Origin of the sequence: Klebsiella sp. KPN54798 (assembly GCF_021184225.1) — a bacterium.
GTDB classification, from domain to species: domain Bacteria; phylum Pseudomonadota; class Gammaproteobacteria; order Enterobacterales; family Enterobacteriaceae; genus Klebsiella; species Klebsiella pneumoniae.
This window is the reverse complement of the sequence record NZ_CP089234.1, coordinates 1,712,882-2,174,254: the sequence shown is the minus strand read 5'-3', so window position 1 is coordinate 2,174,254 and position 461,373 is coordinate 1,712,882. Positions and strand designations below refer to the sequence as shown.

Sequence of the window (461,373 nt, the reverse complement as noted above, 5' to 3'; positions counted from 1 at the left end):
GATGCCAGGCCAGCAGGTTCCACACCGCGCCGCCGTCAGCCACCTGTAACTGCCAGCCGCGCCGGGCGCACCACGCGCTGAGCCACTGTCGGGCAGATGCCTCCCCGGCCAGCGAGTAGTGCAGCACGCCTGGCGTCGCCCGCCGCCGCCAATGCCAGGCCGCAGGAAATGGTAGCGGTTCGCGGCAAAAAAGCTCGCTGTGCCAGGCCGGTTGCCAGGCGGCGATCGCCACCGCCGCCTGTTTACTTTCCGGCTGGCCGGAATACGGGTCCGTGACGGCGGCCAGCAGGTTATTCACCCGCCCCTGACGGGCAAACTGGTTGTTCCAGTGCATCGGAACAAACAGCGAGCCGGGGCGCTGCCCTTCGCTGATCGCCACTTTCGCCACCATCACCCCATGCCGCGACCAGATCCGCGCCAGCCCGTCAGCGGGAAGCTGATAGCGAACGGCATCCTGCGGCGCCACCTCCACCATTGGCTCCGCGATATGCTGCATCAGCCGCGGCACCGCGCCGGTACGGGTCATGGTGTGCCACTGATCGCGGATCCGCCCGCTGTTGAGGATCAGCGGATAAAAGGCATCGGTTGTCGCCCGGGTCGGTTGAGGCGTCACCGGCACCATCCGCAGCCTGCCATCGCCATGCCAGCCGCGCGTGATATCCCAGGCGGCCTCGCTGCGGCTGACCGGCCAGCGCACCGGCGGCATGGCGTCCCACGCCTCACGGCTGAGATCCGCCAGCGCGCCGATATCAAACGCCCGCTGGCCGTCGTTTTCGAAACCGGACAGCGCCGCATGCTCGCGGAAGACGTCATGCGGATGCTGCCAGGCAAACGCCTCGCGATACCCCAGCGCCTGGCCCACTCTGGCGATGATCCACCAGTCCGCTTTCGCCTCCCCCGGCGGCGGCAGAAAGCTGCGCTGACGGGATATCCGCCGCTCCGAGTTGGTGACCGTACCATTCTTCTCGCCCCAGGCCAGCGCCGGAAAGCGGATGTGGGCGAAACGTCCGGTATCGGTCTGGGCGGCGACATCCGAGACGATCACCAGCGGACAGGCGGCCAGCGCCTGGCTCACCGCGTGGCTGTCAGGGAGCGACACCACCGGGTTGGTACCCATGATCCAGACCGCTTTGACCTCGCCGCGGCCAATGGCGGCAAACAGCTCCACGGCAGTCAGCCCGGGGGTCTGCGCCAGCCGTTCCGTCCCCCAGAAGCGGGCCAGCCGCTGCAGATCGTCTGGCACAAAATCCATGTGCGCCGCCAGCATCGTCGCCAGCCCGCCGACTTCGCGGCCGCCCATGGCGTTGGGTTGACCGGTCAGCGAAAAGGGGCCGCAGCCGCGGCGGCCATACTTCCCGCTGGCCAGATGGACGTTGATGATGGCGTTACATTTGTCGCTGCCGCTGGCGGATTGATTGATTCCCATGGTGTAGAGGGTGATCGCCCGCGGGGCGGCGATGAACTCGCGATAGAATCCCGCCACCTCATCGGCAGGCAGACCGCAAAAGGCCGCCACCCTCGCCACGTCCCAGCCGCGGGCGGCGGCCAGCGCCTGCGGGCCGTCGCGAAAGCCATCGACGCAGGCTCCTGCCTCAGCCAGGGCGTTAAGCAGCCCCGCAAACAACCCGCCGTCGCTTCCCGGGGCCAGCGCCAGATGGCGGTCGGCGATCTCGCAGGTAGCGGTGCGTCGGGGGTCGATCGCCACGATCCGCAATCGGGGATTATCCCGCTTCGCCTGCGCCAGCCGCTGGAACAGCACCGGATGCGCCCAGGCGGCGTTCGAGCCGACCAGCACCACCAGATCGCTGTTTTCCACATCATCGTAGCTGCAGGGCACCACGTCGGCGCCAAAGGCCCGCTTGTAGCCAGTGACCGCTGACGACATGCACAGCCGTGAATTGGTATCGATGTTCGCCGCGCCGATAAACCCTTTCATCAGCTTATTGGCGGCATAGTAATCCTCGGTTAACAGCTGGCCGGAGGCGTAAAAGGCCACCGCTTGCGGTCCGTGCTGGTCGATGATCTGTCTCAGGCGCGCAGCGGTTTCCGCCAGCGCCTGAGGCCAGGCTACCTGCTGGCCGTCGACCTCCGGCGTCAGCAGCCGCCCCGCCAGGCCCGTGGTCTCCCCTAAGGCGGCCCCTTTGACGCACAGACGGCCGAGGTTCGCCGGGTGCTGATCGTCGCCGCGCACGCTCACCTGCCCCGCGTCGTCCACGCTCGCCAGCACCCCGCAGCCTACGCCGCAGTAGGGGCAGGTCGTTCGGATGGTCTTCATCAGGAGGCCTCCGCGCGGGCCAGCAGCTGCTGGTTGCCCACCCACACTTTGCCGTTTTCCACTTTCACCGGCCAGGCGCGTACCGCCTGTTCGTCGCCGTCGCACGGCCAGCCGTCGCGCAGGCGTATCCGCTGTTTGTACAGCGGGGAGATCACCACCGGCTCGCCGCCGACGTCCCCTAACAGCCCACGCGACAGCACGTTGGCCGTGCTGCCCGGCTCGCGGTTGTCGAGGGCGTAGACCCGCTCGCCGAAGCGGAACAGGGCAATCTGCCGCTCCCCTAAGCGGGCGCCGATCCCCGCCTGCGCCGGAATGGCGTCAAGATCGCATACCGCCTGCCACGGTCGGGATGGGAGTTCGCCTTCGGGCAACGTCTCAGTCAGCAGCGGCTGCGGCTGACCGCGCAGATCGCGGCGCTGCACAGCCTCGTCGGGCTGGTCGCTATTAACGAAGGAGCGGAACAGCGCCAGACGCTGCGGATCGTTGAGGGTGGTCTGCCACTCGCACTGGTAGCTGTCGACGATCCGGGCCATCTCCTGCTCCAGCTCCTCGCCAATGCCAAGACTATCCTCCAGCACCACCTGCCGCAGATAGGCGACGCCGCCCTCCAGGTTATCCATCCAGGTGCTGGTTCGCTGCAGGCGATCGGCGGTACGGATATAGAACATCAGCAGACGATCGATGCTGCGGATCAACGTCGCTTCGTCGAGATCGCTGGCAAACAGGTCGGCGTGACGCGGTTTCATCCCGCCGTTGCCGCAGACGTACAGATTCCAGCCTTTGTCGGTGGCAATCACCCCGATATCTTTCCCCTGGGCTTCAGCGCATTCGCGGGTGCAGCCGGAGACCGCCATCTTGATTTTGTGCGGGGCGCGTAGCCCTTTATAGCGATGCTCGAGCCGTACCGCGAGCCCGGTGGAGTCTTGCACGCCGTAGCGACACCAGGTTGAGCCGACGCAGGATTTCACCGTGCGCAGCGACTTGCCGTAGGCGTGGCCGGTTTCAAACCCGGCGTCGGCCAGCTCGCGCCAGATAGCCGGCAGCTGTTCCAGCCGCGCGCCAAACAGGTCGATGCGCTGGCCGCCGGTCACTTTGCTGTAGAGCTGGTAACGTTTGGCGATCTGCCCGATGGCGATCAGTCCGTCCGGCGTCACTTCCCCTGCCGCCATCCGCGGCACCACCGAATAGCTCCCGTCCTTCTGGATATTGGCGAAATAGCGGTCGTTGGTATCCTGCAGCGGCAGGTGCGCCGGCTTCAGCAGGTACTCGTTCCAGCAGGAGGCCAGCACCGAGGCCACCAGCGGTTTGCAGACATCGCAGCCGTGCCCCTGGCCGTAGCGGCTAATCAACTGCTCGAAGGTATGGATATGGTTAACCCGCACCAGGTGGTAGATCTCCTGGCGCGACCACGGGAAATGTTCGCAAACGTCTTTTTTCACTTCGACGCCCTGCTCCGCCAGCTGATACTCCATCACCTGTTTCACCAGCGCGCTGCAGCCGCCGCAGCCGGTAGCCGCTCTGGTGCAACTTTTTATCGCCGACATATCCCTCGCCCCATTGTTCACCGCCTGGCAGATATCGCCTTTGCTGACGTTATGGCAGGAGCAGATCGGCGCGCTGTCCGGCAGCGCCGCGACGCCGAGCGCCTTCGGCGCGGCTCCCTCCAGCGCGGGCAGGATCAGACTCTCCGGACGCGGCGGCAGCGCCATGCCGTTCAGCATCATCTGCAGCAGCGTGGCATAGTCGCTGGCATCCCCCACCAGCACGCCGCCAAGCAGGGCTTTGCCGTCCTGACTGACGACGATTTTTTTGTAAATCTGCTGCGGACCGTCGGTCCATTGATAGCTCTGACAGCCCGGCGTGCGCCCCTGCGCATCGCCAAACGAGGCCACGTCGACCCCCAGCAGCTTCAGTTTGGTGCTCATGTCGGCGCCGCTAAAGCAGGCGTCCTCTCCTGCGAGAGTGGCCGCGGCGATGCGCGCCATCTGATAGCCCGGCGCCACCAGACCGTAAATTTTATTGTCCCACAGGGCGCATTCGCCTATCGCCAGCACGTCCGGGTCAGAGGTGCGGCACTGGCCGTCGATGTGAATTCCCCCGCGTTCGCCCACCTGCAGTGCGCAGCCGCGGGCCAGCGCGTCCTGCGGGCGGATCCCCGCCGAGAAGACCACCATGTCGGTCCGCAACGCGCCGCCGTCGGCAAAGTTCAGCCGCAGGCCGTCGGCCTCGCGCACGATGGCGGTGGTCGCTTTGCTGGTATGCACCCCCACGCCGAGGGCGACAATCTTCTCCCGGAGCATCGCCGCCCCGCCGTTATCCAGCTGGACGGCCATCAGGTTCGGGGCAAACTCCACCACCTGCGTCTCCAGCCCCAGCTGTTTCAGGGCGTTGGCCGCCTCCAGCCCGAGCAGCCCGCCGCCGATAACCACCCCGCTCTTCGCCGCGGCGGCATGGGCGGCGATACGGTCGAGATCGTCAAGAGTGCGGTAGACAAAGCACCCCGCGAGATCGTTACCGGGGATTGGCGGAACAAAGGGATACGAGCCGGTCGCCAGCACCAGTTTATCCCAGTGGATTTCATGCCCCTCGGCGTCCCGTACCAGCCGTGCTTCGCGGTCGATGGTCGCCACCGCCTCGCCGAGGCGGAGTTCAATACCATGTTCAATAAAGAAGTCCCCGGCCGCCAGCGACAGCGACTCGGCGCTGCGTCCGGCAAAATACTCGGAGAGATGTACCCGGTCGTAGGCGGGGTAACGCTCTTCGCCAAACACCACGATTCGATATTGCTGATGCAGATTGCGGCTCACGCATTGCTCGAGAAAATGGTGGCCGACCATGCCATGTCCCACCAGCACTAATACAGGTTTCGTCATCGTCATTATTCCTGCAGCCTGCGGCTGCGTTGAAGAGGGGTCAAAAAGCCAGTCCACGGTGGCAGGCTCATCGCTTTCCAGGCGCGCGGTGAGCGCGGCGGCGGCGGTGCAGTCGCCCATCAGCAGCACGCCGCGCAGGCGGCCATCGCGCAGCAGCAGGCGGCGATAGTGGCGGTCGATGGGGTCCCAGCTGGTATAAATGTCATCCTGTTCGCCGGCCTGCTGCTCGCCAGCGCAAAAGAGTTCAATGCCGGTGACCTTCAGGCGGGTCCCGGCGTCCTGCCAGACAAAGCCCTCGCCGGGGGCGCCGCACAGGCGATCCGCCAGCACCTCGGCCTGACGCAGGCAGGGAGCCACCAGCCCCCAGGTCTGGCCGTCAATTTCGCAACATTCGCCGATGGCGCTGATCCCCGGCAGCGAGGAGGCCATCTGACGGTCGACCACGATCCCCCGCTGGCACAGCACGCCGGACTGCGCCGCCAGACGGCTGTCGGGCTGCACGCCGGTAGCCAGCACCACTCTGGCGGCGCGGAATACGCGCCCGTCCGCCAGCCGCACGCCATCGGCGTCGATGGCGGCGATGCGGCACTCCAGCACGCAGCGAATGCCGCGCGCTTCAAGCTGCTGCCTGAGCTCATCGGCGGCAAAAGCGTCGGTCAGCGGCGCCATTAATCCGCTGCCGCGATGCAGAAGAGTGACCTCTCCGCCGTGACGACGCAGCGCCGCCGCCGCTTCCACCCCCAGCACGCCACCGCCAATCACCACCGCCGGGCCGGGTATCGCCAGAATACGTTCCACGTCCGCCAGGGTGCGGAAGGGCATAACCTGCGGACGATCAATGCCCGGCAGCGGCGGGATAAAGGGCCGCGAACCGGTGGCGAACACCAGCTCATCCCACGGCAGCCAGGTTTCCGCGATGCGCAGCCGCCGTTGCTGAATATCGACTTCATCGACCGCCTCGCCAGACCGCAGGCACACCCCGTGCCGGGTGTACCACTCCGCCGGCAGCAACGGGATCTGCGCCGCCGTTTTTTCACCTGCCAGCAGCGGCGAGAGCTGAATGCGGTTATAGGCCGGGTGCGGCTCGTCGCCGACGACGGTAATGGCAAACCGCGCGGGGTAGCGCTCAACCAGCCGCTGCACCAGCCGGGTGGCCGCCATGCCGTTACCGATCACCACCAGTCGCCGCGTCATGACCGCCTCCTTACGCCGCTTTCGGCTGTTTTTCATACAGGAAATGGAGGATCTGCTGGCGCAGATGGTGATACCGGCTGTCGTCCGCCAGCTGAACGCGGTGGCGCGGACGCGGCAGATCGACCGCGAGGATCTCGCCGACCGTCGCCGCCGGACCGTTGGTCATCATCAGTACCCGATCCGAGAGCAGCACCGCTTCATCAACGTCGTGGGTGATCATGACGATGGTGGTATTGAGCTCCTGCTGGATATGCATCACCGTGTCCTGGAGGTGGGCGCGGGTCAGCGCATCCAGGGCGCCGAAGGGCTCATCAAGCAGCAGCACTTTCGGCTTCATCGCCAGCGCCCGGGCGATACCCACCCGCTGCTTCATGCCGCCGGAGATCTCCCCGGGACGTTTGTGCAGCGCATGACCCATCTGTACGCGCGCCAGGTTGTGTTCGATCCACTCCCGGCGCTCACTCTTGCTCATGGTGCGACGGAACACCTGATCCACCGCCAGCGCCACATTGTCGAAACAGCTCAGCCACGGCAGCAGCGAGTGGTTCTGGAAAACCACCGCCCGCTCCGGCCCGGGACCGGCGATTTCCCGGTTATCACACAGTAGTCCGCCCTCGGTAGGGGTGGTGATCCCGGCGATCAGGTTCAGCAGGGTCGATTTTCCGCAACCCGAGTGGCCGATCAGGCTAATGGTCTCCCCTTCGACGATATCGAAGGAGACATTCTGCAGCGCCAGGAACTCGCCGCTGGCGGTGTTGAAGCGTTGGCTGACGGCCTGCACCTGAATTAATGGTTTCATGTTGGCTCCTTATTTTTCCTGCCAGCTAAAGCGGCGAGCGAGCAGCATCAGGCCCTGCTCCAGCAGCAGGCCGACGACGCCGATAATGACGATGGCGATGATGATGTTCTCCACATTGAGGTTGTTCCACTCGTTCCAGATCCAGAAGCCGATCCCCAGCCCGCCGGTAAGCATTTCCGCCGCCACGATCACCAGCCAGGCGATGCCGATGGAGAGGCGCACGCCGGTAAGCACCGCCGGCAGCACCGCCGGAAAGAGGATTTTGCGCATCACCGTCCACTCCGAGAGCTGGAGGACGCGGGCGACGTTGAGATAGTCCTGCGGGATCCGCCGCACACCCTCCGCGGTGTTGATCACCATCGGCCAGATGGAGCAGATAAAAATGGTCCAGCTGGAAGCCGGCTCCGCCTTCTGGAACAGCAGCAGGCCAATCGGCAGCCAGGCCAGCGGGCTGACCGGGCGCAGCAGAGCAATTAGCGGATTAAACATGCGGGCGAAGAACAGCGAACGGCCGATCAAAAACCCCAGCGGAATGCCCGCCAGCGCCGCCAGGCCGAAGCCCACCGCCACGCGCTGCAGGGAGGCCAGCACGTTCCAGCCGATGCCCATGTCATTGGGCCCGTCCTGATAGAACGGATCGGCAAACAGGGTCAGCGCCGAGTCCAGCGTGCTCAGCGGCGTGGGAAAGCCTTTGCTATGCATCGCCGCCAGCTGCCAGGCCAGCAGCAGCACACCCAGCCCCAACAGCGGGGGCAGCAGGCGCTGGGTGAGCTCACGCAGCCAGCGCGTGACGGCCGGCGTGGTGCGCCGGACCTGCACCGGCGGCAGGATAATCACTTCGCCAGGCGCGTTGTCCACGCTGACGACCGGTTGCTTACGTTGTGCCTGCTTCATCTCATGCCCCCTTACGTTGAATAGAGAAATGGCGGGCGTAGCCTTCCGGGTCGGACCCGTTCCATACCGTCCCGTCCATTAGTGTGCTGCTGCGCATCCTGGCTGCCGGCGCGCTGATCCCTCCTACCGCCTGGGCGGCAGCCTGCCAGACATCGATGCGGTTAATGCGCGACGCCACCGCGAGGTAATCCGGAGCCTGCTTCAGCAACCCCCAGCGGCGGAACTGGGTGAGGAACCACATCCCGTCCGACAGCCACGGGAAACTCACCTCGCCCCCGGCCCAGAAGCGCATCGGATGGGCATCCTGCCAGCGGCGGCCAAGGCCGTTGTCATACTCTCCAAGCATCCGGCCGGTGAGGTATTGCTCCTTGGTATTGAGCCAGCCGCGTCTGGCGAGCAGGCGGGCCGTCTCCCGGGTGTTCTCCGGCGAGGCGGCGATCCAGCGCTGCGCCTCCATCAGGGCCGCCACCAGCGCGCGGGCGGTGTTCGGGTTGCGTTCCACCCAGTCGCGACGGGTGCCCAGCACCTTTTCCGGATGCTCGGGCCAGATATCCTGGGAAGTGGCCGCGGTGAAGCCGATACGGTCGTTAATGGCGCGGGCGTTCCATGGCTCGCCGACGCAAAAGCCGCTCATATTGCCGATGCGCATGTTCATCACCATCTGCGGCGGCGGCACCACGACGGTGCGCACATCGTTGAAGGGATCGATGCCGGCGCTCGCCAGCCAGTAGTAAAGCCACATGGCATGGGTGCCGGTAGGAAAGGTATGGGCGAAGGTGTAACTGCCCGGCGCGCTGCGGTCGATCAGCCGCTTCAGCCCGCCGAGGTCGGTCACCCCTTTCTCCTGCAGCTCGCTGGAGAGGGTAATCGCCTGGCCATTGCGGTTGAGGGTCATCAAATTGGCCATCGCTTGCGGCTTGCTGGCGATCCCCAGTTCGAGGCCGTACAGCAGGCCATAGAGAATATGCGCCGCGTCGAGCTCGCCGGCCACCAGCTTGTCGCGCACCGCCGCCCAGCTGGCTTCCTTACTCGCCACCAGGGTGATGCCATATTTTTGGTCAAACCCCTTCGCCGCGGCGATGGCCAGCGGCGCGCAATCGGTCAGCGGAATAAATCCGACCCGCACGCGGGTTTGCTCCGGTTTGTCCGAGCCGCCGGCCCAGGCGGCCTGCATCACGCCCGGCAGCAGCATCGCGCCGCCCAGCGCGGCCCCTGCCTGCAGCAAGCGCCGCCGGGAAATTGAAAATTTGTCGCCCATATCCGCTCCACCATGCGCAAAAAAAAAGCGCCCGACAGTGCATACGCACTGCAGGACGCCTTTATCCACGGACACCCGAACCGCCATTGGTTCGTTGCCCGGACTTTTATTCACTTAATAAGTAATGCAAACGGGATGCCAGCTTTGGCAATAGCGCGCTGGCGGGATTTTTCCCAACGCTGGCCGGTTTTTCACCTAAAAGTGCACCGCCGGCAGGCAAAGAATGCTCATCGATTGTGCATCTACTCCTTTGGTGTTAGCGGCCAAATCGCCTTCACCATCAGCAGCGCGCGGGCTATCTCAACCATGCGCTGATTTTTGTCCATGGCCATCTTGCGCAGCGTCTGCCAGGCCTGCTCCTCCTGCATTCCCTGGTGCGTCATCAGCAGACTTTTCGCTTTTTCGATCAGCTTGCGCTCTTCGAGCGCGTCTTTCAGCGAGGCCAGCTGGCTGGAGAGCTGCTGCAGCTCATAGGCCTGCTGGCGCACCAGCGGCAGTAGCTGTTTATCGAGCCGTGGCGTCACGCTATCGTCTTCCTCTCCGGCCTGCCAGCCAGGCGCGTCGTCTGCTAACAGCGCGTCGGTGGCATCCAGCAGATCGTCGATCAGTTGCTCTTCCACTTCACGCAGTTGCTCAAGCCGTTGGGTTTGCAGGCCAAACCAGCGCAGCGCCGTTTCCCCGCCGTCGGCAGCCGGCTGGCGGGTACAGGCGATCCGCCGCAGCTGTTCAATATCCAGACCGGCGTGGCACTGGGTTCTGAACAACTGGACGGTCGCCGGGCTGCCCAGCGCCTGAAAGCTGTCGAAGCAGGGCTGCTGACCGTCAATACGGTCCACCAGCTGCTGGCGCAGGCTGTCGCTGAACTCGCCGCGGGTAAAGCCCAATGCTCCCAGCGCGCGCTCCTGGCCCACCAGCTCTTTTCCCTGCATAAAGCTGTACAGGGCGACCATCCGACCAGCCACCGGCGGATCGTCAATGCTGTCATTGAGCTGCGGGGCGATGTTCAGCAGATGGCGGATGACGCGGCTGAACTGCTCCGTCGCGGCTTCAGCGGCAATTTGCCGGCGGCCGATCTGCGCGCGTAGCGCCGGGAGCTGCGCCAGCTCGTCAACCGCTCTGGCGATACGCCAGCACAGCGCGCTGCCGGCTACCGCGCGCGCCCGTTCGAGGCTGGCATAAAACAGGGCTAGCCGCTCGTCAACCAGCGCCCCTCCCGCCCGACACTCCGCTGTATACAGCAAGCCGCCCGAGCAAAGATAGATATTCGACGCCCCGCGCTCACACTGCAGCATATGCACCAGCGCGCTGAGCTGGCTGGCCAGTTCCCCCAGTTGGCTAAGCTGCTGAAGCTGTTGTTTTTGCAGGCGACGCGCCAGCTGCAGCCAGGCCGTCGCATCATGCGCATGACCAGTCGTATTATTCATACCCCTCCTCCGGGTTAACGCTTTATACTGCCTAAAGCAATAACCGTGCCTTTAAGAAGGAGTTTGTATGCAACGTATTGTGATCATCGCCAACGGCGCCGCCTACGGCAGCGAATCCCTGTTCAACAGCCTGCGCCTGGCCATTGCCCTGCGCGAGCAGCAGTCCGACCTCGATCTCAAGCTGTTTCTGATGTCCGACGCCGTCACCGCCGGGCTGCGGGGGCAGAAGCCGGCAGAAGGGTATAATGTGCAGCAGATGCTGGAGATCCTCACCGCCCAGCAGGTTCCCGTGAAGCTGTGTAAAACCTGCGCGGACGGCCGCGGGGTCAGCGCACTGCCGCTGGTGGACGGCGTGGAGGTTGGCACTCTCGTTGAGCTGGCCCAGTGGACCCTGGCGGCAGATAAAGTGCTGACCTTCTGAATCTGGGGCGCCGAACGGCAGGAAATATCAGGTTTCGCCGCCTGCAGAGGTAAAAAAAACGTTAGCTGAATGCTTTCAGGAACAACGTCATTTTTGTTTAATCTTTATCCCTTTTTTTGATCAAAATCAGCATCCCGACCCGCGCCGTTTGGTGTGATGCACAGAGCAAAGTGTGAACAATATCACGCGAGGACTGGGTGGGCAGGATGCTGTAGCGGGACAGAAACGGGGTATAAAATGGCGATGGTTAAAGCAAGTTTGACGTTATTTGGTGGTGACACGCTGGTGGTGCGGTGCTCAGAGCGCTGCCATATTCATCTGATGAGCGCGAAGGTCCCGGGCGACAGTCATGCGGATATTCTGAGCGTGCAGGATCGGGACAGCGCCTATCTGACGGTGCCCTACAGCGGCACCTGGAACGTGCTTATCGACAGTCACAGCCAGTCGCTGGAGCACTCCATCGGCTACGTGCCGGCCTGACCGTCACTGCCAGAACACATGCCCGGTCATGCCGGGCGTGGGATTCATGACAAACCTCATGCAATCATTGTACTTGCAGATTGCACCAGAAAAATAACAAGGAAAATCAATTTATTGATTTTCGGCTGATAACCACCAGTAAGGAAAAACCACGCTTTTTCCTTACTGGTCAGCAATCGGACGCCCGGTCATGCCGGGCGTTTTCTTTTGCGCGCGCTCAGGCCAGGCCCGGCGTCGGACTCTCGCCCAACAGCGCGCGGACGCTGGCCACCAGGTCATCGAGACTGGCATCGTGCATGCCCAGCTTGCGCAGCGCCTGCTCAAGCGAAAACAGATACTGGGCGTTGGTGCCGAGCGGCCCGCTGGCCCGGGCGATCAGCGGGGCGATAACCTGGGCACTGGTATCCGGTTCAAACAGTGGATGGCGCGGATCCATAATAAACACCAGGGCATTCACCGTCCGTCCGTCGTCCAGCTCCAGCTTGCACCAGGTGGGCAGATAGCAGCCGGTGATCATCTCCCGCTTCCACAGCAGGGTCAGCTCCTCCTCCAGCGTGTCGTCAGGCAGACGATAGGCGACGCCGGTGGTTCGGCCGCCCTCTTTGAGAGCCAGCATGCGTCCCGGCTGGCAGGCACTACCGCGCCCGGCGGTCAACCGCAGGCAAAACGCGCGGTGCCAGCCCGGCAGCGTGCCGGTGCAGGACTCGCGATAATTGAGCGCCGGGTTCCAGATAAGCGAACCGTAGCCAAAGATCCATACTGAGCCATCATCCGGGCGGCAGGCCAGCGTCGCCGCCAGCGAGGCTGCACGTTGTTCTGCCGACCAGAGTAGCGATTCCTCAATAGCGCCAAACGCTGTCTTACAATCCGCATTCATTAAGAAATCACGAGTTAACACTGTTTACTACCTCCGCCACTGCCCGCTTCCCGGCGTTCGTCTCATGCATCCGTCAATATTGCTGAAATATTATCCAGCTTTATCTTTCAATAAGCAATCAGCGGGGCGCTGGCAAGCGAAAATGCGGCGTCAGCGATTATTTTTTCTTATGCCACTTATCATCATCGCCTTTCTCATAGCTGTTCTTCACCGCCGCCCAGGCGACTTTGTGCGCCGTCTCTTCGCGGCTGGCGTCATCGCGCCGCTCGTCTTTATCTTTATATTGATCCCAGGCGCTGTTAAACGCTTCTTTATAAATTTCCTGCGCATGGGCAGGCAGTACATGCTGAACGCTGTCGGGGAGTTCTTGTTTACTGCGATAGGGCATACTGACCTCCTTTTTGAGCATTAAGTTTAAGTCTGGTACGCAGTCGGCTGGCTATCAAGGTCAAAATGAGTAGAAAAATTATTTTAGTAATTATCTGAATAATAAGAACTAAATATAAGTAAACATAAATTATAATAAACTAATCAAGATATCCCTCGATACCAGTAAATTTAAGTAAAAAACCAGCGGTAATTTAGCAAGATCTGTTACTTTACCGCCCTACGTTTTTATAATTATAACACCTGCATAAATGGAGATGGTTCATGACCCATGCACATGAGGCGGTAAAAACCCGCCATAAGGAGTCTTCCCTCGTCTTTCCGGTGCTGGCGCTGGCGGTGCTGTTTTTCTGGGGCAGCAGCCAGTCACTGCCAGTGGTTATCGCGATCAATATCCTCGCGCTGGTCGGCATTTTGAGCAGCGCCTTCAGCGTGGTCCGCCACGCCGACGTCCTCGCCCACCGCCTGGGCGAACCCTATGGCTCCCTGATTTTAAGCCTGTCGGTGGTTATCCTTGAGGTCAGTTTGATCTCTGCCTTAATGGCCACCGGCGACGCCGCGCCGACCTTGATGCGGGATACCCTCTACTCCATTATTATGATCGTCACCGGCGGTCTGGTCGGTTTCTCTCTGCTGCTGGGCGGGCGTAAATTCGCCACCCAATATATGAATCTGTTCGGCATTAAGCAGTATCTTATCGCCCTGTTTCCGCTAGCGATTATCGTGCTGGTCTTTCCGATGGCGCTGCCGGGCGCGAACTTCAGCACCGGGCAATCGCTGCTGGTGGCGGTAATTTCGGCGGCCATGTACGGCGTTTTCCTGCTTATTCAGACCAAAACCCATCAGAGTCTGTTTGTTTATGAGCATGAAGACGACAGCGACGATGACGACCCGCACCACGGTAAACCGTCCGCCCACAGCAGCGGGTGGCATACCGCCTGGCTGCTGGTGCACCTGGTGGCAGTGATCGCGGTTACCAAAATGAACGCTAACCCGCTGGAAACGCTGTTGACCAGCATGAATGCCCCGGTGGCATTTACCGGCTTCCTGGTGGCTCTGCTGATCCTGTCGCCGGAAGGCCTTGGCGCCCTGAAAGCGGTGCTCAACAATCAGGTTCAGCGGGCGATGAATCTGTTTTTCGGCTCAGTGCTGGCCACCATCTCGCTGACGGTCCCGGTGGTCACCCTCATCGCCTTCCTGACCGGCAATGAGCTGCGCTTTGGCCTTGGCGCCCCGGAGATGGTGGTGATGGTCGCCTCGCTGGTGCTGTGCCATATCTCCTTCTCCACCGGACGCACCAATGTGCTGAACGGCGCGGCCCACATGGCGCTGTTCGCCGCCTATCTGATGACCATTTTCGCCTGACCCCGTTTTCCCACCCGGCGGAGTCTGGGCGAAAAAAAGCCTGCCGGTTTTGACGCCGGCAGGCTTTTTTACTGATGCAGTCAGGCTTACTTGCTGGTATCCAGCTCGTCGAAGCTTTTCACCAGATCGTCAATCGCTTTCATCTGTTTGAGGAACGGCTCCAGTTTATCCAGCGGCAGCGCGGACGGGCCGTCGCATTTCGCGTGGTCCGGATCCGGATGCGCTTCAATAAACAGACCGGCGATACCTACCGCCATACCGGCGCGGGCCAGCTCGCTCACCTGCGCACGACGACCGCCGGAGGCTGCGCCAAACGGGTCGCGGCACTGCAGCGCGTGGGTGACGTCGAAAATGACCGGCGAGTTGTTGGAGGCTTTCTTCATCACGCCGAAGCCGAGCATATCCACGACCAGGTTGTCGTAACCGAAGTTAGCGCCGCGGTCGCAGAGGATTACTTTGTCGTTACCCCCTTCGATAAACTTATCGACGATGTTGCCCATCTGACCCGGGCTGACGAACTGCGGCTTCTTGACGTTGATCACCGCCCCGGTCTTCGCCATCGCTTCCACCAGGTCAGTCTGGCGCGCGAGGAAAGCCGGAAGCTGGATCACGTCCACCACGTCAGCTACCGGCTGCGCCTGGCTGGCTTCATGAACGTCGGTGATGATTTTCACGCCAAAGGTCTGCTTCAGCTCCTGGAAAATCTTCATCCCTTCTTCCAGACCCGGCCCACGATAGGAGTGGATGGAGGAACGGTTGGCTTTATCAAAGGAGGCTTTGAAGACGTAGGGAATACCAAGCTTCTGCGTAACGGTGACATAATGTTCGCAGATACGCATCGCCAGGTCGCGCGACTCCAGCACGTTCATCCCGCCGAACAGCACGAACGGCAGGTCGTTCGCTACGTTGATATCACCAATGCTAACCACTTTTTGTTTCATAAGTTCGCCTTATCAGGGTGTAACCGGAATGGTTCCAGACTAATGCAATGTAATTTGTTTATGCGAAATCGTGTTGATCTGCGCGCGGATCATCTCGCTGATCGGATCCTCCGGGCACTGCTCAACGAAATAGCTCAGATCCAACAGCGCCACGTGATCGCAGTCCAGCTGGGCGTATATCAGCCCGCGGTCGCGGATCTCATACGGATCTTCCGGATTAAACTGCAGCAGCGCTTCGCTGGCGCGCAGGGCCAGCTCCATCTGCCGCTCTTCCATCAGCGCCGACTTCAGGGTGTCCAGCAGCTTGCGGATCACCTCGGCGTTATCCGCTTCGTCGAGATCTTCATTAAACAGTTCCGCCACCGGCCCGATGTTGCCCTTCAGCCATACCTCCAGGGTATGCTCGTCGAGGGTCTCGCCGTTAAACGGATTAATCAGCCACATCTCTTCGCTGGTTTCCGGGTCCGCACGCAGCAGCATCTGGGTCGGGAAGATCACCGGCACCACCGGCAGCGCCAGGCGCTGGGCGATCCACAGCAGGATCGCGCCTAACGACACCGCGCTCCCCTGGCGGTTAACCAGCACTTTATCCAGCCATAGCGCGTCGGAAAGACGATACACGCCCTGCGAGGCGCCAAAGCCCCACTCGTCGTAAAACAGCTCCAGCAATCGTTCTATCTGGCGCTCCTGGTCCCACGACGGCGCAATCTCCTCCTGCGCGAGGCGCAGCAATCGCTGCAGCTCTTCCTCGACAAAACGCGACGGAAAATCGTCGCGGACCTGTTCAGAAATGAGGACCATGCCATCACACAATGGCGCTTTGTTAAATTCGAAATCCGCTAATGACCCCATGACCTACCCCAGTATCGGTATTCTTGTGATGGCGAGTTGAATGATGATAAACAACACCACCAGCGCCAGCAGGAACGCGATAAAGCGGCTCTGCTGGCTGCGCGGACGACGACGGCCCAACGCGATAAAACCTAATGCGACGTAAATGATAACGCCAAACAGCTTTTCAGTCAGCCATGCGCCGTCTTCTGTGAACGGCAGGTAGTGCGTTATCGCCATTAACCCCGCGCCGCTGAGAAACAGCAGCGTATCGCTGCAGTGCGGCGCAATTCGCACCCACCGCTGGTTCAGCAGCGGGCTCTGGTGATACATCCACCAGTAACGTAAAACGAACAATCCTACCGACACCGCCACTGTGGCAATGTGCAGGTAGAGGACAGCCGTGAATAAGTTCATCAGCCAACATTCTCCATGTCGGGTAAACGTCCGAGGGTCAGACGCTCATTGTCGCCATAGTCGCGACAGGTCGCGACGTCCAGATAGCCCGCTTCGCGGAACAGCGCGCGAACCGCCTCGCCCTGAGTCCAGCCATGCTCCAGCAGCATCCAACCGCCGGGCTGCAGATACTGCCGTCCCTCGCGGATGATATGCGCCAGATCGGCCAGCCCCTGGTCGCCTGCGACCAGCGCCGTCAACGGCTCAAAGCGCACATCGCCTTCGGCGAGATGCGGGTCGGCGGCGTCGATATAGGGGGGATTGCTGACGATCGTGGCGAAGCGCTGCCCGGCCAGCGCGCTAAACCAGTCGCTTTGACTTATCGTCACATTAGCGATGCTCAGATGTTCGGCATTGCGCAACGCCAGCGCCACGGCGTCCGGCATCACGTCCACCGCGGTGACCTCACAGTCCGGACGTTCGCTGGCCAGCGCCAGGGCAATGGCGCCGGTCCCGGTGCCGAGGTCGAGAATACGGCACGGCGCGGTTGGCAGACGCGCCAGCGCCTGCTCTACCAGACATTCGGTATCCGGGCGGGGGATCAGCGTCGCCGGGGAGACGAACAGCGGCAGCGACCAAAACTCGCGCTGCCCGACCAGATGAGCAATAGGTTCCCCGCGCTGGCGTCGCACCAGGAGCGCCTCCAGCTTCGCCGCCTCGTCAGCAGAGAGCGTCGTTTCACCGAAGGCCAAAATCCAGGTTCGCGCCCGGCCGGTAACGTGTCCCAGCAGGATCTCGGCGTCGCGTCGCGGGCTGTCGCTCTCCGCCAGGCGGGCGATCGCCTGCTGCAGCCAGGCCTGAAAGGTCATCATTCCTGCTCGGACAGCGCCGCCAGCTGATCGGCCTGATGTTCCTGGACAATCGGCTCAATCAGCATGTCGAGTTTGCCCTCCATCGCCTCATCCAGACGGTAGAGCGTCAGGTTGATGCGGTGGTCGGTCACGCGGCCCTGCGGGAAGTTATAGGTGCGATTGCGGTCGCTGCGGTCGCCGCTGCCCAGCAGGTTGCGGCGCGTGGAGGCTTCCGCCTGCTGACGTTTGGCCACTTCGGCGGCGCGGATGCGCGCGCCCAGCACCGACAGCGCCTTGGCTTTGTTTTTATGCTGAGAACGCTCGTCCTGGCACTCCACCACGATGCCGGTGGGCAGGTGGGTAATGCGGATAGCCGAGTCGGTGGTGTTAACGTGCTGACCGCCTGCCCCGGAGGAACGGAAGGTATCGATGCGCAGATCCGCCGGGTTAATGTCCGGCATTTCGGCTTCCGGCAGCTCCGGCATCACCGCCACCGTACAGGCGGAGGTGTGGATCCGCCCCTGCGACTCGGTGGCCGGCACGCGCTGCACGCGATGACCGCCGGATTCAAATTTGAGCCGACCATAGACGCCGTCACCGCTGATCTTGGCGATCACCTCTTTAAAGCCGCCGTGCTCACCTTCGTTGGCGCTGAGGATCTCTACCTGCCAGCGGCGCGATTCTGCGTAACGGGTGTACATGCGGAATAGATCGCCGGCAAACAGCGCTGCTTCGTCGCCGCCGGTCCCGGCGCGCACTTCCACGAAGGCGTTACGCTCGTCATCAGGATCTTTCGGCAGGAGGAGAACCTGCAGTTGTTGCTCCAGCTGGTCGCCTTTTTCTTTGGCGTCACGCAGCTCTTCCTGCGCCATTTCGCGCATTTCCGGATCGTCGAGCATCATCTGCGCGGTTTCAATATCCTCCTGCACCTGACGCCAGTCGGTATAGCAGCGCGCCACATCGCTCAGTTGAGCATACTCCCGCGACAGCGCGCGGAATTTATCCTGATCGGCAATCGTCGCGGCATCGCCGAGCAGCGCCTGCACTTCTTCATGGCGCTCGTACAACGCTTCCAGTTTGGCAACAATAGAAGACTTCATAGGCGTGAATTCACCCTGTCCTGAAAATAAGAGAAAGGTGCGCTATTCCAGCCCGAGGCTGTTGCGCAGAATATGCAGACGTTCGTCGTCCCCGTCACGGGCGGCCTGCTGAAGAGATTTGGTTGGCGCGTGGATCAGGCGGTTAGTGAGCTTGCGCGCCAGATCCTGCATAATTTCCTGGGCATCACCGCCCTGCTCCAGCGCGGCCAGCGCTTTCGCCGTCAGCTCCTCACGGACCTGCTCAGACTGAGAACGGTATTCGCGAATGGTCTCGCTGGCGCTCTGCGCGCGCAGCCAGGCCATAAATTCGCTGGTTTCCTGCTCGACGATCGATTCGGCCTGCACCGCGGCAGCCTTACGCTGCGCCAGGTTATGCTGAATGATGTTTTGCAAATCGTCGACGCTGTAGAGGTAGGCGTTAGCCAGTTTGCCGACCTCTGGTTCAACGTCGCGCGGGACGGCGATATCCACCAGCAGCATCGGCTGGTTACGCCGCGCCTTAAGCGCACGCTCCACCATGCCTTTGCCGATGATCGGCAGCGGGCTGGCGGTGGAGCTGATAATGATGTCGGCCTCTTTCAGCCGTTCGTCGATATCGCTGAGGGCTATCACCTCGGCGCCCACTTCCTCCGCCAGCGCCTGGGCGCGTTCACGGGTGCGGTTGGCGATCACCATTTTGCGCACGTGATGTTCGCGAAGATGGCGCGCTACCAGCTCAATGGTTTCACCGGCGCCGACCAGTAACACGGTGACGCTGGAGAGCGATTCAAAGATTTGCCGCGCCAGGGTACAGGCGGCGAAAGCCACAGAGACCGCGCTGGCGCCGATATCGGTTTCGGTACGCACGCGCTTAGCCACTGAAAAGGATTTCTGGAACATCCGCTCCAGCTCGCTGACGTTAAGATGGCCGCGGCTGGAGTCGGCGAAGGCTTTTTTCACCTGGCCGAGGATCTGCGGCTCGCCCAGCACCAGCGAATCGAGGCCGCTGGCGACGCGCATCAGATGGCTGACGGCGTCATTATCCTGATGCCAGTAAAGGCTTTTTCGCAGGTCTTCTTCGTTGAGGCCGTGGTAGTTGCACAGCCAGCGGATCAGCGCTTCCTGCAGGTTATCCTGCTCTTCGACGCTGAGATAGAGTTCCGTGCGGTTGCAGGTCGACAGCACCACCCCACCCTGCACCATCGGCTGAGCCAGCAAGCTCTCCAGCGCCTTATCGAGCGTTTCCGGCGAAAACGTGACGCGTTCTCGCAGGGCGACCGGAGCTGTTTTGTGATTGATGCCAAGAGCTAAAAGGGTCATTGTGAGGGAGTAGTACCAGCGTTGCTAAGGTTAGTCTGAGTGCATCATACAGGATGCGCGTAATCAATAAAAGAGAGGCTCCCCTTTTGGAGTAATAGTTAAAGCAAGACCGCCATTAAGGTTAATTTTTTGATTTCAGACAACTTGAACGTAGACGCTATCGCCCGGCGACGCTAGCATTAAGGGTTATAAATGTAACCTGCTACACAAATCGGCCCGCTGTTCCCTGCCGCCGTTTTTCCCTGTAGACATCAAGGATTTGTCATCATTATGAATCGACTGTTCCGCCTGCTGCCGCTGGCCAGCCTCGTCCTCACCGCCTGTTCTCTTCATACGCCGCAAGGGCCTGGCAAAAGCCCGGATTCGCCGCAGTGGCGTCAGCACCAGCAGGCTGTCCGCAGCCTCAATCAGTTCCAGACCCGCGGGGCGTTTGCCTATCTTTCCGATGAGCAAAAAGTCTATGCCCGCTTCTTCTGGCAGCAAACCGGCCAGGACCGCTATCGCCTGCTGCTTACCAACCCGCTGGGCAGCACCGAGCTGTCGCTGACCGCGCAGCCGGGCAGCGTGCAGCTGATCGATAACAAAGGCCAGACCTATACCGCCACTGATGCCGAAGAGATGATTGGCCGTCTGACCGGGATGCCGATCCCGTTGAACAGCCTGCGCCAGTGGATCATCGGCCTGCCGGGCGACGCCACCGACTATTCGCTGGACGATCGGTACCGTCTGCGTGAACTGAACTATACGCAAAACGGCAAAACCTGGCACGTGACCTACGGCGGCTACACCAGCGATACCCAGCCAGCCCTACCGTCCAATGTCGAGCTGAACAATGGCGCTCAGCGCATCAAGCTGAAGATGGATAACTGGATCGTGAAATGATGACCCGCTGGCCCTCTCCTGCAAAACTGAATCTGTTTTTATATATCACCGGCCAGCGGGCCGATGGTTACCATACCCTGCAAACGCTGTTTCAGTTTCTCGATTACGGCGATACGTTGACCATCGAACCGCGTAGTGACGGCCAACTGCGTCTGCTGACGCCGGTGGCCGGCGTGCCGGACGAGGAGAATCTGATCGTTCGCGCCGCGCGTCTGCTGATGCATGCCGCCAGCGAAAGCGATCGCCTGCCGGCGGGCAGCGGCGCCGATATCAGTATCGATAAGCGCCTGCCGATGGGCGGCGGCCTGGGCGGTGGCTCCTCCAATGCCGCCACCGTGCTGGTGGCGCTCAACCATCTGTGGGGCTGCGGTCTCTCGGAAGATGAGCTGGCGACTCTTGGCCTTCAGCTGGGGGCCGATGTGCCGGTTTTCGTGCGCGGCCATGCCGCCTTCGCCGAGGGGTGGGTGAAATACTGACGCCGGTAGAACCCGAGGAAAAATGGTACCTGGTGGCCCACCCGGGGTCAGTATTCCGACGCCGATCATTTTTCGCGATCCGGAGCTACCACGAAATACCCCGCGCCGGTCAATTAATACGTTATTAAATTGTGAATTCAGCAACGATTGCGAGCTTATCGCAAGAAAACGTTTTCGCGAGGTTGATGCCGCGCTTTCCTGGCTGTTAGAATATGCGCCGTCACGCCTGACCGGCACAGGGGCCTGTGTGTTTGCTGAATTTAACACCGAATCCGCTGCCCGTCAGGTGCTGGACACTGCCCCGGCATGGCTAAATGGCTTTGTGGCGCGCGGAGTTAACCTTTCGCCGCTCAAGCAGGCCCTGCTCTGAATCCTGCGCCGTGATGGCACATTGATAATGAGTCAGCCGGGGAAATTGAGTTACGGTGACAACGTCACCCTGTTCCAGACGTTGCATCGTGCTCTTTAAATACACCGACTGGATCGAATGGCGCCATCCCGCACATTATTGGCCCATTCATCCACCACTGGACGCATGCCTGAGGTTCTTCTCGTGCCTGATATGAAGCTTTTTGCTGGTAACGCCACCCCGGAACTAGCACAACGTATTGCCAACCGCCTGTACACTTCTCTTGGCGACGCCGCTGTAGGTCGTTTTAGCGACGGCGAAGTCAGCGTACAAATCAATGAAAACGTACGCGGTGGTGATATTTTCATCATCCAGTCCACTTGTGCTCCCACCAATGACAACCTGATGGAACTGGTTGTTATGGTTGATGCTCTGCGTCGTGCTTCGGCAGGTCGTATCACCGCCGTTATCCCTTACTTCGGTTATGCTCGTCAGGACCGTCGTGTTCGTTCTGCTCGTGTGCCAATCACCGCAAAAGTGGTGGCGGATTTTCTGTCCAGCGTCGGCGTTGACCGCGTGCTGACCGTTGACCTGCACGCAGAACAGATCCAGGGCTTCTTCGATGTGCCAGTCGATAACGTGTTCGGCAGCCCAATCCTGCTGGAAGATATGCTGCAGCTGAACCTGGACAACCCGATTGTGGTTTCTCCGGACATCGGCGGCGTCGTGCGTGCCCGCGCTATCGCTAAACTGCTGAATGATACCGATATGGCTATCATCGACAAGCGCCGTCCTCGCGCCAACGTCTCCCAGGTGATGCACATCATCGGCGACGTTGCCGGTCGTGACTGCGTGATGGTCGACGATATGATCGACACCGGCGGCACCCTGTGTAAAGCGGCAGAAGCGCTGAAAGAGCGTGGCGCGAAACGCGTATTCGCTTACGCGACGCACCCAATCTTCTCCGGCAACGCTATCCAGAACATCAAAAACTCTGTCATTGATGAATTTGTCGTCTGCGATACCATTCCGCTGGCACCAGAAATTAAAGCGCTGGATAAAGTGCGTACTCTGACGCTCTCCGGTATGCTGGCTGAAGCTATTCGCCGTATCAGCAATGAAGAATCTATCTCTGCTATGTTCGAACATTAATCGAGCCCAGCACAAAAACCCGCTGCGGCGGGTTTTTTTGTCTCCGCACCTTATTTGTATGATCAATGCCTCCTTCACCTGCCATTTAGTTGACAGATGATGCGCTCATGGATGAAACATTATTGTGAACAGATTATTTTCCTCACATGTGATGCCTTTCCGCGCCCTCATCGACGCTTGTTGGAAAGAAAAGTACACCACCGCCCGCTTCACGCGTGACCTGATCGCCGGGATCACCGTCGGGATCATTGCGATTCCGCTGGCGATGGCGCTGGCGATTGGCAGCGGCGTGCCGCCGCAGTACGGCCTCTATACCTCAGCGGTGGCAGGGATTGTGATCGCCTTGACCGGCGGGTCACGCTTTAGCGTTTCCGGTCCGACCGCCGCCTTTGTGGTGATCCTCTATCCGGTTTCCCAGCAGTTTGGTCTGGCGGGACTGCTGGTGGCAACCCTGATGTCGGGGATCTTTTTAATCCTCTTTGGCCTGGCGCGCTTTGGCCGCCTGATCGAATATATCCCTCTGTCAGTCACCCTCGGCTTCACCTCGGGGATCGGTATCACCATCGGCACCATGCAGATTAAAGATTTCCTCGGCCTGCAGATGCCCCATGTGCCGGAGCATTATCTGCAGAAAGTGGCGGCGCTGGCGATGGCCCTACCGACCATTAACGTTGGCGATGCCGCCATCGGCGTCGTTACTCTTGGCATTCTGATCCTCTGGCCGCGGCTGGGTATCCGCCTGCCGGGCCACCTCCCGGCGCTGCTGGGCGGCTGCGCGGTCATGCTGGTGGTCAACTTGCTCGGCGGCGATGTCGCGACGATCGGCTCGCAGTTCCATTATCAGCTGGCGGACGGCACTCAGGGCAATGGCATTCCGCAGCTGCTGCCGCAGCTGGTATTGCCCTGGGATATGCCGGGCTCAAACTTTACCCTGAGCTGGGCCTCGCTGCAGGCTCTGCTGCCTGCCGCCTTCTCAATGGCGATGCTCGGCGCCATTGAATCTCTGCTGTGCGCGGTGGTGCTTGATGGCATGACCGGCACCAAGCACAAAGCCAATAGCGAGCTGATTGGCCAGGGGCTGGGCAACATTGTCGCGCCGTTCTTCGGCGGGATCACTGCCACCGCGGCGATTGCCCGCTCGGCGGCGAACGTCCGCGCCGGCGCCACATCGCCGGTTGCCGCCGTGATCCACGCCCTGCTGGTGATCCTGGCGCTGCTGATCCTCGCCCCACTGCTCTCCTGGCTGCCGCTGTCGGCGATGGCCGCCCTGCTGCTGATGGTGGCATGGAATATGAGCGAGGCGCATAAAGTCATCAATCTGCTGCGCCACGCGCCGAAGGACGACATCGTGGTGATGCTAATGTGCATGTCGCTAACGGTGCTGTTTGACATGGTGATCGCTATCAGCGTCGGGATCGTGCTGGCTTCGCTGTTGTTTATGCGCCGTATCGCACGCATGACTCATCTGGCGCCGGTCAACGTCGAGGTGCCAGACGATGTGCTGGTGCTGCGGGTAATAGGGCCGCTGTTCTTTGCCGCCGCCGAAGGCTTGTTCAACGATCTGGAGACCCGGATCGCTGGCAAGCGCATCGTGGTGCTGAAATGGGACGCGGTGCCGGTTCTCGACGCCGGTGGCCTGGATGCCTTCCAGCGCTTTGTGAACAAGCTGCCGGAAGGCTGTGAATTGCGCGTATCTAACCTCGAGTTTCAGCCGCTACGCACGCTAGCGCGCGCCGGCGTCAAGCCGCTGCCCGGACGCCTGAGCTTCTACCCCGATCGTCAGGCCGCGCTGGCTGACCTGTGATCACCCGGCGGCAGGTCCCTGCGCCTGCTGCATCAAGGATCCGGTCGCCTGCTGCAGCCAGCTCAGCACCGCCGGCGTCATCCAGGTGCCCTTCATCAAATGCGGCTCCTGCTCCATTGCCCGACGAAACTTCTGCAACGTCTGCGGCCGGGTACCGGCGTAGGACTGAAACAGTTCAAGCCACGCCCGGGCCAGCGCCTGACCCGACGCCGAGTCCGGCGCTACGCCCTCCCGGCACGCCTGATGCAGCTTCGCCACCAGCGCAGGCCACTCCTGTAGCCGGTCAAAATAGTGCTGGCGGGTGAACGCCATCTCTTCTTCGTCAAGGTACCGCGCCCAGATGGCCAGTTTGCTTTCGGCAAAGGCCTCGGTGATATAGGCGATGATTGCCGGCGTGACGCCGGTCTGTTCAACCATTTGCGGCTCGGCGGCATGCATCTCGTTCAGGCGGGTCAGAAACTCCGGACGCCCGGCCGTATCCTGCTCCAGGCGCTCCATCCAGCGCGTCGCCAGACGCATCGCCTGCGGACTGTCCGTCGGGCAGCCGCTCGCCATCAGCGTCTGCACCTCCTCCGTTAGCTCGCGCCACGCCTGCGCCCGCTGTTCATCCTGTGCCGCAAACGGCAGCGCGGCTAACTCCTGTTGACTAAACCAACGATCGTACATTTTCATTAACTCCAGCGTCTGTAGCCAGGACTCCAGATCGGGTTCATTGCCGCTCGCCAGCGCCTCGCGCAGCACCAATAGTCGGTCGCGCAGCCTGCCAACATCGCGTAGCTGGGCGTTGAGCATATCTATCTGCTGCGTCAGCAGCTCGGGCAGCGACAGCGTTTGCCGATCGAGATAGTCCTTGATTGTGGCGAGCGTTAGCCCGGCCTGCGCCAGCGCCTTTATCATATGCAGGCGCTGAACCGCGGACAGGTTATAGAGCCGATAGCCCGCCTCGCTTCTGGCCGAAGGCGTTAACAGCCCCGTCTGTTCATAATGATGCAGCGTACGTACCGTCAGTCCGGCACGCTTCGCCAGCTCTCCCACCTGAATTAACATGACTGCTCCTCTCTGTGGCCAGGTCCGCTACTCTGCAGCCTGACGTAACGTCAGGGTCAAGCAAAAACCGCGCTTGCTATTCATTTTTGCTGGCAACCATAGCAGCACGAAGGCCAGGACGGAATGGGGGCGTAATATGGCGGGAAAAAGAGGAAGAGATAAAGTGAGACACAGAAAAGCGCATCGGCCTTCAGCGGCCGATGCGGGAAATCATGCTACGGTTAGCTGTGACGATGCTGGTTACGACGGCAGCGTTTATCGTAGTGGCGCACCCACCAGTAGCGGTCGCTGACCTGCTCGTGGCCGCCAATACGGGCACCGGCCAGCCAGAGCACTGCGCCAACGAAGATGCTTAGGATTGCGCCATGCGCAAAGAATTGTGGCAGGTTAAGCTGCGGAAGCTGGTTCAGAATGGAGTAACCTACCCCCACAACCATCACCACCAACCCTAACCCCATGAGTACGTTACCGAGTAACGAAGCGTTTTTGCGTTTCATGTGTCACCTCCGGACTTTGGGTTGCCAGGGAATGTCCCCAAATCTTATAGGTATAGTATAGACAAGGTCTCTTCTGCGGAGTGCGTCCACGATCACATTAGTGAACAGCGAATAGACAAAAATTTACAAATAAGTCTATGAACCATATCAAATTCTAATGATTTAGTGAGTAAATCATCAATGCGGGTATTGTCTAATAGCCAGAATTTTGTCAAGCGCGCCCGCAGACAGTACACTACGCGGCAGAGAATGCCCCATGCAGGATAGAAAACGTGACCATTAAACTGATTGTCGGCCTGGCCAACCCCGGTGCGGAATATGCCGCCACCCGGCACAACGCTGGCGCCTGGTATGTGGATTTACTGGCGGATCGCCATCGTGCGCCGCTGCGCGAAGAGAGCAAATTCTTCGGCTACACCTCGCGCATCAACCTGGCGGGCGAGGACGTCCGCCTGCTGGTCCCCACTACCTTTATGAACCTCAGCGGTAAAGCCGTGGCCGCGATGGCGACCTTTTATCGCATCAACCCGGATGAAATTCTGGTCGCCCATGACGAGCTGGATTTACCGCCGGGCGTGGCGAAATTTAAGCTTGGCGGTGGCCATGGCGGCCACAATGGCCTGAAGGATATCATCAGTAAGCTCGGCAATAACCCGAACTTTCACCGTTTACGCGTCGGAATCGGCCATCCGGGCGACAAAAACAAGGTTGTCGGCTTTGTGCTTGGCAAACCACCGGCCAGCGAGCAGAAACTGATCGATGACGCTGTCGACGAAGCGGCGCGCTGTACCGAAATCTGGTTAAAGGACGGGCTGACCAAAGCGACCAACCGTTTGCACGCATTTAAGGCGCAATAAGCCGTTGGCGTGCGGCATTTTTGCCGCGCACCGTGTATAATAGGCAAAGCTATTCAATTTTCTGCAATCTGTTCCTTGTAACAGATTGATTATCCAAAGATTAAGGTGATTTAAATCATGGGATTCAAATGCGGTATCGTCGGTTTGCCCAACGTCGGCAAATCCACCCTGTTCAATGCGCTCACCAAAGCGGGTATTGAAGCGGCCAACTTCCCCTTCTGTACCATTGAGCCGAACACCGGTGTCGTACCGATGCCCGATCCGCGTCTGGACAAGCTGGCTGAAATCGTCAAACCGCAGCGCATCCTGCCGACCACCATGGAGTTCGTGGATATCGCGGGCCTGGTGAAAGGCGCGTCCAAAGGTGAAGGTCTTGGCAACCAGTTTCTGACCAACATCCGTGAAACCGAAGCCATCGGCCATGTGGTTCGCTGCTTTGAAAACGATAATATTATTCACGTCGCGGGGAAAGTGAACCCGGCGGAAGATATCGACGTTATCAATACCGAACTGGCGCTGTCTGACCTTGATACCTGCGAACGCGCGATTCACCGCGTCTCCAAAAAAGCCAAAGGCGGCGATAAAGACGCGAAGGTTGAGCTGGCCGCGCTGGAAAAATGCCTGCCGCAGCTGGAAAACGCCGGTATGCTGCGTGCGCTGGATCTGACCAAAGAAGAGAAAGAGGCCATCCGCTATCTGAGCTTCCTGACCCTGAAGCCGACCATGTACATCGCGAACGTCAATGAAGACGGTTTCGAGAACAACCCGTACCTCGATCAGGTTCGCGCCATCGCCGAGCAGGAAGGGTCTGTGGTGGTGCCGGTGTGCGCCGCCGTTGAAGCGGACATCGCCGAGCTGGACGATGAAGAGCGTGACGAGTTCATGGCTGAGCTGGGCCTCGAAGAGCCGGGCCTGAACCGCGTGATCCGCGCCGGTTACGCTCTGCTGAACCTGCAGACCTACTTCACCGCGGGCGTGAAAGAAGTTCGCGCATGGACCATCCCGGTGGGAGCGACCGCGCCGCAGGCAGCCGGTAAGATCCACACCGACTTCGAAAAAGGCTTTATCCGCGCGCAGACCATCGCTTATGAAGACTTCATTGCCTACAAAGGCGAACAGGGCGCGAAAGAAGCGGGTAAAATGCGTGCTGAAGGTAAAGACTACATCGTGAAAGATGGCGATGTGATGAACTTCCTGTTCAACGTCTAATCCCACTGGCTGGCGTTTTCGCCGCCACCGCGCAAAAAAATCCACGCAGCGGCGTGGATTTTTTTTTACCCAGGCGACACGCTACTCCACAATATGGGTATCTTCTGCCGCCTCGTAGCCATCAACGATCTGCACAATTTTCTTTAACTCAGCCTCAATAAAAGCCGGGGTAGCGCTTTCCCCTGAGGCCGGGTGATGAAGCTCCACCGAGATACCGCTGGCGGCATTGGTCAGCGACAGGCTGATCTCCTGCTGGCCCCGCGAGGACGAAGAACGCCCGATATGCTGCATGATAGCCGCCGCCGCCGCGCGCGTATCAACGTCTGCGAGATGCCCCCATCTCATTTCAACATGCCCCTGCTGCCCTGCCTTTATCACCTGCAGCGTATAGCCGCTTCTTGCCGTTGCCATGCCTTTTCCTCCGATTTAGTTGCCCGGGCGTCACATTATCAGCCCGGTTTTATCAGCCAGGTTCGCGCACCTGCGCCTTGCCGTTAATGACTCTTTTCCACATAGGTCTGCATGTTTTCTTTGGTCACTAACTCAAACGGGATCCAGACATGAGACTCGACCTTTTCTCCTTTAATCAGCTTCAGCGCTACCGCTAAGGCCGTTTTGCCCTGACCGACGGCGTCCTGGAAAACCGTCACCTGAATCTTATCGCTGGCCAGGGCTTTCAGCCCGTCCGGGGTGGCGTCGATCCCGCCGATCAGCAGCTTCTTCTGGCTTTTCTCCAGCGCCATCGCCGCGCCAATCGCCATCTCATCGTTGTTCGCCGCCACAATATCAATCGCTTCTCCGTTGCCCGTCCAGTTCTGCATCAGATCCATTCCCTCGCTGCGGGAATAGTTGGCCGGCTGTTTCTGCACCACTTTCATTGCCGGATACTTGGCCACCACCTGCTCCACATCTTTGGTGCGCTGCAGCGCGCCGGCGTCGGTGAGATTGCCGATCATGATGGCGACGTTGCCTTTGTAGTTCGCCAGCTTCGCCAGCGCCTCCATCTGCAATGTGCCAGACTCCCGCTCGTCCGAACCGACAAACACCACGCCGGGCGGTAACGTTTTATCCCCCGGCGTCCGGTTCACATACACCAGCGGCATTTTGGCCTGCTGCGCCATCTTCGTCAGCTGCGGGGTGCTGGCGGAGTCCACCGGGTCGACGATGATCGCGTCCACGCCGGAGGCGATGAAGCTCTGCACCTGATCGGCCTGGCGTCCGGTGTCGCCGCGGGCGTCTTCAAACTGTACGTCGACGTGGCGGGCTTGAGCTTCTTTCTCAATGGACTGGCGGATAATAGTGAGAAAGTTTTGATCGAAGTAGGCCATTGAGACGCCGATCTTCTCTGCTAATGCCGAAGCGGAACTGGCCAGAAGGCCTACTAACAGGATGATTTTACAGTGCTTCATAGTATGCCCCCAGAGATCGAAATAAAATTTTCAATACAACTGCAAACGGTATATTCAAATCATTTTCAGACTACGAAGGGCGTTCGGTTCTTGCAATATTGATGTAAAGAAAATGTTGCCATGCGCACACTTTATTTCACCGCCTCACTCACCGAGGGCTCACCGGTTGCGGGGAGCGCAGCGGTCGGCGACGCCGGCTGTTTTCGCTTCAGCAGGGCATACTCCACTATCAGCTGTTGCAGATGCAGCTCCGCGAGGCTTCCCCGCGCGGCTGGCCAGGGTTGATCAACGGGAAGCGCGGCCAGCTGGCGCAGCTGCTCCTCCAGCGGAACAGCGCGGTTAAACGACTGCGTGATGGCAAATACTGCGGTTTTCAGTTCGCTCACCGTCAGGTACTTCCCCTTCTGCTCGTCGAGGGCATTGAGCTGGTCGGCGAGCCGCTGCAGTTGCTGCATGCCCTCCGACCAGCCGGTAAGGTTTTCCGCGGGCAATGCGCCAGCACTCAGCTGCTGCCGCCACTGCTGCGCCAGCGGTTGCGCCTGATCCGGCCAGCGGATCAGGGCCTGGTGGACCAGCTGGTCGCCGTAGCTGACCGCCCAGTCCGGCGCCAGGCGGGCAAGCTCGCCAAGCTGGCGCTGCGTCTGTGGCAGATCAACCGGCCCCGGGGGCGTTGTCGCCGGCAGGCCCGGTATCGGTCCGGCATTTTGGGTGACCGAAATGGGCGGCAAGTCGGACTGACGCAGCGCCAGCCATCCGCCGACGGCGATACCCGTTACCGCCAGCATGGTAACCATCCCGGCGATAAACGGCTTCCAGCGCGGCGCGGCTGCGGGAGTAGACGCCGCCACCGGCGCGGGCCGCTTTGCAGGTGAAGGCGGAGCCAGCGGCTCAGCCTTTGGTCTACGTTTTAGGTCTGGCACTGGCTCAACCTTCGCCGCATCCTCTTCGCTGACCAGAGTGCCGGGAAGTTCCGCGTCAGACACCGCCACCGGCGGCGCGGTGGGAAGCGCTGGCGCAGGGTCGAGGCTCTCGAAGCGAGTTGCCGTGCTGTGCAGTAGCGCCCGCAGGTCGCTCAGCTGGTTTTCAGGAGCGATCTCAAGGCGCTGGAGTACTGCGTCGAAGCTTTGCAGCGAACGTTCAGCCTGCTCAAGCGACTCAACATCCTCTGGGGTAAGATTCAGGGTACGGATCACCTGCCGCAGCCGCTTGCTCAGGGTGCGGAAGATCTCTGTCCGGGCCGGGAGCGCCTGTGGCCACAGGTTTTTCCCCTGACGAACCAGCAGCGACTCCATCAGCGTCAGCCCCTCATTGATCCCTGCCACCCCGCCCAGCCGGGCGCGGGCCAGGGTATACCAGGCGACAGTCTGCAGGTCCGCGCCGTGATGCTCCAACAGCCCGCGGGCAAGCTGCTCGGCATACGGCCAGTTAATATCCGGCCGCGCCGGGTGGCTGAGCTTGTTCATTTCCGCACGCAGGGCCATAAAATCAGCCAGCGTGCGCGGGTCGCCACCGGCTTTATAGTGACGGTCGTGGTGTGTTGTCATCATGATGTCTTTCAGCGAGAGATTAGAGGGCGGAGCGGGCGTCAAGGTACTGCTGACGTTTGAGGTGGCGGATCAACACCCTGCCCTCGGGCATAAACTCCGTGCCGTAACGCACCAGGCCAATATCCTTCAGCTCCGCATCAATGGCATAGCGCAGTTCGCCGGGCGCATGCTGATCGAGCATCACCACCGCGATCCGCTGCAGGCGCGGTTCGTATTTCAGCAACACCGCCGACAACGTGCTCATCAGCTGGTGCGCCGACGCTGGCATCCCCTGGAGGACAGCGGTCATATCCGGCAGGCCGTAGTCCGGCAGATGCGCCAGCGTTCCGGCCCGACAGTTGAGGATGCGCTGCATGTTATCGAGCACCGACAGGATGACCTGATCCGTTTCGCTGACAGTATTCAGGTCAAGCCCGCCGGCGAAATTGCCGTACAGGATGTCATACAGGGAGGGACGAGGCATTTTCACTTCTCCTTAAACGGGTGCAGCGTCAGTTGATTTTGGCTGGCTTCGATAATGCGCGGCCTCGCCGGATCAAGTTCGTCCCGGGTGAGTACCAGCCGCCAGCTGTTTTGCGTCAGGTCTGGATCGATAAACATGGCCGCCACCGCCACAAACTGCGCGCTGGTTTCCATGGGCATATCGACGGTCACCGATTCGCCCGGACGCAGGCGAACATCTTTTTCCGCCACCCGGTCCGCCTGCAGCGCCTGGCCATCGCCGGCAAACAGCGACGGGTAGTCAGTATTGTCGAACGCTTGCCGGTCCTTCAGCTGATAAATACGCACCACCGTCGCCAGGGAGGCGCCTTTGGCGTTGTTATTCACGCCTTCCCGGGCGCGAAGATCCAGATGCAGGGTTTTCACCTGGGGGTAAAAAATGGACTGGGTCACGGAAACGGCACCGTCTTTCACGGTCTGCGTCAGTCCGCAGCCGGTTAAGACGGTAACCATGAGGAATGCCAGCAACCTGGCGGAGGGTTTAACTGCGGTAATCGCCATCTTCATCGCTCTCCCTGCGGTGGATATTTTCCCGGACGCGCTGATAGCGCCCCAGATAAATCGTGACTCTGTCGTCAGCCTGTTTCTGCGCATCCAGAGGACGCAGCACAGCGGTACGGCCGAGCTGGACGGCATGCTCCTGCTGGCAGCAAAGTTGCGCATCCGGCAGTAAATGGCGGGCGACGCAAAGCTGCAGCCGCACGTCAAGATGAGATCCGAGCCAGACGTGCAGAAGCGCCATCAGGTCGCTGAACAGTTCGCCGCCGGGCAGCCAGCCGCGAACCTCATCAGGCTTTTCCGTGGCCAGCTGCAGCAATACCTGACCGTTCACATCCGTGGCGTGGGTTCCCATCACTGGCCTATGTTGCAGGCTAACCGGCTGACGGACGCTCATCGTTAACGGCTGCGACAAGGGGATCCGGCAGGGATCGTGGTGGTACACCGTCGCCCGGGTCCCCGGGGCCAGGAGCGCCACCAGCGCCTCCATGCCTTCCCCGGATCTCCCCGGCAGCATCATCACCGGCAGCAGCGCCAGAAATCGCGACAGCGGCGATGCGGCAACGGCGGCACATCCCGGTATGCCCAGCCCCGCCAGGCCCAGCAGATACTGCGAGATGTTGTCCGTGCCGCCCGCCCGAAAGGTTGCCGGGTAGGAATATTTGCGCCATATACGGTAATACTGGGCGATCAGCCGATGGTTAAAGATATCGAGGAAATCCTCGGTGGCCTCGACGCCTTCCCGCCGTTGCGCAATGTCATCGCTATAGTGGGTCGGCAGCGGGGATTCCACGCCGTAGAGTCCCATAAAAGTCACGCGAACCGCCGGCGGACGGGGCGGTTCAGGATCGTCCATTCCACGGATTTCACCAGCCGGAAAGCCCATCCCCGGATGCGGGCGAAAGCGTATGGGTTCATCACCTACTAGCCAGCCGCTGCCGATGATCGGCGCCTTCGGATGGTTCTTCTCCAGCAACTGGCAGAAGCGGTAAAAATTCATGTACGGCAACTGAGGCCGGAGCTGCGCCATCAGCCGGGCAGGCGCAGACTGTGATTCTCTTTCCACCGGATACATTTCCCTTCAGGTTGAACAATGAGCGTCAGCTGGTTGAACTGATTCATATCGGCATATAGTGCGAAAAAGCGGTTGAGCATATCGCCAAACAGGTGGACATCGCCCGCACCGGTAAATCCGCTACCGTCGAGCGTCACTTCGATATCCAGCCCGCGCAGCAGGAAGCCCTGCTCGAAACGCTGAATTCGGTGATGGCTGACCGCCAGAATGGCGTCCAGACGGCGATTATTGAGCTCATCCTCCCGCCAGTTGTAGAGCGACAGCGTGCCGCGCAGCACCTCGGCGCTGCTCATCATGTTGAGAAAACGGGTGCCCAGATGGCTCATGACCCGCCAGTGGTAGCGGTCTTCCGCCGGGGGATAGGCCGGCAGCGTGGGCCTACAGAGATTGCGGACGGTAAGCGGCGTGGCTGATATCGACTCACAGCGATCCAGCAGCGTGCTCTGTAGCGCCCGGCGCGGCAGCTGGCCGTTAGTGCCGGTGATGCGCAAGGAGACCGTTTCCCGCGCCAGCTCCCGGTCAGCCTCCCATTGCTGTCCGCCGAGGATAAGCCAGGTATCGTGCATGCCGGTTACGCCCCGTTTTACGCGGGTGTGGTAGTAGCGCTCAGGAGCATGGCGACGCATCATCCCGCCCTGGTGACGAAAGCGGGTGAAAGGCACATAGCGCGCCTCCCCGGTGCGCCCGGAGCCGGTCACGCTGTCGACAGAATAGATTTCGGTATGCCCGTCCTGCAGGCGCTTCGGACGCAGGAGGTATTCGCTCTCCAGCCCGCTGATGGTCAACGGATCGGCCTCAAGGGTAAACAGGTTAATCACCGGCACACAGTGCAGGCGCAGGCTGCTTGCGCTGACGGGTAAATCACTTTGCCAGACCTCGCTGAACACCACCTCAAGCGTGAAATGCGATATCCCCGCCGGCAGGGTGATGTTTTCCAGGCCATTTAGCTGCACGAACATAAATTTTTCGCGAAAGGTGAAATACTCGAGCAGCAGCTGATAGCCGCTGAAAGCGCTCTCCCCCTTCGGCCATAAACGATCCTCCTCGCTGAATCCCCCCGGGGAAAAATAGCCGTCGAGGCTTACCCGCTCTGTCTGACCCGGCAGACGCAGGTACAGCGCGGCCTGGCGTCGGGTCAGCCACAGATGGAGGGCGCTGCCGGTAACGGCGTCTTCCCCCAGGTACAGCGCCAGGCGGCGGAGATCGGTCTGCGACCAGCCAGCCAGCTCGCTACAGGCGAATCGTAGTCGCAGGGCCGAACGCCCATCCGGCTCCGCCGTCATCATCGCCTCATCTATCGCCAGCGGGTTAAGCGTCAGATCGCGGGTGGTTCGGTACCGGCACACGGTATTTTTCGGCCCCAGTGGGCGGGAGCTAATCTCAAACCCGGCGGGCACCGTTTCCGCTATCTTCATCGCCGGCAGCGTTGGGGTCAGCGCCACGATCGATAACGACGGAATGGTGCGCAAATAGTGCGGCCACAGCATGCTGACCAGCCCCTCGGTCAGCTCCGGCAGATCATCATCAATTTTTTCGCGCAAGCGACCAACGGAAAAGGCAAAGCCTTCAAACAGGCGCTCAACGTAAGGGTCCGGCGTACCGGCTTTATCGAGATCCAGCATCGCCGCCCGATCGGGGTGAGCCTGCGCGAACGCTTTTGCCGCCTCGCGCAGGTAGCGCATTTCAGCGTCAAAATATCGCAGGGTTAAATCGTCCATTATGAATATTCCATTATTCGTCTACAGGGAGACACGCAGCATGGCTGCGCGGTCAGATTAGTTGGCCGTCGGGCGGCCATGAGCGAAGGAGGCCTGGCGTTGCAGGTTAACGCCAATCAGTGAGGGAGAAGGTTCAGTATCCCTCTTCGCCGGGTATATCGTCGGTCAGCGGAACACGTTCAGCAGACGCGCGCACGCTGAATATCGTCTCCGGTAGCGTAAAGTTTCGCAGCGCCAGCAGCGCCAGCGGTCCTTCCCCCGCCTCGGTACGCAGCGTGTAGTTCAGCAACAGACCATCCGGCGCTTTCCAGCTCAGGCTCCAGCTGCTGCTCGTTCCGGGATAAGCGCTGACCACCGCCTTATCCAGCAGACGGATCCACCCCCAGGCGCCCGGGAAATCGCCATACTGGCGGGTGCCCGCCCGGGTACTGACCCAGCTCAGACTGGCGCCCGGCGCTTCGGTGTCAGCGGGCCAGCTGAACCGCCGCCAGACCGGCATCTGGTTCATATAGACAAGTTTCTGACTGTCGATGACCAGCTCCGTCTGCATCACGCCGTCCGCCGTGCCGGGGCGAAGCGCAAAATGCAATCCCGCTTCGCCGTTGGCGAACGCGACGTCGGAGAGATGGCTCAGGGTATTCATCGCCTCCAGAAAGGCCGGGTTAAACGTCAGCCCCTGAGCATTGATACTGTCCGCCATCCAGCGGCTCCCCTCTTTATGCAGCACGCCGTTCAGCCGGGTCTGCAGAAAGCGGGCGATGCGCCCGCTCTCGCTGTCGAGGTATTTTGCCAGCAGCGGCAGAGAGACTTCACTGCTGGTATTTTTAAAGGGGTAGCGACCGCCAAAAGCGCTATTCCAGTCCTCCACCACCGCGCTGCGCCACTGGGCGTTGAGGCTTTCCGCCGCCGGGGTCAGCACCTGCTGCCAGGCCTGTTCCATTGGGCGAACAAACAGCGTTTGCCCAAATCCACTCCACTCCTGGCCCAGCCCCGCCGCCACCAGGCTGCCGTAGTCGCGCGTTTCGGTTAAATCCACGGCCTTGCCCTGGAATACCGTCTGCGCAAGCAACCGGGTCATCGCCTGCGGATCGGTGGCGTTGGTGACCTGCTGCAGGCGCAGACGCACCTGGGTGACGCGGGTCAGGAAGGTCTGCAGGCTAAGACGGCTGGTGGGTGTCCCGCCGTCGCGATTGTCCAGCAGCGCCAGTACGGGCCCGAAGGTGGCATCCAGAGGACCGCGCGCGCCGGACCGTTGATCGATGACGGGCGGGTTGTCACGGTTGAACAGCTGCCTGGCCGATTTGACCAGCGAATCGGCGATGGCTTCCCCGGTCTGGCCGGTTCGCCCCTGCACGCGCAGGGTGTTCATCAGCGCCACCAGCGGCGACTGGCGCACATCGGCCATCAGGGTCAGCTGGTCGATAGCATCGGAGAGGGTTGCCGCGCGCTGCCAGCGCAGACTGTTGAGGAAATCCAGCCAGGCGCCGCTAAAATCAGCGAAATAACGCTCCGCCAGCCTGGCTCGCAGAGCTTCCGGCAACGTCGACTGCGCGGCAGTCTGCTTCGTATCACTCAGCACCCAGTCCATTTCATCGCGGCGTTCCGCGACCACTTTCTCAATGGCCGGCTGCACGGCCTGCTCCCAGGCCTGACGGGTAAACATTCCCGGCACCACCTCATCAGTGCTGAACAGACGCGAAGCATCGGTGTCGGCAGTCATATCCGCCAGGCGCATATCGGCATACTGATTCGCCACCTGCGCGAGCATCTTCTGGTAAAGCGTGGACTCACTGTTGCGCTGGCCCATCTGTCGAATTAACCGTGTGCGCACCTGGCTGACCAGACCGTCATCGACAGGCAGACGCCACTGCGGATGCGACGCCAGACTGGCGGCATAAAATGCCAGCAGCGAAGGGCCGCTGCCCTGCCAGACGGCGTCGGCGATGCCTGAGCGCTGCGGCCAGTCCTGCATTAGCGTAGTGGCGAACCACGCGGCGTCCATTTTTTCCGGGCGGGTCAACATCAGATATTGTTTCAGTTGTCCGTAAGCGGTCTTCGTCATCTTCTCACGCAGTGGGCTGTCCGGCGGCAGCTGCACGAAAGCGGTGAGCTGCTCTTCCAGATGATGCGCCGCCGCATCGCGCAGCAGCGGCTGCGCCCTCTCTCCGTAGCGCGGGAACAGCGCCGCCAGCAGGTCATCGTTCTGACTGAGGCCTGCGCGGAGGTACCACGGCGCTCCGTGCTGCGAGCGGTATTCCAGTTGAGAAAGCGTTTTCTGTAACGCGGAGAGCGCATGCAGGCGTACGGCCAGCGGCTGTTTTCCCGCCGAGGCCTGCTGCACCTGCTCCTGTGCGATCGCCACCAGGTGGCGGTTGGCGATAAAAGAGACTGTCATTGAGGCGGCCCAGAGTAACATCAGGGCGGCGGCGGCCACGCTCATCCCACGCATCCAGTTGACTCCCTGTTTGCGCGGACGTAGACCGGCTGGCAACCACAGCACTGAGTCTGGTATCGTTTCCCAGCGGTTATCCCGTCCCCAGTGATGACGGACACTGCGACCAGCCTCTACTGACGCCTCACTAAATACCACCCCGGCCAGCGGCTGCGGGCGGTAAGGATTAAGCAATACCGATAACGGCTCCGTCACCGTTTCCGGTTTACGGGTCAACTGATCGGCCAGCGCGAGTAAAAAATTGTGCTGTGGTTGCCCGCATATCTGCTGGATGCCCTGCTCTATCAGTAACGACGCCAGGGCAGTGAACTGTTCGGCAACTATTTGCGGCGTACAACCTGCAGGTAACAGGCAGCCCACAGGCTGAGTGATACGTCCATTTTTTTCGTTGCCCCCCTCATACAGCGACCAGACGTATAGGGGTAGTTTCCAGCCAAGAGCTTCGAAGCGTAGCTTTAGAGAGTGAGACACACTGTCCATTTCATCTGGCGTGAGCCTGGGCTTCGTTCTGTTCATCGTTGTCAAAACGCCGTCAAAGCCCGATGTTACCCACACCATACCATCAGCCGGGCGATAACGCAGTTTACGCAGCGCTGTGAACCAGGCGTTATCTACCGCTGCCCCAGGGTCTCCACCCCACAGCAATAATGTACCCTGATCTTCCTGCCAGAGTTCCTGCGTGAGCTTTGGGGTCAGTTGTTCTACGTCTCTGACTGAGCCAATTATCAGCAGAATACGGACTTTGCGGGACCAGGCGCGTCCATACTGATAGCGTAGAGTCTGGCGAATTTCCCCCACCGTAATATGATGGGGAGGTGTCAGCGCCACGCGCCCTTCTTCGCCGGGTAAGACGCTGTCCTGCTGCGACTGCCGGCGATATAAACTCTCCTTCACACGGCGGGACATTGCAGGAAGGTAAAAAACAAATACCAACGCCAGACAGACCTGGACAAACGCCAGTACCTGCTCGCCCCGCGTATTGATATTCAGCATGCCGCCATAGCGGGTGATCCCCCACCATATTGCAGCCATCCCGGCCAACGTAAGCCCGGCCAGGCCAAACCGGCCCAGGCCATTACCCGGTATATTCATCTTCACTCCCTGGGGTGATGGTACTGATAAAATGTTCCTGTTCGCTGGAAAATAACGCCAGCAGGGGCTGTTTACGGAGGCTGACCAGATCGGCTGCCAGCGCGGTCAGGAGCCAGGGCGCTGCGGGTCCCGGAATACCGCACCATTTTTCCAGCAGCGCGATATCTTCAGCTTTCCATGGGGTATGCATTTTGCCGCCCTGCGTGATAAGCGCGGCGCTTCTTTCCGTCCATTTTTTTGCGTCCCCGATAACGGAGGGCGTCTGGCAGGCGACAGTCTGGGTTTCCAGAAACAGGGTGATATCGTCTTCAAAGTTCGTCATATCTAAGGGCATAGGACGTAACAGCCGTGATGAGTGCGGCAGATGGTATTTTTGCGCCACATCATCGCTGGTCAGCAGCAGCACGGCCAGCCCGTCGGAGTATGCTGTACCACCGTTGAGCTGGATGACCAGGAGTAAATTGACCGTCAGTACAGGCTGCTTCAGGCGCTCCTCCACTTCCGACAGTGAGAATGAGCCGGTAACGGTAATATCATCAGGCACGGCGCGGCCAGGAATGTGTTCTTTCCAGAGATTACTGAAACTGCTGGTCAGCTCAGGCGAGGGATTATCCGTGATCAGGGTGACATACAGCGGCAGCTCTTCCGGCAGGCACTGCACGCGCTCTTCTATACTGGTCAGCAGCGCATGCATCGCACTCAACTGCACGGGCTCTTCTGCCGGAAGGTAATTAATCCTGCGGGCAAGTCCGTATTGCTGAGGCCGCTCACTCCCCCAATGCGCCGCAGAAATATGATCCGGCAACAGCACTGCACTGCTCAGAACGGCCAGCCAGCGCCCGGCCCAGTCTTCCCACCTCTGCTGTCCGTATTCCGCCTCTTTCAGTAAGAACTGATGCGCTTTCAGATCCCTGTCCCACAGGTAGCAACGCAGGCAAAAAATCAGCAACCAGCATCCTGCAGGCATCAGGGATACCCACCAGATATTTATCACTGAGATAATTTTTACGGTGCCGGAGGCATGGAGGATAAAGAGCAGGACACCGATAATCGCCATCAGTACACCGGCAAACAGCCATCGGGTCAGTGAAGGAGCCGATGGCTGCTCCATGGTCAATGCTTTTGTTCGTACCCAGCCCATTTTTTATCCTATCGCGCATTCCGGCGCGCCGGAAATCACCTGGCAACCGCACTGACATTTGCAGCCATCGACCACGATGGCTTTACCATCGGAAGACCATTCCGGCGCTCCCTCAATAATGGCATTAGTGCCATGTCCCGGAATCGGGCAGCTGACTTTATCCCCCACCAGCGCTACGGGCTTTCCATTTACAATCATGGTGGAGGATGCGGAAATAACAGCACCGCCGTGCGTGGTTTTATCGCCGAGTAATACAAAACCTTTGGACATTGAATTTCCTTTTATATATCAGCGATACAGTAATTATTAATTAGAATACTCAATCGCATCTATTTCAACCTAAAGAGTGAGGCGATAACATTTAATAACAGACAAAAAACGGCCACTCCTATCAAAGGAAGAATAATAAACATAAAATAATATCTGGAATATCTGCACGCCTCTCTTTACTTAATACATACTTCTTCCCCCAGGTGATATCCCCTACATTAATAATTTTTCACTTCGAACGCCAATTGCCAGACGACCTTATACTCGCGAAAATCGCCTTAATTACTATTGCATGCTCTATACAATAAAAAAAATACACTAACAACAAAATAATCAGAATTATAAGCAAATAAAACAGACATTTTCTGATTAGGTGGCAACAGTGGGTATACCTCGCTAATATGACGACTATTGCTCCCTATCATTTTGCGTTCGCCATAACCTATGGGAAATCCAAAGCGTTCGCGCATCCATCGCTGCGTCATTACTGGTTCAAGACTAAAAGGCAGCGGATTAGGAAATAACCAAGCCGTTTTATTTTCATCTTCTAACCGCAAAGTCACTTCCTCAAGATTTTTTCTGGTTATTTATAAAAGATGAAAATATTCTTTCTCGCCTCATATCCAGCCTGAAAATGTCATCACTAACAGTAATCGTTGGTTTTGTTTTGTAGGGAATTAAACCTTGTTCATAAATATCCTGATAAGGTTTACCTAATTGCTTCACAAGTGTTCGATATCAATATTCATTTGCCACCAAGTCGCTTTTTCTCCAGCGCAATATGAATCTCCTTTGCTCGCTCCAGTGGATAAAAAGTCACGGTTTCTGAAAATAAATCCTTGTTATAGGTAAATCCGACAGAACTATTTTTATGAGGTATAGGTAAGGTATATATCTCTTCCCCCTATAAGCAGTCATAACAATTTTTGCTTCAACGTAAACCATCGGAAATCCTAGATAAGCCCGCACCCACTGGTGAATCATAACTCATTCCAGACCAAACGGCATAGGATTAGGAAACAGCCAGTCAGTTTTGGCTTCATCTTCAAACCTTAACATTTCTTCTTTCAGATTTTTAATGAGCACCACCTTTTCCGTTGACAATCATCGTTGATGACGATGAAATAATTTCACTACTGTACATGATTTTACCATCCATTAGAAAAAAACCTTATATGTTGAACGCCACCGATTTTTTAAAATAAGATATAGCATCACACATTATTTATTAACGACACAACGAAATACATACTGCGGACCAACACCATATTTTTCATAGTCATCGTCTTTACTAATCTTTGGCACCGGCAGATCTGATTGTCTGAACATGGTTAAAGCGTACTGTCTGTCGCCGCCAACATTCCCGCGCAGGACTTTTTTAGTACCCTGCGCAGGGCCCTGAGGATCGTTTACCGGAGAATGAGAGTAATAATCTGCTGCATACCAGTCATTGGTCCATTCAGAGCCACTGAGTCCCATATCATACAGACCTAAGGGGTTTGGCGGGAACTTCCCTAATGGATAAAAAGGAAGCCCAATACCATCAGTATAACTATCCAGTTCGTCCTGGTTCGGGAAATTTTCCCCGGGTAAAAGCTCACCATTGTTGGTAGCAAACGGAAGATACTGCCCTCTGGATCTTGCTGCATACTCCCATTGCGCCTCTGTCGGCAAATCAATTTTTTTACCGGACTCCTTACCTAACCACTGACAATAGTCTTTTGCCTGTTGCCAGGTCACATTTGCTGAATAATCATCGGATAATAAAGATGGATGATTTTTCATAAATGGACCTACCGGCAGTGCTCTTTTATTAGTAAGTTTTGAATACTCTCTATAATTCTTATTGCTAACCTTATATTTTGATAGTAAAAAATCACTTAACACAACCTTATGTAATACCTTATCATCCTGGTTTATGCTGAAAGGCAGTTTTTCACTGACTAATGGGCCAAAATCCCCCATTAAGAACTCGCCGCCCTTAACGGGAACCATGTTAGAAAGCGACTTAGCAACAAGCGCTTCAGACAAGGTTTCACGCTTGCCAGTACTCTTCTGGTCGCACCCGAGCAGTAAACTGGCGGCAACAGTAGCAACTACGATTAATTTTCTCATCTTATCACCTCAGCCATTGCATCAGGCAGTCATTGTCCCCGTCGGGTGCTGGTCGTCGATCATGGCAAGATATTCTGACATCAGGCTATCCGGGACAGGTTTAAATAGTCTCTCCGGTTTATTGGAACATTCATTCAACACTGTTGCTCCGGTTAAAATGATATATGTCACCACCAAACGACATTATTTATTGATGACGCAACGGAAAACATACTGCGGACCAACACCATATTTTTCATAGTCATCGTCTTTATTGATCTTTGGAACTGGCAAATCTGATTGTCTGAACACGGTTAAAGCGTATTGTCTGTCACCGCCAACATTCCCGCGCAGGACTTTTTCGGTCCCCTTTACGGGTCCCTGAGGATCGTTTACCGGAGAATGAGAGTAATAATCTGACGCATACCAGTCATTGGTCCATTCAGAGCCACTAAGTCCCATGTCATACAGACCCAGGGGGTTTGGGGGATATTTCCCCACTGGATAAATAGGAATACCTGCTCCATCAGTATATTCACTCAGCTCATCCTGGCTGGGGATGTTTTTACCGGGCAGGAACTCACCATTATTCGTTGCAAACGGAATGTATTGCCCTCTGGACCTTGCCGCATATTCCCATTGTGCTTCTGTCGGTAAATCAATATTTCTATCGGACTCCTTACCTAGCCACTGACAATAGTCTTTTGCCTGTTGCCAGGTAACACCAACAGAGTAATCACCTTTTTGCAAGGATGGGTACTCTTTTACCAGAATATTAATGGGAGGTTTTTTTATTCCTGTTATCTGCAGATATTTATTATAATCATCGTTGGTAACTTTAAACTTTGATATCGAAAAATCGCTTAATACAACCTTATGTAATACCTTATCATCCTGGTTTATGCTGAAAGGCAGTTTTTCACCGACTAATGGGCCGAAATCCCCCATTAAGAACTCGCCGCCCTTAACGGGAACCATGTTAGAAAGCGACTTAGCAACAAGCGTTTCAGACAAGGTTTCACGCTTGTCAGTACTCTTCTGGTCGCACCCGAGCAGTAAACTGGCGGCAACAGAAGCAACTACGATTAATTTTCTCATCTTATCACCTTCACCATTGCATCAGGCAGTCATTGTACCCGTCGGGTGCAGCTCATCAATCATGGCAAGATATTCTGACATCAGGAAATCCGGGATAGATTAAATATCCTATCCGGTTCAGCCGAATATTCGTTGAGCATTCTGATTCGGTTAAAATAAGAGATGGCATCACACATTATTTATTAACGACACAACGAAATACATACTGCGGACCAACACCATATTTTTCATAGTCATCGTCTTTATCGATCTTCGGAACTGGCAATTTTGATTGCCTGAACATGGTTAAAGCGTACTGTCTGTCGCCACCAATATATCCACGCAGGACTTTTTTAGTACCCTGCGCAGGTCCCTGGGGATCGTTTACCGGTGAATGAGAGTAATAATCTGCTGCATACCAGTCATTAGTCCATTCAGAGCCACTGAGCCCCATATCATACAGACCCAGGGGGTTTGGGGGATATTTGCCTACTGGGTAAAATGGGAAACCAAAACCATCTGTATATTTATCTAATTCATCTTTACCCGGAACATTTTTTCCAGGTAAATACTCACCATTATTTGTTGGAAACTGAAAGTATTGACCTCTGGATCTTGCTGCATATTCCCATTGCGCCTCTGTTGGTAAATCAATCTTTTTACCAGACCCCTTACCTAACCACTGACAATAGTCTTTTGCCTGTTGCCAGGTAACACCAACAGAATAATCTCCTTTTTGCAAGGATGGATAATTTTTTAAAAAAATATGGATGGGTGATTTTTTTACCCCTGTTATTTGCAGATATTTATTATAATCATCGTTGGTAACTTTAAACTTTGATATCGAAAAATCACTTAATACAACCTTATGTAATACCTTATCATCCTGGTTTATGCTGAAAGGTAGTTTTTGACCGACTAATGGGCCAAAATCCCCCATTAAGAACTCGCCGCCCTTAACGGGAACCATGTTAGAAAGCGACTTAGCAACAAGCGCTTCAGACAAGGTTTCACGCTTGCCAGTACTCTTCTGGTCGCACCCGGTCAGTAAACCGGCTGCAACGGAAGCAACTACGATTAATTTTCTCATCTTATCACCTCAGCCATTGCATCAGGCAGTCATTGTCCCCGTCGGGTGCTGGTCGTCGATCATGGCAAGATATTCTGACATCAGGCTATCCGGGACAGGTTTAAATAGTCTCTCCGGTTTATTGGAACATTCATTCAACACTGTTGCTCCGGTTAAAATGATATATGTCACCACCAAACGACATTATTTATTGATGACGCAACGGAAAACATACTGCGGACCAACACCATATTTTTCATAGTCACCATCAACTTCTTCTGGGAGTGGTGAAGCAGATTGTCTAAACATAGTCAATGCGTACTGTCTGTCGCCGCCAACATTCCCACGCAACACTTTCTCGGTCCCTTGCTCTGGTCCCTGAGGATTCTTTACCGGAGAGTTGGAGTAATAATCTGCTGCATACCAGTCATTGGTCCATTCAGAACCACTCAATCCCATATCATACAGCCCTAAGGGATTTGATGGGTATTTACCTACTGGATAAATGGGAAGCCCCATCCCGTCAGTGTATTTATTCAGTTCATCCTGGCTTGGGACATTTTTTCCTGGTGAAAACTCACCATTGTTAGTAGCAAACGGAAGATACTGACCTCTGGATCTTGCTGCAAACTCCCATTGTGCCTCTGTCGGCAAATCAATTTTTTTACCGGATTTTATACCTAACCACTGACAATAATCTTTTGCCTGTTGCCAGATAACACCTGCAGGATAATCCCCCTTTAGCAGAGAAGGATGACGTTTTGCCAGTATATCCACAGGTGGATTTTTTTTATCTGTTACTTTCAAATAAACATTAAAATCATCGTTAGTGACTTTATATTTTGATATCGAAAAATCACTTAAAATAACCTTATGTAAATTTTTATCATCCTGTTGTATGCTGAAAGGTAATTTTTCACCAACTAATGGACCAAAATCACCCATTAAAAACTCACCACCCTGAACGGGGACCATATTAGAGACCGATTTATCCACAAGTGCTTTAGCTGCTTTTTCACTCCCGGTGGTATTTCCCTGATCGCACCCTGTCAGTAAACCAGCAGCAACGGAAGCAACTACGATTAATTTTCTCATCTTATCACCTCAGCCATTGTATCAGGCAGTCATTGTACCCGTCGGGTGCTGGTCGTCGATCATGGCAAGATATTCTGACATCAGGATGTCAGGTATGGGTTTAAATGGCTCATCCGGGTCAACAAAAACCGGGAGGTTATTATGCAGTAAGGTGAGCTTTTCGCCATAATTGGTGTAAAAAAACAATTTTTGTTCCCCGATACCTAAAAAGTTAATCACATCTTTTTCATTCAGTTCTTTATTACCTTTCTTCTCCCCTGGCGACAACGTCAAATGCTGCATGACATTGTTATAATCTGCCTGACTTTGTATCCACTTCAGCGCCATAAACACCGCTTGTTTTCGCCTCTTTAGAGGACCGAGCTTCCAGCTGTTAACGGAAAAAAAATCATTATTCTGATTGCGAGGGTCAAGCCAGTCCGCCCAGTTCTGATCAATTAATGTGGCAATTACTGCCCCTTTTGTTTCCGGGGGGGTATACTTAAGCTGATCAGGATTAGATAAAATACTATTCATTAAATAGACTCGTTTATTTTCATCCAAGATGTCGGTTTGGATACGTTGTAACACTGCAAGCATATCATCAAGCATAGCTTCCGCTGCCTGTACACCCTGTGCAGCCATAATAATAGGAATTGCGCATAAAGATCGAAAGGCATCCCCTGCCATCATCTGCTCAAGCTTCTGATAATCCACATTCCTTAGCATAAACATAAAACTCTTCATAAAAGCCGCAAAACTGCTGCCATCAACTTCAAAACCGACTTCCCCTTTGGCTCCCACTCCCCAACATAAAGCCGCTTTACAGTAAATACGAAAACGTCCCTGAATATAGGTGATATAAAAAACCCCACTTCCCCCAGCGCCTGCCTGCACCGTCATCCCCGCTTCCAGTTTGGCTATCGCGGCAAACTTCTTCTCTTTATTGACAAGGGGTTTGTTATCTTTTTCAACACCTATAGCTACTGGCGTATCATCAGGATGCGGGTCAAACCACTCAATGGCACCACTGATATTACCTCCCGCCTGAGCACCAACAAAAACACCAATTTCACCTCCCCCCTGTGCTTCAGGTATTGTTGAGGTCTTTAAATTCACCTGCTGCTGTCCTGGTAACGGTGGGGCAGTCAGGGTTGCAGGACGGCCTTTAATGCCATAGCCCTTTCCCATTTCTCCACTCCAGTCTGCTGTCACCCCTAATTCAATTGCAGCACTGGCACCAACGCTACCTGACAATACCAGTTTCATGGCAAAACGCAGCGCTCCCATATTACAGACACCATCCGGTATCTGTGGAGTCACTTTTTTCGCCGGAAATAAAAGGCTGACACCTAACCTGTCCGGCAGGTACAGGGCCGTTTCGGCCTTCGCCTCCCCCAGTGCAAAACTGGCATGACCTTCAATTTTTCCCTCCAGTTTTTTTTCTGACGGATTATATTCCGCTGATGCACCCGCTCCATGGCTGTAGCGCATCAGTTGAGCCTGCGCGCTGATATCAACATACTGGTGATAAACAGATTCATCGACTTTACCATCCCCCTTTGGCCAGGTCAGAGATTTGTTCATTTCCTCTGCCCAGTGACTGACAATAACATTCGTATCGTCAACAAGATCGAATTTCAGTGAAACAGGTACGTTACTTAGTTGTTTTTTTAGTTCTGCTGTATCTATTTTTCCCTGACGTATGGTTTTATTAACCTGATTACCATTCGCATCCTGAGAAACAATAGTTTTGTTTTTATATTTTATGAAACTAGCTTCACCACTTTTTTTATCAACTTCGCTGAGCTTATATGTTCGCCACTGGTGTTTTATTTTATCGGAACGCACATAAGTTTTCTTGAATCCTTTCACTGTGTTATTTTTAAGCGGAATAAGTTCCATTATACCAACGGCAGTATCTTTCATTTTATCATTAAGCAATTCCCCTCCGGAGGATTCGCTGTTAGTGACATAAGCTCTTTCCGCAAAGCCTGATTTGCTTTGTTTAAAGCTTCATAGGCTTTAGTGATTTCACTTTCAAATTTTCTTGCTGGCACTCTGCCTGCCTGAGTGATTGCTTCAAAATTAATATCATCAAGATTTTTTTGCGCCTGTTTCTGAGTTTCAAGCAAGCCAGACAGAAAATCATGCTCCTGTTCGATAATTTTAGTATCTGAAGCCTCCAGAAAAAGCAATGTTGCGCTACCTGGGTGAAAATAACATTCTGGGCCATATTTTCCTTTTACAACCGTTCCCGTCCCTTGTACCGATGTTTTACTTTTCTCTTCTCCGGTAGCCATATGCTATTCCTTCATTCTTTAAAGTAATTCTATATGCAGGGCATCAGGCAGGGCAGTATAAACTGCAACAGTTTTACCTTCCGCATCGGTCCTGCCTTCAAATACTTTACCTTCACCGGTTGTTATCCTGTACCGGGTAAAAGGTAAAATCTCCCCGGACTCTTCATCTTTTGCAGTAAAAAACTCACTGAAACCGACGGGAAGCTCAGGTTTGTTTGCATCATAATCAGCTGCGCCCATTTTCTGCACATTGGCCGATTTCAGCAGAATATTCCCAGGGCAGCCCAGCTCGATATTGCCACCACTTAGCCTGATATACGCTCCCGCACAATTCACCACCAGTTCCTCCGCCGCCGTGATTTCCACTCGCCCTTCCACGCTGGTCACGGTGATATCCTTTTTCGCCGTCGCCTCCAGCGCATCATCCTGCGCCTGGATTTCAATCTTTCCCTTCGCCGCAAACAGCTTCATCCCCGCCTTTCGCGCCAGCAGGCTGACGGCTTCTCCCGCCGCCACCGTAAAACGTTTCAGCGCACTAATGTCCGTATTCTGCTGTGACACAATCCCCACGCTGGCGCTACCCGAAGACAACCGTACCGCCTGCGGACTGCTGATGCTCACGCCCTGCGGCGCATTCAGCACTATCCCCGGCTGCGCCAGCTCTTTCAGCGCATCGTTCAGCGTCTGCTGGTTGCCGGTATCCGATGGCAGGGCCTGAGCCGATTCCGCTGCCGACGCCAGGCTTTTCGCAATACCCAGGGCATTTTCAAGCTGCGCAATCGCCTCCTCCATTGCCAGCATCCTGTCGCCTGCCGAAGGCTGTTTATCCGCACTGATAAACACTCCCGCACCGCCCCGGATGCTCACCCATTTATCCGTACGCAGTTCCGCACCCTCGCCCCGCAACTCCCTCTGCGCATTCACGTTATGCCCCAGGTTCAACTGCGTCTTGCCGCCGTACTCGGTGCTGAGCTTGATATGCTCCTCGCCGCGCTTATCCTCCATTCGCAGCTTATTGTTGGTCGGAGTACGAATCACATTGCGGGTGCTGTTTTTCTCCGTCACAGGATCGACATGCCGCGAGTCGTGCAGCGCATGCGCAATATACGGCCGGTCAGGGTCGCCTTCGTGGAAAGCAATCGCCACCTCCGTGCCCTGGATCAGCGGGAAGTGAAAGCCGTACACGTCGCCGCCGTAGGGTTTGGCGAGACGCACCGGCATGCTTTCCTGCCCCTGCCCTTTCTCATCTCTGTCAGGGTCAAATTTCACCCGGTACAGGCCGGACGCATCCTGCCAGGCGTAGATATCATTCGCTTTCGCGCTGGTCACCCGCGCCGTCATGGTGCCAGTCACCTTCGGGCGCGGCAGCAGCGGCGGACGCCAGCACAATGTTTCGCTGTAGGGCACCGCCAGCAGGGACACCCGCAGCGCCTCCCGGCGGCTGGCGGTAAAACCGGTGCCGGTGATTAACAGCGGATCCTGTACGGGCGCAGGCAGGGTCGACGGCAGGCTGTCGGTAACGGTCAGCACCTGGGCCGGCGCCAGCCAGGCTGCAGTACTGATCGCGGTAATAAGCGTCTGGTGAGCCAGAAAACGCTCATGGTCGAGGCGGGCATAGAAGTTGGCGGTCTCCGTCTGCGGGTCGATTTTATCGCCACGCTCCCGGTGGCGAAGCTTATAGTGGTATACCTCACCGTAAGTGATGCCTTCACCATTTCCCCGGGTCATATCCGCTGTTGCCGACTGGAGAACGCTCTGCGCATCGCGGGGGTTATAATCCCGGGTAGTAACGTTCGCCTCTACGACGTTGTGGGTGATGCTCAGACCCCATATCGATTCCGCACCGCTGTCGCTCATCCCGGACGGGCTGTTTACAGGAAGTGTCTTATCGAACATCAGCGCCCGCTGCGCGTCGGCGAAGTGAACCACTTCGCTCTGCGCCTCTTCCTGCAGGGTGAAGAAATAAAATATCCCCACCTCTGCCAGCAGGCGCTGGATAAATGCCAGGTCGCTCTCCTGATACTGATTAATTTGCTCGCGCCGTGGATAGTGTTGCTTGAGATAAAACTCATACTCCCAGTCATGCAGGTGATGTTCCTGCAATACCTGCTCCACCACCTCCGGCACCGATTTATTCACGAAAAAACGGTGGCTGCGAAACTGTTTATCCAGTAAGGAGAGGAAGGGTTCGAGGGTTATCTGATATTTCGACTGATCTTCTGAACTGCTGATACGCCGGAAGGCAGTCACCACGCCATGGACGCGTTTGCAGTCCGCCAGCTGCTGCAGTGCGCCGCCGCCCATCGTCAGCATGGCGGGTTTGCTCAGGAGCTGTGCGGCATCAATATTTTTCTCTGCGCTGGTAAACGTAATAGTGTAATAATAAAGTTCACTCAGTTTTTCTGCCCCACTGAATTCTTCCACATCCAGCGATGCGGTACATGAAGGAATATCCAGCTGGTAACGGTTAAGGGTGGTGCCGGTAATTATTGAAGAGGTATCCATTATATTCCTGTTTTACTCCGCTGTAATGACCATCAAAAATCAATTCACAGGACGCCCTGTTTAATTTTGTTTAATGATAATCATCTCATTCATCATAAATATATTTATGTGCATATCGATATATCAGATACCCCACCAGGAGTTTCGTAACTAAAAGGTAACCCCAGGGATATTTATATTCACTGACTGAGAAATAAAAAAAGCAGCCAGAAACCGGAGCCTTCAACGTTTATCGCCGCCAGCATTTCTCTGCCACAGTCCTTAGCGCTATCCATAATGATCTCCTTTATCCATCCCCTTTCCTGCGCGTCATCCCCGCAGAGGCCCCGCTTTGCCGACAAGATTGACTGGCGGCAGGCACGCTACCGCCCATCGCTGTTTCCTGTTTATCAGGAACCCGTAGCGCACAAGGTCAGGCAGGCAGATTGTTGTTCAACCTCCGCGATCGGGGTCGCGGATTACTCGGTTTCGCTTTTTAATCCGTTAGTCTCTACTCCTGAGGTATTGGCCGTGCCCGGCGTCAGACAGGCGTCCTTCTGCGGGACCAGACTGATCTCCACCCGGCGATTTTGCGCCCGCCCCTCTGGCGTCTCGTTGCTGGCGACAGGACGGCTTGCGCCGTAGCCCTGCACCGCAAAACAGCTCTCCGGCACATCGCCGGTATCGCGCATCCAGTCGCGGACCGCCTCGGCACGCTTCAGGGAGAGTTGTTGATTGGATCTATCGTTGCCGATGCTGTCGGTATGGCCTGCCACCACGATCAGCCAGCCGGGTTTGGCCTTAATGCCCAGCAGCGAGTTCACCAGCAGCTTTGTCGAACCCGGTTTCAGCGCCGATTTGCCGGTATCGAACAGCGCCATGCTATCGAGGCGGATCGTCTGCGGCCCCTGCACAACCTGCTTAATGACCGGACGCGGCGGCGGGGGCGGCGCCCAGTCATTGATAGCGGCTTCCACGAAGGGGATCAGCCGCCCCCCCTGATACAGCCCCAGCCGATAACGCAGCGGCTCCCCCCGGCGCAACCAGTCATCCAGCAGGCGGCTGTCGGCACGCAGACGCTGCTGCGCCTGCAGCTTCGGCGTCGGCGGCGTGCCGCTGAGGCGGTGGTACACCGCCAGATGATCGCCGACGCTGCGCACCAGGCGCTGGTTGTTGATAAAGGAAGCCAGCATCGCCAGCGCCAGAAAGAGGAAGCCCACCCCAGCGGAAAGACCGGCATCGCGCATCCGGCGGCTGACCCCGTGGCGGTGCGGCAGTGACGACAGAAGAAGATCCGGCAGCGGGTGAGGACCTGGCGCCGCGTCGTTGCCCGGGGAGAGCGTGGTGATCGCGGCGATTTGCTGTTGCCAGAGGTTATTCGCCACCGCCGCTACCGGTGTCAGGCAGATGCCCGCGGCACACAGGTTCAGCGGAGGAAGTTCCGCCTGCCGGGCGCGGAATGGCCGGAAAAGAGCGTTTTCGGCCAAGGTCAGAATGCTCTCCAGCCACAGCGTCTGATGCAGGCGTGAGGCAGGGCTGCCCTCCCGCTGCCACCCGGCAACCGCCTGGGGCGCTTGTCCCTTCTGCTGCACCTGGAGCCCAGGCCTCTCCGGCGTGATGGTAAACCAGCGGCTTTCCCCTGCCTGGCCGCCTGGCGGCGTCACCCAGAACACGCTCCACACCGGCGGCAGACCGTTTAGCCAGGTTCGGCACTGAACGATACTCCGCCGCCAGTCGCGCAGCGACTGCGCCAGATGCTCCCCGGAGGGGTGGTGCTCCGGTACCACCGCCAGCAGCACGGAAACCTGCGATACCAGTGCCGGACGCGCCGCCGCCAGGTACTGCGCCAGCCCCGGCAATTGCTCCGCGCTGTCTCCCCGTAGATACCAGCCGTGACGGGTTTCGCCGTGCGCCGAACGCCCGGGAAACAGACCGTCGGTATCCCCGCAGACCAGAACCACTGCCCCCTGAAAATCCTCGGGCGGCAGGACGATTTCCGATCGCTGACGGCTGACTGCCCGGCGACGCTGACGCCAGAGCGCCGCGCCGCCCGCCAGCAGGATGCACAGACTGAAGATCACCTGGTTGCCGATGGACAGCGGCCAGAAGCCCAGCACTAGCCACAGGGCCAGGATGACGGTCAGTATCGTAAGCAGACGACGAGCGTTATCACGCATCTCTTATCCCTGCCCTGCTATCTGCGCCACCATCTGTGACAGCATGGCGGAGCAGGTCAACCACAGCGCCGCCAGCGCCACAATGCCAGCCGCCCAGCCGCACCAGTACATCCGCCGTCCGCTGCGCAGCCGGGAGGCACGAACCACCACCGGCGCCTCCTGGGTCAGGCTGAACGGCGGGACCCGCGCGCCAAGCGCTTGCGCCACGTCCTCACGCCGTTCGTCATCCTCGGCGCGGTACTGTCCGACAAATCCCAGCTGTAAAGTACGAAAGAAGCAGGTCAGCACTGCCGCATCCGCCGTGGGCTCTCGCAGCAGCTGGCGGATCCGTTCCCAGAGCTCTTCCCCGGCGTTGAGAGTGCTGAAAAAGCGCGCCTGCAGCGGATCCTTGCGCCACCTGCGGTAGCCATCATCCTGACTGGCGCGGTTGAGGACGCTCTCATCCAGCAGCGCGCAGTAGGCATAGAGCATCTGCTCAGCGCTGGCTTCACTGACTCCCCCCGCCGTCAGCGCCTCGCGCGCCTCGGTCACCCATCGACAGGCCTGGCGATAGAGCGCCTCGCCATCCGTCACCGGCTGGCCGCAGCGTAACTGGCTGACCATCAGCCAGCCCGGGTAAAAAGTTTTGTTGATCAGATCGCTTTCAGAGGTATTCATGAGCGCAGTACCGCAAAGAGTTCAAGTTTCACGTCGCCAAGCGATTCCGGGGTATAGAAGGTGCAGTTGCCGGCCTCCAGCATCGCGCGGGCGGCGTCGGTGGAGAGATCCAGAGCGAAATATTGGTTTTCCAGACGTAGCGGAATGGCCGCCGGCACATGGCTCAGCGGTTTGATCGCGATGCCGCTGAGGGCAATATTGACGACCTCGGCGACATCATCATGGCTACCCGCCTTACAGAGCTGCGGAAAGCGGCTCTGTAGCTGGTGAGGGGGGAGTGAAGAGCGCACCGACAGATAAAAATCCGCCCCCTCGCGCAGCCGCGCATCGTGCAGCCTGCCCCGCCAGATCTCCCGGTCGGCGCCCTGCTCCAGAGCGATGGCGATCACCCTTGAGGGCAGGCTGACTTCGAGCAGCGTATCCAGCAGGGCAAACAGCGGCGGGAATACCTGCTCTGGCGAGGCATGCCGGTAGCGGGGGATTGCTTCCAGATGATGTTCAAGGGAGAAAGTCAGCAGACTGCCGGCCAGCCTGGCCAGTTCGCGATAGAGCAGCTCCGGATGGCGCGAAGGGTCCTGATGCAGCTCGCTGAGCACCGGTTCAGCGCTGTTCAGCGCGTTGAGCAGCCAGAACAGGGAAACATCCGCCACGGCAAAATCAGCCATCCGCGCATTGCTTTCACGACGCATGGCCATCAGGCGTCTGCGTCGGGCCTGCAGGCGATGTAACAGCTCGCCCAGCTCGCTGACCAGCGTCGGGCTTGCCGCCAGCGACAGCAGCGGCGGGATGAATTCCGGGTCAACGATCCACTGCCCCTGGGCGTCGCGCACCAGACGCGCTACCGGGCAGGTGAGAAAGGCTGCATTTTCCTCGGTGGAGAGACGCAGCGTTAGCGCGTGCCGCAGAACGGCCAGCTCGCTGCGTTCATGGCCGGCCAGCTCCTGGACGGTCACCTGCTCGGCGCGCCAGCGGCGCGGGCGGGCGCTCTCCTGGCCGTCATCAAGATTGCCGCCGCTGGCGCTGAGCAGCGGCAGAGCGAGCAGAACCTCCACGCTGTCCTGCATCACGTCCGATACATCGCGGACCGGTGGCAAAATATCCGCCAGCTCGGTGTCAATCAGCGTTCCGTCGGCGAAACGCACGATCAGCCGGGTAGCGTTGAGCCGGGAAAGGGTGAGCGCGCTCGCGTCAAACTCCGCGCGCAATACCCCCCACGGGTGGGCGAGAGCCATGCGGGAGACCGTATCGGCGACGTGCGCGTCCCAGCGGGCCTGTTGCTGAAACTGCTGCGGGACCAGAAAAGCCCCGTCGCGCCATAATGGGCGGAAAATCTTCATTGCACCTCCTGTGCCTTTCGCTTTCATTGGTCTGCAGACAGGACCAAATGCCCGGACGGATATCCCTCATCCGCCGTGTGTTCGGCTGGATTTATTACCTGCCGCTTCAGGGAAAGGAAATATCTCCCCCTGCCCGCGAGAGTTTCGAAGTCAGATGATATTTTTGGTCAAGGGATGTTTATCATAAAGCGAAAGAGTCAGGGGGAGGTAACGCCTGGCCCTAAATAATATCTGAATTCAACCCAAGGTAGCTTTATTGCTCTCGGTCATCACATGTAGAAGGAATATTCCATAAGCGACCCTTTTATTATTTTCCTGTTGAATATTAATTAGCGAATTAATCCCTCCGTCAGGAATATTTATATTTACCTTAAATATAAATAATAATAAAAATATCACCGCAATCGATATACCCTCAGTAGCGCTGAGTCCAGAGTCTCCCCCGGCAACTGCCAGATACCCGGAGGAGTGCCCCGCCCCCACCCGGCCATTGCCAGGCGCTGCATTACCCCGTATTTTGGTTTCCCGCTCCGCTGTGGGCGGGTATCAGGGCGAACGAGAGAGAGAAAATGAAACCACTATTTGTCTATGGGACGCTCTGTCCCGGTCGCAGCAATGCGCATATTCTGGAGGCGATCGGGGGCGAGTGGCGTCCCGGCTACGTCACCGGCACCTTTTACGCGCGCGGCTGGGGCGCAGCCGCCGATTTCCCGGGGATCGTCCTCGACGCTCACGGCCCACGGGTCAACGGCTATCTGTTCCTGTCCGATCGGCTGGCGGCGCACTGGCCCATGCTGGACGACTTTGAAGAGGGGTACGATCGGGTGCCGGTGGAAGTGACCACCGACGATGGACAGCAGATCAGCGCCTGGATTTATCAGCTTCAGCCCCGGGGGTAATCCCCCGCCGCGCTGCGCGGCATGGTACAGCAGCCCAGCGCGATCGCGAGTCTGGCGTCGTTTCTGCCAATGCAGGTATACTTGCCAGATGTTTCCTCAGTTTCAGACACGCAGATGACAAAACTCACCTTACAAGAGCAGATGCTCAAAGCCGGCCTGGTCAGCAGCAAAAAAATGGCTAAAGTCCAGAGGACGGCGAAAAAATCCCGCGTTCAGGCCCGTGAGGCCCGGGAAGCGGTGGAAGAAAATAAAAAAGCCCAGCTGGAGCGTGATAAACAGCTTAGCGAGCAGCAAAAGCAGGCGGTGCTGGCGAAAGAGTATAAAGCCCAGGTGAAGCAGCTGATCGAGATGAACCGCATTACGGTCGCCCGGGGCGATATCGGCTTTAACTTTACCGATAATAATCTGATCAAAAAAATCATGGTCGACAAGCCCACCCAGACCCAGCTGATTAACGGCCGTCTGGCGATTGCCCGCCTGGCGGTGGATAACAAGCCCGAAGGTGAATATGCGATTATTCCGGCGGTAGTGGCTGAGAAAATTGCCCAGCGCGACGCCAGCAGCATCGTGTTGCACAGCGCCCTGAGTCAGGATGAGCAGGATGAAGACGATCCGTACGCCGACTTTAAGGTACCCGACGATCTGATGTGGTAACCTCGGGCTTTCCCGCCGCGGGCGATCAAAACGGGCTCGCCTGCTGGATATGCATCGGCTCATGGCTGACGGGGTGGACAAAGCGCAGTTCGCTGGCGTGCAGCATCAGCCGCGGAGCCTGTTCCGTGCCGGGCAGCTCCCGGCCACCGTACAGATCGCAGCCAAGGATCGGATAGCCCAGCAGCTGGCAGTGAATACGCAGCTGATGGGTCCGTCCGGTCTCCGGGGTGAGCGTCACCCGGGTTAACGCCAGCGCCCTCTCGCCTTCTCGCGCCTGATACAGGCGGTCTATGACCCGATAGCGCGAACGCGCCGGTTTGCCGTGGCGGGCGCAGAGCGCCATGCGCGGGAAACGGGCCGGATCTTTGGCGATTGCCGCCTCCACTATCCCCTCATCTTCCGCCAGATGGCCGCACAACAGCGCCGTATAGACCTTGTCCACCGTGCGCTGGCTGAACTGCTGGCACAGCAAGGCGTTAATGCCCTTGTTGCGGGCGATCACCATCAGGCCGGAGGTGCCGAAGTCCAGGCGGTGCACCAGGGTGCAGCCCGGAAAGCGCTGTACCAGCCGATGATGCACGGAGTCGAGGTTGCGCGGATCTTTGCCCGACAGGCTCAGCAGCCCGGCGGGCTTATTGATCAGCAGCAGGTGTTCGTCCTGATACAAGAGGGTGATCTGTTCGCGACACGGCGGCGCGACAAAGGTATCGATAATGGTGGACATCAGGCGGCCCGAAGAAGGAGTGGCTGGCGATAGTACCCCATTTTGCCCAGCGGCACGATGCTAGCGCACAATCCGCCCTCGCGGCGGCGTCATTTATCACCCACACTTATCGCAAAGGCATGGCCTGTACAGGCAATGTGCTTTACACTGCGCGCTGCAAAATTTGTGTTAACCAACGAGTAATACGGTAATGGCGATGAACGGAACAATCACAACGTGGTTTAAAGATAAAGGTTTTGGATTTATCAAAGATGAAAACGGCGAAAATCGTTATTTTCACGTGATTAAGGTCGCCAATCCTGATCTTATCAAGAAAGACGCGGCGGTGACTTTCGAACCTACCACCAACAATAAAGGGCTGTCGGCCTACGCGGTGAAGGTCATTCCGGAAAGCAAATATATCTATATTGCCGGCGAGCGGTTGAAGCTGACCTCCATCAAATCCTATGTGGTGTACCGGGAAGAAGAGCCGGTCGAGACCCGCGTCGATAAAGAAAACGCCGTGCTGTCGGTCGGGCTGCTGATGAACAGCATCCGGCCAAAAGCCACGGTGCAACCGGGAGAGATGCGCTCGGTGAAAAAGCTGGCGATCACCACCTTTCAGGGGACAACCCTGATCTTTTCGGAAGACGAAATCGATATCGATGCCACGGTAAAACTGCTTAAGGTGTAAGCCCTGGCGCGCGGTTTCCCGCGCGCCCGAAGTCCTGCCCGATATGCTACCCGCCATCGCCCCTCGCCGGACGGGGCGATGGCGCCAGAGAGCCGATAAGGATGCCGCCATGCCCGTAAATTTTGACTTCAACGATCTCTACGCCTTTCGCGCCCTGATGGAATATGGCAGTTTTCGGCTGGCGGCCGAATCCATCTGCCTGTCGCAGTCGGCCCTTAGCCGACGCATCGAAAAGCTGGAGACGGCGCTGGGCAACCGGCTGTTCGATCGCACCACCCGGCGGGTGACCCTCACGCTGTATGGACAAAATTTTGCCGAACGTTCGGAGCAGCTGCTGGCCCATGTCGAGACGGTGCTGGCGGATATCAGCCAGGTCAGCAAGGCGCGCACCGGGCTGGTGACGGTGGCGACAGTGCCTTCCGCCGCCTACTACTTTATGCCGGAAATAATCCGCAGCTTTCAGGCGCGTTATCCCCAGGTGCGCATCCGGTTGATTGACAGCAGCGTCGGGAATGTGATCGAGGCGGTCAGCAGCGGACAGGCTGACTTTGGCCTCTGCTTTGCCAAAAACCTGCCAGCCAGTATCGAATTCACCCCTCTTGCCGACGACCGCTATGTGGCCGCCTGTCGGCACGATCATCCGCTGGCGCGCAAGACGCACCTAAGCTGGCAGGCGTATTTTGAACAGGATTATATTGGCCTGGATCGGGTCTCCGGCAACCGGACGCTGCTTGACCGGGAGCTGGCGCATCTGACGCCGGCGCGGCCAAGTATCTGCGAAACCCGCCACGTCACCACGATGCTGGGGATGGTGGAAGCGGGCATCGGCATTGCCGCCGTGCCCGCGATGTCGATGCCCGCCGGGGAGCATTCCGTTCTCCGCGCTGTGCCGCTCACCGACCCGGTGGTCACGCGTACGGTAGGCCTGATCCGCCTCAGCGGCCGTATTCAGTCCTACGTGGCGGCAGAGCTGGAGAAGCTGATTATTGAACAGTATCCTTCTGGCTGACCGGCGCGGCGGCGGCTACGCTTCGCATACCGGTGGCGTGGATGGTCTCCTGCGCCGCCGGTGACGCCAGATACGTCAGCAGCGCCTTGCCTTCCTGCGGGTGGTCGGCGCTGATGGTCACCGCCCCGGCAAAGCGGGTGATGTACTGCAGGTTATCCGGCAGTTCGCCGACGAAGGTTACGCCGGGCACCGGCAGCAGTTCGCTCACCTGCTGAAAACCGATCGCATACCGTCCCTTGGCCACTTCCGAGGCCACCGGAATGCGCTCCACCATCTGCGCTTTACTCTGCATCGCGTCATCAATGCCCAGGGTGTGGAACAGCGTCGAGCTGACATAGCGTCCGCTGGCGCTGTCGGAGTACGCGACCGATGGCGCCGCCAGCAGCGTCGCACGCAGCTGGTCTGCGTTGTGGATAGCCGGCAGCGGCGCCCCCGCCTTCACCACCACGCCGATCGGCGAGTCGGCCAGCTCCCGGCGCGAATCCGGTTGCGTACGGCCCGCTTTCTCGAGGCTGGTCAGCGCGTCCCCGACCATGATCACCACGTCCGCGTGTTCGCCGCGCGCCAGACGGTTAGGGATCGCCTGCGGCGTTTTTCCCATCGACGGGCCAGGGATCACCACGAGGTGGTTGCCGGTTTGTTTTTCCCACGCCGGGGCCAGCTTTTCCAGCGCCGCTTTGAAGCCGCCGGAGATCATCACGGTGACCTCAGCGGACAACGCGCTGCCGCCGGTGGCGGCCAGCAGCAGCGTGGCGAGCAGGGTTCCTGTCGTTTTACGCATCATCTTCTCCCTGATTAACGTGCCGTCTGCAGCGCAACGGCGCTACGGCGATAGAGGTAGCAAGTGGCCAGCAGACCGCAGATGGCGGCAAAGCTCATCCAGTAGCCGGGAGACGCTTTATCACCGGTATACTCAATCAGCGCTGTGGAAATCACCGGCGTGAAGCCGCCAAACACCGCGGTCGCCAGGCTGTAGGCCAGCGAGAAACCTGCCACGCGCACTTCGGCGGGCATAATTTCGGTCAGCGCCGGGATCATCGCCCCGTTGTACATGCCGTAGATAAACGACAGCCACAGCAGCACGCTCAGCATCATCAAAAAGCTCGGGGCGTTCGCCAGCATGGTCAGCGCAGGCCAGGCGGTAGCCAGCGCCAGCAGGGTCATGGCGATCAGCACCGATCGGCGGCCAAAGCGGTCGGACAGCGCCCCGCCCACCGGCAGCCAGAAGAAGTTGGAAATCGCCACCAGCAGCGTGACCAGCAGGCTGTCAGAGGCACTGAGCATCAGCACCTTTTTACCAAAGGTCGGGGCATAGACGGTGATCAGGTAGAACGCGGTGGTGGTCATCGCCACCATCATCATCCCGGCGATAACCACCTGCCAGTTCGCCAGCAGGGTGGCGAATACCTGGCGCATCGCCAGATGATGGCGGCGGGCAGTAAACTCCTGGGTCTCCTCCAGCTTACGGCGCAGGATAAAAATGAACGGAACAATCAGGCAGCCGAAAAGGAACGGAATACGCCAGCCCCAGTCGCTGATAGCGCTCGGCTCCAGTACCGCGTTGAGGGCAAAGCCCATCGCGGCTGCCACCATGATGGCAACCTGCTGACTGCCCGACTGCCAGCTGGTGTAAAAGCCTTTGCGGCCCGGGGTGGCGATCTCGGCCAGATAGACCGACACCCCGCCCAGCTCGGCGCCGGCGGAAAAGCCCTGCAGCAGACGGCCGATCAGCACCAGCAGCGGCGCCCACAGGCCAATGGTCTGATAAGAGGGGATCAGCACGATCAGGAAGGTGCCGGTGGCCATGATCGACAGGGTGACGATCAGCCCTTGCGCCGCCCCACCTTGTCGATATAGGCGCCAAGTACGATAGCGCCGATGGGGCGCATCAAAAAGCCGGCGCCAAAGACTGCGAAGGTCATCATCAGCGAGGCGAATTCACTGCTCGCCGGAAAAAAGGTATGGGCGATGTAGGTGGCATAAAACCCGAACAGGAAAAAGTCGAACTGTTCGAGAAAGTTACCGGACGTGACGCGCAGAATGGCGCCGATCCGGTCACGGGTACTCATCTGTGAGGTTGTTGAATGCATGCAGGTCTCCAGTTTGTTATCCACGCGTTGTCGCGCGCCTGTCGCTGAAGACTGAAACAGAACCGGGAACGAAATAAGCGTAATAAACGCATCCACTAATGCATTTTACGCATGAATAACATTTAACTAATTAACATTACTTTTACATACAATAATTTAACACACACCGTCCTAACCACGCCGCGGGTGACGGCGAAAAAGTCAGTTTTCCGTTTTGTGACCGGGGCCAGGATATGTCGCCGTGGGTTGACGGCATAAAACCTGGCCTGGGGTAACGATATACGCTGCCGGCTGGAAAGCGCGTCAGGAAGCGGTAGACTCCCCCACCAGCGTCTGCAACAGGGAGATAAGCCAGCGGGTAGCCTCGCGTTTCCCGCTGCGTTGGTGGGCGTAAATCTTGACGTCAAACGGCGGAACCGGAAACGGCAGCGGGAAAATAGTCAGCCGGGCGGCGCGGGCCATCGTCTCCGCCGCCCGCCGGGGCAGCGCCATCAACAGGTCGCTCTGCTCAATAATAAAGGGCGCGCTCAGCATCGAGGGGGTTTTCATCGCCACCTGCCGCGAATAGCCCTGTCGCTCCAGCTCACAGTCCAGCACCCCCTGCCGCTCATTCCACGGGGTCACCACCAGATGACGGGCCGCAAGGTAGGCGTCCAGGGTCAGCGCCGTCCGGTTGGCCTGGCTGATGACCACATATTCGTCCCGCAGCCAGTTAATCTCCTCAAGATCGGGATGGGCTGGCTCGTCAGGGGTATTGAACCCGAGGGCCAGGTCGACCTCGCCCGCCAGCAGCTCGGTCAGCGCCGGGCTGTGGGGCAGATAACGGAGCTCAAACCGCAGCCCGGGCGCCTCACGCTGCAGGTGATGCATCAGCGTCGGAAAGACGCAGAACGCGGTGAAATCGGTGATCGCAATCTGCATGCAGTCGGTGCTGGCGGCCGGCACAAACGCCGCCGGCGGCGTCAGCTCCTGGTTGAGAAACTTCAGCGCCGAAGCGATAGAGGGCGCCAGCTGGCTGGCATAGACGCTGGGGCACATCCGGTGGCCTTCGCGGTAGAACAGCGGATCGTTGAGGGCGCTGCGCAGCCGGGAAAGCGCATGGCTCAGCGCCGAGGTGCTCATCGCCAGCTCTTCCGCCGCCAGGCGTACCGAGCGGGAGCGATAGACCGCGTCAAAGACCGGCAACAGGTTGAGGTCAATCCGGCGCAGGACAGGATGCATAATATTCATCGTTTGCTGATTTCATTGCACTTAATTCTTTTCACAATACCGCTTATCCTCAGGGTCAGCAATTTTGCTCTCTTTTGACTATGGATACAGGACACCCCATGAGCATCACAATCCGCCAGGCCACCCCGGACGACGCCACCGCTATCTACGACATGATTTATGAACTCGCGGTCTACGAGAAAGCCCCCGAAGAGGTAGTGACGACGCCAGAGGAGATCAGAGAGACGCTGTTTGCCAGCGGCAGCAAAACCGAAGCGCTGATCTGCGAGGTGGCGGGCAAAGCGGTGGGCTACGCGGTGTTCTTCACCAGCTACTCCACCTGGCTTGGACGCAATGGTATCTATATGGAGGATCTGTACGTCACCCCCGACTATCGCGGGATCGGCGCCGGAAAAGCGCTGCTGAAAACCATCGCGCAATATGCTGTACAACGTCAGTGCGGGCGTCTGGAGTGGAGCGTGCTCGACTGGAACCAGCCGGCGATTGATTTCTATCTGAGCATTGGCGCGCAGCCGCAGGATGAATGGGTGCGTTATCGCCTCACTGGCGATGCGCTGCGGGCCTTTGCGGAGTAAAGCGGCTCGCCAGCAGGTCGGCGCCAGGCGTCGACCTGCTGGCCGCGGATCAGGCTTCGACCGCGCTCTTCTGCAGCTGCGGACCGGCCAGCGCCAGACGCGCGCCCGCTTCGGTATCGCTGTACTGCTTGAAGTTATCCATAAACAGCTGAGCCAGGCTCTCGGCCTTCTCCTGCCATTTATCCGCTGAACTCCAGCCATTACGCGGATCCAGCACCGCGCTGTCTACCCCTGGAATGCTCTGCGGGATCGCAAGACCGAACACCGGGATGGTCTCCTCGCGCAGCGGGCCGGTAGTGCCGTTGAGGATCGCGCTAATGATGCTGCGGGTATCGCGCAGCGACAGGCGTTTGCCCTCGCCGTTCCAGCCGGTGTTGACCAGCCAGGCTTCGGCACCGGATTCCGCCATCTTCGCCGCCAGGACGCTGGCGTACTGGGTCGGGTGAAGCAGCAGGAACGCCGCGCCATAGCAGGCGGAGAAGGTCGGCGTCGGCTGGGTAATGCCGCGCTCGGTGCCCGCCAGCTTCGAGGTGAAACCCGACAGGAAATGGTACTGCATCTGCTCGGTGGTCAGACGGGAGACCGGCGGCAGAACGCCAAACGCATCGGCGGCAAGGAAAATCACCTTCGACGGATGGCCCGCGCGGGACACCGGCTTGACGATATTGTCGATATGCGACAGCGGATAGGAGACGCGGGTGTTTTCGGTTTTGCTGCCGTCGGCATAATCCACGCTGCCGTCAGCGCGCACCACCACGTTTTCCAGCAGCGCATTGCGGCGGATGGCGCCATAAATCTCCGGCTCCGCCTGCGGATCGAGATTGATGGTCTTAGCGTAGCAGCCGCCTTCGAAGTTAAACACGCCGTCATCGTCCCAACCGTGCTCGTCATCGCCAATCAGCTGACGATGCGGATCGGTCGACAGGGTGGTTTTCCCGGTCCCGGAGAGGCCGAAGAACAGCGCCACGTCCCCTGCTTCGCCACGGTTGGCCGAGCAGTGCATCGACGCGATGCCTTTCTGCGGCAGCAGGTAGTTCATGACCGAGAACAGCCCTTTCTTCATTTCGCCGCCGTACCAGGTGCCGCCGATGAGCTGAATACGCTCGCTGAGATTAAAGGCGACAAAGTTCTCGGAGTTCATCCCCTGCGCCTGCCAGTTGGCATTGGTGCAGCCCGCGCCGTTGAGCACCACGAAGTCTGGCGTAAAGCTGGCCAGCTCGTCGGCGCTTGGCACGATGAACATGTTTTTGACAAAGTGGGCCTGCCACGCCACCTCGGTGACGAAGCGTACGCCAAGACGGGTGTCCGGGCTGGCGCCGCACCAGGCGTCGATGACGTACAGTTTTTTGCCGCTCAGCTGGCCCGCGACCAGGCTTTTCAGGCTGCGCCACACGTCTGGCGATAACGGTTTGTTGTCGTTGCGGCCGAGGCCGGAGTCTGCCCACCAGACGGTGTCGCGAGTCTGTTCGTCGCGGACGATGTATTTATCGCGCGGCGAACGGCCGGTGAAGATCCCGGTATCAACAGCCACAGCGCCAGAGTCGGTCATCACGCCGCGGGCCGCGCCGGTCAGCTCAGGAGAGGTTTCATGTGCAATAAGCAAATCGTAATCAGGGTTGTAATAGAATTCGCCGCTTGCATTAATCCCCAGCTCCTGCAGAGCCATTTTTACTGATTCAATTTGTTGTGACATGGAACTCCTGACAAACTATTTAAGGTAAGAGGCCTGGGTTATTCATTGCTTTCGTCATCGTCGCCGGCTATTTAACAAGATAAGTCCTGGACAATGAAATGACAATGAAATAAAGCAATAAATAACCGTGAGTCGCGATTTCATATCGTGCTCATGTAGGGTCGCCGATATGCATTCATAAATCTCAACTTTCCAAAAAATGTTAACACCTGTCGATAATTATGTTAATTGCATAGTTTCTATGCGCTATGCTAAAATTGCATAGCCTTTATTGCGTTTTTGAGGACTGGATCGGTGTTGGCAAATCTGGAAGTAAAATGGCTGTATGATGTGATTGCCCTTGAGGAGTCGCGCAGCTTTACCCTGGCGGCCAAAGCCCGCAACATCTCTCAGTCTTCGTTCAGCCGACGCATCCAGTCGCTGGAGGCTTCCCTCGGATTCAGCATCTTCGATCGTAGCGCCAACCCTCTGCAGCTGACCAACCGCGGGAAAATTTTTGTCGGCTATGCGCGAAATATGCTCGATGACATGGATTTTCAGATCAGCCGTATTAAAGGCTTAAATAACACTACCCAGAAAATAAGAATCGACGCCGCCCCTTCGCTGTCGGTGTTATTACTGCCGGAGATCATCGCCGGTTACACCGACCGTAAAAATAAGACTTTTCATGTTGAATCGATTAACGTCAACGACGCCGTATTTAACCTGAAAGAGGGAAAAAGCGATTTTATCCTCTCCTTCTATAATGAAGAATTGATGAACTATCCGTTTATTAATCATAAAATTTTTGATTCTTATCTGCACCTGGTCTCCCCCTGCGACGAACATGGCCGCCCGCTGTTTCATTTACATCGCGGCGTGCTGCCGCTGATGAAATACGCCAACGACAGCTATATGGGGCGCCAGGTGAACCAGGTGATCGACCGCACGCCGGAGATCACCTTCTCTCTCACCTTTGTCTCTTCCATGAGCGAGCTGCTCAAGCGCATGATCCTCAATGGCGACGGCGTGGGCTGGCTGCCGCAGTACTCCATTCAGCGCGAGCTGGACGAAGGCCGGCTGACGATCCTCGATGAGAGCCTGTCGCTGCCGATCGGCGCCTGGCTCTACCGCTCCGGCTCGCGGCTTAACCAGGCCGCCGAACGTTTCTGGCAGCACATTAAAACCCGTAACGAACCGCGGGAATAACCCCCTCAGCCGCTGATCCCCAGATATGCCTTACGCACCTCCGGGTCGTTGAGCAGCGTCTGGCCGCTACCGCTCAGGCGGATCTGGCCGTTCACCATCACGTAGGCGCGGTCCGACAGATTGAGGGCATGGCGGGCATTCTGCTCCACCAGAAACAGCGTCATCCCCTGGGCCGTCAGCTCGCGCAGGATCTGAAAAATCTGCTTCACCACCAGCGGCGCCAGCCCCAGGCTCGGCTCATCCAGCAGCAGCAGGCGCGGTCGGCTCATCAGCGCCCGGGCGATGGCCAGCATCTGCTGCTCGCCGCCGGAGAGGGTCATCGCCCGCTGTCCCCGCCGCTCTTCCAGCCGGGGGAACAGCTGGTACATTCGCGCCTTGTCCTCGGCCTGATAGCGGTTGCCAATGGCAATGGTCCCCATTAGCAGATTCTCCTCGACGGTCATATCGGGAAAGATGCGCCGCCCTTCCGGGGCCTGGGCGATGCCGTTGCTGGCGATAAAGTGGGTCGATTTCCGGCTGATCGCCTCCCCGCGATAGAAAATCTCCCCGCCGGCAATGCGCGGCTGGCCGAAGACCGACATCAGCAGCGTTGATTTACCGGCGCCGTTGGCGCCGATCAGCGCCACCGTCTCCCCCTCGTTGACGGTGAGAGAGACCTGCTTCAGGGCCTGGATCGGCCCGTAGAAGACATCCACCTCATTAAAGGCAAGCAAAGGCTGGCTCATCGGCGCGTCTCCTCTTCCTCAGCGCCAAGATAGGCGGCAATCACACTGGCGTTGGCCTGGATCGCCTGCGGCGCGCCGCGGGCGATGACGTCCCCGTGATCGAGGACGATGATATGATCCGAAATCTCCATCACCATCCCCATATCATGCTCGATCAGTAGCACCGTAATGCCGTGCTGCTGGCGCAGAAAGCGAATAATCCGGCTCAGCGCCTGGGTTTCCACCGGGTTGAGGCCGGCGGCCGGCTCGTCCAGACAGATCATCTCCGGACGGGTGCACATGGCGCGGGCGATCTCCAGCCGCCGCTGCTGTCCGTAGGAGAGGGTCCCCGCCAGACGGTTGGCGCAGTCCACCATCTCCACCACCTCCAGCCAGTAAAAAGCGCGATCCAGCGCCTGACTCTCCGCCTGCCGATACCCACGGGCATTGAGGATCCCGGCCAGCAGATGGCGGTTGACCTGGGTATGCTGGGCCACCAGCAGGTTCTCGATCACCGACATCTCGCGGAATAAACGTATATTCTGGAAGGTGCGCGCCAGGCCAGCGCGGTTCACCAGATGGGTGCCACCGAACATCTTGTAATAGATCCGCCTCCCCAGCTGCGCCGGGTGGAGAAAATCGTCCGGGTGAAGCTTCTGCCCCAGCACCTGAATAACATCGGTGACCTTTTCCCGCGCCCGCAGCACGATACTGCCCCCCGTCGCCCGATAAAAACCGGTCAGGCAATTAAACACCGTGGTCTTGCCCGCGCCGTTGGGGCCTATCAGGGCGGTGATCGACCCCCGCTCCACCTCCAGATTGACATCATTCAGCGCTTTGATGCCGCCGAAATGCATCATCAGATGCTCAACGCGTAAGATGCTGTCGGTCATGGCGCGACTCCTTTTCGCAACGCAACCCCGCTGCGGCTGGTGCGCACCAGGCCGCGCGGCCGCCAGATCATCATCATCACCATCAGCACGCCGAACAGCAGCACCCGATATTCGTCAAAACCGCGCAGCAGCTCCGGGGTGACCGTCAGAACAAACGCCGCCAGTACCACTCCCAGGGTGGAGCCCATTCCCCCGAGCACCACAATCGCCAGGATCAGCGCCGACTCAAAAAAGGTGAACGACGTCGGGTTAACAAACCCCTGATAGCTGGCGAAGAACACCCCGGCGATGCCGGCCGTCGACGCGCCGAGCATAAACGCCGAGAGCTTCACCAGTACGTGATTGAGCCCCATCGCCCGACAGGCGATCTCATCCTCGCGCAGCGCCTCCCAGGCGCGGCCGATGGGCATCCGCGTCAGGCGATGCTTCACCAGCAGAACCAGCATCACCACCAGACACAGCACGGCGTAGAGAAAGATGAATTTCAGGTTGGGGTTGTAGCTGACGTGGAAAAACTCATGGATGGGGATGCCGCCATCTTTCGCCCGGCGGGTAAACTCGAGGCCAAACAGCGTGGGGGATGGCACCGGTACGCCGTTAGGGCCGCCGGTGAAGCTCACCCAGTTGTTAAGCACCAGGCGGATAATTTCGCCAAAGCCAAGGGTGACGATGGCCAGATAGTCGCCATGCATACGCAGCACCGGAAAGCCCAGCAACGCCCCGGCGAGGGCCGCCATCACCGCCCCCAGCGGCAGCATCGCCCAGAAGCCGAGGCCCAAGTACTGGTAGCCCAGCGCCAGGCCGTAGGCGCCGATGGCGTAAAACGCCACATAGCCCAGATCGAGCAGGCCCGCGAGGCCCACCACAATATTCAACCCCAGGCCAAGCAGAACGTAGATCAGCCCAAGAATGGCCACGGTCAGCAGATATTTTGTGGCGAGAAACGGAAAGACAATGGCCAGCCCCACCAGCAGCGGTATTATCCAGCGCAGCCGCGAGCGGTAGCCCGGCGGCCGGACGTATACCCCGTCATCCGCCCCCTCAAAGCGGGCAATAAAGGCTTTTCCCCTGTGGCTCTGCAGCAGCAGACTGAGCGCCAGCCTGCCGGCCATCACCACCGCCACCAGAATCGCCACCCGCGCAGGCGCGAGGGTAAAACCATACCCTTTGAGCACCACGCCGACGATCGGGCCAAAGACAATTAACGCGCAAAGGCCGGCCAGTACGCTGTCGATCAGCGCGTTTTGGATAGCCCGCGCAGGCTGGCGCGTAATTTCACCCATAAAGCCTCCTTAGACCTTGGCCACCAGCGGACGTCCCAACAGCCCCTGCGGGCGAAAAATCAGGATCGCCACCAGCAGCGCAAAGGAAAAGACATCTTTGTAATCCGAATTCACCAGCCCGGCGAACTGGGCTTCGGCCACCCCAAGCAGCAGACCACCCAGCATCGCGCCAGGCAGCGAGCCGATCCCGCCCAGCACCGCGGCGGTGAAGGCTTTGATGCCGATAATAAATCCGATATAGAAGTCGAAGGTGCCGTAGTTCATGGTCACCAGCACGCCGGCCAGACCGGCCATCGCCGCGCCGATGACAAACACCAGGGAGATCACCCGGTCGGTATTGATGCCAAGGATCGCCGCCATGCGCCGGTCCTGCTGGGTGGCGCGGCAGATGCGCCCCAGCCGGGTATACTGAATAATCCAGGTCAGGATCAGCATCCCCACCAGCGCCGCGACGAGAATAAACACCTTGGTCCAGGTGATCTGCACCACCCCGTCGCCCACCGTCATGCGCAGAGCGCCGCTAAGCAGCGTCGGGATCCCCTGCTGGTTCGGCCCCTGGCTCAGCTGGACATAGTTCTGCAGGATCAGCGACATCCCGATAGCCGAGATCAGCGGCGCCAGCCGCGTCGAGTTGCGCAGCGGCCGGTAGGCGATGCGCTCGATCGCCCAGCCGTATACGCCGGTGACCACGATGGTGAACACCAGAGTGGCGAAAATCAGCAGCGGAAAGGAGTGGATCCCGAAGAAAGAGAGCAGCGCCAGACCGATGGCGCACAGGTAGGCGGAGACCATATACACCTCGCCGTGGGCGAAGTTGATCATGCCGATGATCCCATACACCATGGTGTAGCCGATGGCGATTAAGCCGTACACTGCGCCCAGCGTCAGCCCATTGATCAGTTGTTGCAGAAAAAACGCCGTCATAGCCCCTCCAGCCGCCAGGCAGACGGCCGCCGGGTTCCGTTCCCGGTCAACCGCCGTCATGTGACAATTCGCAAGTCAAAAGGACAGAGCGTCCTCAGGTCGTGGCCGATCAGAGCTGGTGATATTTGCCCTTGTCGTCCCACTGATAGACCACGTAGTCGGACACCTTGAGGTCGCCTTTGCCATCCCAGGCTTTCTTGCCCATCACCGTCTCGACGTCGTGGCTCTTCAGCCAGTCGCTGGCTTTGGCGTTATCGGTACCGACGGCGTTCCAGGCCGCGGCGATAGCCTGAATGGAGGCGTAGGCGTAGAGGGTATAACCTTCCGGCTCAAAGCCGCTGGCGCGGAACTTCTCGATCACCGCTTTGCCGTCGGGGAGGGTGCGCGGATCCTGACCAAAGGTCATCAGCACGCCGTTAGTGAACTGCGGCCCGCCGGCGGCCGTGACCAGCTCCTCGGTGACGATACAGTCGCCGGAGAAGAATTTGGCCTGCCCCCCCTGCTCGCGCATCTGGCGCACCAGCGGGCCCGCTTCAGGATGGCAGCCGCCAAAGTAGACCACGTCCGGCTTGAGGGCGCCGATCTTGGTCACCAGGGCGTTAAAGTCTTTTTCACCGCGGGAAAGGCCTTCGTACAACACTTCTTTCGTACCCCGCTTCGCCAGCGCCGCGCGGGTGGCATCGGCCAGCCCCTGACCATAGGTGTCTTTATCGTGGATGACGGCGATTTTCTTCGCCTTCAGCACGTCCAGCATATAGTTGGCGGCGATCGCCCCCTGCTGATCGTCACGACCACACATGCGGAAGAGATCTTTGATGCCGCGCTCGGTGATCTGCGGGTTGGTCGAGCCGGGGGTAATGGTCAGGATCCCGGCTTCGTCATATACCTCGGAGGCCGGCATCGTTGAGGAAGAGCAAAAGTGCCCCACCACGGCGGAGACTTTCGCTTCATCCACCAGCCGGTTGGCCACCGCCACCGCCTGCTTCGGTTCGCACGCGTCATCCCCCTGCACCAGCACAATCTTTTCGCCTTTGATGCCGCCGGCGGCATTGATATCGGCCACCGCCTGCGAGGCCCCCTTCCAGTACTGGGCGCCGTAGGTGGCGTTGGGGCCGGTAAAGGGCCCGGCGACGCCGATCTTCACGTCTGCCTGGGCGTAAAAGGCCATGCTCATACAACCTGCTATCACAACATGAAGCGTCATTGTTTTCAGTTTCAAAGACATTCGGATATTCCTCAGCGATGTAAAGCCTGGCGTCATGGAATGACGCAGAAAATATCACTTACCGTGTGGTGCCGACGCTGGCGCAGCGCCAGGACGGCCAGGGTGGAAGAAGCAAAAATCCCGCCAGGAAGGAGTGGAACACCGGAGAACAGTCGCCCCGGTCGGTACGCACGCGACGGCAACCCGTGCCGCATCCGGCAAGGGCGCATTCCCTTTCAGGTCAGGAGATCGGTTGCCATCACGTGGCGAGCCGGACAACGCGGTATCCGTACCGGCCCGTGAGCTAAACATAGATGCAGTTAGCGGTCGCTGCGCGCCGGCGTGGTGCAAAAATGCGAATATGATCAACAGTAGTGATTATTTTGTTGCGGTAATGTGAAGATGATAACAGGAGAGCCCGTTAAAGGCTCTCCTGTGACCCGGTGGCCGCTCAGAGTTGACTGGTGAACGTTCGGGAGATCACATCCTGCTGCTGTTCGCGGGTCAGCGCGTTAAAGCGGACCGCATAGCCGGAGACGCGGATCGTCAGATTCGGATACTGCTCCGGGTGTTCTATCGCATCGAGCAGCTTTTCCCGGTTCAGCACATTGACGTTGAGATGCTGTCCCCCTCCACCGTCTCCTCGTGGTGGAAGTAGCCGTCCAGCAGGCCCACCAGGTTGTTTTCCTGCGCTGACGGGGCTTTGCCGAGCGCCGCCGGCACGATGGAGAAGGTATACGAGATGCCATCTTTGGCGTAGGTAAACGGCAGTTTCGCCACCGAGGTCAGCGACGCCACCGCCCCTTTCCGGTCGCGGCCATGCATCGGATTGGCCCCCGGAGCGAACGGCGTCCCCGCCCGACGTCCGTCCGGGGTGTTGCCGGTTTTCTGGCCGTATACCACGTTGGAGGTGATGGTCAGGATCGACTGGGTCGGCACCGCCTGACGCCAGGTGGGGAGCGCCTGAATTTTGCGCATAAAGCGCTCCACCAGGTCGCAGGCGATGGCATCGACCCGATCGTCGTTGTTGCCGTACTGCGGATAGTCGCCTTCAATGACAAAGTCCACCGCCAGCCCGTGGTGATCGCGCACCGGCTTCACCCGGGCGTACTTTATCGCCGACAACGAATCCGCCGCCACCGACAGGCCGGCGATGCCGCAGGCCATCGTGCGGTAGACGTCGCGGTCGTGCAGGGCCATCAGCGCCGCCTCGTAGCTGTACTTATCATGCATGCAATGGATGATGTTCAGCGCGCTGATGTACTGCACCGCCAGCCAGTCCATAAAGTGGTCGAGGCTGGCCATCACGGTGCCGTAGTCCAGCACCTCATCGCGCAACGGTGCGGTTTTCGGCCCCACCTGAATCTTCAGTTTCTCATCCACCCCGCCGTTAATCGCGTAGAGCAGCGTTTTGGCGAGATTGGCGCGGGCGCCGAAGAACTGCATCTGCTTGCCGATCACCATCGGGCTGACGCAGCAGGCGATGGCGTAGTCGTCGCTGTGAAAATCGCTGCGCATCAGATCGTCGTTCTCATACTGCAGCGACGAGGTGGCGATAGAGACCCGGGCGGCATATTTTTTAAACGCCACTGGCAGCGCTTGCGACCAGAGCACGGTCAGGTTCGGCTCCGGCGCCGGGCCCATGGTATGCAGAGTATGCAGATAGCGGAAGGTGGTTTTGCTGACCAGGGTGCGACCATCCAGCCCCATGCCGCCCAGCACCTCCGTCGCCCAGATGGGATCCCCGGAGAACAGCGAATCAAATTCCGGGGTGCGCAGGAAACGCACCATGCGGATCTTCATGATGAAGTGATCAATGAGCTCCTGGGCCTGCTCCTCATTTAATAAACCGGCGCGCAGATCGCGTTCGATATAGATGTCGAGGAAGGTGGCCGTGCGCCCCAGCGACATGGCGCCGCCGTTCTGCGACTTCACCGCCGCCAGGTAGGCGAAGTAGAGCCACTGCACCGCCTCCCGGGCAGTGCGCGCCGGGTGAGAGATATCGCAGCCGTAGCGGGCCGCCATCTCCTGCATCTGCAGCAGCGCGCGCCGCTGTTCGGCCAGCTCCTCGCGCAGGCGCAGGGTGGCCTCCAGCGCCTCGCCGCGCTCAAGGGCCGGCTGCAGGTCGGCAAACTGCAGCTCACGTTCGCGGACCAGGTAGCGAATGCCGTACAGCGCCACGCGGCGGTAATCGCCGATGATCCGTCCGCGGCCATAGCCGTCCGGTAGCCCGGTCAGCACCCCGGATTTGCGGCAGCGCAGCATATCCGGGGAATAGACGTCAAAAACGCCCTGATTGTGGGTCTTACGCAGCGCCGTAAACTGATACTCAAAGTCAGGATCCATTTCGCGACCATAGGCCTCGAAGGCGCTTTTGATCATCTTGATGCCGCCAAAAGGATGCAGGGCGCGCTTCAGCGGCTGGTCCGTTTGCAGGCCGACGATCTTTTCCAGCGGCTGGTTGATATAGCCCGCCGCGTGGGCGGTGATGGAGGTGGCGACATTGGTGTCGAAATCCACCGGCGCATGGGTGGCGTTCTCGACGCGGATCCCGGCCATCACCTGCTCCCAGAGGGCGGTGGTCGCTGGCGTCGCGTCGGCGAGGAAAGACTCATCGCCCTCGTAAGGGGTGTAGTTATGCTGAATAAAGTCGCGAACGTCGATCTGCGTTTGCCACGCCGTACCGCGAAAGCCCAGCCAGGCGTCAGCGTATCGTACATCCTGGGTATCGATATCTACTTTCATGAACATCGTCTCTCTACAGAATAAAAAGTCAGGCCAGCGCCGCCGCGGTGTGGATCCGGCCTAAGCGGATCGCATCGAGGGCAATCATGCGCTCTTCATTGGTAGGAATAACCGCGCAGCGCACCCGGCTGCCGTCGGCGGAGATCAGGCGCTCGCCGGCCGAATTGGGCTGCTGATTGCGGGCGGCGTCCATCGCAAGGCCAAAGACCGCCAGCCGCTCGCTCACCAGCCGACGGATCAGCACCGAGTTCTCGCCAATCCCGCCGGTGAAAATAATGCCGTCGAGACGCTGCAGCGCCGCGGCGTGGCCGGCAATATGGCGGGCGATACGATGGACAAAGGTTTTAATCGCCAGGCGGGCGCGTGCATGGCCCTCATGCCACGCCTGCTCCAGCACCCGCAGGTCGGAGGAAAGACCGGAGATCCCCAGCAGGCCGGAGGCGGTGTTGGCTACCCGCTCCAGGTCGCTGAGGGTCTGCCGGGTTTCCCCGGCAATCCACGCCATGGCGCCGAAGTCGACATCACCGCTGCGGGTGCCCATCATCAGCCCCTCCAGCGGCGTCATCCCCATCGAGGTGTCCACGCTGCGGCCGTTACGCACCGCGCAGATCGAGGCGCCATTGCCCAGGTGGGCGATCACCAGGCCGCTCTCCTGCTCCGGCAACCCGAGCAGCGCCAGGGCGCGCTGGGACACATAGCGGTGCGAGGTGCCGTGGAAACCGTAGCGGCGTACCCCGAGATTCTGGTAATACTCCCACGGCAGACCATAGAGAAAAGCTTCCGGGGCCAGGGTCTGGTGAAAGCTGGTATCAAAGACCGCCACCTGCATCACCTCCGGGAACAGCCGCTGCGCCGAGGCGATGCCGCTGAGACTGGCGTAGTTATGCAGCGGGGCCAGGGACGATACCTGGCGAATGTTATTGATAACCTCCTCGCTAATAATGACCGACTCGGTGAACAGGTCGCCGCCGTGGGCGACGCGGTGGCCAATCAGGGCCACGCTGTCGATGAGGTCGCGTTGGGCTAATGCTCCGGCAATCGCCTGCAGGGCGCCTTCGTAGCCGCGCTGCGCCAGCGCCACCGGCTCGCCGCCGTTGAGCGAGAGAGACGCCCGTTCCGCGTTGATGCCCTCGGCCACGCCGTTGAGCAGGCAGTCGCAGCTGGCGACGTCGAGGACGGAAAATTTGATCGACGACGAGCCGCAGTTAATCACCAGTACTACCGGAAATTCAGTCATGTTGTACTCCGCGTGGCCTGAGCCGGATTAGAACAGTTTGTAAGCAATGTTGAGGATGGTCAGCAGACCGATAGCGGTCACAAAGAGGTTGTCGAGACGGCCACGGTATTTGGCCAGCGAAGGCGCTTTACGAATGGCGTACATCGGCAGCAGGCACAGCAGCGAGGCGATAATCGGCGCGCCCATGGCCTCAATCAGGTCGAGGATATTGGGGTTGGCATACGCCACCACCCAGGTCGATCCCATGATGAACACCATGCTCAGGGTATTGAGCTTGCCGCTGGAGACCCGGGTTTTATCCCCTTTATAGCCGAAGCGCAGGATCAGACCGTTCAGCCCCTCGAGCGTGCCGAGATAGTGGCCGAAAAACGATTTGAAGATGGCCACCAGGGCGATGATCGACGCGCCATACTCCAGCAGGGTGGCAAAGGTGGATTTGGTGCCCGACATCGAGGCAAAGTGGTTCGCCAGATAGGAGAGCACCGGGATATTCTGCGCCTTGGCGTCCGCCATGTTCTGCGGTGAGAGGGTAAACAGGCAGCTGAAGGCGAAGAACATCACCACCGCCACCATCAGCATGCTGGCCCGGGAGATGATCTGTGAGCATTTGCGTTCGGTATACTCGCGGCCAAACTGCGCTTCATACTCTTCGCGTTTGGAGACCACAAACGAGGAGACGATCGGCGAGAAGTTGAAGGAGAACACCATGATGGAGATGCCCAGCCATACCGTCACCAGAATGCCGTCGTGACCGGTTAAGGCGATATCGCTGAGGTTGACCTGGTCAATCACCGCGCTATTCCAGTAGGGGATCAGGGACAGGGAGATCACCACCAGGCTGGCGATAAACGGCCACACCAGATAGCTCATCACCTTGACCATCAGGTCTTTACCAAACCAGATGACAAACGCCATCAGCAGCAGCAGGAGCAGCGCCACCACCCCGCGGTTGAGAGCCGGCATCTGCAGCTGGTTCTCCCAGAAAGTCATAAAGGTATTGGTGATCGTGACGCCATAAATCCACAGCAGTGGGCAGATGGCGAAGAAGTACAGAAAGGTGATCACCACCCCGCCGGTTTTGCCAAAATGCTCTTCCACCGTTTCGGTGATATTGCCGGAGGGGTTAGCCCCCGACAGGCATAGCCGGGCCAGGGCCCGATGGCAATAAAAGGCGATGGGATAGGCCAGCACCAGCATCACCAGGATCGGGATCAGCCCGCCGAAGCCTGCGCGGATCGGGAAAAACAGCACCCCGGCGCCGATAGCGGTGCCAAACAGGCCCAGGGTCCAGGTGGTGTCAGATTTACGCCAGGACGAAAGGCTTGTCTGGCTGGATGCAATGCTCTCAGTCGTACTCATATCCTGTCCTCACTTATGTATTGAATTAAGCGTCAACAAAACCGGTAATTTGCGATACCCGGGAGAGATCGATATTGCCCCCGGAAATCAGGCTGACCGTTTTGCGGTTCTGGATATAGCTGTCGAGTTTGCCGCTTAATAACGCGGCGCAGGCTAACGCCCCGGCCCCTTCGGTGATCACTTTATTGCGCTGAATTAAGGCGACCATGCTCTGGCGAATGTCGTCCTCACTCACCAGGACGATGTCATCCACCAGCTGGCGGGCGATTTCATAGGTCAGTTTCCCCGGGCGGGCGACGTCGCAACCATCGGCTAAGGTGCCGGCGTGGCGATGGCTGGTGATTTCCCCGGCATACCAGGAGGCGGCCATGCCGTGAACATTCTCCGACTGCACGCCGATAATGCGGATTGTCGGGTTAATGGATTTAATCGCAATCGCGATACCGGCAATTAAGCCGCCGCCGCCAATGGGCACGATGACATTATCCACGTCATACAGATCTTCTAATATTTCGAGTCCAATCGTCCCCTGCCCGGCGATAACCTGCGGGTCGTCATAGGGGGGAATAAAAATGCGGCCCTCAAGTTCAACAATATCGCTGGCTTTGGCGAGGGTATCGTTAAAGTTATCGCCATGTAGCACCACTTCCGCCGAATAATCACAGGTGGCGGCAACTTTCGATTTCGGCGCCCCTTTCGGCATCACCACTTTCCCGTCAATGCCGAGCATGGCGCAGGAGAGCGAGACGCCCTGGGCGTGGTTGCCCGCTGAGCAGGCCACCACCCCTTTGCGTTTTTCCGCCGCGGTTAAACCGCACAGTTTATTAAAGGCGCCGCGAATTTTAAATGAACCCGTGCGCTGCATATTTTCGAATTTAAGAAATATTTCGCCCTGGCAGCGCTCGCTAAAATAATTCGAACGGGGCATGCCTGTTTTATATATTTTTCCCGCGAGGCGTTGTTTCGCTTCGAGAATATCGTCAATAGATACCGGAAGATCGTAGGTAATATGCATTATGGCCTCTGTATCTGAATATAAAGTCAATGACCGGGCGTCATCCTGCTGATAACAGCGAGGACGTGTGTTGGATTATTTAACGACTTTCAGTTACGCAATAATTTGTAATGGCTGCCAGTGGCGGTTGCCCTGCCCCGAGGAATAGTGTTTCGCCATCTCCACCAGCGACGCCGCGGCGGTTTTTAACCGGTAATTTTTCGACCATACCGCCGCATAGCGCGCCACCGGCAAGGCCTCTTTAATGGGGATGGTGACAAACTGGCTCGAGCCAAACGGCGTGGTCATGTCGCAGGGGATCACCGTCAGAAAATCGGCATTGAGCACCAGGTTATAGATCGTCACCACCGAATCGGTATTAACGATATTTTCACGGCGGATACCGCTGCGCTGCAGGGTGGTCAGCAGTTCGCTGTAGTAGCCCATATTGGTCTCCGGCAGCACCCACTGCTCGTGCTGGAGCGAGGCCAGGCGGACGGTGCCGTTGCCGATCCGCGCCCGGTTCGCCACCAGCACAAACTCAGACTCAAACAGCGGCTCGACGTGCAGGTCCTGCAGTTTCATCTCATCGCTCAGCGTCCCGATGGCGAAGTCGAGGCGCCCGTCGCGGATTGCCGGCAAAAAGGCGGAGAGCTGCGCCTCATACATCGAGACCCGCGCCTTCGGGAAAGTCATTTTAAACTGATGCACCATCTCCGACATAAAGGTAAACCCGACCAGCGAAGGGAAACCAAAGGAGACATCCACCACCGCGCTGTTGGTCAGAGCATTCATTTCATTGACCATATTTTTCATTTCACGGGTGATCGCTTCTGACCAGTTGAGAAATACCTGCCCGGCCTCGGTGAGCGAGACGCCGGTATTTCGCCGGACGATTAATTCACTGCCAAAATAACTCTCCATGTCGCCAATAATTTTACTGACCGCCGGCTGAGTGAGTCCTAACGCTTTTGCTCCGGCCCCGATTGACCCGCTGCGGATCACTTCCTGGAAAACTACCAGATGCTGTGTTTTAGGCAGAGAAAAAGTATTCATCGCGTCTCACTTTCATTCCTTTGTTGACGGCGGAAAGTGTAACAAATCGCAATTGCCGGGTTATGTGAGAGCTCTCACAAAGGCTCCGCCGCGGCGGATAAGCAGGATCAACGAGCCAGAATAAGTAAAGTAAAATCAATATATTAAAAGCATCATGGACGCTATTTGCGCGCCTTTTGCCGTGGCCGAATGCGGGGATAAAAATAATTGATGGCGATAACATCGACGGCGAAATGGCGATAAAAAATACGTCTTTTGTACGTTATTCGACCCGCGCTATCAGGGTGAGAAGAAAGCCGAAAATTAAATTAATGCTGTAAAGAATAAAAAGCAGACGTAATAAACGCCATTATTTAACGACAAGCCGGTCGGGCATCACATTTTATCCCCGGCGGTTGGGGAAAATGCACGGTCATTATTTACACCAAAGAAACATTAAATTCACAATTTTTCTTTTGGGTCGCGATAGGCAGCGATCTTTTTTCCGCCATAGCGCAGTTGGTCATACTTTGATTAAAATCAACCCTGGTAATTTATCTTTTACGACGGCCATTGGAGAGTCATTTGTGTTGCCGATCACAAATCCATAAAACAACGACCCGGCCTATCGTGAAGAGATGATCCCGCGGCTGCGCCAGCAGCTTAACGAGCAGCTGATGAGCGACCAGCTGGCTGTCGACCTGCTCTCTTCCTATCTGCGAATGGATCTCAGCGCCCAGCCGTGGGACCAGCCGCTATAGCCCGCCCCGGCGCAGATCGCTGGCCCGGGCATTTCGCCTATAGCTGGCTGCCCCCCAGCGCCGCGGCTTCATCCCGCCACGCCAGCAGCGGCGCATAGGCCTCCCGCGACATATCGCTATAGCCGCAGATCAGCAAGGCGTCGCACAGGGAACGATAGCTATCATCGCTTACCAGCTGCTGGAGCGCCTCGCGCAGGCTATTCAGCGTTGCCGCCGGGGTGGCGCCGGCGGTGATCAGCGGCAGCCCTGGCGCGGCCGGGCTCCAGCCGATCGCCACCAGGCCTGCCAGAGCCTGCGGCTGATAGCGCTGCAGCAGAGCGTAGGTCACGCAGTCGATGGCGGCGATATCGGCGTTTTCCTGCTGCAGCTCGCGCAGCGACTGCCGATGGCTGCCGCTGAACATCACCGCTGAAAAAAAACGCCCCTCCCGGGAGAGCGGCGCGACCATTTTACGCAGTACGTTGTAGCCGGACTGCGAGTGCTCGGCATTGCACACCGCCCGACGGCCCAAAAAGTCCCCCAGCATCCGGTGGCTATCCGCTTCGCGGACCACCAGCAGGCTGCGATAGCGGCGCCCTTCGCAACCGGGCGCAGCGTAGTGGAAGCAGCCCACCGTCTGCACCTCCGGCAATTGGGTCACCAGCGGGTAGCCACAGGTCTGGCTCAGCAACAGCGTCGGCTGGCGCCAGTGAGCCAGCAGATCCCCGGGGTCAGCCGCCGGAGGGTCCCCCGCCACCATCACGCCGCGTTCGGCCAACAGCGACTGCACCGCCTGCCACAGGGCCTGGGTCTGTTGACGGTGGATGGCATACATCGGAAAGGTCATGCGTTCAGCCATGTTCTCCTCCCGCCTGCGCCTGCTCGCCAAAGCCCGGATGGGCGTTCACCGCCACCGCCCGGCGGCTAAAATGGCGTCGCCACTCGCCGTACCCGCGCACCAGGAACCCCTGATTACGCTGCAGATACGCCGCCTGGCGATGCAGATACAGTTGACGTAAAGCGTACCAGGGGACCCCTGGCAGATCATGATGCACCGCATGGTAGTTGAGATTGAGGAACAGCGCCCGCCAGGGGAGCCCGGCCTCGTTGATCACCGAGCGGGCCAGCGGGTCATCCGCGGCGCGGTGTTCGAGAAAAGAGCGTACTTTGGTCAGGGCCAGCGCCGGGTAGCTCACCGCCAGCACAAACCACAGCGGAGAAAAACCCTGCGCCGCCATCCAGGTCAGCAGACCCGTCAGCAGCAACAGATGCAGACTCCACATGGCGATAGCGCGGCGGTCGCCCTCCCGGAAAGCCCGCAGCGCGCTGTTCAGGGTGTGAATAATATCCATCATCGGCGCCAGCAGCAGACGCCCCCAGAAGGTGTTGCGCAAGTGGATAAGGCGGCGCTGCCAGGCTGAGAAGCGCTGCCAGCTTTCCGCCGTTACGTAGTACGATTCGGGGTCATCCTCAGGGTGCGTCAGCAGATGGTTGCGATGGTGCGCCAGGTGGCTGTCGCGGTAGACGCCATAGGGATACCAGACCGCCAGCGGCAGCGTCCCCAACAGCTGGTTAAACCATGCCAGCCGGGTGGGATGCCCATGGATCAGCTCATGCTGTAAGGACATATACCAGGCGGTAAACCAGATCAACAGCAGCGTGGCCGGAAACAGTCCCAGCGTCCGCCAGCCCGCCACGCAGGCAAACCAGCCGCCGTAAACCGTCACAATCAGCAGCCAGGTCGGCAGCTCGCTGCGCCACAGCCAGCCGCGCGCCAGCTGGCGGATCAGGATGCGCTGTTGGTCATCCACATAGACAGCCGTCTTCTTTTCCGTCACTTCCGATACCTTGCCGTGTTGCCTCATTCCCACCGAAGATGTGAGATAACACGTTAAATAACAAAGTATTTAATTGACTTAGCTTTGCCAAAAAGCGCGTTTGTGTTCAACAGGGCAAAGAGAATACCGTCCATGGCGCAACAGGTTGGGGGCGTTTACATTGCGCTCGATTCTCGCTGCCGTTGTACTTGTAACTGTTTGAAGATCTCCTCAACTGCCATCCGGTTATGATACTTCGCCTGAAGACTATAATCGTATTTTGTTAATGCGCGGTCCCAGTAGGTAGCAACGGCCAGCTGGACTTCAGGGAACGAGAGTAACTGAAGACACTCTTCAAACTCACCCTCAAACCAGATTTGCTGCGCGTGTGATAAAGCTGTTTTATAAATTGGTTTTTCAAACCCTCCTTTATGGTCCGTCACCCACCGAACAATATCGGGATAGTCCATGATAAGCTCATCTGCTAATAACATATGAATTTGACAATCGCGGGACCGCGTTGAATAAGCGACTTCGTGGCTATGGATACTAAGCGTAAAATACCGGGACCATCCGCTATGCGCCCCTGGGAACAGACTAAACACCCAAACCCCTTCTTTATGTCGCCATTTTTCACAACCGGCGATAGCGAATAGTTTTACCAGGTAATCTCTCAACCCCTGGTGATGAAAAAGTCGGTCGATTTTAGGTTTAGTCGTCAACGGTTGTTGATCAAGGCTGGCAAGATGATGGGCAGCCAGTTCAGGCGTGACATTAAATAGCTCTTTCTGATTTGCAATAGTCCGCACGCGAGAATCGCGAAAAAGATAGTGCAGCCAGGTTTCGACATTATGCCAGTCAGGTACGCTACGGTAGTCTGCTACCCGCCATGGGGCATATAAACAATAGGGTGGCTGGGTATTAATCTCCTTACACCGCTTCTCTGGCAAATAATCCGTGCCACCAATTTTAATATACGGTGTTTTATCTGATACCAGTATATATACGTAGCCATACGTATTTTCATTATTCATACTGCCTCCTGCAACATATTCTCCTCAGTTACAACAGAATACGGTATGGCATGAATGCTTTAATTATCCTGGTATCACATATTTCTTATTACGTTTCACCGAACCTGCGTTTCGGTTGTATATCACGTTTCGTTCGCGGGCTGACCTCCTGTTGGCCTTCGCACCACAATTAAATGCAGAGAACCTCGCCAGACGTGCAACGTACTCAGATACAACGCAGGAAAATACTTAGTACAGCCCGAAAGCCCCTTTCCCAGGCCGGACAAGAACAGCGGCGTCGCTTTTGTGCCGGGCGGCGGCTGCGCCTTGCCCGGCCTACGATGCGTGCTGCCTGTCGTTAATTTTTTTACCGCTGTTGCTGAAATTTTACCGCCAGGTCGAGGATACTTAAGGACTCCAGCGCCTTACCCGCCTTCGCGCCGACGATACCGGGGAGCGTCACAGCGACTACTCCTCTTCCCGCTCCGCTGGCGTCCAGGTCGGCAGAGTCTGGAAGGTGTGCAACAGCCCTTCGGACCACGCCTTGCGAATGCGGTTGAAGTAGGGATCGCTGTCGGTGATGCGATGCTGCCCGGCACTGCTGAAGCTGCCGCTGCGGTAGAGCAGCGTATCCAGCGGCAGGCCGACGGACAGATTACTGCGCAGCGTCGAGTCAATGGAGATCAACGCGCAGCACATCGCCTGCTCCAGCGGCGTGTCGATGGTCAGCACCCGATCGATGATCGGTTTGCCGTATTTGCTTTCGCCAATCTGGAAATAAGGCGTGTCGCGGGTGGCTTCAATAAAGTTGCCCTCCGGATAAATATGGAACAGACGATGGGTTTCGCCGGCGATCTGGCCGCCAAGCAGCAGGTTGCAGTTGAAGTTGGTGTTACTGCAGGTCTGCTGGTTGCTGCTGTCGCGCTGGATCACCTCCAGCAGCGTTTTACCGATCAGCATCGCGGCGTCGTAGAGGGAAGTGACCTGCATCAGATTCGGCTCCTGCTGGGTACGGATGCGCGCGCTGAGCAGGCTTATCACGCTCTGGGTGGTGGCCAGATTGCCGGCGGATTGCAGCACCAGCACCCGTTCCCCCTCCTGATGGAAAACGTGCAGCTTTTTAAAAGTGGCAATATGGTCGACGCCCGCGTTGGTGCGGGAGTCGGAAGCAAACACCAGTCCATCCGCCAGGCACATGGCCACACAGTAGGTCATTGCGGTTATTCCCGTATTATTGCTGCTGCGCCTGCTGGCTGTGTTCGCGCACTTCAGCGTTAGTTAACATAATCTCCCCGCCGCCGCCCAGCCGGGTGCCCCGTACCGGGCAGGCGTCGAGATAATCCAGCCCGGTCGCCAGCCGTAAATGCTGATTCAGGCGACGGGTATTATTGGTGATATCAAACGACAGCCAGCGGCCGTCGAGCCAGACTTCCGCCCAGGCATGCATCGCCACATGCTGGGCGTTATCGCTGTAGACATAGCCGCTGACGTAGCGCGCCGGGATCTCCAGCGCGCGGCAGCAGGCGAGAAAAACATGGGTATGATCCTGGCACACCCCCTTCGCGCGGGCGAAGGCGTCGGCGGCGGAGTCCTGCACCTGGGTCGCGCCGGGGGAGTATGGCATTCTTAACAGCAGATCCGCCATCAGTTGATTCAGACTCTCTTCCGCCGCATCGGGACGATAGAGGCGCTGGGCAAACTCACGGATCGCCGTATCGGCGCGGGTTAGCGGCGTACAGCGCAGAAAAACCAGCGGCGACAGCAGCTCGGCCTCTTCATCACGCGTCTCCTCCCCTTCGTCGGCGATATCGACAATCCCGCTGGCGCGGATGGTGATCTCCTTGTGCGGGTTATCCAGCGTCAGCACATGCAGCACATTGCCCCAGCCGTCGGTAGTGGTCACCGCCGCGCCGTCCGGCAGGGTCAGCGTCCAGGCGGTGATCGTCTGCCGGGCGGTACTGCGCGGCGTCAGGCGCAGATACTGGGTGGAAAACTTCACTTCTTCATCGTAGCCATAGCGGGTGAGATGATCGATGACCAGTTTCATAAGGCCTCCAGGTAGGTTTGTCTGATGCTGTCGGACAGCGCGTTAATTCTCGCCAGCAGCCCGTTAAGGGTGGTCTGCAGGTCCGCCTGCGCCAGGTCGTCACGGGTGCTGAAGCGCAGGTCAACGTTGAGCTGATGGGCGAGGCGCAACGGCTGATAAGAACGATCGTTGGCAATCTTCTCCAGCTCGCCCACCAGGTCGGCAATGCTGGCGCGCAGCGAACGTGGAATATCGTTGCGCAGGATCAGCAGCTCCATCACCGTTTCGCGACTGACCGGCTGGCGGTAGAGGCTGTTGTAGGCTTCGCGGGCGCTAACCGCATTGAGCAGGGTATCCAGCCGGTAGTATTCCCGCACCGGGTCCGGATCGTTGGTCAGCTGTTGATCCTTAATCAGCAGCAGCTGGGTGGTGGCGAACGCGCGCTCGATCAGCGTGCCGATACCGATAAAACTCAGGGCGTCGTTGCGCAGCAGCGTGCCGATCACTGCCCCGCGAAACAGATGCACCCGCTCTTTCACCCACTCAAAAAAGCCATCGCTCCCCAGCTCGCCCAGCCCCTGCTGGCGCAGGCTTCGCAGCTCAATGCGGGTGGCATTGATGCTCTCCCACACTTCGGCCGACAGACTGCCGCGCACGGCGTGCGCATTGTTCCACGCCATCTCCACGCAGCTGTAAATACTGCAGGGGTTGTTGCCATCAAGGGCAAAAAAGTTGAGCAGATTGCTCATGGTAAAGCGGGCATGGCGCGCCTGAAACAACTCGTGGGTCATCGACAAATTCAGCGGTAGCGCCAGATCCCGCGACTGCTGGCTGTGGCGGGGGATCATCGATAATTTCCAGGTCACGTCCAGCACCCGGGCGTAGCTCTCCGCCCGCTCGAGATAGCGGGCCATCCAGAACAGTTCACTCGCCGTACGACTTAGCATGATGCGTCATCCTCCATCACCCAGGTATCCTTGGTTCCGCCGCCCTGCGACGAGTTGACCACCAGCGACCCTTCGGTGAGGGCCACGCGGGTCAGGCCGCCGGGCACCAGCCGCATCTCCTGCCCGGACAGCACGTAGGGCCGTAAATCGATATGCCGCGGCGACAGCCCTTCATCAACGAAGGTGGGGCAGGTCGACAGCGCAAGGGTGTCCTGGGCGATATAGTTGGCCGGATTGGCCAGCAGGCGCTGGCGGAAGGCCTCCCGCTCCTCTTTAGTCGAACGCGGGCCAACCAGCATGCCGTAGCCCCCGGCGCCATGGACCTCCTTGACCACCATCAGCTCGAGATTGCTCAGCACGTAGCGCAGGTCCTCCGCTTTCCGGCACTGCCAGGTAGGGATATTGCTGAGGATCGGCTGTTCGCCGAGGTAAAAGCGGATCATCTCCGGGACGTACGGATAGATCGATTTGTCGTCAGCCACCCCGGTGCCGATGGCGTTGGCCAGCACTACGCCGCCGGCGCGATAGACGGACAGCAGCCCCGGGACGCCGAGCATCGAATCGGCGCGGAAGGCCAGCGGGTCGAGCCAGGCGTCGTCGATGCGGCGATAAATCACATCCACCCGCCGCGGCCCCTCGGTGGTGCGCATATACACCGCGCCGTTTTTAATAAACAGATCGGCGCTCTCCACCAGCTCGACCCCCATCTGCTGCGCCAGGAAGCTGTGCTCGAAGTAGGCGCTGTTGAAGCGACCCGGGGTCATCACCACGACGCAGGGATCATCCACCAGCGAGCTTTCGCGCAGGGTCTGCAGGAGGTAGCTTGGGTAGCGCTCCACCGGCGCAATGTGATGCTGCTCGAACATCTCCGGATAGAGGCGCATCATCATCTTACGGTTTTCGAGCATGTAGGAGACGCCGGACGGCGTGCGCAGATTATCCTCCAGCACGTAGTACTGACCGTCGTTATTGCGCACCATATCGACGCCGGTGATATGGGCATAGGTGTTGTTTGGCAGGTTGATGCCCTGCATGCACGGCTGATACTGCTCGTTGGCCAGCACCTGCTCGGCCGGGATCAGCCCCGCGCGCAGGATATTCTGCTCATGATAGATGTCATAGAGGAAGGCGTTCAGCGCTTTCACCCGCTGGCGTATGCCGCGGTCAATGCGCTGCCACTCCCCGGCGGGTATGATCCGCGGCACGCTGTCAAACGGGATCAGCCGCTCGGTCCCCTCATCCTCGCCGTACACGTTAAAGGTGATGCCGATACGGTGAAAAAGCAGTTCCGCTTGCGCTTTTTTCTGCCGGATAGAAAATTGATCGGTGTTGCGAAACCATTGCCACCAGGCATTATAGTGCGGCCGCTGTTCACCCTGCGCGGTCAGCATCTCGTCATAATAATGCCCGTCAGGTAGCGTAATTTTAATCATGGCTATCCCCTCCGGTTGTACTCACTTTGTGGTAATACCGCTAAGAGATAAGCATTAATTATGCCAGGTCCTCTGCCGCCGCGGCGTTGTGCAAATCGGTTCAGCCCCGCCGTCTGGTTGTGCAAAAAATCGCCAAAACAGCCGCCCGCGCCCGGCGGCGGCTGCACCGTCGTGAGGCAGGGCGACGTTTTTTGCGCCATCGTGGACGCCAGCGCCCTCAGCCAGGCGGCCCAGCCCGCGGCGGTCTCAGGAGACCTGGCAGGTAAATCCTCTGTTTTCGCGCAAAATGTTACCCCTGACACGCGCAGCGGCAGATATTCGTCTAAGGTTTTTGGATGGCCAAACGTCGTGGCCCGCAGTCGATAATGATAAGGAGAACTCCCCATGACGAGTACTGATGCACGTCGTCCCGCTGCTTTGCCCTGTTCCCTGCGCCTGGCGATCGGCGGCGCTCTGATCGCCCTGATGAGCCTGAACGCTCAGGCGGAAGACGGCAAAACCGCGCCGCCCCCCTCGCCGGATATTCTGCTGGGCCCGCTGTTCAATGATGTCCAGAGCGCGAAGCTGTTTGCCGATCAGAAAACCTTCGCCGACGCTATCCCTAACAGCGATCCGCTGATGATCCTTGCCGATTACCGGATGCAAAAAAACCAGGCCAGCTTCGACCTGCGCCACTTCGTCGAACTGAACTTCACGCTGCCGAAAGAGAACGACACCTATGCGCCGCCCAAAGGGCAAACTCTGCGTCAACATATCGATGGCCTGTGGCCGGTCCTGACCCGCAGCACCGTCGAGGTGGAAAAATGGGACTCGCTGCTGCCGCTGCCTAAGCCCTACGTGGTGCCCGGAGGACGTTTCCGCGAAGTCTATTACTGGGACAGCTATTTCACCATGCTGGGTCTTGCCGAAAGCGGTCACTGGGATAAAATCGAGGATATGGTCGCCAACTTCGCCGCGGAAATTGACGCCTGGGGCCATATCCCCAACGGCAACCGCACCTATTATCTCAGCCGTTCGCAGCCCCCCTTCTTCTCCTTTATGGTGAGCCTGCTGGCGACGCACGATGGCGACCAGGTGCTGAAAACCTACCAGCCGCAGCTGGAGAAAGAGTATCGCTACTGGATGGCCGGAGCGGACGCGCTGGCTCCCGGCAGCGCCGACAAACGGGCGGTGCGGATGGCGGACGGCGCGCTGCTCAACCGCTACTGGGACGATAACGACACCCCGCGTCCCGAGTCCTGGCTTGACGACGTCAAAACCGCCAAAAGCAACCCGAATCGTCCGGCAACCGAGATCTATCGCGACCTGCGCTCCGCCGCCGCCTCCGGCTGGGATTTCAGCTCCCGCTGGATGGACAATCCGCAGCAGCTCGCCACCATTCGCACCACCTCGATTGTCCCGGTCGATCTCAATGCCCTGATGTTCCATCTGGAGAAAACCCTCGCCCGCGCCAGCAAGGCATCCGGGGACAGCGCTGGCGCTACGCAGTACGATGCGCTGGCTAACGCCCGCCAGCAGGCCATCGAGAAATACCTGTGGAATGATAAAGAGGGATGGTACGCCGACTACGATCTGAAAAGCCACAAGGTGCGCAATCAACTGACCGCGGCGGCGCTGTTCCCGCTGTACGTCAATGCCGCGTCACGCGAGCGGGCGACGAAAGTGGCCGCCGCCGCCGAGTCGCGCCTGCTTAAACCCGGCGGGCTGACCACCACCACCGTCAACAGCGGCCAGCAGTGGGACGCTCCCAACGGCTGGGCGCCGCTGCAGTGGGTGGCGGTCGAGGGGCTGCAAAACTATGGTCAGCAGAAGATCGCCATGGAGGTCACCTGGCGCTTCCTGACCAACGTGCAGCATACCTATGACAGTAAGCAAAAGCTGGTGGAGAAGTATGACGTGAGCTCGACCGGCACCGGCGGCGGCGGCGGGGAATATCCGCTGCAGGACGGCTTTGGCTGGACCAACGGCGTCACCCTGAAGATGTTGGATCTGATCTGCCCGCAGGAGAAACCCTGCGATGCGCTGCCCGCTACCCGTCCGGCGACAACCCCTTCACCGCAGGACAAACCTGTTGCGGCGCCCGCGGCTAACGACCCCGCCCCTGCGGAACCGCAAAAGACCGGCTCCTGACGCTTCGCCGCCCCCTACCAAAATCGGTAGGGGGAAGCGGACTCCCTGGTCACTACCGTCCCGTGCAGACCCATTCTGCGGCTCGCGGGAAACACCTCCCCACCCCCTCGCGTTGAACAGGTCACCTTTTCGCTTGATCGCACAAATACAAACAATAATAATTCGCATTACTTTTTAACGAATAATGACAGATTCGTTTTTCACGCGGCGGCGTACAGGAGTACCAGACCGCGTTGGTTCAGGATGATCTTATGAACGTGGCTATTTCTCGAAAACGCCCGGGGCTGCTGTATGCCCTTGCGGTCGCACTCCCCTTCACCGCGCAAGCCGAAGAGACGGTGGTGGTCACTGCCACCCCGCCGGCGTCCGCCAGCGCGCCGACGGAGGGCTACAGCGCCAGCACCTCGCTCGGGGCGACGAAAACCGACCAGCCGTTAATCACTACCGCCCAGTCGGTGTCGGTGGTCACCCGCCAGCAGATGGCGGATCAGGGGGCGAATACCATCAGCCAGGCGCTGGAATATACCCCGGGGGTCTACTCCAGCTTCGGCGGCGGCGCCACCCGGTTCGACGCCATCTCCCTGCGCGGCTACCACGGCGGCGACGTCGATAACCTGTTCCTCGACGGCATGCGCCTGATGAGCGACGGCGGCAGCCATAACGTACTGCAAATCGACCCGTGGTTTATCGAACGCGTGGATGTGATCCGCGGCCCCTCCTCTGCGCTCTACGGGCAGAGCGTGCCGGGCGGCGTGGTCAACCTGACTTCCAAACGTCCGCAGTTCAGCCAGCAGGGCCACATCCGCCTGACCGGCGGCACGCAAAATACCAAAGGCGCGGCCTTCGATTACACCGACGCCATCAATGACCAGTGGGCATGGCGGCTGATCGGGATGACCCGCAGCAGCGATACGCAGTATGACCATACCCGCGAAGAGCGCTACGCGATTTCGCCTTCCCTGCTGTGGCAGCCGGACAGCGACACCTCGCTGCTGCTGCGCGCCTATCTGCAAAAAGATCCTTCCGGCGGCTACCACGGCTCTTTGCCGCTGGACGGCACCCGCTACGCGCACAATGGCCGTAAGCTCTCCCCCAGCACCAACGAAGGCGATCCGGGAGATGGCTATCAACGCCGCCAGCAGATCTACAGCTATGAGTTTGACCACCAGTTCACCGACGTCTGGTCGGTCTATTCCGCCGGGAGCTACACCCATACCAACGTCTCCCTCGATCAGGTCTACCAGGTCGGCTGGATAGATGACAGCGACATGCTGGCCCGCGGCTACAGCGGTTCGCGCGGTTCGCTGGACGGCTGGTCAACCGATAACCGCCTGCGCGCCGATTTCAATACAGGCGACCTGGCGCACACCCTGATCCTCGGCGCCGAATATCATCGCTTCCGTAACGACCTGTGGACCGGCGCCGGCGGCGCGGCGCCCCTTAACCCGTTTAGCGGCTATACCGCGCAGACCGGACATACCGTTACCTACAGCGACGACAATAATCGCCGCTATTACCAGACCGGGCTGTATCTGCAGGATGAGATGGTCTGGAACCGCTGGCATGTGGATGTTTCCGCCCGCTACGACCGCATCGTTTCCCAGCAGGTCAGCGATACCCAGGGGACCTCAAACCGCCGTTCAGACGACCATATCAGCGGCCGCGCCTCGCTGTTGTACGCCCTGGACAACGGTCTGTCGCCCTACCTGAGCTACAGCCAGGCGATCACCCCGGCGATGCTGCCGGGCGCGGACGGCAAACCGTTGAAACCGACCACCGCCGAACAGGTTGAAGCCGGCCTGAAGTTCCAGCCGCCGGGCAGCAGCGATCTCTATAGCATCGCGATTTACGACCTGACGCAAAAGGATGTCGCCACTCGCGACCCGAACATCGCCACCGCCACCTATATTCCGGCGGGTAAGGTCCATTCCCAGGGCGTTGAGCTGGAAGCGCACCACCAGATCACCCCGCAGCTGAGTACTATCGCCTCGTATACCTGGAATCGTCTGCGTTTCCAGGACACTAAAGACGGGACCGACAATAACACGCCGCAGCTGACCCCGGATCAGATGGCCTCCTTCTGGGCGCGCTATCAGTTCCCGGCGGGGATCTCCGTTGGCGCCGGCGTCCGCTACATCGGTAAACAGTGGGCGGATGATGCCAACACCGCGCGGCTGCCGTCGGTCACGCTGATGGACGCCATGATGCGGGCCGACCTCGGCGTCTGGTCGCCAACGCTGAAAGGCGCTTATGTGCAGGTTAACGCCAACAATATCGGCGACCGCGAGTATATTTCCGGCTGCTATGGCACCGGCAACTGTTACTGGGGAGCAGAGCGCAGCGTTATAGCCACCGTGGGCTACGATTTCTGAGGACGTGGCCTCCGGGAGACTACCGGAGGCCAAACGAGGGATTACATGGCGTCCAGCGCTTTCTGTAGTTTCCAGATATAGCGCGGCGCCTGCGGTGCCGGGTGTTTTTTCACCACATGCTCGAAGAACTCATCGGCGTCGAGATCGTTAATCTCCTCGATGGCGTCCTGGCGGTTCGAGGAGAAGGTACGCAGCAGCGCGCCAGCGCCGTTGGCATAGGAGACCACCACCGCATAGCGCATCACCTGCGGGTCTTTGATCCCCGCCAGCGGACCGTTCTCCAGAATGCTCAGATAGGCGGCCCCCATCGAGATATTACGTTCCGGGTTTTTCAGCTCACTGACCGACGGCTCGCCGCGCCACCCCATCCGCCGATAGACATCGCGTCCGGAGGTCGACGGCTTGAGCTGCATCAGCCCGACGGCGCCGGATTTACTCACCACCGCAGGATTACCGCCCGACTCGATGGCGATGATCGCCGTGATCAGCTGCGGATCCACGCCCCAGGCGGCGCCGGCTTTTTCACTGATCGGCATCCACTGCATCGCCCGCTTCACCGGGACCTCAGGGTTCCACGGCGGATTGGTGTAATCATGTTTCGAACTACAACCGGCCAGAAAAACGACTAAAATAAGCAACCATCTCAATTTCACACATCTATCCTTATCTACCCAAACGCCATCATGCTACAGAACGACGGCCGCGGTACGTCTCCCGCCTGCCGACAACCTGAAGGATGACGGGTGCGGACTGAAGTTAGCCACCTGGAGATGACAATCGCCATTCCAGGCGGCATCATAACCCTTTCATTCATAGCAAGGAATTATCATGTCTCAGTTTTATCTGGTCGCGCCATCCGGGTATTGCATCAACCAGCAGGCGGCAGCCCGCGGCGTCGAGCGTCTGCAGCAGGCCGGACACGAGGTGGCCCACCAGCAGGTCATTCCCCGCCGGCAGCAGCGTTTCGCCGGGACTGAACATGAACGGCTGGCCGATATTAACCAGCTGGCCCAGTTGCCCGGCCGCAACCGGATCGTCCTCGCCGTGCGCGGCGGCTACGGCGCCAGTCGCCTGCTGCCGCATATCGACTGGCAGGGGCTGGTTGCCCGCCAGCAGCGCGACCCGCTGCTGATTTGCGGCCACAGCGATTTCACCGCTATCCAGTCGGGCCTGCTGGCCATGGGCAACGTCATCACCTTCAGCGGGCCAATGCTCGCCGGCAACTTCGGCGCGGAGACCCTCGACCCGTTTACCGAGCACCATTTCTGGCAGGCGCTACGCCAGCCGGAATTCACCCTCGAATGGCCGGGCGAAGGGCCGAACTGCCGGGTGGAAGGCACCCTGTGGGGGGGAAATCTGGCGATGCTGACCTCGCTTATCGGCACGCCGTGGCTGCCGGCGATCCGCGACGGCATCCTGGTGGTGGAGGATATCAACGAGCACCCGTTCCGCGTCGAGCGCATGCTGCTTCAGCTGTTGCACAGCGGCGTGCTGGCGGCGCAGAAAGCGGTGATCTTCGGCAGCTTCACCGGCAGCGCGCCGAACGACTATGACGCGGGATACGATTTGCCGCAGGTTTTTGATTATCTGCGCCAACAGCTCCCCCTGCCGCTGATTAGCGGACTGGAGTTTGGCCACGAGCAGCGCACGGTGACCCTGCCGCTGGGCGCCCGCGCGCGCCTGGTGAATCAGGCGGCGGCCACCACCCTGACGATCGGCGGCCATCCGGTGCTGACAGAATAAATTTCCCGAACGCATAGGCGGATCCCCTGCGAATTGTTAAAATAGTGTCACTTTTAGCCATTTTTTCACGCCAGTCAGGGAGTACGTGAACATTGGACGCCGCTGCGGTCATTAGTCTGTTTATTCTGGGTTCTGTTTTAGTAACCTGCAGTATCTTATTGAGCTCCTTTTCTTCGCGCCTTGGCATCCCGATTCTGGTCATCTTTCTGGCCATCGGGATGCTGGCAGGCATTGACGGCATCGGCGGCATCCCCTTCGACAATTACCCCTTCGCCTATATGGTGAGTAACCTGGCGCTGGCGGTGATCCTGCTGGACGGCGGGATGCGCACCCAGGCCAGCTCCTTTCGCGTCGCGCTGTGGCCCGCGCTGTCGCTGGCGACGGTTGGGGTGCTGATCACCTCAGCGCTGACCGGGATGATGGCGGCCTGGTTGTTCAAGCTGGATCTGATCGAAGGCCTGCTGATCGGCGCCATTGTCGGCTCCACCGACGCCGCGGCGGTCTTCTCGCTGCTCGGCGGCAAGGGGCTCAACGAGCGCGTCGGCTCGACGCTGGAGATAGAGTCAGGCAGTAACGACCCGATGGCGGTCTTCCTGACCATCACCCTGATCGAAATGATCCAGCAGCACCAAACCGGCCTCAGCTGGATGTTCGCCGTGCATATCATTCAGCAGTTCGGCCTCGGGATCGCCATCGGCCTCGGCGGCGGCTACCTGCTGCTGCAGATGATTAACCGCATCGTGCTGCCCGCCGGCCTCTATCCGCTGCTGGCGCTGAGCGGCGGGATCATGATTTTTGCCGTCACCACCTCCCTCGACGGCAGCGGTATCCTCGCCGTCTATCTCTGCGGCTTTCTGCTGGGCAACCGGCCGATCCGCAACCGGCACGGCATCCTGCAGAACTTCGACGGCCTGGCGTGGCTGGCGCAGATCGCCATGTTCCTGGTGCTGGGCCTGCTGGTGACGCCCTCCGACCTGCTGCCGATCGCCATCCCGGCGCTGCTGCTGTCGATGTGGATGATATTCATTGCCCGGCCCCTGTCGGTGTTTGCCGGCCTGCTGCCGTTTCGCGGCTTTAACCTGCGCGAACGGGTGTTTATCAGCTGGGTTGGCCTGCGCGGCGCGGTGCCCATTATTCTCGCGGTGTTCCCGATGATGGCCGGCCTGGACAACGCCCGCCTGTTCTTCAATGTCGCCTTCTTCGTGGTGCTGGTGTCGTTGCTGCTGCAGGGCACTTCGCTGTCGTGGGCGGCGAAAAAAGCCAAAGTGGTGGTGCCGCCCATCAGCTGGCCCATCTCCCGCGTCGGGCTGGATATTCACCCGGAAAACCCGTGGGAGCAGTTTGTCTACCAGCTGGGGGCCGATAAGTGGTGCATCGGCGCGGCGCTGCGCGACTTGCACATGCCACCGGAGACGCGGATTGCCGCGCTGTTTCGCAACAATGTCCTGCTGCACCCCACCGGCAGCACCCGCCTGCGGGAAGGCGATATCCTGTGCGTTATTGGTCGGGAGCACGACCTGCCGGCGCTGGGCAAAATGTTCAGCCAGTCGCCGCCGGTGGCGCTCGATCAGCGCTTTTTCGGCGACTTCATTCTTGATGCTGAGGCCCGCTTCGCCGATGTGGCGCAAATCTACGGTCTCGACGGCGGTGAGGAGTTCCGCGAGCATCAGCAGTCGCTCGGGGAAGTGGTGCAGCAGCTGCTGGGCGCCGCGCCGGTGGTGGGCGACCAGGTGGAGTTCGCCGGGATGGTGTGGACGGTAGCTGAAAAAGAGAACGATCACGTGCTGAAGGTTGGGGTGCGGGTCGCGGAAGACGAGGCGGAGTGATCCGCCCCGGAATAGGTTACAGGGTCACAACTGGCACCCGCGGCGCCAGGGCGCACATCAGTTCATAGCCGACGGTGCCGCTGCTGGCCGCCACGTCGTCGATTTTAATCTCTTTGCCCCACAGCTCGACCGGCGCGCCGATCCCGGCCTGCGGGCAGGGCGTTAAATCGACCGCCAGCATGTCCATCGACACGCGTCCCACGGTGGTGGTACGTACGCCATCCACCAGCACCGGCGTGCCGCTCGGCGCCACCCGCGGATAGCCATCGGCATAGCCGCAGGCGACGATGCCGATCCGCTGCTCCTGGGTGGTGCGGTACAGGCCGCCATAGCCAATCGCCTCGCCGGGGCGCAGGTTCTGCACGCCGATAATCTCGCTGCGCAGCGTCATCACCGGCTTCAGCCCGGTGTTGGCGATGTCCTGCCACTGCCCGGAAGGCGACGCGCCATACAGCACGATGCCTGGACGAACCCAGTCAAAATGCGCTTCCGGATGCCAGAGGGTCGCCGCCGAGTTGGCCAGCGAGCGCGGGCAATCCAGCCCCTCCGCCGCCTGTTCGATACGGCGCATCGGCTCGACAATTCCCTGCGGGTTCTCCGCCTCCGCGAAGTGCGACATCAGCGTCATCTCGCCGACGTTGCTTATCGCCCGCAGCTGCTGCCAGACGGTGTGGACCCGCTCAGGCATAAAGCCCAGCCGGTTCATGCCGCTGTTCACCTTGAGATAGATATCCAGCGGCGCGCGCAGCTTCGCCTGTTGCAGGGCCTTAATCTGCCAGTTGCTGTGGACGCTGGTGGTTAAACGATATTGATCCAGCACCGCCAGCTCATCGGCATGGAAGAAGCCCTCCAGCAGCAGGATCGGGCCTTTCCAGCCCTGCTCGCGCAGCAGGATCGCCTCTTCCAGGTTGAGCAAGGCGAAACCATCCGCCGCGCTTAACGCACTCCATACGCGCGCCACGCCGTGACCGTAGGCGTTGGCCTTGACCACCGCCCACAGGCGCGACCCGGGGGCCGCGCGACGCACTATCTGTAAATTCTGCCGCAAGGCCAGCAGGTCGATGCTGGCCACTACCGGACGGGTCATGCAAGCTCCTTAGTTGTGTGCGCCGTGCAGGTGCTGCGGGCGCGCCGGGGTAAAACCGGGGCTGTAGCGGGCAACCGCCAGATCGTCGTAAGGGATCGCCGGCGTGCGGCCGGAGATCAGATCGCTGATAAGCTGCCCGGAGCCGCAGGCCATGGTCCAGCCAAGCGTGCCGTGGCCGGTGTTGAGCCACAGATTTTTATACGCTGTGCGGCCGACCACCGGCGTGCCGTCCGGCGTCATCGGCCGCAGGCCCGTCCAGAAAGTCGCCTGCTCCACGTGGCCGCCGCGCGGGAACAGATCGCGCACCACCATCTCCAGGGTTTCGCGACGCGGCTGCAGCAGCGCTTTGTTAAAACCGACGATCTCCGCCATGCCGCCGACCCGAATGCGCTGATCGAAGCGGGTGATGGCGATTTTGTAAGTCTCATCAAGGATAGTTGAAACCGGCGCGCCGTCCTCCTGAGCGATCGGAATAGTCAATGAGTAGCCTTTCAGCGGGTAGACCGGTATATCCACCAGCCCTTTAAGCATCGCCGTCGAGTAGGAGCCGAAGGCCATCACATAGGCATCGCCCTTGATAATCTCATCGCCGCATTTCACCCCGGCAATGCGATCGCCCTCGTGCAGCAGCGCATCCACTGCGGTGTTGAAGCGGAAGGTCACGCCGGCCTGTTCCGCCATTGCCGCCAGACGGGTGGTAAACAGCTGGCAGTCGCCGGTTTCATCATTTGGCAGACGCAGGCCGCCGGTCAGTTTGTGGCTGACCTCCGCCAGCGCCGGCTCCACCTCCGCCAACCGCTTCGCTTCCAGCAGCTGATACGGCACGCCGGCGTCCTCCAGCACCGCGATGTCGCGGGTGGCATTTTCATACTGTTTGGCGGTACGGAACAGCTGCAGCGTCCCGCCCTGGCGCCCTTCATACTGAATGCCGGTGGTGTCGCGCAGCGCCTTCAGGCAGTCGCGGCTGTACTCCGCCAGGCGCACCATACGGCCTTTGTTCTCCATATAGTGGCGGGTGTCGCAGTTGCGCAGCATCTGCCACATCCACTTCAACTGGAACGAGGTGCCGTCAAGACCGATCGCCAGCGGCGCATGGCGCTGAAACATCCATTTGATCGCCTTCAGCGGCACCCCCGGCGCCGCCCAGGGCGCCGCATAGCCGGGAGAAATCTGCCCGGCGTTGGCCGCGCTGGTCTCCTCTGCCGGACCGGGCTGACGGTCGATGACCGTCACGTCATGACCCGCCTGACTCAAATACCACGCGCTGGCTACCCCAACCACCCCACTTCCCAGTATGACGACACGCATAGCGACTCCGTAACAGTTAAAGAACAATCATCTAATTACAAATTGATAACTCAGTTGAAAATATTATTCAACATACGCTTTATTTATGGTGACTTAACTCACAGCAAACCGCACCAGCCCTGCGCTGTGAGATTTACGATCTCATGCTGCGCTTTATTTTTACCCAGCATTAAATTCTGCAAACAAGGCAAAAAAACGGCTTTGAGATGGGGAAATCGCGAAGAAAAGCGATTGGCGTACAGCACAGTTTGCTGCACCGTGTTCTATGCTTGTTTAGAGGTTTTCCGTTCAGAGAAAACCAACAACAACGAGGGCGCGCTAATGGCTACGATTGACTCCATGAACAGGGACACCACCCGTTTAAGCGATGGACCCGACTGGACGTTCGAGTTACTGGAAACCTACCTGGCCGAAGTGGACCGGGTCGCCAAGCTCTATCGTCTTGACACCTACCCGCACCAGATCGAAGTCATTACTTCCGAGCAGATGATGGACGCCTACTCCAGCGTCGGCATGCCCATCAACTATCCGCACTGGTCGTTTGGCAAAAAATTTATTGAGACCGAGCAGGCCTATAAGCACGGTCAGCAGGGTCTGGCGTATGAGATAGTCATCAACTCCAACCCCTGTATCGCCTACCTGATGGAGGAAAACACCATCACCATGCAGGCGCTGGTGATGGCCCATGCCTGCTACGGGCATAACTCGTTTTTTAAAAATAACTATCTGTTTCGCAGCTGGACCGACGCCAGCTCGATCATCGACTATCTGATCTTTGCCCGTAAGTACATCACCGAGTGCGAAGAGCGCTATGGCGTCGACGAAGTAGAGAAACTGCTCGACTCCTGCCACGCGCTGATGAACTACGGCGTCGACCGCTATAAACGTCCGCAAAAAATCTCTCTGCAGGAGGAGAAAGCGCGGCAGAAAAGCCGGGAAGAGTATCTGCAAAGCCAGGTGAATATGCTGTGGCGCACCCTACCGAAGCGCGAAGAGGAAAAAGCGATTGAATCCGCTCGTCGCTACCCTTCCGAACCGCAGGAGAACCTGCTGTACTTTATGGAGAAGAACGCCCCGCTGCTCGAACCGTGGCAGCGCGAGATCCTGCGCATCGTGCGTAAAGTCAGCCAGTATTTCTACCCGCAGAAACAGACCCAGGTGATGAACGAGGGGTGGGCCACCTTCTGGCACTACACCATCCTCAACCATCTCTACGATGAAGGGAAAGTGACTGAGCGCTTTATGCTGGAGTTTCTCCACAGCCATACCAACGTGGTGTTCCAGCCGCCGTACAACAGTCCGTGGTACAGCGGGATTAACCCCTACGCGCTGGGCTTCGCCATGTTCCAGGACATCAAGCGCATCTGTCAGTCGCCCACGGAAGAGGATAAGTACTGGTTCCCCGATATCGCCGGTTCTGACTGGCTGGAAACGCTGCATTTCGCCATGCGCGACTTTAAGGATGAAAGCTTTATCAGTCAGTTCCTGTCGCCGAAGATCATGCGCGATTTCCGCTTCTTTACCGTGCTCGACGACGATCACAACAATTATCTGGAGATCTCGGCGATTCACAACGAAGAGGGTTATCGCGAGATCCGCAATAAGCTCTCCGCGCAGTATAACCTCAGCAATCTTGAGCCGAACATCCAGGTGTGGAACGTTGACCTGCGCGGCGACCGATCGCTGACCTTGCGCTATGTGCCGCACAACCGCGTCCCGCTGGACAAAGGCCGGCGCGAAGTGCTGAAGCATGTGCATCGTCTGTGGGGGTTCGATGTGCTGCTGGAGCAGCAGAACGCCGACGGCAGCATTGAGCTGTTGGACCGCTGCCCGGCGCGGCCGAACGCGCTATAGCATTGCGGGGCGAGTAAAATAACAAAGGGGGCCATTGGCCCCCTTGTTCTGTATATCGATCGCGAAAAGCCCGCTTAACGCATATTCATGGCTAAATCACCGGGCAGCGATTTCTGCATCCGGTGCCAGATCTCGCCGCTGTCATGGCCGTAGCGACGAACCAGCTCGTAAACCTGGTCATGCAGGCCAGCCTCACACACTTTCGCCAGCTGATGATAGAAACCGAGCGCCAGGCTGCGCGCTTCCGGGCTGGAGAAATAGTGGCGGCCGATGCGGGTATACAACCCCTTCATGCCGTTGAGGATCAGACCGTAGATCGGGTTGCCGGAGGCGAACGCCAGACCACGGAAAATATTATAATCAAGCTCGGCGAAGGCGTCGGCGTGATCCTCCACCTCCCGGGCGCTGTCCAGGACCGCCAGCGCTTTATCCGGATGCTGGCGAAACGCGGTGCGGATAAAAATCGTGGAAATGTTGGTGCGCACGGAGAGCAGATTATCAATCAGCTGCGGTACGCTGTCGTGATCGAGGCGCGCCAGCGTTTCGAGGATATTCAGGCCGGAGGTTTCCCAAAAGTTATTCACTTTAGTGGGCTTACCATGCTGAATGGTCAGCCAGCCGTCACGGGCCAGACGCTGCAATACTTCGCGCAGGGTTGTGCGGGTGACACCGATCAGCTCAGAAAGCTCGCGTTCAGCGGGGAGAATCGATCCGGGAGGGAAGCGGTTATTCCAGATACTCTCAATGATGTACTCTTCCGCGAAACCCGCAGGGCTCTGCGCCTTAATGACCATAGTAAGATTTCCATTACACAGCGTTACAATTGCACTCATCATACCAGAGCCGCTATAGCGCAGATAGCATGGCAAGTGAATTAAAAAGGGATCGCCGTTTCATTTTCCGCTTTTACTTTGCGCTTTTCCTTATCTTCACAAACCGCCAGCGCGGCGCGAAGAAAGTTGCTTCTCATTTTGCTCAACTGGTACTCTTGCCAATCGTTATGCACAAAACCATGCACTCATTGACGGGGAAGGATTCTGTCGTGGAAATTTCTTATGGCCGCGCGCTGTGGCGCAATTTTCTTGGCCAGTCGCCGGACTGGTACAAGCTGGCATTAATCATTTTCTTAATCGTAAATCCGCTGGTGTTCGCCGTGGCGCCGTTTGTCGCCGGCTGGCTGCTGGTGGTTGAGTTTATCTTTACCCTCGCCATGGCGCTGAAGTGCTATCCGCTGCTGCCGGGTGGTCTGCTGGCTATCGAGGCGCTGCTGATCGGCATGACCAGCCCGGCGCACGTCCGGGACGAGATCGCCGGCAATCTGGAGGTGCTGCTCCTGCTGATGTTCATGGTGGCGGGTATCTACTTTATGAAACAGCTTTTGCTGTTCGTGTTTACGCGCCTGCTGCTGGGGATCCGCAGCAAAATGCTGCTATCGCTGGCCTTCTGCCTGGCGGCCGCCTTCCTCTCGGCCTTTCTCGATGCGCTGACGGTGGTGGCGGTAGTGATCAGCGTCGCCGTCGGGTTCTACGGCATCTATCACCGCGTCGCCTCGGCGCGCCCGGACGATAGCGACCTGCTCGATGACAGCCATATCGAGCAGCACTACCGCGAGGTGCTGGAGCAGTTCCGCGGCTTTCTGCGCAGCCTGATGATGCACGCCGGCGTCGGGACCGCGCTCGGCGGCGTCATGACCATGGTCGGCGAGCCGCAAAACCTGATTATCGCCAAAGCCGCGGGCTGGCATTTTGGCGAGTTCTTTCTTCGCATGGCGCCCGTGACCCTGCCGGTGATGGTCTGCGGTCTGTTAACCTGTCTGCTGGTCGAAAAGTATCGCCTGTTTGGCTACGGCGAACCGCTACCGCCGACGGTGCGCAAGGTGCTGCAGGAGTTTGACGATCGCAGCCGCGCCCAGCGCAGTCGTCAGGAGCGACTGCGGCTGATTGCCCAGGCGCTCATTGGCATTTGGCTGATCGTGGCCCTGGCTTTTCACCTGGCTGAGGTCGGCCTGATTGGCCTGTCGGTGATCATCCTCGCCACCACCTTTACCGGCGTTACCGATGAGCACGCCATTGGCAAGGCGTTCACCGAGGCGCTGCCCTTTACCGCGCTGCTGACGGTCTTCTTCTCCATCGTCGCGGTTATCATCGATCAGCAGCTGTTCACGCCGGTCATCGAGTTTGTCCTGCAGGCCTCGCCGCACGCGCAGCTGTCGCTGTTTTATCTGTTCAACGGCCTGCTGTCGTCCATTTCGGATAACGTGTTTGTCGGCACGGTCTACATCAACGAAGCGAAAGCGGCGCTCGAACATGGCGCCATCAGCCTGCCCCAGTTTGAGATGCTGGCGGTAGCGATCAACACCGGCACCAACCTGCCCTCGGTGGCCACCCCGAACGGCCAGGCGGCGTTTCTCTTCCTGCTGACTTCCGCCCTGGCGCCGCTTATTAGGCTCTCCTATGGCCGTATGGTGTGGATGGCGCTGCCCTACACCATCGTACTGACGCTGGTCGGCCTGTTATGCGTCGAGTTCACCCTGATGCCAGTCACCGACTGGCTGCTGGCGCACGGCTGGCTGGTGACGCCCAGCCTGCCCTGAGTCAGTTTTTGCCCGGGTTCGCCCGGGCGCATCAATAACCCGTTACGGAATATTTTCCGCCGCGCCTCTGGCGTCGGTTCGGTTTTCGTTTACACTGCCATGATTTAGCATCTTCCAGGGAAATGATTATGTTGCAATATTTAAACCAGTGCTCAAGAGGACGCGGTGCCTGGCTCCTGATGGCGTTGACCGCTTTTATTCTCGAACTTGTCGCGCTGTGGTTCCAGCACGTGATGCTGCTGCAGCCGTGTGTCATGTGTATTTACGAACGCTGCGCGCTGTTCGGCATCATGGGCGCGGGACTGGTGGGCGCTATCGCCCCCAAAACGCCGCTGCGCTATGTCGCCATGGCAATCTGGTTGTACAGCGCGATACGCGGACTACAGCTGGCGTGGGAGCATACGATGATCCAGCTGCACCCTTCACCGTTCCAGACCTGCGATTTCGCCGCCCGCTTCCCAACCTGGCTGCCGCTGGATAAATGGCTGCCGCAGGTTTTCGTTGCGTCCGGAGACTGTTCAGTACGTCAGTGGCAGTTCCTGTCGCTGGAGATGCCGCAATGGCTGGTGGGGATTTTCGCCGCCTATCTGCTGGTCGCTATTCTGGTGATCGTTGCTCAGCCTTTCAAAGCGAAAAAACGCGATCTGTTTGGTCGTTAAGCCGCGGCAAGTACAGCCCACAATGAAACGCCCTGCGGGGCGTTTTTTTATGCCTCCTGCGCATCACTGAATCGTTTCATGTCTATGGTTGACCACAGCTGCCAAAAGGTGCATATTAAATACATCTTTTAAAACCCCACAGGAGCTCACATGTCATCTTTACTGATCCCCGCAGACTGGAAAGTTAAACGCTCCACCCCATTCTTTACCAAAGAGAATGTCCCTGCCGCCCTGCTGAGCCACCACAACACCGCGGCTGGCGTCTTCGGCCAGCTGTGCGTCATGGAGGGAACGGTGACCTATTACGGTTTTGCCAATGAACAGGCGACGGAGCCGGAGAAAAAAGTTGTGATTCATGCCGGGCAGTTTGCTACCAGTCCGCCGCAGTACTGGCACCGCGTCGAACTCAGTGACGACGCCCGCTTCAATATTCACTTCTGGGTGGCGGAAGAAACCGACGGTGAAAACGGGCTGTTCCACGCGAAGAAAGCGTGACGGCGCTTAGCGCGCCCTGTCAGGCAGATTAAGGATATGGTCCTGCCAGTCGACCACCGTGGACTCAGGCACCGCAATATGGCGAACGGAGATGCGTTCGCCGTGCATCGCCGCTTTTGAGCCAGTCAGCAGCGGGTGCCAGGCCGGCAGAGGCTTGCCTTCCGCCAGCAGGCGATAGGCACAGGTCGGCGGCAGCCATTCGAAGGTCGGCAGATTTTCGCGGGTAAGCTTGATGCAGTCCGGCTCATACTCAAAGCGACGCGCGTAGTTACGACACTGGCAGGTTTTGATATTGAGCTGACGACAGGCGACGTTGGTGAAGTAGATCTCGTCAGTGTCTTCATCCATCAGCTTGTGCAGACAGCACTGGCCGCAGCCGTCACACAGCGATTCCCACTCCGCGTCGCTCATGTCATCCAGTGTTTTTTGTTGCCAGAAAGGTTGTTCGCTCATCGGAGTGTCCGTCGTTGCCAGTTAAGGGTGCACCTTATAACCAGTCTGGCACGCCGATGCAAGTTTTGCCGCCCCAAAAGGCGGCAAATAGCGCTTACAGCACGCGGGTAGTGAGCGCCAGGCCGTTGAAGCCGACCTCCAGCTCGTCACCGCTGTGCAGCGGCCCCACGCCTTCCGGGGTGCCGGTGAGGATCACATCCCCGGCTTTGAGGGTAAAGAAGCGCGACATATAGGCGATCAGCGGCACAATCCTATGGATCATGTCGGCAGTGGTGCCCTGCTGGCGCACTTCGCCATTAATCTTCAGGCTTAACGACGTATTCTGCGGGTCGCCGTGGAACTCAGCGGCCGGGATAAAGCCGGAGATCGGACAGGCGTTATCGAAGCCTTTGGCCTTCTCCCAGGGTTGTCCCGCTTTTTTCATTTTCGCCTGCAGGTCGCGCAGCGTGAGATCCAGCGCGACGCCATAGCCGGCAATCCCTTTCAGCACATGCTCTTCCGTCGCCTGACGCAGCGTGCTGCCGATAAGCACCGCCAGCTCGACTTCGTGATGCACCGAGCCCAGCCCCTCAGGGAGCACCAACGGCTGACGAAGATCGCACAGCGCAGTCTCAGGTTTAATAAACAGCACCGGCTCTTCCGGCGTCGCACTGCCCATTTCCTTGATGTGTTTCGCATAATTACTGCCGACGCACACTACTTTGCTTACTGGATAATCCAGAAGCGCACCCTGCCAGTTATGATGTTGGTACATTATTTTCCCTCGTGGGTTAATCGGATTGTTTCCCCTGTTCCGCCAGGTGTTTCTTTAGTAGATTTTCAGACGGCGGAGGCAGTTGCAGGTAATAGCCCTGTTCGCTTAACGCCTGTTTCACTTTTTCCAGATCGGCGTTAACCAGTTTTTTGCGCCCATCCAGCGGCAGCAGCATCGCCATTTGCGGCGTGCCAAAGCTGCGCATTAGCTCGTCAGGAACGCGCGAGAAATCGTCCTTTTTTTCGACGTATAAATAGGTTTGTTCACGTTTAGTACTTCGATAGATCACACAAAACATAGTTTTACTCGGAATTAGACCCGTGGTCACTTGCCTCAATATATGAGTGACTATAACATGCCTTTTAGTCTTCGGAATATCACCGCACTTCGGCGGTTGATAAACAGCAAATTGAGTAAGGCCAGGATGTCAAATACGCCAATCGAACTTAAAGGCAGTAGCTTCACGTTATCTGTCGTTCATTTGCACGATGCAAATCCCGAGGTTATTCGTCAGGCGTTAGAAGACAAAATCGCCCAGGCTCCCGCTTTTTTACGTCATGCTCCGGTGGTGGTGAATATCGCCAGCATCGAGGAGGAGGTAGAATGGCGCGCCATCAACGAGGCTATCGCCGCGACCGGTTTACGTATTATGGGCGTTAGCGGATGCAAAATTCCGCGCCTGAAAACCGAAATCGACCGCGCCGGCATCCCGTTATTAACCGAAGGGAAAGAAAAAGCCTCTCGTCCGGCACCGTCCGAACCCACCCCGCCGCCGCCAGTTGCTAGTCAGATCACAAAAACGCGTTTGATTGATCAGCCGGTACGTTCCGGTCAGCGCATTTATGCGCCACACTGTGATCTTATTGTTACAAATCATGTGAGTGCCGGTGCGGAACTTATCGCTGACGGAAATATCCATGTATATGGCATGATGCGAGGACGCGCGCTGGCAGGCGCCGGTGGCGACAGAGACGCCCAGATATTTTGTACCCACCTTGCGGCGGAGCTGGTCTCCATCGCCGGGGAATATTGGCTGAGCGATAACATCCCGGCCGAATTTTATGGCAAAGCGGCGCGCCTGCGTTTAGGTGAAAGCGCTTTGGCAATTCAACCGTTAAATTAATCCCTTTTTAACAAGGAATTTCTATGGCACGCATTATTGTTGTGACTTCGGGTAAAGGGGGCGTTGGCAAGACCACCTCCAGCGCGGCCATCGCTACAGGTTTGGCCCAGAAGGGAAAGAAAACCGTCGTTATCGACTTCGACATCGGCCTGCGTAACCTCGACCTGATTATGGGCTGCGAACGTCGCGTCGTTTATGATTTCGTCAACGTCATTCAGGGCGATGCCACACTGAACCAGGCGCTGATTAAAGATAAGCGCACGGAAAATCTCTACATTCTCCCGGCTTCCCAGACCCGGGATAAAGACGCTCTGACCCGCGAAGGCGTCGACAAGGTTCTCGAAGAACTGAAGAAAATGGAATTCGATTTCATCGTCTGTGATTCCCCGGCAGGCATTGAAACCGGTGCGCTGATGGCGCTTTACTTTGCTGATGAAGCCATCATCACCACTAACCCGGAAGTCTCCTCCGTTCGCGACTCCGACCGTATCCTTGGCATTCTCGCCTCTAAATCCCGCCGCGCGGAAAATGGCGAAGAGCCAATCAAAGAGCATCTGCTGCTGACCCGCTACAATCCAGGCCGCGTTAATAAAGGCGATATGCTGAGCATGGAAGACGTGCTGGAAATTCTGCGCATCAACCTGGTAGGCGTGATCCCGGAAGACCAGTCAGTCCTGCGCGCATCCAACCAGGGTGAGCCGGTGATCCTCGATGCCGCCTCGGACGCAGGCAAAGCCTATGCCGATACCGTTGAACGTCTGCTCGGAGAAGAACGCCCTTTCCGCTTCATTGAAGAAGAGAAGAAAGGATTCCTCAAACGCCTGTTCGGAGGATAAATTATGGCTTTACTCGACTTTTTTCTCTCGCGAAAAAAGAACACGGCTAATATTGCGAAAGAACGCCTGCAAATCATCGTCGCCGAGCGCCGCCGCGGCGACGCGGAGCCGCATTACCTGCCGCAGTTACGCAAAGATATCCTGGAAGTGATCTGTAAATACGTACAGATCGACCCGGAGATGGTCAGCGTGCAGCTGGAGCAGCGGGACGGGGATATATCCATTCTTGAGCTGAACGTGACCCTACCCGAAACGGAAGAGTCGAAATCCTGACCTGTCGCGCTATCGCGAAAAAAAACCGGCTACGCCACGCGCCGCCGGTTTTTTAATGGTCTGAACCTGGCCGCGAACTAGCGCGGATAGTCGTTTAACAGCGTCTTCAGCCGCTCGGCCATCAGCTCCCCGCGCCAACCGGAAATCAGCTCAGGTTCACCGGCTTGCGTTTTCAGCTGCCAGTGCCAGTTCAGCAGCTGGTTGATCTGCCGACGCGACGCCAGCAGCTCCGCGCTTACGCCCTTCTCCGTGCTCACTTCCTGCACCAGCGCTTTAATATCTTTAAAGGCTTTGCGGTAGCCCGGCATGTCGATCAGGTTCTGCAGCGGCGCCGGCAGGGCCGACTCCGGCAGCGCCTGCGCTTTTTCGACCAGGCTAATCAGCGTTTTGCCGTGGAAGCGAATTTCGCTACCGGACAACCCGAGGCTGTCGAGCTCGCCCAGGCTGGTGGGCATATAGCGCGCCACGCTCCACAGATGCTCTTCCCGCACCACAAAGTTTACCGCCAGGTCGCGCTCGCGCGCTTTGCGCAGGCGCCACTCCGCCAACAGCTGCAGACAACCCAGCTGGCGGGTACGCAGCTGCCAGGCGTTGCCGATATCGCGCCAGGCCTCGGCCGGGTCGACCACCTCCTGACGACGCTGCTGCATCACGCGGCACTCGTCGAGCGCCGCCGGCAGCCAGCCAGCGCGATCGGTCTCCGCCATTAACTGGCTGGCGATCGGCAGCAGATACCAGACGTCGGCCGCGGCATATTCACACTGACGCTCAGTCAGCGGGCGCGCCAGCCAGTCGGTGCGGGATTCGCTTTTATCCAGCGCTACCCCGGAATACTCTTCCACCATCGAGGCGAAGCCCCAGGACATTGGGCGGCCGCAGAAGGCCGCCAGGATCTGGGTGTCAATCAGCGGCTGCGGCATCAGGTTAAATGCATTAAGGAAGACTTCTAAATCTTCGCTGCCGGCATGCAGGTATTTAGTCACATCCTGGTTGAGCAGCAGGTCGCGCATCGGCGCCCAGTCGTTAATCGTCAAGGGATCGATCAGAGAGACCTGCTGGCCGTCGAACAGCTGCAGCAGGCCCAGCTGCGGGTAATAGGTGCGGGTGCGGACAAATTCCGTATCCAGAGCGACGGCGGAGGCCGTGCTTGCCGCTTCGCAGACAGCGCGCAGGCCATTGTCGGTAGTGATCATCTGATAGTTCAAAGCATACTCTCTTAACTTGCGCCCATAAAAAACGCCGGCGTAGCCGGCGTCAGGCGACTCATTCGTTACTTAGCCTTTATTGTCCACTTTAGCGCGCGCTTCGTCACGCAGTTCTCGCCGCAAAATTTTCCCGACGTTGGATTTCGGCAGTTCATCACGGAATTCCACCAGCTTCGGCACCTTGTATCCGGTCAAATGGCGACGGCAGAACGTAATCAGCGCCTCTTCGGTTAACGCAGCATCTTTCTTGACTACGAAAATCTTCACCGCTTCGCCGCTACTGCCGGACGGCACGCCGATGGCCGCCACTTCCAGCACCCCGCTATGCTGCATGACCACATCTTCGATTTCGTTCGGATAGACGTTAAAACCCGACACCAGGATCATATCTTTTTTGCGATCGACGATGCGCAGGAACCCCTCTTCATCCATCACCGCGATATCCCCGGTGTGCAGCCAGCCGTCTTTGATAATCTCATCCGTCGCGTCAGGGCGCTGCCAGTAGCCCAGCATCACCTGCGGCCCTTTAATACAGAGCTCGCCCGGCTGACCCGGCGCCATTTCGTTATCATCATCATCCACCAGTTTGGCTTCGGTGGAGGGCACCGGCAGGCCAATGCTGCCGCTGTGGTAGTCAATATCGTGCGGGTTAACGCTGACCAGCGGGGAACACTCTGTCAGGCCGTAGCCCTCCAGCAGATATTGCCCGGTCAGTTTTACCCAGCGCTCGGCCACCGCCTGCTGCACCGGCATCCCACCGCCGGCGGACAAATGCAGCGAGGAGAAATCAAGCTGCTGGAACTCTTTGTTGTTCAGCAAGGCGTTGAACAGGGTATTGACCCCGGTCATGGCGGTAAAAGGATACTTCGCCAGCTCCTTCACCAGCCCGGGGATATCGCGTGGGTTGGTGATCAGCAAATTTTGCCCGCCCAGTTCGATAAACAGCAGGCAGTTCATGGTCAGGGCGAAAATGTGATACAGCGGCAGCGCGGTCACCACGAACTCTTTGCCGCGATGCAGCAGCGGGCCGTAGGTGGCATTGACCTGCTCGAGGTTAGCCAGCATATTGCGGTGGGTTAGCATCGCACCTTTGGCCACGCCGGTGGTGCCACCGGTGTACTGCAGAAACGCCAGATCTTCCGCAACGATCTCCGGCTTGACGTACTGCATGCGATAGCCGTGCTGCAACGCGCTGCGAAACGAGATGGCGTCCGGCAGATGGTACTTCGGCACCAGGCGCTTAATGTACTTGACCACAAAGTTCACCAGCGTACCTTTGGCGGTGGAAAGCTGGTCGCCCATGCGCGTCAGGATCACATGCTGGACCTGAGTTTTCGCCACCACTTTTTCCAGGGTATGGGCAAAGTTGGAGACAATGACGATCGCCGCCGCGCCGCTGTCGTTGAGCTGATGCTCCAGTTCGCGCGGGGTATATAAGGGGTTGACGTTAACCACGATCATCCCGGCGCGCAGGATGCCAAACAGAGCCACCGGATACTGCAGCAGGTTAGGCATCATCAGGGCCACGCGATCGCCCTTCTGTAACCCCAACCCCTCCTGAAGATAAGCGGCGAAGGCGCGACTACGCTCCTCCAGCTTACGGTAGGTCATCACTTCACCCATATTGATAAACGCCGGTTGGTCGGCGTAACGGGTGGTGGCATGTTCAAACAGTTCAACCAGGGATTGATAGCGGTCAGGATTTATCTCCGCCGGAACATCTGCGGGATAACGGTTTAGCCAAACCTTTTTCACTGCATCACCTCTGAAATAGTTATTCGTCGTCATCACAGCCCCTGGATAATACATTTTGTTAACATTATATTAACTCAGCGTACCAGTTTATTAATTAGGCAATGAGCAGGTTGCGAAGCGCGTCACTATTTTTTTTCTTATTCGACTGAAAACAAAGAAACAGCGGACCGGCCGCTGTTTCTTTGAACTAACATAAACAACAAAATCATTCGGTTACAACGTTTCTCACCTCAGCAGGGCCGGGATTGTACCAGCCCCAACCGCCATAGCCGTAGCCCCAGGGGCGCGGACCCAGCATCCACGGGTCGATAGGTTGCGGAGGCATCACCACCTGCTGCACTACGTTCCAGCGCTTGTAGCCGGTGGCGTTCATCAGCATAAATTTATACGGCGTGCTGCCCACCTTGCCGTCAACCACCCCGGCGATCGGTCCGACCACGGTCACTAGTTGACCGCGGAAATCCACCGGATCGAGGAAGCCATTGACGTCAGCAAAAATCCTTCCGCGGGACGGCTCGCCCAGCACTGGCCGCGCGCCGCTGTCCAGCGGTACGGTGGCGATTTCTAAGCGGGTTTTCCCCTGCTGGTTTTGTACATTGACCACCTTACCGCCAAAGCGCGCTTCCTGACCAACGTACAGCTGCGGGGCGTTCATCACCCGCACTAAATCCTGCTGCGGCGTCGGGCTGGTGCCTTTGATGGCATCCGGCACTGACACGCAGCCGCTTAGCGCAACGGCAACCGCCGCGGCTAACAGCCAGCGAACGCCCTGTTTTTGACCCGCCATGATGCGACTCCTTTTCTCAGTCTTCTTGTTACTGAGATTCACTCGCGGCCTGGAAGTTTCTTCCACGCCACCTCGTTTCGCAAATAAACCGGCTCCGCTTTCTCCACGGCCACGGTTTTCCCCGCCGCCAGCAGGTAACAGGCTAACGGCAGCATATCCTCCGCCGCCGGCAATTCAATTTCGCCGCTGCTTAAGGTCAGTCCGCTCGCTTTCGCCAGATCCGGCCACGCCTGCCAGCCGGTGCCGACGGTGGCCCATTCGCCGGAAAGCTGTGCCAGCCGTTCGGCTACCGCTTCCGGTTTGAGCACCGCTTCCGTCTCTTCGCCATGCCAGACGCCCTGCTCGTCGCGCTGGTACTCGGCCCAGTAGACTTCGCCCATACGCGCATCAATGGCCGCCAGCACACGGGTGGCGCCGGTTTTGCGCCAGGCGCCCTGCGCCATGGTGGCCAGCGTGGAAACGCCAATCATTGGCAGTTCGGCGCCCAGCGCCAGCCCCTGGGCGATACCGATGCCGATGCGCACGCCGGTAAAGCTGCCCGGACCGCGGCCAAAGGCCAGCGCGTCCAGCTCGCTCAGCGTGGTGCCGCTCTCGGTGAGGACCTCCTGCACCAGCGGCAGGATACGTTGGGTATGTTCGCGGGGACAAATTTCGAAATGAGCACTAAGGGTGCCATCATTCCACAGAGCCGCGGAGCAGGCCTCTGTGGCGGTATCGATAGCCAAAATTCGCATGGGTGGTCACGCTCTCGTTACATAGTTCAGGCCTTCAGGCAGCCTGCTTTCCGGCAAACGGCCAACCCGCCGCCATGCCGCCCGAAGTCTATTGGGAACCGCTAATTAACAAAATGGCGCGCAGCTTAACACATTTTAGTGCGGATTACCTTGCCGGCGGTACGGCGAGAAAGCGCACCGCCCGACGGATATCGCGGGTTCGCGGCGCCGGCGGCAGACTGGCCAGGAACACCGCGCCGTAGGGGCGCATCACCAACCGGTTGTCGCAGATCACCAGCACCCCGCGATCGTCGATATCGCGGATCAGGCGACCCACCCCCTGCTTGAGGGTGATCACCGCATCCGGGAGCTGCACTTCATCGAAGGGATCGCCGCCGCGCAGCCGGCAATCTTCCATCCGCGCTTTTAGCAGCGGATCGTCCGGCGAGGTGAACGGTAGCTTATCGATAATCACCAGCGACAGCGCGTCGCCGCGCACATCGACTCCCTCCCAGAAGCTGCTGGTAGCCACCAGCAGCGCGTTGCCGGCGCTGACGAACTGCTGCAGCAGCTGGCCTTTACTGGTCTCGCCCTGCAGCAGCACCGGTAGCGTCATGGTGGCGCGGAACTGCTCCGCCAGATCGCGCATCATGGCGTGCGAGGTGCACAACATAAAGCAGCGACCATCGTTGGCCTCGATCAGCGGCTTGAGCATCGCCGCCAGGTGTCGCGCTGCGCCGGGCTGGTTCGGCAGGGGTAGGTTGCGCGGCACGCAGAGCAGCGCCTGGTGCTGATAGTCAAAGGGACTCGGCAGCAGCAGAGTCTGCGCCTCGTCGATCCCCAGCCGGGCGGTAAAGTGATGCAGATCGTCGTTCACCGACAGCGTCGCCGAGGTAAAGATCCAGCTCCCCGACTTCTGCGCCATCACCTCTTTAAACTTCTCGGCCACGGTCAGCGGCGTCAGCGCGAGAGTAAAGTGGCGCGAGGTACACTCATACCAGTAGCTGTAGCCCGGCTGGTTGATCTCTTTCAACCGCTTCAGGCGCCCGCGATAGAGGGTGGCGCGCTCAAAAGCGGCGTCGAGCAGCGCCGAGCGACCCAGCGAAAGTTTGGCGACGTCATAGCATAGCTCGAGCGCGTCATCAAGCAGCAGCAGCGCTCGCTGAATGTGGCTGTCCGCCAGCAGCTCGCGCAGATTGCCGCGGTAGCCCGGGTCTCCCAGCTGCAGGCGGAAATCCTGCGCGCTTTGCGCCAGGCGGTCGGCGCATTTTTGCAGCTGCTGAGTGTCTTTCAGTTCGGTGCGGTAGGCAATGGTGATGTCTTTCGCCAGGTCCAGCAGCTGGCGGCTGGAGAGCGACTGGCCAAAGTACTGACTGGCGATATCCGGCAGCTGATGGGCTTCATCGAAGATCATCACTTCCGCCTCGGGGATCAGCTCGGCAAAGCCGCTCTCTTTGACCACCATATCGGCCAGGAACAGGTGATGGTTGACCACCACCACGTCGGCGTCCATCGCTTTTTTACGCGCCTTCACCACGAAGCAATCTTTATACAGTGGGCAGTCGCTACCGAGACAGTTATCGTTGGTGCTGGTGACCAGCGGCCAGGCCTGAGAGTCTTCCGCGACGCTGGCGCAGGTGCTGATATCGCCATCCTGGGTTTGATTCGACCAGGAGCGCAGGAGGATCACATCGCTGAGGGTTTGCACCGGCAGATCGCCGCCCGCCAGCGCCTGCTGCTCAAGACGTTCGAGACACAGGTAGTTGGAACGCCCTTTGAGCAGCGCCAGTTTCCCGGTGAATTTGAGCGCTTTGGCGACGGTAGGCAGATCGCGGCTGTAAAGCTGATCCTGCAGCGCTTTCGAGCCGGTGGAGATAATCACCTTTTTTTTCGCCCGCAGCGCAGGCGCCAGGTAAGCGTAGGTTTTACCGGTTCCGGTCCCCGCTTCCACCACCAGCGGCCGGGAGGCCTCAATCGCTTCGCTGACCGCCACCGCCATCTGGCGCTGCGGCTCGCGCGGTTTAAATCCCGGTATGGCTTTGGCTAGCTGGCCGTCTGCTGCAAAATCGTCGATCACATTGCCCCCTGGTTATTTGGACAGTGATTATGTCAGGGAGGACGGCGTTTCGCCAGTCCGGGTAGTGACGCGAGCGGCACATTATGGCAGTCTTGCCGCAGCCGAATGGAATGCTTAAAGAGGAAAAAGCAATGACAATTACGCGTATTGATGCCGAAGCACGTTGGTCAGACGTGGTGATCCACAACCAGACCCTGTACTACACCGGCGTGCCGGCAAATCTCGATGCCGACGCTTTCGAGCAGACCGCCAATACCCTGGCGCAGATTGACGCGGTGCTGGAAAAACAGGGCAGCGACAAGTCGCGTATTCTTGACGCCACCATCTTCCTCGCCGATAAAAGCGACTTTGCGGCGATGAATAAAGCCTGGGACGCGTGGGTGGTGGCTGGTCACGCCCCGGTGCGCTGCACGGTGGAAGCGACGCTGATGAACCCGCAGTATAAAGTTGAGATCAAAATTATCGCCGCGGTGTAATTACTCGTCCTCATCCTCATCTTCAAAGCGCGCGACGATCTGCTCGCCGGTATGCGTTGCGCGCAGCTCTTCCGCCACCAGGGCAATCGCCTGGCCGCTGCTTATCCCCTGAGCCATTAGCTCATGGATACGTTCGACCGCTTTTTGCTGTTGCTCGTGGCTCAGCGAAGGTAAACCTGCAAACATCTTTTACTCCTGCTACATTGTGGGGCGTAATTATTTCACGCCGTCCCCAACTACGCCAGAGGGGCGGCAACGTTCAGGATCGAGAAAGATGTTGTCCCCCGCGATTATTACCCTGCCCTGGCGCCCGGATGCGGCCGAACACTATTTTGCGCCGTTAAGCGCCCTGCCCTGGGCGATGCTGCTGCATTCCGGCTTTGCCGACCATCCGCATAACCGCTTTGATATTCTGGTGGCTGCCCCGCGCGCCACGCTGCTGACGCGCGGTGAACAGACGTGGGTCGACGACGGCGAAACCGTTGTTGTCTCAGCGGAAGATCCGCTGCAGCTCCTGCAGCAGCAGTTGGATCGTCAGCCGTTCACGCCGCAGCCCCATGACGATCTGCCGTTTCTCGGCGGCGCGCTGGGATTATTCGGTTACGACCTGGGCCGTCGCTTTGAGCGTCTCCCTTCGCACGCGCAGGCCGATATCGCGCTGGCGGATATGGCGGTGGGGATCTATGACTGGGCGCTTATCGTCGACCACCAGCGCCAACAGATATCGCTGCTCAGCTATGACGACCCGCAGCAGCGTCTACAGTGGCTGGAGGCGCAAACGCCGACGCCGGGTGAAACCTTCGCCCTGAGCTCTGCCTGGCAGTCAAATATGAGCCGCCAGCAGTACGGGGAAAAATTTCGCCAGGTACAGGCCTATCTGCACAGCGGCGACTGCTATCAGGTCAACCTCGCCCAGCGTTTTCAGGCCAGCTACGTCGGTGATGAATGGCAGGCCTTCCGCCAGCTGAACGCCGTCAACCGCGCCCCCTTTAGCGCCTTTATTCGCCTCGATGAAGGGGCGATTTTAAGCCTGTCGCCGGAGCGCTTTATCCAGCTGCGCCAGGGGGAGATCCAGACGCGGCCGATAAAAGGCACCCTGCCGCGGCTCGATTCGCCGCTGGCAGATGCGCAGCAGGCTGAGAAGCTGGCGAATTCGCCGAAAGATCGCGCCGAGAATTTAATGATTGTCGACCTGATGCGCAACGACATCGGCCGCGTCGCCGTCCCGGGCAGCGTGCGGGTCCCCGAGCTGTTCGTGGTGGAGCCGTTCCCGGCGGTCCATCATCTGGTCAGCACCATCACCGCCCGCCTGCCAATGACGCTGCACGCCAGCGACCTGCTGCGCGCCGCCTTTCCCGGCGGCTCGATCACCGGCGCGCCGAAAGTGCGGGCGATGGAGATTATCGATGAACTGGAGCCCCAGCGACGCAATGCCTGGTGTGGGAGCATTGGCTACCTGAGCTATTGCGGCAATATGGATACCAGCATCACCATTCGCACCCTGACGGCATGGCAGGGACAGCTGTACTGCTCCGCCGGCGGCGGAATTGTGGCGGATAGCGAGGAAGCGGCGGAATATCAGGAAACTTTTGATAAAGTTAATCGTATCCTGCAGCAACTGGAGAACTAGACCATGGCGGATCGCGCCCTTAATCTGGATGATTTTCTGTCCCGCTTTCAGCTTCTGCGCCCGCAGCCTTCGCGCCATGCGCTCAATCAGCGGCAGGCGGCGGTACTGGTGCCGATCGTGCGCCGGCCGCAGCCCGGCCTGCTGCTGACCCAGCGTTCGCCGCTGCTGCGCAAGCACGCCGGCCAGGTCGCCTTTCCCGGCGGCGCAGTAGATAATACCGACGCGACGCTTATCGCCGCCGCCCTGCGCGAAGCTCAGGAAGAGGTGGCGATCCCGCCGGAGGCGGTCGAGGTGATCGGCGTCCTGCCGCCGGTGGACAGCGTCACCGGCTTTCAGGTGACGCCGGTGGTGGGCATTATTCCCCCGGATCTGCACTACCACGCCAGCCAGGACGAAGTCTCCGCGGTATTTGAAATGCCGCTCGCCGAAGCCCTGCGCCTTGGGCGCTACCATCCACTCGATATCCACCGCCGGGGCAACGACCACCGCGTCTGGCTCTCCTGGTACCAGCATTATTTTGTCTGGGGAATGACCGCCGGGATCATTCGCGAGCTGGCGCTGCAAATTGGCGCACGTCCTTAGCTATACTGATAATGAGAGGGCGCTCTCATTATTAGTAAAATCGCGGTTAGCCATTAGTTTAATTCATGTGAATAGTTGAACTGACAGGGCGCTTCCCTCTTACACTATGCGCAGTTATTACATCGTTACCGCACCCGCGGTAACCCTGTCAGGAGTATTATCGTGATTAGTCTATTCGACATGTTCAAGGTGGGGATTGGTCCCTCATCTTCCCACACTGTTGGCCCGATGAAGGCCGGAAAACAGTTCGTCGATGACCTGGTCGAAAAAGGATTGCTTAATGCAGTGACTCGTGTGGCGGTTGACGTCTACGGTTCACTGTCATTAACCGGCAAAGGCCACCATACGGACATCGCCATTATCATGGGACTGGCGGGCAATCAGCCCGATACGGTCGATATTGACGCGATCCCGGCTTTTATCCGTGACGTCGAAGCGCGCGGTCGTCTGCTGCTGGCCAACGGCCAGCATGAGGTCGACTTCCCGGCGGATGACGGCATGCGTTTTCGCAGCGACAACCTGCCGCTGCACGAAAACGGCATGACCATTCACGCCTGGGCCGGCGAGAAAGAGATCTACTGCAAGACCTACTACTCGATCGGCGGCGGCTTTATTGTCGACGAAGAGCACTTCGGTAAGGAAAACGCCAACGAACTGCAGGTGCCCTACCCATTTAAATCGGCGCAGGAAATGCTGGCCTACTGCAAAGAGACTGGCCTGTCGCTCTCCGGGATGGTGATGCAGAACGAGCTGGCTCTGCACAGCAAAAAAGAGATCGAGGATTATTTCGCCAACGTTTGGCAGACCATGCGCGCCTGTATCGACCGTGGGATGAACACCGAGGGCGTGCTGCCTGGCCCGCTGCGCGTACCGCGTCGCGCCTCGGCGCTGCGTCGTCTGCTGGTGGCCAGCGATAAGCTCTCCAGCGATCCAATGAACGTTGTTGACTGGGTCAATATGTTCGCGCTGGCGGTCAATGAAGAGAACGCCGCCGGCGGTCGCGTGGTAACCGCGCCGACCAACGGCGCCTGCGGCATCGTTCCGGCGGTACTCGCCTATTACGATCACTTTATCGAGTCCGTCAGCCCGGAGATCTATATTCGCTACTTTATGGCCTGCGGGGCGATCGGCGCGCTGTATAAGATGAATGCGTCCATTTCCGGCGCGGAAGTCGGCTGTCAGGGCGAGGTGGGCGTCGCCTGCTCGATGGCGGCGGCGGGACTGGCTGAACTGCTCGGCGCCAGCCCGGAACAGGTTTGCGTGGCGGCGGAGATCGGCATGGAACACAACCTCGGCCTGACCTGTGATCCGGTCGCCGGCCAGGTGCAGGTGCCATGCATTGAACGTAACGCCATCGCCTCCGTCAAGGCGATCAACGCCGCGCGAATGGCGATGCGCCGCACCAGCGAACCGCGCGTCTCGCTCGATAAGGTGATCGAGACCATGTATGAAACCGGTAAAGACATGAACGCCAAGTACCGCGAAACCTCGCGCGGCGGCCTGGCGATTAAAGTTCAGTGTGACTAAACTATTCGTGTCCCTCTGCGCCTGCAAAGCGCGCAGGGGGTTAACCCTGGTGACTGAAATCTCCCTGATGCGCCTTCAACGGCGCATTTTCTTTTTTCTATACCTGGCGATATTCTGCCACTACACTTGCTCTATAAAATAAGCCACGCTTAACCACTCGTCCTGTCGACAGGGTGTCGCACATGCAGACTGCACAAAAAGTCATTACGGCCTATCGTCACAAACGCATTATTGTCTGCCTGCTGGTAGCCCTGGCGACCCTGGGCGCCACATTAGCCATCCGATTTATTTCGCAGCGCAGCGTAAATGAAGATTATATTCGCACGGCCGCCACCCAACGGGTGGCGGCGCTCAATGACATCTTGCGCCCGCTAAGCGCGCAGCGAGCCACCCTGCTCCCTCTGGTGGGCAAACCCTGCCCTGATATCCATCTGACGCTGCGCAAAATGGCGGCCTCGTTGCAAACCATTCGTTCCGTCGCCCTCGTCACGTCAGGTATCGTTTACTGTTCCAGTATTTTTGGCCCGCGACAGGCAGACTTACATCGCCTGCAGCCCGCGCTTCCTGCGCCCCGCCCTCTGCTGCTCTTCTCGAACGACAGCTCCTTGCTCAAAGGCTCGCCGGTACTGATCCAATGGTATCCAGCCGCGGAGAGCGGCCTGGACGGCGTGATGCTGGTGGTGAATATTGAGCTGCTGGGAACCTTAATTCTTAATGAAAAATCGGCCCTGATCAGCGACGTCAGCCTGCAGGTTGGCGATCGTTATTTTAGCAGCCGCCATGGGCTTCTCGAAAAAGCGCATGTCCCGCAGGGCACGGTGATTTATCGCCAGCGCTCTACGGAGTTTCCGTTTACTGTCAATATTAACGGCCCTGGCGCCTCGGCGATTGCGCTTGAGGAGCTGCCCGGCGAGCTGCCGCTGGCGCTGATTTTTAGCCTGCTAATGACCGGCATCGCCTGGCTGGCCACCGCCGGCAGAATGAGTTTCTCGCGGGAAATAAGCCTTGGCATTTCGGCCCGGGAGTTTGCCCTCTGGTGCCAGCCGCTGCAGGATGCGCGCAGCGGCCGCTGCTGCGGGGTGGAGATCCTGCTGCGCTGGAATAATCCCCGCCGTGGGACGATTTCGCCGGAGGTATTTATCCCCATCGCCGAAGGCAATAATCTGATCATCCCTCTCACCCGCTATGTGATTGCCGAAACCGCTCGCCGCCTGGACGCTTTTCCTCGCGACCGCCATTTTCACATCGCGATCAATGTCGCCGCGCGCCATTTCGCTAACGGACTCCTGCTGCGCGACCTGCACAATTACTGGTTCAGCGTGGATCCGGTGCAGCAGCTGGTGGTCGAGCTAACCGAACGCGATGTCCTGCAGGATGGCGACCAGCATATGGCCGAACATCTGCACTTTAAAGGCGTACAGCTGGCGATCGATGATTTTGGTACCGGCAATACTTCGCTCTCATGGCTGGAAAAGCTGCGCCCGGACGTCCTGAAGATCGACCGCTCGTTCACCAGCTCGGTCGGCATAGATAGCGTGAACGCGACGGTGACAGATATTATTATCGCCCTCGCCAACCGCCTGCATATTGTTACCGTTGCCGAAGGGGTGGAGACGCTGGAGCAGGAAAACTACCTGCGTAGCCACGGCGTCGATGTGCTGCAGGGGTTTTATTATGCGCGGCCGATGCCGGTGAAGGCGTTCCCGGCGTGGCTGGCCAGCAGGGAGGAGAGTGAGAGTGAGGGTGAGAGCGAGACGACAGAATAACTCGCCGGCCGCAGCGGCCGGCGAGCCTGGCGATTACTCTTCTTCGTCGCTCGGCGGACGAGTGACCACCGCGCGCACCAGATCGACCCGGTAATCATTCGCTTCCACTACGGTAAAATGCAGCGGCGGAAGCGACACGACGTCGCCAATGCGCGGGATATGACCATTGGCGGAGATCACCAGCCCGGCAACGGTGGCAATATCCTCATCGTCATTGATCAGTGGATCCAGCCCCAGCGCCTGCTGCAGCGCATGCAGGTCGGTCGACCCCTTAATAAGCCAGCCATCGCCATCGATGACAATCTCTGGCGTCTCATCAGCGTCCGGGAATTCACCGGCGATGGCTTCAAGGACGTCCAGCGGCGTGACCAGCCCCTGCACCACGCCAAATTCATTAGTTACGATGACGAAGCTGCCGCGCGCCCGACGCAGGACCCCGAGCAGATTGATCGGGTCCAGCGTTTCCGGAACGACAATTGCCGGGGAGGCAGAAGCCAGCGCCGCGACGTTTTCCCCCGACTCCAGGGCCACCAGCATCTCTTTCGCCCGCACGATACCAATGATTTCATCCAGCTCTCCGCGGCAGACCGGGAAGAGGCTGTGCGGCGACGACAGCAGCTGACGACGAATTTCATCTTCACTCTGCTCAGCGTCGACCCAGCTGATTTCTCCGCGCGGGGTCATGATGCTGCGCAGGGAGCGCTGGGCCAGGGTCAGCACGCCGTTAATCATGTAGCGCTCTTCTTCCGCAAAGGCGCCCTCAGGAACGGGCACCGCGGCTGGACTGTCTGCGTCATGGCTGACGGAGGCCTGTTTGCGGCCGCCCATCAGGCGCAGGATGGCATCCGCGGTCCGAGCGCGCAGCGGCAGCGTCGACTGGTGGCGAACAAAGTTACGGCGCGCCACCTGGTTAAAGAACTCGATAATGATCGAGAAACCGATCGCCGCGTACAGATACCCTTTTGGAATATGGAAGCCAAACCCTTCCGCCACCAGGCTAAGGCCAATCATCAACAGGAAGCTCAGACAGAGCACGACCACCGTCGGGTGCTGGTTGACAAAGCGCGTCAACGGCTTGGAGGCCAGCAGCATCAAGATCATCGCGATCACCACCGCCGCCATCATCACCGGCAGATGGTTAACCATCCCGACCGCCGTGATCACGGCGTCCAGGGAGAAGACGGCATCCAGCACCACTATCTGCAATACTACTACCCAGAAACTGGCATAGCCTTTACCGTGACCGGCATCGTGCTGGCGGTTTTCCAGCCGTTCATGCAGCTCGGTTGTCGCCTTAAACAACAAGAAGATCCCGCCGAGCAGCATGATGAGATCGCGCCCGGAAAAGGAGAAATCGGCGATGGTAATCAGTGGTTTCGTCAGCGTCACCATCCAGGAGATGACCGACAGCAGCCCCAGGCGCATCACCAGCGCCAGTGACAGGCCGATCAGACGCGCTTTATCGCGCTGCTTCGGCGGCAGTTTGTCCGCCAGGATGGCAATAAACACCAGGTTGTCGATACCGAGCACAATTTCCAGAACGATAAGCGTCAACAGGCCGGCCCAGATTGAGGGATCCATTAACAATTCCATGTACGACTCCGGTTTGCGGCAAGGTCAGTCATCGCCATGCCATGCAGGGGCGCGACACCAGGTGCTGAAAGAAATGCGGGATACGTAGAGGTGGCAATCAGATGCCAGAAAGTGAAAAGACGTCGATGACGGTCCATACTGCGGGCTATGCCCTATACTCCTGAGTAATTAAACGGAAGTTAAACATAGCAAAATATAGATCGAAATTGGAAATAATTTACCTGAATTTGCAATAACTAAGGCTATTTTTTGCGCTGCAAAATTATTCGCAGACGATACGTGATTAACGGATCTTCATCACATTAATTATTTTTTCACTGTCTAAAATAATTCGCGGTAGTAACTATTTTCTATCTTACACCCTAACTGAATCGATTTTGTCCTCAAGAGTGATTCAGGATGTATCAAAGCAGATGATGCATTCACGATAATAAAGGAGGTAGCAAGTGACGATTGCTATTGTAATAGGCACACATGGTTGGGCTGCAGAACAGCTGCTGAAAACAGCAGAAATGCTGTTGGGCGAGCAGGAAAACGTTGGCTGGATCGATTTCGTTCCGGGTGAAAATGCCGAAACGTTGATCGAGAAATACAACGCCCAGTTGGCAAAACTGGATACCAGTAAAGGCGTGCTATTTCTCGTCGATACATGGGGAGGCAGCCCTTTCAACGCTGCGAGCCGCATTGTCGTCGATAAAGAGCATTACGAAGTTATCGCCGGCGTCAATATCCCGATGCTGGTGGAAACCTTCATGGCCCGCGACGACGATCCTTCCTTTGATGAACTGGTCGCCTTAGCGGTTGAAACCGGCAGCGAAGGCGTGAAAGCGCTTAAAGCCAAACCGGTGGAAAAAGCGGCCCCTGCGCCCGCGCCTGCCGCAGCGCCAAAAGCCGCCGCACCGGCCAAACCCATGGGCCCGAACGACTACATGGTAATTGGCCTTGCGCGTATAGACGACCGTCTGATCCATGGTCAGGTCGCCACCCGCTGGACCAAAGAGACCAACGTTACCCGCATCATCGTTGTCAGTGATGAAGTGGCCGCGGATACCGTGCGTAAAACTCTGCTGACCCAGGTTGCGCCGCCGGGCGTCACCGCTCACGTGGTGGATGTGGCCAAAATGATCCGCGTCTACAACAACCCCAAGTATGCCGGACAGCGCGTTATGCTGCTGTTTACTAACCCGACCGACGTTGAACGTATCGTCGAGGGCGGCGTGAAAATCACCAGCGTCAACATCGGCGGTATGGCGTTCCGCCAGGGTAAAACCCAGGTTAACAACGCGATTTCAGTCGATGCCAAAGATATTGAGGCGTTTAAAAAGCTGAACGCCCGCGGTATCGAGCTGGAGGCACGTAAAGTGTCCACCGACCCGAAACTGAAAATGATGGATCTGATCGCTAAGGTTGATAAATAACCCGGCGGATCGCGCCCCAGTTTTCACTTTAAGACTTAATCAACAGGAGAAGTACAATGGAGATTACCCTTCTTCAGATTGTGCTGGTGTTCATCGTCGCGTGTATTGCGGGTATGGAGTCGGTACTTGATGAATTTCAGTTCCACCGTCCCCTGATCGCCTGTACGCTGATCGGCGCCGTTCTCGGCGATATGAAAACCGGTATTATCATCGGCGGTACGCTGGAGATGATAGCCCTGGGCTGGATGAACATCGGTGCGGCGGTAGCCCCTGATGCCGCGCTGGCGTCCATTATTTCCACCGTCCTGGTTATTGCCGGCCATCAGAGCATCGGCGCCGGTATCGCGCTGGCTATCCCGCTGGCGGCGGCAGGCCAGGTGCTGACCATCATCGTGCGCACCATCACCGTGGCCTTCCAGCACGCGGCGGATAAAGCGGCGGAGAATGGCAACCTGACCGCCCTGTCGTGGCTGCACGTCTCGTCCCTGTTCCTGCAGGCGATGCGTATCGCTATCCCGGCCGTTATCGTGGCGATTTCCGTCGGCACCAGCGAAGTTCAGGGCCTGCTGAATGCTATCCCGGAAGTGGTCACCAGCGGTCTGAACATCGCCGGCGGTATGATCGTGGTTGTCGGTTATGCAATGGTCATCAACATGATGCGCGCAGGCTATCTGATGCCGTTCTTCTACCTCGGCTTCGTCACCGCCGCCTTCACCAACTTCAACCTGGTGGCCCTGGGTGTGATTGGTGCGGTCATGGCAATCCTCTACATCCAGCTGAGCCCGAAATATAACCGCGTCGCCGGTGCGCCGGCTCAGGCGGCTGGTAACAACGATCTCGATAACGAACTGGACTAACAGGTGAGCGAAATGGTTGATATGACTAAAAATACCACCGAGAAAAAACTCACACAGAGTGATATTCGTGGCGTGTTCATTCGTTCTAACCTGTTCCAGGGTTCATGGAACTTCGAACGTATGCAGGCGCTGGGGTTCTGCTTCTCTATGGTTCCGGCGATTCGTCGTCTGTACCCGGAGAACAACGATGCGCGTAAGCAGGCGATTAAGCGTCACCTTGAGTTTTTCAACACCCACCCTTACGTTGCCGCTCCGGTACTGGGCGTAACGCTGGCGATGGAAGAGCAGCGCGCCAATGGCGCAGAGATTGACGATGGCGCTATCAACGGCATCAAAGTCGGTCTGATGGGACCGCTGGCCGGCGTTGGCGACCCGATCTTCTGGGGTACCGTGCGTCCGGTGTTTGCAGCCTTAGGCGCCGGGATCGCGATGAGCGGTAGCCTGCTCGGTCCTCTGCTGTTCTTTATCCTGTTCAACGCGGTGCGTCTGCTGACCCGTTACTACGGCGTCGCCTATGGTTATCGCAAAGGCGTGGATATCGTTAAAGATATGGGCGGCGGCTTCCTGCAGAAACTGACTGAGGGGGCGTCAATCCTCGGCCTGTTTGTCATGGGGGCGCTGGTTAACAAGTGGACGCATGTGAACATTCCGATGGTGGTGTCAAAAATCACCGGCTCTGACGGACAGGTTCACGTCACCACGGTGCAGACTATCCTTGATCAGCTGATGCCGGGTCTGGTGCCGCTGCTGTTGACCTTCGCCTGTATGTGGCTGCTGCGTAAGAAAGTTAACCCGCTGTGGATCATCGTTGGCTTCTTCGTCATCGGTATCGCCGGCTACGCGGTCGGCCTGCTGGGTCTGTAATTTCCAGGCTGTACGCCGGGGGCTTGCCCCCGGCTTTTTTTTATCAGGAGAAACGCAAAGCAATGACCTTCACGGACCTGGTGATCATCCTGTTTATCCTTGCGCTACTGGCCTACGCGATATATGACCAGTTTATTATGCCGAGGCGAAACGGCCCGGTACTGCTGGCCATCCCCCTGCTTCGCCGCAGTCGCGTTGACGGCATGATCTTTGTCGGCCTCACCGCCATTCTGATCTATAACAACATCACCCAGCACGGCACGGCGATCACCACCTGGCTATTATCTGCGCTGGCGCTGATGGGGCTCTATTTATTCTGGATCCGTACGCCGAAAATCATTTTTAAACCGCGCGGCTTTTTCTTCGCCAACGTGTGGATAGAATATCAGCGGATTAAAGAGATGAATTTATCCGAGGACGGTGTGCTGGTGATGCAATTAGAGCAACGGCGGCTGCTGATACGCGTACGAAATATCGACGATCTGGAGAAGATATACAAACTTCTCATTACAACTCAATGACTTAAAAATATAGCCAGCGCTATATTATTCCCGTTAGCAGCGGAGAAATATTATAGCCACGGCTATATTTCCCGCCTAACCTTATCTTTTTTATTAACTATTTTTTCACTTATAAATTTAAATGAAAATCGTTATCATTTGGTTATTAAAATAGCCATCTTCTGTTATTGTTTTATATTCTAAAAATATGTTAAGGTTGCGCCCGTCGTTGGGGAGTAGCCGATTTCCTGCCCGTCAGGAAATGTACGTGTCAACATACTCGTTGCAAAACGTGGCACGTACGGGTTGAAGAGATTCAATCAGGCGAGACCATAGATACATCACTGCTGTACGTATTGCTCAGCCATTGAGCGGCTCCGCGTATGTTTACTGGGGGCAGCGATGTGTCATATGGATTATCCCCGGTCAGGACACGCACATGAATTTATCCGCTACCATTCTTCTCGCTTTCGGCATGTCCATGGACGCCTTCGCAGCCTCCATCGGCAAAGGCGCCACCCTGCATAAACCCAAATTTTCAGAGGCAGTACGCACCGGGCTGATTTTTGGCGCCATTGAAACCCTGACGCCGCTGGTCGGCTGGGGGCTTGGCATGCTGGCCAGCCAGTTTATCCTCGAGTTGAATCACTGGATTGCCTTTATTTTACTGGTGTTTCTCGGCGGGCGAATGATCGTCGAAGGTTTTCGCGGCGACAGCGACGAGGCGTGCGAGGCGCCTCACCGACATGGTTTCTGGCTTCTGGTCACCACCGCCTTCGCCACCAGCCTTGACGCGATGGCCGTCGGCGTCGGTCTGGCCTTCCTGCAGGTCAGCATTGTGACCACCGCGCTGGCGATCGGCTGCGCCACCTTTATCATGTCGACGCTGGGGATGATGGTCGGTCGCTTTATCGGCCCGCTGCTGGGCAAACGAGCCGAAATTCTCGGCGGTATCGTGCTGATTGGCATCGGCAGCGAAATCCTCTGGAGCCATTTCGCCGGTTAAGCTTTACGCTTCGCGCTGCCAGCAGTGGATCATAAAATCGGTCTGGCAACCAAAGGTCGGCTGCTGACGCAGCGCGGCGTGCACTTCGGCTTTAGCCCGCCATGCGAACGGCGTCATCTGCAGCAGGGCCTGCGCTTCACTTCCCGTCAGGATCATCGGGTAAGCCAGCTGCTGCTGAGCCTCCAGGCGGAACCCCGGCATCGCTTCCGTCTTCAGCTCATGCAGGCGAACTTCATCGTAAATCAGCCCTTTCAGCTCCAGTAGGTGACGGGGACCCGGCGTGGCGGTGATCACCCAACCACCGGGACGCACCACCCGCGCCAGCTCTTCGGCGTTGCAGGGCGCGTAAATGCGCACTACCGCGTCGAAGCTAGCGTCGGAAAATGGCAGGCGCTGGCTGGAGGCCACGCAAAAATTCACCTGCGGGTAGCGTTTTGCCGCCGCGCGGATCGCCGGCTTCGACACGTCCAGCCCCCAGCTGCGGCTGGCGATGGCGGCAAACGCGTGGGTGTAATACCCCTCGCCACAGCCGATATCCAGTAAATCCGTAGGGGCGTAATGTCGCAGACGCTCAGCGATAGCATCCCGTAGCGGCTGATAATGTCCGGCGTCGAGGAACGCCCGCCGGGCCTGCATCATTTCGGCGCTATCGCCGGGATCGCGCGACCGCTTGAACTGCACCGGTAGCAGATTGACGTACCCCTCTTTCGCCAGATCGAACTGGTGCCGCTGCGGGCAGGAATAGTGGTTGTCGCTACGGCTGAGCGGCGCGTGACAAAGGGGGCAACTGTATGACATGACGGCTCCGGTGTTGCTGAAAGGGCGAAAGTGTAGCGCTATTCGCCCCTGCAGACCACTGTTACAGCGCCGGCCCCTGTGGGTGGCTATCGTGCATTACGATCAGATTCTCCGCCCCTTGCGGCATGCCGTCCGGCATGACGTTCTCCAGCCGCAGGACATCGCCCATGATCTGGCTGAAGACCGGCGCGGACACAGCGCCGCCGTAATAGGAACCATTGCTCGGATCGTTCATCACCACAACCAGCGCAAACTGTGGTCGACTGGCGGGCGCCACGCCGGCGGTATAGGCCACATACTTATCGATATATTTGCCGTCCGGGCCGATTTTCTTCGCCGTGCCGGTTTTTACCGCCACCCGGTAGTCGCGTACCGCCGCTTTGGTACCGCCCCCGCCCGGGAGCGCCACGCTCTCCATCATATGTTCCACGCTATGCACAATACTCTCCGGCATCACCCGCGTGCCCATCACCGGCGGATCGATGCGGGTAATCGACAGTGGTCGCGCAATGCCGAAGCCGCCGATGGTGGCGTAGACGTGGGCGAGCTGGAGCGGGGTGACCATCAAACCATAGCCGAAGGCGAAGGTGGCGCGATCCAGTTGCCCCCAGTAGCGGCGATGCGGCATCAGCCCGGCGCTTTCGCCGGTCAACCCCAGCCCCGTCGGTTCGCCAAAGCCGAAAGCTTTATAGGTATCGATCAGATGCTGCACCGGCATGGCGAGCGAGAGATGGGACACGCCGGTATCGCTGGATTTCTGCAGGATCCCGGTCAGGCTCAGCTCCGGATAATAGCCCACATCGCGAATACGATGGCCATCGAGGACGAACGGATGGGTATCCACCACGCTGTCTGGCTGGACAATCCCCTGCTGTAGCGCAGTCATGATCACCAGCGGTTTGACCGTCGACCCGGGCTCGAAGGTGTCGCTGATGGCCCGGTTGCGAAAATCATCCAGCGTCGCGCTATCGCGATTGTTCGGATTGAAGTCCGGATAGCTGGCCATCGCCAGGATCTCGCCGGTATCAATTTTGATCAATACCGCCGCCCCGGACTCTGCTTTGTTCCAGCGGACGGCGTTGTCGAGGGCGTCTTCCGTCACCGTCTGCAGGCGTTCATCAATACTCAGCTGCAGATTATGCGCCGGTACCGGCGGCACTTCGGTAATGTTCTCAATGACATTACCATGTTTATCTTTACGCACCAGACGTCGCCCGGGTTTACCGGTCAACTGGGCGTTAAAGCTTTTCTCCACCCCTTCGATGCCCTGATTATCAACATTGGTAAAGCCCAGCAGATTGGCAGCCACGTGGCCCGCCGGGTAGAACCGTCGCGATTCATCGCGCAGGTAAACGCCCGGCAGATGCAGTTTATCAATCCACTCTGCCTGCTCGGGATTGATCTGACGCGCCAGATAGAGAAAGCGAGCGTGGGGATGACTCTGTACCCGCTGGGCCAGCTCTCCGAGGTTGAGGTGCAGCGCTTCGGCCATCGCCTGCCAGCGGGGTCCATAGCCCACACCGCCCTTCTCCATAGTGGTCTGCGGGTCGATCCAGATAGCACTGACCGGAACGCTCACCGCCAGCGGCCGTCCTTCCCGGTCGCTGATCATCCCCCGCTCAACCGCTACGGGTTCTTCGCGCAGGGAGCGCATATCTTCTTGTTTTACCAGGTTATCGGGGGAGATAATTTGTAGCCAGCCCACGCGGACCAGCAGCAGCCCCAGACAACCGAGAATGGCCACACACAGTAACCCGAAGCGAATCGGGGTGAAACTGGCGGCGGACTTCGTTTTTTTCTTTAGCACCATAGCTCCGGCATTGTTTTGCAACCAACTGATTTAACAGAAAATTAGCAAAACAGACTGCTACACAATGCTAATAAAGATGAGTATTTGCAACAAGACGCGACGGGAGGGGGAAAAATGACATGCTTTGCAACAAAAATGCAAAAGCCCCGCGCAGGCGAGGCTTTTATACAAGAAGAGTGGTCTTGTATCAGATAGCAGTTACGTTAACTGCAGCCGGACCTTTCTGGCCGTCCTGAATTTCGAACTCAACGTTCTGGCCTTCAGCCAGAGTTTTGAAGCCGTTACCCTGGATAGCGGAGAAGTGTACGAACACGTCTTTGCTGCCATCAGCCGGAGTAATGAAACCAAAACCTTTAGACTCGTTGAACCACTTAACTTGACCTTTAATCTTTGCCATTTGCAAAATTCCTTAGACTGTTTTCTTCGCCTGCTGGCGTTTACCTAGATAAAACTGACACATAACTGCATGAGGCACTAATTTAAGGTTCGGCAGAGAAGCGGTATTCAACGACAACGTGTTTACTCAGGACTTCTTTACTGAAAATGCCACACATAAACAGAACTGTACCTCGTTTAACCCGAAACGTGTTATCACACACTACGTAAATAATGGCAAGCCATTTTTAAACGTGTCTCGATCGTTCGCACAAATTATAAGGTAATCATTTGATCGCCTGCACATTTATGCGTCTTTGCCGCCCCTGGCAAGGCGCTACAGCATCAGCCAATATCGCCCATTCGCTGCCTCATTACTGCAACTTTTTTACCATAGCTCAACAACTTCGCTTCGTCCAGGTATGTCCGTACACGAACTGCTGTGATGTAAGCGTCTGGTGGGCAACGGTGAATATTGATGCGCATAATTCGTTATAACTCCAGACTAAAAATCGCTAAGCCGTGCCAGTGTAGTGATAATAAAACCTGTTAGTCGTCACGCTAAAAATAGTGCTAATTCTGCACCTTAATAATGAAAAAAAGATGACAGTGTCACGTTACCCAACAATAAACGCGGCGAGAATGACTTTATTTACAGCGTGTAATAAAGAGGATATTGCACTAAGAAAGGAATAATGGAATAAGAATAAGATATTACCGTCCGCTATCATGCAGGTGCGCATCTTATGATGCACACCTGTCGGGCACCTTAACGTTCAGCTACCAGGCGGATAAACTCATCCTCCCCTTTCGCCTTGCCGGCGACGGTCGGCTCAGCCACATCCTCTTTCTCTGGCGCATTAGCTTCGCACAGGCGACGTAACAGCGCATTCTGCCGCTTTTGCTGATCCAGCAGCGCTTGCAGCAGCTCTATCTGCTCATTCGCCCGCGAACTGGCGCGGTTGACGAAGAACCATAACAACAGACCGACAAGCAGCAGCGCCACGGACACAGCCAGCGATGCCAGATTTAAAATCCCAGGATTTAGTAACTCACTCATTTCACCACCTCAAAGAGAAGGCGTTCATTCTACCACCCGCGGCGCAGAAGGAAATCAGTCGGCAGAAAAATGTCTTACCACGGAATAAATTTATTAATAGTGCAAATGCCGCTGAAAAACTGAACATCCTGGTCGCACATTACGTTAAGCATCTGAGTCCACAGCAACAGGCAGCCTGCTATGATGACTATCAGTAAAACCCACCGTAATTTTTTCACTCCACTCTCCGCATCAGTACGCAATGTCGCCAGGATAGCACGGCCTTCTTAAACCGCGGCTAACTGTATTACGAAAGGTAAGTTTAGGAATCATCGACTTGTTTCAAAACGTGTTCGTGTCAAAATCACGCCAGGGATCATACAAATAATGAGGCATCAATGCGATTAATCATTCGTACTATTATCTTGGTGGCTATCTTATGGATTGGCGTATTATTGAGCGGTTATGGGGTGTTATTCCACAGTGAGGAAAACGTCGGCGGTCTGGGTCTTAAGTGCCAATACCTCACCGCCCGCGGAGTCAGCACCGCACTTTATGTTCATTCCGACAGCGGAGTGATCGGCGTCAGCAGTTGCCCTCTGCTGCGTAAAAGCACAACCGTGGTTGATAACGGCTAACATCGAACCGGCGATCGCGACGTAGCGCCGCGGTCGCCAACCCGGTATCCGCCGCCTCAGAACGGATAGTCGTTGTATCCCATTTGTTCAGAAATCTTACGCGCCGCCTGATGGAGCATCGCCACGTATTCATGCAAGCGTTCTTCAGAGAAACGTAGCGTTGGGAAAGAGATGCTCAGCCCGGCGATGACCACGCCGAAACGGTCAAACACCGGCACGCCAATGCAGCGCAGCCCCTCTTCCTGTTCCTCATTATCCTCGCCATAGCCCTGCTCGCGAACGCCATCCAGCACTTTTAGCAACTCCTCGGTGCTGGTAATGGTCCGCTCGGTGCTGCGCTTATACTCCACGCCGTCGAGGATCTGCTCCACTTCGCTGCGATCGCGCCATGCCAGCAGCACCTTGCCAATCGCGGTACTGTACAGCGGGTTGCGGCGGCCAATACGCGAGTACATCCGCAGGTTATACATCGAGTCAATTTTATGGATGTAGACGATACTGTCTTCATCCAGCGCCCCAAGATGGATGGTCTCTTTCGTCAGTCGCGAAAGTTCGCGCATCTGAATATCGGCGCTGCGCACCAGGTCGACGTTCTGCAGCGCGCGCGCGCCCAGTTCGAACAGCTTGAGGGTGAGAGAGTATTTCTCAGACTCTCCTTCCTGTGCCACATAGCCCAGTGATTTCATGGTCTGTAAAAAGCGATAAACGGTGCTTTTCGACATCATGACGCGCTGGGACAGTTCGGTAATGCCAATTTCACGCTCTTCACCCAGCGCCTGTAGGATGCCGAAAACCTTCAATACCGAAGAGACAGAATCTGGCTGTTTATCCAAATCTGCACCTGCCATTTATCACCTCGTCGTAACTGTTTTATAAAAATTAGAACCGGTTTTTATTATAAATTCGCCGCCTCTGAGCCGCAATCATTCTTCTGCCACTTCGTTACAAATCTGCGACATACTGCGAATTAATCAATGCTAAACTCATCATTCAAAAAACCGTTTCATTAAAGACTCATATTCACCATGGATAAAAATTCTTCTGATGGCGTGCCGTTGCCGCAACGCTATGGCGCCATTCTGACCATCGTGCTTGGGCTGACCATGGCCGTGCTCGACGGGGCTATCGCCAACGTCGCGCTGCCGACTATCGCCAGCGATCTCAACGCCTCACCGGCGGCTTCAATCTGGATCGTTAACGCCTACCAAATCGCCATTGTCATCGCCCTGCTGCCGCTCTCCTTCCTCGGCGACATGGTCGGCTATCGGCGTATCTATAAGATAGGCCTGGTGGTGTTTATCTTTACCTCGCTGGCCTGCGCGCTGTCGCGTAGCCTCGAAATGCTAACCTTCGCTCGCGTCGCGCAGGGATTGGGCGGCGCCGCGCTGATGAGCGTCAACACCGCGCTGATCCGTCTGATTTATCCGCAGCGCTTTCTTGGTCGCGGCATGGGCATTAACTCCTTTGTCGTTGCCGTCTCTTCGGCGGCAGGCCCGACTATCGCCGCAGCGATCCTCTCCCTCGCCTCATGGCAATGGCTGTTTTTAATTAACGTGCCTCTCGGCATCGTCGCCTTTGTTCTGGCCATGCGCTTTCTGCCGCCCAACAGCGCGCGCAGCAAAATCATCCGCTTCGATCTGCCGAGCGCCATTATGAACGCCCTTACCTTCGGGCTGCTGATCACCGCCCTGAGCGGTTTCGCCCAGGGGCAGTCCACTCAGCTGGTGCTGGCGGAGGTCGCCGCTATGCTGGTGGTGGGGTTCTTCTTCGTTCGCCGCCAGCTCACGATGCCCGTCCCCCTGCTGCCGGTCGACCTGCTGCGTATCCCACTCTTCTCTCTCTCTATCTGCACTTCCATCTGCTCCTTCTGCGCGCAGATGCTGGCGATGGTCTCTCTGCCCTTTTTTCTGCAGTCGATGATGGGGCGCAGCGAAGTGGAGACGGGTCTACTGCTAACGCCGTGGCCGTTAGCGACCATGGTGATGGCGCCGCTGGCCGGCTATTTGATCGAGAAATGTCATGCCGGGCTGCTGGGGGCTATCGGTTTGCTGATTATGGCCTGCGGCCTGTTCGGCCTGGCGCTGCTGCCCTCGTCGCCCTCCGATCTGGATATCATCTGGCGCATGGCGCTGTGCGGCGCCGGCTTCGGGCTGTTTCAGTCGCCGAACAACCATACCATCGTCGCCTCGGCTCCGAGCCATCGTAGCGGCGGCGCCAGCGGCATGCTGGGCACCGCTCGCCTGCTCGGACAGAGCACCGGCGCGGCGCTGGTGGCGCTGCTATTCAATTTGCTCGGTAACAACGGCACCCACACCGCCCTGCTGCTGGCCGGCACCCTGGCTATCGTCGCCGCGCTAATTAGCGGTCTGCGGGTCACTCAGCCGCGCGCAGCCTGACGGACGGTAAAAAAAATCCGCAGCTTGCGGGCTGCGGATTTTCGTTTTCAGCGTCAGAAGATAGATTATTTCAGATATTCACCGCTACGCAGGGCTTCAATACGCTTATCCAGCGGCGGGTGAGTCATAAACAGTTCGCTCATGGATTTCGCTTTACCGTTAATGCAGAACGCCATCATGCTGCTGGCTTCCTGCGGCTCATAGCTGGTTTTCAGACGCTGCAGGGCTGCAATCATCTTCTCGCGGCCTACCAGACGCGCCGAGCCGGCGTCAGCATGGAACTCACGGTAACGCGAGAACCACATGGTGATTATGCTGGCCAGAATACCGAACACCAGCTCAAGCACCGTGGCGACGGCGAAGTAGATCAGCGGGTTGCCATTGCTGCTCTCCCCTTCATCTTCCCGGTTGCCGCCGAGGAAACCGGCCGCAATCTGCGCGATAACGCGGGAGATAAAGATAACGAAGGTGTTCACCACCCCCTGGATCAGGGTCATGGTAACCATATCACCATTGGCGATGTGGCTGATTTCATGGGCAATGACCGCTTCCGCTTCATCACGGCTCATGTTTTGCAACAGCCCGGTGCTGACGGCGACCAGCGAGGCGTCACGACGCGCGCCGGTGGCGAAGGCGTTAATGTCAGGCGCGTGATAGATAGCTACCTGCGGCATGGCAATACCTACCTGCTGCGCCTGCTGCGCAACGGTATTCATCAGCCAGCGTTCCGTTTCGTTGCGCGGCTGCTCGATCACTTCCCCACCCACTGACTTCAGCGCCATCCACTTCGACATCATCAGCGAAACGATAGAACCACCGAAGCCGAACAGCAGGGCCATAATCAGAAGACCGGTCATGCTGCTGGATTGGATCCCCGTGAGGCTTAACACCAGCCCGAACACGACCATCACTGCCAGGTTCGTCAGCAGGAAAAGCGCGATTCGCATCATAATTTTCTTTTTACCTCAATTTAACAAAACGCACTATGCGATTACCCACATCGTATGGGTCAGGCTGCAATTTTCAACCATCAGCCCCCGCTAAGTCACGATAAAAACACAACTTTACATTTTGTAGCATCTTGCTGACAGCGGCAGCGCAGGTTGACATTTTGTTAGATGAGCTGAATGGCGATGACAACGCGCACAAAAAAAACGGGCACCTCTCAGGGTGCCCGTTAGCAACTTATTTGCTGGCCGGCGGTTCCACCGCCGGGCGCGCTTTTTCCAGATGCGCCAGGTCTACCGCGATATGGACCGTTTCATCAAGATATGGATCCGGCTCCTGGTAATCCTTCGGCAGATCGTCCAGTTTTTTCAACGGCGGCTTGCCTTCGCGTTTCAGGCGATCGTTAATCCGCGCCAGACGAATCGCATCATCTTCTTCGTTCTCTTTCTCACGCTGGGCGTAGTTCAGAGAGACGATGTTACGTTTGTCCTTCATCGCGTTATAACGGGCAATATCCTTCATGATGTACTGGAATTCAGGATCCTGCGCAATACGCTCGTCGTGGCGCTTGAGCAGCTCCGGTCCAAACGGGGTCAGATCCCCGGACTTCACATAGGTGGCCGCGTTGATGCTATCCCACGGCAGCGCGTTGTCTTCATACTGCTCGCCGGTTTCGCGATCTTCATTGCCGGTTGGCATCATGATATCCGGCGTCACGCCTTTGCGCTGCGTACTGCCGCCGTTAATACGATAGAACTTCTGGATGGTGTACTGGACGGAACCCAACGCCGGCCACTCCGGACGCAGCATTTGATCGTAAATACGATTCAACGAGCGATACTGCTGTACCGTCCCTTTACCGAAGGTCGGTTCGCCAACGATCAGCGCGCGGCCATAGTCCTGCATCGCTGCGGCGAAGATCTCAGACGCCGAGGCGCTAAAGCGGTCAACCAGCACCACCAGCGGCCCTTTGTAATAAACCACGCCATCGTTGTCGCTGTCTTCGCGCACTTTGCCATTATTATCCCGCACCTGCACCACCGGACCGGACGGAATAAACAGACCCGAGAGCGATACCGCCTCTGTCAGCGCTCCGCCGCCGTTGCTGCGCAGGTCAATGATGATGCTGCTGACGTTCTGTTTTTCCAGCTTCTGCAGCTGCACTTTCACGTCATCGGTCAGGCCAACGTAAAAGCCTGGAATATCCAGCACGCCGACTTTTTCTTTCCCGACGGTTTTCACCGACATCTTCACCGCACGGTCTTCCAGACGAATGCGCTCGCGGGTCAGCGTTACAATACGCGTCTTGGCTCCTTTACCGGCCGGCAGGATTTCAAGACGAACCTTGCTGCCCTTCGGCCCTTTAATCAGCGCCACGACGTCATCCAGACGCCAGCCGATGACATCAACCATCGACTTCCCGGTCTGGCCAACGCCAACGATGCGATCGCCGACGCTGATCGCTTTGCTTTTCGCGGCTGGACCGCCCGCCACCAGCGAATTAATGACGGTATAGTCATCATCCATCTGCAGCACGGCGCCGATCCCCTCGAGTGAGAGGCTCATTTCGGTGTTGAACTGCTCGGTATTACGCGGCGACAGATAATTTGTGTGCGGATCGATTTCGCGAGCGAAGGCGGTCATCGCCAGCGAGAAGACATCTTCGCTGTTGGTTTGCGCCAGGCGACGGATAGCAAACTTATAGCGACGGGTTAAGGTGTCGCGGATCTCTTTATCGTCTTTACCCGCCAGCTTCAGGCTTAACTGGTCAAACTTAACCTTAGCGTCCCACAGCTTGTTCAGCTCGGCCTCGTCTTTTGGCCACGGCGCTTTGGAGCGGTCAAGGTTGAAATTATCATTGCCGGTAAAGTCCATCGGACGTTCAAGCACCTTCAGCGCATACTGATAGCGCTCGAAGCGGCGCTGCTGCCCCAGGTTGTAGAGGTCGTAAAAGACGTCCAGTTTCCCGCTGCGCAGCTCATCGCCAATTTGGTCTTTTTTAGCCGCAAACTTCGCCACATCGCTGGCCAGCAGCACATTGTGGCTGTAGTCCAGCAGGTTCAGGTAACGGTCAAAAATCTTTGCCGAGAAGGCGTTGTCGAGATCAAACTGACGGTAATGAGAGCGGGTAAAGCGCGACGTCACGCGCTCGCTTACCGTCGCGTGCTGCGGCTCTTCTTTCAGCACGGGGATTTGATCTGCGCGGGTTATGTCATCAACAGCGAATGCATGGCCTGCTATTGCCAGCAGGCCCGCAAGCGCGGTGATTTTAAAAAATGTGTTCATGCCTGGCCCGGCCTCCGTTTCAGAACACCAGGTGTTCTGCGCGTACAATCATTGACATACCAGAAGTCAGCTGTACACGAACGCCATCTTTGGTGATTTCCAGAACGGTGGCGTCCATGGCGTTATTGCCTGCTTTTACCTTCAGCGCCTGGCCGACGGTCAGAACGGAAACATCCGATACCGGAGTAAGACGCTCTTCACGCGGGGCTTTGGCCGCAACAGGACGCGATTTACGCTGTTCAGCGCCTTCTTTACGACGCGGCTGCTGAGGACGCGGTTTACGCTCGCGGCGAACGCCTTCATCCTGCTGGCCTGCGGCCGCAGCGGCTTCGCGTTTTTTCGCCTGCTGGGCTGCGCGCTGCGCCTGAACGCGAGCTTTCGCTTCTTCCAGCTGCTGACGCGCATGGGCAATGTGCTGCTCTTCCAGTTCGCCGCACGGATTGCCATCCAGGTCAACGCGAATAGCGCCGGCTTTTACGCCGTACAGATAACGCCAGCTGGACGTGTAGAGACGTAATGCAGCGCGAAGCTGGGTCTTGCTGAGATTCATCTCACCACCCACTCGCTCAACGAGATCCTGAAAAATTCCGATTTTCAGGGGGCGCGCTTCACCTTCAGCGCTAAAGCACTGCGGGAAACGTTCGGCCAGAAAGGCGATAACTTCTTTACTGCTATTCAACTTAGGTTGATTTTCCATGAAATTTCCTGATTACAACGGACGTAGCCAACAAGCCGCAGGCATGAACAGGCGACATTATAATGACGTCCTCGCTAAATGCTACGTTATCCGTTGATTATCCCACGACACGGGTAAAGATTTTTTGATAATCCGTGGCCGCAATGAGTTTTTCCAGATGCTCGACCAGCGTGCGCAACCCCTGCTCATCTTCAGCGGTGAAGCGCCCGTAAGCCGGACTATCGATATCCAGCACGCCGATAATCTGGCCATTCACGCGCAGAGGGAAGACAATTTCCGAATTACTGGCGGCATCGCAGGCAATGTGGCCGTCAAAGGCGTGGACGTCCTCGACGCGCTGGACCTGAGCCTGCGCCACCGCCGCGCCGCATACGCCTCGCCCGACCGGGATCCGCACGCAGGCCAGTTTGCCCTGGAACGGTCCCAACACCAGGGTATCGCCTTCCAGAAGGTAGAAACCGGCCCAGTTGACCTCGCTCAGCCGCTCGAACAGCAGCGCGCTGGTATTGGCGATCATCGCCAGAAAACTGGTTTCACCTGCCATTAATGCCTGGAAATCGCGGTTCAGATCCGCGTAAAATTCTGTTTTGCTCATTATATCTTCACTTTGTTGTCTTACTGCCTGATACGTACAGCCTACTAAAATAAGCATTAAATGCGCTTGGGCTCAAGATGAATTCATTCATAGGTTAAGATAGTGAGATACATTCATTCCTGTACGTAATAAATGCCGATAAAAACACCCACCCTCAAACCTGCGAAAAAGATGGTCGTGCATACTGTCAGCACGCCGCTTCCCTATGCGCATTATCAGCGCTGTACGCAGTGTGACATGCTCTTCCGCTTACCGGTGCTAAAGCGCAACCAAAGCGCCTGGTGTCCGCGCTGTAACGCGAAGGTGCGCGATGGCCGCGACTGGTCGCTGACCCGCCTGGGCAGCATGGCCCTCGCGATGCTATTGCTCATGCCTTTCGCCTGGTCTGAGCCTTTGCTGCGCCTGCATCTGTTGGGCGTACGCATCGACGCCAACGTCCTGCAGGGGATCTGGCAGATGACCGCGCAGGGCGATCCGATTACCGCCGCCATGGTGCTGTTTTGCGCGGTAGTCGCCCCGGTGCTGCTGGTGGTCTCCATCAGCTATCTCTGGCTGGGCAATGTGCTGGGGATGAACCTGCGGCCGGTGCTGCTGATGCTCGGCAAGCTTAAAGAGTGGGTGATGCTGGATATCTATCTGGTGGGCATCGGCGTCGCCTCCATCAAGGTGCAGGATTACGCCTTCCTGCAGCCGGGCATCGGTCTGGTGGCGTTTATCTCCCTGACGTTGTTGAGCATCCTGACGCTTATTCATATGAACGTCGAAGAGCTGTGGGAGCGTTTCTATCCCGAGCGTCCGGCGACCCGCGCCGATAATAATCTGCAGGTGTGCACCGGCTGCCATTACACCGGCTATCGCGACGCGCGCGGCCGCTGCCGACGCTGCCACACGCCGCTGCATCATCGCCGACCGCAGAGCCTGCAGCGCAGCTGGGCGGCGCTGATTGCCTCGCTGGTTTTCCTCTTTCCGGCCAACCTGTTGCCAATCTCCATCATCTACGTCAACGGTGCGCGCCAGGACGACACGATCCTCTCGGGGATCATCTCCCTGGCCAGCAGCAATATCGCCATTGCCGGGGTCGTGTTTATCGCCAGTATTTTGGTGCCATTCACCAAAGTTATAGTGTTATTTACCCTGCTGCTCAGCATACAATTCAAGTGCGAGCAGGGATTGCGCACCCGCATCCTGCTGCTGCGGCTAATCACCTGGATTGGCCGTTGGTCGATGCTGGATCTGTTTGTTATCTCACTCACCATGTCGCTAATAAATCGCGATCAGCTCCTCGCCTTCACCATGGGGCCGGCTGCGGTTTACTTTGGCGGCGCGGTAATTTTAACTATTCTTGCAGTTGAATGGCTGGACAGCCGCTTACTTTGGGACGCACATGAGTCAGGAAACGCCCGCTTCGCAGACTGAAGCCAGAATAAAAACCAAACGCCGTATTTCGCCATTCTGGCTGCTGCCGGTCATCGCGTTGCTGATTGCCGCCTGGCTAATCTGGACCAGCTTTGACGACCGCGGATCGACGATTACGATTGATTTCCAGTCCGCGAACGGCATCGTGCCGGGACGGACGCCGATCCGCTATCAGGGGGTTGAAGTCGGCACCGTCCAGGATATTAGCCTCAGTAAAGATCTGAGTAAGATTGAGGTTTCGGCCAGCATCAAACGCGATATGAAAGATGCGCTGCGCAAAGAGACCCAGTTCTGGCTGGTCACGCCGAAAGCCTCTCTGGCCGGCGTATCGGGCCTCGATGCGCTGGTGGGCGGGAACTACATCGGCATGATGCCGGGCAAGGGTGAACCCGAAGATCACTTTGTCGCCCTCGACACCCAACCTAAATACCGCATCAACAACGGCGAGCTAATGATCCACCTGCAGGCGCCGGATCTTGGCTCTCTGAACAGCGGCTCGCTGGTCTACTTCCGAAAAATCCCGGTCGGGCGGGTGTATGACTATTCCCTGAATGCCAATAATCAGGGGGTGACCATCGATGTGCTAATTGAGCGCCGGTTTACCAATCTGGTGAAAAAAGGCAGCCGCTTCTGGAACGTCTCAGGCGTCAAGGCCGACGTCGGCCTGAGCGGGGCCAAAGTGCAACTGGAGAACCTGTCCGCGCTGGTGAACGGCGCCATCGCCTTTGACTCCCCCGCCGATTCGCATGTCGCCTCGCAAAACGATGAATATCACCTGTATGAAGATCTGGCGCATAGCCAGCGCGGCGTGGTAGTGACCCTCGATCTGCCTGATGGCGATGGACTGAAAGCGGGCTCGACGCCGCTCATGTATCAGGGGCTGGAGGTGGGCCAGTTAAGCAAACTGAATCTAAACCCCGGCGGCAAAGTTACTGGCGAGATGACCGTCGACCCGAGCGTGGTGACGCTGCTGCGGGAGAAAACGCTGATTCAGATGAAGAAGCCGAAGCTCTCCCTCGATAACCCCAGCATTAGCACCCTGCTCACCGGCAATACCTTTGAGCTGGTGCCCGGCGAAGGCGAGCCACGCAATCACTTCTCGGTAATGCCGGCGGATAAAGCGCTGCTGGATGAGCCCAACGTCGCCACCGTTACCCTCTCGGCGCCGGAGAGCTACGGCATCGACGGCGGTCAGCCGCTGGTGCTGCACGGAGTAAAAGTCGGCCAGGTGCTGGAGCGTAAACTGACGGCCAAAGGGGTAACCTTTCAGGTTGCCATTGACCCTGAATACCGCGATCTAATTCACGGCGACAGCAAATTTGTGGTTAACAGTCGTCTGGACGTCAAAGTGGGGCTCGACGGCGTGCAGGTGCTGGGCGCCAGCGCCAGCGAATGGGTGAACGGCGGGATCAGGGTGATCCCGGGCGAAAAAGGCAAAATGCAAAGCAGCTATCCGCTGTACGCTAACCTTGAAAAGGCGCAGGAAAATAGCCTGAGCGAAGTGCCGACCACTACCCTGAGCCTGTCTGCTGAGACGCTGCCTGACGTTCAGGCCGGCTCGGTGGTGCTGTATCGTAAATTCGCCGTCGGCGAGATCATCGCCGTCAAACCGCGCAAAGATGCATTCGATATCGATCTGCATATCAAGCCGGAGTACCGCTACCTGCTGACCAACAACAGCGTCTTCTGGGCGGAAGGCGGTGCGAAGGTCAAGCTTGACGGTAACGGACTCACCGTGCAGGCCTCTCCGCTGGCGCGCGCGATCAAAGGGGCGATCAGTTTCGATAACCTCAATGGCAGCAGCGCCGGAGCACGGCTGAATAACAAACGTATCCTTTATGCATCTGAAACGGCGGCGCGCGCCGTGGGCGGCCAAATCACCCTGCACGCGTACGACGCCGGGAAGATGGCGGCCGGGATGCCGATTCGTTATCTCGGCATCGACATCGGTCAAATCCAGTCGCTGGAGCTAATCACCGCCAAAAACGAAGTGCAGGCGAAAGCGGTGCTCTATCCGGAATACGTCGGCACCTTCGCCCGCGCCGGGACCCGCTTCTCGGTGATCACTCCGCAAATCTCCGCCGCGGGCGTGGAACATCTCGACACCCTGTTCCAGGCCTACATCAACGTTGAGCCCGGCCGCGGCCCGGCACGACGCGATTTTGAGATCCAGGATACGACGATCAGCGATTCGCGTTATATCGACGGCCTGAACATCGTGGTGGAAGCGCCGGAGGCGGGGTCGCTTGGCATCGGTACGCCGGTCCTGTTCCGCGGACTGGAAGTCGGGACGGTTACCGGACTGTCGCTGGGGTCGATGTCTGACCGGGTGATGGTTAAGCTGCGCATCAGTAAGCGCTACCAGTACCTGGTACGTAATAACTCGGTGTTCTGGCTGGCCTCGGGTTACAGCCTCGACTTCGGCCTGATTGGCGGGGTGGTGAAAACCGGTACCTTCAATCAGTTTATCCGCGGCGGGATCGCCTTTGCCACGCCGCCGGGCACGCCGCTGGCGCCGAAGGCCCAGGATGGCAAGCACTTCCTGCTGCAGGAGAGCGAGCCGAAAGAGTGGCGGGAGTGGGGCACCGCTCTGCCGCAGTAATGCCCCCTTCTCCCGCCCCGGGCAACGCCGGGCGCGGGGAGAGGGTAAACCGCACGCCCCGGTGTCACGCGCCGGGGCGTTTGTGCTAAACTGCGCACCCTTTTTTTCTGTGGTGCGCTGCCCGTGGCTGAAAATACTGTCTATTTCCCTGAAGCGTTTCTCGCTCAAATGCGCGCGGCGATGCCAGCGCATCTCTCTTTCGACGACTTTATCGCCGCCTGTCAGCGCCCGCTACGCCGCAGTATTCGCGTCAATACGCTGAAGATTAGCGTCGATGATTTCCTCTCTCTGGTTGCCCCCTACGGCTGGCAGCTCGCGCCGGTGCCCTGGTGCGCAGAGGGATTCTGGATCGAGCGAGAGGATGACGACGCGCTGCCGCTGGGCAGTACCGCCGAACATCTCAGCGGGCTGTTCTATATTCAGGAAGCCAGTTCGATGCTGCCGGTCGCCGCCCTGTTCGCCGATAACCGGCAGCCCGAACGGGTGATGGACGTTGCCGCCGCCCCGGGATCGAAAACCACCCAAATTGCAGCCCGAATGGGCAACGCGGGCGGCATTCTCGCCAATGAATTCTCCGCCAGCCGGGTGAAGGTGCTGCATGCCAACATCAGCCGCTGCGGCATCAGCAACGTCGCTCTGACCCACTTCGACGGCCGGGTTTTTGGCGCGGCCTTGCCCGAAACCTTCGATGCCATCCTGCTTGACGCCCCCTGCTCCGGCGAAGGGGTTGTACGTAAAGACGCCGACGCGCTGAAAAACTGGTCGCCGGAGAGCAACCTCGACATCGCCGCCACTCAGCGCGAGCTTATCGACAGCGCCTTCCATGCTCTGCGCCCTGGCGGGACGCTGGTGTATTCCACCTGCACCCTGAATCGTGAAGAAAATCAATCGGTCATTGAGTGGCTGCTGTCCCGCTATCCGCAGGCGGTGGAGATCCTGCCGCTGGGAGAGTTGTTTCCCGGCGCAGCCGACGCCTTAACCGCGGAAGGTTTTCTGCACGTTTTTCCGCAAATTTACGATTGCGAAGGCTTCTTTGTCGCGAGGTTGCGCAAAACTGCGGCGATCGATCCGCTCCCGGCGCCAGGCTATAAGGTCGGTAAATTCCCGTTTACGCCCCTGAAGGACCGGGAGGCCGCCGCGGTAACTGCCGCCGCCAGGGCTGTTGGCCTGGAGTGGGACGCAGGCCATACGCTGTGGCAGCGGGATAAAGAGCTGTGGCTGTTTCCGCTGGCTTTGGAGCCCCTGTTCGGCAAGGTGCGCTTTTCTCGCATCGGCGTGCGCCTGGCGGAGCTGCACAATAAGGGGTACCGCTGGCAGCATGAGGCGGTTATCGCCTTTGCCGCGCCGCAGCGCGCCTTCGAGCTGTCGCAGGAGGAAGCGGAGGAATGGTATCGCGGGCGCGACGTCTATCCGCAAACCGCGCCTGGGCAGGATGAAACCATTGTGACCTTCCAGGGCGTCCCGCTGGGCCTGGCGAAGCGCGTCGGCTCCCGACTGAAGAACAGCTATCCGCGCGAACTGGTGCGCGATGGAAAACTTTTTGCCGGCAAGGTGTGAGGCCGCGCAAAAAATGCGCACTTTTTGACTGGCGCTTTTCGCCCCATTGACTACGCTGAAAAATAACGGCCATAACTGGTCGTACCACAACTCAGCTGAAAAATGGGGTGAAGCGATGAGTAAAACCAATGTCCGCATCGGCGCGTTCGAAATAGACGATGCCGAACTGCACGGTGAGCATCAGGGTGAGCGAACGTTAAGCATACCCTGCAAATCCGATCCAGACTTATGTATGCAGCTTGACGCCTGGGATGCCGACACCAGCGTGCCCGCGATTCTCAATGGCGAACATTCCGTTCTCTACCGTAAACATTACGACCGCCAGTCCGATGCCTGGGTCATGCGCCTTGCCTGACACCAATGAACCCGTCGCCTGAGACGGGTTATTTATTTCCCCGTCCCGCCGTCATCCCCTACACTAAATAGTATGTGAACCCGAGCATGAGGCCAGGATGTTTGCCTTAGTGTTGTTTATTTGCTATCTGGATGGCGGCTGCGAGGACATTGTGGTTGACGTCTACCGCGAGGAAACGCAGTGCTTAGTGGCGATGGAGGATCAGCGGATCCGCCACGGTGGCTGCTACCCGATAGAAGATTTTATTGATGGCTTCTGGCAACCCGCCAGCGAATACAGCGACTTTTAGCCTGCCGACTGCAGCGCCACCAGCGTCAGCGTCCCACCAAACACAGCGCCCGTATCAATATAGTGTTGATTATCGTGGTCATAACGCGCCTGAAGCGGCGTATGGCCAAACCAGAAATGGTCCGCGCCGGCAATAGCGCCATGGCGCCCCGCCAGGTGTTCACTCAGACGATGGCGGCTCCATAGTACCCGTTGGGGATCCACCGGCTGCTGCCAGCGATAGACCGGCGCCGGGTAATCGGCGTGGGCGATCACATGCCGCGCTTTCCCGCATTCCACTTCAATAATCAACGGTAGCCGCCGACAGTGCGCCAGCAGCCGATCGACGTCGGCCCGCTGCCGCGCATCGCCCTTGACGTACCAGTCGCCACCGTTCATCTGCCAGAGCCGCATATCTCCGCTCTCCAGCGCCTCCAGCGCCATCTGCTCATGATTCCCCCGAACGGCCCTGAACCAGCGACAGCGCAACAGGCCAAGACAATCGGCGCTCTGCGGCCCGCGATCGATCAGATCGCCCACCGAGATCAGCAGATCGGCCCAGGGATCAAAACGCAGCTGACGCAGGCGATTCATCAGCAGCGCAAAGCAGCCATGCAGATCGCCCATCAGCCAGATATTACGCCAGTCGCTGCCGTTAATACGTTGATACATATAATTACCTCTCAGCGGTAATTATAGGTAATTCCAGCAAAGGTCCACGGAATTTAATTTACACCTCAATCAATTTTAAACAGACGGCAAATATAGTCCGCCAGAGGATTAAGCTTGTCAGTGGCTCGCTTTAAAATAGGGGGAAATCACAACGAGGTGTTTATCGTGACAGACAATAGCCTGCATTCATCCGGCGTGCTAGCGCCGCGCTCGCATCTTATTGCCGATCTGGTGATGGGCAGATTGACACCTGCCCCCATCTGGCGGCAAAAAAATTACCGCTTTAAGTTTTTGCTGCGCACGGCCTTATTTTATAACGCCACCAGAGCGATGCTGGAAGCGCTCAGCGCTCGGGATGATTTTAATCAGCTGCTGGCCGCGCAGGCTACGCTGCCGGGCAAAGTACACCGTCAATATCTGACCCGCGATCTCAACGCCTGGCAGCGGGCGGTGGCGGTAATCAACCATTATCGCTATATCGACACCTTACGCGGATCGCGGCTGGCGCACGCTATGACCGCGGTGTCTGAGGTCCCGCTGCTGACGTTAAACGGAAAAGAGGACCGCCGGTTTACTCTTTATGCCTCCTCGGCAGGCAAAGCCGAACGTGAGGGTGAAACCACTCTGTGGCTGCGCGACAGCGACCACACCCTGCTGGCCAGCGCCACCTTCAGCGTAACCCGTGATCACGATGCCTGGCAGCTGGTTATCGGCGGTCTGCAGGGGCCGCGACGTCACGTTTCTCACGAGGTGATTAAGCAGGCGACTCGCGCCTGCTACGGCCTGTTTCCGAAGCGCCTGCTGCTGGAGTTTATCTGGCAGCTGGCCGCGCGCAGCCAAATTGCGGCCATTTACGGCGTCAGCGATAATGGTCACGTGTTCCGCGCCCTGCGCTATCGCCTGAGCAAAGGCCGCCATTTCCACGCCAGCTACGACGAGTTCTGGCAGTCTATCGACGGCCACCCGGAAAGCCCCTGGCGCTGGCGGCTACCGCTATGTCTGGAAAGAAAATCGCTGGAGAGTATCGCCAGTAAAAAACGGGCTGAATATCGGCGGCGATTCCAGCTGCTGGATCAGCTGACGGAGCAGGTGGCAATATTGACGCAGCGGCATGCCGGTGACTAAATTGCGCTGTCGGTGAAGCCGAATTACAACATGGCGTTTGCTTATTATGTCAATATTTCGCTACTATCAGGATCCCCGAAGGCCACCGGATAGTCGCTTGCATAATGAGTAAAACCGAAATTTTTCTGCTGATTATTCTGGCGGTCATTCTGCTCGGGAGCATATGGTTTATTTTCAGCGATGAAATTTGGCTATTGCTCTGCTATCTGGAAAGTCAGATATACCCTACATTCAGCGTTCCGCAATAATATTTTCCGCCCGCAAAAGTGCTCGTGCTTATTATTTATGCCACCTCGTCAGCCGGCGAGGTGTAATCGCATGAATTGCCAAATCGTTTAGATTTTGCTTATTTTATTTATCATACAAATATGTATACTAGCAGGCTTCCGATGTTGGCCCGCCAGTTAACCTGCACGCCGGGCCTGTTTAGGTGCAGGTTTTTTCTTTTCTCCGCCCTCGTTTACGGTTCCACCTTTGCCACCTCCCCTTCCACAGGATGCGATTTATGTGTAAATGAATTGTGTATGCTAAAAACGGTGTGCTATAACGGGACATCCAGAGGCCAGCGGGTGTTTGACTGACAGGATGTCGCTGGCTCTTGAGAAAGAAGACAGATAAAGATAAAAAGAGACCGAATACGATTCCTGTATTCGGTCCAGGGAAATGGCTCTTGGGAGAGAGCCGTGCGCTAAAAGTTGGCATTAATGCAGGCTAAGTCGCCTTGCACTATAAGAATAGTTTAACGCGTCAGCTTTTCCAGTCCGCGGCCAAAGTGGCTGCATAATTCCTGGAAAGGGGGCCTCTGCCAGCGAAAAAACCGCCACTGCCGTTGTCCGGCAAGGGCGGTTTTTTTAATGTTATTACAGCAGGATAGCGAGAAAGTTTAGCAGAGCTTCTGCGCTCGCTCGATAAAGGGCGCGAGGCTCATTTTTTGTCCCGGATGCTGCGGATCGTCGATCTGGATCACTGAGATCGGCTGCGCGGTGGTTTTGCCGGCTTTGACCTGCTGCTCAGCCACCTCATTGAGCGGATACTGAACCAGTGTGCTCGGGTTGATGGCGTAAAGCGCGTTACCCGGTCGACAGGTCAACATAACCTCTTCCCGGTTGAACGCCCAGCTCTCCTTCCCCACCTCAAAACGGCTCACGGTGATAATTTGTGGCGCTGCCAGAGCAGCCCCGGAGCTTGCCAGTAACAACATGGTCAGAACAATTTTTTTCATGATTTTGCCAGTTAATTCAATAAGGTTCCCAGGTGGCAAACAGACTGACGGCCAGCAGCGCCAGCGCGCCCAGCCCTATTTCAGCCTGCGTGGTTCGCAGGATCAGGCTTTCCGCCTGCGAACCGCTTGCCGACATGCGCGGTACCAGAACATACCTGTTCACTAACGCAATTACCACCATCCCGGCGACCAGCGCACATTTGATCAACAACATGCGTCCCCACGGCGATGCGCCAATCAATCCTCCCTGGATCAACAGCGCATTGAGCGCTCCGCTGGCAATCGTGCCGGCGACGGCCAGATGCCCGTAACGTGAAAAGCGCGCCATGGTATAGACCGCGGCCGGCCGCCAGCGCCCCTGCGCCAGGCGCAGGCAATAGATAAAGGGCAACAGACCGCCGAACCAGCTGGCGACGCAGAAGAGATGCACAGCGTGGTTTGTCCGCTGCAGCACGCCGGTGAGACCATCGTGCATAGCGGCGTGCCCTACCCCGGCGGAAAGCAGCAGCTGGGCCGCCAGCAGGGCCACCAGCTGGCGGGCGCCGTGACGGGGACGGATCCACACTACCGCAAGTGCGATCCACGCCAGTAGGATCTGCCAGATCCACACTCCACCAAAGCGGGTCCCGGCCACCGCCTGCCAGACGGCGGGTCGCCAGACATCCGTCCAGCCTTCGCCCATCATTCCTCCCTGCAGGAGATACAGCGCCAGCGTAGAGATCGCGCCGATCAGTAGCAGCGGGCGCAGTAGTGGATAAAAGTGCAGCATCAGCACGCGTCTCAGCGGTACCGGCGCCCACCAGGCGCCATACAGCACGCAGCCAAAAGCCAGCATCAGGGAGATAAAGTGCCCAAAGCGCAGGGTAATATAGAGCCCGGTCAGCATCGCTTACTTCACGCTAAAGGTATATTGCCCTTTGGTTTTATGACCATCCACCGAGACCACATGCCATGCCACGGTGTACTCTCCCGGCGGCAAGGCTTCCGCCAAAGGTAACGTGACCTCGGCCGGATTATCGGCGCTGCGGGTCAGTTTTCCGGTAGCCACCGCATGCTGCTGCGGACCGGTGACGGTCACGCCGCTGAATGCGGGTTCAATACCTTCGGAAAAACTGAGCGTCAGCGTCTGTGGGGAAGCTGAAAGCTGCGCCCCGGCGGTCGGGATCTGCTGCTGCAGGTGAGCGTGGGCGAAGGCGCCCGCCGCGGTTAACATCCCGGCAAGCGCAACGGAGAGGCGCAACGCGCGTCCAGCAAGAAGTCGCATATTCGTCATTCCCTTTTGTTATGTCTGTAGCACAGAGAATAACCCTGTATAATGCCAGAGTCGAGCCAGGCATCTGGCCCTGACCGGATTTATAAGCAGAGTGGAGTGGATGATGGAAAGAAATCTGGCCAAAATTTCGCAAGATGAGATGGATAAAGTCAATGTCGATCTCGCCGCCGCCGGCGTTGCTTTTAAGGAGCGGTACAATATGCCGGTGGTCGCTGATTTAGTCGAGCGTGAACAGCCTGCACATCTGCGCGACTGGTTCCGTGAACGACTGATCGCCCATCGGTTGGCCTCCGTCTCCCTTTCGCGGCTACCGTGGGAGCCGAAACAGAAATAATGCGCGCTCGCCTCCTCCCCGTCGGTTGGCAAGCCCGGCCAATTCCATTACGCTTATTGTTTTGCTCTGGAGCGAGCCATGCTGCGCGTCATTGATACCGAAACCTGCGGCCTGCAGGGGGGCATCGTTGAAATCGCCTCGGTCGATATAGTCGACGGGCAAATTACCAATCCCATGAGCCATCTGGTGCGTCCCGATCGGCCCATCAGCCCGCAGGCAATGGCTATCCACCGGATCACGGAAGAGATGGTCGCCGATAAGCCGTGGATTGAGGAGATTATTCCGCACTATCATGGCAGCCCGTGGTACGTCGCGCATAACGCCAGCTTCGATCGCCGGGTGTTGCCGGAGATGCACGGCGAGTGGATCTGTACGATGAAGCTGGCCCGACGCCTGTGGCCGGGAATCAAATACAGCAATATGGGGTTATATAAATCACGTAAGCTGAACGTGACTACGCCGCCGGGACTGCATCACCACCGAGCGCTGTATGACTGCTATATCACCGCCGCGCTGCTGCTGGATATCATCAATGTTTCCGGCTGGACCCCTGACGAAATGGCCGATATCACCGGTCGGCCGGCGCTGCTGACTACTTTTACCTTCGGCAAATACCGGGGTAAGGCCGTCGCCGAGATTGCTGAAAACGATCCAGGCTATCTGCGCTGGTTATTCAACAATCTCGACCGCATGAGCCCCGAACTGCGCCTGACGCTCAGGCATTACCTCGGGGAATAGCGCCTACACTGCCGCTTTTCCCGGCAGTGTCCCCTGCGCCAGGGCGATGAAAAAGGCGTACTCCAGCGCCACCCCTTCATAGCTTTTAAAGCGCCCGGATTTTCCGCCATGTCCGGAATCCATATCGGTGCAGAGCAGCAGCAGGTTATCGTCGGTTTTCAGTTCCCGCAGTTTCGCCACCCATTTAGCCGGCTCCCAGTATTGCACCTGGGAATCATGCAGACCGGTAGTCACCAGCATGTGGGGATACGCCTGCGCCCTCACGCCGTCATAGGGACTGTAGCTTTTCATATAGTGATAATAGGTTTCATCCTGCGGATTTCCCCACTCTTCAAATTCACCGGTGGTCAGCGGAATAGTTTCATCCAGCATGGTGGTCACCACATCGACGAACGGCACCTGGGCTATCACGCCATGGAACAGCTCTGGCCGTTCATTCACGGCCACGCCCATCAGCATTCCGCCGGCGCTGCCCCCCATGCCGTAGCAGAGCCGCGGATCGCCGTACCCCTGGGCAAGCAGCGCGTCACAGACGTCCAGATAGTCGTTGAAGGTATTTTTCTTACACAGGAATTTACCGTCTTCATACCATTGCTGACCCAGCTCGCCGCCGCCGCGGACGTGGGCGATGGCGTAGACAAAGCCGCGGTTGAGCAGGCTCAGCCGGCTGGCGCTGAAATCGGCATCGATACTCTCGCCATATGAGCCATAGCCATAGACCAGCAGCGGGTTGCTCCCTTTGCGAAAATGTTCGCGATGGTAGACCAGAGAGACCGGGACTTCGACGCCATCGCGGGCGGTCACCCACAGGTGTTCGCTCTGGTAGCAGCTCGTATCCAGCCCCTTTACCTCCTGCTGTTTGATCACTCTTCGTTCGCCGGTATCCATATCCAGTTCAAACAGCGTATCCGGCGTAGTCATGGAGGAATAGCCGTAGCGCAGTCGCGACGTTTCGGGCTCCGGATTATAGGCAAGCCAGGTGACATAGGCCGGATCGTCAAAAGCGATCCCCACCACCTCCCGGGTCTTGCGGTTAATTTGCCGCAGACTGGTCAGGCCACGCTGACGCTCTTCCACAACCAGCCAGTCGGTAAACAGGGTAAATCCTTCGAGCATCACGTCGTGACGCGGCGGGATCAGCGTGGTCCACTGTTCTTCATCACGCAGCACGGTACGGTAGAGGCCGAAATTCTTCCCCTCCCGGTTGGAACGAAGATAGAAAGCGTGCTGATAGTGATCAAGACTGTATTCATGATCTTTACGCCGTGGCAGAAAGCAGACCGGCTCGGCGTCTGGCAGTTCGGCGTTGAGCAGCAGCACTTCGCTGGTGGTGGCGCTGGAGAGATAAATTACCACGAACTGCTGGGAGGTGGTTTTATGCACGCTGACGTAGAAGGTCTCATCTTTTTCCTCGTAGACCAGCGCGTCGCTCTGCGCCGGTGTCCCGACGGTGTGGCGCCAGACCTGATAAGGGAGCAGCGTGGTGGGATGTTTACGCACATACCAAACAAAGCGTGAATCGTTGCTCCAGGCAAAGCCGGAGGTGACATTTTCGAGGATTTCCGGGTACCACTCGCCGTTGCTGAGGTCGCAAAAGCGCAGGCCGTACTGACGGCGGGAAAGGTAATCTTCCGCCACCGCCATTAGCTGGTTGTTGGGCGCAATGCCCAGTCCGCCCAGGGTGTAGAACTCGCTCTTCGCCGCCCGCTGGTTGGCGTCGAGCAGGATCTCCCACTCATCCCACTCTTCTTTCAGCACCGACTGCCGCTGGTAGATAGCGTATTCGCAGCCCGGCTCATACACCTGACGGTAGCGAAAGCCGTTTTTACTGTAGGGGGCAGAGACTTCCCGCTGCGGAATGCGGTCGATAATCTCCTTCAGCAGACGCTCCTGCAGGCTGAGCTGCGAATCCATCACTTGCTTGCCGTAAGCGTTCTCCGCGTGCAGATACTCCAGCACGTCAGGTCGCGCGCGCTCATCGTCGCGCAGCCAGTAATAATTATCGATGCGTGTATCGCCATGCAAGGTCATGGCGTGAGGGATCCGTTTAGCTTTAGGTGGCATGTTATTCTTCTGCTGCTTTATCGTGACACAAGAGCATTCAGGCCGCAGGGTGGCGCCTGAATGATGACGTGTCTATAAGGGTGGCAAAAGACGCGAGCGATGCAAGCGAAACGTGATGATTTAGACGCTTAGCGCTTGTTTTTGTGACTGGATATCCTGTTCTATATCGGCCCGGACATCTTTCGGCAGCGCCAGGGCGTCTCCCAGCGCATTAAGGTAGCTACGCTCCATAAAATGGTCGATATCAATCACCGCGCAGCTGACGTAGTAGATCTCCAGCGCCTCCTGCGGATCGATGATGCCCTCGGCGAGACGCTGCGGATCCAGCGGCTGGGCTAGCGCCTGGTCAATTAGCACCCGGGCCTGAACGTCAATATTGGCCGCCCGCAGCTGAGTTTCAATATTTGCCCGCTCGTGGTCATCAATATGACCGTCGCTTTTCGCGGCAAATACCAGGGCCGTGATCAGCCGCACGCTGCGCGGATCGACATCCGTCGGCGCCGCTGCCGTCTCAGGCGCCTGTGCGGACGTATTCTGCGCGCGCATTTTCTGCTGATACTTGTTCCATAACACCGTGCCCGCCACCGCCCCGCCGCCTGCCAGCAGCGCGCTAGTGCCATATTTCGCCAACAATTTGCGTGACGATTTGCTGGCCACCAGCAATCCGGCCAGCCCACCGATGGCGCCGGGCAGCAGGCCGCTCCCTTTTGACGACTCGCCGGACGGTGACGCACCCTGCTGCCCGAGCAGCGACTGCAGTTGATGTAGCCAGTTAGCCATGGTTTTCCTCTCAGGTGACAAACACTGTTATCAGCCTAAACGACGCGATGTCAGGAAATGTTAGATATGGCTAAAGATGCGCAAAGGTACGTGCGACGGCAGCATCGGGGCCGACCGACCAGTGACTGACCGCCAGCGTTCAGGCTGCCTTGGCTTTGCGCGCTTTGGCCGCCGGCACGGCGTCATCACCCGCCGGAGAAGTCTCAGCGGTAGCCGACGGCGCGGGGGCGTCCTGTGCGGGCGTCTCTTGCTCCGGCAGTCGGCCAACTCGCAGGATATGCTGCAGCGCTTCTTTACGCTCCGCCAGCCACATCGCCATGGTATCGCGCTGGACGTCATCCATCTCCAGCGGCGATGCCACCAGCCAGTCATTCAGCACCTCTGCCAGATCGAGCATTTTGTCGTAAGCGTCGGCCTCTTTTTTGCTGGCAAAAGACATTTTTTCCTCACCTTCGCGGATCACCACATATTTAATTTCAACCGCCATACTGCAGCCTCTCAACACTGTGTTTTTATACAGTATAGCAAATTTCCCTCCCGGACTCAACTCACGCGCGTTACGCGCGTAAAGACATACACAAACGTTTTCGTTTATAATCGCTGCCATCTTTTTTTACTGCGGATGAGAGTTATGACTGTATTAGGCACCGCGCTGCGCCCGGCAGCCACCAAAGTTATGCTGTTAGGTTCCGGCGAGTTGGGTAAAGAAGTCGCTATTGAATGTCAGCGTCTGGGCATTGAAACCATCGCCGTAGACCGCTACCCCGATGCCCCGGCGATGCAGGTCGCCCACCGCGCCCACGTCATCAATATGCTGCACGGCGAGAGCCTGCGCGCCCTGATTGAACAGGAAAAACCCGATTACATCGTGCCGGAGATCGAAGCTATCGCTACCGACACCCTGGTCGAACTGGAACAGGCCGGGCAGAAAGTGGTCCCCACGGCGCGGGCGGCAAAGCTCACCATGAACCGCGAAGGCATTCGCCGCCTGGCGGCGGAAGAGCTGCAGCTTCCCACTTCCCGCTATCGTTTTGCCGACAGCGAAGAAGGCTTCCGCGCGGCGGTTACCGAGATCGGTTTGCCATGCATCGTTAAACCGGTGATGAGCTCCTCCGGCAAAGGCCAGAGCTTTATCCGCTCGGCTGACCAGCTCAGCGAAGCCTGGCGCTATGCGCAGCAGGGCGGCCGCGCTGGCGCCGGACGGGTGATCGTCGAGGGGGTGGTGAACTTCGATTTCGAAATCACCCTGCTCACCGTCAGCGCTGTCGATGGCGTGCATTTCTGCGCTCCGGTTGGTCATCGTCAGGAAGACGGCGATTACCGCGAGTCCTGGCAGCCGCAGCAGATGAGCGACCTGGCCCTCGAGCGTGCCCAGACCATCGCCCGCAAGGTGGTGCTGGCGCTGGGAGGTTATGGTTTGTTTGGCGTGGAGCTGTTCGTATGCGGCGACGAGGTGATCTTCAGCGAAGTCTCCCCGCGACCACACGACACCGGGATGGTGACGCTTATCTCCCAGGATCTCTCGGAATTCGCCCTGCACGTTCGCGCCTTCCTCGGGCTACCCGTCGGCGCTATCCGCCAGTATGGCCCGGCCGCCTCCGCGGTGATCCTTCCGCAGTTGTCCAGCCAGAACGTCAGCTTTGGCCAGCTGCAGTCGGCCGTCGGAGCTGGCCTGCAGCTGCGTCTGTTCGGCAAGCCGGAGATTGACGGTACCCGCCGCCTGGGGGTAACCCTCGCCGTCGCCGATTCAGTCGAAGAGGCCGTGGCGCGGGCTAAAGCCGCAGCCGCGGCGGTCATCGTCGAAGGGTAAAGACAAAAAAACCCGGTCGCGTTGCCGCAGACCGGGTTGTTGACCTGGAGGCGTGGTTTATTTCGCGCCTTCCACCGCTTCTCGCGCGAGGGTGGTGATGCGATCGTAGTCGCCGGCTTCGAGGGCGTCGGCTGGCACCAGCCAGGAACCGCCGATGCACAGTACGCTGTTCAGCGCCAGGTAGTCACGGTAGTTGGCCGGAGAGATACCGCCGGTCGGGCAGAAACGAATGTGGCCGAACGGACCCGCAATCGCCTGCAGGGCTTTCACGCCGCCGTTGGCTTCCGCCGGGAAGAATTTAAACTCTTTCAGGCCATACTGCATACCCAGCATCAGCTCAGATACCGTGCTGATCCCCGGGATCAGCGGGATGGTGCCGTCTTCGGTCGCCGCTTTCAGCAGGGATTCGGTCAGACCCGGGCTGATAGCGAACTGCGCGCCGGCTTCCGTTACCGCTTTCAACTGCTCAACGTTGGTAACCGTGCCCGCGCCGACAATCGCGTCCGGAACTTCTTTGGCAATCGCGCGGATCGCCTCCAGGGCGCACTCGGTGCGCAGGGTAACTTCCAGCACGCGAACGCCGCCCGCCACCAGCGCTTTCGCCATCGGTACCGCGTGTTCCAGCTTTTTCACTACGATAACCGGGACAACCGGACCGGAGGTGAGGATTGCTTCTGCTGTTGTTTTCCAGTTTTTCATCAGGATTTTCTCTCGCCAGATCTAGAAATTAAATCGTCTTAAAAAGTGATGCAGGTTGCGCCCTGCTCCGCGCCAGAGAGCTTCTCACGCAGCGCCCCAAACATCTCCCGACCGGTTCCCACGCGCGACGCGCTGAGGTCAGGGATATGCGGCTGACGCGCCGCCAGTTCGGCCTCATCCACCAGCAGCGTCAGTTCCCCCGTCTGTCCGTTCACGCGAATAAGATCGCCATCGCGCACTTTCGCCAGCAAGCCGCCATCATACGCTTCAGGCGTGACGTGAATGGCTGACGGGACTTTACCGGAGGCGCCAGAAAGTCGGCCATCGGTCACCAGCGCTATTTTGAAACGGCGGTCCAATAATACACCAAGTGGCGGCATAAGTTTATGTAATTCTGGCATCCCGTTCGCTTTTGGCCCCTGATGACGGACCACCACCACGCAGTCTTTGTCCAGCAGCCCCGCTTCAAAGGCCGGCAACACGTCGTGCTGGCTCTCGAATACCACCGCCGGCGCTTCAATCACCTGGTTCTCCACCGGGACCGCCGAAGTTTTCATCACCGCGCGTCCCAGGTTGCCGCTCAGCACCTTGGTGCCGCCGTGGCGGGAGAATGGTTTTTCAAAGGTCGCGATGACCTGGTCGTCCAATGGCGCTGTCGCCCCTTCGCGCCAGTCCAGCTCGCCGTTATTCAGCCATGGCTCCAGGGTGTAGCGCGACAGGCCAAAGCCGGCCACGGTGTGAACATCCTCATGCAGCAGGCCGCCTTTCAGCAGCTCGCGCACCAGTACCGGAACGCCGCCTGCCGCCTGGAAGTGGTTGATATCCGCCGGGCCGTTGGGATAGAGGCGCGCCAGCAGCGGCACCACGTCTGACAGGTCGGAGAAATCGTCCCAGTTAATGATAATTCCCGCCGCGCGGGCCATCGCCACCAGGTGCATAGTGTGGTTGGTGGAGCCACCGGTCGCCAGCAGCGCCACGATGCCGTTGACCACCACTTTTTCGTCAAACATTTTGCCCAGCGGCATCCACTCATTGCCGTTGCCGGTCATGCGGGTGACCTGGCGCGCGGCGGCGGCGGTCAGCGCTTCCCGCAGCGGAGCATCCGGATGGACAAAGGACGAGCCCGGCAGCTGCATGCCCATAAATTCGACCACCATCTGGTTGGTGTTCGCCGTTCCGTAGAAAGTACAGGTCCCCGGCGCGTGATAAGAGGCGGCTTCGGACTCCAGCAGCGCCATACGGTCAACTTTCCCTTCTGCATACAGCTGGCGAATGCGAACCTTCTCTTTATTCGGCAGGCCGCTGGCCATCGGACCGGAGGGAATAAAGACCGACGGCAGATGGCCAAATGAGAGCGCCGCCATGGTCAGACCGGGAACAATTTTATCGCAGACCCCGAGATACAGGGCCCCGTCGAACATGTTATGCGACAGGCCGATGGCGGCGGACATAGCGATCACCTCGCGGCTCAGGAGTGAAAGCTCCATCCCGTCCTGCCCCTGCGTTACGCCGTCGCACATCGCCGGCACGCCGCCGGCGACCTGGCCGACCGCATTGGCGCTGTGCAGCGCTTTGCGGATGATCTCCGGGTAGTGTTCATAGGGCTGGTGAGCGGACAACATGTCGTTGTAGGAGGTGATGATGGCAATGTTGTTGCGCAACATGCTCTTCAGGGAGGCTTTGTCGTCAGCCTGGCAGGCCGCGAATCCGTGAGCCAGATTGCCGCAGGCCAGTTGCGCACGATGCACGGTGTCGGTTTTGGCCTGGTTAATCCTTGCGAGGTAAGCCGCGCGGGTGTCACGCGACCGTTCGATAATGCGATTTGTTACCCGTAACATTGTCGAATTCATAAAGGCTCCTCAAATTTTTATCTGTCCGGCCGCTGCGTGATGACGTGTTGACGTGGTAAAGGCCACAAACACCAGCGCTCAGGGGCAAAATGTCTGCAGGCAGTGTAATAAAAAAAGCCCCGTGGGTGAATCCTCACGGGGCTTAAAAGATTAAAAAGCGTGCGACTTTCTGCGTCAGATCATGTTACCGGTAAAATAACCCTGACGGATTAGCCTCCAGCCTTACTCGAACTCGTTCCATGAACGACCGTCGCGAGTGATCATGGCCACCGACGCAACCGGTCCCCAGGTCCCGGCCTGATACGGTTTCGGCGCATCGCGGTCGGCTGCCCAGGCTTCGGTAATGGAGTCAACCCATTTCCACGCCTCTTCTACTTCGTCGCGGCGAACGAACAGCGCCTGGATGCCACGCATGGTCTCCAGCAGCAGACGTTCATAGGCATCGGCCAGGTGCGTCTGGTTGAAGGTTTCGGAGTAGCTCAGATCCAGTTTAGTGATCTGCAGGTTATGTTTATGATCGAGGCCCGGCACTTTGTTCAGTACCTGGATATCTACCCCTTCGTCCGGCTGCAGGCGAATGGTCAGCTTGTTCTGCGGCAGCTCCTGCCAGGTCTCTTTAAACAGATTCAGTTCCGGGGTTTTGAAGTAAACCACTACCTCTGAGCATTTGGTCGGCAGACGTTTGCCGGTGCGCAGATAGAACGGTACGCCAGCCCAGCGCCAGTTATCGATATCGACGCGGATCGCCACGAAGGTTTCGGTGTTGCTGGTCTTGTTGGCCCCCTCCTCTTCGAGATAGCCAGGCACTTTTTTGCCCTGGGCAAAGCCGGCGGTATACTGGCCGCGAACGGTTTTCTCGCGCACGTTGGAGCGGTCAATACGGCGCAGGGATTTCAGCACCTTGACCTTTTCATCACGGATGCTGTCGGCGCTGAGATCGGACGGCGGCGACATGGCAATCATGCACAGGATCTGCAGCAGGTGGTTCTGGATCATGTCGCGCATCTGCCCGGCCTGGTCGAAGTAACCCCAGCGCCCTTCAATACCCACCTCTTCCGCGACGGTGATTTCGACGTGATCGATGGTGCGGCAGTCCCAGTTATTGACGAACAGGGAGTTGGCGAAGCGCAGCGCCAGCAGGTTGAGGACCGTCTCTTTACCGAGATAGTGGTCGATACGGTAGACCTGACACTCTTCAAAAAACTCGCCGACCTGGTCGTTGATTTCACGGGAGGTTTCCAGCGAGGTGCCGAGCGGTTTTTCCATGACCACGCGCGCAGGCTTGGCATTAAGCTTCGCTTCGCCCAGCCCTTTACAGATCGCGCCAAAGGTGCTCGGCGGCATAGCGAAATAGTTGATGGTGACACGGTTCTTTTGATCCAGCATCTCACCCAGGCGGGTGAAGCCGCTGGTGTCATTGACGTCAAGATTACAGAACTCCAGGCGTCCGCTCAGGGTATCCCACAAACCTTCATCAATTTTTTCCTTCATGAAGGTTTCCAGCGCTTCGCGCACGACTTTGGTATAAGCCGCTTTATCCCAGTCGGCACGGCCGACGCCAATGATTCTGGTGTCAGCGTGGATCTGGCCCGCCTTTTCAAGCTGATACAGGGAAGGCAACAATTTACGCCGCGCCAGGTCGCCCTTCGCGCCGAAAATGACCAGGTCGCATGCCTGGGCCGTTTGCGTTACCGCCATGTCATTCTCCTCAGTTGATAGTCTGGTGCTTTTGCCAGGCTATATTTGTAATTTTCTTACACTGCACTGTACTGTGTTTACGTATTTCCCGAAAGCCTTCCCCTTCGTTTGCGGCGGTAAAACCGCACAGGGTGAAAACATTCGGCGATGATTTGGGCATTCGGCCGTTATTGTTCGTTGTTTGTACCTGGTTCAGGTCAGTAAAATACGACCCTGATCATGTAATGAAAAAAAACAACATCATTTCACGTCATTCCTCACCGCTTGCGCTTGCGGAGGGTATATTCTTGCTAAAACGCCCAATGATTTCACCCATTAATGAAATCGTTTCCATTGATGAGCGCCCTGTTACTAATGAACATGCTGGAAAAAATCCAGTCCCGACTGGAACACCTTAGCAAATCTGAACGCAAAGTGGCGGAAGTGATCCTCGCCACCCCCGAGCAGGCCATTCATTCGAGCATCGCCGCCCTCGCCCTTGAGGCCGGGGTTAGCGAACCGACCGTCAATCGCTTCTGCCGTAGTCTCGAAACCCGCGGATTCCCTGACTTCAAACTGCATCTGGCCCAGAGCCTTGCGCACGGCACGCTCTATGTTAACCGGAATGTCGATGAAGACGACAGCGTTGAGTCATACACGGGAAAAATATTCGAATCGGCCATGGCGAGTTTAGATCAGGTGCACCATTCTCTCGACATGTCGGCGGTAAATCGCGCGGTGGATCTGCTGACTCAGGCCAAAAAAATCGCCTTTTTCGGCCTCGGCTCCTCAGCGGCGGTCGCTCACGACGCGATGAACAAATTTTTCCGCTTTAACGTGCCGGTCATCTATTCCGACGACATTGTCCTGCAACGCATGAGCTGTATGAATTGCGATGACGATGATGTGGTGGTGATTATCTCGCATACCGGAAGAACCAAGAGCCTGGTGGAGCTGGCGCAGCTGGCTCGTGAAAACGATGCCATGGTGATCGCTCTCACCTCCGCCGGGACGCCGCTAGCCAGGGAAGCCACGCTCGCCATTACCCTTGATGTGCCGGAAGATACCGACATCTATATGCCGATGGTCTCCCGTTTGGCCCAGTTGACCGTCATTGACGTGTTGGCGACTGGCTTTACCTTGCGTCGGGGGGCAAAATTCAGAGATAACTTGAAGAGGGTCAAGGAAGCGCTGAAGGAATCGCGTTTTGATAAAGAACCATTCGTACCCAGTGATAATCAATAAAAGTTGATAACAAGCAGTACCCCATTACACCTTCGATAACGATCCGGCTGTGCGACGTTGCAGGCTGGCGCTACCGAATCCATGTTCACGCAACACCAAAGTTGTATCAGTCAACGGAGTATTACATGTCCAGAAGGCTTCGCAGAACCAAAATCGTTACTACCTTAGGCCCGGCAACTGACCGCGATAACAACCTGGAAAAGGTTATCGCCGCGGGCGCAAACGTAGTACGTATGAACTTCTCTCACGGCACCCCGGAAGATCATCAGCTCCGTGCCGACAAAGTGCGTGAGATTGCGGCAAAACTGGGCCGTCATGTGGCCATCCTCGGCGACCTCCAGGGACCAAAAATTCGCGTATCGACCTTCAAAGAAGGCAAAATTTTCCTCAACGTCGGCGATAAATTCCTGCTCGACGCAAACCTTGGCAAAGGCGAAGGCGACAAAGAGAAAGTCGGGATCGACTATAAAGGCCTGCCGGCGGACGTCGTGCCGGGCGATATCTTATTGCTCGACGATGGTCGCGTGCAGCTGAAAGTCCTCGAAGTTCAGGGGATGAAAGTTTTCACTGAAGTGACCGTCGGCGGCCCGTTGTCCAACAACAAAGGGATCAACAAGCTGGGCGGCGGCCTGTCTGCCGAAGCGCTGACCGACAAAGATAAAGCTGATATCGTCACCGCCGCTAAAATCGGCGTCGACTACCTGGCCGTCTCTTTCCCGCGCTGCGGCGAAGACCTGAACTACGCCCGTCGCCTGGCGCGCGATGCCGGCTGCGATGCGAAAATCGTCGCCAAAGTTGAGCGTGCCGAAGCGGTTTGCGATCAGGATGCGATGGACGACGTGATCCTCGCCTCCGATGTGGTAATGGTTGCCCGTGGCGACCTCGGCGTCGAGATCGGCGATCCTGAGCTGGTGGGCATCCAGAAAGCGCTGATCCGTCGTGCCCGTCAGCTGAACCGTTCCGTCATCACCGCCACCCAGATGATGGAGTCGATGATCACCAACCCGATGCCGACTCGCGCGGAAGTGATGGACGTGGCCAACGCCGTGCTGGATGGTACCGATGCGGTGATGCTCTCCGCGGAGACCGCTGCCGGTCAGTATCCTTCGGAAACCGTGGCCGCGATGGCGCGCGTGTGTCTGGGCGCGGAAAAAATCCCTAGCCTCAACGTCTCCAAACACCGTCTGGACGTCCAGTTCGACAACGTGGAAGAAGCGATTGCCATGTCGGCGATGTATGCCGCCAACCACCTGAAAGGCATCACCGCCATCATCACCATGACCGAATCGGGCCGTACCGCGCTGATGACTTCGCGCATTAGCTCCGGTCTGCCGATTTTCGCCCTCTCCCGCCACGAGCGCACCCTGAACCTGACCGCCCTCTACCGCGGGGTGACGCCGGTGTTCTTCGACAGCCAGAATGACGGGGTGGCCGCCGCGCACGACGCCGTCAATCTGCTGCGGGACAAAGGCTATCTGGTCTCCGGCGACCTCGTGGTCGTTACCCAGGGTGACGTGATGAGCACCATCGGCAGCACCAACACCACCCGTATCCTCACCGTCGAGTAAGCACGGTAGAGATAAAAAAGCCTCCTGACGGAGGCTTTTTTTATTTCTTTTTCGTGAACAGCTCTTTGCGTTTATAGGGCTCGATTTCACCCGGCTTGCGCGTTTTCAGCAGCTTCAGGATCCAGGTATACTGCTCGGTGTGCGGCTTAACAAACACTTCCACTTCTTCGTTCATCCGCCGGGCGATGGTCGTATCGTCAGCGTCCAGCAGATCGTCCATCGGCGGGCGCACCAGCACCGTCAGGCGGTGCGTCTTGCCATCGTAGACCGGGAACAGCGGTACGACGCGGGCGCGGCATACTTTCATTAAGCGGCCAATCGCCGGCAGCGTGGCCTTGTAGGTGGCAAAGAAATCCACAAACTCGCTGTGTTCGGCGCCGTGATCCTGATCGGGCAGATAGTAGCCCCAGTAGCCCTGGCGCACCGACTGAATAAACGGTTTGATCCCATCGTTGCGCGCGTGCATACGCCCGCCAAAACGACGACGCACGGTATTCCACACGTAATCGAACACCGGGTTACCCTGGTTATGGAACATCGCCGCCATCTTCTGCCCGCCGGAGGCCATTAGCATCGCCGGGATATCCACACCCCATGCATGCGGAACGAGAAAAATAACCTTCTCATTATTGCGCTGCATCTCGTCGATGATCGCTTTCCCCTGCCAGTCGACGCGGGCAAGGATTTTCTGCGGATCGCGCAGACCCAGCTCGGCCATCATCACCATCGCCTGCGGCGCCGAGGCATACATGGCGTCGATAATCGCTTCCCGCTCGTACTCGCTTTTTTCCGGGAAGCAGTACAGCAAATTAATCTGCGCCCGGCGGCGCGAGCTTTTCGCCAGACGCCCTACCAGACGACCGAGTTTGCCGAGGAGCGGATCGCGAAAGGATGGCGGCGTCAGCGCAATACCGGCGAAGGCAAAGACCCCCAGCCAGGCGCCCCAGTAGCGCGGCAGTAAAAAGGATTTTTCAAACTTAGGGATAAACTCAATATTATTTTTTTTCGTTTCCATGCCCAATCCGCAGATCGACTGCTTAATCAAGATAATGGGATAGTGTAGCGAGACGTCGGGTATCCTACAAAAGAAAAAGCCGGCGCCCTGGGGCACCGGCTTTCCACTGACCGGTGGTTAGTCAAACCGCAGCTGCGGAACGACCTCTTTGACCTGCGCCAGATAGTCGGTCCGGTCGGAACCGCTCAGCCCTTCGGTACGCGGCAGCTTAGCCGTCAGCGGGTTGACCGCCTGCTGGTTGATCCACACTTCGTAGTGCAGGTGTGGCCCGGTAGAGCGTCCGGTATTCCCCGACAGCGCAATGCGATCCCCGCGCTTCACTTTCTGCCCCGGCTTCACTAACAGCTTACGCAGGTGCATGTAGCGAGTGGTATAGGTGCGGCCGTGGCGGATCGCGACGTAATACCCGGCAGCGCCGCTGCGTTTGGCCACGACTACTTCACCATCGCCCACCGCCAGCACTGGCGTTCCCTGCGGCATCGCGAAATCGACGCCACGGTGCGGCGCGACGCGGCCAGTGACCGGGTTCAGACGACGCGGATTAAAGTTAGAGGAGACGCGGAACTGACGCGCCGTTGGGAAGCGCATAAAGCCCTTCGCCAGACCCGTCCCGTTGCGGTCGTAGAATTTGCCGTCTTCGGCGCGGATGGCATAGTAATCCTTACCGTCAGAGCGAAGACGCACGCCGAGTAACTGGCTTTGCTCACGTTTGCCGTCGAGCATTTCGCGCGACATCAATACCGAGAATTCGTCGCCTTTCTTCAGCTTACGGAAATCCATCTGCCACTGCATGGCCTTGATCACCGCGTTGATTTCCGTGCTGGTCAGCCCGGCATCACGCGCGCTGGAGACAAAGCTGGCGCCGACGGTGCCCTTCAGCACGCTGTTGACCCAATCGCCTTTCTGCAGCTCGCTGCTCATTTTAAAACCGTTATCCACACGGGTATAGGTGCGGGTCTCGCGGCGGGACATCTCCCAGGTCAAGCTCTGCAGATCGCCGTCGGCGGTCAGGGTCCAGGAGAGCTGCTGGCCAATCTTCAGGTTGCGCAGCTCTTTATCGGCGGAGGAAAGCTGGGCGATATCGCCCATATCGATACCGTACTGGTTCAGAATACTGCTGAGCGTATCGCCGGTCGACACCACATATTCGTGCCCGCCGGCATCGCTATCGGCTTTTTCGTCGAGCTCATCCTGAGGAATGGCTTCTTCTTCCTGCGGGGCCTGGTCGATCGGCTCGGAGGCTTCCGGCAGCAGGGAACGGATCTCGCTTTTTTCCAGTTCAATGGTTCTGACGATGGGGGCGGATTCCGGGTGGTAAATGTAGGGTCGCCAGACGGCGACCGCTAAGGTAAGAACGCTAAGCGACCCCAGCATGACGCGATGAGGTCGTGGCAAATTGTTGAATGCCTGAGTGACAGCGCGGGCTATCTGTTGCACGTATTCACTTCCTCGTTAATCTCCTTTCAGGCAGCTCGAATACTGATTCGCCAGTTGGGTGAGGAATTGCGGGTAACTCGTTTTACCCAGCGTAATTCCTGTCCCCAGTGGATCCAGGGTCCCCATGCGCACAGACGTGCCCCGGGCAACAGCTTCGATAACCGCTGGCCTGAACTGTGGCTCAGCAAAAACGCAAGTGGCTTTCTGCTCAACCAGTTGTGTTCTGATTTCGTGTAAACGCTGCGCACCGGGCTGTATTTCAGGGTTGACGGTAAAGTGCCCCAGCGAGGTCAAACCGTAGTGTTTTTCAAAGTAACCGTAGGCGTCATGAAAAACGAAATAGCCCTTCCCTTTCAGCGGTGCCAGCTCATTGCTCACCTGCTTGTCGGTCGCCGCCAGCGCGGTCTCGAACTGCTGCAGGTTGCTGTCGAGTTTGGCTCGACTCTGCGGCATAAGTTCCAATAATTTATCGTGGATTGCAACCGCCGAAAGCCGCGCTATCTCTGGGGATAACCACAGATGCATATTGTAAATACCGTGATGGTGATCGCCGTCACCTTTTTCTGCTGCGCCATGGTCATGACCATGGTGATCGTCATCGTCGTCCGCCCCGGTGATGAGCAGCGGTTTGACCCCATCCAGCTCGGCAATCGTCACCTTTTTATTCGCCGCAATGCTTTGCGTCGACTTATCCATAAAGGCTTCCATTTCCGGACCAATCCACACCACTAAGTCTGCGTTCTGTAAGCGTTTTACATCAGAAGGACGGAGGGAATAATCATGCTCGGAGGCGCCATCGGGCAGCAGCACCTGGGTCTCGGTCACCCCATCGGCGATGGCCGCCGCAATAAAGCCCAGCGGTTTCATAGAAGTCACCACGGCGGCGCTGGCCAGCGGTACCTGCGCGAACAAAAAAACAGCGCCAAGTCCAGCGCAAAGAAGCGTATTTTTATGTAACATAATGCGTCTAGTCATCGAAATAAGTGAGTGTGATGTGATATTATAACATTCACTAGCTTGTGCAACCCCTAAATTACTATGACAAACCTTGTAACGCTGGAAAATGTCTCGGTGGCCTTTGGCCAACGCCGCGTGTTGTCTGACATCTCGCTGGCTCTCACGCCAGGCAAAATCTTAACCCTGCTGGGCCCCAACGGCGCCGGCAAATCGACCCTTGTGCGGGTGGTTCTCGGGCTGGTAGCACCGACAGAGGGTGTTATCAAGCGTGACGCACGCCTGCGCATCGGCTATGTGCCGCAGAAACTGCATCTGGACGCCACGCTGCCGCTGACCGTTAGCCGCTTCCTGCGTTTGCGCCCGGGCACCCGTAAAGACGACATCCTGCCGGCGCTGAAGCGCGTGCAGGCGGGGCATCTGATCGATGCGCCGATGCAAAAGCTCTCCGGCGGCGAAACGCAGCGCGTACTGCTGGCCCGCGCCCTGCTCAACCGTCCGCAGCTGCTGGTGCTGGATGAACCGACCCAGGGTGTTGACGTCAACGGCCAGGTGGCGCTCTACGATCTTATCAACCAGCTGCGCCATGAACTGGACTGCGCGGTGCTAATGGTATCCCACGATCTGCATCTGGTGATGGCCAAAACCGACGAAGTTTTGTGCCTGAACCAGCATATCTGCTGCTCTGGCGCACCGGAGGTGGTCTCCATGCACCCGGAGTTTATCTCCATGTTCGGACCGCGCGGCGCGGAACAGCTGGGGATATACCGCCACCACCATAATCACCGCCACGACCTTCAGGGGCGAATTGTACTGCGTCGGGGAAACAGCCGCTAATGATTGAACTTCTGTTACCTGGCTGGCTTGCCGGGATGATGCTGGCCTGCGCCGCTGGTCCGCTGGGCTCCTTTGTGGTCTGGCGCCGCATGTCTTATTTCGGCGACACGCTGGCGCATGCGTCTCTGCTCGGCGTCGCTTTCGGTTTATTGCTTAACGTCAATCCGTTCTATGCGGTGATCGTCGTGACCCTGCTGCTGGCCGGCGGGCTGGTGTGGCTGGAAAAACGACCGCATCTGGCGATCGATACCCTGCTGGGCATCATGGCGCACAGCGCGCTGTCCCTGGGGCTGGTGGTGGTCAGTCTGATGTCTAACGTCCGCGTCGATCTGATGGCGTATCTGTTCGGCGATCTGCTGGCGGTTACGCCGCAGGACCTGATCGCCATTGCCATTGGCGTGGTGATTGTGATTGGCATTCTGCTCTGGCAGTGGCGGAATCTGCTGGCGATGACCATCAGTCCGGACCTGGCGTTTGTCGACGGCGTGAAGCTGCAGCGGGTCAAGCTGCTGTTGATGCTGGTCACCGCCCTGACTATCGGCGTGGCGATGAAGTTCGTCGGGGCGCTGATCATTACTTCCCTGCTGATTATCCCGGCCGCCACCGCCCGCCGTTTTGCCCGTACGCCGGAGCAGATGGCCGCCGTGGCGGTGGGCGTGGGCATGCTGGCCGTTACCGGCGGGTTAACCTTCTCGGCTTTCTATGATACCCCGGCCGGGCCGTCGGTGGTGCTCTGCGCCGCGGTGCTGTTTATTCTCAGCATGACGAAAAAAGCCGCCAGCTGAAAATGAAAAAGCCCGGTCACGCTGCTGACCGGGCTTCACCATGAACTGCTCAACCGCAACGCGCTACGGCATTTCCGGCGGCGTAATCCCGAAATGATTCCAGGCGCGCACCGTCGCCATTCTTCCCCGCGGCGTACGCTGCAGAAAGCCCTGCTGAATTAAGTAGGGCTCCAGTACATCTTCAATGGTTTCCCGCTCTTCGCCAATCGCGGCGGCGAGGTTATCCAGCCCCACCGGGCCGCCAAAGAACTTATCTATCACCGCCAGCAGCAGCTTACGGTCCATATAGTCGAACCCTTCCGCATCGACGTTAAGCATATCCAGCGCCTGGGCGGCAATATCGGCGGAGATGGTGCCGTCGTGGCGCACTTCCGCAAAGTCACGCACCCGGCGCAGCAGACGGTTGGCAATACGCGGCGTGCCGCGTGAACGGCGGGCTACTTCCAGCGCGCCCTCGTCGCTCATCTCCAGCCCCATATGGCGGGCGCTGCGGCTGACAATATGCTGCAGATCGGGGATCTGATAGAACTCCAGACGCTGCACGATGCCAAAGCGGTCGCGCAGCGGCGAGGTCAACGAACCGGCGCGGGTGGTGGCGCCGATCAGGGTAAACGGCGGCAGATCGATCTTGATGGAACGCGCCGCGGGACCTTCGCCAATCATTATATCCAGCTGGTAGTCTTCCATTGCCGGATAGAGCACCTCTTCCACCACCGGCGAGAGGCGATGGATCTCATCGATAAACAGTACATCGTGCGGTTCGAGGTTGGTGAGCATCGCGGCGAGGTCGCCCGCCTTCTCCAGCACCGGGCCGGAGGTGGTACGCAGATTCACCCCCATTTCATTGGCGACGATATTGGCCAGGGTGGTTTTCCCCAACCCTGGCGGGCCAAAAATCAGCAGGTGATCGAGGGCGTCGCCGCGCAGCTTCGCCGCCTGGATAAAGATCTCCATCTGCGAACGCACCTGCGGCTGGCCGACATACTCTGCCAGCAATTTTGGGCGGATGGCGCGGTCAGCGGCCTCTTCAAAGCCGCTGCTGTCTGCCGATACCAGCCGGTCTGCTTCAATCATCCCTTACCTCACAACGCAGCGCGCAGCGCTTCGCGAATTAGCGTTTCACTGTTGGCGTCCGGACGCGCGATCTTGCTGACCATCCGGCTGGCCTCCTGCGGTTTATAGCCCAGCGCGACCAGCGCGGCAACCGCTTCCTGCTCGGCATCGTCCGCCGTTGGGCCTGCCGGCGAGGTCAGCACCAGATCGGCCGCCGGGGTGAACAGGTCGCCGTGCAGCCCTTTGAAGCGGTCTTTCATCTCAACGATCAGACGTTCAGCGGTTTTTTTGCCAATCCCCGGCAGCTTCACCAGCGAGGCGACCTCTTCCCGTTCAACGGCGTTGACGAACTGCTGCGCCGACATGCCGGAGAGGATCGCCAGCGCCAGCTTGGGCCCCACGCCGTTGGTTTTAATCAGCTCTTTAAACAGGGTACGTTCCTGTTTGTTGTTAAACCCATACAGCAGCTGGGCATCTTCACGCACCACAAAGTGGGTGAAGACGATCGCCTCCTGCCCGGCCTCCGGCAGCTCATAGAAGCAGGTCATTGGCATATGCACTTCATAGCCGACGCCCGCCGTTTCCAGCAACACCAGCGGGGGTTGTTTTTCGAGAATGATGCCTCTGAGTCTGCCTATCACGTGGGGCTCCTGCGTTATGGTCTAAGTATCAGGCGGTATCATAAAAAAAGGCTGGATAGATATCCAGCCTGATTTGCGATTATCGTAAGCGCCCCCGCGCCAGATTGAGCCGGGTCTCGCTGATCTGAGCGGCATTCTGGCTGACATGGCAATGGGTGATGGCGATCGCCAGCGCATCCGCCGCATCCGCCTGCGGATTGGCGGGCAGCTTGAGCAAGGTGCGCACCATATGCTGGACCTGGCTCTTTTCGGCGCTGCCAATCCCGACCACGGTCTGCTTGACCTGACGGGCGGCGTATTCAAACACCGGCAGCGCCTGATTGGTCGCTGCGACGATCGCCACCCCGCGCGCCTGCCCGAGCTTTAACGCCGAGTCGGCATTCTTGGCCATAAAGACCTGCTCAATGGCGAAATAGTCGGGCTGGAACTGGGTGATGATCTCCGTCACCCCGGCGTAGATCAGCTTCAGCCGCGACGGCAGATCGTCCACTTTGGTGCGGATGCATCCGCTGCCCAGATAGCTCAGCTGCCGCCCAACCTGGCGGATCACGCCATAACCGGTAACGCGCGACCCCGGGTCAATGCCGAGAATAATAGCCATCACGCGCCTCCGGTTAACCGTGGATGCGGCTGCATCACAGGGTGGCTGCGACCTCGTCGGAGATCTCGCCGTTATGGTACACTTCCTGCACGTCGTCGCAGTCTTCGAGCATATCGATCAGACGCAGCAGCTTCGGCGCCGTCTCGGCATCCATATCCGCTTTGGTGGACGGAATCATTGAGACTTCGGCAGCGTCGGCTTTCAGGCCGGCGGCTTCCAGCGCGTCGCGCACGGCGCCCATCTCTTCCCAGGCGGTGTAGACGTCGATGGCGCCGTCGTCATAGGTCACCACGTCTTCTGCGCCTGCTTCCAGCGCCGCTTCCATGATAGTGTCTTCATCGCCTTTCTCGAAGGAGATAACGCCTTTCTTGCTGAACAGGTAGGAGACGGAACCGTCGGTGCCGAGGTTACCCCCGGTTTTGGTGAAGGCGTGACGCACTTCCGCAACGGTACGGTTACGGTTGTCGGACAGACATTCCACCATCACCGCGGTGCCGCCAGGGCCGTAACCTTCATAAATGATGGTTTCCATGTTCGCGTCTTCATCGCCGCCGACGCCGCGCGCGATGGCGCGGTTCAGGGTGTCGCGAGTCATGTTGTTAGACAGCGCTTTATCAACGGCCGCACGCAGACGCGGGTTGGAAGCCGGATCGCCACCGCCCAGACGCGCGGCGGTGACCAGCTCGCGAATGATTTTCGTAAAGATTTTACCGCGTTTGGCATCCTGTGCCGCTTTGCGGTGTTTGGTGTTGGCCCATTTACTATGACCTGCCATAAAAAACTCTCCAAAAAGCGCGCCCTTTCAGGCGGCGTTAATTACAAATTCTTCAATCGCCTGCCGGTTGCTCCACGACTTGGTCAGCGCAGCGGCTTCCGTCGCGCTGACCCAGCGATAGGCCAGATGTTCGGTGAAAGTAATCTCCCGCTCATGAGGCAGCGCAAGACAGAACCAGAATTCCGTATTGCGCTCTACACCCGGCGCATAGCGATGACGCAAATGAGAAAATATCTCGAACTCCACCGTGCGCTGACAGTCGATTAAGGTCAGTTGCTCGCAGGCAACGTCAATGGCGACCTCTTCCTTTACTTCACGCGCGGCGGCCTGCAGCGCGGTCTCTCCAGCTTCCAGGCTGCCGGTGACCGACTGCCAGAACGCGGGATCGTCGCGCCGCTGCAACATCAGCACCCGTTTCGTATCTTCGGCGTAAATGACCACCAGCACCGAAACGGGCAGCTTAAATGACATATTACTTGTTCTCCAGAGACGCTTTTGCCTCTTTCTCCACAACCTGAATACCCAGCTCACCGAGCGCCGCCGGATTGGCGAAGCTTGGCGCTTCGGTCATCAGGCAGGCGGCCGCGGTGGTTTTCGGGAAAGCGATAACGTCGCGGATGTTATCGGTACCGGTCAGCAGCATGGTCAGACGGTCAAGACCGAAGGCCAGACCTGCATGCGGCGGCGTACCGTACTTCAGCGCATCCAGCAGGAAGCCGAATTTCTCACGCTGTTCCTGTTCGTTAATGCCCAGAATACCAAATACGGTCTGCTGCATCTCGCCGCGGTGGATACGCACCGAACCGCCGCCGACTTCATAACCGTTAATAACCATATCGTAGGCGTTGGCTACAGCCTCTTCCGGGGCGGCTTTCAGCTCATCCGCGGTCATATCTTTCGGCGAGGTGAACGGATGGTGCATCGCCGTCAGGCCGCCTTCGCCGTCGTCTTCGAACATCGGGAAGTCGATCACCCACAGCGGCGCCCATTTGCTCTCGTCAGTCAGACTCAGGTCTTTACCCAGCTTCAGACGCAGCGCGCCCAGCGCGTCGGCCACTACTTTCTTGTTGTCGGCGCCGAAGAAGATCATGTCTCCATCCTGCGCGCCGGTGCGGTCAAGGATCGCTTCCACGATTTCAGCGGTCAGGAATTTGGCCACCGGGCTGTTGATCCCGTCCATGCCTTTGGCACGCTCGGTCACTTTAATATAGGCCAGCCCTTTCGCGCCGTAGATCTTTACAAAGTTGCCGTATTCGTCAATCAGCTTGCGGGTCAGAGAGGCCCCGCCCGGGACGCGCAGGGCCGCCACGCGCCCTTTCGGATCGTTGGCCGGGCCGGCAAAGACCGCGAATTCCACAGACTTCAGCAGGTCGGCGACGTCCACCAGCTCCATCGGGTTACGCAGATCCGGTTTATCGGAGCCATAGCGACGTTCGGCTTCGGCGAAGGTCATGATCGGGAACTCGCCCAGGTCGACGCCTTTCACTTCCAGCCACAGCTGACGCACCATCGCCTCCATGATCTCACGCACCTGCGGCGCGGTCATAAAGGAGGTTTCCACGTCGATCTGGGTGAATTCAGGCTGACGGTCGGCACGCAGGTCTTCATCGCGGAAGCATTTGACGATCTGATAGTAGCGGTCGAAGCCGGACATCATCAGCAGCTGTTTGAACAGCTGCGGCGACTGCGGCAGCGCGTAGAATTTGCCTTTGTGCACGCGGGAAGGCACGAGGTAATCGCGGGCGCCTTCCGGGGTGGCTTTAGTCAGCATCGGGGTTTCGATGTCGAGGAAGCCATGGTCGTCCATAAAGCGGCGCACAAAGCTGGTAATTTTCGCGCGGGTTTTCAGGCGCTGCGCCATCTCCGGACGACGCAGGTCGAGGTAGCGGTATTTCAGACGCGCTTCTTCGGTGTTGACGTGATTGGAGTCCAGCGGCAGCGATTCTGAGCGGTTAATGATCGTCAGATCGGAAGCCAGCACTTCGATAGCGCCGGTGGCCATGTCCGCGTTGATGTTTTTCTCTTCACGCGCGCGAACGGTGCCAGTGACCTGAATGCAGAACTCATTACGCAGTTCAGAGGCTAACTTCAACGCATCCGCACGATCCGGATCGAAAAACACCTGAACGATGCCTTCGCGGTCGCGCATATCGATAAAAATGAGGCTACCGAGATCGCGACGGCGGTTGACCCAACCACACAGAGTCACCTGCTGCCCAACGTGGGACTGTCGAAGCTGTCCGCAATATTCTGTACGCATGAGATATCCCTTAACTTAGCCGTCGGCGGATTGTCGTCTGCCCTGCAGGCGACGAGGTCGCAGCTTTAGCTGATGTCACAACTGAATGAAAAAAGGCGGCTATTATACTGGAAATTCTGTCGTTCGATAAGTCCGACGCACGATGTACGCTGCTTTGCTGCGCGCTTAACGTCCACACTCACATAAATTAACAAAATTTGTTACTCTTTTGCTGAAGCCGCAAAGGTATTGTAGCCGCCTGACAACAGATGAAGATACGGGGATACCATGTTAGAACTCAATGCAAAAAACACGGCGCTGGTGGTAATCGATCTGCAGGAAGGCATTCTGCCTTTCGCCGGCGGCCCGCATCGGGCTGACGAGGTGGTGGCGCGCGCCGCTCGCCTGGCAGACAAGTGCCGGCAACAGGGTTCGCCGGTCATCATGGTCCGCGTTGGCTGGTCGGCCGATTTCGCCGAAGCGCTGAAACAGCCTGTCGACGCTCAGGCCGGGGCGCATACGCTGCCCGAAAACTGGTGGACCTACCCGGCCACGCTGGGTAAGCAGGAGAGCGATATCGAAGTGACCAAACGCCAGTGGGGCGCGTTCTATGGCACCGACCTTGAGCTTCAGCTGCGCCGCCGCGGGATCGACACCATTATTCTCTGCGGCATCTCCACCAACATCGGCGTCGAATCCACCGCCCGCAATGCCTGGGAGCTGGGTTTTAACCTGGTCATCGCTGAAGATGCCTGCAGCGCCGCCTCCGCCGAACAGCATCAGGGCAGCATGACGCATATTTTCCCGCGCATCGGCCGGGTGCGCAGTACCGAGGAGATCCTCACGGCGCTATGATTTATATTGGGCTTCCCCAGTGGTCGCACCCGAAATGGGTGCGCCTTGGCATCACCAGCCTTGAAGAGTACGCCCGCCACTTTAACTGCGTGGAGGGCAACACCACCCTGTATGCGCTACCGAAGCCGGAGATTGTCGCCCGCTGGTATGAACAGACTCACGATGACTTCCGCTTCTGCTTCAAATTTCCGGCCACCATCTCGCACCAGGCCGCCCTGCGCCATTGCGACGAGTTAAGCAGTGAATTTTTTGCCCGCCTGGCGCCGCTGGCCTCGCGCATCGGCCAGTACTGGCTGCAGCTGCCAGCGACGTTCGGTCCTCGCGATCTCCCCGCGCTATGGCATTTTCTCGACGGACTGCCGAAGGATTTCACCTACGGCGTCGAAGTTCGTCATCCCGAGTTTTTCGCCAAAGGGGAAGCGGAACAGCAGCTCAACCGCGGGCTGCACGAGCGTAACGTCAACCGCGTGATCCTCGACAGCCGCCCGGTCCATAGCGCTGCGGCCACCAGTCCGGCGATGATCGATGCCCAACAAAAGAAACCGAAGGTGCCGGTACATGCGGTGATGACCGCCCGACAGCCAATGGTGCGGTTTATCGGCGGTGACGATATGGCCCATAACCGGGAACTGTTTCGCGTCTGGCTTCAGACCCTGGCGAAGTGGCATCAGTCGGGGACCCCGTGGTTGTTCCTGCATACCCCGGACATTGCTTTCGCCCCGGCGCTGGTGGATACCCTGTGGGGTGACCTGCGCGCTGCCCTGCCGGCGGCAGGAAATGCGCCGTCGATTCCGCAGCAATCTTCTCTTTTCTGATATCCTGCTATCATATCCGGAGCCATCTGCCAGAGTTAAAGGGAGTTTTCGTATGGTCAGCGCGCTGTATGCCGTTTTAGGTGCGTTATTGTTAGTGAAGTTCTCATTTGACGTGGTGCGTCTGCGCACCCAATACCATGTAGGCTACGGTGACGGCGGCTTTAGCGAGCTGCAGGTTGCCATCCGCGTTCACGGCAATGCCGTCGAATATGTGCCGATTGGCCTCATTTTGCTGTTATTTATGGAGATGAACGGCGCTCAGACCTGGATGGTGCACGTTTGCGGGATTTTATTGATTGTCGGGCGACTGATGCACTCCTGGGGCTTTCATCACCGCGTCTACTACTGGCGCCGCTCCGGCATGAGCGCCACCTGGTGCGCGTTGTTGCTAATGGTGCTGGCCAATCTTTGGTATATGCCCTGGGAGTTGGTTTTCTCCCTCCGTTAGCGCACAATACGCCGTTTTCGTTTTTTCGGGTTTAACGTTATGTCTCACCGCGATACGCTTTTTTCCGCGCCGATTGCCAGCCTCGGCGACTGGACCTTTGATGAACGGGTTGCTGAAGTCTTCCCCGATATGATCCAGCGTTCTGTGCCCGGCTACTCCAATATCATCTCGATGATCGGCATGCTGGCCGAGCGCTTCGTTCAGCCCAACACTCAGGTTTACGATCTTGGCTGTTCGCTGGGCGCCGCCACCCTCTCCGTGCGCCGCAATATTAGCCATCCGGGCTGTCGCATTATCGCCATCGATAACTCGCCCGCGATGGTGGAGCGCTGCCGTCGCCATATTGACGCTTATAAAGCGCCGACGCCGGTCGAAGTGATTGAAGGGGATATCCGCGACGTGACCATTGAAAACGCCTCGCTGGTGATCCTGAACTTTACTATTCAGTTCCTTGAGCCGGGCGATCGCCAGGCGATCCTCAATAAAGTCTATCAGGGGCTGAATCCGGGCGGCGCGCTGGTGCTCTCGGAAAAATTCAGCTTCGAAGACGCCCACGTTGGCGAACTGTTGTTCAATATGCATCATGACTTTAAGCGCGCCAACGGCTACAGCGAACTGGAGATCAGCCAGAAACGCAGCATGCTGGAAAATGTGATGCTGACGGACTCTGTCGAAACCCATAAAGCCCGCCTGCGTCAGGCTGGGTTTGAACATGCCGAACTGTGGTTCCAGTGCTTTAACTTTGGCTCGCTGGTGGCCGTGAAAGCCGGGGAGCAGGCATGATCGACTTCAGTAACTTCTATCAGCTGATCGCCAAAAGCCCGCTGTCTCACTGGCTGGAGACGCTGCCTGCCCAGGTAGCCGCCTGGCAGCGCGATGCCCTGCACGGCAAGTTTCGTGAATGGGAGCGCGCCGTAGAATTTCTGCCGGAGCTAACGCCCTGGCGTCTGGATCTTCTGCACAGCGTCACCGCCGAGAGCGAAACGCCGCTCAGCGAAGGCCATCAGCGGCGGATCGAAAATCTGCTTAAAAACCTGATGCCGTGGCGCAAAGGCCCTTATTCGCTGTACGGCATCAATATCGATACCGAATGGCGATCCGACTGGAAATGGGAGCGCGTTCTGCCGCACCTGTCCGATCTCACTGGCCGGACTATCCTCGACGTGGGCTGCGGCAGCGGCTATCACATGTGGCGGATGATCGGCGCCGGCGCACATCTGGCGGTCGGTATCGATCCCACCCAGCTGTTCCTGTGCCAGTTTGAAGCGGTGCGTAAGCTGCTCGGTAACGACCAGCGGGCGCATTTGCTGCCGCTGGGCATTGAGCAGCTGCCGGCGCTGGAGGCCTTCGACACCGTGTTCTCGATGGGCGTGCTCTACCACCGCCGCTCGCCGCTGGACCATCTGTGGCAGCTGAAAGATCAGCTGGCGCCAGGGGGCGAGCTGGTGCTGGAGACGCTGGTGGTTGAAGGAGATGAAAATACGGTGCTGGTTCCGGGCGACCGCTATGCGCAAATGCGCAACGTCTATTTTATCCCCTCGGCGGCTGCCCTGAAAATGTGGCTGGAGAAGTGCGGGTTTATTGACGTGCGCATCGTCGACGCCTGCGTCACCTCGACAGAGGAGCAGCGACGCACCGAATGGATGACGACCGAATCGCTGGCCGATTTCCTCGACCCACAGGATCAGCGCAAAACGGTGGAAGGCTATCCGGCGCCATTACGAGCTGTGATCATTGCCACCAAACCGGAAACCCAGCAGTCGCTGGCGAAAAAAGCGAGATAAAAAAAGGCCCCTGTTTAATGGGCAGGGGCCTGGTACGGGCAATCATCATATTGGGCGACATGATGTGCAGCAAAAAACCGTTTAACTTCTCCTGGCGGAGATAATCCTTTTCATCTCCGCCACCGCTGCGCCATTCACGGCGTAGCGTCTGTATTCATCGGCATCGGGATCGGCTGACATCGAAACGCCCGGATGACGAAAGCGCATTTCCGACGGCAACCAGTGGCCAGCCGAGCTATGGACCTCTTTCACCCCCGCCTGCAGAAACAGCGGCAGGTTCGCGGCGCGGACTCCCGCACCGGCCATAATGATTGGAGTATCCCCTGCGGCAATAAGTTCCGTAATTAATGAAATACCTTTCTCCGCCGAGGATTGCTGACCGGAAGTCAGGATACGTTTGACCCCCAGCTCACCCAGCGTTTTCCAGGCCTGACGCGGGTCAGCGCACAGATCGAACGCCCGATGAAAGGTCACCGCCAGCGGCCCCGCCGCGGCCATTATTTTTTTCATCCGCGGGATATCGACCTGGCCATCAGCATCCAGCACGCCGGTCACCAGCCCGGGGAAGCCCAGATCCCGCACCATGCGAATATCGTTAAGCATCGCGGCGAACTCTTCCTCGGTGTAGCAGAAATCGCCGCCGCGCGGGCGAACGATCGGATGCACCGGGAGAGTAATCGCCTCGCGGGCCGAGACCAGCACCCCATAAGAGGGGGTTAATCCCCCTTCCTGCGGCGCGGCGCAGAGCTCAATACGATCGGCGCCGCAGCGCTCAGCCTCCCGGGCGCACGCCATGCTGTAGCAACACACTTCCAGTACCGCCATTCCTCTCTCCCTGATCCAGACAACCTTTGCAGCATGTCACGATTTCACGCGGCAGACGCCGCGCGGCTTCACACTGTTACGTATCGGCTTGCTCGCTGGCGACGATTTGTTCAATAGACCACGGATGAAATTTGACCGTCACGCTGCCGTCAGTCACCGCCAGGGTAGGATTCGGCAGGCGCTCATGCTCCCCTTTCGGCGAGCTGGTTTTGACCACGATCCCCGGCTGGCTGAGTCCGTCATCGGCCAGCAGCGCCAGCGCGCGGGCATTTAAGGTTGCCGGATCGCCGGGCAGGACGATTTCGATATGCTCCCAGCCTTCATGGGGATAACGCTTTTCACCCGGCCACGGCAGCTCAACGATATGGAAGCGCCAGTGCGCCACGCAGACCGGCTCCGCCAGTTTGAACAGGCAAATGGGCCGGCCGTTGATCATATTCTCCGACAGCAGGGTGCCGCACTGCTCCAGACCGCGGCGCCAGCGTTCCGCAGTGGTATTCTGATGACAGCGCAGGGAGATATGGTCGGCGTCGAGCCCGGCGATCTCCAGTCCCAGTCGCGCAGTGAAGCGCTCAAGCGCATCGGAAAATCGCGGGAGATCCGCCGTAATATCGGCCAGTTGTTCATTTTGCTGCCAGTTTGCCATGGGTTTGCTCGTCAATAATGCTCGTCAGTAATGAAAAGGTAATTTACCGTGTTTCGGCCTGCGGACCAACCACCGCCCCGCTGATGGGCAACTGACCGGCGATGGATTGCGCACGCCGGCGCGCCGCGCGCAATGCTGACGGACGGGGACAAATGCAGTATACTCCCGCCCTAATTTGTCCACATTATGGCGCCGCCTCCCTCGGGGGCAGGCGCATTACACGTAAGGTATTCCGGTGAATATTCAGGCTCTTCTCTCAGAAAAAGTCAGCCAGGCCCTGATCGCGGCAGGCGCGCCTGCCGATTGCGAACCCCAGGTCCGCCAGTCAGCAAAAGTTCAGTTCGGCGACTATCAGGCCAACGGCGTGATGGCTGTCGCCAAAAAGCTGGGTATGGCGCCGCGACAACTTGCAGAGCAGGTACTGTCTCATCTTGACCTCAACGGCATTGCCAACAAGGTTGAAATCGCCGGGCCGGGCTTTATCAATATTTTCCTCGACCCCGCGTTTCTGGCGGACAACGTCAACCGCGCGCTGCAGTCTGAGCGCCTGGGCGTCACGAAACCGCAGGCGCAGACTATCGTCGTCGACTACTCGGCACCCAACGTAGCGAAAGAGATGCACGTCGGCCATCTGCGTTCGACCATCATTGGCGATGCTTCAGTCCGTACCCTGGAGTTCCTGGGTCATAAGGTGATCCGCGCCAACCACGTCGGCGACTGGGGCACCCAGTTCGGGATGCTGATCGCGTATCTGGAAAAACAGCAGCAGGAAAACGCCGGCGAAATGGCCCTGGCCGACCTCGAAGGTTTCTATCGCGAAGCGAAAAAGCACTATGACGAAGACGAAGCCTTCGCCGAGCGCGCGCGCAGCTACGTGGTTAAGCTGCAGGGTGGTGATGAGTACTTCCTGCAGATGTGGCGTAAGCTGGTCGACATCACCATGTCGCAGAACCAGATCACCTACGATCGCCTGAACGTCACCCTGACCCGCGATGACGTGATGGGTGAGAGCCTGTACAACCCGATGCTGCCGGGGATCGTCGCCGATCTGAAAGCCAAAGGGCTGGCGGTTGAGAGCGAAGGCGCTACCGTGGTCTTCCTTGATGAGTACAAAAACAAGGAAGGCGAACCGATGGGCGTCATCATCCAGAAAAAGGATGGCGGCTACCTCTATACCACCACCGATATCGCCTGTGCGAAGTATCGCTATGAAACGCTGCACGCCGACCGCGTGCTCTACTACATCGACTCTCGTCAGCACCAGCACCTGATGCAGGCGTGGACCATCGTGCGCAAGGCAGGCTACGTGCCGGACTCCGTGCCGCTGGAGCACCATATGTTCGGTATGATGCTTGGGAAAGACGGCAAGCCGTTTAAAACCCGCGCCGGCGGTACCGTGAAGCTGGCGGATCTGCTGGACGAAGCGCTGGAGCGCGCCCGTCGCCTGGTGGCCGAGAAGAACCCGGATATGTCGGCTGACGAGCTGGAAAATCTGGCGAAAGTGGTGGGTATCGGCGCGGTTAAATATGCCGACCTGTCGAAAAACCGCACCACCGACTACGTCTTCGACTGGGATAATATGCTGGCGTTCGAAGGCAACACCGCGCCGTATATGCAGTATGCCTATACCCGCGTGCTCTCCGTGTTCCGCAAAGCCGGCATCGACGAAAACGCGATGATCGACGCGCCGGTGGTCATCGCCGAAGATCGCGAAGCTCAGCTGGCCGCGCGCCTGCTGCAGTTTGAAGAGACCCTCTCCGTGGTCGCTCGCGAAGGGACGCCGCACGTGATGTGCGCCTACCTCTACGATCTGGCGGGCCTGTTCTCCGGCTTCTACGAGCACTGCCCGATCCTCAGCGCGGAAAGCGAAGAGACCCGTAACAGCCGTCTGAAGCTGGCGCTGCTCACGGCGAAAACCCTCAAGCTGGGTCTTGATACCCTCGGTATCGAAACCGTCGAGCGTATGTAACAAGCAACCCGGCGAAAGCCGGGTTAGTTTTATTCGGCGCCTCGCCAGCGGGGCGCCCTGCTCAGAAGTACTTGCGTAGATACTCCGTCAGACAAAGGATCGCCATCGCCTGACCGTAGGGCATCGAGGTAAGCGGGATCTGGCGATAAAAATCGAGGTCTGACCCCATCCCGGTGCCAAATGAGGTCTGCAGCAGCTCCCCCTGCGGCGAAATATTCTGCACAATTCCGCGAATCGCTTTTTCAGCCACCCCGGCGTAGTGCTGCCCGACATAACGCTTGCGCACCGCTTTGAGAATGCCGTAGGCAAAGCCGGCGGTCGCCGAGGCCTCAAGATAAGAGTGCGGGTCGTCCAGCAAGGTATGCCACAGGCCGCTGTCGTCCTGGCATTCTGCTAAGGCGGCAATCTGTGCGTCGAGGACTGTAATCAGATAGCGCCGTACCGCGTTCCCCTCGGGGAGATCCACCAGTTCCAGAAAATCCGGGATCACCATGGTGAGCCAGCTGTTGCCCCGCGCCCAACGCGCCCGGGCAAAGTTATGCCGCCCCTCATAGTTCCAGCCGTGAAACCACAGCCCGGTCTCCCGGTCCATCAGGTTCTGCACATGGAGCAGGAACTGGTAGGTTGCCTCCTCCACATACTGCGGGCGGTTAAGCAGCTTGCCAATTTTGGCTAACGGCAACACGGTCATCATCAGCGTGTCATCCCACATTTGCTGATGGTTCTCCTCCGCCAGAGTCATGTGCTGCATACCGCCCTGCTCGGTGCGCGGCATCTCGTGCATCGCCCACTCCGCCCAGCTCTCCAGCCACGGCAGATACGCCATACGGCCGGTCTCTTCAAAGCGGTAAGCCAGGGTCAGAAACGGGGCCATAGTATTGACGTTTTTGGTCGTTGCCCCCTCGGCGAAGCGGTCGGCAAACCAGCGATCGATGATATCACGCATCTCGATATCGCCGGTTTGCTGGTAATACTGATAGATGCCGTACAGCCCAACGCCGTGGGTCCACTCCCAGCCGGCCCAGCCTTTGGTATCGATCACGCGCCCGTCATCCAGGCGTAGTAAAAATTGCCCGCTCTCATCCTTAATATTCACCAGGTTTTGCGTCACGTTGCGGATCAGCGCCTGCAGTTCGCTGCGGGCGATAAAACGCTCAGGCTGACGCAGTAATGGGCTATGTTTGACCGGCCAAACTTTCATGTTGTTAACCTCGGGTATATGTCGAATTCAAAGCGCCGCCCTTAATGAGCGCCGGGGCAGCAGGTTTATGACGATTCAGATAGCCAATATTGTTATTGCCCCACAGACAGTCGTAAGGCATCCCCGCCAGCAGCTCGACCACCGCACGGTGTTCCGCACTGGTCTGTTCCGACTGAGCGTAGCCGAGCTCGCGCATTCTGAGGGTCTCGCTGCGCAGGACGCTGTGGGTGTGCAGGTTGAGCTTGAAGCGCAGCGAGACGAGGAAGCCGCAGGCTAACACCACCAGAGTGCCGACGCTGAGGATCAGCAGAATGGTATGGCTGACCCCTTCAGGCTGTATTTTTTGCCCGGAAACAAACCCCGACAACTGCATAATGATCCCCACCAGCATCACCGTCCCCGCCTGCGAGGCTTTGCGGGTCAGGGTCATGATGCCGGCAAAAATCCCCTCCCGGCGCTGGCCGGTGATCGCTTCGTCGACGTCGGCAATATAGGTGTAGGTATTCCACGGTACGTAATTTATCCCGCCGCGTCCCAGTCCGGCGACAGCAGAGATGAGCAGCAATAAGGAATAGACGTCGCTCAGTCCGGCGTAATAGAGCAGCGCGTAGGAGAGTGAGCTCAGGCCAAACAGGACCACCACCATGCGGTACGACGGCGCGGGGCCAAAACGAATGCACAGCGGGATCATGGCGATTACTGCAATAAACTGGAAGATGGCCATCGTCCCCAGCAGGTTCGAGGCGACGGCGGCTTCCTGCATCAGAACAAAGACCACGTAATAGGTAAACACGGCATTGAAGACGTCCTGGGCGATATAGCCCCCCAGATACATGCCGAGGTGCTGGCGGAAAATTTTTATCCGCAGCGTAGAACTCAGCTCAATCACCAGGCGATTGAGGCTCTGAGCAAGGGTTAAGTTTTGTTTTTCCGCTTCCGCCCGCAGGGCCGCTTCCGACCACGCCTCCCGCGGTCGTTCCCAGGTGAAACACCAGACCAGAGTCAGCATCACCGCGCACAGCACCGAGAACACCAGACTGGCATAGAAGAACGAGCTGGCATTATCTTTGCCGAGCCAGGAGAGAAGGATCCCCGGCAGGAAGGAGGCTAAAATCGCCGACATCTGCGCCATCGAAATGCGCGCGCCGGAGAATTTGGTTTTCTGTTTAAAGTCATCGGTCATCTCCGGCACCAGCGTCTCATAGGGCACCAGAATCATGGTATAGACCATATCAAACAGCAGATAGGTCGCCAGGTAGTACCAGAAGCCCATCTCGCCGACCCACATCGCTGAATAGCTGAATACGCAGGGGATGCCGAGCAGAATAAAGAATTTTCTGCGGCCGAAGCGCTTACCAAGCCAGGTGGTGCCAAAGTTATCGGTGAGAAAGCCCATCAGCGGGCTTACCACCGCGTCCAGCACGCGGGCGGCAGCAAAAATAAGCGTGGCCTCAATCGGGGTCAGTCCGCAAAAGGTCGTGTAAAAGTAGAGCAGCCATGCGGCGGTTAGCGCCGTCGTGCCGGCGCCGAGAAAATCGCCCGCGCCGTAGGCCAGATAGTTAGCCAGTCCAATTTTTCGTGTTTTCATCGCCGTGATCCTGTGTCTTTTTTTAAAAGAACGCCGACAATCGTTCCGGATTTGCCACCGGAAGGGAGTGGGTACCTGGCTACACTAAAAGCTGTGAAAGGAGGTTACCTTTGTACTTTTGCCACGGAACAGTCGCCGGTGGCAAAATGACAAAGAGATGACGTCGCCACTTCACTCATTTATAAAACAGCATTTCTTTTTAATCAAAAGGCAGGTTCATTGATGTGATCTGGCTGGAAGGTCGCCGACTGACGAACAGGCTCGCAAATCCCGGGATCGGCCCTTGCGCAGTCGAGGAAACAGGAGTAAAGAATGGAAGAAAGGGTTATTCCGCGTATCTCAAGGAGGCCAGATGCCTTATACCCATCTGCTGGTTGCCGTCGCGCCAACGCCGGAGAGTCAGGTGTTAATTAAAAAAGCGGTGTCGATAGCCCGCCCCGTTAACGCGAAAGTGAGCTTAATCACTCTCGCTACGGATCCGGAGCTGTATAACCAGTTCGCCGCACCGATGATGGAGAATCTGCGCGAAGTGATGCAGGAAGAGACGCGGGAGTTTCTCAATGAGCTGGCTCGCCACGCGGACTACCCAATAGAAAGAATGACCATCGCCTGCGGCGAGCTAGGCCATCATATTAAGGACTTCTGCCGGTCACACCGTGTTGATCTGGTGATCTGCGGCAATCACAACCATTCCCTCTTCTCACGCGCCACCTGCTCGGCGAAAAATATCGTCGGCAGCTGCGGCGTTGATGTCCTGTTGGTTTCCCTTGAAAAGGGCTAACGCCGGTTAGCCCTTTTCCTGAACTAGGCCAGTTTAGGGAAGGTGGCTATCTTCCCCCGCAGACGGCTCTCCTCGCTGCGCGGTGAAATATGCTGCAGATCCTCGACAAAGCGCGCCTGCCAGTTATGAATATCATTTTCTCTGATCACGTCCAGCATCGCTGAATGACGGGCGATACGTTCCGCCAGCGGCATGCTGAGCGCGCGATCCAGCGCGGCGGCAACCTCGTCGCGATCGTAAGGATTGACGATCAGGGCGCTGGTCAGCTCCTGCGCCGCCCCGGCAAACTGCGACAGGACCAGTACGCCAGGGTTATCCGGATCCTGCGCCGCGACGTACTCCTTCGCCACCAGATTCATACCATCGCGTAGCGGCGTCACCAGCCCGACGTCAGAGTAGCGGAAGACCTTCATCAGCAGCTTACGATCAAAATGCTGATTCAGATAGTAGAGCGGTGTCCAGCCAAGCTGACCAAACTGTCCGTTGATGCGTCCGGCTGCGGTTTCCAGCTGGTGGCGGATATCCTGATAGGCCTGCACATCGCCGCGGGAGGTCGGCGCGATCTGGGTATAACGGATTTTGCCGTGGTGCTGAGGGTACTTCTCGAGCAGCGTCTCGTAGGCGAGGAATCGCTCCGGCAACCCTTTCGAATAGTCAAGACGCTCCACGGAGAAGATATTCTTCACATTTTTCAGCTCGTTCTTCAGCTGGGCCAGCTTCGGCGGCAGCGGACCTTTAGCGTTGCGCGTAATTTCGTCCGGATCGATCCCTATCGGATAAACCTCGGTACTGAACGCCTTACCCCATGCCTGATAGCGTTTATCGCCGAGGTCGGATAGGCGAATCTGCATAGCAATGCTGTCGAGAAAAGCGGTTCTGTCGCTTTCGGTCTGGAAGCCCAGCAGATCGTAATCGCACAGTTGCTCCAGCAGCTCAGCGTGCGGCGGCAGAGCGTTAAAAATCTCCGGCGTCGGGAACGGAATATGTAAGAAAAACCCGATGCGATTGTTCACTCCGCGCTTACGCAGCTCGCTGGCGAAGGGCAGAAGATGGTAATCATGGATCCACAGCGTATCGTCTGGCTCAATCAGCGGCAGAAGCTTGTCCGCCAGCATGGCGTTAACCCGCAGATATCCCTCCCAGGCTTCGCGCTGAAAGCTGACCAGATCAAGGCGATAGTGGAAAGCCGGCCACAGCACGGCGTTAGAGAACTGGTTGTAGTATTCATCATGGTCCCGTTCATTAAGGTTGAACGACGCCCAGGAAATATTCCCGCGGGAGACCTGCTTGAGCGGCTGCTGGTCATCGCCAATCTCGCCGCTCCAGCCAAACCACAGACCCCCCGCCGCTCTCAGTGCCCCCAGGATGCCGACGGCCAGACCGCCAGCGCTCGATTTTTTATCGTCCGGTAAGGCGATACGGTTAGAGACTACGACTAAACGACTCATGGTCATCCCTCCTTTCGGTTTGCGCGTCATACGCCAGATGTTGCAACCACGTCCTTACAGCGGCGGCATCCGCCAACCGCCAATGCGCCTGAGTTTCCCCGGCGCCAACTTTTACCGACATTCCCTGCAGTTGATTAACGACGCTGAATCCCGCCTCGTCGGTCAAATCATCGCCGACAAAAACCGGTTCGCGGCCGGCGAATGGTGCCTCCTGCATGAACGCGGTAATCGCCTCCCCTTTGTTGACGCCGCGGGGTTTAATCTCCACCACGCACTTGCCAAGCTGTAACGCCAGCAGCGGATAGCGCTGAACAATCCGCTGCGCCAGCTCCAGCACGGCGCTCTGCTGCTGCGGGGCCTGGCGATAGTGGAGCGCGAAAGCCATCTCTTTACTCTCCAGCTCACATCCCGGGAGCGCTTCCAGCGCCGACGTCAGCTCAGCCGCGATCTCATCGCGCAGCGCTGTCGGCAGAGAGACGATGTAGGTTTTACCATTGATATCACGGCGCTCGGCCCCGTGAACGCCGGCCAGCGGTAGCCGCCAGGGATGGGTTAGCGCGTCAAGTTCAGCCATTGAGCGCCCTGAAATCAATGCCACCGCGCCCCCCTGCTGCTGGGCCAGCGCATTGAGCGCCTGCAGCGTGCTGTCGGGTATCACCACCTGATCGGGGTGCGGCTGGATATCGGCAAGAGTACCGTCGAGGTCAAAGAAAAAAGCGTAGTTTCCGGTTAGCGCAGGCGGTACAGATATCTGGTTATCCACCCTGTTTCCTCCTTATCATGGCCAGCCGAAGCTGGTTGTTAATTATATGTGAGCCATGTAAGTATAGACAGTGTGACCAACCTCGCCATTTTTGATAGTTACCGCCAGCGAAACGGGCGCTGGCGGCAATTACTCTGTAAACTAAAAAGTTCGGTTTAAATTCAGGCCGCACGTTTGGCTTTTTGTTTGTAGCGGTCGAAGATCACCGCCGCCAGCAGGATCACCCCGCGCACGACGTATTGTGAGAATGGCGAGATATTCAGCAGGTTCATCGCATTTTCCACGGTTCCGAGGATCAGGATCCCGGCCACCACGTAGGAGATCTTGCCGATCCCGCCCTTCAGCGACACTCCGCCCAGCACGCAGGCCGAAATAACAATCAGCTCATAGCCAATCGAGGTCATCGGCTGGCCGCTGGTCATCCGCGACGCCAGAATGATACCCGCTGCGGCCGATACCAGACCGGAGAGCACAAAGATAATAATCTTGGTGCGCACCACCGGGACGCCGGCCAGGCGCGCCGCCTCTTCATTGCCGCCAATAGCCAGCGTATTACGGCCAAAGGTGGTTTTGTTTAGTAATAATCCGAAAACCACCAGGCAGGCGACGGTCAGCCAGATCGGCGCCGGCAAACCAAACCAATTGGCATAGCCGAGGGTGAAGAAACGTTCATCTTCGATCCCCACCGCTTTGCCGTCGGAGATAATATAGGCCAGGCCGCGGACAATCTGCATGGTGGCCAGCGTGGTGATCAGCGCGTTGATCTTAAGGCGCGCAATGACAAAGCCGTTAACCAGGCCACTAAGCGCCCCCAGCAACAGGCCTGCGGCGATCCCCAGCCACAGGCTTTCGCTGAGATTAATCACCACCGCGGTGGTGACCCCGGCGCAGGCGATAACCGACGCCACCGACAGGTCAAAATCGCCGGAGGCCAGGCAAAACAGCATGCCGCAGGCCACCATCCCGGACATCGAGATCGCCAGCCCCAGCCCTTTCATATTGACGAATGAAGCAAAGTTGGGCACAAAAATCACACAGCCGATAAACAGCACCGCAAACACCACCAGCATGCCAAACTGATCCCAGATGCGGGCAAAGCTAAAGGTTGAGCGGGTAGCCCCGGACGTAGTCACTGATGACATCATTTACTCCTTACTCAGGCGACAGCCTGGCTCACTGTTGGCATCGCAAGGCTTAACGCCTGCTGTTCATTGGCTTCTTCATGCAGCAGTTCGCCGGCGATTTGTCCTTCGCGCATCACCACGATGCGGTCAGCGACGCCCAGCACTTCCGGCAGGTCGCTGGAGGCAAACACCACGGCGACACCGGAGGCGGCGAGGCCATAGATCACATTGTAAATTTCATGTTTGGCGCCGACGTCGATGCCGCGGGTTGGCTCATCAAGCAGGATCACCTTCATCTCTTCCGACAGCCAGCGGCCAAGGATCGCTTTCTGCTGGTTGCCGCCCGACAGGTTCATAATCAGCTGTTCCGGGCCCGGCGTTTTAATATTCAGCGACTGGATATGTTGATCGGCGTTGTCCGCCTCCCAGGCGTTGTTGATCAGGCAGCCAGCGTGAATATGCTTGCGCCGGGCGCTGATATTGATGTTATCGCGCACGGAATGCACCGGAATAATCCCCTCCGCTTTACGATCCTCCGGGCACAGCATCATCCCGGCCTGGATGGCCTGGGCCGGTTTGCGAATGGAGACGGGCTGGCCATCGATATACACCTGACCGCCGGTTATCTGCGTGCCGCCAAACAGGCCTTTCATTAGTTCGCTGCGCCCGGCACCTACCAGTCCGAACAAACCGACAATTTCACCGCTGCGCACCGAGAGACTAACCGGCGTGCGCACGCCCGGCGCTTTGACCTCCTCCAGGCGCAGCCGCTCCTTGCCATAGGGGCGAGGCTTCCAGCCATAAATATCGCCCAGATTGCGGCCTACCATTGCCTGGACCAGGGCGTCGTGGCTGACGCTCGGCATATCGTCAAAGGTGCAAACGTAGCGGCCATCTTTAAAGACGGTGATGGCATCGCTGAGGGCAAAAATCTCTTCCATCCGGTGTGAAACATAGATGATGACCCTTCCCTCCTCCCGCAACTCGCGGATGACGCGAAACAGGTTGTCGATCTCTCTGGCGGAGAGCGAGCTGGTCGGCTCATCGAACGCGATAATCTTGGCGTTACGCGCCAGCGCTTTGGCAATCTCCACCATCTGCCATTGACCAATGGAGAGATATTTCAGCGGCGTCTCCGGGTCGATATCCAGACCCAGATGCTCCAGCTGCAGGCGGGCCTCATAGTTGAGCAGCGAGCGATTGACGATGCCGCCTCTGTGCGGCAGCTGACCAAGATAGATATTTTCGGCGACGGTCATCTCCGGGATCAGATGCAGCTCCTGGTAGATAATTGCCACGCCGGCGTTCAGCGCCTCCATGGTATTGGCGAATGCCATCTGCTGGCCGCCGATCTGCAGATGGCCCGCGGTCGGGATATAGTTGCCGCTGAGAATTTTCAACAGCGTCGATTTGCCTGCGCCATTTTCGCCCATCAGCGCGTGGATCTGTCCCGGGTAGCAGTCAAAACTGATATCGGACAAGGCCTTTACGCCAGGGAACGTCATGGTGATGCCGCGAAATGAGAGATAAGGGGTAGACTGTTGCATAACGACTCCGCTCTTCTGCACTCAGCCCCCGCGCCGCGGCGGGGGCCAGTTTAATCAGGCTGTTACAGCCCTTTTTTCGCCAGCTCTTCTTTGAAGTTATCGCGGGTAATCAACACCACATCGGTCACCGCCGTGAACTTCGGCGGCTCGACGCCCTTGGTGACCCAGTTGTAGAGCATTTCGCTGGTTTTGTAGCCGTGGATATCCGGGCTTGGCAGCAGAGAACCATAGAAGCCGGTCGGCTGCGCCTTCGACAGTTCGTTAACGGCATCCACGCCGTTGATGCCGATGCCAATCACATCGGGAGCTTTAAAGCCCTGACCTTCGGTCGCGCGTACGCCGCCGAGGACGGTGTTGTCGTTCATCCCGACGATCAGCCAGTGTTTAACCTGCGGATGTTGGACCAGCATCGAGTTACCGGCGTCGAACGCTCCCGGGATATCGTTGGATTTTGTCGGCACGCGGTAGATTTGCGCGTCCGGGAAGCCGGCCGCCTTCAGGGCATCGATGGAGCCGGTGGTGCGACGGCGCGCGGTATCCAGCTCATCGGCGGTGATCGCCATTACGGCGGTGTCTTTGACATCCCAGCCGCGCTTTTGCATCTCTTTATAGAGTTCCTGCCCCTGACGGGCGCCAATTTCGCTCGCCGCCATCATCACCAGCGGTACGCTCTCCATCGGTTTGCCCTTCGCATTGACGAACTGGTCATCGACGGTAATCACCTTCATGTCATAGCCACGCGCTTTGGCGACAATCGCCGACCCGAGCTTGGGATCGGGGGTACAGATGACAAAGCCCTTCGCGCCGCTGGCCGCCAGGCTGTCAATGGCATTCAGGGTTTTCTCCCCATCCGGAACCGCAATTTTAATAACGTCAAAGCCTAAATCTTTTCCTGCTTTATCAGCAAATTTCCACTCAGTCTGAAACCATGGCTCTTCCGGCTGTTTCACCAGAAAACCCAGTTTAAGATTTTCCGCCATAGCTGATTGTGACATAACCGCAGCGAGACCAATGGCCGCCAGCGCTTTAGTAAATTTGTGCATGGTAAACTCCAGCTTTAATTCGCTTTCATGTAGGGAAAAATCGGAATTAACAATTTAATCGGCATCAAAACAAGGCATTAGAAAAATCGCATTCCCCACTGCCGTTGTTAGAGTAGTAATACCCGGAAATTATTTCTCCATACGAGAGCATTATCACATCGCGGAATTACAGTAATTGCGTACATACATTTAGCAAAAAATGACATAAAAAATGACACAATTGTCATACAATTTTACCGGGGCATAGCAGGATCATCTATACCATCAGCAGGCTTATCCTTGTGTTGTCAGAGGATGTTTAACGGTGGGTTACAGCACTGTTATCATCAGCGATTGACGGCGTTGCTGCGGGCGATCGCCTGTGCGCCACTCAAATGGCAACCCACCTCGCACCGCTGAGCCACATGGCCCGCTTAATATCGCGAAAAAACGGATCTTTGGCGTAATTTATTCCGAATAGAAAAAATATATTCCTCTTGATAAAAGCGCCTGCAACAAAAAATAAAAATAATGATCATCAACCTGAAACATTACTAATGAAATAACTTATTCCGTTCTCTTCTACGACGAATCTCGTAGTCAAATACTTATATCTTATAACCAATCTGAAACCAGCGAGCCCCTGCCAACGGCGCACAATCTCAGCCCTGGTAGTTTGCACAAATAATGGTGTAACAAAACGTAAATTACCGCGCTTGAGAGTTTTCTTAATTTCGTTGAGCGAGTATTCTTAAATCGTCGGCAAATGGAAAAAATACCCGACTCATACGGAATGTGTAGAGTTTTATTATTCTGCAACAGTGCCGCGTGTCACTATTTTATCTTGTAGTTATCCGCAGGATCCGCTGACGCGCACCAGTAACCCCTTCCCGGTTAATAAGGATATTTTTTATGGCAGTTCCAGGAATGGCACAAAAGCTAAACACCCAAATGAATCTTGAGTTTCACGCCTCTAACGTTTACCTGAACTTAAGCGAGTGGTGCGCCCGGCATCGCTTCGACGGCGCCGCGACGTTTCTGCGCACCCGCGCGCAAAGCAGCATCACCCTCACCATGCGCGTATTTGACTACCTGAAAAAAGCCGGCAGCTGGCCGATCGTCAATCCCGACCACGCCTGTAACCCTGAGTGCACCTCGCTGGAAGATCTGTTTACCCAAACCCTGAGCGATTACCAACAGCGCAGTCGTCTGCTGAGCGGTCTCGCTCAGGAAGCCAAAGCGCAAAGCGATGACAGCACCTGGCGGTTTCTCACGCTGTTGGCGGAAGAGCAGCAGCAGGATGGCCTGCTATTGCAAAGCGTGCTTGAGGAAATTCGTAATGCCGATAAAGCCGGTCTCGGGATGGAGCAGACCGATCGGCGTCTGATGGCTATCGTTGGAGAAGCGCAGAAAGCGCATTAATCAAGCCTTTATCGCTCTGCCAGGGGGAGCGCGTCTGCGCTACCCCGCCCGGTTTATTAATCCATTACGTCTATTTTTTCTCCCCTATTATTCCTTTCAAGAATAAAAAAGTTTTAACTCGATCCCATTCCCTCATCACCGTTACCCCATAAGGGGGATTAGTGAGCGCGGTCACTTTTTGACGAACCATAAAGAAATATAAAAACAGTGTTTCAAAAATATAAAACACGAGGTTTATTTTTTATGGCTAGATACACGGCTTCAGCCTCTGAAGGGCTTCAGGGAAGACCGATCTTGTTACGCCATCAGTTAGCCTACGGCGGCGGAAATCTGTTAGGGAGCGGCGCACTGGCGATAAGCGGCGCATGGCTACTCTATTTTTATACGACCTTTTGCGGCCTGACGCTGATCGAGGCCTCATTTATCTTCTCCGTCGCCAGCATCATTGACGCTATCAGCAACCCGCTGATGGGCTATCTGACGGATAATTTTGGCAAAACGCGCCTGGGCAAGCGCTTCGGCCGCCGGCGTTTCTTTCTGCTAATCGGTATTCCGCTGATGATGTTCTACCCGCTGCTGTGGGTGGAAGGCCTGAGTTTCTGGTACTACCTTAGCACCTATGTGGTGTTTGAGATCATCTACACCTCTATCATGGTGCCTTATGAAACGCTGGCGACAGAGATGACCGATGATTTCTCACTGCGTTCAAAACTGACCGGCTATAAAGCTATCTTTGGTAAGCTGGCCAACTTCCTCGCGGCGTTTATTCCCGGCCAGTTCATTCTGCTGTATGGCAAAGATTCTGCCACCCCTTTCTTCCTCACCGGTCTGACCTATGGCGCGATCCTGATCGTCGCTATTTCCTGCCTGTGGTTGTGCAGCTGGGAGCGTGAGCGCGGGGAAGAGGTGGAAACCAGCGCGAAAAAAGGACTGCTGAGCACCCTGCTGTCGCTGGCGAAAGATATGCGTTCGACTTTTTATCTACGCGTATTCCGCAAACATCTTGGTATGTACCTGTGCGGCTTTGGCGCGGAATGGCTGTTTGCCTCCATCTTCACCTATTTCGTGATCTTCGTTCTACAACACGATCCAGCGATGGTGGCCGGGCTGAACAGCCTGAACTCGATTCTGCAGCTGATCTCTACGGCGCTGTTTATCGGCCTGTGCGTGAAAAAGGGCTTCAGCAAACCCTATATCCTGGCGCTGGGGATCGTCATTTTCGCGGTTCTGCTGTATACCTCGCTGTGGTTTTTCCATCTACCGTCCGGCCTGGCGACAGTGCTGATGTTCGGCATTACCGTGCTGTTCGGCCTGGGTACCGGCGGGGTTTACTATATACCCTGGACCGTTTACACCTTCCTGGCCGATGTCGATGAGATCTACACCGGACGCCGGCGGGAAGGGATCTATGCCGGCGCCATGACCTTCTCAGGAAAAATTCTGCGCTCGATTGTGGTGTTCTCGATGGGGGCGATCCTGAGCTTCTACGGTTTCCAGTCAAAAGCGCACAGCCAACCGGAAAGCGCGGTGACCGCTATCGCAGTGGTATTCTGCGTCGGGGTGATCGCATTAGCCCTGGCCGCCATCGTCTTCAGCAAGCAGATGAAGCTGGACCGGAAGGCCCATCTGGTGGTGCTGCAGGAAGTCGCGCGGATAAAAGCGGGCGGCAAAATTAGCGATATTGCGCCGGACGTGCGGGTTATCGTGGAGGATCTGGTCGGCCATCGCTACGAAGAGTGCTGGGGCAACAGCAAATTGTTCAAAGATGCTGCCCCTGCGCCTGCGCAGACCGTCGTTTCCCATTAAAGAAGAAGGCCCCGCCGGTATCCGGCGAGGCCTGGTATTAATGCGTTTCTTCCTGTGGAGTAAACTTCAGCTCAATCAACGCGATCGCTTTTTGCACCGCGCGAAGGGTCACCGGATCGGCAGAGGCCGGATGGCTGGCGAAGTCGATAGCTTTCAGCTGAGTGGTCATTTTTTCACGCACTTCCACCGGCGCAATGACGTCAATGACATCGAGGATCTGTTTGATAACCAGCTGGCAGGCAACCACATCGGAAACCAGCTCGTCGTGTTCGGTAAGATGTTGAGACATTAATTACTCCTTTTTTCAGGAGCGTAATAGTACCCTAAATCGTTAACGATAATAAAACCTGCCGTCGCAGGTTTTTTTATCTACCCTACTGGCTGGCGGGTCGTCTCCTGCCGCTTTGCACAGGATCACACTCTTGATGGCAGTGACAACATGAATACCGCGATCTCTTCCCGCGATGAACGTGCTTTTTCAGCGCCGGCGCTGCTGGTGGCCGGTGCCTTTTTTATGGAGTTTCTCGACGGGACGGTGATCGCCACCGCCCTGCCCGATATGGCAAGGGATTTTGGCGTCACCGCGGTCGAACTGAATATCGGCATCAGCGCCTATCTGATTACCCTTGCGGTCCTGATCCCGGCCAGCGGCTGGATAGCCGATCGCTTCGGCGCCCGGGCTATTTTTACTCTCGCCCTGGCGATCTTTACCCTTGCCTCGGTCTTCTGCGGCCTCTCCACCGAGGTGCATATCTTTGTCGCCATGCGTATCCTTCAGGGAGTCGGCGGCGCGCTGATGGTCCCCGTTGGTCGCCTTGCGGTGCTACGCACCACGCCGAAACACCAGCTGATCAAGGCCATCGCCACCCTGACCTGGCCGGCGCTGGTGGCCCCCATTATCGGCCCGCCTTTGGGCGGCTTTATAACCCGCTACGCCAGCTGGCACTGGATCTTCTTTATCAATGTCCCGCTGGGCCTTGCCGCCATCATCCTTTCGCTGCGCATTATCCCTGATATTCGCGAAACGGAACGGCGCTCCTTCGATCTCAGCGGATTTATCACTACCTCGGTCGCGATGGTCAGTCTGGTGACCGCGATGGAGCGGCTCGGCGATCGCCAGCCGCAGATCTGGCCGACGCTGGCTCTCGCCGCGCTTGGCTTCGGCTGTCTGTTATATTCCATTCGTCATTTCCGCCGGGCGGCGGCGCCTATGGTTCGTCTCGACGCCCTGCAGGTGCCGACGTTCCGGGTGACAATGTACGGCGGCTCGTTGTTCCGGGCCTCCATCAGCGCGGTGCCTTTTCTGCTCCCCCTGCTGTTCCAGGTGGGATTCGGTATGGATCCTTTTCATTCCGGCCTGCTGGTGCTGGCGGTGTTTGTCGGTAATTTAACCATTAAACCCGCCACCACACCGCTCATTCGCTGGCTGGGCTTTCGTCGGCTATTGCTGATCAATGGCGCGTTGAACGTCTGTTCGCTGCTGGCTTGCGCGCTGCTTACGCCGCAGACGCCGGTCTGGGCCATCATGCTGATCCTTTATCTCGGCGGGGTGTTTCGCTCAATCCAGTTTACCGGTGTAAGCACGCTGGCCTTCGCCGATGTCCCCGCCGCGCAGATGAGTGATGCTAATACGCTGTTCAGTACCGCGTCGCAGCTGGCGGTAGGGCTGGGGATCACGCTCGGGGCGATTGGCATTCGCCTGGGCGAGCAGGTCGGCGACTGGCTGCATCTTACTGAACTACCGGGGATCAGCTTCCGCCTGTCGTTTGTGTTTATCGCCTTGATCTGTCTGGTAGGGATGATCGACAGCCTGCATCTGGCCAAAACGGCCGGCAGCAGCGTGTCGGAGAAGAAGAAATAGAAGAAAAAATAAACGACGGAAGGGCCAGCGGCGCTGGCCCTGATGACGGTTAAGCGACGATCTGGCGAACAAAGTCTTCGATTGCTTTATCCTGGCAGTTTTCGAAGAAGCACTGCTGGAAGCGTGGGCCGGAGACTGCGGTTTTCACCAGCTGCGGATCGATGGCGCGCAGGGTATCGAGGTAGTTCTCTTTTACTACTGCTGCTTTGACCTGGTTGAGGATCCCGGCATTGCGCACCTGCGGTTCTTTGCGCTCCGGCGGATAGCCTTCGCCGTTGCGGCCGGTAAAGGCTTTTTCAAAGATAAACCGCACATTCAGTTCGGCGCCCCAGCCGAAGCCTTTGGCAAACGGCAGCGACAGCGCATTACCGTTGTTGATCTGGGCAAACAGGAACGCATCCGCCGGATCGATACAGTAGCCGCAGACCACGCCCGGATGGATGTTCAGCGACATCAGCGCCCCCTGACCGGTACCGCAGCCGGTGACCACGAAGTCAACTGCTTTCGAATTCAGCAGAATACTGGCCATGATCCCAAGATGGATGTAGGTCAGATGATGATCGTTCTCATCGCTCATGCCGACGTTATAGACCGGGAATCCTTTTTCGTCGGCAACCGCGTTAAGCTCCTTGAGGATGATGGCGTTTTTGTTCGCCTGGCTGTTCTCCATCATCAGTGCAATCTTCATGGTTTACTCTCCTGAATGCTGTGCGGGCCTGCCCGCAGAATGTCATTGGCGTTGACTGCACTCTACTACCTTGAAAACAAACTTTCAAATTTTATGAAAAGTTGTTTTAAAATTTACGCAGTGCTTCACACTTTCGCAGGCTCCCTTTGTCTGTTGACCTCAGCCCTCTGCATGCTGGCGTATCCGCTTCGTCCTCCCTTACCACCCGCCGGCGACAAAATCCTGACCGCCCAGGCAATAATGAATAATAAATTAAAAGCATTCTCATTTATTATTAAACTGCCAATGCGTGTTATTCCCATTAGCATTTTAAATAAAACATTTTTAAATTTACTTTTTGCAAATAATTAAATAACAAATTATAGTGGCAGCCAATAACATCTATTATTTAATTCCAGGAGTGCAACGATGCTGAAAACGGACATGATTGACAAACTGAATGAACAGATGAATCTTGAACTCTATTCTTCTCTTCTTTATCAGCAGATGAGCGCCTGGTGCAGTTACCACAGTTTTGAAGGCGCCGCGGCCTTCCTGCGTCGCCATGCTCAGGAAGAGATGACCCATATGCAGCGCCTGTTCGACTATCTAACCGACACCGGCAGCCTGCCGCGGATCAACGCTATCGCCTCCCCGTTTGCCGAATATGCCTCACTCGACGAGCTGTTCCGCCAGACCTACGAGCATGAGCAGCTGATCACGCAAAAAATAAATGAACTGGCGCACGCGGCCATGACCAGCCAGGATTACCCGACCTTTAATTTCCTGCAGTGGTATGTTGCTGAACAGCATGAAGAAGAGAAATTATTTAAATCGGTGATCGATAAACTGACCCTCGCTGGAAAAAGCGGCGAAGGTCTGTACTTTATCGATAAAGAGCTGGCTACCCTCGACGCGCAGAATTAATCCCCCGCGCCGCGACAGTCCGTGTCGCGGCCCTCTTAATGTCGGCAGATCTTATTTTCTGCGGTAGTAAAACCTTCCTCTCTGGCAATAAATTTGCCTTTTTTCTCTAAAAACGCTACCAACTGTGCGGCGCTTAGATTCTCTGCTGAACAGGTGTGAAACCGCGCCTCTTCGCCAAAGCGGCGGCGAATGGCGGCCTCCAGCGAGGCGACCGTCCAGGACTCACCCGAGGCGAGCATCATCTGTAAAACTTCATGACCATGAATAGAAGACATAACCCCTCCTGCAAAAACCGCCAGCTTAGGCCAGACTGTCAACCCGCGCCTTGCGCCAGCGCAGGCTTTCGCCCCCTTATTATGTAAACATTTCATTACACAACTTGTAATCCCGATTTGACGAAAGCCGTAATATCCCCTACTCTGCGCGGCATAATTTATTGTTATTTGCTGTAGGGATAGCGAAAAGCGTGAAAAACCGCACTCTGGGCAGTATTTTAATCGTAGCTGGCACCACCATCGGTGCAGGAATGTTGGCAATGCCATTGGCCGCCGCAGGCGTCGGCTTTACCGTCACGTTGGGTTTACTTTTCACCCTGTGGGCATTGATGTGCTATACCGCCCTTTTGCTGCTGGAAGTCTACCAGCATGTCCCTGCCGATATGGGGCTCGGTTCTCTGGCGGCGCGCTATCTGGGCCGTTATGGGCAGTGGGTTACCGGATTCTGCATGCTGTTTCTGCTGTACGCCCTCACGGCAGCCTATATCAGTGGCGCCGGTGAATTACTCGCTTCCAGCCTCAACCAGTGGCTGGACTGGCAGCTACCGCCGGCCGCAGGCGTACTGATCTTCACCCTCCTCGGCGGGGCGGTAGTGTGCATTGGCACCGCGCTGGTGGATCTGTTCAATCGCTTCCTGTTTAGCGCCAAAATCGTCTTCCTGGTGATTATGCTGGCCCTGCTGATGCCGCACATTCATCAGGTGAACCTGCTGACGCTGCCGGTTGAGCAAGGCCTGGCCCTGTCGGCCATTCCGGTGATTTTCACCTCCTTTGGTTTTCACGGCAGCGTCCCGAGCATCGTCAGCTATCTGGGGGGGGATATTCGCAAATTGCGCCGGGTATTTATCATCGGCAGCTTTATTCCTCTGGTGGCCTATATTTTCTGGCAGCTGGCGACGCTGGGCAGTATCGACGCCCCGGCCTTTACCGCCCTGCTGGCAAATAACGCTGGTCTGAACGGCCTGCTGGAGGCGATCCGCGAAGTGGTGGCGTCACCGCATGTGGAGCTGGCCGTTCACCTGTTTGCCGACCTTGCGCTGGCGACGTCATTCCTCGGCGTCTCGCTCGGCCTGTTTGATTATCTGGCGGATATGTTTCAGCGTAAAAACAGCGTCGGCGGGCGTCTGCAGAGCGGGATAATCACCTTCCTGCCGCCGCTGGCGTTCGCCCTGTTCTATCCCCGCGGTTTCGTCATGGCCCTCGGCTACGCCGGGGTGGCATTAGCCGTGCTGGCGCTGATAATGCCGGCCCTGCTGGTCATGAAGAGTCGCCGAGAGCATCCGCAGGCTACCTGGCGGGTCGCCGGCGGCGCACCGACGCTATGGCTGGTTCTGCTGTGCGGGATCGGCATCGTGGCTATTCAGTTCAGCATCGCTGCCGGGTTGTTGCCCGCGGTGGGATAAAAAAGGGGCCTGCTGGCCCCTTGTTCATTTCGCTAAGCAACACTGCTTATACTTTTTACCGCTGCCGCATGGGCAGGGATCGTTGCGTCCGACTTTCGCTTCATTTCTTATTGGCTGCGGGGCCTCCACCGGCTGCGGATTCGCTATCCAGTACTGGTAAAGCGCCAGCGCCGCCGGCGTGATACGCTCAATGCTGGCGATAAATTCATCCGCCGTCAGATTATCCAGCGCGCTAAACTGTTCTTCGCTGCCGTGGAGCGCGATAGCGTCCAGCTCCGGCTGGAGTTCAGCGGGCAACGTCGACCAGTCGCTCAGCGCCACGCCGCGCAGATAGCCAAAGCACCACTCCTCAACTATGGTCAGCTCCTGACCTTCCGCTTCGCGGGTGCCGAACAGCGGTTCGAACTGATCGGGATAAGACTCCAGCCGTTCGGCGATATCGCTCATATGCTGCAGCGTCAGATTGACAAAGCGATCGCGCTCGCGATCGTTGGCCCAGCGCGGGACATTATCCGCCCCGCCCCAAATCGCCAGCAGCCACTGAGCGGGTTCGATGTCGGTCGGCGCAGAGAGGATCGCCGTCAGCAGGCCATCCAGTTCAGAGACATCCAGAATGGCGCCTTCGGCGGCGTATTTCGCCAGAGTGTCATCCAGCCATTCCAGTTCGTTTTCGTTCAAAGGTCCGGTATTCATTCACAGGCTCGCATGGTAAAAATCGGGCCTACAGTAGCCGAATTGCCAACAGAAAGCCACCCGGCGATACCTATTGCGCCGGTGTCAACGATACGCGATCAGGCCAGGCCGCGCAGCGCCGACGCCACCTCACGACAGGCCTCCTCCCCTAACGAAAGCAAAGGACGGGGAAGCGAGTCTGGATCGCAGAGTCCGAGCATCGCTGCGGCGCTGGCTATCACTCGCAGGCTACCACCATAGCGATCAAAGCATCGCCATAGGGGGGCCAGCTGCTCATTCAGTGCCGCAGTCTGCGCCACATCACCGCTACGTATCGCTCTTACCAGCGCCAGTGAGCAGCGGGGAAAGAGTCCGCCGCAGACCGAATACCAGGCTTCGCAGCCGGCCTGCAACCCGGCAGTGGTCCATGCATCGCCGCTGACGCCAAGCGTAACGCGAGAGGGAAGATGCTGACGCAGGGCCGCAACACGTTCGCTCGCCTGTGGCGCGGGCAGGCCGGGAATTTTAATCGAGGCAATGGCCGGCAAGGCGGCGATGCGCCCCTGCAGCTCATCCGCCAGCATTACGTGGGTAGTGCGGGGATTGTCATACAGGCAAACCGGCACCGAGACATGCCGGCAAACTTCTTCGTAAAAGGCAAAGATCTCCTCCGCGGAAAGCGGCTGATAGGACATCATCGGCAGTAATAACGCATCCGCCCCTGCCTCCTGAGCATCCTCCACCAGGCGTAGCACCTCGTTAGTCGCAATGGCGCCGACGCCGACCATCATCGGGATCGACCCCGCATGCGCCTTCGCCACCTGCACCACTCGTCTGCGCTGCTCACGGCTGAGATAAGCGTAGCTACCGGTTGAACCTAAGATGCCCAGAGAGTCGACTCCGGCATCGGTAAGACGGGCGAGAATACGAATAAACGCTTTTTCATCAAATTTTTGCTGATGCAAAGGTGTCAAAGGAAATGCGCAAAGTCCACTGAACATGCTGCCTCCGGCAGGCTGGGCTGAGAGTCCGTTTGATAGTAGCAAGGCGCGATCGTTTTGTCCTGGGACAAATGAGAAATTGACTGTAAGGCCAGAGTTAACCGAAAAACGCCGTGGCGTCAGGCTGGCGGGAATGGTATCAGAAAGCGAAAGTACAGAAACAAAAAAACCACCCGTAGGTGGTTTCACGACACTGCTTATTGCTTTGATTATTCTGTATTTCCCAATGGTACCCGGAGCGGGACTTGAACCCGCACAGCGCGAACGCCGAGGGATTTTAAATCCCTTGTGTCTACCGATTCCACCATCCGGGCTCGGGATATAAAGTGGAGGCGCGTTCCGGAGTCGAACCGGACTAGACGGATTTGCAATCCGCTACATAACCGCTTTGCTAACGCGCCTTTAATACTGAAGCACCCGCAACTGCCGATGCTGTTAATCTGGAGCGGGAAACGAGACTCGAACTCGCGACCCCGACCTTGGCAAGGTCGTGCTCTACCAACTGAGCTATTCCCGCATCATCAAGTTATTTGCTAATCACTTGATTTTGTTATCGTCTGGAAGACTGTGCCGCCGTTCGATGCGTTGCATTCTACTTATCTCTCGCGGTGAGTCAACGGTATTTTTCGCAACTTTGTATCGTTTGCTGAAAATAACGGCGAAACGATCACTGATCAAGCAAATCGCCGCGCGCCGCGTTCAAATACTGCAGCATCGACCACAGCGTCAGCACCGCCGCCACGAGGAAAAGCGCGATCCCGGCCCACTCCACCCACGGATAAGGACGCCACAGCATCCATACCAGGGCGGTCATCTGGGCGGTCGTTTTCACTTTGCCAATCCACGAGACCGCCACGCTGCTGCGTTTCCCCAGCTCCGCCATCCACTCACGCAGCGCGGAGATAATGATCTCACGGGCAATCATGGTCGCCGCCGGTAGCGTGACCCACCAGGTGTGATAGTGTTCGGCAACCAGCACCATGGCGATAGCCACCATGACTTTATCGGCAACCGGGTCGAGGAAGGCGCCAAAACGGGTGCTCTGATTCCAGCGACGAGCGAGGAAACCATCAAACCAGTCGGTTACCGCGGCAACAAAGAAGATCAGCGCGCAGGCAAACGGCGCCCAGCTAAAGGGCAGATAAAACGCCAGCACAAAAAACGGGATCAGGATGACGCGAAACAGAGTAAGCAACGTAGGGATATTAAATTGCATAGTGACGGGTAACTATCTGTTGTAAGTAAAAATTAGCCCTATGTTGCTACAGAGCCCTAATGTTTCAACGAGTAGAAGATCTTTTCTGCCAGAGCGTGAGAGATGCCCGGTACTTTAGCAATTTCTTCGACGCTGGCCTGCTGTAGCCCCTGCAGCCCACCCATATACTTCAGCAGCATCTGACGACGCTTCGGCCCCACCCCCTCGATAGTCTCAAGCGAGCTGGTGCTCTTCACTTTCGCCCGTTTTTTGCGATGCCCGGAGATCGCATGATCGTGCGATTCATCGCGAATATGCTGGATCACATGCAGGGCCGGCGAATCCGGCGGCAGGCTAAACCCTTCCCCTTCCGGCTCAAAGAATAACGTTTCCAGACCCGCTTTTCGATCGCTACCTTTCGCCACGCCCAGCAGCAGCGGATGATGTTTATCCCAGGGGACGTCCAGTTCAGCAAACACGGCTTTCGCCTGGGCCAGCTGTCCCTTGCCGCCGTCTATCAGGATCACATCCGGGATCTTGTTGTCATCAATCGCTTTACCATAGCGACGGCGCAGGACCTGATTCATCGCCGCATAGTCATCGCCAGGGGTAATGCCGGTGATGTTGTAGCGCCGATACTCCGCGCGCAGTGGGCCATTGCTGTCAAACACCACACAGGATGCTACGGTCTGTTCGCCCATGGTGTGGCTGATGTCAAAACACTCCATTCGCTTGACGGCCGGCAGCTCCAGTACGCTGGCCAGCGCCTGCAAACGCTGATGAATGGTCGATTGCTGAGACAATTTGGTCGTTAACGCTGTCGCGGCGTTGGTCCGCGCCAGCTTAAGATAACGCGCTCTGTCGCCGCGCGGCTTAGTCTGCACATTGATTCGACGACCCGCCAGCTCCGACAGCGAGTCGGCCAGCAGCGTCTTATCCCCAAGGTTAAAGTCGAGCAAAATCTCCCCCGGCAGCGTGCGCATTTGGCTGCCCTGCAGGTAGAACTGGCCGACAAAGGTCTCCACGACCTCTCCCAGCTCGGTGCCGCCCGGCACTTTCGGGAAGTAGCTTCGGCTGCCCAGCACTTTGCCCTGACGGATAAACAGCACATGCACGCAGGCCATGCCGGCATCGAAGGCGACGCCGATCACGTCGAGGTCGTCACCGGTGTTGGAGACAAACTGTTTCTCCGTCACGCGGCGGACGGCCTGAATCTGGTCGCGGATGCGCGCGGCCTCTTCGAACTCCAGGTTCTGGCTCGCCTTCTCCATCCGCGCGATGAGCTGGGTCAGCACCTGGTCATCCTTGCCGGCGAGAAACAGCCGCACATACTCTACCTGCTGAGCATACTCTTCTTCGCTGACCAGCCCGGCCACGCACGGCCCCAGGCAGCGACCAATCTGATACTGCAGACAGGGGCGGGAGCGATTGCGGTAGACGCTGTTTTCACACTGACGGATGGGAAAGATTTTCTGCAGCAGCGCCAGGGTCTCGCGCACGGCATAGCCGTTGGGAAAAGGACCAAAATACTCGCCCTTCGCATGTTTGGCGCCGCGATGCATCGCCAGACGCGGATGAGTATCGCCGCTGAGAAAAATAAAAGGATACGATTTATCGTCGCGTAACAGCACGTTGTAACGTGGCTGGTACAGCTTAATATAGTTGTGCTCAAGCAGCAGCGCTTCCGTCTCGGTGTGGGTGACGGTCACGTCGATTTGCGCGATCAGCGCTACCAGCGCTTCCGTTTTACGCGACGCAAGGTTGCTGCGGAAGTAGCTACTGAGCCGCTTTTTCAGATCTTTGGCTTTGCCAACATAGATGACGGTTCCGCCAGCATCATACATCCGATACACACCGGGCTGGCTGGTCACCGTTTTCAGGAAAGCTTTTGCGTCAAAAACATCACTCACTGGCTTGCTAACGACTCCGCATTACACAGGCCATGGCGAATTGCCAGGTGGGTCAGCTCGACATCGCCATGAATGTTTAATTTACTGAACATCCGATAGCGGTAGCTGTTAACCGTTTTAGGACTCAGATTTAGCTGCTCTGAGATCTCATTCACCTTCTGACCTTTGGTGATCATCAGCATAATCTGCAATTCGCGTTCAGACAAACTGGCAAACGGCGATTCTGTCTTATCGGGTTCAATCTGACTTAACGCCATTTGCTGGGCAATATCGGAGGCAATATAGCGCTGCCCGGACGCGACGCAGCGGATGGCATTCACCACTTCCTGCGGCGCGGCGCCTTTACTGAGATAACCCGCCGCGCCCGCCTGCATGACCTTGGCAGGTAAAGGATTCTCGGTATGCACGGTTAACATGATCACTTTGGTGCCCGCCACGGAGCGCGCGATTTTGCGCGTCGCTTCAAGACCACCGATCCCAGGCATGTTCATGTCCATCAGGACGACATCTGCGGAATTAGCCCGGCACCACTTGACGGCGTCCTCGCCGCAGCAGGCTTCGCCAGCGACTTTAATCCCTTTTATATCTTCCAGAATGCGTCGTATCCCTGCGCGCACCAGTTCGTGGTCATCAACAAGAAGAACGTTGATCAAAGGAATAATCTCCAGAATGAGGGATAACGCTACTGATACTTTATCTCCCACATATTACCGGGTTTTATTGCTATTTTAAAAGGCAAAAAAATGCCCTCGCCTCGATTTGGCTCTCATTTATGGCAATGTCTGTGCACACTAAGTGGAAAGTCATTGAGAACAGTCAGTTGCCCGGCTCTTATTTTTTAACAATACTCATACAGAAGGCACAAAAAACACAACAGATTACGTAGCGCATAAATACGAAGCAAAATATGTAACAATTATTAACGAGCTAAATAGATGGGGGAAATTATTGGCTTGCCGACGGCTATTACGTATTATCCGAAGCATAAAAACATTCACAGCTCAGATGAGAGAACAGAAATTAAGCACACCTTTTTTTTCTGTCGCTTGTGGTATACTGCGCGGCCTTCACATTGAGTAGAGCGCAATAGCGCAGCGAGTAAACGAGGATATCGATGAGCACACCAGATTTTTCCACTGCAGAAAATAAGCAGGAACTGGCGCAGGAAGTCTCCTGCCTGAAAGCGATGATTACGCTGATGCTGCAGGCGATGGGCCAGGCGGATGCGGGGCGCGTGATTATTAAAATGGAAAGGCAGATTTCACAGATGGAAGATGAGGCTGAGGCCGCCGTATTCTCCAGCACCGTTAAGCAGATTAAACAAGCCTATCGGCAGTAATCCTGTGCCGGCTGAAAGTATCACTGACAGCCGGTATCACGTCTGACACGCAGAACGGCAGGCGCATTCAGATTAGCCCAGTCGCCACGGCGTAGCAGGCAATTTGCGTTTTATTCGGCGCATTAAATTTCCGCTGCATATTCTTCTGATGGAAATTCACCGTATTTTCCGAAATCGAGAGAATCATCGCCACCTCCGCCGAAGTCTTTCCTTCCGCCGTCCATTTGAGGATTTCCAGTTCGCGGCGGCTGAACTTCATCTCCGGCGGCATCACCATCTCATCTTCCAGACGCAGCAGCGTCAGCAAGCTTAGTTCAGTCAGCGTTCGCAGACGCAGCTCAAGCTCATCTTCAGGGTAACCGCCCGGCAGACGATTGTTCGCGGAGACAGAGAGAAATCCCTGAGCATGGTTTGGCAACGTCAGGCACTGCGTCACCCCCTTTTGCAGACCATGGTCACGCGCCCCGTCCCACAGTGCCGGCGCATCACGAAACAGGCTGTCGTTCCATGGCAGATGGCCACGCATAAAATTCTCCGGCCGTAACACAGGATCTATCGCGAAATAATTTTCTGCCTGATAGTGCGACATCCATGCGCGGGGGTAAGTCGACTGGAACGTAACGCGGGGGCGGGTGAAAGGCACCGGGTGGCGCACACAAAGCGTGTAGTAATCATATTCCAGCGCTTCGGTTTCACGTTGCAGGAGATTATAAACCTCCTCGCCGGTGGCCATGGACTGAAATTGGTGCAGCATATCCCGCCGCCAGCTGAAAAAATCATTGTCCCTCATAGCTGTGCAAATAACTCCTGATTGATAATCATTATTATAAATACAGAAAACTAACACATAAATCTTATTTATATGTATAAAATATCGTAGCTGTCGCATTTATTAGTCTGAAGGCTTGCCATTTTCCCGCTCGCCGCACAGAAACATAGCGTTTTTCTCCCATCATGTTCTACACCCTGCCAAGGGCGATGGGAAGCGGTGTATACGGCCGTGGGAGTCAATAGCGCAAAGACGTGTCGCGGGGGCGTTACCCCGCCGCGAGAGTGGGCTAAACGCGGCGGCTCCCGCGAAGCTGAGCCGCCGCGCCAGCCCATGCTTTACTGCATCAGAAATTTTTCAAGGAACTGACGGGTACGCGGCTGCTGGGGCGAAGCGAACAACGCTTTTGCCTCGCCTTGTTCAACAATGCGTCCCTGATCCATAAATATCGCCCGATCGGCTACGTCGCGGGCGAAACTCATTTCATGGGTCACGATCACCATGGTGCGTTTTTCCTGCGCCAGCTGACGGATGGTGTTGAGCACCTCCCCCACCAGCTCAGGATCGAGGGCCGAGGTGGGTTCATCAAACAGGATCACGTCCGGACGCATAGCCAGCGCGCGGGCAATAGCCACTCGCTGCTGCTGCCCGCCGGAGAGACGGCGCGGATAGCTATTCTCTTTTCCGCTGAGCCCCACCTTCGCCAGCAGTTCGCGCGCCCGCGCCATGGACTCCTGCTTATCTTCACCTTTTACGATGACCGGCCCTTCAATAATGTTCTCCAGCACCGTACGGTGGGGAAACAGATTAAAGTTCTGGAAGACAAAGCCGACGTGCTGGCGCAGCTGGCGAATGAGCCCTTTCTGCGGCCCGAGGCTGCGACCGGCGTCGATCGTCACATCACCGACGCGGATAGTGCCGCTCTCCGGTTGCTCCAGCAGGTTGATGCTACGCAGCAGGGTGGTTTTGCCCGAGCCGCTGGGGCCGATGATCGCCACCACTTCCCCTTTCTGTACCTCCAGGTCGATACCATGGAGCACCGTCTGGCCATGGAATTTTTTTACCAGGCTTTTCACTTCTATCGCACTCATTTCGGATCACGCTCCTGGCGGTTCAGCTGGTTTTCAAAATAATTCTGCAGCGAGGAGAGCACTGTCGCCATTACCCAGTAGATCAGGGAGGCCGCCAGATACATAGTGAAGACCTCCAGGGTTCGCGAGGTGATTAGCTGCGCCTGACGGAACAGCTCCGGCACCTGGATCGTTGCCGCCAGCGAGGTATCTTTTACCAGGCTGATAAAACTGTTCGACAGCGGCGGCAAAGCGACCCGCGCCGCCTGGGGTAAAATGGCCCGACGCATCGTCTGCCAGGGCGTCATACCGATACTGGCCGCCGCTTCCCATTGCCCTTTATCAATCGAGGCGATGGCCGCGCGCAGCGTTTCCGCCGCATAGGCCGCAGTATTCAACGACAGGCCGATCATCGCCGCCGGGATCGGGTCAAGCTCAATGCCGAACTGCGGCAAGCCGTAGTAGATCATAAACAGCTGGGCGATAAGCGGCGTGCCGCGGAAAATGGAGATATACATGCGCGCCAGCCATTTTACCGGCCAGACTGGCGACATGCGCATCAGCGCCAGGATAAAGCCCAGCACCAGGCCGAAAAACATCCCGCCAATGCTCAGCTGCAGCGTAAAGACGGCCCTTTCAGCAGAAAAGGGCGGAATCAATGACCAGTTGGATACTTTCTTGCATGCTGTCGTTTCTGTATTAGAGGTGAGGATGATAGGCAAACAGCGCCGGCGCTCCGCCGGTATGGACGAACAGTATCGGCCCTTCATCCTTAAAGCGCTTCTGCGTGATGCCGTCGATAAGCCCGGCCATCGCTTTGCCGGTATAGACCGGGTCGAGCAAAATACCTTCCAGCTGCGCCAGCAGCTTCACGGCGGCCATCCCATCTTCGTTTGGCGTACCGTATCCTGGGGCAAAGTAGTCATCCCACAGTATAATTTCAGCCTTCGCCTGTAGCTCGAGACTGTTGGCCACGGCCTGCTGCAGCGCCACCACTTTCGGCAACTGGTCAGCGACCGAGCGCGACACGGTCACCCCAATCAGTTCCGCCTGCGGCATCAGCTGTTCAAGGCCGACCGCCAATCCGGCATGGGTGCCGGCGCTGCCGGAGGCGACCACGACTGACGAGATCGCCACCGCGTCTTCGCACTGCTGGCTGATTTCCAGTGCGCTTTCCACATAGCCTAACGCGCCGAGGGCATTGGAGCCGCCGACCGGAATAACATACGGACGATACCCCTGCGCCTCAATGCGGGTCGCCAGCTCATCGAGCTGGGCGGCGGGATCGGTCAGGGCATCACACATCTCAACCTGGGTGTTAAAGAGATCCAGCAGCAGACGGTTGCCATTGCTCAGATAGTTCTCCGCCCGGGTGCCGATGGGATTTTCCAGTAGCGCCACGCAATGCAGCCCCAGTTTCGCAGCGACTGCCGCCGTCTGACGCACATGGTTAGACTGGATCGCGCCGGCGGTGATTAAGGTATCCGCGCCCTCGCGCAGCGCATCGGCGGCGAGAAACTCCAGCTTACGCAGTTTGTTGCCCCCCATCGCCAGCGGCGTCGTATCATCACGTTTAATAAAAATTTCGCGCCCAAGGTGATCGGACAGACGCGGGAGATACTCCAGCGGCGTCGGCGCGCCGATCAATTCCAGGCGCGGAAAGCGGGTTAAGTTTTGCAGTGACATGGCCCCTCCTGACTCAGTTATGCTTCATTATGCACACAGTTACGCGCTAAATAAAAAAAGGCGCTTCCAGGAGCGCCTTTTTTCACCGCTGTCCGTTATTTCGTCACGTCAGCGCCAAACCATTTCTCGGACAGCGCCTTCAGGCTGCCATCTTTCTGCATGTCTGCAATCGCGCCATCTACCGCTTTCAGCAGGTCGTCGTTGCCTTTACGCAGCGCAACGCCAGCTTCCTGACGAGAGAAGGCTTCGCCGGTTACCGCCAGCGTATTGTTGGTTTTCTTCACCAGATCCAACGCCGCCAGACGGTCTACCAGAATGGCGTCAATACGGCCTACACGCAGATCCTGGTATTTGGTGGGATCGTCATCATAGGTACGGACGTCCACGCCCTGGACATTCTGACGCAGCCACTCTTCATAGTTAGTGCCCAGTCCGACGCCCACTTTCTTGCCTTTCAGATCCGCCGCGGTTTTAATCACGCCTTCGTTACCCTTCTTCACCAGCGCCTGCACGCCGGAGACGGTATATGGGGTGGAGAAATCGTATTTCTTCTTACGTTCGTCAGAGATAGTGACCTGGTTAATCACCACGTCGATACGCTTGGAGTCCAGCGAGGCCAGCATACCGTCCCACTTGGTCGGTTTGAGATCGGCCTTCACGCCAAGATGTTTCGCCAGTTCGTTAGCGAATTCCACTTCAAACCCGGTCAGCTTGCCGTCATCCCCCTGGAAACTAAAGGGGGGGTAGGTGCCTTCGAGGCCCACGCGTAGGGTGCCGCGCTCTTTAATCTGATTGAGCAGGTTTTCCGCCGCAAAAGTTTTCACGCTGACGCCAGCCATCAAAACAACGGCCATCGCGCCCATCATCGCCTGACGACCCAGAAGTGCTAATTTCATAGATACCCCGAAGGTTAGGATTTTCCTGTAGTGTAAGGCGCTTAATGCCCTGACACCAACATCGTTACGCTACATCTTATGCAAATTTATTATATATGATCCGCTTTAGGGTATAGCGAAAATCAGGGCTTTCCTCACCCTTTTTGCTGGATATCTCCCATACTGCAAAGGTCAGCCTGTTGACGTCTGGAGCATGGAAGATGAAAAACCCCACCTTATTGCAATGTTTTCACTGGTACTACCCCACCGGCGGCGAGCTGTGGCCTGAGGTCGAAGCGCTGGCGCCCAGCCTGAATGAAATCGGCATCAATATGGTCTGGTTGCCACCCGCCTACAAAGGCGCCTCGGGCGGTTACTCCGTCGGCTATGATACCTACGATCTCTTTGACCTCGGCGAGTTTGATCAAAAAGGGTCTGTCGCCACCAAATATGGCGACAAAGCGCAGTTGCTGGCGGCGATCAACGCCCTGAAGGAGCACAATATCGCCGTACTGCTGGATGTGGTGGTAAACCATAAAATGGGCGCTGATGAAAAAGAGGCTCTGCGCGTTCAGCGCGTCGATGAGCAGGATCGTACGCAAATTGACGAGGAGATCATTGAGTGCGAGGCATGGACGCGCTACACCTTCCCGGTGCGCGCCGGACAGTATTCGCAGTTTGTCTGGGACTACAAATGTTTTAGCGGCATTGACCACATCGAGAACCCGACGGAAGACGGTGTGTTTAAAATCGTCAACGATTACACCGGCGAAGGCTGGAATGAACAGGTCGATGATGAGCTCGGCAACTTTGACTATCTGATGGGCGCCAATATCGATTTCCGCAATCATGCAGTGACCGAGGAGATCAAATACTGGGCGCGCTGGGTAATGGAGCAGACCGGCTGCGACGGTTTTCGTCTTGACGCGGTCAAGCATATCCCCGCCTGGTTTTATAAAGCGTGGATCGAGCATGTTCAGGAGGTGGCCCCGCAGCCGCTGTTTATTGTAGCGGAATACTGGTCCCATGAAGTGGAGAAGCTCCAGCAGTATATCGACCTGGTCGAGGGCAAAACGATGCTGTTTGATGCCCCACTGCAGATGAAATTTCATGAAGCGTCGCGCCAGGGCCGCGATTATGACATGAGCCAGATTTTCAGCGGGACGCTGGTCGAAGCCGACCCTTTCCATGCCGTCACTCTGGTCACCAATCATGATACGCAGCCGCTGCAGGCCCTCGAGGCGCCGGTTGAACCCTGGTTCAAGCCCCTCGCCTATGCGCTGATCCTGCTGCGGGAGAATGGCGTGCCCTCGGTCTTTTATGCCGATCTCTTCGGCGCTTCCTATGAGGATACCGGCGGCGACGGAGAGACCTATGCCATTGAGATGCCCGTTATCGAACAACTCCACGAGCTGATCGACGCCCGTCAGCGTTTTGCCCATGGCGTGCAAACCCTTTGGTTCGATCATCCTAACTGCATCGCCTTTAGTCGTAGCGGTACTGACGACGATCCAGGCTGCGTGGTGATCATGTCCAATGGCGATGAGGGCGAAAAGACGCTGACGCTGGGCGAAAACTATGGCAACAAACGCTGGCGGGATTTTCTCGGTAACCGGGAAGAGATTGTCGAAACCGATGGCGAAGGCTGCGCGACCTTTACATGTAACGGGGGGAGCGTGAGCGTGTGGGTGTTAGAGGAGGTATTGTAGTCCTCTGACGCCGGGCGGGCCAGCTATGGCCCGCCAAAATCTCAGCGCGTGGAGGCCGGCGCGCTGACGGGCCCCGTCGCTCGCGCTTTGGCCCACGCCTTCTCGCACTCCGGAGTGAGACGTTCAACACGGGACAACGTCATCCGATCGTAGGAGATCGTGTTGCCCTCGCGCTCGACAGGATAGATGTCCAGGGAAGCGGTCACGTTGTAGATCTCACTGTCACGATTCATCAGTTTCCCCGGCTGCGCAATCACGCGCTGCCACTGGCGGCAGTCGAAGGTGTCCCCTTCTTTGGTGACAATCAGGCTGGCAATGGCGTCAGGACTCATCATCGCGCTCTGCGGCCCTTTCGTTTGCCAGAAACCTGCAAGGCCAGCCGGCGCCGGCGCTTTAACGACGTCCTCATAACGATCAACCTGTACGCAACCGGCCAGCGCCACCACCATGCCAGCAAAAAATAACTTTTTCATCATTCATCCCACAAGCCGATAAAAAAGTATTGTGGCATTAAAGCGTTAAGCCTTCCACCCCCACCGCAAAGGGATAAGCGAGCAAGCCAGCAACCGCTAACGTGGGTTTCATTTGAAGTAAGGAAATTCTGAAAGTAAAAGAATACTGGGCGCGTAACCATAGCATCTATGGGCACTTTTTGTTTTTAATTCGGTCACACTACCGGTTCTTGACTTTACTTTAAGAGTTTTCCTGGCAAATTATATGCATAGATGCGGAATAGTTTAATGGAGCTAATGGGTTCTTTCTAAACCTACTATTATTATCGCCCGCAAGGACTGCTTCGCACAGCCAGTGCGAAGTGTATATCGTTACGTGTTGATTGAGGATGGGTCATGTCAACGATGATTATGGATTTGTGCAGCTATACCCGGTTGGGATTGACGGGATATCTGACCAGTCGGGGAATTAAAAAACAGGAAATCGTTGAGGTCAACAGTGCTGCGGATCTGCAGAAACACTGTACGTCGTGTTGCCCGGCGGTGGTGTTTCTGAATGAAGACTGTTTCGTGCATGATGATGAAAGTAATGGCATTATTCGCCAGATCATTACGCAAAACCCGGCGACGCTGTTTGTTATCTTTATGTCGCTGGCGAACATCCATTTTGACCGCTATTTGCGGGTACGGAAGAATCTGCTAATCAGTTCAAAATCGATAACCCCAAAAGACCTTGATGTTATTCTGGTTAATTATCTTAAATACAAAAACACCAGTGTAGGGCAGTTAACTTTACCGACATTGTCACTGAGTAAAACAGAATCAAATATGCTGCAAATGTGGATGGCCGGGCATGGTACTTCGCAAATCTCAACGCAAATGAACATCAAAGCGAAGACGGTATCGTCGCATAAAGGCAATATTAAAAAGAAAATACAAACGCATAATAAGCAGGTGATTTATCATATCGTTCGGCTGACCGAAAACATCACCTCCGGTATTCAGGTAAATATGCGCTGAAACAAACTGGCGGCGCTCCCGCCAGTTCAGTTTTACGAGACCTCTTTTTCCACAAAAATCCCATCCGGGTGGCCTATTTCATTAAAAAACCAGATCCCCAGAGGATAGTCTTCCAGTGAAACCAGATACATCGTTCCTTCACTAAACGACTCAATCGCCAGCACTACCCCCGATCGACGTGGGCCACCGTCGGTCTTCACCGTGACACGATCGTTCACCTGCATAATCATCTCCTCTATATTTTCAGCCAGTGTAGAACAAAACCACGCAACTCGCAGCGTCGCGGCACGTGACTGGCGCTTTTTTAGACCGACTATACTTAGAGAGGCTTGAGCGACGCTCAGCGAGGGGGTAATGATGAAGCACCAATTAACAGGCCAGACCGGGGACGACCTTGACGTCAACGTAGATGCCCTGCTGGCGGCAATTAATGAGATCAGCGAAAGCGAAGTCCATCGCACGCTGGACGACCCGCAGCGCGCCAGCATTGATGGCCGCGGGTCACATACCTGGCGTGAGCTGGCGGAGGCATTCGAACTCGATATTCACGATTTCAGCGCCAGTGAAGCCAACCGTTAGCGGCAGGCGAAAAAAATCCCGACTCGCAGGAGTCGGGATCAAACTTGCTAATGCAAGAAGCACTTGAAAATTCGTTACACCGGGAAATCCGATGCGTTGAAACATTATCCTCAATTATTTTGCATGACAAGAGATATTCATGACGCAAAATATTGAGAATGTTGGCGCTTGATGACTTATCGGGCTGCAAGGCTGATGTGAGAAGGCTTAGCCGCAAACCGGTTTCATTCGATAGCGCGATCGCCTGCGATCACTTTAAGATAATTCTCATTTTGCCAATCGGCATCGAAACGTTTTACTCACGCTGCGCTGCGAAAACAGACCTGGTTACGCCCATTTTGCTTGGCCAGATAGAGTCGCCCATCGGCCACCGACTGCAGCGCTTCAAACTGATACTCCCCCCGCTCTTCGCTGGCGCTCACCCCTAACGAGGCGCTAACCCGCAGCGTCACGTTGTTATGCAAAAAGACTTCCCGTCCCTGGATACGCTGGCGCAATCGCTCCGCCACCGCCGCCGCTTCCTGCAGGGTGGTATTCGGCATCACGATACAAAACTCTTCTCCGCCCACTCTGCCCAGCAGATCGCCCTGCCGAACCGCGCTGGACAGCGTACTGGCCACCATCGACAGCACCCTGTCCCCCGCCTGATGACCATAGCGATCGTTGATGTGCTTAAAATGATCCAGATCGAGCTGGATCACCGCCAGCGGCCGTCCGCTGCGCTGGCAGTCGCTGGCTACCGCCATCGCCTGTTCAAACAGCACCCCGCGATTGAGCAGGCGGGTCAAGGCATCGTGCCATGCCTGCCACTCCAGAGAGGTTTGCAGAACGCTCATGTTGCGGACCATGCGGCGGATCACCAGCCAGGAGAGCAACAGCATCAAGGTGAAGAGGACCCACATCAGGGTCAGGGCGATGGTGATGGTGCCAAAGTTCCCGCGGACGCCTTCCCGCAGAGTGTGGATCCGCAGCAGCACGCCGTCAAAATTGCGCAGTTTGGCCCAGCTGATATAGCGCGTCAGCAGACGCAGCCCTCCCTGGTTATCATGGACAAACGCGCGGCTCAGCAGCTCCTGCTCGCGCGGCGACAGCAGGGTCAGGACATTCCCCGGCGCGGAAGAAGCCAGCAGGTTAAAATGGCTATCATAAAGTTGGTACTCTCCCTCTTGTCCCCCCTGCATGGCGCTAACCAAAAACGCTTTGATTTCACTGACTGAGAAATCCATCGCCAGCACGCCGCGCCAGTAACCGGCAAAATCCAACGGTATCGAAGCGGTGACCACCTGCTCTTCCAGCTGCGGGTCATCGTCAGGAAAGGTTTGCCAGATAACGCCTCGCCCCGGATTATTTCGCTGGGTCTGGCGGGTAAACCACGGAGCGCCGAGGGCTTGGGAATAGTGCGTTATCACCTGCGACTCATCCCGCAGCGGCAGGGTCGAGGTAAAAAAGCCGCTACGAGAGATATACTGCATCCGCTCGGCGAAATCGCGATCGTGCTGCGTCAGATTTAGCAGATAACCCAGCTCGAGCGTCGCCATTAGTTCATCAGCCGCCAGCGGATCGTCCACCAGCAGGATAGGGTTGTGGCCAGCGACGCTGCCTGAGATGCCAAACACCGGCAGCGTACGCCGATTCGGTAGCGCCACCCGCCAGGCCTGCTGATGGCGCTGGCTCAGATAGCGTTGGCTGGCCTTACGCAATACATCGATATCAAGCGGCTGTTCGAGCGCCGCCTGCATCCCATGGCGAAAAAACATCATTCTGTCGATGTTGAACTGCAACAGCCCATCCATTTCATGAGCGACGTTAGCCAGATTATTACGCTGGTTGGCCACGTAGGCCTCTTCCAGGACATTGATTTCACGCCAGATCAGCAGCGTGGAGAAAAACAGCACTGCGATAAAACAAGCGTTAACCACATGCGCCGGGCGAGCCAGGTGGTAGCACTTTTTTAACTTCAACCGCAGTGGCTTATCCATCTTTCTCTCGCAATACGTTGCGCAAACCTCGCGGCGTCAGCGCCCCGGTCTCTGTCGATACCCGGGGCGTTTTCAGGGTAGAACACGCGGCGCCGTTACGCTGCGTTTCGCCATGCTACTTTCCAGCGCCACGCAGGCTGCTCACCGCCTTAACGCCCGCCAGCACCACCGCGCCGATGATAAAACCCAGCACCAGGTTGGCGACGACCGGCAGCGTGGAGGCCATCACCCCACCCAACCCCGCGCTCCAGTGCTCGATGGCATGATGCAGCGGCGCAATACCGTGAACGACTATCCCCCGCCGACGAGGAACATGGCCAGCGTCCCGACGATGGACAACACCTTCATCAGGCGGGGAGCGACGGCCAGGAGCCCTTTACCCAGCCACTGCGCCAGCGCACTACGTTTTTCCGCCAGCCAGTAACCCATGTCGTCCAGCTTGACGATCACCCCACCAGGCCATACACCCGATAGTGACCAGAATCGCAATCCCCGAAAGAATAAGGATCTGGTTAAGCAGCGGAGCTTCCGCCACGATGCCGAGGGTAATGGCGACAATTTCCGCGGACAAAATAAAATCGGTGCGAATCGCGCCTTTTACTTTGTCACGCTCAAAGGCCAGCGGATCGCGCTCCGCCAGCGCGGCGAGACGCTGCTGCCGCCGTTCAGGATCCTCTTTGTGTTTCCGCGCTTCCAGACTGTGCAGTACCTTCTCCACCCCTTCGAAACAGAGAAACGCGCCGCCCAGCATCAACAATGGCGTAATCGCCCAAGGGATGAAGGCGCTGATCAACAAAGCCAGTGGCACGAGGATCACCTTATTAACGAACGACCCTTTCGCCACTCCCCAGACCACGGGCAACTCGCGATTCGCCCGCACGCCGGTAACCTGTTGGGCATTGAGAGACAAATCGTCGCCCAGCACCCCCGCCGTTTTTTTCGCCGCTACCTTGCCCATCACGGAAATATCGTCCAGCAGCGTGGCGATATCATCAAGTAATGTTAAAAGACTACTTCCTGCCAAAATGATTTTCCTTCTCTTTTCATCAATGTCTCCCTCGAGTATGCGTTAAAAAACGGCCGGTGCCCAAGGTACAATTAGTCAATATAAATTTAACAACCTGACGCAAATTAACCACTCGCCAGCACGATAGTTTTCACGTTTACTATATGTCCCCTTTCTATCTCTGCACCGTCGTGAGGAAGTATGTCTACCCGTCAGCTTTTACCGCTCATCGGGGCGCTGTTTGCGCTGTATATCATCTGGGGCTCTACCTATTTCGCTATCGCCGTCGGGGTCGCCAGCTGGCCGCCGCTAATGATGGCCGGCATTCGTTTTCTCGCTGCCGGCGTGCTGTTGCTGGGGTGGCTACTGGCCACCGGCCATAAGCTACCGGCGCGTCGTCCGTTGCTTAACGCTGCGCTGATCGGCGTGTTGCTGCTTGCGGTTGGCAACGGCTTCGTGACGCTGGCTGAACATCAGCACGTCCCCTCCGGCATCGCGGCGGTGATGGTCGCCACCGTACCGCTGTTCACCTTATGCTTCAGCCGCTTTTTCGGCATCGCCACCCGTAAACTGGAGTGGCTGGGCATTGCCATTGGCCTTGCGGGTATCGTGATGCTCAACAGCGGAGGCAACCTGAACGGCAACCCCTGGGGCGCACTGCTGATCCTGATTGGTTCCCTAAGCTGGGCCTTCGGCTCGGTTTACGGTTCGCGAATCGTATTGCCGACCGGCATGATGGCGGGGGCAATCGAGATGCTCGCCGCCGGGATCGTCCTGCTGGCGGCCTCATGGCTGAGCGGTGAAACCTTAACCCGCGTCCCTTCCTGGTCCGGGATCGCCGCCCTGGCCTATTTGGCCATCTTTGGCTCGCTGATCGCCATTAACGCCTACATGTTTTTAATCCGCAATGTCACCCCGGCGGTCGCCACCAGCTACGCCTATGTTAATCCGGTGGTCGCGGTGCTCCTCGGTACTGGGTTCGGCGGCGAGAGCCTGTCGCTCATTGAGTGGCTGGCGCTGGCGGTGATTATTTTCGCCGTAGTGCTGGTGACGCTGGGGAAATATCTCTTCCCCGTCCGCAGCGAGGCTACTCCTTGTAAGGCGTCGAAGTAGTCGTCAGTTCGCGGATCCCCTGCGTATCGATCTGCGCGTCGTGTCCGGCGCCGCAGATCCACTCTTCCAGACGTTCGGTGAGCGCCGCATCACTCAGCCTGAGGCGCCCGCGCAGGGCGCATTCCCAGATGATTAATACCCGCCAGCCCTCTTCGGCCAGCTTTTGCCGGTCGCGGGCGTCGCGCGCCACGTTACCGGCGATTTTGTCCAGCCAGAATGCCGTGCGGGTGGCCGGCACCTTAAACAGATAACAGTCATGGTGATGCCAGAAACAGCCGTGAGTAAAGATAACGCAGCGGTAGTCGGGTAAGGCGAAATCGGGGCGTCCCGGCAGCGCGCGATCCTGGGCGACAAAGGTGAATCCCGCCCCGGTCAGCAGCGCCGCTATCCGCTTTTCGATCGCCGTATCGCGCGTGGCGATCGCCCGCATATTTTTACTGCGCGTCGCTTTATCGTGAACATCCGCCATCATTATCATCCGCTTCACGGCGCGCCACCGCCTGAGCGATGCGCGGCGCCAGGAGTTTCGCCACCGCGGCGAAGACCGGAACCACCACCGAGTTGCCAAACTGACGATAGGCCTGCGTATCCGATACCGGGATGCGAAAACGCGCCCCCTGCGGGGATTCAAAGCCCATCAGCCGGGCGCATTCGCGCGGCGTCAACCGGCGAGGCCGCCGCTGTTGATTCAGCGGATCGTCAAAATGCTTCTCACCGAGCGGCCGGTCCCAGCCGCGATCGACGAGAATTTCGGCACCATCTTTATAGTAGCGGGCAGAAAGCGTCCGGGCCACGCTGTGGGGATTGGCGGGGTCAACCAGGCCATAACCAAAGCCATTGCCCCGCGCCTGATGCTTGCGGGCATAACGATAAAGATATTTCCACAGCACCGGCGTAAGAATAAATTTCGCATCGACCGTCGGCTCCAGCAGCTCGCCAAATGTTGGCCGCACCGCCGGGTACTGCGCCGCGATGTCGCGCAGCGTAAATCCAGCATGCAGCTGCAGATCGCGACGGAAACCCACCAGCACGATGCGCTCCCGGTGTTGAGGCAAGAAATGGCGCCCGTCAATCACCTTCGGGTCATCCGGCCCGGTATGCCCCGCGTCAGCTACTTCATATCCCAGCTCATCCAGCGTCTGCATGATGATACGGAAAGTGCGCCCCTGATCGTGGCTTTTGAGGTTTTTGACATTCTCCAGCACAAAAATCGCTGGCTGACGAGCCGCGATAATTCTCACCACGTCAAAAAACAGCGTTCCCTGGGTTTCGCAGGCAAAGCCATGCGCACGGCCCATCGCATTTTTCTTAGAGACGCCGGCAAGCGAGAAAGGCTGGCAGGGGAAGCCAGCCAGCAGCACATCATGCTGAGGGATAGATTCGCGAATATGCCGCGCCGCCTCCTCGTCGCTAACGTCAGAGCGTTGGCTGAGGGTAATATCGCGGATATCTTCATTAAAACGGTGCTGCTGCGGATCACAGTACCAGTTGGCCTTATAGGTGCGTACCGCGTGCTTGTTCCACTCGCTGGTGAAAACGCACTGCCCGCCGATGGCTTCAAAACCACTGCGGATCCCGCCAATACCGGCAAACAGATCGATAAAACGGAACCCATAGTGCGGATGATGGGCCGGCGGCGAAGGCAGGAGCGTCGCCAGATGAGCAACTTCCTGCGGGCGCAAACGCTCCGCCACGCGGCCAAGCGCCACCACGCGCTTGAGGATCGCCGCGCTCCAGTGCTGTTCGCCGACGCTCACCAGTTCGGCAACCAGCGTTTTTACATCGTAGATCGTCATCAGCTGACGCAGCAGCGCCTCAGCGTCTTCCCCGGCCTGTTCAGCCAACGACAACGACCTGTGTTCCTTGCTTAACTTTTGCGGCATATCCTCAACCAACGCGGACGATTTTGGCAGAGAGTACCATAAATCACCGGTCGGTTGACGCCTGCGGTGCAAAGCGGCGCAAAACCGCTTCATCCAGCGCCAGCGGCTCCCCCTGCAGCTCCGCGCTGAGCTTAGCCATAAATTCGACGAGAAAACGGGCATTATGCTGCGCCATCGCTTTCCCCTTGTCAGTTTGCATGGTTTCCGGCAGGCGCAGAAGTTTGCACTGGAAATGGTCGAGGGCATATTTGCGGTCATCCAGCGCCCGCCGATCAGCAAAAGGATCTTCGGCATCAAACAAGATGGTATTCAGGGCGCCGGCGACAGCGAAGACCCTCGCCAGACCAATGGCTCCCAGCGACTCGAGTCGATCGGCATCCTGAACTATTTTCGCCTCCAGCGTGCGCGGTGGGATCGCCGCGCTGAAGCTGTGCGCCTCGATGGCATGGCTGACCGCCGGGTAACGATCCGCAGGAAAATCAGCAAAGGCCGACTGCAGAATGGCGAGGGTTTTCTCGGCGGCCATCATCGAGGATCGACTTCGCTCCGGATGATTTTTTGGCAAGCTGACGATGTCATGAAAATAGCAGGCCGTGAGGAGTACCAGCCGGTCGACTTCCTCCCCCGCGGCCAGCTGAGTGGCGGTCGCCCAGACGCGACGAAAATGGGACAGATCGTGTGCGGCGTCATCCTGCGCATGGTGCGTCAGTATCCAGCGCTCAAATCGTTGCTGCCAGTCAACCAGGTCCATAGGCTTTCCTTTATCTGAGGGTCAGCCTCGAGCATAGCAATTTTAGCGCTGATGATCCTGCTCGCCGCGGGATGGACGCGTATACCAGACGACCGCGCCGAGAATAGAGCCAATGCCGCCGAGGACCAGCATACCCAACAGGGCGCCAAGCCATTTCCCGGCCGTTGTTCCAAAATCACCCTCCACGCTGGCGCCGGGAACGCTGTGAATTTTTCCCACTACCCACCAGTAACGCACAATGACCCAGACACAATATCCGCAAAAAGCATACAACGCCCAGAGCGCAAGTTTCCCTCCCGGGCTGCGTTTTGCCTGCTCTTCCATCTCATTCCTCTCCGTGACACAACAGACTATTGTCACTCAAAACGTGACACGCATCACATTATACCGCTAACCTGCGTCACAGGCAGCAGTTTCATCTTTGTCTTCTGCGCCTTCTCGCGACTTATGCTGCCAATGCGCACAGGCTGAAGAGATGTCCTTATTATCTCCCGTACGCTTAAAGCTATTCATTCCTTAAATGTCGCAAGCTGGGTTGACAATTCCCTGGATATTTACATTCACACAAAATAAATTTCCATAATGAATAATGTGCTTGATTATTATTTGTGCATTTTATTTCATAAAATTCACAACGACCAACCAAATATACAATAACGCATTGCTATATAAGAAAATAATAAGTTTTGCACAAACATCCAAATTTAATATAAAGAACCACTTAGAAATATTTTGAAATATTTAACATTATTTATTTACATATTTTATTTTAAATAAAGATGAACTTAGTCGTTAGTATCGGATCGTCATTCCGGAGGGATTGTCATAATTCATAGTAATTATTATTAAAAGGGAATATATAATGAAAAGAAAAGTACTGGCACTCATGGTTCCGGCATTATTAATGGCTAGCGCCGCTAATGCCGCCGAAATCTATAACAAAAACGGTAATAAACTGGACCTCTACGGGAAAGTTGACGGCCTGCATTACTTCTCTGACGACGCTTCAGAGGACGGCGACCAGACCTATGTTCGCTTTGGTCTGAAAGGCGAAACGCAGATTACTTCCGAGTTAACCGGCTACGGTCAGTGGGAATACAACATTCAGGCGAACACCAGCGAAAAAGAAGGCGCGAACTCCTGGACCCGTCTCGGCTTTGCCGGCCTGAAGTTTGCCGACTGCGGGTCGCTGGACTATGGCCGGAACTACGGCGTGGTCTACGACATTGAATCCTGGACCGATATGCTGCCGGAATTCGGCGGCGATACCTACACCCAGACCGACGTTTACATGACCGGCCGTACTAACGGCGTGGCCACCTACCGTAACAGCGATTTCTTCGGCCTCGTCGACGGCCTGCATTTCGCCCTGCAGTATCAGGGTAATAATGAAAACGCCGGTTCTGGCGAAGGCACTAATAACGGTGGGAAACGTAAGCTGGCGCGGGAAAATGGCGACGGTTTTGGTATCTCCAGCTACTACGATCTCGATATGGGCATCAGCTTCGGGGCAGCGTATTCGTCTTCTGACCGTACCCATAACCAGCTGGCGGCCGCGCGTAGCAGCCAGCGTTATGCCAACGGCGATAAAGCCGATGCCTGGACCGTCGGCGCGAAATATGACGCCAATAACATCTATCTGGCCGCCATGTATGCTGAGACCCGCAACATGACCTTCTATGGCAACGATAGTTTTGGCGGAATTGCCAACAAAACGCAGAACTTCGAAGTGGTCGCGCAGTATCAGTTCGACGACTTTAATTTACCGCTGCGTCCGTCCGTCGCCTATCTGCAGTCGAAGGGTAAAGATCTCTACGCCTATTCTCGCTACGGCGACAAGGATCTGGTCAAGTATGTCGACGTGGGCATGACCTACTACTTCAACAAAAATATGTCCACCTATGTGGATTATAAAATTAACCTGCTGGATGAAGACGACCGCTTCTACAAAAACAGTGGTATCGCGACCGATGATATCGTCGCCCTCGGCCTGGTCTATCAGTTCTGATCCCCGACAAAGCCCGCGTTCAGCGGGCTTTTTTATGTTCCCGCTCCGTTGAGATCACTCTTTTCGACATTGCCGCTTTCCAGGCGTACCTTCCCTCTTTATGATGCGTTTAAGCTCGTTCGGGCTAAAAGCGGCGATAAGGTGCCAAAAGGATAAAGCACGCTACCGCGACTCTACGCTGAAACCAGGACGATGATGATGGTGATACCCCAGCGCAGGCGTTATACCTGAAGCTAACGGTGTTATTGAAGGGAAGGTTAGAGCAAGAAAAGTGGCGGAGAGAGGGGGATTTGAACCCCCGGTAGAGTTGCCCCTACTCCGGTTTTCGAGACCGGTCCGTTCAGCCGCTCCGGCATCTCTCCGCTGTGATGGTTGCTATAATGCCAGGATCTTTGGCATTTTAATAGCTCCCGTTTCGGTAATTGTGTTCAAGTGACGACTTTGCGAGCAATATGATGTTTAAATGGCCCTGGAAAGCAGATGATGAGTCCGGCAACGCAGAGATGCCCTGGGAGCAAGCGCTTGCCATTCCGGTTTTAGCCCATCTTTCGTCCACTGAGCAGCACAAGCTCACGCAGATGGCTGCCCGTTTTTTACAGCAAAAGCGGCTGGTGGCATTGCAGGGGCTGGAGCTGACCCCGCTGCATCAGGCGCGCATTGCTATGCTCTTTTGTCTGCCGGTGCTTGAGCTGGGCATTGAGTGGCTGGATGGCTTCCATGAAGTGCTGATCTACCCTGCCCCTTTCATCGTCGATGATGAATGGGAGGATGATATTGGTCTGGTCCACAACCAGCGGGTGGTACAGTCGGGACAAAGCTGGCAACAGGGTCCTGTAGTGCTGAACTGGCTGGATATTCAAGACTCTTTTGATGCGTCAGGCTTTAACCTTGTGGTGCATGAAGTGGCGCATAAGCTTGATACGCGGAACGGCGACCGGGCCAGCGGCGTGCCGCTTATCCCGTTGCGTGAAGTTGCCGGCTGGGAGCACGATCTCCACGCCGCGATGAACAACATTCAGGATGAGATAGATCTGGTCGGCGAAAGCGCCGCCAGTATTGACGCCTATGCCGCCACCGATCCCGCAGAGTGCTTTGCTGTCCTCTCGGAATATTTTTTCAGTGCGCCTGAACTGTTCGCGCCTCGCTTCCCGGCCCTGTGGCAGCGTTTTTGCCACTTTTACCGCCAGGATCCGCTGGCGCGTAGACGTGAGAATGGCCTGCAGGACGAAGGCGATCGGCGCATTGTTCACTAAAACAACGTGTTGAGCTAAATTTAGCCATTTGAATCAGCAGGTTAATTTTAGTGTTGACACAAAAATGCGAGGCCAGTAGTATGCGCCTCGTTCACACGATTCCTCTGTAGTTCAGTCGGTAGAACGGCGGACTGTTAATCCGTATGTCACTGGTTCGAGTCCAGTCAGAGGAGCCAAATTTAAAAATCCCGCTCAGGGAAACCTGAGCGGGATTTTTGCTTTCCGTGATCCTCTCCGCTCCCCAAGCATGCAATCTTATCCTGGTGTAGGTGCTATTTTCTTGCTATGAGGCAAGCTGAACGGCCGTGAGCCCCACGCTCCCGCAAAGGCTTAAATAAAGGCGGTTTAACCGTGCCGGACCATACCTGGGTGTAAGGCAATAATGCGCGGTTCCAAAAAAGATCGGCAACACCGCCGCTTCTGACATCTCTCCGCCAGCGGGTATAAGAAGCATCGTACCGTAGGTACCGTCCAAGGTTCCGTATGTGATCCCCGCAGGTGAAAAGCAGCGATGCTGCTCCCAACCTTATGGCTACAGACTTTCGATCCGGCGGTAACCGCTGGGTCTGCCGCTGCGTAGCAGACGATCCCGATCCGGCAGTTACCTTTACAGACAGCGCGGGCTGCCCAAATGCATTTTCCACTGGCGGAAAGACCCGTAACGCTTAGGGTAGCCTGGCAATAACCTTAATCTCGAACTTAAATCCATAAAGCCACGTCACGCCGATCCCGGTCAGCGTAGGGTAAGGCGCTTCTCCCCAATATTCTGGCAGGATACTCCAGATAGCGTCGAGATTTGACTGAGGATCGACGACAAAGAGGGTAACATCAACCACGTCCTCAAACGTGCAGCCCGCCGCTGCGAGCACAGCATTAAGATTTTTGAACGCCAGCCTGACCTGTGCTTTCAGATCGTGCTCAGGCGAACCATCCTCGTGGCTACCCACCTGCCCCGAAACAAACAAGAAACCATTGGATTTGATGGCCGGTGAATAACGATTGCGCTCATAGAGCGCCTGACGACCGAAGGGAAAAACGGCTTCGCGTGCTGTCATGTTTGTACCTTTATGCTGGGGCGAAATCAGCCCGGTGAATGTAAAGACACTGTACAACGACGAGATCGGGCGGATAAACAAGCGACTTTGTCCCTCATTGTTTGTAATATCCAAACAATCGATGAAAGACAGGATAAGAAATGGATCGTTTCGATGCAATGCGCGCCTTTGCTCGGGTGGTAGAGGCAGGGAGCTTCACGAAGGCTGCCCAAACGCTTCATATGAGCAAAACCACTGTGACGCAACTCATTCAGCAGCTGGAATCGCGCCTGCGCGTCAGATTGCTCCATCGCACCACCCGCAAGCTCGGTGTGACTCCCGATGGCGCGGTCTACTACGAACGCGTCATTCGTCTGCTGGCGGACATGGAGGATGCTGAAAACAGCCTGTCCAGTGCGGCGATGACGCCCAGGGGACGGCTACGGGTGGATGTACCGAGTCCGCTGGCCCGTCTTATTCTGGTGCCGGCGCTACCGGCTTTCCACGCCCGCTACCCTGATATCCAGATCGACATGGGTGTGAGCGACCGGGAAGTGGATCTGATCGGCGACAACGTGGATTGCGTTCTGCGCGGTGGTCAAATCACCGACCAGTCCCTAATCGCACGCCATGTCGGCGATTTGCAAATCGGCGTCTACGTCGCCCCCAGCTATGTGGAACGCCTTGGCGCTCCCGCACACCCGCGCGAGCTGCAAAATACTGACCATTGCATAGTGGGATTCTTGTCCTCGCGCACCAGTAAGATTGATCCTTTGGTACTGTGCAGTGAGAATGAACGTATTGAAATCACGGGCAACTACGTACTTGCCGTGGATGATGGCAATGCTTGCCTCGAAGCTGGGTTAGTTGGCTTAGGCGTGATTGCGCTGCCCAACTATATGGCGGCAGCGCATCAGGCCGTTGGCGCTTTGATTCCATTATTTACACAATGGCGGATTAGCCCAATGCCTCTGTACCTGGCGTTTCCACCGAACCGCCATGTCAACGCCAAGCTGCGCGTTTTTATTGACTGGATCGTTGAATTGATGGAGCAGCATGTCCCCATTGCCAACAATCAGTGACGCCATCCCGTGATTCGCTTATCAGCGGCGATGGGGGTCATTCCCGTTGTTTTGAACGAAAGTGAATAATAGAAATCGTTTTCCCAATTTAAATATTTATAACGAATCCAAGAACTATAATGCGGAATTGCCGTCCTCTTCGGGATTCGCTGTAAATATTTCCCTAACACTAGCCTGTTTACCTAATTACAGTATTCATGGGATTACCGATGAGATACACTTTATCTTTAATATCGTCATTCCCGTATCATTCATTATAATGATAGGAAATTGCATTTAATAAAATAAGGATATTAATTTATGATAAAAGGTATAAAAATTTTCATCACTGTAGTCTTCGTGATTCTGGCATTGTTGAGCGGCATGATGAGCTTCATGATCGTCGGGATGGGGGTCAGCGGTAGTGGCTGTGGTCAGGAGTGTTTTGATAATATGGATTCTGCAAAATTCATTAGTATTATATTCTGGATATTGGCTATCATAAGCGGTATCTTCGCTTTCATGGACAATGGCAGCCAAAAAAAAGATCCTCAGTAACAATATTAAGTCCATAGATATATTTGCAGACTTTATCATCCCCTCCTGAGCATCTCCTGGCGCCCTCATTAAAACGCCATCACAGCCACTATTGATAAGTTAAGGATCGGTTTCCCGATCCTTATTCCCAACAACGTTGAATGCATCGACAGCAAAAGAGCCTTCTTACAATAGCCGTTAATCAGACTAAACGACCCGCTACAAACTTCCCTGCGCCGCTGTGGCGCTGATATTCACCGGCATGCCGGAGCGGCGCTGCAGGGTCTGCTCGGCCTGCGAAGGACTCACTCCCGGCCCCTGAGTAAACTCGCGCAGCGCCGAGGTCATCGGCAAGGGGACTTTTCTGTCGGATTCAAACTCCGCGCGGTTGCGCGACAGCGGCTCGTGCACCTCCAGCCAGTGACTGCCGTCCGGCTCCACGCTGTACTTCACCGGCTGATCGATCAACTGAACCCGCGTCCCAACCGGCACGTTATCAAACAGGAATTTAATATCGTCATTGCGCAGGCGGATGCACCCCTGGCTGACGCGCAGCCCGATACCAAAGTTGGCGTTGGTACCGTGGATGGCGTACAGCCTGCCAATGTAGATCGCATACAGTCCCATCGGGTTATCGGGCCCGGGAGGCACCAGCGCCGGCAGGGTTTTGCCCTCTTTCGCATACTCGCGGCGGGTATTGGCGGTTGGCACCCAGGTGGGGCCTTCCTGCTTACGCTCTACTGCCGTCACCCAGTTACGCGGCGTTTCGCGTCCGGCCTGGCCAATGCCGATTGGCAGCACTTCGACGCTGTTGCCCAGCGGCGGATAATAATAGAGACGCATTTCGGCGACGTTGATCACGATCCCTTCGCGCACGGTGTCGGGCAGGATCAGCTGTTGCGGAATGGTCAGCGTCGAACCGGAGCGTGGCAAATAGACATCGACCCCGGGGTTGGCTTCCAGCATATTGCTTAACCCCTGGCCGTACTGGGCGGCAAAACTTTCCAGCGGCTGGGTGTTATTGTCCGGAACGGCAATGGTAAATGCGCTGCCCACCAAACGGCTCCCCTCCGGCGGCAGCGGATAGCTGACGGCCAGCGCGCCGTGGCTGGCAAGCAGCATCAGCGCCGTACAGAGTAATTTCACACGCCGCATCGTCATTTTCCCTTCCTCAGTCGCGACTCACGTGTGTGAATTATAGCGTTATTTCCACTCCCCGACCCGCTGGCCAGCATTTCCTTAAATCTGATAGTCGATTGCGGCCTCTTCCGGCTCCATCGCCTGACGCTTAATCTCATCCAGCGACAGTCCGGCATTGCACAATTCGATAAAGCGCCAAACGTAATTCCGCTGCAGCTGGCCCCGCTTCAGTCCCAACCACACGGTATTGGCATCGAACAGATGGCGTGTATCAAGACGCGTAAAGGTGTCCGCTTCCCGGGCATCACCGGACTGCTCGGCGACCAGCCCGACGCCCAGCCCCAGCTCCACGTAGGTCTTGATCACATCGGAATCCTGCGCGCTCAGCACGATATCCGGCATCAACCCCTTGCGGTTGAACGCCTCATCAATGCGCGAACGGCCAGTGATCCCCTGGCGGTAGGTGATTAACGGCCAGCGGGCGATCGCCTCCAGCGTCAGGGGAGAAACCTGCGTCAAAGGATGATCCTTCGGCACCAGCAGGCTGTGATGCCAGCGGAACCAGGGGAAAGCCGCCAGCGTCGGATCGTTGCTCAGGCGCTCGCTGGCGATGCCGATATCCGCTCCGCCGTTATGCAGCAGCGCTTCGATTTCCTGCGGGGTACCCTGCACCAGCTCGACGCGAACATCTGAGAACAGCTCGCGGAAAGCTTTAATGACCGGCGGCAGGCTGTAGCGCGCCTGAGTATGGGTGGTGGCGATAGTTAAGACGCCTGACGCATCGTTAGTGAAGAGATCCGCCAGCCGCCGAACGTTACTGGCTTCATTGAGGATCCGCTCGGCAATCGATAACAGCGCTTTACCCGGCTCGGTCATGCCTAACAGGCGTTTGCCGCGGCGGATAAAGATCTCAATCCCCAGCTCCTCTTCCAGTTCCCGGATATGGCGACTGACGCCTGACTGCGAGGTATAGAGCATATTCGCGACTTCCGTCAGGTTGTAATCCTGACGGGCCGCCTCACGGATAATTTTCAGCTGCTGGAAGTTCACCCTTTCCTCCGGGCCAATGGACTTAACGTATCTGCTATTGTTAAAGTCTGTTGTCCCAGGTAACAAATAATAAAAACCAGCAACTTATTCCTTAAGAGAATATACCCTAACTGACCAGCTGCAGTTCACGGTTTTCCAGCGATGGGCGGCTCACCAGAGACAGCAGGATCTCTTTCACCGCCTGCGCCTGCGGCGACAGACTGCCGCGAGCCGACATGTTCAGCGACAGCGACAGGCTCATTGAAGGCGTGCTGATCCGCGCCATCCAGCCGTTCGCCGCCCCGCACAGGGAACGAGCAGCGGATTCCGGTAACACCGTCGCCCCCATGCCGCTGGCGATGGCCGCGGTCAGGGTGGTGATGGATTCGATCTCGCCGATAATTTTCGCCGACAGACGACGCAGGGTGAATGCCTCGGTGACCCGCGCCCGCACTGCGCTGTAATCGCGCGGCAGGAACAGGTTCATCTCCGCCACCGCCGTGAGATCCACGCTCTGCCCCGGGCAGTCGCGGGTGCCGACCAGGTAAAGGTCTTCTTTCAGCAGCGGCTGGCTGACGATGCCTGCCACCGGCGAACGCTCATAGAGCACCGCCATATCCAGCTGGCCCGCCAGCAGCTTGTCATTCAGCGCTGTGCCGCTGCTCTCCTGCAGATAGACCATCACCTCGGGCAACTCATTGCGCACCGTTTGCAGCAACGGCATGGTAATGGCGGAGGCCGCGGTGCCCGGCGCCAGGCCGATCGACACCTGACCACGCAGCGTCTGGCCGACGTTATTGACCGCCAGCTGCGCCTGCTCGCACTGGCGCAGGATAGTGCGCGCATGGGTGTAGAGAATTTTACCGGCTTCCGTTGGCGTGACCCCTCGCTTGGTGCGTATCAGCAACTGCTGGTCCATTTCACCTTCCAGGGTCGCGACCTGTTGGCTGAGGGCCGGTTGGGCGATATGCAAGACTTCAGCGGCCTGGGTCAGGCTGCCGATATCGACGATTTTCACAAAATATTTCAGTCGTCTTAAGTTCATTTTGCCTCCTGTAAGGAACGCCAGCGTCAACGCTGGGAGTATGATGCACTGGCTTTTGCAATTTGCTTGCCAGCTTTGCATTTCCTCGGCTGTCGCCCGCCGCAGGCAGTGTTATAAGGGATAGTGATAGCAATTCGGTTTTTATTTGCCCGGTAAGCAGATTGTGGTATGCCCCATTAGGGGTACCTTCGCACTACAACGGTGCAACATGGTGAAAAAAACAGCGCATGGGTGGCGATTGCTGAAATTGTCAGCAGTCGAACGCAATTCTTTGAATCAGGCTTTGACAAGGCCGGATGGCATCGTTAATATGCGCCCCGTTCACACGATTCCTCTGTAGTTCAGTCGGTAGAACGGCGGACTGTTAATCCGTATGTCACTGGTTCGAGTCCAGTCAGAGGAGCCAAATTTAAAAAAGCCTGCTTTCGAGCAGGCTTTTTGCTTTTCAGCGCCGGTACTTCTGCCGGAAGGCGAATGGCCACCCTCCGGCGATTGCGGCTTTAGCGTAAACTCTCTTCCTTCAGATCTATCTCCCGCAGCACCTCATAAAAAGTGATATCGCTGATGTTATGGGCGCGGCGCAGCCGGAACAGCTCCTGACGCTGGGCGATAATGACCTCTCGTTGCATATATTTCTCCAGCCTGGCGCGCTTAGCCAGCTCCAGCCCGACATCCTGCCCCTCGTCATTGTCGTTATAGTGAAGCCGCCGCTGATAGGTTTCGAGCAGCATATTGCCGGCATCGGCCCGCAGGGCCTGCTCACTGGGATCCTCCACCGGCTCGTCCAGTAGCGCGTTAAGACGGTTAATGGCCACCTCGGTCATCACGGCGCCAATGTCGTCCTTACCGGTGTCATGCGGTAGATCATCGGCAAGATAACGGGTCATAAACGGCAGACCGATAGCCGCCACCACCAGCGACATCAGGATCACTGCCATCGAAAGAAAGATCAGTAGTTCACGGCCCGGGAACGGCGAACCATCTGCCAGCACCACCGGCAGCGTCAGAATACCGGCGAGGGTCACAGAGCCCTTCACTCCCGCCAGCGCCATGACGGCGAGGATACTGAAGCGTGGACGGACGGTGATGGCCTTGCCTCGACGTTTGCGGCGAAAAATTGTCAGCTTCATCGACAGCCATACCCAGGCGAAGCGCATCAGACCAAGCGCCAGGGTGATGGCCACGGCGTACAGCAGCAGATACCAGGGCGAAGAGACGCCGGCCTGGCTGGCTACCGCCGGCAGCGTCCTGAGCATGCGCGGCAGCTGCTCGCCCAGCATCAGAAAGATCATCCCGTTGAGGGTGGTCTGCAGCATGGACCATACCGCGCTGCTTTTCATGCGCGTCGCCGGAAGCCGGGGCCCCGACAGCTGCTCATAATGCATCGCAATGCCGGCGGCGACGGCGGCAAGAATGCCCGAGACATGGAACGCCTCGGCCAGCAGGTAGGCGGCGAAAGGGATAAGCAGGCTGATCAGGATCTGGATGGCTGGCTCCTCGCGGGTGCGCCGAACCAGAAAGTTATTACATTTGCCGGTGACCCACACCACCACGAGGCCATTGAGGATGCCCCCGAAGGCCATCAGGAAAAATTTCACCACCGCGTCTCCCGGGGAGAAGCTGCCGGTCAGCACCGCGGCGATGGCGAAGTTAAAGGCGACGAGCCCTGAAGCATCGTTTAACAGCGACTCCCCTTCGAGAATATGCGCCATCCTTGAGGGAAGCGGCGAGCTGGCGGTCATTGCCGATACCGCCACCGGATCGGTAGGCGACAGAATAGCCGCGAGGGCGAACCCTGCCGCCACGGTGATAGCCGGGATCAGCCAGTGAATAAACAGGCCAATACCGAGAATAGTCACCATCACCAGGCCTATCGCCAGCGATAAAATCGGCTTCATATCGCGGAAAAAAGCGTCTTTGGGGATGCGCCAGCCATCGAGGAACAGCAGCGGCGGGATAAACAGCAGTAAAAAAATATGCGGGTCAAAATCGACCTGAAAGCCACTGGCGGCCAGCGCGGCGCCCGCGGCGATTTGGATCAGCGGTAGCGGCACTTTAACGGGCAGAAGATGGGACAGGAACACGGTCACCACGATGGCCATGATAAAGACCAGCACGATAGCAATTAGCGACATTCATCCCCTCCTCTGACGGCAATATTCATTCTGTACATCAGACTGTTAATCCTTTTTCGCAGGTGTTGTTTCGGTAACAGATTATTTACCCAGTCACCGATAATTAAAGACAGACGTCATTGTCTGCCGGCGATAATATTTAAACTGAGGTGGCAACCGGTGCCGGATCAGGGGTGACAATGTCTTTTATCAAGCCGCGTTTGTCAATCCGCTATCGTCTGCAAATCATCGCCGGCCGGCATTCCGGGGAGAAGTCCTCACGGGACTGTCGACCGGGTACTTCGCAAATTGGCCTCTTCACATGGACAAAACCACTCAACCGCTCCAGCCCCCCGCTGTTTATATATTCCCAATATTATTAATTCGTATTATGCATTGTGAATATGGATATTAATGACCAGTCTAATATACCCGGCAGAGTTATATTTCGTGCCCCCGCCGGCAGTGCGAACCACGTATTTGCGATAAATAATTCTTAACGCCCGCCAGTTCAGGATGATTGGTCAGCCAGCCTTACGCTACGCGCAATGCTTGCCCTACCCCTAAATTGGGCGTACCCTGACCAACAATTAAACCACACGGTCTAAATCATGAATCCCGATACCTCCGCCGTCCTGAAGCCCCGCCGCGGCCGTCCACCCAAGGTCGATCGCCAGTTTGACGATACGCGTCAGGCGCTGATTCGCTCAGGCCTTGAAGTGCTGACCGAAACGGGCTATCTCGCGGCGGGTATTGATGCGGTGATCAAGAATATCGCCGTGCCAAAGGGGTCGTTTTATCATTGCTTTAAAAGCAAAGAGGCCTTTGGCCTCGCCGTGCTTGCCGCCTATGGCGACTTCTTTGCGCATAAATTAGATAAATTCCTGCTGGACGACGCCGTGCCGCCGCTGGAACGGATGGCGGCCTTTGTGCGTCATGCCGGTCAGGGAATGGAGAAATTCCAGTTTCGCCGCGGCTGCCTGGTGGGCAACCTGCTGCAGGAAGCCCCGTTGTTACCCGAGACGTTTCCCCAACGGTTGATGGCTATCCTGGCGGCATGGGAGTCGCGCGTGGCGCGCTGCCTGCGCGAAGCGCAGGCAGCCGGGGCCATCGCCAGCGACGCCTCACCGCAGGCGCTGGCCCAGGTGTTCTGGATCGGCTGGGAAGGCGCGGTGATGCGCGCCAGGCTGGTCCAGTCTGCCGCACCGCTTAACCAGTACTGGGATTTTTTTGCGCACAGTATGACAACAAAAACACCTGCACAGGACGGCGCTAGCGCCGATAACCCCCTTCCGACGAGGAATACTCTGTCATGAAAGCATTAGTTCTGGACCAGATCGACAACCGCACCGTCGCCACCGTCAAAGATATCGACCTGCCCGCTCTTGCCGAAGGCGACGTCCGGGTCGCCATCGACTGGTCGAGTCTCAATTATAAAGACGCCCTGGCGATCACCGGCAAAGGCAAAATTATCCGTCAGTTTCCGATGGTGCCGGGCATTGATTTTGCCGGTCAGGTGAAAGAAAGCCGCGATCCGCGCTTTGTTCCCGGCCAGGCCGTGATCCTCACCGGCTGGGGCGTGGGCGAAAACCACTGGGGTGGCCTGGCCACCGAAGCCTGCGTTAAAGGCGACTGGCTGGTTGCTCTGCCGGAGACGCTCAGCGCGCGCCAGGCAATGATCATCGGCACCGCCGGCTTTACCGCGATGCTATGCGTTGATGCTCTCGTTAGTGCGGGTGTCACCCCTGACAGCGGGGATATCCTGGTCACCGGCGCCAGCGGCGGGGTCGGCAGCACCGCCGTGGTGTTGCTGAAAGCCCTTGGCTACCGGGTGACGGCCGTATCGGGCCGGGAATCGACACACGATTACCTTCGCCAGCTGGGCGCCGATACGATCCTGCCGCGCAGCGACTTCGCGGAGACCCGTCCGCTGGAGAAACAGCTGTGGGCGGGCGCGGTGGATACCGTTGGCGGCCCGGTGTTGGCCAAAGTGCTGGCGCAAACGCAATATCGCGGCTGCGTCGCCGCCTGCGGTCTGGCCGGGGGCTTCGATCTGCCGACCACCGTGATGCCGTTTATTTTGCGCAATGTGCGTCTGCAGGGGGTGGATTCGGTGATGGTGCCGACCGCTGAACGCGACGCCGTCTGGCAGCGTCTGGCCCAGCTTCTGCCGGAGAGCTACTACCAGCAGGCGGCCACTGAAATCACGCTGGAGCAGGCGCCAGCGTATGCCGCAGATTTCCTCAGCAATAATATTCATGGTCGGACGCTGGTCAATATCGGCCAGTAATCCTCTTCTCCCGGCGCCCGTGCGGCGCCGGATCCCGAGAGGGATCAAGGCATATCATTTCCTTCCCCACGGGATTATGATGACGCGAACAAATAGCTCTGCGAGTGGTAAAAAAAGTAAATGGATGTCATAAGCATCATTATGGCGGCGGGCAAGTCGTCCGTTGACGTCGCGCTGTATACGCTGTTGCCGATCATGGTGATCATGCTGATCATCATGAAATACCTTGAGGTCCGCGGTATCCTCGATGTGATTGTTCGCTGGGTGGCCCCGCTGCTGAAGCCCTTCGGCTTAACCGGGATGAGCGCCTTCGCCCTGATCCAGATTAACTTTGTCAGCTTTGCCGCCCCGCTCGCCACGCTGTCGATTATGGATAAACGCGGCGTCTCGGACCGACAAATGGCCGCCACGCTGGCCATGGTGTTCGCCATGGGGCAAGGCAACGTCTTCTATCCTCTTACCCCTTTTGGTCTGCACTGGCTGGCCTCGATCGTTATCTCGGTGGTCGGCGGCCTGTGCGCGGCCGCCGTCGCCTGGCACGTCACCGGACGGCGCTTATCGGTCGCCGAGAGCCCCCGCGCGGAAGCGCTGCCGAACGCCGAGCAGAACAGCCAGGGAATTCTGGCCGTGATTAACAGCGCCGGCTCCGACGCCATCCGCCTGGCGCTCGGCGCGGTGCCAATGCTGATCCTGTCGTTAACTATCGTCGGGCTGCTGCAGGGCGCCGGGGCTATCGACCTGCTGCAGCAGCTGCTGAAGCCGCTTCTCAGCTGGCTGCACATCCCCCAGAACTTTGTGCTGCCGGCGCTGGTGAAGTGCGTTGCCGGGGGCACCGCCTACTTTGGCGTCATTTCCGAGCTGATCCAGCAGGGCAAAGTCACCGTGGACCAGGTCAACGCCTCGGCAGGTCTACTGATCCAGACCTTTGATCTTCCCGGTATCGGCATTTTTCTTGGCATCAGCTCACGGTTTGTCCGCCTGTTCCGCTTCGTGGCTCCCGCGGCGATCGTCGGCATCCTGCTGCGTACCGTTCTGCACCTGACCCTGTTTTAATGCCTCTACTCTGGTCTGCGCTTTCAGGCAGGCCGCCACCGCCGCCTGTTCGCCGCAGGCGATGCGCTCATCGACGCGCGTCATCATCCATGGAAAGAATGGATTGGAGGTGACGCGCATTAACGTCTCCAGCCCCACGCTCAGCGTCCCGGTCTCTCCGCGCAGTGAAATGGTGCCCAGGCTAATGCCGTAGCGGTTCTTCTCGTCCGGCTCGCGACCATACAGCGAGTCGCTCAGGGGAAACGGCACCGCCACATGCGACAAAGAGTACATATCCGCCGGCCAGGCCAGGTGTAAAGGATAACGATGCTCTTCCCGTTCCTGGGCCAGCGTGGTCCGGGCGACGGTCTGCAGCGTGTGCGCCGTCGCGTTGGTCACCACCGTGGTGGTATAGGCCCGCGGCGCCGGGGGCAGCAGCGTATTCACCGCCGCATAGAGCGCAGGGCGAAACAGGACCCGGAGATCCGCCGCCTGGTTAATATCGAACACCACCAGCTCGCTGCCGTTATCCGGCAGATAGCGATACAGGGACTCCACCACCGCGCGGGTGCTGACCGTGGAATCCATCACCGACTGAAAGGTGAGGATCGGCGGCAGCGCTTTCAGCTCGCCCTGCCGGGCAGCGCGGATAATCTGCTGCTGCAGCGCCTGGCTCAATAACCACGATTGTCTCGCCGCCTTGACCGGAAAGGAGTTGTACTTGAACGGATTAAACTCAGGCGCCACGTTCAGCCAGGCCGCGCGGGCGAACGCCGGGAAGACGGACGGTAGCCCGGCGAGGCCGGCGAAACGGGCAAACGCGGTCACGCCGATCATCGGCGACAGCAGAATAATCTGCTGCGGCTGACGCAGGTGGCTATCCTCCAGGCTATCGAGGGCATACTTGAGCGCCAGCGCGCCGCCGTTAGAGTAGCCGACCAGATGCAGCGGCACGTCCGCCCCGGCAAGGCGGGTCGCTTCGCGTACCGCCAGACGCGTCGCCGCCAGCCAGGTCTCCCAGTCAACCGCCGTTAACGCCCCCGGCGCGGTGCCGTGTCCCGGCAAACGCGGCACCACCGCCACATAACCCCGCTGCTGCCAGAGTTGCGCCAGATAGCGCACGCTGTAGGGCGAATCGGTCAGGCCATGGAGGAGCACCACGCTGCCGCGCGGCTTGCCCAGCGGCATCAGCACAAAAGAACGGTTCCAGTCCTGCTTAAACTGCCCCGGCCAGACCCGGCTGTGACGATAAAAGCGGTTGACCGGGGTTTTATCTTCCTCCGGCAAAGCCTCTGTCACCTCACGCTGGAGATCGGCGAAAATCGTCTTCTCCCGCGCCAAATACTGGGCAAAGGTCGCCTGGTCGATCTCTTCGGCCGACATCTCGTTGCCACTCCAGGTATGCCAGCGATGCAGGGCCGGGCCGCGCTGGGACTCATAGATCCGCCCGGCGAGAAAGACCACCAGCAGCGCCAGTACCGCAATGCTCCCTTTTTTCAGCAGTGAGCCGATAACGGCGCCCGACGTTCGCCAGTGTCGAAATAGATGCTTCATGACGCTCTCTCTTATATTTATTGCGTAGCCGGACTTATCAGCCCTCTTCCTGACAGGCTATTCTCACGGACTGCTTTTCAGCATAGTCATCGCTTCCTGCAAATTAAACCCGGCAGATCATTGCCCCCCGGCATAAAAAAACCTAGCGCACAGATCAACAATCGGTTGCGTATTTTTAAACACTGCATAAACCAAGGGGATAATCTTATTGTCAGATTTTTAAGAAACATGAATTATCGACGCACATGTCGCTATGAGAGGATAAAAAACAGATGGAGTGGTGGGTAAAAAAAGTACAGGACAACGCTTCGGCCAGCCTCTGCCGCGTCGTGCTTCAGAGCGGTGCGCTGGAGATGATCGCAGAGATTGAAGCCTGTCGCCTCCGCCTGCGGGAAGGGGATAAACTCACTCCGCTGGCCGATGCGCGCTATTGTCTGAATAATAATCCGACGCAAACTTTGAAGATCCGCAACGCCACTCATTATAGCAGCGAGCGTTGGACAAACGCCGACAAATAACACGAGTCCGCTCCCTTTACTGGTTATGGTCTGAGTATCGTCGCATTTGACAGATAAATTCTCCTTCGCCCTTTTCCCGCTGTGACATACTATCGGGAATGTCAGCAGACCTGAAACAAGGAGCGAATCATGAATATCAAGGCCGCAAGTCTGACCCCGGAACAAGCGCTTGCCGAGCTGGAAGCGCGCTATGAAGCCTCGGTCACGGCGTTACGCAAAGCCATCGGCGACTATATCGACCATAATACGCTCCCCGATACCGAAGCCCGCGCGGAAGGTCTTTTTGTCTATCCGCAGCTGTCGGTCTCCTGGGACGGCGCCGATCATAAAGCCCTCAAAACGCGCGCCTGGGGACGTTTCACCCATGCCGGTTGCTATACCACCACCATTACGAATCCGAAACTGTTCCGCAACTATTTGCTGGAACAGCTGACCCTGCTGTATCAGGACTATGGCGCGCATATCAGCGTCGAGCTGTCGCAGCATGAGATCCCCTATCCTTACGTGATCGATGGTTCCACCCTGACACTCGACCGCTCGATGAGCGCCGGTCTGACGCGCTATTTCCCTACCACCGAGCTGTCACAAATTGGCGATGAGACCGCGGATGGCCTGTTCCATCCCACCGAGTTCTATCCGCTGTCGCACTTTGACGCCCGCCGCGTCGATTTTTCGCTGGCGCGTCTGCGACACTACACCGGCACGCCGGCGGAACACTTCCAGCCCTACGTGCTGTTCACCAACTATACCCGCTACGTGGATGAGTTCGTCAGCTGGGGCTGCAGCCAGATCCTCGATCCCGACAGCCCCTATATCGCTCTCTCCTGCGCCGGCGGGATCTGGATCACCGCCGAGACCGAAGCGCCGGAACAGGCCATTTCCGATCTGGCGTGGAAGAAGCACCAGATGCCGGCCTGGCATCTGATCACCCACGACGGCAAAGGGATCACCCTGATTAACATTGGCGTCGGCCCGGCCAACGCCAAAACCATCTGCGATCATCTCGCGGTACTGCGGCCGGACGTCTGGTTAATGATCGGCCATTGCGGCGGCCTGCGCGAAAGCCAGGCCATCGGCGACTATGTGCTGGCCCACGCCTATCTGCGTGACGATCATGTACTGGATGCGGTACTGCCGCCAGATATTCCGATCCCCAGCATTGCCGAAGTGCAGCGCGCCCTCTACGACGCCACCAAGCAGGTGAGCGGAATGCCCGGCGAAGAGGTTAAGCAGCGGCTGCGTACCGGGACGGTGGTCACCACCGACGACCGTAACTGGGAGCTGCGCTATTCCGCTTCGGCGCTGCGCTTTAATCTCAGCCGGGCGGTAGCTATCGATATGGAGAGCGCGACCATCGCCGCCCAGGGCTATCGCTTCCGCGTCCCCTACGGCACGCTGCTCTGCGTCTCGGACAAACCGCTGCACGGTGAGATCAAGCTCCCCGGCCAGGCTAACCGCTTTTACGAGGGCGCTATCTCCGAGCATCTGCAGATAGGCATCCGGGCGATTGACCTGCTGCGCGCCGAGGGAGATCACATGCACTCGCGTAAGCTGCGCACCTTCAACGAGCCGCCGTTCCGTTAATCGTCGATGACGTGGGAATCGTGAGATAAACGCTGACGTTACCCGCTGGGGAGCGTCAGCGTCCGGATAAGCGAAACAAACGACCCGGCGGTGTTTGTCCACGGAAGAAAGGTGGTAGACAGAAAAGCAAAAAGCCTGCTCGAAAGCAGGCTTCTTAAATTTGGCTCCTCTGACTGGGATCGCCTTTGCCAGTAACTGGCTAATAAGTAAGCTAAACCTGAATCCCCCATCTGTCAAGACCACCAGAATGACCACCAATCGAAGCTGATTACATGAAACTGATTTGAGCGGTCTGGTGCATTAAGTGATCGTTAATATGGTCATATCTTTAAAGGCTGTGTTGATCCTGCCCCCGTAGTGGAACTGCAACCTGAGTAAAAAACTTGGCAGTCTGCTCTGTGCCAAGCAGTCGTCAGCAGAAATCCTCAGGCTATCCGACACACAATCACATCATGCTGTAAAAAAAGTAGCAATTTACCTTCGGTTACATACATATAGTTAATTGATTTTCAATATGCATTTTCTATCATGTCATTTCAAGGGATGAAGGTATGAGATCAAAATTATTAAGTATATATGTCAAGAATATAGGATGTATCGGGCCTGAGGGTGTTCAGGTTAAGCTTGATGATATCCTTTTTCTTGTTGGCCCCAATAACTCCGGAAAAACAACGATACTCAGGGCTTACGAACTCGCATTTAACCCAATTTCTTTCAATATTAGTAATGACCGATGTAATTGGGCTACTGCTGAACAACCGTCTGAGGTTATCCTTGATGTTCATATTCCAGAAGGAATGGGAAATGTAGATGAAAAATGGAAGATTGTTGATGGCGAAAAGAGGATAGTCAGAAGTTCATGGGTCTGGGATGAAACCGGAAAGGCTATAAGGAAAACATGGGATCCTCAATTAGATAATTGGGCACCTGATGGGAAGGCTGGTGGAGCCGATAATGTTTTCAAATCTCGGCTTCCAAGACCAATGCGTATAAAATCATTAGATGATGCCATAACGACAGAAGAAGTATTGCTTACCCTTGCCTTAAGCCCTTTAGTAAAGGAAATTAAGACACTGGAAAGTGATAATAACTCTCAGATATCGAAAGATAAAGCGGCTCTGGCAGCTACTGTTAATGCACTGGCAGGACCTCATCAGGAAAGAATTTCCAGCATTTCTCAGCAAATACAATCTGGATTTCAAAGTATCTTTCCAGGGCTTGGCGTACTACTCCATGTAGAAATGATTCCACCTGAACTAAAAATTGAGAATTTGCTCAAGCAAGGATCCGGATTATTGGTTGAAGAAGCTGCTGGCCAATCCCGAATAGGACAACAAGGTACAGGAGCAAGGAGAGCTTTATTCTGGGCGATGTTACAAGTTCATAATGAGATCAGTCGACAAACTGAAAAACGAGATGCACTTCTTAAGTCTTTAAATGAACAATTAAAGAAAGAGTGTAAAAAGGATGCAGAAAGTGAGGCCGTAAAATTACTTAACCACCAAATTGACGCTATAAAAAATGGAGGTGTAATTCCGGAGGATGCCGAAGATCCTGCATTGCCGGGCTACGTCCTTCTGATGGGTGAGCCAGAAAATGCTTTGCATCCAATGGCAGCAAGAGCTGCACAATCACACCTTTATGCTCTGGGAAAACATCCTGACTGGCAAGTATTATTGACTACGCACTCACCTTACTTTATTAACCCACTTGAAGACCATACGACAATTGCACGTATGCAACGTTCACCTGATGGGAAATCATTATCTCCAAAATTATATGTCGCAGATGAAGCCAACTTTTCTGCAGAAGAGAAAGATAATTTACAGGCATTGCAACTAACCGATATAGGTTTTGCAGAAATATTCTTTGGCAGTTATCCAATTATTGTAGAGGGTGATACTGAACATGCGGCATTTATTTCTGCAATAGTAAAAACTCAGCATGAAATGGCAGGAAAGATAAGCATTATCCGGGCGCGGGGTAAAGCCGTTCTTGTACCTTTAATAAAAATGCTACGCCATTTCAAAAGCAACTTTGGGATCGTGCATGATATTGATTGGCCATATCGCAAGGATGGTTCCGGAAATGGAATGTGGACTATCAATGAGACAATTCGCAACGAAATAATAAGATGCAGACAAAATGGCCATGTTGTTTATGATCGCTGGAGCATCCCTGACTTTGAACGCTTTCTGGGAGGAACTGAACTTGGCAAAGATAAACCATATTCTGCTTTTCATCGCATATCATCTGATGACGAACTTAAGGTTAAAGTACAAAATCTTATATCAAGCTTATTCAACGGAGATGATTATGACCCGATAGGTCATGATCCGAACGGAGAGTTTATTTCTCAGATTTTAGCAGAGTTAAATGTCTGGGCCATAAAAAATAATCAACAACATAGTATACGTATAATTGGTGTCTAATATACATACCTGTAATGCCTGCAAAATTCTTCTTTGTAGGCATTCAGTTAACTATATCCCTAAAAATTATTTTAGTAATTGTTTATTTACAATTGCCCACTGCTTGCTTATAGTCGGTATTTTTATATAGTCTGATTATAGCTACTGCTTTTGCACCAATGACACTGGAATTTCCATGCATCATAAAGGAAATAAATGGACTTTCGCCAGTTTTTGTCGGTTTCTTAACAAGAAGTATGGGTTGCGGTGTCATTATGGGATCCTTATTTAAATAAATGGTTTGACAGTAAATACAATGTGTGTTTTTTCTCCAATTTTTTGTCTTATTTGTTGATGGAAATCTATCATCATGTTATAGCGCGGTTTATAGGAGTATTTATCATTGGTCTGTCCAGGAACTGAATAAGTGTTACTGCCGATTTGCTATTAGTGCTCAGCTTGCCTAAATAATTGTGGATAATTTTTTATCCGACCTTATTATTTTTGTTATGATTAAATCATATTGGGAATGGTTATATTTGGTGGGTTAATGGATGTCGTAGGTCTGTACAATATTTTTCTGCTCCTCTCTCTGTTATCTTTCGCAGGTATGATGGAAATTATTCCCAACAAAGGAATAAGGGTGTTTTTTTCTGCGAGCTCAGAGGAGGCAATGGCGATGTTATCCTAACACTGAATACTTACCTTCGCCATTTTATCATTGAGGAAATTATTTCTGACAGCATTTATTAATTATTCCTTTTCTTTCTTTTGTCTACTAACATGAGCCAACAGGGCAGACAGAATTGGCTCACGATAGTGATTATTTATTGATTATTGAACTTGCGGCCATCGATAAGTAAATATTCTCAGACTGTGTCAGGCGATTTAAGTGCCTTAATGCAGACTCTTTATTTTTTGAGTAATAAATATAATTATTAAAGCAGTCGATTGCCCACTTAACATTTCCTTGCTTTGCAACGATTTCGCCAAGGTTACCCCAGGATACACTTCTTGTCTCATTGATTTTTAATGAAGCTGTTATGTTATCCTGTGCATTTTTTAAGTCATTATTCCTGTAATAAGCGTAACCTAAGTTTCCTAAAACTTCAGTGTCAAAATTATTATGTTTTTTAGCCTCTTCTAATACTTTGACTGCTTCATCGTAATTTCCTGTATGAATGAGATTAATCCCTCTCTCATTGAGGTCTCGGGAGTAGTTTTTGGATTCTTCTGATGGTAAGGATGTTTGAATTAATTTTGTTGTCTCTACTGATTGATTTGTTGAAATAAGGTAATTTGTAAATTCTTCGGGTGGTGCAGGGTTGTTCACCATTGCGTTTAGTTCACTTCTGGTCAGGAAGTGTATCTCATTGGGTTTGGTTTTTGCTGTTGCACCGACAATATCATCAGGTACTCCCAGAGCTGCGTATGCCCTAATCATATCCAGTGTATTCGATTTTGTTAATTCATCTTCTTCTTGATTTGTTCGCCCTACACTATGAACGCCGATGGAAGTTTGCTTGCCAGCATACCGGTGTATCCCTGCAGCAAATACCCAAAAGCATGAACTGGCACACAATGAATTATCAGGAACGTAGGTTATCATTCTGTTGTCTCTGACCAGCTTCGCAATAGCTTTTCCTTCTTGTAATAACCCACCACTGGATATCAAAGTAACCCCGTAAAATTCTAGATTTTGCGCCTTCGCCTCCTCAATGTAGTTGTTGAATGACTGCGCGTCCCCATTTTCAAGAGTCCCTTCCATTCGCAACCATAAGTTTCTGTTTTCATCAGCGAAGGGAGTTAATTGTGCCGCATGAGTGAACTGAGCCAGAGAAAAACACACACATAGGTTAATTTTTAAAATTAATTTTTTCATCTTAATGTATTCAGTAGTGTTAAAAGTTATATAATTAACGTTTTTTTTAAATAAAATCAACCAGTTCTCATAATAAAGGCGCGGCTTTACTGTCGACACATTCAGCTATCCCCTTTTGAGGGGGGTAGCATCCGGGTACACTGATCGTGGCGTACAAATGCTGCGTACCGTCAGGCCGGGTTTGCCGGGGAAAAGGCTGGCGAAATACGAATGGTTGCCAGGAAGGAACTGGAACATGTCGATACCAAGATTGTTGGCCATTTTGGCTCTGACAGCCATTTCCTAGTTGTCAGAGCCAATAATATAAAGCAATAAAGAAGGACCGGAGCCTTATACTGGTTATGCCCCCGGTATGATGCCCCGGTATCGGCACTGTGACCTGTTTCAAGAAATCTCTCACCCCGCATCTTGATGGTGGATAAACTGTTCACGCCACTCAGTGAGGAGCCGATCAAACACAGTTCCTGACTGGTGCCTGAAAGCGAACATTTAACCAGTACATTTCCCGGTCAGCGCAGGCCAGATGGGCGAATTTACCGGATTAAAAGAAGCCTCAGTGGTGTGGGAGCTTGCAGGTAAAAACTGATAATGAACCCGTGTATCAGGAAATGCCACGAACCAGTATGCCACTTTCGGGAACGCTGAGTTATCACGTCCGTTCTGGCGGGCACGATATCACGCCTTATGACTGGCAACAGTTTGTTACCTTTGCCGATAAGTTTATTAAATAAAAAACCTCACTGAAATAACAGATTAATAACTTTGTCGTTATTATCGCTGTGTGAAATCTCATGAGGATTCATCAGATGAATGTGACGGAACAGGAATTGACGTGTTTATCCGGAAAGATTTTGAGTACCAGCATGGTTTTCTTAATTATTTCATGCAGTGCTTCCCAGGATGTTCATGTGCCGGAGGGGAAGTGTGACGCCATTGCAGATTATGACATCAGTTTCTCCCGGTTTGATGAAACTGCTCAGCAACTGCCGCACGGGACAGGGTGTTTTATCAGGGCTGACCTCAGCAGGACGTCCCGGGTCAGCGTAAATCCCGTTAAAGGTAGAATGACTATCCGGGAAGCTCTCCATACCGCGCTCGCGGGCACGGTGCTGAAAGTGACTGAACAGCAGGCTGATTCGATGACGGTCAGATAATGGATGCGGAAAGAGGATAAAGTATGAGTAAGTTATTGAGTTTTTTTCTGCTGTTTGTCCTGGCATTTTCAGCATTCACTTATGCCGGTCAGAGTGACTCAGGGGACGGGTACAGACTGCAGTTACGAATGATGCGAACGGTGGAGCCGGGCTTGCCGGGAAAAAGGCCCAGCGGGGCATGGATGGTTGCCCTGGAGGCACCTCTCCCTCCTCTGATGGAAGTACTATCTCCCCGGTACACATGAGGAATGCAATCCCGGGCATAAAAGCTCCCCGCACCAGAACAGTCGTTTATCCGTGGCGCAGAATTATGAAAGGGCCTGAGGTGGTTCAATGCTGAGTGCCCGGGAGAGCAGAATGGAAACCTACGAGCAGATATACCAGGAACTCCGTAATAACGATAAATCTGCCTGGACCGGTGATGGCTATCCCTGGGCATGGGAAAAACTGACAGAAACGCTCGATTCACTGGCCGCCACGGGCCATTTACCTGAGCCGGGGAGCCATATCCTGGAGCTGGGGCGAGGCAACGGAATGATGGCATCCCTGTGTTTTGCCCGGAAAGGAAATCATGTCTGTGGCGTGGACTTTTCGCCCACAGCCATTCACTGGGCGCAGGAAAATTTCGCAGAACAGAGGATTTCAGGTGATGTCTGCTCGCTGGTGCAACTGGAAGATAATTGTTTCGACCTGATTTTTGATGGCAGTTGCATGCACTGCCTGACGGGAAGCCAGCGTGAACAGGCTTACAGCCAGGTCAGACGTTTACTCAGGGAAAACGGGACGTTCATTATCAGCAGTATGTGTGGTGAGCCAGGATAATGGCAGGCAACGGCGTGTGTCATTACGTTCGTGCTGGACGCCCTCACTGCATGTTACATGGGGGTAATGACTACGCTGAACGCTGCGTCAAAACCCCCAGGGTCAAAGGCGGCACACCGTCGCACGCTACGCGCGACCAACCCCTTTAAGACGCGCGTTTCGCCTGTTTTATCTCGCAGGCTCGAAAAAACGGGAACGCTGCTTTAAAGGGGTTGGTCGCGCCTGAACGGTCATATTCCCCGCTGGGGCAGAAAATATGACCTAGCTTGACGGTGTGCGGGGCAGGCCCCCACAAAAACCGGCACGTGGGCGTGCCTTTTTGCTCGCCGGGGCGGCAAAATTTTTGCGGCTCCCCCGGCCTGCTCAATTCGCTTTGGGCGAATGTTCGCAGGTGGGCACGGTGCCTGAAAATTAGCAATTCCTCCGGAATTGAATTTTCTTTCCACGCTCCACTTTCTTATTTTAAGGCTTAGCAATTTCTTCGAAATTAAAGCCAAAAATCAGCAAGCCTTAATGCAACCGTCTGAAATCTCAGAACATTGTTTTTTTTGTTTTTTTTCATAAACATGCAAAAAATGTTTATATTTCTACTTCTCTATCATGTCCATTGTCAGTCAAATGCTGTTGAAAATCAAAAAACAAAAATTCCTTAACTGACTGTTTTTTTGATTATTGAACTCGCCGCCATTTTAAATAAACATTCACAGGCTGTATTAGGTATTTTAAGTAACTCAACGCAGTTCTTTATTTTTTTGATTAATAAATGTAATCATCATGCAGTTTATTACCCACATAACACTTCCTTGTTTTGCAATATTCTCGCCCAAGGAGCCCAAGATACACTTATTGCTTCATTAGTTTTTAATAATGCTGTTGTTTTATCCTATGCATTTTTAAAGTACTATATCCAATGATAAGCGTAACCCTAGCTCTCTTTCATTCAACCATAAACACTCTGTAGTAAAGAAGTCAAAAATGTAGTCAGCCCTATAATCGTTAATTCCTGAAATGATTGGCTGAGTTCGAACCACTTTCGGAGGAGTCGAAAAGATGATTAGCCATCATTCCAATATAGAAGAGGGCGCTGTAGTCAATTTTTATGCAACTAAACCGTCATACATATACATGTTTACTAAGTGGTGTGCGTAAGTAAAGCCATACTATATTTGACAATAGCTTGAATGATAATTTTTATAAAACACGATTGATAATCATTCATACCCCCCTTATAATAGAGCTCTTGATAAGAGCCGATCTAACGAACATATACCTTGAATGCCACATGTACAGAAAAATAAAAGAGGCATTTTGGAGAATGTCGCCTTCAGTTTCGATATCAGTGCTCTTATAACTTCCTTAAATATTGCTGGTTTGAATAGCAGCTTAAATTATGAATTCAGGACAATTTCAGAAGGAACTATCAATGTATATGTCATCCCCAGAATCACGTAGTTACATCGTTCGATTTTCGTTATGGAAACGAAATAATCCACTCCAAATCCTTTAATTTAAAATTATTGCCATGACAAGCAACAGGGAGGCAAAATGGAAACCAACAAGTATAACGGTGAGTATATAAAAAAGAACAGAAATAGCACCGGCTGTTTTTCTATGTTTGTATTGTTTTTTGCTATTACCTTCACTCCACTATTTTTCAAAAATAGCCCGGAAATTATGTCTCGAGGACTTCTTGCCCCCATGTTATTCATCCTCGAATTTATTATTTTAGTTCCGTTGTATTATTTGTTTTTTAGGAAAAGAGATGGGCTTGGCATTGGCACTTTCAACTTGAAGCTATTTTTTATATTGTTTTTTATAATTATATTCATTCAATTTATGGTGCCATATTTGTTGGGGTTCAGGAAGGCTGAATCATGGAGCACATCCCAAATATCTTATGAGCATTATATTTTCTGGATTAATGTTCTTCCTGCTATTTTTATAGTGCCCATATATGAAGAAATTGTGTTCAGAGGTTGTCTTTTTAATTCCTTTAAATTCTGGTTCAACGGGAATGTTTATGGTTCAGCTGTTGTTACTTCATTTCTATTTGCTGTAATGCACCTTCAGTATTCTGACATACGAACTTTTGTTATGCTATTTTTAGTTTCATTAACACTCATTGTGGCGAGAGTTAAGTCAAATGGTATATTAATGCCTATATTGCTTCACATGCTTATGAATGTTGTTGTTATTGGAGTGCAATACTTAGTATATATCAATCACGCTCATCAATAGTCCATAATATGCTTCGCTCTGGATGCTGAAGAAAAAACAATATCCAGAGTGGATTACTCACCAAAATAATCTCCCCTCCAAAGAAAAATGTCAAGAATTAATATTTACCCACAGAAAACCTTGAAGATCCTGCTCCCGGCAACTGAAGAGGAACTGAATAGAGAACTATTTCCAATTCCATAACAAAATGCACCAACTACAGAGCCGACCGCCACTCCAATGCTAGGCTCCATTGGACATAAGCTCCAGCTATAGATCCAATTCCGGGACTAAGGAACGTACCCGCAATTGCACCGATAGCGATTAACTCTGCCTGACCATCATTCCCATCTCCTCCGGATACTTGCTTAATCTCGTTTTCAGATAATTTTCTCATTTTAACACCTTTGTTATTAAATCTGTAAAAAAATAAAATCTTACATTTAACCACAGTGATAATGACGTAATTGCAAGAGATAAAAACAACATATACAAATTGAAAAAATCATATCCATAATAATAACTAAGATATAATGACACTGGTATATAAAAAAACAGATAATTGATAACAAAAGCAATTATGGTTGTTTTTATATCCACCTTTTTACTATATCCTCCTTCCTTCACTAAAACCTCCTTACAAGATAATATCAGTCCAAACAAATGAAGTTTAAATCGAAATAGTTCGGTCGACAGTCCTCAGCGTTGTCTCCCTGTGTGCGATAATCACTCTCGTGATATTCATATTCCTTATCGCTACATTCACAAAGCGTTCACTTTCTGTATCGAGTGAACTGGTAGCCTCATCCATAAATAATATTCCAGGTCTACGGTACAGAGCTCTGGCAATAAAAATACGTTGCTTTTGCCCTCCGGAAAGCCCTTCACCCAGCTCACCAATCAGGGTTTCATATCCCATCGGCATTTTCATTATCACATCATGAATATAACTGGCCCTGGCACACTCGATCATCCAGGCCTCGTCCATTTCTTCAGAGAACCCACAAATATTCTCTCTGATGGACCCTGAAAACAACCGGTCATCCTGCATCACGCAGGCAATCATCCGGTGATAATTATTTATCCCCAGCTGCCGGATATCCGTACCATTCACCAGTACTTTTCCGCTATCAGGTTCAAACAACCCACATAATACTTTCATTAACGTGGTTTTTCCGGCACCGGATGTACCGGTTATGGCCACACTCTCTCCGGGAGTCACTGACAGGTACAGACCACTGAACACCGGCGCTGACTGGCTGTCATACCGGTAACTTAAATCAGTGGTTTCCAGTGAGACCGGGGTCATATCAGCAACAATATCTAATTCAGGTTTTTTCTCTTCCTTTTCATGCAGTGCGATATCAGCAATACGCTCATTATGCAGACTCATCATTCTCAGTTGCAAAAGAAAGTTGGTCAGAGAGGCAACCCGATCCGAAAACTGCCCACGGAAAGAACCAAACGCCACAAACATCCCTATTGTCATCTGATTATCGATCACAAGGCTGGTTCCCAGCCATAAAATAGCCACCTGGTCACAGGCTGCAACAAAAGTATTTATCCCGCCAAAGAACAAATCCATTTTGGTTAACTTAATGCCTGAATTGATGGCATCAATTTTCAGGTTAAGCCAGTGCGTTCCCCGCCGTTCAGCCATGCCCTGAATTTTTACAGTGGCGATGCCATACAGGGTTTCCATAAAATAGGAACTGGCTCTGGCTCCCCTGACCAGCGTTTCCTCCGATATCTGCCGGTAATAGCCGTATGTCACCAGACGAATCAGAACGTAAACCGTGGTAAACCCGAGAACTATCCATGTAAGATACCCTCCATATAACAGCATCATCACGAAAACACCCACCACCATAATACTGTCCATAATGGCCCCCACCACACTGGTGGTGAAGGTGGCTCTCAGGGTATCAAGGGAGCCAAAACGCGACTGGATATCACCTAATTTGCGACGTTCAAAATATGCCAGCGGTAGCCTGAGCAGATGGTTAAACAGACCCGACTGCCACTGAACATTGATGAGCGTGCCCATGACCAGCGAGGACCATGCACGGAGCATACCCGTAGCTGCCCTTAGCAGTATAAAGAACATAAGGCCAGCAGAAATGAGTGTAAGCAGCCCTCTGTCACCCGCCGGAATCGCATGATCCATAACCAGTTGAGTACCCACAGGCATTACGAGATTGATAGCTTCAATCACAACCGACAGACAGAAGATTTTCGCCAGTGTACTTTTAATACCGTAAATGCTGTTAATAAGAGAACGTAGTTGAATTCGATTCTGCGTGGTCTCCTCCGAAAATTCACTGCCTGGCCAGACCTCAAGCGCAACTCCGGTAAAATACCGGGTCATTTCCTCCAGTCCGACATTTCTTCTGCCTCTGGCCGGATCATGCAGTACATAACGGTTACGCTTTACGCTGACCAGTACAACAAAATGGCTGAAATCCCAGTGGAGAATACATGGCGTTTTGAGCGCACCAAGTTCATCCAGCTCCAGCGAAAGTGCCCGGGTTACCATCCCCAGCTGTTCCGCTATACTATTTATTCCCGCAAGGTTTGCCCCACGGGCAGAAAGATTAAACTTCCTCCGAAGGGATATCAGGTCAATATTCTTGCCAAAATGTCCACATATCATTGCCAGACAGGCCAGTCCACACTCCGAGGTCTCCGTCTGATGAATAACCGGAACCCGACGTCGCCAGCGCATATCAAGCTGATTTATCATTCGTCTGACATTCCCGTTACTCATCGATCGGCCCTGTTGCACTGTGTTTCATGTCATAGAAAGGAGAAAGCATCCACTGGTAAATACGCCTTTTTTCTAGGAATAGTGTGCTTTCAGCTTTCATCCCATTCTCAAGAGGGAGAGATTTCCCGCCATAAGAAATAATCTGTTTTTCAGGTTTAACGATGACCTTATACCAGGGAACAGAAGTGCCCAGCGTATTTTGAGGTGCCCCCTTGTAGGTCAGCATTTCCTGCGTTGAGGCTGGCGTTCTGGATATGGTTTTCACCGTAGCAGAGAACTGACCAAATTTTTCTGCCGGAAAGGCTTCATAACGAATGTTCACTTTATCTCCTGCCGAAATATAAGGAACAGCATCATTAGGGACCCAGAGAATAAGGTAGTAGTTTTCGATATTTTCAGGGATTACCTGCAGGAGACTGTCTCCGGCATTGACCATTTGCCCGACAGTGACACTCAGAGAGTCAACTTTCCCGTCAGACAAAGCACGGATAATGATTTCCCCCCCCACATCAGTATCAATCAGCTCTTTTTGCAACTCGTACCGTTGCAGTTCCATCTGATAGATACGGTTATCAAAATCCGCAGCCTGAGTCTGGATCTGGCTCTCCAGACTGGTTATCTGCAGGGCATTCTGTTCATTTTGTCCGCTCAGGCTGAGAAGATTATTTTGTTGCTGATAATATAATGCCACCTGGTTAGTTAACTGATCTTTATTAATCAGCCCTTTTAACTGGTAGTTTCTGTAATTCTCCATGTTGTTCTTCATTATCTTTATCCCTTCCTCTGCCCGCCGTATAATATCTGATGAGCGACGGAACGCATCGCTGTATTGCAGATGTTGCTTTTCCAGCGTATTCAGCGTAATTTTTTTACTTTCTTCCAGACGGGAAATGATGTTGTCCACTCGAACCAGCTGGTTTTCGATATCCCTGCGCTGATTATCGGTGACAACGCCACTGCGTGTGCTTTTACTGACGTCAATCTGGTAAATCGGATCACCTTTTTTTATCGACTGACCTTCATGTACAAACTGCCTGACTACAAACCCCTGCACACCGGAGTATATATTGACGGCTCGCGGCCAGGTCGTGACCTCACCACTGACATTGACACGACGGCTATAGGTGCCAGCTATAACGAACGTCAGAAATGCCGTGATAAACGCAATGCTTCCCAGCATGGTTAACCAGAGCGGTATCCCGGGAAGTAAAATTGCCCGTCCCCGCCATTTCATTCTTCTGTTTTCTAACGCATCCTGACGAAACAAAATATATGTCCTTACTCACACGTTTCCTGTCATACCTTCAGAACTCATCCGAACAGGCATATTCAAAACTCCGAAAATGCAGCGTTCCATCAAAATGATACCGGGGTACATTTCGCCTCCGGTATTCAAAGTTCTTTCTGTGTCTCCGGGGCCATCGGCATTTTATGTCGCCGCATGGGCCGAAATGTCATGATTTTCTTCCTCCTGCTCAGCCAGCGCACTTCTCCCTCCCCCCACGGGCGAAGCTGAAATAAACGCTCAATGGCCTTTCGGCCAAAGCCGGGCTTACAACAGAAATCCAGGATCCAGATCCTTCCATCTTCATCCCATTCAGAAGGATGTAGTCTGAACTCCGGATCGTTGAGCAGGCGTGCTTCCGTATCTGCCTCAAGATACGCCCAGGTAATATACGCCAGTGGAAATCCGCGCGAATCAAACAGGAACTTTATCTGATTGTGCTGTATCGCATATTCAGTCCAGTATTGAATGGTTAACACCGGATACAGACTGTAGTTACGGTTATGAAGCATGCAACTGACTGCAAAACCAATCTGCTCATAGACGGTCCATTCCTCTCTGCCCCTGATGGATTCTCGTATATGCGACATCATTGTCATTATCCTTATATTTTACACCGCAATTCTGACAGGGTTTACATGGCCGAAGGCTTCTCTGGAAAATGCCTGCATTCGGGTTCCCATATCAGAAAATGCCTCCCGCAGGTAATAGGGGTTATCGCTGTGTTCATCCAGAAGAGAGGCAATCTCCTCAGACAGACACGCCTTTCCCAGCCATTTTCTGGGTTGCAGCCTCTTCCTGGCATGGTTTTCCATTTCTTTCAGGAGGGATGAAACATTGATCTGACGTCTGATACTGTCCTGCGTCAGCCAGTGGATAGCCCGGGAAAAACACAGTTGTGCTTCGGTAAAATGAACATCATGCTCAGCGTCATTATCCAATGGGTGGGTTTGGGCCTGGCTCTGCCGAATCAGTTCCACCACCAGGCTTTGCAGTGGTGAATCATCTCCACAGGCTGTATCTGGACAGCACAATCGGTCGCTGCGTTTATTGACAAGTACAACGAGGCTGTTGACCAGTTGTTTCAACGTATCCGGTATCCCTTCCTGTGGTAGAAACTCTGTGGGGATACCCAGCTGTTCCAGATAACAGTAATAGCATGCTTCATGGAAAGTTTTCTGAAAGGTCTCCTCAACCTTCAGACGAGACACCAGTGTGAAATCAGGGTCAAACATGTATTTTCCGATGTACAAACAGAGATCGGACAGCCCCTGTATCAGTACCATCGGTTCTTTCACCAGTTCGGCAAGTCTGAACTGGTGTCCAAAATTGTCAGGGTAATCTCCCGGGAACAAACAGCTGAGCCCGTTAAAATCCATTAACCGGCCATCCATCGCAATATTAGAAGGAGAAGTCGTCAATCTCAGGAAACGTGTACGACAAAATGCCATCTGCCATGCTTCACGGCGGGCCAGTTCACATAACCCCTCAATACAATAAATCCGGGGATTACGTCGGGCTTCTCCACTAAACCCTTCTGATGGTACAGGTAAATTACCTGGCAGCATGCGGATCACGGACCTGACCCGACGGGCATCATGAATTAACTGACCAGCATATTCCGGCTTAGCCCGGAAGTAAGGCGCGCGTTCAAAATGCGCCGGGCGAACCACGGGGTCGCGCACCAACAGGGCTCGTCGGGATTTCCCATGGGAGCGATCAAATGCTTTGTCGGTATAGAGATTGGTAAGTAAAACTGCCTGAACCCGCACAGCACTATAGGGTAATATTTGCGCCAGTACCTCTCCCCATAAAGCCTCATAGATTGCATGAATGGCACCGAGTGCGCCGTTAGAATGACGTCCGTCAGTCCCTACACCGACTAAAGGATTGGCTCCCATGCCTTTAACCTGATAGTTACCATCAAATCCACAACGTGCGCCACCGCCATTACGCTGAATACCACTTCCACCATAGCGCTCTGCGTGGAATGTTTTGGCAGAAGCTGAACTGACCGGATCTATTATATAGCTGCATGCTTTTAGTAATACTTCTGTATTTCGGACATTTTCAGCACACCAAATCAACGAAGAGGTTATCCGTCGGGCAGTGAAGGGCACCAGGTTGTCATTCAGTTCAGCAAGCGAACATAGCTGGTTCATTTGACTGTATTTCTCCGTTACCATGGCCTGAGGAGTCGCTGACTCCGGAAAGGCTTCATCCTTTTTTGCATACCCAAATCAGTTGTGTAACCCAACACCAATAAAAACAAGGGATCCTATACGGAATAAGATCGCATAAGATTTCTTTCTGGTTACAAAAGCTCAGAACATTGACAAAGAATACTCGAGCAATGTGGCGGTCATGATCAAAGCCAGCAACGTTGTTCTTAACCCGTCATCTGCCGCCACCAGGTCTGTAGCAAACACCATTTCACTTACCTCACAAAGAAGAGAATGATTGTTATTTACTTTTACTTACAAAGCTGACATATTAGACACACGAAGTCAAATGTTAATTTTTTTTGATGTATATATACCAATGTGCTCACTCAGCATACGGGGTTTGGTTGGGGCCGCCCTGGCCTAAGAATTGGTTACGTACTGATTATGTTAACTACTATTAATGGTAGTTAACTGATGGGAGACTGAAATGAATGGCAACAAAGCTCACAAAAAAACAAAAAACATAAGCATTAATAATGTAAATGAAGTCCAACATCAGCAGGTAACAGAGGTGAGTAAAGAGGATGGTGATTTCCTCACTCTCCTCTATTCCCCCCAGCCCCTGCCATCCCCAGAAAACACAGCATTAAAAGCTAATTATTCCATCCGGACAGGAAATACTGTTTCTGAATATCAGGATATTGCGGATACAGAATGCAACCAGCATATTATGCAGATAGATTCAGCCCAGGATAAACGAGAGTATGGGGATGATAATTATATTTGTGGATGCGGTTGTGAAAGTTGCTGCGGCTGCGGTCATGACCTATAACAAAAAAGCAGTATCTTTCTGCCATACACTGGTATCGACCCAGAGGTCACTTAAGGATTGAAGATGTTAACCTGCTCATTCTGAGCAAACTGTGGGAATAATGTCAAAACTGGACATCTTAACGGTGAGGAGATGATGAATGAGAGCACTGACAGAAAATGAATTTTTTGCAGTATCCGGCGCAGATCGAGGTGATGCAGCAGTGGCTGGAGCGGTAGCAGGAGGTACAGCAGGTGCAGCCGCAGGGGGATGGGCCGGAGCACAAATGGGGGCTACAGTTGGGAGTTTGGCCGGACCTGTCGGAACTGTTGTCGGGTTTGTTGCAGGTGCTGCGGCAGGTGCCTATGGTGGTGCTTTTATCTATGATTCCTTTAGTTCACCATCAAATTCTTCTTCCAGCGGAAGTTAAACATTTTTGGGAGATATTGCTATGATTTTTCTCTATTTAGACAAAATACCCTTATTTATATTAGGTATTGGTCTTCTTACTTCATTTGCACTTCCTGGCAGTTCCGCTTTAGACTCGCCAAAATTTCTTTGTATTTATTCCAGCACTATCCTTGCTGGTATTTCATTCATCTATCAGGTGTTTCGTCATGGAACAAATACAGAGTTTTTTTTAGCGATGCTGATAACTGTTTCTTTTGTTGTTATGCTCCCTGTTATCAAAATGCATTTTGCTTATTAAAATGTTTCCTCTGTTACAATAACAAAAGGTGACAATATATATCTGCCACAATAAATTCATTTACGATCTATTGTGGCCAGTCTGTATTCAGAGCAACCAAACTTAAAATTTATAATAAAGAAAACTGTTTACATATCTGAACTTCCCTCGCAGTTCAGGAAGTGATAACCAATATACTCGTTGCCAAAAAGATTATGGTAACTTTTATAGTAATTCTAACATTGAGCGCTCATTCATCAGAAATTAAAACCATTAAACAAGGCCCTGAAAAGGAACCTTATTTTCCTATCGGTATGAATACTCTTGTAGGACAACAGAAGGAGGGTAAAAAAACACAACCACATTCTTCTGTCCGACAATCCCAATAATATATTTATGGGCATAATGAAAATAGTGCATTACCGAATGAGGCTAAACTTTATTCCGTGTATTTCCTTTGTTACCAGAGGTTAGAAAATATTGACTTTCTTTTTAATAAATATAAAAATATGAGATGTGTTAACAAAAAGCAATTTCAATAATGAGTTAGATTCTGCTATAACAAGTGAATGTGATTTAAAATAAACAGGTAAGTGACAATAATCAGGAGATTAATTGATGAGAGAAATCATGGGTAGCAGGCTTAATTTTGTTAAGGAATGGTTAAATTTTGATGGGCTACGCGGCTCTGCTAATATAACAAATCAACGCGGCACGGGCACAGGAAGCTATATTGACGCAAATGGTGCCTGCAGGGGCCCAGGTACGCCAACCAGCGGTATGTAAACGGGAAGTGAATCCTCTTTCATAGCTAAGAGAGCTTCTCATCATCCTTATAATATATAATTTTTGTCTACAAGGTATGCCATTTATGAGGAATCATCCATCCAGAAGTCTTGATGATATCTGTACGGAATCAAGAATATGTGCACAGTTGTCCACAAATCCATCCATGGATATCACTCATTTCTGGCGCGAAGTTGAATCTGCTGCTCTTCCCCTGATGACAAAAAGCAGCAGCAACACAGAAAATCGGGAGGTCACATTTCTGTGGCGTTCAGAAGAAGTGCTACAAGGCGTATATCTTCGCCTGAACCGTGTTACAGATAAAAGAGATGTCAAAAAAGGACTTATGACTCATATCCCTTCGACGAATATCTGGACACTGACTCTGGAGTTACCTGCTTCATATCGTGGTTCATACTCGTTTATAGAAATTCCACCGGAAATGCCGCAAGAAGATATTTCTCAGCTTGGAGGTCGCTTCTCACCGTTACCCGGCCAACCTGACCCGTTTAACAAAACATCAGAAATAAATATACGAGGATTCGGGGAATCAGTCCTTTCTCTTGATCTGGCTCCTGGACAAACGGAGTGGGATGATACTTCCCACACCTGTTCCGGCGTCCTTTCAACATCATATTCTTTTGTTGCGGGACACCAACGCCAGATTCGTTTATATTTCCCGGGTATCCAACGTCAGTTCCTCTGGGATTACTAGTATTACCTGATGCAGAAACATGGTTTGACCGTATAGGTATTACCCGGGCAATAGACATAGCCATTACTACTGGACGTATTGCGCCGATGGCGATCCTTGGAATAGACAATATTAATGAATCTGATCGTGTGAATATTCTGGGGGTAACAAAGAACTCATTCTCGATATCGCAGGAAATTTAATCCCCCGATTGTATAAGGATTATCCTGATATCGTATGGGCAGGTCGCTCGAATACCATACTGGCCGGACAAAGCCTTGGCGGTGTCACCGCGCTGATGGCGGCCTTATATGCACCGGATATATTTGGCACAGTAATCAGCCACTCCCCTTCAATGTGGTGGAGTCCCGACAGAAACACTCCTCTCATGTTTACGGAGAATGATACCTCCTGGGTAAGTAAACAGGTACTTTCTGCGCTTCCGAAAGATGTAAATATTCAGATGGGGGTCGGTTCTCTGGAAGGTGCTACAGTCCCTCATGTTCAGCAGTTACACCAATCGTTGCTCGCCAGTGGTTTGAAAAGTAAACTTTCTGTCTATACCGGAGGTCATGATTATGCCTGGTGGCGTGGAGCAATTATCGATGGATTATCAGATGTGTAATCGTGAGCAGATACCAGAGAGTAATGCCCTGTCGGCAATAATTTCACCGTTCTGGTAACCCTTTCTGCTACATTATTTCATGTTCATTTCCCACTCAGTAATGTCCTTCACTCATATGATGAAGGACTTTCTATTTACTTTGGCAGCTTTCGTGAATAATTTCAGCAGTGTTATACAATTATTGCCAGATGGTTTTCAGTTTCGCTACCAGAACACCAGCGATCTCAGCAGGGCTGGGTTGTTCAGCCATTTCAGCTGCAACCTGTGCTGAACATAAGCGAAGTGAATCATCATAAAGAAAGGTATTCACCAAATCACTGGTCAGGCCATGGTCGCCAGGAATGATCCCACATCCACGCTCAGCAACTGCTTTTGCATTCACAGGGCGATCAGCACCTTCACCAAACACAATCTGCGGTATCCCGTTATACAGGGCTGTCAGGGTATTACCCGCACCGCCATGATGAATAAATCCATCAGCGCCGTTGAGAAATACCCCCATAGGGATCCACTCTACCAGACGCACATTTGATGGCAATTTTCGCAATCCTGCACGGGCATTCATCGCCAGTTGCAGAATAATGTCAGCTTCCACCTCATTTGCAGAATCCATCACCCATGATATCAAATCCAGCCCGTCCACCATTGGTTTGACTGTACCAAGGCTGATCAACAGACGTTTTCTTCCCGGTGCTCTGTCCCACCACGGCTCCCGGACAGCACCTCCATTGTAGGGCACATACCTCATGGAAATAACAGGCTCACCATCATTTTTAAGAATGCTCATACTCGGAGGTGTGACATCAATCCATGCAAGATCACGCGGCGGGCCACTGACACCATGACGCCTGTAAGCATTTCCCAGAGAACGAGTTACCATCTGGATGTGGGCAGAAGTATGGGCAAATCCAACCGTCTGCATGACCGATGGGATCCCATATTTAGCGGCAATCAGCGGTCCGGCTAAACCAAGTGGGGGGTAAACGATTAAATCCGGATGCCATTGTCCTGCAAAATCAACGAGACGGTCAGCCATCTCATCACTGAAAAAAGAGAAATGCCCCACAGTGTTACTTTTCTTTCTCAGCTCCTCCTGATGGCGATAACCCGCTTCTGAATCCAGTCCTGGTGCGGCATCAAAAACAACCAGACCAGCATCTGCCGCTTTATGCGTGAATTTACCTGCACTGGCAACCACTACTTCATGTCCGTTCACACGAAAAGCCTGAGCCAGAGAAATTACCGGGTATAACAGCCCATACAAAGGAGGGCCAATAAAGAGAATACGCACAAGAAAATCCTTCTCCGTTTTAGGAACTTAATCCACTCATCAGAAAAACACATCACTCTGGAAACAACGAGAGGATTACTTCGTCGTGGCTTTAAGACGCCAACCTCTGAACAAAATCCTTACTTCGCCTCCACAGGAAGTTCAGTTGAAGGCCATAGTATATATGCAACTAACTGATTCTCATCTATAAGATGCTCCTGCAAAACCTTACTGTCAATATCCTTAATTCTGGTGAATAATTATGCCTGACACAGGTTACATAAAAGACTGATAGAAAAGGTGCTCAAAGGTAAGTCATGAACCTCCCCATGAATTTTGTAGACTAAACTCTTTGAGAGAAGCATGTTACTTGCTCCCTGCAGCATAAACACATGCGTATCAAGCGCCGACTTGATGCCCAATTAAGGTAGTTGACGTCTAATTAGAATTCCTTAATAATAAAATGAATCAATGCGCTTCAGTTAACGGATAAAACTTATGACATTACTTTCATTTGGATTTTCTCCTGTTTTCTTTTCAGTCATGGCGTTCTGTATCATTTCACGTAGTAAATTCTATCCGCAGAGAACGCGAAACAAAGTTATTGTTCTGATTTTACTAACTTTTTTTATTTGTTTTTTATATCCATTAACAAAAGTGTATCTGGTGGGAAGTTACGGTATATTTGACAAATTCTACCTCTTTTGCTTTATTTCTACGTTAATTGCAATAGCAATTAACGTAGTGATACTTACAATAAATGGAGCTAAGAATGAGAGAAATTAGTCAAAAGGACTTAAATCTTGCTTTTGGTGCAGGAGAGACCGATCCAAATACTCAACTTCTAAACGACCTTGGAAATAATATGGCATGGGGTGCTGCTCTTGGCGCTCCTGGCGGATTAGGATCAGCAGCTTTGGGGGCCGCGGGAGGTGCATTACAAACTGTAGGGCAAGGATTAATTGACCATGGTCCTGTAAATGTCCCCATCCCTGTACTCATCGGGCCAAGCTGGAATGGTAGCGGTAGTGGTTATAACAGCGCAACATCCAGTTCCGGTAGTGGTAGTTAACATGAATTAACGCAACTCTTTTACGGTAACATCCGTTCCCCGCACCACCCCTCCGGGGTGGTGCGAGATCCTTATGCCTAAAGGTCAAAGCCTGTAGTTACGTATGTGCAACTGCACCAGAATACTGCCTGAAAATTTCTGATTACCTGTATGTCTATGTGTGAAGATGAATGACGGTTAGTTTGACGTAGTACAGTTAGCACAAAAGACGTGAATTCCCAAGAGCCAGCTACTGGATGATGCCATTAAGGATCTATTCAAGAAATACGGTCTCCTGGACTGTTCTAATGACTTGAATAAAAGCGCCGCACCAGCAGTGGCTGATTCGATCTGGACTTTATAACCGGTTATTCTTAAGTCAGGTTGATATATAGCTGGTTGATTTGCCCCTGAATATAGGGCGGAACGTAGGTTTTTCGGCATACATCCAGATAATCTGACCACCACTGCATCATCGCCTTACGGGCTTCCAGATGCTCAGCCTTATGAATGTAAGCCAGACGCACGGTGTTGCGCTCCTGATGACTCATCTGGCGCTCCACTGCATCCTGCGACCATAAACCAGACTCCATCAGGGCACTGCATGCCATTGTCCGGAAGCCGTGACCGCAGATATCCTGTTTAGTATTATATCCCATCAGGCGCAGTGCTTTATTGACTGTGTTTTCGCACATCGGCTTGTACGGGTTATGGTCGCCGGGGAAGACCAGTTCATAAACACCGGATATTTCCTTAATCTGTTTCAGAATGGCGATGGCCTGTTCTGAGAGGGGCACGATGTGAGCCGTGCGCATTTTGGCACCGCGCCCGGAATAACGCACGCCTGCAATGGCTTCGCGTGTGGCGGGTATCGTCCAGACCCGGTTTGTGAAATCAATCTCTGACCAGCGGGCAAAACGCAGTTCACTGGAGCGAATGAACACATGTAACGTCAGCAGGACGGCAAGCCGGGTGAGTTCCCGTCCCTGGTGATAACCGTCAATCCGTTCAAGCAGTTCAGGAAGACGCTCCAGTTGCAGGGCAGGATAGTGGTGTCTGACGGGCGGTGTCGTCACGCCGTCAAGGTTTGCCGCCGGGTTACTGTCGATTAACCCCTGATGAACCGCATAACGCATGATGTTACTGAGGTGCTGCCGCGTGCGGGACGCAACTTCCAGCAGGCCTTTTACCTCAATGCCTTTCAGCAGGTCAATGAAATGACGGGGTTTAAGCTCTGACACTGACAGATGACCAATCACCGGAAAGATATGATTGTTCAGGCTGGCAAGCAGACGGTCAGCGGTATTCTGCGACCATTTCTTATTGCTACTGTGCCAAGCCAGTGCCACCGTTTTAAACATTTTCTCCGGCATGCGCGAGCCGCGTTCAGCGGCACGTTGCTGCGCCGGGTTGATGTTCAGCGCCAGCATCTTACGGATGCCTTCGCGCTGCTGGCGGGCGTCAGACAGGGAGACGGCAGGATAGGCACCCAGTGCAATACGGGATTCTTTGCCGTTAATACGGTATTTAAGATACCAGAGATGGGAACCGCCCGGTTTGACCAGCAGATACAGACCGTGGGAATCGGAGACTTTAAAGGGTTTATCAGTGGGCTTGAGACTACGGATTTTTGCGTCGGTAAGGGACATATGGGGGTCACTCTATTATCGAACTAATCTGACCCCAGATTTGACCGCCAATTTTTCCCGATGCGGAGGGTAAAATCAAAATGCACCGGGAAGAGTTTCCACGCTAACCTATTGAATCAAAATAACATAAGAATTCGCAAGGATGCATGAAAGCAGGAAATTGGCTCCTCTGACTGGACTCGAACCAGTGACATACGGATTAACAGTCCGCCGTTCTACCGACTGAACTACAGAGGAATCGTGTGAACGGGGCGCATATTATCGATGACGCCCGGCGCTGTCAAAGCCTGTTTTCAATAAAATGAATCGTTTGCCGAATTATTCTTCACTTTGCGCAAAAAATGGCGTTTAGCCTCGCATACGGCTCAGCTTTCCTCCGACGAAGCCTTCACGCGCGGGTATTTCCACAGCCAGCGGCCGCTCACCATGCGGAAATAAAACAGCACGCCGCGCACCGCCCAGTCGAGCACCATCCCTAACCAGACGCCAATCACCCCCATCCCCAGCACGATGCCCAGGGTATAGCCCGCCACCACCCGGCAGCCCCACATGCCGAGCATCGACACCCACATGGTGTAGCGTACGTCACGGGCGCCTTTAAAAGCGCAGGGTAAAGTCCACGACAGCGACCAGATCGGCATAAACAGGGCGTTGAGCCACAGCAGCTGTTTAACCACTTCTTTTACATCTTCTTCATGGGTGTAGAACGAGGCGATAAAGCCGGCGAAGGGGGCGCTGCCCCAGGCGATCAGCGTCAGAATGATCGTCGACAGCCAAAATACGTGCCAGGCCTGGAATTCAGCCTGACCAATCTGCCCTTTTCCCAGCCGCTTGCCGGTAATGATCGTCGAGGCAGAGCCGAGGGCGTTGCCCGGCAGGTTAATTAGCGAGGCCACCGAAAAGGCGATAAAGTTGCCGGCGATAACGTTGGTGCCCATCCCGGCGACAAACATCTGGGTCAGCAGCTTGCCGCCATTGAACAGGACCGATTCGATACTGGCCGGGATGCCGATCCCCATCACCTCCCAGATAATGGCGAAGTTAAAGGGTTTGAAGTAGCCCTTCAGCGACAGCCGCAGCGCCGGATTGAGGCCCACCATCAGCACCCAGATCGTGGCTATCGCGCCAATATAGCGGGCAATGGTCAGCCCAAGCCCGGCGCCGACAAACCCCAGCCCCGGCCAGGAGAAGATGCCGTAGATGAGCACGCTGCTGATTAAGATATTGAGAATGTTCATCCCGCCGTTGATCAGCAGCGGGATTTTGGTGGTGCCGGCGCCGCGCAGCGCCCCGCTGCCGATCAACGCAATCGCCGCCGCCGGGTAGCTCAGCGCCGTCAGTTCCAGATAGGTCAGCGCCAGGTCCTTGACCTGGGCGGTGGCATCGCCGGCGACAAAATCAATAATCTCCTGGCCAAAGGCATGGATCACCCCCGCCAGCAAAATGGAAAACAGGGTCATAATGGCCAGCGACTGGCGCGCGGCCGCTCTCGCTCGCCGCCGATCGCGCTTGCCGAGGCTAAAGGCCACCACCACCGTGGTGCCCAAATCGATGGCGGCAAAGAAGGACATGATGACCATGTTAAAGCTATCGGCCAGCCCCACTCCGGCCATGGCCTCTTTTCCCAGCCAGCTGACAAGGAAGGTGCTCAACACCCCCATCAGCAGCACACAGGCATTTTCCAGCAGAATGGGCACAGCGAGAGGGCTGATTTCGCGCCAGTACAGCACACGATAACGCTGACGTTTTTTAAACCAGGATGTCCGTTCGACGGCCTGGCGTACGGCGGAGGTGACGTTCAAGAGAGACCTTAGTGAGAAATGTTGAAACAACATTTCAAATGATGATTGAGAAATGGATATCCTGCAAAGTATTTTCCGTAATAATTGTCGGAAATGACAACAAATTGTCGATGTAAGCGGCAGTTGCACCTGAACAGGCGAATTGATGTTTGACAAAAGTTTTTTCGCCGCTAAGATACGACTCCACACGATTCCTCTGTAGTTCAGTCGGTAGAACGGCGGACTGTTAATCCGTATGTCACTGGTTCGAGTCCAGTCAGAGGAGCCAATTTGCTGTTTTCATGCATCCTTGCGAATCATTATATGATGTTGGTTCAACAGGTTAGCGTGAAAACTCTTCCCGGTGCATTTTGATTTTACCCTCCGCATCGGGAAAAATTGGTGGTCAAATCTGGGGTCAGGTTAGTTCGATAATGGAGCGACCCCCATATGTCCCTTACCGACGCGAAAATCCGCACTCTCAAGCCTTCTGATAAACCCTTTAAAGTCTCCGATTCCCACGGTCTGTATCTGCTGGTCAAGCCGGGTGGCTCACGTCACTGGTATCTCAAGTACCGTATTAACGGTAAAGAATCGCGCATTGCGCTGGGTGCCTATCCTGCCGTCTCCCTCTCTGATGCGCGACAGCAGCGTGAAGGTGTCCGTAAAATGCTGGCGCTGAATATCAACCCGGTACAGCAGCGGGCTGCTGAACGTGGCTCACGAACACCGGATAAAGTTTTTAAAAACGTGGCGCTGGCGTGGCATAAAAGTAACCGAAAATGGTCGCAGAACACCGCTGACCGTCTGCTTGCCAGCATGAACAATCACATCTTTCCGGTCATTGGCAACCTGCCTGTATCAGAACTTAAACCCCGTCATTTCATTGACCTGCTGAAAAGGATCGAGGAAAAAGGTCTGCTGGAAGTTGCGTCCCGCACGCGGCAGCACCTGAGTAACATAATGCGCCATGCGGTTCATCAGGGGTTAATCGATACGAACCCGGCAGCAAATCTTGGCGGCGTGACCACACCTCCTGTCAGACGGCACTATCCTGCCCTGCCACTGGAGCGGCTGCCTGAACTGCTTGAACGTATTGAGGCATATCATCAGGGCCGTGAACTGACGCGGTTGGCCGTCCTGCTGATGCTGCATGTGTTCATTCGCTCCAGTGAACTGCGTTTCGCCCGCTGGTCAGAGATTGATTTCACAAACCGAGTCTGGACGATACCCGCGACGCGAGAACCCATTATTGGCGTGCGTTATTCCGGCCGCGGGGCAAAAATGCGAATGCCGCATATCGTCCCCCTCTCAGAACAGTCCATCGCCATTCTGAAACAGATTAAGGATATCACCGGTAATAATGAACTGATCTTCCCCGGCGACCATAACCCGTATAAGCCAATGTGTGAAAACACGGTCAATAAGGCACTGCGGGTGATGGGCTACGACACGAAAAAGGATATCTGTGGCCACGGCTTTCGGGCGATGGCATGCAGTGCGCTGATGGAATCGGGTTTATGGGCAAAGGATGCAGTAGAACGCCAGATGAGTCATCAGGAGCGCAATACCGTGCGCATGGCTTATATTCACAAGGCAGAACACTTGGAAGCCCGCAAGGCGATGATGCAGTGGTGGTCGGACTATCTGGATATATGCAGAAAAGCATATGTGTCGCCTTATATGATGGTTCAGGAGAACCGCTGAATTGTTAGTATAACGAAGCCGTCTCCGCTTAGGTGGGGACGGCTTTATTTATCAGTAATACAAAAATGCCAGTGAGCTTTTTCTCCTGAACCTCCGTTATTTCTCATGTTATAAATTTGTAACAAATATTTTTTAAACTGTCCTGTATTGCCACGCAAATCTATGGAAATTACAGGAAAACGATATGAGCAGCCCCCTTAAATCGGTGTTTAAAAAGGAGCACAGCGATGAGATCAGTAACCACAGCGTGAACCCCGTCTTTTCTGAGGTAGTCAGCGCTTTTATGTCCCGTCGCCGCTTTCTGCAAATGGGAATGGTGGCGGGCGCTGCCGTCTCCTTTCCTTATCTAGTCAAGCCAGAAAACGCCTTCGCGGCGAAGGCAAATCCCTCAGCATTATCTAAAGCGGTGTCACTGGGCTTCACCAGCATTCCCGTTTCGACAGCAGACACTGTCACCGTGCCGGAAGGCTATATAGCCCGTCCGTTTTATCGCTGGGGCGATGCTGTGGGCATAAAGGGTAATCTGCCGGAATTTAAATTCGACGCTAGCAACACCACCGACGAACAGGCGGCGCAGGCCGGTATGCACCATGACGGCATGGCCTGGTTTAGCCTGCCGCAGGGCAAAGAGAACCCGGCACACGGTCTGCTGGCGCTCAACCATGAGTACATTGATAACGGCATGCTGTTTAAAGACGGTACCGCCAACTGGGATCTTGATAAGGCCCGTAAGGGTCAGAATGCGATGGGTATATCAGTTATCGAGGTGAAAAAAGATAACGTGGGCTGGCAGGTAGTCCGTCCCTCCAGCTTTGCTCGTCGCATTACCGTTAATACACCAATGCAACTGAGCGGTCCGGCGCGTCATCAGGCGTTGATGAAAACCGCCGCCGATCCGCAAGGCGAAGTGGTACTGGGCACCATGCAAAACTGCGCCAATGGTAAAACCCCGTGGGGGACGTACCTGACCTGTGAAGAGAACTGGTCGGATATTTTTGTTAAAAAAGCGCCGCGTAACGTGCTGGAGAAGCGCTACGGCATTAGCGATAGCGATGAATCCTACCGCTGGAACGAGGTTGACGAACGTTTCAGCGTCGATAAAACGCCCAACGAGCCGAACCGCTTTGGCTGGGTGGTGGAGATTGACCCCTACGATCCGACCTCCACACCGCGCAAACATACCGCATTAGGTCGCTTTAAGCATGAAGGTGCCGCCGTGACGCTGGCGGGGGATAATCGCGTTGTGGTCTATATGGGCGACGATCAGAAATTTGAATACATCTATAAATTCATCTCCGAGAACAAATATGACCCTGGCGATCGCAAGGCAAATATGCAGTTGCTGGAGTCAGGCACGCTCTATGTCGCCAGATTCAATGACGACGGTTCCGGCGACTGGCTGCCGCTAATCTTCGGTGAAAATGGCCTTGATCAAAGCAAGGGTTTCGACAATCAGGGCGATCTGCTGATCAAAACGCGCCTTGCTGCCGATACGGTGGGCGCAACAAAAATGGATCGCCCGGAATGGATAGCCGTTGATACCCATGCGAAAGGCAGCGTGTATTGCACGCTCACCAACAATTCCGATCGCGGTAAAGAGGGCAAAGCCCCGGTTGACGCAGCCAACCCGCGCGCCAACAACCAGTTCGGCCATATCATGCACTGGCGCGAAGAGAGGGCAGACCCCGCCTCAGCGAAATTTACGTGGAATATTCTGGTGCTCGCCGGGCGTACTGACAGTGACGATCCTAAAGCGAAAGGCTCCATGCAGGGGGCAGAATTCGGCAGCCCTGATGGGCTCTCCTTCGATCACCGCGGCGTGCTGTGGATCCAGACTGATGTTTCCTCCAGTACGATTAATAAAAAGGCGTATGAAGGGATGGGGAATAACCAGATGATAGCGACCCTGCCCGGCACCAATGAGTATCGCCGCTTTTTGACCGGGCCACGCGGGTGTGAAATTACCGGTATCGCCTTTACGCCGGACAACCGTACGCTGTTTATTAATATCCAGCATCCCGGCGAAGGCGGCGACGACATTACCGATCCGAGCAACCCTCGGGCTATCTCCAACTGGCCAGATTCAAGATCAGACGGACGACCACGTTCTTCAACAGTCGTTATCACTAAATCGAATGGCGGGATAATCGGTACCTGATGCATCTGGTGCCCTTTTGGGCACCATTTTTTATGGCAACAGCTTGATCCTCCCAACATTCCCTAGGTATCAAATATTTAATCTCGCTGTTATCTGAAGGAATTAACCTTAGCCTTTTATGTTTTCTCTTACTCGCTGAAACGATTATCAATTTTAACGCTACCTTAAGCCTGGCTTCGTACATGCACGTTCCATATCAAAAAATCGATTAAACGTTTACATTACATTTGTTATGTTATAACGTTACAAAAAGTAACTTATTATGTGGAATGGATGTCATGCACGACTACTCTTTGCGTTTTGCAAATCTGGCGCTGGGTTATGAGGGTTTACCTGCGATACAAAATATTACCGGGACGATACAAAAAGGGTCCCTTACAGCCATCATCGGCCCTAACGGTTCTGGTAAGTCAACACTGCTTAAAGGTATCGCAGGGATTCTGGCTCCGTTAAGTGGCTCCTGTACCGTAGAACCAAAGGCGCGCATTGCCTATCTGCCACAAATATCGGAATTGGATCGCACTTTCCCTGCAACTGTTTCAGATTTAGTTTCCCTAGGTTTATGGCCTGAAAGAGGGTTATTCCGTCATCACAGAATTGAGGATCGTAAACGGCTTACTGATGCATTGGGATCAGTAGGATTAGCAGGGTTTGAAAAAAGACAGCTTAGTGCATTATCCGGGGGGCAGCTTCAACGCGCGCTCTTCGCACGGGTCATTCTTCAACAGGCAAACATCATCTTGCTTGATGAGCCTTTTAATGCCATTGACGCCACTACTATTGATGACTTGCTTGTGCTGATAAACCGCTGGCATGCTCAGAAACGTACTGTCTTAGCTGTCATGCATGATATCGGTCTGGTTAGAAATCATTTTCCACAGGCCATTTTGTTAAACGGTAAATTAGTGGCATGGGACGAAACAGAACAAGTTCTGCGCCATACCTCACTTCTACCGGCACAGAATATGGGCACAGCACGTGCTTTACCTGGGCAACATGAGGCTACACATTCATGAACTGGCTTCATGAATGGGTTCTAGCACCTTTTGTCGGCTTCGGTTTTATGCGCCGGGCGCTTTATGGTTCATTTCTGCTTTGTTTAAGCGCTTGCCCGGTTGGCGTTTTTTTAACATTACGCCGTATGAGTCTGGTTGGTGATGCCATGTCACATGCTATCTTGCCCGGTGCTGCATTTGGCTTCTTACTCTACGGATTAGATATATTACCGATGACTATTGGTGGGCTTGTCGCAGGGCTGATAGTCGCTATTTTTGCAGGGGCGGTTTCCCGCTTAACAGTGCAAAAAGAAGACGCTTCAATGGCTGCTTTTTATTTAATCTCACTCGCAGTCGGCGTGCTCATTGTATCGCTTCGAGGCTCAAGCGTGGATCTTATGCATGTCCTATTTGGAACTGTGCTTGCACTCAATCACGAAGCGCTGTTGTTAATTTTCTCTGTCGCGCTGCTCACACTTCTGCTGGTTTCTATATTCTGGCGCGCACTTATTGCTGAGTGCCTTGACCCTTTATTTCTTCGCTCCGTTTCACGATTGGGATCGCCAGTCCATTTTATTTTCCTGGCCCTGGTGGTACTGAATCTTGTCGCTGGTTTTCAGGCACTCGGCACTTTGCTCTCTGTCGGGGTAATGGTCTTGCCAGCTGTGACGGCTCGTTTCTGGACGAGACGTGTAGCAACAATGTGCATAGCCTCTGTCCTGATAGGAATGCTTGCATGTATAAGCGGTTTGTTATTTTCATTTCATTTTTCACTACCTTCAGGACCGTCAATCATATTATCTGTGGGAATTATGTATCTTGTCTCTGCTGCTGCCATGATGGTGAAAAACATCCACTTAAAAAAACTTCGTTAATCTTTTCACTACAAATCGAGGAAATTATTTAATGAGAAAACCCGGTTTTATATCTTTATGCATCCTGACGACATCAATGCTTTTTTTACTTTTTACTTTCCCGGCGAAAGCGAAAATTAATGTCATAGCAAGCTTTTCTGTTATTGGCGATATGGCAAAAAACATCGGTCGGGACCGCATCGAACTGCGTACTATTGTCGGCCCTAATGGCGATGCCCATGTTTATGAGCCCTCTCCTGCTGACGCGATCGCTATGTCTAAAGCGGATGTCATACTGGTAAATGGTTTACAACTTGAAGGCTTTATTTCACGGTTGATCGAGGCAAGTGAAACTTCCGCACCGGTAATTGAAACAACAAAAGGAGCAAATATTCTCCAGGACCCGGCAGGCGGACACTATCATTTTTATGACGGTAAAGCGGTCTTTCATGCTGCACCGTTTGATCCACATGCCTGGCAATCAGTAGGGAATTCCAGAATATATGTGAAAAATATTGCAGAAGCCTTTTGTGCACAAGATAAAAGTAATTGTGATTTTTATCAGGCTAATGCCCGTGCTTATGATGCAAAACTTGCGGATCTGGAAAATAAAATTATTAAGACTGTCGCTACGATCCCACAGGAAAAGCGTACTGTCGTCGTAGGCCATAATGCATTCAAATATTTTGAACAGGCATATGGTATACATTTCCTTTCCCCTCAGGGTATATCCACCGAATCAGAGGCCTCTGCCGCTGACGTTGCCGGCATACTTAAGAAAATTAAAGAAAATAACGCATCAGCTGTTTTTTCTGAAAATATTTCCAATCCACGTCTGGTTGAACAAATTGCCAGAGAAGCTGGCCTTAACGTGGCTGGCGTGCTTTATACAGATGCCTTGTCAGAACCAGGAGGACCGGCTTCTACCTACCTGGAAATGATGGAACATAACGTAACGGCGATTGCGACAGCGGCGAGCAATAGCCGTAATACCCAGCCATAAATACCCGCCGAACAGTTTTATATATGATGGAGAACATTATGAAGAAACGCTTATTATCTACTTCAATCTCAACGCTGCTTTTGGGCCTTTCTGTGATGCCTGCTTTCGCAGATGAAGACGTAACCGCATGGCGTCTGTTCATCGCCGATCATGATAAACCCGTTGTGAATGTTATTGATGCACTGGATGGAGATAAGCTCGCAACATTTAATGTTAAAGGCCCTGCAAATTTATCTCGCAGCGAAAGTGGTGCCACAATTTTCGCTATCCAGGGTAGTGCTGGCGTAGTATCTACAATCGCTTCAGGCATTGCTTTCCATGATCACGGAGATCATGCAGACATTGATATTGACGCTCCCAAATTATTACCGCTGGAACTAACGGGTAAAAAACCTGGTCATTTTGTTGAACGTCAGGGCAAAATTGCCCAGTGGTTTGACGGGGAAGATAGCGCGCAAATCCTGGGTGAAAGCGCCGTTCTTAAAGGTCAGAAGAATATAACGAAAGTAAATGTTGTTGCGCCACATCACGGCGTTGCTGTTCCTTACGATAATTATGCTGTCGTATCCATTCCCAACCCTGATGATGCGTCAAAACGACCTGTCGGCGCTCGCGTGGTGGACCTGCAAGGTAAAAAAGTGGGTGATGATGCCTTATGCCCCGGACTTCACGGCTCAGCCGGCTCGGGTGATACTTTTGCCCTATCATGTGAGACTGGCCTCCTGCTGATTACGCAAAAAAATGCGGCACCGGTTATCAGGCACCTTCCCTACGCGAAAACGTTGCCAGAGGGAAGCACATCCACCTTGATCGGTGGTAAGGGAATGCAATATTTTATCGGTAATTATGGGCCAGACCGGATTATTCTGGTCGATCCTACCGAATCGGATAGCTTCCGTTTGATTCAGTTGCCTACCCGTCGAGTCCATTTCGTTGTAGACCCGGTACGCGCGAAATTCGCCTATGTGTTTACAGAAGACGGAAAGCTTAATCAAATAGATGTCCTGAAAGGGGAAATTTCGCAGTCAGTGCGTGTCACTGATCCCTATTCAATGGATGGCCACTGGAATGATCCACGGCCGAGAATCGCAGTAGCTGACAATAAAATTTACGTCACCGATCCGTTGAAAAGTAAAATTATTGTGTTAGACGCTACTTCTTTTAAAAAGACCAGTGAAATTAGCGTCGAAGGGCAGCCATTTAATATTGTTGCAGTCGGCGGTTCAGGAAAAGTACATGGTGAACATCACGATCATGAAGCTCATCATCATGATGATCACGCTCATTAATACTTGTCAAACCTAACAACGCCTTTCATAGTAGATCTGCTGATAGCAGATCTACTTTCTGGCTTTAATAATCTTTTTGAATTTACCCTGGGAATAACATCCATGAATATCAAATTCCCTTTCATACTATTCACCTCACTTTACAGCATTTACTGCTCTAGTTGATTACACCAGAATCTTTTCAGCTTTCAGCTCTTACAAGTAATATATTTATTTAACTCTCTCAAAGCTTTTGATTACGCAACATTGAACAGAAAGGGCAATTGCATCCAGGTACTGCCACAGCAGCACAGGTTCCTAAAGTCGTCGTCTGAAACTGCCTGCTATGCTGGCTGTAAAAGTTACTGATGATGCTGTCTTCTGTTGCGCGCAACTGCTTTCCTGAAAGATCTGAACCAGTCGTATCTTTCGCCTGAAATGCCAGAGCCGGAGTCGAAGCCATTGTCAGGGAGAATGCAACTATCTTACTGATTTTCATGTTAACCTCTTGTTAAATCTTCCTCTGAAACTACAGTATGAGAAAACGCATAACAACTAGTTATCTTTCGGTATGCGGAATATGAGCCTGGATGTTATAAAATAACATAACACACCCACAAAAAAATGATACTATTGGGTAGTGATGTTCCTCTACAGAAGGCGTTCTGGCTGACTGTAACCAATGCGTACGCGGGCTATAATGGCCAGATATAGCCTGACATCACACACCTTGTCGTATTTTTGCAAGCTTAAACGCTTCAGGCCTGCCCATGTTGGACAGGCTTTTTGTTAATGCCGCTGAACAGGATCTAGTTTATTAGCTTTCTGATCCTCATTTCAGTGGTGAACATCGACTGAAAAATTACTGTGCAGCCGGGAAATGTAACGTAGTAAAAGCAGGAAAATCCTTTGCCGTTTTCCCAAGTAATCTTTCAGGAGAGAAATCACTCAAAAGCGAAGAACGCTTATCGTGGAGAATCTCTTCCGCGCAAAGCCGTCCGATCAACGGCCCCAGAGTCATACCACTGTGCGTCACCATGAGGTAGATTCGTCGCTTACCAGAGATATAACCAAGCCCTGGAAGACCATCTGCCGGTCGGGAACGCTGCCCAACAGCTATACGTTCCAGCTGTGCCATTTCCATATTATTAAATAGCTTCCGTAGCCTTTTGTGCATTTCTTCACCGATATAGCTATCTACCGGTGCCGGATTTGCAGGATTGGCAAAGCTGTCAAGGTCGGGACACTGAAGCAGTAATCGCCCCCCTCCTTCTGGCCGGACATTTAACCCTGGCGTGATTAAATTCGCCTGTAACTGGGTTAACACCGGGCGCGTATAGCCCAGAAAACCACATGCGATTTTATTCGGCTGGTTCGGATCGATCATTGCCAGTTGCTGCCCAAGTAGCGAAGCGAGTTCGGCAGACCATCTTCCCGCCGCAATGACTATACTGTCTCCCTGCCAACGTTCGCCATTGGCAAGGCTTATCTCTGCCCTATTTTTTTCTTCAGTTAACTCTGTCACTTCGCTTTGTGTTTTCAGTTCGGCGTTATGAACATGAAGCTCGGACACCAGCCATGCCATAAAAACGGAAGGTACCAGTAAGCATTCACCTGGAAAATACCAGATATCTCCGGCATGAGATCCCACGCGGATTTCAGGAACTTTGCGCTTAAGTTCATCTGCGGAAAGGTTCTGAACAGGATAGTTCAGTTCCAAAAGACGGCTGACCCGGTCTTGTAACCGTTTTTGCTCTGGCGCACCAGCCGCCCATTCATAAGTCCCAGTCGCTTTTAGCCAATGACCTTCTGTGGTCCGTTCCTGTTGTAGCCGGATATGCTCGTCAATCGCCAGGGCATTGAGATGATGATAACTTTCTGGTGTTTTGCCATTTGAATTAATCCAGGCAAAAGTCGTGCTGCTTGTCCCCGCCCCCACATGGCTACGCTCAAAAACAGTGACTTTTGCTCCCTGTTGCGCCAGGGAGCGGGCCACGGACAGGCCGAGTACGCCTGCACCAATAACTGCTATTTTTTTGACCGACATGCCTTTCCTCCTTTTTATCAGCTTCCTGACGTTGGGCTTTCTTATGGCTTATCGCCAAGTTCATTCAATACGATTTCCATTGAAGGGGCTGATGTAAGCTTATCTTTATATTCAGCCGATATGTCAGGAAGGCTGGTAAACTGACCATCAAGAAAAAGAAAATCTATCTTATTGGCAATATCCTCCAGCGCTTCGATTTCTGTTTTGAGATTTTCCCCCTTTTCCTTATTGCTATCCAGAAGCCAGTCAATGGTGCCGTTTTGTTTGGTTAATCCACCAAGATCAATGACATGACCATCGATATTCTGTGCAAGAATGCGGTTTTCACACAGGAAAAGTAGATAAGGCATACGGTCCTGTTTACTGGTTTCGACCATAACTGCTTCCTCCAGATTATTGGGCTGATACAAACGATTCGTCAGAATTCGCAATAAAGATAAGAATTAAAGTATAGAAATTCTCGCTGATTATGACGTTTACTCTCAGCGGTGCTCCTGCTTAGCGACTAAGGAATTTTGTCAACAGGGAATCAATATTCCCGTTTATGTTGATTAAGCAACTGGGCTACTGTATTGGCAAAATAAGTCAGTATTCCATCCGCCCCGGCGCGTTTGAAGCACATAAGTGATTCAAGCACCGTTTTTTCTTCGTCCAGCCAACCATTTCGGAAAGCGGCCATATGCATCGTATATTCCCCTGAAACCTGATAGGCAAAGACGGGTACTGCAAAAGTTTTCCTAGCTTCCCTGATAATATCCAGGTAAGGCATGCCCGGCTTAACCATCACCATGTCTGCCCCTTCCTGCAAATCCTGGGCAATTTCATGCATAGCTTCCATTGCATTCGCCGGATCCATCTGATAGCTTTTTTTGTCCCGTTTACCCAGTGATACAGCAGATTTCGTCGCCTCGCGAAAAGGACCATAATAGTTCGACGCGTATTTTGCTGAATACGCCATTATCTGGATATTAAGCAGTCCATTCGTTTCAAACGCTTGTCTGATATGACCGATGCGGCCATCCATCATGTCGCTTGGAGCGACAATATCTGCGCCTGCTTCGGCGTGGGTAAGCGCCTGTCTGGTGAGAATTTCTTTTGTCGGCTCATTAAGTACATATCCATTTTCGTCAGTGATGCCGTCCTGACCATGTGTCGTATAGGCGTCAAGAGCAACGTCAGTTATCACCCCGAGTTCAGGAAAAGCCTTTTTCAGCGCCCTTACAGCTCGCGGTACTAAACCGGATGGATCCCACGAAGCGTCTGCCATCAGCGATTTAGCAGAACTTTCTATACACGGAAATAGTGCAATAGCAGGTATACCTGCCTGAACAAATTGCGCGGCATCATGAAGCAACATATCAACCGACAGACGAAATACGCCCGGCATCGACGGCACTTCCTGTCGCAGGTTTTGCCCCTCAATAATGAATACCGGTAAAATCAGGTCATCTACGGTCAGCTGATTTTCAGCGACCAGACGGCGACTGAAAGAATGGGTGCGAGAACGGCGCAGTCGTCGTGCCGGGAAAGAACCAGGAATAATAATACTCACAAGATTTGCCTCTTCTGAATTCTCGGGGAGAAGTTATGCCTGAGCAAAATAAATACGTGGCTAGCGACAGAATTCCAGTGGCAGGCCGTACTTCTGCTGTATGGTGCGCCCATTCCAGATAACGTGGCCATTTACCAGCGTCATATCAACCGCCCCGCCTGACAAAATCCGGCCTTCAAAGGGGGACCACCCGCATTTGTATGCCACATCCTCCCGGATTATCTGTTGATGACTAAACGGATCGATAACCACCAGGTCCGCCCAATAGCCTTCTCTGATATAGCCACGATCTTTGAGCTGGAAGCGCTCGGCTACAGCATGGCTTGTCTTTCTCACCACCATTTCCGGGGTAAAAATCCCCCTGCTGCTCATATCCAGCAGTGCAGGAAGAGCATGCTGCACCAGCGGTAAGCCGGAAGGCGCAGCAAAATAGTCATTCTGCTTTTCCTCCAGCAAATGCGGCGCATGGTCAGTCGCGATAACGTCAATAATGCCTTCATTAACGCCTCTCCAGAGGGCTTCCTGATGAAAAGAGGATTTTACGGATGGATTACATTTGAGCTTATGCCCCAGCATTTCATAATCGTCATAATTAAAAAACAGGTGATGAACGCAGGCTTCAGTTGTAATGGTTTTCTGGCGCAGCGCCTCCAGCGTGGGAGCAGCATCAAAGAGAGCGAGTTCATCTGCGGTGGTGATATGCAGGACATGTAATCGGGTACGATGTTTTTTCGCCAGAGAGACGGCCTGGTGGGAAGATGTCAGGCAGGCGTCCACAGAACGAATAGCGGCATGTTCGCCAGCAGGAATAGCGTCCCCCAAACGAGCCCGCCATGTCTCCTCATTATGCTTTATTGTCGGGGTATGCTCGCAATGTGTTGCTACCAGGCAGGGTGCGTTGGCGAAAATACTTTCCAGGATCTGTTCATCGTCCACCAGCATATTTCCGGTAGAAGCTCCCATAAACACCTTCACCCCACAGGCTTGCGAAGCCGTAAGCGCTTTCAGTTCGTCAAGATTATCGTTCGTCGCGCCGAAGTAAAAACTGTAGTTCGCCAGCGAAGAATGCGAGGCACGTTGAAATTTCTCACGCAGCGCCTGAAGGGTCGTTGTTGGTGGCGTAACGTTAGGCATTTCCATAAAACTGGTAATGCCTCCCATTACAGCGGCAGCTGATTCACTGGCAATGGTTCCCTTATGCGTCAGACCGGGTTCGCGGAAATGAACCTGATCGTCAATCATACCGGGGATCACCCATTTCCCTCGCACATCAATAACCTGCCATTCCGTTCGGGAGGGAATAAGCGAGGCAATTTTCTGGATCCGTCCTTTATCAATGAGGATGTCGGCCGGATAGCGCAAGTCTTCATTGATTATTAATGCATTGGTCAGTAATAAAGGCTTCATGACATCCCGCTCCCGATGCTGTTGCGCTCCAGTATCGATGAGATAAACGCGCCGATTAAATAACGGTTTGCTTCTGCTCGTTTTGCAAAGGGTTGCAATCCCGGCGTTTCAGTGCACGCTGCGACGTCGGAACAGGAAGAAAACAACCATGATTCAAATGACGAATCGAAATGGTTAAAAATAATGCCATCCTCACATTCACAACCATCAACTCGCTCTTTTTCCATGACCGGGAAAAAGCGTTCAAGTTCATCACGTAATGCCACGCTGAAATGACCCAAGCGAGTAGCATGTTCGAAAGTGTAGAGATACGCCTTATGACGAAGAATATCTTCATGGCAACAGAGCACACCATGACTTGCTGCGTTTTTCAGAAGCGTTTCATAGTTGAGCAGTACTTTTCCTTCAATAGAAGGCTCGACTTCTGCACCTTTGGTAAAGCCTCGGTTTGGATTCTGTCCAAGACTATTAAGGCGGCTACCAGTGCGCAGACCAGAGAGGTTTACAAGCGGTAAAAAACTCACGGCTACGTTATCAAACAATTCAGGGAGCCCTCGCGCAAAAAATCCAGCATCCCCCAACATCCCGCGGGTTCTTCTCCATGAAACCCTGCCGCAATCAGTACGTGAGGAACATCTGCCCCCTGATTAACAGACTGATAGAGTGATATTTCTCCATCACCAGTATTACTAAGAATGATCTCGGAAAGCCCCATCGCCTGGACTGTTCTCTGAACGCCGTTTTATAAAAATCGATATCGTTGCTTTGGGTATCATCCTCCTTCACCGGCCAGACGTGACGACCGCTCTCGCGTCGGGGGATATCGCTTCTGCTTTGCTTAATCAAGGTGAACCTCCGGTGGCTGGCAACATATTTTGATAGCGTCTGCCGCCTCATTGAGTAACAGCGTCCCCATGCACCTCCCGGTACGATCGCGCACCGTGACACGCGCCGCATTCTCCTCCGCATCGCCAACGATCAGCAGGAAAGGAATGCGGGCCAGAGTCTGTTCACGGATTATAAATCCAATTTTTTCATTGCGGAGGTCGGCCTCACAACGCAGCCCTTTCTTGCGAAGCGCCTTCAAAACCTGCTCCGCATAGTGATGCTGCTTGTCGGTAATCGTCATGACCACGGCCTGAACCGGCGACAGCCAGGCGGGCAGTTTACCGACGTAATGTTCAAGAAGGATACCGGTGAACCGCTCAAGGGAGCCGAAGAGCGCCCTGTGCAACATCACCGGGCGTTTTGTCGAGCCATCCTCGGCAATATAGCCAATATCAAATCGCTCAGGCAGATTCATATCCACCTGTAGCGTTCCGCACTGCCAGTCACGACCAATCGCGTCGCGTAACACAAACTCCAGTTTAGGGCCATAGAAGGCACCTTCACCGGGATTTACCGACCATTGTAATCCCTGCGCTTCCAGAGAGGCTGAGAGCGCGTTTTCCAGCCTATCCCAGTCTGCGTCGCTTCCCATCCGCTTTTCAGGACGAGTGGATAACTTGATTGCGACCTCTTCAAATCCAAATTGCTTATAAATATCAAGCACCAACTGAAGGATACTTTTACATTCCCCCTCGACCTGTTGCAGCGTGCAAAAGATATGCGCGTCATCCTGAGTAAAATGGCGGACCCGTAATAAGCCATGCAGCGATCCAGAGGGTTCATAACGATGGACTTTACCAAATTCAGACAGGCGAACGGGTAAATCGCGGTAACTCTTGATCCCGTATTTAAACAGCGATACCGCCCCAGGACAGTTCATCGGCTTGAGAGCGAAATTCCGGCCATCCTCGGTTTGTGTCGTAAACATATGATCACGATAATTATCCCAGTGACCGGAAATTTCCCACAGGCTGCGGTCCATGACATCAGGCGTATTGACCTCAACGTAACCCGCCACCTCATGGCGGCTACGCATATAGGCAATAAGCGACTGAAAGATTGTCCACCCCCTGGGATGCCAGAAAACCGCGCCTGGCGCATTGTCCTGAAAATGAAACAAATCCAGCTCCCGACCCAGCTTGCGATGATCACGTTTCTCCGCTTCTGCCGTTTTCTCAAGCCAGCCATCAAGCTGTTTTTTGCTGGCCCATGCCGTGCCATAAATCCGCTGTAGCTGTACATTGTTGGCTTCACCACGCCAGTAAGCACCGGATACGTTAAGCAACTTCATATTTTTTAGAAAACGAAGATCCGGAACCAATGGGCCATTAAAGCCGTCCGTGAACTGCCTGAGATGGCATAGTGTCACCGACTTATCTGCCAGTATTTCCATCAACTCCGTTGATTTGAATTTCTCGCCCCGCTGCTCAAAACAGTCAATAGCCTGTGCCCGCGTGACCTGCTCTTTAATAATCGGCGGGTTTTCAGCGATCAGACTTGTCATGTGCTGCTCAATCATCCCCAGGTCATCGCGAGTAAAAGGTTTATCTACCGCGAAATCGTAATAAAACCCTTCCTTAGTCAGTTGCCCTTCAACCATCCTGGCCGAGGGAAACAGCTGTTTTACAGACGCTGCGAGAAGGAGAAGACAACCTCGGCGAATCGGGCCCAACGCTTCTTCATCAAAAACTGTAATGATATTGAGCTTTCCACTGTTCTTTGCTTTCTCAAGCAGATCCACACATTTACCATCAATTTCCGCGTACACAGCGCTTTTCGCGACGGAAGAACCGATGCTTTCTGCAACGTTCTGCAAAGTTGCCCCTTTTCTGACGTGCTTCAGAGAGCCATCAGGAAGAGTAAAAGTGAGAGGTTCTGACTCTGTTATAGGCGCTTCTGACATTTTCATATCCCAACATAGCTCAGTGATTAACAGCAACTATGTTGCATTAATGCACATTTTAACGCAACCATGTTGCATTAAAAGTGGCATGTCTGAGATATCAGCGCTTGCATAAGCCATGAAATACTGTGCCATCAGCTCTTAAATGATAAAGATAATTTTTCTCATTTAAATATAGCCTGTGCTATGTTGCATAGTATAAGCTATGTTATAACATTACTAATTATTAACAAACAGTGATTTCATCAGGAGATAACCATGCTTCAACTAAAGACGGTAAAGATAATCCTGTTAAGCACCTTTATCACAGGACTGACAGCTATTCATGGCGCTTATGCTGCTGAAAAGTTTAAGGTCATCACGACATTCACGGTAATTGCTGACATGGCACAGAACGTGGCAGGGGACGCCGCCGAAGTCAGTTCGATTACCCGGCCTGGCGCAGAAATCCATGAATATCAGCCTACAACCGGAGATATAAAGCGTGCTCAGGGGGCACAGCTAATCCTTTCAAATGGCTTCAACCTCGAACTCTGGTTTCAAAAATTTTATCAACGATTGAAAAACGTACCGGATGTGGTGGTCACTACAGGTATCACTCCAATAAGCATTACCGAGGGTCCGTATGATGGAAAACCAAATCCTCATGCCTGGATGTCGCCTGATAATGCACTGATTTATGTAGATAATATTCGTGATGCGCTGGTGAAATACGATCAGGGAAATGCTGAAACTTACAAAGCCAATGCGGACGCCTATAAACAAAAGATCCGTCAGACGCTTGAACCGCTGCGTAAACAAATAGAAACCCTCCCTGCCGAACAGCGCTGGCTGGTATCGAGCGAAGGCGCATTTTCTTATCTGGCACGCGATCTGGGACTGAAAGAACTCTATCTATGGCCGATTAATGCCGATCAACAGGGAACCCCGCAACAGGTTCGTAACGTAATCGATAAAGTCCGGCAGAATAAAATTCCGGCGGTATTTAGCGAAAGTACCGTTTCCAATAAACCAGCCCGTCAGGTCGCACGCGAAACAGGTGCACATTATGGGGGCGTACTTTATGTGGATTCCCTGAGCGCAGCAAATGGCCCGGTTCCCACCTACCTTGATCTGCTGAACGTCACTACCCGGACAGTGGTACAGGGTTTGCACAGCGGAATGAAGGAGTAAAAGATGAGCCAGGCGGCAGGCATCACAGTAGCGGGCTTAACTGTTGTTTATCGTAACGGCCATAAGGCATTACAGAATGCATCATTCAGCGTCCCTAAAGGTTCGAACGCGGCCCTGCTGGGGGTAAATGGTTCCGGAAAATCCACACTATTCAGGGCAATGATGGGATTCGTATCCCCTTCATGCGGAACGATTTCACTTCTCGGGATGCCTCCTGCACAGGCGCTTCGCCGCAATATTATTGCCTATGTACCTCAGTCCGAGGAAATTGACTGGTCGTTCCCGGTATTGGTGGAAGATGTCGTCATGATGGGCCGGTATGGCCATATGGGTATGCTGCGTAGAGCGGGTAAAGAAGATCGCAGGATCGTTAATGATGCGCTTGAGCGTGTAGATATGCTTCCTTACCGCCACCGGCAGATTGGTGAATTATCCGGAGGGCAAAAGAAGCGGGTGTTCCTCGCGCGTTCTATTGCACAACGGGGCAAAGTAATCCTTCTTGATGAGCCTTTTACCGGTGTGGATGTCAATACCGAAAAGAAAATCATCACGCTGCTTGGCGAACTGAAAGAAGAAGGCAGCACCCTGGTGGTTTCAACGCATAACCTTACCTCCGTATCCGAATATTGTGATTATACCGTTCTGGTGAAAGGCACCGTGCTGGCAAGCGGTCCTGTCGCCACGACATTTACGCCGGAAAATATAAAAAAGACGTTTAGTGCAAACATTGAGAGTGAGTCAGATATATTGCCAGTTCAGGAGGATCAACACAGCCAAATTATCAACCTTCCGCTGAATATGAAGATAAAGGCAGGTCATCATGAGCTGGCTTCTGGAGCCTTTTGGTTATCAATACATGCTCAATGCCATGTGGATTTCGGCAATGGTCGGAGGAATATGTGCTTTTTTATCCTGTTATCTGATGTTGAAGGGTTGGTCACTAATTGGCGATGCGCTGTCCCATTCTATCGTACCCGGAGTAGCTGGCGCTTTTATGCTGGGACTGCCCTTCTCGGTGGGTGCGTTTGTTTCTGGCGGGCTGGCAGCAGGCAGCATGTTCCTTCTTAATCAACGTACCCGTCTAAAAGAAGATGTCATCATTGGTTTGATCTTTTCATCCTTTTTCGCGCTTGGATTATTTATCATCTCGCTGAATCCTGTTTCGGTAAATATACAATCAATCATTCTGGGAAATATCCTGGCGGTTCCGCCAGAAGATATTCTTCAGCTTACCGTCATTGGCATTATTTCGGTTATTACGTTGTTATTAAAATGGAGAGATTTATTACTGACCTTTTTCGATGAAAATCATGCGCGGGCGGTAGGATTACATCCGGAAAGGCTTAAGATATTATTTTTCCTTCTGTTAACCCTCTCCACCGTTGCGGCATTACAGACCGTAGGCGCGTTCATGGTGATCTGCCTTGTGGTAACGCCTGGCGCAACGGCCTGGCTGCTTACTGATCGCTTCCCCCGCCTGGTCTGTATTGCGGTGACCATAGGCAGTGTCACCAGCTTTCTGGGTGCGTGGGCAAGTTACTACCTTGATGGCGTAACGGGTGGCATTATCGTGGTCGCTCAGACCCTCATTTTCTTGCTGGTGTTCATTTTCGCCCCGGTACATGGCTTACTGGCGAACCGCCGATCGGTTTCTCAGTCAAAAGGACCGCGTAAATGCTGAATATGCTCATTGAACCTTTCCGCTTTGACTTCATCAATTATGCCCTGATAATCGCGCTGCTGGTCTCTGTTCCCTGCGCCCTGCTGTCTGTTTTTCTCGTGCTGAAAGGTTGGGCTCTGATGGGGGATGCCATGAGCCATGCCGTGTTTCCCGGGGTTGTACTGGCCTGGATTGTAGGGTTGCCATTAGGCACCGGAGCTTTTGTGGCTGGATTATCCTGTGCTTTACTTACCGGATATATTAAAGATAACAGCCGCATAAAGCAGGATACGCTGCTGGGTATCATTTTTTCGGGTATGTTCGCCTCCGGACTGATTTTGTATGTCTCAGTCCGTCCGGATGCTCCGCTTGAACATATCCTCTTTGGCGACATGCTTGGTATAAACGCCACCGACATACTCCAGACGGGCACCATTGCCTTATTTATACTGCTGATTACCGGAATTAAATGGCGTGATTTCCTGCTTTACTGTTTTGATATTCAGCAGGCCAGGGTCAGTGGACTACGGACGGGATGGCTCTATTACGGATTACTGAGCATGATTTCGCTTACTGTTGTCGCCACGCTAAAGTCCGTGGGGATTATTTTATCCGTCTCTTTGCTTATCGCGCCCGGTGCTATTGCAGTTCTTTTGACGCAACGATTTAGCAACGCATTATTCATCGCTGTGGCTTTATCGGCTCTGGTATCAACGACCGGCGTTTACCTCTCTTATTTCATTGATAGTGCGCCTGCGCCAACGGTTGTTTTGCTTTTTGCCCTGATATTTATAGTTATTTTTATATACTCAAGCTTTAAATATAATGAGAAATATCTCTGAGGAAGTTGATATTTTATGAAAAAAGCAATTATCTTTCTCCTTTCATTTTATAGCTGCGTGGGATTCGCTGAGCCTCAGCAGGCACGAAGCGACTATTCTATTGAAGAAAGTCAGGCGAAAGTTAACAAAATCCTTCATACCACTTCGTTGTACAGAAATGGCCTCAGCTATAATGAACGCGTTGCTGAGATATCCTCCCGTTTCCTCGGAACGCCTTACCAGGCGCATACACTGATTGGATCATCTTCGATGCAAGAGAGGCTGGTCACTAATCCCAGTACCGTGGATTGTTTTACTTTTCTTGATTATGTTCGCTCCATGGCGCACGCCAGTAGCTGGCAAACTTATGTATCTGAACTTGTTAAGACTCGTTATACAAACGGAATGATTGATTTTACTGGCAGAAAACATTTTTTCACGGACTGGGCGGTCATATCTCCGCGAAATGCACAAGATGTTACTCAGGACATCAGTCCGTATACTATTACTGTCAACAAACAGCTAAACCAAAAGAATAAAAAACAAGAATATGTTAAGGGTCTCGGCATTATCTCACGACGGATAAGTTACATACCGGCTTCTGCAATAGATAAAGAGGTAATAAATAAACTGCAAACAGGTGATTATGTGGGTATTTATTCAACAAAAAGAGGCCTGGATGTTTCACATGTTGGGATCATTATCAAAGACCACAATAACATCTGGTTCAGAAATGCATCGTCATTAGCGAAAAATAGAAAGGTAGTTGACTCACCTTTTATTAGATACATGGCTACAAAACCGGGTATTGTAGTTTTACGAGACAAAACAGATCAATACCCCTGAAAAGTAGAATAGTGTGTCAGGCAATAGCGCCTTTCCCCACTCCCTCAAAGGCATGGACTTCTATTTTCGCTGCGGGTAAACCGTGCTCAATTGACTGCCTGATAAATAAAGCCAGTGACTCAACCGTGGTATCACACGGCAGAATATCTACTACCTCAGAACAAAGCATGATTTCAAAGTATCCCTGAGAACTCCGCCAGGAAGAACATGTCAGCCCCTTATGCCAGTATGCAACGCCACGCGGTGAAAGTGTTGTCACTGTAACGACATCTTCCCGGCTTAATAGATAAGCGTTATTCCATCGCGTTGCCCACTTCTGTTCCCACATATGGCTTCGCTCACCATCCACAAAAATTCTGATCGCAGAGCGATGCCCATGCGCTATTCTCTGGCAATTTCCGCGGTGTTTTTTCAGTCCATGCGAATAGTGATAACTGTCCCCATTAATACTTTCCGGCCGTAACGTTATCGTTATGTCTTTTACTCCTTGCGGCAAACACGCCAGTAAATGTTTTTCTATTTGGGATTCAAGGCAACGGGAATTAATATTATCTGTTTGGACCAGCCAGAAACTCTCCTGCGGCCCGGAAATAAAACACTGGGTCTCCCCATTCTTACGCAGCATGGCGACTTCCGTCGTAGTGCCTGCATGACTAACAATAATATGACTATTTTGTTCCGGCACAATCAGGACATGATCGGCCAGTTTATCAATTTCATGTTTGATACTTTTTTTAGCATGTGAGAAATCCATTACCATTGACTCAGCATTCAGATCTCCCTCAAGAATAATATCAACAATAAGGCTATCGCCAATCAACCCGGATTCCGCATCAAGGAAACTAAAATCCATGACCGTCAGATCATTAATAAAAAGTTTCACCGCTACCTCTTTAATAAAACAGAAAAGCCTCTTCCGCAAAAGGAAAGAAGAGGCAAGTATCATTTTGCTACATTAATAACAAATCGTTAATAATACGGTGTTACGTTAACGGCACTAGCCGAGCCATACTCAGAATTCATTGCGTAACTTCTGATAACCTTCGACCAGTTTAACGTTGGTACTGGCCACTTCTTCTGAAAATTGTAAAGAAGCGGGGTCTACCCTCGAATAACTTTTAAGATCGGAATCAGGCCCCACGCGTTCCGTTGATGGAATATAGGTATTCTCAGGCAAGGTAACGCCATCCACAACTGCATTATAGCGAATAACACAACCAGTCTGAATATGACAGTTAAACAACACGCTGTTGAATCCAATAAATACCCGCTCGTCAACCTGACAGGGGCCATGCACTATTGCACGGTGGGCAATAGACGTTCCGCTTCCTATTGTCACTGGCGCGCCGCTTTTTGAGTGAATAACCACCCCGTCCTGAATATTAGAGTGGGAATGGATAATGATAGGATCCATATCCCCGTCTGCATTTAGCTCGTCAGCCCGGATAACCGCATAAGGTCCGACGTAAACATAATCATGAATAATGACACGTCCACAAATTACCGCGGTGGGATCGATATAGGCCTTTGTTGACACCACTGGGGTATGACCTGATGGGTTTTTACGTAACATTTTTACTTCCTTTCCAGTGAATACGGGCAACGGCATTATGAGGATGCAGGCTTTCCTGATGCTCAACCCTGATATCAAATGCTTCACAAAAGGGTGCACAACGAAAAACGTTATTGAGCCGACGGGCAGCATCTTCGCAAAACATCAGATTCTGACCGTTAGCCACCGCAAAAGCCTGTTCGTCGCTCCGCTTGACAACCGTTTGCACGGCTGTCCCGAGAGCAACTTCAGCATAATCAATCAGTTCAATCACAGGCAGTGATTTTGCTTCAGGATTAAGACGGATACTCACCCATGCCCAGCTTCGCTGGCTGTGCGGGGTTGCCGGCATTCCTTTCTCAACAAGCCAGTCGGCTATTTCTGCTGCCGGGAGCCTGTCGATCCTGTTACCAAAGTCTTTGCTAAACTGCAAACCCGCGACGTGGCGGCTAAGTGCAGCGGAAGCCGGGCAGGTGGACGAATAAGGGATACCCACTTTGAGGGTAACCGTAAAAGATTGCCTGAGTTCGGCGCTCAGAGTCAGAGGATAAGCTTTCCAGCCGGAGTGATTAGAATTTAACGACTTACGCGACAGTAACAAATCCCTGAAATCTCAATACTGGCTTCATCACTACGTCCCTGATGAGATACCAGAAATGCTTTCAACACATGTTGCAATAATGCCGGTGTGATTTCCCCTTGTGTCAGTTCGTCCAGAAGAAGATAAAGACGAGACATATGGATCCCCTTTTCAGCTTCAGGTGAACTGAGAAGGTTTATGCCAGCATTGACCTTTGCTGATACCGGCCTGCCTGCGATGTCTATCGGCAGGTCAATTTGTTCCATGCCAACCCAGGATAATGACTCGCCCTCACCGTCACCCTTAGTGGACTGAATATCCGGTAGCATTCCGGGGCATAAGGTTTGTTTGGCTGCAATACTCATATATACCTGCCTGATCTGATATTTACTCTCATCCCTACCCTGCCCCCTGCCTGAGCCACCGCTTTATTTCTTTCGGTACTGAATCTCAACTTTTTCCTCCTTTGTTTTGGCTTCAATACTTAATTCTGCGGTGGGCCTGAGTAGCAGGCGTTGCAGACCGATAGGTTCGCCTGTATCCCGGCAGAAGCCATATTCTCCTTTTTCAAGCCGCATAAGCGCTGCATCATATTTCGGCAACAGGCGGCTTTCTCTGTCTATCTGTCTGAACAGCAGACGTAACTGCTCTTCACGAATGGCGATGTCACCTTCGTCACCCGTTTCTGGATTATCCTGCAGTTGTTGCTTCATCTGGTCTATATGATCAAGCACCTCCTGCCTTTCGTGGCGGATAAGCCGCCGGAAGTAGTCCTGTTGCACAGGATTCATGTAATCTTCTGGCAGCATCGCCAGGATTTTTTCTCGTTCAGCGCGGGTAGGTTTAGTCATGTCCTGTACCGATAAAATTGCGTAATGAAACGTTATAACATAACATTAACTGCCGCTGCAAAATAACCTGTTAAGCCAGCCGGGCCACTTTCGTGGGCCAGGGATCGTGGAAAATCCCCCCCTGCTGCCACCAGAGAATTTCCTCTTCAGTGAGTAAACACTGGCGCAATGCGAGGGCAAAATCGTCAATTTCGCCGCTCTCGCCAATAACAGTCAGGCGGCAGCGCCGGTCACCAAATCTGCCAGGCATTTTTGCCAGTTGCTGACGGATAGCTGCGCGTTCTTCCTTTGTCAATGAATTATCAGTGTGAGTCAGGACCCCGGCTTTCCAGTAGCTTATGAATTCGAGATTGATGCTCCCTGCTGCCTGGTTCCACAATAATGCCAGGTCATCCCTTCCCGGTAGCCAGAAAAACCCCTTGCTGCGGTAAACGCCTGCGCCCATGAAGCGATGGCAGGTATCCCACAGCCGCTGCGGATGAAATGGACGGTCATCCTCAATGACCCTCCACGAAATATCGTATTTTTTATCGGTTTCATCCGGCAAAACTGCGTCAATGGCATCCTGAAGCTCATCGATAAGTAACGCCACCCGATGAAAATCGTAATCCGGCATGGAAAGCAATTCATCCAGCTGTAAATTTCCCCAGGGCACGGCCATAATTGCAACCTGGGGATTAAGGGGATGTATGGCTCTGGCTACCTCAGTAACCACATAGAAGGGTAACCGGTCGTTTTTGGTTAATAAGAGCTTATTACAGAACATAATCTGTTCTGCCAGCAGGCTTTCCACTCCCCGGGTTCCTTTATTGAGGTGCTCCTGGAAAACCGGAATAAGCTTCTTTCCACCGTCGTAGTCATCATTAAGCATGACCGTATCAACAAGAGACAAAAATGCTTTGAGACTTACCTGGGTATGTTCTCGCAGATAGCGGACCAGGGGAAGAGGATGGCTGCTACCTGAGGTTTCCAGTAAAATAAAATCCGCAGACCGTTTTTCGAGCAGGTTTTTCAGCGCGGAATCCAGCTTCTGGATCCCGCTTCTGCTGCTGATACTGTCTGCTGAAATACTCACAAAATTGTTACTGGCTGCATCAACGATTTCTGTGTTGGCTATCAGGACGCCATCCACATCAAGTTCACTCATGTCATTAACGATGACGGATACAGTCATTCGCCGTTTGTGTGCCTGTGTAAGAAGGTTTTTTAGCAGAGTAGTTTTCCCTGCCCCCAGAAAACCATTAAGGATAATGAGCGGTGTTCTTTTCATAGCATCCAGCCTTATGCCGCTAAACGTTAATGCAATCAAGTTGCAATAATACCGGCTTCCTGCCAAAATTCAAATGACATGACTCGGAGGGGGAAATATGACAACACCAGTAGCCAAAACGTATGACTGGAAGCAAACGTTGCGCACACATGGTTTGCGGGCAACGCCATCCACCCTTGCTACACTGCAGTGCCTTGAACATGCCAGCCAGGCCATGAGCCATGACGATTTAACTCAGCAACTGGGCGAGCAGGCTCCCGATCGTGTGACCCTTTACCGAATACTGGAACGGCTAATGCAGGTCAGTATTGTCCAGCGTTATACCGACTCGGCAAGAACTCAGCGTTTCGCTCTGACCCAACGGGCTGCCGTAGGACTTTTTGAATGCGATAACTGCCATCATGTTATTCCTATTGAGCAGGATCCAGCCCTGGAAGCGGCCATTGAATTGGTAAAATCACATCTCACTGGACATGGTATGACCGAACGGGAAATTACCCTTTCCAGTCATGGTATCTGTCCGGACTGTAATCGTACTATCACCAAATAATTTTTTTCTTATTCCGGACGACTGTTAATTAGCGCCAGGCGTGTTCGTGTGCTGCTATCTAAAAATAATGAGGTAAACGTAATGATTAAACTAACAAACACGCTTGGTATGCAAAAGGAGCTATTAGTTCCGGTTAAAGAGAGCAAAATCGGCATGTATGTATGCGGCGTGACGGTTTATGACCTTTGCCATCTTGGGCACGCCAGAACCTTTGTAGCTTTTGATATGATTGTCCGCTATCTGCGTTTTCGCGGATACGATGTGACTTTCGTGCGTAACATTACTGATATAGATGATAAAATTATTCAGCGCGCCCGTGATACGGGAGAGGACTGGCGCAGCCTGACAGAGCGGATGGTGCATGAAATGCACATTGATTTTGCAAAGTTAGGCATCCTGCCGCCAAACATCGAACCTCGTCCCACAGAGCACATCCCACAAATCATCAGTATGATCGAACGACTTCTGCATCGACAATTTGCTTACATTGCAGAGAATGGTGACGTCATGTTCTCCACTGCATCGGCAAAAGGCTATGGAAAGCTTTCGGGACAGGATATTACCATGCTTCGTGCCGGGACCCGCATCGAAGTGAATGAGTATAAACGCGATCCGCTGGATTTTGTTCTCTGGAAGCGGGCAAAACCCGGCGAGCCCGTCTGGCCATCACCCTGGGGTGAAGGGAGACCTGGCTGGCATATTGAATGTTCCGCAATGAACTGCCATTACCTTGGTACCCATTTCGACATTCATGGCGGTGGTTCTGACCTGATATTTCCCCATCATGAAAATGAGATTGCCCAATCCACCTCCGCCAATGATGGCCCTTACGTAAATTACTGGCTTCACACCGGCATGGTGACGGTGAATAAAGAGAAGATGTCGAAATCGCTGAATAACTTTTTTACCCTGCGCGATATTCTGAATCGGTTCGATGCCCAGAGTGTGCGCTTCTTCCTGCTAAGCGCACATTATCGTAAGCCGCTGAATTATAGCGAGGAGAATATTCACCTCGCGCGCGCCTCGCTGACACGGCTCTACACCGCATGCCAGTTCGCTGACGGGTCTCGATCTGAACAGCACGATGCATGGCGGGCCAGATTCTGTGAGGCAATGGATGATGATTTCAATACACCCCAGGCGCTTGCCATTTTATTTGAACTGACAAGAGAGATTAACAGGCTTTGCGGAACGAATGATGATGAAGCCGCAGCACTTGCCACCACGCTGAAAGACCTGGGGAATGTGCTGGGTTTGCTTGAACAATCAGCGGATGCCTTTTTGAAAAACCGCAGTGATCTTCATCCTGCAGAACTGCAACTTATTGAAAAGTTAATTCACCAACGCAGTGAGGCACGACGTATGGGCAAGTGGGACAAGGCCGATCGTTTAAGAAATGAATTAGCGGAGCAAGGCATTGATCTTGAAGATGTCGGCGAAAATACCTCATGGCGTATCCGATAAGTTGTCCCTCTGGATGTAAAAAATTTCAATATCAATTGTTATGTTATAACGTAATGCAAAGGGTAATTTTATGAACCAACCACGCGAAGTCGTTATTGTCGGTGCGGGTCCGGCCGGGGTGGGTATGGCGGCGCTTCTTCGTCGTAGTGCCATACAGGATATCCTGGTCGTTGACAGTCACGAAGTAGGTGCCTCCTTTATGCGCTGGCCGGAAGAAACCCGTTTTATTACTCCTTCTTTTTTTTCCAATCCGTTTGGACAACCAGACCTGAACTCTGTGACCCCTGACAGTTCATTGGCGCTTTTCTGCGGTGAAGAACATCCTGGGGGGAAAACTTATGCCAGTTACCTTAAGGCCGTACTGGATGAGTATCAGATACCCGTCATGGCTCCCGCCAGGATTGCAAAGGTTGCGTTGCTCAGTTCCGGTAATTTTATACTGATAACAGAAGCAGGAGAGAAGCTGGAAACACGCTCTTTAATATGGGCTACAGGCGAATTCCAGTTCCCAGACCGGCAGATTTTTCCTGGAGCAGATATTTGTTGCCATTACGGTGATGTGACCAGCTGGAAGGATTTCAGGAAAGGTGAATACATTGTTATAGGCGGCTATGAAAGCGCGGTGGATGCCGCTGTAAACCTGCTGGAAAATGGCTCATCGGTAAAAATGTTAACCCGCTCAGCCCCTTGGTCAACTAACCACATCAGCGATCCCAGTCTATCGCTTTCCCCTTATACCCGTGAGCGTTTGAACAGAGTGATGAATCACCGTCTTTTCGAAATTTATGAAGATGCGGATGTCTGTGAAGTAATCAGAATGCCCGGCCCGGGAAGTTCGTACAAAGTCCATACCACAAACGGACGCGCCTGGGCTACTGACGAGGTGCCTGTGCTTGCTACCGGCTTCCAGTGTGGCGGAGGAGCAAGGCAACTGGCTGCTTTTTTTGAATGGAATGATGATGGCTATCCGGTCTTAACGGACGAAGACTGCTCAACCCTTTTTCCTGGTTTGTACCTTGTCGGCCCTCATGTGCGGCATGCCGGTAATATTTATTGCTTTATCTATAAGTTCCGTCAGCGCTTTCCCGTCGTGGCAGAAAGTATCACGCGTCATCTGGGCCTGTCCTCTGAAGGAGTACGGGACTGGTGGGTTCTGCCTTCAGAGCCTGACTGCTGTGCCGATGAGGACTGTGCGTGCTGAGGTCCGTGTTTATGCAATCATTCGTTTTAATGGGATTAGAAAGTGCAGGAAAATCTACCCTGTTTAATATCCTGACGGAAAGTGCTGCCAGTGATGAGCGTAATTTCAGGGGATCGACCGTTGTATGTCGGGAAGGTCTCATTAATGATGCAGGGATCTGCCTGGTTGATACGCCAGGCATACGTTTTCAGAGCGACAGTGAAACCACAAAACTCGCCCTTGATGCGCTAAATCAGCATGATGGCATTCTGGTGGTTCTGCGGGCCACGCACGCTCAGCAGGAGTGGCAAACGCTCTGTCACCTCATACCGCCACAGGCAAAACACGTTGTTATACTCCTGACCTTTGCTGATAAGATCAGAAAGGGCCTTCTGGAAGTGACTGAATACCTGAGTGAAACATCAGGTGCGCCGGTACTGGCAGTCAATGCCCGGGAAGCTGGCAGCAATGTTCGCCAGGGAATAGTGCAGTTGCTGTTGCAGGATAAACCTGCACCCTCCGCTGTCTCTTTACCCCGTCAAAAGATACCGGTAATTAATCTGCTGGCTGAATTTCCTCAACAAACGATATTTGAACATCGTTGGTGTGGAAAAGTTGCTGCAATAGTATGCCTTTTCCTGCTGTTTGCCGTTCCGGTATGGGGGGCATGGCTGCTGTCAGATTTTATTCAGCCTGTCATTGACAGTGCGGTTATTCAGCCGCTTAAGAATATAACGACGAGCTGGCCCGACGTTCTGAAGACACTATTTGTCGGCAATTACGGTCTTTTTAGTCTGGGACTTTATTCGTTTGTATGGGCATTTCCTGTGGTGGTACTGATAGGGTTGTCTCTTTCGCTGACTGACGACAGTGGACTTAAGGAAAGAATTACAGCGACGCTGGATCCCTGGTTGAGAAAACTCGGCCTCAGCGGTCAGGACCTTATTCCTGTATTAAGCGGTTTCGGCTGTAATGTCGTGGCGGTTTTTCAGAGCCGTTCGTGTTCGCGATGCACCCGGCATGCTTGTATAAGTATGATTAGCTTTGGGTCCGCTTGCAGCTATCAGACGGGGGCGACGCTTTCTCTTTTTAATGCCGCCCATCAACCATGGCTCTTTATCCCCTATCTCAGTCTGCTGTTTTTCACAGGCGCAATACATACGCGCCTCTGGAACGGGTCGTTGAAGCCTGGCCAAAACCAGCGTCTGACAGAGATCACCTGGCTACAATGGCCACGCTGGCGAAATGTGACATGGATGCTGAAAAATATCCTCCGTCAGTTCATTACGCAAGCCATGCCGTTATTCCTGATTATCTGCATTGTTGCGGGGATGCTTGATTACGCAGGGATCACTCGCTGGCTGAGTGAAACGACGGCACCTTTACTTCATCTTTTTAAACTGCCAGCAGAACTGATGCCCGGGATCATTTTTTCACTGCTAAGGAAAGATGGTTTGATGGTGCTCAATCAGGATGGCGGCAGCTTAATACAGTCTCTCAGCACATCTCAGTTACTGCTACTTGTCTGGCTCGCCTCTACGTTGATGGCCTGCCTTGTCACGGTATTTACCATCGCCCGGGAAATAAACTGGCGGTTTGCAGCAGCAGTGGCGGGAAAACAGGTATTAAGTTCTCTGGTGGTGGCTCTGGTGATATCCCAGTTATTTATTCATGAGGCATAAGTATGATCCCCAAGACTTACCAGCAATGGTACCGGTGCATCACAGAAGAATGTGGAATTCCCTTGACGCAGGCATTTATTGCATCCCGTCTGGCAGTCCTTGAGTCCCAAGATCATCAGGAAACCAGACGTTTTGTCTCGCTATATGGGCAACAACATCTGAATAGTGTTGTACAGTGGTTCAAAAAAGCTGGGGAAGAATTGTTGTAAATCTGCCCCCTTTTCGCTTTCATACGAAGGCACCCGACAAATGCGGGTGCCTTCGATTCATTCTTCGAACCAGGGCTCAACAGGATCGGAATAATGCCGCCACTTTTGAGGCCCTTCTGCCATTTCTGCATCCGTTAACAGGGCGGAATCCAGTCTGTTGCGCAGTTCTGATTCATTCATATCCATTCCAATAAAAACGAGTTCCTGACGGGCATCACCAATGCCATCTATCCAGTTAGACATGATGAACTTCAGTGACTCAGCATCCTCTGGCCAACGTCCTTTCGGCACACTAGCCCACCACATGCCCCCCAGCCCCTGGCGCGCAATGCCACCTGCCTGCGACCATGAACCTGCGAATTCCGGACGGCTGGCCAGCCAGAAGTAACCTTTTGATCTGACGACTCCATCCAGCTCATTTTCCATCACCTGCCAGAAACGGGTCGGATGAAAAGGCCGGCGGGCGCGAAAGACAAAGCTGGTGATCCCATATTCTTCTGTCTCCGGCGTATGTTCGCCCCGGAGTTCTTTAAGCCAGCCGGGTGCCTGAGCGGCCTGCTCGAAATCAAACAGCCCGGTATTAAGTATGTTGCCCAGCGGAACCTGTCCAAACTGTGAAACAACGATTCTGGCCCGTGGATTAAGCGAACGTAAAATCGCCATCAGTTTTTCTTTTTGCGCTTCACTGATAAGGTCAACTTTATTAAGGACCAGCACATCACAGAATTCAATCTGATCGATCAGCAAGTCAACAACGCTCCTTTCATCACCTTCACCTAACGATTCTCCGCGTGACTGAATGCTGTCTTCCGAACCGTAGTCTTTCAGAAAATTGTACGCATCCACCACAGTGACCATGGTGTCAAGGCGGGCCACCGTCGAAAGGCTTTCACCGTCATCGCCCGCAAAGGTAAATGTTTCAGCAACAGGCAGAGGCTCAGATATACCGGTGGACTCAATGACAAGCTGATCAAAACGCCCTTCTTTTGCCAGACGATTAACTTCGAGAAGAAGATCTTCGCGCAATGTGCAGCAAATGCAACCGTTGCTCATTTCTACCAGTTTTTCATCAGTCCGGGAGAGTTCTGCACCACCTTCCCTCACAAGGGCAGCATCAATATTCACCTCAGACATATCATTAACAATGACAGCAACACGACGGCCTTCCCGGTTGTTCAGAATATGGTTAAGCAGTGTCGTTTTCCCTGCTCCCAAAAATCCCGAAAGTACGGTAACCGGCAGGCGTTTATCGCCATGAAAATTTGCACTGACTTCGGACATTACCTTACATCTCCTCAGATATTCGTTGTGTTCGGATTAACCAGGATCGTTGAGCACGGTTAGCTCATCGCCTTTAATGGCGTTGTAAAAACAACTCCGCCGACCTGTGTGGCAGGCTCCACCTTTTTGATCCACAAGCAGTAGTACCGCATCTCCGTCACAATCCAGACGGATATCATGTACTTGCTGAACGCAGCCGGAGGTCTCACCTTTTCGTCAAAGGCATGATCGGGATCGCGACCAGTAACAGGCTCTGCCAGTCAATAAGGTTTCATCAAGAGCCTGTTGATTCATCCAGGCAAGCATCAACACCTCTCCAGTGTCATATTGCTGTGCAATCGCAGCGATCAATCCATGAGAATCCCAGGGTATTGATGCCAGGATATCTTCAAGTTTAAAAACTGCACCTGCATGGGCTTTTTCCAGTAAGAGAAACATTGGCACCTCACTTATCATGTGTTATGTTATAACGTAACAATAAAATTTGCCAGTTCTTCTTTCCTTACATGGCACGATCAAAACATCAGTAGATTTCCATCGTTTCAGGACAAGAAAAGATAACATCGCTTGAAAATTACAGGAGGCCCGGTGAGTAATAGCCCATATTCTCTAAGTACAAGGGACACTGCATTATCGTCTACGGATTGTTCCGGGCGGAGAGAGCTGATTGAGAGTAAGAAAATACGAATCACACCGCTCCGGGAGAGAGTTTATAATTTCGTCAGTCATGCTAAAGAAAAAGGCATTAGCGCATACCAGATACTGGAATTAATGAAGAAATATAATCCGAATGCAAAACCGGCTACGGTTTATCGTTCTCTGGATTATTTGCAACAGGCAGGGATTATCGTAAAAATAGAATGCTGTAGCAAATTTATCAAAAAAAATAATTTATCCTCTGATGTTGTGACTATTTTTTTGATTTGCTCAAACTGCGGAACAATAATCCAACATACTGACCACCTCATTCATACTTACATTGAGAAAAAAGCAATAGATTATGGTTGTGCTGTACAAAAAAAAGATATTGAAGTTAAAGTAATTTGCCCTGATTGTCGAGGAAAGGGTTAAATCACCAATACGAATAATCATTGAAATCGAGTCAGGCGATAAATAAATTTTAAAATATCTAAAAGCCATCACACTATTACCTGACTCTATAATAAATATAACCGTCAACAAGGATTGTCGGTTGCTTTCATAATTGGCGTCAACAACCTCAACCTTCAGAATGAATAAAAGACATCAGAGCCTTATTTTTCTGTCTTATATGTGCTTAACAGGCCGTATTTCTGGACGAATTTCGTGCGAGTAACATGATAATAAACAACCCTCCAATGCCCGCCGTAATAATGCCAATTGGTAGTTCCTGCGGTGCCAGTATCGTCCGGCTGACTATATCGCCGCCACACAGTAATATTGCACCCCAGACGCCACACAAAGGTAACAACAACAGATGCTTAACTCCTGCAAAATGCCGACACAGATGAGGCACCATTAAGCCAACAAATCCAATCACGCCGGTTAATGCCACCATCAACGATGTTGCCAGTGCGCAACAAAGAAAAATCTCGATGCGCAGACGACTCACGTTAATCCCCAGCGACAACGCTGTCTGTTCTCCTGCCAGCACACCATCCAGAGAGCGCCACCGTAACAGGACAAAAGCAAACAGCAACACCAGGCTGAACACTGCGAAAGGCAAATTATTCCAGGTGGCTAATCCCAGACCACCCAGTGACCAGAACAGCACAGAGCTGGCAGCTCGCTGATCGCCCGAAAAAATGAAATAACTGGTCAGCGCCCCGAACAAAAAAGAGATGGCAAGACCGCAGAGAATTAGATGCTCAGCTCCGCGTTGCTTTTTAAAATGAAACAACAGCATTACTGCTATGGCGGAACACACACCACCAACAAACGCCGATACGGGGAGCGTTAATACACCAAGTCGATCACCAAAACGGGTGATCACCAGCACCGCCCCCGCTGACGCGCCGGAGGATAGCCCGAACAAAAAAGGATCGGCCAGATCGTTACGGGTGGTAGTTTGTAACAACGCCCCTACCATTGCCAGTCCCGCCCCTGTCAGCACAGAGAGCAACATCCTCGGTACGCGTAAATCCGTCACAATTCTGCTGACCATGGCAGATACCGGCTCATCCACCAGCTTCAGTGCTCCCAGCACCTACATTAGCGACAGTGAAACTGTCCCTCTGGTAATACTGAATAACATCAACCCAATCAGCACTACCATGGCTCCCCACATCGCCCAGTGATAACGGTACGACATGAGCATCACTTCGCCGTTGACGGGTACATCGCCCGCGCGAGTTTTTCCACCGCATCAACGTTGGCAGGCCCCGGTGTCAGTTCAGCATATTGTAATTTCAGGTATCGATGATGCTGAACAGCCGGAGTCAGTTTCATTAACGGATGATTCTCAAGAAAATGACGCAGTGCATCCGCACCGCTGCCCGTCTGGTAATCCAACAAAATAATGAAGTCCGGCTCAGTAGCGGCCACGCTTTCCCAGGAAGTCGTTCCCCAACTGGTATCCACCGCCTCCATTACATTTTTACCACCAGCCGCCTCAATTATGGCCGTAGGCATCGCATATTTACCACTGGTAAACGGTTTATCCTCGCCTGAGTCGTAGACGAACACCTTTAAAGGACGGGTACCTGCCGCTGGCTTCGGCAGTTCATTCAACCTCTTTTTCCAGCCGCTGACCAGGGACTGTGCGTCATTGCGCTTGCCAAAAATCTTACCCAGCGTGAGGACATCGTTATACAGCAGATCCATGGTGGCTTTATTTTTGTGCGCAGTGGTGAACACACAGCTTTCACTCAGAACAAAAGTCTTGATGCCATATTTGCTTAGCGTATCCGGCGTCACTTCGCCACCCACCTTCATCCCATAGTTCCAGCCAGCGAAAAAGAAATCAGGTTCGGCTGCCAGCAATGTTTCCAGAGTGGGATATTTGGGTGCCAGTTCTGGGATCGAGCCCATCGCCTTTTTAAATTCCGGCGTCATTTTGTACCAGCCACTAATACCAGTCAGCCCAACAATACGATCCTGTAAATGCAGTGCAAACGCCATTTCTGACATATTAAGGTCGTTGATAACAGCCCTTTTCGGCGGACCGGCGAATGTGACAGGAGTCCCACAACTTTCAATAGTAACAGGAAAATCAGCAGCACTGGCTACTGAGGCAGACAGTACCGCCAGCAGGGATATAAACAATTTTTTCATCACTGACTCTCAGAAAGTAATTTATGCACAATGCGGAACTTCAAAAATACGCAACGCCTTTCCTGTATGGGGATGCGGTACGGTAAAACTGGTCAAGCCAAAGATGGGATAAAGGTATTCTGATACCAATACCCTCTCCGGTGTGTCACAGATCACTGATTGCCCCTGCGACAAGAGGAGAACACGGTCAGCAAATGATTCTGTCAGTGTCAGATCGTGCAATACCGCCACGACGGTAATTCCCTTGGTTTTTACAAGGGAAAGTAGTTCCTCGCGCCCGGGAGGATCGAGATGATTGGTGGGTTCATCAAGCAATACCAGGTCGGGCGTCTGTGCCAGTCAGAGGAGCCAATTTTCTGTTTTCATGCTTCCTTGCGAATCCTTATCTGATGTTGATTCAACAGGTTAGTGTGAAAACTCTTCCCGGTGCATTTTGATTTTACCCTACGCATCGGGAAAAATTGGTGGTCAAATCTGGGGTCAGGTTAGTTCGATAATGGAGTGACCCCCATATGTCCCTTACCGACGCAAAAATCCGCACCCTCAAGCCTTCTGATAAACCCTTTAAAGTCTCCGATTCCCACGGTCTGTATCTGCTGGTCAAGCCGGGTGGCTCCCGCCACTGGTATCTCAAATACCGTATTAGCGGTAAAGAATCCCGCATTGCGCTGGGTGCCTATCCAGCCATCTCCCTGTCTGATGCGCGACAGCAACGTGAAGGTATCCGTAAAATGCTGGCGCTGAATATCAACCCGGTACAGCAGCGGGCTGCTGAACGTGGCTCACGAACACCGGAGAAAGTTTTTAAAAACGTGGCGCTGGCGTGGCATAAAAGTAACAGGAAATGGTCGCAGAACACCGCCGACCGTCTGCTTGCCAGCCTGAACAATCACATCTTTCCGGTCATCGGGAACCTACCTGTATCAGAACTTAAACCCCGTCATTTCATTGACCTGCTGAAAGGGATCGAGGAAAAAGGTCTGCTGGAGGTTGCGTCCCGCACACGGCAGCACCTGAGTAACATAATGCGCCATGCGGTCCATCAGGAGTTAATCGATACGAACCCTGCAGCAAACCTTGGCGGCGTGACCACACCTCCTGTCAGACGGCACTATCCTGCCCTGCCGCTGGAGCGGCTGCCTGAACTGCTTGAACGTATTGGGGCATATCATCAGGGCCGTGAACTGACCCGGCATGCCGTTCTGCTGATGCTGCATGTGTTCATTCGCTCCAGTGAACTGCGTTTCGCCCGCTGGTCAGAGATTGATTTCACAAACCGAGTCTGGACGATACCCGCGACGCGAGAACCCATTATTGGCGTGCGTTATTCCGGCCGCGGGGCAAAAATGCGAATGCCGCATATCGTCCCCCTCTCAGAACAGTCCATCGCCATTCTGAAACAGATTAAGGATATCACCGGTAATAATGAACTGATCTTCCCCGGCGACCATAACCCGTATAAGCCAATGTGTGAAAACACGGTCAATAAGGCACTGCGGGTGATGGGTTACGACACGAAAAAGGATATCTGCGGTCACGGCTTCCGGGCAATGGCATGCAGTGCGCTGATGGAATCGGGTTTATGGGCAAAGGACGCAGTAGAACGCCAGATGAGTCATCAGGAGCGCAATACCGTGCGCATGGCTTATATTCATAAGGCAGAGCACCTAGAAGCCCGCAAAGCGATGATGCAGTGGTGGTCGGATTATCTGGAAGCATGCCGAGAATCTTATGCACCGCCTTATACAATTGGTAAAAATAAGTTTATCCCATAGTATACTAACGAATCCCACACTCTGGCAAATTACCACCACCTCTACAGGAGGTGGTTCTATATAGACTTTTATCAACTTCATGACGAAAAACACCTATTTTATCCAAAAAGAAGACAATAGAGTCACAGAGGAATCAAAGAGCGACTCAATTGTCTTTGGACAGTCTGGTTGTGAGGTTAGAAAACAGTTACTCCTACACCATTAAATAGGGCGCAATGCTCGCTAATTTCTCCCGGGTTTCCGTCAGTTCGCGTTCCGGCGTAGATTGCGCGATGATCCCCGCCCCCGCCTGTATCCAGCTGCGCTGGCTGTCCTGAAATACGGAACGCAGGACTAGCGCCGCATCAAAGCGCGTATCGTCCAGCAGCAGGATTGCGCCGGAATAGAGCTCTCGCGGCGTCTTCTCAATTTGCATAATCGCGTTCAGGGCAGCGTTTTTAGGGATACCTGAGGCGGTAATCGACGGAAACAGCACGGTAAACGCATCCCAGGCATCCTTGTTTTCCGCAAGCTGACCGCTCACGCCGGACCCCAGATGCTGAACGCTGCCGCGCTGGCGAACCGACATTAAATCTTCAACCACCACGCTGCCCGGCAGGCAAACGGCCTCCAGTTCAGCAATCGCTTCTTTGACAGAAAGGATATGCTCAAGCACCTCTTTACTGTCGTGCAGCAGTTCTGCCTCTTTCGCCTTATTATGCTCCGGGTTTCCCATGCGATCGCGGGTGCCCGCAAGCGGTTCAGTGACCACTTTATTGCCCGTCACTGACATCACCAGTTCCGGGCTAAAGCCCAGCGCTTCGCGTCCTTCCTGACGGAACATAAACGAGCGCACAGGCGTGTTTGCCTGCCGCCCGTATAACAGCGTGGCGGGCATATCAATCCGCGATGGCAGGGGAATGGCGCGCGAGACAATCACTTTGACATACTCGCCACGGCGGATCTCCGCAACGGCGCGCGCAACCTGTTGTTTATACGCCTCACCATTGAGGGCGGTATCCACCGCCAGTGGTGCGTTCTGCGTCGTTGTACTGGCCTCTTTTACCCACTCGCACAAACGTCGGCACCCGTCGGCGGAGTCCGCATAAACGGTGACATTTCCCTTTTCAAAAATAAGTTCTTCACGGGGAACGGTTAACGTCAGCAGCGGCCACTCCCCGGCGTCAAAGGCAATCCCCCGCGCATGCGCCGCAAAGTTGAACCCAACCTGTCCATATACCCGACGTCCTTTCACCTGAGGATGCGCCATAAAACGACGCGCGCAGTCGGCAATGGAATCCACCGCCCATTTTTGCTCCCCGGCATCATCAATAAATGTCGCCTGCGTTCCATCGGCATTAATGTGCAACCGTGCCTGGCACCCTTTGCCTAAATACCAACAGGGTTGACGCTCATAGACATAACACTCTTCTTCTGCGAACTGGCGTAAAACGCCAGAAATCGTCGGCAGCCATTGTTCCTCTGGTAACGCCAGGTGTAAAAATTCACTGATTTTCATCCCTTACCTCTCTGTGTTATTCCCGGATCAATCAATTGCGCTTGTCATCAGTTCTCTTGCCGAATGCAGCCGGATATAAGCAACCCACGCCGCCAGCAACGTGAATGCCCCGGCAAACAGGAAGCAGGCCGCATAGCCAAAATGTTGAGCAACAACGCCGCCGATAACGCCTGCCAGAATGGCGATTGCCGCGTCAGTACATTGAAAGAGGGTGAAGTCGACACCGGCCTGCAAAGGCGATGAAAGCGACATCAGCGTGGCGTAAAGACAGACCAGCGCGCAGGCCAGCGAAATGGACTGGACAATGACCAGACACTGGAGAATCGGCAGCAGCAGATGACCCGGCGCCATCATGAGCGTCATCACCACCGCCAGCAGCGCGATCCCCTGGACGCCATAAGCCGTCAACAGCGCTCTGCCGGGTGAGGTGTATTTCATCAGCAATCCGCCGGCCAGCGTTCCTGCTATGCCCGCTGCAATATTGCCGCCGCTGAACAGCGCGCCCAACGCGGACATGCTTAACCCATGATCCAACAACAGCGGCGCCAGAAGAGGCAGCACAAACCGCATGCCTGAATTCAGCATCAATACCAGCAGTAAGCCCAGGCGCGCCTGCTTCCTCCTTAGCGCATAACCTAACGCCGGAACATGCGGGATAGTCGCTGTTCGCGTCGGCTCCGTAATGCGCCACAGCGGGAATGACAGCGCCATAATCAGCACCGCCATCATCAGCATGGCGACAGGCCAGCCGGATGCTGCCGACAGCATCAGGAACACCCCGCCGCCGCACATCATTCCCAGATAGCTACCGCCGACCTGCACGCTGTTTCCCCAGCCGTAACCCGCGCGGGTCAGTTGATCGACGCAAAAGCCGTCGCTGGCGATATCAATGGTGGAGGCGACCGTGCCTGCCACCATAAACAGAACAAATAACGCGACGATTTGCGTATCGGGGAATCCCCCTTCTCGCCCAAACCAGCCAATCGCTGCGGCAATCATCAGTATCGCCGCTAACGCGACCTGACCACGCAGGATTAACATGCGGGAACGGCGTTCCTGGCTACCGGGCGGAAGCCGCCAGCGCTCGATCCACGGCGCCCAAATAAACTTCAGCGCCCAGGGCAGCATGAACAGGGTTGTCGCACCGGCAAGCGCCAGCGAGCCGCCAGCAGCGCGCACCAGCGCGGGTAAGGACTGCATAGACAGCGCCGATACCAGGCTCTGCGTCACATAGACGCCGGCAATAGCAAAAATCACCCGCCCGGTCGTCAACGTCAGCGGTTTCACATTCGACTGAACATCACTCATGCACCCACTCTCCAGACGCGGAAACCCCGTCGTCGCGCCACACGCGCGCGGCCATTTGCGCCTGCCACAGCGCCTGATAACGTCCATGATGAGAGAGCAATTGCGCATGGGTACCCTGCTCAACCACCTGTCCCTCTTCCATCACCAGAATGTTTCCGGCCCCGGCGATGGTGGATAAACGGTGGGCGATGATAATCACCGTCCGGTTGCGAACCAGGTTATCGATCGCTTTTTGCACCGCCAGCTCGCTTTCAATATCCAGCGCGGCGGTCGGTTCATCGAGAATGACGACCGGCGCGTTTTTCAATAACGCTCTGGCAATGGAAATCCGCTGGCGCTCGCCGCCCGATAGCTGGCCACCCATCTCTCCCATTGGCGTCAGCCAGCCTTGCGGAAGGCGGGAAATAAACTCAAGGCACTGCGCAGCGCGGGCGGCCTCTTCCACCTCCTGTCGCGTCGCCTGTGGGCGCGCGATACGGATATTCGCCAGCAGCGTGTCATCAAACAGCCAGACATCCTGGAAAACAACAGAAATCAGGCTATTGAGCTGTTCCGGCGTCAGGCGGCGAATATCGACGCCGCCAATAGAAATCTGCCCTTGCTGCGGATCGGCATAGCGCATTAACAGTTTAGTGACCGTGGTTTTGCCTGCGCCGGAGGCACCCACCAGCGCGCTCATACTGGCCGCCGGGAACGTCAAAGAAACATGATTAAGCGCGTGGCCGTCGCCTTCTTCGTAGCGATAGCTGACGTTGTCAAAGCGGATATCATAACGTTCCGGCATCTCGCTTTGCTCTGCGACGGGAAGCGGTGCTACCGCCATAAACTGCTCAATCCGTTGCAGGGCGCTGGCGATCAGTTCCACAACCGAGGTGTAGCTGATAAACATCGCCATCGGTTCTGCGAAGCGCATAATCATCGCGACGGCGGCAATCAGAAAGGCGAGGTTCAGAGTGCCCGTCACCACCCAGACGATCCCGGATAACACCACCACCTGTAGGCCCAACTCCACGACGCTGGCGATCAGCATCGTCGCGCCAGCGCCCTGACGGTGAGTGCGGGTTTGTAAGTTTTCCAGCGCATTGAAATGCGCCAGCAGCGCCCGGCTTTTATCGGCATCGCTGCCGCAGGTGCGCAATACCATCATCCCCTGAGCAAATTCAACGATATCGCCGCTCAGCCGATGGTGCGCTTCCCCCAGCGTCTGCATCTGTCGCCGCATCGCCGGGCGGCGCCAGTAATAAAACGGCACCAGCAGAGGGAAGATCAGCAACATCACCAGCCCCAGCCGCCAGTCTATCCACAATGTCGCCAGCGACGCCGTTAGCGGCGTGACAATGGTGAGCAGCAAAATATTGGCTATCGCGATAACATAATTGAGGTTTTCATCCACGCTGCCCAGCAGCAAGGCGTTCATCTCGCCCGCCCTGCCGCGCTGGAGCTTCTCCAGCGGCACGCGGCGTAACTGCTCGCCAAGTCGCAGGCGCAACTCATGGGTGGCCTGCGCCAGATGACCACGGTATTCAAAGCCCAGGCCATACCAGCGTAGCGCCAGCGTCACAATCGCGGCAACGCTGAAGGCCACAGCCCAGTTGAGAAGTTGCGGCGCGTCTCCCCGTAACAGCGCATCAATGATCGGATAAAGACAGGCAAAGGCGATCCCCTGCATGAATGCCGCCAGCAACAGCGCCAGCATACTGCGCCTCAGCATCCTGGCCTGACTGCCAACGCTGGAGATAAGCTGGCGCCAGATGACGCGCCAGGCCAGGTTATCCGCAGGATTATTGTCTTTCATTTTCCACCACCTCTTCCTGTGTTCCACCCGGCACCCAATGCTGCGCCTGCTGATAGTGTTGCCAGAGCCGTTGATACAGGCCACCCTGCGCCAACAGTTGCGTATGGTTCCCTATTTCCCTGAGCTGTCCGTCGGAAAACAGCAATATCACATCGGCCTGAGTCACCATTGAAAGACGATGCGCGACCATGATGACCGTCCGGCCGCGCATGGCCGCCGCGAGTGCCTTGATAAGCGCCGCTTCGTTTTCCGGGTCAGCAAACGCCGTCGCCTCATCAAGCACCAGGATGGGGCGATCCTGCAAAATCGCCCTGGCGATAGTGATGCGCTGCCGCTGGCCGCCGGAGAGAAATACCCCACGTTCCCCGACTCGCGTGTTGTAACCTTCTGGCAGCGCGCTAATAAAATCATGGGCCTGCGCCACTCTGGCCGCCGCTATTACCGCCTCCAGCGGCGTATCCGGCGCGCCCAGACGAATGTTATTGGCTATCGTGTCGGCAAAAAGGAAGTTGTCCTGAAACACAAACGAGAGTTGCTTCATCAGGGTGTCCGTCTGCATATCGCGCAGATCCACGCCGCCAATACGGATATGGCCTTTGTCCGGGTCGGCGTAACGCAGCAGCAAGCGCGCCACGGTGCTTTTTCCGGCGCCACTTGGCCCGACCAGCGCCACAATTTGCCCGGCAGGCACATGAAAGCTCACCTCCTGCAAAGCGGCGCCAGTACGCGCTTGCGGATAATGAAAGCTCACCTGCTCAAAGGTAATGCTCGCCTCTTGCGGCTGCTGGTCGGACAGCGGCAGCGATAACTCCGGCATCGCAAGAACCTGATAAATACGCTGAATGCTTAAACGCGTTTGCGCGACCAGGTTATTGAGCATCATCATTGGCATTACGGCTTCGGCCATTCCGCTGCCCAGCAGTAAAACGGCCACCCACGCGATAAAATCGAGACTGCCATAGTGCAACAGGCCGTATCCCGACCAGATCAGGACAAACAGGGTCGGGAGAGGGTTCAGAATCGAGAAGGAAAAACGCGCTGAAAAACCGGCTTTGCGATACCAGGTTTTGAGCACATCGACCCACTCTTCAAGGGCGCGTTGATAGCGCAAAAAACTGGTGCTGCCGCTATCAAACGTTCTCACCACGGGCATGGCCTGCACGAACTCAATAACCGCCGCACTGACCTGCTCGCGCGCCTTATGATAACGCTGAGCCATATCTTCCGAACACTGGCGGGCGAGCACGAGAACAACCGATCCAAACGCCAGTACCCCCAGCGTCGCGATTGCCAGCCGCCAGTCCAGCCAGAACAAGATAACGATTGTCGCCAGCGGCATGATGATCGCGCGGGCATAGAGCGGCGTGCTGTCGGCCACAAAAATATGTAACGACTTCACGTCATCCAGCATCACTTTCGCTACTGACCCGCTGCCCATTTGCTGTAACACGCCAGGCGGAAGCTGCAATGCTTTACGGGCTAACCTGCTGCGCAGAATGTTCTCCAGATGAAAAGCCGCGTAATGAGAGGTGTTGAACGCCTGCAAGCGCAGAACAAAAGTTAAGACCACGCAGCCGATCACGCCGCCCAGCGGCCAGGCCGGAATAGCGTCAGGCGTCGCGCGAATGTCACGCAGGCTCCACGCCAGAAAAAGGAGCGCCCCCAGGTTGGTTAATGCCGCCAGCCCCGCCAGCGCCATAGCTAAAATAACCTTCCTGCGAACCGGTGTAATCACCTGCCAGAGAGGAAATCGGGACAGCGATTCAGTATTGGATGATTGAGATGACATGGGAGTAACTGAATTTCCTGATGAATTTTTACGGACGCCAAAAACGACAATTCAGGGTGGCGTTCTGAGAATTAATGTGAATAATAACCATTATCAATAACTCATCTACCCCATTCGGTTCTATTTATACCCTAAATAGTTCGAGTTGCAGGAAGGCGGCAAGCGAGGGAAGCCCCAGGAGCTTACAGAAGTAAGTGACTGGGGTGAGTGAGCGTAGCCAACGCACATGCAACTTGAAATATGACGGGTATATGCCCGCATTGGTCTAAGCCACAGGGAGATAACCAGGTCATGACGGAGTCACCGCAAACGCAATCTGAAATCTCTATTCACCAGTTGGTGGTCGGGAAACCTGCAAACGATGGCAATATTCCTGCTCAGTGTGAACTGCTGCGCTGTTCGTTGCAGGAAGGTATGGATATTTTGCTCTGGAGGGGCCATTTTGCGCGGCCTGAGACGTTGCAGCTACACGACGATCTGGGCAGGATTAACTTCTCGTGCATCCTGGAAGGCACATCTCGCTTTGCGATTCAGGGACTCAGGCGCCACACCGACTGGGAGCTTGCGCGCAATCGCCATTACATTACCCATACGCCAGACTGCCGTGGCAGCGCCTCCTATTGTGGCCGATTCGAGAGCATTACCCTCTCCTTCAGCCCTGAAACCCTCGCGCTGTGGGTGCCGGATATTAGCGCGGTCATTAAGAATAAGATCGACTCCCACTGCTGTTGCCAGCAGCAGCGTTGTAATGCTGAAACCCACTTAACGGCTCAGGCCTTGCGTCACGCGCTGATGCGCATGCACGGCGGCTTCAGCCATGAACAAAAGCCGTCAACGCTATGGTTGCAGGGGCAAAGTCTGGTCATGCTCAGTCTGGTGCTGGATGAACATCGCGAAGACGCCAGTTGCCTCTCCTGCCACTTCAACCCGATGGAACGCCAGAAACTGCTGCGGGCGAAGGATCTGCTGCTGGCTGATCTGACGCAAGCGCCGGGCGTCGCGGAGCTGGCCAGAGAGTCCGGTCTGAGCGTTCTCAAAATTAAGCGAGGCTTCCGCGTTCTGTTCAACAACAGCGTCTATGGCCTGTTTCAGGCTGAACGAATGCAGGAAGCCAGAAGACGCCTGGCTAACGGCAATACCTCCGTCATGACGGTGGCAGCCGATCTGGGCTATGCCAACGCCAGCCATTTCTCTGCCGCCTTCCAGAAACAGTTTGGCGTAACCCCTTCGACCTTTAAACGCGTGATGTAACCGGGGTCGCGCCCCCCTAAATTCCTCCCTGACAGAGGCCCGGATACCCCATCCGGGCCTCTGTTCTTTCCGCCTGTTACCAACCCGAAACGGGCATAAATAAACCCGTTTCGGGTAGCATCCAATTGTTAATAATTATTATTCTCATATGAGCAATGCTTTTCGGTAAGACGTGCCATCAGGAGGAAGAATGATTTCTGGCGCACCATCTCAGGATTCGCTGTTACCGGACAACCGCCACGCGGCTGATTACCAACAATTACGCGAGCGGCTTATACAGGAACTGAATTTAACGCCGCAGCAGTTACATGACGAAAGCAACCTGATCCAGGCCGGCCTGGATTCAATAAGATTGATGAGATGGTTACACTGGTTTCGTAAAAATGGCTACCGCCTTACCCTTCGCGAGCTGTATGCCGCCCCCACGCTGGCGGCATGGAACCAGTTAATGCTCATCCGGTCGCCGGAGAACGCGGAAGAAGAAACGCCGCCCGACGAATCATCCTGGCCGAACATGACCGAAAGTACCCCCTTCCCATTGACGCCGGTACAGCACGCCTACCTGACGGGCCGCATGCCGGGGCAGACGCTTGGCGGCGTGGGTTGCCACCTGTATCAGGAGTTTGAAGGCCATTGTCTGACAGCATCGCAGCTGGAGCAGGCCATCACGACCTTGCTGCAACGCCACCCAATGCTGCATATCGCCTTTCGCCCCGACGGGCAGCAGGTCTGGCTACCGCAACCTTACTGGAACGGCGTCACCGTTCATGATTTACGCCATAACGACGCTGAAAGCCGCCAGGCCTATCTGGACGCACTGCGCCAGCGCCTGAGCCACCGTCTTTTACGCGTGGAAATCGGCGAAACGTTTGATTTTCAGCTGACGCTCTTGCCGGACAATCGCCACCGCCTCCATGTCAATATTGACCTGCTGATTATGGATGCCTCCAGCTTTACGCTTTTCTTCGATGAGCTTAACGCCCTGCTGGCCGGAGAATCGCTGTCGGCTATCGACACCCGCTATGATTTCCGCTCGTATTTGCTGCACCAGCAGAAGATCAATCAACCACTGAGAGACGACGCACGCGCTTACTGGCTGGCGAAAGCATCGACGCTTCCCCCCGCGCCCGTCTTGCCGCTGGTCTGCGAACCCGCCACGCTACGTGAAGTCCGTAATACCCGACGCCGCATGATTGTCCCGGCAACACGCTGGCACGCCTTTAGCAACCGGGCCGGCGAGTATGGCGTGACGCCGACAATGGCGCTGGCGACCTGTTTTTCTGCCGTGCTGGCTCGCTGGGGCGGCCTGACGCGTCTGCTGCTTAACATCACCTTATTCGACCGCCAGCCGCTGCACCCGGCGGTTGGCGCGATGCTTGCCGACTTCACCAATATTCTTCTGCTGGATACCGCCTGCGACGGCGATACCGTCAGCAATCTGGCGCGTAAAAACCAGCTCACGTTTACGGAGGACTGGGAGCATCGCCACTGGTCCGGCGTCGAGCTACTCCGTGAACTCAAACGCCAGCAGCGCTACCCCCACGGCGCCCCGGTGGTATTTACCAGCAATCTGGGGCGTTCCCTCTACAGCAGCCGCGCAGAATCGCCGTTGGGCGAGCCGGAATGGGGCATCTCGCAAACGCCGCAGGTCTGGATAGATCATCTGGCGTTCGAGCATCACGGCGAGGTCTGGCTGCAATGGGACAGCAACGACGCGCTGTTCCCTCCGGCGTTAGTCGAAACATTGTTCGACGCCTACTGCCAGCTAATTAACCAACTCTGCGATGACGAAAGCGCCTGGCAAAAGCCGTTCGCAGATATGATGCCCGCCAGCCAGCGCGCGATACGCGAACGGGTCAACGCCACCAGCGCCCCCATTCCCGAAGGCTTGCTGCATGAAGGCATTTTCCGTATCGCTCTGCAACAGCCGCAGGCGCTGGCGGTAACGGACATGCGTTATCAGTGGAATTATCATGAGCTGACAGACTATGCCCGCCGTTGTGCAGGCAGGTTAATCGAGTGCGGGGTTCAGCCCGGCGATAATGTGGCTATCACGATGTCGAAAGGCGCAGGACAACTTGTTGCAGTTCTGGCCGTCCTGCTGACCGGGGCGGTTTACGTTCCGGTTTCGCTGGATCAGCCTGCCGCACGGCGCGAGAAAATCTACGCTGACGCCAGCGTCCGGCTGGTGCTCATTTGTCAGCACGACGCCAGCGCCGGGTCAGACGATATTCCCGTCCTTGCCTGGCAGCAGGCCATTGAGGCGGAGCCGATCGCCAACCCGGTAGTACGCGCCCCCACGCAACCGGCCTACATTATCTACACCTCCGGCTCTACCGGTACGCCGAAAGGGGTAGTCATTTCTCACCGGGGAGCGCTTAACACCTGTTGCGATATCAATACCCGCTATCAGGTTGGCCCGCATGACAGGGTGCTGGCCCTCTCCGCCCTACATTTTGATTTATCGGTTTACGACATTTTTGGCGTACTGCGCGCGGGCGGCGCGCTGGTGATGGTGATGGAAAATCAACGGCGCGATCCTCACGCATGGTGTGAGCTGATCCAGCGCCATCAGGTCACGCTCTGGAACAGCGTCCCGGCGCTGTTCGATATGCTGCTGACCTGGTGTGAAGGTTTCGCCGACGCCACGCCGGAAAACCTGCGCGCAGTGATGCTTTCCGGCGACTGGATCGGGCTTAACCTCCCCGCCCGTTATCGGGCCTTCCGGCCACAAGGACAATTTATCGCGATGGGCGGCGCCACCGAGGCGTCTATCTGGTCTAACGCCTGCGAAATTCACGACGTCCCCGCCCACTGGCGTTCCATCCCTTACGGTTTTCCGCTAACCAACCAACGCTACCGGGTGGTGGATGAACAGGGCCGGGACTGCCCTGACTGGGTGCCGGGTGAATTATGGATTGGCGGCATTGGGGTCGCGGAAGGCTATTTCAACGATCCCCTGCGTAGCGAGCAGCAATTTTTGACGCTCCCGGACGAGCGCTGGTATCGCACCGGCGATCTCGGCTGCTACTGGCCAGATGGCACAATCGAGTTCCTCGGTCGTCGCGACAAGCAGGTCAAAGTCGGAGGATATCGCATCGAGCTGGGCGAAATCGAAAGCGCGCTCAGCCAGCTGGCGGGGGTGAAACAAGCAACCGTTCTGGCGATCGGCGAAAAAGAAAAAACGCTGGCGGCATACGTTGTTCCTCAAGGCGAGGCTTTTTGCATTACCGATCATCGGAACCCGGCACTGCCGCAGGCGTGGCACACGCTTGCGGGAACGTTGCCCTGTTGCGCCATCTCGCCAGAGATCTCCGCAGAACAGGTAGCCGATTTCCTTCAGCATCGCCTGCTAAAACTGAAGCCGGGTCACACCGCTGGCGCCGATCCTCTCCCCCTGATGAACTCACTCGCTATCCAGCCGCGCTGGCAGGCCGTGGTGGAACGCTGGTTAGCATTTCTGGTGACACAACGGCGACTGAAGCCCGCTGCTGAAGGTTATCAGGTCTGCGCTGGTGAAGAACGCGAGGATGAGCACCCGCACTTCAGCGGACATGATTTAACGTTATCGCAAATTCTTCGCGGTGCCCGTAACGAACTGTCGTTACTGAACGACGCGCAGTGGTCGCCGGAAAGCCTGGCCTTTAACCATCCGGCCAGCGCCCCGTATATTCAGGAACTGGCGACAATTTGCCAACAGCTTGCACAGCGCTTACAGCGCCCGATACGCCTGCTTGAGGTGGGAACCCGCACTGGCCGCGCCGCAGAATCGCTGTTAGCACAGCTCAACGCCGGACAGATTGAGTATGTCGGGCTTGAGCAGAGCCAGGAGATGCTGCTGAGCGCCCGGCAGAGGCTCGCCCCCTGGCCTGGCGCCCGTCTGTCCCTCTGGAATGCAGACACGCTGGCGGCGCACGCTCACTCGGCGGACATTATCTGGCTTAATAACGCCCTGCATCGTCTGCTGCCGGAAGATCCCGGGCTCCTTGCGACATTACAACAGCTTGCCGTTCCCGGCGCGCTGCTCTACGTGATGGAGTTTCGCCAGTTAACGCCGTCCGCCCTGCTCAGCACGCTCCTGTTAACCAATGGGCAGCCGGAGGCCTTGCTGCATAACAGCGCCGACTGGGCGGCATTATTTAGCGCGGCCGCCTTCAACTGTCAGCATGGCGATGAGGTCGCGGGGTTACAACGCTTCCTCGTACAATGTCCTGACAGGCAGGTGCGCCGCGATCCCCGTCAACTTCAGGCCGCCCTCGCTGGACGTCTGCCGGGGTGGATGGTGCCGCAACGGATCGTCTTCCTCGACGCCTTACCGCTGACGGCTAATGGGAAAATTGACTACCAGGCGCTGAAGCGTCGTCATACCCCTGAAGCGGAAAACCCGGCCGAAGCGGATTTACCCCAGGGCGACATTGAAAAACAGGTTGCCGCCCTCTGGCAGCAACTCTTATCAACTGGCAATGTCACCAGAGAAACCGACTTCTTCCAGCAAGGCGGCGATAGCCTGCTGGCGACCCGTCTGACCGGGCAACTTCATCAGGCAGGTTATGAAGCGCAATTAAGCGACCTGTTTAATCATCCCCGGCTGGCGGATTTTGCCGCCACGCTGCGGAAAACCGACGTCCCGGTCGAACAACCATTCGTCCACTCCCCTGAAGATCGCTACCAGCCCTTTGCGCTTACCGACGTGCAGCAGGCTTACCTGGTGGGGCGTCAGCCGGGCTTTGCCCTGGGCGGCGTCGGCTCACATTTCTTTGTTGAATTTGAAATTGCCGATCTGGACCTCACCCGGCTGGAGACGGTCTGGAACCGATTAATCGCCCGCCACGATATGCTGCGCGCCATCGTGCGTGATGGACAGCAACAGGTGCTCGAACAGACGCCCCCCTGGGTGATACCCGCACACACCCTCCATACGCCTGAAGAGGCGTTGCGGGTGCGCGAAAAACTGGCGCATCAGGTACTCAACCCCGAAGTGTGGCCGGTATTCGATCTCCAGGTCGGATACGTGGACGGGATGCCTGCCCGCCTGTGGCTGTGTCTGGATAACCTGTTGCTTGACGGTCTGAGCATGCAGATCCTGCTGGCGGAGCTGGAGCACGGCTACCGCTACCCGCAACAGCTGCTTCCGCCGCTGCCCGTCACCTTCAGGGATTATCTGCAACAACCCTCGCTACAGTCGCCCAATCCAGATTCTCTGGCATGGTGGCAGGCGCAGCTTGATGATATTCCTCCGGCGCCTGCGTTGCCGCTGCGCTGCTTGCCTCAGGAGGTTGAAACACCGCGCTTCGCCCGCCTGAACGGCGCGCTGGACAGCACGCGCTGGCATCGGCTGAAAAAACGGGCGGCTGACGCCCATCTCACCCCGTCGGCCGTACTGTTGTCGGTGTGGTCAACGGTTCTCTCTGCATGGAGTGCACAGCCTGAGTTCACGCTTAACCTTACGCTTTTCGACAGGCGACCGCTGCACCCGCAAATCAACCAGATTCTGGGCGATTTCACCTCGCTGATGCTGCTGAGCTGGCATCCCGGCGAAAGCTGGCTGCACAGCGCGCAGTCACTACAGCAGCGGCTGAGCCAGAACCTCAACCACCGCGATGTGTCAGCCATCCGCGTGATGCGTCAACTGGCGCAACAGCAAAACGTGCCTGCCGTTCCGATGCCCGTCGTCTTTACCAGCGCGCTGGGCTTTGAGCAGGATAACTTCCTCGCCCGGCGTAATCTGCTCAAACCGGTCTGGGGCATCTCCCAGACGCCGCAGGTCTGGCTCGATCACCAGATTTATGAATCCGAAGGCGAACTGCGCTTTAACTGGGATTTTGTCGCCGCGCTGTTTCCTGCCGGGCAGGTGGAGCGCCAGTTTGAACAGTATTGCGCATTGCTAAACCGAATGGCCGAGGATGAAAGCGGCTGGCAACTGCCGCTCGCCGCGCTGGTGCCTCCCGTTAAACACGCAGGGCAATGCGCAGAGCGCTCACCGCGCGTATGCCCTGAGCAATCTCAGCCACACATTGCGGCGGACGAGAGCACCGTCAGCCTGATTTGCGACGCCTTCCGCGAGGTGGTTGGCGAGTCTGTCACGCCCGCAGAAAACTTCTTTGAGGCGGGCGCAACGTCGCTGAATCTGGTGCAACTGCACGTTTTGTTACAACGTCACGAATTTTCCACCCTGACGTTGCTTGACCTCTTCACCCACCCTTCTCCTGCTGCCCTGGCCGATTATCTGGCCGGCGTCGCCACGGTGGAGAAAACAAAACGACCTCGCCCTGTTCGCCGTCGTCAGCGGCGGATATAGCGCGAAGCAAACTGATTTTCCCCGGAACGCCATCGCGAACGCATGGCGTTCCATTGACTTTGTGAATCTTAGGAAACGGGACCGATTATGGATAACTTGCGCTTCTCTTCTGCGCCGACAGCAGATTCCATTGATGCATCGATCGCTCAACACTACCCGGACTGCGAACCTGTCGCGGTTATCGGCTACGCCTGCCATTTTCCTGAATCGCCGGATGGCGAAACGTTCTGGCAAAATCTGCTGGAAGGTCGTGAATGCAGCCGACGCTTTACGCGCGAAGAGCTTCTGGCCGTCGGTCTGGATGCCGCCATCATTGACGATCCTCATTATGTCAATATCGGTACGGTGTTAGACAACGCCGACTGCTTCGACGCCACCCTGTTTGGCTATTCGCGACAGGAAGCGGAGTCGATGGACCCGCAGCAGCGCCTATTTTTGCAGGCGGTCTGGCATGCGCTGGAACATGCCGGTTATCCCCCCGGCGCCGTCCCCCATAAGACCGGCGTTTTCGCCTCTTCCCGGATGAGTACCTACCCCGGTCGCGAAGCATTGAACGTGACAGAAGTCGCGCAGGTAAAAGGTCTGCAATCTCTGATGGGCAATGATAAAGACTATATTGCCACCCGCGCCGCGTACAAACTCAACCTGCACGGCCCGGCGTTATCGGTACAGACCGCCTGCTCCAGCTCGCTGGTTGCCGTGCATCTGGCCTGTGAAAGCCTGCGCGCAGGCGAATCCGATATGGCGGTTGCCGGCGGCGTGGCGCTCTCTTTCCCCCAGCAGGCAGGCTACCGCTACCAGCCCGGAATGATTTTCTCTCCTGATGGTCACTGTCGTCCCTTTGACGCCTCGGCTGAGGGCACCTGGGCCGGTAACGGTCTCGGCTGCGTGGTGCTGCGTCGCCTGAGAGACGCGCTGCTGTCAGGCGATCCGATTATCTCGGTGATCCTCTCCAGCGCGGTCAACAACGACGGCAACAGAAAGGTCGGCTATACCGCCCCTTCCGTCGCAGGGCAACAGGCAGTCATCGAAGAGGCGTTAATGCTGGCGGCCATCGACGACAGGCAGGTAGGTTACATTGAAACCCACGGCACCGGCACACCGCTGGGCGACGCGATTGAAATTGAAGCGTTACGCAACGTCTATGCGCCTCGCCCGCAGGATCAGCGCTGTGCGCTCGGTTCCGTGAAAAGTAACATGGGCCATCTGGATACCGCGGCGGGCATTGCCGGACTGCTGAAAACCGTTCTGGCAGTCAGTCGCGGGCAAATTCCTCCCTTACTGAATTTTCACACCCCCAACCCGGCGCTGAAACTTGAAGAGAGCCCCTTTACCATACCGGTGTCGGCACAGGCATGGCAGGACGAAATGCGCTATGCGGGCGTCTCCTCCTTTGGTATTGGCGGCACCAACTGCCATATGATCGTCGCCTCGCTGCCCGACGCGCTCAACGCGCGCCTCCCCAATACGGATAGCGGCAGAAAAAGTACCGCGCTGCTGCTCAGCGCCGCCAGCGACAGCGCGTTGCGGCGGCTGGCGACGGATTATGCCGGGGCGCTGAGAGAGAATGCGGATGCCAGCTCTCTGGCCTTCACAGCCCTGCACGCGCGCCGTCTCGATCTCCCCTTCCGCCTGGCGGCGCCATTAAACCGTGAAACCGCCGAGGCGCTCAGCGCCTGGGCCGGTGAGAAATCGGGGGCGCTGGTTTACAGCGGCCACGGCGCCAGCGGCAAGCAGGTGTGGCTGTTTACCGGCCAGGGCTCGCACTGGCGCACTATGGGTCAAACGATGTACCAGCACTCAACGGCGTTTGCCGACACGCTGGATCGCTGTTTTTCCGCCTGTAGCGAAATGCTCACGCCGTCACTGCGCGAAGCGATGTTTAACCCCGATTCGGCGCAACTGGACAATATGGCCTGGGCGCAGCCGGCGATTGTCGCGTTTGAAATCGCGATGGCGGCGCACTGGCGTGCTGAAGGACTGAAGCCAGACTTCGCCATTGGGCATTCCGTCGGTGAATTTGCCGCTGCTGTTGTCTGCGGACACTATACGATTGAACAGGTCATGCCACTGGTTTGTCGGCGCGGCGCGCTAATGCAGCAGTGCGCAAGCGGCGCGATGGTGGCGGTATTTGCAGACGAAGACACGCTGATGCCGCTGGCTCGCCAGTTTGAGCTGGATCTCGCCGCCAATAACGGTACGCAACATACGGTATTTTCCGGGCCGGAAGCCCGTCTCGCAGTATTTTGCGCCACGCTCTCGCAGCATGACATTAACTATCGTCGCCTGAGCGTAACCGGTGCGGCGCACTCCGCTTTACTGGAGCCGATACTCGATCGGTTCCAGGACGCCTGCGCGGGACTGCACGCGGAGCCGGGGCAAATACCGATTATTTCCACGCTCACCGCCGACGTCATTGATGAGTCAACGCTCAACCAGGCGGATTACTGGCGCCGACACATGCGCCAGCCGGTGCGTTTTATCCAGAGTATTCAGATAGCGCATCAGCTCGGCGCCCGCGTTTTTCTGGAGATGGGGCCCGATGCCCAGTTGGTTGCTTGCGGGCAGCGCGAATACCGCGATAACGCATACTGGATAGCCAGCGCCCGGCGTAACAAAGAGGCGGGCGATGTCCTCAATCAGGCCCTGCTCCAGCTTTACGCTGCCGGCGTCGCCCTACCGTGGGCCGACCTGCTGGCGGGCGATGGACAACGTATCGCTGCGCCATGTTATCCGTTTGATACTGAGCGTTACTGGAAAGAGCGCGTCTCCCCGGCCTGCGAGCCTGCCGACGCAGCGCTGTCTGCCGGGCTGGAGGTGGCGAGTCGCGCTGCGACAGCGCTCGATCTCCCCCGCCTGGAAGCGCTTAAACAGTGCGCCACGCGCCTGCACGCCATCTACGTCGATCAACTGGTACAACGCTGTACCGGCGATGCCATTGAAAACGGCGTGGACGCCATGACCATCATGCGCCGTGGACGTCTGCTGCCCCGCTACCAGCAGCTACTCCAGCGCCTGCTGAATAACTGCGTGGTCGACGGCGATTACCGCTGCACCGACGGGCGATACGCTCGCGCCCGCCCCATTGAACATCAACAGCGGGAATCGCTGCTGACGGAACTTGCCGGTTATTGTGAAGGTTTTCAGGCTATTCCCGACACCATCGCCCGTGCCGGCGATCGGTTATATGACATGATGAGCGGCGCGGAAGAACCAGTGGCGATTATCTTCCCGCAAAGCGCCTCCGACGGCGTGGAGGTGCTGTATCAGGAATTCAGCTTTGGCCGCTATTTCAACCAAATCGCCGCCGGGGTATTACGCGGCATTGTCCAGACGCGTCAGCCCCGCCAGTCGTTGCGTATTCTTGAAGTTGGCGGCGGAACCGGCGGCACCACCGCGTGGCTGCTGCCGGAACTCAACGGCGTTCCGGCACTGGAGTACCATTTCACCGATATCTCGGCGCTGTTCACCCGCCGCGCCCAGCAGAAATTCGCCGACTATGATTTTGTGAAGTATAGCGAGCTGGATCTCGAAAAAGAGGCGCAGTCTCAGGGTTTCCAGGCACAGTCTTACGATCTTATCGTGGCGGCGAACGTGATTCACGCCACCCGCCATATTGGCCGCACGCTCGATAATCTGCGCCCCCTGCTCAAGCCGGGCGGGCGCCTGCTGATGCGCGAAATCACCCAGCCAATGCGTCTGTTTGACTTCGTTTTCGGCCCGCTGGTTCTTCCGCTACAGGATCTCGACGCCCGCGAAGGTGAGTTATTCCTCACCACCGCTCAGTGGCAGCAACAGTGCCGCCACGCCGGATTCAGCAAAGTGGCGTGGCTACCGCAGGATGGCAGCCCGACCGCCGGGATGAGCGAACATATCATTCTCGCCACGCTGCCCGGTCAGGCGGTTAGCGCCGTAACATTCACCGCGCCATCAGAACCCGTGTTGGGGCAGGCGCTGACGGATAACGGTGATTATCTCGCCGACTGGTCTGATTGCGCAGGTCAGCCCGAACGGTTTAACGCCCGCTGGCAGGAGGCCTGGCGTCTGCTCTCACAGCGTCATGGCGACGCTCTGCCTGTGGAACCGCCCCCCGTCGCCGCCCCGGAGTGGCTGGAGGAGGTTCGCTTAAGCTGGCAAAACGAAGCCTTTTCCCGCGGTCAGATGCGCGTTGAAGCCCGTCATCCTGATGGCGAGTGGCTGCCGCTATCGCCCGCCGCGCCTCTTCCTGCGCCGCAGACGCATTATCAATGGCGCTGGACGCCCCTCAGCATCGCCAGCGTTGACCATCCGCTTACCTTCAGCTTCAGCGCCGGTACGCTTGCGCGCAGCGACGAGCTGGCGCAATACGGCATCATTCACGATCCGCACGCCTCTTCGCGACTGATGATTGTTGAGGAGAGCGAGGATACGCTGGCCTTAGCGGAGAAAGTGATAGCAGCGCTCACCGCCAGCGCAGCCGGATTGATTGTGGTTACTCGCCGCGCGTGGCGAGTCGAGGAAAATGAGGCACTCTCTGCGTCCCATCACGCGCTATGGGCCTTGCTTCGCGTCGCGGCCAACGAACAGCCGGAACGGTTGCTTGCCGCCATCGATCTCGCCGAAAACACCCCGTGGGAAACGCTGCATCAAGGGTTAAGCGCAGTCTCACAATCACAGCGCTGGCTTGCCGCGCGGGGTAACACCCTCTGGCTCCCTTCACTGGCGCCCAATACGGGATGCGCCGCCGAATTACCGGCAAACGTGTTTACCGGCGATAACCGCTGGCATCTGGTGACCGGAGCGTTTGGCGGATTAGGCCGCCTTGCCGTGAACTGGCTCAGAGAAAAAGGGGCGCGACGCATCGCCCTGCTGGCGCCGCGCGTGGATGAGTCATGGCTACGCGATGCGGAGGGCGGGCAGACGCGCGTCTGCCGTTGTGATGTGGGCGATGCCGGGCAACTGGCCACGGTTCTTGACGATCTGGCGGCCAACGGCGGCATTGCCGGAGCGATTCATGCCGCTGGCGTATTGGCTGACGCGCCCTTGCTGGAGCTTGACGACCACCAGCTGGCCACCGTTTTCGCGGTAAAAGCGCAGGCGGCAAGCCAGCTGTTGCAAACCCTGCGCAACCACGACGGACGCTATCTTATTCTCTACTCTTCCGCTGCCGCCACCCTCGGCGCGCCGGGTCAGAGCGCCCATGCGCTGGCCTGCGGCTACCTGGACGGGCTGGCCCAGCAGTTTTCCACCCTTGATGCGCCGAAAACGCTCTCTGTCGCCTGGGGCGCATGGGGAGAAAGCGGTCGGGCGGCCACGCCGGAAATGCTGGCGACGCTCGCCAGCCGTGGTATGGGCGCGTTAAGCGATGCCGAAGGCTGCTGGCACCTGGAACAGGCGGTGATGCGCGGCGCCCCGTGGCGACTGGCGATGCGCGTTTTTACCGACAAAATGCCCCCGTTACAACAGGCTCTGTTTAACATCAGCGCCACAGAAAAAGCCGCAACGCCTGTCATTCCTCCTGCTGATGACAACGCCTTTAACGGCAGCCTGAGCGATGAAACGGCGGTGATGGCATGGCTGAAAAAGCGGATTGCGGTTCAGCTAAGGCTGAGCGATCCGGCGTCACTGCGTCCAAACCAGGATCTGTTGCAACTCGGCATGGACTCGCTGCTCTTCCTTGAACTCAGTAGCGATATTCAGCACTACCTGGGCGTACGCATCAATGCGGAACGGGCGTGGCAGGATCTGTCTCCTCATGGACTCACGCAGCTTATCTGTTCTAAGCCAGAGACGACGCCTGCCGCTTCGCAGCCGGAAGTGTTGCAGCACGACGCCGACGAGCGTTATGCGCCCTTCCCTTTGACGCCCATTCAGCACGCCTACTGGCTGGGGCGAACCCACCTCATTGGCTATGGCGGCGTCGCCTGTCACGTTCTGTTTGAGTGGGATAAACGCCACGATGAGTTCGATCTCGCCATACTGGAGAACGCATGGAACCAGCTTATCGCACGCCACGACATGTTGCGCATGGTGGTTGATGCCGACGGGCAGCAGCGAGTCCTGGCGACAACGCCGGAGTATCACATCCAGCGCGACGATCTGCGCGCGCTTTCCCCGGAAGAACAGCGCATCGCGCTGGAAAAACGGCGGCATGAACTGAGCTATCGCGTTTTGCCTGCCGACCAGTGGCCTCTTTTTGAGCTGGTGGTCAGCGAAATCGACGATTGCCATTACCGCCTGCACATGAACCTCGACCTTTTGCAGTTCGATGTGCAGAGTTTTAAAGTCATGATGGACGATCTGGCGCAGGTCTGGCGCGGTGAAACGCTGGCGCCGCTCGCTATCACCTTCCGTGATTATGTAATGGCTGAACAGGCGCGCCGACAGACATCGGCATGGCACGATGCCTGGGATTACTGGCAGGAAAAACTGCCGCAATTGCCTTTAGCGCCAGAGCTGCCGGTGGTTGAAACACCCCCGGAAACGCCACACTTCACCACCTTCAAATCGACGATCGGCAAGACAGAATGGCAGGCCGTGAAACAGCGCTGGCAGCAGCAAGGCGTCACACCGTCTGCCGCGCTGCTCACGCTGTTTGCCGCCACCCTTGAGCGCTGGAGCCGCACCACGGCATTTACGCTGAACCTGACGTTCTTCAATCGCCAGCCGATCCATCCGCAAATCAACCAGTTGATTGGTGATTTTACCTCCGTCACGCTGGTTGATTTTAACTTCTCAGCGCCGGTGACGTTGCAAGAGCAGATGCAACAGACCCAACAGCGCCTCTGGCAAAACATGGCGCACAGTGAAATGAACGGTGTTGAGGTGATCCGTGAGCTGGGCCGCCTGCGCGGGTCACAACGTCAACCGCTAATGCCGGTGGTGTTTACCAGTATGCTGGGGATGACGCTGGAAGGCATGACTATCGATCAGGCGATGAGCCATCTGTTCGGCGAACCCTGCTATGTGTTCACGCAAACGCCGCAGGTCTGGCTGGATCATCAGGTCATGGAGAGCGACGGCGAGTTGATGTTTAGCTGGTACTGCATGGACAACGTGCTGGAACCCGGCGCTGCCGAGGCGATGTTTAATGACTATTGCGCCATCCTGCAAGCCGTCATCGCCGCCCCTGAAAGCCTGAAGACTCTCGCCAGCGGCATCGCCGGGCACATTCCCCGTCGACGCTGGCCGCTGAACGCGCAGGCGGACTACGACCTGCGGGATATTGAGCAGGCGACGCTCGAATACCCCGGCATCCGGCAGGCCAGAGCGGAAATAACCGAACAGGGCGCGTTGACGCTGGATATCGTAATGGCCGACGATCCGTCGCCATCAGCGGCGACGCCTGATGAGCACGAACTCACCCAACTGGCGCTGCCGTTGCCTGAGCAGGCGCAGCTTGATGAGCTGGAGGCGACCTGGCGCTGGCTGGAGGCGCGTGCGCTACAGGGGATCGCGGCTACGCTAAATCGTCACGGCCTGTTTACCACGCCGGAGATCGCCCATCGCTTTAGCGCAATAGTACAGGCGCTGTCCGCGCAAGCGTCTCACCAGCGTCTGCTGCGCCAGTGGCTACAGTGTCTGACGGAAAGAGAGTGGTTAATCCGCGAGGGTGAAAGCTGGCGCTGCCGCGTTCCGCTCAGCGAGATTCCTGAGCCTCAGGAAGCGTGCCCGCCAAGCCAATGGAGCCAGGCGCTGGCGCAGTATCTGGAAACCTGCATCGCCCGGCACGACGCCCTCTTCTCCGGGCAGTGTTCTCCGCTGGAATTGCTGTTCAACGAGCAGCATCGCGTGACTGACGCGCTGTATCGCGACAACCCCGCCAGCGCCTGTCTGAATCGCTATACCGCGCAGATTGCCGCCTTGTGCGGCGCAGAACGGATTCTGGAGGTTGGCGCCGGAACCGCAGCCACTACCGCGCCGGTGCTGAAGGCCACGCGGAACACGCGACAGTCGTACCACTTCACGGACGTCTCCGCGCAGTTCCTCAATGACGCCAGAGCCCGTTTCCATGATGAATCGCGGGTGTCTTATGCCTTGTTCGACATCAACCAGCCGCTGGATTTCACCGCCCACCCGGAGGCGGGTTACGACCTGATCGTTGCCGTCAATGTGCTCCACGACGCCAGCCATGTCGTCCAGACGTTGCGCAGATTAAAACTGTTGCTGAAAGCCGGCGGACGTTTGCTGATCGTTGAAGCGACGGAGCGAAACAGCGTATTCCAGCTGGCGAGCGTGGGCTTTATTGAGGGATTAAGCGGATACCGCGATTTCCGCCGCCGGGATGAGAAACCGATGCTCACCCGCTCCGCATGGCAGGAGGTTCTCGTTCAGGCCGGGTTTGCAAACGAGCTGGCGTGGCCCGCGCAGGAATCGTCGCCGCTGCGCCAGCATCTGCTGGTGGCGCGTTCGCCTGGCGTAAATCGCCCGGATAAAAAAGCCGTGAGCCGCTATTTACAGCAGCGCTTTGGCACCGGTCTGCCCATTTTACAGATCCGGCAAAGAGAAGCGTTATTTACGCCGCTGCATGCCCCGTCTGATACGCCGACTGAGCCAGCCAAACCCACGCCAGTTGCCGGGGGGAATCCGGCGCTGGAAAAACAGGTGGCTGAACTCTGGCAATCGCTGCTGTCTCGCCCCGTGGCAAGGCATCACGACTTTTTCGAACTGGGCGGCGACAGCCTGATGGCGACAAGGATGGTCGCGCAGCTAAACCGGAGAGGGATTGCCAGGGCTAACCTTCAGGATCTGTTCAGCCATTCGACGCTGAGCGACTTCTGCGCCCATCTACAGGCGGCTACGTCAGGAGAGGACAACCCGATACCCCTTTGCCAGGGCGACGGTGAGGAAACCCTGTTTGTCTTCCACGCTTCAGACGGCGATATCAGCGCCTGGCTGCCGCTCGCCAGCGCGTTGAACAGGCGCGTTTTCGGCCTGCAAGCAAAATCGCCGCAGCGCTTTGCCACGCTCGACCAGATGATCGATGAGTATGTCGGGTGCATCCGTCGTCAGCAGCCTCACGGCCCTTATGTGCTGGCGGGTTGGTCGTATGGCGCGTTTCTTGCGGCGGGCGCCGCACAGCGCCTGTACGCCAAAGGCGAGCAGGTTCGGATGGTGTTAATCGATCCCGTGTGCCGACAGGATTTCTGTTGCGAAAACCGGGCGGCCCTGCTGCGCCTGTTAGCCGAAGGACAAACGCCTCTGGCACTGCCCGAACATTTCGACCAGCAGACGCCCGACAGCCAGCTTGCCGACTTTATCAGCCTCGCTAAAACGGCCGGTATGGTGTCGCAAAACCTGACGCTGCAAGCGGCAGAAACGTGGCTCGACAACATCGCGCATCTGCTGCGTTTACTGACTGAGCATACGCCGGGCGAAAGCGTTCCGGTCCCCTGTCTCATGGTGTATGCCGCCGGGAGACCCGCGCGCTGGACGCCAGCAGAAACCGAGTGGCAGGGCTGGATAAACAACGCCGACGACGCTGTGATTGAAGCCAGCCACTGGCAAATCATGATGGAAGCCCCCCACGTTCAGGCTTGTGCGCAACACATTACGCGCTGGCTTTGCGCAACCTCAATGCAACCGGAGAACACGTTATGATGCCGTCCGCCTCCCCAAAACAACGCGTACTGATTGTGGGCGCCAAATTTGGCGAAATGTACCTGAATGCCTTTATGCAGCCCCCGGAGGGGCTGGAACTGGTCGGCCTGCTGGCGCAGGGAAGCGCCCGTTCAAGAGAGCTGGCTCATGCGTTTGGCATTCCGCTGTATACCTCGCCGGAACAGATAACCAAGATGCCGGATATCGCCTGTATTGTCGTGCGTTCGACCGTCGCCGGAGGAACCGGTACGCAGCTTGCCAGACACTTTCTGACGCGCGGCGTACACGTCATTCAGGAGCATCCCCTCCACCCGGATGACATCAGTTCCTTACAAACGCTGGCGCAGGAACAGGGCTGCTGCTATTGGGTAAACACGTTTTATCCGCATACGCGCGCGGGACGCACATGGCTTCGCGATGCTCAGCAGCTGCGTCGCTGCCTGGCTAAGACGCCGCCGGTAGTCCACGCCACCACCAGCCGACAGTTGCTCTACTCCACTCTGGATTTGTTGTTGCTGGCTCTGGGCGTTGATGCCGCCGCCGTGGAGTGCGACGTGGTTGGCAGCTTTAGCGATTTTCACTGTCTGAGACTCTTCTGGCCGGAGGGAGAAGCCTGCCTGCTGCTTCAGCGCTATCTCGATCCTGACGATCCAGATATGCATAGCCTTATCATGCACCGCCTGCTGCTGGGCTGGCCGGAAGGTCATCTTTCGCTGGAGGCGAGCTACGGCCCCGTCATCTGGTCATCCAGCCTGTTTGTCGCAGACCATCAGGAGAACGCCCACAGCCTCTACCGCAGACCGGAGATCCTGCGCGATCTGCCGGGTCTGACGCGCAGCGCGGCGCCCCTGAGCTGGCGCGACTGCTGCGAAACCGTCGGGCCGGAGGGCGTCAGCTGGTTGCTACACCAGTTGCGCAGCCATCTGGCGGGCGAACATCCACCAGCGGCCTGCCAAAGCGTACATCAGATCGCGTTATCACGTTTATGGCAGCAGATTTTACGTAAGACCGGCAATGCGGAGATCAGACGCCTGACACCGCCGCACCACGACCGGTTAGCCGGTTTCTACAACGATGATGATAAGGAGGCGCTGTGACGCAATCTGCAATATGCATCCCGCTGTGGCCCGCCCGGAACGGCAATACTGCGCATCTGGTCATGTGCCCTTTCGCTGGCGGCAGCAGTAGCGCGTTTCGCCACTGGCAAGCTGAGCAACTGGCTGATTGCGCGCTTTCTCTGGTGACCTGGCCGGGGCGCGATCGCCTTCGCCATCTGGAACCGCTCAGAAGCATTACACAACTGGCGGCACTGCTGGCGAACGAGCTGGAAGCATCCGTATCGCCTGACACGCCGCTTTTACTCGCCGGGCACAGCATGGGGGCGCAGGTGGCGTTTGAAACCTGCCGACTTCTGGAGCAACGGGGGCTTGCGCCACAAGGACTGATTATTTCCGGGTGCCATGCCCCGCATCTGCATTCTGAACGCCAGCTCAGCCATCGCGATGATGCCGACTTTATCGCTGAGCTGATAGACATTGGCGGATGTTCTCCTGAACTGCGGGAAAACCAGGAATTAATGTCGCTGTTTCTTCCTCTTCTGCGCGCTGATTTTTACGCCACCGAGAGCTATCACTACGACTCGCCCGACGTCTGTCCGCCGCTGCGCACGCCTGCGCTGTTATTGTGCGGCAGCCACGATCGCGAAGCCTCCTGGCAGCAGGTCGATGCCTGGCGTCAGTGGCTGAGCCACGTTACAGGCCCGGTGGTGATTGACGGCGATCATTTCTATCCCATTCAACAAGCCCGGTCCTTTTTTACGCAGATTGTCCGCCATTTTCCCCACGCATTTTCTGCAATGACCGCGTTGCAAAAACAGCCCAGCACTTCAGAAAGGTGACGCATGAATTCTTCCTTTGAATCTCTGATTGAACAGTATCCCTTACCCATTGCCGAACAGTTGCGCCACTGGGCGGCCCGTTATGCCTCGCGAATTGCCGTCGTTGATGCAAAGGGGTCGTTAACCTACAGCGCGCTTGATGCACGGGTTGACGAACTTGCCGCAGGTCTGTCATCACTGGGTTTGCGTTCGGGGGAACATGTGATTGTGCAGCTTCCCAACGACAACGCGTTTGTTACCCTGCTGTTCGCCTTGTTAAGACTGGGCGTTATCCCCGTGCTGGCGATGCCCTCGCAACGGGCGCTGGATATCGACGCGCTGATTGAGCTGGCGCAACCCGTCGCTTACGTTATTCACGGGGAAAACCACGCAGAGCTGGCCCGACAGATGGCGCACAAACACGCCTGCTTGCGTCATGTTCTGGTCGCTGGAGAGACCGTGAGCGACGATTTTACGCCGTTCTTCTCCCTTCACGGTGAGCGACAGGCATGGCCGCAGCCTGATGTTTCCGCCACCGCGTTGTTGTTGCTCTCAGGCGGCACAACCGGCACGCCCAAACTCATCCCGCGCCGACATGCCGACTATAGCTATAACTTCAGCGCTTCTGCTGAACTGTGCGGCATCAGCCAACAGAGCGTGTATCTCGCCGTCCTCCCGGTGGCGCATAACTTTCCGCTGGCCTGCCCCGGTATTCTGGGAACGCTTGCCTGCGGCGGAAAAGTGGTGCTGACCGACAGCGCCAGCTGTGATGAGGTGATGCCTTTAATCGCGCAGGAAAGAGTGACTCACGTCGCCCTGGTTCCGGCGCTGGCGCAATTATGGGTGCAGGCCAGGGAGTGGGAAGACAGCGACCTTTCGTCGCTGCGCGTCATTCAGGCAGGCGGCGCCCGGCTCGACCCGACGCTTGCTGAGCAGGTTATCGCCACCTTTGACTGTACCCTGCAACAGGTTTTCGGTATGGCGGAAGGCCTGCTCTGTTTTACCCGGCTGGACGATCCGCATGCCACCATTCTCCACAGCCAGGGGCGCCCGTTGTCCCCTCTGGATGAAATCCGCATCGTTGATCAAGACGAGAACGACGTCGCGCCGGGCGAAACCGGGCAATTGTTAACGCGCGGCCCTTATACCATTTCGGGCTATTACCGCGCCCCTGCCCACAACGCGCAGGCCTTTACCGCGCAAGGGTTTTACCGCACAGGCGACAATGTCAGGCTGGATGAGGCGGGGAACCTGCACGTTGAGGGACGCATAAAAGAGCAGATCAACCGCGCCGGAGAAAAAATAGCCGCGGCTGAAGTGGAATCGGCACTGCTGCGTTTAGCGGAAGTGCAAGATTGCGCGGTGGTCGCCGCGCCGGACACGCTGCTTGGCGAGCGGATTTGCGCGTTTATCATCGCGCAGCAGGTGCCAACTGACTATCAGCAGTTGCGTCAACAACTGACCCGTATGGGGCTCAGCGCGTGGAAAATTCCTGACCAAATCGAGTTTCTGGACCACTGGCCGCTCACCGCCGTCGGCAAGATAGACAAAAAACGCCTGACGGCTCTCGCCGTCGACCGTTATCGCCATTCTGCCCAATAAGCGCAAACCGACCCGAAACAGGTTGAAATAAACCCGTTTCGGGTAGCACCACTATTAGAAATAGTTATCATTTTCAATTCACCATTGTCGGTATTTTTGGCGTTTCGCCGTCTTACAGGGACTCACAACAATGAAAATGACACGGCTTTATCCTCTGGCCTTGGGGGGATTATTGCTCCCCGCCATTGCTAATGCCCAGACTTCACAGCAAGACGAAAGCACGCTGGTGGTTACCGCCAGTAAACAATCTTCCCGCTCGGCATCAGCCAACAACGTCTCGTCTACTGTTGTCAGCGCGCCGGAATTAAGCGACGCCGGCGTCACCGCCAGCGACAAACTCCCCAGAGTCTTGCCCGGGCTCAATATTGAAAATAGCGGCAACATGCTTTTTTCGACGATCTCGCTACGCGGCGTCTCTTCAGCGCAGGACTTCTATAACCCCGCCGTCACCCTGTATGTCGATGGCGTCCCTCAGCTTTCCACCAACACCATCCAGGCGCTTACCGATGTGCAAAGCGTGGAGTTGCTGCGAGGCCCACAGGGAACGTTATATGGCAAAAGCGCTCAGGGCGGGATCATCAACATCGTCACCCAGCAGCCGGACAGCACGCCGCGCGGCTATATTGAAGGCGGCGTCAGTAGCCGCGACAGTTATCGAAGTAAGTTCAACCTGAGCGGCCCCATTCAGGATGGCCTGCTGTACGGCAGCGTCACCCTGTTACGCCAGGTTGATGACGGCGACATGATTAACCCCGCGACGGGAAGCGATGACTTAGGCGGCACCCGCGCCAGCATAGGGAATGTGAAACTGCGTCTGGCGCCGGACGATCAGCCCTGGGAAATGGGCTTTGCCGCCTCACGCGAATGTACCCGCGCCACCCAGGACGCCTATGTGGGATGGAATGATATTAAGGGCCGTAAGCTGTCGATCAGCGATGGTTCACCAGACCCGTACATGCGGCGCTGCACTGACAGCCAGACCCTGAGTGGGAAATACACCACCGATGACTGGGTTTTCAACCTGATCAGCGCCTGGCAGCAGCAGCATTATTCGCGCACCTTCCCTTCCGGTTCGTTAATCGTCAATATGCCTCAGCGCTGGAATCAGGATGTGCAGGAGCTGCGCGCCGCAACCCTGGGCGATGCGCGTACCGTTGATATGGTGTTTGGGCTGTACCGGCAGAACACCCGCGAGAAGTTAAATTCAGCCTACGACATGCCGACAATGCCTTATTTAAGCAGTACCGGCTATACCACCGCTGAAACGCTGGCCGCATACAGTGACCTGACCTGGCATTTAACCGATCGTTTTGATATCGGCGGCGGCGTGCGCTTCTCGCATGATAAATCCAGTACACAATATCACGGCAGCATGCTCGGCAACCCGTTTGGCGACCAGGGTAAGAGCAATGACGATCAGGTGCTCGGGCAGCTATCCGCAGGCTATATGCTGACCGATGACTGGAGAGTGTATACCCGTGTAGCCCAGGGATATAAACCTTCCGGGTACAACATCGTGCCTACTGCGGGTCTTGATGCCAAACCGTTCGTCGCCGAGAAATCCATCAACTATGAACTTGGCACCCGCTACGAAACCGCTGACGTCACGCTGCAAGCCGCGACGTTTTATACCCACACCAAAGACATGCAGCTTTACTCTGGCCCGGTCGGGATGCAGACATTAAGCAATGCGGGTAAAGCCGACGCCACCGGCGTTGAGCTTGAAGCGAAGTGGCGGTTTGCGCCAGGCTGGTCATGGGATATCAATGGCAACGTGATCCGTTCCGAATTCACCAATGACAGTGAGTTGTATCACGGTAACCGGGTGCCGTTCGTACCACGTTATGGCGCGGGAAGCAGCGTGAACGGCGTGATTGATACGCGCTATGGCGCACTGATGCCCCGACTGGCGGTTAATCTGGTCGGGCCGCATTATTTCGATGGCGACAACCAGTTGCGGCAAGGCACCTATGCCACCCTGGACAGCAGCCTGGGCTGGCAGGCGACTGAACGGATGAACATTTCCGTCTATGTCGATAACCTGTTCGACCGTCGTTACCGTACCTATGGCTACATGAACGGCAGCAGCGCCGTCGCGCAGGTCAATATGGGTCGCACCGTCGGTATCAATACGCGAATTGATTTCTTCTGATTATTGTAAAAGGGATACCGAAAAGGTATCCCTTTTACACCACTAGTTAAAACCAGTAACTCAGCAGAGTCGCAAAAAATATTAATCCATAGTGATTATTTAAACAATGAAATTGCGATTAGGACAAATAGATTTAACTTTCTCGTTCCTTTCTCTCCTTATACTAAAGAAATAATCATATCAAAATAAAAATTCACAACAGTGCAACATTAAAAACACAACCAACAAACAATCCTATATACAAGGCACATCTCCAGAATATAAAAGCACAGACAAACAACCTAAAAAAAACAACCCGAATTAATAAAACCTTTACAATTACACACCCTCAACTCAAAACAATTTCGAAAACTCAAAGATTTCATCGGCAAAAACAGTCATTAACACATCTATTTTTTTGAAATTCTGTAGAGTAAAACTGATATAAAGCATTTATCATATTAACATATCAATAAGTGCAAACTTAAAAATCAAAAGTTAGGGTTCAGTAAAACCAATTCGCCACAAAAAAACCACCCCATACATATAAATTATTTTATAGGTAAAATAGATTATATATTCTCATAGCTACCACAAACTATACTAGCCTGAACTATATTTATTCTTCTGCAATCAATGCATACATAACACAAATATCACTCAGGTACACTACTCAAACCACGCTGGGATTTTTCCTCAAGTTATAATCATCACCCCGAAAATCATTCGGCATTTACTCATTAAATAGTCACCCCATAGGCCTGTACATGTTCACTCAGAAATATACATCCTTTTCTCTGTCATAAACCCTCTGATTAATCATAAATAAATACTTGTGGCACCAATCTTTTTCCTTAACGGAACGAATTGTTGTGTAGAAGGAGATAATATTATGTCAAAAAAATATCAGCCATTGCTTATAACTCATTATATGTCAACATGGGTCACTATAACGGAAGCAGTTGAGATCACTACCAAAGCCATAAAACAAAAAATTACTCCTAGCGATATTTATCGTCATGCCTTGAGTGGCAACATCCTACTATCGGTCTATTTCCAGTCTCCTGTGATACTTAAGAAGATACAAACTTTTAATGGAATAATAAAATTCAGGCAGTTTGAGGGAGACCTACTTGATAAACTATGCATGCTTGACAGGGACGGTTTTATTTATGGTCAAAATTTAAGACTCTGTACAGAAGCCAGATATGTTTGTCCTGTGCAACAAATTATAGATACCCCCCTGATAGGCTATGAATATGTTTTGATTCAGCGCATACTGGCACGTGAACTTAAATTCCCCTCCCCAATTGTGGGGGCAAGAAAAACTAACCATGGTATTATAGTAAGATTTTCAGAGGAGCTTTTTCAAATTTTCGAAACGATGAGTTGGAAAGAACGCGTAGAAAAACAAATTTCCAGACTACCTAAAAACACAGCATTAGATGTCATAAAAAAACTAACAGAAGTGACGACCATAAAATATAATCACAATGGGTGCTTTCCTCTTTATACATTACCGCCTGATGCCTGTTTTGTTATTCGCCACACCGAAGTCGAAAGACTAATTAATTTATACAAAAAAAGGGAGAGTCATCCCATTTCACCTTCCCGTATGACAACACCGTTATCACGCCTGTTTTGGCTGGCCTGCAAGCACAATGATACTATCAGCCCACTGCTGAATCATCCCTATAAGCTCCTTTCTATTTTTGAACAATGGGCATCAGACGATGGCATCGGGGAAAAACTGGACGCTGAAACACTGAAAAATGCGCTGAAGCGTGGTTCGCCATCTTCGACATCCTTATCCGGCTAATACCATCCCCATTTGTAATGGCCGACAACCCTAAATAAGGGTTTTGCATCCCTTATTTAGGGCTCACCAGCTTTCTCTCAGGCTTCCACTGTGTTTTTTTATTCTCCGGCCACCGTTTATTTCAGTCACAGGAGGATATATGACATCTTATCAGTTACTACGCCTCAGACAGGTTGAGCAAAAAACAGGGCTGAAGCGTTCACAGATATACCTTTATATGAAAGAGGGTGCATTTCCCCGTTCAATAAAAATAGGCCCTGCTAGTGTTGCCTGGCTCGAGTCTGAGATTGACGAGTGGATCAACAAAAAGTTATCTGACCGATAAAGACGCAATGAGGAGAAGATGATGAACATTAATATCCCGGCACTCATAAACTTCGATCCTGCAGGTATAAAAAAAAGCACCTGCATGTATATTTCAGACCTGCCCGGTATTGTGCTATATGACACTATACCATTCACTGAATATTCAGCTGAATTACTGAGCACTTATTCAGTTAAGGAGTCAATTTCATGCTTCCATCCCTGAATCATATTATATTAACCGTTGCTCTTCAGGCGCTACGGGAAGGAAATATTCATCACTGCGAAACTATGGGATTCACTTACGATGAAATGAATTTGCTCGGTTGCTTATCAATAAACGATCTTATCACCCTCAGTCAGGCACCTTTACCGCTTGTCGATATTACTATCCGCCATGATGTCCTGCAAAAATTACTGGCATCATCCCACGAGGAAAACAGGCGTCAGGAACAACTGAACAGAGCTGTCAGGCTGGGGGGCTCAATCGCACTGATGAACCGTTATTTCGGGGTTGGCTCCAGAGAAACCTGTGCACGCCGCCGGTTACTCGGTGTCTCCGTTCCAAACGGGAGAACACCCATTCCGGATGAAGAAACCGATGCTGCAATCTGGCATCAGTGGCAAAAATATCGGGTCGAAAACATTGATTCCCCGGAGGCGCTGGACGCCATGATGCAGGTTACAGAAAACCTTTCATCGTGTACTGCCCCCTCGCTGACCGTTGTCTGGAACTGCATCACGCATTGCGAAAGAAAGAACACGGTAAGGAGAATACAACGTGCCAGATGAAATCGATCGCGATCAGGCGTTTAATGAACGGTGCCTAGAAGCACTGATTGAACAAAGCCGGTTAAGACCCACACCGACACCTTCCCTGCAGCACTGTCGATTTTGCGGCAAGGCTATTCCGGAAAAACGCCGTCAGACGCTGCCGGGTGTAACAACCTGTACTGACTGTCAGTCGATACTGGAGAAACGCAGACGTTAAATCTGTATGTGCGGAGGAGAATAGCTCCGCACATTTTAATATGCACCAGCCGGCTTGTTTTCAGGTTCCCGTGCCTCCATGTCATGGATGAATAACCTGCTCACATCTCCTGCTGTGGCAATCCTTTTTTACAGTCAGTACACCAGAGGTCAGACATGAACAAACCGGCAAACAAGATGGAATTCGTCAGAAAACTGCGGTAAATAAATGACGGCAGCCTGCTGGAAAAGGTTGTCGGGCATATGGAAGAAAAGCTCACAGGGAATGAGCTTGAAATGCTTTATGCCGCAGCAGATTATCGCCGCGCAGAGATTGTAATGAACCAGTACTTTGATAAGGTTCCCGGTAATGTCTGGAAATATGTCAGATAACTCTGTGTTTTTTATGCAACAGGTACAGACGGACACCACTGCGGCATGAAAACGAATTTCACCACCCGGCCCGGTAAGTATCGGCCTAAGTGGCCGGGAAACGTTTAACCAGATTAAAGACCGTCCCTTACAACAAAAGGGACTACTGTATTCCTGTCTTTCACGCCTTACACATTATTGTCGTTACCAAATTCAGCCACAGAGACAGCATACAACCCCATCTGACATATAAAGAAAGTCTTCCTCCGGATGTTTAATTTAACCTGATAATAATCAACAAATATTATTATCAGCCCGCCCGTCATCATTCATGCACACACACACCGTGCCAGTAATACGTTAATTTCACATACTTTTTTATCATTCCTTCCGGTATTTATTTTCCCGTTAAAATTTCATTACCCCTCCTGCATCCTGACCATGCTCTTTAACAATATGGAGCGGGCTGTCACACAACCATAATTCAGGGTGCCGCTGAATGTTCTCGCTGACCCGTTAAAACCGGAATGCAGGATCGGAATGTGATCGAAGAAATCATCTTCAACAATTTTAATTAAACGAGGACATTATGAGAAAGCCTGTTTATTACGCGTATGTTGCCCAGGAAAGTCATCCGGACTCTCAGGGTGAGAAAAATACCTGGTGGACAAAGGTCGGAGTCGCCTTTCCCCACCACGGTAAATCCGGTCTGAATATTGTCCTGACGCCCGGTATTGCCGTTTCCGGCAAACTGGTCCTGCTTGAGCCCCGGGAGGAAAATAATCCACCACAGAATACGGGCCCCATCGAAACCGTGTCGTAACCACCCTTAATTCTGTTCCCACAGCATGCAGTATCAGCAGACCCTGCATGTCACTTGTTTACTGAGGTCACCATGCTTTCCACCACAGCCTTTCTGGCGATAGCCATGCAGTGCGCCGCCAGCATTCATCCGTCCACGGCATTCGACGTGGCACGGGTGGAATCCGGTTTTAACCCTTATGCCATCGCTGAGATTGTCCCGAAGGCCGGCCCCTCTTTCGGCGATCAACACATTATTTCTCACCTGCCAGCCAGCCGGGGAGATGCAGAGCATATTCTCCGTCGCCTGTCAGCACAGGATCGCCGTTACTCTGTCGGGCTGATGCAAATCACCAGCACCAATTTCCGCCATTATGGTGTGTCCGCCACAGAGCTACTTGATCCCTGTACCAATCTGTCCGTCTTCGAACACATTCTCAGAGACTGCTACCGGCGCGGCGGCACGCTGAAAAGGGCGCTGAGTTGTTATTATTCCGGCAATTTCAGTACCGGGCAACAACCTGAAACGGCGTTTTCCGGAACGAGCTATATCCAGCGAATCGGTTATCCGCCGGGATCATCCCGCTATGCGGTCCCCGGAACCCGTGAGGACAAATCATCAGTTGCCGTTCCCCTGAAAACCGCCCCTGCCAGTGACTCATCCCGTCACCACGTGATCTGGCCCGGAGTCGTCGTCCGTGGCGTCCCTGCGAAACTCCGCCAAGAAAAAATCTTCATCGCACCGTTCTCCGCGCCGTCAGTGCGCCGGAGTTTCTCCCTGTCACCCCGTGAGGAGGAGGAATAATGATACTTTTCCGCAAGCTAAAAGCTGTGGTCCCCCCCGTTTCGGCCTGTACGCTGACGACTTTTTCTGCAACCCCGGCACTGGCCGACGGATTTCAGCGGGCAAATACTGTCATGCAAAAAGTGTCAACCGGGCTGCATGGTCTGGCGGCAATCACGATCACCGTGGCCGTGATCTGGATTGGCTATAAGACCCTGTGGAAAGGCGAGAGCCTGTCGCAGTGCGGCTACATCATCATTGGCGGCATTTTAATTGGCGGAGGCAGTGAAATCGGCGCTCTGCTGATGAGCTAAGAGGCTGAACATATGGCAAAGCTGCTCAAGGCAATGAAACGCCCGGCGGCGCTGTGGGGGGTGCCAATGGTGCCCCTGCTGGCTGTCACGGGTGTAACCATCATCGTTGCTATCTGGACTTCCGTCGCTCTCCTGTTCTTACTTCCTGTGCAATTTCTGGTGATGAAGTCCCTTACCAGAAATGAACCGATGCGGTTCAATCTGATTGCCGTATGGCTGAGAGCGAAGGGAAAGCCGGTAGCAAACCGTTTATTTGGCGCAACAACATTTATGCCCGTTGAGCATGATGATGTTGATATCAAGGAGTTTCTCGACGCCATGAAACTAAATCAGTGTGCCACCATCAAGAAGTACATCCCGTACTCATCGCACATTCATCAGCATGTGGTTCGTTCCCCTAAGAGCGATCTGTACTGCACCTGGGAATTGATGGGAACGCCGTTCGACTGCGAGTCTGACGAGTCGCTCCAGTTCGGGACGAACCAGTTACACGGGCTAATCCGCTCATTCGAAGGTATGCCAGTTACTTTCTATATCCATAACGACCGCAATACGTTTACCGACAATCTTCATAAAGATTCCGGCAACCCGTATGCCGATGAAGTTAGCCGTCTTTACTACGCTTCTGTCGGTCTGTTCCGGCGCAACCGCCTGTTCCTGACGGTCTGCTATCGCCCGTTTGTCAGCCTTGAAAAAGCAGAACGCAAACGGATGAAAGACAGCCAGAAACTAAAGGAGCTGGACGGTGCTTTGCTGGAAATGCTGGAAATAAAAAGCACGCTCGATACCGCGCTGTCGCGCTATGGTGCGCGACCTCTCGGTACGTTTACCGAAGGAAACGCGGTGTTTTCGTCGCAACTGGCTTTCTATGAATATCTGCTAACGCACCAGTGGCGAAAAGTGCGCGTCACCCGTACCCCGGCCTATGACGTGATGGGGGCGGCGGCGTTGTTCTTTTCGGCTGAATCCGGGCAGATAAACCACGCCAACGGTACGCAATATTTCCGGGGGCTGGAGGTTAAAGAGTTCTCCGAAGAGACCGCCACGGGGATGATGGACTCCCTTCTTTACGCCCCCTGCGATTACGTGATCACGCAGTCCTATACCTGCATGTCACGCGAGGAAGCGAAGAAAGCCATTAAGCGTACCCGTCGCCTTTTGATGAGTGCCGACGACGATGCTGTTTCCCAGCGGCTGGATCTGGATGTGGCGCTTGACCTGCTGACATCGGGGAAAATCGCTTACGGCAAGCACCATTTTTCCATCATGGTGTATTCCCCGTCGCTGGAAAGCCTGGTTGCTGATACGAATGAAATCAGTAACGCGCTGAACAACATAGGGATAACGCCTGTTCCGGCAGAAATATCGCTTTCAGCGGCGTATATGGCGCAACTGCCAGGCAACTACAACCTGAGGCCACGTAAAGGGGAGCTGAGTAGCCAGAACTTTGTGGAGCTGGCCGCGCTCCATAATTTCTATCCGGGCAAGCGCGATAAAGCCCCCTGGGGGGATGCGATGGCTTTACTGCGCACCCCGTCAGGCGATGGCTACTATATCAACCTGCATAACACACTGGCAGATAAGGACGAATTCAACGAGAAGAACCCGGCCAGTACCTGCATCCTCGGTACGAACGGTTCGGGTAAAACCATGTTGATGACGTTCTTTGAGATCATGCAGCAGAAATACGGGCGCGAGGATAGCTTCTCCCCGGATGCCAAAACCAAACGGCTGACAACCGTTTACCTCGATAAAGACCGGGGCGCAGAGATGAACATCCGGGCGCTGGGTGGCCGTTACTATCGGGTTATCAGTGGTGAGTCTACAGGGTGGAACCCGTTCTCGTTGCCAGCAACCAAACGCAATATCAATTTCATCAAGCAACTGATGAAAATCCTTTGTACCCGTAACGGCTCGACGATCTCCCCACGCGATGAACGACGTCTGAGTGATGCGGTCAATGCTGTGATGAATGACGAGCCGCAATATCGCGTCTACGGCATTACCCGAATGCTGGAAAATTTGCCTGAGCCGGCTACGAAAGAAGCCCAGGAAAACGGCCTTAGCATTCGGTTGTCACAGTGGGCGCAGGGCGGTGAGTTCGGCTGGGTGTTTGATAACGAGTCTGACACGTTCGATATCAGCAACTGCGATAACTTCGGCATCGACGGAACGGAGTTCCTGGACGATGCAAGCGTATGTGCGCCAATCTCGTTTTATCTGCTGTACCGCATTACCAGCCTGCTTGACGGGCGACGCCTGGTCATTTTCATGGATGAATTCTGGAAGTGGTTACGCGACCCGGTGTTTAAGGACTTTGCTTATAACAAGCTGAAAACCATCCGTAAGCTGAACGGGATGCTGGTCGTCGGTACTCAATCCCCGGCAGAGATCATCAAAGATGATATCGCCCCGGCAGTGATTGAGCAGTGCGGGACACAGATTCTGGCGGCGAACCCCAACGCCGACCGCGCACACTATGTTGACGGTATGAAGTTTGAACCGGAAGTGTTCGACGTGGTGAAAGGGCTTGACCCGCAAGCCCGCCAGTATGTTGTGGTGAAAAATCAGTTCAAGCGCGGCGATACCAAACGTTTTGCCGCTCGTGTCACGCTCGACCTGTCGGGTATCGGCAGATACACCAAAGTCATGAGCGGCGATGCCCCCAACCTCGAAATATTCGAATCGATTTACCGGGAAGGAATGCAGCCTCATGAATGGCTCGATACCTACCTGGCTAAAGCGCTCTGACCCAAAGGAGATATACGATGAAAACTCGCTTTCGTACTCTTATTCTGGCTTGCGTCATTGCAAGCCCACTGGCTCATGCTGGTATTCCCGTCGCTGTTGATGCTGACCCTATGCGGGACGTGCAGTGGGCGCAGGAGTTAAAACGCTGGATGGAAACGGCCAGACACTACCAGTCACAAATACAGGCATATAAAGACCAACTGGCGACGGCCACTGGCGTTCGTGATATTGCTGATTTTGTTGACCAGGCCAAAGGCCTGAAAGCTGACCTTGAAAAGCTGCGTAAGCCCGGACAGGCACTGAATGACCTGCTTCTCTCCGGCGGTTCCTCCGGGCAGTTCGATGCGTTGTACGAGAAGTATAAAATTTTCGACACCTGCAACACTGCGCAATCGGGGAGTTATGCCAACGTATGCAAGCAGCAGGTCATCAACAAGGCTATCCAGCTTGAGCAAACCGACGAGGTTCAGAACCAGGTAAGCCAGACCCTGGGGGAAATAAACAGTCTCTCCAACAGGGTAGCGTTAGCCAAAGATTCGAAAGAATCTCAAGACCTTGCAAACAGTATTCAGCTAAAATCTGTCATGCTGAACACGCTTACCACCCAATGGGAAATGAGCGTGAAAGCAGCAGAGAAGCGCGAAAATGCGCTAGAAGCGGAGCGTGTTAAGCAGTGGAATCAGCAGCAGTTAAACGCGCCAACTGCTGACCTTAATAATTTATGAGGTATTTATGTTATCAAAAAAAATTATTTTAATTTCGACGATCACCCTGTGCTTTTCTATTGTTGGATGCAAAGAGGAAGCTAAAACAACAAAATGGTATAGGGATCACCCTGACGAATTAAAACTAGTTTATGAAAAGTGCCAAAAGAGTGGTGACGCTTCTGAAAATTGCAAGAATGCAAATGAAGCCCACTATCAAATCAAGCAGCTAAACGCACCAACTCCAGACTTAAATAATTTAGAGGAGTAATATATGAGTGGCGGTCTTTTTGTTGGGGTTGAAAAATACCTGATAGGAGGAATTACAGACGCCACAAAGGGATTGATGATGTCGTACTCTTCTATGATGATGGGGCTGGCAGCAGCGTCAGCTACCATCTACATCATGTGGCGTGGATACCAGACTTTGGCTGGTAAGCTATCTACGCCTATGGAAGACACGATGTGGGACATCATGAGGATGGCGATCATCCTGTCCTTTGTGGCTAATTTAGGCGGCTACCTCGATGGCGTTATTGATGCCATAAACGGAATAAAGGAGGGTTTTTCTGGTAGTGATAATATATGGCAGTTATTAGACACCCTATGGAATAAGGCTAAAGTGTTAGGGAAAACGCTACATGACATGGATAATTCTACATATGTAAAAGATGAGGGAATGACTGCTCAATTTTGTGTATGGCTTGGAATATTCGCACTTATGATTCTAGCGGGCTTTGTTTCAATGGTTGCCGAAGTAATGATTCTACTATTAGGAATAACTGCACCTATTTTCATATTCTGCCTTATGTATGGTTTCCTCCGCCCCATGTTCAATAACTGGTTGCAAAATATATTTGCAGGAATATTAACAATTCTATTTGCCGCTCTCTCATTGAGAATTGTAGTGAATTACTTGAATCTCGTTCTTAATAAGGCGACGAAGGTAGCAGACAGTTCAACAATTGTTGAACTTGGTGCTCAAGTCTGCCTTGCAGGTATTTTCGCTGCAATACTGGTGTATATTTCCGCTAAGGTAGCCGCAGCTCTGGCCGGGGCAAGCGCTACCGTATCCATGCAGGGGCTGGCCGCTGTAGGTATCGGTGCGGCTGCTTTTGGTGCCGGGAAGCTAGCCGGGGGTGCAGTTAAAGAAACCAAACGTTCCGCCCAGGACAACATTCAGGGCTGGAAGGATGCGAATGCAGGTAAGCCCGGCAAGCCCGGAGGTGAGTTAGGCTATAACGCATCTAAAGCGCGGAAGTACGCGATTGAGCAGATGATAGCCCGGAACGAAGCGCGGAGGCTGGCACAGTCGAGAGAATCCGCGGTTAAGAAGTTCAACAGCTAGGCCAGACGTCTCCCGTCCATCCCCCCGAAATATCATCATATGAAAATATAATTATATTTTCATATATCTAATTTAGTTGAGGAAATCATTGATGAAACGCTTGATTGCGCTGGCTTTGCTGTGCGCGCTTTCTGGCTGCGCCCAGAACACGCCTCCCTCTGCCTTTAGCGGTAAGGGAGAACCCGTAAACACCCCTCAAATTATGGCGGAGTTAAACAGTCATGAGTGAACAGAAATTAATAGCTGAATCCCGCACTTTTGAGCAGCAAATGATTGAGCGGGATAAACGCGCCACAAAAGCCGGTTTTGTTGTTGGCGGTATGGGTCTGCTGATTGCGGTACTGGCGCTCGTCGCCGTGGTCGTGATGTTGCCGCTGAAACAGACGGACGTTGAGCTGTATACCTTGGATAACCACACAGGACGGGTGGAACACGTTACCCGGACATCGAAAACCAGCCTGACCGCAACAGAAGCCTATCAAAAGGCGATGGCCGCAAACTACGTCAAAGTGCGTGAGCGGTATGTCTATCCCTCTTTGCAGGACGACTACGAGACGGTACAAGTCTACAACGCTCCCCAGGTAAACGATGACTATCTGGCGCTTTACGCCGGAAAAAACGCCCCAGACAAGGTTTATAAGAACGGGGCGCACACCGTGAAAGTGGAGATCTTGTCCAACCAGATCACCGATGCGACAGCCCCTGATAGGGTCGCCACCATCCGCTACAAGAAGATTATCCGCCGTCTGGCTGATAACAGCACCCGCAACGAATATTGGGATGCCCGGTTCACGTTCCATTCTAACCCTGACAAGGAAATGAGCGATGCGGAACGCGAGATCAACTACTTCGGCTTTACCGTCACCAGTTGGCAGACCGACCGCGAAATCCGGGGAGGTGAATGATGAAAAAGTTAACGTTTACCGCACTGGCACTGATGATGTGCGGCGCGGCATGGGCTGCGGCCATACCGCAGGCAAGCCGCTATGACTCCCGCGTGCAGCAGGTTATCTATAACCCGCAGAACGTCACTGTCGTTAACACCAAACCCGGCTTTATGACAACGCTAGTCTTTGATAACGATGAGGCGGTCATAAGCGCCAAACCTGGCTTTGATGAGGCGTGGGAAGCCACGCCGGATGCAAACCGGGTCAACGTTCGCCCGGTCGCGCTCACGCAGGGAGCGCCCGGAGAAGATGGCAACACAACGCAGGTCGTGATCCCCCCGAACAGCCGGGACTGGCATACCAATATGCTGGTTGTCACCAGTAAGCGCCTGTACAACGTCGAGCTGAACGTCATCGATGATAAATCGGCACAACAACCCGCTTTCCAGGTGAGCTATCGCTATCCGGGCGAAGAACGGGACAAAGCGAGCCGGGAGGCGACGGCCAGACAGCGCGAGTGGGAGCAGAAACAGCAACAGGCCAGCGTCCAGAAAGCGCTGAACTCGGCGCAGACGCCCCGCAACTGGAGTTACACCAAATATCCGGGCAAAGGCAGTTTCAACATTGTTCCCGATTTTGCTTACGACGATGGCCGCTTTACGTTCGTGGGCTTCTCCCCGTCTAAGTCCATTCCTTCCGTCACCAAAGAGCTGAACGGCAAAGAGCATGTGGTTAACAGCAGTATCCAGAAGAAAGGCGATTTCACCGTACTGGTGATTCAGGAGGTGACGCCACGCCTAGTACTGCGTTCCGGTAATGCCGTTGTGGGTCTGGAAAATAGCGGATTTGGCAAGGTACACGCCGCCGATGGTTCCACCGTATCCCGGCAGGTGGAAAGAGTGGAAAAACCGGAATCCAATTAACCTATAAAAATATTTTTATATTTTTATAAAAGGAAACGTGCATATGAACGACGAAAACAAAATGCCTGTGCCGGATGAAGCGCAGGCATTCCCGGCACACGCTGAGGATGATATTGCCACGCTTGAGCGGGAAGCCCGCGCTAAAAGGGAGGCCGAGCTTCTCAATGCGCAGGACGACGAAGAGAAAGACCCGGTACAACCCGCCGTTAACAAGCTGAAAAAGCGCAAACGGGGCAAAGCAACCGCCTTTCTTGCCATTGTCGCGGTCACGCTTATCTTCCTGGCATGGGGTGGTAACTGGGTTTATCGCAATATCCTGTGGCAGCCTACGGAAGAAAAGAAACAGGACACAGCCCCGCAGACGAACAAAACCGATTACCGGCAGCGTAACGATCTCGGTATGTCCACCGATACAGCCGAAGAAGAGCCAGAGCAACAGGATAACGGCCAGAGCAGCACGGGGGGAACAGGGCAGGTGGCTCCGGCCGCCCCGCCAGAACTCAACAAAGCCAGCTTCCTTATTCGCCGTGATGGTTCGGCCACCACACAGAACCCGGTAAAAACCCGGCAGCAGGAAATGACGCTGACATCGGCAACGACCACCGGACAACAGGACAGCAGCGCGGCCACAAATACCGCCGCACCGCCGCCGGGACAAAGCCCCGCACCAGTGCGCCGCATACCCTATAACCCTGACCTGTACATCCCGGAAAATACCTCGATCCCCTGCTCACTGGATCGCCGCTTTGTATCTGACCGGGCGGGGAAACTTCGCTGCACGGTCACTACTGACATCTGGAGCGCCAGCGGCAACACGAAGCTGATAGAGAAAGGCACCACGGCATCATTACTTTACCGCGCCATAGCGGAAGAAGGTATGAAGCACGGGCAAGGGCGGGCATTCATCATTGCGACGAAGCTACGCACCCGCCAGCCGCCTTATCTCGATATCCCGTTGGTTGATACCAGCGCGGCTGGCGATCTGGGCGAGGCTGGCGTTGATGGCTGGATAGATTCGCACTTCTGGGAACGGTTCGGCGGCGCGTTAATGGTCGGCATGATCCCCGATATTGGCGCATGGGCATCCAACAGTGCGGGTAAAAAAGACCGCAATACGGACTATACGGAAAACAGCCGCCAGGCTATGGCAGATATGGCGCGTACCACGCTGGAGAACAGCATCAATATTCCCCCAACGCTCTATAAGAATCAGGGCGAGATCATCAACCTGATCACAGGCGAGGATATTGATTTTTCAAACATTTACACACTGAAAATCAAACAATAAAGGAATACGTTATGACGAGAGCAAACAAGAAACGCATAGCCATTCTGGTTATGTACATTGCACGTATTGTCGGCCAGAGCCTGCGTGATGCACCACTTGCATTACTTATCGCGGGTTTTCTTTTTCTGCTGTTTGCACCGCCCTCGGCGTGGATGGCCATCAATCAAATCTGGTATCACCTGCGCCCTTTAACTGACCGTGAAGCGATCATGTTAGGAAAAAGTGTGTCTGGCTTACTCCAGCTTGCCTGGCTGGTAGCAGTCAGTTCTCTCTTCATTCTTTCTGTTGATGAAGTCTTTTCCCGGATGAAAGAGGTAAAAGATGACCGCTAAAAATATCTCCCTCGACCGCTATAAACAGCGTTTCTTTGGCGACTTTCTGGAGCTTCCCGGCCTGACGGAAATCGCCGTCAACCGTCCAGGTGAGCTGTATACCAAAATCAACGGCATGTGGGAACAGCATGCCGTTCCTTTGAGCTATGAGGATTGCTACAACTTTGCCCGGTGCCTGGCAAAGCACCACGGCGACAATATCGAAGATATTAAGCCGGGACTGTCAGCCACGCTGGAATCTGGCGAACGGTGCCAGGTTATTGTTCCTCCGGCCTGTGAGCGCGATACGGTGTCTGTCACCATCCGTAAGCCCTCGAAGATACAAATCCCGCACCAGGGATATATCGATGCGGGATTTTATAACCGGGTAACAAACGACGAGAAGACGGAGACACACGACGAAGAATTAATTGCATTGTACAACGCCAGAAATATTCCTCTGTTTATGGAGAAATGCGTGGAGTATGGAAAAACATTAGCCGTCGCAGGTGAAACTGGTTCAGGGAAAACAACATTCATGAAAATGTTGATACAGTATATCCCTGTCCATTTACGCATAACGACGATAGAAGACAATCCGGAGATAATATTTTTTAAACACAGGAACTACGTTCACCTGTTTTATCCTTCTGAGTCATCCGATGAAAAAGGGTCTGTCGTTACTCCGGCGAGCCTTTTACGCTGGAATTACCGCATGAACCCTGACCGCATTCTGTTGACAGAAGTTCGCGGCGCGGAAGCCTGGGATTTTCTCAAAATTACAGGTTCCGGCCATGAAGGAAGCATGACCTCCATTCATGCCGGGTCAGCAAAAGAAGCAATAGATGGATTTATTACCCGTTGCTACGAGAACCCACAGTGCGCCCAGCTCCCCTATACATTTATGTTGCGTAAGGTTCTGGACAGTCTGGACGTGATAGTGAGCATTGATTTGGACGGAGATGTCCGCCGTATGAATGACATTTATTTCCGCCCGGCCCATCGCAATCAATATTTTGAGGAGATGAAAGCATGACAAATAAAATGACAGTCATCATCCTGGCGGCAATAATTACCGGATGTTCATCGCCGCCGCCTCCCGTTCCTGTAGCGTGGGATAAAGCCGCTGAGCCATTAAACACCCGTTTACCGCAATGGCGTGACAATAACGTTACAGTCCCGTCCCCGACAGTTAACGGTAAATGGACATTATCAGTCAGCACACATAGTTTCCACGACACAACATGGACGCCAGCAGTATTTTACGCTGCCGCCCACTCAACACGAATTGTCGTCTCTGCACAATCCGGTACTGATTTCTTTAATGCCAGAAACTGGCTTCGCCAGAATGGCGCAAAAGGCGTCATTGAATACCAGCCTGTTTTTAATTGCCTGACGTGCAGGGAAACCACCATTTATTTCTCTCGCTAATCTGTTTAAAACACAATCTGATAAGGATTTACCATGAAAAAAACCGTTATCGCGGTGGCCGCACTATGTCTGGCAGCAGGAACCCCAGTTTATTCCTTTGCCGCTGACCCGTGCGAAGTTGTTCTTTGTATGTACGGAAAAGCTACGGGTAATAGTGGCGGGCGTGAATGCCGTTCTGCAGAAAAGGCTTTTTTTAAAATAGTCAAAAAGAATAAACATGGTTTCTTACCCAACCATACTTTGAAGGCGAGAAAAGCGTTCCTTGGTGAATGTCCCGACGCAGATCCGGAGGCCGTAAATAAAATACTGTCCAGGTACGGTAAGGTCAGAGGATAGTAATAATCCGTATAACATCCTGTTTACTGTAAAAGGTGCGACATGCCAAAAGAAGACTTATTCATCCGAAATATATACTCCCGCAATCAGGACAGAATATCGGTAGCCCTGGTATATGACACGTTATCAAAAGAAGCCCACAGAGGTTGCGGGCTGTATTACGAAATATACGCAAGCAGATTAATCGGCCTTTTGCGCGCTCATCTTTCAGAACTTAATGAAGCTGACGCAAACAAATTAATGAGGTATGCAGAAAGTAAAGGCACAAAAATTGATGATACAACCTGGAGTGAGGTGCTGGAAGCGGAAATGGAATGCAGAGCTGAAATATACCGCGAACAGATGTAATCACACAGAACAAAAAATGTATTGTACAACACACAGGCTAACAGGCGACGGGGTTTTAAGGCTTCATTATTTTTGGCTTCAATTTCGAAGAAATTGTTAAGACGAAAAATAATGAAGTGGAACGTGGACAGAAAATTCAATTTCGGAGAAATTGCTAATTTTCAGGCTCCACGTCCACCCGCGAACATTCGCCCCAGCGAATTGAAGCGGGCCGGGGGGAGCCGCAAAAATTTTGCCGCCCCAGCGAGCAAAAAGGCACGCCCACGTGCCGGTTTTTGTGGGGGGCTTGCCCCGCACACCGTCGCAGCCAGGCTATATTTCCCGCCCCAGCGGGGAATATGCCGATTAGGCGCGACCAACCCCTTTAAAGCAGCGTTCCCATTTTTTCGAGCTTGCGAAGAAAAAATAGGCTAAACGCGCGTCTTAAAGGGGTTGGTCGCGCGTAGCGCGCGACGGTGTGCCGCCTTTGACCCTGGGGGTTTTGGTCCGGCGTCCAGCCGGGACATTACCCCCATGTGCCATGCAGTGAGGGCGTCCAGCCCGAACGTAATGACACACGCCGTTGCCCGTTATTCGGGCGTTTCAGAGGACAGACGACCACTGGTCGGCTGTTTTCTGAAAGCAGGGATAACGGGCTTGATCGCCACTGGCGATCACTGTCTTTTTCTGTTTTATGGAGTCATTTGATGGAGTCATCGCATGGAGTCAAGCTGCGACTCCATGCGATGACTCCATGACTTGACCCCATCACTACGATTTTTAATGGAGTTAGCAAATATGGGATCACATCTTATGCAAAGGCTGAATGCTTTTGCTGACGCCTTTTCCTTTTTCCTGTTATGGCTGCAAAACAGCCCTGTCATATTATCCCTGTTCGCAGGTCTTACATTACCGTTTATAGTCAACCTTCCCGAGAGGAAAGAAAGAACGCTCCGTTCTGGTTAAAATCGGTGGCGTGTGTGTCTATTTTCTTTTTTATATTCGGTACCATATCACCGCTAACTATTCAGGGCTGAGCTACTTTTTTAAATTACTCGACAACAACATACTGTTCAGAATTCCACTATGGATCATGACAGTCACATTTACGACAGCAGGATTATTCTTTCATATTGCAGCCCGACGACTTCTGGCGGGAGAAATTGACAACCTGAAACATCGAATGATTAAGAAAACCAAGCTGGAGAGAAATACCAGAACGGATGTACGTAAAGTAAAAGAGCTGTTGCCCGAGAGCATAGAATACAACCCACTCGATTACATTGATTTAAAGAAAGGTGCTTTCATTGGCTTAAACAAAAATGACCAGCCGCAATACATAACCATAAAAGAATTCAAGACCCAACACGCAGCAATTATCGGCACAACTGGTTCAGGGAAAAGTGTCACTGCAGCCATTCTACTTTATCAGGCAATTCTTGCAGGCGAGGCTGTTTTTGTAGAAGATCCAAAAGATGATGAATGGGCACCACATGTACTCAGGGAAGCATGTAAAAAAGCGGGCAAGAAATTTACACTTATAAATTTGAACAAGCCAAATTTTCAGCTTGATTTACTGGCTGATATCTCTCATGAACAACTGGAGGAACTATTTAACGCTGGCTTTAGTCTGGCTAAAAAAGGGAAGCTTCAGATTTTTATCGAATCTCTGACCGCCGCGCAGCCAGAAATACATCAGCAATTTATGAAAAAGGAATGACACTTTATGATTTATTTAACACTGATTTTGTTCAGTCATTACGTCAAGCTGCTCCCGCATTTTTTGGTGAGCTGGAAGAAGTTGCTTTAGTTAACTCAATTAATGCCACAAATGGATTTTCATTAAAGGAGGTTTTTGATGAAGGTGGTTGTTGCTACATTATTGGTTCAACACGAAATCAAAAAATAATATCCGCACAAAGGATGATTCTGACCCGCCTGATACAAATAGCAGAGACCAGGGACAGAATAAACAGCACCCCGCGTACTGTTGCTATTTTTCTCGACGAATTGAAATATCATCTATCCCGCCCCGCCCTTGAGGGGCTTGGAACGGCACGAGATAAAGGCGTGCATATATTCATGGCTTTTCAGGCGATAGACGATCTGCGTGACTGTCCGTCTGATTTAAATGGTGATGCAGTTATTGGAGCCATCATTGAAAACGCCAAATTCAAATTGATTTATAAAATTCAAAATCCAGAAACAGCAGAATGGGCGGCAAAAATGACAGGTTCAATCCTGGTCGATGATGAAATGAGGAAAGTAAGGACTGATTTATCATTAACGGAAAAAATGGATACAGACCGTATGATAAGACAGGCAGAAAGTTACTACGTTGACAGTAATATGTTTTTAAATCTCCCTGAAAAGGTCGGCTTTGTATTTACAACAAAAGAACTGGCGAAGGCAACAAAGATGTCCCCTATTCTGGTTAAAAAGAAACATATTGAATTGCTGTCATTTGAAAATCCTCAATCTGAACAACCACAAACCGAAATCAATGAACAAAATAAGCCATCTATTAATTTGTAAGGATTGATATGCTTATACATAACGTATCAGAGAGAAAAAAAGCCTCTGCTGACAAAATGCTCTCCCTTCTAAATTTTCTGAAAGAAGAAACTTATTCTGATTTTAACACACTAAGACGTGTTCTCGGCTTTAGCAAAAATTCTCACAGCCCATTATATAAGGTACTAAATAGAGCAATTAAAGCTGGCTTCATCATCAAACACGAAATGCCTGGGGTAAAACAAAAAATAACGATTTGGGGATAACTATGCAGGGTTAGCAATGGTGGTCATGCCTGACGATGCTGTTTTCCCTGGATACTTTGAACCCGGCAAACTCAAATACTGGACTCTGGAACATCGTCTACTAAATCAGAGGGTCAGAATTGCACTGGAAGAGAAAGGCGGGCAAGGCTGGCTTAATGGTGATCGGGGGGAGTTTATGGCGCGTTATCCTGGTGTTCGCCATCGCCCTGACGGGATTATCACGTTAGATAGCGGCGCAATCGTCGCCGTCGAAACGGAGCGCTCAATGAAAACCCGCGCACGCTATATCAACATCATTAACAGTCATCTGGCGGCCAGCGATGCCGGACACTGGCACTACGCGATGTATGTCATGCCGGATGACAAAACCAAAACATCGTTAATCCGGCTGTTTGACTCCATCAAAACGGTAATGAGGAACAACGTTCCGGTGCCGTTCGACACGAGGAACCGCGAAATGTTTCTTTTCCGCACCATTGATGAACTGGAGCAAGCAACCGCCAGCGGTCGAAGCAAAACCTGTTAAAGTTGGCTGTCCAGAAACTGACGGAGACCATAGCCAACTAAACAGATCTTTATTACCGTAAGTTAGGAACATTATGATTAGCGGCTAAATATCAACGCAGAACAAGTTGTAGAATCTGGATGTAGTCGTCATCTGATCTCCCCCCCGCTGCACTCAGGAGTGGCATTTGCGACAACAAGTGAGTCTTAGACCGACATAAACTGAATGAAAATTCAGTAAAATGATGACCTCCAGTAATACAATGATGATAATGCGATTATATAAAGGTCAAACCATATGGTTGTTAGCGGATTTCAACAACGGTGCTGTACTCGCTGAGCGGCACATGAAGTTTGAATAATGTGGAAACAACAAATGGCTACATTAAGTCATTGGACATATACAGAGATGGTTGGCAAATCGAGTACACGATATGTTGCCTGAAAAGTCGACCGAACAGAACTATAAATATCAAGTCGGCATAACACATCTAAATTTCATAAGGGAAGATGTGCCACCGGGGACGTTTTTTTCACCACGGGGACTTCGGGTATAACGATGCAATCCGAAGAAAGAAATCCAATGTTGGCGATATTCATCATCGCTTTATTCGTCCACTCATGCGAATGGCAATAAAGCGACTCACCAAAACAGTTTCTTTAGCTTCCCTCTACCAAAATTCCCTATGATCGCATGTTAGAACTCTGCGTGCTGAACTTCGGGCCATATGGACGGTATCATTCATGCACTTGCTCCTTTGAAATTGCTGGATATCATTCGTCTTTATCTGCACCGGCCGGCACAAATAGCTGTAGGGGAACCCGGCGCAGGCAAAAAGAGCGACTTTAACGCGTTTTGCAGGACTCCCCGTTGCCTTGCAGGGAGACACTGTATCATCAAACACCATCTTAATCCCAGCACATTACCCTCCATCCTGGCTCGTACCAAATCAGAGGAAAGGCCTCGCGGCAATAGATTTTCCCAGCGAAGCTCGGAGTGAAATACAGTGCAGCAATATCCGACATCAGAATTTGATCCTCCTGCGTCAGGATACGAAAAATCATCCCGATTTGAGCACCCTTGTCGAAAAAAAATCACCTTATTATGAAGATTGGTTCTTAATACACATGCGTTCGCATGTGCTTATGTTAAGTAGACTTATTGTCTTACACATTTTATCCGTATCATTAACCAGAATATGTTCCGGAGCAGCGGGTGATAGTGCCGCCAGTCCACACTCATCGCTGCCCGGAAAAATCATCAGTGGGGAGGCAAACGGTAAGCACCCCGCTATTCTGCAAGACATTTCTGCAGTTTATTTAACCTCCCCGAAGCATTTTTATAAGGCGAGGCGGTATTAAATTGAATCATACGACCTCGGGTCCATTTATTATACCAAGGTTTACCGTAAAGCTCGTCGTTACTGAATCGTTCAATCAAAGCCACGAGTTGCTGCTTATTTTCCTTTAACCGTGCCAATAAAACTTCGTACTCTGTAATATCCTCATAGTCACGGTAGAATTTCTGTGCTAAACGCCCCAATTCATTCCATTTAAATCCTTCCTCAGGAAAAATAATAGTTTTTCCTTTTGCCTCTTGGTCATGCCAGTGTAACACCAGCTCTCCCCAGCCAATCAGATAGGAAACCAGATTCGCTACGCTAATCGTAGTCCCCTTCGCGTGCCCTTCCAATAGAGGTTCAAAGGCGAGTTGGGGCGTAATAGATTCTAGCTTCTTATTTAATAAAGAAAAATTACTATTAATAGCTCTAATTAACTCTTCTTTTGATGATGGAACAGCCATATCTATTGCTCCTTGTATAGTTACACAACTATTTCTACCCTACTATTTCGAGTGATTCAATCGTCTGGTTCACATAACCTACCACCTGTTCAAAATGCTTATCGACAAAAAAATGATCGGCAGCAGGAAATATAATAGTCCGCGTCTTTCGTGTGGTGAATTTTTCCCATGCAAGTAATTCATCCTGCATTACCAGATTGTCAGCATCGCCATGAAATAGCACGATCGGACAGGTTAATGTGCGCGCCTTGGCCTGAAATACATACTGCTCATAGAGCCGATAATCGTTTTTAATGATGGGGGTGAAAATTGTCATTAACTCTTTATTACGAAAGACATCAACCGGAGTTCCGCCCAGCTTGACGATCTCTTCCATAAACGCCTGATCGGGCAAGGTATGCAGTATTACTTCATGAGAGGCCCGATCGGGTGGGCGACAGCCGGAAAAAAACAGCGCGCATGGCATGTCATGTCCATGATCGAGAATATAATGCACCAGTTCGAAGGCCATGATCCCTCCGAGACTATGCCCAAAAATGGCGTAGTCTCCACCTGTGTAGTGTTTCACAAATTGTTGATAAAGGTCAGCGACGGCATCCACCATCGTAAGACACAGCGGCTGGCGTATTCTAGTTCCCCTCCCCGCAGGTTCTAAAGGCCGCAAAGTAATATTGTCCGACAGCACGCTACGCCATTTATAATACATGGCGGCAGAACCACCTGAATATGGCAAACAATACAAACTGATATTACTCATCGTCCCACTCCTTGTTGTGTAATAGAATTCGTTTAATTTGATGATTTAATGTCAGAACGAAAGCTAACAGGATAATTCCGAACGGTATCGCCAACACGCTCGATGGACCCCATACCAAGATAAAACGCCAGTCAAGTCCTGGAGATAGTATACCCGGTGCGACATAGAGCATGGCGGCCACGAGCCCAGGAACCGCCAAGGCGATGATATAGTCACGTACGCGTAAACGTAACCTCTGCTGTTTTCCAGGGCCATGCGCCGTTGCGCGATAAACACGGAAAGCACCGCGCACTACAACCACCGCCCCCCAAAAACACAGCAACAACGTGAGGTAGACGAAAAGGGTATCGGTGGCTGTAATTGCATCACCAGCGCCGTCAGCATATTTGCCAATGCGCAGATAATTATCGATATCCGCGCAAAGCTGTAGTATCAGATTCGAATTCATATTTGCCAGCGCAACAATGCCAATCTGCTGATCCGGTCGCAACGCAATGCAAGAAGAAAAGTTTGGATTCTGCCCACCGTGACTGATGTAAGGGCCTTGATTCTGGTCGATAAACCAACCGCTGGCATAGAGGATACGATTGTCTGCGGCAAGCGGAACATCACTATTACCACGCCAACTGTTACTCATCGCCTCACGCAGCGTTGCCGGCAAAGCCTTTCTGTGCAACCAGGCGTCTATCCATATTTCCATATCAGGCAGAGTGCTATGGATATAGGCGGCAGGAACATGGTTCCGGGCCAGAGGCGCATGAAACAGAACGGGTTTGCCGAATCCCAGTTTATAGCCGCTTGCCTTGTTGACAATAATCTCATCCCCCTTAACTGCCACAGTCGCCGACATGCCCAGCGGCTGCGTGAGTCGTTCCGCAATGACCTCTGTAAAGGTTTTTCCCGTCACATTTTCAATCACCGCGCCCAACACATCATAATTGGCGGAGGCATAGCTAAACTTCGCACCCGGCGCAAACAGCAGATTCTCGTTGCGCAGTTGCTGTGCCACAGCGCTCCCAGGCATAGGGTTTTCCAGCCGAGCCAGTGTTGAAAAAGGCAATCCTGATGTATGATAAAGGAAATCAGCCACGGTCAGGGAAGCAGGTTTTCCCTGATAATTCAAGCGCATTTCCGGCAGATAGGTAATGATATCATCCCCTTGCCGGAGTCTGCCTTCCTGAATCAGTATTTGCACCACAAGTCCGGTAAACGCCTTACTCATCGATCCCAGCTCGTAAACTGTGTCCAGAGTATTCGCTTTCTGACTAGCCACATCGGCAACACCGTAGACAAATCGCTGACGTACCCCCTTAATGGTCACACTTACGGAAAGGGCTGGGACCTTGGCCTCCTGCATCCGTTGGTGAATTAATGTCGACAGGCGCTCATCTTGCGCCCCGATAGGCTCATGTTCTTGCGCCAAAGCGCACATAGCGGAAATAAAGAGCAGCATACAGCACAGGAGATGATATAATGTTTTAATGCTAACGTGTTCCATTATTGTCATCCTGTGAACACCTCATAAAATACCATCAACACATTCGGAGATAAATTCACTGTGCTCACGGATAGCGGGTCTGGCATAAATATCGGCGGCAGTCAGTCCGATTTTATAAATGTGGTTACAGCTGTCGACGAAAGAGATAACGTGCATCGAGGTCGCTCCGTATTCGAAAATAACCGCGTGTTCGTCATAATGATCGATGCATAACAATGAACGCCAGGTTTTCTCCACAAAGTCGCTGACCGACAAATAACTCACTGGTAACATAGCGTTCTCTCTCGCATCACTGGACTGAATTTCATACCGGACGCGATCAAACGAATAACCGGGTAAGCCTATAGTCTGCACGGCTGGCATTTCCGGTAAACAAATAGTCACTCCTCGTTGCCAAAGAGTGCCCAACAGCGGCAGGATGTCCTCAGGCGTATCCGTATTCAGCATGGGGGAAAATACTGTTTGCCCAACCCACTGCGCATGCTGGTGATACAATATGGAAAACGTCCCCGCGCGACCGATTTCCAGCATCAGCGTTCCCTCCGTCACCGCCAGATTAGCCAATATTTCGCTCAGTTCACTGTTGCCGGCCAGCGTCTGCTCCGGTGTCGTTTCAGCCACAATCACCTGCTGAACAGCGTTTTCCAGTGAGATGATGCGCGCAACATACTGCGCTGCTGCAGCCCCCGTCAGGTAACCGATGTGCTGCACAGGCGAGATACTTTGTTCGATCAGCCATTCACTAAGACTCACCTGCTGGATAAACTGACGCAATGCTGGCGTCCAATCGGCTGGTTCGCAGATTTGTGCAACATCCTGAGACAGGCGCTGGTGCCGCTGGCGCAAGTTAGGTTGACAAGCCAGCAAATGCGTCAGGGCACTCTCCAGCTTATCGTCCCGGTCCGGATATAGGAACACCAAGGTAGTTTCCATATTGATAGGGGTAAAAGACATGTCAGCATCCCGCAGTTTCGCCAAACTTGCACGCAACGCTACCACACTGTCTGCCGCCAGCGCACAGCGATACGGGAAATGTGCCCGGCGTTGCGCGAGAGTATAGGCGATACGATCTTTATCTGCTTCCGCATAGGTCGCCAGAGCGTGATAATGAGCATCCAACTGTTGTCTAAGGGCTAATGGCGTTTTGGCGCTGAAGAAAAACAGGCGGCGCTCATTTTCTTGCACCGCTTGCGCAGGCGTCTCGCACCAGTTTTGCAGAACCAAATGAGCATTGGTCCCTCCCAGCCCAAACGAACTAACGGTGGCATGGATCCTTTTCGTTTGTGGGACAGAAGTCACTACATCACTGAGATAAAATGGCGAGGCTGGCTGCAACAGTTTTTTATGTTTATTTACTAGGTTGATCTGCGGGGGAACTAAACCAGTATATAGCGTCAGTGCGGTTTTCATTAAGCTGACGATACCGGAAGCGACTCCCAGGTGACCCAAGTTGGCTTTTACCGCACCCAATTGAATGCTGTGCGGCGCACATGCCGGTGCGAAAACCCGGTGCAGAGCTTCAAGCTCAATCTCATCACCCAACGGGGTACCGGTACCGTGCGTTTCGATCAGTGCGATATCAGTCGGTACGACTTCTGCGGCGGCAAGCGCCGTATTGATCGCTTCTACCTGTCCTTCTACGCTGGGGGCGACAAACCCCAGCCGACGCCCGCCGTCGTTATTTACCGCACCTCCTTTAATCACCGCATACACTCTGTCTTGGTCGCGTAGTGCATCCTCAAGACGTTTTAGCACCACAACTCCCGCACCGCTGCTGTATACCGTGCCGGTCGCCTCAGCGCTAAACGGGGCGCAGTGTCCGTCTTGCGATACCAGCTTATCACCTTGCGGACTGTAGCCGTGCGCCTGTAAAAAACCCAAGGTGACCCCACCTGCCAACGCAACATCGGCTTGAAAAGTCAATAACCCCTCGCATGCTAAATATGCTGCCACCAACGAACTGGAACAGGCGGTCTGTACACTCACAGCGGGTCCGGTAAACCCCAACTTGTAGGCAACCTGAGCACACAAGTAATCCTTTTCGTTACCAATCTGCGCCTGAAGATAATGGTGATCGCCGCTCATCTTCAGGTATGGATAGACGCGATCGATAAAATAGTTATTGGCGTAGGTCGCCCCATAGACGCCGACTCGCTTAAGTTGCGTGGGAATATAGCCCGCATGCTCAAGAGCGTTGTAGCAGCATTCAAGAAATATTCGTTGTTGCGGATCCATCAACAGGGCTTCGCCAGGCGGAATATTGAAAAATGCAGCATCGAAGTCATAGGGAGCGGTGATTATATTGCGCAGCCTAATCCAAGGGTTCCCATTATCGTCTTCTGTGCATGTCGGTTGAGTGAACTCCTCACCCGCCAGCAACTTATCCCACCACTCGGGCACCGATTCCGCACCGGAAAAACGCCCGCTCATGCCAATAATGGCAATATCCAGTGAGCCACAGGTAAAATCATCCTTTGCCATTGTTGTATTCCTTAAGGGTTGGCATCGTGTTTATAGTGTCCACAAAGTCGGCGCGCCCGTCAGCGTGGCGCTGTGTTGGCACAGCCAGGCATCCAGATCAGTGAGGCTGTTCTTGTAGCGCGCCAGCAGGAGTTGCACATCATTCAGCGCAATGCGCGTGGGATCGAAACGGCAGTGGAAGGAGAGACCATCAGCTGCCGAGCGCGCAATATTAAACTCCAGCACGCAGCCGAGCGCGTTTTCAGGCGCGGTATAGATATCACTATTAAAGTGATCAATATGAAAATAGCGGAGTGAAGGTTGCGCCTGCACACCGATGTAATTCATTCGGATCCCTTGCGCAAGAGAGTCTTCCGGTGCATGCCGCATTTGCAGCAGACCGTAATCTCCCCCACCATGCGTGCGTTTTGCCAAATCGGAAGCGATCGCAGATAACAGTGTCGCCATATCGCCATGCAGAGGGATCGCCCAAGGATAAAATAGAGTAAACCACCCGACCGTATCCGCAACGTCAGGCTCATCGGGCCAGCAGCCGCGTCCCATGCCTTCCATCTCGATGCGACACCAAGGCTCTTCGCTGTAGTAACGCAGCACCAGCGCCAATGCCGTTAGCACATAGGTTTCGGCGCTGTACGCGGTATTACCACTGGATTCAAACAACCTCCTGACGCAAGGATGGCGAAAGTCTTCACGCCAAGCGCGCGTACGAGGTAATGAGTCATCTGGCAATGACACGGGTGGGAAATGCAGCGGTAGCGTTTGACATACTGTGCGCCAGCTTTCGTGTGTGGCGGAATCTACCGTTTTGCTCGCCAGATAGTCATTCCAGCGATGCAGTCCGCTGTTGCTGGTGCCATTGACAGTGCTGACGGCGTCCAGCGTGCTGAGGATTAAATACCAAGAGTGCATATCGACGCACAAGTGATGGGCACAGAGTACCAGCGTGCTAGACGCAGGCTGCGGGGCGTGTAACAGAGCTGCCGTAAAGACTCGACCATTTGTCACGTCAAGCATGCTATTGCACTGAGCGATCACCTCTGCCAACGTCCACTGCGCCGTCGAATATTCCGTGAGCACCTCGTTGGGATAACACACATTAGGGTCGCATACTAGCAACCGCCCCTCAGCGTCCAGCGCACTGTGCAAAGCTGGCTGCTGCTGGATTAATGTATGCAGCCTGTTGTGTAACTGCTCGAGCGGGCAGCCCGGCAACACTTTCAGCACAATGACATGGTTATAAACATTGGGCACTGGCAACGCCAACTGCGTAAACCAACGCAATGCGGGTAGATCGATACGGGTGTTATGAGCATACTGCGCGAGCTGTGACACCGTTGTATGACTAGCGAGAAACTCACAGATGGCGTTCACTGTTCCACACTCCATCACCTGCACCGCTGACATCGTCCAGCCGTGGTGCCTGAGCTGCGCTGCAATCTGGATACTCTTGATGGAGTCCAACCCCAAGACATAAAGATTTTCGTTATCATCAAACTCAGTTTGCTCCAGCGCCCCTTCCACACATACCCGAACTGAATGCCTTATCGCCGCATCTCCCAGCCGCTCGCTACCCGATGCAGGCGCGGTGTTTCGGACCGTTGCGACCATCTGACGCACGTCCACCTTGCCATTGTGCGACAGCGGCAGTTGGGCGATAGCACAGCACTGCTTGGGTTGCATGTAGGTGGGTAATTGCTGACGCAGATGTTGCATTACGGTAGCTACATCAACAGATGACGGTGTCACGCAGGCTAGCAACCCGCTGTGCTGCCCCTGCACATCATCAATCACCGCCACCGCCGCACTTTCTACCTGAGGTGCGCTCAACAACGCTTGTTCGATTTCGCACAGCTCAATACGATAGCCATTAATTTTGACCTGATCGTCTTTACGTCCCTGATAAACCAGCGTATTAGGAGCGATGGCGTAGCCAATATCACCGCTGCGATAGCCAATCATCACCCCATTGGTATCTTTAAGGTAGGCGGCGGCCGTTTGTTGCGGCGCATCGATATAGCCCTGCGTCACTGACGCGCCATAAATCACCAATTCACCAGTTTCGCCTTCCGGTACCGGACAGCCCCAAGGGGAGCAAATTGCTACCTGGCAACCGTCGATCGCCATACCGATGGGCAATGAAGGCAGCGTTTCTTGCCCGGTGTAGCGATAGATCATGCAACCAACGGTGGCCTCTGTCGGCCCATATTCGTTATAGATCACGGCCTGAGGAAAGAGAGCAGCCGCCTTACGCGCCAGATCCCGCTTGAAATCCTCCCCGCCAACCACCAAGGTACGAATCTGCTCACTGCTTATGCCAGCCGCACACAACAACCGCAGGTGTGCAGGCGTCAGTTTGATCACTGTGTTGGGCTGATCAACCACGGCCATGCGCAGCAATGTTTCGCTCTCGGCGTGCCGACAAACGCTGATGCTAGCGCCCACACATAAGGGGGCGAACAGCGTAGTGATGGTCAAATCGAAGGACAGCGAAGAGTAGAGCGCAGCCCGGTCCTGCGCTGTAAAGTAACGTTCGGCGGCGAAATGGAGATAGTTAGCCAGATTGCCATGAGAGACTTGCACGCCCTTAGGCTCGCCGGTCGATCCGGAGGTAAACAGCACATATGCCAGATCCTGCGGTTCAATAGCTGGCCAAGGTTCTCTAGCAAGCGCCGAAGTGGCTAAGGCCTGGAGCAAGCTGGACGCGGGAAACGCCAGCGCCTGCGTCAATTCATGCATCGCCGGATCGTAAAGGATATGCGCTACCTGCGCTTTACGACACATGGCGTAAAGGCGGGTCGTTGGCAACGCGGGATTTAGCGGCAGAAATGCCGCGCCGCAGCGCAAAATACCATAAATAACCATCACCGTTTGAGCGCTATGCTCAGCGATAATCCCAACCACTTGACCGCGTCCGATCCCCTGTTGGCGCAGATAACGCGCAACCCGCTCAACAGCGTCATCCAACTGCCGATAAGTCAAAGACTGTTCATTATCAATTAGTGCTGTGCGATCACCATGCTCCACAACTTGCGCTGCAAATCGGGAAGTAAATGAGGGTTTGAGTGAGCCACATGCCAATGCGACGTGCGGCGCAGGATAGACTTCGAGATCGCCTAGACGAGCGTCAGGTTGCCGATCCAATGCAGTGACTAAATCCAACAGCCCATTTTTCATCGCTGTCAGTTGGTGCGGAGTGAAAGCGCTACGCAGCGCCTCCAGACTCAACCTAAGGCTTTCTTTATGATTATTAACAGTTTGCAAAACAATCTGTAGCTTATAGGACTGCTCGCCGCTGTAGTAACTCTCCACGCGTTGCGCGGCACCTGCAATGTGGCGTTCATAGGTAAAGTTATAATAATTAACGCAATAATCGAACGCCCGCAACTTCCCTCCCCCCTGTTCCGCCAAATCCTGGTTGAATAAGGTAATGGGATATTTGCTGTGTTTAAAACCGCGTTTCAGTTCGCGCTGGAAAAAGGCCACCCGTTCACAGAATCGTTCCGTGCGCACCAGTCGATAGGCCAGCGGCAATTGATTAGTAAACATGCCAAAGCAACGCCGCGCCTCGCGAGTATGCCGATTGGCTAACGGCACGCCTATTACGCCTTTTTCCTCCCCCATACTCTGGCGCGATAGAGAGCGAAGAGTGCAATAAACAGCGTATTAAGCGTACAGCCATAACGATTACACAACCTGTAGAGACGGTTAATCATGGCTGGCTCAAGCCAAGTGGAACAACTGATGCCCTCAGTAGTAACGATGGGGAACTGTCTGGAAAGCAGTCGCGGTATTCGTCGATATAGTCACGCCACCAGCCACGATCAACGGCAAAGCGCGTTGACGCCTGATAAGATTGCTGCTGCGCCAGAAATGCGCTATAGGCTGGTGACGCATCATCTGGTACGTCCTGCTGTTCGTATGCTCGCTTGACATGGTTTGACAACAACGCCATTGACCAACCATCAGCAATGCCGTGATGGGCTTTAAATAAATAACCGCTGTATTGTTCACCGCACGTAAAGGTGACAAACTCGAACAAATCGTGCGCCAGCAGGGTAAAGGGCTGCCGGAACCACTCATCAACAAATGTTTCGATCGCCGCTGGGCGTAGGTTCTCCTTGTCATAATCTGGGGAAAAAGTCAAATGGCGGATATCGCGCCAGTGATAAGGCTGCACTTGGCTGACCACTTCACTCTCCTCTCCCATCACAAACCACATACGCAACGCATCAAATTGCCGAATGGCGGACTGGATGGCCGCGTGTAGTCGGGGCAGATCGACAATTCCCTCAATGGTGACCACACCACCAATGATGTTTACGGCACTGTAAGGATACAGTTGATCAATGATGTGGCACTGTTCCTGTGGCCACGACAACGGATTGCCCGACATCATGGTGCCACCTCCATATCCAAGTGTTGGGAGCGCACCGCCTCCTGATTCCATCGCAGCAGACGAGGTGAAAGACGCAGCAGACGCCACGCCAACAACGCAGCCACAAAAGTGCCGCTCATCGCCCCAAAATAGACGCCGGTAATACGCATCTCTAACACAATCGCCAGCAGGTATACGACAGGGACAGATATAAACACGTGACGCATCAGCGTCAACAACACCGAATACCAAGGCTTACCAATGGCCTGATAATATTCACTTGCTAACAGGCTGATAGCGACAAAGGGTAGTGCCAGTGCCATGATACGGGTTTGCAGTACCGCATAGTCACTCACGGCAACAACACGAGTAAACAGGGGATACATCCAGGGTGCCAGTACAATATGCATAACGGCTAACACCAGCACAATAGAGAAGGCCAGCGCGACGGCGGCCCAATAGGCATTCAGCGTGCGGGTGACATTTCCGTGTCCCCAGTTTTGCCCCACCACAGTCAGCAACGCGGTCGCGATAGCCAGCATCGGCGTGATGATGAAATAGTCGATGCGACCAGTGAGCGTAAACGCTGCCATCGCGTTTACGTCCAGCCTGACGATAAAAAAATTATAAATCACTATGCCGACCGCAATGATCAGTTGCATCAGCATCTGCGCCATGCCGACGGAGAGAAACTCTCGGTAGATTTTCCAGGAGAATGGGCGTAACGCGATGCGTATACTCAACCCGATATGTAATCCCATCAATGTGTAGATGAAATAGGCGACCATACTCAGTTGCGCCAGAAACGACGCCAATGCCACCCTTTCACACCAAAATCGAATACAAAGATCATGATTGGATCGAGCATAATATTTACCAACGCCCCAACAATGAGGCCTTCATGATGACCATGATCTTACCCGCGCCTTGAAACAGCCCCATCATGACGCCAATCAACATGATGCTGAACACGGTCAGCAGCGAATAATAATAGAACTCCGTTGCGTAGCCGATGATGCTCTTCGTGCCCCCAGTGAGCGCAATAGCGGCTGGGCATAAACATAGCCAAGTACGGTGATCACGATCGCAAAGAATAGCGCGATGATGATACCGACCGACAAAATCCGCTGTGCACGATCCAACCGCTGCATGCCGATGGCGCGGGACAGCAAAGATCCCATACCGATTTGAATGCCGTTGGCGATGGCAAATAACCCCATTCCAACGGGGAAAACCAGCCCCACACCGGCAATGATGCCGCTGTTGGTGACATCAATGTGGCTCAGCCAAAAAATATCGGCGATGGCATAGGTCACCTGCGTTAACATACCGACAAACATCGGCAACGCCATGCGCAGGAGTAATTTATACAGCGAGCCGTCAAACATACCCGCCACCGTGAACAGCTCATCGTTCGGCGTGCCGTTGTCTGGCTCAAGCTTATTCACCGTCATACCTGCTCCTTATTCATTAAATGCGCCGCACCTTTATTGGCGCTGTCACCGATATCCGCCTCTAGTACCCTTCCGGTACCGTGAATCCGCCACTGATGCTTTCGCAGAACTCAGCAAAGTTAATCGTCACATCATCGTGAAAATGCCCGGAAATGATCTGTATGCCGCACGGAAGCTCATCCATCGTTTTCGCCAATGGGTAAACGGTGGCAGGCAAACCAAAAACCGTTGCTAACATGTTCCAGAACAAATGTTCGTTGTAATCTTGCGGTTCGCCATTGACGATAAGCTTGCGCTTACGCACCGGCTGCTGCATGTGCGCAAACGCCAGCACCGGGCTGACAGGTGTCAACAACACGTCATAACGCGCGAAAAGGGTTTCTATCACCCGGCTGTATTCGTGGCGGAGTTTGTCTGTATTCCGCTGTTCGCCACTGTCTTTCAGCATGCCCTGGTAATAGCTCGTTATCCCCTCAGGCACATCCGCCAGCTTGCCCACAAGCCTGAAGCCCAGCGCAGCCAGCCCGGCTGTAAGACGCTGGCGTCCATTGAGCGCCGTACTTACCAGCCGACCACTGAGTTTGACTGCTATATCAAACAGTGCGTCGGGATCGATATCGGCGGGCATAGCATCATCAACCTCCACGCCAGGCTGTGCGCGTAACTTGTCGATAAACGATTGAAAACGCTGTGCGATCTGTTGATCTATCTCATGGTGGGGCGCACTAAACCACGTGCACACGCGGTAGTTTGCTTTGGCCTGATAACGGCTAAAATCGGGAATACGCGGCGGTTCCACCCAGAATGTGCTCAATGCGCGCATCATCAGACGCAGATCCGCCGCGCTGCGCGCCATGGGGCCCGCCGTCGAGAGATCCGGCTCATCAGTCGCTTGCGGACCACCACCGGGCACATGTCCTCTGACCGACATCAACCCCAAGCTACAACGATGGGCATAGACACCTGTGTAGTGTGCGGGAATGCGCAGTGAGCCAAACAAATCGCTGCCAAATTCCACGGGGGTGAAATCCGCCGCCACCGCCACCGCCGCTCCTCCGGACGATCCGCCGGGTGAACGTTGCCTATCCCACAGGTTATGGGTGGTGCCATACAGATCGTTATAGGTTTGCCAATCGGCAGTCATCATCGGCACATTGGTTTTTCCCATCAGGATCGCCCCGGCAGCGCGTAAGCGTGCGATGGAAGGAGCATCCTGCGTCGCCCGGTTATCTTTCAGATAATGGGCACCGGACGTGGTTAACCACCCTTGCACGTCAAACGACTCCTTAACAGTACAAGGTAATCCGTGCAACACGCCCCTTGCGCGCCCCTCCAGTCGCTCACGATCGGCGCGCGCGGCGGCCTCCAACGCCAACGCATAGTGCTGCTGCACCACCGCATTCAACGGCTTGTTAAACTGCGCCATACGTGAAAAATAGTGATTCACCAACGCCACTGAGGTGGTTTCTCCGGACGCCAACTGTGCCAACAGTGTCCCTGCGCTACGATAGCTCTGCTCACTCATCGCCCTTTTCTCCCTGTTGGGCACGTTTACGCCGCAACGCCAGATTCTCGCGCGCAGCGCTGACCTGCGAAACCTCAGCCTGCGCTAATACGATATCGTGGGCGGCGGGTAGATTGTGCAGTTGCTCATCAAGGTAACGCGCCACATCCGCGATGGTTGGCAGACGGAACAGATCGACAATGGGAATCTCCTGCCCGATAATCGCCTCAAGTGCCTGCTGAATACGCACCAATTCTATAGAACTGCCCCCCAGCGAGAAGAAATCGTCTTCGGCCGACACGTGGCTCACGCCGAGTACCTCCTGCCAGAGCGCCACCAGCCGCTGTTGTAACGCACTGTCCACCTGGATTGGACCCACGCCGTCACGCTGGTGGGCAATTTGTTCGCCCTGCAGCTGTAATTGTTGCCGATCTAGCTTGCCGTTAGCGGTTAACGGAAAATCGGTCGCTAACATCAGATCACTCGGCACCATATAGTCAGGCAGTTGCTGACGCAGGCCGCGCAGCATGGCATCTTTGTAGCTCTGCATGTCCAGCGGCGCAGCGGTTTCCTTCGGTTTCTCATAGGTGGAGAAATCGCGCAGCAATGCTGCAGCACTTGCCGCCTCTTGCCCTATCACGCCCCCCACGGTGCAATGGACATAGCGATGATGTGGCGACAATTGAAAATGCGATGCCACAGCGGAAAAGTCTGCCATCCCAAGTTGGCACAGCCCCAATCCGTAGCGCGGCGCATCTTCTTCCAGTAAATGGCAGAGAGTACCTGCTTCCATCACCGAGAAGTGCCAAGCTGCCTCTTGCCCATAGAATGGCGAGATCACCGCCATATCAGCCACCATAAACAGCGTGAATGCCGCCCGATCGGCAATAGACTGATTAGGTCCGGCATGAAAACCACTGTTCAGCTCGACTTCTGGTGCTACCGGCATAAGACAGCTCTGTCGCGGGTCGAAGTAGTAAATACCGGATACTCCCTCTTCGATCTTGTCTGGATGCAGGTACACGTAGGTTTGCACCGGGTATAGCCCCCCGGCGGACGCATAGGCATACTTGGCAAAAGGTAGACCGGGTAGACGCATCTGCCCCAAGCCCGACAGCAATTGCCCCAACTGTGCCAGCGTGGTTTTTTGCGCGCTGAAATGACGATAGCTGCGGCGTTTGATGTAACGTGTGCTATCCGCCGGTGCCGTCAGTGCAATGCCCAGACCATCCAGCGCGCGAATATGTGGCTCCTTGAGTTTGAACGCTAGACGCTGTGCCGGATTCACAATAATACCCTGCGCCAGTGCCGCCGCCTCCGCTTCCTTAGCTTGCAATGCCTGCGCCTGGTGGCGATCGTGCAGTTTGGCAAAAGCGACCAGCCGACGATGTTGAGAATTACCCACTGCCACCACCACTGACTGCTCCACATCGGGATGTCGCGCAATGCAGCGCTCGATTTCCCCCAGTTCGATACGGTAACCATTCACCTTCACTTGGGTATCGTTGCGCCCCAAAAAGGCGACTTGCCCGTCAGCAAAGTAGCGCCCGCGATCCCCAGTGCGGTAAATTCGCTCACCACTCGCTTCGCGCCAGACAAAGCTCGCCGCCGTTTTCTCTGCGTCGTTCAGGTAGCCTTGTGCCAGCCCCATCCCGCCAATGCAAATCTCTCCTTCCACCCCGACCGGACATTCCTCCAGTTGCGCATTTAGCACGTATACTGGCTGGTTGCGCAGGCCCCGACCGTAGGGAATACTGGTCCACGTCGATTCCACCTCACCTATCGGGTAGTAGACCGACCAGATGGCGCACTCGGTCGCTCCACCCAGACTGATGATGTCCATCGTTTCATTGAGCCGCTCGCGCATCTGCTCCGGTAACGTTAGCGGGATCCAGTCGCCGCTCAACAGTGCCAGACGCAACGTCGGATAACTCATCCGATCGCCGCTGTGGTATTCGCACAGCATCTGCATCAGTGCGGGCACTGCATTCCAGACGCTTACATGACCGTGTACCATAACTGTCTGCCAATGACGCGGATCTTTTTCCCGTCCTGCTTCCGGCAGTACCAGCGCTGCACCCACCATAAAAGGCGCAAAGGCATCGTAAACCGACAGGTCAAAGCTCAATGATGACAGCCCGAACACCCTATCCTGCGCATTGAGGCCAAAGCGTTCGTTGATGTCTTCCAGCGTGTTCATGGCCGCACGGTGGTCGATCATCACTCCTTTCGGGGTACCGGTGGAGCCGGAAGTGAAAATGATATAGGCCAGATCCGTGACATCCCCAGCCACTTCAGGCAACGGCGCAGCAGGCGTGTCCAGCATTCCGTCGTCGATGATCAGCACGGGCAGCGACGGCTCCAATTGCGTGAGACCCGGCTGCGTTACTTGTACCCGCACCTCGCCCACCGTCAGCAAAAGCTGGCGACGCTGTGGCGGTAGCACCGGATCCACTGGCAGATAGACCGCACCCAGTCGTAAAATGCCGTGTACGGCGGCAATCTGCTGCCAGCCTTTTTCCATCACCACCGCCACGCGGTCGCCATGCTGCACGCCCAGCGCTAACAGGGCGCGGGCCACATGATCCGCCGCCGTCGACAGTTGGCGATAGGTCAATTCACGGATAGGACTGATCAGCGCAGTTTCCTGTGGCGTCAGTGCTGCCTGACGCAGTAACCCATGGTGCAACAAGGCCGTAGGTGCAGGAGCCTGCGTGACCGGTGCACTAACGGTGGGCAGCGCCAGCACATCTTGAGTCTCATGCCAGAGCTGTGGTCGCTGGGCTAGGGCGTGCAGGAGTTGGCAATAACACTGGAACATCTGATCCATTAGCGCCGGTTCAAACAATTGTTCCACCACGTCCCAATTAAAGTGCAATTCCCCGTTACGCTCCATTACCTGATGATCGAGCCACACCTGCGGTGTCTGTGAAATACTGTACAGATCATCCTGCGGTTGGTTGAACAGCGTATCATCCGTTTCCCAGCTCGCCTCATATTGATTGAGCAAGCTGGTGAACACGATAGGAATCACCGATTTCGCCGGATCGCGGTGAGTTTGTACCAGCAGTCGAGAGACCTGGATACCGCCAAACAAGCGGTTATCCAAATCGCGCCACAGTTGAGAGTGGATCACGTTTGCCCGCGCCTGCAAGGTTTCTCCCTGCGACATATCAATCTCCAGCAACGTCAGTGCAGTAAAATCGCCAATTAAGTGATTGATATCTGCGTGCAACGGCAGACGATTAAACAGCGTCAGGTTAAGGCTAAAGTGCGGCGAGGAACTAAAGCGCGCCAACACCTGAGCAAACCCCGTGAGCAGCAGTGTAGTAGGCGTGATACTCATCTGACCCGCCTGCGTTTTCAAGCGCTGCCAGATAGCACGAGATAGACAATAGCTACGGCGCACGAATGTGGGGTTTTCCAGCTTCGTGGGGTCGGTACGCAGCGGCAATCGTGGCCCCGGCGGCAGAGTTTCGATGCGGGCGCGCCAGTAGTCACGTGCCCGTTCAAACTGCGGCGTTTTCTCGTAGGATTTTAAGGTCAGCACATAGTCGCGGAAACTGTACGTCAATGTAGGCAATGCCGCCTGCGGATGGCGGTAGTGATAAGCTAGTTCCCGAATGAACAACTCCAGACTCCATGCATCGGCTATCAGCAGGTCGATAGATACATGTAGCCGGGCTTTTTGCTGCGGATCAACCACGACCTCCATCTGAAACAGAGGCCAGCGACTACAATCAATCATCTGATGTGAGAGGGTGTCACGCAGCTCACGGCAACGCTGTTGAAACGCATCCTCGCACTGGGTGGTATAGAAGGCAACGTGGTATTCCGGCACGTTTGGCAATATCTGCTGCATACCGTCATCGTTGACAATTGCACGCAACATGCTGTGCCGCGCAATCACCGCATTGAGCGCGCGGTTGAACGCTGTTTCATCTAGCCCCTGTAGTTCATATTCCACATAGATATGGGTGGAAATATTGCCCAATCCCAAGGATTTTCGCCGCCCAACCCAATAGGCCTGTTGCACGTCAGTCAGCGGAAAAGGTAGGTGCTGCTGGTCAGGGGCAAAGACCGTATCAGGCAATGCTGAAACCGCTGTCTCACTGCCGCCTTGTTCGAGCAGATAGCAACTTAATCCCTCGATGGTGGGATCGGCAAAGAATGCGCTTAGCGTACAGGTGATGCCGTAACGTTGCTGAATATCATATAAAATGGTTGACGCTAACAGCGAATGCCCACCCAGTTCGAAGAAGCTGGCGTGGTGATCATCAATGCTGACACCAAGCGTGCGTTCCCATATCTCCGTCACCACTGCAATAATATCGGATTTTGTTGCGCGGGATAAGAGATTATTCGACGATTCGTGGGAGAACGTGGCAGGCCGTACGGCCTCGACCCAATAGCGCTGCGGTGTAAAAACGGTCCCCGGCAGGGCGATGCGTTGACTGCCCAACATACGCTCCGCCGCATCCACCCAGCGCCAATCTAGGCTGACGCCAGCCAACCATAACTGCCCTAACGCCTCTAGCGCGGTGCGATTGGCATCACTCGCCGCGTCGTCCAGCATCAAAGAGCAGACATCGGGCTGCAAGAGGGGATTCGTCGGCACATCATCAAACGGTTGGCCCGCATTCAACCTGTGCCATGCTTGCTCTAGTGTGCAGTCTCCTCGTAGTACGGCGGCAGCATAGCCACCATCACCGTCGCCGCATAGCACCACATTCAACGTTTCCCGTTCGTCAATCAACGCGATCAGCGCATACTGGCTGATAAACGTCCGTTGCGCAGGGGAGAGATCTTGCAGACAGGCTGGTTCGAGCGGAAAATGCTCGAGCAGTTGTCCCACCGCCTGTGACAACACCTCAGAGCACGCCAGCCAGTCACTAAGCGTCTCGAGTGCAACAACGAAACGGTGCCCCAATCTCCAGTAGATCGTGCAACCCGTGGTTGCCTCCACCATCGGTGCGTCGCGGAGTTGTCGGGCTAGCTGGGTGCAATTCTCTGCGATGACACACTTACGTACCGGGGCGGAGAAACGCCCGTGACGCAGGGTGTAAGCCACGTCCTGTAAGCGTATCTCTGGATGTGCGGCCAGTTTCGCCAGCAGGGCGTTTTGCATCTGTTCCAGGGCATTGTGGTTTTTTGCCGAGAGTACAACGACACAAGGCCCCATCTGCTGCGCCCTCGCCTGCGGCGTCGATAACGGCGCTTGTACCACCAGATGTGCGTTGGTGCCGCCCAATCCGAACGCACTCACACCAGCGGTGCGTGGCGTGGTGCCCTCCGGCCAAGGCGTTAAACGGGACACCACTTCAAACGGGCTGTCCTCCAACCCCAGTTGCGGATTAGCCCGTTGAAAATTCAGCGTAGGGTAAAACACCCGGTTAGTAAGACTCAGCACCGTTTTTATGAGACTGGTGATGCCAGATGCCATTTCTACGTGACCCACGTTAGGTTTCACAGCCCCCAGACGCCACGGTGTCGCATTCGGCGCTGGCGTCCCAAACACACGTTTGATGGCCGCGAATTCGATAGCGTCACCCAACGGCGTGCCGCTGCCATGCAGTTCTAGATACTGAATTTGCTGCGGCGTCACCTCCGCCAAGCTATGCGCCTCAATCATCACAGCTTCCTGACCATCAACACCCGGCACGGTATAACCACTGCGCGCACCGCCATCATTGTTGATGGCGCTTCCCTTGATGACGGCAAGGATGTTATCCCCTTGCACCTGCGCGTCTGTAGCCCGTTTGAGCAGCACCATGCCCAAACCACTGCTGTAGACCGTACCGCTCGCCTGCGCATCAAAAGTATGAATCAGGCCATCCTCTGCTTGCAGCCCATCACCGTGCGATTCATAGCTGCGCTGCTCCTCCATGCGAAACGTGACGCCACCCGCTAGCGCCATATCGCACTGACCGCTCAGCAGCCCTTCGCAGGCCAGATGCACTGCCACCAGCGAGGTGGCACAACTGGCCTGAACCGTCACGCAAGGGCCGGTAATATTCAGGCGGTAAGCCAGTTGGGACGTCAAATGATCTTTGTCATTGCCGACCATGATTTGGAGACCACCGAGTTGTGCAAGCTTGTCTGGGTTGTTCATCAGGTGAGTAAGCAAATAGAAGCTGGTACTCACGCCCGCATATAGGCCGACGCGCGCATCGTGCTGCTTCGGGTTGTAACCGCTTTGTTCAAACATCTCCCAAGCACAGGTCAGAAATACGCGCTGCTGTGGATCCATGATTTCTGCTTCTGCACGGCTGTAGCCAAAAAAGTTGGCATCGAACTCCGCCATGTGCTCATAGACGTTGTTCAGCGTAATGTGATTGTGGCCGTTGCTCGGGGTCACTTTGGGGTCCAAAATGTTGCATCCGGTGCGAAGCACCGTTTCGAATGCCGCAACGCTGTGCACGCCGGGGTACCGGCAGTTCATGCCAACAATGGCAATATCGCTTTCACTGTAAGTCATTAGTTTTTCCTTAACGCTGACGCTGGTGACGACGTACAAGTCGTTGCTGGGCGCGGGATCGGGAAGCATCACGCTGCTGTGTTTGATTCACCGCCCGTGCATTGTCCTGCATAGCCTGCAAATAACCGGCAATTCTTTTCACGGTGGTTAAGCGAAATAGCTCAGCAATAGGTACCGTAACCTTAAAAATCTCCTCAATACGGCGATGCAACAGCACGATCTGGATTGAGCCGCCCCCCGCTTCAAAAAAGTTGTCATTCAGTCCGATCTGTTCTCGTTGTAGTACCTCGCACCAGAGAGCGGCCACCTGCTGTTCATAGGGCGAGGCGTGCGCGAGGGCCCTCGACTTCTGTGATGTAGATTGCGACATACGTTGGATAACCTCTTGAACCATTGCCGCCTGATCAATTTTGCCGTTGCCTGTCATCGGCAGCACCTTGAGAAGAAAGAAATGTTGGGGCAGCAGGTAATACGGCAACTGCACGGCTAACTGAGCACGAACACGCGCTAACAGGGCGTCAGTATCGTCAGGATGCAGGTTTTCTGCGGCAGTGATAAAGGCATACAGCTGTCCCTGGTGGCACACCACGGCGGCACTCCCTACGCTGTCGAGCTGTTCAAGGTGGCTTTTGACTTCCCCCAGTTCGATACGGTAACCATTCACCTTCACTTGGGTATCGTTGCGCCCCAAAAAGGCGACTTGCCCGTCAGCAAAGTAGCGCCCGCGATCCCCAGTGCGGTAAATTCGCTCACCACTCGCTTCGCGCCAGACAAAGCTCGCCGCCGTTTTCTCTGCATCGTTCAGGTAGCCTTGTGCCAGCCCCATCCCGCCAATGCAAATCTCTCCTTCCACCCCGACCGGACATTCCTCCAGTTGCGCATTTAGCACGTATACTGGCTGGTTGCGCAGACCCCGACCGTAGGGAATACTGGTCCACGTCGATTCCACCTCACCTATCGGGTAGTAGACCGACCAGATGGCGCACTCGGTCGCTCCACCCAGACTGATGATGTCCATCGTTTCATTGAGCCGCTCGCGCATCTGCTCCGGTAACGTTAGCGGGATCCAGTCGCCGCTCAACAGTGCCAGACGCAACGTCGGATAACTCATCCGATCGCCGCTGTGGTATTCGCACAGCATCTGCATCAGTGCGGGCACTGCATTCCAGACGCTTACATGACCGTGTACCATAACTGTCTGCCAATGACGCGGATCTTTTTCCCGTCCTGCTTCCGGCAGTACCAGCGCTGCACCCACCATAAAAGGCGCAAAGGCATCGTAAACCGACAGGTCAAAGCTCAATGATGACAGCCCGAACACCCTATCCTGCGCATTGAGGCCAAAGCGTTCGTTGATGTCTTCCAGCGTGTTCATGGCCGCACGGTGGTCGATCATCACTCCTTTCGGGGTACCGGTGGAGCCGGAAGTGAAAATGATATAGGCCAGATCCGTGACATCCCCAGCCACTTCAGGCAACGGCGCAGCAGGCGTGTCCAGCATTCCGTCGTCGATGATCAGCACGGGCAGCGACGGCTCCAATTGCGTGAGACCCGGCTGCGTTACTTGTACCCGCACCTCGCCCACCGTCAGCAAAAGCTGGCGACGCTGTGGCGGTAGCACCGGATCCACTGGCAGATAGACCGCACCCAGTCGTAAAATGCCGTGTACGGCGGCAATCTGCTGCCAGCCTTTTTCCATCACCACCGCCACGCGGTCGCCATGCTGCACGCCCAGCGCTAACAGGGCGCGGGCCACATGATCCGCCGCCGTCGACAGTTGGCGATAGGTCAATTCACGGATAGGACTGATCAGCGCAGTTTCCTGTGGCGTCAGTGCTGCCTGACGCAGTAACCCATGGTGCAACAAGGCCGTAGGTGCAGGGGCCTGCGTGACCGGTGCACTAACGGTGGGCAGCGCCAGAGAACTATTTACCCCCCACCAACTTTGCGGCATGGCAACCAGCGCCTGCAGCGCATGACAATAAGCACCAAACATCTGATCCAGCAGCGTGGTATCAAACAGTTGCTCGACCGCGTCCCAGTTGAAATGCAACTCCCCAGCCAACTCGATCACCTGGTGATCGAGCCACACCTGCGGTGTTTGGGTAATATTGGCGTCCGGACACAGAGTAAAACGGGTTGTGTCCCGAGGGTCTTGCGCAGTCGTCTCCCCGTCGATATCCAACATACTAGTGAATACCACCGGCATCGGCGCATGGAAACGACCGCTATGGATCAGCGCCTCGCTGGCGCGGATCCCACTGAAACGACGATGTTCGAGATCTTCCCACAGTTGCACCTGAATACGCTGAGCGTTGTGGGCATAAGAGTGCTGGCTGTCGTAACAAACATTCAGCAAGCTGACAGCGGTAAAATCACCAATAACTGCCTCTGCGTTGGGGTAACCCTGCGGGCGGTTGAACAACGTCAGATTGAGCGTAAACGTCGGGCTAAGGCTCCAACGTGCCAGCACTTGGCTAAAGACTGTCAACAACAATGCCGTCTTGGTGATACGTGTGCGTTGGGCCAGCGCGCTCAGCACTCCCCAGTTGTGGGCTGACAGCCGATGACGGCGACGTACGAACCTGATCGCAGACAGTTGCGCCAAATCGCCCTGTACGGGCAGCGTTGGTGGGCCATACAGCTGCGGCAGCGCCCGTTGCCAATAGGCCTGATCGCGTGCATAGGCTTCACTCGCCTGCTCTACCAACAGCGCCTGCACGTAGTCACGAAAAGAGAACGGTAGCAACGGCAGTGACACATGGGGCTCACGGTACAGCATCATCAACTCCTGCTGTAGCGTGCGCATACTCAGAGCATCGGCAATCAGCAGATCGAGACTGAAATGCAAGCGGCCATGTTGCGCCGTGCAAGCCGAATAACTGAAATCAAACAGCGGCCAACGATCTGCGGGATGCACATGATGCGACAGCCGATCGCGGATCGCCATCAAGGCATCGTTTCGTGCGTTAGGGGACAAAGCACTCAGATCGCGCTGCTCTAACTGATACGCCGGCACTTGCGCCAGAATCTGCTGAGTACCGTCGGGGAGTACCCGCGCACGTAGCATTTCATGGCGAGCGATCAGCGCATTCACCGCATGGGTAAAATGCGTAACATTAAAGTGTTCTACGTCAAATTCATGGTAGATGTGGGTCGCGATCGAGGTAGCACCCGTCTGTCGTCCAAGCCAGTAGGCGCGCTGAACATCCGTCAATGGGAACGGTTGATGACGATGCTCAGGGTCGTGCACTATCACCCAGTCATCCTGAGACGCGGCAGCGTCCGTGATAGATTGCTGTGCAATACGCGCACTCAGTGCCCGTAGTGTGGAGTAGTGGAAAATGTCCTTCAGGGTCAAGGCGCAGTGAAAAGTGCGGTTGATCTCTGCTACCAACGTTACCGCCAACAGCGAATGTCCCCCCAAGCGAAAGAAATCGCACTCAGGATCGACGTTTTTTATCGGCAAATAGCGCATCCACAGCGCCAGCAACATCTGTTCCGTGTCGCTCAGCGCTTGCGTCTGCGGCGACACAAGGGAGCTATCGGCAACGAAATTTTCCGCTAACCGCTTACGATCGATTTTACCGTTGTCAGTGTTCGGGAAGTCGGCCACCCTCTGCCACAGCGTTGGCACCATATAGTCTGGCAGTTGCTGCCGAAGCTCGTTTTTCAGTTGCTCGAATAGCGAGGGAGGCTCACTGGTGATGATGAATGCTGCCAGTGCTTTGTGTAACGGTGCTCTTTCAATACAGGCCACCACCGCGGCGTCCACATGCGGATGCCGTGCCAACGTCCGTTCAATTTCGCCTAACTCAATACGATAACCGCGCAGTTTGATCTGGCTATCTTTGCGCCCAACAAAAAACAACTGCCCCTGCGCATCACTCCTGACCAGATCGCCAGTGCGGAACATCCTGCCACCGGGGACCCCTGGTTCTGACAAGAAGAACTGTGCGTTCAACTCAGGCTGCCCATCATACCCTTGCGCCACACCATCCCCGGCGATGTAAAGCTCGCCGTCAACGCCTTGCGGCACTGGATGGCCCTCATTGTCCAGAATGTATATACGGGTATTGGCAATGGGAGCGCCGAGGGTGATGTTTTCCGCTTGGGTTATCTGCGATTTCAGCGACCAAATGGTTGTTTCGGTGGGACCGTAGAGGTTCCACAATGAACCACAACAGCGCAACAGTTCTTCCGCCACTTTCGTTGGCAGCGCTTCACCGCCTGCCAGCACACATAGTTCCGGGTCGCCACGCCAACCCGCCATCAACAGCCCGTGCCAGAACGAGGGCGTCGCCTGCATCAGCGTTGGTCGATAGTCGGCAATCAGCGGAATCATACGGAAGCTGTCTGCGGCGCGTTCCGCCTCTGTCAGATAGAGACTCGCACCGGAGATCAGCGGCAACAGATACTCCAAGAATGAGATATCAAATGTTGGCGTCGTCACCGAGAGCAGCCGGTCTTGCGAGCCAACCGCAAAGGTACGCTGCATATCCAACAACAAGTTCAGCAACCCGCGGTGAACAACGCACACGCCTTTAGGTTCACCGGTACTGCCGGAGGTAAACAACAGGTAGGCCTGCATATCCGGCAACAGCGCGCAAGGTGTAGAATACCGGATCGCATTCGACATGTCCTGCATCAATTCCGGCAACGACAGTTGTACAATTTCACCCCACTCTCCCGGCTGACGGACCACCAGACAGACCAAACGCGCGCGTTGCATAAGGCGTTGCAAACGCGCGGCAGGCTGATGAATATCGAACGGCACGTAGCACGCCCCCACAAACCACGTCGCCAACATGGTTGCAATCACATCCCTGTGACGTGGCAACAGCACGCCAATACGATCGCCCGGTTGTATGCCATGCGCTCGAAAACGCATCGCGATGAACTGCACACGCGCCCAGAGCTCAGCGTAGGTCAGTGTGCCGTCATGCTGCTGTATTGCCAGTTGCTTTGGGTGCTGCACACAGCGCTGTTCAATGATACGCAGCACATCCTGCGGCCCGAGCCACGGGACGTTAGTGGCGTTGAGCGGATCACGCCGCGGCGTTGCGGTCTCCGGTGCATGCAGAGGGATCGCCCCTATCGGGGTCTCCAGTGATGATGTCAACGATAAGCAGTGCTGACGCAGCGCCTCGGCAATCTGCTTCACCACATCAGCATCGTATAACCCCAAATCGTACTCAAAGGAGACGTCGAACGTGGCGTCGTTTTGGAACACCTCGACTGTCATGTCGTATTTGACGGTCTGATTGTGATACGTCACCTGCTCCCAATACGCACCAGCCAAGGTAAAAGCGCGTGGGGTCACGTGGTTATGGTAGATATAGAGGATCTGGAACAACGGTGAATGGGAAAGGCTGCGAGGGAGATCCAGCATATTCACCAAGTTTTCAAACGGCAGTTGCTGGCGCCCCTGCGTCTCTTTCACGCTGGCCTTCACACGCTGGAGCGCCTCGCGCCCTACCTCAACCCCATTAAAATCGGTGTAGATAACCGCAGTGCTGGCATAATAACCAATGCTACTCTGCAATTCCGGGCGAATGCGCCCCGATACTGGCATGCCTATCACCAATCGCTGTTGCTGAGCGTAACGCATCAGCACCAGTTGGAAGGCAGTCAGCATCAGCACGAACGGCGTTGTTTCCTGCGTGCGGGCTACGTGTTTCAACGCGAGGCTTAATGTTTCATCCAGGGTGATGCTGAACCGGGAACCATGTGTAGAGGGTTGTGCCGGGCGCGGGTGCAGCGATGGAAATGTCGACAGCAGAGGCGCGTCTTGCAAACGCGCACGCCAGTAGGCAAGTTCGTTCGCCAGCAAGGTATCCTGGAACCATTCGCGCTGCCAGAAGGCATAATCGGCATATTGCAGCGGCGGCGGAGGCAGCGACGTTTCATTACCAGCATGCAATCGAGCATACTGCTGCTGTAACTCATCGAACAATAGCCGTAACGAGATACCGTCGATGATGATATGGTGCGCGCAAAACACCAAATGACAACCTTGATCGGGTTGAATAATCTGAGTTACCCCCCACAGAGGACCGCGTGCCAGATCGAACCGGGTGTTTATCACCTGCTGAATTACCGCATCTAGCGCTGAAGTTGGGGCCTGCGCTGCCAGCGTGACCGTATCGAGAACTAACGAAGACGCATCATCTATCACCTGGCAAGGCCGATCGTTACGTACTATGATACGGGTACGCAAGATGGCGTGGCGTGCTTGCACATGGCGCAATGCCTCCGTGAGCATCGGCATATCCACCACGCCATGCAAACGATACACCACATAAAGGTTGTAGTTAGTGGCGGTACTGTCGTATTTTTGCAAAAACCACAACCGCTCCTGATTAAACGACAGCGGGATTGCCTGCGCCGGATCCGCTTTGATGATGGGAATGCGGCTGGGCGACACGCCTGATTGCGCCAACTGTCGTAATAGCTTTTCCTTTTTTTCCGCCGGTAACATTCGCGCCAATGCGGCATGATGTATCGTCATGACCGTCCTTTCCTTTTCGCTGTGTTAAATACTTTTGCCAACGTCACTCATTAATCATGTCGTTAACTAGCACGGCAAGTGCGGACCCTCCATCATCCTGCTGCTCCTGCTCGACCAACTGCGCTAACGCGCGCACGCTGGCATCCTCCATCACGTCGAAAAAGGAAAGAGTGACGGCGAACCGTTCCTGTACCTGCGCCAGCAACATGCCCAGCATCAATGAATGTCCGCCAGCTTCGAAGAAGTTGTCGTCAATGCCCAAGCCGTCAATTCCCAGCAATGCTTCACAAATCGCCACTAAGCCGCGCTGCGTTTTGCTCTCTGGAGCCGCGTAAGGCACCGAAAACGCCGGACGCGGCTGACGGCGCACCGACGGTTCGCTAGGGATGACACTTCCCGCGTCCGCCACCGGCGTTACGGCGCTCCTCTGTTCTTCTGGACTGTCGACCCAGTAACGGATTTTGTCAAAGGCGTAGGTCGGTAGAGAGACACGGCGCGGTTGCTCACCTGCAAACGCAGACAAATCGATGTTATGCCCTCGCACCCAAAGCGCTGCCACGGTATCTAAGATATGTTTGTGCTCATCGCTGCTGCGGGCACCTGCTGGCAGCGAGCTGAACGCGAGACGATCACCTAATGCATGACCGTTGGTCAGTTGGGTCAGGGTGGCACCTGGCCCGATTTCCAGAAAATCGACATCAAATGTAGCTTGCGCCTCTTGCAGTGCAGCGGAGAACTGCACAGGCATCAGCATCTGTTCAATCCAGTAGTCCGGTGTGGTGAGAGTGTCGGCACTGACGTGCGCGCCGGTTACGGTAGAGATGATGGTGAGCGTCGGCGGGTTCAGTCGTACATTCTCAAATGCCTGACGTAGCGCCTGCGCCGCATCTTGCATCATGCTAGAGTGGAAGGCATGAGAGGTATGCAATCGTTTGTTGATGATGTTCTGCTCCGTCAGACGCTGGCTGACGGCGAGGATCTCCGACGTAGGCCCGGCGATAACCGAATAGTCAGGGGCGTTAACAGCGGCAATCGCCAGCGGGGCGGTAATCAGTGCGCGAATCTGTGCTTCGGGCAGCGCCACCATCAACATGGCACCGCTTGGTGCCTGATGCATCAGCTCTGCTCGACGCGCCACCAAGCGCAACGCATCCTCTAAAGAGAACACGCCTGCCAACGTCGCTGCCACCCATTCGCCCAGCGAATGACCAATCATTACCGTTGGCGTGATTCCCCAACTGAGCCACAATTGGGCTAAGGCATACTCGACGCTGAACAGCAGCGGTTGTGTGAGGCAGGTTTGCGCAAGGCGTTCGCCTTGGGCTAACGAGACTTCTGCTCTGAACAACTCATGGCGGATATCCAGTTGGTATTCACGCTCGAGTAACGTCGCGCAACGGTCGAAGGCATCGGCGTAGGCCGGCCAAACCTGATAGAGCTGATGGCCCATGCGCTGATATTGGCTACCCTGCCCGGAAAACAACAGCCCCAGCCCGAGCTGTGTCTGCGCTACACCACGAGCAAACGGCGCTGTCGCGGCCTGCTGCAACAGCGTCCCGGCAGCATGTAGATCTCTGGTTACGAGCGCGGCGCGATGTGCGAAGGCTTTACGTCCCTGTGAGAGTGTCCACGCCAGATCCCGCCTATCCGGCAGCGATTCATGTTGCAGAAAATCGGCAAAACGCGCCAGCCCCGAGGATAAGGCACTGTCGGTCTTGGCAGAAAACGGCAAAATACTGTAGGCAGGTACAGGCGCTCGCGCTTGCAAGTCAACGGCTGGCGCTTGTTCCAGCACAACATGGGCATTGGTGCCGCCCATGCCAAGCGAGGTGACGCCCGCGCGACGGATGCCGCTTTCCGGTTGCCACGGTTGACAGGTAGTGTTGATGTAAAACGGACTATTGGTCAGATCGATCTGTGCATTGGGCCGTTCAAAGTGCAATGTTGCGGGAATTATTCCCTGCTGCACTGCCAGCGCGGTTTTTATCAACCCTGCGACGCCCGCTGCCGTATCCAAATGGCCGATATTGGTTTTTACCGACCCCAGCGCACAGTACTGCTTTTGTGACGCGCCCGCAAAGGCTTGGCTTAGCGCAGAAAACTCAACCGGATCGCCCAAACGCGTACCGGTACCGTGGGCTTCCACATAAGTGATATCCTGCGGTGTCAAACCTGCCAACCGCTGTGCCTGAGCAATGGCGCGCGCTTGGGCATCCACGCTCGGCGCGGTATAACTGATCTTCTCCGAACCGTCGTTGTTGACGGCAAATCCTTTGATGACCGCATAGATGTTATCGCCATCACGCAGCGCTTCATCAACACGCTTTAACACCACCAGCCCCGCGCCGGTGCCGGGCACAAATCCGCTGCTGTTATCGGAAAACGCCCGACAGTGGCCATCGGCGGCGGTGATCCCACCTTCCTGCGACAAGTAGCCGGTTTTTGCTGGTGGCCCCAGCGTTACTCCGCCAGCAATCGCCATGTCACACTGCCAAGTCAACAGACTTTGGCATGCCACGCACACCGCCACCAAGGATGTCGATGAGGAAGTCTGCACCGTGATCGCCGGGCCGCGCAGGTTGAGGTGATAGGCGATGGTAGTAGTGATACTGTCTTTGTCGTTACCAATGGCCGCCTGCAAACTGCCAGAAGAGAAAACGCGTTTAAAGTGCGGCATCAAGTTCAGCATCAAATAGGAATCCATGCTTTTGCCAGCAAAAATACCCACATCCCCCGGATAATCGGCAGCCACATAGCCCGCATCTTCGAAGGCTGCCCACGCGGTTTCCAACAGGACACGGTGCTGAGGATCCATCAGCTCCGCCTCTCGGGGTGCGATACCGAAGAAAGCAGCATCAAATTTATCGATGTCAGCTACCTCCCCTTTGGCCTTGACGTAATCTGGGTGCTGAACAAATTCAGGACTGATTCCCATCGCCAGCAGTTCCTCATCGCTGTAAAAGGAAATGCACTCTCGGCTTGCCAGAAGATTTTCCCAAAACGCCTGTACCGTATCGGCTTGAGGGAAACGCCCCGCCATCCCAATGATAGCTATACCAAAATCATTCTCTGCCATGTTGCTTTCCCCCTATATTCAGGTTTATCACGCGTTTCATTCAGTGGAATCAGTGATGACTGTCGGTTGTGGCTGCCCAGCGCGTGTGACCAAAGGCCAAACGCTGCTTCGCCGCACGCAGTTGTGTCTGATCTCCTGTGGTCCCTTGCGCTGCGTCCGGGGCCAGCAGAAATTCCGCCAAGCGTTTGATGGTAGTGAAGCGCAGCAGGTCAACCAACGCCACGTGCTGACCGCACTGCTGCCCGATGTATTGCTGCATCTGTACTAGCAGAAGTGAGTGTCCACCGAGATCGAAGAAATTTGTGGTGGTGCCGACACGCTCCAGGCCAAGCAACTGCTGCCAGATCTCCGCCAGACGCTGTTCCAGTTCGGTTGCCGGAGGGACATACTCGCCCGGCCCTTCCAACTGCCGCAGATCGACCAGCGGCAGGCACTGGGGATCGATTTTGCCGTTTACACCTAGCGGCATGGCGCTCAGCGGCACGTAGAGCAACGGCAGCATATGCAACGGAAGCCGCAGGCTGAGCCATACGCGCAATTGCTGAGCATCCAGCGCAACGCCGTTGACGCTGCAATAGAAGGCCACTAGTAGCGGCGTTGCCGCCGCATTGCGTCGCACATCGACCCACGCATCAGCAATATCCGGATGCTGTTTCAGTAGGCTTTCGATGTCGCCCAGTTCAACTCGGTATCCACGGATCTGCACTTGGCGATCTTGTCTGCCGAGATAGAACAACATCCCGTCGGTTGCCCAACGAGCACGATCGCCAGTTTTCAGCACCCGAACGCCAGGGTATTCCGGCAACTCGACAAAGCGCTCGGGATCCTGTCGTGCATCAAGGTAGCCGGGCGAAATGCCCAGACCAGAGAAACAGAGTTCTCCACAGGCACCTGGCGGTACCAAACGATTATATGCATCCACCACATAAGCTTGGGTGTTCTGAATCGGGCGGCCAATGGGCAATGCTCCCGTTTCTTGCTCCCTACGCTTTGCGACAGGAAAGTAGGTCGAGCAGATACCGCTTTCGGTCAGGCCATAACCGTTAACCACTGCCATGTGCGGCAGAAGCGGCGCTATCTGCTCATACTCTAACGCTTCACCACCGCACAGAAACAAGCGCAGCGATCCCATCGACTGAGCCAGCACAGAGAGGCTGGCAGAAAGCGATGGGGTGGTGCTCAGGATAGTCACCCGCTGAGATGCCAGCAGCGCAATGAGCGCATCACTATCCAAACTCTGCGCTTTTTGCGCCAATACTAAGGTACCGCCAGCGGCGAGCAGCGGCAGTACCTCCCCGACAAAGCTAGCAGACGCGACTGAGGTAATGGGTAGCAGAACATCCTGATGCGTCACTTGATAGCTGGATATAAAGGATGCGGTTAAGTTGACCAGATTACGTTGGCTGAGTCGGACGCCTTTGGGCTGCCCGGTAGTACCGGAGGTAAAGATCACCACCGCATCGCAATCTAAAGCATCTGGCGCAACACTAACTGGCAGGTTCGGTATTTCTGTCAGCAGGCTACGCCAGTCAGGCACTAGCACCCAAGGTATCGTCAGCCCATGAGGGGATTCCAGCGGTTGCGCCACCAGCAGCATGCACGGCGTTGCCTGCGCCAAGATCAGGGCATTGCGGGCCGCTGGCGCGTTACCATCCAGCGGCACATAGCTCGCCCCCAAAGAGAGGATCGCCAATTGTGCGATAATCAATTCGAAACAAAAAGGCAGTTGCAGTGCGACAGATTCTCCGCGTTTTACGCCTTGCGCACGCAGCCAAGTACACATCTGCATCGTGGCCTGTTGCAATTCGCCATAGGTCATGGCGTCGTCAGCGTGGCGCAAAGCCACCTGTGTAGGGCGCTGCTGGCAGTGCGGTAACACTAGCGCCAGCAGGTTATCTACGGGCGGCAGAGCAACTTCAGTGGCGTTGTGCCGCGCCAGCCAAGCGTGCTCTCGAGGGGTGAAACGAATCAAATCGCGGACTAACTGCGTGGGTTGGCTGCTGGCCTCATCTAGCAGTTCTCTCCACTGCGCCACCAGGTGCTGAATACGATCCGCACTGTATAACCCAGCGTCGTATTCGAAAGTGCCGGTGATGCGCCCATCGATATGCTGCATACTTAGCGAAATATCCACCTGAGATGCACTGGTATCCAACAATAATGGTGTAACGTTGACACCGTTTAGTGTCGGGCTCGCCAGAGGCATATTGTCGAGTTGGAACATGCACTGATATATTGGGAAATGTCCGGCGCTGCGATCCACATTCACTGCGCGCACTATGTCGGTAAATTCGAGACGCTGGTGCCTGAAAGCGGCAAACAGAATACCTCTGATCGTCTGTACTAACTCGGAAAACGATGCCGCTTCGTCAAGAGGTAAGCGCAGCGGTAGTACGTTGACCAGCGGCGCGATCATATGCTCCTGTTCTTTCGTCAGCCGCGCAGCAATCGGCATACCGACGATGTATTCCTGTTGACGCGCATTACGATGCAGCAGGAGGACGAAGGCGGTCAGCAGATAGTTATACAACGACACGCGCTGCGCACGCGCCGCCGCCAACACTCGCTCGCATGTGTTGGCAGACAATGCGAAGGCAACAAACGCGCCTTGGTAACGTGCCACCTTCTGACGCGGTTGATCGGTGGGGATATCAAGAATCGGCAACGTCCCCGCCAGGGTATTTTGCCAGTAACGCATCGCGTCCTGATAGGCGTCACTCTGACGCCACTCTTCTTGGTACTCCATGTAGTCGGCATACTCCAACAACGGTTCTGGCGTCAGCGATTCACCGTTATATGCGGCCTGCAATTCGCGTAACAAAACGCCTTTCGACCAGCCATCACTGATGATGTGGTGCAGATGAATCAACAATACGCTACGATCGTCATCGATCGTCAACAGTTCAAACCGGCACAGCGGTGTGCCTGACGTTAAGGGCATGGGGTGTGCCGCACGCTGGTTGATCATCGCCTGTAGCGCGTTATCATCACTCACCGAGGGGAGTGGCACTATGGTCAGCAACGCCTGCGACGATACGCACTGAGGCACCGCCAATACTGGTTGTCCATTGTGGGTTTCCGCCATAGCACGTAACAGAGTATGCCGACTCATCAATTGACGAATCGCGCCGTCCATCCGCGTGCGATCCAGTTCTCCTTCAAGCAGCAAGGCGGTGGGGTTATTGTATAGTGCAGTATGCGGCGCCAATTGTTGCATAAACCACATCGACGATTGAGCCGATGACAACGGTAGGTAGCGCACGGCGGGAGTTTCACGTAAATCGACGCGACTGGCTGAGTACGCCCGCGCCAAGTCGAGCAACGTTTTACGACAGCACTTGCCATTGTCGGAGAGTGGTAACTCTGACATTGCCAACAAACGGTTCGGCAGCATGTAGGCAGGCAAGTTTTTGGACAGTGCGTCCATTAAGGCCGCCAAATTGAGCGGCACGCTACTGACGACAAAAGCGTAAATCAACTGATTGTCGGGATCATCCTGATCCGCCACCACGACTGCCTGCTGTACCCCCGGGAAACGCATCGCATGGGCTTCGATTTCTCCCAATTCAACGCGCAACCCTCTAATTTTAATCTGAAAATCATTACGGCCAATGTAATGAATTTGTTGGCTTTCCCCGTCGCGCCACACCAGATCTCCAGTTTTATACAGCCGCTCCGGTTTCCCTAAATGGCGCAAAGTTGGATGTATAGTAAAACAGCGATCAGTTAACGCCACGTTGTTGAGATAGCCACGTGCCAGCCCGATACCAGCGAGATACAGTTCGCCCTCTTCGCCGTCTGCTACCGGATTACCATGGTCATCCAGCACATAGAGTCGGCAACCGTCAATCGCTTGACCGATAGGGATATCGTCGTAGTCGTACCCGCGCAGGCAGCGGTGATGACTGACATCGATTGCTGCTTCGGTCGGGCCATAGAGATTTATAAGATCACCCTGCGCCACCGATTGATAAAAGCGAGCCACACTGTGGACCGTGAGTTTCTCACCGCTGGAAAACACTAATCGCAATGAGGCGGTCAAACGAGGATCCTGTTTCATCTCCAGATACTCGACAAACAGGTTCAGCATCGAAGGGACAAAGTGCACAACCGACACGCGGTGACGCTGAATCAGTCGAGCCAAGGTTCGCGGATCGCTCTCCAGTCCGGACGGTAACAGCACTACAGATGCGCCGTACATCGCCCACCAGAACATCTCCCAGACAGAGACGTCAAAGGTGTACACCGTCTTCTGAAACAGCACGTCCTGAGAACTGATAGGATAAGCGTTCTGCATCCAGACAATTCGGTTTAGCAGCGCTGCATGTTCCGTCGCCACCCCTTTAGGGACACCGGTGGAACCGGAGGTGTAAATAATATACGCCAGTTGCCGCGCATGTGGTCGGTAACGCAGATCCGTCGTTGGCATGGCACTGACCGCCGCGCTGTCGATTTCGACGCGAGGAATCGGCCAGCGATCACCATCGTCAGTACCGATCAGACAAACAGCGCCGCTGTTGCTCAGTATATTTTCAATGCGGCTGCGCGGTGCATTGTACGCCAGCGGTAAATAGGCACCACCAGCTTTTACAATAGCGAAAATGGCAATCAGCATTGCCATGCCGCGCGGCAGGCGGATAGCTACCACACGATCCTCGCCGATCCCCAGCCCACGCAGATAATGCGCCAGTTGGTTAGAGCGTGCATTAAGATCGTGATAGCTCAGCGCCGCGTCCCCCATCAATACAGCGGCTTTTTCCCCATATTCTCCGGCGATACGATACAAATAGTCGACTATCGTTTGGTCGTCGGTAGGCAACTGTCTCATAATCCCTTGCTGTTCCATAACTCTGGCCTTCAAAGCGAGATAAGTACGTAAAATGGCGTGACGGGTTACGCCTGTCCGCCGTTGTCGGAAGCCAACCGCGCGTGGCAGGCGTCGATTTCTGCCTGACTACTGCCTTTGAGTTGAAATCCCTGTTCAAGAAGCTCATGCAAAAAAGCAATGTCCTCTTCGCTGGATGTGCCGCGCTGCTCAATCTGCTGGATGCGCTCAAAAAAACGACTGAGCAATTCTTTCAATTGCGCACTGGCAGCCACATCGGCGGCGCGGTGATGGCGTGTGGCTGTCAGGGCGTTAGTGAGCAGCGTGATGCGTTGGCGGCGCACGGCTTCCGGATCGGTCTTCACCGCCATGTTATCCCCCAGCACCAATGCTAGTTGCGCACGATCATGACGATTGTCAAATGCGTAAACTGGTGCTGGATAGCGATTCTCCAGCAGCAGGTTTTTCAGCACACTTTGCGGACCGATCTCTATCGCGATCGGTGACAAGTGTCCTGTCAGGTAGGTGAGAGAGCGCTGCCACTGCACTGGCTGAGAGAGCTGTTGTTCTAGCCACTGGACTGGCGTGACCGTATCGGGATAGGGTTGAGCGTTGACATTGGAGATCACTGGGCAGCACGGACGTCGCCATTCGCAGCGATCCAGCGCCTTGCGCAATTGCTGTCCGCAAGGTTTCAATAGTGGGCTGTGGTAAGGAACACCACCAATCAGCGGCACTACTTCGACTTGGCGATCATGATCCAGCAGGTATTGCTCGGCGGCGATAATGGCCGAGTTTTGTCCGGATAACATAAACTGTTGCGGCGAATTGAAGCAGGCAATACCGACCTGCTGTCGGGTTTCACGCTCCGCCACCTCGCACGCCGCTGCCACCAGTGCCTGATTCCCTTGCTTGATGATAGTGGTACTCGCGTCCATTTCGCGGGCGATCTCACTGGCTAAACGGCTACGCATCGCCACCAGCGCCAGTGCTTGGGAAAAGCTCAGCGCACCACTACAGGTCAGCGCAGCATATTCGCCCAAACTATGACCCAACATATAACGTAGGTTGACATGGACACCGGTTTGCGCCAAAAACTGCTGCCACGCGACAAAGTGGGCCACGCTGGTGGTATAGATAGCCAGCGCCATTGCCGTCGGCTCAGCAAGTTGTACCAAAGTACCCGACAGGCACAGCGCTGCCATGTCCCGTTCCGTGATCTGGCTAGCTTCATCAAACAGAGTACGCACCTGCGGATAACGCTCATACAGCCACCGTGCCATGCCTACATATTGCGAACCGGAGCCAGGGAACATCAGTGCGACATCCTTCGTCATGCTTCACTCCCCATCATGTAATTCATCGCAATTTGGATTTCATGAATTTGCGATGTCCCTTCGATGATTTCCATGATTTTGGCGTCGCGGTAGTAACGTTCGACGGCATAATCGGCATGGCAACCATTCGCACCGAGCAGTTGCACCGCCTTCCCGGCCACGTCCACCGCAGCTTTGGAAGCGACATACTTCGCCATCAGGATTTGGTTTATCATGGCCGGGTGCAGCGTTTCGCGGTATTCCGCCGCGCTGAAGCACATTAGTTGCGCACTGCGCGTTTGGGTCAGCATTGTGGCAAACAAGTGCTGAACAATGCCATGAGAAAATAACCGCCGCTTGAACTGTTTACGCTGGCGGATGTAGCGCGCTGCCACATCCACAGCGGCCCGACATAATCCTAGGCTGCCACAAGCGGTGGTGAACCGCCCTTCATTGAGCGCAAAATTCACCGCCAGCGGTACCCCAGGGGTGAGCGGACCGAGCAATGCATCCTCCTTCAGGCGGCAGTCATTAAAATGCAGCTCTGCCAACATATTGCCGCGTAACCCCAACATGTCGTTGAGTGGAGTGATAGTAAAGCCGTCGGTATTGCGATCGATAAGCACTGTCGCTAATTGATTACCACAGTGGATTAAAACAATAAAAAAATCAGCAATCTGCCCTAGCGTGATCCATTTCTTTTTCCCGTTCAGCCGCCAACCGTCGCCATCCTGCTGTAATTCTGTTTCCACGTTCACTAAGTCACTGCCGATATTCGGCTCTGTGAGGGCAATCGCGCCGATCAATTCCCCCGTTGCCAGCTTTGGCAAATAATGGGCTTTTTGCGCTGCGCTGCCCACGCGTTGCAGCAGCGTGCTGACCATGCCAGTCACTGTTATGAGATTTTCTAACGAACCGTGAACCCCAGCCATCACTTCATGCAAAGCGCACAGTTGATAAGAATCGTAACCTCGTCCGCCATATTTTTGGGGGATTGACGCACCTAAGTACCCGGCCTGCGCCACGCAAGAAATAATGTCTGGCACAATAAACTGCTGACGTTCAATATTCTGTGCAGCCAGGGCGAGATGTTGTTTGGCAAACAGGACTGCCTCTTGCTGAGCCAGCTCATAATTTTCAGTGCACATAGTTTACTCCAGGCCTGTTTGTCGCTGAATGAGCTCCACTATTTTATTGACGGTAGCAATCTGTTCTGTTTTCAACTCACTCACTTCCAGCTCAACCTGAAAATTTTTTTCTATAAACAGTATGATTTGCACAGTAAATAACGAATGGACAAGCCCGAGAGAAAAAATATCGTCATCATCGTTCAACGTATGCCCACGTAATGAGCGTGAAAGAAATTCCCGAATGGCGGCTTTCATATCTTGCTTTTTCATATTCATATCCCTATCTGGTTAACCCAGAATCACTGCTCGGCGTACGTCTGTTGATAGCGATAAAACCCCTGCCCTGATTTCACGCCCAAATACCCTGCATCGACCATTTTCTTTAATAAAAAGCTGGGGCGATACTTATCATCATTAAAACTTTCATATAGCACCTGCAACGATTGCAAAATCGTATCCAAGCCAATCAAATCGGCAGTTTGTAGTGGCCCCATCTTGTGCCCGAAGCAGGTTTTAAACAACGTATCGATATCCTCAGCACGGGCGATCTGCTCCTGCACCATAAATATGGCTTCGTTAACAAAAATCATCATGGCACGATTAGTGACAAAGCCCGGAGAATCATTGACCACGATGCCGGTTTTATTCAACTGAGCAAATAAGTGGTGAAATATGTTCAGTGTACGCTCTGCAGTATGTACACCACGGATTAATTCGACGGTGTGCATCAGCGGTACCGGGTTCATAAAATGGACGCCGACTACATTCTCCGGATGTCGCATTAATTTTGACAACGCAGTGATAGATATGGCGGACGTATTAACACCAAACACTGTCGACGCGCCGCAGATCGTATTCATCCGTGTGTATAGTGCATTTTTTTTCTCTATATCCTCAGTAATATTCTCAATCACCAAATCACATTCTACAATGTCGTCCAACTCAGTTGTGAAACGGATATTTTCCATTATCTCCGCTGTGCTATGCGTCTTTTTTTTATGCTGCGGGTGAAAATTATATAAGCGTAAGTTCGCTTCGATCATCTGTCGGCATTTATCCAACTGAGATTGAGAAATATCCACAACGTTAGTTGATATGCCGTATTGCGCCATGTTATGAGCGACGCCAGTTCCCATTACTCCTGCACCTATTACCGCCACGTTCATCATTGAGCTCCTTTACTGACAGGCTATTTCGAGGTTGTCTTCGCCCCCCAGTTGCGCCGCGATATGCGCGTAGATATTGCGCGGATTGGGGTTTTCCATCAGGGTCAAAAGATCGATATGTACGTTGAAATCGCGTTCTAAACGGGAGGTCAATTGCGTCACCAGCAGCGAATGCCCGCCTAATTCAAAAAAGTCGTCGTCCACCCCGACCGGCGATATTTCCAGCAACAGTTCCATCAGACCTGTGATATACTGCATACCCCGCGAGTGTGCGGCTACGAAAGGTACGCTTAACACGGGACGTGCCTGATAAGGGTGGTGCGTTTCGGGTCCTGCTTCGGGTTGGGTCTCCACACTACCCATTACCCGTCCAGGCAATGGGTAGTGGTTGTGTGCGAAGGGATATGCTGATGCGCTCCCGCGTTGCGGCAGCGGAGTGCCGTACCACACGGCCCAATCCACATTGATACCTGCACACCACAGTTGCGCCACGTAGCGCAATACATCAACGTCTTCTCTTATTTCCGGCGGCAGCCTAACCCAGTTGATACTGTGAACGCCCTCCCCCAGTTCTCGGGTATCTGCCAACAGCGCTTCACTCCAAAACCCTCTGTCGTTACGCTGTGCATCGGTGATGGGATTTCCTTGCCAAGCCAGCACGTAGCCGGGGATAGGTTCATGGCGCTCAGGAAGCCAGAGATGAAGCGCCTTTTGCTCCATTTCCCACAGCAAATGCAACACGTCTTGCGTCGCAATCATGCCACTGGCTGCAGCGGCAGGCAAAAGGCCTGTTCCAGCACCCGACAGCAGTGTTAATGTCGGTAGCAGGTTCATCCAGGTTTTTAGCGCGGCGATAGTCTGGCAGCCTCTGATTAGCAGGCTGCTGTTCGCTTGTGCCGCCCACGTTTCAGCGTGGCAATAAGCGGGTGGAATATTCATGCCGTCGAGTAATGCCGTCAGAGCAGTCGCTTCGCGTTGATAATGTGCCGAATGCGCCAGCCACTGTGCGTAAGTACAATCGTTCGTAGTACGTAGATCTGGACAGTGTAGGCCCCAAGGAGCGTCGGGCATTAGGTTATCCAGCGATGCCAGCATCGCTTGCGTACCATCGTTTTCCACTTGTATCACTCGGCGGCAATCAAACACGGGGCGCGCCACTTGTTGTGTGTAGGCTAGCGTTGACGCATCAAGGGTAGCCAGCAACGGGGTAAGCTGTTGCGTCAGCTCATCCAACTGCTCGAAAGACGGCGCGGAGAGAGGGATAAACACCGGTGCTCGCACTTGGTCATGGTCATCGCGCACCGCAGGATTCAGCCCTTCCAAAATCATATGCACATTAGTACCGCCAATGCCAAAAGAACTGACGCCAGCGCGGGGCGGCATCCGCGATGCGGGCCACTCCTGCGGCTGTATCGGGATATAAAACGGTGAATGCGCCAGATCCAGCTTCGAGTTAGGCATTTGATAGTTGGCGAGCGGCGGAATGGTCCGGTGATGAAGTACCAGCGCCGTCTTGATTAACCCAGCCACGCCCGCCGCCGCGTGGGTGTGGCCAATATTCGCCTTTACAGCCCCTAGTGCACAGTATTGGCGGTGTGAAGTATCGAACGCCTCCGTCAACGCAGCGAACTCGATAGGATCGCCAATACGGGTGCCGGTACCGTGGGTTTCAACGTAGCCGATGCTTTCTGGGCTTACTTCTGCCAGATGACAGGCCGCACAAATGACCGCCTTCTGTCCCTCATGACCAGGCGCGACAAAACCGATTTTTTGTTTACCGTCATTGTTGACCGCGCTACCCCGGATCACCGCATAGATGCGATCGCCCGCTGCCAGAGCATCTTCCAAACGCCGAAGCACAACCACACCCGCGCCATCGCCAAACAGGGTGCCAGAAGCCTGACTGTCAAAAGGACGGCAGTGGCCATCGGTGGAGTGGATCATGCCCTGTTGACAGAAGTAGCCTGACTTCTGCGGTAAATCGATAGTAATTCCACCCGCCAACGCCAGATCACATTCGCCAAACAACAAGCTGCGGCAAGCGATATGCGTTGCACTCAGAGAAGTCGAACAACTGGTGTAGAGACTATACACCGGACCGTTGAGATTGAGACTGTAGGCAATGAGATGTGCGAGCAGATCCTTATGACCATAGATGCCAGACTCAAAACGATTCAGCGCATCGCCGCCAATCTGTGACAGCGAACGCCGTAGCCAATCCACATCTTCTGACGCCCCCACGAATACCCCGGTGATCAGATCGCTGGTACGTTGGGCATAGCCTGCATCTTCCAGCGCATGGTAGGCAACTTCATGTAATACGCGGGATTTCGGATCCAGAGTCTGCGCCTCTTTGTGACTGTAACCGAAAAATGCAGCATCAAAGTCGCATATGCCCTCGATATAGGGCTTGGCCCGTACATAGGCCGGGTTGTCCAGAGTACTCTGTTCGACGCCTTCGGCCAGCAACTCCTCCTCGCTAAAGAAGGTGACGCACTCTTTACCCTGAACGATGTTATGCCAGAATTCGTGTAACGTCCGGGACTGCGGGAAACGGACCGCCATACCAATAATGGCGATTTCCATGCCGTTCATTTCGCTTGCGTATTCCATAAACTTCATTACCTTTCTTCAGGGCGAGGAGGCGCCCGGATTAATGCAAAGACGTGTGACTGCGCGCAGTATTTTTCGCAATTTGCAAAGCACGTTTTGCTATCTGATTCGCGCGCGTATTCGTCTGTACTGCAGGCTGTGGTGATGGCGCATTTGACTCGCCCTCCGGGGGCTGGCAAAACGTCGCCAGCTGGCGCACGGTGGCGTGGTTGTACAGCGACACCACGCTCACTTGCGGATAGTGACGCGCCATTTGCCCACTCAGTTGCACCATATCGAGTGAGGTTGCCCCTAATTCGGCATAGTTGTCGTCAATGCCTACTCTATCCAGACCCAGATACTCTTCCAGGATTTGGCAGAGCACGCGTTCCACTTCACGTGTCGCGGGGCTGTAAGGCACGCCAATTTCCGGACGGGGCCGCTTTTTCACTGTCTGCTGAGTAATCGTATCGTTAGCGGCAGACGGTACACCGCGATCCACCCGGTTGCCCCGCGCTAATCTATCGATCGCCCGAGGTGAGAGCAGCAGTTGCGCCCACGGACTGCGAGTGTTCAGTATCGGCCACAATTGGCGCATCACCTCGGCATTGCTCATGCTGAGCGCATAGCCGCCGAGGCGCCTTTCTGCTATCATGGCGTTCAGCCGGTCCATGCCTGCCGCAGTGCGATGCGTTACCACCACCTTGCCAATATGCTGCGGCGTGGTCAGGGTGGCGAAGGCGCGTGCAACCTCGGGCAATGGTACGGATTTGCATGGAAGGAGCGGTAGCGTGTTATCATCTATCCAAGCGACAATCTGTTGCAGGTAGCGACTAAACGCACCATGCGCCGCGTGAAAATTAATCGGAATAAAGGTGCCGCCTTGGGCGAAGAAACGCATCGGTAGCGCTTTGTCTTCCACAATGTCCTTGCTGCCCAGCTCAAGAAAACGGCCCAGCGGTGCCAGCAGCGCGAGGCTAGCGTCAAGCAGACGGCCTGTGAGGGAGTTAAGGATCACATCCATCCCCTGTCCGTCCGATGCGGTCAGCAGAGTGGCAGCGAACTGTTCGTCGTGTGAATCAGCTACGGCATGTACGCCTAGCGAAAGCAAGTAATCGCGTTTCTGCTCGCTACCTGCTGTGGCGAAAATCTGTGCTCCGCAGCGTTTGGCAATATGTAGCGCAGCCAAGCCAACGCCCCCCGCCGCACTGTGGATCAATACTCGTTCTCCGGGTTGCAAATTAGCGCGCACCACCAGTGCGTAATAGGCGGTGAGGTATGCGATAGGCAGCGCAGCCGCCTGTTCGATGCGACAATGGGCTGGTTTTCTCACTACGCAATCGCTTTCTACCCGTGCGTACTGGACAAAACCACCGTTTAGCACCGCCATAACATCCTCTCCCGGGGCAAATTCAGTGACATTTTTACCCACGCGAGTAATGCGTCCGGCGCACTCCAGTCCCAATTGCAGCGGAGCCTCACCCGGCTGCTGCCGGAGCAATCCCGTGGTGAACAGCACATCCTTAAAGTTCAGTCCGGTGGCCAGTACCTCAATCTCTACTTGTGAATCCCCCAGCGCTAAGCGCGGCGTAGGGCACAACGCTAGCTTTCCTGCCCCCTCCCCCTCAGCGGCCAGCCGCAGTTGGTAGTTATCGGCACTGGGCACGCGCAGTCGCGTGTCGTCATCGACATCTTGTATGTGGAGCTGTACCTTGCGCTTCACCATTGCCGCACAGCGGGCAACCATCTCGCCTGCCATGTCGTAGAGCGTGAAAGCGTAGCTGTCACCCTCCTCATCGTGCCGATTGACAGTCAGCGCCACATGTAAGGTGTTCGGCAACGGGCGGTACAGGCGTAAATCCTGATAAAGGAAAGGTACCGAATCAGTATGAAAACCAGGCAGTTGTTCGACAACACTGCTGGCGATGTCCAACAGCGCAGGGTGCAGTGCGATCGTATCATTAGCGGCAACGGTGGGCAGGGCCAGCGTTGCGAAAACCTGAGTCTGGGCGGTATTGCCATACAGTTGTTGTACGCTGTGCCAGCGCGGCCCATAGTGGAAGTGCGTGCTCGATAATTCCTTTGTTGGAGGAGTGATAGTGTGCATCTCGCGCATCAGCCCCGTGAGATCGCACACAACATTATCGTCTACCATCAGACGCGTCGCCCTGCCTCTGGCATGGGTTGTTAACGTGCCACTAAAGCGCTCCGTCATTGATTTCACCTCGACACTAACTCCTTGCCCGTTAGGTGAAATGTCAACAAAAACGTCAACACTGCAGTTGTCCATCACAGTCAACGGTGCCAAAAAGACCAATTCATCAATGCAGATTTGGTCTTGCACAAAGTAATGGCGCAGAGCTTCATACGCCAGCGCCAGATAGCCGGTTCCCGGCAGCGTGGCGATACCGGATATCCGGTGCTCATCCAGCAGCCAATCGGACTCGGGGGATAATCGCGCGTAGTAGCTGGTGTCAGCCCCTTGTTGTTTATAAGCCTGTAGCAACGTTCCCGTCATCAATGGGCGCAGTCCACGCAAGACATCGTAATCACTGCCGTTTATAGCATCCAACAACATGCCCTGCTCACGCAATGCATCCAACCCGATACTGAGCGCATTCACCTTGTAGCGGGTACGCAGTTGCTGTGCCAGTGCATCCAAATAGGCGCTGGCGGTAGCATAGCCTGTCTGGCCAATCTCCGCATTCACGGCAGCCAACGAGTTACAGAACAGCAGTAGCAGACGCTCATCCAGCAGATTCCGTTGCGCTAACGCATGCAGCACATTAGCAGTACCCCGTTCTTTCACCGTTAGCGTGTCGCGTAGCGCAGATTCGCTCAATTGATGCAGTGTCAATGTGGTGGTAGCGTCGGCAGCAAAAATCACGCCATCCAACCGTCCATAGCGTTCGAGCAGAGTTGCCAGACAAGCTCTAACCGCCTCCGCCTGCGTCACGTCGCAGTGGATAACGTCTAATGCGTCCTGCTGCACCGCTTCATGGTGATAACCTGTGCGGCTGCTCAGTACCACACGGACTCCCTCACGCTGAGCAAGCGCTTCGCCGATCATGCGGCCAATCCCCTTTTCACCGCCGATAATCCACAGTACGTTGCCCGGTATACACCCTGTTTGAGGGGGTAAGTGCGCCAACAGCCGTGTCGGGATAAAGCGTCGCAGGTAAAGCATCCCCTGCCTGAGCGCCATTACCGTTTCTTGTTTCGGGGCCAGACGCTGGGTTAGCAAGTTCAGATTCTCATCACTGCTCTGCGCATCGATATCGATCAATCGTACTTCGGTCGGGTGCAGCTCTTGGGCAAACACGTTTACTGCGCCCGACAACGCTGCCAGCGTCGGTTCGGGATTATCCTCTTCCTGTACGCGAAACGCACCATGGGTCAATACTGTTAAGGACGCCAGCGGCGTGGTGCTGTGCATACACCAGCGAGCAACACGATAAAGTCCCGAGAGCGACTGTGTCAACGATGATCCTGCCTCCGCACCGGGAGCATACAAGCAATGTAACTGTCGGTAGGTTTTGTGTGCTAAAAGTGCGCAGATGTCGTGGAAATGCGTCAGAATACGGTCATTATCCCACACGTCGTCCTCTGACGATATCGGCAGCGGCATTGTGATGCTGTCGACACCACTACTCATCAGCGTCTGCTGTAACTTGTCGCCGTCAGCACTAATAATGATGATCAATTCGCCCGGCGCATAGAACGCCTCCCGCAAGGATGTGTCGTGCATCCGCCACAGCACACGCTGGAGCCACTCATCTTGCGGACGGCGCAGAGGATTTGGATACTGGCGATAACCGGAAAGTGCAGCACCATAGCGATAGTAATAAGTCTGTTCGAAGGGGTAATCCGGCAATGGAATGTGCTTGCCGAGTGCCGTCTGGTTAAAGCGTCTCCAATCAATATTCTCCCCCCTGACCCACAGCGCCGCCAGCGTACGATGCAACATGTGCTCATCATCGATCGCCGCGTTGGCTTTGCGTAGCGTCAACAGGGTCGGCTGATCGCTGTATTGGTTATGTCCTTGAATAAAGGTAGAGAGCGTATTACCCGGCCCACATTCGATAAACAGCGTGGGTTGTACCAACAGTTGCGCCGCACCTTCGCTAAACAGCACCGCGTTGCGCACTTGCTGCACCCAGTAATCCGGCGAGGTAGCTTGCTCCTCAGTAATCCATGTACCGCTTACATTAGATATAAAGCGCTTGTGCGGCGCGTGCATCGGGATTTGCCCCAGCAACTGTGCAAAATCGTGCAGCATCGGCGTCATCATGGCCGAGTGGAATGCGTGAGAGGTTTTCAGGCGCCTGTGCTGTATCCCGCCCTCGACTAAGCGTGTGCTCAAACGGGAAATGGCCGCCTGCTCGCCCGCGACTACGCAAAAATGCGCGCTATTATTAGCTGCCAGTTCAATACCCCGTTCTGCAGCTAGCCATGGGGTCAACTGTTCGCGACTAAGGTAGACCGCCATCATGCTACCGGGACGCATGGACTGCATCAAACGTCCGCGCGCCTCAATGACGTGCAGCGCATCCTCAAGAGTAAATACGCCAGCAATACAGGCCGCAACATACTCGCCCAGACTGTGCCCGATCATACTGTCCGGCGTAATCCCCAGATCAATCAAGGTGCGCGCTAGGCTGTATTCGACACAGAACAACGCCGGTTGTGTGAACTGCGTTTGATCAATATCCCGCGTATCCTCATCGTCAAACAACAACGCCTTGAGATCGACCGTCGAATAGCGTTGGAATGCAGCAAAGCAGCGATCCATGTGCTGGCGAAACATGGGTTGATGAGCATAGAGCGCGCTGGCCATGCCGTGATATTGGCTACCTTGACCAGGAAACATGAAGCAGATCTCCGCTGTCGTGCGCTGACCATTGAAGATTTCCGCTTGCAATATCGTGGCACAGGAGAGATCGATTTTCGACCCACGACTCACCAAATAAGCCCGCCGATGGTCAAAGGCTGTGCGTCCAGTTTGCAATGTATAAGCCACATCCGGCAGGCGCACCCCTACTCCATGCTTGACATATTCCAGTGTGGAGGCCACGCGCAACTCTAACGCAGCGGGTGTTTTAGCGGAGAACAACAACAGATAGCTGTCGCGTACCCCCGTCGCTGAAGGGTCGTCCTCATGTTGATGTGCTTCTAGTGCGATGCTGGCATTGGTGCCGCCGATGCCGAAGGAGCTCACCAGTGCACGACGAGGACGCGTCGACGGCCACGGTTGGACTTGCTGGTTAACGTACAATGCAGAACGCGATAGATCTATAGCAGGATTGAGTTGGCGAAAGTGCGCTGTTGGTGGCAACACTTGATGATGCAGGGCGAGCGTTGTTTTGATGACGCCCGCCACTCCCGCAGCGGAGTTGAGGTGGCCAATATTACTTTTCAGCGCTGAAACCACACAAAACGGAACAGGTGTTGGGCCAAACACCTCATTAAGCGCACGTAACTCAATAGGATCACCCAGCACCGTACCGGTGCCGTGCGCTTCCACCAATCCGATACTGTCGCTATCAAAACCGGCACGGCGCAAACTGGTGCGGATTACCGTTGATTGCCCGATCACACTCGGCGCGGTATAGCCGATTTTGTTATTGCCATCATTATTGACCGCCGAACCTTTGATCACACCATAGATGCAGTCCCGATCCGCCAGCGCGTCGTCCAGACGTTTTAGCAGCAGCATTCCTAAGCCATCACCGGTGACTGTGCCAGAGGCTTGGCTATCGAAAGGACGACAGACACCATCTCGCGCATTGATCATGCCTTCATGATATTCATAGCCCCGGTACGCAGGCATCTCGATAGAAACGCCGCCCGCCAATGCCGCATCGCAATCCCGGTTACGTAGTGCGATGCAGGCCTGGTGGATAGCCACTGCCGAAGTGGAGCAGGCGGTGTCAAGCGTCACGGCAGGGCCGGTGAGGTTAAGCGCATGGGCAATCAATGCTGTGACGGAATGGATATTCAGGATACTGGCCTTGTACAGGGCGGTAGAGTCGGTAGTGTCTTGCATTACCGCATTAAGCCAGTGGGGGGATGTCAGCAGTCCGGCATAAATGCCAATCGCACCAGTAAAGGTGGCAGGATCGCACCCAGCGTGTTCCAGAGTTTGCCAGCAGCACTGATGCAATAAGCGAATTTGCGGATCCATACATTCCGCCTCGTTGGGAGTATAACCAAAGAAATCCGCATCAAACCATTCGTGATCATCAACAATCCCTTTGGTTTTTATATAATTCGCTTGTTTAAGCGTGTCAGGTGTCACACCATGCGCGCGCAACTCTTCATCACTGAACAGTGTTAATCCCGATTCCCCTCCTACAACCAGCGTCCACAACGCTGCAATATTCGCCGCACCGGGGAAACGTCCCGCCATACCGACAATCGCCACCGGCATGTCGCTGTAGACAACAGCACGCGTTGGAATTGCATCCTCCGGCGATACGGCAGTATCGAGAAAATGTGCTAACGCCGTGAGCGTTGGGTACTTAAAGAGATCGGTAATATCAATCTCCAAGCCAAGTTGCCGCTTAATATCCCCTTTAACCCTGATGGTATCCAATGAGGTGCCACCGAGGGCGAAAAAGGAGGCATTGCTATCAATGTCTTGTCTATCAAGTACGCGTTGCCAGATAGCATGCAGCGCATGTTCCATGTCACTATGCACCTCTGATATCGTGGTGGACACGGCGTTGCACTGAGTTGCGGGCAGGAGATACCGCAACTGCGCCAAGTCGGCCTTGCCACTATGGCTTTTTGCAATCTCCGTCACCACCACCAAGGATTCCGGAATAGCGAATGGCGGCAATCTGTCAGCCAATTGCCCTCGAACTTCCACCTCATCATAGCTATCATTGACGCAGACCACTGCCGCAATATGCAGCGTTTCACGTACGCGGTAAGGAACCACTACCGCCTCGATAATGCCGGAGCACTCCAGCAGGCGCTGCTCGATCTCTCCGGTTTCAATTCGTTGTCCATTGATCTTAATTTGACCGTCTTTACGCCCAAAACAGTCAACACAGCCATCATCCAGCAACCGGGCATAATCGCCAGTTTTGTACATCATACCGCCGGGAATAAAAGGATCAGGGACAAAAACCGTCGCACTTAGCGCCGGGTTGTTCTGATAGCCGATGGCGACCCCCACTCCACCCGCCACTAGTTCACCGGTGGCACCGATAGGCAACAAATGCCCATGGAGATCGGTAATGTAGAGCGAGGTGCCCGGTACCGCGTATCCTATCGGGACTCGGGCGGGTTGCAACCCGTTGAAACGATATGCGGTGGTAAAAATAGTGTTTTCCGTCGGCCCATAACCGTTTGTCACCACCAGATGCGGGTATTTTTGCATCACGTCGTTGACATGCCACGCAGATACTGCTTCGCCGCCCACCGTAATGTGTTGTAACATACCGAAGAAATCGGCACCTTCTGCCACATAGGAGTTAAACAAGGATGAGGTAAACCAGGCGCGCGCCACCTGTTCATCAGCGATCGTGCGGCGAATGTGATTGATATCAAGTAATGCCTGTTTGCTGAGTAATACTAGTTTGCCGTGGTTGAGCAAGGTAGACCACATCTCAAACACCGAAACATCAAACTCAAATGGGCAGGTCAGCAGCGTTGTCTCACCGCTCTCCACCTTCAGCGGGCTGTCGCCTTGTATCAGGCGCAATAAACCGCGGTGCGCCACCGCGATACCTTTTGGCTTACCCGTCGACCCCGATGAATAAATCACATAAGCGCGAGAATCTGGTGTGATAACCGGAAATACCACCGAGGGCGCGACGGGAAATGCACAGAGGTCACTCTGCGCAACGTTTAATGCATCTAGCGGTTTGCCATGTACCAGCAACAGCGCCAAGCCGCTGTCATCAATAATTTCCTGCATCCTACCCACTGGGTAGTCGGGGCTGATGGGCACATAAGCAGCCCCGATCAACATGATGGCGATGATGGCAACCACGGTGTTTACCCGGCGTTCGCTAATTATGCCTACAGTATCGCCAACCATAACACGCTGCTGTACCAAATAAGCCGCGAGCTGCTCAGCTTGTGCTGCCAACTCCGAATAGGTCAACGCGCACAATTCATCAACCACTGCGACCTGTGCTGGCGAAGTCGCAGCAACTTGATGAAATTGTTCGATGACGTTGGATTGACTATCCCAATCCCGGCATGCCATGCGTTCCAGATAGGGTTGAAGTACCTGCGCCTGCTGGCATGGGGACAAGTTTACCAACGCAGCAATGGGGCGCTGCGGATTGTCCACCAGTTGTTCAAGCAGATAACTCAGGTGCATCAGCAACGCTTGCGCCATGTTGTTGGTCAGGTAGTTAAGGGCATATGCAATACTGAAACGGAATCCCTTCTGTTGAGTGATGGTCAAGGTCAGCGGATAGTGCGTTTGTTCATGTACACTGAGATGGCGAATTGCCACGGGCGACGCGCATGACAATAATGTCATATCAACGGGATAATTCTCCAACACCACTAAGGTATTAAAAAGATCCCCAGCATGACCTTCTTTATGTACCAACCGTTGTATGCTGGCTAAGGCATCATGTTCATTGCTGTAGTGAGCTATTAGTGTTTGGTGCATACGTTGTAAGTGTTGCAACAGTGTCGCCCCATCATCACGCAGACGCAGCGGCAACGTGTTAATAAATAGCCCTAGTGTTTCTTCTATACCATCAATTGGTATATTTCGCCCTGATATTGTCGCGCCGAATAACACATCGTCAGCATAGCACCAACGTTGTAGCAGGATGCCCCAGGCCACATAGAAGATTACTGCGGGGGTGATACGATAATCGCTGCATAGCGTCTGTATTTTCTGACACACATCCGGAGACAAATTGATCTCCACATGATTTGTTTGATTAACGTAAGAATTGTTCTCGGCTTCAGTATCTGTGTGATATTGTGACAGCGGCACGATACAAGTTGGTGTTCCCTCCCGAAGATATGCAGCCCAATAGTCGTGCTGAAAGGTGTGACGTCGGGCCGACAGTGTGTCTACAAGGGGTTTCAGAGATGAGGGGATAATGGCGCTATCATCCCTCACACCACTGACCACAGCCGCTCCATAGAGTTGGAGCAACTGTTTAATGAAAAGGGATAAGCTCCAGCCATCCATCACAATATGATGGTATGATAGTATAAAAGCACTTTCTTTCGTTGACTGAATAAGGTAGGCCCGGACTGGGATCGTTTTCAAGGAAAATGGGTATTTTAAATCAGCCTGTAGCAGTTGAGGAATTATAGCATCAATACCGTCATCCTGCGGGACAGGAATGATAATGTCATCATTAGCTAGTAGAAAACGTATTTCCTCTTGCTCACAGTCTAACACATATATATCCGGCAACACATCGGTCTTCACCACCTGACAAGGGCGCTCATCAATCTCCCAGTTATAATCAGTGCGAAAACACTCATGCTTTCGAAATAACGTTTCCAGCGCCCACTTGAAGTGGGCGCTATCTACATGCTGAGAAAAAATGCATGTAAAATGCTCATGGTAGTTACTCCTTTTCTTATCCTTTAAGGAATGGAATAAAAACCCCTGTTGACTTGGTGTTAGCGGTAACTGCTTACGCGTGTCCATCTTATTACATGGAAAATCTACAGAGGTATTATCCATAACCATCACCTTATTATCGGATTTATAGATTATTTAACATGATTATTCTAAATGGCACACCTATCCGCAAGTATAGTTTTTTATTGCGTATTCATATAATCATATTGCATTTTATCACTTACAGGAATACCCCCAAAAAATCCTTATATTCTGATTACATGTTTTTCTTCAATGAATTAGATTCTGTCTGTAAGCAAAAACATGTAAGTCATGCAGTACATACATGATGTAGCGGGTATGAATTGATACAGCCACCACATAGAAAATAATGCGTAATTCCCATTTACATAAAAACCGTTGTATCGTAAATTCCTCTTAAATACTGCCAAAACAACAGATACACAGATACACAGATACACAGATACACAGATACACAGATACCATTCAGGATGGGGGGAAACATGGATAAGTTCAAAGAAAAAAACCCGTTATCTCTGCGTGAAAGACAAGTATTGCGCATGCTGGCACAAGGTGATGAGTACTCTCAAATATCACATAATCTTAACATATCAATAAACACAGTAAAGTTTCATGTGAAAAACATCAAACATAAAATACAAGCTCGGAATACGAATCACGCTATACACATTGCTAACAGGAATGAGATTATCTAAATGAGGATTGATATATTAATTGGACATACTAGTTTTTTTCATCAAACCAGTAGAGATAACTTCCTTCACTATCTCAATGAGGAAGAAATAAAACGCTATGATCAGTTTCATTTTGTGAGTGATAAAGAACTCTATATTTTAAGCCGTATCCTGCTCAAAACAGCACTAAAAAGATATCAACCTGATGTCTCATTACAATCATGGCAATTTAGTACGTGCAAATATGGCAAACCATTTATAGTTTTTCCTCAGTTGGCAAAAAAGATTTTTTTTAACCTTTCCCATACTATAGATACAGTAGCCGTTGCTATTAGTTCTCACTGCGAGCTTGGTGTCGATATTGAACAAATAAGAGATTTAGACAACTCTTATCTGAATATCAGTCAGCATTTTTTTACTCCACAGGAAGCTACTAACATAGTTTCACTTCCTCGTTATGAAGGTCAATTACTTTTTTGGAAAATGTGGACGCTCAAAGAAGCTTACATCAAATATCGAGGTAAAGGCCTATCTTTAGGACTGGATTGTATTGAATTTCATTTAACAAATAAAAAACTAACTTCAAAATATAGAGGTTCACCTGTTTATTTCTCTCAATGGAAAATATGTAACTCATTTCTCGCATTAGCCTCTCCACTCATCACCCCTAAAATAACTATTGAGCTATTTCCTATGCAGTCCCAACTTTATCACCACGACTATCAGCTAATTCATTCGTCAAATGGGCAGAATTGAATCGCCACGGATAATCTAGACACTTCTGAGCCGTCGATAATATTGATTTTCATATTCCGTCGGTGGTGTAAGTATCCCGCATAATCGTGCCATTCACATTTAGAGATCATCCGGCATAATCAATCTGCCAACGAAGGAGAGCGCTATGCGTAAAGCCCGTTTTACTGAGCATCAGATCATCGCCGTGATTAAGTCGGTTGAAGCCGGACGAACTGTTAAAGATGTCTGTCGCGAGGCCGGAATCTCTGAAGCCACCTATTACAACTGGAAGTCCAAATACGGCGGCATGGAGGCTTCTGATATTAAGAAAATCAAGGATCTTGAGGACGAGAACCGCCGTCTAAAACAAATGTTTGCCGACCTGAGTCTGGAGAACCGGGCGCTGAAAGACGTTATCGAAAAAAAGCTTTAAAACCAGCCTTTAAGCGTGAGCTGGTTACTCATCTGATAACGACGTTCGAACTCAGTATCCGTCAGGCCTGCCGGAGTCTGAACCTGAGCTGGTCTGTCGATTTTATGCATGATGCCCTGGTCTGTGGCCGTCGTTTTCGCATGTTCAATGTCGTTGATGATTTTAACCGTGAGGCATTGTCGATTGAAATCGATCTGAATCTGCCAGCTCAGCGAGTGGTCCGTGTACTCGACAGGATCGCGGCAAACCGTGGCTATCCGGCCATGCTTCGTCTGGATAACGGCCCGGAATTTATCTCCCTGGCACTGGCTGAATGGGCAGAGAAACATGCAATAAAACTGGAGTTTATCCAGCCGGGTAAGCCGACGCAGAACGCTTTCATTGAGCGCTTTAACCGGACATACCGAACAGAAATACTCGATTTTTATCTGTTCAGAACGCTGAATGAAGTACGGGAAATCACTGAAAAATGGTTATCAAAATATAACTGTGAACGCCCGCATGAATCGCTGAATAATATGACACCGGAGGAATACCGACAGCGCCATTATTTGGCCGGGATCTCAAAAAGTGTATGGAACTAAAATGGGTCTATTTACACTGCTGCTACGATAATGCCTGCGTGGAAAGCTTCTTTCATTCACTGAAAGTGGAATGTCTCCATGGAGAACACTTTATCAGCCGGGAAATAATGCGGGCAACGGTGTTTAATTATATCGAATGTGATTACAGTCGCTGGCGACGGCACAGTTGGTGTGGCGGTCTCACTCCGGAACAATTTGAAAACCAGAACCTCGCTTAGAGCAGTGTCCATATTACGAGGGTAGGATCAGTCGTTTCTTTCGCGGTAACTTTATATGATCGCTGTGTACCAGCATCGAGAGAAGAAATTCAGGATGTATTCAACACTGAGTTCACAAGCTCTGTAGCTATTAAGTCAGTATTATTTACGTTTACGATACATGTTATTATCGCAGGATCTTTATCTTGGTAGTGATACTGCGAGTGGATACACCCCCACTCAGTATCTTCTATAACTATGGCTTTTGGTTCTTCAGGCATCATACCTTCCATAACACGTTCTTGATGGATACGTAACTTGTAGTACTTCTCTGGAGATGAAGAAATTTCAACGAGTACAGATTGTAGATGTACGAAGCCTAGAAATTTAAAACACTCGGATTTTGTAGAGGATTTTAATGATAAAGTCCAGATAACAAACACGTTATTGGAACCATCACCATAATTTTTAGTGTCAATCTTATCTACCAGCTCCTCGTTGATTAACATAGACTGATTTAGCAACTTCCGCTTCACGCCCTGAGCGGACTGTTATCGCTCTTTAGACACAGTTCCACTAGGGGAGAGGATCAGCGCTTCCCACGTAGGGACACTATAGTAACTATCACCACATGCAGTAGGGAAGCTCAAACCAAATTTATGTAGCCAGCTCCTATTGGTGGTCATTCTGGTGGTCTTGACAGGAAGATAACTCTGGTTTAGCTTACTTATTAGCCACTTACTGGCAAAGGCGATCCCAGTCAGAGGAGCCAAATTTAAGAAGCCTGCTTTCGAGCAGGCTTTTTGCTTTTTTGCGTCGCTGACTTTAACTCAGCATCGCATCCAGCCTGGCAAGCACCTCGTTGACAACGACGTCAGGTATGCGTTCCAGACGCTTGCCGTTCCCTACCGCCTCCCTACGCCCCGCGTGTCCTCCGTGAATGCACCCCAGCTCAGCCTGAAATAGCGCCTGCCAGTAGGATGAATTCACTACCGTTTGCGGGTGAGATAGCGTGGATTATCCACTCTGTCTAACGTTATACCCGGAGGCACCATGAACCTCAGACAACAGCAACAGCAGGCGTTCGATCGCAGCGGAGAACCTCTTATCGTCGGCAACGTCAGCCACTGCCCGCTGCCGCCCGAGACCCTCGCCGCACTGGGCCCCGATTCCCCCTATGTGGTGCAGGTATACGGCTCAGGCCTGACCGGCGAGGTTTATCGTCTGCGCATCGCCGGCAAGGAGTACAATTTAAAGAAACGTCGCGCCGTCGCCGGCGTTGCCAACCTCAACGGCCAGCTGTCGTTTTTAAATGAGGTACAGCGTCGGCAGGCATTGCAACAGCTGAAGGATGACCCGGTCACCGCGCCGCGCTTCACCCACATCGTCCCAACGCTGTATGCCGATTATCGCCTCGGCATCCTGCTCTCCCCCTGGATCGATGGCGAGCCGATACACCAGTTGACCCCGCCGCTGATCGCCCAGCTATTTACTACTCTGGAAGCCTGCGATGAACAGGGGCTGATGGAGTGGGATCTCTGTAGCGGGAATCTGCTGGTGGACCGGCAGGAGCAGTTATGGCTGTTCGATTTTGGCTATATGTATCCCTTCGACCCGCTGAGAGAATTCAACAGCAATGGTCTGGCCGACCCGCTGTTCCACTTTGTCGAACGTTTTGAGACTCGCTTCTTTTTTAGCTGGCTGATGACCCGGATCCCTGACGCCGAACAGCAGCTGGCGCAATATCGCGAGATGAAGCGGCTGGCGGTCGAAAGCTACCGCCGGAAGCTCGTCTGGCTTCGCGCCCGGCGCGCTGACCCGCTGGTGCTGGCTCACTTTCAGCAGTTGACGGCGCGCTGGGAGTCGGCGCTGGCGGACCCTGCCGCGCTGAGCCGGCTGTTTGCCGTAGAGGCCTTTCGCTCACATGTGCTGGATATTGAAGACGACCTGCATGGTCAGTCCTGTACCTTACTCACCCTGCAACGCATTGACTGGGTGATAAACCAGCTGGAACAGCATTATCGCTTTATCGCCGACGAAGGCGGCCTGTTTTACGATAACGAAGGGAAATCGCAGCAGGCGCTGCTCAGCAGCTATGCGCAGAAGCGGCAGCAGGCGCAGCAGTATCTGTTGAATGCCACCGCCGCAAAGGATTAACGGCGCTCGCGTCCCTGCTTCTGCTTCGCCTGGTACATCAGGCGGTCAGCGGTGGCCACCAGCGCGTTGAGACTGGGATGGCTGGCGGGATCATATTCGACGCAGCCCCAGGAGAACGCCAGCTGCCAGGGATTGGCCGCCTGCTGGTTGAAACGCGCCACGTTGTGGCTGAGCGTCTCCATCGCCGTCGCGGCATCGTGGCGGCTGGTATTGGCGAACAGAATGATAAATTCGTCCCCACCCTGCCTCGCGAGGATATCGGACTCGCGGAAGGCCGCTTTCATCAAGTCGGCGATGGCGATCAGCGCGCGATCGCCCTCTTCATGCCCCCAGGTATCATTGATGTGCTTGAAGCGATCGAGGTCGACAAACGCCAGACTCACCGGCTCATGGCGGCGCTGGGCCGTCAGCAGGGCATACTCTGCCAGGGTGAGGAATCCCCGGCGATTAAACAGTCCCGTCAGCTCATCCGAGGTTGCCGCATCCAGCACCTTGAACTCATCCTCCACGATCGCCGCCAGATCGCTTAAGATCTGCATTTCATGGGCGGAAAACGATCGCGGCTGGTGATCCATCAGGCAGAACGACCCGACGGTCGCGCCATCCGGCAGTTGCACCGGATACCCGGCGTAAAAGCGGATAAACGGCGCCTCAATGACCAGCGGGTTATCGTGAAAGCGCTCGTCCTGCTGCATGTCGTTGACGATAAGCGGGTCGGTTTGCAGAATGGTATGGGCGCAAAATGAAATATCTCTCGGCACCGTGTCCACATCGAGACCGGCACAGGACTTGATATGCAGGAGATCTTCCCCCACCAGACTGATGGACGCCACCGGCAGGTTATACAGCGAACGGGCAAGCCTGGTCAGGCGATCGAAGCGTTCTTCTTTTCCGCTATTCAACAGCCCGGAAGAGCGTAGCGATTGCAGGCGACGCTGCTCGTCGGGATGAAGTCCGGCTAATTTCATTGTCTCTCACTTGTCTCTTGCGCAGAATTCCGCCGGGTTTCCGCAGAGAAACCCGGCGTTTTATCCTGCGAGGGGAAAATAGTCGTCAGGTACCCCATGAGTTAAGCAGATTTCCTCTGCACGTCAACCGGCGCGCCCCAGGCGACTGGCGCCCAGGGCGCTGGCGGAATGCCATTAACGGCACTCTGCCCGGCAAAGAGGGCAGATCAGGCGCGGATAAACGCCAGCAGATCGGCGTTGATGGTATCGGCGTGGGAGGTGTGCATCCCGTGCGGGAAGCCAGGATAAATTTTCAGCTGGCTGTTCGGCAGCAGCTTGTCCTGCAGGATGGCCGCATTTTTATAGGGCACCACCTGGTCGTCATCTCCCTGCATCACCAGCACCGGCAAGGTGATCGACTTAAGGTCTTCCGTCTGGTCGGTCTCTGAAAACGCCTTAATGCCTTCATAATGGGCTTTGGCGCTGCCGATCATCCCCTGTCGCCACCAGTTCTGGATCGTCCCCTGGGATATCTCTGCTCCATCACGATTGAAGCCATAGAACGGGCCAGAGGCGACGTCGAGATAGAACTGGGCGCGGTTCGCCGCCAGCGCTTTGCGGAAACCGTCAAACACCTCGATCGGCGTCCCGCCCGGATTCTGCTCGGTTTTCACCATTAGCGGCGGGACGGCGCTAATTAACACCGCCTTCGCCACCCGCCCCTGCGGCTGACCATAGCGGGCGACGTAGCGTGCGACCTGGCCGCCGCCGGTGGAGTGCCCGACGTGGACCGCATTGTGCAGATCCAGATGCTCCACCACCGCCGAGACGTCCGCCGCGTAATGGTCCATATCGTGCCCCTCGCTAACCTGATCGGAGCGGCCATGACCCCGACGATCGATAGCGATGACCCGGAACCCTTCGGCAAGGAAAAATAACATCTGGTTATCCCAGTCGTCAGCGCTTAACGGCCAGCCGTGATGAAAAACAATCGGCTGAGCTTCCTTTGGACCCCAGTCTTTAAAGTAAATATTGACGCCGTCTTGGGTGGTGACAAATGCCATATTACAGACTCCTCTTTCAGGATAACCAGCCTGCAGGCCCGTGCCTGGGCTGAACGCCGACGGCGGCCGGCAGGAGTGCCGACCGCACAGGAATGTGATGCCTGTAACAGTGTAGAAGATATTTAACGCCGGGCGGGACAACTTACCCTGTCTCGCTTGATTCGCCGATCCTGGACCAGACCGCGTCTGGTATCAGGCCGCACTCTCCTGCTGGCGGATCCGCACCATCAGCGCGCCGAGCAGCGCCCAGTCAAGCAGCACGGCGAAGGCAAAGCAGACGCCATGCCGTCCTCCTCCCGCAGTATGCCAGGTCAGCAGCGTCGCCGCGATGGCGATAGCTACGCTCAGTACCGTGGCGACGCTGACCCGCATCCCCGGCAGCGCCGTCCTACCCGCCGCAATGCGCCAGGCGACAGCCGCTCCCGCCCCACCGCACGCCACGCCCGGCAGCAGTGCCGGCCAGTCCTGCCCGCCATACCAGGCCACCAGCGCCAGCAGCCAGCCGGCCGCTGACAGCAGAAAGGCCCAGCGCGTCGCCGCCAGGGGTGAGCGATAAAGCCAGGATTGTCCGCGTGTAAATCCCCACCCGACGCCAAAGGCCACAATCAGCGCCGTCAGCAGACTCAGCGTGCCGGTCACCCCGATAACCGGGGGCATGATTAACAGCAAGGCCCCGGCGGCGATGACCACGCTAAGGGCGATAGCGCGGCCGCGGGGGTCGATCGTTGCCGCGGCTTCCGCGGCGGTGTAGCGGCTTACAACGTGCATAGTTGACTCCTGACAGGCGAAGCTACATGAATTTAATTCATGTCATTGTCTTTACATGCCTGTAGCCTATCGCCACTATATTGCCTTACACAAACGCATAGTTTTCAGCCATAGATGAGAAAAACTCAGCCATGAGACCGCCCCGTCTGCCGCCGCTGGGGGCGCTACGCGCTTTTCATGCCGTCGCCCGCCACCGCAGTTTTAAACAGGCCGCCGAGGCGCTCAGCGTCAGCGCGACGGCGGTCAGCCATCAGATTAAACTGCTGGAGTCGGTGCTGGAGTGCCGGGTCTGCGAACGCAGCGCGCAGGGCGTCAGTCTGACCGCTGATGGCGAGATCCTTTACGCGGCCACCCAACGCGCCTTTAGCGCCCTGGAACAGGCCGTCGTCCAGATCGCTCATGCCCGTCAGCCGCCATCCTTAACCGTCACCACCACCTCCAATTTTCTCACCCACTGGCTGGTGCCGCGGCTGGCGGATTTCACCGCCCGCTTTCCGGCTATCGACCTGCGGCTACACACCAGCGTCGAACGAGTGGATCTGCATCTGGGCACGGTAGACGCCGCGATTCGCTATCGTGAAAAGCCGGAGCCGGACCTGTACTGCACGCTGCTGTATGAGGATCGCTTTATCGTGGTCGCCAGCCCGACTCTGGGCCTCAGCCGGCCTGAAGATCTGCAGCGGGTGACGCTGTTTCACGTTGCCAACCGGCGCGTGCCAGCTGATTCGCCGAGCTGGGAGAACTGGCGTCGGCGCTATGGACCGCCGACGCTGAATATTGATGCGGGGTTAACCTTTAGCGATGAGACCCATGCCCTGCAGGCGGCGGTGGCCGGTCAGGGAGTGGTGATCGCCAGCGAACTGCTGGCGCGGGATCTGCTGCAGCGCGGCGTATTGTCCGCGCCGTTCAGCAACGCATTGCCTGGCGCCCGCTACTACCTGGTCACTACCGAAGCGGTAGCGCAGCGGGCGGATATTATCGCTCTGCGGGAGTGGCTGCTCAGTCAGATGGCGTCGGGCGACGGCGGCCATCCGACTGCGGGATAGCGGGCTTACCAGCCGCAGACGTTGGTCTCTTCATCGGACTCGTAGCCGCGAACGATATTGATCAGATCCTTCACCGCATCAGCCGCGGTGAGTGGGTCGCGCAGCGCCGCCAGCGAGGAAAAGGTTTTATCAACCGAGACGCCGTTATTGTTATTGGTGACCGTCAACAGAAACTCCCCCTCTTCCCTGTCGTCCGGTAACTTGCTCAGCAGGTCATTAACGGCCTCCACCGCCTGCTGTGGAATATACAACACCATTGGTTTGAGAAATATTTTTTCCTGCTTCTGGTGAAGTCGGCCATTCTCTAGCGCTAAGGTATAACCTTTATTTTCACTGGTCATCTCTTGTTATCCCTCGATGAGAATTTTTGGATCAACATAAAAGTCGACATTAAAAACCGTGTCCTCTGAGAGGGCCTCAATACAGTGCCACTTCTCCGGCGGAAAGACGCCAAACTGGCCGGCTTCAATAGTCAGGGTTTCAACGGGCTCGGGGCTGGTTTCATCGGAATAGCCGAGATAGCGGATCGCCCCCTGCATCACCGAGAGACGAGGGTAGACGCCCTGCCGGGTGCCGGCATCCAGATGGCGGCGCCAGATAGAGGCCGGGGCGGTCTCTTTGGTCCACAGCGGCGTGCTGCGGGTGTGAACGTAATGGGTGGGAATAATGATTCGCTGCATGATTGTGCCTCACTTTACCGTCTCAAACGCGACGTTCAGAAATAGCCTATATGATGCATATCATATACCCCTTTTAAACGTTAAGGATATTATTTTGTTGTGGAATTTTACGCCTACTCCATTTTATACCTCGCAGGGATTAGCGCTAAGAGAAAATAAAAAAGGCGATTTCAGGATCCTGAAATCGCCCGGAGAATAAAAATAAACGCGTTAAAAATTTGTTAGCGCAGCGGACTCGGTTTGCCGATTAAATATCCCTGAACCAGGTCACAGCCCAGCGCCTGCAGCGAAGCCAACTGCTCTTCGGTCTCTACACCTTCCGCCACAATGCGCATATGCAGGCTCTTTCCCATGCTGATAATCAGGCGGACGATATCCAGATCGTCTTTTTGCTCCGGAATATTGATGACAAACGAGCGGTCGATTTTAATTTTATCGAACGGGAAGTAGCTTAAACGGGACAGGGAAGAATAGCCGGTACCAAAGTCATCGATGGAGATCTGAATGCCCTGCTCGCGCAGCTGGCTGAGAATTTCCAGCGAACGGGTGTTCTCATTGAATACGTCCGACTCGGTGATCTCCAGATCAAGACGTCGCGGATCGAGGCCGGTCTGATGCAGCACCTCGATAATGGTGTCGGTCAGCGATGTATTCATCAACTGAATTGGTGAAACGTTGACCGAGACCTTTAGCGGCGTCGCCCAGCTGGCCGCTTCGGCACAGGCGGTTTTCAGCACCCATTCGCCTAGGGCATTAATAAGACCGATTTTCTCTGCCACCGGAATAAACACCGTCGGCGGCACGGCGCCGCGCACCGGATGGAACCAGCGAACCAGCGCTTCATAGCCGTAGATTTCGCGCGTGACGGTATCAGCGATCGGCTGATAGTAGACTTTGAATTCGTCATGGGCCAGGGCCTGCAGCAGATCGTCTTCAAACGATTTGTTCTCCTGCAGGCGCTGCAGCATCCCCGGCCGGAAGATTTGCACATGGCCGCTACCCTCTTTTTTCGCCTCATACAGCGCGAGGTCGGCGCACTTGTACAGGTAATCGGTACGGCTTTCACCGTCAGAGATCACGATCCCAATGCAGGCGTCGATATTAATCTGCGCATCGTAGATCTGATAGGGCTGGCTGATCTTCTCCCGGATAACATTGGCCCGCTCAAGGGCCATCTCTTCAGTGAGATCGTAGGAGAGCATCGCAAACTCATCACCGCCAAGGCGATACAGCGTCTCGGAGGTTTTGCGGAAAAAAGAGAGGCGACTGGCCAGATCCTGCAGCAGCTTATCGCCAGCATCATGGCCAAGGGTATCGTTCACATCCTTAAAGCTGTCGAGGTCGAAAAGCATCACCACGGCGCATCCCTTATAGGGACGCACCTGGTTGACGATCTCCTGCAGCCGCTGCCAGAAAGAGAGACGGTTGGGCATACCGGTCAGCGAATCATGGTAGGCATCGTACTGCAGCCGGCGGTTCTGCACCTGCAGCTTCTCTTTCGAGGCCTGCAGATCGTTGGCCAGCGTTTTCATACGAACATGGGCGCGACGCAGATTATTATTCTGTCGGAGCATCAGCAGACCGAGAGTTATACACATGGCGATCAGCAGAATGGAGATCACCGAGTAGATATAATAGAGATGCTGGATTTTATCATGGGTGATATTAACGATATTGATATCTTGCGTCAGGGTGGCGGCGGCCATTGAGGTCAGCGGACCATCCAGCTCGCTTAACACCGGCAGGATCTGTCTGACCTGCTCCGGCGTCATGGTATCAACTTGTTTATCGAGCAAATGAAGATTACGAATCAGCGTCGCAACCACCGTCTTCCGCTGCTCGCTTTTATTGATAAATTTACCCAGATCGCCCTCCTGCAGAAGCTCGATCTGGCTCATCATGATCTCAAGACGCAGGCGCACCTCATCGTGGTCCGCCCCTTCGGCCCCAATCGCCATTCCCGCCAGACGAGACTCCAGCCGCATATATTCCGATACCATCTGCGACATTGACCACGAGTCCGTATAGCGGGTAAATTTTTGCAACTCACTTTGTCGCTCATGCACCAGATAAGTAATATATCCGGTGACAACAAATAACGACAAAATAATAGCCGTGAGTATTCGATTCAAGATCCAACCCTTATTCTATAATCATCTTTGAAACTTGCCAGGCCGATCGGGAATAATAGATCTGGTTCTGTAATTCAGCACTGCTGTCGTAAGGGTAGACAATAAATAACGGGCCTTTATCACGAATGCGCATATATTGACCGTTCATTTTTAACGCCATAATGACCGGGAATTTATAAAAATCATCAATCGGGATAATGGTGGTGTAGTCGTTCAGCGCCAGCACGCGGGCCGATGTGCCTTTCGCGCCGACTAAATCCATGAGTTTATTAAGGGGAATGCCGTCAAAACGAACCTTGCCGGTGTACCAGGGGGTGGTGGTTTCTATCGTCTTCATCCCCAGTTTTTCCAGCATTGCGAGATCAAAAACGGCCTTGTCGCCGACATTCATATTTCCGATTTTTCCGGAAATGGTCAGTACAGGTTTTCCTGTCGGCGCAGGCAGTTTTTCAGCATAAGCAGAAGGCAACATGACAGAACAAAATAAAACTGCAAGAAGTAGACGCATTTTACTCACCATTCCAGAGAGGGAGACACGTTAAGTGTAAACCATTTACGTCGATTCTTAAAAGGTGTCCATCTTTGTTATCTGTTGATTTAATTAAAAGTATAAGCTGGATGGCAAATTGCCAGAATGTTAAGTCCAGGGTGTGATTTCGCCCGCCTTTCCCATCGATTCTTTTTTGCGCCATCTTCCCCGCTTAGCAGGCAAACTACTTTCCTCCACGGCCGCTGCGCGGTAGTCTCAGAGCAGACGCAACGGTAAAAGCGTCTCATTCCAATAACAATGAAGTACGTGACTGACAGGACAGGGTATGGATTCAACAATAAGCGTGCAGCCCGGCGAGGCGCCAGATTCACTACATCGGGCCCGGCGGGCGGCCTGGGGTAGTTTTGCCGGCGCGGTGGTCGACTGGTACGATTTTCTTCTCTATGGCATTACCGCCGCGCTGGTGTTCAACCGCGAATTTTTCCCGCAAATCGGCCCGGCGATGGGAACGCTTGCCGCCTTTGCCACCTTCGGCGTTGGGTTTCTTTTTCGCCCGCTCGGCGGAATTATTTTTGGCCACTTCGGCGATCGCCTCGGGCGGAAACGGATGCTGATGATGACCGTCTGGATGATGGGTATCGCCACTGCCTGCATCGGCCTGCTCCCCTCGTTCAACCAGATCGGCTGGTGGGCGCCGGTGCTGCTGGTGTTCCTGCGAGCGGTTCAGGGATTCGCCGTCGGCGGCGAATGGGGCGGCGCGGCGCTGCTCTCGGTGGAGAATGCCCCACAGGGGAAAAAAGCCTTTTACAGCAGCGGGGTGCAGGTGGGCTACGGCGTCGGCCTCCTGCTCTCTACCGGGCTGGTATCGCTGATTAGCAGCCTGACCAGCGACCAGCAGTTCCTCAGCTGGGGCTGGCGCTTACCGTTCCTGTTCAGCGTGGTGTTGGTCCTTATTGCGCTGTGGATCCGTAACGGCATGGCGGAATCGCAGGAGTTTGAAGCGCAGCAGAGTCAGGACAACGCGCCGCAGATGAAAAAGCGGCTACCGGTAGTGGAAGCGCTGCTTCGCCATCCGGGAGCGTTTTTACTGATTATCGCCCTGCGGCTGTGTGAACTGCTGACGATGTATATCGTCACCGCCTTCGCCCTCAACTACTCCACGCAAAACCTCGGCCTGCCGCGCGAGCTGTTTCTCAACATTGGCCTGCTGGTGGGCGGTCTTAGCTGCCTGACTATCCCCTGTTTCGCCTGGCTGGCAGACCGCTTTGGCCGTCGGCGGATCTATATCACCGGGGCGCTGATCGGCACTTTGAGCGGTTTCCCGTTCTTTATGGCGCTGGAGAGTCAGTCCGTTTTCTGGATCCTGTTCTTCGCCCTGATGCTGGCCAATATCGCCCATGATATGGTGGTCTGCGTCCAGCAGCCGATGTTTACCGAGCTGTTCGGCGCCAGCTATCGCTATAGCGGTGCCGGCGTCGGCTACCAGGTGGCGAGCGTGGTCGGCGGCGGCTTTACCCCGTTTATTGCCGCGGCGCTGGTCACTTTCTCCGGCGGATCGTGGCACAGCGTGGCCCTCTATCTGACCGCAGGATGCCTGCTGTCAGCGCTCACCGCGCTGCTGATGAAAAAGCACCCCGTCGACTGACCCACCAGCGGAGGGCGTAACCCGCGCCCTCCGGTAAGGAGAATACATGTCTCAGTTAACCCTGGCCGACTGCTGGCCTCGCCGTTTTTCCCCCTCTTCGCTGGCGCTGCAGTTTTGCGAGGATCCCACCCAGGCGGAACAGCCGCTGTTTGCCAAAGCCAGCGCCGGCGAGGCCGTCGCCCAGCTCTGGCAGGCGCCGCAGGGATTGGTGGTGCCGGGGAGCTATCGTCAGTTTACGGATCTGCCGGCGGTCAGCGCGCATTTTGCCGTGCGCGGCTGGCCGGTATGGCTTCGCCGCTCCGGCGGCGGTCTGGTGCCCCAGGGGCCGGGCATTATCAACCTTAGCCTCGCCTGGCCGGTGCAGCAGCCGCTCGGCGAAGCCGCCGAACCGATCTATCATTCGCTGTGCGCGGTGCTGCAGCGTACCCTCGCGCGCTTCGGCGTTGCCAGCCACCCCCGGGCGGTAAACGGTTCCTTTTGCGATGGCCGGTATAACCTCGCCTGCGGGGAGGGCGAGGCGGCGCGCAAGATTGTCGGTACCGCCCAGTACTGGCGGCCGCTGACGGCAGGCCGCGGCCACGTGGTGCTGGCCCATGCGGTGATCCTTATTGACGCCGATCTGAGCGCGGCGCATCAGGCGGCGAACGCCTTCGAAGCGCAGCTCGGCAGCGAGCGGGTCTATTGCGCTGACAAGACCGTTACTCTCGCGCAGCTGCTTCCCGGCGAGCGCCATCTGCTGCCCCGCTTTAGCGAGACGCTGGCGCAGGAGCTGGACGCGGCTCGCTGAAGGTCGCTTTCAGGTAGCGGCTGAAGGTTTCCACCGCGCGCGACACGCGCGGAGTATAGGGCCGAATGACGTATAGCCGGTCGGCAAACACCTCCACCGGCTGCCACGCCGGCAGCAGCTCCTGCACCAGCCCGCGGCCAATGGCCTCCCGGGCGCTGAAATCCGGCAACAGCGCCACCCCAAGCCCCGCCAGTACCGCATCACGTAGCGACTCGCTGTTATTGGTGGCGAATGGCCCCTGCACGTTGATGGTCACCCGAGCATCGGGCGACTGACGGGAGGCGAACGTCCACTGCGGGCGCTGTGGCCCACGGGGATAGGTCAGGCACTGGTGGTGGCGCAGATCTTCGGGGGTCTCCGGGCGGCCATGGCGGCGAATATAGTCGGCGGACGCGACGGTAAGCGTCGCGGTGTGACACAGCGGCCAGGCGACGTGGGTATCGGGGAGCGCCTCGCGTCGACAGTGGCGGATGGCGAGATCGAACCCTTCGCTGGCCAGAGAGACCAGCCGGTCGGTGACCTCAAGCTGCAGATGCAGCTGGGGATGCTGATGCAAAAAAGGCGCGATTGCCGGGACCAGCTGCTGGCGGGAAAAGGCCACCGGCGCGGTCAGGCGCAGCGTTCCCCGCAGCGGCCCGCCCTCATCGCAGGCGCCGGTGAAAATATCCCGCAGCTGACCAAACGGCTCGTTGAGCTCCGCCACCAGCCGCAGTCCGTCGTCGCTGAGGCTCACGCTGCGGGTGGTGCGATGGACGAGGGTTTTACCGGTCACCCGCTCCAGCTCGCTGATTTTCTGGCTGATAGCCGACTTGCTGATCCCCAGCTTTTCCGCGGCCCGGGTATAGCTTTTTTGTTCTTCCAGCACCGTCAGCCAGTACAGATGGGGCCAGTAACTCTCCGGACGACTCTCGCTCATGTGATTGTTCACCAGTAAAAACAATGTATTCAACTATAGCGGTTTTTGCCGGCGGCGGCATCGGCTAGCATCTTGTTGAGCCCATCATTATTCCCTAACGATAAGGAGCACCTGCATGCCATTACTGACATTTGACCTGATTGAAGGCCGTACGGAACAGGAGGTCAAAACCCTGCTGGATGCCGCCCATCGCGCCGTGCTGCGCGCCTTCGAGGTACCAGAACGCGACCGTTACCAGATTGTTCATGAAAACAAAGCCCACCATATGGTGATTGAAGATACCGGCCTCGGATTGACCCGCACGCGGGATCTGGTGGTGGTGCGGGTCTATACCAGCCCGCGCAGCGAGGCGCAGAAGCAGCGCTTCTTCGCCATTTTGCAGGAGGAGCTGGCGGAACACTGCGGCCTGAGCGGCGATGATCTGATGGTGTCGATTATCAGTAACCAGAAAGGCGACTGGAGCTTTGGCCGCGGGGTCGCGCAGTATCTTACCGGCGATCTGTAACCCGCAGCCCGCAGTACGCCCTTAGCGGCGGGCTGCCGTCGCGATACGCTGCCGCGCCTGCTGCTCGATATTCTCCAGCAACTCCTGGACATCGTCTTCATCAATGTCGAGGAACTGGCCTTCCAGCAGCGCGGCGTGAATATCTTCCCGGGTGACCGAAATACCCAGCGGCACCGCCCTGGATTTGACCTCCTCCGCCGCCAGCGGATGCGGATAACGGCGGCCAACCAGGTTATTAAACACAATAGCCAGCAGCGCCAGCATCAGCGAGTTGAGGAGCACCGGGGTCAGCACAAAGTGATAGCCTTCGCTGTGCACCCCGGCGCCGCCGAGGATCGCCGTCAGGGCCACCGCGCCGCCGGGGGATGCAGACAGCGCAGAAAATACATCCCGGCGATGGCCAGAGCCGCCGCCAGACCGCAGGCCAGCGCCGCATCGGGACCAGCATACCCACCGTGACGCCGATCAGCGCCGACAGCACGTTGCCGCCGACAATCGACCACGGCTGCGCCAGCGGGCTGCTCGGTACGCCAAACAGGAGTACCGCCGAGGCCCCATCGGGGCAATAAACCACAGATTGACTTCGCCGAGCAGCCAGTGGCTGAACATGCTGGTCACCGCCAGTCCGGTGCCGGCGCCAATGGATCCCAGCACGATATGCCGGCGGGCCACCGGCAGCGCGTGCGGCTTCAGGCGGCCAAGGAAAATCCGCAGCCGTGAAAATATCCCGCAGGAATAACACTCAACATCGCTTCATCGCTCAAATCATAGGAATTACTTATATTTTATTTTCTTTTTTTAACCTTAAATTAACAACCCTGTCTTTCGCAGGGATAGCGCGCGCGGCGATGTCCGACGGCATTGTGCTGTGAATTCTCGCGGGGGCTGATAGAATCCCTTTTCGGTCAGGGGATACCCCTTTTGCGAATTGAAGGTCATAACCCAGTGAATAATAAAATCTCTTTAGCGAAAGAAGTGGCATGGGCCAGCCAGAATATGCCGCGTACCCTGCGTCAGGTCGCCGCGCTGCCCGACCTCAGCGGCGTGCGTCTGGCCTGCTGTATGCACCTCGACATGAAAATGATCCCGCTGGTGCAGGGGATCCTCGACAAGGGCGCTCAGGTCTTTTTAACCACCTGTAACCCCACCACCGTGCAGGACGACGTGGTGGCCTGGCTGGTGGAGCGCGGCGCCGAGGCCTGCGCGTGGCGCAATATGAGCGATGCCGACTGGCAACAGTCATGGGAAAAAGCGATTGCCTGGCAGCCCACTCACCTGTGCGAGATGGGCGCCGATATCACCACCCTGCTCCACCAGCGCGGCGAGTTTGGGAACATCGTGGCGGGTCTGGAAGCCACCGGCTCGGGCGTCAATCGGCTGGGGGATATTCAGCCAGGCTATCCGATCTTTAACTGGGACGATCTGCCGGTCAAAGAGGGGCTGCACAACCGCCATATGGTCGGTCTCACTGCCTGGCACACCTTCTTCCAGACCACTCACCTCACCCTGCATGAGAAAAAAGTGCTGGTGATCGGCTACGGCCTGGTCGGCCAGGGCGTCGCGGCGGCGGCAAAAGCTTTTGGCGGTCAGGTGATGGTGGCGGAGATCGATCCTGCCCGCCGTCTGCAGGCGGCCTACGACGGCTGGCACGTGGTGGACCTCCAGGAGGCTATCGCCTCGGCGGACGTGGTGGCCACGGCGACAGGCGGTAAAAACGTGGTTAATCGCCAGGCGCTGGACCGGGCGAAAGCGGGAGTATTTATCCTTAACGTCGGCCACGTGGCGGAAGAGATCGACGGCGAGTACCTGCGCCAGTACCCCCAGGAAGAGGTGATGCCGTATATCAACGCCTACCGCATGGCCGACAAAACCGTCTATCTGCTGGCCAATGGTTCAATGCTCAATCTGACCGCTGGCTTCGGCGACAGCCTGAACGCCTTTGACGTCACCCTCGCGGTGATGGCCAGCGGCATCCGCCATATTGTCACCGACGGCATGCGCGCCCCGGCGAAGGTTTATCTCCTGCCCCAGGCGGTCTGGCAGCAGGCCCTGTAAACCCGGCGCATCGCCCCCATCGCGGGACGATGCGCTTTACCATCAGGATGACGGCGCGCTATCGGGCAACACAATATTGCTCTGCGCCAGCGTTCCCATCTGGTTGTACATCACGCTGGCGGCATCCAACAGGTGCATCGCCAGCGCGGCGCCGCTGCCCTCTCCCAGGCGCATGTCCATATCGAGATACGGCCGCAGACCCAGCGCGTCGAGGGCGATCTGCGCTCCTTTCTCCGCCGACAGGTGTGAAGGAATAAGATAAGGGTGCGCCGACGGGGCCATGCGGCAGGCGGCCAGGGCAGAGGCATAGGAGAGGAAGCCATCCAGCACCACCGGCAGGCCACAGGAGGCCGCCCCGAGGATCACCCCGGTCATGCCCACCAGATCGTAACCCCCCACCTTCGCCAGGACATCCAGCCCGTCGGCCGGGTTCGGCTGATTATGGGCTATCGCCTGGCGCACCACCGCCACCTTATGGCCCCGCTGCGCCAGCGGCAGATTAGCCCCACAGCCCACCACCGCGTCAGGGTCGCTGCCCGTCAGGACACTGATCGTCGCTGCGGCCGGGGTGGTATTGGCCATTCCCAATTCGCCGACGCCGAAGGCTTTCACCCCGTCGGCAGCGAGCTGGCGGGTGAGATGCATGCTGGCCAGCAGCACCGTCTCCGCCTGCTGGCGGCTCATCGCCGCCGTCCGGGCGATATTCCCGCTACCGCGGGCCACTTTGAGGTTAATCAGGCCCGGCAGCGGGTCGGCATCGATGCCGACATCCACTACCTGCACCCTGGCCCCGGCCTGCGCCGCCAGCACGCAGACGCCGGTGTTGCCCCGCACCATATTGCCGGCATGAATGGCCGTCACCCCCTGCGGCGAAGGGGTCACGCCTTCATGCCAGACGCCATGGTCGGCGCACATGACCACAATCGCTTTCTCCGCCAGCGCCAGCTGCCCCTGCAAGCCAGGCAGACCGGCCAGCTGCACCGCCAGCGTCTCCAGACGGCCAAGGCTGCCGGGCGGCTTTAACAGGCCATCAATATGCTGCTGAGCGCGCGCCATGGCCGCCACATCGGGCTGCGGAATGGCAGCCAGTAACGCCGAAAGTGTTTCCATTCTGTTCCCCACCGTTGGCGTCAGGCCTTACAGCAGCGCCAGTAAAAAGAGTAATTCGCCCAGCTCAATCGCCGCCCCGAGGGTATCCCCGGTCTGCCCGCCGAGGGTTCGCTTCAGCGCCCATCCCAGACCCCAGATCAGCACCAGGGTGATCAGCGCGGCGCGCAGCCCCTGCAGCCCCAGCAGGGCGGTGGCCAGCGCGATCGCCATCGCCATCGTCACCAGCGTCTGCTGCAGGCTAATTTTGCCGATAAACAGATTGCCCAGCCCCTTTTCCCGCGCATAGCGATGACGATACATCAGCAGCACCGCCATCCCGCGACCGACGGCGCAGGCCGCCGCCAGGGCTGCGATGGGGTGGATATCACGCAGCAGCAGCTCGCCAACCACCAGCACTTTCGCCACCAGCACGAAGATCAGCGCCAGCCCGCCGTGAGTGCCCAGCCGGCTGTCGCGCATGATCTCCAGCATCCGATCGCGGGTGCGGGCGGAGAAAATGCCGTCGCAGGTATCAGCCAGCCCGTCAAGATGGAATCCGCCGGTGAGCAGCGCCAGCGCCAGCACGCCGAACAGCGCCGCCAGCGGGACGCCGCACCACGGCTGCAGGAGGAGCGCCACCGCGCCGGCGATGGCGCCGAGCAGTAAACCGACCAGCGGGAAGGTGACGATACTGCGCTGGTACTGTTCGATCTCCAGGCCCTGAGATAACCGCGCCGGGACCGGCAGGCGGCTGATAAACGAGAGTGCAGCAAAGAATGACTTAATCACGTGAGGTTGACTCCTGTCGGCGAAAGCAGCGGAAGAGTTCTGTCGCGCCCGGTCAGCACCTGAGTTTGTCTTCTGGCGAATCGATCGTCGGAGAGGTGAGAGGTGTTGAGATATCGCCCTGACGCCGCTGCGTCAGATGCCCGGCCAGGATGAGAGAAACCTTTCCGATATCAATACGTTTTTCGCGGGCCAGTATAGCAAAGTGTCGGTGAGGAGAGGCAGTTGCCGGAACAAAGTTTTCGCAGAAAAAAGCAGGGAAGAGAGGGAAACGCGGAACAGCCCGGCGACGCTTAACGCCGCCGGACCGGCAGGGTTTAGCCTTCGACTTTGGCTTCGCCCATCACTTTCAGTTTTTTCGAGATGTCGCGGCGCTCTTTAGACAGCTCGGCATTTTTGATGATGTAATCATCAACGCGATCTTCGTAATCGCTCTTCATGCTGGCGATGATGCCCTGGATGGCTTCCACGCTCATGCCCGGTTTGATGTAGTCGCTGAGGTTGTCCAGCAGCAGAACGCGCTTCTGGTTATCACGGATCTTTTTCTCAACGTCCTGAATTTCACGCTGCAGTTTGTTCTTACGACGGTACAGACGAACAAACTCCAGTACGTCCTGGAAAGAAGGCTTAGTTGTTTCCATTTTTACACCCCTAATAATTGAGATTCGGATTCGTAAAGCGACTGCGTTATAGGGCTAACATAACTGCTAGCAGCCGCTGATGACAATGTTTTTTCCTTTGCGTTTATCATAACCCTAAACGCTGCTGAATCGAAACAACCCATGTGGTTACCCGGTGCATCTGATGTTTATTTGCGCAACGCGCGGCAGATCAGATGCGAGAGCAGCTCCAGCTGGCGCGCCAGTTCGATTGAGAGCCAAACATAGCCATGGACCGGGGTTTCCGCCAGGCCGTCATCACCCTGCTCTTTCAGCAGCTGGCGCAGTTCGAGGACGATCTCAGTCAGCTTTTCATTATTGGCGCGCACAGGCTGAGGGTTCCCTTCGTACAGCGCGTGGGCGATGGACAACAGCGTCTGCTGGGTCATCTGCTGCGTCTCCCGCAGGGTGTGCGCATTGAGCATCACGAAGTGACCCGGACGCGTTGCCCACCAGGCGTTGATCTGCAGCTCCAGCATGCAGACGAGGTTGCGGCTGACGGTCTGGATAGCCTCGAAGATCGCCTTCTGGATGTGCGTCTCTTTGCTGGCGGGGGTGATCAGCCCGCGCATTTTAACCACGTCGTTCAGCGCCTGCTGGAGATGCTTTTCCAGCCGCGGTCGATCCACCAGATTTGGCGAGAAGCCGGCCTGGTAGAGGCGGTTAAAGTTGGTGACATAGCTGGCCATCTGGATGCGCCAGTGGATGAACGCCCGCTGCGGCCAGATGCCGGTAAACAGCATCGCCAGCAGCGAGCCGAAGATCACATCGCCGCTTCGCCACAGCGCGGTATGCATATCGCCGGGCGGCGCCCCGACCACCACCGACAGAGTAATGCCGATCAGCAGCGCCTGATAGGGTTTCTTGCCCAGCGCCAGCCAGCCGCAGAGGAACATCGCCGCCGCGCACCAGAGGACCATCAGCGGCAGAGAGATGAGCTCAAGCTTCAGCGCCACCAGACCCAGCGCCGAACCGAGGATCGTGCCGCCGATACGCTGAAACGCCCGCGGCACGACGTTACCCCAGAAGGAGATCGGCCCCATCACCACCACCAGAGTGATGAGAGGCCAGGTTCCCTCAGGCACGTTCAGCAGCCGCACCAGCAAAAAAGTGAGCACAAAGGCCAGCGCAATCCGCACACCATGCACCACCCGATAATGGCGATACAAGCGGATCTCAAATGGCTTGAGTGATTTATCAGCGCGCACAACCCTCTCCGGCAAAACGAAAAGGCCAATTGTAACTGCTTTTTCGCCCGGAGCATGCCGGGAATGTAAAAAACCTTGTCCGGAACAGGGGTAAACTGCTACGACGCGACGCGCTCAACGGGAACATACATGTCGATATCCCAGTAGCCGTCGTGGTTGCCGTCGTTAAGATAGACCTCAAAGCAGGGCTGGGGGGCGATGCGATACGCCGTGCTCTGCTGCAGGCTGTCAAAAAACTGCATCCACGGGGTGGCGAAGTCGTAATCCACCACCCGCGCGCGGGCGCAGGCGTAATCCCCGCCGGCAATCGCCGCCAGGATCACCCCTTCGCTGTTGGCGGGAATGACATAATCCTCATCCACGGTGACCGCCGTCGCGCAGCGCAGTTTTTCCGCCGGCACTTCCTCCGGGTTATCGTAGTAGACGGCCACCCATTCGCGGGCGGGCACCTGGTGGTTCTCAACCCACATCATCAGTTGCTCAAACCCTGCTTGACCGTGTGATCCCAGGGCCCGACCAGATGGAAACCGGCGATGGTTTTCTTGCCGAGGGTGGTAATGCTGTAGTTCATCTTGCCTCCTTTGGAGATAAATTACTGTATGAATATACAGTTAATTTAACAGGAGATCCCCCTCAGTATGTGCGCGAATTCACAGAGTCGCCACCACACTGCTGTAAAAACAGGCGCCCCGCCAGCACGAGCGACAGACGAAAAAAAACCGCCTGCAAAGAGGCGGTTGGCGTGGTTACAGCTCGTGATGCAGGTAATCGCTCATTCGCGAGAACACTCCGCCTTTATTGATGCTTTCGAGGGTGACCAGCGGATAGTGCCCCACCACCTTGTCGCCGTCATACAGTGAAATCTCGCCAACCCGCTGATTGGCGGCGATCGGCGCCTCAAGATCCTTCTTATCCAGCACATATTTCGCTTTAATGCGCGACACTTCCGCCTTCGGCAGGGCTAACCAGAAATCCTGATCGGTGCCGAGCTTAATCTGCTCTTTATCGCCGTACCAGATACGCTCGGTGCCGACCTTCTGCCCCTTCTGCAGCACCTGCACGGTGTCGAAGTTCTGCTGCCCCCAGTGCAGCAGTTTAGCGGCCTGCTGCTCGCGGCCTTTCGGACTGTCCGCCCCCATCACCACGGCGATCAGCCGGCGCTGGCCATCCACCGCCGAGGCGATCAGGTTGAACCCGGCCCCCGAGGTGTGGCCGGTTTTCAGGCCATCGACGTTCATCGTTTTATCCCACAGCAGACCGTTACGGTTTTGCTGGGTGATCCCGTTCCACGTCAGGCTTTTCTGGCTGTACATGTGGTAGACGTCTGGTTCGCCATGAATAATCGCCCGCGAGAGCACCGCGAGGTCATAGGCCGAACTGTGCTGGCCCGGGGCGTCGAGGCCGTGGACTGTTTCGAAATGGGTGTCCCGCAGGTGCAGTTTTTCGACATACTGATTCATCAGGGCGACAAACTGCGGCTGGCCGCCGGCGACATAGTCGGCCAGCGCGACGCAGGCGTCGTTACCGGAGTCGACAATCAGCCCACGGCTGAGGTCGCGAACGCTGACGCGATCCCCTGGCTTTAAGAACATCAGCGATGACCCGTCGAACACCGGGTTGCCCTTCGCCCAGGCGTCTTTACCCACGGTGACGATATCGTCAAAGGTGATACGATGGCTGTCGATGGCGCGATCGACCACGTAGCCGGTCATCAGTTTGGTCAGACTGGCAGGATTGCGCTGCTGATGTTCGTTACCCGCGGTCAGGACCTGACCGGTGGTGTAATCCATCAGCACCCAGGAGCCAGCCTGAATGGAAGGCGGCGCGACCGTAGCAGGTAAGTCGACGGCAAATGCGCAGGAAACGCTCGAAGCGAGCAAAGATACAGCAATAAACAAACGGCCTTTCAACGGCATATCCTCTAGATTTACATATCCGCCGTCCTTTTTACGGAACTTCGCGTTTCATATCAGGGTTTAATTGCAAGAAAATATGACACAGCAGAGGAAGTTGCTTGCCGCGACCCTTCTGATGACCGGGCAAATCGTTTACCATACCGGTCGCACGCCACCACGGATAATGAACAGACTATGCAAGATAGCGTCAACCAGCCCGGATTTTTATTCCACGATTATGAAACCTTCGGCACCAGCCCTTCCCTCGACCGGCCGGCGCAGTTCGCCGCCATCCGCACCGACGCGGAGCTGAATGTGCTCGGCGAGCCCGAAGTGTTTTACTGCAAACCCGCTGACGATTACCTGCCGCAGCCGCAGGCGGTGATGATCACCGGGATCACCCCGCAGGAAGCGCTAGCCAAAGGGGATAATGAGGCCACATTTGCCCGCCGCATCCACGATCTGTTCACGGTGCCGCAAACCTGTATCGTCGGCTATAACAACGTGCGCTTTGATGACGAAGTGACGCGGAATATCTTCTATCGCAACTTCTATGACCCTTATGCCTGGAGCTGGCAGCACGATAACTCGCGCTGGGATCTGCTCGACGTGATGCGCGCCTGCTATGCCCTGCGCCCGGAAGGGATCGCCTGGCCAGAGAATGACGAAGGGTTGCCGAGCTTCCGGCTTGAACATCTGACCGTCGCCAACGGTATTGAACACCAGAACGCCCATGACGCGATGGCCGACGTATACGCCACCATCGCCATGGCGAAGCTGGTGAAAACCCGGCAGCCGCGGCTGTTTGATTATCTCTACAGCCACCGCAATAAGCGCAAGCTGGCGACGCTTATCGACGTGCCGCAGATGAAGCCCCTGGTGCATGTCTCCGGCATGTTTGGCGCCGCGCGCGGCAATACCAGCCTGGTGGCGCCCCTGGCCTGGCATCCGGAAAACCGCAATGCGGTGATTATGGTCGATCTGGCGGGCGATATGGCGCCGCTGCTGGAACTGGATGCCGATGCCCTGCGCGAGCGGCTTTACACCCCGCGCGCCGAGCTTGGCGATCTGCCGGCAGCGCCGATTAAGCTGGTGCATCTTAATAAATGTCCGGTACTGGCCCAGGCCAATACCCTGCGCCCGCAGGATGCCGACCGGCTGGGGATCTCTATTCAGCGCTGTCTGGAGAACGCCCAGCTGCTGCGGGCGAATCCGCAGGTGCGCGAGAAGGTAGTGGCGGTCTATGCTGAAGCCGAACCCTTCGTGCCGTCCGAAAACGTCGACGCCCAGCTGTACAATGGGTTCTTTAGCGATGCCGACCGCGCGGCGATGAAAATCGTGCTGGAAACCGAACCGCGCAATCTGCCGGCGCTGGATATCACCTTCGCCGACCAGCGTATCGAACGCCTGCTGTTTAACTACCGGGCGCGCAACTTCCCCGGCACGCTCGATGAACATGAGCAGCAGCGCTGGTTAGAGCACCGTCGTCAGGTGTTTACGCCGGCGTTTTTGCAGGCCTATGCCGATGAGCTGCAGATGCTGTATCAGCAGTATGCGGATGATAAAGAGAAGCTGGCGCAACTGAAAGCGCTGTGGCAGTACGCGCAGGATATTGTCTGATTGGCTGAAATTCCCGGGTTGCGGCTAACGCCTTACCCGGGCTACAAACGATGACCGGGGAGGACGCCTGACCGTAGGCCCGCGCAAGCGCAGCGCCGCCGGGCATTGCGTCCCCAGTTCACGCTTACCTTTTTGCCCGGTGGCGGCTTCGCCTTACCGGGCCTGGGCGCTGGTACCAGAGTAGCCCGGGTAAGACGCCTCGCGTCGCACCCGGGAACGTTGCTTAGCTTTTCGCGCGGCTGGCGATGATTTCATCCGCCACATTACGCGGCGCTTCCGCGTAATGGTGGAACTCCATGCTGTAGGTTGCCCGTCCCTGCGACATCGAGCGCAGCGTGGTGGAATAACCAAACATCTCCGCCAGCGGCACGTCGGCGCGGATGATCTGGCTGCCCAAGCGCTCTTCCATCCCCTGCACCATCCCGCGACGGGAAGAGAGATCGCCCATAATATTCCCGGCGTACTCTTCCGGCGTCTCCACCTCGACGTGCATCACCGGCTCAAGGATCACCGGGTCCGCTTTGCGCGCGCCCTCCCGGAAGCCGAAGATCGCCGCCATGCGGAACGCCATCTCCGAGGAGTCCACGTCGTGGTACGACCCGAAGGTCAGGGTCGCTTTCACGTCAACCACCGGATAACCCGCCAGCACGCCGGTGCCCATCGCTTCGCGCAGCCCTTTCTCCACGGAAGGGATGTACTCGCGCGGCACCACGCCGCCTTTGGTGGCGTCCTCGAAGACGAAACCGCTGCCCGGCTCCAGCGGCTCCAGGGTCAGCACGACGTGGCCATACTGCCCTTTGCCGCCGGACTGGCGCACAAATTTGCCTTCCACGTCCGTCACTTTCTTGCGCAGGGTTTCGCGGTAGGTGACCTGCGGACGGCCAATGTTGGCCTCGACGCCAAACTCGCGCTTCATCCGGTCGACAATGATCTCCAGATGCAGCTCACCCATGCCGGAGATAATCGTCTGGCCGGACTCTTCATCGGTATGCAGACGGAACGACGGATCTTCCGCCGCCAGCCGCTGCAGCGCGATGCCCATTTTCTCCTGGTCCGCTTTGGTCTTCGGCTCGATCGCCAGCGAAATCACCGGCTCCGGAAACTCCATCCGTTCGAGGGTAATCACCGCATCCGGATCGCATAACGTATCGCCGGTGGTCACATCCTTCAGACCGACGCAGGCCGCGATATCCCCGGCGTGCAGTTCGTCAACTTCGTGACGGTCGTTGGCCTGCATCAGCACGATACGCCCGATGCGCTCTTTTTTGCCCTTCACCGGGTTCCACACCGCATCGCCTTTCTTCAGCGTCCCGGAGTAGACGCGGATAAAGGTCAGCTGGCCGACGTAGGGGTCGGTCATCAGTTTGAACGCCAGCGCCGACAGCGGCTCATCGTCGCTCGGATGGCGTTCCGCCGGCTGGCCTTGCTCATCAACGCCCTGTATCGCCGGAATATCCAGCGGCGACGGCATCAGCTCCACCACCGCATCGAGCATGCGCTGCACGCCTTTGTTTTTAAAGGCGCTCCCGCAGAGCACCGCCTGGATCTCTCCCTTCACCGTGCGCTGGCGCAGACCGGCGACGATCTCCGCCTCGTCCAGCTCACCGGTTTCCAGGTATTTATCCATCAGCTCATCGCTGGCTTCCGCCGCCGCCGAGACCATTTTCTCCCGCCACTGCTGCGCCGTCGCCAGCAGATCGTCTGGGACTGGCCCATAGCTAAAGGTCATGCCCTGGGTGGCGTCATCCCACAGGATGGCGCGCATTTTCACCAGGTCGACGACGCCGGTGAAATGCTCTTCGGCGCCAATGGGGATCACAATCGGCACCGGGTTAGCCTTCAGACGGTCGATCATCATCTGCACCACGCGGAAGAAGTCCGCGCCGGGACGGTCCATCTTGTTGACGAAGGCCAGCCGCGGAACGTGGTATTTATTCGCCTGGCGCCAGACGGTCTCCGACTGGGGCTGCACCCCGCCGACGGAGTCATACACCATCACCGCGCCGTCGAGCACGCGCATGGAACGCTCCACCTCAATGGTGAAATCCACGTGCCCCGGGGTGTCGATGATATTGATCCGGTGCGGCTCGAAGCTGCGGTCCATCCCCGGCCAGAAGCAGCTTACCGCCGCCGAGGTAATGGTGATCCCGCGCTCTTGCTCCTGGGCCATCCAGTCGGTGGTTGCCGCGCCATCGTGTACTTCACCCAGCTTATGGCTCATCCCGGTATAAAACAGGATGCGCTCGGTGGTGGTGGTTTTACCGGCATCGATATGCGCGGAGATACCGATGTTGCGATAACGTTCGAGAGGGATGGGTCGGGGCATGATGCGTCCTTAGTCGTTTTGACGGTCAGTCTGCGGTCGAAATGATCCGCAGTTCATTTAACTGCGTCTATCTTAGTACAACTGTACGAGTATATTCGAACTATTTTTGCTATCATTACGATTGGGCAGGTTGCGGCGGCGCGCGTGGTATCTGAACCGGAGTTTGGGTATAGTAGCCGCCAGCCGCCGATATGGGCTGCGGCTGCCATGCGCCGCGCCACCGCCGACACAGGATTATTATGATCGCCAATCACCCCGAACGAGAACAAATTCGCCTGGAAAATGTCCTTTCCGCGCTCGGTAACCCACTGCGACTGGAGATCATTCGTACGCTGGCCGACGGCAGCGAGCTGAGCTGCAACGCCCTGCGCCAGGAGGAGGTGGCCAAGTCCACCATGACCCACCACTGGCGCGTCCTGCGCGACAGCGGTGTGATCTGGCAACGGCCTCAAGGACGGGAGAACATGATTTCGCTGCGCCGGGAAGATCTGGACGCCCGTTTTCCCGGCCTGCTGGATACGCTGCTGAAAGTTATGGTGCAGGCAGGATAAGCTCTTCTGCCGGGTGGCGCTTCGCTTACCCGGCCTACATAACCATTAAATTTCAGAAGGTTAACCATCACCGTAGGCCCGCGCAAGCGCAGCGCCGCCGGGCAAAAGATATCGCACCGAGCCAAACGAAAAAAAAGCCGGAGGTTTCCCTCCGGCTTTTCTCAATCACATCACGCTATGCCTTAGGCCACATCTTCGTACTGCGGCACCGGGTTGCGGAAGCTTTTGGTCACGCAGGCCAGGTAGACCAGACCGATACCGGCCCAGATCAGGCCCAGAATCATCGAGCTCTCTTCCAGGTTGACCCACAGCGCGCCAACGGTCAGGGCGCCGCACATCGGCAGGAACAGATACTGGAAGTGGTCTTTCAGCGTCTTGTTGCGCTTCTCACGGATCCAGAACTGGGAAATCACCGACAGGTTAACGAAGGTAAACGCCACCAGCGCACCAAAGTTAATCAGCGCCGTCGCCATCACCAGGTCGAAGTTAATCGCCAGCAGCGCAATCGCGCCGACCAGGATGATGTTCATCGCCGGAGTGCGCCAGGTCGGGTGCACGTAGCCGAAGAAGCTTTTCGGGAACACGCCGTCGCGACCCATAACGTACATCAGACGCGCCACGCCAGCGTGCGCCGCCATACCGGACGCCAGTACGGTGATGGTGGAGAAGATCAGCGCGCCAACCTGGAAGGCTTTACCTGCCACGTAGAGCATAATTTCCGGCTGTGACGCATCCGGATCTTTAAAGCGCGAGATATCCGGGAAGTACAGCTGCAGGAAGTAGGTGGCAAAGATGAAGATCAGGCCGCCGATCAGCGCGGTCAGGAAGATCGCGCGCGGGATGACGCGCTCTGCATCTTTGGTCTCTTCAGACAGGTTGCTGATGCCGTCGAAACCGGTAAACGAGAAGCACAGGATCGTCGCCCCGGTAATCATCGGGATCACGTGCGCGTCACCGGACCAGAACGGACGGCTGCTGGCCAGCGTACCGGCGCCCTCGCCTTCAAACACGCCATAAATCACCATGCCGAGGATAACGGCAATCAGCACCACCTGCAGCACCACGATCACGGTGTTGAAGTTGGCCACGGATTTAATGCTGCGCAGGTTAAAGGCGGTCATAAAGGCGACCAGCGCGATAACAAACACCCACGACGGAATCGAAGGCACCAGCGCTTCAAAATAGATTTTCGCCAGCAGAATGTTGATCATCGGCGCGAACAGGTAGTCGAGCAGCGAGGACCAACCCACCATAAAGCCAACGGTCGGGCTGATGGATTTCTGCGCATAGGTATACGCCGAGCCGGCAGAAGGGTAACGACGTACCAGCTTGCCATAGCTCAGGGCAGTAAACAGGATAGCGATTAACGCAAAGGCGTAGGCCGTCGGCACGTGACCGTCGGTCATACCAGAGACGATACCAAACGTATCGAACAGCGTCATCGGCTGCATATAGGCCAGGCCCATCATTACAACCGGAACTAACGTAAGCGTTTTACGTAATTCCACGCGAGAGGTATTTGGAGTAGCGTTATGCGACATAGTTATCCCCTTTTACGGTGAACGCCAGCGCGTAAGCAAAAAATTGCCCCATTTCTTTCTATTCCTCAGCGACAACGACTGTCGGTTTTTAGTAAATATCTATCCGGTACGAAGCCCGGCCTCTTGGTATTGAATGATGTGTCTTTCGACCAAAAAAATAACCGACACTTTAAAAAAAAGCGTCGGCTAGTCTCTGGTTTTCAGGCCGCATATTTTGCAACAAATTCAACGGCGTTGACAAGATGTTATGAAGTTCATTGCGTAAGCATAATTTTTAACGTGCTAATATCTATACGGTTTCCGTATGATAAATTGTAAAAATAGCACTATTTGCTAATAGCGTTTCCCGCCACCATTTGCCAGCCAAACCGCAGGTGGCGTCATTCCAGGCGATCCACGCGCGTTGACGAGGCGACAGCCCGCGCACGGTCATGCAGACCAGCTCGCCGCTGTCCAGCAGACCCTGCACCTGATAGCGCGGCAGGCACCCCCAGCCCAGCCCCAGGCGCAGCAGCGCCAGCTGCCCCGCGGCGTCACACACCGTCAGGGTCTCCTGATCGCTGAGTAGCGCCCCGCCCTCGCCAGTGGCCACCGCCCGGTAACGGCGCAGGGTTCGCCAGCTTAGCGGTGCGCGGTGTCGCGCCAGCGGATGCTGTGGAGCAACGACCAGCAGCAGCTCCAGCTCGCCGAGGGGGAGATAGTCATAACCGCTCAGCGGCGGCGGCTCGCCGAGCGCCCCCAGCAGCAGATCGGCCTGCCCGTCAGTCAGCGGCCGCCAGTCCAGCAGGGAGGGGTTCAGCGTGAAGTGCAGCCGGGTCAGCGGCTGTTGTTGATAAAATGCAGCGATTGGCGGCGAGAGCAGCGCCACGGGAAAGGTGCTGTCCACCGCCAGACGAAGGCTATTCTCCCACCCCTGCTGCAGCTTAACCGCCCGGTTCTCCAGTTCGCGGGCGATATGCAGCACCTCCCGCCCTTTCTCCAGCAGCATCTGTCCGCTGGGGGTAAAGCGCGCGCGATGGCCGCTGCGGTCGAGCAGCTGAATATTGAGATCGCTTTCCAGGCGGTGAATGGTGTAGCTCAGCGCCGAGGGCGTTTTAAAGAGCTTTGCCGACGCGGCGGCAAAGCTGCCCTCTTTTTCCAGGGCATCCAGGATCACGAGGACATCCAGCAGTGGTTTCATCGCTACCCCCTTACGGTATGCGAATCACCGCTGGCGGATCACTCCATCGGCATCACCAGCGGATCGGGGTACTGGTACTCAAACCCCAGCTCATTGCAGATACGATTGCCATCCACAATCTTGCCCTGGCCGCCGTCCGGGCTGTCGCTGAACACCGGCGGCGGCAGACCGAGCTCGCGGGCCATCTGCGGATAAAAGAGGCCGCGCGCAGGGTGGCGGGGCGCACATAGATTATAGATGTGCCCGCCCTTCGGGGCCTGCAGCAGCAGTTCGATAGCGGCCACCACATCCTGCAAATGCACCAGATTGACCACGTGCTGGCCATCCGGCGCCGACTTGCCGGCGAAAAAACGTCCCGGATGGCGGGAAGGCCCCACCAGCCCGGCCAGGCGCAGAATATCCACCGATGTCCCCGGCAGGTTGTGCAGCCAGTCCTCCAGCTCCTTGAGCACCTGTCCGCTGGCGGTTTGCGGCAGACGCGGGGAATTCTCCTTCACTGTACCGTTGACGTTGCCATACACCGAGGTGGAGCTGGTGAAGACGATCCGCGGAATATGGTACGCCAGCGCGGTATCGACGATCTCCTGCACCGCCTGTAGATAAAACCCTTCCCCTGCCCCGGTACGCCGGGCCGGCAGGGTGATCACCAGCGCATCGACGTTCATCAGCGCGTCGAGGTCCTCGGTATCACAGACCAGCTGCGGCTCCAGGCGCAGCGGATAGCTGTCGATCCCGCACATCCGCGCCGCCTCCACGCCATCCTGCGTAGTTTTACTGCCGGTAACCTGCCAGCCTCGCGCCGTCAACGACAGCGCCAGCGGCATCCCCAGCCATCCCAAACCGACTATCGCGACCTTTTTCATCCCAGGCTCCTGACTCTTTCGCTGTGCTGATTACAGGCTACGCCAGCCAGCGGCAACTGACAATTTCTTCGCTCAATATGAAATGAATTAATGATAGAAAAAAGCCCTTGCTTTCTGCGGCGGAAGTGGTTTAGGTTAAAGGACATCAAATGCATAGTCATTCACAGAGAATTTTTATGAACCGCGTTCAATTTAAACACCACCATCATCACCATCATCCTGACTAGTCTTTCAGGCGATGTGTGCTGGAAGACGTTTGGATCTTCCAGTGGTGCATGAACGCGCAGAGAGCCCCCGGAAGATTCACTTCCGGGGGCTTTTTTTTGGACCAAATTCGGACAGATTCAGACAGGTATTCAGAGGAAAAGAACAATGTTAGACAACACCCGTTTACGCATAGCTATTCAGAAATCAGGCCGTTTAAGCGAAGATTCACGCGAATTACTCAGCCGCTGCGGCATTAAAGTCAATTTGCACACCCAGCGTCTGATTGCGCTGGCGGAAAATATGCCAATCGATATTCTGCGCGTGCGTGATGACGATATCCCGGGCCTGGTGATGGACGGTGTTGTCGACCTCGGCATTATCGGCGAAAACGTGCTGGAAGAAGAGCTGCTCAGCCGCCGCGCCCAGGGCGAAGACCCGCGCTACTTCACCCTGCGCCGTCTCGACTTCGGCGGCTGCCGCCTGTCGCTGGCGACTCCGGTGGATGAAGCCTGGAACGGCCCGGCGGCGCTGGACGGCAAACGTATCGCCACCTCTTACCCGCACCTGCTGAAGCGCTACCTCGATCAAAAAGGTATCTCCTTTAAGTCCTGTTTGCTGAACGGCTCCGTGGAAGTGGCGCCGCGCGCCGGCCTCGCCGACGCTATCTGCGACCTCGTCTCCACCGGCGCCACTCTGGAAGCTAACGGCCTGCGCGAAGTGGAAGTGATCTACCGCTCCAAAGCTTGTCTGATCCAGCGCGACGGTGAAATGGCCGACGCCAAACAGCAGCTGATTGACCGCCTGCTGACCCGTATTCAGGGCGTGATTCAGGCCCGCGAGTCGAAATACATCATGATGCACGCCCCGACCGAACGCCTGGAAGAAGTGGTTGCCCTGCTGCCGGGCGCCGAGCGGCCGACTATTCTGCCGCTGGCAGGCGACAAGCAGCGCGTGGCGATGCACATGGTCAGCAGCGAAACCCTGTTCTGGGAGACCATGGAAAAACTGAAGGCGCTGGGCGCCAGCTCCATTCTGGTGCTGCCGATTGAGAAAATGATGGAGTAATCGGCCAGCCGGTCACGGGACACACAGGGGAATACAATCATGAGCTTCAACACAATCATCGACTGGAACGGCTGTAGCGCAGACCAACAACAGCAACTCTTAACGCGCCCGGCGATTTCCGCCTCCGACAGCATCAGTAAAACGGTGACGGAGATCCTGAATAACGTCAAAGCCAACGGCGACGCGGCGCTGCGCGAATACAGCGCGAAGTTTGATAAAACCACCGTCGCCGCGCTGCAGGTGAGCGAGGCGGAGATCGCCGCCGCCGGCGAGCGCCTCAGCGATGAGCTGAAGCAGGCGATGGCGGTGGCGGTGAAAAACATCGAGACCTTTCACAACGCGCAACAGCTGCAGGCGGTGGATGTCGAAACGCTGCCGGGGGTGCGCTGCCAGCAGGTCACCCGCCCTATCGCCTCCGTCGGACTGTACATTCCCGGCGGCTCAGCGCCGCTGTTCTCCACGGTGCTGATGCTGGCGACGCCGGCGCGCATCGCCGGCTGTCAGCAGGTGGTGCTCTGCTCGCCGCCGCCGATTGCCGATGAGATCCTCTATGCCGCACAGCTGTGCGGCGTAAAAACCATCTTTAACGTCGGCGGCGCCCAGGCCATCGCCGCCCTCGCCCTCGGTACCGAGTCGGTGCCGAAGGTGGATAAAATCTTTGGCCCGGGCAACGCTTACGTCACGGAAGCCAAACGCCAGGTCAGTCAGCGTCTGGACGGCGCAGCCATCGACATGCCGGCCGGCCCGTCGGAAGTGCTGGTCATCGCCGACAGCGGCGCCAACCCGGACTTTGTCGCCTCCGACCTGCTGTCGCAGGCGGAACACGGCCCGGACTCGCAGGTGATCCTCCTGACCCCGGACGCCGACATGGGCAGCCGCGTCGCCGAAGCCGTGGAGCGCCAGCTGGCCGCCCTGCCGCGCGCGGAAACCGCCCGCGTGGCGCTCTCCGCCAGCCGGATCATCGTGGCCCGCGATCTGGCGCAGTGCGTGGCTATCTCCAACCTGTACGGCCCGGAGCACCTGATCATTCAGACCCGTCAGGCCCGCGAGCTGGTGGACAGCATCACCAGCGCCGGTTCCGTTTTTCTTGGCGACTGGTCACCGGAATCCGCGGGCGACTACGCCTCGGGCACCAACCACGTCCTGCCGACCTATGGTTACACCGCCACCTGCTCAAGCCTCGGCCTGGCCGACTTCCAGAAGCGGATGACCGTGCAGGAGCTGTCGCGCGACGGCTTTGCCGCCCTCGCCTCAACGATTGAGATCCTGGCCGCCGCCGAGCGCCTTGACGCCCACAAAAACGCCGTAACGCTGCGCGTTGCCGCCCTGAAGGAGCAAGCATGAGCATTGAAGATTTAGCCCGCGCCAACGTCCGCGCGCTGACCCCGTATCAATCCGCTCGCCGGCTGGGCGGCAAAGGCGACGTCTGGCTCAACGCCAACGAATTCCCTACCGCCGTAGCCTTCCAGCTTACCGAACAGACGCTGAACCGCTATCCGGAGCCGCAGCCGAAGGCCGTGATTGAGAGCTACGCCCGCTACGCCGAGGTCAAACCGGAGCAGGTGCTGGTCAGCCGCGGCGCCGACGAAGGCATCGAGCTGCTGATCCGCGCCTTCTGCGAGCCCGGCGAAGACGCGGTGCTCTACTGCCCGCCGACCTACGGCATGTACAGCGTCAGCGCCGAGACCATCGGCGTCGAATGCCGCACCGTGCCGACGCTGGCCGACTGGCAGCTCGACCTGCCGGGCATCGAGGCGCGGCTGGACGGCGTGAAGGTGGTCTTCGTCTGCAGCCCGAACAACCCGACCGGGCAGATTATCGACCCGCAGTCGATGCGCGACCTGCTGGAGATGACCCGCGGCAAAGCCATCGTGGTGGCCGACGAAGCCTATATTGAATTCTGCCCGCAGGCGACGCTCGCCGGCTGGCTCAGCGACTATCCGCACCTGGTGGTGCTGCGCACGCTGTCCAAAGCCTTCGCCCTCGCCGGCCTGCGCTGCGGCTTCACCCTCGCCAACGCCGAGGTGATCAACGTGCTGCTGAAAGTGATCGCCCCGTACCCGCTCTCCACGCCGGTGGCCGATATCGCCGCCCAGGCCCTGAGCCCGGAGGGGATCGCCGCGATGCGCCAGCGCGTGGCGCAGATCCTTGACGAGCGCCGCTACCTGGTGGAACAGCTGCGCGGCATCGCCTGCGTGGAGCAGGTCTTCGATTCCGAGACTAACTATGTGCTGGCGCGGATAACCGCCTCCAGCGCAGTGTTTAAATCTTTGTGGGATCAGGGCATTATCTTACGTGACCAGAATAAACAACCTTCATTAAGCGGCTGTTTGCGTATCACTATCGGTACCCGTGCCGAGAGCCAGCGCGTGATTGACGCCTTGACTGCGGAGAATGTATGACCCAGAAGTATCTCTTTATTGACCGTGACGGCACCCTGATTTCCGAACCGCCGGAGGATTTCCAGGTGGACCGGTTCGACAAGCTGGCGTTTGAGCCGCAGGTGATCCCGGCGCTGCTGAAGCTGCAGCAGGAAGGCTATAAGCTGGTGATGATCACCAATCAGGATGGCCTGGGAACCGACAGTCTGCCGCAGGAAGCGTTTGATGGCCCGCACAACCTGATGATGCAGATCTTCGCCTCGCAGGGCGTTAACTTTGAAGAGGTACTGATTTGTCCGCACTTCCCGGGCGACAACTGCGCCTGCCGCAAGCCAAAAACGCAGCTGGTGCTGCCGTGGCTGGAAGAGGGCGTGCTGGATAAATCCCACAGCTATGTGATTGGCGACCGGGCCACCGACCTTGAGCTGGCGGATAACATGGGAATTACCGGTCTGCGCTATGACCGCGAGACGCTCGACTGGCCGACCATCTGCGAGCAGCTGACCCGCCGCGACCGCTATGCCCACGTCGAGCGCATCACCAAAGAGACCCAGGTGGATGTGAAAGTGTGGCTGGACCGCGAAGGCGGCAGCAAGATCCACACCGGCGTCGGCTTTTTTGACCATATGCTCGACCAAATCGCCACCCACGGCGGCTTCCGCATGGAGGTTCACGTCGGCGGCGATCTGTACATCGACGATCACCACACGGTGGAGGATACCGGCCTGGCCCTCGGCGAAGCCCTGAAGCTGGCCCTTGGCGACAAGCGCGGCATCAACCGCTTCGGCTTCGTGCTGCCGATGGACGAGTGTCTCGCCCGCTGCGCGCTGGATATCTCCGGCCGTCCGCACCTGGAGTATAAGGCGGACTTCACCTATCAGCGCGTCGGCGATCTGAGCACCGAGATGGTGGAACACTTCTTCCGCTCGCTCTCCTACACCATGGCGGTGACCCTGCACCTGAAAACCAAGGGCAAGAACGATCACCACCGCGTGGAGAGCCTGTTCAAAGCCTTTGGCCGTACGCTGCGCCAGGCGATCCGCGTCCAGGGCGATGCCCTGCCGTCTTCCAAAGGGGTGCTGTAATGAATGTGGTGATCCTTGATACCGGCTGCGCCAACCTCAATTCGGTGAAATCGGCGATTGGCCGCCACGGCTATGAGCCGGTGGCCAGCCGCGATCCGGAAGTGGTATTGCGTGCCGATAAACTGTTTCTTCCCGGCGTCGGCACCGCCCAGGCGGCGATGGATCAGCTGCGCGACCGCGAGCTGATCGACCTGATCAAAGCCTGTACCCAGCCGGTGCTGGGGATTTGCTTGGGCATGCAGCTGCTCGGCAAGCGCAGCGAGGAGAACAACGGCGTCGATCTGCTGGGCATTATCGAAGAAGAGGTGCCGAAGATGACCGACCACGGTCTGCCGCTGCCGCACATGGGCTGGAACCGGGTGTATGCCAAAGCTGGCGATCGGCTGTTCCGCGGCATTGAAGAAGGCGCGTATTTCTACTTCGTGCACAGCTACGCCATGCCGGTCAACCCGTACACCATCGCCCAGTGCAATTACGGCGAGGCGTTCACCGCCGCGGTGCAGAAAGATAACTTCTTTGGCGTGCAGTTTCACCCGGAGCGCTCCGGGAGCGCCGGGGCGCAGCTGCTGAAAAACTTCCTGGAGATGTGATGATTATTCCTGCTTTAGATTTAATCGACGGCACCGTCGTTCGTCTCCATCAGGGCGATTACGGCCAGCAGCGCGACTATGGCAGCGATCCGCTGCCGCGCCTGCAGGCCTATGCCGATCAGGGGGCGGAAGTCCTGCACCTGGTCGACCTGACCGGGGCGAAGGATCCGGCGAAACGCCAAATCCCGCTGCTGAAATCGCTGGTCGCCGGGGTTGACGTCCCGGTGCAGGTCGGCGGCGGCGTGCGGACCGAGGCGGATGTCGCGGCCCTGCTTGAAGCCGGCGTCGCCCGCGTGGTGGTCGGTTCCACCGCGGTGAAATCCCCGGAGGAAGTGAAAGGCTGGTTTGAACGCTTTGGCCCTGAACGGCTGGTGCTCGCCCTCGACGTGCGTATCGACGCCGACGGCAATAAGCAGGTGGCGGTCAGCGGCTGGCAGGAGAACTCCGGCGTGACGCTGGAGGAGCTGGTGGAGAGCTATCTACCGGTCGGCCTGCAGCATGTGCTGTGCACCGATATCTCCCGCGACGGCACCCTGGCGGGTTCTAACGTCTCGCTGTACGAGGAAGTCTGCGCCCGCTATCCGCAGGTGGCGTTTCAGTCATCCGGCGGCATCGGCGATCTCAATGATATTGCCGCTCTGCGCGGCACCGGGGTGCGCGGCGTGATTGTCGGCCGCGCGCTGCTGGAAGGTAAATTCAACGTAACGGAGGCCATTCAATGCTGGCAAAACGGATAATCCCCTGCCTCGACGTCCGCGACGGCCAGGTAGTGAAAGGCGTGCAGTTCCGTAATCACGAGATCATTGGCGACATCGTCCCGCTGGCCAAGCGCTATGCCGACGAAGGGGCCGACGAACTGGTGTTCTATGATATCACCGCCTCCAGCGACGGTCGGGTGGTCGACAAGAGCTGGGTGTCGCGGGTAGCGGAAGTAATCGATATTCCTTTCTGCGTGGCGGGCGGGATCAAATCGCTGGAAGACGCGGCGCAGATCCTCTCCTTCGGCGCCGATAAGATCTCGATTAACTCCCCTGCTCTCGCCGACCCGACGCTGATCACCCGCCTTGCCGACCGCTTTGGCGTGCAGTGTATCGTGGTGGGGATTGATACCTGGTTTGATGCAGAGACCGGCAAGTATCACGTCAACCAGTATACCGGCGACGAGAGCCGCACCCGGGTGACGCAGTGGGAAACCCTCGACTGGGTGGAGGAAGTGCAGAAGCGCGGCGCAGGCGAGATCGTTCTCAATATGATGAACCAGGACGGGGTGCGCAACGGTTACGACCTGCAGCAGCTGGCGAAGGTTCGCGCGGTGTGCCACGTCCCGCTGATCGCCTCCGGCGGCGCGGGCACTATGGAACACTTCCTCGAAGCCTTCCGCGACGCCGACGTTGACGGCGCGCTGGCGGCCTCGGTATTCCACAAACAGATTATTAATATTGGCGAACTGAAAGCGTACCTGGCGGCACAGGGCGTGGAGATAAGGGTATGTTGACTGAACAGCTGGACTGGGAAAAAACGGACGGCATGATGCCGGCCATCGTGCAGCACGCCGTATCCGGCGAAGTGCTGATGCACGGCTACATGAACAAGGAGGCGCTGGAGAAAACCGAAGCCACCGGCAAGGTCACCTTTTACTCGCGCACCAAGCAGCGGCTGTGGACCAAGGGTGAAACCTCGGGCCATGTCCTCAATGTAGTGAGCATCACGCCGGACTGTGACAACGATACGCTGCTGGTGCTGGTAAACCCGATCGGACCGACCTGCCACAAAGGCACCACAAGCTGCTTCGGCGAAACCGGCCACCAGTGGCTGTTCCTCTATCAGCTGGAGCAGCTGCTGGCCGAGCGTAAACACGCCGACCCGGAGAGCTCCTACACGGCGAAGCTGTATGCCAGCGGCACCAAGCGTATTGCGCAGAAAGTGGGGGAAGAAGGCGTGGAGACCGCGCTGGCCGCCACGGTGAACGACCGCTTCGAGCTGAAGAATGAGGCGTCGGACCTGATGTACCACCTGCTGGTGCTGCTGCAGGACCAGGGGCTGGATCTCGGGGAAGTGATTGATAATTTAAGAGCACGGCATAGGTAATATAAGACATGGCGGTTATAAAGCCGCCATTAATTACTCTTTCTAAATGACCCCTTCACGCAGCACTCGAAATACCTCCCAATATCCTTTACAACCTAATATTTGAGATGTGAATTGGATTCACATGATAGATGTAGTTTGTTAGAATGCTGCCGCTTTTAACATCCAATTGGAACGCTAGCGGAGTATATAATGCCAAGTTCAGGCCCATTATGGCAACTAATGAAATATGGGTTAGTTGGGATAGTCAATACACTAATTACGGCAGTTGTAATTTTCCTGCTAATGCATTTGGGTCTTGGCATTTATCTGTCCAATGCGATGGGTTATGTTGTAGGTATTGTTTTCAGCTTTATAGCAAACACAATATTTACATTTACGCAACCAATCAGTATCAATAGACTAATAAAATTTTTATGTGTTTGCTTCATTTGTTATGTGGCAAATATCATTGTCATAAAAATATTTTTCGTTTTTATGCCAGAAAAAATATATTCAGCACAAATCCTTGGGATGTTCACATACACTATCACAGGTTTTATTTTAAACAAGTTCTGGGCGATGAAATGACAACCTCAACTGATATAAAAAGCACTCCTTCTTTAGCTATTGTGGTACCTTGCTATAATGAACAAGAGGCTTTTCCTTTCTGTCTCGAAAAGCTTTCGAATGTACTAAATTCATTGATAGCCAGAAATAAAATTAATAACAATAGTTATCTTTTGTTTGTCGATGATGGTAGTCGTGACAATACTTGGGCACAAATTAAAGATGCCTCGACCGCTTATCACTATGTGCGAGGAATAAAATTATCAAGAAATAAAGGACATCAAATTGCGTTGATGGCAGGGTTACGCTCGGTCGATACAGACGTAAGCATTAGCATCGATGCGGATCTACAAGACGATGTAAATTGCATCGAAAAAATGATTGACGCTTACAGCCAGGGATATGACATAGTATACGGCGTAAGAGGTAATCGAGACAGTGACACGTTTTTTAAACGTACAACAGCTAATGCATTTTACGCAATAATGTCCCACTTGGGAGTAAATCAAACTCCAAATCATGCAGATTATCGATTATTAAGTAATCGAGCATTGGAGGCTCTTAAACAATATAAAGAGCAAAATATATATTTACGTGGATTAGTGCCTCTTGTGGGATACCCCTCGATCGAGGTGCAATATAGCCGTGAAGAAAGAATTGCAGGTGAATCAAAATATCCAATTAAAAAAATGCTTGCGCTGGCTCTCGAGGGAATTACCTCATTATCAGTTACACCGTTACGAATTATAGCTATGACAGGTTTTATAACTTGCATCATATCAACCATCGCTGCGATTTATGCTTTAATTCAAAAAACAACAGGTACTACAGTTGAGGGATGGACATCAGTCATGATCGCTATATTCTTTCTTGGCGGCGTGCAAATGCTTTCTTTAGGTATTATAGGAGAATATGTCGGAAAAATTTATATAGAGACGAAAAATAGACCTAAATATTTCATTGACGAAAGCGTAGGTAATGATAGCAATGGAAAATAACATGCAAAATCTGATCAATCCTTTAGCAGAGGGAAATAAAAAAAACGTTTACATTTTTTATTTCTTTTTGCTTATGTTAACATTTTCACCGGTAATTTTCTTTTCATATGCATTTTCAGACGACTGGTCAACACTCTTTGATGCTATAACAAGAAACGGCTCTTCGTTTCAGTGGGATGTCCAATCTGGTCGTCCCGTTTATGCTGTGTTCCGTTACTATGGAAAAATGTTAATTAATGATATTTCTTCATTTTCGTATTTGCGGCTTTTTAATATATTAAGTCTTGTTGTCTTAAGTTGTTTTATTTACAACTTCATAGACAGCAGAAAAATATTTGATAACCCCGTATTCAAAATAACATTTCCGCTGTTAATTTGCTTACTCCCTGCGTTTCAAGTTTATGCTTCATGGGCAACATGTTTCCCGTTCACTATTTCAGTATTGCTGGCAGGTATTAGTTATAATAAATGTTTCCCACATTCGAAGCAGCGGTCGTCATTGTCAGAAAAATTAGCATCCATTGTTGTCTTATGGGTGGCATTTGCAATATATCAACCGACAGCAATTACATTCTTATTCTTTTTTATGCTTGATAGTTGTATAAAAAAAGAAAGTAGTTTAACTGTGAAAAAAGTTGCGACATGTTTTATCATTTTAGTTATCGGTGTTGCAGGCAGTTTTATAATGTCAAAAGTACTTCCTGTCTGGCTATATGGGGAATCATTATCGAGAGCCGAGTTAACCGCAGATATCGGTGGAAAGATGAAATGGTTCATAAATGAATCACTAATAAACGCTGTAAATAACTATAACATACAACCAGTAAAAATATATTCTTGGTTCTCCTCGCTTGCAATTTTAATCGGCTTATACACTATTTTTGTGGGAAAATCAGGCAGATGGAAAACGTTCATAGTCATAGCGATCGGGATAGGTTCCTACGCTCCAAATTTAGCGACAAAAGAGAATTGGGCAGCATTCCGCTCGTTAGTGGCCTTAGAACTTATTATATCAACTCTATTTCTTATTGGCATAAATAGCCTTGTCAGTAGAATTTTTAAGCAAGCATTTGTCTGGCCTCTTATCGCTTTAACAATTATGATAATAGCTCAGTATAATATTATAAATGGATTTATTATTCCTCAACGCTCTGAAATTCAGGCACTTGCTGCGGAAATAACTAATAAAATACCTAAGAATTACACAGGAAAATTAATGTTCGATCTCACAGATCCCGCTTACAATGCCTTTACAAAAACACAGAGATATGATGAATTTGGGAATATTTCATTAGCAGCACCCTGGGCGCTCAAAGGTATGGCTGAAGAGATCAGAATTATGAAAGGATTTAATTTCAAACTATCTAACAACGTTATAGTTTCTGAGACCAATCGATGTATTGATGATTGTATGGTTATCAAAACGTCAGATGCAATGCGAAGGTCAACGATAAATTATTAGTAATTTCTGTGCCGCCCTCATTTTTTATGGGGGCGCTATTACAGTAATCATAAAATACGCTTTTAAATACTAGTCTTTGCTTGAGAGTAGTTTAAGAAACTTTGTTTGAACAGTCTTTAGTTCTTCATTGTAATTATCGAGAATTTTATTATCTGCTTTAATAGCTAAATTCTCCCTATTCATAGAAGCAATCATTTCGTCCTTTTGTTGAAGCTGCTGTTTTATCTCCTCAACTTCGTTTTGTAAGGTCAAAATATTTCGTTGGGCATCCTCTAATTCATTAAGAACCCGATCTTTTAATGAAAAAAGATACTCTTCAGCAGACATATCAGCGATTCGTCGATAAGCAGAAAGAATAAACTCATCATAAAAGTCTTCATTATTGATATCAAAACTGCTGATGAATAATTTGACATCTTGAAACAGTTTATTAAAGGCTTCACCCGATAGCGTATTTAAGTGCCACTCAAGGAATACGACAATGTAATTATAAAAATCCCTTTGTCGCTTTTGCATCATGCCATTTTTAAAAAGAAAATCCCTTAGAGCAACAAGAGCATCAAGTGCGCAATGATAGGAAACGGAGCGAGTTGAAGACAATGATGTTTTTCGATTAATCGTATGAGCAATCAATATTTCATCAAGAATAGTTACCTTTTCGGCACTAAGCATAGATGCACACACAAAAAACAGATCATTTGATGTTCTTAAATCTTGATAGCTCAACGAGTGCTGAATAATAAATTCACGTCGGAATAGTTTGTCCCATGGCCACCATATAAATGCTCTGAAAAAGTCTCGCTCAATATCTCCAGGCGAGAAAACTGCTTTTTCAGGTAATAAATCTTTTCGAATTGAATCTGGCATTGGAGCATACTGGAGAGATTGTAGATTAAATGAGCGGCTTCTGCATACAACGATATCTGCCCCTGATAGCTCCGCACAATCAGACATATGCTTCAACATGTTCGTATCGACATAATCATCATCATCAAGAAATATTATATATTCTCCCTTTGCTTCTGAAAGACCTATATTACGTGATATGCCAGCTCCAATATTTATAGCGTTATCAATAATTCGTATTCTTTCATCGCTGGATGCTATCTCCTTAAGAATATCTAATGTATTATCACTCGAATGATCATTGATTATTATAATTTCAATTTCATACAATGACTGTGAAACAATGTTTTTTAGAGTATCTGCAATATACTCTTCGGCGTTGTAAACAGGAATAACGACCGAAACAATTATATCACTTTTTTCATGAGCCATAAAAATACCATTAGTAGTAAATTGAATTACATTATATAAAGATTAGTATTATCAATGAAGGTTTTTCGCAATAATAAATGTGAAACTTACACATCATCGAACTACATCATGATATATTTGCAATGTTTTATCGATAATCATAACACTAGAAAATTTATCTTGTATACGTTTCCTCCCCTTAATACCCATTTCAACGCGTGCTTTAGGATTGCTAAGCAAAAAGGCAAGTTTATCAGCCAGCTCTTCAGGTGAATTGCTTTTAACAATAATTCCATTATCGTTATCAATAATAAGGCTATCACAACCACCAACATCATAAGCAATACAAGCGCGCCCCACAGAAGATGCTTCCAGAAGAATTCGCGGAACACCTTCAGAATAAACTGACGGCAAAGCAACGATATTTGATTGCTCAATAAGATCGCAAACGTTATTCGAACGACCTAACCAGTTAATTAATCCTTGCTGATGCCAATTTTCAATGACCTGAAGGGAAATTGCATCTTTATCATTTTCGACCAGAATTCCAGCAACATTCAAAGTAAAGTGAATATTCTTACTGCGTAATATTTTCTTCGCTTCAATTAAGTCGCCCAGTCCTTTACTCCACAACATACGGCTGGCAAACAATACAACAGGGACATCGTGATCCTGTTCAAGAGAATATTTGTATATCTCTGGATTAATGCCTGCACCATCAATAACAATAGTCTGTTGTTCTTCGAGTCCAACCAACTTAGCCAGTTTTTTTCTGTCGCGGTCATGTTCAAACATAAATATACAGCGCTTATTACTGGCAATATATTTATATGCAGCAATAGTAAACTGCCGCAATAATTTTAAAGGCATGCTGTCAGAAGAAAATACTCTTCCAAGCCCAACAAAACTTACGATGACCGGCAGATTAAATTTCTTCGCGAGCACACCACCAATCAAACATGGCTTGATAGTGATGCAATGCAAGAGATCCGGTTTTATATTTTTAATAATTTTTTGCACATCATGGTAAGTACGAAAGAAAACTAATGCATTAAAAGATTGAGCATCAAGAGTAACATTATGGCAAATAAAGCCAAATGTTTTAAATTTATTTATTATGTTGTCATCAATAAAATGGCTGATGATGTGAATCTCATAACCTGCATCACGGGAGGCGATGGCACGATCGATCCAGTGTAAATCGAAGTACCAATCCGAATTTATGAAATAACACAATTTTCTCATTGCTATGCCCACTTAATGATACTTACCACTAATACCTTTTATGCCATGTGAAATTCCACGAAGAATAAATTTCATATAGGAATATTTTTGACGTTGCCATGGCAGGATTAATATATATTTTAGGATGCGTATCGCTATCGCTGAATTGCTATATACGGCATTTTTCTGGAATATTTTCTTCGACAGGATCAAATTACGGCATAGATAGTAAACCTTCCATTCAGGGGCAATAAGTTTGCCCTGAATACTCACATCATGATAAAAAAGCAACTCCGGGCTATACATAATTTGCTCACCAGCTAATGATAGCTGATAGCCAAAGTAAAGATCATCAAAGTAGATAAAGAGCTGTTCATGGATGTGGTCAAGACTGGTCGCGAGCAGATCACGATGTATGACCATCCCAACAAATGAAACCGTTTGTACGAACATAGAACGATTAGCTGCCGGGATAAACTCTGCAGGGTAGCGTAAATAGCGTACAGTGTCGCCAAGGGAAGTTGGCACACGCGAGAACGGCATATTCATCGGACACGGTTTTCCTTGCGGATCTTTCACCAGTCCACTAAATACCCGACATCCCTGCTTATCCAGCTGTGAAAAGGACTTCAACGTGTCTGGATAGGGGTAAGCATCGTCATCGTAGAAAAATACCCAATCACTTGCCAGCTGTTCACAGATATACTGACTACCGGTTTTAAAGCCCCCCGCCCCACCGGTATTCTCGGTGAGGGTTAATACAATGACTCGTGTATCAACAATTGACGAAAGCCAGGCTTGGGTCCCATCCGTGGACCCGTTATTGACAATAACAATATTAGTGAATTCAAGTTTGAGGGTCTCTTCAACCGTTTTTTTCAGTTTGCCGAGACGATTGAATGTCACTATCAATGCCGTATATTTCATCGTACAGAAACCGTAAACACAGGCATTGGCTGATTTTCAGTGAGTGAATTTAAATAGACTTCTGCCGTTTTCAATGCTTCGGCGATGGTCACATCCATATCAAGGTAACGGTAGGTTCCAAGACGACCGACAAAAGTGATGTTGGTTTCATTCTCGGCCAATGACAAATATTTTTCAAGAAGAGCCATCTCTCCCATCTGGCGAATAGGATAGTAAGGAATATCATTTTCTTCACAAGCACGGCTATACTCTTTATAACAAACAGAGCCGTCGTGTTGTTCCCAGGGAGAAAAATATTTATGTTCAGTGATGCGAGTATAGGGCACATCCACAGAACAATAGTTCATCACTGCGCATCCCTGGTAATCACCCTGATAGATAAACTTTTTAAAATCTAATGTTCGATAGCCCAGACGGCCATATTGGTAGCCATAAAACGCATCTAATGGACCGCTATAGAATACGTGATCGTAATGAGTTCGCTCGTCAACGATAAATTCCCGCTGTAAGTCAACCTTGATATTCTCATGCTTAAGAATTGACTTAATCATCTGCGTATAACCACATTTCGGCATGCCCTGAAATTTGTGGTTAAAATAATTATCGTCATAGTTAAAACGAACAGGAAGACGTTTAAGAATAGATGCGGGCAGTTCCGAGGGTTGCATCCCCCACTGTTTAATCGTATATCCTTTAAAAAAGGCCTCATATAACTCTTTACCAATAAAGCGTAACGCTTGCTCTTCAAAAGTTTGTGGATCAGCAATAGTGCTGTCCCCTTTCTCAGCAATGAGCGCTCTGGCCTCATCAGGCGAACAAGTTTTTGAGAAAAACTGATTGATAGTATGCAAATTAATAGGCAGGGAAAATACCTGACCATTAACTGTCGCTTTAACCCGGTTCACATAGGGCATCATCTCTGCATGCTTGTTGACATAGTTCCACACTGATTCATTGTCAGTATGGAAAATATGGGGTCCATAAACATGTACCATCACATTCGTTTCAGAGTCGCGTGCATCATAAGAATTCCCCCCAATATGATCACGCTGATCGATAATATGGACTTGATGTCCCTTCTCAGCAAGTTGGCGACCGATAACTGCACCAGAGAAGCCAGCGCCTACGATCAATATTTTTTTTCTTTTCATCTGTTGTCTCTTTTATTATCCAAGAATAGCACGGCGTACTTTGTAATAATATTTAGTCATCATGTTTCTTCTTGGCGTGCCTATTGGTGCATATTTATTAACATAAGGCATCAGTACGTTCTTGATTTTGGTCTGGAACAAGATTTGTTGTTGCGGCTCGCTATGGGTTAAACCAATCGAAGCCGCTAACGACATCTGACGTTTATAGATTTCCATCTCCCATGGAGTGTTAGCGATGTTTTCAATAAAGTCGTCATAAAAATCGACTTTTTCGGTATTCCATGGTTTGTTCTCACCCGCATAATGAATCATTTTAGGCTTCTTGCGAGCTGCTAAAAATTTCATATACGTTGCAAACTTAAGATTAGGGAAGAAATCATCCGTGTTGCCATTACCATGATAAACGTTCCACTCTAATGGCAGAAATGTGACTCGAGAGTAGAATACTTTATTCATGATATCCTGGTCGAGGAACCAGTATTTTTTTGCCTTTAATACCCGCATCAATTCAGCAAAAGTATTTTCTTCGACCATTTGTTTGACATTAAAAACAATAATCCCTGCCTGAAAATATTCATCAGGGTTATTCATATTTAAGGTTTTCTGTAAATATTCGCCTGCCGGCATAACGCCATCATCTGATGCCGACATTGCAGAAAATTTTACAAAACCTTCCATGACGATATCCTTAACCGCTGCAACTAAATTGTTGCCCAGAGGGACATCAAGCAGTTCACCTAGGTCAGCCTTTACAACGGTATCCGAATCAATAAATACGACTTTATCGTATCGTCTGAACAGTTGAGGAATAAAAAGACGGGCATACGTTGATGCGCTAAAATGCGCTCGGGTATGCACACCGTTTATTTCAGTGAAGGCATTAACGTCAAAAAAACGAAGAGAAATATTCGGATGAGCCGAGGTTAGATTTACTAACCGCGTTTTATTCAAATAGCTTACTTTGTTTTCGAGCACGACGATATCATAATTTTTATTTTTATCCGCATGCCGGACAATGGAATTAATTAATGCACCACCGCTGACTGCGTAATTATCATCGAAACTGATAACCACTGGAACCGCAGAATCAAAAACTGGATTCAGTGCACCATTGAATGTTTCATTGCTGACAAAAGTACGCTGTAATTCTTTTACCTTAAGCTCACCATCTTGTTGCAACTTAATAATGTAAATATTAAACAGCCGTTCTGCTATATGCCCAATAACGCGTTTTTCCTGAGCATTATAATTGTTCATCGAGATGGCATCTTCGAGATTATCCAGAATAGAAAAGAGCCACTCAGAATAGTTAACAAAAATATCTTTGCGCATGACAAACATATTTGTGTAATAGCCATCACTGGCATCATTAAACGTTTTTATTGCCGTGCTATACTCTGGATATAGTTTTTCAACGGTGGCAATGGCAGCCTGATAATCACGAATGTGTAAGTATTCACCTCGTTCATAGTGATCGTAATTATTTTTACTTCCCGCCGCAGTGACAGACCATTTTTTGGGCAGCAAGATGTCAATACCTTCGACACACCGTTGAATTGTTTCTTCGTTTAATCCAAAGATCTCCTCATATTCTTCATCAATGCATGGATGGTTCACGACCCCCCACGTATCCTCAGAAAAAGTTTGTTTTTCGGAAAAATTAAGATGACGGCGATAGTGCATGAAACCGACATAGTCTGCCAGCTCTTCGTTTTTCCAAACCCAATAATGCGCAGTAAGTTCGCAATAAAACGGATTCTTAAAGGAAATATTATCGCCAGTGTCATCTCCTGGACAACCAATTTCATTACAAGAATTAGCTTTGCCGACATGCAGAGGTTTGATAATTGCAGCATTAAGAAAAGCACTAGGCTTATGGTGGCTGGTATAGATTTTAACGCTATTGTTCATTATATTACCCACTGATTAAGCCATTGCTTGCTTGTACAGTTCAATGATTCGCTCTGCAGACCCCACTTCTCTGAGCCTATGATTTTCGATCCAGATGACTCTGTCGCAGATTTTTTCAACGTCACTCATATTGTGGCTAACAAACAATATTGTCACGCCTCTTTTCTTAAAATCTCTTATGGTCTGAATACATTTTGCCTGAAAAGCGATATCACCTACTGCCAGAACTTCATCAATAATTAAAATATCCGGTTCAACCTGACTGATGACCGAAAAACCTAACTTAGCTAGCATTCCGCTTGAGTACACTCTGATTGGCTCGTCTATGAATTCTCCCAGTTCCGAAAATTCAATAATACGTTCCATACGTTGCTGGACCTCTTTACGCCGAAGGCCCAGCAGAGTAGCATTCAGGTAAATATTCTCACGCCCGGTAAGTTCCGGATGAAAGCCTCCGCCGAGTTCAAGCATCGATGCCACCCGTCCTTCAGTGGTGACGGTTCCCTTAGTTGGCTTAATCACGCCGGCAACCAGGCCAAGAGAGGTACTCTTTCCTGCCCCATTACGTCCAATCAGAGCAACAGCCTCACCTTTGCCAACTGTAAAGGATACGTCTTCGATAGCTAAATATTTCCGCCCCTTCAGCAATTGAAAAGCGCGTTTCGGATGGAAAATTAAATCTTTGATTCCTGAGCCAATATGATGGTACAGAGGATACTCTTTTGTAACATGACTGAAGTTAATAACTGGGTGCATTACAAGATCTCTGCAAATCGATATTTTAATTTATTGAAAATAGACAAACCGACAACCGTCAAAATGATTCCCGTAAAATAGAGTATAGAAATATACTCATAATTAAGAGTCCCATTCATGAATAAATCACGCCAACTAAGAATCATACTCGCTAGCGGATTGTAGGTAATTATCCAGCTAAATTTTTCCGGAATCATATCAGACGCATATAAAATCGGCGTACAATAAAACATCAGCATAATCCCCAGACTGACAAAGCGCTCCAGGTCACGGAAAAACAGGTTCAGCGTTGAAAAGATGATTGAAACACCAAAGGTGAAAATCACCTGGCCAATAGCAATGAGAGGTATACCCCAAACCCAGGACAAGGACGGCGTCATGCCATAAACAAAAAGAAAGACAACAATAACCGGGATGGTACAAAGAAAATGCAACCCTTCCATCATTACATTACTTAGCGGAATCACGGACCGGGGAAAAACTGTCTTCTTGATAATTTGAGCGTTAGCGATGAATGAAAATAATGAGTTAGTGGCCGAACTGGCAAACCATTGCCACGGAAACAAGCCGGTAATGAGGAAAACGGTATAATTTGGAATTTGTACTCTCATTACCAGCTTAAATATAAAATAATAAATCATGGCAAAAAGCAATGGATTTGCTACTGACCATAAATAGCCTAGCATGCTGCTCTTATAGCGCACTTTTAGATCTTTATTTGTTATGACAACAAGTAAATCAAATAAATACCCTAAATTGTACTTCATCTTTATACTCATAAATTATTCTGCAAATATCCACTGAATGAGTTAGTCATACCAGGTCTACCTCGCCGATCCTGTCAGGCTCAACAATCGAGAAACTGACTGCTTTGTGCTGCGGGCAAAGTTTATCAGGTCAGCTGCCATTCATCGACTGCAACCAATGATTTGAACGGAAGCGCAAGCGACACCCCAGCCATAAAACGATAAAAACCCTTTTAATTCAATAAATTAAAAAATCACCTTATGTTTTCTTCCACGCTACCGCCATTGGCTATCGCAACCAAAATGCGTGATCCACCGAGTTTTTAGCACTCACATCCGTTCAAACCGCACTGCAGATGGCATTACTGTTCAGTACAGCCATGCATCTCGTTACCTTAGCTACAAAAAGGCTTTACTCTGGCGTTTCCCTTCTCCGTTAGCTATCAGGACTTTCTCATTTCCGCAAGCAGCATGCCTGGCGTAGCACTCCCCTCACCTGCTCATCACGCCCTTACATTCAAAAGAACCATCTAAGGACAGCATGAAATTCTGAAATAATTTCTTGCATATTAATAACAACTTTTGGTGATGATTTATCAAGCAATACCTAAGTCTGCCAAATAGAACGGCAGCGTATTATAACTCTGCAAGTAAGGAATTAAAGTAAAAATCCGGTGCATTGCTTTCTCAATGTAAAAATGGACACACTTTAGACGATATGATGGCATTATCGCTAAATGAGCTCTCGGGAAACAAACACACCGGGCAAACCAAAGTAACAATCTTTACTCTACGAGGCCAGACCGCGTCTAAAACCTAGCAATACTCGATAAAACCGAAACAAACATATAACCCATTGTTTATATTGGTTTTTATAGTGCTTTTCATCTTCTGAATGGCTTAATACCTTTCACGAATGATAATTAATTACATGGCATTTACTCTCAGACGCCGCTGTTTACAGTTACTTGCATATCTTGTCATGGCAAAGCAAGTGATCCCAACCGCAAGCCAGTGTAAAATCGGCACTTATGTAGAACGGGATATCCACACCCCGGAGGAAAAATATGAAGTTTTTGGTCACTGGTGCCGCAGGTTTTATCGGCTTCCATATCGCGCAGCGCCTGCTGAATGAAGGGCATGATGTTGTCGGAATCGACAACATGAACGACTATTATGACGTCAGCCTGAAGCAGGCCCGTCTGGATCGCCTGGCATCTCCGGCATTCCATTTCCAGCAGCTGGATCTGGCCGACCGTGAAGGTATGGCAAAGCTGTTCGCCACAGAGCAATTTGACCGCGTGATCCACCTGGCCGCCCAGGCCGGGGTGCGCTACTCGCTGGAAAACCCGTATGCCTACGCAGACGCTAACCTGATGGGGTACCTGAACATTCTGGAAGGCTGCCGTCATACCAAGGTGAAACACCTGGTGTACGCCTCCTCCAGCTCGGTTTACGGCCTTAACCGTAAAATGCCGTTCTCCACCGAAGATTCCGTCGATCATCCGGTCTCCCTGTATGCCGCCACCAAGAAAGCCAATGAGCTGATGGCGCATACCTATTCCCACCTGTACGGCATCCCGACCACCGGGCTGCGCTTCTTTACGGTTTATGGTCCGTGGGGTCGCCCGGATATGGCGCTGTTCAAGTTCACGAAAGCGATGCTGGAAGGAAAAAGTATCGACGTTTACAACTACGGCAAAATGAAGCGCGACTTCACCTATATCGACGACATCGTCGAGGCGGTGGTTCGGGTGCAGGATGTAATCCCGCAGGCCAATGCCGACTGGACCGTTGAGAGCGGTTCCCCGGCAACCAGTTCCGCGCCGTATCGGGTATATAACATTGGCAACAGCTCACCAGTGGAACTGATGGACTACATCACCGCTCTGGAAGAAGCGCTTGGAATGGAAGCGCAGAAGAATATGATGCCGATTCAGCCGGGCGATGTGCTGGACACCAGCGCAGACACCCAACCGCTGTATGACCTGGTGGGCTTTAGGCCGCAAACGTCAGTGAAGGAAGGCGTGAAGAACTTCGTGGAGTGGTACAAGGATTACTATCAGATCTAGTCCCCCTGCCCTGCCGCAATCGTCAGATTGCGGCACCTCTTCTATGGAACCTCCGTTATCCGGGCTATATGTCGACTGAATGCACATTCATTGTTTTATATATAATATTTTGTGCTATAGACGGTATTTTTGCCTTTTTACTCGCACGCCTGAAACCAGTTTCATCCAGCCTTTTTCAGAAAAGCAAATATCCGCACGCCAGGCACTCAAACTTTCCTGATATCCAAACCAATTTGGTTAGCGAAAACAGCATTATATGCTGATAGATAAAAAACATTACTCTCTGTAGGAATTTTCCTAAATCCAGGATATGTTAGAGCAAGCCATGCAACAGCACAAAACTGATGTATTGCTTATCAAACTAATAATTCAATCAACATACGCCCTGTGGTAGATATTATGGAAAACCTATTTTTCTTAGTGGTCGCTGCCATACTACTTGCTGTTTCCGTTTATTTCTTAATTTCTTATTTAAAAGACAGAAAGAAAACGAAACTGACGTTTAATAAACGCAAGTGGTAAGGCCCGCTTCATATTGCAATTAGATTAAGATAATATTAAGAGATAAAAAAATGATATGACAGAATGACTATTCATTCTGCGTTTTGGCATGGCCTTAAGGCAAGAAAAAATAACGCTACTCGCGCCCTGTCCCTCGTTTTTTCATAGGACATAAATAACAAAAGCCTGCGTTGCAGGCTTTGTTTTACCTCCCGGCGCTTATCTCCGGCATCTACATCACAGTGACGGTAGCTCTTCACAAGGTAAGTTTAACTTATCGGACCTGTTTTCAACCCGCAACGGCTTTTGAGCAGGATCGTAATGTCCATCACAATTTATTGAGCTTAATCTGAATGTTCGAGAAATACGCGTAGTGAGGGATATAGCGGGGAGATAAAGAAGAACACTGGCGGCAGGGAACCGCCAGTGTCAGACAGGCAGAATTAATCGTTACCAAACAGATCGCGGGTGTAGACCTTGTCCGCCACATCCGCCAACTCTTCCGCCATACGGTTAGAAATGATCACATCAGCTTCTTGCTTGAAGGCATTCAGGTCGCGCACGACACGGGAGTTGAAGAACTCATCTTCCTGCATCACCGGTTCATAGATAATAACCGGAATACCTTTCGCCTTGATGCGCTTCATAATGCCCTGAATAGAAGAGGCGCGGAAGTTGTCCGAACCACTCTTCATGATCAGGCGATACACACCCACTACTTTCGGCTTACGAGCGAGAATAGAATCCGCGATAAAGTCTTTACGGGTACGGTTGGCATCGACGATAGCCGCGATGATATTGTTCGGGACCGATTCGTAGTTCGCCAGCAGCTGCTTGGTATCTTTTGGCAGGCAGTAGCCGCCGTAGCCAAAGGACGGGTTGTTATAATGGTTGCCGATACGCGGATCCAGGCATACCCCTTCGATAATCTGCTTGCTGTTCAGCCCCTGGCTTTCAGCATAGCTGTCGAGCTCGTTGAAATAGGCAACGCGCAGCGCCAGATAGGTGTTAGCGAACAGTTTGATCGCTTCCGCTTCGGTAGAGTCGGTAAACAGGGTCGGGATATCCTGCTTGATCGCGCCTTCTTTCAGCAGATCAGCGAAACGTTCGGCACGCGCGGAGCGCTCACCGATGACAATACGCGACGGATGTAGGTTGTCGTACAGCGCACGTCCTTCACGCAAGAACTCAGGAGAGAAAATAACATTATCAATCCCTAAACGTTCTTTGATGTCGCGGGTGAACCCCACCGGGATGGTCGATTTAATGATCATTACCGCGTTCGGGTTGATCTCTGTGACATCGCGAATAACCGCTTCCACCGTAGAGGTGTTGAAGTAGTTAGTTTTGGGATCGTAATCGGTCGGCGTCGCAATGATCACGTAGTCGGCATTGCGGTACGCGTCGTGCTTATCCGTGGTGGCACGGAAATTTAACGGTTTTTCTGCCAGATATTCCTGAATCTCTTTATCGACAATCGGAGAGATCTTCTGGTTAAGCATATCCACTTTGGCCTGTACGATATCCAGGGCCACCACTTCGTGGTTTTGCGCGATCAGGACACCGTTCGATAAACCAACATAACCTGTACCGGAAATAGTAATTTTCATGAGATTACACTTTAATCAGTTAACTGGATAATGGCGGATAGCCACGAAATTAAATAATTCTGTGGGCGGTTTTACGCTTTGACCAGTGGGATGTCAAGAATAAGCCATAAGGTCAAAAATACGATTAAAATCTTACCCTATGGCTTCCATTATGGATAATGCATTACTTGAGAAGAGCTAAAATCTCTTCGGTTTTTGCATTCATTAACGCAGTATCCGCTCTGGACTCAACGTTCAGACGCACCACCGGCTCGGTATTGGACGTGCGCAGGTTAAAGCGCCACTCAGGGTATTCAATACTGATACCGTCCGTTGTGTCGATGTGTGCGGCCGCCGGCTCATACTGCGCCCGGATGCGCGCTATCGCCTCCGCTGCATTTCCCAGCTTGCGGTTGATCTCCCCCGACGCCGGGAACGCCGCCTGGCGGTCCGCCACCAGCGATTTCAGCGAGCTGTTCTTCAGGCACAGCAGCTCCGCCACCAGCAGCCACGGGATCATCCCGCTGTCGCAGTAGGCGAAGTCGCGGAAGTAATGGTGCGCGCTCATCTCCCCGCCGTAGATGGCGTCTTCCTGGCGCATCCGCTCCTTGATGAACGCATGCCCGGTCTTCGACATCACCGGCTGGCCGCCGCTGCGGGTCACGATGTCCACCGTGTTCCATGTCAGACGCGGGTCGTGAATGATTTTCGCTCCCGGCTGCTTCTGCAGGAACGCTTCCGCCAGCAGGCCGACAATGTAGTACCCCTCGATAAACGACGCCTCGTCATCGAACAGGAAGCAGCGGTCGAAGTCGCCGTCAAAGGCGATCCCCATGTCCGCCTGATGCGCACGCACCGCGTCGGCGGTGTCCTGGCGGCACTCCGGCAGCAGCGGGTTCGGGATACCGTTCGGGAAATGGCCGTCCGGTTGGTGATGCACCTTGATAAAGGTCACCGGCGCCCCAGCCGCCGCGAAGCGTTTCTCCACCTCATCAATCACGTGCCCCGCCGCCCCGTTGCCGGAGTTCACCACCAGCTTCAGCGGACGGGTGAAGTTCGCCAGGTCCACGTAGCCCATCAGGTGGTCGACGTACTCCTTCAGCACCGATATCTGACGCAGGGTCCCGCGACGCGCCGGGTCCACCGGCGGGAACTGGTTCTCCTCCGCCAGGCGCTGGATATCCCGCAGCCCGGTGTCGCCGCTGATGGGCTTCGCGTTCTCGCGCACCAGCTTCATGCCGTTGTAGTTCATCGGGTTATGGCTCGCCGTCACCTCGATACCGCCATCCACCCCGAGGTGGAAAGTGGCGAAGTAAATCTCTTCCGTGCCGCTCAGGCCGATATCCAGCACGTCGGTGCCGGCGTCCATCAGCCCGCGGGCCAGCGCCAGCTTCAGCGACTCGCTGGTGAGGCGCACATCGCCCCCCACCACTATCTTCCCGGGTTTCAGAAATTCGCCGTAGGCGCGGCCGATACGGTAGGCGATGTCCTCGTTCAGCTCCTCGCCCAGTTCACCACGGATGTCATAAGCCTTAAAGCATGTTAACTGTGTCATTCTGCGTTTTGTCCCGAAAAAATTAGCAACGACCATACTGGTCTTTAATACGAATAATGTCGTCCTCGCCGAGGTACGACCCCGACTGGATCTCCAGCACTTCCAGCGGAATGCGGCCCGGGTTTTCCAGGCTGTGCTCGGCGCCAATCGGAATAAAGGTGGACTGGTTCTCGGTCAGCAGGAACTGCTTGCCGTTGACGGTCACCTGGCCGGTGCCGGCGAGAATGACCCAGTGCTCGGCGCGGTGGTGATGCATCTGCATCGAGAAGGCGCCGCCCGGTTTCACCGTAATGCGGTTAACGTTGAAGCGCGGGGTCTGGACCACCACGTCGCAGCGGCCCCAGGGACGGTAAATCTCGCGGTGGCGCTTGTACTCGCTGCGCTGGTTCTGCTTGAGAAACTCGACCGCCTTCTTCACGTCCTGGGAACGCTCGCGGTTCATCACCAGCACGGCGTCCTTGGTGCTGATAATCACCAGATTCTCCACGCCGATGGCCGCCACCAGCTTCTCGTCGCTGTTGATGTAGCAGTTTTCGCTGTTGTGCACCCACGCGTCGCCGCTGAGGACGTTACCCTGCCCGTCTTTCGGGCTGACCTCCCACAGGGCGGACCAGGAGCCGACGTCGCTCCAGTCGGCATCAAGACCGACCACCACCGCGTCGGCGGTTTTCTCCATCACCGCGTAGTCCACAGACTCGTCCGGACACTCGCAGAAAATGTCATGCGGGATGCTGATGAAGTCGCTGCCGTTATCGGCGGCATTGACCGCGGCCTGGCAGGCTTCGAGGATATCCGGGCGGAATTTGGCCAGCTCGGAAAGGTATTTTTTGGCGCGGAACATAAACATGCCGCTGTTCCAGTAGTACTCCCCGGAGGCGAGGTAAGCCTCGGCGCGCTCGCGGTCCGGCTTCTCCACGAAGCGGGCCACCTGGTACGGAGTATGGGCGCTGTCGGTGAGGGCCACGCCGCGCTGGATGTAGCCGTAGCCGGTTTCCGGGGCGTTCGGCACGATACCGAAGGTGACCAGATGGCCTTCATCGGCATACTGCTCGGCGACGCGGATGGCGTCGTGGAAGACCGGCTGGTTATTGATGATATGGTCGGCGGCGAGGACCAGCATCAGCGGGTCGTCGCCGTGGCGGGTGGCCTGGAGGGCCGCCAGGGCGATGGCCGGGGCGGTGTTGCGCCCGACCGGCTCAAGAATAATGTTGTTGGACAGCTTGTTGAGCTGGCGCAGCTGTTCGGCCACCAGGAAGCGGTGCTCTTCGTTACAGATGACCATCGGTTCATGGATTTCAAGGCCCGAGAGTCGGGTGATGGTTTCCTGTAGCATGGAGTTCTGCCCGAACAGGCGGAGGAACTGTTTCGGATAAAGCTCGCGAGACATCGGCCAGAGACGACTGCCGGTACCACCAGCCATTATCACAGGAAGCAACATATTAATATCCTTTAATTAAGACCCTGTTATTAAACACCCAGATATATTCTGAGGCCAGAAGCAGCTTATTATAGATGTACAGAAGTATAAATATGGCAAATTCTTAAAAGATCAGCACTTGGTTATTAGAGCTGAAAATAATGAGGACGTGCAAATAAGATGACTTTGATCAGTTTATTGTAGAAAAAAAATAGATAACAGTCAGGCTAATTGGCCTGACTGTAGTATATAAAGATTATTCCAACCACTCGGTATGGAATATACCTTCTTTATCAGTACGCTTATAGGTGTGCGCACCAAAGTAATCACGCTGCGCCTGAATCAGGTTAGCTGGCAGAACTGCGGAACGGTAACTGTCGTAGTAGGCAATTGCGGCAGAGAACGTCGGTACCGGAATACCATTCTGCACGGCATAAGCCACCACATCACGCAGCGCTTGCTGATAGTCATCAGCGATCTGTTTGAAGTATGGCGCCAGCAGAAGGTTAGCAATGCCAGCGTTTTGCGCATAAGCATCAGTGATCTTTTGCAGGAACTGCGCACGAATGATGCAGCCAGCACGGAAAATCTTAGCGATCTCGCCGTAGTTAAGATCCCAGTTGTATTCATCAGAAGCAGCACGCAGCTGGGAGAAGCCCTGAGCATAGGAGACGATTTTACCGAGGTACAACGCGCGACGCACTTTTTCGATAAATTCAGCTTTATCACCGGCCGGCTGGGCCTGCGGACCACTCAGCACTTTCGACGCGGCTACACGCTGGTCTTTAAGCGAAGAAATATAGCGAGCAAATACGGACTCGGTTATCAGAGACAGAGGTTCGCCGAGATCCAGTGAGCTCTGGCTGGTCCACTTACCGGTACCTTTGTTTGCTGCTTCATCAAGAATGACATCAACGAGGTACTTACCTTCTTCATCCTTCTTGGTGAAGATATCTTTGGTAATGTCGATCAGGTAGCTGCTTAGCTCACCTTCGTTCCATTCGGTGAAGGTTTGCGCCAGCTCTTCGTTGGAAAGTGCCAGACCGCCTTTCAAAAGCGCATAAGCTTCAGCAATCAGCTGCATGTCACCATACTCAATGCCGTTATGAACCATCTTCACATAATGGCCTGCACCGTCAGCACCGATATAGGTGACACATGGCTCACCGTCTTCAGCAACCGCAGCAATCTGCTTCAGAATCGGAGCAACTAACTCATAGGCTTCTTTCTGCCCACCAGGCATGATGGAAGGCCCTTTCAGAGCCCCTTCTTCACCACCGGAAACACCGGTACCGATAAAGTTAAAACCTTCGGCAGATAGCTCACGGTTACGACGGATGGTGTCCTGGAAGAAGGTGTTGCCGCCATCAATGATGATGTCGCCTTTATCGAGGTAAGGCTTCAGGGAATCGATGGCGCTGTCGGTGCCAGCCCCGGCCTTCACCATCAACAGGATACGGCGTGGTGTTTCGAGGGATTCAACAAACTCTTGTACTGTATAGTAAGGAACCAGCTTCTTGCCTGGATTTTCGGCAATAACTTCTTCGGTCTTTTCACGGGAGCGGTTGAAAACGGAGACGGTATAACCGCGGCTTTCGATGTTCAGCGCAAGGTTACGCCCCATCACAGCCATACCGACAACCCCGATCTGTTGCTTGGACATTACATACTCCTGTCTGGTGTGGTCACTGCGACACGTTCGCAGCTGAAATGTGATGATAATGTTAGCCCAAAGTACATAGAGCTCATAGTGAAAATTTGTTAACTAGCACAACATATAAATTTTGGACTATAAATGCACAATGCTTATCTTAAGCAGCATCTTATCAATAAGCAGATTTGTTAATAAATCCTTTAAAAACAGTAAGGAATATTATTTTTAGATCTAACCAAATGCTCCAACCTCTGATATATAACAAATCATATTCGATTCTTTTTTCCATTTTTTCTAAAGTATCAGTTTCACCACGCCAACCATTAATTTGTGCTAAGCCTGTGATACCTGGCTTAACCTTATGACGAAGCATATACCCCTGAATTAAGGACCGATATTGCTCATTATGAGAAACTGCATGTGGTCGAGGTCCTACAACGGACATCTGTCCAAAAAGTACATTAAAGAACTGCGGAAGTTCGTCTAAGGAAGTGCTGCGTAAAAACTTGCCGACTTTAGTCACGCGGATATCATTTTTTGTAGCCTGAATAACTTTATCGTCGTTTTCCATAACAGTCATCGAGCGAAATTTCCAGACTTTAATAGGTTTCCCGTCCATACCATAACGCACTTGCCGAAAAATGACAGGGCCCTTCGAGGTCGTTTTAACAGCAGTAGCAATAACAAGAAGAATTGGTGATATCAGAATAAGAATCAAAGATGATACAATAATATCCTCCAAACGTTTAAACACCATATTGATCCCATTCAGCGGTGAATCAAACAAAGGAACAACTGGCACTCCATTTATTTCTTCAGTACGTGACTGAAGAATATTAAAAGTAAAGATATCAGGAATTAACAATACGGAACAAGTAGTATCAGTTAATTGTCTCACAATGTCCTTAATTTTGGATTCATCATGCATGCTCATCGCGATGTAAATACGATCGATTTTTCCATCACGAGCTTCCTGAATAAGCTTGTCTATATTGCCAGCATAAGGTACATTGTCATATTCGGAAGTATCGAGTTGAATGTTATCATAAACACCTTTTACAACAAAACCTAACCATGGTTCTTCAATAAAACTTTTTAATAAATTAATACCCGCAGGTAAAGAACCAACAACTGCAACCTTCCTGGTGTTGTAACCAAACTTGCGAAGCAAACCAGAAATAAGTCTAATGATAGAGCGACAAACAAGAAAACCAATATCAACTAATAGATACCATTGAAAGAAAAAAAAGAAACGCGTATCAATTGAAGAATCGAGGGACAAAAGACCAAGAGCAATTAATAAACTAAGCGTCCAATTTTTAAGTATTAAAATATACTCAGTAGAAAAAGCAACTCCGCGCCATGAGCGATAGAAATCAGTTATGCCCCTATCATCTGAAAAATAACCAGAGATAGCAATGACATCAAAGCATGTCGGTATTCAAACGAGACTGAATTCATAACGCAAACTAAATACAATCCCAAAAAAATTATGACCACATCGGAGAAGCGTTGAGCCATTGAAATCAAGGAAGCATTCGCATTCGAGCGAGTCCGATGATACAAGGTTGCCATGAAGATTTCCTTAAAATATTGAACCTTATGAAATAATAATTTGCAATAGAAATCCTGAAGTTCAGTAGATTAAAGATATATTAGTTCATTAATCTCGAACTCTTTCACCTATATTATTAAAAATATAAACGTCAACAAGAGAAAAAGAAAGGCCTATAACATTAAGTTAAGAAACATCAATATTCTTAATTAAATAGTTAAACGAACCTAAAATAGGCCTAGATAATGGTTGACGTTGTAAAAATAGGGAATCCATTCCACCTAACGTAATCTAATTGCTAATCCCTTGTTGATATAAATTTTAGTTTTGTATATCTACTATAAAATTTGAAAGTACATTATTCATATCAAGTGATGCGTTGGCATATTCAATTGCTATATTGTTTTGCCGAGGCATCAACAAACACTGTTCAATACCAGATATAAGGGCATCAACAGATTCAGGTTCTACACATTGCGCTATACCTGGGTTATTTTTGCATAACTGACCAAGTTCAGTATTTTCTTCTGCCGTAATGACTGAATTACCGCCTACGGCGAGAATATTCGTAAGCTTGGATGGCAAAACAGCATCAGCTGCACCTTTCTTTTGAACAACAAGATGACAATCAGCAAGATTTAATAATGCTGGTAATAGATCATAAGGCTGTAGAGGTTTAAAAATGACATTATCCAAATTCAGGTCCGAGCTCATTTTTTTTAAATTTTCTTTACCACCTCCTTGACCAACAAACAAGAATACATAATTTTTCATTGCCAACTTTTGTGCAGCAGCGATGACAATCTCAAGTCCTTGTTTTTCACCAATATTGCCAGAGTAAAGTATAACTTTTCTGTCATCGGCTATTCCAAACTCTTCTTTCAGCATGACTGATTGGTCACTTTTAACATTTTTAAACCTTTCAAGCTCAGACCAGTTAGGGAAAAAAATTAGATTTTTTCGCGGCACTCCTTTACCAGAGGCATTCAATAACATCGTTTTAGATATAGTGGATACTTTGTCTGCAGACGTTAAACACCATTTTTCAAACTTTTTGGCAAATTTCGCAAACACACCTTTCTTTGCCATCCCTAGGCCGAGCATAGCATCGACCTCGAAATCTTGTATATGAATTATTACTTTAGCACGCGTTAGTTTTCTTAATAACAGGGCTCCCGGCACACAGAATAATGTGGGGACAATACAAATAACATAATCGGGTTTCCAACGTGCTTGCATTAAAAGAGGGAAAAGAGAACTAAATGCAAAACTAGACAAATGCAATAAACGCTTTATCGTTGAAGGTTTATTAGGAACATAAAGTGGACATCTATATACTACTTCAGGAAATTTTTCTTTAGCGTATTTCCATCCAGAATAATTATCAGCAACCTTCCAGGCAGGATAATATGGTGGAGCAGTAATGACCCTAACGTCAAGACCATTTTCAACAAACCACTTCACCATTTCACCACTATACTTGCCAATACCAGTTAATTCAGGACGATAATTGATTCCATATACAAGTAATTTCATACCTAAAAGTCCTAAGAAACATCCATAAAATAAGCTTTAGTATTAAAATGCACTAAATCATTATTAAGGATTTCATCCGCACTCATCCAGAGATATTCATTATGCTGTTCATGCGGAAATACTAAGCCATTGGATAAAATAGATATTTTATAAGCCAATACTATATAGTGAGTACTAAATTCACTATTAAAGTAATTATCATCATAGAAATGTTCAAAAACACCGAGAAAAGTGGCTTCATTTCTCAGCATCTCAATGCCAATTTCATTTTGAATTAATCTGGTGAAGCCATTATTTAATGTCTCATTTTTTTGTATGCGACCTCCAGGAACAAACCAAAAGCCCCTTGCGGGGCGGTTGTTTCTTTTACCAACTAAATACTCACCTTTCTCATTTTGTATGATCAAATCAATTGAGATTAGCGGCGTATTCTTTATTACATTTTTAAATGCATCATCATCTAAAAACATATTAACTCCGGAAGCTTTGCTGATTCTTTAAAAACCACTCATAAGTCCGAGTTAAACCTGCCTCAAGCTTAATTTGATACTTCCAACCTAAGCCTTCCAATCTCGAAACATCTAATAATTTTCTTGGAGTGCCATCAGGTTTGGTTGAATCAAAAACTACCTCTCCGCGATAACCAACCACTTTTGATATGGTTTCGGCTAATTCCCTAATAGAACAATCAACTCCAGTACCAACGTTAATATGTGACAACATTGGTTGTGTTTGCTCCTGCCAAATAGATTTATCAAGGTCCATGACATAAATAGATGCAGCAGCCATGTCATCAACATGTAGAAACTCACGCATCGGCGTTCCACTACCCCAAACAACGACTTGTGGTAGTCCTTCTAACTTTGCCTCATGAAAGCGCCGCAATAATGCAGGAATTACATGCGAGTTAGAAGGATGGAAATTATCATTTTCTCCATATAAATTAGTTGGCATTACTGAACGATAATCTCTATTATGTTGCCGATTATAAGACTCGCAGAGTTTTATACCGGCAATTTTTGCTATAGCATACGGCTCATTTGTAGATTCAAGTGTTCCTTGCAGTAATTCAGACTCGCTTATCGGTTGCTTAGCAAATTTAGGGTATATACATGATGAGCCTAAAAACATTATTTTATTTACATCATTAACATGTGCAGCATGTATGATGTTTGCTTCAATAAGAATATTTTCATAAATAAAATCAGCTGGATAAGTGTTATTCGCGACTATTCCGCCAACTTTTGCAGCAGCTAAATATACTTCATTAATACGCTCATTAGCGAAAAAATGATTTACGTCTTGAGCATTAAGCAGGTTGAGCTCCTGACGTGAACGCAGTACGAGTTCAATGTCGTCTCTATTTTTCAATTGTCTTACGATTGCTGAACCAACCATACCATTATGCCCAGCAACAAAAACTCTCTTCTTAATAGTCATTTCTTTACTCCAGAGAAATTGAAACCTCGTAACCATGTGATTTGAGAAGAGAATGCTTTTTAGCTGCCTCAAGATCCTTTCTTACCATTTCGACAACCATTTCTTGTAATGTTGTTTCAGGTTTCCATCCTAATTTATCGTGGGCTTTCGAAGGGTCTCCAAGCAAGGTTTCCACTTCAGCAGGACGGAAATATCGTGGATCAACAGCTACAATTATATCACCTACTTTAACTGCAGGTGCGTCTTCACCAGAAACACTTTCTACAATCCCCACTTCATCAACGCCATGCCCCTCAAAACGCAATTTAATACCCAACTCTGATGCAGCAAAATCTACGAATTGACGTACAGAGTATTGGACGCCGGTCGCAATAACATAATCTTCCGGTTGTTCTTGTTGAAGCATTAGCCATTGCATTTTAACGTAATCTTTCGCATGACCCCAATCTCGCAAAGAATCCATGTTACCAAGATAAAGACATTTTTCTAATCCTTGAGCAATATTGGAAAGCCCACGTGTAATTTTTCTTGTTACAAACGTTTCACCACGGCGTGGCGATTCATGGTTAAACAGAATACCATTACACGCGTACATTCCATATGACTCACGATAGTTAACAGTAATCCAATATGCATAAAGCTTGGCAACTGCGTACGGAGAACGCGGATAGAATGGAGTTGTCTCTTTTTGCGGAATTTCCTGCACTAAACCATAAAGTTCAGAAGTTGATGCTTGATAGAAACGAGTTTTCTTCTCTAGTCCCAGAAAACGAATAGCCTCTAAAAGACGTAATGTGCCAATAGCATCGACGTCCGCTGTGTATTCAGGAGATTCGAAAGACACAGCGACATGACTCATAGCCCCCAAGTTATACACTTCATCGGGTTGAATCTCGGAGATCAAACGAGTTAAGTTTGATGTGTCTGATAAATCACCATAGTGTAAATGAAATTTTGGGTTTGATGAATGTGGATCTTGATAAATATGATCTACGCGATCAGTGTTAAAAGAAGAAGAACGTCTTTTAATCCCGTGAACTTCATATCCCTTTTCTAACAGAAATTCTGCGAGATATGAACCATCTTGCCCAGTGATACCGGTAATCAGAGCTTTTTTTACATTAGTCATTTCTTGTTTCCTATTAATTATAATCAATAACGATTTCTTAATACTTTTGCAGGTACCCCACCTACTACAGAATTAGGTGGGACATCTTTATTAACAAATGAACAGGCTGCAACAATAGCACCTTTCCCTATCGTGACATTTCCCAAAATAACCGAACCAAATCCGATAAAATTATCTCCTTCCAGTACTATAGTGGCAGGCTTGTTTCTTCCAGAGAAATATGCTGAAGATGACTCATTGAATAAATCATGGTCGTTACCAATAAATGATACACGTGAGGATATTAAACTATCATTTCCAATAGTCAGATTCACTTGTGAAATAAAATCAGCACCAATAGATACGTTATCACCCATTTTTACAAAATTAGGGATATAAACATTTGCACCTGGGCCAACATAAGCATTTTTTCCCCGCGAAATTTTCCCTCTATTTTTAAATCTAATTAATTGAAATCTCCAATTTCTTATAAAGGATCTGATTAAGGAAACTAAAAAACTCCTTTGAACATCGGGATTATCTTGTTTGCGTGACACTTTCAATTACCCCATCAACCATAGTCTCAACTGAATACCTATGTTTACAATCATTAACTATTTTTTCTCCGTCAAACATATTATATTGACGCCCGTGAAAATACTTTAAGATTTCATCTGCTAATGACTGAGGATCATTCGTATTAAAGAATCCTCCATTCAACCCGGTCTGTAATGCCTCAAGTTCAGGAGAATGGTTTTCATCCTTTGAAACCAACATAGGCACACCAAATGAAAGACTTTGGGTTATTGAGAGACCAACATATCCCGGAGATATTGATACAAAGCTTTTTGAATAAATCTCCTTCAGTTTTGAATGATCTGCGATATGTCCGTAAAACATAACATTTTCATCGATGCCGAGATCACGCGATATTTTTTTTAATTCATTCGATTGTTCGCCATCGCCAACAATATGAAAAACAATACTCGGTTCGACTTTACAAACTAACGGAATTGCTTTAATTAACACATCAACTTTTTTACTTGAAACTAAACGTCCTACATATATTACACCAGTGGATTTAGAGGACAAAACATTCATCATGTCATTTCTGTAATAAAGAGAGTTTGGAGCAACAAAAATTTCATTCTCTTTTTTACATTTTTCGCCATAAGCATTAAGTAATTCTTGTTTCTGATTATTGGTATACAATAATAATGAGCTTGACGCTTTTCTCATTAAGTTTCTAATCTTTTCTGTTTTGCTTTCTTTACCTTTCCTTGCCCAAACATGCCCCCAAAAGACTGTTTTTTTATTAAGAATTTTACGTAAACACAAAACAAGCCAAACTGAAAGGATTCTAGGATTAAGTTCACATATAAGAATATCAGCTTTAAGGACAGTCCTCCAAGGAAGGTGTTGAAATGCCAATTTTCTTTTAAAGAAAAAAGAATTTTTTATTACCGTTGTTTCATCTAGCGAGAGGACAAGTTTGCTTGTTTTGGTGGATTCTTCAAAATACTCTTCACCAACTACGATTTTAAATTGCATATCACGATCATTCATTACATCAACAAGATGACGAATAAACTGATTTCTATAATCTGCAATGGCCATTTGCGTTAGTACAATTAGCATTGTTCTTCCTCTATTATTTTAAATCTTTTTGCATTAAAAATTATTCTGTCCCTTTTCTAAATTACCATATGTAATGAAAATTAATGCAATCGAAGTGAAGAGTGCTTTATGCATCCAAAACGATAAGCTTACAAGTGAAACAAAAAATAAGAAAATGAACATTGCCGCTACTACAGGAGTTTTGACATCCCCTTTATTTGTAATAATGCTATAAAAACAACTTCCTATAAGTACTACGGTTAATAATATGCCAACAATTCCCGTTTCTGCTGCAGATTCGAAGAATATATTATGAGGGTACATGTTGAATCTTTGAATGAATATTCCCACTCCCTCTCCAAGTATTGGATGCTCATAAAACGTGGCTATTGCATGATGCCAAGCATCAATTCGTTCACTTTCGGACTGGCCATATTGCTCCGTTGCAATATGACCGAAAGTTGAAAATAAACGAGCTACTAATTCTGCATTATTGGTTATAATATACCCTATAAAAACTGCCATTCCACTTATAGCTAGTAACACTTTACCAAAATTCTTTCTTACAATAGAAAATTTATCTGACGATAAAAGAAGCAATAAAGCCAAAATAAATCCAATAACTACACTTCTCGTATTTGCGGCGAGAAATGCATAAACGATAGGAAGGAATGATATTAAATAAGGAATACTTTTTTTGCCCTTTTGAGTCATTATATAGTACACGTTCACAACAGCTGCCTGACCTAAAGTAATAGCAAGAGGTATAGTGCTTGAATCACCTACTGTAAGGCGCATTGTATATTGCGAAGAGCTATTATTTTGCATTAATGCTGTCACAGCAACAATAAAGCCAGTTATTAAAATTCCATGCATGTAATCATTAATAAACTTACCTTTATCTAAGTACAATACATAACTAAATCGTGCGAAGAAATAAAATGAAGCACCAAGGAAAAGATATCTTAACGAAAATTCTAGCCCTATGACTAAGTCATTTGAGAAAAAAGCAGATAATATATAGAGTAAAAAGAATCCAAATATTATTCCATCTGCGAATTTAAACCTAACTAATGAAACTTTATCTTTAAGAATGACTTTGCTGAAAATTGTGACAAAGCAAATTAACGGTCCTAACACATTAAATACAGGAGAATCAGAATCTCCGCCACTTATCATAGCATTAAATAAGTATGCATTTGATGCTAAAGCTAACCCAACCATCGGTCTAAGCCATGACAGACTTAGTACAGCAATGATGTAAAGAGCACCTGATATCATTGTTTTTCATCCCTTTATGAGATATTAAAATTCAAATAAAATCACACATTGCATCATTACCATTCCATTTATTTGAATTTAATAGTTGGGATTGAATTGCTCGTTCAAGTTCGTAACGGTTTACATCATCGTTTTCAATATTTACGATGATATGATCCATTTTAAGATCATTCAATACATGAAACACCTTAAAATTTTCATCCTTATCCCCTATGGCAATTGGATACGCTCCATATTCGAAAGCAAATAAGAGGCTATGCAATCTATTGGAAAGAATAATTTTTGTTTTTTTATAAATATCACCAAGAGCTTCGAAACTTGTTTTTGTTATATCATAATAATACTTTGTGACAATTAACCCATTTGCAACAAGTTCTTTTTCAATTAAATTGTTAAATACTATATCAGTTTGAACCTGTGTTACATTGTTTACAATTTTAATACTATTCTTTGTAGCTACGTCTAGTATTGCCGATGCTATCTTTTTCGCTTGTAACTCAGGTGGCAGATTAGATTGCTTATACGGACGAAATGAATAACTTATTGTATCTCTTTTTTCATCTAAATATTTCTCTCTATTTTTTAAAATAGAGTAATAAGCTAAATCTGAAACTCTCTTATATTTTTTAAATGAGTTACCCTCCACAAACTTCAATGAATAATCTTCTCGAACACCATATATATAAGATTTAGCACTAATATTCATTTCCGCTTTTAAAAAAGAACCACTTAGTGGGCCTACAGAAACACCTGTCTTAATAATCTTCACACCTATGAAGTGCAATACATTGACATAACTTATTTTTAAAAGCGCCTTGATGCCGGTTCCATATTCCTTGCTACCCCCAAACAGATGCCCCGGTTTATATATAAAGGCAACATCTCTATTTAATAGACGATAAACTAAAGGCATCAGGGCAAATTTAACTTTGCTAATTCCGACACAGTTATCATTTTTAATGATATCGACAAATCCTTTAGGGATGTCTTCTGTTAGCAAAAAAATAGTACCTTTTTTACTTAATATATCTAATAGATTTTTTGCAATTAATGCATCGCCAAGATTTTCGTATTGTGTTGTTGGTTTATAAAATAAAAACATATTAAATTTCTCGTTCCCGTAAATAGTTTTTATTGAGACTAATTAATAACAACCATAATGCTATGACCATTTCTGTTATACAAAATGCCAGAACATATGCCCAGGTTAATGAATCCGTTAAAACTGATAGCAACCAAAACAAAGCAGTTGTCAAAATTGCATTTAACATTATTATCTTAGCATATTTTTGATGCCTTTCAGTCGATAATAAAGAGACACTATTATAATATGAAATAGCGATCAACAATGAATGCAACGATACAACTAAATAAAGAATATAATCTTGCTTCGTTGCTACATCCTTCAATTGAAACCATTGACAGAAATAGTCATAACCAAATACAAGAATAACACTTGCCATAAATAATATGGCAAAATTCACAACATTAATCTTTAAAAACACCCTATTGAATTCTTTATATTTCTCTTCTGCCCATAACCTCGAAAGTTCAGCCCAGATACTTTTACCTAATAATGAGGAGAACATTACCATAAAACGAGATGTATTTCGTATAACAGTAACAAAAGCTAAAACCGCCGGACCGTAAAATGATGATATAATAACTGAACTACCCTGAAGAAATACAGCTTGACTGAAAGGTATTCCTGCATATGGAATAGATTGCTTAATAAAAGTAAAAAACTGTCCTAATGAAACTTTTGCATTAAATATTTCAATCTTAATAAATTTTAATTGTTTTATCAAAAGGCTTATCATAATAGTTATAACTATTAATCTCGCGAGTAAATAAGCAATAGATGCTTCAACGATATCTCCACCTGTTATTAATACTATACATACAAAGGCTATTTCTAAAAAGCGTGTAAATTGTGCCAATGCATTATATATATGATATCTTTCTGTTGCACGTCCAAGCGAGCATAATATTTGAGAGCATAGTATCATGCCTGCATGTAGAGTCATAAATAAAACGGAATAGGTTATTAAATTTACATCAGAATCGGCTATACCTAAAAAACTTCTTAAATCAAAAAAAAACTGTCCTATTCCAAAAACCAAAATGATACTTAATAATAAAAATATCAAAAAAACACTTAGTTTTATTACATGAGCAGCTGCATTATATTCTTTTTTTATTATCGCTACACTGATTGCGTTTCCTGCATGGCTTGCAATACCTACATCTGTAGTTAATAATAAATTAGGTATCGTCCTAATTAATATCCACTCACCAAACTTAGCCAATCCCCATGAATGAATAAATAATGGTACTATAAGTAGTTTTTCTATAACATTAATCGCAAGGCCAAATCCTTGTGATAATAGCATGCTTAGTATTCTTTTATTCACACCCAGTCCTTAAGTAAATTAAATTTACCCGGGTTTGTATTAAACCCGGGAAATTAATTTAGCTTATCTATTCTTTCGATTTATACTCGTATTCATAATACGCATATTCACCATATTTATTACTAGCTTTTCTGGTCACAGCATTTAATATTACGCCTTTAACTATAACACCGCTATGTTCCAATCTATTTTTAGCAACATCGATTTCTTTGACAGTGTTTTTTTCAAAGCGAGCAACTAATAATGTGG

At 54.4% G+C, this 461,373-nt stretch carries 375 protein-coding genes, 8 tRNA genes, 34 pseudogenes and 1 other annotated feature (2 of these 418 only partly in view); of the genes and pseudogenes, 169 read left to right on the top strand and 248 right to left on the bottom strand.

What is annotated here, in order from left to right; translation table 11 throughout:
- From LPQ25_RS10370 to nasR, 6 genes are all read right to left on the bottom strand, one after another.
- Positions 1-2,275, bottom strand: partial view of a nitrate reductase gene (locus tag LPQ25_RS10370; RefSeq protein WP_014907380.1) — the 5' portion only. 326 nt of this gene lie to the left of the window's left edge; only the first 2,275 of its 2,601 coding nucleotides appear in the window; it begins with the start codon at positions 2,273-2,275; its stop codon lies beyond the left edge, outside the window.
- Entirely contained in the window at positions 2,275-6,342 is a 4,068-nt protein-coding gene (gene nirB, locus LPQ25_RS10365; RefSeq protein WP_077250511.1) for a nitrite reductase large subunit NirB, read from the bottom strand. The genes LPQ25_RS10370 and nirB overlap by 1 nt, the downstream gene beginning before the upstream one ends.
- A gap of 10 nt (positions 6,343-6,352) precedes the next feature.
- On the bottom strand, positions 6,353-7,141 hold the full coding sequence (locus LPQ25_RS10360) for an ABC transporter ATP-binding protein (RefSeq protein ID WP_004145418.1): 789 nt from the start codon (positions 7,139-7,141) through the stop codon (positions 6,353-6,355).
- A gap of 9 nt (positions 7,142-7,150) precedes the next feature.
- Positions 7,151-8,035, bottom strand: a complete 885-nt coding sequence (gene ntrB / locus LPQ25_RS10355; RefSeq protein WP_004148772.1) for a nitrate ABC transporter permease — start codon at positions 8,033-8,035, stop codon at positions 7,151-7,153.
- Between the two features lies 1 nt (position 8,036).
- Entirely contained in the window at positions 8,037-9,293 is a 1,257-nt protein-coding gene (locus LPQ25_RS10350; protein ID WP_004175561.1) for a CmpA/NrtA family ABC transporter substrate-binding protein, read from the bottom strand.
- A 242-nt stretch (positions 9,294-9,535) separates the two neighbouring features.
- Entirely contained in the window at positions 9,536-10,717 is a 1,182-nt protein-coding gene (nasR, locus tag LPQ25_RS10345; RefSeq protein WP_004214922.1) for a nitrate regulatory protein NasR, read from the bottom strand.
- A gap of 67 nt (positions 10,718-10,784) precedes the next feature.
- Between nasR and LPQ25_RS10340 the strand changes: the two genes are divergently transcribed.
- Positions 10,785-11,138: a DsrE/DsrF/TusD sulfur relay family protein gene (locus LPQ25_RS10340; protein ID WP_002910380.1), complete on the top strand. Its 354-nt coding sequence runs from the start codon at positions 10,785-10,787 to the stop codon at positions 11,136-11,138.
- 237 nt (positions 11,139-11,375) lie between these two features.
- Entirely contained in the window at positions 11,376-11,618 is a 243-nt protein-coding gene (locus tag LPQ25_RS10335; protein WP_014907377.1) for a DUF1883 domain-containing protein, read from the top strand.
- Between the two features lie 217 nt (positions 11,619-11,835).
- On the opposite strand, the gene LPQ25_RS10330 is transcribed toward LPQ25_RS10335, so the two are convergent.
- Both LPQ25_RS10330 and chaB read right to left on the bottom strand, forming a co-directional pair.
- A complete protein-coding gene (locus LPQ25_RS10330; RefSeq protein WP_004152258.1) occupies positions 11,836-12,516 on the bottom strand; it encodes a gamma-glutamylcyclotransferase in 681 nt (226 codons plus the stop codon).
- 136 nt (positions 12,517-12,652) lie between these two features.
- Positions 12,653-12,883 carry a putative cation transport regulator ChaB gene (chaB, locus tag LPQ25_RS10325; protein ID WP_002910389.1) on the bottom strand — a complete coding sequence of 77 codons (231 nt, stop codon included), beginning with the start codon at positions 12,881-12,883 and terminating at the stop codon, positions 12,653-12,655.
- Between the two features lie 263 nt (positions 12,884-13,146).
- Between chaB and chaA the strand changes: the two genes are divergently transcribed.
- Positions 13,147-14,247 (top strand): sodium-potassium/proton antiporter ChaA, encoded by a 1,101-nt coding sequence (gene chaA, locus LPQ25_RS10320; RefSeq protein WP_002910392.1) that lies wholly within the window; start codon positions 13,147-13,149, stop codon positions 14,245-14,247.
- Positions 14,248-14,333: 86 nt separating this feature from the next.
- Here the strand turns inward: chaA and kdsA are convergent, their stop codons facing one another.
- From kdsA to hemA, 6 genes are read right to left on the bottom strand one after another with little or no spacing between them, the layout of a single operon-like run.
- Positions 14,334-15,188, bottom strand: coding sequence for a 3-deoxy-8-phosphooctulonate synthase (gene kdsA / locus LPQ25_RS10315; RefSeq protein ID WP_002910393.1), 855 nt, complete (start codon positions 15,186-15,188; stop codon positions 14,334-14,336).
- 39 nt (positions 15,189-15,227) lie between these two features.
- Positions 15,228-16,040: an invasion regulator SirB1 gene (gene sirB1 / locus LPQ25_RS10310; protein WP_002910395.1), complete on the bottom strand. Its 813-nt coding sequence runs from the start codon at positions 16,038-16,040 to the stop codon at positions 15,228-15,230.
- 3 nt (positions 16,041-16,043) lie between these two features.
- Positions 16,044-16,436: an invasion regulator SirB2 gene (sirB2, locus tag LPQ25_RS10305; RefSeq protein ID WP_015874914.1), complete on the bottom strand. Its 393-nt coding sequence runs from the start codon at positions 16,434-16,436 to the stop codon at positions 16,044-16,046.
- Entirely contained in the window at positions 16,436-17,284 is an 849-nt protein-coding gene (gene prmC, locus LPQ25_RS10300) for a peptide chain release factor N(5)-glutamine methyltransferase (RefSeq protein ID WP_014907375.1), read from the bottom strand. Before prmC ends, sirB2 begins: the two co-directional genes overlap by 1 nt.
- Positions 17,284-18,366, bottom strand: a complete 1,083-nt coding sequence (gene prfA, locus LPQ25_RS10295; protein ID WP_002910403.1) for a peptide chain release factor 1 — start codon at positions 18,364-18,366, stop codon at positions 17,284-17,286. Before prfA ends, prmC begins: the two co-directional genes overlap by 1 nt.
- A 42-nt stretch (positions 18,367-18,408) precedes the next feature.
- Positions 18,409-19,665 (bottom strand): glutamyl-tRNA reductase, encoded by a 1,257-nt coding sequence (gene hemA / locus LPQ25_RS10290; RefSeq protein WP_002910404.1) that lies wholly within the window; start codon positions 19,663-19,665, stop codon positions 18,409-18,411.
- Positions 19,666-19,935: 270 nt separating this feature from the next.
- On the opposite strand from hemA, the gene lolB reads away from it, so the two are divergent.
- From lolB to dauA, 4 genes and pseudogenes are all read left to right on the top strand, one after another.
- Positions 19,936-20,547, top strand: coding sequence for a lipoprotein insertase outer membrane protein LolB (gene lolB / locus LPQ25_RS10285; RefSeq protein WP_002910405.1), 612 nt, complete (start codon positions 19,936-19,938; stop codon positions 20,545-20,547).
- Positions 20,547-21,393, top strand: a pseudogene (ispE, locus tag LPQ25_RS10280) (4-(cytidine 5'-diphospho)-2-C-methyl-D-erythritol kinase). Before lolB ends, ispE begins: the two are co-directional and overlap by 1 nt.
- A 183-nt stretch (positions 21,394-21,576) precedes the next feature.
- Entirely contained in the window at positions 21,577-22,524 is a 948-nt protein-coding gene (gene prs, locus LPQ25_RS10275) for a ribose-phosphate diphosphokinase (RefSeq protein ID WP_002910407.1), read from the top strand.
- A 124-nt stretch (positions 22,525-22,648) separates the two neighbouring features.
- Complete coding sequence (gene dauA, locus LPQ25_RS10270; protein WP_004200291.1) at positions 22,649-24,328, top strand: C4-dicarboxylic acid transporter DauA; 1,680 nt, start codon at positions 22,649-22,651, stop codon at positions 24,326-24,328.
- On the opposite strand, the gene LPQ25_RS10265 is transcribed toward dauA, so the two are convergent.
- Complete coding sequence (locus tag LPQ25_RS10265) at positions 24,329-25,375, bottom strand: MerR family transcriptional regulator (protein WP_014907373.1); 1,047 nt, start codon at positions 25,373-25,375, stop codon at positions 24,329-24,331.
- A 221-nt stretch (positions 25,376-25,596) separates the two neighbouring features.
- Positions 25,597-25,872 (bottom strand): stress-induced protein YchH, encoded by a 276-nt coding sequence (ychH, locus tag LPQ25_RS10260; protein ID WP_002910437.1) that lies wholly within the window; start codon positions 25,870-25,872, stop codon positions 25,597-25,599.
- A 272-nt stretch (positions 25,873-26,144) separates the two neighbouring features.
- Between ychH and pth the strand changes: the two genes are divergently transcribed.
- Positions 26,145-26,729: an aminoacyl-tRNA hydrolase gene (gene pth / locus LPQ25_RS10255; protein ID WP_004180389.1), complete on the top strand. Its 585-nt coding sequence runs from the start codon at positions 26,145-26,147 to the stop codon at positions 26,727-26,729.
- A gap of 117 nt (positions 26,730-26,846) precedes the next feature.
- On the top strand, positions 26,847-27,938 hold the full coding sequence (gene ychF / locus LPQ25_RS10250; protein WP_002910443.1) for a redox-regulated ATPase YchF: 1,092 nt from the start codon (positions 26,847-26,849) through the stop codon (positions 27,936-27,938).
- A gap of 81 nt (positions 27,939-28,019) precedes the next feature.
- Here ychF and LPQ25_RS10245 read toward each other — a convergent pair whose 3' ends face one another.
- The 28 genes and pseudogenes from LPQ25_RS10245 to LPQ25_RS27290 form a co-directional block, all read right to left on the bottom strand.
- Positions 28,020-28,349 carry a DUF1869 domain-containing protein gene (locus tag LPQ25_RS10245; RefSeq protein WP_004145442.1) on the bottom strand — a complete coding sequence of 110 codons (330 nt, stop codon included), beginning with the start codon at positions 28,347-28,349 and terminating at the stop codon, positions 28,020-28,022.
- Positions 28,350-28,432: 83 nt separating this feature from the next.
- Complete coding sequence (locus tag LPQ25_RS10240) at positions 28,433-29,347, bottom strand: sugar ABC transporter substrate-binding protein (RefSeq protein ID WP_002910453.1); 915 nt, start codon at positions 29,345-29,347, stop codon at positions 28,433-28,435.
- A 131-nt stretch (positions 29,348-29,478) separates the two neighbouring features.
- A complete protein-coding gene (locus LPQ25_RS10235; protein WP_004200294.1) occupies positions 29,479-30,894 on the bottom strand; it encodes a VasL domain-containing protein in 1,416 nt (471 codons plus the stop codon).
- A 19-nt stretch (positions 30,895-30,913) separates the two neighbouring features.
- Complete coding sequence (gene tssE / locus LPQ25_RS10230) at positions 30,914-31,357, bottom strand: type VI secretion system baseplate subunit TssE (RefSeq protein WP_004175538.1); 444 nt, start codon at positions 31,355-31,357, stop codon at positions 30,914-30,916.
- A 2-nt stretch (positions 31,358-31,359) separates the two neighbouring features.
- Positions 31,360-31,896 carry a type VI secretion system lipoprotein TssJ gene (gene tssJ / locus LPQ25_RS10225; protein ID WP_004175532.1) on the bottom strand — a complete coding sequence of 179 codons (537 nt, stop codon included), beginning with the start codon at positions 31,894-31,896 and terminating at the stop codon, positions 31,360-31,362.
- The gene (gene tssG, locus LPQ25_RS10220; RefSeq protein WP_074424896.1) at positions 31,877-32,893 is read right to left on the bottom strand and encodes a type VI secretion system baseplate subunit TssG; all 1,017 of its coding nucleotides are present in this window, start codon (positions 32,891-32,893) and stop codon (positions 31,877-31,879) included. The genes tssJ and tssG overlap by 20 nt, the downstream gene beginning before the upstream one ends.
- Positions 32,894-32,922: 29 nt before the next feature.
- The gene (tssF, locus tag LPQ25_RS10215; RefSeq protein ID WP_014907371.1) at positions 32,923-34,686 is read right to left on the bottom strand and encodes a type VI secretion system baseplate subunit TssF; all 1,764 of its coding nucleotides are present in this window, start codon (positions 34,684-34,686) and stop codon (positions 32,923-32,925) included.
- A 133-nt stretch (positions 34,687-34,819) separates the two neighbouring features.
- Positions 34,820-38,230, bottom strand: a complete 3,411-nt coding sequence (locus LPQ25_RS10210) for an ImcF-related family protein (RefSeq protein WP_234599513.1) — start codon at positions 38,228-38,230, stop codon at positions 34,820-34,822.
- Positions 38,214-39,371, bottom strand: a complete 1,158-nt coding sequence (locus tag LPQ25_RS10205; RefSeq protein WP_014907369.1) for a hypothetical protein — start codon at positions 39,369-39,371, stop codon at positions 38,214-38,216. The genes LPQ25_RS10210 and LPQ25_RS10205 overlap by 17 nt, the downstream gene beginning before the upstream one ends.
- A gap of 3 nt (positions 39,372-39,374) precedes the next feature.
- Positions 39,375-39,641, bottom strand: a complete 267-nt coding sequence (locus tag LPQ25_RS10200) for a PAAR domain-containing protein (RefSeq protein WP_004175522.1) — start codon at positions 39,639-39,641, stop codon at positions 39,375-39,377.
- Positions 39,642-39,919: 278 nt separating this feature from the next.
- Positions 39,920-40,198, bottom strand: a complete 279-nt coding sequence (locus LPQ25_RS27225) for a DUF6392 family protein (protein WP_015874919.1) — start codon at positions 40,196-40,198, stop codon at positions 39,920-39,922.
- A 10-nt stretch (positions 40,199-40,208) separates the two neighbouring features.
- Positions 40,209-40,390 (bottom strand): annotated as a pseudogene (locus tag LPQ25_RS27220) (DUF6392 family protein).
- 120 nt (positions 40,391-40,510) lie between these two features.
- Positions 40,511-40,730, bottom strand: a pseudogene (locus LPQ25_RS10190) (DUF6392 family protein).
- A 132-nt stretch (positions 40,731-40,862) separates the two neighbouring features.
- Entirely contained in the window at positions 40,863-41,756 is an 894-nt protein-coding gene (locus tag LPQ25_RS10185) for a formylglycine-generating enzyme family protein (protein WP_015874921.1), read from the bottom strand.
- A 21-nt stretch (positions 41,757-41,777) separates the two neighbouring features.
- Positions 41,778-41,894, bottom strand: a complete 117-nt coding sequence (locus LPQ25_RS10180) for a hypothetical protein (RefSeq protein WP_004217423.1) — start codon at positions 41,892-41,894, stop codon at positions 41,778-41,780.
- Positions 41,895-41,939: 45 nt separating this feature from the next.
- Positions 41,940-42,833, bottom strand: coding sequence for a formylglycine-generating enzyme family protein (locus LPQ25_RS10175; protein WP_015874922.1), 894 nt, complete (start codon positions 42,831-42,833; stop codon positions 41,940-41,942).
- Positions 42,834-43,008: 175 nt separating this feature from the next.
- Positions 43,009-43,902, bottom strand: coding sequence for a formylglycine-generating enzyme family protein (locus LPQ25_RS10170; protein WP_014907365.1), 894 nt, complete (start codon positions 43,900-43,902; stop codon positions 43,009-43,011).
- 21 nt (positions 43,903-43,923) lie between these two features.
- Complete coding sequence (locus LPQ25_RS10165; protein ID WP_004217423.1) at positions 43,924-44,040, bottom strand: hypothetical protein; 117 nt, start codon at positions 44,038-44,040, stop codon at positions 43,924-43,926.
- 45 nt (positions 44,041-44,085) lie between these two features.
- A complete protein-coding gene (locus LPQ25_RS10160; protein ID WP_004180403.1) occupies positions 44,086-44,976 on the bottom strand; it encodes an SUMF1/EgtB/PvdO family nonheme iron enzyme in 891 nt (296 codons plus the stop codon).
- 21 nt (positions 44,977-44,997) lie between these two features.
- Positions 44,998-45,078 (bottom strand): annotated as a pseudogene (locus tag LPQ25_RS10155) (hypothetical protein); the annotation flags it as partial.
- Positions 45,079-45,326: 248 nt separating this feature from the next.
- Positions 45,327-46,356: pseudogene (locus LPQ25_RS10150) on the bottom strand (hypothetical protein).
- Positions 46,357-46,880: 524 nt separating this feature from the next.
- Complete coding sequence (locus tag LPQ25_RS10145) at positions 46,881-47,258, bottom strand: hypothetical protein (RefSeq protein WP_141923360.1); 378 nt, start codon at positions 47,256-47,258, stop codon at positions 46,881-46,883.
- Between the two features lie 18 nt (positions 47,259-47,276).
- The gene (locus tag LPQ25_RS10140) at positions 47,277-49,763 is read right to left on the bottom strand and encodes a DUF2345 domain-containing protein (protein ID WP_014907360.1); all 2,487 of its coding nucleotides are present in this window, start codon (positions 49,761-49,763) and stop codon (positions 47,277-47,279) included.
- A 150-nt stretch (positions 49,764-49,913) separates the two neighbouring features.
- A pseudogene (locus tag LPQ25_RS10135) lies at positions 49,914-50,038 on the bottom strand (hypothetical protein).
- A gap of 183 nt (positions 50,039-50,221) precedes the next feature.
- Complete coding sequence (locus LPQ25_RS10130) at positions 50,222-51,919, bottom strand: OmpA family protein (protein ID WP_014907359.1); 1,698 nt, start codon at positions 51,917-51,919, stop codon at positions 50,222-50,224.
- Between the two features lie 3 nt (positions 51,920-51,922).
- Positions 51,923-52,576: a type VI secretion system protein TssL, short form gene (gene tssL, locus LPQ25_RS10125; RefSeq protein WP_004891113.1), complete on the bottom strand. Its 654-nt coding sequence runs from the start codon at positions 52,574-52,576 to the stop codon at positions 51,923-51,925.
- On the bottom strand, positions 52,573-53,913 hold the full coding sequence (gene tssK / locus LPQ25_RS10120) for a type VI secretion system baseplate subunit TssK (protein ID WP_015874925.1): 1,341 nt from the start codon (positions 53,911-53,913) through the stop codon (positions 52,573-52,575). The genes tssL and tssK overlap by 4 nt, the downstream gene beginning before the upstream one ends.
- A gap of 237 nt (positions 53,914-54,150) precedes the next feature.
- Positions 54,151-54,396 carry a hypothetical protein gene (locus LPQ25_RS27290; RefSeq protein ID WP_015874926.1) on the bottom strand — a complete coding sequence of 82 codons (246 nt, stop codon included), beginning with the start codon at positions 54,394-54,396 and terminating at the stop codon, positions 54,151-54,153.
- 86 nt (positions 54,397-54,482) lie between these two features.
- Here LPQ25_RS27290 and LPQ25_RS10115 point away from each other — a divergent pair, with 86 nt between their 5' ends.
- Together LPQ25_RS10115 and LPQ25_RS10110 are read left to right on the top strand one after the other, a co-directional pair.
- Entirely contained in the window at positions 54,483-54,812 is a 330-nt protein-coding gene (locus tag LPQ25_RS10115) for a gamma-glutamylcyclotransferase family protein (protein WP_002910650.1), read from the top strand.
- A 114-nt stretch (positions 54,813-54,926) separates the two neighbouring features.
- On the top strand, positions 54,927-55,466 hold the full coding sequence (locus LPQ25_RS10110; protein WP_002910652.1) for a DUF2058 domain-containing protein: 540 nt from the start codon (positions 54,927-54,929) through the stop codon (positions 55,464-55,466).
- Between the two features lie 25 nt (positions 55,467-55,491).
- On the opposite strand, the gene LPQ25_RS10105 is transcribed toward LPQ25_RS10110, so the two are convergent.
- Entirely contained in the window at positions 55,492-56,190 is a 699-nt protein-coding gene (locus LPQ25_RS10105; RefSeq protein ID WP_014907357.1) for an RluA family pseudouridine synthase, read from the bottom strand.
- Between the two features lie 190 nt (positions 56,191-56,380).
- Here LPQ25_RS10105 and LPQ25_RS10100 point away from each other — a divergent pair, with 190 nt between their 5' ends.
- Both LPQ25_RS10100 and LPQ25_RS10095 read left to right on the top strand, forming a co-directional pair.
- Positions 56,381-56,863 carry a cold-shock protein gene (locus tag LPQ25_RS10100; RefSeq protein WP_002910657.1) on the top strand — a complete coding sequence of 161 codons (483 nt, stop codon included), beginning with the start codon at positions 56,381-56,383 and terminating at the stop codon, positions 56,861-56,863.
- Between the two features lie 109 nt (positions 56,864-56,972).
- On the top strand, positions 56,973-57,872 hold the full coding sequence (locus tag LPQ25_RS10095; RefSeq protein ID WP_004152315.1) for an L-proline-binding transcription factor PsrA: 900 nt from the start codon (positions 56,973-56,975) through the stop codon (positions 57,870-57,872).
- On the opposite strand, the gene LPQ25_RS10090 is transcribed toward LPQ25_RS10095, so the two are convergent.
- The 3 genes and pseudogenes from LPQ25_RS10090 to LPQ25_RS10080 all read right to left on the bottom strand — a co-directional run bounded on the left by LPQ25_RS10090 (position 57,847) and on the right by LPQ25_RS10080 (position 61,192).
- Complete coding sequence (locus LPQ25_RS10090) at positions 57,847-58,656, bottom strand: substrate-binding domain-containing protein (RefSeq protein WP_004145468.1); 810 nt, start codon at positions 58,654-58,656, stop codon at positions 57,847-57,849. The genes LPQ25_RS10095 and LPQ25_RS10090 overlap by 26 nt on opposite strands.
- Positions 58,657-58,667: 11 nt before the next feature.
- Positions 58,668-59,962 (bottom strand): annotated as a pseudogene (locus LPQ25_RS10085) (MFS transporter).
- Between the two features lie 303 nt (positions 59,963-60,265).
- Complete coding sequence (locus tag LPQ25_RS10080) at positions 60,266-61,192, bottom strand: LysR family transcriptional regulator (RefSeq protein ID WP_002910715.1); 927 nt, start codon at positions 61,190-61,192, stop codon at positions 60,266-60,268.
- A gap of 98 nt (positions 61,193-61,290) precedes the next feature.
- On the opposite strand from LPQ25_RS10080, the gene LPQ25_RS10075 reads away from it, so the two are divergent.
- Positions 61,291-61,767, top strand: coding sequence for a GNAT family N-acetyltransferase (locus tag LPQ25_RS10075; RefSeq protein WP_002910717.1), 477 nt, complete (start codon positions 61,291-61,293; stop codon positions 61,765-61,767).
- 49 nt (positions 61,768-61,816) lie between these two features.
- On the opposite strand, the gene pckA is transcribed toward LPQ25_RS10075, so the two are convergent.
- A complete protein-coding gene (gene pckA / locus LPQ25_RS10070; RefSeq protein WP_004180410.1) occupies positions 61,817-63,460 on the bottom strand; it encodes a phosphoenolpyruvate carboxykinase (ATP) in 1,644 nt (547 codons plus the stop codon).
- A gap of 294 nt (positions 63,461-63,754) precedes the next feature.
- Between pckA and LPQ25_RS10065 the strand changes: the two genes are divergently transcribed.
- Entirely contained in the window at positions 63,755-64,648 is an 894-nt protein-coding gene (locus LPQ25_RS10065; protein WP_002910720.1) for a LysR substrate-binding domain-containing protein, read from the top strand.
- Positions 64,649-64,653: 5 nt separating this feature from the next.
- Here LPQ25_RS10065 and LPQ25_RS10060 read toward each other — a convergent pair whose 3' ends face one another.
- From LPQ25_RS10060 to LPQ25_RS10040, 5 genes are all read right to left on the bottom strand, one after another.
- Positions 64,654-65,373, bottom strand: a complete 720-nt coding sequence (locus tag LPQ25_RS10060) for an ABC transporter ATP-binding protein (RefSeq protein WP_004175491.1) — start codon at positions 65,371-65,373, stop codon at positions 64,654-64,656.
- Entirely contained in the window at positions 65,370-66,245 is an 876-nt protein-coding gene (locus tag LPQ25_RS10055) for an ABC transporter ATP-binding protein (RefSeq protein ID WP_014907356.1), read from the bottom strand. Before LPQ25_RS10055 ends, LPQ25_RS10060 begins: the two co-directional genes overlap by 4 nt.
- Positions 66,242-67,528, bottom strand: a complete 1,287-nt coding sequence (gene livM, locus LPQ25_RS10050; protein WP_004148804.1) for a high-affinity branched-chain amino acid ABC transporter permease LivM — start codon at positions 67,526-67,528, stop codon at positions 66,242-66,244. The genes LPQ25_RS10055 and livM overlap by 4 nt, the downstream gene beginning before the upstream one ends.
- 9 nt (positions 67,529-67,537) lie before the next feature.
- Positions 67,538-68,452: an ABC transporter permease subunit gene (locus tag LPQ25_RS10045; RefSeq protein WP_004175489.1), complete on the bottom strand. Its 915-nt coding sequence runs from the start codon at positions 68,450-68,452 to the stop codon at positions 67,538-67,540.
- 109 nt (positions 68,453-68,561) lie between these two features.
- A complete protein-coding gene (locus LPQ25_RS10040) occupies positions 68,562-69,620 on the bottom strand; it encodes a branched-chain amino acid ABC transporter substrate-binding protein (RefSeq protein ID WP_161508574.1) in 1,059 nt (352 codons plus the stop codon).
- Between the two features lie 289 nt (positions 69,621-69,909).
- Here LPQ25_RS10040 and LPQ25_RS10035 point away from each other — a divergent pair, with 289 nt between their 5' ends.
- Positions 69,910-70,056, top strand: a complete 147-nt coding sequence (locus LPQ25_RS10035) for a hypothetical protein (protein ID WP_014907354.1) — start codon at positions 69,910-69,912, stop codon at positions 70,054-70,056.
- A 51-nt stretch (positions 70,057-70,107) separates the two neighbouring features.
- Here LPQ25_RS10035 and pflB read toward each other — a convergent pair.
- From pflB to tdcA, 5 genes and pseudogenes are all read right to left on the bottom strand, one after another.
- Positions 70,108-72,401, bottom strand: a pseudogene (pflB, locus tag LPQ25_RS10030) (formate C-acetyltransferase).
- Between the two features lie 28 nt (positions 72,402-72,429).
- Entirely contained in the window at positions 72,430-73,638 is a 1,209-nt protein-coding gene (gene tdcD, locus LPQ25_RS10025) for a propionate kinase (RefSeq protein ID WP_014907352.1), read from the bottom strand.
- 27 nt (positions 73,639-73,665) lie between these two features.
- Positions 73,666-74,997 (bottom strand): threonine/serine transporter TdcC, encoded by a 1,332-nt coding sequence (gene tdcC / locus LPQ25_RS10020; RefSeq protein ID WP_004145486.1) that lies wholly within the window; start codon positions 74,995-74,997, stop codon positions 73,666-73,668.
- A 25-nt stretch (positions 74,998-75,022) separates the two neighbouring features.
- Positions 75,023-76,012, bottom strand: a complete 990-nt coding sequence (tdcB, locus tag LPQ25_RS10015; protein ID WP_002910762.1) for a bifunctional threonine ammonia-lyase/L-serine ammonia-lyase TdcB — start codon at positions 76,010-76,012, stop codon at positions 75,023-75,025.
- A 93-nt stretch (positions 76,013-76,105) separates the two neighbouring features.
- Positions 76,106-77,047 carry a transcriptional regulator TdcA gene (tdcA, locus tag LPQ25_RS10010; RefSeq protein ID WP_002910764.1) on the bottom strand — a complete coding sequence of 314 codons (942 nt, stop codon included), beginning with the start codon at positions 77,045-77,047 and terminating at the stop codon, positions 76,106-76,108.
- A 176-nt stretch (positions 77,048-77,223) separates the two neighbouring features.
- On the opposite strand from tdcA, the gene LPQ25_RS10005 reads away from it, so the two are divergent.
- Together LPQ25_RS10005 and LPQ25_RS10000 are read left to right on the top strand one after the other, a co-directional pair.
- Positions 77,224-77,367, top strand: coding sequence for a hypothetical protein (locus tag LPQ25_RS10005; protein ID WP_004148810.1), 144 nt, complete (start codon positions 77,224-77,226; stop codon positions 77,365-77,367).
- Positions 77,368-77,664: 297 nt separating this feature from the next.
- Positions 77,665-77,787, top strand: a complete 123-nt coding sequence (locus LPQ25_RS10000) for a nitrilotriacetate monooxygenase (RefSeq protein ID WP_004145488.1) — start codon at positions 77,665-77,667, stop codon at positions 77,785-77,787.
- Positions 77,788-77,824: 37 nt separating this feature from the next.
- Here the strand turns inward: LPQ25_RS10000 and LPQ25_RS09995 are convergent, their stop codons facing one another.
- The 8 genes and pseudogenes from LPQ25_RS09995 to LPQ25_RS09960 all read right to left on the bottom strand — a co-directional run.
- Positions 77,825-78,625 (bottom strand): phosphate/phosphite/phosphonate ABC transporter substrate-binding protein, encoded by an 801-nt coding sequence (locus tag LPQ25_RS09995; protein ID WP_041168952.1) that lies wholly within the window; start codon positions 78,623-78,625, stop codon positions 77,825-77,827.
- Entirely contained in the window at positions 78,618-79,604 is a 987-nt protein-coding gene (locus LPQ25_RS09990) for a fatty acid desaturase (RefSeq protein WP_004211065.1), read from the bottom strand. Before LPQ25_RS09990 ends, LPQ25_RS09995 begins: the two co-directional genes overlap by 8 nt.
- Positions 79,605-79,759: 155 nt before the next feature.
- On the bottom strand, positions 79,760-80,617 hold the full coding sequence (locus LPQ25_RS09985; RefSeq protein WP_015874932.1) for a GIY-YIG nuclease family protein: 858 nt from the start codon (positions 80,615-80,617) through the stop codon (positions 79,760-79,762).
- A gap of 447 nt (positions 80,618-81,064) precedes the next feature.
- Positions 81,065-81,811 (bottom strand): proteasome-type protease, encoded by a 747-nt coding sequence (locus LPQ25_RS09980; protein ID WP_002910830.1) that lies wholly within the window; start codon positions 81,809-81,811, stop codon positions 81,065-81,067.
- Between the two features lie 16 nt (positions 81,812-81,827).
- Entirely contained in the window at positions 81,828-82,643 is an 816-nt protein-coding gene (locus LPQ25_RS09975; protein WP_002910832.1) for a transglutaminase family protein, read from the bottom strand.
- Positions 82,640-83,569: an alpha-E domain-containing protein gene (locus tag LPQ25_RS09970; protein ID WP_004184646.1), complete on the bottom strand. Its 930-nt coding sequence runs from the start codon at positions 83,567-83,569 to the stop codon at positions 82,640-82,642. The genes LPQ25_RS09975 and LPQ25_RS09970 overlap by 4 nt, the downstream gene beginning before the upstream one ends.
- Entirely contained in the window at positions 83,563-85,002 is a 1,440-nt protein-coding gene (locus LPQ25_RS09965) for a circularly permuted type 2 ATP-grasp protein (protein WP_004180417.1), read from the bottom strand. The genes LPQ25_RS09970 and LPQ25_RS09965 overlap by 7 nt, the downstream gene beginning before the upstream one ends.
- 71 nt (positions 85,003-85,073) lie before the next feature.
- Positions 85,074-85,202 (bottom strand): annotated as a pseudogene (locus tag LPQ25_RS09960) (biopolymer transporter TonB); the annotation flags it as partial.
- 184 nt (positions 85,203-85,386) lie between these two features.
- On the opposite strand from LPQ25_RS09960, the gene LPQ25_RS09955 reads away from it, so the two are divergent.
- Both LPQ25_RS09955 and LPQ25_RS09950 read left to right on the top strand, forming a co-directional pair.
- The gene (locus LPQ25_RS09955; RefSeq protein ID WP_014907349.1) at positions 85,387-87,132 is read left to right on the top strand and encodes an alpha,alpha-trehalase; all 1,746 of its coding nucleotides are present in this window, start codon (positions 85,387-85,389) and stop codon (positions 87,130-87,132) included.
- Between the two features lie 251 nt (positions 87,133-87,383).
- A complete protein-coding gene (locus tag LPQ25_RS09950) occupies positions 87,384-89,504 on the top strand; it encodes a TonB-dependent siderophore receptor (protein WP_014907348.1) in 2,121 nt (706 codons plus the stop codon).
- Between the two features lie 41 nt (positions 89,505-89,545).
- On the opposite strand, the gene emtA is transcribed toward LPQ25_RS09950, so the two are convergent.
- Positions 89,546-90,157: a membrane-bound lytic murein transglycosylase EmtA gene (gene emtA, locus LPQ25_RS09945; protein WP_002910846.1), complete on the bottom strand. Its 612-nt coding sequence runs from the start codon at positions 90,155-90,157 to the stop codon at positions 89,546-89,548.
- Positions 90,158-90,332: 175 nt separating this feature from the next.
- On the opposite strand from emtA, the gene ldcA reads away from it, so the two are divergent.
- Positions 90,333-91,247: a muramoyltetrapeptide carboxypeptidase gene (ldcA, locus tag LPQ25_RS09940; protein WP_009484352.1), complete on the top strand. Its 915-nt coding sequence runs from the start codon at positions 90,333-90,335 to the stop codon at positions 91,245-91,247.
- Between the two features lie 92 nt (positions 91,248-91,339).
- A pseudogene (locus LPQ25_RS09935) lies at positions 91,340-93,007 on the top strand (potassium/proton antiporter); the annotation flags it as partial.
- A gap of 82 nt (positions 93,008-93,089) precedes the next feature.
- On the opposite strand, the gene dadX reads toward LPQ25_RS09935, so the two are convergent.
- The 3 genes from dadX to LPQ25_RS09920 form a co-directional block, all read right to left on the bottom strand.
- Positions 93,090-94,160 (bottom strand): catabolic alanine racemase DadX, encoded by a 1,071-nt coding sequence (gene dadX, locus LPQ25_RS09930; RefSeq protein ID WP_002910887.1) that lies wholly within the window; start codon positions 94,158-94,160, stop codon positions 93,090-93,092.
- A 9-nt stretch (positions 94,161-94,169) separates the two neighbouring features.
- Positions 94,170-95,468 (bottom strand): D-amino acid dehydrogenase, encoded by a 1,299-nt coding sequence (locus tag LPQ25_RS09925; RefSeq protein WP_004175465.1) that lies wholly within the window; start codon positions 95,466-95,468, stop codon positions 94,170-94,172.
- Between the two features lie 98 nt (positions 95,469-95,566).
- On the bottom strand, positions 95,567-95,713 hold the full coding sequence (locus LPQ25_RS09920; protein ID WP_004145506.1) for a hypothetical protein: 147 nt from the start codon (positions 95,711-95,713) through the stop codon (positions 95,567-95,569).
- A 76-nt stretch (positions 95,714-95,789) separates the two neighbouring features.
- Between LPQ25_RS09920 and LPQ25_RS09915 the strand changes: the two genes are divergently transcribed.
- On the top strand, positions 95,790-97,322 hold the full coding sequence (locus LPQ25_RS09915) for a SpoVR family protein (RefSeq protein WP_002910889.1): 1,533 nt from the start codon (positions 95,790-95,792) through the stop codon (positions 97,320-97,322).
- 74 nt (positions 97,323-97,396) lie between these two features.
- On the opposite strand, the gene fadR is transcribed toward LPQ25_RS09915, so the two are convergent.
- Both fadR and LPQ25_RS27215 read right to left on the bottom strand, forming a co-directional pair.
- Positions 97,397-98,116 (bottom strand): fatty acid metabolism transcriptional regulator FadR, encoded by a 720-nt coding sequence (fadR, locus tag LPQ25_RS09910; protein ID WP_002910890.1) that lies wholly within the window; start codon positions 98,114-98,116, stop codon positions 97,397-97,399.
- Positions 98,117-98,196: 80 nt separating this feature from the next.
- Positions 98,197-98,328, bottom strand: a complete 132-nt coding sequence (locus tag LPQ25_RS27215) for a hypothetical protein (protein WP_004163532.1) — start codon at positions 98,326-98,328, stop codon at positions 98,197-98,199.
- A 36-nt stretch (positions 98,329-98,364) separates the two neighbouring features.
- On the opposite strand from LPQ25_RS27215, the gene nhaB reads away from it, so the two are divergent.
- From nhaB to LPQ25_RS09895, 3 genes are all read left to right on the top strand, one after another.
- Positions 98,365-99,915, top strand: a complete 1,551-nt coding sequence (nhaB, locus tag LPQ25_RS09905) for a sodium/proton antiporter NhaB (RefSeq protein ID WP_014907346.1) — start codon at positions 98,365-98,367, stop codon at positions 99,913-99,915.
- A 128-nt stretch (positions 99,916-100,043) separates the two neighbouring features.
- A complete protein-coding gene (dsbB, locus tag LPQ25_RS09900; RefSeq protein WP_002910894.1) occupies positions 100,044-100,574 on the top strand; it encodes a disulfide bond formation protein DsbB in 531 nt (176 codons plus the stop codon).
- Between the two features lie 150 nt (positions 100,575-100,724).
- The gene (locus LPQ25_RS09895) at positions 100,725-101,069 is read left to right on the top strand and encodes a TehB family protein (RefSeq protein ID WP_002910895.1); all 345 of its coding nucleotides are present in this window, start codon (positions 100,725-100,727) and stop codon (positions 101,067-101,069) included.
- A gap of 6 nt (positions 101,070-101,075) precedes the next feature.
- Here the strand turns inward: LPQ25_RS09895 and LPQ25_RS09890 are convergent, their stop codons facing one another.
- The 3 genes from LPQ25_RS09890 to LPQ25_RS09880 all read right to left on the bottom strand — a co-directional run bounded on the left by LPQ25_RS09890 (position 101,076) and on the right by LPQ25_RS09880 (position 102,574).
- Complete coding sequence (locus LPQ25_RS09890; protein ID WP_002910896.1) at positions 101,076-101,522, bottom strand: YcgN family cysteine cluster protein; 447 nt, start codon at positions 101,520-101,522, stop codon at positions 101,076-101,078.
- Between the two features lie 94 nt (positions 101,523-101,616).
- Positions 101,617-102,276, bottom strand: coding sequence for a fumarylacetoacetate hydrolase family protein (locus LPQ25_RS09885; RefSeq protein WP_004180422.1), 660 nt, complete (start codon positions 102,274-102,276; stop codon positions 101,617-101,619).
- Between the two features lie 16 nt (positions 102,277-102,292).
- Positions 102,293-102,574 (bottom strand): YcgL domain-containing protein, encoded by a 282-nt coding sequence (locus LPQ25_RS09880; RefSeq protein ID WP_002910898.1) that lies wholly within the window; start codon positions 102,572-102,574, stop codon positions 102,293-102,295.
- 126 nt (positions 102,575-102,700) lie between these two features.
- On the opposite strand from LPQ25_RS09880, the gene minC reads away from it, so the two are divergent.
- Genes minC through minE form a run of 3 tightly spaced genes read left to right on the top strand, consistent with a single transcriptional unit; the run spans position 102,701 to position 104,508 of the window.
- Positions 102,701-103,399, top strand: a complete 699-nt coding sequence (gene minC, locus LPQ25_RS09875; RefSeq protein ID WP_002910899.1) for a septum site-determining protein MinC — start codon at positions 102,701-102,703, stop codon at positions 103,397-103,399.
- Positions 103,400-103,422: 23 nt separating this feature from the next.
- Positions 103,423-104,235 (top strand): septum site-determining protein MinD, encoded by an 813-nt coding sequence (gene minD / locus LPQ25_RS09870; RefSeq protein WP_002910900.1) that lies wholly within the window; start codon positions 103,423-103,425, stop codon positions 104,233-104,235.
- A gap of 3 nt (positions 104,236-104,238) precedes the next feature.
- Complete coding sequence (minE, locus tag LPQ25_RS09865; RefSeq protein ID WP_002910902.1) at positions 104,239-104,508, top strand: cell division topological specificity factor MinE; 270 nt, start codon at positions 104,239-104,241, stop codon at positions 104,506-104,508.
- Between the two features lie 77 nt (positions 104,509-104,585).
- Here minE and rnd read toward each other — a convergent pair whose 3' ends face one another.
- The 5 genes from rnd to LPQ25_RS09840 form a co-directional block, all read right to left on the bottom strand.
- The gene (gene rnd / locus LPQ25_RS09860; RefSeq protein ID WP_049129173.1) at positions 104,586-105,701 is read right to left on the bottom strand and encodes a ribonuclease D; all 1,116 of its coding nucleotides are present in this window, start codon (positions 105,699-105,701) and stop codon (positions 104,586-104,588) included.
- 81 nt (positions 105,702-105,782) lie between these two features.
- A complete protein-coding gene (gene fadD, locus LPQ25_RS09855; RefSeq protein ID WP_014907343.1) occupies positions 105,783-107,468 on the bottom strand; it encodes a long-chain-fatty-acid--CoA ligase FadD in 1,686 nt (561 codons plus the stop codon).
- A gap of 205 nt (positions 107,469-107,673) precedes the next feature.
- Positions 107,674-108,255 (bottom strand): Slp family lipoprotein, encoded by a 582-nt coding sequence (locus tag LPQ25_RS09850; protein ID WP_002910905.1) that lies wholly within the window; start codon positions 108,253-108,255, stop codon positions 107,674-107,676.
- A gap of 38 nt (positions 108,256-108,293) precedes the next feature.
- Positions 108,294-108,989, bottom strand: a complete 696-nt coding sequence (tsaB, locus tag LPQ25_RS09845; RefSeq protein ID WP_004180426.1) for a tRNA (adenosine(37)-N6)-threonylcarbamoyltransferase complex dimerization subunit type 1 TsaB — start codon at positions 108,987-108,989, stop codon at positions 108,294-108,296.
- Between the two features lie 145 nt (positions 108,990-109,134).
- Complete coding sequence (locus LPQ25_RS09840) at positions 109,135-111,045, bottom strand: ATP-dependent DNA helicase (RefSeq protein WP_004175456.1); 1,911 nt, start codon at positions 111,043-111,045, stop codon at positions 109,135-109,137.
- A 131-nt stretch (positions 111,046-111,176) separates the two neighbouring features.
- On the opposite strand from LPQ25_RS09840, the gene LPQ25_RS09835 reads away from it, so the two are divergent.
- Positions 111,177-111,521, top strand: a complete 345-nt coding sequence (locus LPQ25_RS09835) for a RidA family protein (RefSeq protein WP_002910910.1) — start codon at positions 111,177-111,179, stop codon at positions 111,519-111,521.
- Here LPQ25_RS09835 and LPQ25_RS09830 read toward each other — a convergent pair whose 3' ends face one another.
- Positions 111,522-111,707 carry a YoaH family protein gene (locus LPQ25_RS09830; protein WP_004145519.1) on the bottom strand — a complete coding sequence of 62 codons (186 nt, stop codon included), beginning with the start codon at positions 111,705-111,707 and terminating at the stop codon, positions 111,522-111,524.
- Positions 111,708-111,795: 88 nt separating this feature from the next.
- Between LPQ25_RS09830 and pabB the strand changes: the two genes are divergently transcribed.
- The 4 genes from pabB (at position 111,796) to LPQ25_RS09810 (ending at position 117,026) form a co-directional block, all read left to right on the top strand.
- Positions 111,796-113,151: an aminodeoxychorismate synthase component 1 gene (gene pabB, locus LPQ25_RS09825; protein ID WP_004180428.1), complete on the top strand. Its 1,356-nt coding sequence runs from the start codon at positions 111,796-111,798 to the stop codon at positions 113,149-113,151.
- Between the two features lie 3 nt (positions 113,152-113,154).
- A complete protein-coding gene (locus LPQ25_RS09820; RefSeq protein ID WP_004180429.1) occupies positions 113,155-113,733 on the top strand; it encodes a CoA pyrophosphatase in 579 nt (192 codons plus the stop codon).
- A gap of 162 nt (positions 113,734-113,895) precedes the next feature.
- Positions 113,896-115,260: an L-serine ammonia-lyase gene (sdaA, locus tag LPQ25_RS09815; RefSeq protein WP_004151445.1), complete on the top strand. Its 1,365-nt coding sequence runs from the start codon at positions 113,896-113,898 to the stop codon at positions 115,258-115,260.
- A gap of 182 nt (positions 115,261-115,442) precedes the next feature.
- Positions 115,443-117,026: an EAL domain-containing protein gene (locus LPQ25_RS09810; protein ID WP_048336771.1), complete on the top strand. Its 1,584-nt coding sequence runs from the start codon at positions 115,443-115,445 to the stop codon at positions 117,024-117,026.
- A gap of 33 nt (positions 117,027-117,059) precedes the next feature.
- Here LPQ25_RS09810 and yoaE read toward each other — a convergent pair whose 3' ends face one another.
- On the bottom strand, positions 117,060-118,619 hold the full coding sequence (gene yoaE / locus LPQ25_RS09805; RefSeq protein ID WP_004145524.1) for a CNNM family cation transport protein YoaE: 1,560 nt from the start codon (positions 118,617-118,619) through the stop codon (positions 117,060-117,062).
- A gap of 446 nt (positions 118,620-119,065) precedes the next feature.
- Here yoaE and manX point away from each other — a divergent pair, with 446 nt between their 5' ends.
- The 5 genes from manX (at position 119,066) to mntP (ending at position 123,264) form a co-directional block, all read left to right on the top strand.
- Complete coding sequence (gene manX, locus LPQ25_RS09800; protein WP_002910917.1) at positions 119,066-120,037, top strand: PTS mannose transporter subunit IIAB; 972 nt, start codon at positions 119,066-119,068, stop codon at positions 120,035-120,037.
- Between the two features lie 56 nt (positions 120,038-120,093).
- Positions 120,094-120,894, top strand: a complete 801-nt coding sequence (locus LPQ25_RS09795; RefSeq protein WP_002910918.1) for a PTS mannose/fructose/sorbose transporter subunit IIC — start codon at positions 120,094-120,096, stop codon at positions 120,892-120,894.
- Between the two features lie 12 nt (positions 120,895-120,906).
- Positions 120,907-121,758 carry a PTS mannose transporter subunit IID gene (locus tag LPQ25_RS09790; protein WP_004145526.1) on the top strand — a complete coding sequence of 284 codons (852 nt, stop codon included), beginning with the start codon at positions 120,907-120,909 and terminating at the stop codon, positions 121,756-121,758.
- Positions 121,759-121,820: 62 nt separating this feature from the next.
- Complete coding sequence (locus LPQ25_RS09785; RefSeq protein ID WP_002910920.1) at positions 121,821-122,279, top strand: DUF986 family protein; 459 nt, start codon at positions 121,821-121,823, stop codon at positions 122,277-122,279.
- A 418-nt stretch (positions 122,280-122,697) separates the two neighbouring features.
- Positions 122,698-123,264: a manganese efflux pump MntP gene (gene mntP, locus LPQ25_RS09780; RefSeq protein ID WP_014907340.1), complete on the top strand. Its 567-nt coding sequence runs from the start codon at positions 122,698-122,700 to the stop codon at positions 123,262-123,264.
- A gap of 3 nt (positions 123,265-123,267) precedes the next feature.
- On the opposite strand, the gene rlmA is transcribed toward mntP, so the two are convergent.
- The 6 genes and pseudogenes from rlmA to mgrB all read right to left on the bottom strand — a co-directional run bounded on the left by rlmA (position 123,268) and on the right by mgrB (position 127,525).
- A complete protein-coding gene (rlmA, locus tag LPQ25_RS09775; protein WP_002910922.1) occupies positions 123,268-124,062 on the bottom strand; it encodes a 23S rRNA (guanine(745)-N(1))-methyltransferase in 795 nt (264 codons plus the stop codon).
- Between the two features lie 61 nt (positions 124,063-124,123).
- Positions 124,124-125,872: a peptidoglycan glycosyltransferase FtsI gene (gene ftsI, locus LPQ25_RS09770; protein WP_002910924.1), complete on the bottom strand. Its 1,749-nt coding sequence runs from the start codon at positions 125,870-125,872 to the stop codon at positions 124,124-124,126.
- A 187-nt stretch (positions 125,873-126,059) separates the two neighbouring features.
- Complete coding sequence (cspE, locus tag LPQ25_RS09765; protein WP_001062678.1) at positions 126,060-126,269, bottom strand: transcription antiterminator/RNA stability regulator CspE; 210 nt, start codon at positions 126,267-126,269, stop codon at positions 126,060-126,062.
- An 85-nt stretch (positions 126,270-126,354) separates the two neighbouring features.
- Positions 126,355-126,426, bottom strand: a pseudogene (locus LPQ25_RS09760) (DUF2627 domain-containing protein); the annotation flags it as partial.
- 590 nt (positions 126,427-127,016) lie between these two features.
- Entirely contained in the window at positions 127,017-127,307 is a 291-nt protein-coding gene (locus LPQ25_RS09755) for a YebO family protein (RefSeq protein WP_002911374.1), read from the bottom strand.
- Positions 127,308-127,381: 74 nt separating this feature from the next.
- Positions 127,382-127,525, bottom strand: a complete 144-nt coding sequence (mgrB, locus tag LPQ25_RS09750) for a PhoP/PhoQ regulatory lipoprotein MgrB (RefSeq protein ID WP_002911375.1) — start codon at positions 127,523-127,525, stop codon at positions 127,382-127,384.
- A 159-nt stretch (positions 127,526-127,684) separates the two neighbouring features.
- Between mgrB and LPQ25_RS09745 the strand changes: the two genes are divergently transcribed.
- The gene (locus LPQ25_RS09745) at positions 127,685-127,924 is read left to right on the top strand and encodes a YobH family protein (RefSeq protein ID WP_004145533.1); all 240 of its coding nucleotides are present in this window, start codon (positions 127,685-127,687) and stop codon (positions 127,922-127,924) included.
- Positions 127,925-127,980: 56 nt separating this feature from the next.
- Here LPQ25_RS09745 and kdgR read toward each other — a convergent pair whose 3' ends face one another.
- Entirely contained in the window at positions 127,981-128,772 is a 792-nt protein-coding gene (gene kdgR / locus LPQ25_RS09740) for a DNA-binding transcriptional regulator KdgR (RefSeq protein WP_002911378.1), read from the bottom strand.
- A 177-nt stretch (positions 128,773-128,949) separates the two neighbouring features.
- Here kdgR and LPQ25_RS09735 point away from each other — a divergent pair, with 177 nt between their 5' ends.
- Positions 128,950-130,320: an MFS transporter gene (locus LPQ25_RS09735; protein ID WP_002911379.1), complete on the top strand. Its 1,371-nt coding sequence runs from the start codon at positions 128,950-128,952 to the stop codon at positions 130,318-130,320.
- A gap of 65 nt (positions 130,321-130,385) precedes the next feature.
- Here the strand turns inward: LPQ25_RS09735 and htpX are convergent, their stop codons facing one another.
- The 4 genes and pseudogenes from htpX to LPQ25_RS09715 form a co-directional block, all read right to left on the bottom strand.
- Positions 130,386-131,270 carry a protease HtpX gene (gene htpX, locus LPQ25_RS09730; protein ID WP_002911381.1) on the bottom strand — a complete coding sequence of 295 codons (885 nt, stop codon included), beginning with the start codon at positions 131,268-131,270 and terminating at the stop codon, positions 130,386-130,388.
- 235 nt (positions 131,271-131,505) lie between these two features.
- Complete coding sequence (gene prc / locus LPQ25_RS09725; protein WP_004145536.1) at positions 131,506-133,554, bottom strand: carboxy terminal-processing peptidase; 2,049 nt, start codon at positions 133,552-133,554, stop codon at positions 131,506-131,508.
- A 19-nt stretch (positions 133,555-133,573) separates the two neighbouring features.
- The gene (gene proQ, locus LPQ25_RS09720) at positions 133,574-134,251 is read right to left on the bottom strand and encodes an RNA chaperone ProQ (protein WP_014907336.1); all 678 of its coding nucleotides are present in this window, start codon (positions 134,249-134,251) and stop codon (positions 133,574-133,576) included.
- An 81-nt stretch (positions 134,252-134,332) separates the two neighbouring features.
- Positions 134,333-134,846, bottom strand: a pseudogene (locus LPQ25_RS09715) (GAF domain-containing protein).
- A gap of 132 nt (positions 134,847-134,978) precedes the next feature.
- On the opposite strand from LPQ25_RS09715, the gene yebS reads away from it, so the two are divergent.
- From yebS to LPQ25_RS09690, 5 genes are all read left to right on the top strand, one after another.
- Positions 134,979-136,262 (top strand): membrane integrity lipid transport subunit YebS, encoded by a 1,284-nt coding sequence (yebS, locus tag LPQ25_RS09710; RefSeq protein ID WP_002911387.1) that lies wholly within the window; start codon positions 134,979-134,981, stop codon positions 136,260-136,262.
- Positions 136,231-138,864 (top strand): PqiB family protein, encoded by a 2,634-nt coding sequence (locus LPQ25_RS09705; protein ID WP_002911388.1) that lies wholly within the window; start codon positions 136,231-136,233, stop codon positions 138,862-138,864. The genes yebS and LPQ25_RS09705 overlap by 32 nt, the downstream gene beginning before the upstream one ends.
- 123 nt (positions 138,865-138,987) lie before the next feature.
- Entirely contained in the window at positions 138,988-140,421 is a 1,434-nt protein-coding gene (gene rsmF, locus LPQ25_RS09700) for a 16S rRNA (cytosine(1407)-C(5))-methyltransferase RsmF (RefSeq protein ID WP_004148845.1), read from the top strand.
- Positions 140,422-140,536: 115 nt separating this feature from the next.
- Positions 140,537-140,776 carry a YebV family protein gene (locus tag LPQ25_RS09695; RefSeq protein WP_002911393.1) on the top strand — a complete coding sequence of 80 codons (240 nt, stop codon included), beginning with the start codon at positions 140,537-140,539 and terminating at the stop codon, positions 140,774-140,776.
- 97 nt (positions 140,777-140,873) lie between these two features.
- The gene (locus LPQ25_RS09690; RefSeq protein ID WP_002911395.1) at positions 140,874-141,065 is read left to right on the top strand and encodes a YdfD/YebW family protein; all 192 of its coding nucleotides are present in this window, start codon (positions 140,874-140,876) and stop codon (positions 141,063-141,065) included.
- Here the strand turns inward: LPQ25_RS09690 and pphA are convergent.
- On the bottom strand, positions 141,062-141,715 hold the full coding sequence (pphA, locus tag LPQ25_RS09685) for a protein-serine/threonine phosphatase (protein ID WP_004180432.1): 654 nt from the start codon (positions 141,713-141,715) through the stop codon (positions 141,062-141,064). The genes LPQ25_RS09690 and pphA overlap by 4 nt on opposite strands.
- 156 nt (positions 141,716-141,871) lie before the next feature.
- On the opposite strand from pphA, the gene LPQ25_RS09680 reads away from it, so the two are divergent.
- Positions 141,872-142,840 carry a VirK/YbjX family protein gene (locus LPQ25_RS09680; protein ID WP_014907334.1) on the top strand — a complete coding sequence of 323 codons (969 nt, stop codon included), beginning with the start codon at positions 141,872-141,874 and terminating at the stop codon, positions 142,838-142,840.
- A gap of 104 nt (positions 142,841-142,944) precedes the next feature.
- Entirely contained in the window at positions 142,945-143,088 is a 144-nt protein-coding gene (locus tag LPQ25_RS09675; protein ID WP_002911398.1) for an Ecr family regulatory small membrane protein, read from the top strand.
- A 635-nt stretch (positions 143,089-143,723) separates the two neighbouring features.
- Here LPQ25_RS09675 and LPQ25_RS09670 read toward each other — a convergent pair.
- The 3 genes from LPQ25_RS09670 to yobA are packed head-to-tail and all read right to left on the bottom strand — an operon-like array spanning position 143,724 to position 145,326.
- Positions 143,724-144,062, bottom strand: coding sequence for a YebY family protein (locus tag LPQ25_RS09670; protein ID WP_002911404.1), 339 nt, complete (start codon positions 144,060-144,062; stop codon positions 143,724-143,726).
- Positions 144,063-144,078: 16 nt separating this feature from the next.
- Positions 144,079-144,948 (bottom strand): copper homeostasis membrane protein CopD, encoded by an 870-nt coding sequence (gene copD, locus LPQ25_RS09665; RefSeq protein ID WP_014907333.1) that lies wholly within the window; start codon positions 144,946-144,948, stop codon positions 144,079-144,081.
- 3 nt (positions 144,949-144,951) lie between these two features.
- The gene (gene yobA, locus LPQ25_RS09660) at positions 144,952-145,326 is read right to left on the bottom strand and encodes a CopC domain-containing protein YobA (RefSeq protein ID WP_004151448.1); all 375 of its coding nucleotides are present in this window, start codon (positions 145,324-145,326) and stop codon (positions 144,952-144,954) included.
- A gap of 112 nt (positions 145,327-145,438) precedes the next feature.
- Between yobA and LPQ25_RS09655 the strand changes: the two genes are divergently transcribed.
- Both LPQ25_RS09655 and exoX read left to right on the top strand, forming a co-directional pair.
- A complete protein-coding gene (locus LPQ25_RS09655) occupies positions 145,439-145,669 on the top strand; it encodes a DNA polymerase III subunit theta (RefSeq protein WP_002911406.1) in 231 nt (76 codons plus the stop codon).
- 78 nt (positions 145,670-145,747) lie between these two features.
- On the top strand, positions 145,748-146,407 hold the full coding sequence (gene exoX / locus LPQ25_RS09650; RefSeq protein ID WP_002911407.1) for an exodeoxyribonuclease X: 660 nt from the start codon (positions 145,748-145,750) through the stop codon (positions 146,405-146,407).
- A gap of 3 nt (positions 146,408-146,410) precedes the next feature.
- Here the strand turns inward: exoX and ptrB are convergent, their stop codons facing one another.
- The 3 genes from ptrB to LPQ25_RS09635 all read right to left on the bottom strand — a co-directional run bounded on the left by ptrB (position 146,411) and on the right by LPQ25_RS09635 (position 149,738).
- Positions 146,411-148,471, bottom strand: a complete 2,061-nt coding sequence (gene ptrB, locus LPQ25_RS09645) for an oligopeptidase B (protein WP_004151449.1) — start codon at positions 148,469-148,471, stop codon at positions 146,411-146,413.
- A 120-nt stretch (positions 148,472-148,591) separates the two neighbouring features.
- Positions 148,592-149,251, bottom strand: a complete 660-nt coding sequence (locus LPQ25_RS09640) for a tellurite resistance TerB family protein (RefSeq protein ID WP_004145550.1) — start codon at positions 149,249-149,251, stop codon at positions 148,592-148,594.
- Between the two features lie 139 nt (positions 149,252-149,390).
- The gene (locus LPQ25_RS09635) at positions 149,391-149,738 is read right to left on the bottom strand and encodes a YebG family protein (RefSeq protein WP_015874946.1); all 348 of its coding nucleotides are present in this window, start codon (positions 149,736-149,738) and stop codon (positions 149,391-149,393) included.
- 144 nt (positions 149,739-149,882) lie between these two features.
- Between LPQ25_RS09635 and purT the strand changes: the two genes are divergently transcribed.
- The gene (gene purT, locus LPQ25_RS09630) at positions 149,883-151,061 is read left to right on the top strand and encodes a formate-dependent phosphoribosylglycinamide formyltransferase (RefSeq protein ID WP_004151450.1); all 1,179 of its coding nucleotides are present in this window, start codon (positions 149,883-149,885) and stop codon (positions 151,059-151,061) included.
- 57 nt (positions 151,062-151,118) lie between these two features.
- On the opposite strand, the gene LPQ25_RS09625 is transcribed toward purT, so the two are convergent.
- The 4 genes from LPQ25_RS09625 to LPQ25_RS09610 form a co-directional block, all read right to left on the bottom strand.
- Positions 151,119-151,760: a bifunctional 4-hydroxy-2-oxoglutarate aldolase/2-dehydro-3-deoxy-phosphogluconate aldolase gene (locus LPQ25_RS09625; RefSeq protein WP_002911423.1), complete on the bottom strand. Its 642-nt coding sequence runs from the start codon at positions 151,758-151,760 to the stop codon at positions 151,119-151,121.
- A gap of 38 nt (positions 151,761-151,798) precedes the next feature.
- Entirely contained in the window at positions 151,799-153,610 is a 1,812-nt protein-coding gene (edd, locus tag LPQ25_RS09620; RefSeq protein WP_002911425.1) for a phosphogluconate dehydratase, read from the bottom strand.
- A 222-nt stretch (positions 153,611-153,832) separates the two neighbouring features.
- Positions 153,833-155,308 (bottom strand): glucose-6-phosphate dehydrogenase, encoded by a 1,476-nt coding sequence (zwf, locus tag LPQ25_RS09615; protein WP_002911427.1) that lies wholly within the window; start codon positions 155,306-155,308, stop codon positions 153,833-153,835.
- A gap of 10 nt (positions 155,309-155,318) precedes the next feature.
- Positions 155,319-155,468: a hypothetical protein gene (locus tag LPQ25_RS09610; protein ID WP_004145554.1), complete on the bottom strand. Its 150-nt coding sequence runs from the start codon at positions 155,466-155,468 to the stop codon at positions 155,319-155,321.
- A gap of 158 nt (positions 155,469-155,626) precedes the next feature.
- Here LPQ25_RS09610 and LPQ25_RS09605 point away from each other — a divergent pair, with 158 nt between their 5' ends.
- Both LPQ25_RS09605 and pyk read left to right on the top strand, forming a co-directional pair.
- A complete protein-coding gene (locus tag LPQ25_RS09605) occupies positions 155,627-156,532 on the top strand; it encodes a MurR/RpiR family transcriptional regulator (RefSeq protein ID WP_004145555.1) in 906 nt (301 codons plus the stop codon).
- 125 nt (positions 156,533-156,657) lie between these two features.
- Complete coding sequence (gene pyk, locus LPQ25_RS09600; protein WP_002911440.1) at positions 156,658-158,100, top strand: pyruvate kinase; 1,443 nt, start codon at positions 156,658-156,660, stop codon at positions 158,098-158,100.
- A gap of 40 nt (positions 158,101-158,140) precedes the next feature.
- Here the strand turns inward: pyk and lpxM are convergent, their stop codons facing one another.
- The 3 genes from lpxM to znuA form a co-directional block, all read right to left on the bottom strand.
- The gene (lpxM, locus tag LPQ25_RS09595) at positions 158,141-159,115 is read right to left on the bottom strand and encodes a lauroyl-Kdo(2)-lipid IV(A) myristoyltransferase (RefSeq protein ID WP_015874947.1); all 975 of its coding nucleotides are present in this window, start codon (positions 159,113-159,115) and stop codon (positions 158,141-158,143) included.
- A gap of 117 nt (positions 159,116-159,232) precedes the next feature.
- Complete coding sequence (gene mepM, locus LPQ25_RS09590; protein ID WP_002911444.1) at positions 159,233-160,552, bottom strand: murein DD-endopeptidase MepM; 1,320 nt, start codon at positions 160,550-160,552, stop codon at positions 159,233-159,235.
- 15 nt (positions 160,553-160,567) lie between these two features.
- Entirely contained in the window at positions 160,568-161,512 is a 945-nt protein-coding gene (gene znuA / locus LPQ25_RS09585; protein ID WP_004180437.1) for a zinc ABC transporter substrate-binding protein ZnuA, read from the bottom strand.
- Positions 161,513-161,623: 111 nt separating this feature from the next.
- On the opposite strand from znuA, the gene znuC reads away from it, so the two are divergent.
- Both znuC and znuB read left to right on the top strand, forming a co-directional pair.
- A complete protein-coding gene (znuC, locus tag LPQ25_RS09580; protein WP_004197828.1) occupies positions 161,624-162,343 on the top strand; it encodes a zinc ABC transporter ATP-binding protein ZnuC in 720 nt (239 codons plus the stop codon).
- Positions 162,343-163,128 carry a zinc ABC transporter permease subunit ZnuB gene (gene znuB / locus LPQ25_RS09575; protein WP_004899157.1) on the top strand — a complete coding sequence of 262 codons (786 nt, stop codon included), beginning with the start codon at positions 162,343-162,345 and terminating at the stop codon, positions 163,126-163,128. The genes znuC and znuB overlap by 1 nt, the downstream gene beginning before the upstream one ends.
- 63 nt (positions 163,129-163,191) lie before the next feature.
- On the opposite strand, the gene ruvB is transcribed toward znuB, so the two are convergent.
- The 6 genes from ruvB to aspS all read right to left on the bottom strand — a co-directional run bounded on the left by ruvB (position 163,192) and on the right by aspS (position 168,458).
- The gene (ruvB, locus tag LPQ25_RS09570; RefSeq protein ID WP_004148860.1) at positions 163,192-164,202 is read right to left on the bottom strand and encodes a Holliday junction branch migration DNA helicase RuvB; all 1,011 of its coding nucleotides are present in this window, start codon (positions 164,200-164,202) and stop codon (positions 163,192-163,194) included.
- 8 nt (positions 164,203-164,210) lie between these two features.
- On the bottom strand, positions 164,211-164,822 hold the full coding sequence (gene ruvA / locus LPQ25_RS09565) for a Holliday junction branch migration protein RuvA (RefSeq protein ID WP_002911454.1): 612 nt from the start codon (positions 164,820-164,822) through the stop codon (positions 164,211-164,213).
- Between the two features lie 79 nt (positions 164,823-164,901).
- The gene (gene ruvC, locus LPQ25_RS09560) at positions 164,902-165,423 is read right to left on the bottom strand and encodes a crossover junction endodeoxyribonuclease RuvC (RefSeq protein ID WP_002911456.1); all 522 of its coding nucleotides are present in this window, start codon (positions 165,421-165,423) and stop codon (positions 164,902-164,904) included.
- Positions 165,424-165,457: 34 nt separating this feature from the next.
- Complete coding sequence (locus tag LPQ25_RS09555; protein ID WP_002911459.1) at positions 165,458-166,198, bottom strand: YebC/PmpR family DNA-binding transcriptional regulator; 741 nt, start codon at positions 166,196-166,198, stop codon at positions 165,458-165,460.
- Between the two features lie 27 nt (positions 166,199-166,225).
- The gene (gene nudB, locus LPQ25_RS09550; RefSeq protein ID WP_002911477.1) at positions 166,226-166,669 is read right to left on the bottom strand and encodes a dihydroneopterin triphosphate diphosphatase; all 444 of its coding nucleotides are present in this window, start codon (positions 166,667-166,669) and stop codon (positions 166,226-166,228) included.
- 1 nt (position 166,670) lies between these two features.
- On the bottom strand, positions 166,671-168,458 hold the full coding sequence (gene aspS, locus LPQ25_RS09545; protein ID WP_002911479.1) for an aspartate--tRNA ligase: 1,788 nt from the start codon (positions 168,456-168,458) through the stop codon (positions 166,671-166,673).
- A gap of 267 nt (positions 168,459-168,725) precedes the next feature.
- On the opposite strand from aspS, the gene LPQ25_RS09540 reads away from it, so the two are divergent.
- Genes LPQ25_RS09540 through cmoB form a run of 5 tightly spaced genes read left to right on the top strand, consistent with a single transcriptional unit; the run spans position 168,726 to position 172,339 of the window.
- The gene (locus LPQ25_RS09540; protein ID WP_004145564.1) at positions 168,726-169,292 is read left to right on the top strand and encodes a hydrolase; all 567 of its coding nucleotides are present in this window, start codon (positions 168,726-168,728) and stop codon (positions 169,290-169,292) included.
- Entirely contained in the window at positions 169,289-170,107 is an 819-nt protein-coding gene (locus LPQ25_RS09535; RefSeq protein ID WP_002911483.1) for a DUF72 domain-containing protein, read from the top strand. Before LPQ25_RS09540 ends, LPQ25_RS09535 begins: the two co-directional genes overlap by 4 nt.
- Before the next feature lie 52 nt (positions 170,108-170,159).
- Positions 170,160-170,555: an MAPEG family protein gene (locus LPQ25_RS09530; RefSeq protein WP_002911484.1), complete on the top strand. Its 396-nt coding sequence runs from the start codon at positions 170,160-170,162 to the stop codon at positions 170,553-170,555.
- Between the two features lie 39 nt (positions 170,556-170,594).
- Positions 170,595-171,338 carry a carboxy-S-adenosyl-L-methionine synthase CmoA gene (gene cmoA, locus LPQ25_RS09525; RefSeq protein WP_002911486.1) on the top strand — a complete coding sequence of 248 codons (744 nt, stop codon included), beginning with the start codon at positions 170,595-170,597 and terminating at the stop codon, positions 171,336-171,338.
- The gene (cmoB, locus tag LPQ25_RS09520) at positions 171,335-172,339 is read left to right on the top strand and encodes a tRNA 5-methoxyuridine(34)/uridine 5-oxyacetic acid(34) synthase CmoB (protein WP_004151451.1); all 1,005 of its coding nucleotides are present in this window, start codon (positions 171,335-171,337) and stop codon (positions 172,337-172,339) included. Before cmoA ends, cmoB begins: the two co-directional genes overlap by 4 nt.
- Positions 172,340-172,420: 81 nt before the next feature.
- Here the strand turns inward: cmoB and cutC are convergent, their stop codons facing one another.
- Entirely contained in the window at positions 172,421-173,164 is a 744-nt protein-coding gene (gene cutC / locus LPQ25_RS09515; protein ID WP_004891031.1) for a copper homeostasis protein CutC, read from the bottom strand.
- 76 nt (positions 173,165-173,240) lie between these two features.
- Positions 173,241-173,810 carry a VOC family protein gene (locus tag LPQ25_RS09510; protein ID WP_004145569.1) on the bottom strand — a complete coding sequence of 190 codons (570 nt, stop codon included), beginning with the start codon at positions 173,808-173,810 and terminating at the stop codon, positions 173,241-173,243.
- Positions 173,811-174,045: 235 nt separating this feature from the next.
- Here LPQ25_RS09510 and argS point away from each other — a divergent pair, with 235 nt between their 5' ends.
- Positions 174,046-175,779 carry an arginine--tRNA ligase gene (argS, locus tag LPQ25_RS09505; RefSeq protein WP_004151452.1) on the top strand — a complete coding sequence of 578 codons (1,734 nt, stop codon included), beginning with the start codon at positions 174,046-174,048 and terminating at the stop codon, positions 175,777-175,779.
- Between the two features lie 61 nt (positions 175,780-175,840).
- On the opposite strand, the gene bglB is transcribed toward argS, so the two are convergent.
- Entirely contained in the window at positions 175,841-176,980 is a 1,140-nt protein-coding gene (bglB, locus tag LPQ25_RS09500; protein ID WP_002911497.1) for a beta-galactosidase BglB, read from the bottom strand.
- Positions 176,981-176,984: 4 nt separating this feature from the next.
- On the bottom strand, positions 176,985-178,568 hold the full coding sequence (locus LPQ25_RS09495) for an MFS transporter (RefSeq protein WP_014907330.1): 1,584 nt from the start codon (positions 178,566-178,568) through the stop codon (positions 176,985-176,987).
- Between the two features lie 352 nt (positions 178,569-178,920).
- On the opposite strand from LPQ25_RS09495, the gene uspC reads away from it, so the two are divergent.
- Positions 178,921-179,349 (top strand): universal stress protein UspC, encoded by a 429-nt coding sequence (gene uspC / locus LPQ25_RS09490; RefSeq protein WP_004175415.1) that lies wholly within the window; start codon positions 178,921-178,923, stop codon positions 179,347-179,349.
- 23 nt (positions 179,350-179,372) lie between these two features.
- Here the strand turns inward: uspC and otsA are convergent, their stop codons facing one another.
- From otsA to LPQ25_RS09465, 5 genes are all read right to left on the bottom strand, one after another.
- A complete protein-coding gene (gene otsA / locus LPQ25_RS09485) occupies positions 179,373-180,797 on the bottom strand; it encodes an alpha,alpha-trehalose-phosphate synthase (protein WP_234599512.1) in 1,425 nt (474 codons plus the stop codon).
- Positions 180,772-181,560: a trehalose-phosphatase gene (otsB, locus tag LPQ25_RS09480; protein WP_002911505.1), complete on the bottom strand. Its 789-nt coding sequence runs from the start codon at positions 181,558-181,560 to the stop codon at positions 180,772-180,774. Before otsB ends, otsA begins: the two co-directional genes overlap by 26 nt.
- 161 nt (positions 181,561-181,721) lie before the next feature.
- Positions 181,722-182,702: an L-arabinose ABC transporter permease AraH gene (araH, locus tag LPQ25_RS09475; protein ID WP_002911507.1), complete on the bottom strand. Its 981-nt coding sequence runs from the start codon at positions 182,700-182,702 to the stop codon at positions 181,722-181,724.
- A gap of 14 nt (positions 182,703-182,716) precedes the next feature.
- Positions 182,717-184,231, bottom strand: a complete 1,515-nt coding sequence (gene araG / locus LPQ25_RS09470; RefSeq protein ID WP_009307527.1) for an L-arabinose ABC transporter ATP-binding protein AraG — start codon at positions 184,229-184,231, stop codon at positions 182,717-182,719.
- Positions 184,232-184,293: 62 nt separating this feature from the next.
- Positions 184,294-185,274: an arabinose ABC transporter substrate-binding protein gene (locus LPQ25_RS09465; protein WP_002911518.1), complete on the bottom strand. Its 981-nt coding sequence runs from the start codon at positions 185,272-185,274 to the stop codon at positions 184,294-184,296.
- A 361-nt stretch (positions 185,275-185,635) separates the two neighbouring features.
- On the opposite strand from LPQ25_RS09465, the pseudogene LPQ25_RS09460 reads away from it, so the two are divergent.
- Both LPQ25_RS09460 and LPQ25_RS09455 read left to right on the top strand, forming a co-directional pair.
- Positions 185,636-185,731, top strand: a pseudogene (locus LPQ25_RS09460) (hypothetical protein); the annotation flags it as partial.
- A 434-nt stretch (positions 185,732-186,165) separates the two neighbouring features.
- Entirely contained in the window at positions 186,166-186,675 is a 510-nt protein-coding gene (locus tag LPQ25_RS09455; protein ID WP_004175413.1) for a non-heme ferritin-like protein, read from the top strand.
- Between the two features lie 70 nt (positions 186,676-186,745).
- Here the strand turns inward: LPQ25_RS09455 and LPQ25_RS09450 are convergent, their stop codons facing one another.
- A complete protein-coding gene (locus LPQ25_RS09450) occupies positions 186,746-186,904 on the bottom strand; it encodes a succinate dehydrogenase (protein ID WP_004148869.1) in 159 nt (52 codons plus the stop codon).
- Between the two features lie 65 nt (positions 186,905-186,969).
- Here LPQ25_RS09450 and LPQ25_RS09445 point away from each other — a divergent pair, with 65 nt between their 5' ends.
- Positions 186,970-188,481 (top strand): MFS transporter, encoded by a 1,512-nt coding sequence (locus LPQ25_RS09445; RefSeq protein WP_002911522.1) that lies wholly within the window; start codon positions 186,970-186,972, stop codon positions 188,479-188,481.
- A 37-nt stretch (positions 188,482-188,518) separates the two neighbouring features.
- Here LPQ25_RS09445 and LPQ25_RS09440 read toward each other — a convergent pair whose 3' ends face one another.
- Positions 188,519-188,770, bottom strand: a complete 252-nt coding sequence (locus tag LPQ25_RS09440) for a DUF2766 family protein (protein WP_002911524.1) — start codon at positions 188,768-188,770, stop codon at positions 188,519-188,521.
- 150 nt (positions 188,771-188,920) lie between these two features.
- Between LPQ25_RS09440 and LPQ25_RS09435 the strand changes: the two genes are divergently transcribed.
- A complete protein-coding gene (locus LPQ25_RS09435; RefSeq protein ID WP_004148871.1) occupies positions 188,921-190,342 on the top strand; it encodes an MFS transporter in 1,422 nt (473 codons plus the stop codon).
- A 49-nt stretch (positions 190,343-190,391) separates the two neighbouring features.
- Here the strand turns inward: LPQ25_RS09435 and LPQ25_RS09430 are convergent, their stop codons facing one another.
- A complete protein-coding gene (locus LPQ25_RS09430) occupies positions 190,392-191,030 on the bottom strand; it encodes an RpiB/LacA/LacB family sugar-phosphate isomerase (RefSeq protein ID WP_002911528.1) in 639 nt (212 codons plus the stop codon).
- 171 nt (positions 191,031-191,201) lie between these two features.
- Here LPQ25_RS09430 and LPQ25_RS09425 point away from each other — a divergent pair, with 171 nt between their 5' ends.
- Positions 191,202-191,381, top strand: coding sequence for a hypothetical protein (locus LPQ25_RS09425; protein WP_004141098.1), 180 nt, complete (start codon positions 191,202-191,204; stop codon positions 191,379-191,381).
- Between the two features lie 57 nt (positions 191,382-191,438).
- Entirely contained in the window at positions 191,439-191,936 is a 498-nt protein-coding gene (gene ftnA, locus LPQ25_RS09420) for a non-heme ferritin (protein WP_004141101.1), read from the top strand.
- A 35-nt stretch (positions 191,937-191,971) separates the two neighbouring features.
- On the opposite strand, the gene LPQ25_RS09415 is transcribed toward ftnA, so the two are convergent.
- On the bottom strand, positions 191,972-192,211 hold the full coding sequence (locus LPQ25_RS09415) for a YecH family metal-binding protein (protein WP_004175410.1): 240 nt from the start codon (positions 192,209-192,211) through the stop codon (positions 191,972-191,974).
- 191 nt (positions 192,212-192,402) lie between these two features.
- On the opposite strand from LPQ25_RS09415, the gene tyrP reads away from it, so the two are divergent.
- Positions 192,403-193,614: a tyrosine transporter TyrP gene (gene tyrP, locus LPQ25_RS09410; protein ID WP_004151453.1), complete on the top strand. Its 1,212-nt coding sequence runs from the start codon at positions 192,403-192,405 to the stop codon at positions 193,612-193,614.
- A 24-nt stretch (positions 193,615-193,638) separates the two neighbouring features.
- On the opposite strand, the gene LPQ25_RS09405 is transcribed toward tyrP, so the two are convergent.
- The 8 genes from LPQ25_RS09405 to uvrY all read right to left on the bottom strand — a co-directional run bounded on the left by LPQ25_RS09405 (position 193,639) and on the right by uvrY (position 199,045).
- Positions 193,639-194,307 (bottom strand): YecA/YgfB family protein, encoded by a 669-nt coding sequence (locus LPQ25_RS09405; RefSeq protein WP_004141106.1) that lies wholly within the window; start codon positions 194,305-194,307, stop codon positions 193,639-193,641.
- Between the two features lie 98 nt (positions 194,308-194,405).
- Entirely contained in the window at positions 194,406-195,287 is an 882-nt protein-coding gene (locus tag LPQ25_RS09400) for a dihydrodipicolinate synthase family protein (RefSeq protein ID WP_014907327.1), read from the bottom strand.
- Between the two features lie 227 nt (positions 195,288-195,514).
- Positions 195,515-195,601 (bottom strand) — tRNA-Leu (locus LPQ25_RS09395).
- 13 nt (positions 195,602-195,614) lie between these two features.
- A tRNA-Cys gene (locus LPQ25_RS09390) sits at positions 195,615-195,688 on the bottom strand.
- A gap of 40 nt (positions 195,689-195,728) precedes the next feature.
- Positions 195,729-195,804, bottom strand: a tRNA-Gly gene (locus LPQ25_RS09385).
- A 150-nt stretch (positions 195,805-195,954) separates the two neighbouring features.
- Positions 195,955-196,503: a CDP-diacylglycerol--glycerol-3-phosphate 3-phosphatidyltransferase gene (pgsA, locus tag LPQ25_RS09380; protein WP_004141115.1), complete on the bottom strand. Its 549-nt coding sequence runs from the start codon at positions 196,501-196,503 to the stop codon at positions 195,955-195,957.
- A 56-nt stretch (positions 196,504-196,559) separates the two neighbouring features.
- Positions 196,560-198,392, bottom strand: coding sequence for an excinuclease ABC subunit UvrC (gene uvrC, locus LPQ25_RS09375; RefSeq protein ID WP_002911538.1), 1,833 nt, complete (start codon positions 198,390-198,392; stop codon positions 196,560-196,562).
- Positions 198,389-199,045, bottom strand: a complete 657-nt coding sequence (gene uvrY, locus LPQ25_RS09370; RefSeq protein WP_015874953.1) for a UvrY/SirA/GacA family response regulator transcription factor — start codon at positions 199,043-199,045, stop codon at positions 198,389-198,391. Before uvrY ends, uvrC begins: the two co-directional genes overlap by 4 nt.
- A 461-nt stretch (positions 199,046-199,506) precedes the next feature.
- On the opposite strand from uvrY, the gene LPQ25_RS09365 reads away from it, so the two are divergent.
- Entirely contained in the window at positions 199,507-199,731 is a 225-nt protein-coding gene (locus LPQ25_RS09365; RefSeq protein WP_014907325.1) for a DUF2594 family protein, read from the top strand.
- 67 nt (positions 199,732-199,798) lie between these two features.
- Here the strand turns inward: LPQ25_RS09365 and sdiA are convergent, their stop codons facing one another.
- The 5 genes and pseudogenes from sdiA to tcyJ all read right to left on the bottom strand — a co-directional run bounded on the left by sdiA (position 199,799) and on the right by tcyJ (position 204,152).
- Positions 199,799-200,521 carry a transcriptional regulator SdiA gene (gene sdiA / locus LPQ25_RS09360; protein ID WP_002911542.1) on the bottom strand — a complete coding sequence of 241 codons (723 nt, stop codon included), beginning with the start codon at positions 200,519-200,521 and terminating at the stop codon, positions 199,799-199,801.
- A gap of 317 nt (positions 200,522-200,838) precedes the next feature.
- Positions 200,839-201,591 (bottom strand): L-cystine ABC transporter ATP-binding protein TcyN, encoded by a 753-nt coding sequence (gene tcyN, locus LPQ25_RS09355; protein WP_004151455.1) that lies wholly within the window; start codon positions 201,589-201,591, stop codon positions 200,839-200,841.
- Positions 201,588-202,254: pseudogene (tcyL, locus tag LPQ25_RS09350) on the bottom strand (cystine ABC transporter permease). The gene tcyN and the pseudogene tcyL overlap by 4 nt, the downstream one beginning before the upstream one ends.
- Before the next feature lie 15 nt (positions 202,255-202,269).
- Positions 202,270-203,256, bottom strand: coding sequence for a D-cysteine desulfhydrase (gene dcyD, locus LPQ25_RS09345; RefSeq protein WP_004180445.1), 987 nt, complete (start codon positions 203,254-203,256; stop codon positions 202,270-202,272).
- Between the two features lie 95 nt (positions 203,257-203,351).
- Positions 203,352-204,152: a cystine ABC transporter substrate-binding protein gene (gene tcyJ, locus LPQ25_RS09340; protein WP_004141135.1), complete on the bottom strand. Its 801-nt coding sequence runs from the start codon at positions 204,150-204,152 to the stop codon at positions 203,352-203,354.
- 200 nt (positions 204,153-204,352) lie between these two features.
- On the opposite strand from tcyJ, the gene amyA reads away from it, so the two are divergent.
- On the top strand, positions 204,353-205,840 hold the full coding sequence (gene amyA, locus LPQ25_RS09335; protein WP_004189225.1) for an alpha-amylase: 1,488 nt from the start codon (positions 204,353-204,355) through the stop codon (positions 205,838-205,840).
- A 41-nt stretch (positions 205,841-205,881) separates the two neighbouring features.
- On the opposite strand, the gene yedD is transcribed toward amyA, so the two are convergent.
- Positions 205,882-206,316 carry a lipoprotein YedD gene (gene yedD / locus LPQ25_RS09330; RefSeq protein ID WP_004189223.1) on the bottom strand — a complete coding sequence of 145 codons (435 nt, stop codon included), beginning with the start codon at positions 206,314-206,316 and terminating at the stop codon, positions 205,882-205,884.
- A 372-nt stretch (positions 206,317-206,688) separates the two neighbouring features.
- On the opposite strand from yedD, the gene rcsA reads away from it, so the two are divergent.
- The gene (gene rcsA, locus LPQ25_RS09325) at positions 206,689-207,312 is read left to right on the top strand and encodes a transcriptional regulator RcsA (RefSeq protein ID WP_002911561.1); all 624 of its coding nucleotides are present in this window, start codon (positions 206,689-206,691) and stop codon (positions 207,310-207,312) included.
- Positions 207,313-207,344: 32 nt separating this feature from the next.
- On the opposite strand, the gene dsrB is transcribed toward rcsA, so the two are convergent.
- Positions 207,345-207,536, bottom strand: coding sequence for a protein DsrB (dsrB, locus tag LPQ25_RS09320; RefSeq protein ID WP_002911586.1), 192 nt, complete (start codon positions 207,534-207,536; stop codon positions 207,345-207,347).
- Between the two features lie 133 nt (positions 207,537-207,669).
- Here dsrB and LPQ25_RS09315 point away from each other — a divergent pair, with 133 nt between their 5' ends.
- On the top strand, positions 207,670-207,891 hold the full coding sequence (locus LPQ25_RS09315; protein ID WP_002911589.1) for a YodD family protein: 222 nt from the start codon (positions 207,670-207,672) through the stop codon (positions 207,889-207,891).
- Positions 207,892-208,190: 299 nt separating this feature from the next.
- Here the strand turns inward: LPQ25_RS09315 and dgcQ are convergent, their stop codons facing one another.
- Both dgcQ and LPQ25_RS09305 read right to left on the bottom strand, forming a co-directional pair.
- Positions 208,191-209,870, bottom strand: coding sequence for a cellulose biosynthesis regulator diguanylate cyclase DgcQ (gene dgcQ / locus LPQ25_RS09310; protein WP_014907324.1), 1,680 nt, complete (start codon positions 209,868-209,870; stop codon positions 208,191-208,193).
- Positions 209,871-209,985: 115 nt separating this feature from the next.
- A pseudogene (locus LPQ25_RS09305) lies at positions 209,986-210,894 on the bottom strand (DUF808 domain-containing protein).
- A 183-nt stretch (positions 210,895-211,077) separates the two neighbouring features.
- Between LPQ25_RS09305 and yedA the strand changes: the two are divergent.
- Positions 211,078-211,989 carry a drug/metabolite exporter YedA gene (yedA, locus tag LPQ25_RS09300; RefSeq protein ID WP_004184683.1) on the top strand — a complete coding sequence of 304 codons (912 nt, stop codon included), beginning with the start codon at positions 211,078-211,080 and terminating at the stop codon, positions 211,987-211,989.
- Here the strand turns inward: yedA and LPQ25_RS09295 are convergent.
- From LPQ25_RS09295 to drpB, 4 genes are all read right to left on the bottom strand, one after another.
- A complete protein-coding gene (locus tag LPQ25_RS09295; protein ID WP_015874955.1) occupies positions 211,964-212,458 on the bottom strand; it encodes a very short patch repair endonuclease in 495 nt (164 codons plus the stop codon). The genes yedA and LPQ25_RS09295 overlap by 26 nt on opposite strands.
- Positions 212,439-213,839: a DNA cytosine methyltransferase gene (locus LPQ25_RS09290; RefSeq protein WP_004175390.1), complete on the bottom strand. Its 1,401-nt coding sequence runs from the start codon at positions 213,837-213,839 to the stop codon at positions 212,439-212,441. Before LPQ25_RS09290 ends, LPQ25_RS09295 begins: the two co-directional genes overlap by 20 nt.
- A 76-nt stretch (positions 213,840-213,915) precedes the next feature.
- A complete protein-coding gene (locus tag LPQ25_RS09285) occupies positions 213,916-214,623 on the bottom strand; it encodes a phosphohydrolase (RefSeq protein ID WP_002911594.1) in 708 nt (235 codons plus the stop codon).
- Between the two features lie 42 nt (positions 214,624-214,665).
- The gene (gene drpB, locus LPQ25_RS09280) at positions 214,666-214,947 is read right to left on the bottom strand and encodes a cell division protein DrpB (protein WP_004151461.1); all 282 of its coding nucleotides are present in this window, start codon (positions 214,945-214,947) and stop codon (positions 214,666-214,668) included.
- A 538-nt stretch (positions 214,948-215,485) separates the two neighbouring features.
- On the opposite strand from drpB, the gene ompC reads away from it, so the two are divergent.
- Positions 215,486-216,631 carry a porin OmpC gene (ompC, locus tag LPQ25_RS09275; protein WP_002911596.1) on the top strand — a complete coding sequence of 382 codons (1,146 nt, stop codon included), beginning with the start codon at positions 215,486-215,488 and terminating at the stop codon, positions 216,629-216,631.
- 272 nt (positions 216,632-216,903) lie between these two features.
- Here the strand turns inward: ompC and LPQ25_RS09270 are convergent.
- Positions 216,904-216,993 (bottom strand) — tRNA-Ser (locus LPQ25_RS09270).
- A 90-nt stretch (positions 216,994-217,083) separates the two neighbouring features.
- On the opposite strand from LPQ25_RS09270, the gene mtfA reads away from it, so the two are divergent.
- Together mtfA and LPQ25_RS09260 are read left to right on the top strand one after the other, a co-directional pair.
- Positions 217,084-217,884, top strand: a complete 801-nt coding sequence (gene mtfA / locus LPQ25_RS09265; protein WP_004227143.1) for a DgsA anti-repressor MtfA — start codon at positions 217,084-217,086, stop codon at positions 217,882-217,884.
- Positions 217,885-217,984: 100 nt separating this feature from the next.
- A tRNA-Asn gene (locus LPQ25_RS09260) sits at positions 217,985-218,060 on the top strand.
- A gap of 489 nt (positions 218,061-218,549) precedes the next feature.
- On the opposite strand, the gene LPQ25_RS09255 is transcribed toward LPQ25_RS09260, so the two are convergent.
- Positions 218,550-218,939, bottom strand: a complete 390-nt coding sequence (locus tag LPQ25_RS09255) for a RidA family protein (RefSeq protein ID WP_014907306.1) — start codon at positions 218,937-218,939, stop codon at positions 218,550-218,552.
- 140 nt (positions 218,940-219,079) lie between these two features.
- Here LPQ25_RS09255 and LPQ25_RS09250 point away from each other — a divergent pair, with 140 nt between their 5' ends.
- Complete coding sequence (locus tag LPQ25_RS09250; protein ID WP_014907305.1) at positions 219,080-220,000, top strand: LysR family transcriptional regulator; 921 nt, start codon at positions 219,080-219,082, stop codon at positions 219,998-220,000.
- A gap of 300 nt (positions 220,001-220,300) precedes the next feature.
- Complete coding sequence (locus LPQ25_RS09245) at positions 220,301-220,537, top strand: hypothetical protein (RefSeq protein WP_002911721.1); 237 nt, start codon at positions 220,301-220,303, stop codon at positions 220,535-220,537.
- Positions 220,538-220,735: 198 nt separating this feature from the next.
- Here LPQ25_RS09245 and ldtA read toward each other — a convergent pair whose 3' ends face one another.
- From ldtA to nac, 3 genes are all read right to left on the bottom strand, one after another.
- Positions 220,736-221,677, bottom strand: a complete 942-nt coding sequence (ldtA, locus tag LPQ25_RS09240; protein WP_014907304.1) for a L,D-transpeptidase — start codon at positions 221,675-221,677, stop codon at positions 220,736-220,738.
- A 78-nt stretch (positions 221,678-221,755) separates the two neighbouring features.
- Positions 221,756-222,706: an HTH-type transcriptional regulator Cbl gene (cbl, locus tag LPQ25_RS09235; RefSeq protein WP_004180456.1), complete on the bottom strand. Its 951-nt coding sequence runs from the start codon at positions 222,704-222,706 to the stop codon at positions 221,756-221,758.
- Positions 222,707-222,812: 106 nt separating this feature from the next.
- Positions 222,813-223,730: a nitrogen assimilation transcriptional regulator NAC gene (gene nac / locus LPQ25_RS09230; protein WP_002911729.1), complete on the bottom strand. Its 918-nt coding sequence runs from the start codon at positions 223,728-223,730 to the stop codon at positions 222,813-222,815.
- 330 nt (positions 223,731-224,060) lie between these two features.
- On the opposite strand from nac, the gene LPQ25_RS09225 reads away from it, so the two are divergent.
- Positions 224,061-224,136: transfer RNA gene (locus LPQ25_RS09225), tRNA-Asn, on the top strand.
- Between the two features lie 94 nt (positions 224,137-224,230).
- Here LPQ25_RS09225 and LPQ25_RS09220 read toward each other — a convergent pair.
- Positions 224,231-225,865, bottom strand: coding sequence for a Na+/H+ antiporter (locus tag LPQ25_RS09220; RefSeq protein WP_014907303.1), 1,635 nt, complete (start codon positions 225,863-225,865; stop codon positions 224,231-224,233).
- Between the two features lie 590 nt (positions 225,866-226,455).
- Between LPQ25_RS09220 and acuR the strand changes: the two are divergent.
- From acuR to LPQ25_RS09205, 3 genes and pseudogenes are all read left to right on the top strand, one after another.
- A pseudogene (acuR, locus tag LPQ25_RS09215) lies at positions 226,456-227,281 on the top strand (acrylate utilization transcriptional regulator AcuR).
- A complete protein-coding gene (locus LPQ25_RS09210) occupies positions 227,172-228,134 on the top strand; it encodes an MDR family oxidoreductase (protein WP_223174639.1) in 963 nt (320 codons plus the stop codon). Before acuR ends, LPQ25_RS09210 begins: the two are co-directional and overlap by 110 nt.
- 120 nt (positions 228,135-228,254) lie before the next feature.
- Entirely contained in the window at positions 228,255-229,187 is a 933-nt protein-coding gene (locus tag LPQ25_RS09205) for a nucleoside recognition domain-containing protein (protein WP_015874958.1), read from the top strand.
- On the opposite strand, the gene LPQ25_RS09200 is transcribed toward LPQ25_RS09205, so the two are convergent.
- Positions 229,098-230,720 carry an alpha/beta hydrolase gene (locus tag LPQ25_RS09200; RefSeq protein WP_014907300.1) on the bottom strand — a complete coding sequence of 541 codons (1,623 nt, stop codon included), beginning with the start codon at positions 230,718-230,720 and terminating at the stop codon, positions 229,098-229,100. The two genes, LPQ25_RS09205 and LPQ25_RS09200, sit on opposite strands and share 90 nt — an antisense overlap.
- 272 nt (positions 230,721-230,992) lie before the next feature.
- Here LPQ25_RS09200 and pmrD point away from each other — a divergent pair, with 272 nt between their 5' ends.
- The 3 genes from pmrD to LPQ25_RS09185 all read left to right on the top strand — a co-directional run bounded on the left by pmrD (position 230,993) and on the right by LPQ25_RS09185 (position 235,254).
- The gene (gene pmrD, locus LPQ25_RS09195) at positions 230,993-231,238 is read left to right on the top strand and encodes a signal transduction protein PmrD (RefSeq protein WP_015874957.1); all 246 of its coding nucleotides are present in this window, start codon (positions 230,993-230,995) and stop codon (positions 231,236-231,238) included.
- A 129-nt stretch (positions 231,239-231,367) separates the two neighbouring features.
- Complete coding sequence (locus tag LPQ25_RS09190) at positions 231,368-232,822, top strand: AMP nucleosidase (protein ID WP_004148975.1); 1,455 nt, start codon at positions 231,368-231,370, stop codon at positions 232,820-232,822.
- A gap of 551 nt (positions 232,823-233,373) precedes the next feature.
- Positions 233,374-235,254, top strand: coding sequence for an ATP-dependent nuclease (locus LPQ25_RS09185; RefSeq protein WP_014907298.1), 1,881 nt, complete (start codon positions 233,374-233,376; stop codon positions 235,252-235,254).
- 82 nt (positions 235,255-235,336) lie between these two features.
- Here the strand turns inward: LPQ25_RS09185 and LPQ25_RS09180 are convergent, their stop codons facing one another.
- The gene (locus tag LPQ25_RS09180; protein ID WP_153244918.1) at positions 235,337-235,507 is read right to left on the bottom strand and encodes a hypothetical protein; all 171 of its coding nucleotides are present in this window, start codon (positions 235,505-235,507) and stop codon (positions 235,337-235,339) included.
- 549 nt (positions 235,508-236,056) lie between these two features.
- Positions 236,057-237,115, bottom strand: coding sequence for a hypothetical protein (locus LPQ25_RS09175; protein WP_014907297.1), 1,059 nt, complete (start codon positions 237,113-237,115; stop codon positions 236,057-236,059).
- A gap of 806 nt (positions 237,116-237,921) precedes the next feature.
- Here LPQ25_RS09175 and LPQ25_RS09170 point away from each other — a divergent pair.
- The 3 genes from LPQ25_RS09170 to LPQ25_RS09160 all read left to right on the top strand — a co-directional run bounded on the left by LPQ25_RS09170 (position 237,922) and on the right by LPQ25_RS09160 (position 241,329).
- Positions 237,922-238,269, top strand: a complete 348-nt coding sequence (locus tag LPQ25_RS09170) for a hypothetical protein (RefSeq protein ID WP_004890967.1) — start codon at positions 237,922-237,924, stop codon at positions 238,267-238,269.
- Between the two features lie 357 nt (positions 238,270-238,626).
- On the top strand, positions 238,627-239,091 hold the full coding sequence (locus LPQ25_RS09165; RefSeq protein ID WP_004890964.1) for a class I SAM-dependent methyltransferase: 465 nt from the start codon (positions 238,627-238,629) through the stop codon (positions 239,089-239,091).
- Positions 239,092-240,636: 1,545 nt separating this feature from the next.
- Positions 240,637-241,329: a CPBP family intramembrane glutamic endopeptidase gene (locus LPQ25_RS09160; protein WP_004890961.1), complete on the top strand. Its 693-nt coding sequence runs from the start codon at positions 240,637-240,639 to the stop codon at positions 241,327-241,329.
- A 235-nt stretch (positions 241,330-241,564) separates the two neighbouring features.
- Here the strand turns inward: LPQ25_RS09160 and LPQ25_RS27395 are convergent.
- The 5 genes and pseudogenes from LPQ25_RS27395 to LPQ25_RS09135 form a co-directional block, all read right to left on the bottom strand.
- Positions 241,565-241,705, bottom strand: a pseudogene (locus LPQ25_RS27395) (microcin McmA); the annotation flags it as partial.
- Positions 241,706-241,978: 273 nt separating this feature from the next.
- Complete coding sequence (locus tag LPQ25_RS09150; protein ID WP_004890951.1) at positions 241,979-244,075, bottom strand: microcin H47 export transporter peptidase/ATP-binding subunit MchF; 2,097 nt, start codon at positions 244,073-244,075, stop codon at positions 241,979-241,981.
- Positions 244,068-245,342 carry an HlyD family secretion protein gene (locus LPQ25_RS09145; protein WP_004890948.1) on the bottom strand — a complete coding sequence of 425 codons (1,275 nt, stop codon included), beginning with the start codon at positions 245,340-245,342 and terminating at the stop codon, positions 244,068-244,070. The genes LPQ25_RS09150 and LPQ25_RS09145 overlap by 8 nt, the downstream gene beginning before the upstream one ends.
- A 125-nt stretch (positions 245,343-245,467) precedes the next feature.
- Positions 245,468-245,950 carry a toxin-activating lysine-acyltransferase gene (locus LPQ25_RS09140; RefSeq protein WP_048264765.1) on the bottom strand — a complete coding sequence of 161 codons (483 nt, stop codon included), beginning with the start codon at positions 245,948-245,950 and terminating at the stop codon, positions 245,468-245,470.
- 21 nt (positions 245,951-245,971) lie between these two features.
- On the bottom strand, positions 245,972-247,522 hold the full coding sequence (locus tag LPQ25_RS09135; RefSeq protein ID WP_014907292.1) for a hypothetical protein: 1,551 nt from the start codon (positions 247,520-247,522) through the stop codon (positions 245,972-245,974).
- Between the two features lie 490 nt (positions 247,523-248,012).
- On the opposite strand from LPQ25_RS09135, the gene LPQ25_RS09130 reads away from it, so the two are divergent.
- The 3 genes and pseudogenes from LPQ25_RS09130 to LPQ25_RS09120 all read left to right on the top strand — a co-directional run bounded on the left by LPQ25_RS09130 (position 248,013) and on the right by LPQ25_RS09120 (position 251,129).
- Entirely contained in the window at positions 248,013-248,357 is a 345-nt protein-coding gene (locus LPQ25_RS09130) for a protein MceE (protein WP_023287807.1), read from the top strand.
- 139 nt (positions 248,358-248,496) lie between these two features.
- The gene (locus LPQ25_RS09125; protein WP_153244917.1) at positions 248,497-248,766 is read left to right on the top strand and encodes a hypothetical protein; all 270 of its coding nucleotides are present in this window, start codon (positions 248,497-248,499) and stop codon (positions 248,764-248,766) included.
- A 1,129-nt stretch (positions 248,767-249,895) separates the two neighbouring features.
- A pseudogene (locus LPQ25_RS09120) lies at positions 249,896-251,129 on the top strand (alpha/beta hydrolase-fold protein).
- Positions 251,130-251,307: 178 nt separating this feature from the next.
- On the opposite strand, the gene LPQ25_RS09115 reads toward LPQ25_RS09120, so the two are convergent.
- A complete protein-coding gene (locus tag LPQ25_RS09115; RefSeq protein ID WP_004890934.1) occupies positions 251,308-252,420 on the bottom strand; it encodes a nucleotide disphospho-sugar-binding domain-containing protein in 1,113 nt (370 codons plus the stop codon).
- 751 nt (positions 252,421-253,171) lie between these two features.
- On the opposite strand from LPQ25_RS09115, the gene mceA reads away from it, so the two are divergent.
- On the top strand, positions 253,172-253,471 hold the full coding sequence (gene mceA / locus LPQ25_RS09110; protein ID WP_071785591.1) for a microcin E492: 300 nt from the start codon (positions 253,172-253,174) through the stop codon (positions 253,469-253,471).
- Positions 253,472-253,685: 214 nt separating this feature from the next.
- Complete coding sequence (locus tag LPQ25_RS27390) at positions 253,686-253,814, top strand: hypothetical protein (protein WP_349815753.1); 129 nt, start codon at positions 253,686-253,688, stop codon at positions 253,812-253,814.
- A 10-nt stretch (positions 253,815-253,824) separates the two neighbouring features.
- On the opposite strand, the gene LPQ25_RS09105 is transcribed toward LPQ25_RS27390, so the two are convergent.
- From LPQ25_RS09105 to LPQ25_RS27385, 4 genes are all read right to left on the bottom strand, one after another.
- Positions 253,825-255,099 carry a tyrosine-type recombinase/integrase gene (locus LPQ25_RS09105; RefSeq protein ID WP_004890931.1) on the bottom strand — a complete coding sequence of 425 codons (1,275 nt, stop codon included), beginning with the start codon at positions 255,097-255,099 and terminating at the stop codon, positions 253,825-253,827.
- 161 nt (positions 255,100-255,260) lie between these two features.
- A tRNA-Asn gene (locus LPQ25_RS09100) sits at positions 255,261-255,336 on the bottom strand.
- Between the two features lie 128 nt (positions 255,337-255,464).
- Positions 255,465-256,901, bottom strand: a complete 1,437-nt coding sequence (locus LPQ25_RS09095) for an EmmdR/YeeO family multidrug/toxin efflux MATE transporter (protein WP_004151469.1) — start codon at positions 256,899-256,901, stop codon at positions 255,465-255,467.
- Positions 256,902-256,935: 34 nt separating this feature from the next.
- The gene (locus LPQ25_RS27385; protein ID WP_004217523.1) at positions 256,936-257,088 is read right to left on the bottom strand and encodes a DUF5951 family protein; all 153 of its coding nucleotides are present in this window, start codon (positions 257,086-257,088) and stop codon (positions 256,936-256,938) included.
- A 5-nt stretch (positions 257,089-257,093) separates the two neighbouring features.
- Here LPQ25_RS27385 and LPQ25_RS09090 point away from each other — a divergent pair.
- The 7 genes from LPQ25_RS09090 (at position 257,094) to aztD (ending at position 264,886) form a co-directional block, all read left to right on the top strand.
- A tRNA-Asn gene (locus LPQ25_RS09090) sits at positions 257,094-257,169 on the top strand.
- A gap of 161 nt (positions 257,170-257,330) precedes the next feature.
- Entirely contained in the window at positions 257,331-258,587 is a 1,257-nt protein-coding gene (locus LPQ25_RS09085; protein WP_000059621.1) for a tyrosine-type recombinase/integrase, read from the top strand.
- Positions 258,588-258,771: 184 nt separating this feature from the next.
- Positions 258,772-260,745 carry a PhoX family protein gene (locus LPQ25_RS09080; RefSeq protein WP_004175379.1) on the top strand — a complete coding sequence of 658 codons (1,974 nt, stop codon included), beginning with the start codon at positions 258,772-258,774 and terminating at the stop codon, positions 260,743-260,745.
- Between the two features lie 278 nt (positions 260,746-261,023).
- On the top strand, positions 261,024-261,761 hold the full coding sequence (gene aztA / locus LPQ25_RS09075; protein WP_000544020.1) for a zinc ABC transporter ATP-binding protein AztA: 738 nt from the start codon (positions 261,024-261,026) through the stop codon (positions 261,759-261,761).
- Positions 261,758-262,615, top strand: a complete 858-nt coding sequence (gene aztB / locus LPQ25_RS09070) for a zinc ABC transporter permease AztB (protein WP_001104308.1) — start codon at positions 261,758-261,760, stop codon at positions 262,613-262,615. The genes aztA and aztB overlap by 4 nt, the downstream gene beginning before the upstream one ends.
- Positions 262,616-262,646: 31 nt before the next feature.
- Complete coding sequence (gene aztC, locus LPQ25_RS09065; protein WP_004175378.1) at positions 262,647-263,597, top strand: zinc ABC transporter substrate-binding protein AztC; 951 nt, start codon at positions 262,647-262,649, stop codon at positions 263,595-263,597.
- A 38-nt stretch (positions 263,598-263,635) separates the two neighbouring features.
- Positions 263,636-264,886 (top strand): zinc metallochaperone AztD, encoded by a 1,251-nt coding sequence (aztD, locus tag LPQ25_RS09060; RefSeq protein ID WP_000746719.1) that lies wholly within the window; start codon positions 263,636-263,638, stop codon positions 264,884-264,886.
- Between the two features lie 223 nt (positions 264,887-265,109).
- Here aztD and LPQ25_RS09055 read toward each other — a convergent pair whose 3' ends face one another.
- The 7 genes from LPQ25_RS09055 to thrS all read right to left on the bottom strand — a co-directional run bounded on the left by LPQ25_RS09055 (position 265,110) and on the right by thrS (position 272,668).
- Positions 265,110-265,364, bottom strand: a complete 255-nt coding sequence (locus tag LPQ25_RS09055) for a hypothetical protein (RefSeq protein WP_001419900.1) — start codon at positions 265,362-265,364, stop codon at positions 265,110-265,112.
- A gap of 363 nt (positions 265,365-265,727) precedes the next feature.
- Positions 265,728-266,912: an NAD(P)/FAD-dependent oxidoreductase gene (locus LPQ25_RS09050; RefSeq protein ID WP_004175377.1), complete on the bottom strand. Its 1,185-nt coding sequence runs from the start codon at positions 266,910-266,912 to the stop codon at positions 265,728-265,730.
- A gap of 41 nt (positions 266,913-266,953) precedes the next feature.
- Positions 266,954-267,289 carry a hypothetical protein gene (locus LPQ25_RS09045; protein ID WP_000230473.1) on the bottom strand — a complete coding sequence of 112 codons (336 nt, stop codon included), beginning with the start codon at positions 267,287-267,289 and terminating at the stop codon, positions 266,954-266,956.
- A gap of 152 nt (positions 267,290-267,441) precedes the next feature.
- Complete coding sequence (hemB, locus tag LPQ25_RS09040) at positions 267,442-268,464, bottom strand: porphobilinogen synthase (protein ID WP_004175376.1); 1,023 nt, start codon at positions 268,462-268,464, stop codon at positions 267,442-267,444.
- A gap of 60 nt (positions 268,465-268,524) precedes the next feature.
- Positions 268,525-269,871: a dihydroorotase gene (locus LPQ25_RS09035; RefSeq protein WP_004175375.1), complete on the bottom strand. Its 1,347-nt coding sequence runs from the start codon at positions 269,869-269,871 to the stop codon at positions 268,525-268,527.
- A complete protein-coding gene (locus LPQ25_RS09030) occupies positions 269,868-270,455 on the bottom strand; it encodes a M14 family metallopeptidase (protein ID WP_234599511.1) in 588 nt (195 codons plus the stop codon). The genes LPQ25_RS09035 and LPQ25_RS09030 overlap by 4 nt, the downstream gene beginning before the upstream one ends.
- Before the next feature lie 254 nt (positions 270,456-270,709).
- Entirely contained in the window at positions 270,710-272,668 is a 1,959-nt protein-coding gene (gene thrS / locus LPQ25_RS09025) for a threonine--tRNA ligase (RefSeq protein WP_012131856.1), read from the bottom strand.
- A gap of 252 nt (positions 272,669-272,920) precedes the next feature.
- Here thrS and LPQ25_RS09020 point away from each other — a divergent pair, with 252 nt between their 5' ends.
- The 5 genes and pseudogenes from LPQ25_RS09020 (at position 272,921) to LPQ25_RS09000 (ending at position 277,162) form a co-directional block, all read left to right on the top strand.
- On the top strand, positions 272,921-273,835 hold the full coding sequence (locus LPQ25_RS09020; RefSeq protein ID WP_000939730.1) for a metal ABC transporter substrate-binding protein: 915 nt from the start codon (positions 272,921-272,923) through the stop codon (positions 273,833-273,835).
- 3 nt (positions 273,836-273,838) lie between these two features.
- Positions 273,839-274,555: pseudogene (locus LPQ25_RS09015) on the top strand (manganese/iron ABC transporter ATP-binding protein); the annotation flags it as partial.
- Between the two features lie 100 nt (positions 274,556-274,655).
- Positions 274,656-275,516, top strand: a complete 861-nt coding sequence (sitC, locus tag LPQ25_RS09010; protein ID WP_000118630.1) for an iron/manganese ABC transporter permease subunit SitC — start codon at positions 274,656-274,658, stop codon at positions 275,514-275,516.
- Positions 275,510-276,337, top strand: coding sequence for a metal ABC transporter permease (locus LPQ25_RS09005; protein ID WP_004175372.1), 828 nt, complete (start codon positions 275,510-275,512; stop codon positions 276,335-276,337). Before sitC ends, LPQ25_RS09005 begins: the two co-directional genes overlap by 7 nt.
- Positions 276,338-276,352: 15 nt before the next feature.
- Positions 276,353-277,162 carry a DUF1460 domain-containing protein gene (locus tag LPQ25_RS09000; RefSeq protein ID WP_000709111.1) on the top strand — a complete coding sequence of 270 codons (810 nt, stop codon included), beginning with the start codon at positions 276,353-276,355 and terminating at the stop codon, positions 277,160-277,162.
- A 16-nt stretch (positions 277,163-277,178) separates the two neighbouring features.
- On the opposite strand, the gene LPQ25_RS08995 is transcribed toward LPQ25_RS09000, so the two are convergent.
- The 5 genes and pseudogenes from LPQ25_RS08995 to LPQ25_RS08975 form a co-directional block, all read right to left on the bottom strand.
- Entirely contained in the window at positions 277,179-278,045 is an 867-nt protein-coding gene (locus LPQ25_RS08995) for a tunnelling fold family protein (RefSeq protein WP_001419903.1), read from the bottom strand.
- Between the two features lie 129 nt (positions 278,046-278,174).
- Positions 278,175-278,735, bottom strand: coding sequence for an LbetaH domain-containing protein (locus tag LPQ25_RS08990; protein ID WP_000944851.1), 561 nt, complete (start codon positions 278,733-278,735; stop codon positions 278,175-278,177).
- Positions 278,725-279,659 (bottom strand): annotated as a pseudogene (gene folE2, locus LPQ25_RS08985) (GTP cyclohydrolase FolE2). The gene LPQ25_RS08990 and the pseudogene folE2 overlap by 11 nt, the downstream one beginning before the upstream one ends.
- A 63-nt stretch (positions 279,660-279,722) precedes the next feature.
- Positions 279,723-280,145, bottom strand: coding sequence for an RNA polymerase-binding protein DksA (dksA, locus tag LPQ25_RS08980; RefSeq protein WP_000165782.1), 423 nt, complete (start codon positions 280,143-280,145; stop codon positions 279,723-279,725).
- 70 nt (positions 280,146-280,215) lie between these two features.
- Positions 280,216-281,415, bottom strand: coding sequence for a CobW family GTP-binding protein (locus LPQ25_RS08975; RefSeq protein ID WP_000831732.1), 1,200 nt, complete (start codon positions 281,413-281,415; stop codon positions 280,216-280,218).
- A gap of 97 nt (positions 281,416-281,512) precedes the next feature.
- On the opposite strand from LPQ25_RS08975, the gene LPQ25_RS08970 reads away from it, so the two are divergent.
- From LPQ25_RS08970 to LPQ25_RS08955, 4 genes are all read left to right on the top strand, one after another.
- A complete protein-coding gene (locus tag LPQ25_RS08970; RefSeq protein ID WP_000211298.1) occupies positions 281,513-281,965 on the top strand; it encodes a Fur family transcriptional regulator in 453 nt (150 codons plus the stop codon).
- 81 nt (positions 281,966-282,046) lie between these two features.
- Complete coding sequence (cysS, locus tag LPQ25_RS08965) at positions 282,047-283,429, top strand: cysteine--tRNA ligase (RefSeq protein WP_004175365.1); 1,383 nt, start codon at positions 282,047-282,049, stop codon at positions 283,427-283,429.
- Between the two features lie 70 nt (positions 283,430-283,499).
- Positions 283,500-284,630, top strand: a complete 1,131-nt coding sequence (locus LPQ25_RS08960) for an NAD(P)/FAD-dependent oxidoreductase (RefSeq protein ID WP_001075587.1) — start codon at positions 283,500-283,502, stop codon at positions 284,628-284,630.
- An 11-nt stretch (positions 284,631-284,641) separates the two neighbouring features.
- Positions 284,642-286,291 carry a nucleoside recognition domain-containing protein gene (locus LPQ25_RS08955; RefSeq protein ID WP_012131854.1) on the top strand — a complete coding sequence of 550 codons (1,650 nt, stop codon included), beginning with the start codon at positions 284,642-284,644 and terminating at the stop codon, positions 286,289-286,291.
- A gap of 266 nt (positions 286,292-286,557) precedes the next feature.
- Here LPQ25_RS08955 and zigA read toward each other — a convergent pair whose 3' ends face one another.
- Positions 286,558-287,781, bottom strand: a complete 1,224-nt coding sequence (zigA, locus tag LPQ25_RS08950) for a zinc metallochaperone GTPase ZigA (RefSeq protein ID WP_000005768.1) — start codon at positions 287,779-287,781, stop codon at positions 286,558-286,560.
- Positions 287,782-287,817: 36 nt separating this feature from the next.
- Positions 287,818-288,219 (bottom strand): annotated as a pseudogene (hisI, locus tag LPQ25_RS27380) (phosphoribosyl-AMP cyclohydrolase).
- 150 nt (positions 288,220-288,369) lie between these two features.
- On the opposite strand from hisI, the gene LPQ25_RS08940 reads away from it, so the two are divergent.
- A complete protein-coding gene (locus LPQ25_RS08940) occupies positions 288,370-288,852 on the top strand; it encodes a Fur family transcriptional regulator (protein WP_021575198.1) in 483 nt (160 codons plus the stop codon).
- A 205-nt stretch (positions 288,853-289,057) separates the two neighbouring features.
- Here LPQ25_RS08940 and LPQ25_RS08935 read toward each other — a convergent pair whose 3' ends face one another.
- The 3 genes and pseudogenes from LPQ25_RS08935 to LPQ25_RS08925 all read right to left on the bottom strand — a co-directional run.
- Complete coding sequence (locus LPQ25_RS08935; protein WP_012131851.1) at positions 289,058-289,966, bottom strand: FecCD family ABC transporter permease; 909 nt, start codon at positions 289,964-289,966, stop codon at positions 289,058-289,060.
- A gap of 110 nt (positions 289,967-290,076) precedes the next feature.
- Complete coding sequence (locus LPQ25_RS08930; RefSeq protein WP_000732537.1) at positions 290,077-291,033, bottom strand: ABC transporter substrate-binding protein; 957 nt, start codon at positions 291,031-291,033, stop codon at positions 290,077-290,079.
- A 21-nt stretch (positions 291,034-291,054) separates the two neighbouring features.
- Positions 291,055-291,372: pseudogene (locus tag LPQ25_RS08925) on the bottom strand (ABC transporter ATP-binding protein); the annotation flags it as partial.
- A 173-nt stretch (positions 291,373-291,545) separates the two neighbouring features.
- Between LPQ25_RS08925 and LPQ25_RS08920 the strand changes: the two are divergent.
- Positions 291,546-292,808 (top strand): tyrosine-type recombinase/integrase, encoded by a 1,263-nt coding sequence (locus tag LPQ25_RS08920; protein WP_000059622.1) that lies wholly within the window; start codon positions 291,546-291,548, stop codon positions 292,806-292,808.
- Positions 292,809-293,001: 193 nt separating this feature from the next.
- On the opposite strand, the gene ybtS is transcribed toward LPQ25_RS08920, so the two are convergent.
- Genes ybtS through ybtP form a run of 4 tightly spaced genes read right to left on the bottom strand, consistent with a single transcriptional unit; the run spans position 293,002 to position 299,108 of the window.
- Positions 293,002-294,306: a yersiniabactin biosynthesis salicylate synthase Irp9/YbtS gene (ybtS, locus tag LPQ25_RS08915; protein ID WP_014907273.1), complete on the bottom strand. Its 1,305-nt coding sequence runs from the start codon at positions 294,304-294,306 to the stop codon at positions 293,002-293,004.
- Positions 294,307-294,333: 27 nt separating this feature from the next.
- Complete coding sequence (gene ybtX / locus LPQ25_RS08910; protein WP_014907272.1) at positions 294,334-295,614, bottom strand: yersiniabactin-associated zinc MFS transporter YbtX; 1,281 nt, start codon at positions 295,612-295,614, stop codon at positions 294,334-294,336.
- Complete coding sequence (ybtQ, locus tag LPQ25_RS08905; protein WP_014907271.1) at positions 295,607-297,409, bottom strand: yersiniabactin ABC transporter ATP-binding/permease protein YbtQ; 1,803 nt, start codon at positions 297,407-297,409, stop codon at positions 295,607-295,609. The genes ybtX and ybtQ overlap by 8 nt, the downstream gene beginning before the upstream one ends.
- On the bottom strand, positions 297,396-299,108 hold the full coding sequence (gene ybtP / locus LPQ25_RS08900) for a yersiniabactin ABC transporter ATP-binding/permease protein YbtP (RefSeq protein WP_014907270.1): 1,713 nt from the start codon (positions 299,106-299,108) through the stop codon (positions 297,396-297,398). The genes ybtQ and ybtP overlap by 14 nt, the downstream gene beginning before the upstream one ends.
- A gap of 381 nt (positions 299,109-299,489) precedes the next feature.
- On the opposite strand from ybtP, the gene ybtA reads away from it, so the two are divergent.
- The 30 genes and pseudogenes from ybtA (at position 299,490) to mobC (ending at position 340,909) form a co-directional block, all read left to right on the top strand.
- Entirely contained in the window at positions 299,490-300,449 is a 960-nt protein-coding gene (gene ybtA, locus LPQ25_RS08895) for a yersiniabactin transcriptional regulator YbtA (RefSeq protein ID WP_000140406.1), read from the top strand.
- A gap of 190 nt (positions 300,450-300,639) precedes the next feature.
- A complete protein-coding gene (gene irp2, locus LPQ25_RS08890) occupies positions 300,640-306,747 on the top strand; it encodes a yersiniabactin non-ribosomal peptide synthetase HMWP2 (protein WP_048336773.1) in 6,108 nt (2,035 codons plus the stop codon).
- Between the two features lie 87 nt (positions 306,748-306,834).
- Positions 306,835-316,326 (top strand): yersiniabactin polyketide synthase HMWP1, encoded by a 9,492-nt coding sequence (gene irp1, locus LPQ25_RS08885; RefSeq protein WP_234599510.1) that lies wholly within the window; start codon positions 306,835-306,837, stop codon positions 316,324-316,326.
- Positions 316,323-317,423 carry a yersiniabactin biosynthesis oxidoreductase YbtU gene (gene ybtU, locus LPQ25_RS08880; protein ID WP_000982853.1) on the top strand — a complete coding sequence of 367 codons (1,101 nt, stop codon included), beginning with the start codon at positions 316,323-316,325 and terminating at the stop codon, positions 317,421-317,423. The genes irp1 and ybtU overlap by 4 nt, the downstream gene beginning before the upstream one ends.
- Positions 317,420-318,223, top strand: coding sequence for a yersiniabactin biosynthesis thioesterase YbtT (gene ybtT, locus LPQ25_RS08875; RefSeq protein WP_004175339.1), 804 nt, complete (start codon positions 317,420-317,422; stop codon positions 318,221-318,223). Before ybtU ends, ybtT begins: the two co-directional genes overlap by 4 nt.
- A gap of 3 nt (positions 318,224-318,226) precedes the next feature.
- Positions 318,227-319,804 carry a yersiniabactin biosynthesis salycil-AMP ligase YbtE gene (gene ybtE / locus LPQ25_RS08870; RefSeq protein WP_014907267.1) on the top strand — a complete coding sequence of 526 codons (1,578 nt, stop codon included), beginning with the start codon at positions 318,227-318,229 and terminating at the stop codon, positions 319,802-319,804.
- 130 nt (positions 319,805-319,934) lie between these two features.
- Positions 319,935-321,956 (top strand): siderophore yersiniabactin receptor FyuA, encoded by a 2,022-nt coding sequence (gene fyuA, locus LPQ25_RS08865; RefSeq protein ID WP_000784549.1) that lies wholly within the window; start codon positions 319,935-319,937, stop codon positions 321,954-321,956.
- An 871-nt stretch (positions 321,957-322,827) separates the two neighbouring features.
- Positions 322,828-323,754, top strand: coding sequence for a hypothetical protein (locus LPQ25_RS08860; RefSeq protein WP_064756778.1), 927 nt, complete (start codon positions 322,828-322,830; stop codon positions 323,752-323,754).
- A gap of 139 nt (positions 323,755-323,893) precedes the next feature.
- Complete coding sequence (locus LPQ25_RS08855) at positions 323,894-324,079, top strand: AlpA family transcriptional regulator (protein WP_000205185.1); 186 nt, start codon at positions 323,894-323,896, stop codon at positions 324,077-324,079.
- 21 nt (positions 324,080-324,100) lie between these two features.
- Positions 324,101-324,283 (top strand): hypothetical protein, encoded by a 183-nt coding sequence (locus tag LPQ25_RS08850; protein ID WP_001513329.1) that lies wholly within the window; start codon positions 324,101-324,103, stop codon positions 324,281-324,283.
- Positions 324,268-324,849, top strand: a complete 582-nt coding sequence (locus tag LPQ25_RS08845) for a DUF2857 domain-containing protein (RefSeq protein ID WP_000937857.1) — start codon at positions 324,268-324,270, stop codon at positions 324,847-324,849. Before LPQ25_RS08850 ends, LPQ25_RS08845 begins: the two co-directional genes overlap by 16 nt.
- A complete protein-coding gene (locus LPQ25_RS08840) occupies positions 324,839-325,048 on the top strand; it encodes a TraR/DksA family transcriptional regulator (protein WP_001112403.1) in 210 nt (69 codons plus the stop codon). The genes LPQ25_RS08845 and LPQ25_RS08840 overlap by 11 nt, the downstream gene beginning before the upstream one ends.
- 221 nt (positions 325,049-325,269) lie before the next feature.
- A pseudogene (locus LPQ25_RS08835) lies at positions 325,270-325,419 on the top strand (Hha/YmoA family nucleoid-associated regulatory protein); the annotation flags it as partial.
- Between the two features lie 568 nt (positions 325,420-325,987).
- Positions 325,988-326,221 carry a hypothetical protein gene (locus LPQ25_RS08830; RefSeq protein WP_001231171.1) on the top strand — a complete coding sequence of 78 codons (234 nt, stop codon included), beginning with the start codon at positions 325,988-325,990 and terminating at the stop codon, positions 326,219-326,221.
- Positions 326,222-326,293: 72 nt separating this feature from the next.
- Positions 326,294-327,004 carry a lytic transglycosylase domain-containing protein gene (locus LPQ25_RS08825; RefSeq protein ID WP_001593436.1) on the top strand — a complete coding sequence of 237 codons (711 nt, stop codon included), beginning with the start codon at positions 326,294-326,296 and terminating at the stop codon, positions 327,002-327,004.
- A complete protein-coding gene (locus LPQ25_RS08820; protein ID WP_000600171.1) occupies positions 327,004-327,297 on the top strand; it encodes a TrbC/VirB2 family protein in 294 nt (97 codons plus the stop codon). The genes LPQ25_RS08825 and LPQ25_RS08820 overlap by 1 nt, the downstream gene beginning before the upstream one ends.
- 12 nt (positions 327,298-327,309) lie before the next feature.
- Positions 327,310-330,048, top strand: coding sequence for a VirB4 family type IV secretion/conjugal transfer ATPase (locus LPQ25_RS08815; RefSeq protein ID WP_001096398.1), 2,739 nt, complete (start codon positions 327,310-327,312; stop codon positions 330,046-330,048).
- 17 nt (positions 330,049-330,065) lie between these two features.
- Positions 330,066-330,773: a TrbJ/VirB5 family protein gene (locus LPQ25_RS08810; RefSeq protein WP_000857358.1), complete on the top strand. Its 708-nt coding sequence runs from the start codon at positions 330,066-330,068 to the stop codon at positions 330,771-330,773.
- A gap of 7 nt (positions 330,774-330,780) precedes the next feature.
- Positions 330,781-331,023: an EexN family lipoprotein gene (locus LPQ25_RS08805; protein WP_001593437.1), complete on the top strand. Its 243-nt coding sequence runs from the start codon at positions 330,781-330,783 to the stop codon at positions 331,021-331,023.
- 3 nt (positions 331,024-331,026) lie between these two features.
- The gene (locus tag LPQ25_RS08800; protein ID WP_001593439.1) at positions 331,027-332,100 is read left to right on the top strand and encodes a TrbL/VirB6 family protein; all 1,074 of its coding nucleotides are present in this window, start codon (positions 331,027-331,029) and stop codon (positions 332,098-332,100) included.
- A gap of 221 nt (positions 332,101-332,321) precedes the next feature.
- Positions 332,322-333,005 (top strand): VirB8 family type IV secretion system protein, encoded by a 684-nt coding sequence (locus LPQ25_RS08795; RefSeq protein ID WP_000003229.1) that lies wholly within the window; start codon positions 332,322-332,324, stop codon positions 333,003-333,005.
- Positions 333,002-333,910 carry a P-type conjugative transfer protein VirB9 gene (gene virB9 / locus LPQ25_RS08790; protein ID WP_000976328.1) on the top strand — a complete coding sequence of 303 codons (909 nt, stop codon included), beginning with the start codon at positions 333,002-333,004 and terminating at the stop codon, positions 333,908-333,910. Before LPQ25_RS08795 ends, virB9 begins: the two co-directional genes overlap by 4 nt.
- 43 nt (positions 333,911-333,953) lie before the next feature.
- A complete protein-coding gene (virB10, locus tag LPQ25_RS08785) occupies positions 333,954-335,198 on the top strand; it encodes a VirB10/TraB/TrbI family type IV secretion system protein (RefSeq protein WP_012131839.1) in 1,245 nt (414 codons plus the stop codon).
- An 11-nt stretch (positions 335,199-335,209) separates the two neighbouring features.
- Complete coding sequence (locus LPQ25_RS08780) at positions 335,210-335,530, top strand: hypothetical protein (protein ID WP_004175313.1); 321 nt, start codon at positions 335,210-335,212, stop codon at positions 335,528-335,530.
- Positions 335,520-336,545 carry a P-type DNA transfer ATPase VirB11 gene (virB11, locus tag LPQ25_RS08775; protein WP_004175311.1) on the top strand — a complete coding sequence of 342 codons (1,026 nt, stop codon included), beginning with the start codon at positions 335,520-335,522 and terminating at the stop codon, positions 336,543-336,545. Before LPQ25_RS08780 ends, virB11 begins: the two co-directional genes overlap by 11 nt.
- On the top strand, positions 336,542-336,940 hold the full coding sequence (locus LPQ25_RS08770) for a cag pathogenicity island Cag12 family protein (protein WP_012131837.1): 399 nt from the start codon (positions 336,542-336,544) through the stop codon (positions 336,938-336,940). The genes virB11 and LPQ25_RS08770 overlap by 4 nt, the downstream gene beginning before the upstream one ends.
- A 33-nt stretch (positions 336,941-336,973) precedes the next feature.
- The gene (locus tag LPQ25_RS08765) at positions 336,974-337,276 is read left to right on the top strand and encodes a TrbM/KikA/MpfK family conjugal transfer protein (protein WP_016831829.1); all 303 of its coding nucleotides are present in this window, start codon (positions 336,974-336,976) and stop codon (positions 337,274-337,276) included.
- Positions 337,277-337,318: 42 nt separating this feature from the next.
- Positions 337,319-337,624 (top strand): hypothetical protein, encoded by a 306-nt coding sequence (locus LPQ25_RS08760; RefSeq protein ID WP_012131835.1) that lies wholly within the window; start codon positions 337,319-337,321, stop codon positions 337,622-337,624.
- A 777-nt stretch (positions 337,625-338,401) separates the two neighbouring features.
- Positions 338,402-340,138, top strand: a pseudogene (locus LPQ25_RS08755) (type IV secretion system DNA-binding domain-containing protein).
- A gap of 8 nt (positions 340,139-340,146) precedes the next feature.
- Positions 340,147-340,909: pseudogene (mobC, locus tag LPQ25_RS08750) on the top strand (MobC family replication-relaxation protein).
- A gap of 1,269 nt (positions 340,910-342,178) precedes the next feature.
- On the opposite strand, the gene clbS reads toward mobC, so the two are convergent.
- From clbS to clbB, 17 genes and pseudogenes are all read right to left on the bottom strand, one after another.
- Positions 342,179-342,691, bottom strand: a complete 513-nt coding sequence (gene clbS / locus LPQ25_RS08745; RefSeq protein WP_004175305.1) for a colibactin self-protection protein ClbS — start codon at positions 342,689-342,691, stop codon at positions 342,179-342,181.
- A gap of 34 nt (positions 342,692-342,725) precedes the next feature.
- On the bottom strand, positions 342,726-343,448 hold the full coding sequence (clbQ, locus tag LPQ25_RS08740; RefSeq protein WP_000065646.1) for a colibactin biosynthesis thioesterase ClbQ: 723 nt from the start codon (positions 343,446-343,448) through the stop codon (positions 342,726-342,728).
- Entirely contained in the window at positions 343,441-344,955 is a 1,515-nt protein-coding gene (gene clbP, locus LPQ25_RS08735; RefSeq protein ID WP_002430641.1) for a precolibactin peptidase ClbP, read from the bottom strand. The genes clbQ and clbP overlap by 8 nt, the downstream gene beginning before the upstream one ends.
- Before the next feature lie 12 nt (positions 344,956-344,967).
- Positions 344,968-347,427, bottom strand: coding sequence for a colibactin polyketide synthase ClbO (gene clbO, locus LPQ25_RS08730; RefSeq protein WP_001029878.1), 2,460 nt, complete (start codon positions 347,425-347,427; stop codon positions 344,968-344,970).
- A gap of 30 nt (positions 347,428-347,457) precedes the next feature.
- Positions 347,458-351,823, bottom strand: a pseudogene (clbN, locus tag LPQ25_RS08725) (colibactin non-ribosomal peptide synthetase ClbN).
- Positions 351,820-353,256, bottom strand: a pseudogene (gene clbM / locus LPQ25_RS08720) (precolibactin export MATE transporter ClbM). Before clbM ends, clbN begins: the two co-directional pseudogenes overlap by 4 nt.
- Before the next feature lie 61 nt (positions 353,257-353,317).
- Positions 353,318-354,781, bottom strand: a complete 1,464-nt coding sequence (gene clbL / locus LPQ25_RS08715; protein ID WP_001297937.1) for a colibactin biosynthesis amidase ClbL — start codon at positions 354,779-354,781, stop codon at positions 353,318-353,320.
- The gene (gene clbK / locus LPQ25_RS08710; RefSeq protein ID WP_014907259.1) at positions 354,774-361,238 is read right to left on the bottom strand and encodes a colibactin hybrid non-ribosomal peptide synthetase/type I polyketide synthase ClbK; all 6,465 of its coding nucleotides are present in this window, start codon (positions 361,236-361,238) and stop codon (positions 354,774-354,776) included. The genes clbL and clbK overlap by 8 nt, the downstream gene beginning before the upstream one ends.
- A 10-nt stretch (positions 361,239-361,248) precedes the next feature.
- On the bottom strand, positions 361,249-367,749 hold the full coding sequence (gene clbJ / locus LPQ25_RS08705; RefSeq protein WP_012131830.1) for a colibactin non-ribosomal peptide synthetase ClbJ: 6,501 nt from the start codon (positions 367,747-367,749) through the stop codon (positions 361,249-361,251).
- Between the two features lie 43 nt (positions 367,750-367,792).
- On the bottom strand, positions 367,793-370,825 hold the full coding sequence (gene clbI / locus LPQ25_RS08700) for a colibactin polyketide synthase ClbI (protein WP_000829570.1): 3,033 nt from the start codon (positions 370,823-370,825) through the stop codon (positions 367,793-367,795).
- A 49-nt stretch (positions 370,826-370,874) separates the two neighbouring features.
- Positions 370,875-375,671 carry a colibactin non-ribosomal peptide synthetase ClbH gene (clbH, locus tag LPQ25_RS08695; protein ID WP_014907257.1) on the bottom strand — a complete coding sequence of 1,599 codons (4,797 nt, stop codon included), beginning with the start codon at positions 375,669-375,671 and terminating at the stop codon, positions 370,875-370,877.
- Positions 375,672-375,718: 47 nt separating this feature from the next.
- Positions 375,719-376,987, bottom strand: a complete 1,269-nt coding sequence (clbG, locus tag LPQ25_RS08690) for a colibactin biosynthesis acyltransferase ClbG (RefSeq protein ID WP_000159201.1) — start codon at positions 376,985-376,987, stop codon at positions 375,719-375,721.
- Positions 376,984-378,114, bottom strand: coding sequence for a colibactin biosynthesis dehydrogenase ClbF (gene clbF / locus LPQ25_RS08685; RefSeq protein WP_000337350.1), 1,131 nt, complete (start codon positions 378,112-378,114; stop codon positions 376,984-376,986). The genes clbG and clbF overlap by 4 nt, the downstream gene beginning before the upstream one ends.
- 3 nt (positions 378,115-378,117) lie before the next feature.
- Entirely contained in the window at positions 378,118-378,366 is a 249-nt protein-coding gene (gene clbE, locus LPQ25_RS08680; protein WP_001297917.1) for a colibactin biosynthesis aminomalonyl-acyl carrier protein ClbE, read from the bottom strand.
- 29 nt (positions 378,367-378,395) lie between these two features.
- The gene (gene clbD, locus LPQ25_RS08675) at positions 378,396-379,265 is read right to left on the bottom strand and encodes a colibactin biosynthesis dehydrogenase ClbD (protein WP_000982270.1); all 870 of its coding nucleotides are present in this window, start codon (positions 379,263-379,265) and stop codon (positions 378,396-378,398) included.
- Positions 379,266-379,274: 9 nt separating this feature from the next.
- Positions 379,275-381,875 carry a colibactin polyketide synthase ClbC gene (gene clbC / locus LPQ25_RS08670; protein ID WP_001297908.1) on the bottom strand — a complete coding sequence of 867 codons (2,601 nt, stop codon included), beginning with the start codon at positions 381,873-381,875 and terminating at the stop codon, positions 379,275-379,277.
- A gap of 40 nt (positions 381,876-381,915) precedes the next feature.
- Positions 381,916-391,536 carry a colibactin hybrid non-ribosomal peptide synthetase/type I polyketide synthase ClbB gene (clbB, locus tag LPQ25_RS08665; RefSeq protein ID WP_234599509.1) on the bottom strand — a complete coding sequence of 3,207 codons (9,621 nt, stop codon included), beginning with the start codon at positions 391,534-391,536 and terminating at the stop codon, positions 381,916-381,918.
- A gap of 401 nt (positions 391,537-391,937) precedes the next feature.
- Here clbB and clbR point away from each other — a divergent pair, with 401 nt between their 5' ends.
- From clbR to LPQ25_RS08645, 4 genes and pseudogenes are all read left to right on the top strand, one after another.
- Entirely contained in the window at positions 391,938-392,150 is a 213-nt protein-coding gene (gene clbR, locus LPQ25_RS08660; protein WP_000357141.1) for a colibactin biosynthesis LuxR family transcriptional regulator ClbR, read from the top strand.
- Entirely contained in the window at positions 392,151-392,885 is a 735-nt protein-coding gene (clbA, locus tag LPQ25_RS08655) for a colibactin biosynthesis phosphopantetheinyl transferase ClbA (protein ID WP_001217110.1), read from the top strand.
- 145 nt (positions 392,886-393,030) lie between these two features.
- Positions 393,031-393,881: pseudogene (locus tag LPQ25_RS08650) on the top strand (IS3 family transposase).
- 17 nt (positions 393,882-393,898) lie between these two features.
- A pseudogene (locus LPQ25_RS08645) lies at positions 393,899-394,099 on the top strand (IS3 family transposase); the annotation flags it as partial.
- Positions 394,100-394,903: 804 nt separating this feature from the next.
- Here the strand turns inward: LPQ25_RS08645 and LPQ25_RS08640 are convergent.
- A pseudogene (locus LPQ25_RS08640) lies at positions 394,904-394,990 on the bottom strand (type II toxin-antitoxin system PemK/MazF family toxin); the annotation flags it as partial.
- Between the two features lie 141 nt (positions 394,991-395,131).
- On the opposite strand from LPQ25_RS08640, the gene LPQ25_RS08635 reads away from it, so the two are divergent.
- Positions 395,132-396,235, top strand: coding sequence for an AarF/UbiB family protein (locus tag LPQ25_RS08635; protein WP_014907254.1), 1,104 nt, complete (start codon positions 395,132-395,134; stop codon positions 396,233-396,235).
- Here LPQ25_RS08635 and LPQ25_RS08630 read toward each other — a convergent pair.
- The 3 genes from LPQ25_RS08630 to LPQ25_RS08620 all read right to left on the bottom strand — a co-directional run bounded on the left by LPQ25_RS08630 (position 396,232) and on the right by LPQ25_RS08620 (position 399,014).
- On the bottom strand, positions 396,232-397,203 hold the full coding sequence (locus LPQ25_RS08630; RefSeq protein ID WP_002911798.1) for a sensor domain-containing diguanylate cyclase: 972 nt from the start codon (positions 397,201-397,203) through the stop codon (positions 396,232-396,234). The two genes, LPQ25_RS08635 and LPQ25_RS08630, sit on opposite strands and share 4 nt — an antisense overlap.
- A gap of 206 nt (positions 397,204-397,409) precedes the next feature.
- On the bottom strand, positions 397,410-398,246 hold the full coding sequence (locus tag LPQ25_RS08625; RefSeq protein WP_004180471.1) for an alpha/beta fold hydrolase: 837 nt from the start codon (positions 398,244-398,246) through the stop codon (positions 397,410-397,412).
- Between the two features lie 192 nt (positions 398,247-398,438).
- Entirely contained in the window at positions 398,439-399,014 is a 576-nt protein-coding gene (locus LPQ25_RS08620; RefSeq protein WP_014907253.1) for a hypothetical protein, read from the bottom strand.
- A gap of 131 nt (positions 399,015-399,145) precedes the next feature.
- Here LPQ25_RS08620 and LPQ25_RS08615 point away from each other — a divergent pair, with 131 nt between their 5' ends.
- Complete coding sequence (locus LPQ25_RS08615; protein ID WP_014907252.1) at positions 399,146-400,060, top strand: LysR substrate-binding domain-containing protein; 915 nt, start codon at positions 399,146-399,148, stop codon at positions 400,058-400,060.
- A gap of 5 nt (positions 400,061-400,065) precedes the next feature.
- Here LPQ25_RS08615 and LPQ25_RS08610 read toward each other — a convergent pair whose 3' ends face one another.
- Together LPQ25_RS08610 and LPQ25_RS08605 are read right to left on the bottom strand one after the other, a co-directional pair.
- On the bottom strand, positions 400,066-400,401 hold the full coding sequence (locus tag LPQ25_RS08610) for a DUF1869 domain-containing protein (RefSeq protein ID WP_002911862.1): 336 nt from the start codon (positions 400,399-400,401) through the stop codon (positions 400,066-400,068).
- 6 nt (positions 400,402-400,407) lie between these two features.
- Positions 400,408-400,740, bottom strand: a complete 333-nt coding sequence (locus tag LPQ25_RS08605; RefSeq protein WP_048336774.1) for a TehB family protein — start codon at positions 400,738-400,740, stop codon at positions 400,408-400,410.
- A gap of 97 nt (positions 400,741-400,837) precedes the next feature.
- On the opposite strand from LPQ25_RS08605, the pseudogene LPQ25_RS08600 reads away from it, so the two are divergent.
- A pseudogene (locus tag LPQ25_RS08600) lies at positions 400,838-400,965 on the top strand (hypothetical protein).
- Here LPQ25_RS08600 and LPQ25_RS08595 read toward each other — a convergent pair.
- Both LPQ25_RS08595 and LPQ25_RS08590 read right to left on the bottom strand, forming a co-directional pair.
- Positions 400,962-402,872, bottom strand: coding sequence for a putative bifunctional diguanylate cyclase/phosphodiesterase (locus LPQ25_RS08595; protein ID WP_004196289.1), 1,911 nt, complete (start codon positions 402,870-402,872; stop codon positions 400,962-400,964). The pseudogene LPQ25_RS08600 and the gene LPQ25_RS08595 sit on opposite strands and share 4 nt — an antisense overlap.
- Before the next feature lie 10 nt (positions 402,873-402,882).
- Positions 402,883-403,380 carry a putative pterin-binding protein gene (locus LPQ25_RS08590; protein ID WP_016831857.1) on the bottom strand — a complete coding sequence of 166 codons (498 nt, stop codon included), beginning with the start codon at positions 403,378-403,380 and terminating at the stop codon, positions 402,883-402,885.
- 307 nt (positions 403,381-403,687) lie between these two features.
- Between LPQ25_RS08590 and shiA the strand changes: the two genes are divergently transcribed.
- Both shiA and LPQ25_RS08580 read left to right on the top strand, forming a co-directional pair.
- Positions 403,688-405,007 (top strand): shikimate transporter, encoded by a 1,320-nt coding sequence (gene shiA, locus LPQ25_RS08585; RefSeq protein ID WP_004158843.1) that lies wholly within the window; start codon positions 403,688-403,690, stop codon positions 405,005-405,007.
- 46 nt (positions 405,008-405,053) lie between these two features.
- Positions 405,054-405,794 carry a lipoyl protein ligase domain-containing protein gene (locus LPQ25_RS08580; protein ID WP_014907249.1) on the top strand — a complete coding sequence of 247 codons (741 nt, stop codon included), beginning with the start codon at positions 405,054-405,056 and terminating at the stop codon, positions 405,792-405,794.
- Here LPQ25_RS08580 and LPQ25_RS08575 read toward each other — a convergent pair.
- A complete protein-coding gene (locus LPQ25_RS08575; protein WP_004180478.1) occupies positions 405,754-406,710 on the bottom strand; it encodes a LysR family transcriptional regulator in 957 nt (318 codons plus the stop codon). The genes LPQ25_RS08580 and LPQ25_RS08575 overlap by 41 nt on opposite strands.
- Before the next feature lie 115 nt (positions 406,711-406,825).
- On the opposite strand from LPQ25_RS08575, the gene LPQ25_RS08570 reads away from it, so the two are divergent.
- A complete protein-coding gene (locus LPQ25_RS08570) occupies positions 406,826-407,215 on the top strand; it encodes a tautomerase family protein (RefSeq protein WP_004175282.1) in 390 nt (129 codons plus the stop codon).
- A gap of 21 nt (positions 407,216-407,236) precedes the next feature.
- Here LPQ25_RS08570 and LPQ25_RS08565 read toward each other — a convergent pair.
- Positions 407,237-407,964: pseudogene (locus LPQ25_RS08565) on the bottom strand (HPP family protein).
- Positions 407,965-408,160: 196 nt separating this feature from the next.
- Here LPQ25_RS08565 and LPQ25_RS08560 point away from each other — a divergent pair.
- Positions 408,161-409,270 carry an adenosylhomocysteinase gene (locus LPQ25_RS08560; RefSeq protein WP_004184774.1) on the top strand — a complete coding sequence of 370 codons (1,110 nt, stop codon included), beginning with the start codon at positions 408,161-408,163 and terminating at the stop codon, positions 409,268-409,270.
- Between the two features lie 42 nt (positions 409,271-409,312).
- Here the strand turns inward: LPQ25_RS08560 and cobT are convergent, their stop codons facing one another.
- The 6 genes and pseudogenes from cobT to dacD form a co-directional block, all read right to left on the bottom strand.
- Positions 409,313-410,380, bottom strand: a complete 1,068-nt coding sequence (gene cobT / locus LPQ25_RS08555) for a nicotinate-nucleotide--dimethylbenzimidazole phosphoribosyltransferase (RefSeq protein ID WP_014907248.1) — start codon at positions 410,378-410,380, stop codon at positions 409,313-409,315.
- Positions 410,381-410,407: 27 nt separating this feature from the next.
- Positions 410,408-411,148: an adenosylcobinamide-GDP ribazoletransferase gene (gene cobS, locus LPQ25_RS08550; RefSeq protein ID WP_004180482.1), complete on the bottom strand. Its 741-nt coding sequence runs from the start codon at positions 411,146-411,148 to the stop codon at positions 410,408-410,410.
- A gap of 314 nt (positions 411,149-411,462) precedes the next feature.
- Complete coding sequence (locus LPQ25_RS08545; protein ID WP_002911883.1) at positions 411,463-411,786, bottom strand: DUF496 family protein; 324 nt, start codon at positions 411,784-411,786, stop codon at positions 411,463-411,465.
- A 167-nt stretch (positions 411,787-411,953) separates the two neighbouring features.
- Positions 411,954-413,012 (bottom strand): FUSC family protein, encoded by a 1,059-nt coding sequence (locus LPQ25_RS08540; protein WP_002911885.1) that lies wholly within the window; start codon positions 413,010-413,012, stop codon positions 411,954-411,956.
- A gap of 98 nt (positions 413,013-413,110) precedes the next feature.
- Positions 413,111-413,583: pseudogene (gene sbmC / locus LPQ25_RS08535) on the bottom strand (DNA gyrase inhibitor SbmC).
- 175 nt (positions 413,584-413,758) lie between these two features.
- A complete protein-coding gene (gene dacD, locus LPQ25_RS08530) occupies positions 413,759-414,922 on the bottom strand; it encodes a serine-type D-Ala-D-Ala carboxypeptidase DacD (RefSeq protein WP_004153104.1) in 1,164 nt (387 codons plus the stop codon).
- 180 nt (positions 414,923-415,102) lie between these two features.
- On the opposite strand from dacD, the gene sbcB reads away from it, so the two are divergent.
- Entirely contained in the window at positions 415,103-416,527 is a 1,425-nt protein-coding gene (sbcB, locus tag LPQ25_RS08525; RefSeq protein WP_004899361.1) for an exodeoxyribonuclease I, read from the top strand.
- Positions 416,528-416,750: 223 nt separating this feature from the next.
- Here the strand turns inward: sbcB and fusA are convergent, their stop codons facing one another.
- Positions 416,751-418,853, bottom strand: a complete 2,103-nt coding sequence (gene fusA / locus LPQ25_RS08520) for an elongation factor G (protein WP_014907247.1) — start codon at positions 418,851-418,853, stop codon at positions 416,751-416,753.
- Positions 418,854-419,092: 239 nt separating this feature from the next.
- Between fusA and LPQ25_RS08515 the strand changes: the two genes are divergently transcribed.
- A complete protein-coding gene (locus LPQ25_RS08515) occupies positions 419,093-419,404 on the top strand; it encodes an ArsR/SmtB family transcription factor (RefSeq protein ID WP_002912109.1) in 312 nt (103 codons plus the stop codon).
- 182 nt (positions 419,405-419,586) lie between these two features.
- On the opposite strand, the gene plaP is transcribed toward LPQ25_RS08515, so the two are convergent.
- The 4 genes from plaP to LPQ25_RS08500 all read right to left on the bottom strand — a co-directional run bounded on the left by plaP (position 419,587) and on the right by LPQ25_RS08500 (position 422,988).
- Entirely contained in the window at positions 419,587-420,945 is a 1,359-nt protein-coding gene (gene plaP / locus LPQ25_RS08510) for a putrescine/proton symporter PlaP (protein ID WP_004148994.1), read from the bottom strand.
- On the bottom strand, positions 420,935-420,997 hold the full coding sequence (gene yoeI / locus LPQ25_RS27375) for a membrane protein YoeI (RefSeq protein ID WP_096335043.1): 63 nt from the start codon (positions 420,995-420,997) through the stop codon (positions 420,935-420,937). The genes plaP and yoeI overlap by 11 nt, the downstream gene beginning before the upstream one ends.
- A 237-nt stretch (positions 420,998-421,234) precedes the next feature.
- Positions 421,235-422,125, bottom strand: a complete 891-nt coding sequence (locus LPQ25_RS08505; protein ID WP_004184781.1) for a LysR family transcriptional regulator — start codon at positions 422,123-422,125, stop codon at positions 421,235-421,237.
- Positions 422,126-422,163: 38 nt separating this feature from the next.
- The gene (locus LPQ25_RS08500; RefSeq protein WP_004152513.1) at positions 422,164-422,988 is read right to left on the bottom strand and encodes an SDR family oxidoreductase; all 825 of its coding nucleotides are present in this window, start codon (positions 422,986-422,988) and stop codon (positions 422,164-422,166) included.
- A gap of 176 nt (positions 422,989-423,164) precedes the next feature.
- Between LPQ25_RS08500 and hisL the strand changes: the two genes are divergently transcribed.
- From hisL to LPQ25_RS08440, 12 genes are all read left to right on the top strand, one after another.
- Positions 423,165-423,215 carry a his operon leader peptide gene (gene hisL / locus LPQ25_RS08495; protein WP_004899375.1) on the top strand — a complete coding sequence of 17 codons (51 nt, stop codon included), beginning with the start codon at positions 423,165-423,167 and terminating at the stop codon, positions 423,213-423,215.
- Positions 423,191-423,313 (top strand) — a sequence feature (His leader region). Its footprint overlaps the gene before it by 25 nt.
- 47 nt (positions 423,314-423,360) lie before the next feature.
- Complete coding sequence (gene hisG, locus LPQ25_RS08490; protein WP_002912152.1) at positions 423,361-424,260, top strand: ATP phosphoribosyltransferase; 900 nt, start codon at positions 423,361-423,363, stop codon at positions 424,258-424,260.
- A 39-nt stretch (positions 424,261-424,299) separates the two neighbouring features.
- Complete coding sequence (hisD, locus tag LPQ25_RS08485; RefSeq protein WP_009307478.1) at positions 424,300-425,604, top strand: histidinol dehydrogenase; 1,305 nt, start codon at positions 424,300-424,302, stop codon at positions 425,602-425,604.
- A complete protein-coding gene (hisC, locus tag LPQ25_RS08480; RefSeq protein WP_004149000.1) occupies positions 425,601-426,662 on the top strand; it encodes a histidinol-phosphate transaminase in 1,062 nt (353 codons plus the stop codon). Before hisD ends, hisC begins: the two co-directional genes overlap by 4 nt.
- Positions 426,659-427,726 carry a bifunctional histidinol-phosphatase/imidazoleglycerol-phosphate dehydratase HisB gene (gene hisB, locus LPQ25_RS08475; RefSeq protein ID WP_014907246.1) on the top strand — a complete coding sequence of 356 codons (1,068 nt, stop codon included), beginning with the start codon at positions 426,659-426,661 and terminating at the stop codon, positions 427,724-427,726. Before hisC ends, hisB begins: the two co-directional genes overlap by 4 nt.
- Positions 427,726-428,316: an imidazole glycerol phosphate synthase subunit HisH gene (gene hisH / locus LPQ25_RS08470; RefSeq protein WP_014907245.1), complete on the top strand. Its 591-nt coding sequence runs from the start codon at positions 427,726-427,728 to the stop codon at positions 428,314-428,316. Before hisB ends, hisH begins: the two co-directional genes overlap by 1 nt.
- On the top strand, positions 428,316-429,053 hold the full coding sequence (gene hisA, locus LPQ25_RS08465; protein ID WP_014907244.1) for a 1-(5-phosphoribosyl)-5-[(5-phosphoribosylamino)methylideneamino]imidazole-4-carboxamide isomerase: 738 nt from the start codon (positions 428,316-428,318) through the stop codon (positions 429,051-429,053). Before hisH ends, hisA begins: the two co-directional genes overlap by 1 nt.
- Positions 429,035-429,811, top strand: a complete 777-nt coding sequence (gene hisF / locus LPQ25_RS08460; RefSeq protein ID WP_004180497.1) for an imidazole glycerol phosphate synthase subunit HisF — start codon at positions 429,035-429,037, stop codon at positions 429,809-429,811. Before hisA ends, hisF begins: the two co-directional genes overlap by 19 nt.
- A complete protein-coding gene (gene hisIE, locus LPQ25_RS08455) occupies positions 429,805-430,404 on the top strand; it encodes a bifunctional phosphoribosyl-AMP cyclohydrolase/phosphoribosyl-ATP diphosphatase HisIE (protein WP_004144136.1) in 600 nt (199 codons plus the stop codon). The genes hisF and hisIE overlap by 7 nt, the downstream gene beginning before the upstream one ends.
- 192 nt (positions 430,405-430,596) lie before the next feature.
- Complete coding sequence (locus tag LPQ25_RS08450) at positions 430,597-430,974, top strand: GtrA family protein (protein WP_004198893.1); 378 nt, start codon at positions 430,597-430,599, stop codon at positions 430,972-430,974.
- Positions 430,971-431,951: a glycosyltransferase family 2 protein gene (locus LPQ25_RS08445; RefSeq protein ID WP_014907242.1), complete on the top strand. Its 981-nt coding sequence runs from the start codon at positions 430,971-430,973 to the stop codon at positions 431,949-431,951. The genes LPQ25_RS08450 and LPQ25_RS08445 overlap by 4 nt, the downstream gene beginning before the upstream one ends.
- Position 431,952: 1 nt before the next feature.
- Positions 431,953-433,413 carry a hypothetical protein gene (locus LPQ25_RS08440; protein WP_041937788.1) on the top strand — a complete coding sequence of 487 codons (1,461 nt, stop codon included), beginning with the start codon at positions 431,953-431,955 and terminating at the stop codon, positions 433,411-433,413.
- Between the two features lie 69 nt (positions 433,414-433,482).
- Here the strand turns inward: LPQ25_RS08440 and LPQ25_RS08435 are convergent, their stop codons facing one another.
- From LPQ25_RS08435 to rfbA, 7 genes are all read right to left on the bottom strand, one after another.
- Positions 433,483-434,691: a glycosyltransferase family 2 protein gene (locus tag LPQ25_RS08435; protein ID WP_014907241.1), complete on the bottom strand. Its 1,209-nt coding sequence runs from the start codon at positions 434,689-434,691 to the stop codon at positions 433,483-433,485.
- A gap of 93 nt (positions 434,692-434,784) precedes the next feature.
- Entirely contained in the window at positions 434,785-435,927 is a 1,143-nt protein-coding gene (locus tag LPQ25_RS08430; protein ID WP_074160401.1) for a glycosyltransferase family 4 protein, read from the bottom strand.
- On the bottom strand, positions 435,928-436,821 hold the full coding sequence (locus tag LPQ25_RS08425; RefSeq protein ID WP_014907239.1) for a glycosyltransferase: 894 nt from the start codon (positions 436,819-436,821) through the stop codon (positions 435,928-435,930). It abuts the gene before it with no gap.
- Positions 436,818-437,972 (bottom strand): UDP-galactopyranose mutase, encoded by a 1,155-nt coding sequence (rfbD, locus tag LPQ25_RS08420; RefSeq protein WP_015875020.1) that lies wholly within the window; start codon positions 437,970-437,972, stop codon positions 436,818-436,820. The genes LPQ25_RS08425 and rfbD overlap by 4 nt, the downstream gene beginning before the upstream one ends.
- A gap of 15 nt (positions 437,973-437,987) precedes the next feature.
- The gene (locus tag LPQ25_RS08415; protein ID WP_015875021.1) at positions 437,988-439,883 is read right to left on the bottom strand and encodes a DUF4422 domain-containing protein; all 1,896 of its coding nucleotides are present in this window, start codon (positions 439,881-439,883) and stop codon (positions 437,988-437,990) included.
- Between the two features lie 15 nt (positions 439,884-439,898).
- Positions 439,899-440,639: an O-antigen export ABC transporter ATP-binding protein RfbB gene (rfbB, locus tag LPQ25_RS08410; RefSeq protein WP_004175264.1), complete on the bottom strand. Its 741-nt coding sequence runs from the start codon at positions 440,637-440,639 to the stop codon at positions 439,899-439,901.
- Positions 440,639-441,406: an O-antigen export ABC transporter permease RfbA gene (rfbA, locus tag LPQ25_RS08405; protein ID WP_002912373.1), complete on the bottom strand. Its 768-nt coding sequence runs from the start codon at positions 441,404-441,406 to the stop codon at positions 440,639-440,641. The genes rfbB and rfbA overlap by 1 nt, the downstream gene beginning before the upstream one ends.
- Before the next feature lie 1,046 nt (positions 441,407-442,452).
- Between rfbA and LPQ25_RS08400 the strand changes: the two genes are divergently transcribed.
- Both LPQ25_RS08400 and LPQ25_RS08395 read left to right on the top strand, forming a co-directional pair.
- A complete protein-coding gene (locus LPQ25_RS08400) occupies positions 442,453-443,457 on the top strand; it encodes an NAD-dependent epimerase (protein WP_014907235.1) in 1,005 nt (334 codons plus the stop codon).
- 399 nt (positions 443,458-443,856) lie between these two features.
- The gene (locus LPQ25_RS08395; RefSeq protein WP_004144151.1) at positions 443,857-443,979 is read left to right on the top strand and encodes a small membrane protein; all 123 of its coding nucleotides are present in this window, start codon (positions 443,857-443,859) and stop codon (positions 443,977-443,979) included.
- 422 nt (positions 443,980-444,401) lie between these two features.
- Here LPQ25_RS08395 and ugd read toward each other — a convergent pair whose 3' ends face one another.
- The 15 genes and pseudogenes from ugd to LPQ25_RS08320 all read right to left on the bottom strand — a co-directional run.
- Positions 444,402-445,568, bottom strand: a complete 1,167-nt coding sequence (gene ugd / locus LPQ25_RS08390; RefSeq protein WP_004175261.1) for a UDP-glucose 6-dehydrogenase — start codon at positions 445,566-445,568, stop codon at positions 444,402-444,404.
- Positions 445,569-445,731: 163 nt separating this feature from the next.
- Entirely contained in the window at positions 445,732-447,102 is a 1,371-nt protein-coding gene (rfbK, locus tag LPQ25_RS08385) for an O9 family phosphomannomutase RfbK (RefSeq protein ID WP_004899416.1), read from the bottom strand.
- A 22-nt stretch (positions 447,103-447,124) separates the two neighbouring features.
- Entirely contained in the window at positions 447,125-448,540 is a 1,416-nt protein-coding gene (locus LPQ25_RS08380; RefSeq protein WP_014907234.1) for a mannose-1-phosphate guanylyltransferase/mannose-6-phosphate isomerase, read from the bottom strand.
- 235 nt (positions 448,541-448,775) lie between these two features.
- A complete protein-coding gene (gene gndA, locus LPQ25_RS08375; protein ID WP_014907233.1) occupies positions 448,776-450,182 on the bottom strand; it encodes an NADP-dependent phosphogluconate dehydrogenase in 1,407 nt (468 codons plus the stop codon).
- 163 nt (positions 450,183-450,345) lie between these two features.
- A pseudogene (wcaJ, locus tag LPQ25_RS08370) lies at positions 450,346-451,748 on the bottom strand (undecaprenyl-phosphate glucose phosphotransferase).
- 301 nt (positions 451,749-452,049) lie between these two features.
- Positions 452,050-453,264, bottom strand: coding sequence for a glycosyltransferase WbuB (locus tag LPQ25_RS08365; RefSeq protein WP_015875022.1), 1,215 nt, complete (start codon positions 453,262-453,264; stop codon positions 452,050-452,052).
- 11 nt (positions 453,265-453,275) lie between these two features.
- Positions 453,276-453,734, bottom strand: coding sequence for a GDP-mannose mannosyl hydrolase (locus LPQ25_RS08360; RefSeq protein WP_014907229.1), 459 nt, complete (start codon positions 453,732-453,734; stop codon positions 453,276-453,278).
- Position 453,735: 1 nt separating this feature from the next.
- The gene (gene fcl / locus LPQ25_RS08355; protein ID WP_014907228.1) at positions 453,736-454,704 is read right to left on the bottom strand and encodes a GDP-L-fucose synthase; all 969 of its coding nucleotides are present in this window, start codon (positions 454,702-454,704) and stop codon (positions 453,736-453,738) included.
- Positions 454,705-454,708: 4 nt separating this feature from the next.
- On the bottom strand, positions 454,709-455,833 hold the full coding sequence (gene gmd, locus LPQ25_RS08350) for a GDP-mannose 4,6-dehydratase (RefSeq protein WP_014907227.1): 1,125 nt from the start codon (positions 455,831-455,833) through the stop codon (positions 454,709-454,711).
- A 23-nt stretch (positions 455,834-455,856) separates the two neighbouring features.
- Complete coding sequence (locus LPQ25_RS08345; RefSeq protein WP_015875024.1) at positions 455,857-456,369, bottom strand: acyltransferase; 513 nt, start codon at positions 456,367-456,369, stop codon at positions 455,857-455,859.
- Entirely contained in the window at positions 456,350-457,450 is a 1,101-nt protein-coding gene (locus tag LPQ25_RS08340) for a glycosyltransferase (protein WP_014907226.1), read from the bottom strand. Before LPQ25_RS08340 ends, LPQ25_RS08345 begins: the two co-directional genes overlap by 20 nt.
- A 33-nt stretch (positions 457,451-457,483) precedes the next feature.
- Positions 457,484-458,710, bottom strand: coding sequence for an O-antigen ligase family protein (locus LPQ25_RS08335; protein WP_015875025.1), 1,227 nt, complete (start codon positions 458,708-458,710; stop codon positions 457,484-457,486).
- 31 nt (positions 458,711-458,741) lie between these two features.
- Entirely contained in the window at positions 458,742-459,812 is a 1,071-nt protein-coding gene (locus LPQ25_RS08330; RefSeq protein WP_015875026.1) for a polysaccharide pyruvyl transferase family protein, read from the bottom strand.
- Position 459,813: 1 nt separating this feature from the next.
- Positions 459,814-461,124 (bottom strand): lipopolysaccharide biosynthesis protein, encoded by a 1,311-nt coding sequence (locus LPQ25_RS08325; RefSeq protein ID WP_234599508.1) that lies wholly within the window; start codon positions 461,122-461,124, stop codon positions 459,814-459,816.
- A gap of 67 nt (positions 461,125-461,191) precedes the next feature.
- Positions 461,192-461,373, bottom strand: partial view of a polysaccharide biosynthesis tyrosine autokinase gene (locus LPQ25_RS08320; RefSeq protein WP_015875028.1) — the 3' portion only. It continues 1,972 nt past the right edge of the window; only the last 182 of its 2,154 coding nucleotides appear in the window; the start codon falls outside the window, past its right edge; the stop codon is at positions 461,192-461,194.

Bases quoted from the DNA above. Each gene is read 5' to 3' on its own strand.
- nirB (WP_077250511.1), bottom strand. From the start codon at position 6,342: ATGACGCGGCGACTGGTGGTGATCGGTAACGGCATGGCGGCCACCCGG.
- LPQ25_RS10360 (WP_004145418.1), bottom strand. From the start codon at position 7,141: ATGAAACCATTAATTCAGGTGCAGGCCGTCAGCCAACGCTTCAACACC.
- ntrB (WP_004148772.1), bottom strand. From the start codon at position 8,035: ATGAAGCAGGCACAACGTAAGCAACCGGTCGTCAGCGTGGACAACGCG.
- LPQ25_RS10350 (WP_004175561.1), bottom strand. From the start codon at position 9,293: ATGGGCGACAAATTTTCAATTTCCCGGCGGCGCTTGCTGCAGGCAGGG.
- nasR (WP_004214922.1), bottom strand. From the start codon at position 10,717: ATGAATAATACGACTGGTCATGCGCATGATGCGACGGCCTGGCTGCAG.
- LPQ25_RS10340 (WP_002910380.1), top strand. From the start codon at position 10,785: ATGCAACGTATTGTGATCATCGCCAACGGCGCCGCCTACGGCAGCGAA.
- LPQ25_RS10335 (WP_014907377.1), top strand. From the start codon at position 11,376: ATGGCGATGGTTAAAGCAAGTTTGACGTTATTTGGTGGTGACACGCTG.
- chaB (WP_002910389.1), bottom strand. From the start codon at position 12,883: ATGCCCTATCGCAGTAAACAAGAACTCCCCGACAGCGTTCAGCATGTA.
- chaA (WP_002910392.1), top strand. From the start codon at position 13,147: ATGACCCATGCACATGAGGCGGTAAAAACCCGCCATAAGGAGTCTTCC.
- kdsA (WP_002910393.1), bottom strand. From the start codon at position 15,188: ATGAAACAAAAAGTGGTTAGCATTGGTGATATCAACGTAGCGAACGAC.
- sirB1 (WP_002910395.1), bottom strand. From the start codon at position 16,040: ATGGGGTCATTAGCGGATTTCGAATTTAACAAAGCGCCATTGTGTGAT.
- sirB2 (WP_015874914.1), bottom strand. From the start codon at position 16,436: ATGAACTTATTCACGGCTGTCCTCTACCTGCACATTGCCACAGTGGCG.
- prmC (WP_014907375.1), bottom strand. From the start codon at position 17,284: ATGACCTTTCAGGCCTGGCTGCAGCAGGCGATCGCCCGCCTGGCGGAG.
- prfA (WP_002910403.1), bottom strand. From the start codon at position 18,366: ATGAAGTCTTCTATTGTTGCCAAACTGGAAGCGTTGTACGAGCGCCAT.
- hemA (WP_002910404.1), bottom strand. From the start codon at position 19,665: ATGACCCTTTTAGCTCTTGGCATCAATCACAAAACAGCTCCGGTCGCC.
- lolB (WP_002910405.1), top strand. From the start codon at position 19,936: ATGAATCGACTGTTCCGCCTGCTGCCGCTGGCCAGCCTCGTCCTCACC.
- LPQ25_RS10265 (WP_014907373.1), bottom strand. From the start codon at position 25,375: ATGTTAATTCAGGTGGGAGAGCTGGCGAAGCGTGCCGGACTGACGGTA.
- ychH (WP_002910437.1), bottom strand. From the start codon at position 25,872: ATGAAACGCAAAAACGCTTCGTTACTCGGTAACGTACTCATGGGGTTA.
- ychF (WP_002910443.1), top strand. From the start codon at position 26,847: ATGGGATTCAAATGCGGTATCGTCGGTTTGCCCAACGTCGGCAAATCC.
- LPQ25_RS10245 (WP_004145442.1), bottom strand. From the start codon at position 28,349: ATGGCAACGGCAAGAAGCGGCTATACGCTGCAGGTGATAAAGGCAGGG.
- LPQ25_RS10240 (WP_002910453.1), bottom strand. From the start codon at position 29,347: ATGAAGCACTGTAAAATCATCCTGTTAGTAGGCCTTCTGGCCAGTTCC.
- LPQ25_RS10235 (WP_004200294.1), bottom strand. From the start codon at position 30,894: ATGATGACAACACACCACGACCGTCACTATAAAGCCGGTGGCGACCCG.
- tssE (WP_004175538.1), bottom strand. From the start codon at position 31,357: ATGCCTCGTCCCTCCCTGTATGACATCCTGTACGGCAATTTCGCCGGC.
- tssJ (WP_004175532.1), bottom strand. From the start codon at position 31,896: ATGGCGATTACCGCAGTTAAACCCTCCGCCAGGTTGCTGGCATTCCTC.
- tssG (WP_074424896.1), bottom strand. From the start codon at position 32,893: ATGAATTTTTACCGCTTCTGCCAGTTGCTGGAGAAGAACCATCCGAAG.
- tssF (WP_014907371.1), bottom strand. From the start codon at position 34,686: ATGGACGATTTAACCCTGCGATATTTTGACGCTGAAATGCGCTACCTG.
- LPQ25_RS10210 (WP_234599513.1), bottom strand. From the start codon at position 38,230: ATGAATATACCGGGTAATGGCCTGGGCCGGTTTGGCCTGGCCGGGCTT.
- LPQ25_RS10205 (WP_014907369.1), bottom strand. From the start codon at position 39,371: ATGGGCTGGGTACGAACAAAAGCATTGACCATGGAGCAGCCATCGGCT.
- LPQ25_RS10200 (WP_004175522.1), bottom strand. From the start codon at position 39,641: ATGTCCAAAGGTTTTGTATTACTCGGCGATAAAACCACGCACGGCGGT.
- LPQ25_RS10185 (WP_015874921.1), bottom strand. From the start codon at position 41,756: ATGAGAAAATTAATCGTAGTTGCTACTGTTGCCGCCAGTTTACTGCTC.
- LPQ25_RS10175 (WP_015874922.1), bottom strand. From the start codon at position 42,833: ATGAGAAAATTAATCGTAGTTGCTTCTGTTGCCGCCAGTTTACTGCTC.
- LPQ25_RS10170 (WP_014907365.1), bottom strand. From the start codon at position 43,902: ATGAGAAAATTAATCGTAGTTGCTTCCGTTGCAGCCGGTTTACTGACC.
- LPQ25_RS10160 (WP_004180403.1), bottom strand. From the start codon at position 44,976: ATGAGAAAATTAATCGTAGTTGCTTCCGTTGCTGCTGGTTTACTGACA.
- LPQ25_RS10145 (WP_141923360.1), bottom strand. From the start codon at position 47,258: ATGGCTACCGGAGAAGAGAAAAGTAAAACATCGGTACAAGGGACGGGA.
- LPQ25_RS10140 (WP_014907360.1), bottom strand. From the start codon at position 49,763: ATGGATACCTCTTCAATAATTACCGGCACCACCCTTAACCGTTACCAG.
- LPQ25_RS10130 (WP_014907359.1), bottom strand. From the start codon at position 51,919: ATGCGTGATAACGCTCGTCGTCTGCTTACGATACTGACCGTCATCCTG.
- tssL (WP_004891113.1), bottom strand. From the start codon at position 52,576: ATGAATACCTCTGAAAGCGATCTGATCAACAAAACTTTTTACCCGGGC.
- tssK (WP_015874925.1), bottom strand. From the start codon at position 53,913: ATGAAGATTTTCCGCCCATTATGGCGCGACGGGGCTTTTCTGGTCCCG.
- LPQ25_RS10115 (WP_002910650.1), top strand. From the start codon at position 54,483: ATGAAACCACTATTTGTCTATGGGACGCTCTGTCCCGGTCGCAGCAAT.
- LPQ25_RS10110 (WP_002910652.1), top strand. From the start codon at position 54,927: ATGACAAAACTCACCTTACAAGAGCAGATGCTCAAAGCCGGCCTGGTC.
- LPQ25_RS10105 (WP_014907357.1), bottom strand. From the start codon at position 56,190: ATGTCCACCATTATCGATACCTTTGTCGCGCCGCCGTGTCGCGAACAG.
- LPQ25_RS10100 (WP_002910657.1), top strand. From the start codon at position 56,381: ATGGCGATGAACGGAACAATCACAACGTGGTTTAAAGATAAAGGTTTT.
- LPQ25_RS10095 (WP_004152315.1), top strand. From the start codon at position 56,973: ATGCCCGTAAATTTTGACTTCAACGATCTCTACGCCTTTCGCGCCCTG.
- LPQ25_RS10090 (WP_004145468.1), bottom strand. From the start codon at position 58,656: ATGATGCGTAAAACGACAGGAACCCTGCTCGCCACGCTGCTGCTGGCC.
- LPQ25_RS10080 (WP_002910715.1), bottom strand. From the start codon at position 61,192: ATGAATATTATGCATCCTGTCCTGCGCCGGATTGACCTCAACCTGTTG.
- LPQ25_RS10075 (WP_002910717.1), top strand. From the start codon at position 61,291: ATGAGCATCACAATCCGCCAGGCCACCCCGGACGACGCCACCGCTATC.
- pckA (WP_004180410.1), bottom strand. From the start codon at position 63,460: ATGTCACAACAAATTGAATCAGTAAAAATGGCTCTGCAGGAGCTGGGG.
- LPQ25_RS10060 (WP_004175491.1), bottom strand. From the start codon at position 65,373: ATGAGCCAGCCTTTGCTTGCCTTTAATGAGGTGGATGTCTTCTACGGG.
- LPQ25_RS10055 (WP_014907356.1), bottom strand. From the start codon at position 66,245: ATGACCGACAGCATCTTACGCGTTGAGCATCTGATGATGCATTTCGGC.
- livM (WP_004148804.1), bottom strand. From the start codon at position 67,528: ATGGGTGAAATTACGCGCCAGCCTGCGCGGGCTATCCAAAACGCGCTG.
- LPQ25_RS10045 (WP_004175489.1), bottom strand. From the start codon at position 68,452: ATGACGGCGTTTTTTCTGCAACAACTGATCAATGGGCTGACGCTGGGC.
- LPQ25_RS10040 (WP_161508574.1), bottom strand. From the start codon at position 69,620: ATGGCCTTTTACGCCCAGGCAGACGTGAAGATCGGCGTCGCCGGGCCC.
- tdcD (WP_014907352.1), bottom strand. From the start codon at position 73,638: ATGACTGAATTTCCGGTAGTACTGGTGATTAACTGCGGCTCGTCGTCG.
- tdcC (WP_004145486.1), bottom strand. From the start codon at position 74,997: ATGAGTACGACTGAGAGCATTGCATCCAGCCAGACAAGCCTTTCGTCC.
- tdcB (WP_002910762.1), bottom strand. From the start codon at position 76,012: ATGCATATTACCTACGATCTTCCGGTATCTATTGACGATATTCTCGAA.
- tdcA (WP_002910764.1), bottom strand. From the start codon at position 77,047: ATGAATACTTTTTCTCTGCCTAAAACACAGCATCTGGTAGTTTTCCAG.
- LPQ25_RS10000 (WP_004145488.1), top strand. From the start codon at position 77,665: ATGATCCCGCGGCTGCGCCAGCAGCTTAACGAGCAGCTGATGAGCGAC.
- LPQ25_RS09995 (WP_041168952.1), bottom strand. From the start codon at position 78,625: ATGGCTGAACGCATGACCTTTCCGATGTATGCCATCCACCGTCAACAG.
- LPQ25_RS09985 (WP_015874932.1), bottom strand. From the start codon at position 80,617: ATGAATAATGAAAATACGTATGGCTACGTATATATACTGGTATCAGAT.
- LPQ25_RS09980 (WP_002910830.1), bottom strand. From the start codon at position 81,811: ATGACCTACTGTGTGGCCATGTGCCTGGCGGATGGACTGGTGTTTGCT.
- LPQ25_RS09975 (WP_002910832.1), bottom strand. From the start codon at position 82,643: ATGAAACTGGTCATCGATCATCTCACCCGCTATGGCTACGATGAAGAA.
- LPQ25_RS09970 (WP_004184646.1), bottom strand. From the start codon at position 83,569: ATGCTAAGTCGTACGGCGAGTGAACTGTTCTGGATGGCCCGCTATCTC.
- LPQ25_RS09965 (WP_004180417.1), bottom strand. From the start codon at position 85,002: ATGATTAAAATTACGCTACCTGACGGGCATTATTATGACGAGATGCTG.
- LPQ25_RS09955 (WP_014907349.1), top strand. From the start codon at position 85,387: ATGACGAGTACTGATGCACGTCGTCCCGCTGCTTTGCCCTGTTCCCTG.
- LPQ25_RS09950 (WP_014907348.1), top strand. From the start codon at position 87,384: ATGAACGTGGCTATTTCTCGAAAACGCCCGGGGCTGCTGTATGCCCTT.
- ldcA (WP_009484352.1), top strand. From the start codon at position 90,333: ATGTCTCAGTTTTATCTGGTCGCGCCATCCGGGTATTGCATCAACCAG.
- dadX (WP_002910887.1), bottom strand. From the start codon at position 94,160: ATGACCCGTCCGGTAGTGGCCAGCATCGACCTGCTGGCCTTGCGGCAG.
- LPQ25_RS09925 (WP_004175465.1), bottom strand. From the start codon at position 95,468: ATGCGTGTCGTCATACTGGGAAGTGGGGTGGTTGGGGTAGCCAGCGCG.
- LPQ25_RS09915 (WP_002910889.1), top strand. From the start codon at position 95,790: ATGGCTACGATTGACTCCATGAACAGGGACACCACCCGTTTAAGCGAT.
- fadR (WP_002910890.1), bottom strand. From the start codon at position 98,116: ATGGTCATTAAGGCGCAGAGCCCTGCGGGTTTCGCGGAAGAGTACATC.
- dsbB (WP_002910894.1), top strand. From the start codon at position 100,044: ATGTTGCAATATTTAAACCAGTGCTCAAGAGGACGCGGTGCCTGGCTC.
- LPQ25_RS09895 (WP_002910895.1), top strand. From the start codon at position 100,725: ATGTCATCTTTACTGATCCCCGCAGACTGGAAAGTTAAACGCTCCACC.
- LPQ25_RS09890 (WP_002910896.1), bottom strand. From the start codon at position 101,522: ATGAGCGAACAACCTTTCTGGCAACAAAAAACACTGGATGACATGAGC.
- LPQ25_RS09885 (WP_004180422.1), bottom strand. From the start codon at position 102,276: ATGTACCAACATCATAACTGGCAGGGTGCGCTTCTGGATTATCCAGTA.
- LPQ25_RS09880 (WP_002910898.1), bottom strand. From the start codon at position 102,574: ATGTTTTGTGTGATCTATCGAAGTACTAAACGTGAACAAACCTATTTA.
- minC (WP_002910899.1), top strand. From the start codon at position 102,701: ATGTCAAATACGCCAATCGAACTTAAAGGCAGTAGCTTCACGTTATCT.
- minD (WP_002910900.1), top strand. From the start codon at position 103,423: ATGGCACGCATTATTGTTGTGACTTCGGGTAAAGGGGGCGTTGGCAAG.
- minE (WP_002910902.1), top strand. From the start codon at position 104,239: ATGGCTTTACTCGACTTTTTTCTCTCGCGAAAAAAGAACACGGCTAAT.
- rnd (WP_049129173.1), bottom strand. From the start codon at position 105,701: ATGATCACTACCGACAATGGCCTGCGCGCTGTCTGCGAAGCGGCAAGC.
- LPQ25_RS09850 (WP_002910905.1), bottom strand. From the start codon at position 108,255: ATGGCGGGTCAAAAACAGGGCGTTCGCTGGCTGTTAGCCGCGGCGGTT.
- tsaB (WP_004180426.1), bottom strand. From the start codon at position 108,989: ATGCGAATTTTGGCTATCGATACCGCCACAGAGGCCTGCTCCGCGGCT.
- LPQ25_RS09835 (WP_002910910.1), top strand. From the start codon at position 111,177: ATGACAATTACGCGTATTGATGCCGAAGCACGTTGGTCAGACGTGGTG.
- LPQ25_RS09830 (WP_004145519.1), bottom strand. From the start codon at position 111,707: ATGTTTGCAGGTTTACCTTCGCTGAGCCACGAGCAACAGCAAAAAGCG.
- pabB (WP_004180428.1), top strand. From the start codon at position 111,796: ATGTTGTCCCCCGCGATTATTACCCTGCCCTGGCGCCCGGATGCGGCC.
- LPQ25_RS09820 (WP_004180429.1), top strand. From the start codon at position 113,155: ATGGCGGATCGCGCCCTTAATCTGGATGATTTTCTGTCCCGCTTTCAG.
- LPQ25_RS09810 (WP_048336771.1), top strand. From the start codon at position 115,443: ATGCAGACTGCACAAAAAGTCATTACGGCCTATCGTCACAAACGCATT.
- yoaE (WP_004145524.1), bottom strand. From the start codon at position 118,619: ATGGAATTGTTAATGGATCCCTCAATCTGGGCCGGCCTGTTGACGCTT.
- LPQ25_RS09795 (WP_002910918.1), top strand. From the start codon at position 120,094: ATGGAGATTACCCTTCTTCAGATTGTGCTGGTGTTCATCGTCGCGTGT.
- LPQ25_RS09790 (WP_004145526.1), top strand. From the start codon at position 120,907: ATGGTTGATATGACTAAAAATACCACCGAGAAAAAACTCACACAGAGT.
- LPQ25_RS09785 (WP_002910920.1), top strand. From the start codon at position 121,821: ATGACCTTCACGGACCTGGTGATCATCCTGTTTATCCTTGCGCTACTG.
- mntP (WP_014907340.1), top strand. From the start codon at position 122,698: ATGAATTTATCCGCTACCATTCTTCTCGCTTTCGGCATGTCCATGGAC.
- rlmA (WP_002910922.1), bottom strand. From the start codon at position 124,062: ATGTCATACAGTTGCCCCCTTTGTCACGCGCCGCTCAGCCGTAGCGAC.
- ftsI (WP_002910924.1), bottom strand. From the start codon at position 125,872: ATGGTGCTAAAGAAAAAAACGAAGTCCGCCGCCAGTTTCACCCCGATT.
- cspE (WP_001062678.1), bottom strand. From the start codon at position 126,269: ATGGCAAAGATTAAAGGTCAAGTTAAGTGGTTCAACGAGTCTAAAGGT.
- LPQ25_RS09755 (WP_002911374.1), bottom strand. From the start codon at position 127,307: ATGAGTGAGTTACTAAATCCTGGGATTTTAAATCTGGCATCGCTGGCT.
- LPQ25_RS09745 (WP_004145533.1), top strand. From the start codon at position 127,685: ATGCGATTAATCATTCGTACTATTATCTTGGTGGCTATCTTATGGATT.
- kdgR (WP_002911378.1), bottom strand. From the start codon at position 128,772: ATGGCAGGTGCAGATTTGGATAAACAGCCAGATTCTGTCTCTTCGGTA.
- LPQ25_RS09735 (WP_002911379.1), top strand. From the start codon at position 128,950: ATGGATAAAAATTCTTCTGATGGCGTGCCGTTGCCGCAACGCTATGGC.
- htpX (WP_002911381.1), bottom strand. From the start codon at position 131,270: ATGATGCGAATCGCGCTTTTCCTGCTGACGAACCTGGCAGTGATGGTC.
- prc (WP_004145536.1), bottom strand. From the start codon at position 133,554: ATGAACACATTTTTTAAAATCACCGCGCTTGCGGGCCTGCTGGCAATA.
- proQ (WP_014907336.1), bottom strand. From the start codon at position 134,251: ATGGAAAATCAACCTAAGTTGAATAGCAGTAAAGAAGTTATCGCCTTT.
- yebS (WP_002911387.1), top strand. From the start codon at position 134,979: ATGCCGATAAAAACACCCACCCTCAAACCTGCGAAAAAGATGGTCGTG.
- LPQ25_RS09705 (WP_002911388.1), top strand. From the start codon at position 136,231: ATGAGTCAGGAAACGCCCGCTTCGCAGACTGAAGCCAGAATAAAAACC.
- LPQ25_RS09695 (WP_002911393.1), top strand. From the start codon at position 140,537: ATGAGTAAAACCAATGTCCGCATCGGCGCGTTCGAAATAGACGATGCC.
- LPQ25_RS09690 (WP_002911395.1), top strand. From the start codon at position 140,874: ATGTTTGCCTTAGTGTTGTTTATTTGCTATCTGGATGGCGGCTGCGAG.
- pphA (WP_004180432.1), bottom strand. From the start codon at position 141,715: ATGTATCAACGTATTAACGGCAGCGACTGGCGTAATATCTGGCTGATG.
- LPQ25_RS09675 (WP_002911398.1), top strand. From the start codon at position 142,945: ATGAGTAAAACCGAAATTTTTCTGCTGATTATTCTGGCGGTCATTCTG.
- LPQ25_RS09670 (WP_002911404.1), bottom strand. From the start codon at position 144,062: ATGAAAAAAATTGTTCTGACCATGTTGTTACTGGCAAGCTCCGGGGCT.
- copD (WP_014907333.1), bottom strand. From the start codon at position 144,948: ATGCTGACCGGGCTCTATATTACCCTGCGCTTTGGGCACTTTATCTCC.
- yobA (WP_004151448.1), bottom strand. From the start codon at position 145,326: ATGCGACTTCTTGCTGGACGCGCGTTGCGCCTCTCCGTTGCGCTTGCC.
- LPQ25_RS09655 (WP_002911406.1), top strand. From the start codon at position 145,439: ATGGAAAGAAATCTGGCCAAAATTTCGCAAGATGAGATGGATAAAGTC.
- exoX (WP_002911407.1), top strand. From the start codon at position 145,748: ATGCTGCGCGTCATTGATACCGAAACCTGCGGCCTGCAGGGGGGCATC.
- ptrB (WP_004151449.1), bottom strand. From the start codon at position 148,471: ATGCCACCTAAAGCTAAACGGATCCCTCACGCCATGACCTTGCATGGC.
- LPQ25_RS09640 (WP_004145550.1), bottom strand. From the start codon at position 149,251: ATGGCTAACTGGCTACATCAACTGCAGTCGCTGCTCGGGCAGCAGGGT.
- LPQ25_RS09635 (WP_015874946.1), bottom strand. From the start codon at position 149,738: ATGGCGGTTGAAATTAAATATGTGGTGATCCGCGAAGGTGAGGAAAAA.
- purT (WP_004151450.1), top strand. From the start codon at position 149,883: ATGACTGTATTAGGCACCGCGCTGCGCCCGGCAGCCACCAAAGTTATG.
- LPQ25_RS09625 (WP_002911423.1), bottom strand. From the start codon at position 151,760: ATGAAAAACTGGAAAACAACAGCAGAAGCAATCCTCACCTCCGGTCCG.
- edd (WP_002911425.1), bottom strand. From the start codon at position 153,610: ATGAATTCGACAATGTTACGGGTAACAAATCGCATTATCGAACGGTCG.
- zwf (WP_002911427.1), bottom strand. From the start codon at position 155,308: ATGGCGGTAACGCAAACGGCCCAGGCATGCGACCTGGTCATTTTCGGC.
- LPQ25_RS09610 (WP_004145554.1), bottom strand. From the start codon at position 155,468: ATGCCCAAATCATCGCCGAATGTTTTCACCCTGTGCGGTTTTACCGCC.
- LPQ25_RS09605 (WP_004145555.1), top strand. From the start codon at position 155,627: ATGAAATCGTTTCCATTGATGAGCGCCCTGTTACTAATGAACATGCTG.
- pyk (WP_002911440.1), top strand. From the start codon at position 156,658: ATGTCCAGAAGGCTTCGCAGAACCAAAATCGTTACTACCTTAGGCCCG.
- lpxM (WP_015874947.1), bottom strand. From the start codon at position 159,115: ATGGAAACGAAAAAAAATAATATTGAGTTTATCCCTAAGTTTGAAAAA.
- znuA (WP_004180437.1), bottom strand. From the start codon at position 161,512: ATGTTACATAAAAATACGCTTCTTTGCGCTGGACTTGGCGCTGTTTTT.
- znuB (WP_004899157.1), top strand. From the start codon at position 162,343: ATGATTGAACTTCTGTTACCTGGCTGGCTTGCCGGGATGATGCTGGCC.
- ruvB (WP_004148860.1), bottom strand. From the start codon at position 164,202: ATGATTGAAGCAGACCGGCTGGTATCGGCAGACAGCAGCGGCTTTGAA.
- ruvC (WP_002911456.1), bottom strand. From the start codon at position 165,423: ATGGCTATTATTCTCGGCATTGACCCGGGGTCGCGCGTTACCGGTTAT.
- LPQ25_RS09555 (WP_002911459.1), bottom strand. From the start codon at position 166,198: ATGGCAGGTCATAGTAAATGGGCCAACACCAAACACCGCAAAGCGGCA.
- nudB (WP_002911477.1), bottom strand. From the start codon at position 166,669: ATGTCATTTAAGCTGCCCGTTTCGGTGCTGGTGGTCATTTACGCCGAA.
- aspS (WP_002911479.1), bottom strand. From the start codon at position 168,458: ATGCGTACAGAATATTGCGGACAGCTTCGACAGTCCCACGTTGGGCAG.
- LPQ25_RS09540 (WP_004145564.1), top strand. From the start codon at position 168,726: ATGTTAGAACTCAATGCAAAAAACACGGCGCTGGTGGTAATCGATCTG.
- LPQ25_RS09535 (WP_002911483.1), top strand. From the start codon at position 169,289: ATGATTTATATTGGGCTTCCCCAGTGGTCGCACCCGAAATGGGTGCGC.
- LPQ25_RS09530 (WP_002911484.1), top strand. From the start codon at position 170,160: ATGGTCAGCGCGCTGTATGCCGTTTTAGGTGCGTTATTGTTAGTGAAG.
- cmoA (WP_002911486.1), top strand. From the start codon at position 170,595: ATGTCTCACCGCGATACGCTTTTTTCCGCGCCGATTGCCAGCCTCGGC.
- cmoB (WP_004151451.1), top strand. From the start codon at position 171,335: ATGATCGACTTCAGTAACTTCTATCAGCTGATCGCCAAAAGCCCGCTG.
- cutC (WP_004891031.1), bottom strand. From the start codon at position 173,164: ATGGCGGTACTGGAAGTGTGTTGCTACAGCATGGCGTGCGCCCGGGAG.
- LPQ25_RS09510 (WP_004145569.1), bottom strand. From the start codon at position 173,810: ATGGCAAACTGGCAGCAAAATGAACAACTGGCCGATATTACGGCGGAT.
- bglB (WP_002911497.1), bottom strand. From the start codon at position 176,980: ATGAAAGTTTGGCCGGTCAAACATAGCCCATTACTGCGTCAGCCTGAG.
- LPQ25_RS09495 (WP_014907330.1), bottom strand. From the start codon at position 178,568: ATGAAAACACGAAAAATTGGACTGGCTAACTATCTGGCCTACGGCGCG.
- uspC (WP_004175415.1), top strand. From the start codon at position 178,921: ATGCCTTATACCCATCTGCTGGTTGCCGTCGCGCCAACGCCGGAGAGT.
- otsA (WP_234599512.1), bottom strand. From the start codon at position 180,797: ATGAGTCGTTTAGTCGTAGTCTCTAACCGTATCGCCTTACCGGACGAT.
- araH (WP_002911507.1), bottom strand. From the start codon at position 182,702: ATGTCATCAGTGACTACGTCCGGGGCTACCCGCTCAACCTTTAGCTTT.
- araG (WP_009307527.1), bottom strand. From the start codon at position 184,231: ATGCAACAGTCTACCCCTTATCTCTCATTTCGCGGCATCACCATGACG.
- LPQ25_RS09465 (WP_002911518.1), bottom strand. From the start codon at position 185,274: ATGCACAAATTTACTAAAGCGCTGGCGGCCATTGGTCTCGCTGCGGTT.
- LPQ25_RS09455 (WP_004175413.1), top strand. From the start codon at position 186,166: ATGGCAGTTCCAGGAATGGCACAAAAGCTAAACACCCAAATGAATCTT.
- LPQ25_RS09440 (WP_002911524.1), bottom strand. From the start codon at position 188,770: ATGTCTCAACATCTTACCGAACACGACGAGCTGGTTTCCGATGTGGTT.
- LPQ25_RS09435 (WP_004148871.1), top strand. From the start codon at position 188,921: ATGAATACCGCGATCTCTTCCCGCGATGAACGTGCTTTTTCAGCGCCG.
- LPQ25_RS09430 (WP_002911528.1), bottom strand. From the start codon at position 191,030: ATGAAGATTGCACTGATGATGGAGAACAGCCAGGCGAACAAAAACGCC.
- LPQ25_RS09425 (WP_004141098.1), top strand. From the start codon at position 191,202: ATGCTGGCGTATCCGCTTCGTCCTCCCTTACCACCCGCCGGCGACAAA.
- ftnA (WP_004141101.1), top strand. From the start codon at position 191,439: ATGCTGAAAACGGACATGATTGACAAACTGAATGAACAGATGAATCTT.
- LPQ25_RS09415 (WP_004175410.1), bottom strand. From the start codon at position 192,211: ATGTCTTCTATTCATGGTCATGAAGTTTTACAGATGATGCTCGCCTCG.
- LPQ25_RS09405 (WP_004141106.1), bottom strand. From the start codon at position 194,307: ATGAATACCGGACCTTTGAACGAAAACGAACTGGAATGGCTGGATGAC.
- LPQ25_RS09400 (WP_014907327.1), bottom strand. From the start codon at position 195,287: ATGTTCAGTGGACTTTGCGCATTTCCTTTGACACCTTTGCATCAGCAA.
- pgsA (WP_004141115.1), bottom strand. From the start codon at position 196,503: ATGCAATTTAATATCCCTACGTTGCTTACTCTGTTTCGCGTCATCCTG.
- LPQ25_RS09365 (WP_014907325.1), top strand. From the start codon at position 199,507: ATGAGCACACCAGATTTTTCCACTGCAGAAAATAAGCAGGAACTGGCG.
- sdiA (WP_002911542.1), bottom strand. From the start codon at position 200,521: ATGAGGGACAATGATTTTTTCAGCTGGCGGCGGGATATGCTGCACCAA.
- tcyN (WP_004151455.1), bottom strand. From the start codon at position 201,591: ATGAGTGCGATAGAAGTGAAAAGCCTGGTAAAAAAATTCCATGGCCAG.
- dcyD (WP_004180445.1), bottom strand. From the start codon at position 203,256: ATGTCACTGCAAAACTTAACCCGCTTTCCGCGCCTGGAATTGATCGGC.
- tcyJ (WP_004141135.1), bottom strand. From the start codon at position 204,152: ATGAAATTAGCACTTCTGGGTCGTCAGGCGATGATGGGCGCGATGGCC.
- amyA (WP_004189225.1), top strand. From the start codon at position 204,353: ATGAAAAACCCCACCTTATTGCAATGTTTTCACTGGTACTACCCCACC.
- yedD (WP_004189223.1), bottom strand. From the start codon at position 206,316: ATGATGAAAAAGTTATTTTTTGCTGGCATGGTGGTGGCGCTGGCCGGT.
- rcsA (WP_002911561.1), top strand. From the start codon at position 206,689: ATGTCAACGATGATTATGGATTTGTGCAGCTATACCCGGTTGGGATTG.
- dsrB (WP_002911586.1), bottom strand. From the start codon at position 207,536: ATGCAGGTGAACGATCGTGTCACGGTGAAGACCGACGGTGGCCCACGT.
- LPQ25_RS09315 (WP_002911589.1), top strand. From the start codon at position 207,670: ATGAAGCACCAATTAACAGGCCAGACCGGGGACGACCTTGACGTCAAC.
- dgcQ (WP_014907324.1), bottom strand. From the start codon at position 209,870: ATGGATAAGCCACTGCGGTTGAAGTTAAAAAAGTGCTACCACCTGGCT.
- yedA (WP_004184683.1), top strand. From the start codon at position 211,078: ATGTCTACCCGTCAGCTTTTACCGCTCATCGGGGCGCTGTTTGCGCTG.
- LPQ25_RS09295 (WP_015874955.1), bottom strand. From the start codon at position 212,458: ATGGCGGATGTTCACGATAAAGCGACGCGCAGTAAAAATATGCGGGCG.
- LPQ25_RS09285 (WP_002911594.1), bottom strand. From the start codon at position 214,623: ATGGACCTGGTTGACTGGCAGCAACGATTTGAGCGCTGGATACTGACG.
- drpB (WP_004151461.1), bottom strand. From the start codon at position 214,947: ATGGAAGAGCAGGCAAAACGCAGCCCGGGAGGGAAACTTGCGCTCTGG.
- ompC (WP_002911596.1), top strand. From the start codon at position 215,486: ATGAAAAGAAAAGTACTGGCACTCATGGTTCCGGCATTATTAATGGCT.
- mtfA (WP_004227143.1), top strand. From the start codon at position 217,084: ATGATGTTTAAATGGCCCTGGAAAGCAGATGATGAGTCCGGCAACGCA.
- LPQ25_RS09255 (WP_014907306.1), bottom strand. From the start codon at position 218,939: ATGACAGCACGCGAAGCCGTTTTTCCCTTCGGTCGTCAGGCGCTCTAT.
- LPQ25_RS09250 (WP_014907305.1), top strand. From the start codon at position 219,080: ATGGATCGTTTCGATGCAATGCGCGCCTTTGCTCGGGTGGTAGAGGCA.
- LPQ25_RS09245 (WP_002911721.1), top strand. From the start codon at position 220,301: ATGATAAAAGGTATAAAAATTTTCATCACTGTAGTCTTCGTGATTCTG.
- ldtA (WP_014907304.1), bottom strand. From the start codon at position 221,677: ATGACGATGCGGCGTGTGAAATTACTCTGTACGGCGCTGATGCTGCTT.
- nac (WP_002911729.1), bottom strand. From the start codon at position 223,730: ATGAACTTAAGACGACTGAAATATTTTGTGAAAATCGTCGATATCGGC.
- LPQ25_RS09220 (WP_014907303.1), bottom strand. From the start codon at position 225,865: ATGTCGCTAATTGCTATCGTGCTGGTCTTTATCATGGCCATCGTGGTG.
- LPQ25_RS09205 (WP_015874958.1), top strand. From the start codon at position 228,255: ATGGATGTCATAAGCATCATTATGGCGGCGGGCAAGTCGTCCGTTGAC.
- LPQ25_RS09200 (WP_014907300.1), bottom strand. From the start codon at position 230,720: ATGAAGCATCTATTTCGACACTGGCGAACGTCGGGCGCCGTTATCGGC.
- pmrD (WP_015874957.1), top strand. From the start codon at position 230,993: ATGGAGTGGTGGGTAAAAAAAGTACAGGACAACGCTTCGGCCAGCCTC.
- LPQ25_RS09190 (WP_004148975.1), top strand. From the start codon at position 231,368: ATGAATATCAAGGCCGCAAGTCTGACCCCGGAACAAGCGCTTGCCGAG.
- LPQ25_RS09185 (WP_014907298.1), top strand. From the start codon at position 233,374: ATGAGATCAAAATTATTAAGTATATATGTCAAGAATATAGGATGTATC.
- LPQ25_RS09180 (WP_153244918.1), bottom strand. From the start codon at position 235,507: ATGACACCGCAACCCATACTTCTTGTTAAGAAACCGACAAAAACTGGC.
- LPQ25_RS09175 (WP_014907297.1), bottom strand. From the start codon at position 237,115: ATGAAAAAATTAATTTTAAAAATTAACCTATGTGTGTGTTTTTCTCTG.
- LPQ25_RS09170 (WP_004890967.1), top strand. From the start codon at position 237,922: ATGAATGTGACGGAACAGGAATTGACGTGTTTATCCGGAAAGATTTTG.
- LPQ25_RS09165 (WP_004890964.1), top strand. From the start codon at position 238,627: ATGGAAACCTACGAGCAGATATACCAGGAACTCCGTAATAACGATAAA.
- LPQ25_RS09160 (WP_004890961.1), top strand. From the start codon at position 240,637: ATGGAAACCAACAAGTATAACGGTGAGTATATAAAAAAGAACAGAAAT.
- LPQ25_RS09150 (WP_004890951.1), bottom strand. From the start codon at position 244,075: ATGAGTAACGGGAATGTCAGACGAATGATAAATCAGCTTGATATGCGC.
- LPQ25_RS09140 (WP_048264765.1), bottom strand. From the start codon at position 245,950: ATGTCGCATATACGAGAATCCATCAGGGGCAGAGAGGAATGGACCGTC.
- LPQ25_RS09135 (WP_014907292.1), bottom strand. From the start codon at position 247,522: ATGAACCAGCTATGTTCGCTTGCTGAACTGAATGACAACCTGGTGCCC.
- LPQ25_RS09130 (WP_023287807.1), top strand. From the start codon at position 248,013: ATGAATGGCAACAAAGCTCACAAAAAAACAAAAAACATAAGCATTAAT.
- LPQ25_RS09125 (WP_153244917.1), top strand. From the start codon at position 248,497: ATGAGAGCACTGACAGAAAATGAATTTTTTGCAGTATCCGGCGCAGAT.
- mceA (WP_071785591.1), top strand. From the start codon at position 253,172: ATGAGAGAAATTAGTCAAAAGGACTTAAATCTTGCTTTTGGTGCAGGA.
- LPQ25_RS09105 (WP_004890931.1), bottom strand. From the start codon at position 255,099: ATGTCCCTTACCGACGCAAAAATCCGTAGTCTCAAGCCCACTGATAAA.
- LPQ25_RS09085 (WP_000059621.1), top strand. From the start codon at position 257,331: ATGTCCCTTACCGACGCGAAAATCCGCACTCTCAAGCCTTCTGATAAA.
- LPQ25_RS09080 (WP_004175379.1), top strand. From the start codon at position 258,772: ATGAGCAGCCCCCTTAAATCGGTGTTTAAAAAGGAGCACAGCGATGAG.
- aztA (WP_000544020.1), top strand. From the start codon at position 261,024: ATGCACGACTACTCTTTGCGTTTTGCAAATCTGGCGCTGGGTTATGAG.
- aztB (WP_001104308.1), top strand. From the start codon at position 261,758: ATGAACTGGCTTCATGAATGGGTTCTAGCACCTTTTGTCGGCTTCGGT.
- aztC (WP_004175378.1), top strand. From the start codon at position 262,647: ATGAGAAAACCCGGTTTTATATCTTTATGCATCCTGACGACATCAATG.
- aztD (WP_000746719.1), top strand. From the start codon at position 263,636: ATGAAGAAACGCTTATTATCTACTTCAATCTCAACGCTGCTTTTGGGC.
- LPQ25_RS09055 (WP_001419900.1), bottom strand. From the start codon at position 265,364: ATGAAAATCAGTAAGATAGTTGCATTCTCCCTGACAATGGCTTCGACT.
- LPQ25_RS09050 (WP_004175377.1), bottom strand. From the start codon at position 266,912: ATGTCGGTCAAAAAAATAGCAGTTATTGGTGCAGGCGTACTCGGCCTG.
- LPQ25_RS09045 (WP_000230473.1), bottom strand. From the start codon at position 267,289: ATGGTCGAAACCAGTAAACAGGACCGTATGCCTTATCTACTTTTCCTG.
- LPQ25_RS09035 (WP_004175375.1), bottom strand. From the start codon at position 269,871: ATGAAGCCTTTATTACTGACCAATGCATTAATAATCAATGAAGACTTG.
- LPQ25_RS09030 (WP_234599511.1), bottom strand. From the start codon at position 270,455: ATGTTGGGGGATGCTGGATTTTTTGCGCGAGGGCTCCCTGAATTGTTT.
- thrS (WP_012131856.1), bottom strand. From the start codon at position 272,668: ATGAAAATGTCAGAAGCGCCTATAACAGAGTCAGAACCTCTCACTTTT.
- LPQ25_RS09020 (WP_000939730.1), top strand. From the start codon at position 272,921: ATGCTTCAACTAAAGACGGTAAAGATAATCCTGTTAAGCACCTTTATC.
- sitC (WP_000118630.1), top strand. From the start codon at position 274,656: ATGAGCTGGCTTCTGGAGCCTTTTGGTTATCAATACATGCTCAATGCC.
- LPQ25_RS09005 (WP_004175372.1), top strand. From the start codon at position 275,510: ATGCTGAATATGCTCATTGAACCTTTCCGCTTTGACTTCATCAATTAT.
- LPQ25_RS09000 (WP_000709111.1), top strand. From the start codon at position 276,353: ATGAAAAAAGCAATTATCTTTCTCCTTTCATTTTATAGCTGCGTGGGA.
- LPQ25_RS08990 (WP_000944851.1), bottom strand. From the start codon at position 278,735: ATGTTACGTAAAAACCCATCAGGTCATACCCCAGTGGTGTCAACAAAG.
- dksA (WP_000165782.1), bottom strand. From the start codon at position 280,145: ATGACTAAACCTACCCGCGCTGAACGAGAAAAAATCCTGGCGATGCTG.
- LPQ25_RS08975 (WP_000831732.1), bottom strand. From the start codon at position 281,415: ATGAAAAGAACACCGCTCATTATCCTTAATGGTTTTCTGGGGGCAGGG.
- LPQ25_RS08970 (WP_000211298.1), top strand. From the start codon at position 281,513: ATGACAACACCAGTAGCCAAAACGTATGACTGGAAGCAAACGTTGCGC.
- cysS (WP_004175365.1), top strand. From the start codon at position 282,047: ATGATTAAACTAACAAACACGCTTGGTATGCAAAAGGAGCTATTAGTT.
- LPQ25_RS08960 (WP_001075587.1), top strand. From the start codon at position 283,500: ATGAACCAACCACGCGAAGTCGTTATTGTCGGTGCGGGTCCGGCCGGG.
- LPQ25_RS08955 (WP_012131854.1), top strand. From the start codon at position 284,642: ATGCAATCATTCGTTTTAATGGGATTAGAAAGTGCAGGAAAATCTACC.
- zigA (WP_000005768.1), bottom strand. From the start codon at position 287,781: ATGTCCGAAGTCAGTGCAAATTTTCATGGCGATAAACGCCTGCCGGTT.
- LPQ25_RS08930 (WP_000732537.1), bottom strand. From the start codon at position 291,033: ATGAAAAAATTGTTTATATCCCTGCTGGCGGTACTGTCTGCCTCAGTA.
- LPQ25_RS08920 (WP_000059622.1), top strand. From the start codon at position 291,546: ATGTCCCTTACCGACGCAAAAATCCGCACCCTCAAGCCTTCTGATAAA.
- ybtS (WP_014907273.1), bottom strand. From the start codon at position 294,306: ATGAAAATCAGTGAATTTTTACACCTGGCGTTACCAGAGGAACAATGG.
- ybtX (WP_014907272.1), bottom strand. From the start codon at position 295,614: ATGAGTGATGTTCAGTCGAATGTGAAACCGCTGACGTTGACGACCGGG.
- ybtQ (WP_014907271.1), bottom strand. From the start codon at position 297,409: ATGAAAGACAATAATCCTGCGGATAACCTGGCCTGGCGCGTCATCTGG.
- ybtP (WP_014907270.1), bottom strand. From the start codon at position 299,108: ATGGCGCTGGCGGGGCTGGCGGCATTAACCAACCTGGGGGCGCTCCTT.
- ybtA (WP_000140406.1), top strand. From the start codon at position 299,490: ATGACGGAGTCACCGCAAACGCAATCTGAAATCTCTATTCACCAGTTG.
- irp2 (WP_048336773.1), top strand. From the start codon at position 300,640: ATGATTTCTGGCGCACCATCTCAGGATTCGCTGTTACCGGACAACCGC.
- irp1 (WP_234599510.1), top strand. From the start codon at position 306,835: ATGGATAACTTGCGCTTCTCTTCTGCGCCGACAGCAGATTCCATTGAT.
- ybtU (WP_000982853.1), top strand. From the start codon at position 316,323: ATGATGCCGTCCGCCTCCCCAAAACAACGCGTACTGATTGTGGGCGCC.
- ybtE (WP_014907267.1), top strand. From the start codon at position 318,227: ATGAATTCTTCCTTTGAATCTCTGATTGAACAGTATCCCTTACCCATT.
- fyuA (WP_000784549.1), top strand. From the start codon at position 319,935: ATGAAAATGACACGGCTTTATCCTCTGGCCTTGGGGGGATTATTGCTC.
- LPQ25_RS08860 (WP_064756778.1), top strand. From the start codon at position 322,828: ATGTCAAAAAAATATCAGCCATTGCTTATAACTCATTATATGTCAACA.
- LPQ25_RS08855 (WP_000205185.1), top strand. From the start codon at position 323,894: ATGACATCTTATCAGTTACTACGCCTCAGACAGGTTGAGCAAAAAACA.
- LPQ25_RS08850 (WP_001513329.1), top strand. From the start codon at position 324,101: ATGAACATTAATATCCCGGCACTCATAAACTTCGATCCTGCAGGTATA.
- LPQ25_RS08845 (WP_000937857.1), top strand. From the start codon at position 324,268: ATGCTTCCATCCCTGAATCATATTATATTAACCGTTGCTCTTCAGGCG.
- LPQ25_RS08830 (WP_001231171.1), top strand. From the start codon at position 325,988: ATGAGAAAGCCTGTTTATTACGCGTATGTTGCCCAGGAAAGTCATCCG.
- LPQ25_RS08825 (WP_001593436.1), top strand. From the start codon at position 326,294: ATGCTTTCCACCACAGCCTTTCTGGCGATAGCCATGCAGTGCGCCGCC.
- LPQ25_RS08820 (WP_000600171.1), top strand. From the start codon at position 327,004: ATGATACTTTTCCGCAAGCTAAAAGCTGTGGTCCCCCCCGTTTCGGCC.
- LPQ25_RS08815 (WP_001096398.1), top strand. From the start codon at position 327,310: ATGGCAAAGCTGCTCAAGGCAATGAAACGCCCGGCGGCGCTGTGGGGG.
- LPQ25_RS08810 (WP_000857358.1), top strand. From the start codon at position 330,066: ATGAAAACTCGCTTTCGTACTCTTATTCTGGCTTGCGTCATTGCAAGC.
- LPQ25_RS08805 (WP_001593437.1), top strand. From the start codon at position 330,781: ATGTTATCAAAAAAAATTATTTTAATTTCGACGATCACCCTGTGCTTT.
- LPQ25_RS08800 (WP_001593439.1), top strand. From the start codon at position 331,027: ATGAGTGGCGGTCTTTTTGTTGGGGTTGAAAAATACCTGATAGGAGGA.
- LPQ25_RS08795 (WP_000003229.1), top strand. From the start codon at position 332,322: ATGAGTGAACAGAAATTAATAGCTGAATCCCGCACTTTTGAGCAGCAA.
- virB9 (WP_000976328.1), top strand. From the start codon at position 333,002: ATGATGAAAAAGTTAACGTTTACCGCACTGGCACTGATGATGTGCGGC.
- virB10 (WP_012131839.1), top strand. From the start codon at position 333,954: ATGAACGACGAAAACAAAATGCCTGTGCCGGATGAAGCGCAGGCATTC.
- LPQ25_RS08780 (WP_004175313.1), top strand. From the start codon at position 335,210: ATGACGAGAGCAAACAAGAAACGCATAGCCATTCTGGTTATGTACATT.
- virB11 (WP_004175311.1), top strand. From the start codon at position 335,520: ATGACCGCTAAAAATATCTCCCTCGACCGCTATAAACAGCGTTTCTTT.
- LPQ25_RS08770 (WP_012131837.1), top strand. From the start codon at position 336,542: ATGACAAATAAAATGACAGTCATCATCCTGGCGGCAATAATTACCGGA.
- LPQ25_RS08765 (WP_016831829.1), top strand. From the start codon at position 336,974: ATGAAAAAAACCGTTATCGCGGTGGCCGCACTATGTCTGGCAGCAGGA.
- LPQ25_RS08760 (WP_012131835.1), top strand. From the start codon at position 337,319: ATGCCAAAAGAAGACTTATTCATCCGAAATATATACTCCCGCAATCAG.
- clbS (WP_004175305.1), bottom strand. From the start codon at position 342,691: ATGGCTGTTCCATCATCAAAAGAAGAGTTAATTAGAGCTATTAATAGT.
- clbQ (WP_000065646.1), bottom strand. From the start codon at position 343,448: ATGAGTAATATCAGTTTGTATTGTTTGCCATATTCAGGTGGTTCTGCC.
- clbP (WP_002430641.1), bottom strand. From the start codon at position 344,955: ATGACAATAATGGAACACGTTAGCATTAAAACATTATATCATCTCCTG.
- clbO (WP_001029878.1), bottom strand. From the start codon at position 347,427: ATGGCAAAGGATGATTTTACCTGTGGCTCACTGGATATTGCCATTATT.
- clbL (WP_001297937.1), bottom strand. From the start codon at position 354,781: ATGAGTGAGCAGAGCTATCGTAGCGCAGGGACACTGTTGGCACAGTTG.
- clbK (WP_014907259.1), bottom strand. From the start codon at position 361,238: ATGACTTACAGTGAAAGCGATATTGCCATTGTTGGCATGAACTGCCGG.
- clbJ (WP_012131830.1), bottom strand. From the start codon at position 367,749: ATGACGATACATCATGCCGCATTGGCGCGAATGTTACCGGCGGAAAAA.
- clbI (WP_000829570.1), bottom strand. From the start codon at position 370,825: ATGGCAGAGAATGATTTTGGTATAGCTATCATTGGGATGGCGGGGCGT.
- clbH (WP_014907257.1), bottom strand. From the start codon at position 375,671: ATGGAACAGCAAGGGATTATGAGACAGTTGCCTACCGACGACCAAACG.
- clbG (WP_000159201.1), bottom strand. From the start codon at position 376,987: ATGACGAAGGATGTCGCACTGATGTTCCCTGGCTCCGGTTCGCAATAT.
- clbF (WP_000337350.1), bottom strand. From the start codon at position 378,114: ATGTGCACTGAAAATTATGAGCTGGCTCAGCAAGAGGCAGTCCTGTTT.
- clbE (WP_001297917.1), bottom strand. From the start codon at position 378,366: ATGAAAAAGCAAGATATGAAAGCCGCCATTCGGGAATTTCTTTCACGC.
- clbD (WP_000982270.1), bottom strand. From the start codon at position 379,265: ATGATGAACGTGGCGGTAATAGGTGCAGGAGTAATGGGAACTGGCGTC.
- clbC (WP_001297908.1), bottom strand. From the start codon at position 381,875: ATGGAATACGCAAGCGAAATGAACGGCATGGAAATCGCCATTATTGGT.
- clbB (WP_234599509.1), bottom strand. From the start codon at position 391,536: ATGGATAATACCTCTGTAGATTTTCCATGTAATAAGATGGACACGCGT.
- clbR (WP_000357141.1), top strand. From the start codon at position 391,938: ATGGATAAGTTCAAAGAAAAAAACCCGTTATCTCTGCGTGAAAGACAA.
- clbA (WP_001217110.1), top strand. From the start codon at position 392,151: ATGAGGATTGATATATTAATTGGACATACTAGTTTTTTTCATCAAACC.
- LPQ25_RS08635 (WP_014907254.1), top strand. From the start codon at position 395,132: ATGAACCTCAGACAACAGCAACAGCAGGCGTTCGATCGCAGCGGAGAA.
- LPQ25_RS08630 (WP_002911798.1), bottom strand. From the start codon at position 397,203: ATGAAATTAGCCGGACTTCATCCCGACGAGCAGCGTCGCCTGCAATCG.
- LPQ25_RS08625 (WP_004180471.1), bottom strand. From the start codon at position 398,246: ATGGCATTTGTCACCACCCAAGACGGCGTCAATATTTACTTTAAAGAC.
- LPQ25_RS08620 (WP_014907253.1), bottom strand. From the start codon at position 399,014: ATGCACGTTGTAAGCCGCTACACCGCCGCGGAAGCCGCGGCAACGATC.
- LPQ25_RS08615 (WP_014907252.1), top strand. From the start codon at position 399,146: ATGAGACCGCCCCGTCTGCCGCCGCTGGGGGCGCTACGCGCTTTTCAT.
- LPQ25_RS08610 (WP_002911862.1), bottom strand. From the start codon at position 400,401: ATGACCAGTGAAAATAAAGGTTATACCTTAGCGCTAGAGAATGGCCGA.
- LPQ25_RS08605 (WP_048336774.1), bottom strand. From the start codon at position 400,740: ATGCAGCGAATCATTATTCCCACCCATTACGTTCACACCCGCAGCACG.
- LPQ25_RS08590 (WP_016831857.1), bottom strand. From the start codon at position 403,380: ATGCGTCTACTTCTTGCAGTTTTATTTTGTTCTGTCATGTTGCCTTCT.
- shiA (WP_004158843.1), top strand. From the start codon at position 403,688: ATGGATTCAACAATAAGCGTGCAGCCCGGCGAGGCGCCAGATTCACTA.
- LPQ25_RS08580 (WP_014907249.1), top strand. From the start codon at position 405,054: ATGTCTCAGTTAACCCTGGCCGACTGCTGGCCTCGCCGTTTTTCCCCC.
- LPQ25_RS08575 (WP_004180478.1), bottom strand. From the start codon at position 406,710: ATGAGCGAGAGTCGTCCGGAGAGTTACTGGCCCCATCTGTACTGGCTG.
- LPQ25_RS08570 (WP_004175282.1), top strand. From the start codon at position 406,826: ATGCCATTACTGACATTTGACCTGATTGAAGGCCGTACGGAACAGGAG.
- cobT (WP_014907248.1), bottom strand. From the start codon at position 410,380: ATGGAAACACTTTCGGCGTTACTGGCTGCCATTCCGCAGCCCGATGTG.
- LPQ25_RS08545 (WP_002911883.1), bottom strand. From the start codon at position 411,786: ATGGAAACAACTAAGCCTTCTTTCCAGGACGTACTGGAGTTTGTTCGT.
- sbcB (WP_004899361.1), top strand. From the start codon at position 415,103: ATGCAAGATAGCGTCAACCAGCCCGGATTTTTATTCCACGATTATGAA.
- fusA (WP_014907247.1), bottom strand. From the start codon at position 418,853: ATGCCCCGACCCATCCCTCTCGAACGTTATCGCAACATCGGTATCTCC.
- LPQ25_RS08515 (WP_002912109.1), top strand. From the start codon at position 419,093: ATGATCGCCAATCACCCCGAACGAGAACAAATTCGCCTGGAAAATGTC.
- plaP (WP_004148994.1), bottom strand. From the start codon at position 420,945: ATGTCGCATAACGCTACTCCAAATACCTCTCGCGTGGAATTACGTAAA.
- LPQ25_RS08505 (WP_004184781.1), bottom strand. From the start codon at position 422,125: ATGAAACCACTGCTGGATGTCCTCGTGATCCTGGATGCCCTGGAAAAA.
- LPQ25_RS08500 (WP_004152513.1), bottom strand. From the start codon at position 422,988: ATGAAAAAGGTCGCGATAGTCGGTTTGGGATGGCTGGGGATGCCGCTG.
- hisG (WP_002912152.1), top strand. From the start codon at position 423,361: ATGTTAGACAACACCCGTTTACGCATAGCTATTCAGAAATCAGGCCGT.
- hisD (WP_009307478.1), top strand. From the start codon at position 424,300: ATGAGCTTCAACACAATCATCGACTGGAACGGCTGTAGCGCAGACCAA.
- hisC (WP_004149000.1), top strand. From the start codon at position 425,601: ATGAGCATTGAAGATTTAGCCCGCGCCAACGTCCGCGCGCTGACCCCG.
- hisB (WP_014907246.1), top strand. From the start codon at position 426,659: ATGACCCAGAAGTATCTCTTTATTGACCGTGACGGCACCCTGATTTCC.
- hisH (WP_014907245.1), top strand. From the start codon at position 427,726: ATGAATGTGGTGATCCTTGATACCGGCTGCGCCAACCTCAATTCGGTG.
- hisA (WP_014907244.1), top strand. From the start codon at position 428,316: ATGATTATTCCTGCTTTAGATTTAATCGACGGCACCGTCGTTCGTCTC.
- hisF (WP_004180497.1), top strand. From the start codon at position 429,035: ATGCTGGCAAAACGGATAATCCCCTGCCTCGACGTCCGCGACGGCCAG.
- hisIE (WP_004144136.1), top strand. From the start codon at position 429,805: ATGTTGACTGAACAGCTGGACTGGGAAAAAACGGACGGCATGATGCCG.
- LPQ25_RS08450 (WP_004198893.1), top strand. From the start codon at position 430,597: ATGCCAAGTTCAGGCCCATTATGGCAACTAATGAAATATGGGTTAGTT.
- LPQ25_RS08445 (WP_014907242.1), top strand. From the start codon at position 430,971: ATGACAACCTCAACTGATATAAAAAGCACTCCTTCTTTAGCTATTGTG.
- LPQ25_RS08440 (WP_041937788.1), top strand. From the start codon at position 431,953: ATGCAAAATCTGATCAATCCTTTAGCAGAGGGAAATAAAAAAAACGTT.
- LPQ25_RS08435 (WP_014907241.1), bottom strand. From the start codon at position 434,691: ATGGCTCATGAAAAAAGTGATATAATTGTTTCGGTCGTTATTCCTGTT.
- LPQ25_RS08425 (WP_014907239.1), bottom strand. From the start codon at position 436,821: ATGAAATATACGGCATTGATAGTGACATTCAATCGTCTCGGCAAACTG.
- rfbD (WP_015875020.1), bottom strand. From the start codon at position 437,972: ATGAAAAGAAAAAAAATATTGATCGTAGGCGCTGGCTTCTCTGGTGCA.
- LPQ25_RS08415 (WP_015875021.1), bottom strand. From the start codon at position 439,883: ATGAACAATAGCGTTAAAATCTATACCAGCCACCATAAGCCTAGTGCT.
- rfbB (WP_004175264.1), bottom strand. From the start codon at position 440,639: ATGCACCCAGTTATTAACTTCAGTCATGTTACAAAAGAGTATCCTCTG.
- rfbA (WP_002912373.1), bottom strand. From the start codon at position 441,406: ATGAAGTACAATTTAGGGTATTTATTTGATTTACTTGTTGTCATAACA.
- LPQ25_RS08400 (WP_014907235.1), top strand. From the start codon at position 442,453: ATGAAGTTTTTGGTCACTGGTGCCGCAGGTTTTATCGGCTTCCATATC.
- LPQ25_RS08395 (WP_004144151.1), top strand. From the start codon at position 443,857: ATGGAAAACCTATTTTTCTTAGTGGTCGCTGCCATACTACTTGCTGTT.
- ugd (WP_004175261.1), bottom strand. From the start codon at position 445,568: ATGAAAATTACTATTTCCGGTACAGGTTATGTTGGTTTATCGAACGGT.
- rfbK (WP_004899416.1), bottom strand. From the start codon at position 447,102: ATGACACAGTTAACATGCTTTAAGGCTTATGACATCCGTGGTGAACTG.
- LPQ25_RS08380 (WP_014907234.1), bottom strand. From the start codon at position 448,540: ATGTTGCTTCCTGTGATAATGGCTGGTGGTACCGGCAGTCGTCTCTGG.
- gndA (WP_014907233.1), bottom strand. From the start codon at position 450,182: ATGTCCAAGCAACAGATCGGGGTTGTCGGTATGGCTGTGATGGGGCGT.
- LPQ25_RS08365 (WP_015875022.1), bottom strand. From the start codon at position 453,264: ATGAAATTACTTGTATATGGAATCAATTATCGTCCTGAATTAACTGGT.
- LPQ25_RS08360 (WP_014907229.1), bottom strand. From the start codon at position 453,734: ATGTTTTTAGATGATGATGCATTTAAAAATGTAATAAAGAATACGCCG.
- fcl (WP_014907228.1), bottom strand. From the start codon at position 454,704: ATGACTATTAAGAAGAGAGTTTTTGTTGCTGGGCATAATGGTATGGTT.
- gmd (WP_014907227.1), bottom strand. From the start codon at position 455,833: ATGACTAATGTAAAAAAAGCTCTGATTACCGGTATCACTGGGCAAGAT.
- LPQ25_RS08340 (WP_014907226.1), bottom strand. From the start codon at position 457,450: ATGCTAATTGTACTAACGCAAATGGCCATTGCAGATTATAGAAATCAG.
- LPQ25_RS08335 (WP_015875025.1), bottom strand. From the start codon at position 458,710: ATGATATCAGGTGCTCTTTACATCATTGCTGTACTAAGTCTGTCATGG.
- LPQ25_RS08330 (WP_015875026.1), bottom strand. From the start codon at position 459,812: ATGTTTTTATTTTATAAACCAACAACACAATACGAAAATCTTGGCGAT.